Here is a 452,517-nt window from a genome sequence, read left to right on the forward strand (position 1 = left end):
CCGCGCACGGGTGCGATGCTGATCGTGCCGGTCATGCCTGCGCGTCAGGCCGAGATGATCGACTGGATTGCTCGCGCCGATGCGGATCTGCTCGGCACGGGACCGGTGCGCGGATCGCTGATCGTCACCGGAAACAGGGATGCAATCATGCGGGAGACGTGGAGCCACGGCGCCATCGTACTCGCCGCGCGGCCTGTGGGCTGCACCGGAAGGAACGGATGGAATGACTGAGCTGACGCTAGATGCAATCCGCAAGGCGGGTTTGACGCTGGTGATGGCGGTTGCCGCCGCCCTGTCGGTCGCGCTGCTCGCAGGGATGCTGGTGACCGGTGCCGACAGCTTTGTGACCGTCGCAATCGCGCTGGTCGCACTGCTCGCCTACCCCACCTGGCTCTGGAGAAAGGGTGCGACCGACAGCACCGCGCGCATCGCCGTCAGCATGGCGGTCGTCGCGATCCCCGCGCTGATGCTGTTCGCGTTTCGCGGCATGGCGTGGCAGGTCGACCTGCACATGGCGTTCTTTGCCGCACTCGCGATCACCGCAGTGCTGTGCGACTGGCGAGCGATCATCGGCGCCACGCTGGTCGTCGCGGTACATCACCTGATCCTTGGCATGGCGGTGCCCGACTGGGTGTTCCTTGGCGGCACATCGATCGTGCGCATCCTGATGCACGCCGCGATTCTGCTGGCCGAAGCCGGAGCGCTGGTCTTCATCTCCGCGCGCGTCGTCGCCCTGCTCGACGCGGTCGCGCAGAAGGATGCGGCGCAGCGTGCAACCGAAGCCGCAATCACCGCCGAGCGCGAATTGCGCATGTCCGAACTCGAAAGCGCCACCGCCGCGCTGGCACGCGGGCTGGAGGGGCTGAGCCGGGGCGAACTCTATCATCGCATCGCGGGCACGATGCCGGTGAGCTATGCGGCAATTCAAGCGCACTTCAACCAGGCGATCGAGTCGCTGCGCATGCTGGTTCAAGCGGTGTCGAGCGGAGCATCACAGCTCGACGGCAATTCGACACAGATCGCGCACGCCGCCGGTGATCTCGCCGCGCGCAGCGAACGCACCAGCGCGCGGATCGAGGAGGCTTCAGCCGCCATCGTCCAGATCGACACGCGGCTGAGCAACGGCAACGCCACCGTGCGTGAGACTGTGGAACGCGCCGACGAGGCGATCGACAGCGTACGGCTAGGCCGCAGCGTCACTGACGGCGCAGTGCAACAGATGGAGCAGGTTGCGGTGAGCGCCAGGGGTATCGACGGTGTCATCGAAGGGCTCGACAAGATCGCGTTCCAGACCCGCGTCCTTGCGATGAACGCTGCCGTCGAGGCGGGACGCGCGGGCGAGGCCGGGCGCGGATTTGCGGTGGTCGCCGACCTTGTCGGCCAGCTCGCGATGCGCTCGGAGGAAGAGGCCAAACGCGCGCGCGAACAGCTCACCTCTACCCAGGATCAGGTGGCGAATGCGGTCACCGCGATCGGCCAGGTCGATGGTGCACTCAACGGCATCGAACAGGTGGTCGAGGGCGTCCACCGGCTGCTGACCGGCATGGCCGAGGATTACGGATCGCACGCCAGCGCGCTGAGTGAGGTCAGTTCGGCGTTCACCACGCTCAACGAGCTCACCCAGCAGAATGCGGCGATGGTCGAGGAAAGCAATGCAGCCGCACGTGCCCTGTCCGACGAGGCACGCGCGCTGGCACGGCTGACCGAGCGGTTCGCGCTCGAGGACGATGCGGCACCCGGACTGCGCCACGCGGCCTGAACCTCGGGACCGGCAAACAAAAAGGGGCCGCCCCAGCCGGGACGGCCCCCTTTTGTGTGTTCGGAAACGGTGTCAGCCGCCGCCCTTGCGGCCAAGCGCCGACTGCATCAGTCCCTGGCTCTTGCGGTAGAGGCTGGTCATCGCGGCGAAGTCGGCCTGGATCTGGCCCATCTTGAGCAACTGATCTTCCAGCGTCACATTGTTGCCGTCGGGCTTGGTCTCGCTGGTGTTCGCATCGAGCATCATGCTCCCCGCCGAAATCGGCGCGCGCGCGCCGAGTGCGGCCATGCTGCCGGTGATCTGAACCCGCGGTCGCGCGATCCCGGCGCTGCTGGCACCGGCATTGACCAGGTCGCTAAAGTCAGGCGTGCGCACGTCACGCGCCTTGAAACCCGGCGTTTCGCTGTTCGCGATATTCTCGGAAATCACCCGCTGGCGTTCCGAGAGGTGCTTCATGTTGCGGGCGATCCCGCCGATCAGGTCGGTCATGGTTTCAGAACCCTATGGAAGTCGAGGGACCGGAGCCGAGCCGACTCAGCGCCGCCTGGTAGTTGGCGAGCTGCGCCTGTTCGCGCGCGGTGCTTCCGCCCTTTCGGGCGCCCTCGACCATCGCGAGCTTGGTATCATCCCAATATAGCGAGCGATAACCCGTCTGGGACATGGACAGCGCGGATTTGAGCTTGGCGAGCGTCTCTTTCGCGGACTTGGTGTCGGCGATCGACAGCGACGGATTGAGGCCAAGGCCAAAGCTGCCGCCCGGGCGCACCCGCGGCCCCTTGGGGTCGAGCGGTTCCATGCCCGATACGCGTGCGGCGGGAAGGCCGAGCTTTTCGAGCGCGTCGCGGCCCGCCGGACCGGCGATAAACTCGATATCGACCCCCGCCTTGGGCGAAACGCGCAGCATCGCGCCATCGTCCTTTCTGGGCGTGGTCACCAGCGCCTTGGCCCCGGTGATCTTGCGCACCTTGTCGGCCAGCGTGGTCAGCGTTTCGTCCTTGCCGATCGTGATCGTGCGCAGGACGCCACCGGCGACGCGCATCTGGAAGCTGTCACCCGCGCGCAGGCTGGTCCCGGTAGTGAGCTTGAGCGACCCGTCGGGGGTGGCCACACCGCGCCCGAAGCCGAGGGCATCGACTTTGCTCGTCCCGCCCTGTGAGGCGGCGAGGCGGACCGGTTCGGTGCGCAAGGTCGGCTGGCCGAACTGGGTGATCTTCTCGATTCCGCCCGTCGCCGGATCGATCCGCGCGACGAAGCCATCAGTCGGACCGCTGCGCGTCCCGCCGAGATCGCCGGTGGTACGACCGCCCACATAAAGCTTGCCATTGGAAAAGGCGACGCTGTCGACCTGTTCGTTGCCCGCAGTGCCGAGATAGGTCACCGCCATGCCCGATCCGTCTGCGGCGAGACGCGCGACAAAACCGTCGCGGCCACCGCTGGTGCCGTTGACCTGCGCTCCGGGCAGCGCCGAAAGCGTCGTCCCGCCGATCGCGATCGATCCGTCGGGCGCAATCGCGATGGCACGCGCGTCGGCGGTACCCAGATCCACCGTACCCAGGACGGTCGCGGGATTTGCGGGGTCGAGGAAATGCAGCTTCGAAGTCGCGCCTTCCTTGGTGAGGGCAGCGAGGCGGCCATCGGCGGTCATCGCCATTGCCGTGATGCTCTCGTCCCCGGCGCCGGGGAGCTTGACCCGCGCGCTCACCGCGCCGGTGCCGCTGAGCCGGGCGACAAAGGCGTCGCCCCCGCCCTGCCCCGCGCGCCCGCCGACCAGGATCGCGCCGTCGTCGGCGATCGCGATGCTGGTCGCGCGATCCTCACCAACCGATCGGATGCGGCTGGCGAACATCTCGTCGCCATTGCTGCCATAGCGCGCAACGAGCATATCCGCGTCGGCGCTGGTCCCGTCGAAATTGCCTGACACAGTGCCGGCGACGACCACATCGCCATTTTCCGCCACCGTGACTGCCGCGCCCGAGGCGCTGTCGGCGGCACCCAAAGCGCGTTGCCAGACAACATTGCCGAGGCTGTCCATCTTGGTGAGGTACAGATCCTGCGTCCCGGCGGCCCGCAGTTCGTCGAGATCGCCCGACGCGGTGCCGACGACATAGGCAAAGCCATCGGCATCGGTCGCAATGGCGTCGGTGGTGGTCGCCACCGCCTTGGTCGTCAGGCGATCCTTCGCCTCGATCGTTGCCAGCGTCTTGTTGGTCATCGCCGCTTCGGGATCGTCGATGCGCAACACGCGCGCGGCGGTCGGTGTTTCGAGTCCCGTGCGGCCGGTGGCAACGATCAGCGAGTCTGGGGCGTCGACCTGATCGATCGACACCGTCTCCAGCCCCTGACGGTTGATGCTCATCGCCCAGCCGTCTTCGGTCTTCTTCGGCTCGAAACTGACCTTCCATTTGGGGGTCGGGTCGCCATTGGTGTCGAGCACGACATCGCCATTGGCATCGCGCATCGGAATGTTGGCGATCGCCTGGTTGACGAGATTGGCGATGCTGTCGAGCGTCGGCGGCTCGGGCAACGTACCCAGGTCGATCACCACCGTGTCGATCGAGCTGCCGCGCTCCAGCGTCACCCGGAACCGCTCGGTCCCCGACATTTGCGACAGCACCTCATCGCGTTTCGCGACGACGCCCTTGCCGGTGACGCTGACGCTCAGCCGATCGGTACCCGGCACCACGGCCGCGCTGTCGGCACGCCGCACCGGCTGGCCGAACGACAGCTCCAACTTATCGGATGGCGCCGTGCCCATATAGGTCTGGAGATCGGCCAGCCCCTTGGCGAAGGTCGTGGCGAGTTGCGTTCGCTCCTTCGCGCTCAACCCCGGCTTGGCAGCTGTCTCGGCGAGAAGGTTGAGCCGGTCGAGCGCCTTCCAGGTCGTAAACGCGGTCTGGACATCGGTGGGCAGCGCGCGGTGGCCGGTCAGCGGCTTGTCGATGATCGTGGCAAGACGGCGGATTTCGGCGACCTGGGTCGAAATCGAGCCCGAGGGGCCGGCCTGACGCCAGGGCGGCGTCGTTTCGGGCAAGGTGAACTGGGCCTTGGCCTCACGTACGGCCTTGCTCTCGATCGTCAGGCCCCCGACGCCGAAAACCAGCTCGTATCGGCACCCAGCAGGGTCAACCCTGCCAATCCCGAATTGATGTTCATCTTGCTGTCCTCACGCGACCGGGAACCCCCTTTCGAGTCCATAATAGAGGGGTCGTGCGCGATCCCGACGGGTTAACCACGAATAAATGCAGGGGACTATAACGATGATGATGACTCCGGTCGTGGAACCGCCAGAATTTAAGCGGTTGAACATGCGCGAGCGTGCCGCCGCGCTGATGCTGGCGCTCGGCCAGGAACACGGCGCCCCGATCTGGGAACAGCTGTCGATCGACGAGGTTAAGGAGCTGTCGCAGAGCATGTCGCAGCTCGGCCGGATCCCGTCGAACCTGGTCGAACACCTGCTCAACCAGTTCCAGGCCGAAATGTCGTCGATGACCTCGTGCCACGGCTCCTACGAGACGACCGAACGGCTGCTCAACAGCGTGCTCGATTCCGACCGGGTCAAGGAGATCATGGAGGATATCCGTGGTCCGTCGGGCCGGACGATGTGGGACAAGCTGTCCAACGTCAACGAAGGCGTGCTGGCTGGATATCTGCGCAACGAATATCCCCAGACCATCGCCGTCATCCTGTCCAAGCTGAAGTCCGACCATGCAGCGCGCGTGCTCGGCGCGCTGCCGCGCGACATCGCGGTCGACGTGGTGCAACGAATGCTGCGCATGGAAACGGTGCAGAAGGAAGTTCTGGCGCAGGTCGAGGCGACGCTGAAGACCGAATTCATGGCCAACTTCGCCCGCGCCCAGCGCCGCGACCCGCATGAAGCGATGGCCGAGATCTTCAATGCGATGGATCGCTCAACCGAGGAAAGCATGCTCTCCGCGCTCGACGGTCGCTCACCCGATTCCGCGGACCGTATCCGATCGCTGATGTTCACCTTCGAGGATCTGGGCGGCCTGTTGCCCGCGTCGATCGCGGTCATCGTCCGCCAGGCCGACAAGCGTCAGATGGCGCTGGCGCTGAAGGGCGCGCCGGAGAATATCCGCTCGCTGTTCTTCTCCACGATGACTGAACGCTCGGCAAAGCTGCTGCGCGAGGACATGTCCTCGATGGGACCGGTGCGCGCGCGCGATTGCGAAGAGGCACAGACTGCCTTGGTCCGCCTTGCCAAGAACCTCGCCGATATGGGGGAGATCGTGCTGGTCGATCCCAAGAGCGACGACACGATGATCATCTGAGGTGCGCCCCATGGATATGTCTTTCAGCACCCGGCCCTTCGGCTTCGACCGCGTGTTCACCGCGCGCGAGGTCAACCGCACCGTCGAACATGACGACACGATCTCGCTGGTCATCAAGATCGAGTCGCTTGAGGACGAGCTGGCGCATTTGCGCAAGATGCAGAATGAAGAGTTGGCGCGGGCGCGCGCCGACGCCTTTCAGGCGGGAATGGACGCCGCCCGGTCGGATCGCGAGACCGCGCTGCTCGCTGCGATGGACGCGCTCCATTCAGAAGTGGAGGGCATGGTCGAGGAGCGCGCCGGTTTCCGAGCGGACACCGCGCGCGAGGCCGCCGAACTGGTGCTGACGGTGGCACAACATCTTGCCGGTCATCCGTTGCTCGCCTCTCCCGCCCAGGCAATCGACGACGCGATTGGCCGCGCGCTGGCGCAGGTCGCACGCGGAACCGAATTGATCGTGCGCGTTCACCCCGACATGGCCGTGCAGATCGAGGAGCGGATCGCGGACCGCCAGGCCAATGACCGCCGCCGCCTCAACCTGCACGTCACCCATGACGCGACCCTGGCGCCTGGTGACGCGCGGATCGAATGGGACGAGGGCGGGATGGTGCTCGACCGGGGAATGCGCGAAGCCGCAGTGCTGCACGAACTCAACAATCTTTTTCCCGTCGACGACAGGAAGGCGGCCTGATCCTCTATACTTAATGTGTCGGACGGCTCGGCTCCCCTGCCCGGCCCCCCTCCGCATTCGAACGCCCCCGGACTCCCCCGTCCGGGGGCGTTTTTGCTTCGAGACAACTCCGCTGGATGAGGTGCGGCACCGGTCCGAAACCCACTCGGCAATTTTTTCCCACCGGCAAAACCTGCCGCCCGCGACGCATCTATAATTGATCCGAGGGACATGCCGTCCCGGGTCGCTGATAGGGTGCCGCTTGGAGCAGGTTAAAGGGCTGATCGCGCAATTGGGGGCCAAGCGGCTCATCATCATGGGCGGCGTCGCGGCATTGATCATGGCGGCGCTGGCGATGGTCGCGCTGCGTGGCGAGAACACCACCATGGGGTTCCTCTACACCGATCTTGATCCCTCGGCCGCAGCTGCGATCACCGAAAAGCTCAAGTCGCAGAACGTCCCCTTCGAACTGTCCGCCGACGGCACCGCCGTGATGGCACCGGTCGACAAGCTCGCCGAGCTGCGCATGGCGATGGCCGGCGAGAAGCTGGGCGGCAAGATCGGCTATGAAGTGCTCGACCAGGAACAGCCGTTCGGCGTTTCGGCGAGCCGCGCCAAGATGAACGAAACCCGCGCAATCGAGGGCGAGCTTGTCCGCTCGATCCAGAGCCTCGATGCGGTGTCGGGCGCGCGCGTCCATATCGTCATGCCCGAGCGCGCAATGTTCGCCGCCGAGGCACGCGCGGCGACCGCATCGGTCACGGTCAAGACCAAGGGCCGCCTGCCCGCCGAAACGATTCAGGCGATCCGCTACCTTGTTTCCTCCGCCGTTCCCGAATTGTCGCCCGAATCGGTGTCAATCGTCGACCAGTCGGGTGCGTTGCTTGCTCGCGCGGGCGAACAGGGCGCGGCAGGCGGCGGCAGCGTCGACGAGCGCCAGGCACAGATCGAGGCGAAGATGCGCGAGGAAATCATCGCGCTGCTCGAGCCCGTCGTCGGCCAGGGCAAGGTCCGCGCCGAAGTCGCCGCACAGATTGATCGCGACGCGACCCGCGAGGAATCCAACGTCTATGATCCCGACAAGCAGGTGATCGCACGCCAGGTGACGGTCGAGAGCGACGATCAGAGCCGCGAGAACAACGAAGAACAGGCCGTCACCGTCGGCAACCAGTTGCCCGAGGCGCAGCAGCAGCCGGTCGGCGCGGCGGGTGGCCAGACCAGCCAGCAGGCGCGCAAGGAAAACTCCGAAGACACGACCTATGCCAACAGCTCGACCCGCAGCATCGTCACGCGCGAACCGGGCAAGCTGACCCGCCTGTCGGTCGCGGTCACCATCGACGGCGGTGCGGCCGGCCTGCCCGAAGCGCGCAAGGCGCAGCTGACCCGGCTGGTCGAGAATGCCGTGGGCATCGACACCGAGCGCGGCGACAGCGTCGTGGTCGAAAGCCTGGCCTTTGCCGCCCCTGCGGAACCGGCCGATGCGCAGTCCAGCTGGTACTCTTACTTCACGTCGGACCAGGTGGTTGGACTGCTCAAGATCCTGCTGGTCGGCGCGATCGGCCTGATCGTGCTGCGCATGCTCCGCTCGCGTGCCAACAAGGAGGCGGCGGGCGATCCCGCCGCACCGCCGATGCTGCCGAGCGACAAGAATGCCGAGATGCTGGCCATCGCGCAGCAGGCCGCCGATGGCGACCCCGAGGCACTCAAGCAGCTGGAGGCGATGCAGGGCACAAAGCCCGACGTCCCGCTGCTCGACCACGATGTCCAGCTCAACAATGTCGATGGCCAGATCAAGGCGTCGCATCTGCGCAAGGTGGGCGACATGGTCGCCGGCAACGCGCCTGAAGCGACCGCAGTGATCCGCCAGTGGATGAACGCATGATGGAGACCCCGATGTCCGAAACCGGCGACCCGTTCAGCAGCCCCGAGCCCGGTGCGATGATCGAAACCGACACGCCGCCATCGTTCGAGGAATTCGATCTCGACGGCCCTTCCGCCGAACTCGGCAACGGCACCTCGCTGTCCGCCGTCAACGAAGTCCCGGTGCGCGTTCAGGCGGTGCTCGGTCGCGCCCGCGTGCCGGTCGGCGAGCTGATCCGGATGAAGTCTGGCATGGTGCTCGAACTCGACCGCCGCGTCGGCGAGCCGGTCGACGTCTATGTCAACAACCGGCTGGTAGCGCGCGGCGAAGTGATGCTGGTCGACCACGCACTCGGCGTGACGCTCACCGAAATCGTGCGCCAGGACGGCTGATCATGCAGCTTCGCCTGATGATCGTCGGTGCCAGCAGCGGTCCGTTCGGCGAGGCCGCGCGCATGGCGCAAAGCCTAGGTGCCGAGGTGATGATCGCCGAGACGGCGACCGAAGCGCTTGTGCACCTGCGCGAGACCGGCGCGGGGCTGGTGATGATCGACGTCGACAGCGACGTGCCGAGTTTCATGCGCGCGCTGATCGTCGAGCGGTTCGCGGTGCCCGTCCTCGCCTGTGGCATCGACGCCCCGGCCGAGCGCGCGGTCGCCGCGATCCGCGCCGGCGCGCGCGACTACATTCCCCTGCCCCCCGACCGCGAGCTGATCGCCGCTGCCATCGCGCAGATGGCACAGGCCGATTTCGCGCCGATGGTGGGCGAAGATCCTAGCTGGCTGCGCGCGCTGGAGTTCGCCCGCGCAATGGCACCGGCGCACGCCCCGATCCTGATCAGCGGCGAGCGCGGCACGGGTAAGGAGCGCGTCGCGCACGCCACCCACGCCGCGTCGGGCCGCAGCGGGTTCATCACCGTCGAATGCAACGGCGTCGCCGCCGACGTTCTTGAATCCGAACTGTTCGGACATGCAGCGGGAGCGTTCGAAGGCGCGCTGGCTGGTCGTCGTGGCGCCTTTTCGACCGCGACCGGCGGCACGCTGTTCATCCGCGACATCGACCGCCTTCCCGCCCCGCTTCAGCTGCGCGTGCTGAAGACAATGACCGCGCCGGGTGCGCCCAACGTCATCGCCAGCACGCGTCGCGACCTGGCCGCTCTTGTCGATGCGGGACAGTTTCGCAGCGACCTGCTCGCCCGCTTCGCGCTTGCCACCGTCGCGCTGCCGCCGCTGCGCGCGCGGCGGCGACATCCGCCTGCTCGCAGCGACCTTCGCAGCGCGCTTCGCGGCGATGCAGTGCCTGCCCTCGCCGCTGATCGACCCGGCGACCGAAACGCTGCTGACCAGCTATGAATGGCCGGGCAATGTCGCCGAACTGCAGGATGCGATGCACCGCGCGGTGTTGCTCTCGCCCGACGGCTATATCGGGCCGGAGGCGATCGTGCTCGCCGACGGGTCGCGGCTCGCGCCGCCCGCTTCGGCGGCGGGCAAGCCGCTGATCGCGTCGTTCGTCGGCCAGACGGTCGAGGAAGTCGAACGCCAGCTGATCCTCGAAACGCTGGAGCGGTGCCAGGGCAACCGCACTTCGGCCTCGCAGATCCTGGGCATTTCGGTGCGCACGATGCGCAACAAGCTCAAAGCCTTTGTCGAGGCCGGCATCGCCGTCGTCCCGGCAACCTGACGAAAGCTGAATCATGGACTCGATCTCTGCTTTCCTGACCCGTATCGGCGCAACGCGCGACATCGCGCTGGCGGTCGGCGTCATCTCGATTATCGGCATGCTGATCCTGCCAATGCCGGGCTGGCTACTCGACCTTGGGCTTGCGCTCTCGATCACGCTGTCGGCGATGATCCTGATGACCGCGCTGTTCATCGAAAAGCCGCTCCAGCTGTCGTCCTTCCCGACAATCCTGCTGATTGCGACGATGCTGCGCCTCGGTCTCAACCTGGCCTCGACCCGCCTGATCCTGTCGCACGGGCATGAAGGGCCGCATGCGGCGGGCGGCGTGATCGCGGCGTTCGGCGACTTTCTGATCGGCGGGCAGATGGTGATCGGCCTCACCATCTTCGCGATTCTGGTGGTCATCAACTTTGTCGTGATCACCAAGGGTGCAGGACGCATCGCCGAAGTGGCCGCGCGCTTCAGCCTCGACGCGATGCCCGGCAAGCAGATGGCAATCGACGCCGACCTGTCAGCCGGCATGATCACCGAGGAACAGGCGCGCGCGCGCCGAAGCGAAGTTGAGGCCGAGAGCGGCTTCTTCGGTTCGATGGACGGTGCATCGAAATTCGTGAAGGGCGATGCGATCGCCGGCCTGCTGATCACCGCGATCAATGTGATCGTCGGCCTGATCATCGGCGTCGCAATCCATGGCGTCGATTTCGGCACCGCCTTCCAGAGCTACACGCTCCTGACCGTCGGCGATGGCCTGGTTAGCCAGATCCCCGCGCTGATCGTCTCGACAGCAGCCGGCCTGCTGGTGTCGAAGGGTAGCCAGGCGGGCAAGACTGGCGCGGCGCTGGGCGAGCAGCTCGGTCGCTACCCGCAGGCATTCGGCATGGTCGCGGTGCTGATGGGCCTGCTTGCGCTGATGCCGGGCCTGCCGTTCATCCCATTCTTCGCCTTTGCGGCAGCATCGGGCTATGCCGCGTGGTATCTATCGAAGAAGGCCAAGGAGCGCGCCCGCGTTGCCGAGCGAATGGCGCAGGTCGAGGAAGCCGAAGCCGCTGCGGTCGTGGAGGAGCCTATCTCGCGCACGCTCGCGATCGACGCGGTGCGGATCGAGATCGGCTATGGCCTGCTCCCGATCATCAATGACGCAGCGCGCGAACCGCGCCTCGACGATCAGGTCCGCGCGCTGCGCCGCCAGATGGCGACCGAATATGGCTTCGTCCTCCCCTCGGTCCGCATCATCGACAATATGGGGCTGCAGGCGAACCAGTACATCATCTACATCAAGGAGACCGAGGCGGCGCGCGGCGAGATCCGGCTCGATCGTCTGCTGGTGATCAACCCCGGCGAAGGCCCGGCGGGCATTCCAGGCGAGCCGACGCGCGAGCCGGTGTTCAACCTGCCTGCGCTCTGGATCGACCGCGAGCTGCGCGAGGAAGCGGGATTCCGAGGCCTCACCGTCGTCGATGCGGGCACGATCATCACCACGCACCTGACCGAACTGGTCAAGGACAATATCGCCGATATGCTGAGCTACACCGAGGTGCAGAAGCTGCTCAACGAGGTCCATACCGACTCGGCCAAGCTGGTCGCAGAGATCATCCCGGCGCGCATCTCGATCTCGGGCGTGCAGCGTATCCTGCAGAATCTTCTCGGCGAAGGCGTGTCGATCCGCGATGTGCCGACGATCCTTGAGGGTATCGCTGAAGCCGCGCCGATCACCCAGAATCTGACGCAGATCACCGAACATGTCCGCGCACGGCTCGCCCGCCAGATCTCGGCGCATCAGGCGCGCGATGGTTCGATCCCGATTCTGACCCTGTCGCCCGAATGGGATGCCGCATTCGCGGAGAACATCCTGGGCATGGGCGACGAGCGCCACCTCGCGATGCCGCCGTCGATGCTTCAGGGCTTCATCGTTGCGGTCCGCGACACCTATGACCGGATGGCGAACAGCGGGGAAATTCCCTGCCTCCTCACCAATCCCACGATCCGACCGTTCGTTCGCAGCGTGATCGAGCGTGTCCGCCCTGCGACCGTCGTCCTGTCGCAGAACGAGATCCATGCCCGCGCCCGGGTGCGCGCGCTCGGCACGATTGGCTAAGCCGTGCGACCGGAAACCGTCCCACACTTCTATGATCCGTCTATGGTGCCGAACCTTCTGCCCTTTTCCGCGTCCGTCACGACGGGTGCTGGATCGCCCCCGAGCTTGACCGCGATGCCGCAGGCCGATCCCGGATTCGCGGCAATGCTGGGGCTGGGCACGACACCGGTGACGCAAGCGGCCACGGGGAACCCGGTGACGGTTTCGGTGGTGCCCCAGGGCACGACGCCCTATCTGGGCCTCGCCGATGGTGCGGTGGCACAGCCGGTCGAGACCGCGCTGCCCGAATTGCAAAGTATTGCCGATCAGGTAGCAGCGCCAATCGTGCTGGAAGCCGCAGCCGTCGCCCCTGTCGCAACGCCGGTTTCCGAGACGCCCGCAATGCCGATGGCAGCGCCGCTTCCCGATACATCCGCGCTGCCGACGGCGACGCTTCCCGAAGCACACGTCCCGATGGCCCGGCCCGCGCCCTCGCCCGCAGATGAGAGCATGACTGCGCGCGACGCGCCACGCACGATGCCAGAACCCGTGCCTGGACCTGTTCTCGAGACAGTAGCGGCGGTCGACCACCCAGATCAGGGCGCAAAGGCGACCCAGACTGAGGCTGTCCCGATGCCTGTCCCCGTCCCTGCACCTGTCCCTGTGCTGGTCACTGGGCCTGTGCCTGTGCCTGCGCCTGCTAAGAATGGCGATGGCAACGGCGACACCGCGACGACGATGGGCCGTCCCGACACCTCGGTCGACGTAGCGCCCGTAGCCCGATCGAGGCCGGTCGACGCGCTCACGGCCCGGCCCCTCCGGACAGCGCCTGTCGTTCCTTCGCCCGGCGAGTCGGTGACAATCATCCAACCGGTGCACGAGATCAGTGAGCCGAAGGCTGCTCCGGTCGTGAACGACGGTAGCGTGCCGGTCGCCGACAGTCCCCGCCACTTGGCCGCACCGGTGCCGGAAGTACCGATCGTTCCCGTCGCGACCGGCCCCATGGCTGCACCGGTTGAAGCAGCGCCGGTGTTGACCGAAACCGCTGTCGATCCGCTCGCCGTTGCAACCAGCGACGACGCATCTGCAACGCCAGCCCAGCCGTTCGCGCTCGCTGCGGCCAGCCTGGCGGTGCCGACGGTCGAAACCAATCCCGCGCCGCTGCAGCCGCAAGCTGAGGCCGCCGCCGCGCCCGCCCCGGTCGCTCCCCGCGCAACCGAACCCGCACGCACGACCGAACCTGCCGCGTCGGACATCGTGGTCGACATGCCTGTCGATGACGACGCATTCGAGGGCGTGGTGGCTGACGAGCCGATATCCGACGCCGATGCCGATGGCACGCGGGCCAGCGGCAATGGGTCGAGCGACACGATGAACCGGGATGGCAGCCGCCAGTCCGCGCCGCAGCAATCGGCACCAACGCCGCCGCCAATCTCCGCCGGGCCAATCCCTGCCTTCGACCCGCTGGCCGCCCCCCGGTGCCTGACGCCGCACACGCCACCAGCGACGCCGCCGCCGCAGAGCCGCGCGCGCGGGCGAGCGCGATCGGTGAGGATGTCGGCCTGGCGATCGTTCGCCATGCCGATACCGGATCTGGCGAGGTGCTGGTGATCCGGCTCGATCCTGGCGAGTTGGGCAAGATCGAGGTCCGGTTACGGATGGACGAGGCGCGCCAGTTGACCGCCGAGGTGACCGCCGACCAGCCTGCGACGCTCGATCTGTTGCGCCGCGATTCGGACAGCCTGACCCGCGCGCTCAACGATGCCGGCTTCCGCGCCGACGACCAGAGCCTGCGCTTCGACCAACGCGGCTTTGGCCAGAACGACCAGCAGTCCCAGCAGGGCCGCCGCGTCGCAAGCCGCGCCTATCTCTCCGAAGACGATGCAGCAGCATCGTCAATCCCATCCCCCGTCCAGGTCCGCAGCTCGGGCCGGGTCGATCTCGTCGCCTGAAGGAGCCGATCATGGCCGTCGACGCCGCCACCGCAGCCAATGCAGCGACCAGCACCAATGCTGGCAACGCCCTGTCCAAACTCGCCGCAGATTCGACGATGTTTCTGAAGCTGCTCACCACCCAGATGCAGAATCAGGATCCGATGGATCCGATGGATACGTCGGAATATACCGCGCAGCTGGTCCAGTTCTCCCAGATCGAGCAGTCGATCCAGCAGAACGCATCGCTGAAGTCGATCCTGACCGCGCTCACCTCAGACAATCTCGTCGGCGCGGCGTCAGTGGTCGGCAAGGTCGCGAGCTTCGGTAGCGACCAGGCGGGCCTGACCGCCGACAGCCCGGCGCAATGGACCTATGCCACCACCCGCCCCGCAGACTCGGTCGTCGCGACGATCAAGAACGCATCGGGCGCAACCGTCCACACGATCAACCTGACCGGATCGGAAGGCGAACTGGTCTGGGACGGCACGCTCCCCAATGGAACCCGCGCGCGCGACGGCGAGTATAAGCTGGAGATCGCCGCCAAGGACACGACCGGATCGAGCGTGCCGGTGTCGATCTCCGCCCGCGGCCTCGTCAAGGAAGTGGCGCAGGACGCATCGGGCATGACGTTCCAGGTCAACGGCGTATTCTATAACGCTGCGACGCTGGTCCGCCTGACGCAGTAATCGGCGCAGACAGGACCGGGCGCGATGCCGAACCTCTATAGTGCACCCGGAGCGTGGACGCCGATCGCCTTCTCCCCTGCTGGCGATCGGTGCCACGCTCCGACCTTCGAGCTTTGAGGGTTCGTTAAGATGGGACTGGCAATCGGAGAGGCGCAAACCGCGCCGATGCACCGACCACCCCTTCCTCCCGCCGCGTCCAACGCACAGTCGCTGCCGCTAGCGCAGTATGAGCAGCTGCGCCGTCAGATTCCCTGGCTCTACCTCCTCCTCTTCGCCAATGCCGGTACGCTGGCGATCAGCCATGGCGATACTGCAAGCCGCTGGATCGCCCAAGGCATCCCATTGATCCTGGTCGGGATCGCGGTGCTGCGGATGATCCACTGGCTGCGCGCGCCGACACCTGCCGAACTGAGCGAAGCGGAAGCGGCGCGACGCAACCGCCGTACCCAGATCGTCGCACTCGCGATTGGCGGCGGGTTCACCATCTGGGTGATCGCGCTCGACTGGTTCTCGGCCGGGGCGATGCGCGGCCATGTCGCGGTCGCGCTGGCGGTAACCCTGCTCAGCTGCATGCTCTGCCTGATGCATGTGCCGCGCGCTGCAGCAATGCTCGCGGCGGCGGTCGTCACCCCCTATGCGCTCTATTGCCTGAGCACTGGCAGCCTTCCCGCGATCTTCACCGCGCTCAACATTGCGCTGGTCACCGCCGTGATGTCCAAAATCCTGATCGGGTCGAACCGGATGTTCGTCGACCTAGTCCAATCGCAACAGGCATTGCGTGACGAGCGGTCGCAGGCGAGCCGGTTGAGTGACGAGAACCAGCTGCTGGCGCAGACGGATTCGTTGACCGGCCTCCCCAATCGTCGCCATTTCTTCGCCCGGCTCGATGCCTGTCTGACCGAGCGTGAGGCGAATGGACGCGCACCCTTTTGTGTCGGTGTCCTCGACCTCGACCGATTCAAGCCGATCAATGACACATTCGGCCACGCCACCGGCGACCGACTGCTCAGCGAGCTGGGCCGTCGGCTGTCGGGATTCTGTGGCGAGGAACTGATGATCGCCCGGCTGGGCGGCGACGAGTTCGGTATCCTGATCGACGGCGACGCATCGACTGCCCGCGCACGGCTGGCGGGTCTTCGCGAGACGATCTGTGCGCCGATGATGATCCACGACGCGTCGTTGCGCGTTGGATGTTCGATCGGGCTGGCGGTCTACCCCGATGCCGGGCGCAACGCCCATGCGCTGTTCGACCGGTCCGACTATGCGCTGTACCACGCCAAGTCGCACGAGCGCGGCGAGTGCGTGATCTTTTCCGCCGAGCATGAGGCGATGATCCGCGATGAGCTACAACTGGAGGCTGCATTCCGCGCCGCCGACCTGAGTGCGGAGTTGTCGCTGCTGTTCCAGCCGATCTACGAAACGCGCAGCATGACGCTGGCGAGCGTCGAGGCCCTGGCGCGCTGGCATTCGCCACAATTGGGGCTGGTGATGCCCGACCGGCTGATCGCGATGGCCGAGCGGCTGGGGCTGATCAATCAGGTGACGCTAATCCTGTTCGCCAAGCTCCTCGCGAAGGCCGAACGCCTGCCAACAGGGGTCGGCGTATCGTTCAACCTGTCGGTGCACGACATCGCATCGCCAGAGACGATCCGCGAGCTGACCCGGATGATCGTCGCGAGCGGGATCGAGCCGGCACGACTCACTTTCGAGATTACCGAGACCACGTTGATGTCGGACATCGACGGGGCACGGACAGTGCTGGAGCAGCTGCGCGCATTGGGGGTGCGCGTCGCACTGGACGATTTCGGCACCGGCTATTCGAGCCTGGGCATCTTGCACCAGATTCCGCTCGACATCCTCAAGGTAGACCGCAGCTTCGCCGCAGGGATGACCACCCAATCGGGTCGCGCGATGATTGCGGCGATCCGCGGACTGGCCCATTCGCTGAGCCTCGACTGCGTGATCGAGGGGATCGAGACCGAGGCACAGCTGATGGAGGCGAGCTTGCTCGGCTGCCGCTATGCGCAGGGCTATCTGCTCGGTCGCCCCGCACCGATGGGCAGCGTGCTGCGCGGCGAGCGCGAGACTGCGCCTGTCGCGATGCCCGCAGCGGAACGGCCACGGCTGTTGCCTGCCGCGACCCACCTGCACTAACGCTCAATCCCCACACCGTTTGCGCTGAGCGCGCCGAAGCGCCATCCCTGGTGTCGGGTCAATGGAAGATGCTGCTTTCTCAGCGCGAACTGCTCCAGGATTCAGCCCTCGCCGCGCGCCTCCAGCATCCGGATGATGCCCGAAAAATCCATCCCGGCATGGCCCGCATCGGCGAACTTCGCATAGAGCTCCGCAGCACGCGCCCCCATCGGCGTGTCGGCGTGGACCGTTTCGGCCGCCTCCATCGCCAGCTTCAGATCCTTGAGCATCAGCCCGACCGCGAAGCCGCCTTGATAATCGTTGTCGGCGGGCGATTTGGGGCCGACTCCGGGCAGTGGCGCGTAGCTGGTCATCGACCAGCTCTGCCCCGATGAGACCGAGCTGATGTCGTAGAAGGTCTGCGGGTCGAGCCCGAGCTTGCGCGCGAGCAGGAACGCCTCGCAGGTCGCGACCATCGTCGCGCCGAGCAGCATGTTGTTGCAGATCTTCGCCGCCTGTCCCGCGCCGTTACCACCGGCATGGATCACCGCCTTGCCCATGTCCGACAGGAACAGCTCCGCGCGTTCGAACGCCGCATCGCTGCCGCCGACCATGAAGGTAAGCGTGCCGCCAGCCGCCGCCGCGATCCCGCCGGAGACGGGCGCGTCGACCGCCATCAGCCCCTTGGCCGCCGCCGCATCGGCGACGCGGCGCGCGGTATCGACGTCGATGGTCGAACAATCGATCAGGATCGCCCCGGTATCCGCCGCGCCGAACACGCTGTCGGCATAGACCTGTTCGACATGCTTGCCGGCGGGCAGCATGGTGATGACCGCCTCCGCGCCCTGCGCCGCCTCGGCCGCGCTCGCCACGGGCAGGCATCCGGCAGCCTTGGCGCGGGCGAGCGCCTCTTCGCTGAGGTCATAGGCGCGCACGTCATGCCCCGCCTTCGCCAGGTTCGCGGCCATCCCGCCGCCCATATTGCCGAGACCGATAAATCCTACGCGGGCCATTGCGGCGCTCCTCTCATCTTTCGTCACCCCAGCGGAAGCTGGGGTCTTCTGCCGCACGAAACCCCAGCTTCCGCTGCGGTGACGGCAAGGCTATTTCCCCGTCCAGTTCCCCGGACGTTTCTCGACGAATGCCGCCATGCCTTCCTTCTGGTCGGCGCTGCCGAACAGGCCGTGGAACAGGCGGCGTTCGAACTGGACGCCCTGCGCCAGGCCCGTCTCGAACGCTGCGTTGACCATTTCCTTGTTCGCCAGCACCGCGAGCGGGGCCATCGAGGCGATCGTCGCGGCGGACTTGAGCGCTTCGTCAAGCAGTTCGGCGGCGGGAATGACGCGGCTGACGAGGCCGGCGCGCTCCGACTCTTCCGCGCCCATCATGCGGCCGGTGAGGCACATTTCCATCGCCTTGGCCTTGCCCACCGCGCGGGTCAGGCGCTGCGACCCGCCCATGCCGGGGGCGACGGCGAGCTTGATCTCCGGCTGACCGAACTTGGCGGTATCGGCGGCGAGGATGAAGTCGCACATCATCGCCAGCTCGCATCCGCCGCCCAGCGCGAAGCCGGAGACGGCGGCGATGATCGGCTTGCGCGTGCGGGTAAACTGGTCCCAGCCGGCGAAGAAATTGTGGCCGTACATGTCGGCAAAGCCCTGCGCCTGCATCTCCTTGATATCCGCGCCCGCCGCGAACGCCTTTTCGCTGCCGGTGAGGACGGCGCAGCCCTGTGACGGGTCGGCGTCGAACGCGGCGAAGGCGTCGAGCAATTCGGACAGGACTTCGCTGTTGAGCGCGTTGAGTGCCTGCGGTCGGTTGAGCGTCACCAACGTGACGGCGCCGCGCTGTTCGACGAGGATTGTGTTGTAGGTCATTTCGTTTCCTTCTGCTCCCCTCCCGCTTGCGGGAGGGGTCGGGGGAGGGCCTGTAACTCAAACGACGTCCGGGAGGACAGGCCCTCCCCAAGCCCCTCCCCCAAGCGGCAGGGGAGTTAAGCTGGACTCCACGCCTCATCCTCGGGCAGCGGCGCGAAGATCTGGTCGATCAGATGGTCGCTGACCCCCTCCGGCGTGGCGGGGTCCCAGCGCGGGTGATTGTCCTTGTCGATGATGAGCGCGCGCACGCCCTCGATGAAGTCATGGCGCTGCACGACGCGCGTGGCGACCGCATATTCCTGCCGCATCTCATCCTCGAAGGTTTGCATGGACGCGCCGTCGAGCAGAAGCTTGAGGCTGACCTTCATCGACTGCGGCGATTTGCCGGCGATGGTGGCGCGTTGCTGCATCGCCCATTCGCCCGGATCGGCTTCGAGCGCGGCGATGATGTCTTCGAGATGATCGCGCGCGAACAGCCGGTCGATATCCTCTCGGTGGGCGAGGATGCGGGCGTCAGGGACAGGCGTGGCCAAGTCGGCCAGCACCGCTTCGATCGTCTGCGGGTCGGCCAGAATGCGCCCCTTGGCATCGTACAGTCGGTCCGACGGGAGATAATGTGTGGCGAGGCCCAGCGCGACGCACTCCGCGCCGTCGATCCGATGGCCGGTGACCGCGAGATACTGGCCGACGCGACCCGGCAGACGCGACAGATACCATCCGCCGCCGACATCGGGGAACAGGCCGATACCGGTCTCCGGCATCGCGAACTTCGTGTTCTCCGTCGCAACCCGGAACCGCGCGGGCTGGCTCAGGCCGACGCCGCCGCCCATCGTGATCCCGTCCATGAACGCGACGATCGGCTTCACGAAGGTGAACAGCGCGTGGTTCATCTGATATTCGACGCGGAAGAAGTCCCGCGCCGCTGCGCCATCGTCCGCACCGCTGGTGGCCAGCATGCGGATGTCGCCGCCCGCGCAGAAGCCGCGACCCTCGGCATGATCGATCATTACCGCCTCGACCGCCGTGTCGCTGCGCCATGCGGTCAGCGCGTCGAGGATCGCGGCGCACACGCCGGTGTTGAGCGCATGGATGGCCTTGGGCCGGTTGAGCCGGATGCGGCCGACCTTGCCCTCGACCGAAATCAGGACGTCTTCGCTCATTGCCGCGTCAGCTCCCGCCCGACGATCATCCGCATCACCTGATTGGTCCCCTCAAGGATCGAATGGACGCGCAGGTCGCGCCAGAAGCGTTCGATCGGGTAGTCCATCAGATAGCCATAGCCGCCATGCAGCTGCAGCGCGCGGTCGACCACGGCCGATCCGGTGTCGGTCGCGAAACGCTTGGCCATCGCGGCGAACTTGGTCTTGTCGGGGGCGTTGGCGGTGACCTTGGCGGCGGCGAGGTATAGCAAAGCGCGGGCTGCCTCCAGCTCGGTCGCCATGTCGGCAAGGGTGAACTGGGTGTTCTGGAACTCGGCCACGGCGGTGCCGAACTGCTTGCGATCTTTTGTATAGACAATTGCCTCGTCGAGGCAGCGCTGCGCCCCGCCGAGCGAGCAGGCGCCGATGTTGAGGCGACCGCCGTCGAGGCCCATCATCGCGATGCGGAACCCCTCGCCCTCGCCGCCGATCAGATTTTCGGCGGGGACGCGGACATTGTCGAACATCACCTGTCGCGTCGGCTGGGCATGCCAGCCGAGCTTGCGCTCGTTCGCGCCGAAGCTGACGCCGGGCATGTCCTTTTCGATGGCGAGGCAGGAAATACCCTTGGGTCCATCGACGCCGGTGCGGACCATCGTCACGTACAGCTCATTCTCGCCCGCGCCAGAGATAAACTGCTTCGACCCGTTGACGATGAAGTGGTCGCCGTCGCGCTTCGCCGTGGTCTTGAGCGCAGCAGCGTCGGAGCCCGAGGACGGCTCGGTCAGGCAGTAGCTCGCCAGCCAGTCGGCGGTGACGAGGCGGGGCAGATACTTGTCCTTCACCCCCTGCGACCCAAAGCGGTCGATCATCCATGCGGCCATATTGTGGATCGAGATGAACGCGCTGGTCGCGGGACAGCCATAGGCCATCGCCTCCATGATCAGCGCTGACTCGAGCCGGCCAAGGCCGATCCCGCCGCTTTCCTCGCTGACGTAGATTGCGCCAAAGCCGAGCTCTGCGGCAGCCTTCACCGTGTCGCGCGGGAAGATGTGCTTCTCGTCCCACTCCGCCGCATGCGGGGTGATCGCGTCGGCGGTGAAGCGCTGCGCCATCTCCTGAATCGCGCGCTGGTCGTCGGTGAGGTCGAATTGCTGGTCGGTCATATCGGTCCGTTTCTCAAACAAATTCAGGGCGCGGGGGTTTCGCCGAGCACCCGCCGCGCAAACAGCGGATTGGCGATGCGCAGGTCGTTGCGCTCGTACCAACGCGGCGCGGGGAGGCCCTTTTCCCAGGCCAGTGCCTCGATCAACGTGCCCTGAGCGTGCGGGGTGTCGGGCGCGGCGTCGCGGAGCGGGTCGGCATAGGCTTCGTCGGCGGAGATGATGGTCCAGCCCTTTGCCTTCAGCCCCCGGACCAGATCGCCGATGAACAGGGCGGCGATGTCGGTTTCGTGGAGCAGCATGACATGCGCGGGGGAGCGGCCGAGCGTCCTGACCGCGAGCGCGTCATAGAACTCCGCCGCCTCGACATGGCTTTCGACATAGAGGTCGCGCAGCGCCTTCATGTCGATCGTCTTGCCCGCCTGTCTCGCGGCGATGGTCAGGCTTTCGATGTTCCAGTCCGACGATTCCGCGGTGACGTATCCGTTAATGAGGCCGCGCGCCTTCAGTCCCGCACGGATCGCGTCGCGCTTCACCTTGTCCTTGCCGCCCTCGTCGAGGAACGGGAAGCGGAACCAAGGGCGGTAACCGGGACGCGCTTTCAGCCAAGCTTCGGCGCGGTCGAGATCGGCGAGATAGGCGTCGGCGTCAGTACTGCCGAGCCTGGGATGCGACCAGCTGTGATTGGCAAGGACATGGCCCGCTTTCACATAGCGGTCGAGATTGGCCGCGCCGTCGCCATGACCGGGCTTGCCGATATTGCCGGGGTTCACGAAGAACACCGCCTGTTTGAGGCCGGCCCGCTTCAACGCGGCGGTCAGCTTCTTTGCCCGCGCATCGGGATCGAGGAACGCTCCCGCCCCGCGCGGCGCGTCGTCGAAGCTCAATGCGATCCGCTTCTGCGCAGCAGCGGGAAGCGCGAGCAGCAGGCAGGCGAGCAGGGCTGCGACGATCCTCACTGGACGGCCGCGCCCTGCATCACCTGCGCCTCGAAAAGCCGGTCGGCGGTGGGGCCGTCGGTGCGGTCGTACCAGCGCGTGCCTTCGATCCCCTTTTCCCACGCCAGCATCTGGATGCGGGTGCCGTTGGCGAAATCGACCTGTGGCGTGCGGCGCGCGATCGGGTCGTCGAACGCCTCGTCGGCGGTGACGATGGTCCAGCCCGCCTTGCGCAGCCCGGCGACCATGTCGGCCAGAAACAATGCGGCAAGGTCGGTTTCGTGGAGCAGCAGCACCTGTGCCGGATGCCGCCCGGTGGCACGCACGGCCAGTTGGTCGGCGAACTCTGCCGCACCCACGTGAGTCTCGACATACAGATCGCGCAGCCGCGCCATGTCGATCACCCGCCCCGCACGCTTCGCCTCTATCGTCAGCCGCTCCATGTTCCAGTCATAGCCATCGGCGGTGACATAGCCGTTGATCAGTCCCCGCGCGGTCAGCCCGTCGCGCACTGCCTGTGCCTTCACCCGATTGCTCCCGCCCTCGTCGAGGAAGGGGAAGCGGAACCACGGACGATAGGTCGGGCGGGTGCGCAACCAGTCCTGCGAAGCGTCGATATCGGCAAGATAGCGTTCGGCACTGACCCGCGACAGGCCGGGATGGCTGCATGTGTGGTCGGCGATCACATGACCGGCGGTTTCATACGCGCGGACCAGCGCACCGTCGCGGTCGCTCTGCAGCCGGCACGGGTTGATAAAAAACGCCGCCTGCCGCACCCCCGCGGCCTGAAGCGCCGCGATCAGCTTCGGGCCGCGCTCCTCCAGCGTCAGGAACGCGCCCGCCCCGCGCGGCGTGTCGTCAAAGGTGATGGCGATGCGCTTGTCCACGCGCTCAGGCTCGCTCGCCGATAGCGCAAGCGGGGCCGCCCACGCGATGAAGGTGAGCGCCGCGACCGCCACGATAATCCGAAACAGCCAAACCAAGCCGCATCCCCCGCAGACACGGGGAGATGGTTAGCACGGCTGTAACCGATTCTCGAACCCGGCGGCGCATCCGCCTCATCCCATCGTGGGAATGACGAAGGCGTTGGCGGCGTCGCCCACCCCGCCGTCCGGCCAGCGCTGGGTGATCGTCTTCACCTTGGTGAAGAACTTGACCCCCTCCATGCCGTGCTGGTTGGTGTCGCCGAACGCGCTGCGCTTCCACCCGCCGAAGGTGTGGTAGGCGACCGGTACGGGGATCGGCACGTTGATGCCGACCATGCCGACATTGACCCGCGCCGCGAACTCGCGCGCGGCGTGACCGTTGCGGGTGAAGATCGCGACGCCATTGCCGTACTGATGGTCGCTCGGGAGGCGCAGTGCCTCCTCGAAGCTGTCGGCGCGGACCATCTGGAGCACCGGACCGAAAATCTCTTCCTGATAGGAGCGCATCTGCGGCGTCACGCGGTCGAACAGGGTCGGGCCGACGAAGAAGCCATCCTCATGCCCCTGCAGCGTGAAGCCGCGTCCGTCGACGACCAGTTCGGCGCCCTCGTCGACGCCCATCTGGATATAGCTTTCGATCTTCGCCTTGTGCGCGGCCGTGACCACCGGGCCGTAATGCGCCTCGGCATCGGTCGACACGCCGACGCGCAGCCCCTGAATCGCGGGCAGCAGCTTCTCGCGCAGTGCGATCGCGGTCTTCTCGCCCACCGGCACCACGACCGGCAGCGCCATGCACCGCTCGCCCGCCGAACCGAATGCGGCACCGGCAAGGTCGTTGACGACCTGATCGAGGTCGGCGTCAGGCATCACAATGCCGTGATTCTTCGCGCCGCCCATCGCCTGGACGCGCTTCCCCGCCTCGACCCCACGGCGATAGACATAATGCGCGATGTCGGACGAACCGACGAAGCTGACCGCCTTGATCTCGGGATGATCGAGGATCGCGTCGACCATCTCCTTGTCGCCCTGTACCACCTGAAGCACGCCGTCGGGCAGCCCGGCTTCCTGCATCAGTTCGGCGAGGCGCACCGGCACGCTGGGGTCGCGCTCGCTGGGCTTGAGGATGAAGGCGTTGCCGCACGCGATGGCGACGCCGAACATCCACATCGGAATCATCGCCGGGAAGTTGAACGGGGTGATGCCCGCGACAACGCCGAGCGGCTGACGCATCGAATAGACGTCGATGCCGGGGCCGGCGCCCTGGGTGTATTCGCCCTTCAGCACATGCGGGATGCCGCAGGCGAATTCGATCACTTCCAGCCCGCGCTGAATATCGCCCTTCGAATCCGCGATCACCTTGCCGTGCTCGGACGACAGCAGGTGGGCCAGTTCGTCCATATGCTTCTCGACCAGCGCCTTAAACGCGAACATCACGCGCGCGCGGCGTTGCGGGTTGGTCGCAGCCCATGCCGGCTGAGCGGCCAGCGCCTTCGCCATCGCAGCGTCGAGGTCGGCGGGGCTGCCCAGCGTCACCTGTGCCTGCACCGCGCCGCTATTGGGATCGAACACGTCCGAGCGGCGCGTGCCGGTGCCCGCACTGGCGCTGCCGCCGATGAAGTGGATGATCTCGCGCATTTGGACCTCTCCTATTTGGGCAGCGTGATGCACCTGCGCGCGGCGTGGCGGCAACCCATCGACATGCAGGGCATAGCTGCATATTTGCAGGTCATGGACTGGAGCGACCTGCCGATCTTCCTCGCGATTGCGCGCACGGGTCAGTTGGCCAAGGCCGCGCAGAGTCTGCAAATCGACGCGACCACGGCAGGGCGACGCCTCCGCCGCCTCGAACAGGCGGTCGGTGAGCGGCTGTTCGAACAGGGGCCGGACGGCCAGACGCTGACCCCGGCGGGCGAGCGGCTGCTGACCCATGCCCGCGCGATGGAGCGTGCCGCCGCCGCGATCGGTGAGCGGGAGGCGGGCGGGCCGGTGCGCGGCACGGTGCGGGTCAGCGTGTCGGAGGGGTTCGGCAGCTGGTTCGTCGGGCGGCATCTCGGCAGCCTGGCCGATGCGCATCCGGACCTATCGGTCGATCTGGTGGCGAGCAGTGGCTTCCTCAATCCGACACGGCGCGAGACCGATGTCGCGGTGCTGCTGGCGCGGCCACGGAGAGGTCCGCTGCTGACCCGCAAGCTCGCCGACTATGGACTGCGCCTCTATGCGTCGCACGACTATCTTGCAGTGCACGGCATGCCGACCGCTGCCGAGCAGCTGCGCGAGCATCGGCTGATCGGTTATGTCCCGGACATCCTTTACGCGCCCGAGTTGCGCTATCTCGACGAGATTCCTGGCGCACCTGCACCGCAACTGCGCTCGTCGAGCATCAATGCGCAGCACCGCATGACTGCGGCAGGAGCGGGGATCGCGGTGCTGCCCTGCTTCATCGGGGATGGCGATCCGGAACTGGAGCGCGTGCTGCCCGAACTCGCCATCCGGCGCAGCTTCTGGCTGGTGACGCATGAGGAGACGCGCCACTTCGCGCCGGTCGCGGCGTTCACCGACTGGCTCGGCGCTTTGGTCGCGCAGCATCGCGGCGAACTGACTGGATAGGCGAAAAGGCGCAGAAAACCGCCATTTGTCACGGAAGTGTCACGCCCGGCTAACACCGCATTTACCGTCCGCTCCCTATCAACAGCGTCATGTTTGCGCTTGCTGACCCCATCCCCGCCCCTTCCCCGACGACGACGCGGGACTGGCTGTCCACGGTCGAGCGCAATCCACCGTTCCTGCGCGAACACGACACGCTGTTCACCGCGACCGAAATGTTCCAGACCAATATGGAGCTGCGGCTGCTGCCCGTGGTCGATGCGAGCCACCGCGCGATCGGGGCGCTGTTCGAAAAGGATGTCCGCCGGCTGCTGCTCAACCCGTTCGGCCATGCGCTGATGCGCAACCCGGCCTATGGCAGCGCGATCGCGGCGCATATCCGCCCCTGTCCCGAGGCAGAGGTGGATCAGGATATCGGCGCGGTGCTTGACGCCTATCGCGCCGCCAGCGGGCAGGAAGGGATGATCCTGACGCATCGCGGACGGCTGTTCGCGGTGGTCGCCAATCGGCGCATCGTCAGCCTGGCGGTCGAACGCGAGCTGATTCATGCGCGCGGCCAGCTCCAGCGCTCGGCGCGGATCGAGGCGGCATCGGCGCGGTTCGAACGCCAGGCCGGGTCGCTCGCGACCACGCTGGCGGGCCTGTCGCAGCGGATCGGCAGCAACGCCAGCGCAACCGCGTCGCGCGCCGCCGATACCGGTGATCGCGCGGCGGCGGTCGCTTCGGCGGCGGCGCAGACCAGCATGAGCATGACCGGGATCGCCGATCGCGGGCGGCTGCTGGCGGACGCCTTTGCCGCGATCAACGACGACACCGCGCGGGCCAAGGCGGCGGCGGAGAATGCGGTGGGCCTGGTCGGCGAAGGCGGCGCGCGGATGCGCCAGCTGATCAAGTCCGCCGAATCGATCGACGCGGTCATCGCGCTGATCGGCGAAATCGCCGGGCAGGTGAATTTGCTCGCGCTCAACGCAACGATCGAGGCGGCACGCGCGGGCGAGGCGGGGCGCGGCTTCACCGTCGTGGCGAACGAGGTCAAGGCGCTGGCGACCCAGGCGGGCCATGCTGCGGGCCGCATCACCGCGCATGTCGCGGAATTGTGCAGCGGCATCGCGCAGGTCGCCGATGGCCATGGCGAGGTCGAACGCGCGATCGCGGCGATGGCGCGGCTGTGCGACACGGTCGAGGAAGCGGTCGCCACTCAGCGCGACACGACCCGCCTGATCGCGATGACGGTTGAGGAAACGGTCAGCGCCGGAGCAATGATCGCCGACGATGTCGATGCGATCGGGGGGACGGCCGGGTCGGCGACGCACAGCGCGCGCGAAATGGGTGGGCTGGCCGAACGGCTTCAGGCCGAGGCGGGGGCGCTGGATGCGGCGGTGCAGGGGTTTCTGACGGATTTGCGGGCGGCGTGAGTCCTTCACCCCGTTTGTGCCGAGCTTGTCGAAGCACCGTTCCTGCACGCGCTGATGTCGAGCTACGGCCCTTCGACAAGCTCAGGGCAAACGGCTGTTGGGACGCCCCCGCTAGCGTGCCGAAAAAATGCTCTACTGCTTCTCCGATCACCTCGTAAACCCGCTCCAGATCGTCGTCCGAAACGCAATAGGGCGGCATGACGTAGACCGTGTTCCCAAGCGGCCGAAGCAGCACGTCGCGTTCGCGGAAAAACGCGGCGAGTTGCGGGCCGAGCGTGGACATATAGCTGCCCTCGGCCTGCTCGAACTCCATCGCGATAATCGTGCCGATCTGCCTGAGATTCGAGACTTTGCCGTGCAACGGCGCGCTGAGGTCGGTCTGCCGCAGTACCAGCCGTTCGATCCGCTCCAGCACCGGCTCGTCGCGCCAGATGGCGAGATTGGCGATCGCGGCGGCGCAGGCGATCGGGTTCGCCGTATAGCTCGACGAGTGGAAGAACATCCGTGACCGATCCTCGCTCAGATGCGAGGCGAAAATCTCCTCGGTCGCCAGTGTCACCGCGAGCGGGAGCGATCCGCCGGTCAGCCCCTTGGACAGGCACAGCAGGTCAGGCACGATCTGCGCCCATTCGCACGCGAGCAGCGCGCCAGTGCGGCCCCAGCCGGTCATCACCTCGTCTGCGATGAACAGCACGCCATGCGCCGCGCAGATCTCGCGCATCGCGCGCAGCACGCCGAGCAAATAGATGCGCATCCCCCCGGCGCCCAGGATCATTGGCTCGACGATCAGCGCGGCGGGCGGCGGCGATTGCGCGCAATACTCTTCCAGCGCCGCCATCGTCAGCGCCTCTTTGCCGCGCTCCGGAAAGGGAATGACGTCGACATCGAACAGCAGCGGCGCATAGCTCTTGTTGAACACCCCGCGCGCGCCGACCGACATGCCGCCGACCGTGTCGCCGTGATAGCTGCCCTCCATCACGATGATCCGCGACCGATCCTCGCCGCGATTGGCGAAATGGCCGAGCGCCATCTTGAGCGCGACCTCGACGCTGGTCGATCCGCTGTCGGAGAAGAACACTTTGGTCAGCGCGGGCGGCATCATCGCCACCAGATCGCGCGCCAGCGTCTCGGCGGGCTCGTGCGTCCAGCCGGCGAAGATCAACTGGTCGAGCTTCTCGCTCTGCGCGCGGATCGCCGCCATGATGCGCGGATGGCAATGGCCGTGCGTCGTCACCCACCAGGACGAGATCGCGTCGATCACGCGGCGGCCATCGGCGGTATGTAGGATCGCGCCCTCGGCATGGGTGACCAGCGGCGCCGGCTCATTGAGGCCGTGCTGGGTGAAGGGGTGCCAGACGGGGGAGGTCATGCGATTGCTCCCAGGTCGAGGGTCGCGGCGGCGGCGCGCAGGGTATCGGGGGTCAGCGAGTCGAGCCGTGGCAGCCGCCCGAGCGACGCCACGCCGCCGATGGCGCAGATCGTCGCCTGACTGTCGGCCACCTCGTCGCCGGAGAAGAGAATGCCCGCGATCGGCACATCGCGCGCGCGCAGTACCTCGATCGTCATCAGGCTGTGGCTGATCGTGCCGAGCGCGGTCCGCGCGACGATCACCACCGGCAGTCCCCAGTGCGCAAACAGGTCTGCATAGAGCAGGTCACGGGTCACCGGGACCAGCGCGCCCCCGCCCCTTCGATCACCACCCGCCCCGGCGGCGGGGTGAGGTGCGCGGGATCGATGGTGACGCCGTCGATCTCGGCGGCACGGTGCGGGGAACAGGGCGTTTCGAGGAAATAGGCTTCGGGGACCGTCTCCACGCCCGCAAGCCGCGCCACGGCCTCACGGTCGCTTTCCTCCTCCCGCCCCGCCTGGATCGGCTTCCAATAGGATGCGCCCAGCCGCAGCGCGAGCGCAGCGGACGCGACGGTCTTGCCAACGCCGGTATCGGTGCCGGTGACGACGATCATGCCAGCGCCACCGCCAGCGCGTCGACATCGTCAGGCGTTACGTTGAGCGTCACCGCGATGCGCAATCGCGCGGTGCCGGGCGCGACGGTCGGCGGACGGATGCCGCGAACGTCGAATCCCTTTGCCTGTAGGGCGGCGGCGCGGGCCATCGTCCGTGCGTCCTCGCCGATAATCAGCGGCATGACCTGCGTCCCCGTCGCGGTGACGCCATGCGGGGCGAGCGTGGCTTCGGCGTGCGCGATGAGCGCGTGGAGCCGGGTACGGCGTTCCGGCTCTTCCGCAACGATGCGCAGCGCGGCGCGGACGGCGCTGGCCAGCAGCGGCGAAGGCGCGGTCGAGAAGATGAAGGGCCGCGCGCGGTTGATAAGGAAATCGATCAGCACCTGCGAGCCGGTAACCAGCGCGCCTTGGCAGCCCAAAGCCTTGCCACAGGTGTGGAGTGCGATGACATTGTCCGCACCCTCCAGCTCTTCGGCGAGACCGCGCCCATTCGCACCCCAAACACCGGTCGCATGCGCCTCATCGACCAGCAACATGGCGTCATGCCGCGCCGCCACCTCGGCCAGTTCAACCACGGGCGCGCAATCGCCATCCATCGAATAGAGCGTTTCGAATGCGATCCACGGCGTCCCCGTCCCGCCCCCAGCGCGCCAGGCGCGGATCGCGTCGTCCACCGCCAGCGCATCATTATGCCCCGCCGCGACCGACGGCGCGCGCGCGAGGCGCAGGCCGTCATGCATGCTTGCGTGGATCATGGCGTCATGGACGATCAGGTCGCCCAGCTGGGGCAACGTCGACAGCAATGCGACATTGGCGGCAAAGCCATTGGCGAAATAGAGGCACGCCTCAGCGCCGAACAGCGCGGCGGCCTCCACCTCCAGCGCTGCGATCTCGGGGTCGTTGCCGCGTAAGAGGCGCGACCCGCCCGACCCGACCGCGACGCCGCGATCAAGTGCTTCGCTGACCGAAGCGCGGAGGCGCGGATCGCTCGCGAGCCCCAGATAGTCGTTCGACGCGAAATCGATTCCCGCGCGCGGCGTCAGCGACCGCAACCGCCCCGCCGCATCCAGCCGGTCGAGGTCGTCGCGATGGAAGGTCGTACTCATGCCTCTCCCGCGCGGGCGAGCAGCGCCTGTGCCTGCTTCAAATGCGGCGCATCGATCATCTTGCCGTCGAGCTGGAGCGCCCCTGCACCGGGATTGGCGGCGAAGGCCGCGACCACCGCCTTGGCATGCGCAATGGCGGCTTCGGACGGGGTGAAGGCGGCGTTGATCACCGGCACCTGCGCCGGGTGGATCGCCATCATGCCGGTAAAGCCGTCACGCATCGCCCGCGCGCAATAGGCCTCCAGCCCCTCAAGGTCGCGGAAATCGGGATAGACGGTCTCGATCGGCGCGACCCCGGCGGCGTGCGCGCCGAACAGCGTCAGGCCACGGATCATCTCATAGGGCGGGGTGTAGCGCCCGTCCGCCTCGCGCGAGGATTGCGCGCCGATCGCCGCGGGCAGGTCCTCTGCGCCCCAGGTGATCCCGGCGAGGCGCGGTGAGCAGCCGGCATAGCTGCCCAGGCCAAAGATCGCGGCGGGCGTTTCGGTCGCGATCGGCAGGATGCGCGCGGCCACGCCAGCGAGCATCGCATCGAGCGCCGCCACATCTTGCCCGCTCGCCGATTTGGGCAGCACGATGCCATCCGCCCCGCGCGCGGCGGCCAGATCATCCTGCGTCATCCCGCTGTCGAGCGGGTTGATGCGGACCCAGAGCGCCGGGCCGCTGTGCTGTTTAGCAAGGAACGCCGCCACCGCCGCGCGCGCGTCGCCCTTGCGCTCCGGCGTCACCGAATCCTCAAGGTCCAGGATCAGCGCATCGGCACCGCTGGCCAGCGCCTTTTCCATCCGGTCGGGCCGGTCACCGGGGACGAACAACAGCGAACGCAGGCGCATCGGATTTCCTCTCTCTTGCCCCGCGCCATGCCTTTGCTGCGCGCCAACGGCAAGGGTGGCCTCAATCCTCCCCCGGCGGGGGAGGATGATTAGGCCTCGGACGCATGAAGCGGACTGGCTGCAATCGACCCGGTTGCGGATGTTGGCGTTCAAGCCCCAAAATTGGCTGCGTCGAAACGCTTCTCGACCTTACCATGCTTGTCCGGTCGGTATTCGTATCGATCCACCGAGTAGTCTCGCACTTTCTTACTCCGGTCGGCACGTAGTGAGGAAAAAAGTCGATCCGATTGGGACTCTGAAATATCTAGGTAGAGACAGCATGCAACCTTCCACCTAACTCGCCAGCTTTCATGCTCCGCAAGTTCATCCCAAAGCACCTGGGCTGCCGGGTGTTCCTGTATCACCTTGCGCATCCAGTTTGCTGTATTCTGCCAAACGCCGGACCCACCCTCGATCATCGCAACCCGCGCGGTTACTATAAAATCCTGGATGCCCCCGCTTCCCTCCTTTATATCATGGACGGCGTCGATTACGGGGAAGAGGAGCCGTTGCTGAGTTTCCTCGCGGACAAACTTGGCAGCATGCGATTTCTCTCGCTCGCGACCGATAGTCCACATGCTCTCACTCGCCTAAATTGAGCAATGATGATATACGTCAATCGACCGCTTTCCACCCAATTCACGTCGGGTAGTCACCGTTCTGAAAGCGGTCGTCTGTAGTCTCCCCCCTACCGCACCGGCCGTTTCTCCAGCTTTCGCGCCAGCGTCCGTCGGTGCATCCCCAGCCGCCGTGCGGCTTCGGAGATGTTGAAGTCGGTCTCGACCAACGTCTGGTGGATATGCTCCCACTCCACCGTCTTGATCGATGAGGTGCGGCCATCGACCGGGGCGTCGACATCGCCGTCGACGCGCGCGAACGCGGCCTCGATATCGTCGGTGTTCGACGGCTTGGCGAGATAGTGGTTCGCGCCCAGCTTGATCGCCTCTACTGCGGTCGCGATGCTGGCGAAGCCGGTGAGGACGACGATCTTCATCTCCGCATCGCTCGCCCGCAGCGTCTGCACGCACGCCAGCCCCGACGCGCCGCCGAGCTTCAGGTCGACCACCGCGAAATCCGGCGCGTGGTCGGCCAGCAACGCTGCCAGCTCGTCATGGTTCGCCGCCCACAGCACGGTGTAGTCGCGCCGCTCGAACGAGCGTTTGAGCGTCCGGGCAAACGCCTCGTCATCCTCGACGATGATCAGCAGCCGCGCGCTCATCGCGGTGCCGCCATCGCCAGCGCTGCGAGCGGCAGGACGATCCGCACCCGCGCGCCGCCGTCGAGCCGGTTCTCCGCGCTCGCCTCCCCGCCCAGCTTGCGCAGGACGTTGACCAGCAGGAAGAGGCCGAGCCCGCCGCCAGGCTTGCCCTTCGTCGAGCGATAGGGTTGGCCGAAGGTCTCGAGGATCTCCGGCACAAAGCCCGGCCCACGATCGGCGATGTCGAGCACCAGCGCCTCGCCCTCGCGCGATACGGTGAGGGCGACCCGGCCCGGTGACACCTCGATCGCATTGTCGATGACGTTGCCGACCACCTGACGCAGCGCAGGATCGGAGACGATGGTCACGTCCGCGCCGAAATGGTCGTGGAAATCGAGCGTGCCGGGCAGCAGGCTGGCGCGATAGTCGGCGACAATCTCGGTCAGGAAGCGGCGCACGCTGGTCACTTCGGGGGCGACGCCGCGCGCCTCGCCCGCCGACATCAGGATGCCGCTGACGATCGCCTTGCAGCGCTGGACCGCGCCGTCCATCTCGGCCAGCTCCTCCTGCAACTCCGCATCGCCCTTCAGGCGCGGCATCGTCCGCCAGTCGCCGATCGCGACCGACAGCAGCGACAGCGGCGTCCCCAGCTCATGCGCCGCGCCCGACGCGAGCAGGCCCATGCGGACGATATGATCCTCCTCCGCCGCGCGCTGGCGGACGGCGGCGAGCGCGGCGTCGTGGCTGCGCAAATTGCGGCTGATCTGGCCGATAAAGACCACCAGCAGCACGGCGATCAGCACGAAGCAGACGAACCCGCCGAACAGGTAGAGGTTGACCGGATCGACCGGCAGATTGGCCGGTAGCACCAGAGGCGTCGGATCGAGCGACAGGATGCCGAGCGCGATCAGCGTCGCGGCGACGATCGTCCAAGGGTAATGCGGCCGCAACAGCACCGCGCCGAGCACGATGTGCAGCAGGAACAAAGCCGCGAACGGATTGGTGATCCCGCCCGACAGGCTGAGCTGCACGGTCAGCGCCCCCACATCGAACAGCAGGGCCGCAGCGAGCGCGCCGTCGCTGAACCGCGCCCCGCTGGCGATCAGCACATGGCTGGCGATGTTGAGCGCGGCGAGCGTCGCGGTAGACATGAGCAGCTGCGTCATCGGCAGGTCGATGCCGAGCGCGACCTGCACCACCGCGACCGTCACCAGCTGTCCGCCCACCGCCAACCAGCGCAATTGCGTGAGCAGCAGCATGTTGCGCCGCCCCGCATCCGCCGGCTGAAAGGCGGGCTCAAGGATCTGCCGGTTCACGCGCCCTTGTTGGGCGCTACCGCCGCGTTGCGCAACACCAGCCAGATGGCGCCCAGCGACAGCAATGCCAGCGCGAACCACGTCAGCGCATAACCCAGATGATTGTCTGAAAAGCGCAGCACGGTCAGCCCGCCGCGCGGCCACCCGCCCGGATTGGGCGCGGCGTCGGCGTCGATGAAATAGGGCGCGGGGTTGTTCAGCCCGCGCGCGGCGGCGATCGCGGCGACATCGCGCGAATACCAATTGTCCGCTGCGGGATCGTTGCTGCGCAGGAAGCCGCCGCCCGGTTCGGTCACGCGCAGCAGGCCGGTGACGGTGACCTGCCCTGCCGCATTTCCCGCCGCGCGGCTGGCGGCGTCGCGCCGGTCGGGGGCACGAAGCCGCGATTGACCAGCACGGTGAAGCGCCCGGTATCGAGCGGGGTGACGACCCAGTATCCGCTGCCCAGATCGCTGACCGCGCGCACCAACGTCTCGCGGTCGTGCAGGAACCGGCCCGTCACCCGGACGCGGCGATAGGCGTCCGCTTCGGCGCTGACCGCAACACCCGGAGCCGGGGCAGCGACCGGCGCGGCGGTGCTGCGCGTTGCGACCGCGTCGATCAGCGCGTGCTTCCACGCCCGCCGCTCGACCTGCCAGATGCCGAGCGCCACGAACCCGGCGGCGAGCATCAGCAGCAGCGCCGCAGGAACGGCGCGGCGGAGCTTCACGGGACCTGCTGCTCCATATGCTGGGGCATCATGTTGCTGTTGAGGTGGTGCATGACCCACAGCGACCCGGCGAGCATGATGAAGATTACGATAATCGTGAAGACGAGCGAGGTCAGCGACCAGCCGCCCTCTGCCTTGGGCGTCATGTGCAGGAAGAAAATCATGTGGACGATGATCTGCGCCACCGCAAAGCCCATGATCACCGCAGCCGTCACCCCGGCGCTGAGCGGCATCGTCATCACCAGCCAGAACGGGATCGCGGTCAGGATCACCGACAGGACGAAACCGATCACATAATCGCGCAGCGTCGCGTGCGGCAGCTCGGCCACGGCGTGGTGCTCGTCATGGTGCGCGCTCATCGCAACATCCCCATCAGATAGACAAAGGTGAAGACGCCGATCCAGATGACGTCGAGGAAGTGCCAGAACATGCCGAGGCACGCGACCCGGCGCTGATTGGCGGGGATCAGCCCCTTGCGCCCCAGCTGGACCATCAGCGTCACCAGCCAGATCAGGCCGAAGGTGACGTGCAGGCCGTGGGTGCCGACCAGGGTGAAGAAGGCCGAGAGAAACGCGCTGCGCTGCGGCGTCGCGCCGAGTTCGATCAGGTGGTGGAACTCATAGAGTTCGATGCCCAGGAACGCCGCGCCGAACAGGCCGGTGACGGCCAGCCAGCCCTGCGTCGCGCGGACCTTGCCCAGCTGCATCGACAGCATCGCAAAGCCATAGGTGATCGACGAGAACAGCAGCATCGCGGTGTTGAGCGCGATCAGCTTCAGGTCGAACAGATCCTTCGGCCCCGGCCCCGCCGCGTAATTGCCGCCCAGCACCGCGTAGCAGGCGAACAGGATCGCGAAGATGAGACAGTCGCTCATCAGATAGATCCAGAAGCCCAGCATCGTGCTGTGCCCCTCGGGATGGGGATGCTCGTCCAGCTCGTAGAAGACGGGCGGTTCGTCGGTGGCGGTCACGGCGGTCATGCGGCGGCTCCGGCGGCCAGCTGGCGGGTGCGTGCGTCCTCAACCTCGGTGACGGTCGCCGCCGGGATATGGAAGTCGCGGTCATAGTTGAAGGTGTGGATGATCGCGGCCGCGAGCAACGCGACGAACATCGCGATGACCAGCCACCAGATATGCCACACCAGCGCAAAGCCCATCACCAGGCTGATCCCCGACAGGATCACCCCCGCTCCGGTCGGGCGCGGCATATGGATGTCGCGATAGCCATCGACCGGGCGGCCGGCATTGCGCTTCTTCATGTCGTACCAGGCGTCGAGGTCGTGGATGCGCGGGGTGAAGGCGAAATTATACTCTGGCGGGGGGCGAGCTGGTCGCCCATTCGAGCGTGCGACCGTTCCACGGGTCGCCATCGACCTTCAGCTCCTCGCGCTTCCAGATGCTGACCGCGAACTGGACGAGCATCGCGAAGATGCCGACCGCAATTACCGCTGCGCCGATGCCGGCGATGACGAACCAGATCTGGTAGGACGGGTCGTCGAACACCCGCATCCGCCGCGTCACGCCCATCAGGCCGAGGATGTAGAGCGGCGCAAAGGCAAGCCAGAACCCCACGACCCAGCACCAGAAGGACACGAGGCCCCACTTCTTGTCGAGCTTGAACCCGAACGCCTTGGGCCACCAGTAATTGATCGCCGCGAACAGGCCGAACAGCACGCCGCCGATGATCACGTTGTGGAAATGCGCGATCAGGAACAGCGAATTATGCAGCACGAAGTCCGCAGGCGGCACCGCGAGCAGCACCCCGGTCATGCCGCCGATGACGAAGGTCAGCATGAAGGCGATGGTCCACATCATCGGCAGTTCGAAGCGGATGCGCCCGCGATACATGGTGAACAGCCAGTTGAAGAGCTTCGCTCCCGTCGGGATCGAGATCACCATGGTCGTGATGCCGAAGAAGCTGTTGACGCTCGCTCCCGACCCCATGGTGAAGAAGTGGTGGAGCCACACGACGTAGGACAGGATGGTGATGACCACCGTGGCATAGACCATCGAGGTATAGCCGAAGAGCCGCTTGCCCGAGAAGGTCGAGGTCACTTCGCTGAACACGCCGAACAGCGGGAGGATCAGGATGTACACCTCAGGGTGGCCCCAGATCCAGATCAGGTTCACGTACATCATCGACGATCCGCCGAAGTCGTTCGTGAAGAAGTTGGTGCCCGCGTAACGATCGAGCCCGAGCAGCGCGAGCACTGCGGTCAGCACCGGGAAGCTGGCGACGATCAGGATGTTCGCGCACAGCGACGTCCAGGTGAACACCGGCATCTTCATCAGCCCCATGCCCGGTGCGCGCAGCTTGAGGATGGTGACGATCAAGTTGATGCCGGACAGAGTCGTCCCGACCCCGGCTATCTGGAGCGACCATATGTAATAATCGACCCCGACATTGGGGCTGTAGGCGATCCCCGACAATGGCGGATAGGCGAGCCAGCCGGTCTGGGCATATTCGCCGACGAACAGCGACACCATGGTCAGCGCCGCGCCCGCCGCGGTCATCCAGAAGCTGAAATTGTTGAGGAACGGGAAGCTGACGTCGCGCGCGCCGATCTGCAGCGGGACGATATAGTTCATCAGGCCGGTGATGAACGGCATCGCCACGAAGAAGATCATGATCACGCCATGCGCGGTGAAGATCTGGTCGTAATGATGGGCGTTGAGATAGCCTTCGGACCCGCCGAACGCCATTGCCTGTTGCAACCGCATCATGATCGCATCGGCAAAGCCGCGCAGGAACATGATGAGGCCCAGGATCATGTACATGATCCCGATCTTCTTGTGATCCACACTGGTGAACCACTCTTTCCACAAATAACCCCATAGGCGATATTTGGTGAGCAGCGCCAGGACCGCGACGCCGCCGATCGCGACCACGGCGAAGGTGACGATCAGGATCGGTTCGTGCAGCGGGATCGAGTCGAGCGACAGGCGACCGAAGATCGGATCGACCGACGGGGCGGGATGCGCGGTGGGGTCGGACACGTTGGATCAGCTTTCGGGAAGGACGGGAATGGCGGACATCGCGGTGCGCGCTGGCGGCGTCGACTGGCGCACGCGCGAAAGGCCGGCACCGGTCAGCGGGGCGCTGTCCACCGGCTTGGGATCGGGGCCGGTCATCGGCACCATCGGCGTCGTGCAGACGGCGGCGACATAACGGGTATTGAGCGTCGGCAAGGTGCCGCGCGCGGCGAACTTGTCATAGGCAAGGTCGCGGACATTGTACGTACCCGCCAGCCCCAGCCCGCCCTTGGCGTCGATCGCCATCATGTCGTGCATGCACATCTTGCCCGGCTCGACGCACAGATTGACGACGCGGTCGAACAGGTTCGGCTCGACCTGCGCAAAGCGGCGCACCGGCTCCTTTTCGCTCGGCTTTTCGAGCTTGAGATAGGTCGCACTGTCGAGTGGCGTCGCCGTGCCTTTCACCTGCGCAACCCATGTGTCGAACGCGCCGCGTTCCAGGCTCTTGGCGGCAAAGCGCATGTTGGAGAAGCCCGCGCCCGAATAATTGGCGGAGAAGCCGATGAAATTGCCGGTCTGGTTGAAAATGCCGTGCAGCTTGGTCTCCATCCCCGGCATCGCATAAATCTGGCCGGCCAAAGCGGGGATGTAGAAGCTGTTCATCACCGAGGATGAGGCGATGCGGAAGCGGATCGGGCGATCCACCGGCGCGGCGAACTCGTTGACCGTCGCGATCCCCTGCTCGGGGTAGATGAACAGCCATTTCCAGTCGAGCGCGACGACCTGCACCTCCAGCGGCTTCTCGCGATCGGTGTCAGGTGCGCCCGGCGCCTTCGCCTCAGGCGCAGCGAGCGGGCGATAGGGGTCCAGCAGATGCGTGCCGACCCAGGTCAGCGCGCCGAGGCAGATGATGATCAGCAGCGGCGCGGCCCAGATCACCAGCTCCAGCTGGGTCGAATGGTCCCAGTCGGGGTCATAGGCCGCATCCGTGTTCGCCGCGCGGTACTTGAACGCAAAGAACACCGTCAGCGCCATCACCGGCACGATGATCAGCAGCATCAGCGCGGTCGAGATCATCACGAGATTGCCCTGCTGCCGCGCGACCTCCCCGGCAGGATCGAGCACGACCAGGCCGCAGCCGGAGAGAAGCGGCAACAGCGACAGCGCGATCAGGGGGTTGGAGGCGGACTCGGGACAGGTTCTGGGCCATGATCCGCCGCCTAGGCCCACCTGCCGGACCCGCCCATTGGACATTTTGTCCAATCCCCGCGCGCCCGATTATGGCGCAGGGCGTTGACGCTGCCGATAGTCCGACGACTGCGTGCACCGCTATGCAGGAAGACCGAATGACCGCCGAGACCGTGCCCACCACCGAAGCCGAACGCGACGCGCGGGCGGTCAACAGCGACGGCCCGCGCGACGGTCACAAGATCGCACCCGGCGAGATCGCGATCGGCGTGGTGATCGGGCGCACGTCCGAATTTTTCGACTTCTTCGTCTATGCCATCGCGTCGGTACTGGTGTTCCCGGCGCTCGTCTTTCCGTATCTCGACCCGTTGCAGGGCACGCTCTGGTCGTTCGCGATCTTCGCGCTGGCATTCGCCGCGCGGCCGGTCGGCACGCTGATCTTCACCGCAATCGACCGCGCCTATGGCCGTGGTGCCAAGCTCACCATCGCCTTGTTCCTGCTCGGCGGGTCGACTGCGGCAATCGCCTTCCTCCCCGGGTACGAAGCGATCGGCGTGGGATCGGCGCTGCTGCTCGCCTTGTTCCGCATGGGTCAGGGCGTCGCGCTCGGCGGATCGTGGGACGGGCTTGCCTCTTTGCTCGCGCTCAACGCGCCTGAGGGCAAGCGCGGCTGGTACGCAATGATCCCGCAGCTCGGCGCGCCGCTCGGCCTGATCGTTGCCAGCCTGCTGTTCATGTTCCTGATCGCGACCCTGCCCGCACAGGATTTCCTGTCCTGGGGCTGGCGCTACCCCTTCTTCGTCGCCTTCGCGATCAACGTGGTGGCCCTGTTCGCGCGTCTGCGCATCGTGGTGACACCCGAATATGCGACGCTGTTCGAGCGACGCGAGCTGCAGCCTGCGCCGATGACCGAGACGATCCGGTCGGAATGGCGCACGATCATCCTCGGCGCCTTCGCCCCGCTGGCGAGCTTTGCCATGTTCCACATGGTCACCGTGTTCCCGCTGTCCTGGGTGTTCCTCTACACCGAGGAATCGCCGGTGCGATTCCTCGCGATCGAGGCGGTCGCGGCGGCGCTGGGGGTCGGCGCGATCATCGCGTCGGGCTATCTTGCCGACCGGGTGGGCCGCCGCACCGTGCTCGCCGCAACTGCCGCCGCAATCGCCGCGTTCAGCGGCTTCGCACCGCAATTGCTCGAGATGGGCGAAGTCGGCGAGGCCGTGTTCATGCTGCTCGGATTCGTGCTGCTCGGCATCTCGTTCGGCCAGTCATCGGGCGCGCTTTCGGCGAGCTTTCAACAGCGCCACCGCTATACCGGGTCCGCGCTGACTTCCGACCTTGCCTGGCTGTTCGGTGCGGGCTTCGCGCCGCTCGCCGCGCTATGGTTGTCGGCAGAGTTCGGTCTGCTCGCGGCGGGCGCGTACCTGCTGTCGGGCGCGGTCGGTACGCTGGTCGCTCTCTGGCTCAACCGTGAGCTTGGACGAACGATCGACTGAGCGATTTCAGGCGGCGCGCACGGATCCCGGCGCGTCCCCATGCGTCGCGATCCACTGTGCGACGAGCGCCAGCCGCAACGGACAGGTGAACACCAGCCCGACCCTTTCGCCGCGCACCCAGCGGACATGCGCGCCGAGCACGCCGATCCCTTCGATATCGATCTCCACTCCCTGCCCCAGTTCGACGGGCAGGTCGGTCTCCACCTTCGCCCCGCCCTGCGACAGGTCGATCAGTGGAACGAGGTGCCACACCGCGCCGATCCGCAGCCGCGCGCGCATCGCGGTCGTCACCCGCGGACAGCGCGGCAACTGATCGGGCAGCAGCACATTGTGGCTGTGCAGATAGGTGTGAACGTCGATCGGATCGTTGAACGCGATTCCCGCCTGGCGCGCCTCTGCCCAGCGCACCACGCCGGTAATCGGATCGCACACCTTGGGCTCGACCCGCACGCGCAGGCCCGGTTCGATCGGCGCGTAGATTTCGAGCATCATCCCGCCCGGTCCGATATTGCGGATCAGGCAAAGATGTTGCGCGCCATCGCCGGTCAGCAGGCGCGCGACCTGAAACAAGGTGGTGATCCGCGCATCGGAGCGGCGATCGGCGCCGGTCGACAGCATCGTGTCAGATTGGTCATCAGCATCCACGGGCATTGCTCCCGCGAGCAGCCGTTTGCCGAAAGATAGAGTGCTCGCAGCTCCAGCTCCGGTCTCTCCGCCCCGACCGCTGGCTTACTCACAACGTTGCTAGCAAAGCGTCACCCGATCTGGATAACGCGGGATTAGGCGAAGTTGTGAGAGGCGCCGGTGCGCCGCACCCACGCGATCCGGCTTGACAACGCCGCGCAAACCTTCGATTTCGGCGCGCCTCGCGGGTGTAGCTCAATGGTAGAGCAGGAGCTTCCCAAGCATTCTGCACAGCTGCGCAAGCTTTCTCATAACGTCTCAAAATGCAAGTAAGTCAAAAACTTACGTGCATTTCGCCTTCTCATCTGGCACATTCTTTCTCGCTCCTACGCCTCACATTGCGGAGACAAATCGGAGACAGAACGTGCCAAATCTTCATCTGACGGACTTGTCGGTAAAAGCGCTCAAAGGGACGGATACAAACACTACCTTTTGGGACACGACGACGCCTGGTTTCGGCGTCCGGGTGGGCAAGCGATCAAAGACATGGACCGTGATGCGCGGGCGCACCCGCGAGCGCATCTCGATCGGCAAGTATGGCGACATGTCGCTCGCGGACGCACGGGCGGAAGCGAAGCGGCTTCTTGCAGCCCCCACGAGCGATCCCAAGCCAGTAAGCAAAAGCGTTAAGGACGCGCGCGACGAGTTCCTCACCGACCACTACGACCCCGCCTCAACGAGTAGCTGGGCGCACAAGGTCGAACTCATCCTCAAGAAGCACTTGAGGGGCATCGAACACAAGCAGGTCGCGGACGTTTCGGACGGCGACATCCGGCGCGTGCTCGACAAACTCGCATCGACGCCGAGCATGCAGCTTCACGTCTATCGGGTGGCGCGGACCTTCTTCACGTGGTGCACCCGCTCCCCGCACCGCTACATTCAACGCTCGCCGATGGAGGGGTACGCCCCGCCCGGCAAGGATCGCAAAGGTACGCGCGTCCTGACCGAAGACGAGCTGAGGTCCGTCTGGAACGCCGCAGGAACCGGCTCACGCCTCGTCATCCGCCTCATGATCCTCTGGGGGACGCGCAACGAGGAAACGTGCGTGCTGCGCCGTGATTGGGCGTCAGACGACGTACTCACCATCCCCGGCGCGCACACCAAGAACGGGCGCGATCACGGCATTCCGCTCTTGCCGCTTGCGCGATCCGTTCTCGCCGAACGTCCAAATGATGGCGATTTCTATTTCCCCGGTCGCCACACGAACAAGAAGGCCCTCAACCCGTCGAGCCTCAACCGCATGCTGGAGGAGATACAGGATGAGACGCAATCCAGTGGCTGGACGCTACGCGACATCCGCCGCACCTTCCGCTCGAACATGGCCCGCCTGCGCGTTCCGCGCGACGTTTGCGAAGTGCTCATCAACCACGCGCCGCCCGTCCTGGACGAGATATACGATCGGTATGACCGCCTGGACGAGAAGCGGGACGCGCTGGCGCGATACGAGAAGTTCATTGCTCGGCTCGTGTCTGCGTAGCTGGGTCGGAGGCTCGGAGCCGCTCGGGTTTTCCACAGGCGCGCGGCCTGCCTTCAGGGTACGCTGTGCGCAAGAACGCGGTCAGCGTCGGCTCCACACAACTCGCTCCCGTGACGTGGGGAGCGCCTGGACTGGCCGGGCGCTCCCGAATGTCACGGGAGACAATCATGGACGAGAAAGCAAAAAGCGAGACGATCAGACAGCTGAATGATCGGTTTCGCATGAGCGGTCCCAAAGCCGGGTATTGGCTGATTTCGGTGGGCGTCCAAAGTCTCGGAGAGGCGGCGGTCGTGCTGGCGATCCAACGGACTGCGCAGTTTGACGCCTTCACACCCAACAACGATCCTCATGGCGAACACGACTTTGGTTCGTTCACACTGGCCGGACACAAGCTCTACTGGAAAATCGACTATTAGGGTCGGGACCCATAAACGGGATTCCCTTGGCGGCTGGGATGTGATTCATGCGCTGCGCCAGCAGGAGCGTGGATTTGAGCGAGTTTTGGTTGAGTGAAGCCCAGTTCGAGCGGCTGCGTCCGCTGCTGCCGGACAAGGTGCGCGGTGTGGCGCGGGTCGATGATCGGCGGGTGATCAGCGGCATCATTCATGTGGTGAAGTCGGGCGGGCGCTGGGTCGACGCGCCGGCCTGCTACGGGCCGAGGAAGACGCTCTACAACCGGTTCGTGCGCTGGGCGGCAAAGGGTGTGTGGCAGGAGCTGTTCGTCACGCTCGCGGCAGCAGGCGGGCCGCCCGCCGAGGTCCTGATCGACAGCACGCATATGAAGGCGCACCGCTCCGCGGGCGGTGGAAAAGGGGGCGCTCGTCCAGGCGATCGGGATCAGCCGGGGCGGCCGCAACAGCAAGCTCCACGCGCTCACCGACGGCGAAGGTCGGCCGCTCCGCTTCCTGCTGACCGGTGGCCAGGTCGCCGACTGCCGCGCAGCCGATGTGTTGCTCGATGATCTCGCGCCGCGCACCATCGTGCTCGCGGACAAGGCTTACGACAGCAATGCGATCCGCGACCTGATCGAGCGGCAGGGTGCCGTTCCGAACATCCCCTCCAAGACGAACCGCCGCTGGAAAAGCTGCTTCTCCAAGACGCTCTACAAGGGCCGCAACGCCGTCGAGCGCATGTTCTGCCGCCTCAAGGATTATCGCCGCATCGCCACCCGCTACGACAAGCTCGCCACCAACTTCCTCAGCGCCATCTACCTCGCCGCAGCCGTCACATGGTGGTTATGAGTCCCGACCCTACGACCTTCGTTTGAAGTTCGGTTCCCCGATCCTGCGAACGAACAGATCACCCGCCGGGTGATGACAATCTTACTGGCCTCAGAATACTGAGGCCAGCTTTTCTATCGGCAACTGCCACTCGCCCGTTCGTGGAACTTCGTGATACGTTCTGCCCGCTTAGGCGCAAACCTGAGCGTCGCGACGCTCCCACACGGGAGTTAGCGACAATGAGACTGCTATCGAAGAAGGACGTTCGCGATCGGGTTCTCTACAGTCCCGCTCATATCGCTCGCCTCGAAGCCGCCGGACAATTCCCCAAGCGGGTGCGTATTGGTGTCGGACGGGTCGGGTGGGTTGAAACGGAAATAGAGGACTGGCTTCGCGCGCGCATCGCCCGACGCGAGGCATCCGGCTCCTGACGGAGCTACTAAGGGTCGGCGGTGCTCCGCCGACCCATTTTAATGCGACCCGTAGACACAAAACTCTAAAGATCGATCGCCAGAAAATGTGGCCATTCATTATTCGGACAAACGCCCGAAGAGCAGTTACGGACTGAATATTGTTCGCAGCCCTTAGAGCCTTTCTACGAAACGATTGGACTTGTTATCATAGCAGAACGCTGGGTCAGGATCATGAGTTATTAAATCTCTTTCAATTGAGAATATGACGATGCAGGATTTTTTCAACTCCTCGAAATAAAAACCCTCGAATATTATCAGGATCATTGCCGTGCAATCGCTTGTGTTCTTCCGGAGATAGACGCGAAATTGCATCATCGAAAAACGGATTACCCTTCCTCTCATAGTCAGGCCCATCCGAACTCGAGCACCCAGATGTCAAAAAAATCATTCCAATCGAAAAGTAAGGAGCAATTTTTTGCAGGCGCAAGATGTTTATAAATTTGGAATTGCGCAAAACATTTCTCCGCTTTTGTTGACTGCAACGACAGTCCATCCATTTCTGGACAAGGAAAGATCTGATCCACGTCCGTAGCTCAACCCTCGACTTGATGTTGGGTGGGTATGAAACTGAATTTCGCGATAGTATATCCCACTCATTAGTGACGAAAAATGGCTCTGCACTTTCGTCTGATCGCTCCCTCCTTCATAGACGGATGTCACGCCGCGGCCTCCGAGAATTGACCGACCGTACTCAAATGCGTGCTCATTACCCGTTGAGACTGTTCGACTTTGGGCATCGCGTAACGCTGATTGAACTGAGGGATTCTGAAGAGCAGCTTGAATAGCTGGATGGGAACAGGCGTCAGACTGACGGTCGGCAAATTCATCCGGTGTCGGGAGCCGAATTTGCGGCCCAGGCGCAGCGCCTCCTCCCCCGCCCCCGCCCCTGCCACCGCTTGACGCGTATCCAGCGCTGCCACTGCCATCTTCGATACGGCATACAGTGACCAACTGCTCCGTAACGAAAAGAGTGCCTGCATCTTCAGGCCCTGTCCCCGGAATCCAACCAGACCGTGCTTCGGTCGTATCGAAGCAGACACGAGCAAGACCATTCGGATCAACAAAATTAACCGGGTCCGCGCCAACATAGGCATAGAGGTTCATCCCATCGCCATAGCCGATGGGATCGGTCTGCATGAACCGGCCAAGCGTGGGCGAGTACATGCGAGCCTTATAATAGGCGATGCCCAGTTCGGGTAGCCAAGCCTGGCCGGTATAGCCGAACCGCCCCACGTCGCTGCCCGATGGGATGCCATATTCGTCATAGGCCCGGATCGCGGTGGCTGCCCCGCTGGCGTCGGTGCGGGCGATGATGCTGCCGCGTTCGTCGGCGATCAGCCAGTTGCGATTGCCCGCGCCGTCATAGGACACCAGCGCCTCGTCGGTGCCGGGACCAAACACATGGCGGGCTTGCAGGACGTTGCTGGTGTTGTACTCGGCGACGATATTCCCGCCGTCATAGGCGAACCGGCGACCGGCGCTGCTTTCATAAAGCCGCAACATCGGATCGTAAGTCAGCGTCACGCTACCGGGACCGGTCAGCAACAGATTCTCGCTGCTGTAGGTGTAGCTGTCGCTGCCCGAACTGGTCAGGTTACCCTTGGAGTCATAGCCGAACGACGTGCCGCCCGCGCTGGTGTACTGATTGAGGCCGTTTACCGCATAATTGCGGTCCACATTGGCGGCACCCGTCCAGCCATAGGCGTCGTTGTTCCGCACGAACCCTGCAATCTGGCTGGCAGGATTGTGGCTGAACGTGGTCGTCACGTCATTGCCGCTGCTCGCCAGATCATGCGCCAGTGAGTTCATCCGCGATACGGCGTCATAGCCATAGCTGGTGACCACGCCGTTGCCCCGCGTCAGGGTCGTGCGACGGCCCAGATCGTCATAGGCATAGGTCGCCAGCACACCCGCGCCGGAGCTTGCGCCATTCTCGCGGATATGCGTGACCTCACCCGTCACCAGACGGTCGTAATCAACATAGAAGCTGTCGGGCCATGTCGTGCGCGTGCGGTTGCCCGCAAGGTCATACTGATAGGCTACCGTCCCTTGCGGTCCCGCCTGACTGATGTTGCGCCCCAACGCATCATAGCCGAACGTCAGCGCGTTGCCGGTCTGGCTCGCTCCGGTCAGGTGGCCGACCAGATCATAGCTGTAGGTCACATCCGGCTCGCTCGACGGCAAATCCTTCGCTGTCACCCGGCTCAGATCGTCATAGCTGTAGCCGATGCTGTTGCCGTCTCGCAGCCGTCGGCTGGTGACGTTCGACCCGGCATCATAGGTCAGTTCCTCATAGTCGGTCGTGGAACTGGTTCCCGCGCTCGACGGGTCGGGATAGCGGGTCTTCTTGAGGCGATCGTGACCGTCATATTCATAGGTCGTCTTGTTACCTTCGCCATCGATGGCCGTGAACGTCTGACCATTGTCGGTATAGGCGACGGTCACCTCGTCCGCTTCCGCGCCCGTGCCATAGCCGGTCTGCACCTTGCTGACCCGACCCGCCGCGTCATAGCTCGTCTTCGCGATCCGGTCGGGACCGTGCGAACCGGTCGTGCCGAGCGTACACGTCCCCGGCAACGACCCCCAGGTCGCGCTGTTCATCCGCTGCGTCGTGCATTCCAGACGGCCCACCGCGTCATAGCCATATTGCGTGACCGCATAATCGGTGCTCGACGCCGACAGCACATCCTTCGTCTTGCGACCACCATCCCAACTGGTCGTCAGCTTCTCCGCCGTGCTGAATGCGGCCCATGCCGTATCATCCGTCCCCGTCACGGTGCCGCGTGCGGTTTCGGTGACGCGGCCTGCAATATCGCGCACGAGCTTCAACGCCCGGCGCTTGAGCGAACCGCCGCCATCGGGGTCTGCCGAAATCGAACCGACCGCCCGTCGCGCCGCATCATAGCGGAAGGTGGTTGTGTCCGCCGTCCCCGACAACGGACCATCGACGGTCAGCACGTCGCCCAGCGGACTATAGGTCGCCGCCGTCACCGCCGTCAGCGAGTTGTCACCCGCGCCGCGCGTCACGCTGGTGACGTTGCGATTAGCATTATAGGCGATCGTAGTCTTGCTCTCGTCGGGGGTGCCTACGCATCCCGGTGCGGTGTTGGTGCGGCAGGTCGAGACCTCTGTCAGCAGATATTCGCCATTGGTCAGAGAATAGGTATAGCGCGTCTGCGGGCGCGTACCGGACCCGCCCGGTGCAGGGCCGGTAACAGTCAACACGCCGCCATGCGTCGAATCATAGGTGTAATCGGTCACCTTGCCGCGTGCGTCGGTCGTACTGGTCGGCAGGTTGCAGGTCACGGGGTTGCTGCATGTCGAAGCATAGCTTGCCGACGTGACGATATCCGACAGGCCCGAACCCGGCTTCGCTTTCTGGGTCACCGTGGTCGCATTGCCTCGACCGTCCAGTGTGTACTCGACATAATCGCCTTCCGGGTTGGTAACGCGGGTCAGGCGACCATTGCCATCATAGGTGTAGCTGGTCGTCTTGCTCGCGCCGTTCGTGACGGATGTCGGTCGCATCTTCGTCAGATCGGACACCACCGTCGTGGTCTGGCTAGGGTCGGGACCCATAAACGGGATTCCCTTGGCGGCTGGGATGTGATCTGCGCGCTGCGCCAGCAGGAGCGTGGATTTGAGCGAGTTTTGGTTGAGTGAAGCCCAGTTCGAGCGGCTGCGTCCGCTGCTGCCGGACAAGGTGCGCGGTGTGGCGCGGGTCGATGATCGGCGGGTGATCAGCGGCATCATTCATGTGGTGAAGTCGGGCGGGCGCTGGGTCGACGCGCCGGCCTGCTACGGGCCGAGGAAGACGCTCTACAACCGGTTCGTGCGCTGGGCGGCAAAGGGTGTGTGGCAGGAGCTGTTCGTCACGCTCGCGGCAGCAGGCGGGCCGCCCGCCGAGGTCCTGATCGACAGCACGCATATGAAGGCGCACCGCTCCGCGGGCGGTGGAAAAGGGGGGCGCTCGTCCAGGCGATCGGGATCAGCCGGGGCGGCCGCAACAGCAAGCTCCACGCGCTCACCGACGGCGAAGGTCGGCCGCTCCGCTTCCTGCTGACCGGTGGCCAGGTCGCCGACTGCCGCGCAGCCGATGTGTTGCTCGATGATCTCGCGCCGCGCACCATCGTGCTCGCGGACAAGGCTTACGACAGCAATGCGATCCGCGACCTGATCGAGCGGCAGGGTGCCGTTCCGAACATCCCCTCCAAGACGAACCGCCGCTGGAAAAGCTGCTTCTCCAAGACGCTCTACAAGGGCCGCAACGCCGTCGAGCGCATGTTCTGCCGCCTCAAGGATTATCGCCGCATCGCCACCCGCTACGACAAGCTCGCCACCAACTTCCTCAGCGCCATCTACCTCGCCGCAGCCGTCACATGGTGGTTATGAGTCCCGACCCTAGAATCTCGTAGTTAATCTTTATCTTTTCTAGGTTGAACATATTGCGACCGTGGCAAGCCCTATCGGTGGATACCTGGCTGGTATAATCGTATCGAGATTACCATATGCTGTCGTTTTTTGCGAGTCTAGCTCTGCTCGGGGGTGGCATTCGCGCCTGCGAGCCTCAAGACCGCAGCTTGATGTTTGCAAGCGATGGGGCAGCTTCCGCTTCATCATACGCCCCTCGTAGATGAGGTCAGGAATGCTCTGCTAAAGCGCTCCACCCGAAGGGGTTGATCGACAAGCCTCGTTAGGCGAAGCGCCGCAGCCAGCAACCGAGGGCTCCGCCCTCGGTCCTCCACATTCGTTCCGGCCCTGCGGGTGCAAGCTGCCGCGCCCCGCCTTTCCAGTCGCTCTTGCCGCCCACCCCTTCCGGGTCGGTGCGCATCTAGGAGTGACTGCAATGGAACTGACCCATCTCAATCTCGACCAGTTGTCAGTGTCGAAGCTCAACATGCGATATGGCGCGAAGGCACCCGATGTCTCCGACCTCCTGCCCTTGGTGCGAGCGAGGGGCATCCTAGTCCCGCTTCTGGTACGCCCCAATGGCAGCGAGAAGACGTTCGAGATCGTCGCCGGTCGCCGTCGCTTTTTCGCGGCACGGGCACTCGCTGCCGAGGGCTTACCCCTCGGAGCCCTGCCGTGCGCGATCCTTGACGAGGGCGATGATGCCGACGCGCTTGAGGCATCCCTCATTGAAAACGTCGCCCGGCAGGACGCGGACGAAGTGAGCCAATGGATGAGCTTCGTCCGGCTCGTGAAAGCCGGGAGAAGCGTCGAGGACATCGCGCTCACCTTCGGCATCACCGGGCAGCAGGTGAAGCGGGTTCTGGCGCTCGGGAACCTTCTGCCCGCCATCCGCTCCCTTTATCGCAAGGGAGAGATCGACCCTGCAACCGTGCGTCACCTCACCCTCGCCTCCCGCGCTCGCCAGCAAGAATGGCTCTCCCTCTGGCGTGACCCGGATGGCCGCGCCCCTATCGGAAGCAACCTTAGGCACTGGCTATGCGGCGGGCAGTCGATCCCGACCAAGTCGGCGATCTTCCCGCTCGACACCTATCCCGGCGATATCATCTCCGACCTGTTCGGCGACGACCGCTACTTCGCCGATAGCGAACTGTTCTGGGAGCATCAGACGCGCGCAGTCGATGCGCTGGCAGCCGCATACCGCGAGCAGGGCTGGGAGAGCGTGCATGTCCTGCCCGAAACGTCATATTTCGAGCGGTGGGAATATGTGCGCGCGGACCAGAGCGAGGGCGGCGGCGTGTACATCATGGTCTCGCGTTCGGGTGAGGTCGAGACGCACGAAGGCTGGAAGCCCCGCAAGGCAGAGCGCGCCGACCGAGAAAAGGGAAGTCCAGCGGAGCGCCCCGAACTCTCCGCCCCGCTGCGCAACTATGTCGATCTCCACCGTCACGCCGTGATTAGGGCCGAGTTGGTCAAACGGCCCGACCTCACCCTCCGGCTCATCGTCGCGCACATGGTGTGCGGGTCGGGCCTGTGGAAGGTCGAGGCCGATCCGCTCCAGACCCGCAAGGCGGAGATCGCACAGAGCGTGGCGGAGGCTCCCGCTTCAGAGCAGGTTCGCCGTGCGCTCAGCGACGCGTGTTCGCTGTTGGGGGAGGACGATGGCGAAAGCGTGATCGGATGCGGCCGATACGGGGAACTGGCCGCGACATTCTCCGCGCTCACGGTGCTGACCGACGATGCCGTACTTCAGCTCGCGACCGCGGCGATGGCCGAGAGCCTGGAGGCTGGACATGAACTGATCGACGTTCTCGGCGCACATATTGCAATCGACCTTTCGGGAGACTGGCAGCCGGACGGTGCCTTCTTCGACCTGTTGCGCAATCGCGCTGTGGTCGAGGCGATGGTCGAGGAAGTGGCAGGCGGGGAAGCCCGCCGCGCGAATGCAGGCACCACGCTCAAACTCCAGAAGGCCATCATCCGCGACTGCCTCGAAGGCCGAAACGGACGGCAGAAGGTCGAAGGCTGGGTTCCGCGATGGCTCAAGTTCCCGCAAGGGAGCTACACCCCACCCGCATCGGCAGAGTGACTATCGAAGGGAGCGGCCACCCCGCTCCCTTCACATCCCCCAAGTCCCTCAACTCCCCAACGTCCGGCAATGCCAACGCGTTAATCAAAGTGCCGCCGTGTGCGGCGCGTCTGTCTCCGCGATACTAGACCTTCGGCTCCCGCGCTCCGGGGAGCGCCGCACCACGGTGGTGGGGCGCTCCCGGAAGAACGGGAGACACATACATGGCACGCATCTTCACGAACGCCTTCGGCGTATGAAACCATCACGGCGCGGATCATCGAGGCGATCGAGCAAGGCGCAGGCCCCTTCGTCATGCCTTGGCATGGCGACGGCAGCAGCCGCCCGGTGAACGCGGTCAGTGGCAAGCCCTACTCTGGTGGGAATGTCGTCGGCCTCTGGGCCGAGCAGATGCTCCGGGGATATGGTTCGCCGCACTGGGCAACATACCGTCAGTGGGCAACGCGCGGCGCGCAGGTCCGCAAGGGGCAGCGCGGCGCACCCATCATCTTCTACAAGCCGAACGAACGGACAGAGGATGACGAGCGCCGTTCTGGCTTCGTCATGCGCTCCTCGATCGTGTTCAACCTGGAGCAGGTCGAGGGCGGGTATCCAGACGTTACAACCGTTCCGGCAGCCGAGACGCTCGACGAGGTCGACCTGTTCATCCGGCTGACCAACGCGCGGATCGAGCATGGCGGCACACGCGCCTATTTCGATCCGGGCAGCGACTATATCGCGATCCCGGACAAAGGGCGGTTCGTCGGCACGCCGACCTCTAGTCCCACCGAATGCTACTATTCGACCCTACTCCACGAGCTGGTCCACTGGACCGGTGCGGAGCATCGGCTTAATCGAACATTCGGCGAGCGGTTCGGCGACGCGGCATACGCAGCCGAGGAGCTGGTCGCGGAGATTGGGGCGGCGTTTCTGTGCGCAGATCTGGGCGTAACCAACGATCCGCGCCCGGATCATGCCGCATATGTCGCGTCGTGGCTAAAAATCCTGCGGAGCGACCCCGCGCGATTTTCACCGCCGCGAGCCTCTCGACTGCCGCCGTGACCTACCTGCACGAGAAGCAGCTACCATTCTGATCTTTCGCAGCCGGCACATGCCGGCTGCTTTTCTATTCCGCTCGGAGGAAGCAGACCACGCGCGGCTCGAACACATTTCCCAGAATGAGCAGGGCTCGTTCGACCCGTGGTCTTCGCAGTCGCAGATTACGTTCGTCAGCGGGAGTGCCAATTATCCGTCGATATCAGCGAGCACATCGCCGGGTTCAACCTTTAGCAACCGACACAGGCGCACAAATTCCCATACGTCGATCCGGCGCTGCCGCCGCTCCACGCGACTAATGAAACTCTGATCCTCGCCATATGCCTGCGCTAGGTCCACCTGCGACATTGCCAGTTCCTTGCGCCGGGCAATCAGCCGATCGATGATCACGATATACGGCGGATCGAATGCGGATTTGCGAGGGCGCGGCATAGCCTACGCCGAGTGGCAGGGAGTTTTACGATAGTGCAAAACTCCCTATGGTATTTCTCCCTATTTTTAGGTAGGTGCTCCCTGGGTGAGGTTTGGGGAGAGCTCAAATGGTTCAATTCACATCGCTGGTTCGTAGTGCGACATCGGCGGCGCTTTCTTTGGCGTTGGCCGCATGCGTTGGCATCGGTGGGCTTTCGCCGCCCAAGTCGTACGCAACGAACACTACCTTCCAGCTTCCTCGCCGCGCTCCCGACTTCATCCCTGCTGCGAGCGAAGTGGGGAAATCACTCGGATATCGCGTGTCGGGCACGGACAGTGAGCGCAACGCAGTCACGCTCACCGACAGCGTGGACGGCATGGGTGCCGCCCTCACCGGGCGCCATGTGCAGCGAACAGTCGTCGTGGCGCTCCGGCCTGACGGGCGCACAGTAGCAATCAATCTCGCGCTGAACGGAAACCTGGGCACCGCCTCGCAGAAAAGCGCGGAGCAGCGACTCGAGGCCCTCAAGACCGCGCTGACAGCGCGGTTCCGCTAAATCAATCAGCTCGCGTGGAGGGGGCAATGAAGCGCAGATTGACGGTTAAATGCATGGTGGTCGCTGGACTGGCATTATCAGGCTGCAAGCCCGCGCCCGACACGGCACTTACATCAAATGACTCTGGCGCAGCCATTTCGCGACCGGAGCCGGAAACAGCTCCGCGCCCTGCGGGGCTCACAGAAAACGAGCGGCTTCAGATACAGCAAGCGATTCTGGGTCGGTTCATGAGTGCGCGGTACAAGTCGGGACTAGGCACACTGTCCCCGAATACCGATTGTGCGAACGTGTTCAGCGTGGCCGATCCGACCATCGTGGACGCTATGCTCGGCGACGGCATGGGCAAGATTCGAGTCGTCGCGTCGTTTACGCTTCACACTATTCCGCCCAAGCGGCACCGCGTTCCCACCGACGAATGCTACAGCTTCGTGGTGGCCCAGATGAATGTCGGACAGCCAATTCGCATCCCGTTCGAGTTCAGGGTCGAGAAGTGGCAGACCGGCTGGCGGCTCGCACAGGCGCAACCGGGTGAGCCATTTCAACTAGCTCCGCGCTGAACGGCATGCTCGGCACCCCGTCTATCATGAGCCGGGTGTAGAAGCGGCGATTGGGTAGGTTGATGATATCTAGCGGGTCGAAGGCAGGTGCCAGTTCCTTGGCGAACAACGCCGCGTCCTCAATGCCGGTGCGGAAGCAGATCAAAGAGCCAGCATTGCCGAGAACAGCGTGCCGGATTTCGGGCTCCAATTGGTGTAGGTGCTGGTGTGCGAGCACGAGGCCGAAGCAGAATTTCCTCATCTCGGCCATCATCGACGCAAAAGCGAGCGTCGTGAAATTCTGGAATTCATCGACGTACATGAAGTACGGTTGTCGTCGTTCGGCAGGGAGGTCAGCACGCGACATCGCGGCCAGCCCGAGGGTGGCAACCAAGAGGCTACCAAGTGTGTCCGCGCTATCCGAGCCGATCCGTCCCTTCGCGAGATTGACAAGAAGGATTTGACCGCGGTCCATTATGCTGCGGAACCGCAGGTCAATCTCCGGCTCAACCAGTACGCGGTACAACATTGGATCGGATAGCAGCGCGCCGAGCTTGTTCTGGATTGGGGCCAGAGCTTCGGCTGCGAAGCGGGGCTGATAATGGGCGAACTCTGATTTCCAGAATGCCCGCACGACCGGGTTGGAGACGTTGGACGCGGCCTTCTGCCGGAAGACCTTGTCGGTATAAAGCTTGAGGATATCGGGGAGCGTCGCGTCGGGCCATTCGAGTAGGGTGAACAGGCTGTTGCGCAGGATGTGCTCCATGCGCACGCCCCATGCGTCTGGCCACAGTTTCTTGAATGTCTCAAGGAGACCCGATGCCGCCAGTGGGACCTTGTCGGCACGAACCATTCGCAGCGGATTGTATCCGTACGGCTGCTTTGGGTTCGCCGCGTCGAGATAGATGAAGTCGATGCCGCGCTGCCGCAATCTTGCGGCGAGCGCATCGGCAAGATCGCCATGCGGATCGATAAGCGCAAAGCCCCGGCGTGCGCCTCCGTCTTGCTCTGCAAGCTGCCCCAGTAGTGCCGATTTGCCGACCCCTGTTTGGCCTATGACGTACAGATGCGCGAGACGATCAGCCTGGCGGATGCCGAACCGAAGGTTCTGGCGGCGGTGGTTGGTGACACCGAGATGGGTGACAGACATACGAACATGCTCGCACGCGGGACGCAGAACTTACAGGCACCACCTTGCCATGCAGACGCGACAGATCAGTCTAACGGAGCGAAGCGGTACTAACTGCTCGGGCGGACGAGGTCATTCTCGGTATAAATAATGCCTCAGTTGCGGAAAGCCCGAGACCTGCCCCTCGTCAATCCACGGCCAGGCAGCACCGGCGCAACAGGCTGCTTTGCGCCCTAATCTCGGTCATTCGACCAGCAGACCAGAGAACCCTAAAGCGGTCATTGGTTCAACCGAGGCGAAGCAGAAGATGCCGGGTGGCAAGTATTCGAGGAACGGCTAGCAAGCTATCCGTGCCGCCATTAAGGGGTACCCGCTCTACCCAGATCCGATGGTCTGCAGCCCTTGCAGCGTTTGCTCGATCGAACGAAACCCGCCACCCCTGATCGTGCCCTACCCGACTGGCTGGCGACTAGTCGTCGGAGCCCATAGGTGCACCCCAGTCGGTTCGCGCGGCTTTTTCATGCCATTCATCGACAAAGGTGCGCGCGGCCCAATCATCCCACGCCGCGATCATCGCCTTCAACCGCGCGGGTTCGTGTTTGGCGAGATCGCGCAGTTCGGTGCGGTCGGCGGCCATGTCGTACAGCTCCCAGGGGCCAGCGAGCCGCTGGACCGCCTTCCATTGGCCGTCGCGGACCGCCTTGTTGCCCTCATGCTCCCAAAACAGCGGCTGGCGGCGCTCGATTTGGCCGCCGGTAAAGGCCGGGACCAGGCTGGCCCCCTCCATCGGCAGGATCGCATGGCCGCCGAAGCGCGCCGGATAGCGGGCACCAGCGAGCTGCACCAGGCTGGGCATCACGTCTATGACATGACCCGGCGTGCGCTCGAAGCTGCCCCGCAGCTTTGCCGCAATGCCACGTGGCCAGTGCGCGATCAGCGGGGTGGCGATGCCCCCCTCCGCTGTGAAATGCTTGAACGAGCGAAAGGGCGTATTCTGGAGCATCGCCCAATTCATCCCGACGAACACATTGCTCTGCGGCCCGCCCCACGGCGCCGGGCCGGTACGGCCACGCGGTCCCGATTCGGCGTTGCCCCCATTGTCGGACATGATCAGGATCAGCGTGTTGTCGAGCATCTTGCGTTCGCGCAGATGCGCTACGAGGTCGCCGACCGACTTGTCCACGCGCGCGACGGCAGCGGCATAAACCGCCATCATCGCGTCGAACCGCTCGCGCTGGGCGGGGGCCAGACTGTCCCATTCGGTCGCGCTTTGCGGGCGCGGGGTGAGCCCCTTGTGCGGGCCGATCAGCCCCATCTGCTGCTGGCGGGCATGGCGCTCCCGGCGCAGCTGGTCCCACCCGGCCATATATTTGCCCCGGAAACGGGCGATATCCGCCTCCGGCGCCATCAGCGGAAAATGCGGCGCGACATGGGCGAGGTATAGAAAGAAGGGCTTCTTCTTCGCCTGCGCCTCATCGGCAAACTTCATCCCCCATTGGGTCCAAAGGTCGGTGCCGTACCAATCCTTGCCAAGCATCGGATCGTCGGTGCGGATCGGGCGGCCATCAACCAGCAGCGTGCGCGTACCCGCGTCGGAGCGTGCCGCCTGTTTCGGATAGTAGATGCCGCCCGCGATCGCGCTCAGCGAGCGATCGAAGCCACGCGCGACCGGGGTGGTCCCTGGCGTGTTGCCGAGGTGCCATTTGCCCGCCATCGCCGTGAAATAGCCCGCCTCCCGCAACACTTGCGGAATGGTCACCGCGCGCGGGTGCAACTGGCCATGCGTCCCCCGCGACTGTGGCAAGCGTAGGCCGCTGAGGTAGCCCATTCCCGCCTGATGCGGATTGAGTCCGGTAAGCAACGCGGCGCGGGTCGGGCTGCATCGGGCGTTGTTGTAGAATTGGGTGAAGCGCAGCCCGTCTTTCGCCAGCGCGTCGATATTGGGCGTCGGGATTTCGCCGCCATAACTGCCGAAGTCGGAGAAACCCATGTCGTCAACGAGGATGACGATGATGTTGGGACGCGGCGGTGCCTCGGCTGGCGGGGTCGGCTTGGCCGGAGTGCGTGCCAACAGCGGGGTGGCAGCGGTGGTTGCCGCCAGCGCGGCGAGCAGGAGTGTTCTACGCAACATAGGAATGCTCTCCGATAGCGGCGACAAAGGTAGCGGCGCGATCGCCGACTTCGGCGGCGGACAGGCCCGGCCTGTACAGTGCCGAACCGAGACCGAAGCCCGCAGCTCCGGCGTCGAGCCAAGGCTTCATATTGCCCGGCTCGATCCCGCCGACCGGCAGCACCCGCGCGCTTTTGGGCAGTACCGCACGCATCGCCCTGAGCACTGTCGGCGACGCCGCTTCGGCCGGAAACAGCTTGAGCGCGGTCGCGCCCGCGTCGAGCGCGGCGAACGCTTCGGTCGGGGTAGCGATGCCGGGCAGCGAGACCAACCCGCGCGCGGCGGTCGCGGCGATCACTAGCGGATTGGCGTTGGGCGAGATGACCAGCGTACCCCCCGCCCCCCGCCACAGCGGCGACATCAGCCTCGCGCAGCACTGTTCCTGCGCCGACCATCGCGCGGTCGCCCGCCTCAGCGGCGAGCCGCGCGATGCTCTCGATCGGGTCGGGCGAATTGAGCGGCACCTCAATCAGGGCGAAACCCGCACCGATCAGCGCCTCGCCGATCGGAACAACTTCGTCGGGGGTCACGCCGCGCAGGATTGCGATCAACGGACAGGCGGCAAAGGCGGCATCGAACTGGGCGAGGTGGCTCATGCTATGGCGGCTCCGACGTCGAGGATGCCGGCGACGAACGCGGCGTGGCTGTCGATCAATGCGGCGCTGCGGCCGTTGGCGGCGATCGCGGCGGTGTAGAGATTGCCCAGCTCGGGACCGGACAGGATGAAGATCGGCGCGTCAGGTGCCGCGGCGAGCCGCGCGGCGACATCGCTGCCGATCAGCAGCCCGCTGGCATAGGCGGCGGCATCGGCATCATCGCGCGTGCCGAGCATCTTTGCCGCGCGAATGCCAAACAGAGATGCGGCAAGGTCGCGACGCTTGCCGTCGACAACGCCCTCGAAAAAGGCTGGACTGGTGGTGACCTCACCGTGAAGCTGCGCGGCGAGCAGGCCATGGGCGCCCAGCAATGCGAACAGCTCACCGGTCATTGCGGTGGTAAAGTCGGCGATGCGCCCCTCCACCATCACCGCCCATTTGCAATGCGTCCCCGGCTGAACGAGCAGCGCGTCGCCGGGGACCAGCCCCGCCGTGACCGCGCCGAGCAATTGCACTTCCTCGCCGCGCATCACGTCCGTCGATGTCGAAACACCAGGGACGATCATCGTACGGTCGTCAATCCGCAACAGAGTGGCAGCCAGGTCCGATACCCCGGCGGGTGCCGGGACATAGGGTGCGACCCGCCAGCCGATGTTCGACCCGACCATCCCCGCCAGCAGCATCGGCAGGTCGCCGAACCGCGCGCGGATCGCCGCCGCCTCCCCCGCGAAATCTGTGACGGCCGTGACACCGCGTTCGTCGCGTTCGGTGCGCACGACCGCTCCGTTCTCGATCAGGTAAATCCGGCGGTTGGTGGTTCCCCAGTCAACCGCCAGAAAAGCGTCGTCCATCCTCACCACCATGCGGTGTAAAGCGCGATCAGGATCACGACGACAATCGCGCCCGCAATGTTGAACCCGGCGGTGGTGCCGAACGACACGCCCTGCATGGAGATGCGATTGCTGTCCTCACGCGCCGGACGGGCCAGCGAGACGACCACGGCGAGCGCGAGGCTGATAAAGAACACGATCATCATGCGGTTCATGAACGGCACCGCGTTGAGCGCGGCGATCCCGCCCCAGTCGGCGGGGAACCAGAACAGGAAGCTGAGCAGCACCGATGCGACCGCGCCGACCAGAGCGCCGGCCTCCGTCGCCCCCTTCCAGAACAGGCCGAGCAGGAAGATGACGGTGATGCCCGGCGTGACGAAGCCCGAGAATTCCTGGATATACTGGAACGCTTGGTCGAGGCTGCCGAGCAATGGGCGCGCGGTGACGATCGCCAGCAACGTGGCGACCACCGCAGTGATGCGACCGACCAGCACCAGCTGCTTTTCATGCGCGGTGGTCAGATCGGCATTGCCGCTGGCGTCTTGCGCGCGGTTCTGCACGCCCTTTGCCTTGGCATAGAGATCGAGCGTGAAGATCGTCGCGACCGAATTGATCTTCGACGCGGTGGAAGCGATAATCGCCGCGACCAGCGCCGCAAAGACCAGGCCGAGCAGGCCGACCGGCAGCAGGCCCATCATCGTCGGATAGGCCTGATCCGGCTTGGCCAGGTCGGGCGCGAGCAGCACGGCGGCGATGCCCGGCAGCACGATGATCACCGGCATCAGCAGCTTGAGGAAGGCGGCGAACACCACGCCCTTCTGCGCTTCGCCCAGGCTCTTCGCGGCCAGTGCGCGCTGGATAATATATTGGTTGAACCCCCAATAGCTGAGGTTCGCGATCCACATGCCGCCGATCAGTACGGAGAGGCCCGGCAGGTCCTTGTAGAAGGGGTTGTCCTCCGACAGGATCATGTCGAACTTCTCGGGCAGTTCGGTGGTCAGGCGGTTGAACCCGCCGAGCACGCCCGCGTCGCCGCCGATCTGGCTGAGCGTCAGATAGGAGATGACGAGGCCGCCGAACACCAGCAGCGTGACCTGAACGATATCGGTCAGCGCCACCGCCTTGAGGCCGCCGCGCAACTGATAGACCAATGCGAACACGCCAAGGCCGAACAGCGCGACGTCCTGATTGATCCCGGCGACCTGGGTCACCGCGATCGAGCCGAGCCACAGGATCGAGGTCAGGTTGACGAAGACGTAGAGCGCCAGCCAGAAGATCGCCATGACGGTGCGGATCGTCGGCCCGAACCGCTGTTCCAGGAACTGCGGCATCGTATAGATTTCGTTCTTCAGGAAGATCGGCAGGAACCATTTGCCGACGATCAGCAGGGTCAGTGCCGCCATCCATTCATAGGATGCGATGGCAAGGCCGATCGCATAACCCGATCCCGACATGCCGACGATCTGCTCGGCCGAGATGTTCGCCGCGATCAGCGACGCGCCGATCGCCCACCAGGGAAGCGATTTGGATGCGAGAAAATAGTCGGACGTGTCCTTGGTGTGACCCGCCTTTTCGCGGCTGACCCATTGGGCGAGGCCGAAAATGCCGATCGCATATGCGATCACGACGATCAAATCGATTTGCGACAGGCTTGTCACCCCGTATCCCCTCCAGCTACGCACAAGATGCGTCTGGCGCGTACATTTATCTGATTAATTAGTCTTGTCTAGCGACGCGATCGGCATAATGTGGTCGCCGGCCGAGCGATCAGCAGGGGAAGGTGGAAATCTTGGCGAGCGAACTGACGCTGGACGGGGCGGGACGGCCCGAGCTGGGCCGCAACCTGACCTATGGCCTGCTCGACAATCTGGGCCGCGCGATCGTCACCGGGCGATTCGAACGCGAGCCGTTTCCGACCGAGGCGGAGCTTGCCAAGCAGCATAATGTGAGCCGATCGGTGACGCGCGAGGCGGTCAAGATGCTGACCGCCAAGGGCCTGCTGAGCGCCCGCCCGCGCCAGGGGACGGTCGTCCAGCCGACAACGTCGTGGAACCTGTTCGACACCGATGTGCTGCGCTGGCTGCTCGAACGGCAATTTTCGGTCGACCTGCTCAAGCAGTTCAACCAGCTGCGCGTCGCGATCGAGCCGGAGGCGGCGGCGCTGGCCGCGCGCTTTGGCGACGATGCGGAGCTTCAGCGGATTACCGACGGGCTCGAACGGATGAAGGCTGCGGAGAAAGGGCTGGACGAACCGCTCGACGCGGACATCGCCTTCCACGTCGCGATCCTGCGCGCGTCAAGCAACCCATTTTACGTCCAGTTCCGCGACGTGGTGACCACCGCGCTGCGTACCTCGATCCGCTTCACGAACCGGATCAAGGGCCGCACCGCGAGCGTGGCCGACCATGCCGCGGTGCGCGACGCGATCCTCGCGCGCAATCCGGACGCGGCACGCACCGCGATGCGCAACCTGATCGGCGACGTTCTCGAACTGATCGACGAGGCGGAGGGGGCGAAGGAATAGTGCCCTGTCCTCCCCCTCGCGGGGGAGGATGTGGGACGGCCTACCGCTTCTTCTTCGCGACCTGGCCGGTGGTCAGGCGATAGGTCATGACGTTGCGATAGGTCTGGCCCGGGTCGAGCCGGGCGCTCGGGAAGCCCTTCTGGTTCGGCGCGTCCGGGAAGTTCTGGGGCTCCATCACGATCGCGTCGCCCATGCGGTAGATTTTCCCGCTCTTGCCGTGGCTGGTCGCGTCGAAGAAATTGCCCGAATAGAATTGCAGCCCCGGCTGGTTCGACCACAGCTCGAACCCGCGGCCCGACGCCGGATCCTGCACCCGCGCCATCAGCTGCTGGCCGGCGATCACCTGGCGGCCGATCACCCAGTTATGGTCGTAGCCACGGCCCCAGACGATCTGCTGGTCCGATGCGTCGCGCACCCGATCGCCCACCGCGCGCGGCTTGCGGAAGTCGAACACCGTGCCCGTGACCGACTTGAACTCGCCGGTGGGAATCGCGCCGTCGTCGGTGGGCAGATAGGTGTCCGCCGGGATCGTCACGACATGGCCCATCGCACCGTTCGACGACCCCTCGCCCGACAGGTTCCAGTAATTGTGGTTGGTCAGATTGATCACCGTCGCCTTGTCGGTGGTCGCGCGATACTCGATCGTCAGATGGTTCTTCTCGTCGAGCGAATGGATCGCGTCGACGGTCAGCGTGCCGGGATAGCCCATCTCGCCGTCGCGGCTGACATAGCGGAACGTCACCGACGCGGTCGGCCCGCTCTTCACCGACACCACGTCCCACAGCACCTTGTCGAATCCCCGCGTCCCGCCGTGCAGAGCGTTCTTTCCGTTGTTGACCGGGGTCTGGTAGGTCCTGCCGTCGAGCTTGAACCTGCCCTCCGCCAGCCGGTTGCCGAAGCGGCCGACGATCCCGCCGAAATATTGCGGCTTGGTCTCGTAAAGGCCGATATTGTCGTATCCGAGGGCGACATCGGCCTTGCGGCCATTGCGGTCGGGCATCACCAGCGACTGGATCGTCGCGCCATAGGCGATCATCGTCACCGATACGCCGCGGCTGTTTGCGAGCGTCACCGACGCCACTTCGCGCCCGTCCGCGAGCTTGCCGAAGCTGCCGCGCTTGGCGGTCGCCGCCTCCGCCGTGCCGCCCAGGGCACAGGCCGCCGCAGCGGCCATCAGCAATGCGCTTTTCGTTGCCATGATGAGTCTCTCTCTCCTGCTCTATCCGCGATACATATTGGGTAACCGGCCGCGACAGCCGGGATCGACTTCGAACAATGCGCCGCCATGTTCCTCGACCACGCCATCGGCGGCGGAGGTAACGAACATCCGGTCGAGCTGCGGGCCGGCAAAGGCGCAACTCGTGATCTGGCTCGCGGGCAGCGCGATCGAGCGCTCGCGGGTGCCCGCCATGTCGAATCGGGTGACGCATGACGCGCCCCAGCACGCCACCCACAGCCCGCCTGTCGCGTCGAAGGTCATGCCGTCGGGATTGCCCCATCCGGGCTCGAACACGATGAACGGCGTGCGCGGGCCGAGGCTGCCGTCGTCATGAATGTCGAAGCGGAAGACCGTTCCCAGCGCGGTGTCGGTGTGAAGCAGAAAGCGTCCGTCGGGGTCGATCGCGGGGCCGTTGGCGATGGTATAGGGGCTGTCGGCATGGACGATCAGCCCGTCGGGATCGATCCGGTAGAATGCGCCGCTTGGCCGGTCGCAACTGGCAGGAATCGTCCCCGCCCAGATACGGCCGAGATGATCCGCCTTGGCATCGTTGAGGCGATTGCCGGTGACGCCGCGATCGACGCTGCCAAGCGGAACCTGCCGGTTTGCCGGTAGATCGAGCAGCACGATGTCGCGCCCGATCCCGGCGACGAAGCCGCCGCGCTCCCGCTCGATGACCCAGGCGGCATAGTCGGGCTGCGCGAAGCTGGTGACGCTGCGGTCGGCCAGCGACATGCGGTTGATGCGGTGATCGAGGATATCGACCCAATAGAGCGCGTCGTCGCGCGCGGACCATAACGGGCCTTCGCCCAGCCGGTCGGCGCGGTCGCGGTCGATGATCGCGACGTCAGCCATCAGTGGCTGTCGCGCGGCAATCCGCGAGTCTGCGCGATGCGCTGATACTTCACTGCCAGCTCGATCACCGCCCCGCCCTCGAACTGACCGGTGACGTTGCGGTGAATCTCCTGCCAGGGCGTCTGCGATTGCGGGACATAGCCGAGCTCGGCGGCGAGCGCCGCGCGCCGCGCCTCCAGCTCTTCGGGCGTTACCAGCATGTTCGCAGTGCGCTTGCCAAGGTCGATCCGTACCCGGTCGCCGCTGCGGATCAATGCGAGCCCGCCGCCGACCGCGGCCTCGGGTGCGGCATTGAGGATCGACGGGCTGCCGCTCGTCCCCGACTGACGCCCGTCACCCAGGCACGGCAGCGCATGGACCCCGGCCTGGATCAGCGCGGCGGGCGGGCGCATGTTCACGACCTCCGCGCCGCCGGGATAGCCGATCGGTCCCGCGCCGCGCATGATCAGGATCGAGCGGTCGTCCGCGCCCAGCGCCGGATCGTCGATGCGCGCATGATAATCCTCCGGCCCGTCAAACACGATCGCCGTCCCCTCGAACGCTTCGGGGTCGTCCGGGTCGGACAGGTAACGCGCCCGAAACTCGGGCGAGATCACGCTCAATTTCATCACCGCGCTGTCGAACAAATTGCCCGACAGCACGGTCAGGCCGGCGGCGGGCTTGAGCGGGTTGTCCAGCGGCCGGATGACATCCGCGTCGCTGGCCAGCGCATCGCCGACATTGTCCGCGACCGACCTGCCGTTCGCGCCGACGACATTTCCGTCGATCAATCCGGCACGCAGCAATTGCCCCATGACCGCAGGCACGCCGCCCGCGCGGTAGAAGTCTTCGCCGAGATAGGTGCCTGCGGGCTGGAGATTCACGAGCAGCGGCACTTCGGCCCCATGCGCTTCCCAGTCGTCCAGGCTCAGTTCGACCCCGACATGGCGCGCGATGGCGTTCAGATGGATCGGGGCGTTGGTCGAACCGCCGATCGCGCTGTTGACGCGGATCGCGTTGAGAAAGGCTTCGCGCGTCAGGATATCGCTCGGCTTGCGGTCGGCCTCGACCATCTCGACGATCTGGAGGCCGGTGAGATACGCATTTTCCTGACGGTCGCGATAGGGCGCCGGAATCGCGGCCGATCCGGGCAACGACATGCCGAGCGCCTCGCACAGCGAGTTCATCGTCGTCGCCGTGCCCATCGTGTTGCACCAGCCGGTCGACGGGGCGGACGAAGCGACCAGTTCGATGAACCCCTTGTAATCGATCTCGCCCGCGGCGAGCATCTCGCGCGCCTTCCACACGATCGTCCCCGATCCGGTGCGCTCGCCCTTGAACCAGCCATTGAGCATCGGCCCGACCGACAGCGCGATCGCCGGGATGTTCACCGTCGCCGCGGCCATCAGGCAGGCAGGCGTGGTCTTGTCGCAGCCGATGGTCAGGACGACGCCGTCCATCGGATAGCCATAGATCGATTCGACGAGGCTCAAATAGGCAAGGTTGCGGTCGAGCCCGGCGGTGGGGCGCTTCCCGGTTTCCTGGATCGGATGCGCAGGAAATTCGATCGCGATCCCGCCCGCATCGCGAATCCCTCACGCACGCGCTTTGCCAGCTCGATATGGTGACGGTTGCACGGGACCAGGTCGCTGCCGGTCTGGGCAATGCCGATGATCGGACGCCCCGACTGAAGCTCCGCCAGGCTGATCCCGTAATTGAGGTACCGCTCGACATAGAGCGCGGTCATGTCCGGATTTTCCGGATTGTCGAACCATGCGCGCGATCGCAATTTCCGCGCGTCGTTCTTCCCTTGCCCCACTCGAAACCCTCTCCGGTCCTGAGGGATCGCGCCCGTAATGTCGCGATACCCGTCTTCACATCCGCTTGATATCGCCGTTCGCGGCGGATAGGAAGCATATATATCGTATAAAAGAGCGGAGAGCATGCAGAGGATCAGCATCGGCCTTGTCGGCATCGGGAAAATCGCCCGCGACCAGCACCTTCCCGCATTGAGCCAGTGCCCGGACTTCGACCTTGCAGCCACCGCCAGCCGCCACGGCCGGGTCGATGGCGTTGAAGGTCATGGATCGGTGGAGGCGTTGATCGCCGCGCGGTCGGACATTGCCGCCATCTCGCTCTGCACACCCCCCCGCCGGACGTTTCGAACAGGCAATGGCGGCAATTGCCGCAGGCCGCCACGTCATGCTGGAAAAGCCGCCCGCCGCCACCGTGTCCGAAGCCGAAGCGCTGGTCGATGCGGCCCGGGCCAAGGGGGGTGACGCTGTTCGCCACCTGGCATTCACGCGAGGCAGCGGAGGTCGATGCGGCGCGTGACTGGCTGGCGGACAAGGTGATCGCCGCAGTGCGAATCGCGTGGCGCGAGGATATCCGCCAGTGGCACCCGGGACAGGAATGGATCCTTGCCCCAGGCGGGTTCGGCGTGTTCGATCCGGGCATCAACGCGCTGTCGATCGCGACCCGCATCCTGCCCGACCCGCTGGTAGTGCTGAGCGCCGAGCTGGCAATCCCCGAGAACCGCGCCTGTCCGATCGCCGCGACCATCGCGATGCGCAGCGGCAAAGCGCCGGTCGATGTCGATTTCGACTTTCTTCAGACCGGCGACCAGACCTGGGATATCGCGGTCGATACCGATGCCGGCACGCTCCGGCTGCGCGAGGGGGGCAGCCGCCTGGAACTGCCCGGCCAGGCGCCGATGCAGGGGCCGAATGCCGAATATTCGCGGCTCTATGCGCGGTTCGCCAACCTGATCCGGCGCGGCGAGAGCGATATCGACCTGCGCCCCTTGCGGCTTGTCGCCGACGCATTCCTCACCGGGCAGCCGACCCCTGCCCCCGCATTCGAGTTCTGAGCCATGACGCGTCTCACCCGCCGTATCGCACTCGCCATTGGTGTCGCGCTGATCGTCACGCCACCCGCGCTGGCCCGAGAACCTGCCGAGCGGCGCGCGCCCGCGACGAAACCGCAGCCGAACATCGTCGTCTTCCTCGCCGACGATCTGGGCTATCTCGACACGACGCCCGGCGGCGACCGCGACGCGCGCACCCCCAACCTTGCGAAGCTTGCAGCGGACGGGCTGAGTTTCGATCAGGCGTTCGTCGCTTCCCCCGCCTGTGCGCCCAGCCGTGCGGCGATGCTCACCGGCCTGATGCCCGCGCGCAACGGCGCCGAAGCGAACCACGGCAAGGCGCGCGACGAACTGAAGAAGCTGCCGGCATACCTCCAGGCGCAAGGCTATCAGGTCGTCGCATTCGGCAAGGTGGCGCATTACCAGCATACCAAGGATTATGGCTTCGACCATTTCGCGCACGATACCTTCCATGACCATGACGGCGTTCCGGCCGCGATCAGCTGGCTGAAGACGCGTACGGACAAGCGGCCATTGGCGATCTTTGTCGGCAGCAACTGGCCGCACGTTCCCTGGCCCAAAACCAGCGAGGGCTTCGATCCCGCGGCGATCACGCTCCCGCCCAAATCGATCGACACGCCGCAGACGCGCGAAGCGCGCGCCCGCTATCACGCGGCCATCGCGCGGATGGACAAGGAACTGGGCGCGACGCTGGCGGCGGTGGATGCGACGCTGGGCAAGGACAGTCTCGTCCTTTTCTCTTCCGATCACGGCGCGCAATGGCCGTTCGGCAAGTGGAACCTCTACGATACCGGCACGCGCACGCCGCTTATCGTGCGCTGGCCGGGCCGGGTGAAGCCGGGCAGCCGCACGCAGGCGATGGTCAGCTGGGTCGATATCCTGCCGACCCTGGTCGAGGTTGCAGGCGGCAAGCAGCCAGCTGAGCTGGACGGACGCTCCTTCGCCGCGGCGCTGCGCCCGGGTGGGCGGTTCAAGGGGCGGCCCGAAATCTTCACCACCCACAATAACGACGTCAACATCAACGTCTTTCCAATGCGCAGCGTGCGTACGGCGCGCTGGAAATATATCGTCAATCTGCGTCCCGACACATTGTTCACCACCCATATCGACCAATGGGCCGCGCGGCTGGGTTCGGGTGCCTATTTCCCGTCATGGCGGCGCGCGGCGGAAAGCGATGCCAAGGCAAAGGCGATCGTCGATGCCTATTACACCCGCCCGGCGGAGGAACTGTACGACCTGACCGCAGACCCGGACGAAACCCGTAACCTTGCCGCCGATCCGAGAAACCGGGCGGTGATGGTCAAGCTGCGCGCGAAGCTGGCCGAGTGGCGCCGCGACCAGGGCGACGACCGCCCGGTAAAGGTCAAGCCGCATCTGGAGCGCGGACCGATCGACGGGAGGCCGGAGGATTAGGGTCCCGAACCCTAATCCCGGATGATGCAGCGAAAGCCGATATGGCTGGTGGGGCTGTCGATCGCCTGCGGATGGCGCGCGGCGGGGCGATAGCGCTGGCAGTAATTGGGCGCGCAGAGATGCGATCCGCCCTTCATCACCTTGCGTCCCGTCCGCATCGGATCACCCGGCTCGAAGCTCTCGCGCAATTGCGCCCCGCGCGGATTGTCGATCGCGCAACATGCCTTGCCCGGATTGCCGCCCGGCGCTCCATACCAGTCGCGGGTCCATTCCCAGACATTGCCGATCATATCGTACAGGCCATAGCCATTGGGCGGAAAGCTGCCGACCGGCGTGGTGCGGAACTGGCCGTCGGGCCGGGTCGTCGCGAACGGGAACTGTCCCTGCCAGAAATTGGCGAGCACCGCGCCGTTCGGCGTCAACGCGTCGCCCCAGGCATATTCCGCGCCGTCGAGGCCGCCGCGCGCGGCGAACTCCCATTCGGCCTCGGTCGGCAGCGCCTTGCCCGCCCATCGGGCATAGGCTTCGGCGTCCTTGTACGCGATCTGGACGACCGGATGATCGGGCAGCGCATCGCTGTCGGGCCCGGCCGGATGCCGCCAGTCGGCTCCGGGGACGAAGTCCCACCATTGGCTGTAATCGTCGAGTGGCACGGGCACGGACGTGCGTTGAAATACCGCCGACCCCGCAACCGCGAGCGACGGATCCAATCCGGGATACAGCTTCGGATCGGGAGGAATTTCGGCAAGGGTGCGATGCCCCGTCGCCTCCACGAACGCCGCGAACTGGGCATTGGTCACCGGGGTCACGTCGATCCGAAACCCGCCGACCCGCACCAGTCGGTGCGGCGCTTCCTCCGGATAGAAAGCCTCCGAGCCCATTCGGAAGGTGCCACCGGCGATATCGACCATGTCGCGATGGAAGTCGGGCGACCGGGATGGGAAAGCGGGCACGAACAGACGACTCCGGAAACCGTGGGACGTTCAGCAGATATCGCCCATCAACTCGCGCGCGCAAATCGCTTCGAACCGCCGCTGTTCACGTGCCTCGGTCGCAGCGACGCGCAACCGCGCCTGTGCCGGAGCACAGGCGCGCGTGACGCCCGGCTCCGGCATGCGACGGTCAGCGACGCGGGCCATTCGCCTCAGTCGTCAGTCGCTTGATCAGGTCGACCTCGGCCTGGCGATAAGGTTTCCCGTCCGAGCGCAGGACTTCGTGGAACCAGATCGTAGGCTGCTCGTAGGTGTAAGGCTTTTTCCAGCTGTCCCACGGCATCCGCGTCTGCGACTTGCCGTCGACAAAACCCCAGTTGATCATCGCAAGATTGTATTTCTTGCCCAGCGGAAGCGACCCGTCGAAGGTCGATCCATTGCCGCGCGCCATATATTCGGTGACGAGCACCGGGCGGCCATAGCTCAGCATCTGCTTCGCACGCTTCTCGAACGTCTCGGGCCAGCTGTAATCATGGAAGCTGTTGACGTCGGACTGGGTCACTTGGATCTTCTCGACCGCGTCGAGCTTGTCCATCTGATCCCAATTCTGTCCGATCCACAGTCCGCTGGTCAGCGGCTGCGATGGATTGGCGCTGCGCGCCCATTCGAACACCGGACCAAGCAGGCCGGCGACCAGCTGCTTCTTCTGGGGCGTCGGCTTGTAGGAACCGCCACCGCCGCCCTCATTGTTGGGCTCGTTCCACACGTCCCAGACGGCGATGCGCTTGTCGTTCGCGAAATGGCCGACAATGTCCTTCACATAGGCTTCGAGCTCGCCATAGCGGCTCTTGTCCGCCAGCCGCGCCGCGCCCGGCGCCTGCATCCAGCCCGAATTATGCACGCCGGGGATTGGCGGGCGTTGCGGGCCGGAGACGGGGTTGGGATCCCAGCAGCTGTCGAACAGCACGAACATGATGCGGATCTTGTGTTTGTCCGCGATCTGCAGGAACGTTTCCATGCGCTGCTTGAGACCTTTGGCGTCCTCTTCCCACAGCATGTTGTGGAGATAGACGCGCATGATGTTCATGCCCATCGCCGACGCCCAGCCCAGTTCCTCGTCGATCTCCTTCGGGTTGAAGGTCGCCGCCTGCCACATCTCGAACTGGTTGATCGCGCTGCGGTTATTGTAGTTGGCGCCGACCATCCAAGGCTGTTTGGCGTACCAAGCGTTGGCCTGTTCCTTGGTCCACATGTCGCGCGCGTCGGCGGGCAGCGCGGCGCTCATCGCGAACCCGGCGGCGGCGATCATCAGCAGGTGTTTCATCATCATATTCCCGGATTGAATGCGGTCGAAAGGATCAGAAGCGGAAGCGGACGCCGACGCGATAGACGCTTTCGAGGAAGCGGGTCTGCCAGTCATAGGATTGGCCGAGCGCGTTGAACTGTCGCGAATTGCTCACCGCCGCGCCCAGCAGGTTGGTCGCATTGAAGGTCAGGGTGATATTCTCGATCGGGCTCAGCGTCGCCGCGAAATCGAGCGTACCCCGCCCGCGTTCGATGACCGGCAGCGCCGGACCCAATACGCCGGCACCCAGCGCGGGATCGACGACCTGGCCATAGTTGACCACGAAGTCCGAGCGGTAATTGTACGACAGCCGCGTCGAGACCCAGCGGTTCTCATAGAAGCCCGACAGGTTCGCGACATGCTTGGACAGGCCCGCGATCCGCTGCTGGCCCGGAAGCGTCGCAGCCAGACCCGGCGCGAGCTCCGACGTGCCGTCGACATAGGTATAGTTCACCAGCGCGCCGAAATTGCCGAGCCAGTCGGGCAGCCAGGGCGCGCGGAAGAAGGTGCGTGCCGCGGCCTCGACGCCGTTGATGCGACCTGCACCGCCATTTTCCGGACGGTTGATCCGCAGGCGACCGAACTCCGCATCCGCGATATCGGTCGTGAAGTTGTTGACGAAACCCTGCAACTCCTTGCGGAATACGCCAACGGTAACCGATCCGCTGCGCGTGAAATAATATTCAAGCGAGGCGTCGAAATTGGTCGACTGGATCGGCTTCAGGTCGGGATTGCCGCCCGACGCAGAGCGGATGCAGTCGGGGTTGTTCGGACCGCTATCGGGCACGGTGGGATCGACGATACAGATCGGCGGCGGCGTGTTGATCGTCAGTGACGGATTGAGCTGTCCAAAGCCCGGACGCGTCCGCGTCATCGTGAAGGCAAGGCGCAACTGAAGGTTGCGATCGAGCCGGACCCGCGCGCTGACATTGGGCAGATAATCGTCATAGCGGCTGAACCGCGTGATCGGCGTGACGGTGGTAACGGCACCCGCACCGGTACCCGTGGTCGAGCGGGCAAAGCCGTTGATCGTATCCTCGGTACGCGTCGCGCGCAGGCCGATCAGGCCGTCGATCGGCACGCCGACATCGATATCGTAGCGCGCCTGGACATAGGCGGTGTACGTCTTTTCGTTGCTGACATAGTTCGGGTCGCCCAGCGGCGGACGACCGGTCGGCTGGCCCGCCGCTGTACGGAGCCAGTCCGCATTTTCCGCGACACTCTCGCGCGTCGGGACGAGGAAGGTGCGCAGCGAGTTCACATCGTCGCCGCGAAAGCCCGGATTGGCGCTTTCATAAGCCAGGGGCAGCAGCGAGAAGAGCCGCCCCGCCGGCGCGGTTCCGACACGGGTGTAGTTATAGTTGTCGGCGTTGCGATCCGCAAAGCGGATACCGGCCTGAAGGTTGGTCAACCCCCAGCGATCGAAGCGGTAGTCGAAGTCGAGGCGAGCCTGAATCGCATCGCCATGCCCACGGTTTCCGGTCTCGTTGATCTGCGTCCAGCGAAACATTGCCGGGTTGAACTGGTCATAGTTGATCAGCGTGACCGTGCCGCCGCCGACACCCTGATCGGTGTCGAAATCGAAATGGCGCACCGGCTGGGTCTGGCTGGTATAGTTGAAGACATAATTGTGATTGTTGAACGTCGAGTCGGTGTAGGCGACATCGCCGGTGATCCGCATCGGGCCGCGCTTCCAGATGAAGCCGGCGCCGCCCTGATAGGTGTCGGTCCACTGGTTGTTCGACACCTGGCCGCCGACGATCTGGCCGCCCGCTGACGCATCCATGCTGCGAATGAGGTTCGTACCGGGGAACAGCACGATATTGCTCAGAACCGCGAGATCACCCGAGTTGACCTGGAAGTTGCGGCCGCCGCCATTGGACCGATAGCCCTGATAAAGCCCGTCGAGATAGATTTCGAGGTCGGGGCTGGGTCGCCACTGGAACGCGGCGGCGGCGTTGGGCCGCCAGCGATTGGCCGTCGTATAGTCGATGTTGATGAACGAGGGGTACCGCAATGCGGTGCCGACATAGCCCGGGATATTGGAGCGGTTGAGGATCGTCTGGCTGACGTTCCGCGCCGAATCCTGGAACTTGATGTCGGCATAGGACCCCTCGACCAGGAAGCCCATGTCGCCGATGCCTGTCGACCAGCGCGTGCTGAGCAGCAGGTTCGCCTCGACGCCCGTCTTTTGCGACTGGTGCCAGTGCAGGCCGGTGACCGCTCCGACGACCCGACTTCCCTTGAAGTCGAGCGGCTTGCGCGACCGCACGTCAATCAGGCCGGCAAGACCCGGCTCGAGCAGATTGGCGCTCGCCGCCTTGTACACGTCGATCCGTGCGACCGAGTTGGACGGGAAGTCCTGCAACTGGACGTAGCGCCCTTCGGCGGTGAAAACCTCGCGTCCGTTATAGGTTGTCGACAGGTCGGGAAGGCCACGCACGCGAACCCCCTGCGCGGTGCCGCCGTTGCGCTCGACCTGCACACCGGTAATGCGCGCAAGAGATTCGGAAGCGGTCACGTCGGGCAGGCGTCCGATATCCTCGGCGACGATCAGAATCCACGATCTCGTCCGCCTCCTGCTTGATCGCCTGAGCCGTTTCCAGGCTCTGGCGGATCGCCGTAACGACGACCTCGTCGGAGTTGCCCTCCGGCGCGACTGCCGTCTGGTCATCCTGCGCACGGGCGATGGCGGGCACCGCCAATGCCAGCACCGACGCAGTCCCGATCAGCATACGGAAATTGCGGTTGATCACGTAACCTCCCCCTTGAATATTCTTAATTGGCTCGAGCCCATCCTATTGCGTCTTAATTATCATATCAATAGGTGAATTGCAATTTTAGGCTAGTTCGCGGGCGCTGCGGACGGCTTGCGCAGGCGAGTTCCCGCAGCGGCGGGCGGCGCGAAAACCGGGACACCCTTGCGCCATTCGACGCGCGAGATGTGCGGCGCGCGACGTTGGGTGCAGCCCATGCCGGGTCCGGGATTGGCGTGATAGATGATCCATTGCTCGCCCCCGTCAGGCGAGCGGAAGAAGCCGTTATGCCCGGTCGCGAAGACGCCGTTGGCGCTGGTCAGCACCGGAAGCGGGTGCTTGGTCCAGCTTGCAGGCGCAAGCAAATCCGCCCCCCGCCCCGCTTCGAGCAGGCCCAGTGCATAGTCGTCGGACCAGCAGGCCCCCGCCGAGTAGGTGAGGAAAATGCGGCCGTCGGGTCCTTCCAGAAATTCCGGCCCCTCCAGAATGCGGCGCCCGCCGCGATCTTCCCAAGGCTTGTCCGGTACAGCGATCACCGCTTCCTCGCCCGCGATCGTCCAGGGATTCGCCAGTCGGGCGATCGCGATGCCACTGCCTTTTGCGAGATAGGGCGAATAGGCGAACCACAGCGTGCCGCGATGCTGGAAGACGGTGCCGTCGATCCCCGGCCGCGCAGTATTGACCCGCCCCCGGTCGGTCCATTCGCCCCGCATCGGATCGGCGGATGCGTTCTCCAGCACGAACACGCCGCGATTCCGGTCGTCCCGGGAACCCGCTGCGGTCGCGGTATAATAGATATACCATTTGCCGTTCATGCGGTGCAGCTCGGGCGCCCAAATCGAATGTGCGTTGAGGCCGGTGGCGGGCGGCGTCCAGACGGTCTTCTGCTCGGCATTTGCCAGATCGGCGATATCGCGCGTCCGCCACAACGCGATCCGCTTCCCGAGCGTGTGGGTATAATAATAGACGCCGTCATGGGAGGTCACCCAGGGATCGGGACCGGAGGAGAGGAGCGGATTGGCGAAGGTCGCGTCGGATCCATCCGCGCGCGGGGATGACCTCGCGGAATCCACGCATCCCGCCAGAGCGGCACAGGCGGCCAGCAGAATGAAGCCGCGCTTCGCCTTCGTCAGAAAAAATCTGCGCCATCATGCCCTCCCGATTGCGCGCCTTTTAAGTCAGATAAATATCATATAACAAGGTGCATGATCGGATGAAGTGAGGAGAGGGCGTTGCAGGGAAGTGTCACCCGTCGCGAGTTGCTGCTCGCAGGAGCGGCGACACTCGCCGTGCCATCGGCCAGCGCGGCCCGGACCGGACGCAAGCCCAATATCATCGTCATCTATGCCGACGACCTCGGCATTGGCGACCTCAGCTGTTATGGCGCGACGCGCTTCTGCACCCGCATCTCGACGCGCTCGCCGCGCGCGGAGTCCGCTTCAGATCGGGCTATGCCACCTCCGCCACCTGCACGCCGTCGCGCTATGCACTGCTCACCGGCGACTATCCGTGGCGGGCATCGGGAACCCAGATTCTGCCGGGCGACGCGCCCGCCATCATCCGCCCGGGCCGATTCACATTGCCCGCGATGCTGAAAAAGGCGGGCTATGCCACCGGCGTGGTCGGCAAATGGCATCTGGGCCTGGGCGACGGCAAGGTCGACTGGAATGGCGAGATCGCCCCGGGCCGCTCGATATCGGCTTCGACTATGGCTTCTACATGCCCGCGACGCTGGACCGCGTGCCGACGGTGCTGATCGAGAACAGGCGCGTCGTCGGGCTCGACCCCGCCGATCCGATCCGCGTCGATTACAAGGCGAAGATCGGCGACGAACCCACCGGCTTCGACAGCCCCCGACTGCTGAAGTTTCGCGGCGATCCCGAACATTCGAACACGATCCACAACGGCATCGGCCGCATCGGTTACATGGCGGGCGGCAAGGCGGCGCGCTGGGTCGATGAAGAGCTGACCGACGTGCTGCTCGGCAAGGCGGTCGATTTCATCACCGCGCGCAAGGACGACCCCTTCTTCCTCTATTTCGCGATGAACGAGCCGCACGTCCCGCGCGCGCCCCACCCGCGCTTCGTCGGCAAGTCGGGCCGGGGGCCGCGTGGCGACACGATCATCCAGCTCGACTGGACGGTGGGCGAACTGGGCCGCAAGCTCGAGGCACTGGGCATCGCCGACGACACGATGATCGTCTTCAGCAGCGACAATGGTCCGATCCTGTTCGACGGCTATGAGGATCGCGCGGTGTCGCTAAACGGCGCGCACCGGATGTCGGGCCACTATCGCAGCGGCAAGTACAGCATCTTCGAAGGCGGCACGCGCGTGCCGATGATCGTGAGCTGGCCGGGCAAGGCGCGCGCCGGGCATGTGTCGCAGGCGATGGTCAGCCATGTCGACCTGATCGCGTCGATCGCCGGACTGGTCGGACAGTCGCTCCCGCGCGATCAGGCGGTGGACAGCCTAAACCTCCTCCCCGTTCTGCTCGGTCGCAGCGATCTGGGACGCGACCATGTCGTGCAGGATACCAAGCTGATGGTCACCACCGGCACCACCGTCGCGAGCAGCGGCGCGCGCATCCTCGCACTGCGCCAGGGAGAGTGGAAGTTCATCCGCGCCAGCGTCGAACCCCATGAGTTTCACGGCAACCAGATCGGCACGCTGCCGCGTCACCAGCTCTACAATCTCGCGCGCGATCCAGGCGAGCGGGAAGATCTGGCGGCGCGGGAGCCGAAGCGGGTCGCGCGGATGGCCGCGATGCTCGACCAGATCGAGAGCGCGGGTCGCAGCCGACCCTGACGAAACGGGTTGTCGCGTTGGGAGGCAATCAGGGCTTGCCTTCTTCGCCATGAATTATATGATTTATAAGAAATAGAGTGAGAGGGTTCGGAATGCGCGTGTCCGGGATTACCAGCCGTATCATCATGTTGATGGCGGCGACCGCGATCGCCGGTTGCACACAGACGACCGCTACAGGTTCCGCCGCTCAAGGCGCTACCCCCGCTCGGGCGGCGCCGACAATCGGGAAGCGTCCGAACGTTCTGCTGATCCTGGTCGACGATCTCAAGCCCAGCCTGCGGTCTTTCGGCGACACGCACGCGATCAGCCCCAATATCGACCGGCTGGCGGCGCGCGGCACACGGTTCGAGCGCGCCTATGCCAATCAGGCGGTGTGCGCGCCCAGCCGCATCAATCTGATGACCGGGCGCCGCTCGACATCGACCGGCATCTATAATTTCGGCCAGAATCTGCGCGACTATATGCCCGATGCGGTCACACTGCCCCAGGCATTCATGCGCGCCGGCTATCGTGCCGAAAGCTATGGCAAGGTGTTCCATATCGGGCATGGCACCAAGGGCGACGATGTCAGCTGGTCGGCCCCGCCGGTGAAGGACCATGTCATCGAATATGTCGATCCCGAGAATGCGGGCAAGTCGACGCGAGAGGAAGCGCTGTTCAACGAGATCACCGTTCCGGAGGACGCCGATATCTTCAAATTCGCGGCGGCGCTGTCCCGCGGTGCAGCGTGGGAAGATCCCGATGTCGCCGACGACGCCTATGCCGATGGCCGCATCGCCGCGCGCGCGTCGCAGCGGCTGGCGGAGCTGAAGACCGGCGACCAGCCCTTCTTCCTCGCGGTCGGCTTCGCCCGCCCGCACCTGCCCTTCTCGGTCCCCAAGCGCTATTGGGACATGTACGACCCGGCAAAGCTGCCCATGCCCGATTTCGAGCAGCTTCCAGAGGGGGCACCCGCCTTTGCCGGCAAGATGGGCGGCGAGATCGCCGCCTACACACCGGTCCCCGAAGGACAGGTTCCGGGCAAGCAATTCTCCGATGCGCTCAAGCGCAAGCTGATCCACGGCTATTATGCCGGGGTCAGCTATGTCGATGTGCAGATCGGCAAGGTGCTGGATGCGCTGGAGCGCGAGGGCCTGGCCGACAACACGATCGTCGTGCTGTGGGGCGATCACGGCTATCATTTGGGCGACCACGGGATCTGGACCAAGCACACCAACTACGAACAGGCGGTCCACCTGCCGATCATCTTTGCAGGCCCGGGCACCGGCAAGCCGGGCAGCGCGCCGCGCCAGCTGGCGGAAACGGTGGACATCTATCCGACCCTCGCGCGCCTGGCCGGTGTGCGCCTTGCGCCGGAGACGCAACCGATCGACGGGGCCGATCTGACCCCGGTGCTGCGCGATCCGGCAAAGCGGGTGCGGCCCTATGCCTATCATGCCTTCAACCGTCCCGGTCGGATCGGTCAGGCGATCCGCACCGACCGCTATCGCCTGATCCGCTGGACCCAGGAAGCGAGCGGACAGCGCGTCTATGAACTCTACGACATGGTGGGCGACCCGGGCGAAACGAAGAACATAGCCGATGCCCAGCCCAAGCTGCGCGCTCAGCTCGACGCGATGCTCGACGCCCAGCCCAAACCGGTGTCGGTCAACCTCAAGGCCCAGCGCGAGGCAGCGGCGCGCAACTAGAAATACGAACAGGGAGAGAGTCATGCGACTGATATTCGCGGCCGCCGCCGCACTGATCGGCCTGTCCGGCCCGGCGCTGGCGCAGGGCGCTCTCGGCGCCAATTACAATGAGCATTATGAGGATGTCGATTATCGCGAGCTGGACCAGGCCGGCGCGAAATGGGTCCGTATCTTCCTCCCCATGCGCCAGCTCGACGGCAAGCCGGCGATCGAACATGGCGCGGTCAGGACGATCCTCGAGGCCAAGGCCAAGGGGTACAAGACGATCCTGACCTTCAAATATCACTATAACCGCGTCCCCTTTCCCAAGGCGGGGGGCGATGAATATGCGCGCCAGATCGCGCGGACCGACGCGGTGCTGCCGCTGGTGATGGGCAAGGTCGACATTCTGATGATCGGCAACGAGCCGTTTATCGAAAGCCGCAAGCAGGACTGGAACCCCAACTTCAACGCCTTTTACGAAGGGCTGGCGCAGCGCGTCATCGACTATCGCAAGCAGCATTGCGCCACCAACTGTCCGACGCGGCTCTATATGGGCGCGCTCAACCAGCTGCCCAACCCGGAATGGCGCAACGCCACGACCGAACGCTGGATGGCGTTCGTCAAGGCGACGCCGGAACTGGACGGCGTCACCATCCACCCGCACATCAACGGCATCGAAAAGTCGAAGATCTTCCTCGATTACATCCTGCCGCGCATGCGCCCGGAGCAGACATTCATCGTCACCGAATTCTCGCTGATCTGGTGGTGGCAGGAGAATATGGAAAAGCCGGTCGCCTCCGCCTTTGCCGACAAATACGGCGCCCCACGCACCGCCCAGAACTGGCAGATCGTGCAGGCGGCGCTCGAAACGCCCTTCCCCAAGGCGCAATGGGACGATTTCCTGAAGATGAGCCCGTGGTTCGAGGGGCGGAAACATTATCTGCGCAACCAGATGAAGCTGTTCCGCGACACCGGCCGCCTTGCCGTCGCGACCTATGGCTTCAAGCAGGGCAGTTCGATGAAGGCCGAATGGGGTCCGAAAAAGACTCCCTGGCTGATCAACAGCGTGTTCGCCCCCGCGACGATCCGCAAGAATGCCGATGGCACGTCCCAGCCCAACTATGCCTGGATCGATGACTTCCGGGCACTGCAGCAGAATTGAGAGCGATGAAGTACCCAGCCCTGTTCGTCGGCATCGCACTGGCCGCCCTCACCGCAGCACCCGTTTGCGCGCAGGTCCAGCCGCTCAAAAAGGCGGTTGCGGACGATATCTTCGCCGACCATCCCTCGATGGACCGCAACGCGACGGTAATGCCCGCCGCCGACGCGCAGCCAGTCGCGGCGATCTTTGCCGAGCGGCCGATCGGGGATGCGTCGATGGCGCGGCTGCCCGGCGGCGGCTGGGTGCTGACCGGCACGACGCTGCGCAACGCGCCGCGCCACGGGGTCGAGCTGTGGACATCCGCCGACGCGAAGAAATGGACTCGCGTCGGGACGGCGAAGATTTCGGGCAACGGGATCGCGACCGGCGACGTGTCGGAACGCTATCTTGCCCCGTCGGTGACGGTCGCGGGCGACGCACTCTACCTCGCTTTCTCCGACAAGACCGGCTGCGCGCGGATCGCGATCGGCAAGGCGGCGACGCCGGGTGGCGCATTTGCAGCATCGCCGTGCCTGGTCGAGGATGCGAGCGACGTGTCGCTGTTCGTCGATACCGACGGGAAGGGCTATCTGATCTGGGGCGGCGGCATGATCGCGCGGCTCGCGCCCGGTTTCCAGAAGCTTGCCGAAGCGCCGCGCTTCCTCAAGCCCGACCAGAAGCTGTTCGCCAAGCATCCGCCCGTCGGAAAGGACTGGCCGGTCCGCACCCGTGTCGGCACGCGCGGCGCGACGATGGCGCGCGACGGTGACAAATATGTCCTGGCCGCGAGCGAGACCACGGGGCGGATGCGCACTGCGACCGAGGATCTGTTCGTCGCCGAGGCGCCCACCCCCTATGGCCCGTTCACGATGCGCGCGCTCGCCGTGCCGCATGCCGGCCGCGGATCGCTGGTGCGCACCGACGACGGCAAGCTCGCGGCGGTCTATAACCCCAAAGTGCGACGACAGCTTCGCCCTGTTCTGCGAACAGGTCGGCCTCGCCCCACTCGAACGTGCGCCCGACGGGCGGCTGCGTCAGGCCGCGTCGGTGATCACCGAGGACAGCGCCGTTGCGGCGCGCAAGCCGCTGGTGACGACGGAATCGATGCGCGATCCATCGGTCACGCTGGGCGGCGACGGCTATTATTATCTCGTCGGGACGCTGGACGGCTATGGCTATCACCGCCCCGAGGGTGGGGTGAAGCTGTGGCGCTCAAAGGATCTCGAGAAGTGGGACGAGGTCGGCTTCGTCTGGAAGTGGGAAGGGATGGGCTATGATTTCGGCGGGAATATCGCCGAACTCTGGGCACCCGAAATCATGTGGTCGGCGCGCGACAAAACCTATTATCTTGCTTTCTCCGTCATGGAGCGCGGGGTCGGCGGCAAGACCTGGCTCTACCGGTCGACGAGCGGCAAGGCCGATGGGCCGTATGAGAACGTTACCAAGTCTTATTTCGTGAATGGCATCGACGGATTTCCATTCGAGGATGACGACGGCCTCTATTTCCTGTGGGGCGGCGGCAGCATCGGGAAACTGAACGCGAAGCGCGACGGGTTCGATGGGCCAGTGCGAACATTGGTCGATGCCGATGGCGATCATGTCGGGTACGAAGGCAACGGGTTGATCAAGGTCAACGGCGTCTACTTTCTCACGGGTGCGGAGTGGCATGGTCCACTGCGTACTCACGGTACGTACGACATGATGTACGGCACAGCGAAGACATTGTTCGGCCCGTACAGCCAGCGCCGCATGGGCGCGCCGCATGGCGGGCACGGCACGGCGTTCAGGGACAAGGAAGGCCGCTACTGGTACACGATGTTTGGCAACGACCCGACCGCGCCGTGGCGGATGCAGTTCGGGCTGGTGCCGATCGACATCGGCGACCCCGCATCGATCGGCGTGCCGCGGATCGCGAAATGAGCTGGGGGTATCTGCGCTGGCATCGCGCGTTCGGTATCGGCGCGGCGGGGCTGATCGCCGTCACCGGTGCACCGTCGAGCGCCTTGCCCGCCCCGGTTGGAGCCGCGGCTAAGCAGGCGGCGCGCCAGCCCAACATTCTTTTCATCCTGGTCGACGACATGGGCTATGGCGACCTGTCGATCACCGGCAACCGGCTTGTAGCGACGCCTAACATCGATGCGCTTGCCCGCGACGGCATGTTGATGACGCAATTCTACGACGCCGCGCCGATCTGCTCGCCATCGCGCGCCGGGTTCCTGACCGGACAGTTTCCGGCGCAAAACCGCTTCGTCACCTTCATCGCCGACCGCAAGCGCAACCGCGAGTTCGGGCAGGCCGACTGGCTCGATCCAAAACTACCCAACCTCGCGCGGTCGCTGAAGCAGGCGGGCTATGCCACCGCGCATATCGGCAAATGGCATTTGGGCGGCGGCCGGGACGTTGGCGATGCGCCGCTGCCAACTGCCTATGGCTTCGACGAAAGCTATGTTCAGTTCGAGGGGCTGGGGCCGCGCGTCCTGCCCAGCGATATCGCGAACAATTTGGCACAGCAGAGCGCAGCGCTGGGACAGGGGCCGATCGACTGGCTACCGCGCGCGCAGACCACCGGACGTTATGTCGATCGCGTGCTCGATTTCGTAGGCCGCAAGCGGGCGGCGCCATGTCGCCCAGCTGTGGCTGGACGATGTCCACACGCCCTGGCAGCCCAATGTCGCGCAGGCCGCTGCGGTGAAGGGCAAGGGCCGCGACGCGCGGGAGGACAAGTTCCTGGCGGTGCTGGTCGCGATGGACGCCGAAATCGGACGGCTGGTCGCCGGGCTGCGCGCCGCCGGCGAGCTGGACGACACGCTGATCGTGTTCACGTCGGACAATGGTCCGACCATTGGGGCCGATACGCCCGGATCGGCGGGTCCCTATCGCGGACGCAAGGCGAGTCTGTACGAAGGCGGCATCCGTCAGCCGCTGATCGTCCGCTGGCCCGGACAGGTGCGACCGGGCAGCCGCGACATGCGCAGTGTGGTGCAGGCGGTCGACCTTTATCCGACCCTCGCCAGCATCGCCGGCGCCGCCCGTCCCGTCGGTATGGACGGGATCGACGTCAGTGCGGCGTGGCGTGGCCGGGTGCTGACCAAGCGCCCCGACCTCTACACCCATATTGCCCGCCCCGCCGCCGAACGCGCGTTCGGCCCGCATTATTCGATTCGGTCCGGGCCGTGGAAGCTGTTGATGGATGCCGATGGGTCGGCGGTCGAACTCTATGATATCGCGCGCGATCCGCAGGAGAAGCACGACCGCACGGCCACCGCGCCGCAAGTGGCCGAGCGACTGAAGACGAAACTGTCGGCGTGGATCGGTCGGCTGCCGCCCCGCCCGACTGCCGCCAACTGATCCCGGCCTCCGACACACTGTGAGAGACGCACGCGATTGCGGCTATGTTTCAGTCCGCTTTTGCGGTCTGGAGCTCCAAAGCCGCCAGTCCGCTCACGGCCCATCAGCGGCCTGTCTGCTTTCGTCACGACCAGCCCGTCGACAACGCGCCTTAATGTCGGTCGTTCGCCGGTCCGTGCGCCATAGCTCCTGGCAATCTTAGAACCCTAAAGCGGAGCGAGAGCCTCACGGATTAACCTTATCCATTCCAACATGCCTTTGCTCTTTTGCGAACCAAGCAATGCAACATGTTGAAACTTAATTTTCCTGCTTACCTTTCGGATTCGATCTAGCTGGAAATCGGGCAAGGGCGGAGGGGAGGCCTGAGCTCTCTGTCGCAACGCTACCAGCTCTTGCTCAACCGCAGTTCCGTCAAGAACTTTGCCCTCGATCTCCACGCTCAAGCCTTGGCGAACCATCAAATTGCGTAGGTCAGCCGGATCCTCACCCGCACGAGAAATTGCGCGAGGTAACTTCCTCACCAGATGACTTGCTTTGCCACTGCGCTGGATCTCGTTGCCGACTTGGTGCGCGAAGTGCGCCACCTGCTCATTCCGCGCTTCTCTCCATTCGGTACGAAATTGTTCAAGAACCGCCCGATTGTCGCTGTACCAATCGCTCATCACCCGGCGCAAATCGGGATAGATGTCCTTCAACGATGATTTCCGGAGCGGCACATAGGCTACATTGTCTGGTTCAGAGGCCGAGAGAAAGGCGATGCCCGGGAGATCCTGTAGGGGAATACCCAAGAATCGTGCCACGTCGTAGCTCTCTTTCGACATGCGTTCGACAAGCTTCTCCGTAAGAGTCGGATCCTCACTCCAGCGGAGAGAATGGAAGCGCTCAAACTCATCCTCCAACCGGCCTCCCGGGCTCTCCGGGGGCGGCATGAAGAGCACCCCGATACACAAGTTTCCGTGCAGCAGACTGTCAAGATCGTGACCGTAGTGGACAACATCATCTAGGAAGGCGCGATCATATTCGGTGCCCAGGAAGAGCATGAGGAGACGCGTTTGCCTGAACGCGCCCCGCTCCCATATTCGTTCCAGAACCACGCTACCGGGATCGTAGCATATCATCATGGCAACAACTCCGACTGCAATCTGACGGTCGATCTGTCCTCAGAGTGATAGATCGTAGATTTCACGACAAGTACTGCGAAACCGCATTGTTTTATCATGTCTCGGCGGACGCGGCTCACCGGTCTTTCTGCTTCTTCCCGCTTGCCCACTCTTTTCGCTTGCGCCCACGATCCGCCGACTGGGGAGCGCGGGTAATGTCTGATTTGGTTAGTCTGCAGCATAAGGCGGTCAGGCAACTGACGGCCCCGAAACCGTCGCCATCACGAGGTAGCTCGATTGGTATGCGCATTTGCGTAAACAGGGGTTGCGCCTCTCGACCGAGATGTGGATCCGGGCCATCCGGCATCGGAGCCAGAAATGAGCCAGATCGGAAACGAGAGGCAGCTCAGGCATTGGGATTGCGGGTATAGCACAATGGCAGTGCAGCAGCTTTCCAAGCTGTCCCGCGGAAAAGCCCCTCAAGCTCTCATGAGCTACCGCACCTTAGGTGTCCGACCATTCGCGCCGCGCCGTTCGGAATTGCTAAAGCGCTTGCCAACTGCCCGTCCGCCGTGGATAGAGATCCCTGAGGACGCGGAGCCAAAAAAGAGACAGAACCTAGACGAGACAAGGCTAAGCTACTGAAATGCGGGTGTAGCTCAATGGTAGAGCAGGAGCTTCCCAAGCTCACGACGAGGGTTCGATTCCCTTCACCCGCTCCAGGCCCGCTTCCCGATTGCGCAGTCCCTCTCCTCAACGGGTCATACAGACCCACGCGTCCGTTGCTGCCATCCGCGCAGCACCGCTATGAGGACGCCGCCATCCGATTGATATTTGGGTTTCGTTTTGGCGGCGGCGATGCGCTAGTCGGTATCGATCACTAGCGATTGAGGGGGACATCTTGGTGCGACCGAACGTCACAATCTTTGCGCTTGCCCTCGCATGTGGCGCGTGCGCTCGCACCTCAGAACCCGTCAGCACAGCCGATGCGACCTCGCTCGACGCGGCGCGCGCGGTGAGCGCGGGTCGCCCGGCCGTGCAGACACATTTGCGGTTGGCGGACGTGCCCAAACCCACCGGCCCGGCTCGCAGCCTGTTCAATGGCCGCGACCTCGACGACTGGGACAGCTGGCTTGGCTATTCCGATCCGGCGATCACCTATCGCGACACTCCCGGCATATCGCCGATTGGCACCAGCCGCGATCGGAGCGGCGACTTCGCCGTGCGCATGATCGATGGCGCGACTGCGATCTGGATCAAGGGTGAAACCTGGGGCAGCCTGGTCCATCGCGAAGATCTGCGCGACTATCATCTGCGCCTGGAGTTCAAATGGGGAGACAAGACCTACGCACCCCGCGAAACATTGCCGCAGAATAATGGCCTGCTCTACCATACGCACGGGGAACCGGGCGAGGTGTTCGGCACATGGTCGCCCTCGATGGAGTTCGAGATCATGCGCGGATCGACCGGAATGCTGGTCACCGTCGGCAGGAATGTTCGGGGTCGCACCACCGTCGGCCATGACGCCGGCCTGATCGCGCCGCATTTGCGTTTCCAGCTTGGCGGGCACGAGGTGGACATGATCAACGGCACCCCGACCTGGAATGTCGAAGCGGCGCGGGATGCGGAACGGCCCATCGGACAGTGGAACACACTCGACCTGTACGTGGTCGGCGACCGCGCAGTGCATGTAGTGAACGGGATTCCGGTGGCGCAGGTACGCGACATCGCCATAATTGCGCCCGACGGCTCACGCCGGCCGTTGACGCATGGCCGCATCCAGCTTCAGTCGGAAGGGGCCGAAACCTGGTTCCGCAACATCACGATCGAACCGATCGCCAGCATTCCGCGGATCGTCGCCGAGTAGCGACTTCGAAGAGCGGGAGGGCGCGCGTCGGTGCGAGCCAAATCAAGCTGACACTGAGCACCGCCAAAACCCCACCGCCTTGCGTCGAGCGCGCCATTCCTCCTACCAAATGTAATCACCTGCAGGGAGACGATGATGCGCATGATCCTGGTTGCGGCACTGCTGGCGACAACCGCTCCGGCGTTGGCGCATGGGCATCCCGATCCCGCTCCGGCGGCGCAATCCAAACCCGTTCCCAAGGAAGAATTGCTCAAACCGCCCGCCGATGCGGCCGAATATGTCGTCGTGTCCGAGGCTGGGCAGCATGGTAGCCAGTGGCGCTGGCAGTTGCCCGACGGTCGCACCGCCTATCGCTGGTCGCAGGAATTGCGCGGCTGGATCACCGAAATGGACCAGGTCACGACCTTCGCCAGGGACGGCAGCATCAGCGCGCTGACGGTGCGCGGCGTCACCATGTCCGGCGACGCGGCGGAGGAGTATCGCGTGGCGGGCGGCCGGGCGACCTGGAAGACCGCGACGGACGCAGGCGAGGCAGCGGCGGGCGGCTGGTATATCCCGGCGGGCGGGGTGGGGATCGCCTCCGCGCCGATCATCGACGCGCTCGCGGCGGCGGGCGATAAGGGCGTCGCGTTCTTGCCTGGCGGGCGTGGGCGCATGACGTTCGGCGGCACGCAGGTCATTCAGGGGCCGGGCGGACCCAAGACCGTGCAACTCGCCTTCGTGAGCGGAATCCTGCCCTCCCCTATCCCCGTCTGGCTGGACGACCAGAAGCGCTATTTCGCCGATATCGGCTTCATCTCGGTGATCCCGAAAGGCTATGAGGGCGCGCTCAAGCAGCTGCGCGATGCGCAGGACGCTGCGACGGCACAGGTCGTCACCACGATCGCCAAGCGCTTCCTCGATCCCGCCGCCAAGGCGCCGGTGCTGTTCGACAACGTCCGGTTGTTCGACGCCGACAAGGGCGTGTTTCTGGCGGACCGTGCGGTGCTGGCGCAGGATGGCAAGATCGCGGCGATCGGCGCGGCGGGATCGCTCAAGGCGCCCGCCGGCGCGCGGACGATCGACGGACGCGGCAAGACATTGGTGCCCGGCATCTGGGACAGCCACCTCCATATCGGCGACGACTGGAGCGTGCTGTCGAACATGGCGAACGGCATCACCAGCTTTCGCAGCCCCGGCACCAATTTCGACCGCGCGGTCGAGGCGACGCGGCGGCGCGGCGAAGGCACGCTGTTGATGGGCGAACCGTTCATTTCGGTCATCATCGACAAGAAGGACCCGCTGGCGGCGCAGGGCGCGGAGGTTGTCAGCAGCGTCGAGGAGACGATCGCGACCGTCCGCCGGATCAAGCAGGCCGGGCTGTGGGGCGTCAAATTCTATACCTCGATGAACCCGGCATGGATCGCGCCCGCAGCGGCCGAGGCGCACCGGCTGGGCCTGCATGTCCACGGCCATGTCCCGGCGACGATGAAGCCGAGCGAGGCGGTCGCGGCCGGCTATGACGAACTGACCCATCTCAATTTCGTGGTGATGGAGTCGATGCCCAAGGCGGTGATCGACAAGGCCAACACCCGTCAGCGAATGGAAGGGCCTGCGCGTTACTTCAAGGACGTCGATCTCGACGCGCCGCTGATGACGGGCTTCGTCGCCGACCTAGCGCGGCGCAAGACGGTGGTCGATCCGACGATCGTGATCTTCGAAGGGATGCTGACCCAGGACGGCGGCAAGCCGCACCCGGCCTACGCCCCGTATATGGGGATCATCTCACCAGTCATCGAACGCTCGGCCTTCACCAGCGGCGGCTATCCGCTGGTCGAGGGGCTGACGCGCGACGATTACCGCAAGAGCTATGCGAAGATGGTCGAGCTGGTCGGGCGATTGCACAAGGCCGGAGTGACCGTCGTCGCGGGCACCGATGGCTGGGGCATAGAACTTGTGCGCGAGCTGGAAATCTATCAGCAGGCCGGGTTCAGCGCGGCGGAGGCGCTGCAGAGCGCGACCATCGTCCCCGCGCGCGTGGTCGGTGCCGACAAGCGGACGGGATCGATCGCGGTCGGCAAGGAGGCCGACATGGTGCTGGTCGATGGAGACCCATCGACCGAACTGGGCGCACTGCGCCGCGTCGTCACGGTGGTCAGCGACGGCTATGTCATGGACGCCGCCGAACTGCGCAAGGCGGCGGGGTATAGCGGGATGCCGAAGTAAGCGCGGCGGGGGCGGGTTGCCGCCCCCGCGCCTTCACTCCACCGTCACCGACTTGGCAAGGTTGCGGGGCTGGTCGACGTCCGTCCCCTTGGCCACCGCGACGTGGTACGCCAGCAGCTGCACCGGCACCGCGTAAACGATCGGCGCGATCAGCGGGTGGACCTTGGGCATCTCGATCGTCGCCAGGCAATTGTCGCCCGCTGCGGCGATCCCCTCGGCGTCGGAGATCAGCACCACCTTGCCACCGCGCGCCTGCACTTCCTGCATGTTGCTGACGGTCTTTTCGAACAGCGGGCCGCTCGGCGCGATGACGATCACCGGCACATTCTCGTCGATCAGCGCGATCGGGCCGTGCTTCATCTCGCCCGCGGCATAGCCTTCGGCATGAATATAGCTGATTTCCTTGAGCTTCAGCGCGCCTTCCATCGCCAGCGGATAGTCGGTGCCACGGCCGAGATACAGGACGTCGCGCGCACCGGCGACGCTGCCCGCCATCGCCTCGATCGCATCGTCACGGCTAAGCGCGTCGTTGAGCGCGGCGGGGGCTTCGGCGAGGTGGAGAACGATCGCCTTCTCCTCGGCCCGGTCCATCCGCCCTTTGGCCTTGGCGAGATTGGCGGCGAGCGCGGCGAGCACCGCGAGCTGGCAAGTGAACGCCTTGGTCGATGCAACGCCGATCTCCGGCCCCGCATGGGTGGGCAGCAGCAGGTCGGCCTCGCGCGCCATCGTGCTGGTCGGCACGTTGACGACGGCGGCAATCGTCTGCCCCTCCGCCTTGGCATGGCGCAGCGCGGCAAGCGTGTCGGCGGTCTCACCCGACTGGCTGATCACGATCATCAGCCCGCCCGGCTCCATCACTGGTGCGCGATAGCGGAACTCGCTCGCGACATCGATGTCGACCGCGACGCGCGCGAACTGCTCGAACCAGTATTTGGCGACCATGCCGGCATAAAAGCTGGTGCCGCATGCGACGATGGTGACACGACGGATGCTCGACAGGTCGAATTCGGGGATCGGGAGTGTCACTTCCTCCTCGAGCCGCTGGAGATAGCCGCGCAGCGTCTGTGCGACGACGATCGGCTGCTCGTAGATCTCCTTCGCCATGAAGTGGCGGTGATTGCCCTTGTCGATCAGCTGGCCCGACGCGCCCGAATTGACGATCGGGCGCTCGACGGCGTTGTTCTCGACGTCATAGACCTGCGCGCCTTCGCGGGTGAGGACGACCCAGTCACCTTCCTCGAGATAGGAGATGCGCTGAGTCAGCGGCGCGAGCGCGAGCGCGTCGGAGCCGAGATAGGTTTCTCCCTCGCCATAGCCCACAACCAAAGGCGACCCGAGCCGCGCGCCGATCAGCATGTCGGGGTGGCTGCGAAACAGGATGGCAAGCGCGAAGGCACCGTGGAGCCGCGGCAGCACCGCCTTGACCGCTGCGACGGGATCGAGCCCGGCCTCGACCTGTTCGCTCACCAGATGCGCGACGATTTCGGTGTCGGTCTCGCTCTCGAACACCCGGCCGCGCGCCTTCAGCTCTTCACGCAGCGGCTTGAAATTCTCGATGATGCCATTGTGGACCAGCGCGACCTCGTCGGTCGCATGCGGGTGCGCGTTGCTGGTGGTCGGGCCGCCATGCGTCGCCCAGCGGGTATGCGCGATGCCGGTCGTTCCGGGCAGCGGGTCTTCAGCCAGGACCTTGCCCAGATTGACCAGCTTGCCCGACGCACGGCGGCGCTGGATTCCCCATCGACGATGGTGGCGATGCCGGCCGAGTCATAACCGCGATATTCCAGCCGCTTCAGGCCATCGAGCAGCCGGTCAGCAACGTCTTCGCGGCCCAGAATTCCAACGATTCCACACATGGGGTCTGCTCTCGACTCTAGAGGGTATAGGGGACACGGATGCCCGGCATGTTCGCCGGGAAATCCCTGGTATTGCGGGTGACGAGGACGCGGCCGCGAATCTGGGCGGTCGCAAGAATGATGGCATCGGGCGATTTGAGGCGGGGGGCGTTCGCGACGGAGCGCGGCGGCGCGATGCGAGATTTCCTCGTCGATCTCATCGAGGCCGAAGCGATCGACAAAGGTCATCACGTCGCGGACGGCGGCGTCACTGCCCTTTGACAGCACCTCGATCCACGCCATCCGGCTGATCCACATCCGCGTGCCGCTCTGCGCGATCCGGCGCAATTCATGGTGCGCGGGCTCGTGGTTCATCAGGGCATCGATGACGATATTGGCGTCGAGGCTATAGCCGCTCATGCGGTGCCCTTGTCACGTCCGGCGTCGCGCTCGGCCTCTGCCTTGCGCGTCAGTGCGAGATAGTGCGCGCGTTCCTTGTCGTCATATTCATCGAAGCATTCGGGCGATTCCGCGCGAACCTCCTCGTAATCATCGTCCCACGGGCGCGTCCATTCGGCACGCCGCTGCCGCTCATACTCAAGCGGATCGGCGGCGATGCCGTGACGCGCCCAGGCGCCGAAGCCGATGTCGAGCCAGTCCTTGGGCGCTTCCGACCGATAGGCGGCCACCGCCTCACGCAGCACTGCCGCGCGCGACTTGCCCTGCTCGGCCGCCTGAGCGTCGAGCCATTTGATGTCCTCATCGGGCAGATCGGCAAGGATGCGGGTCATTGATATACTGATATCATATCATGATATCATGTCAATGCGGGAAGTTGGTATCGACAAAGCTGCGCATGAATTCGACCGGGTCGGGCTCGTGCCCCTGCGCGGCGATGAACTTGGCGCGCCCCTTGGTCCACACCTCGTTGATCGCACCCGCCATCCCGTCGGGAAACTGCATCCGCTGCACGACGATGGCGCGCCAATCGCCGGTCGCGCCGAACATCGCGTGGAACGCCGGTTCCTGCGCCGTCAGTGCCGCGTCGCTGTCCGCATCGAGCGCGCCGATCGCGTCGAGGACATAGGCGTCGAGCAGCTTGAGGAACGGCTTGCCTTCGTAGATATCGCTCATTTCGCCGCCTTTCGTGCAGCCATCGCCGCGCGGAACCGCTTGGCCCAGCCGGCGCGCGCGGTCTGTTCGGGGCGGACCAGCGCCAGTGCGTCGGCCTCGACATCCTTGGTCACGACGCTGCCCGCGCCGACGATCGCGCCCTCGCCAATCGCCACCGGCGCGACCAGCGCGCTGTTCGATCCGATAGATGCTCCAGCCCCAATCACGGTCGGATATTTGAAGAAGCCGTCATAGTTGCAGGTGATCGTCCCCGCACCAATGTTCGCGCCCTCCCCCACCTGCGCATCGCCCAGATAGGTGAGGTGGTTGGCCTTGGCGCCCTTGCCCAGCACGGCCTTCTTGGTCTCGACGAAGTTGCCGACCTTGCTCTTCTCGCCGAGCACCGTGCCCGGGCGCAGCCGGGCGTAGGGGCCGACTTCCGCGCCGGTCGCGATCGTCGCGCCCTCGATATGGCAGAAGGCGCGGATGGTGACGCCGTCCGCGACGGTCACGCCGGGGCCGAACACCACATTCGGCTCGACCGTCACATCGCGGCCCAACACTGTATCGTGCGCGAACCACACCGTCTCCGGCGCGATCAGCGTCGCGCCATCGGCCATAGCAGCCAGGCGGCGGGCGGCCTGCCAACGATCCTCGGCATAAGCGAGCTCGGCGCGGCTGTTGATCCCGATCACCTCATCGGCATCGGTCTCGACTACCACCGCGCGGTCGCCATCGGCCAGCGCGAGCATGACGATGTCGGGGAGGTAATATTCACCCGCCGCATTCTCGTTGCCGACGCGGTCGAGCAGCGGCCACAGGTCGGCGGCGCGGACGGCGGTGACGCCGGAATTGCACAGATCGACTGCGCGTTCCTCGGGAGTCGCGTCCTTATATTCGACCATCTTGGCGATCGCGCCATCGGCGTCGGCGATGATCCGGCCATAGGCCTTGGCATCGTCGGGCCGGAAGCCGAGCACCGCGACGCGCGGCGCATCCGCCGCATCGAGCCGCGCCGCCATCGCCTCGATGGTTTCAGCGGACAGGAAGGGCGTGTCACCGAAGGCGACGATCACGATGCCCTCGAACCCGGCCAGCGCATCGCGCGCCATCAGCGTTGCGTGGGCGGTCCCGAGCTGTTCGTCCTGATGCGCGATCCGCACGCCGAGCGGCGCGACCGCCGCCTCGACCTGTTCGCGCCGCGCGCCCACGACGACGACCTTCTCTGCCGCACCTGCCGCCGCAAAGGCGTCGGTCAGGTGCAACAGCATCGGCTTGCCCGCAATCGGGTGCAGCACCTTGTGCGTATCGGACTTCATCCGCGTCCCGCTTCCGGCGGCAAGGATGATCGCGGCGATCGGCTTGGTCATCGGTTGAAAGCTCCCCTTAGCCGCGCCCCTGCCACGATCATGTTGCAATTTCCATAGCGGCGCATGCATTTGAAGCGATGACCGATTTTCCGTTCGACATCGTCGGGTTCGATCTCGACGGCACGCTGCTCGACACCAGTGCAGACCTGCTCGCCGCGACCAACCACGCGCTGGCGCTGGTGGATCGCCCCACCCTCGCGCCCCACCGGATCAGGTCGATGATCGGCGGCGGGGCGAAGAACATGCTCAAGCAGGGGCTGCACGAATCGGGGGGCTATGACGAAGCGGTGATGGCGACGGCGTACCCGGCGCTGCTCGAATTCTACGGCGACAATCTCTCCCACGGCACGGTGCCGTTCGCGGGACTCGGCGATGCGCTGGATGAACTGGAGGCGCGCGGGGTCAGGCTCGCCATCGTCACCAACAAGTTCGAACGGTTTGCGACCCGGCTGGTGCGTGAGGTCGGCCTCGACCACCGCTTCGCCTGCGTCATCGGCGGCGACACGATGGGACGCGACAACGCCAAGCCCTCTGCGGCCCCGATCCACGAGATGATCGCACGCTGCGGCGGCGGGCGCGCGGCGTTCGTCGGCGATTCGATCTACGACATCATGGCGGCGAAAAATGCGGGCATCCCGAGCATCGCGGTCAGCTTCGGCTTCCTGATGCAGCCGGTCGCGGAGCTTGGCGCAGACGCGGTGATCGACGGCTATGACGAGCTCGTCCCGACGCTCATCCGGCTGGGCGATAGCCTTTCCGCCACTTCGTCCACAAATGCTTCGCCAGCATGAGCGGCGGCATGCGCAGCCAATGGCCGCGCAGATAGAAGCCCATCTCGGCCAGCTTGCGCGTCCGCTGCCCCCAGCCATCGCGGGCGAGCAGGCGGCGCACATAGATGCGGTCGCCCAGCGTCAGCGCCGCGCCCTCCCCGAAGAGATATTCCGACAACCGTAGCGACCGTGCGACCTCTCGGGTCAGGCCGTGCTGCGCAGCGCAAGCGGCGAGCTTCAGGTCAAAACCACTACCGTCAAATTCGTCGAGCAGGCAGCGGATGTCCCACAGGTTCCGCAGCCCACCCTGCAAATCGCCATCCGCGAACAGATGCGCGGCGGCATGGACGATCATCCCCTCGGGCGGCAGCACGGCCAGGCCATTGCCCAGCGGCTCCGCGCTGGCGATCAGCGCCCCCGCATCCGGTGTCACCCGCGCAGTCAGCGGCAGGATCGTGTGGTGGACGTCGATCATCCGATCGCGCTCGCGATGGATCAGCGGAGGCAGCTCGTGCATCCAGCGGCGGTAATAGGCGTCGTCATAGGGATCGGGCTTCACCCATTCCCATCCGGCGGACAGCAAAAGTCCTTCGGCCTCCTCGATCCCGCTCGCGCGGCACGAGGATGTCGAGATCTCCGATCTGCCGCCCCTGTCCCGCCGACAGCCCGCTCGCGACGAACGCAGTGCCCTTGAGCAGCACCACCGGCATCCCGCTGGGCACAAGCGCGCGCCGCGCCATTTCCGCCTCCCACAATGCTGCCATCCGCCCCTGCTCCGCCGCCGCGCGGGCATCGGCGAGCACGCGCGCGGCGGCGTCGGGAATGGCCAGCCCCTCGACGCGATGCGCCAGGCTGCCAATCAGCGTCTCCGCCCGCGCCGCGCACAGCAATTCGGTCCAGCCCTGCGCATCAAGCGCCAGCACCGACGCCGGATCGCGCAGCGCGCGGGCGACCAGCGCGCCGCTCACGCCACTTCCCCCCATAGCCGCTCGACCAGCGTGATCGCGCCATCGGTATCGGGATAGTCGATCGCCCGCGCCGGGACGCCGCGCACAAGGGCCGTCAGCGCGTCGAACCCCGCCTCGCCCAGCGCCACATAGTTGGTTGAGGCTTGGGTGAGCCGCACGAAACACTCGCTCGGCTCGACCGCCCGCTCGGCGACCTGATGGCCGAACGCAGGAAACAGGATCAGCGCGGGCTTGGCCGACACGTCCATCGCCGCAATCGCTCGGGCATCGGGGACGAGGTGGCGGATATCGCCCTTCGGCGTCCCCTTGAGCAGCGGCCCCCAGCGCGCATCGGGCAGCATCGCCCGCATCACGCCGATCGCTTCGTTCTTGAGGCTGATCAGACGCGGAAAGCCGTGGAGCATCCCCGTCGCCGGGTCGAGCAACGCGAATTCGTCACCCATCAGCCGCCACCCGCGCGCCATCAGCAAGGCGGCGAGCGTCGATTTTCCGGCCCCGCTTTCCCCGGTCATCAGCAACGCGCGACCGCCCTTTTCGACCGCAGATGCGTGCAGCAGCAGATAGCGCCTTTGCCCCAGCGCCATCTGGAGGTTCATCGCCATCTCCGCCGCCAGCACGCCTTGCGCCAGCGGCAGCGGTGCCGCCTCCGGGATCACGAAATCCCCGCCCAGATGCACCGCCGGACGGATCCAGCGGCGCCAGAAGCGCGCGGCGAACAGGCGCACGGTGAAGTCGGGGATGCCGTCCTGCGGCTGCGGATAATCGCGGTAGAGATCGTCCAGCGCGGCGATCGGCGCGCGCCAGTCGCTGCCGATGCGAAACCCGACCCGGCCGATTCGCAGCGTGGTGGCATGGCGCATCAGGCGCGCTCCACCAGCCCGGATGCGACCAGCTCGTCGAGCCTCGCTTCGAGTGCCGCTGCATCCGGATCGATCAGGTCAAACCGCTCCGCCAGCGCCGCCAGCGCCTGTTCCAGCGTCAGCGGCTCGGCGAGCAGGTCCAGCAACTCCGGCACCGGCGAGTCGACCAGATGGGTGATTCCCGACGCCCGATGATAGATCAGCGTCAACGCATCGAGCGGTTCGATCCGCAGCGTCGCGGCAGGCGCGGCGCGATATCGAGTCACGCGGCTCTACCCGCGCGGCATCTGAAGCGATGCGAAACAGGTAAATCCGCTCGTCCCGCGCTGCAGCCGACGGATGTAGTTGGTATAGGCGCGGCTCTGGTCATAGGTCGTGCCGGGCAGGTTTGCGCCGCTCAGCGCCTGCTTCACCTCCTCGCCGCGAAACGCACGGCCCGCGGGTGGAAACGCGCCCTGCGTCCCTGCCGGAACCAGTGACCCGTCGGCGGCGATGTAGTTGCCCGCGCGCCCGGCATCAGGCACCGGGATCTCGCAATTCAGCACCGATCCGGCAGTCTGCGCGAGCGCGGGCTTGATCGATACGATCGCCGACGCACTGGCCGCACCGAGCATCAGTGCGCGCCTGCTCGGACCTTTGGGCAATCCGTCCTTGGGGGGCGTGGTGTCGGCCATGATGCGTTCATCCCTCGCATACCTGCCTTTCACAAGTGTGAATCGCGCGGCGATCGGTTAGGCTGGGCATATGCCCAGCCTGTTCCACCCCCGTACCCTGACTGCGCTTGCCGCCGTCATTGTCACCGCGATCGTCGCGTGGATCACTGCCGGGCCGGAATCAGGCGGGATCGCGCTGGTGGGCGCGACGCTGGCGGCGCTGATCGCCGCGCCCCCGCCCGAGGAATCAGCGATGGAGTCCAGCGCACCTTCCCCACTCACGCGGTGCCCGCGGGCGTGGCCGAAGCGATCGAGGCGGTGTTCGAACCGATGCTGCTGGTCGAGGGGCAGCGCGTGACAGGTGCCAATCGTGCCGCCCGCGCGCTACTCGGCGAGCATATCCTTGGCGAGGATGTCCGCGTTGCGATCCGCCACCCCGCCGCGGCCGAGCGGCTGCTGAATCCGGTCGACGGCGCACCCGGCGGGCCGATCCACCTCGTCGGCCTCGGCACGCGCGACCAGCGCTGGGAGATGCGGGTCCGCGCGCTTCCCGGCGGTGCACGGGTGGTACATTTGAGCGACCGCACCGGCGCGCATGCGGCCGACAAGATGCGGGTCGATTTCGTCGCCAATGCCAGCCATGAGCTGCGCACCCCCTCGCCTCGATCCTCGGCTTCATCGAAACGCTGGAGGACGCCGCCGACGATCCCGAAACGCGCGCCCGCTTCCTCAAGGTGATGGATAATGAGGCGCGGCGGATGCAGCGGCTGATCGACGACCTGATTTCGCTGTCGCGGATCGAGGCGGAGAAATACCGCGCGCCCGACGACATGATCGACCTCGGCGCGCTGGTGGGACAGGTGTGGGACGAACTCGCCGCCCTGTCGCCGACGCGCGGCCCGGATATCGCGCTGAAGATCGACGCCGTGCCTGCCGTGCGCGGCGATCGGGTCCAGCTGTCTCAGCTGCTCCACAACATCATCGGCAATGCGATGAAATACGGGCGGCCAGGCACCCCCGTCACCGTCACGCTCGACGCAACCGGATCCTCGATGGTCCGGCTTACCGTGCGCGACGAGAGCGAAGGGATCGCGCCGGAGCACCTGCCCCGCCTGACCGAGCGATTCTATCGCGTCGATTCTGAGTCGGAGCCGCGCCGCAGGCGGCACCGGACTCGGCCTCGCAATCGTCAAGCACATCGTCGAACGGCATCGCGGCCGGCTCGACATCGCCAGCACCGTGGGAGAGGGCACCGCGGTCACCATCCTGCTGCCCACCACGCCGATTCCGGAGCCGGTGTCATCATAACGTCACGCAATTGAAACAGAGGGCCGGTCGCGGACAGGCCCGGCCACTGTCCCGCGACTCGCAAAATGGCCGTGGGGAATCATGATGCGCAGCTTCACTCTGATCGCGCTTTCGGCGCTCACGCTTTCTGCCTGTGGCGGCGGCAGCGGCGGTAGCCAGGCGTCCCGCGACCAGATCAAGATCGTCGGTTCGTCGACGGTTTATCCCTTCACCACCATGGTCGCCGAACAGTTCGTCAACTCGGGCAGCTTCAAGGCCCCGGTAATCGAATCGACCGGCACCGGCGGCGGCATGAAGCTGTTCTGCGCGGGCGTCGGCCCGCAGCATCCCGACATGACCAACGCCTCGCGCCGCATGACCGCGTCGGAATTCGACCTGTGCCAGCGCAACGGCGTGACCGATATCCTTGAAGTCCAGGTCGGCATGGACGGCATCGCCTTTGCCGAATCGATCAACGGCCCGAAGATCAGGCTGACCCTCGCCGAGGCTTATCGCGCGCTGGCGGCAACCCCGATGGGCAAGCCCAACACCGCCAAGCTGTGGTCGGACATCAACCCGTCGCTTCCGGCCGTGCCGATCTCGATCATGGGTCCGCCCGCGACCAGCGGCACCCGCGACCTCGTTGCATGAGCTGATCATGCACCCGGGCTGCGAAGAGGCCTACCCCGAGGTCAAGGAAATCGAAAAGACCGACAAGGACAAGGCCAAGGACCTGTGCACCCGCGTGCGCGAGGACGGCGTCTATGTCGACTCGGGTGAGAACGACAATCTGATCGTCCAGAAGCTGTCCGCCAACCCCAACGCCATCGGCGTGTTCGGCTATTCCTACCTTGAGGAAAACGCCTCGCGGCTAAAGGGCGTGGCGGTCAATGGCGTCGATCCGACCTATGCCGCGATCTCGTCGGGCCAGTATCCCGGCGCGCGCGCGATGTTCATCTACGTCAAGAAACAGCATCTGAAGGCGGTACCGGGGATCAACGAGTTCCTGACCCAGTACACCAGGATGTGGGATCCCGAGGGCCCGTTGACCAAGCGCGGCATGATCGCGTCGTCCGATGCCGATCGCACCAAGGCGAGCGAGGTCATCGCACAGGGCGTGACGATGAAGCGTGACGGTCTCCACTGATCCGAACCGACACCTGCACCTCTCACAGATAGGCGGTTTCGACCGGTGAACGTCTTCGCACTCCTGTTCCTCGTGCTTGGCCTCGGGCTGATCAGCTGGCTGACGGCGCGTGCGCGCGCCGCCCGCATGGCGCGCGGCGTGTCCGCGCGCCGGCTGCACAGCCTGCCCAGCCAGCATGGTTGGTATGTCGCGACCTGGGCCGTTGTCCCGGCGCTGATCTTCATCCTCGTCTGGGCGAATGTCAGCCCGGGGCTGGTCACCGAATCGGTGCTCTCCAGCCCTGCAGCTGCACAGCTTCCAGCCTTCGGCTTCGAACGCGAGACGATGCTGAACGAAGCGCGCAGCATCGCCGAAGGGCGCAGCCAGGGTGCCTTCTACCCGGTCGCCGAACAGCTCGCACCCGCCTATGCCGCTGCACTCACCCGCTATAACTGGATCGGCACCGCACTGGCGCTGATCATCGCCTTCGCGTTCGGCGCGCTCGCCTTCACCCGGGTGAAGCCCGATTTCCGTGCACGGACAAAGTTCGAGCGCGCGGTAATGATGTTGCTGCTGGTCGCGTCGCTGATTGCGATCCTGACGACGCTCGGCATCTTCCTCTCGCTGATCTTCGAGAGCATTCGCTTCTTTTCGATCGTGCCGATCACCGACTTCCTGTTCGGATTGAACTGGAGTCCCCAGGTCATTCGCGCCGACGATCCGGGCGCGAATCTGGGCGCACTGCCGTTGTTCTGGGGCACCTTCTTCATCGGTGCCGTGATCGCGATGATCATTGCGATCCCTTTCGGCCTGATGAGCGCGATTTATCTCACCCAATATGCGCCGCGCAGCGTCCGTGCATGGATGAAGCCGATCCTCGAGATCCTCGCCGGCGTTCCCACCGTCGTGTACGGCTATTTCGCCGCGCTGACCGTCGGCCCGCTGATCCGCGATTTCGCGGTGATGCTCGGCTTCCAGTTCGCCTCGGCGGAGAGCGCCCTGTCGGCGGGGCTGGTCATGGGTATCATGATCATCCCGTTCGTCTCGTCGATGGCCGACGATTCGATCGCGGCGGTCCCGACCGCGATGCGCGACGGAAGCCTGGCGATGGGTGCAACGACCAGCGAGACGATCAAGAAGGTGCTGATCCCCGCCGCCCTGCCCGGCGTAGTTGCCGGCATCCTGCTCGCGGTCAGCCGCGCGATCGGCGAGACGATGATCGTGGTGATGGCCGCATCGGGTGCCGCCAACATCACTCTCAACCCGTTCGACGGCGCGACGACGGTGACCAAGCAGATCGTCGATCTGCTGACCGGCGAGACCGCGTTCGACAGCCCCAAGACCCTCGCCGCCTTCGCGCTGGGCCTGACGCTGTTCATGATCACCTTCGTCCTCAACATCGTCGCGCTGCGCGTCGTCAAAAAGTATCGCGAAGCATATGAGTGAGAGCCTCATCCCGCAGCTGCCGACCGGCCCCGAGGAGCCCGCACGCGCGGCCCCGACCGGCTGGAAGACCGACGTGATGCAAAAGCGCATCCGCGCCCGTTATGCCAAGGAGCGTCGCTTCCGCATGTGGGGGCTTGCGGCCGTCGTCGGTTCCGCCAGCTTCCTTGCCTTCCTGCTCGTCACGATGCTGTGGCAGGGCATTGGCGGGTTCCAGCGCGCCGAGATCGCGCTGCCGATCGACTTCAAGGCAGCGGCGCTTGAAGTCACGCCAGAGCAGCTGCGGGGCAAGGGTGCAGACCTGGCGCTTGCAGGCGCGGGGCTGAACGATGTCGTCGCCGATGCGGCGGTCGCGGCGTTCGGGCCGGATGGCGCGGACTATATCTCCGACAGTGCCTGGGTCGCGGTCCGCGACGAGCTGAAGGCACGGCCCGAACTGTTGCAGGGCCGCGCGTCGATCGACGTCCCGGCATCCTCGCCGATCGCGCTTGCCGCCAAGGGGGATGGCAACGATCCCGCGGTGACCAAGGTCGCGGTGCGACTTCGCGACGAAGGCACGCTGACCCAGGGGTTCAACATCGATTTCCTGACGGGCTCGGACGCCACCGACCCGACCGGGGTCGGGATCTGGGGGGCCCTCAAGGGGTCGTTGCTGACGATGCTGGTGACGCTGCTGATTGCGTTCCCCATCGGCGTCTTCTCGGCAATCTATCTTGAAGAATATGCGCCCCGGAACCGCTGGACGGACCTGATCGAGGTGTCGATCAACAACCTCGCTGCGGTGCCGTCGATCATCTTCGGTCTGCTCGGCCTCGCCGTGTTCCTCAACTTCCTCCATTTGCCGCGCTCGGCCCCGCTGGTCGGCGGCATGACGCTGGCGCTGATGATCATGCCGGTCATCGTCATTGCGGGACGAAACGCGATCAAGGCGGTACCCCCTTCGATCCGCGACGCCGCACTCGGCATTGGCGCGAGCCGCATCCAGGTGGTGTTCCACCATGTCCTCCCGCTCGCTTTGCCCGGCATCCTGACCGGCACGATCATCGGCATGGCCCGCGCGCTGGGTGAGACCGCGCCCTTGCTGCTGATCGGCATGCGCGCCTTCATCGTCACCCCGCCGGGCGGGGTGTTCGAACCCGCGACGGTGCTGCCGGTGCAGATTTTCCTCTGGTCCGATCAGGTCAGCCGCGGCTTTGTCGAGAAGACGAGCGCCGCGATCATCGTCCTGCTCATCTTCCTGCTCGCGATGAACGCCATCGCCATCTATCTTCGCAACCGCTTCGAGACCCGCTGGTGATGACCCAAATCGATTACGCACAAACGGCAGCCGAGAGCGCCGCGCCCGCCCAGGCCAGTACCGCGCACAAGATGTCGGCGCGCGGCGTCAACGTCTTCTACGGTGAGAAGCAGGCGATCCGCGACGTGTCGATCGATGTCGACATGGACAATGTGACAGCGTTCATCGGCCCGTCGGGCTGTGGCAAGTCGACGTTCCTGCGCACGCTCAATCGCATGAACGATACCGTCGCGAGCGCGCGCGTCGAAGGCAAGATCACGCTCGACGGCGAGGACATCTACGACAAGGCGATGGACGTGGTGCAGCTGCGCGCCCGCGTCGGCATGGTGTTCCAGAAGCCGAACCCTTTCCCCAAGTCGATCTACGAAAACGTTGCCTATGGCCCGCGCATCCACGGCCTTGCCCGGTCGCGCGGCGACATGGACGCGATCGTCGAGCGCTCGCTCAAACGCGCGGGCCTGTGGGAGGAGGTCAAGGATCGCCTCCAGGACAGCGGCACGGCCCTGTCGGGCGGTCAGCAGCAGCGGCTGTGCATCGCGCGCGCGATCGCGGTCGACCCTGAAGTGATCCTGATGGACGAGCCCTGCTCGGCGCTCGACCCGATCGCCACCGCCAAGATCGAGGAACTGATCCACGAACTGCGCGGCAAATACGCGATCGTGATCGTCACCCACAACATGCAGCAGGCCGCGCGCGTCAGCCAGCGCACCGCGTTCTTCCACCTCGGTACGCTTGTCGAATATGGCGAGACGGACCAGATCTTCACCGCGCCCCGCCAGGAGCGGACCAAGGACTACATCACCGGAAGGTACGGGTAATGGCCACGGGTCACGAGCATACGGTCAAGGCGTTCGACGAGGATATCAAGCACCTCCGCGCACTGATCTCGCAGATGGGCGGTCTCGCCGAAGAGGCGATCAGCGATGCGATGACCGCGCTGGAGCGTGGCGACGTCGCGCTCGCCAAGCAGGTGCGCGCGAAGGACAAGGCGATCGACGCGATCGAGGCGGAGGTCGAGAAGCTCGCCGTTCGGGTCATCGCACTGCGCGCGCCGATGGCGGACGATCTGCGCGATTGCGTCGCCGCGCTCAAGATCGCGGGCGTGGTCGAGCGGATCGGCGATTATGCCAAGAACATCGCCAAGCGCGTGCCGCTGATCCACACCAGCGGCAGCGACCGGATCGAGGCGATTTCGGTGATCCCGGCAATGGCGCAGCTGGCCAGCGAGATGGTGCACGAGGTGCTCGACGCCTTCTCCGCGCGTGATGCCGAAGGCGCGATCCGCGTAATCGAGCGCGACAACCGGCTCGACGATTTCTACGACAGCATCTTCCGGACGCTCGTCACATACATGGTCGAAAATCCGCGCACGGTGAGCGAAGTCGCACACCTGCTGTTCGTCGCCAAGAATATCGAACGGATCGGCGACCATGCGACCAATGTCGCGGAGATGGTCTATTTCGCCGCGACCGGGCAGTATCTGGCCGATCGCGACCCCGTCGAGGTTCCGGAGGGCTGAAATGAGCCGCGCGCGCATGTTGCTGGTCGAGGACGATGCGGCGCTTGCCGAACTCCTCACCTATCATTTCCGGCGTGAGGATTTCGAGGTCCGCCATACCCCCGATGGCGAGGAGGCGTTGCTGCTCGCCCAGGAATCGCCGCCGGACATCGTCCTGCTCGACTGGATGGTCGAAAGCCTGTCGGGGATCGAGGTCTGCCGCCGCTTGCGCCGGATGAGCGAGACCGCGAATGTGCCGATCATCATGCTCACCGCGCGCGGCGAGGAAGAGGATCGCGTCCGCGGGCTGGAAACCGGGGCCGATGATTATGTCACCAAGCCCTTCTCCCCGCGCGAGCTGGTCGCGCGCGTCGGCGCGGTGTTGCGCCGCGTGCGCCCGGCGCTGGCAGGCGAGGCGCTGACCTATTCCGACATCGAGATGGATACGGTCGGCCACAAGGTGCGGCGCGGAGGCGAGGTCGTACCCCTCGGCCCGACCGAGTTCCGGTTGCTCAAGCATTTCCTCGAGCATCCGGGTTGGGTGTTCTCGCGCGAGCGGCTGCTCGACGCGGTGTGGGGGCATGACAGCGACATCGAAAGCCGCACGGTGGACGTGCACATCCGGCGCCTGCGCAAGGCGATCAACATCGGCAATCGCCCGGACATCATCCGCACCGTACGCTCGGCCGGCTATTCGCTCGACGCGGGGCATTGATTTGCTGAGTCAGTTGCGCTGACAGGTGGCACCGGGCCGATGCCGCCTGCATCCAGCGGGTTGGAAGCACCAGGCAAACACGGAAAGATTCCACTCCTGAAACGTTGTCGCGCCGAGCAATTCGCTCCGAAGCGTAACGATGTCAGGAGAAGATTGATGAAGCTGATCGCCCTTGCGGCCGCGCTCGCCGTGGCCAGCACCGCTGCGGCGCAGGATATGGCAACGCCCGCTGCACCCGCGACGCCCGAAACCGCCACCCAGACGGTCGACGATCCGGTCGGCGGCTATCAGCCCGCCACACCGCCGATGCCGACCCCGCCCCCGCCGGGCGCGACGGTGATCTTCAAGCCCTCGGTCTCGCCGAGCGAGGCCTATCCGGCCCCCGCGCCGCTGGCCCATTATCCGATCTGCAAAAAGGGTCAGTATGACAACTGCCGTCAGCGTGGCGGCTAACGGATCGGGCGCGGACAGATCGTCCGCGCCCCATCTGCTTTGCGGCGCTGGGTAGCGTGATCAGCCGATCACCTTCGTCAGCCCGCCGACCGCTGCGTCGAGCGACGCGGCGCTGTCGCACATCCCACCGCACGCCGCCTGACGCCGCTGCAACTTGTGCAGAACCGACCTGGCCGCATCGATATCACCGAGTTTGATCTCGGCCAGCGCAAGCCCTGTCATCGCGGCGACATCGCGGTGCCGGCTCGCCTTTGCCGCGTCGCGGAAGAAACGACGCGCCGCCTGCGCGTCTCCCATTTCGAGCCACGCCACGCCCTTCAGCAGCTGCGCGTCCCGGCTTTGCGGGTGCACGAACGGGCTGCCCAGCTCGGCCAGCGCTTCGCGATACTTCTCCTGCGCGACCAGATTGCGGGCGGTCTCCACCCGCGCTGGATTATGCCGCGCGCGCACCAGCGTTGCGGCTGGCATGAGATTCAAATTCGGCGTGTAGGAGCTGGACCCGGTCGGTTGACCGGTGGAACTCTGCGCGACGGCGGGCGAAGACAGTGCACAAGCAGCGATAGCGAACAGGACAAGACGCATGACTAACCTCCTCTTCGAACAGCCGACCGTATCGCAACTTACCCAAATCGACAAATGCGGAATCCAGCGCGACGTTCGCTCCACTTGCCAGCCGCGCGCGCGCACCGCATAGCCTGACGCAAACGTCAACTCGGAGGGGTTATGAGCATCAGTTTCGCCGGCAAGGTCGCGATCGTCACGGGCGCTGGCGGAGGGTTGGGACGAGCCTATGCGCTCGAGCTCGCCCGGCGTGGCGCGCGCGTCGTGGTCAACGACCTTGGCGGATCGCGCGACGGCAGCGGCGCGTCGGACGCGGCGCAGCAGGTGGTCGAAGCGATCGTCGCGGCGGGCGGCGAGGCGATGGCAAATGGCGGCAGCGTCACCGACTATGCCCAGATGCAGGAAATGGTGGCCCGCGCCACGGAGGCATGGGGCGGCGTCCATATCCTGATCAACAATGCCGGCGTGCTGCGCGACAAGAGCTTCGCCAACATGGAGCCGGAGGATTTCCGCTTCGTCATCGACGTCCACCTCAACGGATCGGCCAACGCGACCAAGGCGGTGTGGGCAACGATGCGTGACCAGAATTACGGCCGCATCCTGATGACCGCCTCGTCAAGTGGCCTGTACGGCAATTTCGGGCAGGCCAATTACGGTGCGGCAAAGCTCGGCCTCGCCGGTCTCACCAAGACGCTCCACCTTGAGGGCGCGAAGTATAATATCCGCGTCAACACCCTCGCTCCCACCGCAGGCACGCGGATGACGGAGGACATTTTCCCGGAGGCCGCGTTCAAGGCGTTCACGCCAGAGAGCGTCGCCCCCGCCGCCCTGTTTCTGGTGAGCGATGACGCGCCCACCAACGCGATTGTCGGCGCGGGTGCGGGGGTCTTCCAAGCCGCCTATGTCACCCTGACCCAGGGCGTCCATCTGACCGGCGACGAGATGACGCCCGAGGGGGTCGCGGCGCACTGGGCGCAGATCACCGACCGCACCGGCGAGATCGTCCCCAAATCAGGCGGCGAACAGGCGATGACGATCATGGCGAAACTACAGGGGTAAGCCGTTTTCAGTGATGCGGCACCAGCCCGCTCCCGCACCCGGCCACCCATAGACTACACTGTCGTTGGGTGGCCGGGTGCGGGTGGCCCGGCAATCGTTACTTTGCGGGGACCCGTGGGGGACTGCTGCCGGTGCAGCTGAGCTCCAAACAGTCTAGCACCGTCACGGCGTATTGCGTCGCTAACACACCTGTGGCAGTCTCTCCGATACAGGAGGGACTGCCATGTACAGCGAAGTGGATCTGAACAGCGCGGTGGAGGCCGGGGCCATAAGCCCCGAGGCGGCCGCCGCATTCCGCGATCATATCGCGGCGATGCGCTCTGCGCCGATCGCCGACGAGGAGCATTTCCGGTTGCTCACCGGGTTCAACGACATCTTCGTCTCGATCGCCGCAGCGCTGATGCTGGTTGCGGTGGCCAAGATCGGGGGCGAGATCAAACCATGGCTGGGGGGCCTTGCGGTTGCGGCGCTCGCCTGGGGCCTCGCCGAATATTTCACGCGGGTGCGCCGCATGGCGCTGCCCAGCATTCTGCTGCTGCTCGCGTTCGTCGGCGGCATTGCCGCGACGCTGGTCGGCGTGGTCGCGGACAATGTCGAGCTGCTGGAGCGCTATGTCGGCAACGGGAACGAGACGCTCCAGCGTCAGGTCGCGGCGGGGATCGCAGCGACCGTGGGTCTCGCGACCGCTGCGGCGGCGTGGCTGCACTGGCGGCGCTTCGTCGTTCCCATCACCGTCGCGGCGGGGGCAGTTGCGGTGATCGGTGTCGTCATCGCGTTGATCATGCTTGCATTCCCCGGCGCCAAGGAATGGTCGATGCCGATCGTCCTTGCTGGCGGGGTGCTGATGTTCCTGTTTGCGATGCGGTGGGACATGTCGGACCGCGAACGCAAGACCCGCCGCGCCGATGTCGCCTTCTGGCTTCATCTGGCGGCGGCACCGATGATCGCGCACCCGATCTTCCACATGCTCGGTGTGTTCGACGGGTCGGTCCAGCCGGCGATCGCGGCGGTGGTGCTGCTGCTCTATGTCGGCTTCGCGATCGTCGCCCTCGCCGTCGATCGTCGCGCACTGCTGGTCTCGAGCCTCGTTTACGTCCTCTACGCCATGTACGCGCTGCTCCAGACGGCTGGCGCGGTCGAACTGGGCGCCGCGCTGACTGCACTGGTGATCGGATCGGCGCTGCTGACCCTGTCGGCCTTCTGGCAGCCGATGCGGCGGCTGGTGGTCGGCCCGCTCGGCGGGCTTGGCGACCGGCTCCCGCCGGTGCCCGCACGCGAAGTGGCCTATGCCTGAGCCGGACCGGGGCGCGGAATTCCTGCGCCCCGGTTCAACTAGGGTCGGGACCCATAAACGGGATTCCCTTGGCGGCTGGGATGTGATTCATGCGCTGCGCCAGCAGGAGCGTGGATTTGAGCGAGTTTTGGTTGAGTGAAGCCCAGTTCGAGCGGCTGCGTCCGCTGCTGCCGGACAAGGTGCGCGGTGTGGCGCGGGTCGATGATCGGCGGGTGATCAGCGGCATCATTCATGTGGTGAAGTCGGGCGGGCGCTGGGTCGACGCGCCGGCCTGCTACGGGCCGAGGAAGACGCTCTACAACCGGTTCGTGCGCTGGGCGGCAAAGGGTGTGTGGCAGGAGCTGTTCGTCACGCTCGCGGCAGCAGGCGGGCCGCCCGCCGAGGTCCTGATCGACAGCACGCATATGAAGGCGCACCGCTCCGCGGGCGGTGGAAAAGGGGGGGCGCTCGTCCAGGCGATCGGGATCAGCCGGGGCGGCCGCAACAGCAAGCTCCACGCGCTCACCGACGGCGAAGGTCGGCCGCTCCGCTTCCTGCTGACCGGTGGCCAGGTCGCCGACTGCCGCGCAGCCGATGTGTTGCTCGATGATCTCGCGCCGCGCACCATCGTGCTCGCGGACAAGGCTTACGACAGCAATGCGATCCGCGACCTGATCGAGCGGCAGGGTGCCGTTCCGAACATCCCCTCCAAGACGAACCGCCGCTGGAAAAGCTGCTTCTCCAAGACGCTCTACAAGGGCCGCAACGCCGTCGAGCGCATGTTCTGCCGCCTCAAGGATTATCGCCGCATCGCCACCCGCTACGACAAGCTCGCCACCAACTTCCTCAGCGCCATCTACCTCGCCGCAGCCGTCACATGGTGGTTATGAGTCCCGACCCTAGCGTCGCAACGACATCCAGGACGGACGCAATTGCGACTTGATCGCACAAGTAAAGCACGGGATGCTGTCAGGACAACTGACCCGGTATCGCGCGCTTCAAGGGCCGTATCGCCCATTTTTTAACGTTCACAACCTGCTTCCCGCGCAAAATGAGTAGCAGGCACGTTGCACCCGTGCTGCAGAGCGCCCTTACTTCCCTCCGTTTTGGGGGAAGTTGTGACTTTGTTGCGTCCGAATTTACCTTGTATCGAACCGGCCGCGGGCGATGCTGCCTGAATCTGCCCGTCAGCAGGGGCTCGGCCAACTCGACGGATCGCGGTTCGATCTCCACATCCTTGAGTTCACCGTGTCCGCCCTTGCGCATGCGCTGGACGCATTCGGCAATCTCAACAGCGCGATCCTGTTTGCCGCCACGGCGCGCGCCTGTGGGCCGTTCGACCAGACACCGGGTCGAAAGCGACCGGTCAGTATCAACGCGCTCGCCGCCTCGCTCGGCCGCCCCTTCGAAACGACCCGGCGACATGCCAACGCCTTGATCGACGATCAGTTGATCGCGCGCTCCCCGACCGGCTTGTCGGTGACGGTCGAGGCACTTGGGGAGCCGCGCGTCGCCCGGATGACCGACAGCGCGCACGACCTGCTGGTCCGACTCGTCGAGGATTTGAGCAATGCGGGCTTCGCCTTGCCTCACCCCGCGGCGGACATGACCTACGACGCGCGATCTGGCGTTGGCATCGCGCTCGATCTGCTGCTCGCCGCAGTCGAGAGCCATGGCGGGCGCGAGGAGAATTTTACGCGGCTCGCACTACTGCTCGCGATCGAATGGGCGCATCGCCGCTACGCCTATGCCGGGACAGACGGGGCGAGCGACCCGGTCATCCGTACCAGCACCGCCGCGCGGATCCTGGGTCTCCCCTATGCCACCACGTCACGCAATATCGATGCGCTGGTCGATCGCGGGCTGCTCGCGCGCGCCGGAGCGGGGCTTCGTCCGGTCGACGATTCCAGGGCGGTTGCGGGTCGCACCGCGCTCTCCAATCGCGCGCGGCAGTTGATTGGCCGGCTGGGCCAATGTGGCTTTCCGATGCGCCTGCCCGGAACCGCCTATATCCGACACCGGACCGCCGCGCCGGATTTGGGGTAGGGTCCACCCTAAGCTCCGGAACCGCCCTGCGCCGCCATCCGTTGCTGCTGCAACTCACCCCATAGAGGAGCAGCCCGATGTCCGACCCGCAGGAACTCGCCGACAAATTCTGGAAAGCACTCGACAGCGACCGCACCCTTTTTCTTGGACTCGACGGCGTCCGCGACGGCCACGCCCAGCCCATGACCGCACTGCGCGACGAGAATCAAGAGGGCGGCCCGATCTGGTTCTTCACCACCAAAGACAACGGACTCGTCCAGGCACTTAGCGAAAGCCATCGCGCGATGGCGCATTTCGCGTCGAAGGGACATGATCTCTGGGCAACGCTCCACGGCAATCTCGTCGCCGACAACGATCGCGACGTGATCGACCGTCTGTGGAACCCGTTCATCGCCGCCTGGTATGAAGGCGGAAAGGATGATCCCACGCTCCAGTTGCTTCGCCTCGACACGGAACACGGGCAGATCTGGCTCAACGAGAACAGCCTGTTCGCTGGCGTCAAGATGCTTCTCGGGGCCGATCCCAAGGCAGACTATCGGGACAAGGTCGCCGACGTCTCGCTCGCCTGATCGTCAAACGCGGCAACCGCTTCGCGCAACGATAACTTCATTGCGCGAAGCGTTCGCCAGCCCCTAAGGCCGGATCGACTGCGGGTCATCGGGACCGGCGGTCGGACAGGATCCCATGGCCGCGCATCCCTTTTCGATCCACAACTACCGGGCCTATTGGATCGCACGGCTCGCCTCGACACTGGCGGGGCTGTCGATGGTCGTGGTCATCGGCTGGCAGGTTTATGACATCGCCCGCGAGACGATGGGGATTCGACAGGCAGCGCTCCAACTCGGCTTTGTCGGACTCGTCCAGTTCCTGCCCCTTCTCGCGCTCACCCTCGTCACCGGCTGGGTCGCCGACCGGCTTGATCGGCGCTGGATTGTCCGCGCGTCAATCGCGCTGGAACTGGGGTGCGCCGCCGGGCTCGCCTGGCTGACCCAGACCGACACGATCACCCTGCCCGCTTTGTTCGGCATCGCCGCACTGCTCGGCGTCGCGCGCGCGTTCATCAGCCCGGCACAGCAGGCACTCGCCCCCAATCTCGTTCCCGCTGCCTCGCTCCCCACCGCGATCGCGCTGAGCGCACTGGCATGGCAAGTCGGATCGATCGGCGGCCCGGCGATGGGTGGCTACCTCTATGCGGTCGGTCCTGCAGTACCCTATTGGGTCGCGACCGGTCTGTTCGGCGTCGCGTTCTTGATGATGATGCTGGTCACACCCGTGGCGCGCAGTACGATTGCCCGTGTCGGCAATCCCCTCATGCAAATGATCGAAGGGCTGCGCTACGTCCGCCGCAATCGTCTGGTCCTCGGCGCGATCTCCCTCGACATGTTCGCCGTGCTTCTGGGCGGTGCGACGGCGATGCTCCCGATCTACGCCCGCGACGTCCTGATGATCGGCGCGGATGGGCTGGGACACTTGCGCGCGGCCCCCGCCGTCGGCGCGGTGGCTGTCGCGGTGGTGCTGTCATGGCGACCGCTGAAGACCAATGTCGGGGTCAAGATGCTATGGGCCGTGATCGGCTTCGGCGTCGCGACCACCGTGTTCGGCTGGGCCGGGCCGCTGATGACCCGCTGGTTCGGCGCGTCGATGATCGGAAACGAACTGGCACCCGCAGTGCTGGTCTCGATCGCCGCGCTGATCGCATTGGGGGGCTTCGACATGATCTCGGTCTATGTCCGCTCGTCATTGATCCAGCTGCACACGCCGGATGCAATGCGCGGGCGAGTGGGGTCGGTGTCCACGCTGTTCATCTCCAGCTCGAACGAGCTGGGTGAGGCGCGATCGGGCTTTCTCGCCTCGCTGATCGGTCCAATCGTCGCGACCGTGGGCGGCGGCATCGCTGCTATCTTGGTAACCGCGCTCTGGGCGCGTATCTTCCCCGAATTGCGGCGCGCGCGGACCTTCGATCCGCCCGCGTCGCTCGAGAATTCCCCGCCAGAGGAGATCAAGGCATGAAGGCGAACACGATCCTCGAAACGATCGGCAACACGCCGCACATCAGGGTGAGCAAGCTGTTCCCCGATGCCGAAGTGTGGATCAAGTCGGAGCGCTCCAACCCCGGCGGCTCGATCAAGGACCGCATCGCGCTGGCGATGATCGAGGCGGCGGAGGCCGATGGCAGCCTGAAGCCCGGCGGCACGATCGTCGAGCCGACCAGCGGCAATACCGGCGTCGGCCTGGCGATGGTCGCGGCGGTAAAGGGGTACAAGCTGGTCCTGGTGATGCCGGAAAGCATGAGCATCGAGCGCCGCCGCCTGATGCTGGCCTATGGCGCGAGCTTCGACCTCACCCCGCGTGAAAAGGGGATGAAGGGCGCAATCGAGCGGGCGATCGAGATCGTCGAATCGACACCGGGCGCGTGGATGCCACAGCAGTTCGAGAATTCGGCCAATATCGATGTCCACGTCCGCACCACCGCGCAGGAGATCCTCGCGGACTTCGCCGACAGCCCGCCCGATGTGATCATCACCGGAGTGGGTACCGGCGGGCACATCACCGGGGTCGCCGAGACGTTGAAGAAAAGCTGGCCCAGCCTCAAAGTATTCGCGGTCGAGCCTGAACTGTCGCCAGTCATTTCAGGGGGCAGCCGGGTCCGCATCCGATCCAGGGTATCGGCGCGGGCTTTGTTCCGAAAAACCTCCATACTGACGCGATTGATGGTGCGATTCAGGTCGATGCCGCCGACGCCAAGGAATTCGCCCGCCGCGCGGCGCGTGAGGAAGGCATGCTCGTCGGCATCTCGTCGGGCGCGACTCTGGCGGCGATTGCGAAGAAGCTGGGCGATCTTCCGGCCGGTTCGCGCGTGCTAGGGTTCAATTATGATACAGGTGAGCGCTATTTGAGTGTTCCGGACTTCCTTCCGGAGGCCTGAAAGACTCGCATTCCGTCCCAAAACGAATAAGCTGTCCTGAGTCGGGGAACACGGATTCCGGGGGAAATCGTGCGGAATGCAATGATCTGTGTCAGCGTGATGCTGGCAATCTTTCTGGCGTGGCCGATGGTGTTCGGCAGCGACAAGACCTCTGCTGTGCGGGCTGCGGGTGCCAAGGTGGCCGCAGTTGCCGCACCGGCTGCCAGCGCACGGCTGGTCCAAACCGCGGTCAAACCCGCAGGCGCACCGCAAGCCAAGGCTCTGGAAAGCTGCTTCAAGCGCTATGAGCGCGAATATGCGCGCTGCAATGCGATCGACAGCAGCTGCCGCATGAAGGTGGCAGACCAGTGGGACCTGTGCGAGGCGACGGGCTTCTGGCCCTGAACTGAGGCGGTCTGACGTCCGGGGGCGCGGCGCGGTTTGCCGCGCGCTTGTCTTGCGCTAAAGGACGACGGCCAGCGTTGTTGGCTTGTCGCCGCTGAAGGACCGCGCGCTCCCTGTGACCTCATCTCTCGTACCGGTAGCGACGCCGCGGCTTGCGCCGGGTCTGAGGCTCGCGCTTGCGGCGATTGCGCTCGGCGCTGTCGCGGTGCCGTTGGCTGTGGTGCAACTCGCACCTGTGCCGGACGTTCCGGTGCTGGCGGAGATCACGCGCCCCAAACGAGTCGTGCCCAAGGCCGAGCTGCCCGAGGTCGAGCCGGTGCGGCTCGCCGCGCTGTCGATGCAAGATGCGCGGACATTCAATGCGACGATCCCCTTTTCCACCGCCCCCAATCCGGCGGCGCGCCCGCTGATCCTCGACGCCGGGGCGGAGGATTTCGGGCGAGCGGTCGACTGCCTTGCTGCGGCGACCTGGTATGAGGCGGGCGACGATCCGGTCGGCCAGCGCGCGGTGGCGCAGGTGGTGCTCAACCGGATGCGGCACCCCGCTTTCCCCAAATCGGTGTGCGGCGTCGTGTTCCAGGGGCAGGAGCGTCGGACGGGGTGCCAGTTCACCTTCACCTGTGACGGCGCGATGCGGCGTATCCCCTCCCCCGCCGCCTGGGGCCGGGCGCAGACGATCGCGCAGCAGGCGCTGACGGGGGCGGTGTTCGCCAAGGTCGGGTATTCGACGCATTACCACACCGACTGGGTGGTGCCTTACTGGAGCTCCAGCCTGGACAAGGTGGCGGAGGTGAACACGCACCTCTTCTTCCGCTGGACCGGGTGGTGGGGCACGCCGGCAGCGTTCCGGCGGGGCTATGCCGGCTCGGAGCCGGTTTTTGCCAAGATGGCCGCGCTCTCCCCTTTCCATGCTGGCGGCGAAGTCGCTTTGGCCGGGGTGGTCGACCCGGCGGCGATGCTCGATCCGGACACCATTCCGGAGTCTGCGGTGCCCAAGCCGGTGGCGGCGGGGGGCGACAGTTTCCATGTCGCGCTGGACAAGGCGATGGGGGCGGATGGCTTTGCGGCGCTGGCGATCCGGACCTGTGGCGAGCGGGCCTATTGCAAGTTTCTGGGCTGGACCGATCGGGCCAAGGTGCCGGCGGTTGGCGCGGCGCTGACCCCGGCGCAGATCGAGGCGATGTCGTTCAGCTATCTTCGCGACAAGGAACAGGGGTTCGGCAAGGCGCTGTGGAATTGCGGGGAATTCAAGCGGCCCAGCCCGATCCAATGCATGCGGCGGACGCCGGTTGCGGCGGCTGCCCCTGCCCCGGCTCCTTCGGCGACGCCGGGTGGGCCGGATGGGCTGAGCGGGGTTCGGCGGAAGAGCGATCCGGCTCCGGTCGTTCCTCCAGCCACTAACTGATCCCGGCGGCCAGGTCGCGGGCCAGGGTTGCGCCGTCTTCTGCTGTGACGTCGACCACGGCGGGCGTCGGCCCCATTCCGGCTCCGGCGGTGTCGACTTCGACCGTCACCAGCCCCAGCCAGCGCTGGATCAGGCCCTGACGGAGGGTCACGACCTGAACATTGTCGACCGGGACGATCCAGTCGCGCTGGGCCAGCACGCCTCGCATTACTTGCAGGCTGGCGCTGAGGAGGGCGTAGCGGTGGAATTTGCGTTGCAGCAGGGCGGTGAGGACCGGCGGGACGGTGAGGATCAGGCCTAGCCAGGCCAAGGGGGTCAGCAGCAGGGCGGCGGCGATGACCAGCAGGGGCAGCGGAACGGCGAGGACGAGGGCCCGAAGGATATGGGCCGGGGCTACGGGGCGGAGCGGCAATCGTTCGAAGGGGGGCAGACCGGCGCGGTCGACAATTCCGGCCACTTCGAAATCGCGGGCCAGGGGGGCCATGACCTGACGGCCGCTGGGGTCGTTGCTGCCACCAAGCGTCTGGAAACTCAGGGCATTCCAGCCGAGCAGCCCCCGGAACGGTCCGCGCTGGATCAGGGCCAGCTGGATGCGGCGCATCGCCACGACCACTTCGCTGCGGGTCAGCAACCCCCTGGTGCGGCGGAACCGGCCGATCCCGGCGCGCAGCTTGAAATTCCATTCGCGCAGCACCGTCCGGGCCACCCCGGTGATCACCCCCAACAGCACTACCACACCGAACAGGCCGAAGCCGGTGGAGTAGGTCAACCGGCTGCGCACTTCGCCCTGGGCCGATTGCGCCATGTCGGCGATTTCGTCCCAGCCGAAGCCCATCGCATCGCCGATGAACTGGATCGCGGTGGCAAGGGCGGCGATCCAGACCAGCGAGAAACTGAACAATCCCAGCAGGAACACCCGCTGCGGCGACATCACAAACACTTCGGTCAGCGTGTCCTCGACCGGCAGGTCGAGGCCGGTGCTGACCCGCTTCACCGGGGCGCCGCGCAGGGCTCCGCGCAGCCGGGCGGCTTCGGACAGGGAGACGCTGTCCAAGACCGCTTCGTCCTTGTCGCCGCCGCCGGTTTCGACGCGGACTTCGGCGAGGCCGAAGATGCGGGACAGCGGGCCCTGTTCGATGCCGACGTCCTGAATGCGCTCCAAGGGGATCGAGCGGCGGGTGCGGTTGAGTAGGCCGCGTTCGACCACCAATTCGCTGTCGGTGACGGCATAGGTGAAGCGCCGCCAGTTGATCCAGGTCCACACCAGACTGGCAGCGCCGACCACTAGCGCCGCCAAAGCGATCCAGCCGAGGCCGCGGCCGGAGGTGATGCCGATGATCGCGGGCAGGCCGACGACGTTCTGGGGCGCCTTTTGAGGAACCAGATGCCAATCGTGCCCGGATGGACGCGGCGGGGTTCGTGGTCCTCAAGCGTCTCCGGTTCGGCCACCCCCTCGCTCACCTCCGCGCTCACCACGGGTCGACCGTGAGCTGGTCGCGGATCGCGTCGCGGATCTCCTCCGCCGTCTCGCGGGTGATGCCGGGCAGCTGCACCTCGCTGTTCGCGGTCCCCGCGGTGTGGAGGACCAATGTGGCGACGCCGAACATCCGCTCGATCGGCCCCTGTGCCACGTCGATATGCTGGACGCGCGCGGCGGGGACGATGGTGTGGCGGCGGGCGAGCCATCCCGAGGCGACGTGCAGTTCCTTCCCCGTCCACGCCCAGCCCCAGCGGCTCCAGCGCTTGGGCGTGGCATAGAGCACCGACCATAGCCCGAGCGGGGCGATGACCAGCGGTGGGAGCCACAGCGGGAACCAGTCGAACGCGGTGCTGAGGCCGAAGCCCGGTCCGATCGAGACAAGCGTGGCGACGGCCCAGAAGGCCGCACCGGTGAGGCGCATCGCGTTGAGCTGGCCGCGCTCGAGCGGGTGAAGCGGCGTGTCCGGGAGTAGCATTCCTCCGTTATGGCGGGGTGGGCGAAAGGCTCAAGGGGGTGGCGCGACTATTCCTCCACGGGCGGTTTCCCTTCCTCCCCCTCCGTCGCGCTTTGCGCGCCACAGTGTCGGGTCGCCGGTGCCCCCGGCACCGGCTTGGATTGCTGGGAGCAATCCATCCCGACACTCCCTGGCGGGGGAGGATTATTGGGTGCCCCCAGCCCCGCCGCCGCGCGGGTCTTAGCGAGCCAGGCTTCACGGGCGGCGTGGCCGGCGGCGATCAGTTGGGCGCGTTCGGCGGCATCGGCGGCCGTGACGGCGGCTTCCTCCTCTTCCGTCAATTCGCGTTGATAGTCGTCGACGAGGAGTTCGCCCTCCTCGTAGCCGTCGAAGCCGGGGGTGGTGGGAAATCGGTGCGCTAGGCGCGATGCGCGTCGCTCCACCGGACCAGACCGTCATGAACATCGGAGAAGGCCAGACGATCCTGACAAGAATCGCGGGTGTCGGACGGGCTGTCAGGCGCCTCCTCCGGCGGGGCTTCGGCGGCGAGCGCGACAAGGCCGATGGCTTCGGCGCGGCGCCATTGTTCGTCGGTCCATGTCGCGCGGTCGGCGGGGTCGAGGTCGGTGGCGGGGACGGCGGCGCTGTCATCGACATGGGTGCGCAGCCAGCGATCGGCGCGGGCGAGCGTGCGGATCGGGGCGAGGTCGTCCTCACTCGCCACCCCCGCCGCCCCGAAGCGCGCGGCGAGGAACACGCCGGCGCGGCCCGGTGCCGCCGATTGTTCGACCAGATCGAGATACTGTTCGAAGTCCGCCGCGGCGAGCCGGACGGCGGCGGCGTCGGCATCGGTGCAGGCGGCGTCGGCGCGCTTGTCGAGCCGGTTCAGCATCTTCCACGCCAGCTGGTTGTCGTAGCGGTGACGCGTGGTGATGCGGCCATCGTCGCCGGTGACGGATTCGCGCACGCCGTTGAAGGCGCGGTCCATCAGTTCGTCGGCGAGGGAGTCGCGGGCGCGCAGCTGAGCCGCCTTCCACCCCAGCGCGAACGCCGCGCCGCGCGCGCTGTCGCGCAGGGCATAGGCGGTCTGGCGCGACATGCCGACGATGGCGCACGCCTTGGTCACATTATGCCCACGCGCGAGGGCGGTGAGGAAGCGCTTCTGCTTTTCGGCGGTCCAGCCGTCGTAACGCTGGGCATCGGGCACCCCGGGTTCGAGTTCGTGGAAGGCGGCGTGGTTGAAAGTCGAGACGTCGTAGGGCGCCGGTTCGGCGGGGGTGAAGGCGTTCATTTCCGCAGGTCCTTTGCTGATGTGATGCAGAGGACCGGTTAGACGCCGCGTATGGTGGCGACCTAAAGCAAGCGCAGGATCACGTAAAAGAACTATACAAGATGGCAGGTAGCAACCGAGAGATTTCCGCGTTTGCCGAAGCCGCACAGGGCCTGCTCGAATTTAGGCGCGGAAATTTTGAAAAGGGCAGCGAACACTATCTGAATTCAATCAGAATTTCGAGAGAAATGAAGCGCGCTGATTATATTGTCAATGCAGCAATATTCTGGCTAGATCAGCAAGTGCATTGTGGCCTAGTTCCACGCGACACACTTCAAGATGAGCTTAGCTACATTCAGAGGGCGATTGAAAAACTACCAGCTGGTCAAGCTAAGGATATTGGTCAGACATTTGTAGCGAGAAAGGCTTCGATGGAGAGGGCTGCGTCAAAGCTGGATGGCGTTGAACGCCATCCAGCTCATGAGCCGAATTCACATCAATTAGATGTGGGGTAATCTGATCCGGGCCGACAAAAAGCGCTAACGCCCCTCCCCCTCAAACCCCAAACGCCTCCACCGGCAGCGCCATGATCGTCTCCGCGCCGCTTTCGATCTTGCGGCGGAGTGCGCCGGCGTTGGGCATGATGCGGTCGGCGTAGAAGCGGGCGGTGACCAGCTTGGCTTCGTAGAATGCCTTGTCGTCGTCGCCTTCGGCCAGTGCCTGCACAGCCGCGTCGGCCATGCGGAGCCACATCAGGCCGATCGCGACGGTGCCCATCAGCTCCATGTAGCTGTACGCGCCGGCGCCGACCTGGTTGGGATCCTTCATGCCGTTGGCCATGAACCACATGGTCGCGGCCTGAAGCTGGCCATTGGCCTTTTCGAGCGCTTCGGCGAGGTGGGTCAGTTCGGGCCTGGCCTTGGCGGCGGCGACCTCTTCGGCGACGATGCGGAACAGGGTCTGGACCGCGCGGCCGCCATTCTGGGCGAGCTTACGGCCGACCAGGTCCATCGCCTGCACGCCGTTGGTGCCTTCATAGATCATCGCGATGCGGGCATCGCGGACATACTGCTCCATGCCCCATTCGGCGATGTAGCCATGGCCGCCATAGACTTGCTGGCTGTCCGTCGCGATGCGGTAGCCGGCGTCGGTGCCGACGCCCTTGATCACGGGGGTCAGCAGGCCGATCAGGTCGTCGGCGAGCTGACGCTCCTCCTCGCTCGCCGCCTTGTGCGCCAGGTCGACCTGGAGGCCGCCCCACAGGCACAGGGCGCGCAGCCCCTCGGTCATCGCCTTCGCCTCCATCAGCATGCGGCGGACATCGGGGTGGACGAACAGGGTGTCGGCCTTTTCCTGCGGCTCGGCGGGGCCGGTGAGCGCGCGGCCCTGACGCCGGTCGTGGGCGTATTGCACGGCGTTCTGGTACGCGACTTCGCCGATTCCGAGGCCCTGAAGGCCGACGCCGAGGCGGGCGGCGTTCATCATGATGAACATGGCGGCGAGGCCCTTCATCTCCTCGCCCACCAGCCAGCCGGTCGCGCCGTCATAGTTCATGACGCAGGTGGAGTTGGCGTGGATGCCCATCTTGTGCTCGATCGAGCCGCAGGAAACGGCGTTGCGCGCGCCCAGGCTGCCGTCGTCGTTGACCATGAATTTGGGGACGACGAACAGGCTGATGCCCTTGCTGCTCTCCGGCGCGCCTGGCGTCTTGGCGAGGACGAGGTGGATGATGTTGCTGGTGAGGTCATGCTCGCCGGAGGAGATGAAGATCTTCGTCCCCGTGATCGACCAGCTGCCGTCGGCATTGGGGGTGGCGCGGGTCTTGATGAGGCCGAGATCGGTGCCGCAATGCGGTTCGGTCAGGTTCATCGTGCCGCCCCATTCGCCGCTGACCATGCGGGGGGACGTATTTCTCCTGCTGCTCCGGGCTGCCCTTGGCCAGCAGCGCCTCGATCGCGCCGTGGGTGAGGCCGGGGTACATGGCGAAGGCCATGTTGGAGCTGATCATATATTCCTGGAACGCGGTCGAGACGACGTGGGGCATGCCCTGGCCGCCAAACTGCTCGGGTGCGCTGAGCGTGCCCCAGCCGGATTCGACGAACTGCTGGTAGGCTTCCTTGAAGCCGTCGGGGGTGGTGACGCTGCCGTCGGGGTGGCGGGTGCAGCCCTGCTGGTCGCCGCTATGGTTGATCGGGAACAGGACCTCGGCGACGAACTTGCCGCCCTCTTCGAGGACCGCGCTGACCACATCGGGGGTCGCGGCGGCGAAACCGGGGAGGTTGGCGTAGCGGTCGATCTTGAGCACGCGATCGAGCACGAAACGGGTGTCGCGGACGGGGGGATTGTAGCGGGGCATCTCTCTCGGTCTCTCTTATTTGATGGGCGTGGCGCGGCCTTCGAGGACCGCGACGAAATCTTCGAGTTCGGCGATGGCGGCGTCGATATCGAGCTTTTGCCGTTCGAGCAGGTCGATGCGCGCGCGGCACTTGTCGAGCGTGACCTGATGCTGGGTGCGGCGTTCGTCGCCGACGTCGTAGAGGTCGATCATCTCGCGGATTTCGGCGAGGCTGAAGCCGACGCGCTTGCCGCGCAGGATCCAAGCGAGCCGGGCGCGGTCGCGGTGCGAATAGATGCGCTGAAGCCCGCGGCGCTCGGGGGCGATGAGGCCCTCGTCCTCGTAGAAGCGCAGCGCGCGTGCGGTGACGTCGAACTCGGCGCACAGGTCCGAGATCGAAAAGCTCTCCTTGTCCGGGCGGGCTTCGATCGGGGCGAAGCTGGCCACGGCCTTCAGTTTCGTTGCCATGCGAGTCGATTTACGCCGACCTTACGTTAACGTCAACTACCGCAGAGTCGGACACCTTCTGCGCTTCGGAGCGCTTCTGCCTCCGCCGCGGATTCGCTGAGGCGCTCCACCTCCAGCGCGGCGAAGGAGGCGCGGGGGCCGCAGAGTTTGGCACAGGCGTCGGGGACGTTGGCGGGGAAGGTGATGCGGTCGCCGTCGAACTTCGCGTCGAAGCTGCATGCCTCGCCGCCCTTGCCCTTCAATTCGATCGCGAGCGTCGAGCCGGAGCGCGCGGCGGTGCCGCGGCCGGTGCAGCTGACCTTGTCGCCATAATCGACGAACGCGCCGACGCGATAGGCGGTGCCGTCGGGCACGACGCACAGCCGGTCGGTGTCGCGGGCGTAGAGGCCGGTGACGTCGCTCGCCCTGGGATCGCGGACGATGCCGCGTTCGATCGCTGCGGATTCGAGGCTGGGGGTGTGGGGGGATGCGCCGGGCTGAGGGTCGCTGCCGGAACAGGCGGCGAGGAGGAGCGCGACGGCGAGAGCGGCCCCTCCCCTCACCCGCGCACCAGCTTGCCGTTCTCGATGCGGCGGAAGAAGCAGCCGGGCTCGCCGGTGTGACAGGCGGGGCCGGCGGGGTCGACTTTCAGCCACAGCGCGTCCTGGTCGCAGTCGATCCGCGCCTCGACCACGCGCAGGACATGGCCGCTGCTCTCGCCCTTTTTCCAGAGGCGCTGGCGGCTGCGCGACCAGAACCAGGCCTCGCCGGTTTCCAGCGTTTTCGCCAAGGCATCGGCGTTCATGTGCGCGAGCATCAGCAGCTCGCCGGTCGCGACGTGCGTGGCGACGGCGGTGATCAGGCCGTTGGCGTCGTAGTTCGGGTTCAGGTCGAGCGTGGAATCGCGGTCGTCGGACATTACGGTGCCTTTGGCTTCAGCTTGCTGTCCGGCTTCCATTGCGGGGGCGTGTCCTTGTCCGCAACCCGTTGCGTCAGCGTGTAGAAGAAGCGGTTGAAGTCGGCGGCGGCCTTCCAGTCCATCGGCTGGTTCAGGTCATCCTGCGGCTTGTGGTAGCCGGTGCGATACCATTGGCGGTAGATTGCCTCGCTCTGCGTCCCCGGACGGTAGCCGAACACGAAGTTGGTCGCGGGGATGCCGGCGCGGATGAAGTTCCAGTGATCGGTGCGCATCAGCAACCGGCGTTCGGGTTCCGGGTCGTGCTGGACCGCGATGCCCATGCCGGTTGCGACCGCGCGGGCGTCGTCGCCGAGCGTCGAATCGTCGAGCGCGTGGACGGTGAGCAGTTCGAGCGGGAAGATCGGACGGAGCTGGTCGAGATTGATGTTGCCCGCGATGCGGGCGAGCGGGAGCGTCGGATCTTCGACGAAATATCGGGAGCCTAGCAGCCCTTTTTCCTCGCCGGTGACGATCGCGAAGACGATTGGGCGACGGAACCCCTTCCCTGCGCGCCGCTCGGCCAGCCGCACGATCAGCGCGACATAGGCGGCATCGTCGAGCGTGCCGTTATACAGGCCGTCGCCGTCGACCGGCTCGCCATGGCCATAGCCGTCGAGATGCGCGGTGAGCACGATCGCCTGATCGGCGAAGGCGGGATCGGTGCCGGGGAGGATGCCGATGACATTGGAGGAACTGAGCTTGCGCTGCGTCAGGTCGAAGCTGGCGGTGAAGATGGTTTCGGGATCGAACGACGGGAGCGGTGCGCCGCTGCTGCCATCCGCGATCAGCTTTGCCGCGTCGTGGCGCGGGCCGATCAGCTTGCCGAGCGCGTCGGCGTTGAGGGTCAGGACGGGGAGCTTGACCGGGGCCACCGGCGTGCCCGCGATCCGCACGCTGCGCGCATAGGCGGAGGGCCAGCGCGGCGGCTCGACCGTGAAGCCGGGGTCGGCGATGGCGAGCATCGCGGTAGCTCCGGCGGCGGTGAGCGCCTTTTCGCGGTCGTCGGCGGAGGGCAGTCCGGCGCGGCGGGTGTTGTGGCAGATCACGATCTTGCCGCGCACATCGCCGAGCGCATCGGCCCCGCAATAGCCGCGATAGACGATCATTCCGGCGAAGGTCGGGTGGACGTTGGTCGGGCTGGCGGTGAGGTCGTGGAGGAAGCGCAGTTTCGCGCCGTCGACGCGGATGTCCGCGCTGCGGATCGCGGTCTCCTCCATCGCGATCGGCTGAAACCAGCTGCCGTTGGTGCCGAGCGGCTTGACCCCGGCCTTGGCGAGGCGGCCGGCGACGATTTTCGCGGCGCGTTCATGGCCGGGCGAACCGGTCTCGCGGCCTTCCATGTCGTCGCCCGAGAGTTCGGCGGTGATCGCCCACCAGGCTTTGGTGTCCGCGTCGGCGGTGGCGGGGGCGGACTGGGCGAGGGTCAAGGCGATGAGGGCGAGCATGGTGGGAGCTTAGGGGGGCGTGGTGGGAGTGCCAAGGTGGGTGGAGGGGTCGGAGGCAGTGCCGATAAAAATTCGTGTGCGCGGCATTAGGCACCTTTCTTCGGAACTGCCGTGTTCGTCACGCGTCGAACTCACCAGAGTGGGAGATCGACAGTGACGATTGCGATTTCGGACTCACGTCCCCAACCGCGGCGCAAGATATTTCAACTCGGGGAACTGACGGTCGGCGGTCGCACGCTGAGGGTGCACTTGCTCGACGTTTCGGAAGGTGGCGCGCGCCTGCACTGCCCGACCGAGGTGAAAGTCGGCGACCCTGTCATCCTGCGCTGGAAGGATGACCAGTGGCGCGGCATCATCATGTGGACGTCTCAGGGCAAATGCGGTGTTCGCTTCATCGCGCCGCTCACTGCTGCAGCCCTATCGGCATTGCTCGCGCCAGTGTGAGAAGGGCGCGCTCGGGATACCGCGCGCGGGATCGGTCCACACCTTAGAACCTCTCATGATCGCATGCGGCGCGGTGTTCGTTCGGGATTGCCGCCCATCACTGGCGTGCTATTCTTGGCACACAATTTCGGAGGTTCAGGCGATGAATGCGAGCGACTGCTGCGGCAAGGACTGTCCCTGCTGCGCCAAGGAAAAAGAGAAGGGCAAGTAAGCTTCAGGCCTCGGTCGTACCGGGGCCTTTTGCCGACGGTAGCATCGAGCGGCCGCTAACCTCCGGCGCTCATTCGCATGTGCGGTGGAAGGCCGACGGGCGCATCATTTGGTGCAGCGCGACGAGTGGGGCCGGCCCGAGGTGGCGACGCGCGATGCACGTCTGGGACTGACGCTGTGGCCGTCCTATGCGAGTTTCGTCGCGTGGTGGGTGGCGGAGCACCGGCGCGGCGTGGGTGACGCGTCCTACCCCCCGATCCCGACCTCCGCCGGCGGGGGTGCGTTGATATGGGTCCAGATCGCGCTGACGACGACCGAGCCTTCGCCGACGCTGCTCGCGACGCGCTTGACCGAGCCGGAGCGGACGTCGCCGACCGCGAAGATGCCGGGGCATGAGGTGGCGTAGCTCGACGATCCGCCGACCTCCCGCCCGGTGCGCACGAAGCCGTGATGGTCGAGTTCGACCAGTCCCGACAGCCATTCGGTATTGGGCGCGGCACCGATCATGATGAACAGCGCGCGGCAATCGACCGCGTGGCTGCCCGAGGGTCCGGTGAACACGACGCGTTCGAGATGGTCGTCGCCGTCGAGCCGTTCGAGCTGGCTGTGCGTGTGGATGACGATGCGCGGGTCGGCCTCCAGCCGCTCGCGGAGGTATGCGCTCATCGTGTCGGCGAGGCTGGCGCCGCGCACCACGACATGGACGCATTTGGCGACGCGCGAGAGGTACATCGCCGCCTGCCCCGCGCTGTTGCCGCCGCCGACGACCACTGCCTCGGTCTGCGCGCAGAGGCGCACCTCCATCTCGGTGGCGGCGTAGTAGACGCCCGCGCCTTCGAAGGATTCGAGGCGGTCGAGCGGCAGGCGGCGATACTGCACGCCGGTGGCGACGAGCACGGTGCGGGCGCACAATTCCTCCCCGCCGTCGAGCGCGACGCAGAAGCCGTTTACGTGCCGGGCCATCGCCTCGACCCGGCGCGGCATGGCGAAGCAGGTGCCGAACTTCATCGCCTGAACCTGGCCCCGAAAGGTGAGGTCCGCGCCGGAAATGCCGGTGGGGAAGCCCATGTAATTTTCGATCCGCGAGCTGGTCCCGGCCTGTCCGCCGATCGCGGTATCCTCGATCACCAGTGCGCGCAGCCCTTCCGACCCGGCATAGACTGCGGCAGCGACGCCGGCGGGGCCCGCGCCGACGATCAGCAGGTCGAACAGCTCGGTCGAGCTGGCCTTGAGGTCGAGGCCGAGATGGCGGGCGACGGCGCGGGGCGTTGGATCGGGGATCGGATTGCCCGACCAGAGGACCTGGGGTTCGCCGTCCGCCTCTTCGTGAAAGGGGATGCGGTTGCGGTTGAGGAAGCTGGCGACGCGCGCGACGGCGGGGTCGCGCTCCGCACCGCGCACGACGAGGCTGCTGTCGCCGGATCTGAAGATGCGGCGGCGGCGCGCGGAGAAGACAGTGAGGATATGGTCGCCGATCTCGGGGACCGCGCTCATCAGGCGGAGCATGTCGGGGCGCGGTGCCTCAAGCGTCCGCGTGGGGGGCGCAGGCGCGCATGGTGAGCGTGAGCGGGCCGCCGTTGAGGAACGACAATTCGCCCATGAACTGGCCCGGGCCGATGGTGCCTGGCGTGAGGCGCTCGCCGGTCACGGGATCGGCGACCTCGATCTCGCCCTCCTCGACCAGCACGAAGCGGTCCTGCGGTGCACCGGCTTCGAGGACGATTTCGCCGGGTTGGTAGTGACAGGTGGTCGAGATGGCGCGGATTGCGGCGAGATGCGGCTCTGCGAAGGGCCGCGGAGTCATGGTGCTGAGGTCGCCGCCGATCGTTTCCATGGAGGCGAGTGTAGGGGCAGGTGGTGGGGATGCAACTATGCGAAGGGATGTGGGGATTGGACCGCCGTCGCCCAATGCCGTCACCCCGGGCTTGACCCGGGTGACGATGTGGAGAAACGGCCGCGACGGGGGTGTCCGTCGCGGCCGTTTCGTGAGTGGACAGGCCCTCCCCGACCCCTCCCGCAAGCGGGAGGGGGGAGGAAAAGTCGGGTGTTACCCCTTCAGGTCGAAGCGGTCGGCGTTCATCACCTTGGTCCAGGCGGCGACGAAGTCGCGCTTGAACTTTCCTCGCCGCCATTCTCGGCATAGACTTCGGCGACGGCGCGCAGTTCGGAGTTGGAGCCGAAGATCAGGTCGGCGCGGGTTGCACGCCAGGTTTCGTGGCCGCCGGCGCGGTCGGTCGCGATATATTCCTGGTCGTCCGATCCTTCGGCGGCCTTCCAGACATTGGTCATGCCGAGCAGGTTGACGAAGAAGTCGTTGGTCAGCTGGCCCGAGCGCTTGGTGAAGTGGCCATGGCCGCGCTCACCGTGATTGGCGCCGAGGACGCGGAGGCCACCGATCAGCACGGTCATCTCCGGCACCGACAGGCCGAGCAACGATGCGCGGTCGAGCATCATTTCCTCGGTCTTCACCGCCAGCTTCTTCTTGCCGAGATAGTTGCGGAAGGCGTCGGCCTCCGGCTCGAGCCACTCGAAGCTCTCGACATCGGTCTGCTCCTGCGTTGCGTCGCCGCGGCCGCCGGTGAAGGGGACGTTGGTGGCGCCCGCCATCTCCAGACCGACCACGCCGCCGAGGACGATGGCGTCCGCGAGGCTCATCGACCCGCGCAGGCCGTTGAGCGTGTCGATCACCTTGGCCAGCATCTCCGGCTCATTGACCTCCCAGTCCTTTTGCGGGGCGAGGGCAACGCGCGCGCCGTTGGCGCCGCCGCGATGGTCGGACTTGCGATAGGTGCTGGCAGAGGCCCAGGCGGTCTTGACCAGCTGGCTGACGGTCAGGCCGCTCGCGCGGATCTTGTCCTTCACCTCGGCGACCAGCGCGTCGCTCGGCATGGTGCCGGCGGGGATCGGGTCCTGCCAGATCAGGTCCTCTTCGGGCACCTCCGGGCCGAGGTAGCGGACCTTGGGGCCCATGTCGCGATGGGTCAGCTTGAACCAGGCGCGGGCGAAGGCGTCCTTGAACGCTTCAGGGTCGGCGCGGAAGCGTTCGCTGATCGCGCGGAATTCGGGGTCGCGCTTCAGCGCCATGTCGGCGGTGGTCATCATGGTCGGGACCTTGATGTTCGGGTCCCACGCCGCCGGGGCCATGTCCTCCGGCTTCTGGTTGATCGGCTGCCACTGGTAGGCGCCCGCGGGGGACTTCACCAGTTCGTATTCATAGTCGAACAGCAGGCGGAAATAATTCTCGGTCCATTCGCGCGGGGTGTTGGTCCACGCGCCTTCGATGCCGCTGGTGACGGTATGCTCGCCGATGCCGCCGCTTTCGTGCGTGCTGACCCAGCCGAAACCCTGTGCGACGAGGTCGCCGCCCGAGGGGGCGTTGCCGAGCAGCGAGGGATCGCCATTGCCATGCGCCTTGCCGAAGGTGTGGCCGCCGGCGGTGAGCGCGACGGTTTCCTCGGGGCTCATCGCCATGCGACGGAAGGTTTCCTTCATGTCGCGGGCCATGCCTTCGTCGTCATGCGGATTGCCGCCGGGACCTTCGGGATTGACGTAGATCAGACCCATCTGGATCGCGGCGAGCGGGCCTTCGATCTCGTGCAGGCCGTGTTCGGGAGCGATACGGGTCTGAACGCCCTGGTTCACCCACTTGTCTTCGCTCCCCCAATAGATGTCGCGCTCCGGCTCGAACACGTCGGCGCGGCCGCCGCCGAAGCCGAACACGGGCCCGCCCATGCTCTCGATCGCGACGTTGCCGGTGAGGATGAACAGGTCGGCCCAGCTGATATTCTTGCCGTATTTCTGCTTGATCGGCCAAAGGAGCCGGCGCGCCTTGTCGAGGTTGCCGTTGTCGGGCCAGCTGTCGAGTGGCGCGAAACGCTGCTGGCCGCTGTTCGCGCCACCGCGACCATCGGCGGTGCGATAGGTGCCGGCGGCGTGCCAGGCCATGCGGATGAAGAACGGGCCATAGTGGCCGTAATCGGCCGGCCACCAGGGCTGGCTGTCGGTCATCAGCGCGGTCAGGTCGGCCTTCAGCGCGGCATAGTCGAGCTGCTTGAACGCCTCGGCATAGTCGAAGTCCGGCCCCATCGGATTGGACGGGCCGTTGGGATTGAGGATTTCAGTGGCCAGCATTTCGGGCCACCAATCCTTGTTGGTGCGGCCCAGCAGCGCGCGGACCCCGCCATTGTGCATCGGGCAGCCGCCGCCGTCGATCGATCCGGTTTTCGCGTCCATGTGGGAATCCCTCCGTCTGGTGTCGTTGGTGTGGCGCCGACGCTATCGGAGCCGGGTCCGTCGGGGAAACGGGATAAACCGGTCAGTGCGAGTGAGGAAATCGATCAAGTCATTCAACTGTCATCGATTGAGACGAACAGAGTGGGGATTGGGGTGAATTCGTTCCTCCCCTCAGCTTGTCTCAGGGGAGGGGAGGAGAATTGGTGCCCCCTCCCCCTCCCAATCCTACGCAGAAACACAATGATCCCGGATTTGATGTGACAAACAGGCGACAAAGCCGGATCGACTGCCTATATGCCCGCGGATCGACCAACGACTCCCCCGAAGGGCCGATGCTGACCACAAATCCGTTCGATGACGACAAGCTGCGCGAAGAGTGCGGCGTGTTTGGTGTTTCCGGTGCCGAGGGTGCCGCCGCGCTTGTCGCGCTGGGGCTGCATGCGTTGCAGCACCGCGGGCAGGAGGCGGCCGGCATCACCAGCTTTGACGGCGCGCATTTCCATACGCATCGCGCGATGGGCCATGTCGCGGGCAATTTCGACCGCGACGAGGTGATCCGCGCGCTGGCCGGGACTGTCGCGTGCGGCCACGTCCGCTATTCGACCACAGGCGAGACCGCGCTGCGCAACGTCCAGCCGCTCTACGCCGAGCTGGCGAGCGGCGGCTTCGCGGTGGCGCATAACGGCAATATCTCCAATGCGATGCACCTGCGCCGCGAGTTGATCCGCCGGGGTTCGATCTTCCAGTCGACGTCGGATACCGAGACGATCATCCATCTGGTCGCGACCAGCGGGTACAAGGATCTGCTCGACCGGTTCATCGATGCGCTGAAGCAGGTCGAGGGGGGCATACTCGCTGATCTGCATGACGCAGGAAGGCATGATCGCGTGCCGCGACCCGCTGGGCATCCGTCCACTGGTGATGGGCCGCCTGGGCGACGCCTATATCTTTGCGTCGGAGACGGTGGCGCTCGACGTGGTCGGTGCCGCCTATGTCCGCGATGTCGAGCCGGGCGAGCTGGTGATCGTCAAGGATGGCGAGATGCGATCGATCCGCCCGTTCACCGCGATCGCGCCGCGCCCGTGCATCTTCGAATGGGTCTATTTCAGCCGGCCCGACTCCATCGCACAGGATCGCTCGGTCTATACCGTGCGCAAGGGCATCGGCGCGGAGCTGGCGATCGAATCGCCGGTCGATGCGGACCTCGTGATCCCGGTGCCGGATCTGGGCGTCCCCGCCGCGATCGGATACGCCCAGCAATCGGGCATTCCGTTCGAGCTGGGCATCATCCGATCGCACTATGTCGGCCGCACCTTCATCCAGCCGAGCGCGGAAGTGCGGCGGCTGGGCGTCAAGCTGAAGCACAATGCCAATCGCGCGCTGATCAAGGGCAAGCGGATCATCCTGATCGACGATTCGATCGTGCGCGGGACGACCAGCCTGAAGATCGTGGAGATGATGCGCGAAGCGGGCGCGGCCGAGGTGCATATGCGCATCGCCAGCCCGCCGACGACGCACAGCTGCTTTTATGGCGTCGACACGCCCGAGCGTTCCAAGCTGCTCGCCGCGCAACATGACGTGGCGGGCATGGCCAAGTTCATCAAGGCGGACAGCCTGGCGTTCGTGTCGATCGACGGGCTGTACCGCGCGCTGGGCGAGGCGGAGCGCGGCGACGTGCTGCCGCGTTACTGCGATGCGTGCTTCACCGGGCAATATCCGACGCAACTGACCGACCATGACGAGCAGGCGGTGAGCCAGCTCGCCCTTCTCGACGAGACGCATTGATCCCATGACCGAACAGGCTCTTGCAGGGCGCGTCGCGCTCGTCACCGGCGCGAGCCGGGGATCGGCGCGGCGACCGCGATCGCGCTGGCGGCGCAGGGCGCGCATGTCGTGCTGACCGCGCGCACGGCGGGCGGGCTGGAAGAGGTCGAGGAGGCGATCTTCGCCGCCGGTGGCTCCGCGACGATCGCGCCGATGGACCTGATCGAGACGGATCTCGATCCCGCGTCTTGCTCAGGCGGTGGCCGAGCGTTGGGGGAAGCTCGATATTCTCGTGCTGAATGCAGCGGCGCTGGGCACGCTGTCGGCGGTGGCGGCGTTCGACCCCAAGGAAGTGGCCAAGGTGCTGGCGCTCAACGTCAGCGCGCAGGCGGCGCTGATCGGGGCGTTCGACGGCTTGCTGCGCAAGTCGGACGGTGCGCGGGTGATCGGTGTGACGTCGAAGGTCGGACGCCAGCCGCGCGCCTATTGGGGCCTGTACGGCGCGACCAAGGCGGCGTTCGAGAATCTGCTGCTGAGCTATGCCGACGAGGTGCGCAACCTGACCAAGGTTCGGGTCGCGCTGCTCGATCCGGGCGCGACGCGGACCAAGATGCGCGCGCGCGCCTATCCGGGAGAGGCGCCCGAGAGCGTCAAGCCGCCGGAGGTCGTGGCGGAGCGGATCGTCGCGATGCTGGCCGACGATTTCGAGACGGGGGCGTTTGAGGCGTTGGGGTGATCGGGGGCGGTGAGCCGCTCCCCTATTGTTACACACGCCTACCTAACGTCACCCCGGGCTTGACCCGGGGCCCAGCTTCTTCTTCCCTACCGCGCCATGGACGACGAACGCCAAGGCGGTTGGGTTTACATCATGGCCAATCGCTATCGCGGGACGATGTATGTCGGAGTGACCGCCGACCTCGTGACGCGCGTCGATCAGCATCGCCGCGGTGAAGGGTCCGAGTTCTGCGCCCGCTATGGCCTCAATCGGCTCGTCTGGGCCGAATATGCTGAGGACATCACCGACTGCATCGCGCAGGAGAAGCGGATAAAGCGCTGGCGGCGCGAATGGAAATTCGCGCTGATCGAGCGCGACAATCCCGAGTGGCGCGACCCTTACGATCAGCTTGCCTGACGAAGGCAGCTGGGCCCCGGGTCAAGCCCGGGGTGACGAGAGGGGGGGCGCTTCGCTACTCCCCCGCCCCTTCGATCCCCAGCAGCTCCACCGTAAACAGCAGCGTCGCGCCGCCCGGGATCGGGCCGCGGCCGTGGGGGCCGTAGGCGAGGTCCATCGGAATCGCGAATTCCACCTTGTCGCCCACGCCCATCAGCTGGACGCCCTCGGTCCAGCCGCGGATCACGCGGTTGAGGGGGAAGGTGGCGGGCTGGCCGCGCTTGACCGAGCTGTCGAATTCGACGCCATCGGTGAAGGTGCCGGTGTAGTGGACCGTCACGCGATCGGTCGGACCGGGGTGCTTGCCGGTGCCGTTGCCCGCGACCAGCCGCCAGCGCAGCCCGCTCGGCGTCACGTTCCAGCCGGTGCCGCTGTGGCGCTCGGCGAGCGCGCGCATCTGGTTGTTGTGCCAGGCGACGTCCTGCGAGCGGTCGGGCGCTTCGTCCTGGGCCATCGCGGGGAGCGCGACGAGCGTGGCGGCGGCGAGTGCGAAGGTGAGGATCATGCTGCGAGAAATGCCTTTACCTGAGCCTGGAAGAAGGGCGCGTTGTCCCACATGATGAAGTGGGCGGATGCGGGGACGCGGGTCAGCACCGCGCCTTTGATCGGGGCGTAGGACGCCTTGTAGAAGCCGTCCATCTGCGCGTCGGTTACGGGCGCGCCCTTCGGCGTCACGTAGAGCACCGTGGTGGGGGCGGTGATCCTGCTCAGCTCGGGCATGAGGTTGGTCATGATGAGTTCGCCATAGGCGCGGGCGGAGACGTCGCGGTCGGACTTCATCGCGTCCTCCAGTGCGCCGGCGCGCATGCTTTCGGTCGCGACCATCGAGTCGATCGTCCCCTTGAGCTGCGCGGCATAGGCTTCGGGCGCGGAGGTCTTCATCCCCGCCATGATCTGGTCGGCGATCGGCTTGAGTGTCTCAGGGGTCGCCTGCGGGCCGCCGAACATCGCACCCATGAACGGGAGCATATCGACCACCATCAGCTTGCCGACCTGATCGGGATGGCGCGCGGCGAGCATCATCGCCATCGTGCCGCCCATCGAATGGCCGATCACCGCTACCTTGCCGAGCTTGTTCTCCGCGATGTAGCGCGACAGTTCCTCGGCGACCGGGGCGGCGACATTGCCGTCGGTGTTGCCGCCCTTGTCGAGCCCGCCGAACCCGCGCACCTGAACCTTGTGGTAGCGATAGCCGGGGAGCGCGGCGGTCATTTCCGTCCAGACGCGTGGGGACGAGGACAGGCCGGGGATCAGGATGACGTCCTTCCCCTTCCCTTCCACGGTCACGGCGATGCGGTCGGAAGTGAAGCCCTTGGCGGTTGCCGTACCGGGCAGCAGCAGCGCCGCGCACAGCATCGTCAACATCGCGAACAGACCGCGGCGGTTCGTCATCTATTCCTCCCTCAAGGCAAAACGACGCTTAGCGGGGTTCCGGTGCGTCGAGTATGATGACGATGTCTTCGTCCACCGCGGCGTCTTCGTCCAGTTCCTCGGCGCGAAAAATCTCGCGGTTCATCACGAAGCTGCCGTGATAGCCGGAGAAGCGCCATTCGCCGGTGGCCTCGGTCCCGTCGTCGCTGATCCGGCCGGTATAGGCGACGCTGTGCGCGAGGGGGCCGGCGGGGTCGTATTGCTTGACGAATGACAGCGCGTCGGCGGCGCGGGTGCCGGAGACGAAGGCGCGGCGGATCTCTGACTCACCCGTGTCGTCGGGTTCGGTGATCGTGCCATCGACGGCACCGCCGACCTCCTCAAGATGCGCGATGAAGCTGTTTTCGGGGACGTCCCAGCCGGTCGCGAAATAGCGGCCATACCAGACGCCGGTGGTATCGCGCGGATCGTTCATGCGGCCTCCACCAGTGCAACCAGTTCGGGCAGGGTGAGCGGTTCGGCGCAGAGGAAACCCTGATAGAATTGGCAGCCCTCCTTGGCGAGCAGGTCGAGCTGTTCGTTGGTCTCCACCCCCTCCGCGATCACGGTGAGGCCGAGCGAGCGCGCCATGTCGATCACGCCGCGCACGACGATGCGGTCGCGCGCGCTGCCGGTGATGTCCTGGGTCAGCTTGCGGTCGACCTTGAGATAGTCGAGCGGGAGCGCCTTGAGGTACGCGAGGCTGGAATAGCCGGTGCCGAAATCGTCGATCGCGACTCGGCACCCGGCGGCGCGCAGGTCGCTGAGCAGGCGCGAGGCTTCGCCGAGGTCGTCGATCAGCCCGCCTTCGGTGATCTCCACCGTCAGGCGCGAGCGCGGAAAGCCGCTGCTGTCCACCCAGTCGAGGAACAGGTCGGCGAAACCTGAGCGCGCGACATCGGCGGCGGTGACGTTGACCGAAAGGCGCAGGTGGCGCAGCGCGGTCGGCCAGCGCGCAGCCTGAACCAGCGCGAGGCGCTGGACATGTTCGGACAAGGCAAGTTCGAGTTCGGCGCGGGCGGCGGCGGCGAACAGGGCTTCGGCCCCGACCTCGCCATGTTGGGGGTGACGCCAGCGGGCCAGCGCCTCTACCCCGACGATCGCGCCGGTGGACATCGCGACCTGGGGCTGGACGCGCAATTCGATCTCGCCCGCGTCCATTGCGCGGCGCAGATCGATGGCGAGCGCGTCGATCGGGACGGCGCGATTATCGTCATCCTCGCCCGCAAGCGCTTCACTGACGCGACGGAGCAGCGCGGCGGCATCGTCGCCAGGCCGCGAGGCAGCGGTTGCGACGCGCGCACCGACTGGGGCGATGGCGTCGCCGATGACGAAGGGGCGGGTCAGCGCTTCCTCGATCGCGGTTGCGGCAGCGGCGAGCGCGGTCGCGTCGGAATCGGTGGCGGCGATCAGGAACTCCGCTCCGCCCATCCGCGCCAGCACCGCGCGGCGACCAAGCGCGGCGCGCGCGGATTCGGAGATACGGGTCGAGGCGGCGCGCAGCACGGCGTCGCCCGCGTCGCGGCCATAGGCAGTGTTGACCATGTCGAACCGGCCGAGCGTGACAAGGACGATACCAATCGACTGGCCATCGTTGAGCCGACGGGCAATCCAGCGGCGCATCCCGGCATCGTCGCGCACCCCGGTAAGGACGTCGCGGACGACTGCGCCGGCATCGACCTCTCCCAGCCGTTCGATCAGCGCATGGATGCGACCGGTGCGCGCGTCGCGCTGAAGATGCTCGACCACCCGGCCCGCGCCGGGCAGGTCGTGCGCGAAGGCGGTCGCCTGAATGCCGTCGCGCAGCCGCTGGAGCGCGCCGCGCATCGCCCCGCGATCGGCAGCCTCGACATGGCGCAGCACGGTACGCAGCGAAGGCGTGCCGGTCAGACCGAGCATCGAGGCGAGCGCGGGCGTGACCTGGAGCGAGCGCAGCGCGGGATCGTAGCGCCAGCCGAGCGGCTCGCCGGTCGTGCGCCTGTTGTCGGTGTCGCCGCCGACCCGCTTGGCGTGGCGCGCCGCGAAGCGTAGCGCCTGGACGAACTCGACCTCACGCATCGGGCTGGCGAGGAAATGGGTCGCCCCGGCGTCGTAGAATTCGCCGAGCCGCGCGGCGTCGCCGCGCGACACGAGCGCGAGCAGCGCGCAGCCGCTGGCCCCGGTAACCGCTGCGAGCGAGCGCACTGCGGCAAGCCCCTCATCCACCGATCCGCGCGCATCGACCACCGCGACCGTGGCACCGCTGGCAAGGAAGCGGCGGTCCGCCCCTCCCCGCGCCGTGCCGCGACGACGCGCCAGCCGGCATGGGCGGCATGGGCGGCGAGCTCGTCGCGCTGGCGAAAGGACAGCAGGAACAGCGGTCGATCGCGCCCGGTCATGGGGGTGGCTGGAGCGGGCGCGGCGTCGGTCATCGCGGCCATTCCTAACGCAAGGGTTGTCCCGATGCTACGAACAGCTTAGCTCCATCGTCCATGGCGAGCGATCGGCCCCTGATGGACAAGCATGGCCGCGCGATCCGGTACCTCAGGGTATCGGTCACCGACCGGTGCGACCTGCGCTGTCGATACTGCATGGCCGAGGAAATGACATTCCTGCCGCGCACCGAATTGCTGGCGCTGGAGGAAATCGCGCTGATCGCCGAGCGTTTCGTCGCGCGCGGGGTGACCAAGATCCGCCTGACCGGAGGCGAGCCACTGGTGCGGCGCGATGCGCTGGACCTGGTCCGGCGGCTGGGGCGGAGCGTCGGCCACGGACTCGACGAGCTGACGCTGACCACCAACGGCACCCGGCTGACGACGCACGCGGCGGCGCTGGCCGATGCGGGGGTGCGGCGGATCAATGTCAGCCTCGACAGCCGCGACCCCGAGACCTTCCGCTTTGTCACCCGTCACGGCGATGTCACGCAGGTGCTGGACGGCATAGCGGCGGCGCGCGCGGCGGGGCTGAGCGTCAAGATCAACATGGTCGCGATGGCAGGACTCAACGAGGCGGAGATCTCCGACATGCTGGCATGGACCAGCGCGCAGGGCATGGATTTGACGCTGATCGAGACGATGCCGCTGGGCGCGATCGACGAGGATCGCGCGGACCGCTTCGTGCCGCTGACGCGGGTGTTCGATCATTTGTCTGCACAATTCGATCTGGTTCGCGACGATCATCGAAGCGGCGGGCCGGCGCGCTACTGGCGGGTCGGCGACAGCGGTGCGCGGCTGGGCCTGATCTCGCCGCTCACGGGCAATTTCTGCGACAGCTGCAACCGGGTGCGGCTGACCACGGAGGGCAAGCTGTTCACCTGTCTGGGCCATGACGACCAGGTCGACCTGAAGGCCGCGATCCGCAGCGGCGGACTGGCAGCGGTCGACGACGCGATCGACGCGGCGCTGGCGGCGAAGCCAGCACGGCACAGCTTCGACGTCGCACCGGGCGCAGCCCCGGCGGTGGCGCGGCATATGAGCGTGACCGGCGGATGAGCGAATTGCGCCGGGCGCTTGCCGCCTCCCCGACCACGCCCGCCGAGACCGCGGCTGCCGAACTGCTCGCCGGGCGCGACTGGGTCGAGGTCGAGGATGCCGACATGGTTGTCGCGCTGGGCGGGGACGGCTTCATGCTCCAGACGCTGCACGCGATGCTGGAGCGGCGGCGGATCGTGCCGGTGTTCGGGATGAACCTGGGCACCATCGGGTTCCTGATGAACGACTGGCGACCCGACGGACTGGAGGAGCGGCTGGCGCGTGCGCGGCCGTTCAAGGTCAGCCCGCTGGTGATGACCGCGACCACGATGGAGGGGGAGACGCACGTCATCCCCGCGATCAACGAAGTGTCGCTGCTGCGCGAGACGCGCCAGACCGCCAAGCTGGAGGTGCGGGTCAACGACCGCGTCGTGCTGCCCGAACTGGTGTGCGACGGCATTCTGGTCGCGACGCCGGCGGGGTCGACCGCCTATAATCTGTCGGCGCATGGCCCGATCCTGCCGCTCGGCTCGCGGCTGCTGGCGCTGACCCCGATCAGCCCGTTCCGCCCGCGCCGCTGGCGCGGGGCGATCCTGCCCGAAAAGACGCGGATTTCGCTGCGCGTGCTCGACCCCGGCAAGCGCCCGGTGAGCGCGGTGGCGGACCAGCGCGAGGTGCGCGACGTGGCGCAGGTCGATATCGCGATCGACCGCAATCGCGACCTGACATTGCTGTTCGATCCCGAACACGCGCTGGATGAACGGATCACGATGGAGCAGTTTATTGCGTGATTCGGTGATCCTCCCCCGCCAGGGGGAGGTGGCGCCGAAGGCGACGGAGGGGAGGACGGCTGTGTCCTCTCAGCTTGGGCGCGCACCCTTCCTCCCCCTCCGCCACGCCATGCGTGCCACCTCCCCCTGGCGGGGGAGGATTGTTGTTGAAAATCCCCCTTTCCCCGCTTGCATTGCTCCGCACCCCTTCGTATAGGCGCGCCCTCGCTGGTGTTCCCTGATAGCTCAGCGGTAGAGCTCTCGACTGTTAATCGAGCGGCCGTTGGTTCGAATCCAACTCAGGGAGCCAGCGACATTTCCCCAGAGCGACGGCACAACACCACCCGCCCCCTTGCGCGGCGCGGGTTTCTGTCGTTTCGTTCAGCGCAGGGACATTTGGCCTGTGCTGTTCGTTACAATCGCAGCATCGGCACGATTCGCCGCAAAACGAAATGCTTAGGAGGAAGATGATGTCCACCACCCCCGCCCGCCGCTCGCGCATCGCGGCGGTGGCCCTTGCGCTTGCCAGTGCAAGCGTGCTCGCATCCTGCGCAACCCCCACGCCCTACCAGCCCGCGACCGGCAGCGGGACCTATCGCACCGGTTACTGGGACGAGCAGATCGAATCCGATCGCTTCCGCATCACCTTTGCCGGCAACAGCATGACGTCGCGCGAGACCGTCGAGCGTTACCTGCTCTATCGTGCAGCGCAGCTCACCGTAGAGCGCGGCGGCGACCATTTCGTGCTGGCCGACCGCGATACCGAGAAGAGAACCCGCACCTATGCGACCACCAGACCGTTCAGCAGCGGGCCGTGGGGCGGATGGGGTCCGTCGTGGCGCTATTATGGCCCGCGCTGGGGCTGGCGCAGCTGGAGCCCGTGGGGCGGCGATCCCTTCTGGGACCGCGACGTCGATATCCGCACCGTCGAACGCTATGAGGCCAGCGCCGAGATCGTGATCGGCAAGGGCCGCAAGCCCGACAATGTCCGCGCATTCAATGCGCGTGAGGTGCTGGAGAATCTGGGCACGTCGATCGCCCCGCCGCGCCCGCGGTAAGCCCTGTGCTTCCTGCGCAGGCAGGAGCACCGGATAGAGAAAGGGCCGCCCGATCGTGTCGGGCGGCCCTTCTTCATTTCAGCGATCGGCGAGGATCACACCACCGCGCCGTGGCATTGCTTGTACTTGCGGCCCGAGCCGCACGGGCACGGAGAGTTGCGGTTGACGCGACCTTCCCATGACGCGGGGTCGTCGCCCAGCGCCTCGCCGGTCGGGCGCGGGATCTGCATCGCGGGCAACTCGTTCGAGATCAGCCCGGCTGCGCCAGCATCCCAGTCGGCGCTGTTGTCGAGCCCGGTCAGCGGATCGATATGCGTGGTCAGGAAATCGGGCAGTTCGGGAAGCGCGGGCGGAGCCTGGAACTGGAATTCGGCCCAGGCGAGCGTGCGGGTCACATCCTCGCGGATTGCGACCAGCATCCGCTCGAACATCGCGAACGCTTCCTGCTTATATTCGTTGATCGGCGTCTTTTGCGCATAGGCGCGCAGGTGGACGACCTGACGCAGCGCGTCGAGCATCGCGAGATGCTCCTTCCAGTGATGGTCGAGATTCTGGAGCAGGATCGACTTTTCGATCGAGGTCCAGGTCTCGGGGTCGAGCTCGTCCGACTTGGCGGTGACGCGCGCGCTGGCGAGGTCGCGGATGCGGTTTTCGACGTCCTCGGGCTCGATGCCGTCCTGCGCCGCGATCCATTCCTCGATCGGTGCCTCGACGCCCAGCATCTCCTGCACGCGCGCCTTCAACCCCTCGATATCCCATTGCTCGGGATAGGTTTCGGGCGGGCACGCCGCGCCGACGAGATCGTTGACCGTCTCGGCCCGCATATCCTCCACCACGTCGCCGACGGTGTCGGCGTCCATGATGTCGGCGCGCTGTTCGTAGATCACCTTGCGCTGATCGTTCATCACGTCGTCATATTCGACGACCTGCTTGCGGATGTCGTAGTTGCGCGCCTCGACCTTCTTCTGCGCGGTCTCGATCGCCTTGGTCAGCCACTTGCTGCCGATCGCCTCGCCATCGGCGATGTTGTTGCGCATCATCTTCGCGAACAACGTGTCCGGGCCGAAGATGCGCAGCAGGTCGTCGTCGAGGCTGAGGTAGAAGCGCGACAGGCCGGGGTCGCCCTGACGGCCCGAACGGCCGCGTAGCTGGTTGTCGATGCGGCGGCTTTCATGGCGTTCCGTGCCGAGCACGAACAGGCCGCCGGCGTCGAGCACGCGCTGCTTCTCGGCCGCAATCTCGGCCTTGATCTGCTCGACAGCCGCATCGCGCTCCGGCCCTTCCGGCATGTCTGCCAGTTCGGCCTCGACGCGGAATTCAAGGTTGCCGCCGAGCTGGATGTCGGTGCCGCGGCCCGCCATGTTGGTGGCGATGGTCACCGCGCCCAGACGGCCGGCCTGCGCCACGATATGCGCTTCCTGCTCATGGAAGCGGGCGTTGAGGACCGAGTGGTCGACGCCTTCCTTGGTGAGATATTCGCTGAGCAGTTCGGACTTTTCGATCGACACGGTACCGACCAGCACCGGCTGGCCCTTTGCCGCATGTTCGCGGATGGTGCGGGCGATGGCGATGAACTTGTCCTGCATCGTCTTGTAGAACTCGTCGTCCTGATCGATGCGCTTGACCGGAACGTTGGTCGGGATCGACACGACGTTCATCTTGTAGATGTCGAAGAATTCGGGCGCTTCGGTCGCGGCGGTGCCGGTCATGCCCGACAGCTTCGGATACATGCGGAAATAATTCTGGAAGGTGATGCTGGCGAGCGTCTGGTTTTCGGGCTCGATCGTCACACCTTCCTTGGCCTCGACCGCCTGGTGCAGGCCGTCGGACCAGCGGCGACCGTCCATCATGCGGCCGGTGAACTCGTCGATGATGACGACCTTGCCGTCCTTGACGATGTAGTCGATGTCGCGCTTGTACATCGTGTTGGCGCGCAGCGCCTGGTTGAGGTGGTGGACCACCTGGGTATTCTCGAAGTCGTAAAGGTTGCTGCCCTTGAGCAGCCCGGCGGCCTCGAGCGCGCGTTCGGCAGTCTCGATCCCCTCTTCGGTCAGGACGACGCTCTTCTGCTTTTCGTCCTTCTCGTACAGCGCGGGGTCGAACTGCTTCACCACGGCGTCGACGCCGATATAGAGCTCGCTCTTGTCGTCGGTCGGGCCGGAGATGATCAGCGGGGTGCGGGCTTCGTCGATCAGCACCGAGTCGACCTCGTCGACGATCGCCATCGCGAAGGGGCGCTGGACCATCGACGCGCGGTCGTACTTCATGTTGTCGCGCAGATAGTCGAAACCGAATTCGTTGTTGGTGCCGTAGGTGATGTCGGCTGCATAGGCCTCGCGCCGCTGATGATCGGCGAGGTTGGGGACGATCACGCCGACGGTCAGGCCGAGGAAGCGGTAGATCTGCCCCATCCATTCCGCGTCGCGGCGGGCGAGATAGTCGTTGACGGTGATGACGTGGACGCCATTGCCGGGCAGCGCGTTGAGATAGGTGGCGAGCGTCGCCACCAGCGTCTTGCCCTCACCGGTCCGCATTTCGGCGATCTCGCCGCGGTGGAGGACGATGCCGCCGATCATCTGCACGTCGAAGTGACGCATGCCCAGCACGCGGACGCCGGCTTCACGCACCGTCGCGAACGCCTCGGGCAGGATCGAGTCGAGCTTTTCGCCATTGGCGAGGCGTTCGCGGAACTTGACGGTCTGCGCCGACAATTCGTCGTCGGACATCGCCTTGAGCGCGGGCTCGAAGCTCGCGATCTTGGCGAGGATGGGGTTGAGCGAACGAACATACCGGTCGTTGGACGAACCGAACAGGGACTTGGCCAAGCCGCCGAACATGATGTTTTCCAGTCGTATGAAATTGCAGGGTGTGCGCCCGCGTCGCGAGCGCTAACGATTCGAATGCGAAATGGATGCCGGCCGCGTGCGACGCGACGGCGGACGCGGCTATTCGAGCCGGCGTTCGCTGGTCAGGCGGGCGGGCGCACCGGCCGGGGCATCATGGATCGCGAATGTCGCGGCAATCGGCGCTTCGCGGACGGCAAGAGGGCGCGTGGCGACCGCCGCCGCGACGCTCGACACCGCTTCGACAGCGGTTTCGGCGGTGCGGGAAATTTCGGTGTCGCTTCGCTGCTGGAACCCGCGCACGTCGCGATCACCGGCGATGACGCCGGTGAGGCTTGCGAGAAGCGCGGAAAGGAACAGCAGCAATTGCACGCGAAAACCCGTTAAACGGCCCCTTGTTGCCCGCCGCTGAACGGCGGACCGTGTGGACATAGGGGCTGGGCGCGGATCGTCCAAGCCCTAAAGCGTCGCGACGTCCCGGCTCCGCACTACCTCACACCCAACCCGCGCGTCCGGATACACGTCGAGTTTCGTCGAACGGACGCGGACTTCGGCGATGCGGGGATCGGCGGACAATGCGAGCGCGGCGACAGCGTCGCAAAGGGTTTCCTGCAGCTCGATATGGCCTTTCGCCGCCAGCGCGTGGATGCCGGTGCGGAGATAGTCGTAATCTACCACCGCCGCGATCTCGTCCGCTGGCGGGGCATCGTAGACGCAGCGCATCGCGACGTTGAGTTCGACGCGCTGCGGCGCGGCGCGCTCATGGTCGTGGATGCCGAGGGCGAGCTCGACCACCAGGCGATCGAGATGGATGGTGTATTCAGCCATGGGGGCGGGCTCGCCCGGTGAACATCACGTCGCCGTCGCGCTTCACGAGGCGCTGGCCGCAATCGACGAAGATATTCTGGCCGGTGATGCCGCGCGCGGTGAGCAGATACGCGACGGTGGCGGCGATCTCTTCCACCTCGACCTGACGCTGGAGGAGGTTCGCGGTGGCGACCGCGGCGAACTCCTCCGCGCTCTGGTCGAGGCTGGGCAGGGTCAGGCCGGGCGAGACGGCATTGACGCGGATGCGCGGGGCGAGCTGCATCGCGAGCAGGGTCGTCACCTCGGCCAGCGCCGCCTTGCTCAGCGTATAGGTCAGGAAATCGGGATTGGGGTTGGCGAGCTTCTGGTCGAGCAGATTGACGATCGCCCCCTCCCCCAGCCCGATCTGTGCCGCCAGCGCCGAGGCGAGCAGCAGCGGCGCGCCGAGATTGACATGCATGTGACGGTCGAGCCCGCTGTAATCGGCGAGCGGTATCGCGTCCCAGGCGAAGCGCGAGGCATTGTTGACCAGCCCCTCGACCGGCCCGCCCAGCGCCGTAGCGGCGGCGGTGATCAGGCCGCGCGTCTCGGCCGGGTCCGCAAGGTCGGCGGTCACCAGAGCGACGCCGAGTTCGGCGGCGAGCGCATCCGCCTCGTCATGCAAATCGTGATGATGCACCGCGACTGCGTGGCCATCGGCGACGAGGCGGCGGACGATCGCCGCCCCGATCCGCCGCGCGCCGCCGGTGACGAGGACACGCATCAATAGCCCATCAACTTGAGCACCTCGGTCCGGCTGCGCTCATCGTCGCGGAACACGCCCATCATCCGGCTGGTGACCATGCCGACGCCGGGGGTGCGCACCCCGCGCGCGGTCATGCAGGCGTGGCTCGCGTCGATCACCACCGCGACGCCGCGCGGCTTCAGATGCTCCCAGATGCAGTCGGCGACCTCGGCGGTCAGGCGTTCCTGCACCTGCAGGCGGCGGGCATAGGCGTGGAGGACGCGGGCGAGTTTCGAGATGCCGACGACATGGTCCTGCGGCAGATAGGCGATCGACGCCTTCCCGATGATCGGTGCCATGTGATGTTCGCAATGCGACTGGAACGGGATGTCCTTGAGCAGGACGATCTCGTCATACCCCCCGACCTCTTCGAACACCCGGCTGAGATGATAGGCAGGATCCTCGCCATAGCCCTGGCAATATTCGCGCCACGCCCGCGCGACGCGTTTGGGCGTGTCGAGCAATCCTTCGCGACTCGGGTCGTCGCCGGCCCAGCGCAGCAGCGTGCGGACCGCTTCGGCGACCTCATCGGGCACCGGAATCTTGGCGGCGGGGGCGGCGAGGTCGCCGTCAGCGGGTTCTTCGTCGTGATGGCAACTCATATCGGTCGGTGCCCTATCCTATCGCCTGACGCTACGGCAAGCGCAGCTCCTGTGTTGCCCCGACGCAACAAACGGTGTCGGAACGGGAAATAGCAAGCATTTCCGCCACTTTCCTAGCGTGATTTGACGTTGACGTAAGGATTCGAGCAACGGTAGCGTGTGTCCCAACGACAACAAGAAGACCGGTCCCCGATGGGAGGTCCGGCGCACCCAGAGAGGAGAAGCCCATGCGAACGCTCCAGCTGTTTTCCGCATCCGCCCTCGCGCTGATCGCGGCCACCCCGGCCATCGCGCAGGACGCCCCTGCCGCTGCCACGCAGGAAGAAGAGGCATCCGGCAACGAGGTCGTGATTACCGCGACCCGCCGTAACGAAACCGTGCAGGACGTGCCGATCGCGGTGACCGCAGTCCCTGCGGCGCTGCTGGAAAATGCAGGCGTCGAGGATATTCGCGGGCTCGAGCAGCTCGCGCCGTCGCTGCAAAGCTCGACCGGCCAGTCGTCGGCGACCGGCACCACCCTCTATATTCGCGGAATCACCACCGCAGGCGACAACCCGGGCTTCGAGCCGGCAGTCGGCGTGTTCATCGACGGCGTGTTCCGCGCGCGTGCCGGTGTCGCCATTTCCGAGCTGCCCGAGCTTGAGCGCGTCGAAGTGCTGCGCGGCCCGCAGGGCACGCTGTTCGGTCGCAACACCTCGGCCGGCGCGCTGTCGATCTTCACCGCCCAGCCGGCGTTCGATCTGGGCGGTTATATCACGGGCAGCTATGGCAATTACGACGCGATCGAGATCAAGGGCGCGATCACCGGCCCGGTCAGCGAACAGCTCGCGCTGCGTTTCGACGGCGGCTATCGCAAGCGCGACGGCTATATCGACGACGTCAACAGCGACCGCATGTTCAACGACGTCAACCGCTGGTACGCGCGCGGCCAGGCGCTGTACGACACCGCGTCCTTCTCGCTGCGTGTAATCGCGGACTATTACGAGACCGACGAGCAGTGCTGCGGCGCGGTCAGCGCGGTGCGCGGTCCGTTCGCGCCGCTGATCGAGGGGATTGCCGGGGCGCAGGGCCGTGACGGCCTGTACACCGGCCACCCGTCGGAGCGCCGCATGGCGGCGTCGCCCAACCGCGACTTTTCCGAAAAGGTCCGCGACTGGGGTATTTCGGCCGAAGCCAATGCCGAACTGGGCGACATCAAGCTCACCTCGATCACCGCATATCGCAACTGGCGCGCGCTGCGTAACCAGGATGTCGACTTTTCGGGCATCGACCGCGCCTATCGCGACGGCTATCGCAACGAGCTGGTCGACTTCACCCAGGAACTGCGTTTCCAGGGTTCGGCGTTCGACGGCGCGCTCGACTGGCTGGTCGGCGGCTTCTACTTGAACGAGAGCAACAAGGTCCACGACACGGTCCGCATCGGCAATGATGGCAACCGCTATGTCGACTCGATCTTCAACGCGCTGGCCGGCCCGTCCTTCGGGGGTTCGGTCCAGTTCTATGGATCGCTGGGCGCTGCTCCGACCCCGGGCGCGGTGTTCCTGAACCCGGCGGTTCCCAACGCGCTCGCCGCCTATCAGGCGGTCTATGGCGCGGCTCTGGCGCCGATCGTCGGCTGCTTCCGCACCGCCGTCGGTGCTGCGCCGTCGGGCGTCGTCCCGGTCGCGACCTGCAACGCGCTCGGCTATTCGCCGACCCCGGTCGCGGGCCTTGCCGCCCTCGCCGCCAGCCCGCTGCCCGGCGCGACCGCCGGCCAGGGAAACACCAACGACTATCGCGTCGACACCAACGCCTTCGCACTGTTCACGCACAACATCATCAACATCAGCGACCGCCTGTCGCTGACGCTGGGTGCGCGCTGGAACTATGAAAAGAAGGAGCTGAGCGCGACGATCAACAACAACACCGGCAGCTGCACCTTCTTCAACCAGGTGCGTGCGGGCAACACGGCGGCGGTTCAGTACGCCAATCTGCTGCGCCAGCTCGGCCTGTTCAACAACCTGTTCCTGCTGAGCTGCAACCCGGCGATCAACACCGAGTTCAACGGCAGCTACGCCCATGAACGGGACGAGAGCAAGATCACCGGCACCGCGAAGCTGGCGTTCAAGGTCAGCGACGACGTGCTGCTCTATGGCGGCTATGATCGCGGCTACAAGTCCGGCGGCTATAATATGGACCAGGCGACGTTCGACAGCGTGTTGCTGGGCGGCAACGGCGCACAGGGCAGCGACCTGGCGTTCGGGTCGGAATCGGTCGACGCCTATGAAATCGGCCTGAAGACCCAGTGGGGCCGCGCCTTCACCTTCAACATCGCCGCCTTCTACCAGAAGTTCAGCGACCTCCAGTCGCTCGTGTTCAGCGGCAACAACTTCGTCGTGCAGAATGTCGACAGCACGACCAGCAAGGGTGTGGAACTGGAGTCGATCATCCAGCCTGTGCGCGACTTCACCGTCCGCCTGGGTTACAGCTGGATCGACGCGAAATATGATGCCGACAACAACTTCACCGGCACGCCGCTGCAGGGTCAGGAAGGGCGTCAGCTCAACAACCAGCCCGAGCATACGGTGACGATCGCGACGACCTGGATGCCGCGCATCAGCTCGAACATCCGTGGCCTGGTCCATTTCGACATGCGCTACAACAGCGAGGTCAACATCCCGTCGAGCAACCCGAACCCGGCCACCGGTCGGACCGCGCTCTACAATCCGGGATACCCGCTGATCGGCGCGCGCGTCGGCATCCAGACCGAGGACGGCAAGAAGAGCCTGGAGTTCTTCGTCGAGAACCTGACCAACCAATATTACCACATCACCGGGTTCGCGGTGCCGGAGCAGACCGGCAACTTTGCCGCCTATCCGGGCCTGCCGCGCTTTTTCGGCATCAAGGCGAAGGTCGGCTTCTGACCACCGCCTAGCCTGGGCCAGTTGGCCCTGTCGCGAAAATCGGGGCGCATTCGGGGAACCGGACGCGCCCCTTTTTCGTGGGTCGGCACCCCGCCCGCCCCAGCGCTATGCGGACCAATTGCCCCTCCACAGCGGTCGAGAGGCAAGTTCTCCACAAACAAACCGCGCAAACCCCCTTGGAAGAGCATCAAATACGTGCATCGTGGAGAGAACCGGATTACATCCGGCCCAGCGACAACGGTGGCGAGGCATCGCCCAAGCCGCCGGCGCTGACCAAGATCACGGTCCGGTATCGTTGCCGGCCCGCAGAGGAGAAGAATAGAATGGCCGAAAAGAAGGCATCTGGCGGCGCCCGTGGCGGCATCGCAAAGCCCGTCACTCCCTCGCCCGAGCTCGCCGCGATCGTCGGCGCCGGCCCGCTGCCGCGCAGCGAGATCGTCAGCAAGATGTGGGTCCACATCAAGGCGAACAACCTCCAGAACCCCGCCAACAAGCGCGAGATCCTGGCCGACGACAAGCTCAAGCCGATCTTTGGCGGCGACAAGGCGACGATGTTCGAGCTGAACAAGCACATCGCCAAGCACGTCAAGTAAGTTCGCCGGCCGGAGCAATCCGGACTGCGCAGCGAAAGCCTCCGAAGCCTCTGGTTTCGGAGGCTTTTTCGCGCCATGATGGCGGGCCGCATCGGCGGGCAAATGGGGAAGCGCGTGGAGGGTCGCGAGAGCCGGTTTCTGGAACGTCTTCCGCTGGCCCGCGCGCGCCGCTGGCAGGGCTATCTGGCGGCGTTGGTGCTTTCGCTGCTCGGCCTTGCAACCCGTTGGTGGCTCAGCGACGCCTTCCCTCCCGGATTCCCGTTCATCACATTCTTTCCGGCGGTGATCCTTGCCGCCTTTCTGTTCGGCCGGGGGCCGGGCATTTTTGCCGCGTTGCTCTGCGGAGCGCTCGCCTGGCAATTCCTGGTCACGCCCGGGGTGACCTTTGCGCTCGGCAGAGGGGGGCTCCTCGCGCTCGGATTCTATGCGGTGGTCGTCGCGGTCATCATCCTGGTCATCGATTCGATGCAGCGCGGGAGTGCGCGGCTGCGCCGCGAGCGCGAGCGGAGCGAGATACTGGCCCAGCGCAGCCAGTTGCTGTTCAGCGAACTCCAGCACCGGGTATCCAACAACCTGCTGATGATCGGCGCGGTGCTGTCGTTGCAGCAGCGCAGCATTGCCGATCGCGCGGCGCGACAGGCATTGGGCGATGCAGCGGCGAAGCTCCAGACGATCGGCCGCATCCAGCGTCAGCTTTACTCGCATGACGGTGACCCGCAGGCGCTCGACCGGGTTCTGCCCGATCTGATCCGGGACCTGATCTCTACGGCCGGCAAGCCGGGGATCACCATGTCCGTCGACATGCGACCGGGAATCAGGTTGCCGTCGGACGCGATCATTCCCGTGGCGCTGATTGTTGCCGAGGCGGTCTCCAACGCGATCGAACATGGCTTTGCCGACCGCGAGTCCGGCTTGATCGCGTTGCGCATGCTCGACGATGGCGCGTGGATCACGCTCACAATAGCCGACGATGGTGCAGGTCCGCCCGACGGGTTCGCGGTCGCGACCGTCACCAGCCTGGGCTTGCGGATCGCGCGCACGCTCGCCGAACAACTCGGCGGCAGTTTCGATCTGGCAGCGCGGGCAGGCGGCGGCACCGTCGCGACGCTGCGCTTTCCGCCGATGCACGACTGACATCGGAATCGGCGGTCCGAAGGCGAATCGAGGCATATCTGCGTGCGGCCTCAGCCCGCAAGACCGCACACCGAAGGAAATGGACGGGCCAATGCCCTCAGAGTTCGCGCGCCCTGCGCCACTACGGCTCCGGAAACTCGAGCCTGAACCACGCTCCTTGGTGCGACAGACACAAAGAAACCTTCCCACCATGTGCAGACATGATTTCGCGCGTGAGGTGCAGCCCTAGCCCACACCCTTCGGCGTCCTGTCTCCCACGCGAAAAGGGCTCAAACAAGCGGTCCTGCAACGCCTCCGGGACGCCGGGCCCTTCGTCCGTCACGTCGATTGTCCGATCGGCACGAACCCGCACGCATATGTGTCCTTCGCCGCCGCCATGCCTGATTGCGTTATCGATCAGATTAGTAAGCGCGCGGGATATGGCGTGCGCATTGCCGCTCGCCATCGTGGGCGCGTCCGGCGCCTCAAGCGACAGATCGTAGCCTGCCCGGATCGCGGCAGGGGCAAGGTCCGCCACAACATCTCGGGCAATGCCGACGAGATCGACAAGCGAACGCTCACGGCCGGACAGCGACAGCCTCTCGGCATCGAGCATCTGCGACACAATATGCCCGAGACGCTCGACCCCTCGCCGAAGCTCCTGCTTCGCGGTATCGTCCCCCAGTGCTTCCACGCGCAGCGCGACAACGGCGAGAGGAGTCCGCAGCTCATGCGCGGCATCCGCGATGAAGCGTTTGCGCCGTTGCAATTCAATCGCGAGCCTCTCGAGCCCAGCGTTGAAGCCGCGGACAAGGGGCAGGAGTTCGCGCGGCGCCTTCTTCTCGTCGAGCCGCTGCGTCGGCTCCTGCGGCAGAATGGATGCCGCTTGGGTAGCAAGCGGCCGCAGCGCGCGTGACAGTATCGGCAGCGCAAACAGCATCGCCACGACCGCCACAACAACCGCGCGGGCCAGGATAATTAGAATACCCTCACTCCAGCGAGCACCCAGCGTGTCCCAGGCTGAAATCGTGCTCGGGTCCACACCTCCAGCCACCAACAGAGCATCCTGGGAGCCGATCCGCCGCCGCTCGGCGAAGGCGTTTGCGAGCGGACGCTCGATGCCCGGAACATAGAAGCGGGTCGATTGGATGAGCAGCGCCTCTTGCTCGATGGCACGAACGACCGGCTCCGGCACCGGTCCAAACGAGAAGCGCCCGGCGTCGCTCTCGACGACGAGCCACATCGCCGGGTTCCGTAACGCCATCGCCGCGAAATCGCCGTCGGGCTGAATCCGGAAACCCGAATCTGTTGAAACCAGATCATTCGCGGCGTGAACGACCGCGATCCTGGGACCCGTGTGACTGGCAGGGTCGCGACCGGGATCGTCGACCAAGAGGATAATTGCCAAATAGACCGCGACGCCCACGATATAGACCGCCGTGAAGGTAAGCACGGCGCGCAGCGCGAGTGAAGGTGTGCGTCTCAACACGGCTGAAGGATGTAGCCGACGCCGCGCACGGTGCGGAGCTCCACTCCTGCTTGCTCGTCTTCGAGGCGACGGCGCAACCGCGAAACCAGCGCTTCCAGGGCATTGGCAGATACTTCCACATCGAAGCCATAGACCTCGTTCTCGAGATGCGCCCTCTGGACCACACGGCCAGCACGGCGCACGAGGAGTTCAAGCAGAGCAAGTTCCCGGCGGGGGAGCGCAACGGCCCGGCCTCTCGCACGCACCTCGCGCGTATGTGCATCATATGAGAGTTGAGCGACCTCGATCGGTTTCGGTCGATCCGCCTGAGGCAAGCGCCTGGAGGCGGCCCGGAGCCTTGCAAGCAACTCCTCCAGCGCAAACGGCTTGACCAGATAATCGTCCGCGCCGGCGTCGAGCCCTTCCACACGATCGGCAAGATCGTCGCGAGCGGTGAGAAAGATGATCGAGGGCGGCGAAAACCGCGACTTCGCCGCGGGAATGAGTCCGATCCCGTCTCCGTCCGGCAGTCGTCGGTCGAGAAGGATGACTCTATACGGCGACTGGATGACGGCTTCGAACGCATCGCCGAGCGAAGCGACGTGGTCCACCGGCCAGTGGTGACGCTCCAGTGCACGCACGATCTCGCGCGCAAGCGCGGGGTCGTCTTCCACAAGCAGGATCCGCGAACAATCGGCCATGCTCGCTCCTATGTCAGCATGCTGACGCCAACCTGACACGAAATTCCGTACGAGGGCAGCTTGTTGTCAGTTGCGCCGAATAAGGTCGGGCCATGATCCGCCCCCTGATCCTCTGCATCGCAACCATCCTGAGCGTGATTTCGTCGGCGCCAGCCGCGGCGGCTCCGAAATCGGAGCAGAAGCACATTGTGACGGAACTCATCGCCGAGACGGCTGCGCCGCCCCCGGGGAGCACCACCGATCTCGCGATCCGGATGACACCCGAGGCGGGATGGCATGGTTACTGGAAGAATCCCGGCGATAGCGGGATGAAGCCTGTGGTCACGTGGACGATCCCGCGCGGCGTGGTCGCCAGCCCCCTCGATTATCCCGTGCCTAGCCAGCTCCTGGTCGGCGGCCTGATGAACTATGTTTACGAGGGTCCGCACGCACTCCTGTTCCAGCTTACGGTACCGGACGGTTTCGCGCCTGGGACGCCACTGCCCATCAAGGGACGGTTGGACTATCTCGTGTGCACCAAGGAGGTGTGCGTACCTGAAAGCGCCGATTTGGCGCTCGACCTGACGGTCGGCGCTCGCGGTGCCGATGTTCCCGCCCGGGCCGAATTCGATCGCTTCCGTCAAGCTCTTCCCAAGCCACTCGGCACTCCAGCGCGCTTCGAGCGCGTCGGAGACCGCATACGGCTTGCAATCCCGCTTCCGTCGACGCTGCCGCCTGGTGAGCCATATTTCTACCCTCTGACCGACGGGGTTCTGGCCTACGCAGCAAAACAAACCTTCTCGCGCGCGAATGGCGCACTGATTGTCGAAAGCGACGCGCCTTCGAATCCCGGTAAACTCGACGCCGTCGAAGGGGTTCTGAAGCTGGGAGACGGCAACGGTCTGTCGCTGAGGGCTGTGCCCGGACCGACCTCCGTTCGAACGCTGCCGACAATGACGCAAGATCAGGAAATACCAGATGCGTTCACTATTCTCCTCGCACTGGCGGGCGCGGTCCTGGGCGGGCTGTTGCTCAACATCATGCCCTGCGTTTTTCCGATTCTCAGCCTCAAAGCGATAGGGCTCGCCAAGGCGTTCGGAGATGAAAGCGCCGCGAGACGGGATGCTCTCGCCTATACTGCGGGAGCGGTGCTGATCTGTCTCGCGCTCGGGGCCGCCCTGCTCGGCCTGCGGGCGGCGGGCGTAGCTGCGGGGTGGGCTTTCCAGCTTCAGGATCCACGCGTCATTCTGGTGCTCCTCCTGCTGATCACCGCCGTCGCGCTCAATCTGGCCGGACTCTTCGAGCTGCCCGCTCTGACTGCAGGCACCCACCTGGCCGAGCGCGGCGGAATCGGCGGCTCGTTCTGGACAGGCGCGCTCGCAGCGTTCGTGGCGACGCCTTGCACCGGGCCCTTCATGGGCGCCGCTCTGGGAGCCGCGCTCGTTCTACCCACCTCGCTGGCCCTCGTCATTTTTGGCGGCCTTGGTCTTGGCTTGGCGCTGCCGTTCTTGCTGTTAGCCTACGTAGCTGCGCTCCGACGCCGGTTGCCCAGACCGGGTGCATGGATGGTGCGGTTCCGACGGGTGATGTCGGTGCCCATGTTCCTCACAGCGCTCGCGCTTGCCTGGGTTCTGGGGCGGCAGGCGGGGGTGGACGGGATGGCGCTCGGGCTGGTCGCGGCCATGGCGCTCGCGCTATCCTTATGGTGGGTCGGACAACGACAGGGGAGCCCCCGCGCCTGGCGGCCGCTGGCGCCTGCCGCGCTTGCCGCCGTCCTGGCCTTGGCCTTCGTTCCTACCGTCGCCACTGGCCCCGCGGTCGCCGACAATCGGGGCGTGCTCAGGCCCGAGCCGTTCACCGAGGTGCGCCTTGCCAGCCTCCAGGAGGAGCGGCGTCCTGTCTTCGTATACTTCACCGCCGATTGGTGCGTGACCTGCAAGGTCAATGAGAAAGCCGCACTCGAGCGCCCGCAAGTCGCCGAGGCATTCGCCAAGAACCGTGTGGCGGTGCTGGTCGGCGACTGGACCCGCGGCGATCCCGCAATCGGACGTTTTCTCGAAAGACACGGCCGCTCAGGCGTGCCGCTCTACCTCTACTACAGGCCGGGCGAACCGGCCGAGATCCTGCCGCAGGTTCTGACCTCCTCGCGGCTTGTGTCCATGGTCAGTTGAAGTTGGAAAGGAATGTAAGAATGAAGCAGATGCTCACCGCTTTTACTGCTCTCGCCGTCATGGTCGCTCCCACCTCGGCCGCCCCGGTCATCGGTAAACCCGCACCGGACTTCAAGCTGAACGATGCCAACGGCCGCGCCGTCCAGCTCTCAGACTTCAGAGGCAAGCTAGTTGTACTGGAATGGAATAACCCCGGCTGTCCGTTTGTGAAAAAACATTATGCAAGCGGCAACATGCAAAAAACCCAGGCCTACGCGAAAGCGGCAGGGGCCGTCTGGCTCAGCATCAACTCCGGTGCCCCTGGCGAACAGGGTCCCATGAATGGCGCCGAGGCGAAAGCCTTCATGGCAAGCGCCAAGGCTCAGCCGGCGGCTTATCTGCTCGACCCCAGCGGCGTGGTGGGCAAGCGCTACGAGGCCAAAACCACCCCGCACATGTACGTCATCAACGCCAAGGGGACGCTTGTTTACGCGGGCGGCATCGATGACAAACCGACTCCTAACCCAGCCGATATCAAGGGTGCCCGCAACCACGTGCTGGAAGCGCTCTCGGAACTCAAAGCCGGCAAAGCGGTGTCCGTGGCGACAAGCAGACCGTACGGCTGCAACGTCAAATACGCCAAGGCCTGAACAGGGGAGGACCCCCTCGCCCCCCCCCACCAGCAATCGATCAGACAACGGAGAGAGACCATGAAAAGGCTGTATTTCGCTGCATTTTTCGCCGCTGGCGCTGCTTTCGCACTGTCACCTGGGCATGTCAGCGCGCAAACGCCCGGGCCCGTGAACATGGGCATCCAGTTGAAGGAACATCCCGAAGGGGCCGAGGTGATGGCCGTGCTCCCCGGCGCAACGGCGGCGGCCATGGGCCTGAAGGTTGGTGACATAGTGCTTGAGCTCGGCGGCAAGCCGATCAGCCGTGAATTGGTGCAGGAGCATGCGCAGAACACAAAGGCAGGGGATACAATCACCCTCAAAGTCAAGCGAGGGAAAGAGATCCTTCAGTTGGCCGGTCCAGCTCTGCCGCCGCCGGGCTAAATTTGGAAGCAGCCCAATCGATCTGAAGAGAATGCCTGATCTCCGACTGCGCGTTTTGACCGGAAGGCTTCGGCCAGCCGAACGCGTTGCACATCCAAGATACTTCACTCGAAGTTCGCAGTACGGTCATATAACATAAGAGTATTTGCAATGAATCAAAAGCAGAAGCACCATGGATTGATTTTGGCAGTTACTATAATAGTATTAATTGCTGTTTATGGACTTGTGGGCTAGCTTCGCTCGCATCCACCTCTTGAGTGGAAGCTATCCTCAACAGGACCGCGTGAGGATGTCCGTTACACATGGCGCAGTCGGGTTGGGATCCAAGAAACCGTCGAGGCGGACTCAGCGTGCCACGTGTGCCTCTGTGAAGTCGCTCCTGGTTTCCGCAGCTACGAAAACGGACATTGCCGGAACCAATTGCTTCGCGGTCGCTGAAGGCGGTTCTAACGTCGATCCTGGCGCGACGCTCAACGACAGCTCACCCCTGCCCCCATCGCGTCGCCGTGGAGGCAAATCGTGAACGGTCCTGACGGTCCTCCGTGTTCCGCGCGCAGATCTGCGCGCGGAACATCGGACCACGCATAGCGAAGGTATCGCGGTGCAGCAGGTCCGGGAATCGTCAGTTCAATCCTGCGCCGGCCGGTAAGGCGTCCAGGGACGGCAACACACTGGTCGGTGCAGAGCTCGAAGCCGCGCACGGCCCGATGGTCCGACGCGGTCAGGCGGTCACCGATACCATAGTCCAGGATCAGGGTGCGTCCGGCCTTGGCGATGCGCGGCACCTCCGCGCCGGACTGCGTGTATCCGCGCCCATAGGCCACGGACAGCGCACGTTCCGCGGCGCGCTCCGCCACGACAGCCTTCTTCGCAGGATGCAGGTCGGTCGCACTATCCTGATCGATCTGGACCACCAGCCCGGCGGCGGGGTCGTCGGCGACGAAGCGCCGTTGCGCCTCCCGGATTTGCGCCCAATGGCCGGGCGGCGTGCGCGGCGACGGGTCGAACGGCGGGAGCTGCACGACGATCATCGGGAGCGATTGATCGAACGCCTTGCGCCAGCTCGCGGCGAGTGCGGTCAGGCGCTGCGCATAGCCTTCCGGCCGGTGCGTGTCGCTCTCCCCCTGATACCAGAGGACACCTTTGAGCCCGAATGGTGCGAGGGGGAACACAACGCGCAGCGCGGCTACGACTATGGTCGCAATGGCGCCGCGACAAAGTTGTCCTACAATCCACTCCGCCATCCGTCGTCAGCGATGGGCGACGGGATTGATCGGAAGGACTCAATTTTCGCGGAGCGGCCGCGATACCATCGGACGACGTGGAACAGGCGGTGTTCGCAGGCCGTAGAACCATAAATGCGAATGACACCGGTATCAGATCGGATCATATACTTTAGGGGAGTGAAGGCATGAAGAAATTGGCTCTCGCGATCAGGCTCGCGGCGCTCGGTTCAACGGCGCTGGTACCTTCCGCCTACGCACAGCAGACCAACGTAATGCCACCAGACGAAGCGGTCGAAGAAGAGGTGGTGGTCACCGGCATTCGCGCATCGCTCGAGGATGCGCTCGACATCCGGCGCAAGGCCGACGTCATTCTCGACGGCATTTCGTCCGATGATATCGGCAGCACTCCCGATCTCAATCTGGGTGAGGCATTGCAGCGCATCCCCGGCGTCCAGATCAACCGCTCGGCCGACCGTCGCGATGCATCGATTAGCGTGCGCGGACTTCCCAGCCAGTACACCAAGACGACGGTGATGGGGCAGAGTGTCGCGACACCAACCTTCGGCACCCGCGGCAACGGGAATCCGTTCGGCATCTTCGATGCGGCGATCTTCAGCGGCGCGGACGTCATCAAGTCGTTCACAGCCGAGATCCCCGCGGGTGGCCTGGCTTCAAACGTCGACCTGCGCCTGCGTTCGGCCCTGTCGCGCAAGGAGGGCTTCGTGGCCCGCGCCGAGCTGCAATATGAGGAGACGACCGAAGACGCCAATCCCGGCTATTTCCTCTCGGCGGTTAAGCGCATTACGCCGAATTTCGGGGTCTATGCCACCGGGTCCTACGCCAAGCAGAGCTTTCGCCGCGACACGATCCGGGTGAACTCCTATACCTCGTTCACTCAAGCCCGCCTCAACCAGCTCGCAGCAAGCAATCCGGCCTTTGCGATCCCCGCGACCGACGCCAGCGGTGTGCCGAACGATGTCGTGTTCCCGTCTGAAGTGCGCCAGATTTCGCAGACCAATCAGGGCTATCGCCTGTCGGGCGGCGCGGGGATGGAGTGGGAGATTTCCGATACACTGAAGGCGCGCGTCGACGGCATCTTCACCCGCCGCGACCTGTCCGACGCCAATCTCGACCTGCTGATCGCCTTCCCGCAGGATGCCACCGGCATCGTCACGCCGCTGTCCGCCCCGGTATCGCTCGGCACGTTCGATCGCGGCTCTAACGGGTCGGTCGAGAATGTCTATGTCGTCAACAAAATCGCGGCGAGCGACTTTGCGATCCCGATCGGCAACCGCAACTTCCCGTCGATCGACCAGAGCTGGGCGATCTATCCGCAGGTCAATTTCCGCAACGACGATTGGGCGGTCGATTTCGTCGGCACTTGGTCAAAGGCGGTCGGCGACCGGCGCGAGTTCCTGTACGAACAGCGCATCCAGCCCAATACCGGCCGCGCCGATGCCAATGGCGACGGGATCGACGACGCGGGCAACGGCGCCTATGCGATCATCAACACCGGTCTTGGCAATTATAACGACTTTCTGTTCGATCTGACCGTGCCGGGCGCGCTGCTCGACGTCGGCAATGGTACCTACACAGTCAGCGCGGGCAACGCGATCCAGGCGCGCAACTCGATCCGCCCGCAGAACGTCGTATTCACCGCCAGCGGCAATGGCGTGCGCGTGAAGCGCGACATGCTTGCCGCCGACTTCAAGGTGGAGCGCTTCGTCGATTTCGGCCCGTTCACCAGCGTCAAGGTCGGCGCCTATTATCAGCGCGAGACGGCGGATCAGACCTTCCAGGAAAACGCCAATATCGGCACGCAGCTCAACAACCTGACCAACAACATCTTCAAATTGAACGACGCGGTGACCTCTGGCGGCACCTTCTTCGGCGGCGGCGCACCGGGGGCCGAGTTCGGCAATTTCTATTCGCTCAATATTCCCAATGTCGAAGCGGCGATCTACCCGGTCATCGGCACCATTCCGCCCGGCGTCAGCTTCGCACCCACCGCCGCCCAGCTGGCCGCATTCTTCCCCGAGCTGACCCCGGCGGCGCGCAGCCGGATCACCTATGCCAACATCCTAGCACTGGCGCCGCGCAACTCGCTGACCGGGTTTATCCAGCGCTTCCCGCTGAACCGCGTGGAGGGGCAGAACTTCAACTCCGAACGCGATAATCTCGAGCTGTTCGCGATGACCAAGTTCGATCTGGAGCAGTGGAAGGGGATCCCGCTACGCGGCAATATCGGTATGCGCTATGTCCGGTCGAACCTGTCGGGCGTTACCCGCGACCAGGCGCTCGAATTCTACACCGCACTCGGTTTCACCCAGGCCGATTTCCGGCCGGGTTACTTCCTCCCTCCCGAACCTGCGACGGGCAAGTACAGTGCGTGGCTGCCGTCGGCGAACCTCGTCTATGAAATCACGCCGAAACTGGTGGCGCGCGCGGCCTATTACGAAACCTTCGAAGCGTTCGATCTGGTCGAATTCAGCCCCGCCCCGACCCGCATCCTCGAGGATGTCGATCCGGAAGCGGGCGATACGGTCAGTGCGGTGCGGATCGACGTCAACCGCTTCGGCCTGCAACCGCGCAGCTCGCGCGCGTTCGATCTCGGCGTCTCATGGTACAACCGCCCCGGCAGCGTGATCGCGCTCGGCTATTTCAACAAGCGCGTGGCCAACGACATCGTTACGCTCAACAATTTCTGCCCCGCCGGACAGAGCTTCACGATCGAGGGGCAGACCTTTGGCCCGCTGTTTATCGACGGGTCGGGCCGGTGCCGGATCAATCAGGGCAACCCGATCGAGACCGCGAACCAGCGTATCACGATCAACCAGATCGTGAACAACCCCGACGCGATCACGGTCAATGGCCTTGAGTTCCAGATCCAGCAGCGCTTCGACTTCCTGCCCGGGTTCCTGCGCAACACCGGCGGCGTGTTCAACTATACCCGTGTCCGCTCGGGCGGGGCCAACGGCACCAAGCTCTACAATGTCGCCAACGACACCTATAACATCATCGGCTATTATGAGAACCGCATCGTCCAGCTGCGCATGGCGTACAACCATGCGTCGGAGATTGAGCTGGCGGGCGGATCGACCTTCACCGGCAGCGCCAGCCGCGTGCGGCCGCGCGGACAGCTCGATTTCTCGGGCGCGCTCAAGCCGGCCAAGTGGCTAGAGCTGCGGCTGGAAGTGTACAACATCACCAATTCGCGCCGCGAGGAATATGAGGGCGATCCGCGCCTCAACCGCGTCGCCGATTTCGATGGGCGAACGGGATCGCTGAGTTTGACGGTGAAGTTCTGATGGACGCCCGCTATGTCGCGTTCGCGCTCGTGCTGACGGCGACACCCGCCGTCGCTGGGCCGCTCAGCGTCGCGCCGCATCTGGCGAGCCATATGGTGCTTCAGCACGGCAAGCCCGCATCGTTTCGCGGCGGCGGGGCAAAGCCGGGGGAAGAGGTCACGGTCACTTTTGGCGGGACAATGGGGCGGGGACAGGCGAACGCAGAAGGCGAGTGGCAGGTTAGCCTTCCTCCGCTCGCGCGCGGCGAGAGCGGCGCAGTTTTGGTCCGCGCCGCGAGTGGGAGCACGCTGCAGCTGGACGATGTGGTGACCGGCGACGTCTGGCTGTGTTCGGGCCAATCGAACATGGACCTGCCCGTGTCGGGCAGCGCTAACCCGGAACGGACCGCCCGGGAGAGTGCGGGTCTGCCGATCCGTCTGCTCAAGCTGAAGCGCACCGCAAGCGCCGTCTCGGCGCGCGACATCGTTCCCGAGACCGCCTGGTCACGCGCGGCACCGGACAATCTCGGCGGCTTTTCCGCCGCCTGCTGGCATATGGCGCGGGAAACTCTCAAGCATGATCCAAAGATGCCGCTCGGCCTGATCCATGCCGCCTGGGGCGGGTCGACGATCGAAGACTGGATGTCGCCAGCGGCGCTGAGGGCGTCTGGTATCTCGACTGAGCACCTGGGATTGCTCGAGCGCTATGCCGGTGACCCGACCGCTGCACTGGCCGCAGTGGTGAATGCCACCGATGCCTGGGCCGAACGGGTCGATCCGGGATCGGCGGGAGCGGCATGGGCTGCACCCCGGTTCGATGACCGCAGCTGGGACAGTATCGTCGTGCCCGGCTATTGGGAGCGATCGGGCATCGAGGGCCTGGGCGGCTATGACGGGATCATGTGGTTCCGGACGCACATCGCACTGACCGAAGCCGAGCTTGGCGATGCAAGGGACATCACCCTCCAGCTCGGGCGGATCGACGAGCGCGACCGGGTGTGGATCAACGGCGTACCGGTCGGTGCGCAACTCGTTGCTGGCGAACTGCGCCGCTATCGCATTCCTGCTGGGCTGCTTCGCGCCGGAGGCAACAGCATCGCGGTACGGGTGATCGACGAGATGGGCGGCGGCGGCTTTGGTGGCCCGGCCAGCCAACTCGTCCTGGCGCTGCCGGGCGGCATTCGAAAGCCCTTGGCAGGCGATTGGCGCTATCGCCGCGGCACCGCCGAGCCCGACTGGCGCGAACCGCCGCCAGCTGTCCCGTGGAGCATGCCGCGCGGTCTGGCGATGGCGTGGAACGGGATGATCGCCCCGCTCGGCGGCACCGCGCTGCGCGGCATCGCCTGGTATCAGGGCGAATCGAACACGAGTCGGGCAGCGGATTATGCGCAATCACTGCGCGCATGGCGCGCGACGTGGCGCACGCATTTCGGCGATCCGTCGCTGCCCGTCGTGATCGTTCAGCTTCCCGGCTTTGGCCCGCGCAGCATTAGACCGGTCGACGCCCCCTGGGCACGACTGCGTGAGGCGCAGCGGCTGGTGGCGAACGACGATACCAATAGCGGCCTTGCGGTAACCATCGACCTTGGCATTCCGGACGATATTCATCCCGCACACAAAAATGTGGTCGGTGAGCGCATGGCTCAGGAGGCGCTGCGCGTCGCCTATCGCCGCGTGGTCCCCTCCGCCCCGCAGCCGGTCCGGGCCAACCGCACCGCCAACGGGATCGCGATCACTCTGCGCTCAGCAGAAGGGCTCGCCGTGACCGGGGCAGTCGATCCAACCGGCTTCGAACTGTGCGACGCAAGCGGCAGCTGTCGCTTCGCCCGTGCCACCGTCGATGGCGACGCGATTACAGTGCTCGACGACGGTGGGCCCGCGCATGAGGTTCGCTATGCCTGGCAGGGCAGCCCGCCTGTCAATCTCTATGCGCGGTCCGGACTGCCGCTTACGCCGTTCCGCATCGCGATCAGGGATCGTTGACCTGTCGGCTCGCGCTGCGGAGACGACTCTGTGCCGACGATCCGTTCGCGGGGGTTAGAGCTGTGGAATCTGGCCGACACCGCAGCCTTGCGGCGGCTTCAAGCCGCAGGCAAGCGGATGACCTCGACGACATGAGTTTCGAACCGGGCGGCGGCGCGTGATCCGCGACCGCCACTATCCGCGCCCTTCGGCGAAGCAGACCTCGAAAGCGGGGTCATCTCATCCGATCGGACCCGCCGGGTTCTGGTCGAACTCGAATGCCGGTTCCGGGCGGCGGCGGCCACCCTGGCTGCCAAAGGTACGGGTGATGCCGACGAACAGGATCGGGCCGACCCCGGTCTGTCGGATGCGATCGCGCAACATCGGCGTGTCGATCACGGTTTCCTGCCGCGCCGTGTCGAGGATGTTCTGGCCCGTGAAGGTCACACTCAGCTTGTCGTCGATCTTGCGGCGATAGCCGATGTTGAACATTCCGCCCATCACGCGATAGCCCTGCGCGATCAGCTGGCGGCCCGAGTAATTCCCGCTCAGCTGGACGAAATCCTTGTCGTTCGGCTGCCATGACAGGCTCGCGCGCGCCGTCGCGGTCGTGCCCGAACGTCGGCTTCCGACGCCGACCTGGCGCGGGTCGATCGCGTTCCACAGGAAGGTGCCGGACGCATTGACGCTGAGCTTCTTGGTCAGATTGGTATTTACGACCGCCTCGACCCCGACCCGATCAGACGTGGCCAGATTGGCACGCGTGTTGAGGAACACGCCGCTGCCGAGATCCTGCACGATATCGGTCACGCCGCCGCGCGATGTTCGGTAAAATCCGGTCAGCGCAGTAAAGGTCGACCCCTTGCGCCGCTGCCACGATGCTTCGAAGGAATCGGTGATCTCGGGCAACAGGTCGGGGTTGCCACGACGCAGGTTCAGCGGATCGAGGTAGATGGTGTAGGGATTATAGTCCTGGGCCGACGGTCGCTGGATGCGTCGGCTGTAGCTTGCGCGCAGTTTTTCGGCAGCGTTCAACTCATAGCCGAGATGGAGCGTCGGGTAGAGCTTGAAATAATCGCGCGCGACCCGGATGGCATCGGTGCGCTGGTCGATATCGAGCTCGACCTGTTCTGCGCGCAGTCCGACCTGCACCTCGAACTTGCCCGAATTGACCTGATACGTGCCGAAAAAGGCGTGCACATTCTGTCCGAAGCCGAACAGATTGGTCAGCGCCGGCACCGGCGTCAGCGCCTCTGCACTCGGCCCCCGCGCTCCGCGAAAGTCATTGTCGGAATCGCTGAAATTGCCCTGATAGCCGAGGTTGAGTGTGGCGTTTTCGCCGACCGGACGCTTATAGTCGATCTTGGCCTCGCGATCCGTGCGGTCCACCTCATTGCTGATCTGCTCGAACACCGTAGATGCGGCGGCATAGTCGGTGACCCCGTCAATGCGGCGACGCTGGCGCGATTGCTCGATTTCGAAATCGATGGCCAGTTCATGCCCGGCGCCGGCGAGCGTCCGACGCCAGCCGGCGCGACCGCTGAGGCTGTCCATCTTCATCGACATGTCGGCAACGCGATCGAAATCTGCAGACGCCAATTGGCTGACCGACGCATCGACCCGGTGAACATCCTGCTGACCGCCGCGATAGGCCAGTTCCGCGGTCAGCTTGTTGTTCGCATCGACGCTATAGTCGGCAGCGAGCCGTGTCGCACGCATCGACATTGTCATCTTCGACTCCGATTCCTGACGCGTCGTCACCGCCGCTCCGCTCGCGCCGATGCGCACGCGGTCCAGCTCGCCATCGGCCTCGCCGCGAAAGCGGCGATAGGCCGCATCACCGGATAGCGTCAGCTTCTTGCCCGACACCGCGCCATTCACGCTCAGACTACCGCGTCCCATCGTACCCAGATTGCCGCGCACGGTGGCAAAACGCGCATTGGGCCGAGTGCGCCGGGTCACCAGATTGATGACACCGCCCGATCCCTCAGGGCTCATCGCGGCGGAGGGATTGGTGATGACTTCGACCCGCTCGATCTGCCCGGCCGGCATCGAGTTCAATGCGTCGCCGCGAGATTCCCCGCGCAGCAATGCTGCGGGGCGCCCGTCGATCAGGATGGTCACCCCGGAATCGCCGCGCAGGCTGACCCTGCCTTCCAGATCGACCTCGACACCCGGCACCGCGCGCAGGGCGTCGGCCAGCGTGCCGCTTTGTACCTGCAGATCCTTTGAGACGTCATAGCTGGTGCGGTCGGCCTCAGTGCGCGTGGCCTCCTGCCGACCGGTGATGACGACCTCGCGGCCACGCTCGCCATCGGCTTCCCGCGCCGGCACCGGGCGCTGGGAGGGCTGAGGCGCTGGAGGCGTTGCAGTCTGAGCGGCGATCGCAAGCGATGAGGCGCAGGCGAGAAGATGCAGCGCGGCCATGTAGTTACCTTTTCTGAATGATGTAAGTTCGATGTGTCACACAGCGCGATGAGCGGCATGAGCGCCCGGTGAGCAATTGATGAAATCGCTTGCCCCGGGGCGGGCATGGCACTCCGCGTTGCGCATACTGTATTATGCGCCTTAGAACGGTGAGTCGCTGGATGTCAAGCTGCGCGACGTCTGCCCATCAACAGGAACGTGCCCAGTACTGGCAGACCGAACAGGAGCGTCGCGGCCACCCAGCATGCGGTCGGCACCGGCCGCAACCGCCGCCGCCGCGCGAGCAGTACGGTCCCGACCGCAGCGATCAGGGACAGAAATACGCTGGCCAGCCGGATGCTGCCGGGCACCGCGATCGGCTCGCTGCGCAGATATGGCGCGGCATTGCCGCCCATGCGCGTAACGGCTTCGGCAATCAGGTGTGTCGCGGGCGAGAGCCAATAGATGCGATAGCGGACAGCGTCCGAAAATTCGGGCGCGAAGCTGCGTCGCGCGACGGTCGATACCGCCCCGTCCGGCGCGACCGCGACGACATGCTGCCACGCGCGTGCCGGCCCCTCGATTGCGTTGCGGCCGAAGAAGAAGGAGATCAGCATCCGATCCGGAAGCGGCGCAAGGTCGATCCGCCGGATGTCGCCGATCGCGCCGGCTACCGGTACGCGCCGCGATTTCCCGTCGCTCTGCGCGACAAGATAGAGCGCCCGATCGCCGAGGATGGCGATGACGGTGCCGACCTGAACCGGTCGGGCAACGATCACCTCGCCAGCGGGCAGGGTGAACTGGCTGTCGATCGCACCCCGCGCCGGATCGAACCGGTAGAGCGTGCCGCCCGCGATCATCCGGTCGTCGCCGGTCGGAAGCGGTGGTGCGTCGAACGCGCGTTCGGGCTTCAGCACGCCTGCAGGTCGCCGGTCCTTGAGCCGCAGCCCGACAAACGCATTGGCGTCGTGGCTGAACGTCCATTCGACACCGCGGCGCTGATCGACAAGGCGCGCCGGCATCGCGCTGATCAGTTCGCCGCTGATCGGAAGCGAGTCGACGACATTGGGCAGCCTGATCGGCTTTGCCTTGCGCACCGCCGCGCCCAGCGCCGGCGCCTCGGGGAGCGCAGTGGCAATCAGCTCGCCGCTGTCGGCGCGCGATGTTTCGACGAGTCCGCCAGGTGTCGGCACGTTGATCAGCGGATTGCGGCCAGCAGCCACCAGCGTCATCTGATAGGCGAACGCCCCGCCGACCAGAAGCACGAAGTACAGCCCGAATGCGGTCACTGCCGCGGTGATTGCGAGCAGCGCAGGGTTCGACGGGGGATCGGTTCGTTCGGGCTTGAACGCTCCCGCCAGCGCCAGGCCGAGGATCGCGACGATCATCGCGAACAGGAGCAACGCACGCGCGCCCGCTGCATTTTCGCCCGCGATCAGGATCAACACGGTGACGATCGCAGTCCAACCATAGCGGCGCGGGGCCACGGCGACGTAGTTGCCTAGAATGAATCCGACTAGCCCGACGCATGCGCCGGCGAGCGGAAGGATCCAGTGGCGGATATCGACGACATTGCCGGGCTGGGCCGTCAACCAGGCGGTGAAGACGAGCGTGGGGATCAGGATCGCCGCAATCACGATGGTCGCGCCGGCACTGCTGATCGCCAGCATGATCCGCCAGGGTGCCAGCGGGCGGTGCAGAAGCGCGATCCAATGGTTGATCCGCGCATAGCTGGCCGCCTGATACACGCCCAGAATCGCCCCCGCCAAACCATAGACGCAGCCGACGATGATATAGATCTCGCCAAAGTTGCGGAGGCCCGGGAGGAAGCGGTCGAGCATCAGCAGGGCGAGCAGATGAAGCGCGACGACGCCCAGTCCCCAGCGCGCAAATCGCCGACATTCGGCGGTGTAGAGTTGGATCATGTCGGGTCTTTCAGCACGCCGTTCCGGCGTGATTGCGGGTCAGGAAGGCATCGACCGCGCGGTCGAGCGGCACCGGCATCGCTTCCATCGACCGGGCACCGTGCGCGCGCAGGAAATCAGCGAAGGCAGGACCCTGGTCGATCACCACATAATGGTGGATGCCGTCGATCCGACGATATTGGAGCAGACCCGGCACGGTGTCGTGCGCGGGACCGGCAAAGGGGATATCGGCTATCCATAGCGAAATCCGATCGCAAAAGGCGTCGGGCGCGGAAAAGCTCGCCACCCGACCGCGTTCGAGAATCAGCAGGCTGTCAGCCAGTCGCTCGACCTCTTCAATCTGGTGCGAGCAATAGATGATCGTGCGGTTGTCGCTGTCCATCGTCGCGATCAGCGCGTCGAGGACACGCCGACGCGCGACGACATCCAGCCCCAGGGTCGGTTCGTCGAGGATCAGCAGGTCGGGCGACTGCGCCAGTGCCAGCGCAAGATTGAACCCGGCGCGCTCGCCGCGCGACAATTGGCCGACCCGCTGGCGCCCGGTCAGGTCGAAGCTGGTGATGAGCGTGTCGAACGCGGCCTGATTCCAGCGATCGGCGTAGAGGCTGCGCTGTACGGCGACCACGCGGTCCACCCGCGCCCAGCCGGGCAACGTATGCTCCTCGTTCACGAAGCCGATACGCTTTCGATCCGCAACGCTCAGCGCGTCAGCGCGCTGGCCGAGCACGCGGCATTCGCCCGCATCGGCAGTCTGGAAGCCGAGAAGAAGGCGAAACAGGGTAGACTTTCCCGCACCATTGGCACCGATGATCGCGTGAATGCCGCCGCGCGGCAGTGCCAGATCGAGTGCATCGAGCGCACATTTGCGCCCGTGCCACCGCGTCAGCCCCCGCGCTTCCACCGCAAGGTGCAGACTCATGCGGACTGCCGGATCGAAAGAGATCCCAGCGCATGGGTGACGCGTGTGATCGCTTCGTCGGGGCTGCAACGAATCGCCACCACATCGTTGACAAAACGCTCGACCGCGGCGTCGAGGCGTCGATCGCGCTCTTCCTCGCTCAACTGATCGCGCTGTGCCGCAACATACAGGCCGAGACCGGCCCGCGCGACAAGCCATCCCCCCGCGACCAGCTCTCCATACGCTTTGGAAACGGTGTTGGGGTTTACCGAAAGCTGCTGCGCCAGGCCGCGCACGCTGGGCAACTGCCCTCCGACCGCCAAATCTCCGGCGGAAATCTTGCGACGGATCGCGTCGACAATCTGCCCTGCGATCGATCGACTGTCGCCGGGCGAAATGGTGATGGCAAGTGGAACGACACGGGGCATTCGACTGTCCTTACTGTTCTATGTGCTATAGAACAGTTGCGTCGCCCAGTGTCAACGGTGATGCGCCTTCCGGCAATGATCCCGGCTGCCGACGGTCGGAGCATCCGTCGGCTCGGCAGTTTCATGCCGCCAATATTGGCGCAGGCGAAAAGGAGTCGTTCCGCGTGTCCGACGAGCTACGCCATTGCGATGCGGTTGCGGGATCAACACGGACAGGGTGCCAAGGCACCGTTCGATCAGGTGGAGCCGATTTTGAGATTGCCGTGGATTGAGAACGATGACCGCCTTGCGAAAGCTTTGCCAACTGGCAGCCGATACTTGAAAACCGGCGGCGCTTCATCCTCTCCCCATATCATAAAGGACACTGGCCCAGAGTGGCGGAACTTCTGGAGGACACGACAAAGCCCTTCCCTGTCGCTTCACCGTTTGCCTGCGCCGCGCATCTCGACCCTCTCCCATCAGACCGTGGCTGCATCATACGAGACGATAATGACGGACGGCCTGACTGGTGAAGAGATGCCGAGTCTCTTTCGGTACCAGAAAGTCCCGTGTTGCCCGCCACCGATGGATAAGCGAGCTGTCATCGGCCTCGGGAGACCCAAAATCGGCGTGAACCTTGGCCGCGTCGAGCTCACCAAGTTTTGCCCAGTGCATTGAATAATCGATGCGCGCTGCGCTCAGCGCCTGACGTACGGCGAGGGCTGCGTCGGCCGTCGCATTGCTCAGAGCCCTGATCGCATTGATCAGCTCGGGCGCCTCGCCCTGTTGCTGGGCAATCGCCGCCGCCCAAAGGGAGTAAAGCGGTGAGGCCCCATCGACTTCGATTACGCTATTCTCGCGAAACCGGGTGAATGCAAGCGTCCCGGCAGGCTCGCTGACAAAGCGCAGGGTGAGCAGAAACGTCGCCGGCAGGGCCTGAACCGCTTTTGCAATCGCCTCCAGGGCTTCGCCGGTACGCTCGCGCGATATCGCATATGAGGCGTTGTAGAGCGCACCGGGCTTTCCGCTGGTAATGATGCCGTCATGAAGCGATCGCCAGGTTCCGCTGGGCGTGTTCAAGTCCGCAGGGTCGAAATCGCCGATGTCGTCCTGAAAGCCGCGGTCAATCCGATACGCTTCAAATGCACTCTTGCTGCCCCGCATCATGAAGCGCAACGCCGCCTCGGTTTGCGACTTGTCGGGAGCGACAGCCGCTCCGATGGCGATTGACCGTTTTTCAGCTTCGGCGACCGTCGGACCGAGCGAATTTTTTGCGGGCGACAGAGTGCGGGCCGCAGCCCCTGCAAGAAAGTGCGCGACGCCGCCGCCCGCTCCCGTGTCGCCGAGCGCGCTCTCGCGTGCGGACACGAAATAGCACGTGTGTAACGCCGGCGACCGAAAGACTGCGTGAGGGTCGAGGGTGAGCTCGTAGAAAATCGGATCAGCGCTCACACCCATGTTCCGCGCCAATTTGTTGAAGTCGCCCGACTCGATCGATCTCATCCAGGCATCATCAATCGCCTTGGACATGCGCAGCACGGCAAATTGCTGGCTGGGCTCGAGCTCCAGCGCGAGCCCGATGAGAACGCCCATCGCTCCAAGATGGATCAACGCATCCTCGAAACGCATGTCGTCGCGGATCACGACTATCTCGGCACCCGCTTCGCTGAGGCAGATCAGGCCTTCGGTAGAGAGCAAAGGCGCGGAAGCGCGCTCGATCCAGTAATGTTTTCCCGGCGCCACCGCGAAATGCATCCCGCGTACCATGTTCTGGATCCCGCCATAGTGAAGTCGCGAGCCGTGGCTTGCCGTTCCGATACTCCCCGCAAGAGTCGAGTGCAGGAAGCTGCCGCTCGTCTTGATCGTAAGCCCCCTCGCCTCACTGAAGGCGGTAAGCTGATCCAATGTTGTACCACCGCCCGCAAAGATGATGCGACCAGCCGGAATATCCGAACCAATTACGTCCGATGGGTCAGCAATCGCAACTGAGTGCAGAGTGGAACAATCAAAAGCTCTCACCGGGTTGCCGATCAACGGCGCGAAGCTCCATGCTGCACCGAACAATCCGGCATCAACCTGCGGTCCGTCGGGTTTTTCGAGCAGATATTCAAGATGCGCAAAGAAACGCTTCGCGTCCCGGGCAAACCGACGAAGTCCATTTCCCAGATCATACCCGACGTCGAGCGAAGCCTGCTCTGCAACAAGATAATATGGCGCTCCATGGCTGTTGAGACGGTCACCGATCGTCAGGTGCAGGTTCTGCCATTCGACGTCATGCTGATATCGGATCACTGCACACTCCTGTGTTCGGCACCGATGCCGATGAGATACCATGGGCTGCGTATCGCAAGGCTCGGTTTGCAATCGCAAGCGTCGCAATAGTGTGAATTCTTCTGCCGACGACTATAGTCCGCCATGTGATTTCGTGATTGGGGCGACATTATCCATGGAATCTCGCTTTGCGCTGCGCTTGCTCGGACCGTTCGGCCTGTTTCGCCCCGATGGGTCGCGGATCGAGATCACCAGCCGCAAGTCGGTGGCAATCCTGGCGATGCTGGCGACGGCACCCAATGGACTGCGCAGCAGGAGCTGGATCCGCAGCATGCTCTGGGGGAACGCGGCGAGAGCCAGGCGTCGGCGAGCCTGCGCAAGGAGCTGTCGAACCTCGTGACCGCACTAGAACATCAGGGAGCGGGCCATCTGCTCGAGCGTGAAATGCAACGGGTTCGCCTCCGCCTCTCCCATATCGATGTCGATATATTTGGCGATGATCTCGGACGGTCACATCCAGCGCAGGTCCCCGGCGATTTTCTTGAAGGCATCGACATTCCCGGTGCCGAAGCCTTCGACGACTGGCTGCGCGACGAACGATTGAGGATCGAGGAGATCGGTGCCGCGCTCGGCGGGCTTCATGATGCCGTTCCTCCCGCCCCCGCCCTCGCCGAGGGTGAAACCCTCGAGCGCAACTGGGACACTGGCAAGGCAACGCGCGAGCTCCCTCCCAAGCCCTCACTCGCAGTGCTCCCGTTCGACCTGATCGCGGCACATGCCGGTGACCAATGGCTTTGCGATGCCGTCGCAAGCGAACTCGCGATGCTGTTGTGTCAGTATCCGCAGATTTTTGTCATCTCGTCGGCATCAGCTCGTCGCGCGGCCGAGCGTCACGATTCTCGCGAAGCCATCGCGAGATTGCTCGGCGTGCGCTATCTGGTCGAAGGGGCGGTGACGCCGATAGAGGGCTCAGGACTGCTCGGCGTGTCGGTCGCGCTGATCGATGGCAGTACCGGGGAGCAGATCTGGGGGCGCTCCTTTCAGACCCCGCTCGATCGACTTCATTTCACCCAGGAAGAGATTGCACGTCAGATCGCGCCAATGATCTGGAGCCGGGTCGATTCCTTTGAACGCAATCGGATCCTTCGTCGAGTCGGTCCGCCGATCGATCAATATGAGCTCTATTGGAAGGCAAGCAGCCTGTTTCGCACTTGGGAGCGTGACGCGATCGCGCACGCCAATGAGCTGCTACAGACTCTCCTTGCGCGCACCGCATCCTGCCCCTGGGCCAACGCACTCGCCGCGTTTTGCTACGGCGTAACCCATTTTCTTGGCCTGGAAGAAGATACCGACACCGCGCTTCGCCGATCGATCCGCTACCGGCAGATCGCTCTGGCGAACGGCGAGGACAATGTCGAAGTACTGGGATACTGTGCCGGCTCGATTATTCTTAGCGGCGGGGACATCAATCTTGCCGACCGACTGATCAATAGGGCGCTCACGATAATGCCCTCATTCTATCCATCGCTGTTTTGGGGGGATGGGTCGATCTCTTTCGCGGCAATATCGAGCGCGCGGACGCGCGCTTCGCGCTCGCGCTGCGCCTCAACCCGGCAACCGGGGTGCAAGGCGAGACGCTGTGCGGAATGGGCTATTGCGCGATCTTTCGCGGCGATGCCACGGCCGCGCTGGCTCACTTCAATCAGGCGGTGATCGACGCGCCCAATTTTCCGGCAATTCGGGCCGGACTCGTACTTGCACGCGCCCTCGCCGCGGCTGGTGGCGCTCACGTCGATCTCGATCGGTCAGGTCACATCGAGCCTTCCGACCTGCGAATCCTGAACCTGGTCCGCGCGCCCGAATTGCGCGCTGATCTGCAACGGCTGATAGAACCACTGCGTGCTGGCGACCGCGGTTCGACGCAAGCGTAACGATTTCACGCTTTCGCGACGCCGACTTCCCCATTCATCGACGCTGCCTTGGTCTTTGACGACATCGAGATCGCAGGGGAGTTGAAACGATGCGCAAGTCTGACACTCATCGATCCAGTGGGCTGGATCAGCTGCGCAGACGGTCCGGTCTGTGGCTGCAGATCGGTGCTCTGGCACTGACGGCAACGCCTGCGCTAGCGGCAAAGCCGCGCAAACCGGGCGACGGATCCGTCAATTCGATTTCCTATTTTCTCCCAAAGGTCGAACTCGAGCTTGTCGGCGAGTTCCGCGTCAAGCGCTGCGCGCCCGATGTCGAGGTGACGCCGACATACACGCTGGTGCAGTCCTATCTGCCGGATACCGGGGCATTGGTCGACCTCGACACCTCGGTCGGCTTCCTCGCCAAACGCTCGGTCAAGATCGAGCTCTATCCCGATGGCACGCTCAAGAGCTTCAATGGATCATGGGAGGGCCAGGGCAGCAAGCTCATAACTGCGGTCGCCAAGCTCGCTCTTGCGGTAGTAACCGGGCCATTCAAGCCGATGGAACAGCGAACCGCGCAGTGCAATGCCTCCACAGTCAAGACTCTCGATGACCTGGCGAAGAAGCAGGCGCAGATCGTCGCCGTCGAAGCGCGACTTGCAAAGGGGCAGAGCCAGAGCTCAGATCTCGCGACGCGGGATTTTCTGCTTCAGCAAAAGGCGCAGCTCATCAGGGCACTGACGATTACCAAGCGATGGGCGATCGAGGTCGACGCAAAGGCGTCTGAGCCGCAGGCTTTGTCGGCAGCGAATGGCAATCCGACCGTCGCAACGGAGCCGCAATCAATCTCGCGAACTCTCGAGAAGGTCGACTACAGCGCACTTCTGATCGCCGATACCGGACTGCCCGGACGCAACGGGACTCAGGTTACACTCGCTGCGTCGCCGGGTTTCAAGATCGCTGACCTGGCAAGCCGACAGCTTTCCTCGCCGATGACCGTGAGCGCGGATTTGCTCTATCGCCGCCCGGTGCCTGGAACCCTCTCGATCGACCCGCTCGTTCCCGGCGGCAAGGCGCCCACCGACACCTTCGCGATCCTGGTTCCGCAATGGTCGGCGATCCACAAGCTGCGCCTTGGCAAGGGGGGCATGTTCGGGTCGCGCAGCGCGACCGCCAAGTTCGAAGCCAACGGCATGCCGAGCGAGCTCTCCTATGGGAGCACCGGAGCGAGCGAAGGTATCGCGGGCCTGATCGATACTGCGCGCGAAGGCTATGGCAGCTTGCGCGATGCCGAGCTCGGCCAGCTCAAGCGGGAAATCGAACTCGCCAAGGCGCGCAAGGAACTTGAGGACCTGCGCGCGGCAAGCGATGAGTAGGAGATCGAAATGCATTATGAATATCGCGTCGGAGAAGAGACCGTCCGCCTCGAAGTCGACCCCTCGGTGGTTGCCGTCCGGTTCGATCAGACAAGCAGAAGCAACATCGACAAGGCGATAAAGTCGGCAGACGTTGGAACCCCCAATGCGGGCTTCGACATGGTCGGGGATCAATTCGTTCTTTTGCCCGCACTCGGCACGCAGACCTTTGCTGCGACCCGGGTCGAGGACATGGTGGCGGCCAAGCTGGAAAGCCTGCGTGCGCAGGATGTGGTGATCGATGCCCGCCCTGTGTTCAAGCTCGCCGAGGCGCGGGCGATTGCGACCGATCAGCTGATTATTGGGGTCGAGCCGGGCGAGGATGTGCGGGAACTGCTCGAACGTCAGTCGCTTGTCGAGGTGAGCCGGGAGGAAGAGCGGCTGGTTGCACGTCTGCCCGAGGGCGCCGACCCGTTCGCATTTCTCGAGCGTGTCGAGGCAGAAGATCAGGTGCTCTATGTCGAACCAAAATTTCTGCTGATCGGCGAGGCTCGTCCAAGCCGCGCAGTCGATTTGCTCGAAGTGAACGCAGCAACCTCGGCCAACCGATACGCGATGGAAATCACTCGCGCGCGTGCGGCCTGGGCGATTCAGGCCGGCAACCCGGCGATTCGGATCGCGATCCTCGATGAAGGTGTCGACAGCGCGCATCCTGACCTAGCTCCGGCCGTCGTCGGAACCTTCGATGCCACCGACGGCAATGCCTATCAGGAACCCAACGTCTGGGACGGTCACGGGACGGCGTGTGCCGGTCTGGCGGTCGCCAGTCCGTCAGCAGCGAGCGGCGATGCAGGTATGAGTGGAAGCGGTCGCGGGTGCAGCCTGCTTGCCGTTAGAATTGCCTTCTCCAGGCGAAAGGGCGCGCCATGGGAGACATCACAGGATATCATCGCAACGGCGATCGACTGGTCCTGGCGAAACGGCGCGTCGGTGATCAGCAACAGTTGGGGCCAGGGGCTCCCCTCGAATGCGGTCATTCATGCCGTCGAGCGCGCGCGCGTCCAGGGGCGCGGCGGGCGTGGTGCCGTCTTCGTCGCCGCTGCAGGAAACAATGAAGGGGCGGTCAGCTTTCCCGCCAACGGCCAGCATGTTCTCACTGTCGCCGCGAGCAACCAGTTCGACCAGTGCAAGACCCGTGGCAGCGCCGACGGCGAGACCTACTGGGGATCCTGCTTTGGTCCCCAGGTCGACATTGCCGCGCCTGGCGTACTGAACTACACGACCGATAATCGCGGCGCGGGAGGCTATTCGCCATCCGACTATGCGCCAGCCTTCAATGGAACCTCTGCCGCGACCCCGATTGTCGCCGGTGCCTGCGGCCTGCTCCTGTCGAAACGGCCCGAACTGACCGAGGCACAGGTGCGGGAGGCGATCTGCAGGAGCGCGACAAAGGTCGGGCAATTTCCCTACCATAATGGCCGCAACGACCGGATGGGATTCGGGCGACTGGATGTCGTCGCGGCGCTCGCGCTGGTCTGAGAAAACGAAAGGGGTTGCGATGCGCATTTTTCGTCATTTTCTGCTTGCGGCAGCGACCTTGTCACTGCCCGCATGCGCAACGCGCGGGGTCGTCAACATCTCCTGCGAGCCGTTCAAGGCAAACCAGGCCGCTGCGCTCAGCGAGCTCGACATGGGACGGCTTGTCCGCGAGATCCAGCAGGAAGCGGCCCCCCGTCGCCGGCAGCTCAAGAGGACGATCCACTCGTCAAACGCATTGAGGGCGCGATCCTCCAGGCGCTGGCCGCTGAGCGGCTCGACAGCTTCGGGACGAAGCGATTGGAACCCGCCAATGCCCTGCTGCTTTCTGGCGGTGGCCAATGGGGGGTCCTTTGGCGCTGGCTTCTTGCACGAGCTCAGCATTCGTCCCGACGCCCGCCTCCCCGATTTCGGCATCATTACAGGTGTGAGCACCGGCGGCCTCCAGTCCCTTTTTGTCGCGCTTGCCGACGTTAAGGTGTCGTCTGAGCAGGCGAAACGCTTCAAAGCCTTTCTCGCTTTGCCAGAAAACGCGCATATTCGGCGGCCGGTCGGGGATCCGACCTATATCGACCTTCTCCAGATGAACTACAGCCCTCTGGACGAGCGCGAAATCGTTTCACGCAATGCCAAATGGCAAGCGCTCTACAAGGGCTCCTTTGCCGGCCTGAAACCGCTGCGCGCACGGATCGAACGCGCGCTGTGCACCGATGGCGATCCGGCCAAGGGGTGCCCGATGATCGAGCATCTCGCCACGTCCGGCAAGCTGGTGTTGATCGGGTTCATCCGCGTCAATGACGGTCGCTTTGTCTATGCCGACGCGGTCAAACTCGCGAAGCTCGTCGACGACCCGGCGCTCGATCCCGACCGCACGAAGCGGCTTGCGACGATCCAGCAATGCCTGACCGGCGCCGCGCTCGCATCTGCGGCCATGCCCGTGACGTTTCAACAAGTTCAGATCAACACGAAAACCTATCTCGACGGCGGCGTGCGGCGATCGGTGTTCGACGCCAGGGTCGTCGACGCACTCGAACGTGCGGCGAAGTCGGCAAGCGCACAGATCGCCGCAAAACCCGATCCAGACACGCTCACCGGTCTGTATGTCATCCGCAACGGACCGACCTCGCTCAAGGCACTCGACCCCAAAGAGGGCAGCGCCGAGTCCGGCAAGCCCCGATACAAGGTCGATGATGTGATGATTGTCACCGATGTTATCGAACGGGCGCAGGCGATCGTCGTCAACGAGCTCGAAGTGGGTTCGATTGCCGGGCTGCGTCTCGAGCGACCCTATGCAGATATCTGGCTCGCCACTGCGGACGGGTATGACCGCGCATTCCCCTCCCCGATCGGCGGCGCTGAGGAAATCTGCCGAAAGGAAGATCCAAAGGCCATGTTCGAGCCGGGCTTCATGCGATGTCTCCAACGCTTCGGACGCTATAAGGGCGGCCGCAATTTCGAGACGGACCCCAATGCGCCGAAGAATCCCTGGCTGAAGCTCAGTCCGATCGCGTCGCCGTTCAAGGGCACTGCGGGAGGAACCAAATGACCCCTCATCCATCGATTGATCGCCGCTCGCTGCTGGTCGGCGCAACCGCGATGCTGGGAGGCTGCGTCACGTGCAGGATCCCGCGTGCCGACGCGGCGGCGGCAACGGTCGGCGACGCCCATGCGCATTTCTTCAACCTGTCCGACCTTCCGGTACATGGCTTCATGCGACATGTGCTCGCCCCGACCTATGCCCCCAATGCACCGGAGATCATCCTCGCGCTGGCCGACCTTGCCGCCTGGGTCGCAAAGACGCTCACAGTGTCGGCCCGAGCGGAGATCCGCCGGCTTGGTCGAAGCGTGCGTCTTGGTGAAGCAAAGGTCGAGGCGGATGCATTTGCGCGCGCCGTCGCCGATCGACAGATGGCAGTCATCAACGCGGCAGCCCCCGGGGCGCTGGCCGCAGCTGATCCGCGTGTCGACCTCGCCGCCAGCTATCTTGCGCTTTCGCGAATGGTCGGAGCAAACGGCCCTGCTCCCGAGCCGAACGGAGGCAAGCCCGGTTCCGGTCAGCGCGCGACGATCGACTCATCGGTTTACCGCCAGATCGCCGAACAGGCTGACTCAGGCCGTGGTGCCGCCAGCGCTGACCCTGGCAACGCAGGAGCACGGGATGCCCGGGCAATCATCGGCTGGATCTATCTCATGTGCCAGCCGCGCTGCCTGCACGTGATTCGATATCGCGACACGATCAAGGCGTCGAACGCGAGGGTCGATCATGCGATCAATCTTCTGGTCGACTTCGACCGGTGGCTTGGCGACCGCCCCGACCAAGCGTCGAAGCAATCAGATCAGGTTGCGTTCTGGACGCGATATGCCAGCATCGCAAAGCGGGAAGGCAGTCCCATTACGCTGCACACCTTTGCCGGCTACGACCCGCTGCGCCACGCCGGCGAACGCCTGTCGGGAACCAGACCGTACTTGGAGACGATGCTGGACTGGATCCGGGCCGAGCAGGCAGCCAATCAGGCCGCCTCGCATCGCATCCGGGGCTTCAAACTCTATCCACCCATGGGCTTTCGTGCGTCATCGAATGGCGACCTTGATGTCTCGCACGGCGAACGCGGCGCGCGCGAGGTTCGCACCTGGTGGACCAAGCAAGGCTGGGATATCGCGCGTGTCGGTCGCGAGGTCGACATTTCGCTGGACCAGTTCTTCAGGGCAAGCGCGGAGCTCGATGTCCCGCTCCTGGCGCATGCGGCAAACAGCATGGCATCGATGGAAGGTGCCGGCGTCAGGGCCAGCCCAAGATTTTGGATCGAACGCGCGAAACAGGTTCAAGGCTGGGGCGGCAACCCCTTGCGCGTTTGCCTTGGTCACTTCCGACGGTCAGTCGAAAACAGGGCGCTTCTTGTCGAGATCCTGCGACTGAACAAGCCAGCTTCAGATGGCCGACCTGGTGCACAGATCTATGTCGACATGAGTTACGACGACGACATCCTTTCAGGCAGCGCGAACGACGTACTCGATTTCTTCGCGTCCGCCTGCCGCGAGGCGAACAGCCAAGGGGAATACGTCCTTTTCGGATCTGACTGGATCATGGTGGGCCAGGATGCACGGGCACACGCCTATCTCAGCAACCTGCGTGACGCGGTAGCCAATCACTGCTTCTGGGGGTCAAAGAGCGCGCTGCTTTTTCGGGAGAACATGCTGAAGTTCCTGAAGTTGAGCTGATCTCGAGCAAAATCGCACTCGTCCGAGGTCGACAACGCCCCGAAGCGCTCAATCCCCGCGGCAATCTCGACGAGGTCCCCTTCCGAAATGACTTCGCTCGACGAATGGCGCGCCTCGACATAACCGCGCTTGACCGGTTCAAATCGGCGCCTGTCGCCCTGTCGGGTCGGCAGGGAGCACTATGCTGGCTGCCCAATTGGCATCGCAGCACCCGCCAAGGTCTACTGAGATTTACTTCGGTACCCCGCCAGACCATTCTGCGCGCGGGGGATGAAGATGACCATGGACAGGCGCCCGTTCGGCATGTGGACAGCGACCGCGATGGTGGTCGGCGGGATGATAGGTGCCGGCATCTTCCAGTTGCCCGCGTACATCGCACCCTATGGTTGGATCGCGGTGATCGCATGGATCATCAGCATCGCCGGCGTAATGGCGATCGGCTATGTGATGGCCATGCTCAGTCGGCAGACGCCCGAGCAGACGAGCGCGGTTGCCGTCACCGGCGCGGTGCTGGGGCCGACCACGGGCGCGCTGGTCGGATGGAGCTACTGGATTTCCAACTGGACGGCGGTAGCGGCGATCGCCGGGTCGGCAGTCGGCTATCTCGGCGCGCTGGAGCCCTGGTTCGTGGCGAGTCCCGTCAACAGCGCAATCGCGACGGCGGGGCTGATCTGGCTGTTCACCCTGACCAACATGGCCGGTGCGCGGCTGGCGGGGCAGATTCAGGTGGCGACGACCGTGCTGAAGCTTCTGCCGCTGATCTTCGTGATCGGCATCGTCCTGTGGCTCGCCGGATCGGAGCGAGCGAGCGCACCGGTCTGGCCGGGCACCGGGCCGGGCTATGGTGGGCTGACGGCTGCGGTCACGCTGACATTATTTCCGTTGGTCGGCTTCGAAGCGGCGGGGCTGGTCGCCGAACGCGTGCGCGATCCCGGTCGCAACATCCTGCGCGCGACGATGATCGGCACAGCGCTGGTCGGTCTGCTCTATGTCGTGGTGGGCACGGGCATCGCTTTCAACCTGCCCGCAGACAAGGTCGCCGGGTCGACCGCGCCGTTCACGCTGTTCGTCGAAACTTACCTGGGGAGCGGCGCGGGCAAGTTCGTCGCGGTCTTCGCCGCGATTTCTGCGATAGGCGCGCTCAATTGCTGGGTGCTGGTGCAGGGTGAGCTGCCGCTCGGCATGACGCGCGCGGGGCTGCTGCCCGCATGGTTCGGCCGGGTGAACGCAAAGGATGCGCCGGTGGTCGGGTTGCTGTTGGCCAGCATCCTCGCCACCCTGCTCGTCGCGTCCACTGCCGACCGGAGCCTCAGCAAGGCGATGGAGTTCGCGATCCTGCTGACAACGTCCTCGGCGCTGTGGTTCTATCTCGCAATCTGCGTCGCCGGGCTAGTGCGCCGCGTCGCCCTCATCCCGGCCGCGCTCGCCCTGCCCTTCTGCCTGTGGGCACTATGGGGCGCAGGGACCGAGGCTAGCGCGTGGAGCCTTGCGTTAATGCTGACGGCGTTGCCGCTATACCGGTGGGCGCGGCGGGAGACTTGACGCTGAGATGGCACGGTGGCTTTGGCCACCCCGCAATCCACATCGTCCGCGCCACCAGCCGTCAATATTACCACGTCATCTAATGTGGCGATCTTCCCCGCCCGCCGATGATGAGTGCGTCGTATTTCTGCGTCATGCTTCCCCGCGCCTCCAATCATTCGATGTTGGGTGGCCGCCGCGACCATCCCGGTGCCGGCGCGCGATGCAGCCTGGCCTCCGGGATCAGCCCGCGAATCTTCCGCGCGAAACTGCGCAGACAAACTTCGCTGTCGCCGATCGGCCCGACCGTGTAGCTGCGTGACGCCATTCCGCGCTGCACATTGGTGATCAGCCACGTATCCTCGGCATTCACCACACGGTTGATCCGCCAGTTGGCGTAGCGAACCAGCTTCATCGTGCGATCCGCACCCGGCAGTGCGAACGCCATTTCGCGCAGCACGCAACTGGTCGGTCCGGTCGGCAGCCACTGCATGAAGTCGATCTGGTCGGGATAAACGTCGAACGCCTGGTTTGGCCATAACTTGTAGTAAAGCCACAACCGCTGATGGGTGTCGGGCAGATGGTCCACGCGCGGCAGGTGCTTCTGGTACATCGCCTCCCAAAAATTCGACCGCGGGCTGTCGGCCAGATAGCCGGACATCTTGTCGACCCAAGGCTGCGCCTCGATCGCGTAGCTCTTGCCGAACAGGCGGGTGAGGCCAACATGCGCGACCGGAATGTGCAGCCCGTCGGAATAATTGTCGCCGACATTCTTCCAGTTCACGTCACGGTCCCGCAGTCGCTCCGGACTGATCGTCCGCATATCCTCGAACCGGTAGGGCGCGATTTCGGTGTCATAGGGCGACATCATTTCAGCAACTGAAGGCCCACCGCGATCCGTGAGTCGAACGAACACAAACCCCTGCCAGATCTCAACCTCGACGGGGGCCAGACCATTGTCTTCGAGGACCAGCGTCGAATAATCCCCCCGCATCGGCACGCCTGTCAGTCGCCCGTCAACCTCATAGGACCATGCGTGATAGGGGCAGACCAGCTTCTTCGTGCAGCCGCTCGGTCCGTCGACCAGCCGCATCGCGCGGTGGCGACAGACATTGGCAAAGGCACGCACGACCCCATCCTGGCCACGGATCGCGATCACGCTCTCGCCGAGATAGTCGAGCGTGTGGTAATCGCCGGCATTCGCGATGTCGCTTACATGGCAGACGATCTGCCATGACGGGCGAAGAACACGATCGACCTCGACCTCGAAATATTCGGGGTCGGTGTAAAGCCAGCCGGGCAGGCTCAGATTATCGTCAGGGTCAGCGCCGGAAACGTCTGCAAAGCGATGCGCCATCATCGGATCCCCACTTGTTATACGATCGTGTAACGGCAGCGCGTGCGATACAGGATCGTTCTCACTTAGCCCTCCTCCGCATTCGTGGGAAAGGATCGGGCGAGAGCCTTCCGACTGCGAAGGCAGCCCCGCAGTCTTGACCGCCACCTGATCGGCTTTCGACAGGGACTCTGACGGCCACTCCAACCCCGGGGGCACTCGCCAGGCGCAGGTCACACCCGCCTGTTAGATTTCTGCGGTTTTTAGACTTTACAGGATGTCGTGAAATGAAGCTCTGGTGCCCCTGGCCGTTACCGAAGAATGCTATCAAGTATCTGATTATAAACGGAAATGTTTAGCAATAATATTTCAATGGCCCCAGACATGCCCGTGGCAAAAATGTCACTCCAAAAAGACACAATGTGAGTTCTTGGCCCGGACTCACATCCGGGGCCACCGAAACTATGCTGCTCCGCTCCAGCGCGCACCGCTGATTCGCGATTGATTGTGCGCCACCCAGTTACCCGCGTACGGGGTGCCGCCCCCCGGGATCAGGTCGCTCATCGCAATGCTGCGTGAGCGATCCGATCGCAAATATAGGTCATACTGCGGCCCGCATCTTCACGAGGGCTGGGCCCACTTCTGCCTCCACTTTGCTCAGCAAGGCACGCGCGGAAGCTATATCTGGCAGTTGAAATCGAATCTGGCAGGATTGGAACGGCGCGTTAACTATGCGCGATCATGTCCAGCGGCTCGTCACCTTCGCCCGGCAAGAAACCCCTCCTGTCTTCCAAGCAGGTTGCGACCCTGCGTCTCGTCCAATGTAATCTCAGCTCGAAAGAGATCGCGCGCCTGCAGGGCGTGACCAGCTACGCGATCGATGCGCAGATCGAGCGGGCGATGCAGCGCTTGGACCTCCCTAGCCGCAACGAGGCGGCACGCTGGGTGATGAGCCACGTGCCGGGCCCATACGAACGGTTCGTATATGAAGCGCAGCCGCTTGCAGCCCTCAGCTATCTGCCAGCAGACATCGGGCCACCGGATCGCCAGGATCACATGATCGAGGACGGCGTCGCGGAGGCTCAGGCTTCCTATGTCGCACCATTCGAGTTGCTGTCCGATCCGCTTCGCCCTTCGGCAATGGAGACCAGACATGCGCTGAAGCCCGCCACGATGCTCTGGCTGATCCCGGTCATCGCATTTGTCACGCTGTGCGTCCTCGTGACGTTGCTGGTGGTCGGAGAACGCGCCAGCGCCTGGGCCGACAAGCACCTGCCTTCCTACCGATCGACCAACCCCCTAGCCGCAGCGCTCTTCCGCGTTGCGGAGGAGATGCTGCATGTCCGAACAGATTCACGATGTAGCCGCAGAACTCTCGCCGATGATCCTCGCGGCCGAAGAGGCGATCGAGGACGCAACCGCTGCAGTCGCCACATTGATTGCCGGGACGGTGGCCAAGCGCCGCGCCATCGGGATGTTGCCTGCTGAAGCACAGCCGACCGTGCTGATACTCCAGCAGGCGCTTTCGCATACGATCCGCTCGGGCAGCATGGTGCTGCGCGCGCATGGCCGGTTCGAGGAGCAGTATCGCACCCTCGCAAATGGCGACACCCACCCCCTCACCCGCGAGAATGTCCAGAACCGCGCGGCGACCATTGCGGATGCGGATCGACCGCAGCTCAGCGTCGTCAACGGTTGACGGCAAGCCCCCAAACAGGTTCTTCGATCATGCATGCGCTTCGCCCTTCTCATCGCCGCCGTGACGACGATTGCAGCCGCGATCTATTATTCGGTGACGCTGAGCTGGGCGTTCGCAAGCTACGGCCCGCTCGAGGTCTGGGCAGGGATCGCGCGCAGCGCCTTCTATCTGGGTCTCGCGGCCTTCGCCTGCAGCTTTGCTGTTCGCTGCGGCGACACGCCCGAGTGCCAGATCGGGGTGATCATCCTTCTGGGACTCCTGATCGATCCGCTGCTCCACCTGCTTTTCGAGCATCGGGTGGCGCAGGTCGACCCGACCCACTTCATCGTCGACGGCGCGACGTTCGTTGCCTTCGTCATTGTCACGCTTCGCGCGGCTAGGGTCTGGACGGCATGTCTCTCGGCTTTCCAGCTGCTCTCGCTCGGCGCACATGCCGCCAAGGCGCTGAATGTGGGGATCCACCCGGTAGTCTATGTCGCGATGGCAGTGATGTGGTCATATGGCATGCTGATTCTGCTGATTATCGCCACACGCCGGCATCGCCTGCCGCACGCGCGGAACGTGATACCCGCCTCCTGGAGAAGCTCCTTGCGCCGCTAGGCGGAACCGCGGGTCCCTATGCCGCTCGCCTCGTCGCGCGCTTCGCGTCCTTGGGCGGCGTCATGTGCGCATCGTCGAGCAGGATCGCGCGTGAGACCTGCGAGGAGGTCGTCTCTCTCCTCGATGCGCATCGTGCGCTGCTCGCGCACAGCCTGCGCGATCGCATTATCGATGCGCCTGTTTGCGCCAGCGGCGACTCGCTCCGCCAATATCTGGTCGCAACGCTTGGGGACTGCACCACAGAACATCTTCGGATTCTCTTGCTCGACAGCGGCAACCGGCTGATCGCCGATGAGCCGATCACCCATGGCGAGGCCAACGGCATCTCAGTGCGGCCGCGTGCGGTGCTGAACCGCGCGCTCGAACTGGACGCGGTTGCGATCATCCTTGTGCACAACCATCCCGGCGGGAACGCCATCCCCAGCGAGCGGGACATCCAGTTCACCCGCCGCGTCGCCGAAGCGGCGCGCCATCTCGACATCACGCTCCACGACCATCTCATCATTGCAGGGGCGCATTGCATCAGCCTGCGTGCCCGGGGGGATTTCACATGAACATGCAGCTCACCCGAAGCCCCGAAGCGCGTAAACGCGATGCCGAGGCCGCCGACCGGCTGGAGGAGCTGGTCAGCACGCTTCGGCGTGCTGCTCGCACGGGGTCGTCAAAGCCGATGACCCGTGATGACGAGGTTACCCACGCGGCCAAGCAACTCTATTGGCGTCGTCGGCAGCGCGGTCGCTATTTCGAAGGCATTGAGAGCATGTTCGGCGAGGCAGGCTGGGACATACTGCTCGACCTGTTCATCGCCTGGAACGAGCAGCTCAACGTCTCGATTTCGAGCGCGTGCATTGCGGCCGATGTGCCGCCAACGACCGCGCTCCGCTGGGTATCCGTCCTCGAGGCCCGTGAGCTCATCTACCGCGAACGCGACCCCGGTGATCGGCGGCGCACCTATCTGCGCCTCGCTCCGGAAGCGCATCAGGCAATCCATTGCTATATCAGCGAGGTGCTGCTTGGACGCGTCGGCTATCCGTCGATCGATGTCGCCGACGCGAGCGTCGGCGAATGACGCGGGGTATAACAAGCCAGGACAGCGCCCCACCTTACACGCAGAGTTCCAGCACCGCCGCCAGATTGGCGCCCCACCGCCTCAATTGTCTAGACAATTTCCATGCATAAGGCTGAAGCCGCTCGCCTGCATGAGTTTCTGCTGCAGGAGGCGTACTGCGCAGCGCGAAACGCCACATCGCACATCCGCGCTGCAGGCAGCGGCTCGATGCAGGACGAGTTTATCCGCAGCTTCGCAACCATTGGCGGACTCATGAAGCTCGTCGCGGACATCATGGCGGACGAGATCGTTCAGGCGCCGGCCGCCGAGGACGCTATTCTTGACGATGTGCTGGCGGTCCTCGGAATGTTTCTCGCCGAAGCAAAGCATGCACGGATCGCGCCCGTTACAGCCGGCCGCCATTGACCCGTAGTCCGCGCCTGCGGCGCAGCTAGTCCAGCCACTCGGGTGCCGTCCAGTTCGCCCGTCTCGCTCGGGCAACCCGGGTCAGCCGCTGGACGCGAAGCCGATATGCATCGCTGTCGCGCCGCCAGTCGATTGCATGCTCCGCGCCAAACAGCGCTTCGCCAATCATGCGATGCGTGGCGCCCTGATCGAGCGCGTCGGCGGTACGCAGCTCGCTGATCCAGCGCTCGGTACGCACGTGCGGCACGTCTGGCGGGGCACGCATCCGCTCCGCGACCAGGTGGGCGAGCGTCTGCAGCGGATCGATCTGCGGATTGAGGCGCGCCAGGCCATCGATCCTGAAGCTCAGATCGGCCGGGCCACCCAGCAACGTCCCGTCGACGATATCGAGCCTCAGCAGCCAGCGACCGTCGCTGAAGCTCCAATGTTCGTCTCCGTCCTGATCGACGGTCACGCTGGCACAGTTTGAGAGTTTGGAGATATCGAACAGATCATCGTCCCGCTGGGGAGAGCGGGCGGCCGCGTTCAGACATCTGGTGTCCTGTCCGGTCATCCAGACCGGGCGCGCGTCGCGCGCATCGAATCGGGGGTCAACAAGCGCAACAAGCGCAAAATTCCGCGCGGCGTGAATTGCCGGGCGATCGCTCGGGCGGCGATGGTGCCGCCGCCAGCTTTCGCGATAGGGGCGACTGCGGCGCAGCCACTCCCATCCGAACATCCTGCGATCGGCACCATCGAGATAGGCATAGGCTGTGCGATCGCGCCAATCGATGTCGATGCAGGATTCGGTCGGGTCGACCTGCTCCTCACAACCGGTGCGCCCCGAGCAAGCCGGGTCGATCCGGGCCCCATTCCTATCTTGATCGTCGCTTGCTTTCGTCACGGCCGCAACCCTCGCATCGGCACCGTCCGGCGCGCGGGGAGCAGCGCTCATCGCGCGAGGGTCGAGAATAGGCAGAATATATTTTCAAAATATCAATCACTTTGGGTAGGCTGCCCCTTGTGCACGATGGCTCCCCGCCCTTGTGCATGCGGTCCAGTGTCGTCCGACCCGGTATTGGGAGCCATGGGAAGGGTGACTTGAGGGGCGGCGGCAGACGCTGGCTTGAGTCCATCGGCTGGTCGCGGGCCGTCAGGGCATGCCGTCGTTTCACGCCGCGCAGGATATTCTGCATTCGCTTCAGTCGGTCGACAGTCTTTCCTCGCTCTCCGATGCGCTGGTCGAGACAACCGAACGGCTTGGCTTTCACTATTTCGCGCTCACCCATCATGTCGATTTTCCGAGCGCCGACCGACAGGCCGTACGCCTGCATAACTACCCGCGGGACTGGGAGACCTGGTTCAACTCCAATGGGCTGGGTCCGACCGACCCGATCCACCGGGCCAGTCATGCGACTGCCTTCGGCTTTCGCTGGTCGAGGATCGAGGAGCTGATCCACCTTTCCAAACGCGACCATCATGTCCTCGCGCACGCTGTGCAACATGGCATCGGCGAAGGTTTCACGGTTCCGGGCAATGTCCCCGGAGAGGTGTTGGGCTCCTGCTCCTTTGCATGCCGCGCCGGTGACCGTCTTGCAGAGGAGCGTATCGCGCTCGCGCAGATTGCCGGACAATGGCTGTTCGAAACCGGACGCCGGCTCGCCGTCAAGCGGACGATCCTGTCGCCACCGACGCTGACCGACCGTCAGATCGAGTGCATCCTGTGGGTCGGGCGCGGCAAGACCGATTGGGAGATCGCGCAAATCCTCGGTGTCAGCCAGGCGACGGTGATCGAGCATCTGCGCAATGCGCGTGCGCGCTATGACGCGCCGACCCGCTCGATGCTGACCGTCCGGGCTCTCTATGACGGCGCGCTGAGCTTCACAGATCTGGTGCGCTGACAACCCTCATTTCTTGGAATGGGCCGCTCCGGCCTCACCTGCTTTTGGGCTTGCTCCCTTCACCCAAGGAGCCTGTCCCATGATGCTCATCATCACCAATCAGAACCGGATGCAGGAGCGCGTCGTGCTGCGCGCCATGTTCGAGGCGCGCAAGCAGGTGTTCATCGACCTGCTCGGCTGGGACCTGCCGGCGCTCGCCGGCCGCTTCGAGGTCGATCAGTTCGACAATGCCCGCGCCACCTATCTCATCCTCACCGATGCGCGTCGGCGCCACCTCGCCTCGGCGCGGCTGTTGCCCACCGAACATCCCGGCATCCTGACCACGCTGTTCCCGCAGCTTTGCGATACCCCGCCCCCGTCAGGCAGCGACGTGTTCGAGATTACCCGCTTCTGCCTGTCACGCGACCTTCGCGCGCCGGCCCGGCGTGCCGCACGCGACACGCTCGTCCGGGAGATCGCCCGCTATGCGCTCGGCACCGGTATCACGACCTATACCGGGGTCGCCGAACTGCCCTGGCTGCGCCAGATCCTGGGCTTTGGCTGGCGGGCGTCGATGCTCGGTGATCCCAAAATCTGTGGGCGTCAGCAGCTCGGCGCACTTCGGATCGATATCGACGCCGATACGCTCGCGCTGCTCGCGCGAAACGGCATCCATGGCGATGCCGATGCTGCCCTCCAGTCCAGCGCGGCATGAGGGGGCAGCTATGGCAACGCATCCCACGCACGATGTGCACAATAGCGGCGACTGCGCCGCACAGCGGCTGCACCATCAGGGCTTCGCCCTGCTGCGCAATGCGGTCCCCGCGGCGCTGATCGATGCGGTCGGCACGGATCTCTCCGACGATTTCGAGGCCACCCCCTTCTGCGCGGGTGGATTCTATGGCGAGCGCACCAAGCGGTTCGGGCGATTGCTGGCCCGCTCTCCCTCAATACAGAAACTGGTGCTCAGTCCCGAGATCGTCGGACTGGCCGAAGCAGCTCTGCTGCCCTGGTGCGATAACCTCCAGCTCAACCTCACCCAGGCCATCGAAATCCACCCCGGTGCCCTCCCCCAGTTCCCGCATCGCGATCAGGACATGTGGCGCGGGCCGGTCGGCGCGATCGAATATCTGGTCAACGTCATCTGGCCCCTCACCCCCCTTTCGGCAGGAGAATGGCGCGACGCTGATATGGCCCGGGTCGCACGGTGCCGCCGCAATCGAAGCGTGCGCGCCGGGCATGCCGATTGTCGCCGAATGCGATCCGGGCGACGCGATCGTGTTTCTTGGCTCCACGTTGCACGGCGCCGGTGGCAATGTGAGTGCGCTGCCGCGGCGCGCGCTGATCATCAGCTACTGCCTTGGCTGGCTCAAACCCTATGAAAACCAGTGGCTCGCCTACCCGCCTCCAGTCGCGCGCGGCTTTGCGCCCGAGCTCGCCGGATTGGTCGGCTATCGCCAGCATCGCCCCAATCTCGGCAATTTCGAGGGTCAATGCCCCTCGATCCTGCTGCGCGACAGCGTCCCCGACCGGATTGGTGCGATCGATGCGCTGCGCCCCGACCAGGCGGCGCTGCTCGATGCGCATGTTGCAGGGCAAATGCGCTACCGGGCGGCGGGTGGCGCCTCGCGATGAGCCCGGGCGAAACGATGCGGCGGGTCTATACCGCGCTCAAGGCGCGGATCCTTGCCGGCGACTTCGCGCCGGGTGAGCGGCTCGATCCCGCCCGGCTCGCGAGCGAGCATGTCGCAAGCGTCACGCCGGTGCGCGACGCGCTCCACCAGCTGACCGGAGAGCGGCTGATCGAGAGCTGGCAGCATGAGGGATTCCGCCAGCCCCTCGTCAGCGAAGCCGGGCTGCGCGATCTCTATGGCTGGAGCAGCGAGGTCGTCGGCCTCGCGCTGCGGGCCGCCGGCCAGCGGCACACTGGCCCGCGCCCGCCACCTGCCCCGACTCTCGATACAGGCGGCGGCTATGCCGGGCAGGTTGCGCAGCTGTTCAACTGGATCGCCCTGCACTCCGCCAACCGCGAGCATCTCGCCGCGATCGATGCGATCAATGCACGGTTTCACCGCGTGCGACTGATCGAAATGGGCCTGCTCAGCGATCCGCGCGGCGAGCTCGAAGCGTTGCACCGCGCGGTCGCCCAGGCCGAATTCTCGTCTGCGCGTCGCCTCAGCGACGCGTTTCATCGCAACCGGCTCCGCCTCGTCCCGGCGATCGCCGAGCAGCTGCGTCCACGCGAGGGCGATTGAACCCGCCCAGCCAAACAATCGTCGAATTGTGCCCGTATAAAGTAGGTATAGTCGGCCACCGCGCTCAGCCTTCACGATGCTGCCCCTCCTGGCAGCAAGCAAGGAGACTGATGATGGAACGCATCGAACACGCACCGATCGTCGATCTCGGCGCCGCCAGCGTCGAGACCAAGGGTCCCGTCGGCCCGTTCAAGGACGAGCAGGCGGGCATTCTCGAGCCCGGTCTCAGCAACGACTGATCGAGCGGACGCGCGGCGGCATTGCCGCGCGTCCATCGGATCTTCGTTATGCTGCGCAAGGGCCTCAGCTTCTGCATCACCTCGGGCGAGCCGGTGTTCCTCGACACCCTTGCCGACCGCTATTTCTGCCTTGCAGCCGGTGAGCAGGCCGCATTTCTCGCATTGCTTCGCGACCCGGCTGACCCGGTCGCGCGCCACGCAATCGCTACCGTCGGTCTGCTCGAGCCCGATATTGGGCCGGACGCGGTCGCGCTGACGCCAGCCCAAAGTGTCGGGATCACCGCCAGCCTGCTCGACGCGCCCGGGAGCCGCACCGACGTCGTGACGTTCGCCCATGCCGGTATCCGCCGCGCCCGAACCGCAGTCGCGCTACGCCGGTCAGGACTTGGCGCGGTGCTCAGCGATTTTGCAGGCCGCAAGCGAAGGATGCGCCAATCTGCTCGACGCGATGACGAAATCGCCGCGATGGCGCAGGGCCATGAGAGGCTCGCGCTGATCACCGCGTCGCTCGATCAGTGCCTGCCGCGCTCGCTGGCACTCGCCCATCATCTGGTTGACCGCGGGCACAGCGCGGACCTTGTCCTCGCGGTCCATCTGCGCCCGTTCAAGGCACATTGCTGGGTCCAGGTCGGCGAGCTGCTGGTCAATGACCGGAGCGACACGGTTGCGCCCTTTACGCCGATCCTCGTGCTGTGAGCGCGCCGCGCTATCTGCTGCTCGCGGGTCCATCCGACCTGCTCGACGCGCTGTTGCCGCATGCGCGCGCGATTGCGCAGGATGCTCAGCTGAGTCCGGTGTTCGATCACCCCGAAGCCCGGATGTTCTGCCCCATCGACGCGGTGATCCGGCACGACCCACACGGGATCGTGATCGGTTCGGTATTCGCGCGCGACGCGCGCGCCCTTTCAGATACATCTCACGCAACCCTCCTCACCCATCACTGGGGCAATTATCTCGCGCTCGAGATGGGGCGCAGGCGGGCCGCGCTGCTGCGCGCGCCCTTTGGCGAGCTCGGCTGCTATCACTGGAGCGATGGTCGGCTGATCGTCGCGGCTTCCGACATGCCGCTCCTGTCGCGATGGGCCGGACAGCCCCCGGCGGTCGACTGGCAGGGGGTCGCGCGCCATTTGCTGTGGAGCGAATTGCGCACCGGTGCGACCTGCCTGTCGGGGATCAGCGAGCTCCAGGGCGGAGAGCGACTGACTTTCGGGCCTGGGCCTTTACGCGTCGAGACCTGCTGGTCGCCCTGGGATCACGCCGTGGCGTGCGCGCCGCCTGATTTCGAGCACGCCGCAGACCAGCTGCGGCGGATCGCAATCGACTGTGTCGGGCGCCTGGGATCGGAGCTCGCCCCGATCCTCGTCCAGCTCTCGGGAGGGCTCGATTCCTCGATCGTTGCCGCCGCGCTGGCGCGCGCCGGGGTCCGGTTCGACTGCGTGACCTTCGTCACCGAGGACCCCACCGGGGACGAGCGGATCCATGCCCGCGCGGTCGCCGCGCATCTCGGGTGCAGCTGCGCGAAGTCTATCGCGAGGTCACAGGCGTCGATCTCACCCGGTCCAATGCGGCGCATCTGCCACGCCCGACCGGCCGCTCCTTCGCGCAGGAATCCGAACGCATCGCGCTCGAGGCTGCAGGCTTGAGCGGCGCAAGCGCGATCTTTCGCGGTGGCGGCGGAGACAATGTCTTCTGCTTCCTGCAGTCAGTGCGGCCGCTGGTCGACCAGGTGCGCGCCGGGGGCATTGGGTCCGGATTGCTCGGCGCGGCGCGCGACCTGTGCCAGTTGACCGGTGCCGGGCTCGGCGAGGTCACATGGCGCACATTGCGGCAGCTGCGTCGGCCGCTTCGCTACCCCTTGCCCGCCGACGCCCGGCTGCTCGCACCCGACCTGCGCACGATCGGGGGCGAGCAGGCCGGGCATCACTGGCTCGATCCGCCTGATGACATGCCGCCGGGCAAGGTCGCGCATGTCGCGCTGCTGCTTGCCATGGCCAATCATCGCGAGCCGCTGGCACCGGCGATTGCTCTGCCGCTCCTGTCGCCATTGATGGCGCAGCCGCTGGTCGAGCATTGTCTGCGCATTCCCAGTTGGTGGTGGTTTCGTGGCGGCAACAACCGCGCGGTGGCACGGCACGCCTTTGCGCGGGACCTGCCCGCTGAGACGATCGCGCGACGGAGCAAGGGGACGCCCGATTCATTTGCGATGCGCCTGTTCGAGGCGAACCGCTCGCTGCTGCGCACCATGCTGCTCGACGGCCTGCTCGCCCGCGAGGGGCTGATCGATCGCGAGGCGGTCGAACTTGCGCTGGCCGAGTCCGGCCCGATCAGGGGCCATGGCTATGCGCGCCTGCTCCAGCTTGCCGATGTCGAGGCCTGGGCGCGCAGCTGGCAGGTGTAGCGTCCGGGTCGGTGATCATGGCTTCGCGCGCGCCTTGCGCAGCGTGTCCCAGCGTCGGAGCTCGGCGGCGCGGGCTGGATCTTCCGACCTGATGCCGCGCAGCCAATAGTCGAACCAGTCGATCGCACGCAGATAGACCGCGCGGCGGTGTTCGGGCTGCCATTTGTAATGATATTCGTTGGGGAACACATAGAGCTCGACCGGCTGTTTGTGCTCGCGCAGCGCGGTGAAGGTCTCAAGCGCAAGCAGTGCCTCGCTGTCAGCGACCTGCATCAGCAGCGGTGTGTCGAGGCGCGCGGCATTGACCGCGCTCGAAAATGGCTTCCAGAACTCAGCCCGGTCCTCGGTCGCGCCGGGATAGCCCTCGGAGCGCAGATTGTCCGCCCACGCAATCCCGCCATAGGTCATGACGCTATTGGGATCCATGCAACAGGTACTGATCGCAGCTGCTGCGAACAGGTCGGTGTTGATCAGCGCGAACCTTGTGGTGGTCGCACCGTCGCTGAGCCCAGTAATGCCGATCCGCCTGGGGTCGGCGACCCCGCGCTCGATCGCCATCTTCACGCCGATCTCGAGCGCGGACAGGACATTGCGGCGGTCGGCCCAGTTGCGGGCATTGGCGGCATTGGCCTCGTCATAGCTGCGGATCGAGGGATCGAGCGACGCGACATAGGTCGGGCGCTCGAAGCTCAGCACCGCATAGCCGCGCGCGGCAAACAGATGGACCGGATAATCGTCCCCGGTCCCGCCCCGCAGAAACCCGTCGCTATGATACTGGACGACGACCATCGGGAGGCGCGTGCCCGGCCTGTGGCCGGGCGGCAGGACCAGATCGCCCCACGCCTCGAGCCCGAGGCTGTTCTTCCATTTGATCCTTGTGACCTTGCCGAGCCGGATCTTGTTGAACTGCGGGTTGGGGTCGAAGACGAGGCGCGAGCGCCCGCTCGCCATGTCGATCGCCACCAGCTTGCGCGGGCTGGTGGCATGTTCGCGCAGACACAGCAGCTCCTGACCGGTCGGCGTGCAACCCTGCAGCACATCGCTGGTGACGAGCGTGCGGGTCACCTCATGCGTTTCGGGATCGAGCCGGTAGAGGCCCATCTCGCCTTTGGCCCAGCTCTCGCGACGCAGGAACCAGAGCGTGGCGCCGTCGCCCGACCACCAGCTGCCGGTGATCGAGCCGCGGCATGCCGGGGCAGCGCAGGCCCTGGGCACGCCGCCGGGCGGCGCGGTCCACAGTTCGAGCGGGCTGATCGGCGAGGTGCCGGTCAGCCGCGTCCCCGCCCGCCAGCCAGCAGCAGAGGCCGTCCCGGTTGCGCGATCACTGTAGCGGCTCTCGGTGGTGCGCACGCGCGCGCGCTCGTCACCGCTCGCCGCAACGATATGTCCAGAGACAAGCGTGATGGCGTCGATCTCGACGGGCACGGGCCCGGTTTCCTGGGGATACATCCCCCAATTGGGGACGAAGCGCCGGTCATAGATCCAGCCCGATCTGCCCTCCTGCGCGATCGCCTCGCGCTGCGCGGCATAGCCGGGGCGCGTTGCATAGAGGATGCGCTGACCATCGGCCGACCAGGCAAAGGCCTCGGCGTCATGGTCGGCGGGCGAGACCGGCATCGCCCGCCCACCGTCGCGATGCGCCCGCCACACCCGGGTCACGCCCTTGTCGCGCCGCAGATAGGCGACCCATTGCCCGTCGGGCGACCAGATCGGCACGATCAGCTCGGGGAAACCGCCGCGCTCGACCAGCCCGCGGCGCACCCCGGTCGCGGTGATCAGTTCGCCGCCCCGATCGACCAGCCGCGGCGCACCGCCGGCGACGGGCATGACGACCAGACCCCGGCAATAGCCATTACCGGTAATGTCGGCACGGTTGATCGCGAAGGCAATCTCTCTGCCGTCGGGCGAGACTGCGAGCGGGCTTTCGGGGAGCATGATCGCAGCATCGGGCTGACCGATATCGCGCAGTTCGATCAGATCCTGCGCAGTGACGTTGCGCATCTTTCCTGCCGCCGCCTCCGGCGACGGCAGGAGATCGGTGCAGGCGGCATGCGCGCTCGTGGTCGCGAGCAGGCCCGCGACCAGCAGTGCCGCACGCTGCGTGCTTCGCGGGAAACGCATCACCATTTCCTGGCGATCCCGATGCTGAGGTGACGCCCGAGCGGCGAATAGTTGGTCGAATCGTACGGCGCATCATAAGGGAGCGTCGTCGCGATCGGCGCGGGCTTGGCGTTGAACAGGTTCGCCGCCGACAGCGTGAGGTCGATGCCCCCAAGCAGGCCCGAACCCTCCGGGGTCCGGTAGCGCGCGGTGAGGTCGAAGCTGGTCATCGACCCGACGATCCGGGTCGGCGTGCGGCGTCGGTCCTCGACCTCGCCGACATGGTCGAGCGCGGCTTCGAGGTTCAGATCGCCCCTGGTCCAGCCCAAGGTCGCGCGTGCGCGCCAGTGGGGCGGATTGAAGATCAGGCCCGCGAGCGGCAGCACCGGCTGGTTAGCGCTCAGTTGCTGGTCACTCTCGATATAGCTGGTGTTGAGGATGAAGCGCAGCGCCTGGTCGGGGCCGAGTTCGGTCCGATAGCTGGCGAGCAGATCGACCCCGCGCACGGTCTGGCGCGCCGCGTTGAAATTGGCATTGTCGACGATCGCGATGACCCGGCTGGGATCATAGGGCGTGGCGGTCAGGTTCAGAAACTCGCCTGCACCCGCAATCAGCCCCGCCTGGGTCGCCGCCGACGGGGTGAGCGTGATCCGGTCGCGATAGATCGGGTTGGACAGCGCCTGTGAGAGAAAAGTGATCGGCGCGACAATCCGGTCGCGATAGCGGACGTTGAAATAGTAAGCCTCGACCCGCAGCCCCGGTACTGCGCGCGGCTTGACGACGAGGGTGGCGCTGAGGCTGGTCGCGCGCTCGGGGCGCAGCGCATCATTGCCGCCGGCCGCATAGAGCACGGTCGATCCAGCCGGCGCGCCGCTCCCGCCGAAGATCGAGGGCGGCGCGAGATAGACGGTCTGGAGCTGATAGCGCTGGAAGAAGGTCGGCGCGCGGAACGAACGCCCCCAGCTCGCCTTGAGCTCGAGATCGGGAATCGGCGCGTAGACCAGCCCGAGCCGCGGGGTCGCAACGCTGTCGAGGCCGGGATAGCGCTCGTAGCGCAGCGCCGCGGTGAGGTGCAGCCGGTCGACCAGCGGCACGCCGCTCGCCGGGCCGATCAGCGGCAGGCTCAGTTCGCCATAGGCGAACACGCTGTCCTGGCTGCGCGCGATGTTCGACAGGCTGCCGACGCCCCGGTAATTCTCGAAGCGATTGTCGCGATATCCCGCACCGATCGCGAGTTTCGCGTCACCGCCGGGGAGCGCGAACAAGGCACCATCGGCGTTGAGTTCGACCGAAGACGAACGATTGCGATAGATGTTGGTGCTCGATGTCGTCGGAACGCCGGCCAGCGTGAAGCTGTCGGTCACATAGGTGACATGGTCCTCGCCATAGCTTGCAATCAGCTTGGACTGCCAGTCGCCGAGCGCGAGCCGCAGGCTCGGTGCCAGCGCAAAGCCCTCCGAGGTCGCCGGGTTTTCCGAACGCGACGTCGCGCTGGCAAGGAAGCGCGAGCGGCTCCAGCGCCAGTTGTAGAAGCCGTCGAACGCCAGTTCGAGATCGGGACCGATCGCCTGGTGCCCGCTCACGACCAGGCTGTGCCGCTCCATCTCGGGCAGATAGGTCAGCTCGGGATCGCTACCGCTTGCGTAGTCGCGCTGGCGTGCGAGCAGCGGTTCGTCGTGGCCATATTCATAGGCGATAAGCAGTCCGCCCCCGCCCCATCGGCTGCCACCGGTGAGGCCGTAGAGCTGGCGGAACGCGCCGCCATCGGTCGAGGCTCCGAGCCGCGCCCGCGTCTCGATCCCGGAAGTGTCGCGCTTGAGGATGATGTTGGCGACCCCGGCGACCGCGTCCGAGCCGTAGAGCGCCGAGGCCCCGTCGGCGACAATCTCGACCCGATCGATCGCGCCGAGCGGGATCCCCGAAATATCGATGCTCTGGCGCGAGGCGCTGTAGGGCAGCCGATGCCCGTTGAGCAGGGTCAGCGTGGCGTCGCTGCCCAGCCCGCGCAGGTTGATCGACGATCCTCCGCCGACATTGACCCCACTCGCTGCGGGGACGTTGAACCCGACCCCCGGATTCTGGCCACCCCCGAAATTCTGGGGGATGGCGCGCAGCGCGTCGGCGAGCGTCGCCTGCCCTGCATTGCGCATCGTCTCTGCGTCGAGCGCGATCACCGGCGCGGCGACCGGCGCGCCGCGGATCCGCGAACCGGTGATGACGACGTCCTCGCCGACAGGTGCAGCTTCGGTCTGAGCGTGACGCAGGATGAAGGCGCCATCGACCAGTTGGGCATGCAGACCGGTACCGGCGAGCAACCGCGCCAGCGCGTCGGTGGCGTCCAACCGACCGGTGACCGCTCCGCTGCGTTTGCCCGCGACCAGCTCGGCCGAAGCGATGACCTCGCGCCCGGAGATGGTCGAGAATGCGCGCAGCGCCGCAGCCAGATCCTGCGTGGGAAGCGCATAGTCGCGCGCGGACTCGGCCTGCTGCGCCAACACCGGTTGCGCCATCAGGATCGCCGCAAGCGCCGTTCCGGTTCGATATGTTGCCATCGCCATCATCGTGTCTCCCCTCGCAGACCCGTTGATCCGGGTTCCTTGCGACGGGGCTTGACGGCGGGGCGGCCTAATCCCCCTTTTTATTTTTGCGGGCGGTGCGGACCGAGGACCAGCCGGTCGCCGCGCCGCTCAAGCGAAAGGTCGAGCGCGGCGGCGAGCTTGCGTGCGAGCGAATCGAGATCGTCGAGCGCAAAGCTCCCGGTGACGGTGCGGGTGCCGAGTGCGGGGTCGGCAAGATCGATCTTGCGGGACTGGCTACGATTGGCGAGTGCAATCACCTCGCGCAGCGGCATGCCCTCGACCGTGATGCGTGCGGGGACCCAGCGCTCGGGAATTTGCGCCTGTGCCCGGGCTCCCTCGGCGTCGATGGCTTCGCCCTTGGCCAAGGTTACCGGCGCGGCGGTGCCGCGTCGCACTTCGATCCGTCCGTCGATCAGCGCGACGATCGGCGCCGTGCCGCCGGTGCGAACATCGAACACCGTCCCGAGTGCGCGGACCTTGGTGCCGTCCGCCTCGACGACGAACGGGCGCGCGGGATCATGCGCGACGATGAACCGCGCCCCGCCCTGGACCAGCCTGAGGGTACGCGTCGCAGCGGTGAAGGCTGGGTCGATGATCGCGCCGGGGGCGAGCAGCACGGTGCTGCCATCGGCAAGCTGCTGTGCGCGCGCCTCGCTCGCCTCGAACGCGATCAGTTGGGTCGGGGCTTGTCGCGCTGGCTGCCACAGAAGGAGCCCGACCGCGAACACGATGGCGAGCGAGGCGGCGGCAAGCGCCGGCCATCCCCAGCCGGTCGGCTGGCGTGGCGCAGGTGCGCGGCGGCGCAGTCCGGCTGCAGCGGTCCAGAGTTTTTCGGTCTGGTCATAGGCCTCGGCATGGCGTGGGTCGGCGGCGCGCCACGCCTCGAACGCCGCGCGCTCGCGGTCACGGGTCCCGGCGTCGCGCTCCGCGCGCAGCCGCGCGAACCAGTCGGCCGCTTCTCTATCGATTCGGTCCTGGCTCAAAGCGGTCCGACCCGGCGACGCAGCACGACCAGCGCCTTGGCAATCTGCTTTTCGACGCCCTTCACGCTCATATCCATCGCGTCCGCAATCTGCGCATAGCTCAGCCCTTCGAGTCGGTGCATCAGGAAGATGTCCCGCGTCTTGGGTTTAAGCGTCGCGAGCGCCGCTTCCAACCGCGCGACCGCGTCTCGCGCCTCGAGCTGACGATGCGGGTCGGGACCGGCGACAGCGTCATCGTCGAAGGGGAGTTGCGCAGCCTCATGGTGCCGCGCGCTGGTGGCGGCACGGTCGCGCACGAGGTTGGACGCGATCCGGCTCAAATAGGATTGCGGGTGATCGACATTGCTCGTGACCCCGAGCAGCCGCCTGAAGCTCTCCTGGACGAGGTCCGCGACCTCGTCGAGCGGCGAGCGCCGTCTGAAATAGCGCGCAAGCCGGGGTGCCTCACTGCGATAGAGCGTATCGCCATCGGGGGATCGGTGCACAGCGTGAAGCTGGTGCCAGCGCGGTCCTCGGGCGGGAGTGGGTCGTCCGCACGCAGGCGGGCGTCGCTGGCAGGCTCGAAGGTCATGGCGCGCCGCGCCTGCCGGGCCGGTTGGGGCCCTTTTCCTGCCTGTTAATTGCCATGCCCAACTCCCGCGCCAGAGGTCGGCGCGGAAAGCCGGGTGTTGAGAACGTGCTTGAGTCACGCGCCGACGTCTTTGGCCCCGAAGGACTTGGACATGCACGTCGGCCACCCGGCAAATAGCCAGGGCAGGTGCTGCTTCACAAGCGGGGTTCTCACGCCCCGGCACCGCGGCCAAACCGGATGCAACGCAAGTCTTAGCAAGGGATTGCGCTGGTTCAAGCATAGCCGGGATTGTGATCGGGCCGGGCGGGCATTGATCCATTTTGGATATAATTCACGCCAATCCGGCCACTTCGCGCGTGCGTTGCGTGCCGATGAGGGGCGTGACTGATGAACAGGTCGGCGAGATGCCTGGCCGACCATGTGCGGGGGTAATGGCTAAAATTCAACGCTTACCCCGCAAATTCTCAGACTTGACGATCTGCAGGGTAAATCGAGCTGGTGCCTTTGAGTTATCGCGTCTTCTGGATCGCATTCCCAGCCCATCGCGCGCGCTGCGTGAAGTCTCCGTTTTCACAATCAATCTGATCGGGGTCGGGCGCCTTGCCCGGGCTGCGGCTTGATGGAACGCGGGGAGCGGAGCGCACACTGAGGGACATGGACGGGCCATGCCCTCAGGGTTCGCACGTCCTTGATCTGCCCGCGTGGCACACTTGGCTCGCCTGGCGGGGGCGCGGCGGCGGCTGGCCCCCTTGGTCCCGCGCGCACGCCGCCGCGCCATGCCGCTCGCAAGAGTGCGTCTTTTGTTGCGCCGCTTTTCGCCGTTCGGGCGACCGCGCTCTACGCCGCCGGGCATTGCCCGGCTCTGCCGAGCCCGCAAGCGGTCTCGGCCTGTCGGTGACGATCGCATGGCGCTGGGGAGCCGGCTGATGCCGTCTCCCCGTATCGACGCCGCTTGCGCGGCGGCGTTGCTGGTGACCGCTCCCGGGCAAGCGCGGGTGATCGGCGCTTCCTTCTGGACCCGTCGCGGGCGGCGGCAACCCCTGCGCTGACGCTGCGGGGTGCTCCGCTGCGCTGCGCCCTGATGCCCACCCCGTCGCGCGTGCCGCGCGCCGGGGCCCGGGCGGTGCCGCCGCCCGCTTGAGCCGGGTCCCTTCGTCGCATCTCGCCGCCCACCCCCGCTTGCCGGGGAGGGTCATGGGTTTTGGGCGGGTGAGGAGAATGGTCATGGGAAAGAGCCGCAATCGTTCCGACAAACCGGGTCCACGCGGCGCGGGCTGCGCCGCGCGCGGGCGTGGCACGCAGAGGCGCACGGATGGCGCACGCGCGGGCCGCGCCGATCTCTATGAGGAGGTCACCCGGCGGATCATCGGCGAACTCGAGGCCGGGCGGGTGCCATGGGTGCAGCCATGGGGCAAGGTCGGCGCGCCCGAGGCAGGGTTGCCGTGCAATGCCGTGACCCGCCGCCCCTATAGCGGGATCAATATACTGATCCTGTGGAGCGCGGTAATCGCGGGGAACTGGTCCTCGCAGCGCTGGCTGACCTTTGCACAGGCACAGGCCGCAGGTGGAAGCGTGCGCAAAGGCGAGCGCGGAACCACCGTGGTGTTTGCCGGGCGCTTCACGCCGGGCGATGACAGGAGCGGCAGCGCGGAAAGCGAAGGCCGCGCGCGCGGCGAGGACGCCAGCGACCGGCAGCGCGATTCTGCCGAGGGGGTGCGCAGGACGGGGCGCAACGCGCCATTCCGTTCCTGCGCCGCTACACCCTGTTCAACGTCGCCCAGTGCGACGGGCTTGAGGGGTTGCCGCGCGATCCCCACCCCCTCCCGGCGCATGAACTGGTGCCACAGGCACGGGCGCTGATCGCGGCGAGCGGGGTCGCGGTGCGGATCGGCGGCAACGCCGCCTATTACGCCCCGGCGCTCGACCATGTGCAGCTGCCGCCGCCCGGCGCGTTCTTCGAGCCGCTCGATTTTTACCGGACCTGCCTTCACGAACTGACCCACGCCACCGGCCACCCCGCACGGCTCGACCGCGACCAGAGCGGGGCGTTCGGCAGCAAGCCCTATGCGCGCGAGGAACTGGTCGCCGAAATGGGGTCGGCGTTTCTGTGCGCCGCGCTCGGCATCGCGCCGACCGTGCGCCATGCCGATTATCTCGCCCACTGGCTCGACGTGTTGCGCGACGATCTGAGCGACGATCCCGCCATGCGCGGCCCCGGCGCGCAGCGCGGGCGCGCAATCTTCAAGGCGGCAAGCGCGGCGAGCAAGGCCGCCGACTGGCTGCTCGCCCGCCACGCCGACGCGCAGGGCAAGCAATGCGGGGTGGCGGCATGAGCGTCCCCGGCCCCGCCTCTGCCCCGGCCCCGCGCCCCGACTTTGAGAGCGAGGCGACGCCGATCGGCGAACAGAGCCTCGTCCCCGGGGTCGCGCCGATCCGCATGTTCGACCGGCTGGCGTGGCGCGCGGCGCAGCCGCTCGGCCCCACCCGTCCGCAACGCGCGTGCGACTTCGGCCTGTTCGACCTCGCCGCGCGCGATCAGCTCGACCTGTTCGCGCCCGCGCCACCGCGCGCGGCAGCGCCCTCCTCCTCCACTCCCGACAAGGAACCCGGCCAATGACCCTGCTCACCCCTGCGCTTCGCGAAGCGCTCGCCCGCAATGCCGCGCGCGCCGACGCGCCCGGCCATGACCCCGCCCCGCTGGTCAAATTTTTCAACCCGCTCGGCCCCGCGACTTGGCTCGCCACCGAACTCGGAGCGGATGGCGACACGCTGTTCGGGCTGGCCGATCTTGGCTTTGGCTGCCCCGAGCTTGGCAGTTTCAGCCTCGGCGAGATCGAGCGGCTGCGGCTGCCCTTCGGGCTGTCGATCGAACGCGACATCGCGTTCGACACCGCGATCCCGCTCTCGCTCTGGGCCGAGACCGCGCGGATCGCAGGGTCGATCCTGCTCGCGGAGCGCGTGCTTGCGACCCGCGCCGCCGAGCATCTTCACGGGCTTCCGTCCCCCAAGGGGGACGGCTGAGGGGCCCATCAAACTACTGTTTTGATGGGTTCCCGACGCGCGGCGCGTTCCGCCGCATCCGAGCCGGTCCCGCCGCACCTTCCACAGCATGACGGAACCGACACACCAACGGAGTGACCAACATGAAACTCGACTTTATCCCGCTCGGCAAGCTGTGCGTCAGCAAGGCCAATATGCGCCATGGCCGCAAGGCCCCCGATGTCGGCGATATCCTGCCGACGATCCGCGCGCGCGGCGTGCTTCAGCCGCTGATCGTGCGCGCCGGGGAAGAGCCCGGCATGTTCGAGATCGTCGGCGGCGCGCGGCGCTTCCATGCCGCAAGCCTTGTCGCGCGCGAGCGCGCCGAGGCGTGCCCCGCCGATCCGCCCGATCCCGATCCCCTGCCCTGCGCCATCCTCGAAGGCGGCGACGCGGCGGATGCGGTCGAGGCCTCGCTGATCGAGAATATCGCGCGGCTCGACCCCGACGAGGTGACGCGCTGGGAGACGTTCACCCGGCTGATCCGTGCGGGGCGCAGCCCCGCTGACATCGCCGCGACCTTCGGGCTTCCCGACCTGATGGTCGCGCGGATACTCGCGCTGGGCAATCTGCTCCCGCGCATCCGCGATCTCTATCGCCGCGAGCAGATCGACGCGGCGACGGTGCGCCATCTGACCCTTGCGACCAAGCGCCAGCAGCGCGACTGGCTGGCGCTGCGCGACGATCCCAAAAGCTGGTGCCCGACCGGCCACCAGCTCAAATCGTGGCTGTTCGGGGGCGGCGCGGTCGCGGTCGAACATGCGCTGTTCGACGTCGCGGCGAGCGGGCTGGCGGTGGTCGCCGACCTGTTCGGCGAGGAGCGCTATTTCGCCGACAATGCCGGGTTCTGGACCGCACAGAATGCGGCGGTCGAAGCACGCCGCGCCGCCTATCTCGAGGAGGGGTGGAGCGATGCCGTGGTGATCGGCCCAGACAGCCATTTCCAGAGTTGGGAGTATGAGAAAGCGCCCAAGCGCAAGGGCGGGCGCGTCTATATCGATGTGTCGTCGCGCGGCGAGGTGCGCTTCCATGAAGGCTATCTGACCCGCAGGGAAGCCGAGCGGCTGCGGCGCGGCGAAGCGGGCGGCAGCGATGCACCCGCCAAGCTGCAGCGCCCCGAACTCACCGCGACGCTGCAGCGCTATGTCAATCTGCATCGCCATGCGGCGGTGCGTGCAGCGTTGCTCGACCATCACGGCATCGCATTGCGGTTGATGGTCGCGCATCTGGTCGTTGGTTCGCCGCTCTGGACGGTGCGGCCCGAGCCGCAGACCGCGCCCAACGCGGCGGTCGCGGAGAGTGTCGCAGCCTGCCGGGGCGAGCAGGTGTTCGATGCCGAACGCCGCGCGGTGCTGGCGCTGCTCGGGTTCGATGCCGAACAGCCTAGCCTGATCGGCGGCAATGGCGATCCCTATAGGCTGGTCAGCCTGTTCCTCGCGCTGTGCGACCTTGACGATGCGCAGGTCGGGCGGGTGATCGCGGTCGCGATGGGCGAGTGCCTTGCTTCGGGCAGCGCGGCGGTCGCGGCAGCGGGAGCCGCCATCGGCATCGACATGGCCGACTGGTGGGAGGCCGACGCCGCGCTGTTCGAGCCGCTGCGCGACCGCCAGCTGCTCGGCGCGGTCTTCGAAGACGTCGCAGGCGAGATCATCGCAAACGCCAATGCCAAGGAGAAGGGCGCGGTAATCAAGGGGATCATCGCCGACTGCCTCTCGGGCAGCAACGGACGGTCGCGGGTCGCGCGCTGGGTGCCGCGCTGGATGGCGTTCCCGCCCGCTGCCTATACCGCGCGCGGCGGGGTCGGCAGCGTCGCGGCGCATGCGTTGGTCGAAGCCGCCCGCGCAGACCGCGCGGCGAGCGACGCGGTCGCGCCCGCCGGGGCTGCGATCGGCTCGGAAGCGGACAACGGACGCGCGGGCGACGCGGCAGAGTGCCCGGCGGCCGGGCACGACGCGGCGTCGGACGATGATGCGCCGTGCGCGTCCGCATCTGTCGATCCCGCACCCGCTACTGCCGATCCCGACGATGCCGAGGCCGATGGCAACGCGCCCGATAGCGAAGACGACGCGCCGCCGCTCGCGGCGTGATCGATGGGCGGGCGGCGCGCTGCGCCGCCCGTTTTCGAGGATGGGAATAGCCCCAAAAAATCGGCCGCGCGCCGCCGCCGTTCCGGCTGCGGCGCGCGGCATTTTTTGTAAGAAGGCGAGCGCCTTGCGCGCGCGTTCGGTCGAGCAAAGCGCCGATTGAGGCGGATAAGTCGCGCGCGACTTGGCCTATTGTGCACGCGGCAATGCGACAATTTACCGCGCAGATCGCGCGCCATCCGGGCGCGATTTCTCGCAGGACGCGACCCCGACACGGAGATGCGTAAGCAGGCCCTCCCCGCTCTTGCGCGGGCCTTTCGCTTGTGCGCCGAGGGCGGTTTTGCGCCTGCCGATAGCCCGCGCACTGGACCCGCGCCGCATCCGGCACAGCCGGGGGCGATCGCTGTGCGGGATCGCAATGGTCGCGAGTCCAGGCTCCCGAGCGCCAAAATTCGATTGCCGATTGCCGATTGCCGATTGGCGTACGGCCCGACTGCGCAATCAACGCAAGCCAGGGCGGCGTGTCGGACCCCGAGCTCTGGCTGGTTGCCGAGGCCGATCGCGACCACCCAGAGCGAGTTGCGGATCGGCTGCGCACATACTGAACCGTATTGGCATGCGCTGCGCGGCGGGATCAGGATGATGGATGGCCCATGCCGTGTCCGGTGTCGGGGCGGTTCCAGTGATGCGCACGGTCATGGTGTGTCTGCATGCGGGAAGGCCACCTGCGTTCGTGCTCGACCTGGCACGGCCGCCCCCGCGCGAAACCATCGCGGACAAACGCATTTCCCCGCCGCATCCTGCGGCTCCTCGCGGGCGCTGCGCGCTTCAAATGCGCCCGCCGCTCCGGTCCTCCGCTATCGCTTCGGCCTTCGGTTCGCGCAGGGGCTGGACGCCGTGCCGACCGGTCGCGCGTCGCAAGCGGACCTCCCCGCACGCGCAACACAAGGAGACCTCAAATGCCTTCGATCGGAACCGTGACCCGCACCGCCCATGGCGGCTTCAAGGGCCAGCTCAAGACCCTTTCGATCCGCGCCGAGATCGAAATCACCCCCAATCGCGGCAAGTCGAGCGACGCGCAGCCAGATTATCGCGTCGCCGCCGGCGGCGTCGAGATCGGCGCGGGCTGGGTTCGCCAGGGCGAGGCCTCGGGACGCGATTATGTGTCGCTGAGCCTCGCCGCGCCCGAATTCGGACCGCGCCGCATCTATGCCAATCTCGGCCGCGCGGCGGGCCAGGACGACGACGATGTCTTCGCCCTGATCTGGAACCCCGCGGACTGAGACCCGCCCCGCCCCGCGCCGCATGCGGCGCGGGGCCATTGGCGTGCTTGGACCCGGCAAAGGGGGATCGAAAACAGGCGGACACGATTTCGATCCTGCCGCGCACAGGCGCGAGAGGGCATCGCTCGGGGCACCGGGCGGCATCTGCGCCGCCTGTCATCGGGAGCCGGTGCGATGCGCGACGAGGACGATATTATCGAGCGGGCGGCGCGTGCAAGGCGTGGCACGCCCTTCCTCACCACCGAGCAGGCCGCCGCCTATCTTGCGCTCTCGCCGCGCCTGCTCAAGACGCTGCGCAGCCGTGGCGAGGGGCCGGTGTTCCGCCGCCACAGCCGCTCCGTCCAATATCATATCGACGATCTCGACAGCTGGTCGCGCGCGCAATCACGCCAAGGGGTGCGCGATGCGCAAGGCTGACCCCGGCCGGCCGAATGGCCCGCTCTTCGCCTGGGGCGATGCGCTCCGCGCGACGCGCGCGCTTCGCCGCCGCCACGCGCGGATCGCCGGGCTCGCGCTGGTTGCGGCCCTGCCCTGCATCGCGACACTGGTCGTCGCCCCGCCCCCGCTGCTGGTCTGGAATGCGAGTTCAAGCATGCCGATCGGGCTCTATCGCGTCGCGCCAGGACGGGCCGCCGAGCTCGGTGAACTGATGATCGCCTGGCCGCCCGAACATGCGCGCGCACTTGCCGCTCGGCGGCATTATCTCCCCGCCAATGTCCCGCTGGTGAAGCGCGTCGCAGCGATGCCGGGCGACGACGTCTGTGCGCTCGGGCGGCGGCTGTTCGTCAATGGCATCTTGCGTGCGACCCGGCTTGTGGTCGACCGCGCCGGGCGCTCATTGCCGCGCTGGCAGGCCTGTGTCCGACTGCGCGACGGGCAGCGTCTGTTGCTCGCCGACGCTCCGGACTCGTTCGACGGGCGCTATTTCGGGGTGAGCGCACCGGGCGACATCATCGGCAGGGCGACCCCGCTCTGGACGCGCAGCGAAGCACGCGAACCATGAGCCGCGCGGGCGCGAAGCGCACGCCCATTGCGGGCGGAATCGCGCTGATGTGGGGCGTCTGCGCTGCCACGAGCGCTGCGCAGACTGCACCGGGAGTTCAGCAGGACGCGCCATCGGCAGCAGTCATGGACGACCCGCCGCGATCGCCGCCTGCGCCGATCGATCGCGCCGATCCGGTCGCGCGCTGGCAGGCGCATATCGATGAAGCAGCGCAACGCTTCGGCATTCCCGCGAGCTGGATCGTCCCCGTCATGCGCGCCGAAAGCGGTGGGCGCACCATGCTCCACGGTCGCCCGATCCGCTCGAACAAAGGCGCGATCGGCCTGATGCAGCTGATGCCGGGCACCTGGGCAGAGCTGCGCGTTCAGCTCGGACTGGGCACCGATCCCGACGACCCGCGCGACAATATCCTTGCCGGAGCTGCCTATCTGCGCGCGATGTACGACCGGTTCGGCTATCCGGGACTGTTCGCCGCCTACAACGCTGGGCCAGCGCGCTACGCCGCCCATTTGCGCGGCAAGGCTTCGCTCCCGGCCGAGACCCGCGCCTATCTTGCGCAAGTCGCAGGAGCGTCGGCGGTCGCGCCAACGTCGCGCGATGGTCCGCGCACCAGCGCTTCGGAAGCTCGCCCCGAGCCACTGTTCGCGGTGCATCGCGCTGCGCAGGACCAGGTCAGTAGCCTCAGAGATGGCGTGGGGGGCAGACCCAAGTCCCGACGGCCTGTTTGCGATCCGCCGCGATGACCAATGAGCCTCACAGGATAGGAGGGGGACGTCTCGATAATCCAAGCATGGCGGCGGACGGAGCGGCTTTCAAGGCCTGCGGGTACCCCCCGATTTACTGCGTAAATCGGCTCCCCCAACGTCCGCTTCGCGGCGCCTGCGCTGACGCTCCGGCGGCCCTGACAGCCGCCCCGCCCACCGCCCCGACAGGGGCGTTCCCGATCCCGGGGACGCATCACTGGAGGATCGTTATGACCAGCATTCAGTCCAGCGCGCGTGGCGCACATCTTGTACAGGCAGCTCTGGCCTCGGGGCTCGCGCTCGAATTTGGCGGCGTGGTTGCAGATGCATTGGCCGCGCGGTTTCTCGATGCCGAGGAGACCGATTTCCATTGGGACGCGCGCGTGTCCGAACGCTGGCTCGGCTGCTGGGAGTGCGACGCGGACAGCGGCGAGGTCGAGCTCGACCGGGTCGCGATCCTCGGCAAGCTCGATGGCCGCTGGTTTACTGCGCAGTGCATCGTCGATGGCGAGGGAGCGCCGCACGGACTGCTCGCATGTCGGCGGTTCCCACGGGCGCGAGACGCACGGCGCGCTTATGCCGATGCGCGCTGAACACAGCATTCATCGCCGGGTCGCGACGTCCATCGGGCATCGCGGTCCGGCCTTTCTTGTGAGCCGTCCGGAGCTTTGGCGGCGGGAGGATCTGGCTGGCGGTTGGGTGCGGGAGGGGGTGAGGAGATGTTTGCAAGATAAAGGCAGTGCCTCGCTACCCTCGCCAACTGATTGTCTGCACATCCTTTTTTCGCGAGACACTGGGCAAGGCCGGGGAGACAGCGGCGGTCTGAACCACGGAAATCTGCGGGTTTTCGAGCCGATCTGCGAGACTTGTTCAACGCGCCGGTGGCGGCCATGAGCGAGGACGACCTCGAGCCCCGGCTTGGCCGGATCGGCAACAAGCCACGGCGCGGCAGCCAGCGTTATCTAGGCAAAGTGACCGCAGCTGCCGCGCGCGCGGGCGGCCTTAAGCCCGGGCGCCGGCGCTTCGATGGCAGCCGCATCGGACGCGGCTCGGCGATCGGTCGGCTGCTGTCGCAACGCGCCTCCAACACACGGTTCGCCGGCCGCCGCGCGGTCGTCAAAACGCGCCTCGTCCGGCTTGGCGGAAAAGGGGTGACGGGAGCACGCACCCATTTGCGCTATCTCCAGCGCGACAGCGTCACCCGTGAAGGCGGTCCGGGCACGCTTTATGGCCCCACGGAAGACAAGGCCGATGGGCGCGCCTTCCTCGATCGCAGCAGCGACGACCGGCACCAGTTTCGCTTCATTGTCTCGGCCGAAGATGGCGATCAGCTCGAAGCCCTGCGCCCGCTCACCCGTCGGCTGATGGCGCAGATGGAAATCGACCTCGGGACCCGGCTTGACTGGGTCGCGGTTGATCACTTCGACACCGGCCATCCGCATACCCATATCTTGCTGCGCGGAGTCGATGACACCGGCGCCAATCTGGTGATCGCGCGCGACTATATCGCGCATGGCGTACGCGCCCGCGCCGCCGAGCTGATGACGCTCGACCTGGGACCGCGCACCACCCACGAAATCGAAGCCCAGCTGCGCCACGAGATGACCGCTGAACGGTTCACCGGCATCGACCGTAAATTGCTGCGCGCGATGGACGATGCGCGGGTCGTCGGCGCCGCCTCGCGCAGCCCCTTCGAGCAGGCGCTGCGCGCCGGTCGATTGAAGACGCTCGGGCGCATGGGGCTGGCCGACGCGCTGGGTGCCGGGCGCTGGCGACTGGCGGATGAGCTTGAGCCGGTTCTGCGCGCGATGGGCGAGCGCGGCGACATCATCCGCACGATGCAGCGCGAGATGACCGCGCAGCGCCTCGGTCGAGTGCCCGAGACCGGAGTGATCTTCGGCAGCGACCAAAGCCAGGCCACGATCACCGGCCGCGTCGTCGTCCGCGGGCTCTCGGATGAATTGCGCGACCGCCATTATCTGCTGGTCGATGGCGTCGATGGACGGACCCATTATGTCGATATCGGCAGGGCTGACGCCACCGAGCCGCTGCCAGTTGGCGGGATCGTTGAGGTCAATGCACGCAGCGCAGACCCGAGGCAGGTCGATCGCACGGTCGCGGAGATCGCAGCGGCCAATGAGGGACGCTATTCCGCCGAGCTCCACCTTACGCACGACCCAAAGGCCAGCACTGAATATGTGCAGAGCCATGTCCGCCGCCTCGAGGCGATGCGGCGCGCGGGCTCCGGCGTCGAGCGCGAGGGCGATGGCAGCTGGCGCATTGCCGCCGACCATCTCGATCGCGCGCAGGCTTTTGCGCGAACGCAGCGGCGTGAGCGACCGGTCGAAATCAAGCTCCTTTCGGCACTCCCGCTCGAACAACTGCCGCAGGCCGATGGCGCGACCTGGCTCGATCGCGAACTGGTGGGCGGTGATCCTGTTGCAGCGCGCGACGCTGGGTTCGGCCGCGAGGTCCGCGCGGCGCTGACGGCGCGGCGGCAATGGCTGCTCGATCAGGGGCTCGCCCAGGTTGAAAATGGCCAGCTGCGCGCGCGTGCGGACCTGCTGGCTGCGCTCGAACGCGGCGAGTTGCGGCGTGTTGCCGGGACGCTCGGGCACGAGCGTGCCCTGCCCTATGCTAAACCGGTCCCGGGCGAGCGGATCGAGGGACGGCTGATACGCCGTGTCGACCTTGCAAGCGGCCGGTTCGCACTGGTCGAGAACAGCCGCGAATTCACCCTGGTCCCATGGCGCCCGACGCTCGAGAAGCAGATCGGCAATCAGGTCAGCGGGATCATGCGCGGAGATGGGATCAGCTGGCGGTTCGGGCGTGGACGCGGCGGCCCTGAGATCGGCTGATCTCTGGCAAGGTTCGGAGGTCAGACGCCCGCTTCGATCCGCAGGAGTTCGAGCCGTTCGCGGCATACCGTCTCAACAATATCCCGAAGGCGCTGCACCGCGACCGCGATCGCATCGAGATCTTCACTCGAGATCGCGTAGCTCGAGGAATAGCGCGCCTCGACATAGGCGCGCTTGAGGAGTTCGAACCGGCGTCGATCGGCCCGATTGGCGCGCGGCCAGGCCTCGATCAGACGGTGTTCCTTGTCCTCCGCCAGCGAGCGCAGGAATTTGATGTTGTGCGAGCGGGGGAAGTATAGCGTCTGGACGAGGAGGAAACAGGCATAGGCCGTTTCTGTCGCTTGATGAAAATTGAAGGCGGCATGCTTCAGATACACGCCTCTCTTGGTCCGCACGTTCAAGCTGGGAACTCGCCGTTTCCATCCAGACTTCAAGATCTGCGAACCTAACCGAGAAGTAAGAGGCCGCGAGTTCGTATGCGTCACGAGGCGAGAGCGCTTTTGGTGAAGCTAGCGCGTGGTTGGGCAATTCATAGAGGGCAACCCCATCGCGAGCGATATCCACCCAAAAATACTCGCCGCGCTCAAGCGCCTTGTTCACCTCATCGAGCGTATGCACGATGAGATTTACGGGACGGTCGATCGCCTCGTCTCGAAGGATCTTGTCCTCAGCCACATACCAATAGTCTGCGACGTCGGTGAGATCAGCGTGACTGACCACAATCAGCAGATCATAGTCGGACTGGTACCCGTTCTCCGGTTCATCGACCCAATCGTCGCGCGCATAGCTTCCAAAGAGGATGATCTTGAGGATCTTGCCGTTACGTTTCCATGGCTGGGTAGCGCCGGCGATCGCCGTCTCGAATTCAGCCATCAGCGTCCGCTGGACGCGTTGCAGCTCCGTCCTCTGTACAAGAGGCAGGTGGTCGAGATCGCTACGCATCGCTGCGGCCTGCGGTGACGCCGGACAACATCCTGAAATCCTAGCCTGCCGAGGACTCCGCAACAACCTTGATGGTGGCCAGTTTCAACCTCCCCATCATGCGATCCTCCCTGCTCCAGCGTTCCCGCTCCCGGTCAATTGCGACCGCGGAGAGAGACAATGGGACACGCACAATATGATCCGATGATGCTGACAAGGCCGGCTTGGAACGCGGGAAAGGTCGTTGGCACCAAACGACCGCTCACACAGAAGCAAATATGGGCCATTCGCTTCTTTCTGGATCGTGAGGGCCGACTGCGTGACAGGGCCTTGTTCGACCTCGCGATCGACAGCAAGCTGCGAGGATGCGATCTGGTCTCAATCACGATTGGCGACGTAGTCTACGGTTCAGCGATCAGATCGCGTGCGATTGTCACGCAACACAAGACCGGCAAGCCAGTCCAGTTCGAAATCACCGCAGACGTACGAGCGAGCCTGCTTGCCTGGCTTGATCGGCGTGGAGGATCGACGGACGATTTTGTGTTTCCAAGCCGTGTCGATCGTTCCGGTCATCTAAGCACGCGCCAGTATGCAAGACTGGTCGACGAGTGGGTTGTCGCAATCGGCCTGCGTAGCGAGGCCTACGGCACCCATTCGTTGCGACGGACCAAGGCAGCAATGATCTATAAGGCGACGGGCAATCTGCGGGCCATCCAAACCCTATTAGGACATACGAAGATCGAAAACACGGTCAGGTACTTGGGCGTCGATATCGAAGACGCGCTGGTTCTTGCCGAGCGGACTGAAATCTGAAAATTTGGGCGGCTCACTCAGAGGGCTTGAGCCGCCCATCCCCGACCGCTTTGCGCCCTAGTTCCGGTCGTTCGCCATGCCCCTCGCTGATCCCGAAAGCGGTCGTTCACCCAAGCGGTGATGGATCGGCTGCCTTTGGGCGGGAAACGGTCCGGCGACTTGGAAGCAACAATCAGCAAAAAGCGGGCAACAGGCCGCGCTTCCCGATCAGCTGCCTTTGTCGCAGGCGCTGGTGGCGGCGCGCGTCACCCGCTAACTACGGTTGCACCTCAAACGACACTTTGAAACAGGTGCCACCGTCGGGTCGGTGACCGCTCGTCAACACTCCGCCGAGTTGTCTGGCAAGCGACACGACAACTCGCATGCCCAAGCTTTGGCTGGTAGCTGTCGGGTCGAAGTCTTTCGGAAGATCGCGACCGTCGTCCGAGACGATCAAGGCATGCTGATTGGCCTCGATCTCATAGCGTACCTGGATCAGCCCCCGCCCGTGCTTGGCCGCGTTCGTCACCAGTTCGTTGACGAGCAGTCCGATGGGTTGGATGATCGTGGTTGGGATAACGCCTTCATCACCGCTTACGTCAATTTCTCGATCGAGAATCGACGCGAGCTCGGCGCATAACCGCCTGAGGAACGTGATGCAGGATGTCTGATCGGTCGCCTCGACGTAAAAATGCCGGTGCACCTGCGCGACTGCAGCAACGCGGTTGGCGGCAAGCTGGAGATGACCGACTGTATCCGGGTCAGTGAGCGCTCGGCTTTGCATTGAAAGCAAGCTCGATACGAATTGCAGGCTGTTCATCACCCGATGGTCGATCTCCTTGGCCATCAACTCAGCCTGGGAGACCCGCGCGTCGCGCCGAAAGCTGCATTTCGATCTGGTCCATCACAATCGCTGCAAGGTCTTTCAGGTCGTCGATCTGCGACTGGTCGATAGGCCTTGCCTCCTTGTCGATGATACACAGCGTCCCAAGATTATGGCCGTCGTCCGTGGTCAGGGGCACGCCAGCATAAAAGCGAAGCCCGAAGTCGCCCGCTACCAACGGGTTGGCGAGCGAGCGGGGATCGATGCTTGCATCGGTGAGGATGTGCGGATCGTCAGAAAGAATGGCCGAGGCGCAAAGGCCGGGATCGCGTCCGATCTGCTTAACCGGTACCCCATGGTGCGATTTGAACCAGATTCGGTCCTCATCGACGATGCTGATGATTGAGATCGGCACCCGGAAACGCCGCGCCGCCAACGCGGTGATTCGATCGAACGCACCATCAGGTGGCGTATCGAGTATGTCGTAACGCCGAACGGCCGCGAGGCGTAAGGGCTCATCTGCTGGAATAATTGATGCGCTGGCCATTAGAACTCGCTTTTGCCTCGGCTGGAATTGTTCCGAGGTGGCCCCGCAAGTACCATGAACATTGCCGCATGTGAACGTCTACGGATCAATAAGGTACTGACTGCGTTAACAAAATTCGCGAGGAGTTTATCGCATGTACCATGTTTTGATCATCGAGGATGAACCACTGGTCGCAATGGCCATCCAGGATATTCTGGAGTCACAGGGTGCGACGTCGTTTGAAATAGCTGATACGCAAGAGGCGGCTGTCTCCGCAGCAACAGCTCACCAGCCCGACATGATCACTTCCGATGTGAAGCTGCTGGAGGGTACGGGGCCGCACGCAGTGGCTGAGATCCACAGGAGGTTGGGGCCAGTTCCAGTGATCTTCATCAGTGGAACACCTGAAGAGTGCATACCATGCAACCCGCCCGGTTCAATCGTGCTCAAGCCCTTTACGGCGCAGGCCCTGATCTCCGCGTTTCGCGAAGTCGGCATCGCGGCTATATAGCCAAACAAAGCCTCCTGATTGGCCGCATTTCCCCATTGAGAATGGCAACTTGCGGGATCAGGCAGCCACTCGATCCCGCTGCTGGCCAACGGCAGCTTTCACCGCGCCTCGGCCAAAAGCTGTCATCCCGCTACCGGCCCATTTTCGGCCATTGCCCGGCAGGGGTGACGCACGGCGGGATGTGGGCCGTAAGCGGTCTGGCGGCTTTTGGCAGGACGAACCACGAAAGCAGCCATCGCGTGACTTGCGCGGACAGTGGGTAGATCCCCGCCAAGAGGCTAGTGGATTTCTGCGTTTCAATCCGCTCAACTGCTAGAGGTTATCTCCGACCATCGGTCGCTAGAGGTCAGGTGGATTCGGGGTGGCGACCAAGGCTTATGCGCTTGCTCAATATACATTGCCTCGAACCGGTAAGCTGGATTCGCTAATCTGGCATCGCGAGGTCATGAAGTAGCCGCCTTAAAGCCGGACCCCGAATCGTCCCAGCACAACCGTCATCCCCGCATAGAGCAGCACCGTCAGCACGCATCCGGCTGCGAGCGACGGCAAGAAACCGACGCCACGCTTGAGTAACAGTGGGATCACCAAGAACATCGGCAGGCTGGGAAGCACATACCAGAAGGTCGCGAGTGCGTGATCGGCCATCAGCGTTATGTCGGGTTTGTCGCGCCAGAGCCAGATCATGCCGAGGACAGAGACCAGCGGCAGCGACGCGACCAGCGCGCCGAAGCCGGGGGAGCGGCGGGCGATCTCCGAGACGAGCGCGATGAGCACGCCGGAAATCGCCGCCTTGATTGCTAGGTAGAGCATCAGACCTCCTGAACCGCGCTATGCGCATGCGCCACCATCTTCAGCCCTGCACCTATAACCTTCAGAACCAGGCACGGACCCCCAGGACGAGACTGGTCGCATGCGTATCCTCGCCGGACGCACGCGCGAAGGATGCGGTTCGTCCAAACTTTCGCTCATGCACGATGCCTACATAGGGCGCGAACTCGCGCGCGATCTCGTAGCGCAGACGGAGCCCCGCCTCGGCGCTCGAGAACCCGCCCCCCGATGCCGAGCGCCGGGATGTCCTGTGCCGATAGCTCGAACTCGATCTTCGGCTGAAGGATCAGGCGCTGGGTCAGACGCTGGTCATATTCCGCCGACGCACTGGCGCGCAGTTCCCCCTGTGTCGAGAGCGACAGATAGGCATCGACCTCAAACCAATAGGGCGCGAGCCCTTCGATGCCGATCACGGCATGGGTCCGGTCGGGACCATGACCAATCTCCTGTCTCAGACCGCCCTGAAGATTGAAATAGGGGCCGATCGCGCGTGAGTAGAGCGCCTTGAAATCAACGCCTTCGATCGCCTCGCCAAAGGTGCCTTCGCCTTCAGCCTTCAACGCGAGGCGGTTGATGTCACCGCCGAACCATGCGTCGGTCTCGAAACGATATCCTTCATGTCCCTTGGCGATGGTCAGCTCGGCCAGATCGATCGTCACCTTGCTGAACGTGCCGCCACCGTGATGGCGGCGCAGGTCGTCGCGGGTCGGCTGCATCGCCTCGCGGCCCCAGACGCGGTCGGCATAGTTCGCCGCGACGGGGGCGGGTGCCGGGCCAGTGCCCGGCGCCAGGTCGGTGCCGACCGCATCCTCTGCCGGTGCCGCGTCCTTGGGTGTGCAGTGCCCCATTTTTGCGTGTTCGGGGGGACAATCCGGGTCGTTCGTGGGGGGCTCGCCGGCGCCTTGGTATCAGGCATCTGGCAATGCCCCATCGCCGCATGCTCTGGCGTGCAGGCTGACGCGGCCTGAGCCTCAGCCTTGGGAGCCGCCATCGGCGGCATCGTCTGTCCGGCGGGCGCAAGACCCATGGCAGAAACAAAGCCGGTCCCGGCGAGAAGTAGGCTGCCGATCATGCCGCGTCCTCCTGCGGGCGCACGGTCACGACCTGCATCATCCCGGCATGCATGTGATAGAGCATGTGGCAGTGGAACGCCCAGTCGCCCACTGCGTCGGCGGTGAAGTCGAAGGCAGCGGTGCCGCCAGGCTGAACGTTGACGGTGTGCTTGCGCGGCGAATGGTCGCCATGCCCCGTCACCAGCTCGAAGAAATGTCCGTGCAGATGGATCGGGTGGGTCATCATCGTGTCGTTGACCAGGGTGACCCGGACGCGTTCGCCTTCGGTGAACGGGATCGGGGCGCCAACCTCGGACAGCTTCTCGCCATCGAATGCCCACATATAGCGTTCCATATTGCCGGTCAGGTGGATGCGCACTTCGCGCTCAGGGCCGCGAATGTCGGGGTTTCGATCGAGCGCGACCAGATCACGATAATTGAGAACGCGATGGCCGACATCGTCCAGCCCCTGTCCAGGTTCGCCCATCCGATCGACTGGCATCGGCGAGATCGACTGGACCGTCGGCGTCTTGGCAACGTCAGGCGCGACCGAGAAATCGCGCATCGAATGCTTCATCGCGGTGCCAGCGCTGTGTTCCGCGCCGTCGCCGCTTGGCATCGTGCAATGGCCCATGGCCGCATGCTCAGGCGTGCAGGCGGCAGCGCCATGACCGCCCATGCCACCCATTCCCATATCCTTCATCGTCGCCAGCGGTCGCTTGCGCAGCGGTGGCACCGGTGCGCGCATGCCGGGCCGAGGTGCCAGCGTCGCGACCCCCATTCCCGAGCGATCAACCGTCTCGGCGACGAAGGTGTAGGCGCGGTCCTCGCTCGGCTCGACGATCACGTCATAGGTTTCTGCGACCGCGATCTGGAACTCGTCGACCGCAACGGGGCGCACATTCATTCCGTCCGCCTGCACGATGCTGAGCTTCAGCCCCGGAATGCGCAGGTTGAATGTCGTCATCGCCGACGCATTGACGATGCGCAGCCGCACCCGCTCGCCCGGTCGAAACAGGCCGGTCCAGTTCTCTTTCGGGCCATGGCCGTTGACGAGGTAAGTGTATGTCGCGCCGGTGACGTCAGAAATATCGGTCGGGTCCATCCGCATCTTGCCCCAGGCCATCCGCTCGGCGGCCGACATCGCTTCGCCGTCGGTCGCGGTCAGCTTCTGGTGGTTGAAGTAACCGCCCATCTGCTTGAGCTTCTGGAAGATCCGGTGCGGATGCATGAAGCTGTAGTCGGACAGCACGATCACATGCTCGCGATCGGACTGGATCGGATCATCGCCTTCGGGATCGATCACGATCGGGCCGTAATGGCCCATCTGCTCCTGCAACCCCGAATGGCTGTGATACCAGTAGGTGCCTGCCTGAACGATCGGGAACTCGTAGGTAAAGGTGGTGCGTGGCTTGATCCCAGGAAAGCTGACCCCCGGCACCCCGTCCATGTGAAAGGGGAGGATCAGGCCGTGCCAATGAATCGAGCTGTCTTCGTCCAGAGCGTTTTCGACATGAAGCCGGACATTCTGCCCCTCGCGCAACCGGATCAGCGGCCCCGGCACGGTGCCGTTGATCCCGATCGCATGGCCGTGGCGGCCGTCGAGATGGATCATCTGGTGCGCAATGCGCAGCCGGATGTCTTCGCCGGACACCGTCTTGAGGTCAGCAACCAGACCGGGAGAATTGCTGCGCGCCCATGCCGGCATCCATTGCGAAAGCGCAAGGGCAGCGCCCCCCATCCCGACGCCGCCGAGCAGCTGTCGTCGATCCATTGTTCGAACCATGGCTTGTTAAAGCTCCGTTGAATTGCACCTGACTACGCGCCGATGCGGGTCATCCCTCACGGCGATGCATGCTGTGGGCTCAGTGCGTGGCAAGCAGCGATGGTTTTGCCACCATCCACACCGCCATCGCGACCATCATCACATTCTCGGTCAGCGAGACGAAACCCAGCGGAACCTTGCTGTCGCCGCCGACGCAGGCGCATTTGAGCTCCCGCCGCTCGATATAGACGGCATAGAACACGGATACCGCGCCGATCGTGCCGATGAACAATGCGATGGGCACCGAAAGCCACATCATCGTCCCGGTGACCATCAAAATGCCGGCGGCAAGCTCAGCAAAGGGATAGATGCGGCCATAGGGCACCCACCGCTTGGCCAGCAGGTCGTAGTTGAGGAACATCGTCGCGAAACTCTCGACATCCTTGAGCTTCTGAAGGGCGAGCAGACACATGGCAAAAGCGATGAACCACTCGGCCGCGCGAACCGTAAACAGGCTCTGTTCGATTGCCCAGCTGGCCGAAAGCGCCATCGCGGCGGCGACGCCGAACAGCGCGATGACCGGGACATAGGTCACCGCGTCCTTGTCGCGGACGCGCTTGCCCAGATAGCGGCGCAGATCGTCATAGCCGCCAATGCGCCGTCCATCGATGAAGACCTGCGGCGTGGTCGCCACCCCATGCTCTACCTTGAACGCATCGGTTTCGGATCGCGTCGTCAGGTGATGGTCATCGACCGAAAAGCCTTCGCGCCGGAGCAGATCGAGTGCCTTCAGGCCGTAGGGACAGGTGTGCTTGGGCATCACCATACGAAACAATTCTGCGGTCTTTACGGTGCGTGCCACGTCGAACTCCTTGAATTTGCGGAGTCAGGGTCGCTTCCAACCCCAACGTGATGGGCCAATAATCCTTCCAACCATTGGAAGGTCAAGCCGGTGCCGCTATATTTTTTGCGTCGGTATCAGCGGGCGGACAGACATGAATATAGGCACGGCGGCGCGGTTAACGGGAATCTCGGCAAAGATGATCCGCTATTATGAAGAGATCGGGCTCATCCCGCCCGCGGATCGCCGCGATTCTGGCTATCGCGACTATTCGGATGCCAATGTCCACGAGCTACGGTTCATCGGGCGCGCGCGCGACCTGGGATTCTCGGTCGCGGAGATTTCCGAACTGTTGGGCCTGTGGCGCGATCGCGAACGCAAGAGCGCCGATGTGAAGGCAATGGCGGCGGGCCACATCGGCAAGCTTCAGGCCAAGATTAACTCTTTGCAGGCTATGGCCGACACGCTGAGGGATCTTGCGTCGCATTGCGCGGGGGACGATCGGCCGGAATGCCCGATCATCGCGAAGCTGAACGATCCGTCGGATCACCCTGCATCGAGCAGATAGCGGCGCGCGCGGTATAACCGCGTCTCGACCGCTTTCTCGCTGATTCCGAGCAGTTCGGCGACCTGCGCCTGGGTCAGTTCGTCGATCGTCCGCAGCAGCAGCACTTCTCGCAAGCGCGCGGGCATTCCCGCTATCCTCCGTTCGATGCTGGTCAGTTCGCTGCGGTCGGCCAGTTGGCGATCGGGCAAGGCAGCGTCATCGGCGACATTCTGACCCTCGCCGATCGGCAGCAGTGCCCGAAGCGCCGCGCGCACGCGCTCCTTGCGCCGCCAGTCCCGCGCCTTGTTGAGCGCGATCCGCGCGAGCCAACCCCGCAGCGGGCGATCGGGATCATAACGCCGAAGCGCGGCATGCGCCGACACGAACGCCTCCTGAACCAGGTCGAGCGCTTCGTCGGGATCGCCAACCAGCCGGACGATGATGGCGTAGAGATAGCGTTTGTAGCGCCCGACCAGAATGGCGAACGCGCGCTGGTCCCCTGCCAGCGTTCGCGACACCAAAGCGGCATCGCTGCCATCGTCGCCGACGCTCACTTGGGCGCTTCGACAAGCGCCTTGGTCACAGCCTCATCGAACACCCCGACCTGGTCGTCCCGCAGCAACGCGCGCATAGCGAAGACATGCGCGACGGTCGCTTTTTGAAGCTCGCCCATCGTCATGTGTGTGGCGTCGATCGCCGCCTCGACCGCAGGGCCGTTGCGGTGCTCCGCCTGGATTGCGGCGGCGAGCCGACGATTGTCTGCGCGCATCCGCGCCTCGAGCGACCGTCGCTGCTCCGCGAAATCGCGCTCCAGAACCTCCAGCTTTTTCGCCTGCTCGGCGTCAAGGTTCAGCCGTTCGTGGAGCACGGCGTGAATATCGACCGAGGGTTTGACGGGGTCAGGGATCAGAAAATGCGCGACCAGCGCGCCGCACAGCGCAGCAACAAACGCAATCAACGCGAGTCCGGCGCGACGGCGGATCATTCGGCCGCGCTGCCCAGCAACAGCGTGGACGGCGCCAGCGGCCCCGGCTCAACCAATCCATGCGGCGTTGCGGCCACCGCGCGCTGGCCGGGCACGCCTCCAAAGACTGCGCCGATCAACAACGCGCCCGTCGCAAGCATTACGGTCATGCGCGGCCCCACCGCGTCGGAACTGCGCGCATCGATGCCTGCGATGATACGTTCCTCGATGCCGTCGAGGCCGGGATGCTCGGACCAGCGCGTCTGCGCCATGTGGGCGGTATAGTCGATTTCGGTTGCCATCTTTTTCGTCTCCGCCCCTCACTACGTGCGTATGGGCGTGTGCCCTCGAAATTTCGAGGGGTGCGATGTGCCTGCACGTATCATGCATCGAACCAACTGGAGTAGTTCATGCGCTTCCTTTCGAAATCCATGTTCGCAGCAGCGATCTTCTCGCTGCTCGCGGTGCCGGGCATCGCGCTGGCCCATCCCAAGCTGCTGTCCGCGAGCCCGGCGGCGAATGCGACGGTCAAGACCGCCGCGCGCATCGTCCTGAAGTTCAGCGAGCGGCTGACGCCGAAGCTGTCGGGAGCGACGCTGACCATGACCGGCATGCCGGGAATGGCCGACCACCCCGACATGAAGATGACGGGCGTCAACTCGGCCGTCGGCAGCGATGGCAGCTCGATCGTGCTGACCTCGGCCAAGCCGCTCCCGGCTGGCACCTATCGGGTCGATTGGCACGTCGTCGGCGGCGACACGCATCGGATCACCGGCACGCACAGCTTCACCATCGGCTGACATGATCGGGGTAATAGCGGGGGAAGGCGTGGCAGTCGCGCTGCGCTTTCTCCTCTACCTCGATCTGATGGCAATCGCCGGGTTGCTCCTGTGCGCGCAGCGAACCGCGCCGACCGCGGTGTCGCCGCGTTTGATCGCCTTGCTCGCTGCCATTGGCGTGGTGGTCACTGCCGCGCATTTCGCGGCAAGCGCCGCAGCCATGGTCGGCGGTGATGAAGCCCTTCTCGATACCGAAATGCTGCGCTTCATCGCGCTCGAAACGAGCCACGGAAAAGGGGCGGTGGTCCGACTTCTGGCCTTGGGCGCGCTGCTTGTGCTTACCGTGCTAGCGCGATCCGAACGTTCCCCCTGCTGCCAACAATGCTGGGCGTAGTTGCGCTCGCGAGCCTCGCCTGGTCTGGCCATGCGGGGGCTGGCGAGGGTGCGACGGGCGTCCTGCATAAGGCGTCCGACATCTTCCACCTGATCGCGGCCGCCATCTGGATCGGCACGCTGGTCCTTCTGCTCGTTGCAATCGGGCGGCGCGAGCCCGCGATCGACGAGATCGTCCCGGCATTGCGCCACTTCGCGAACACAGGCACGGCAGTCGTCGGTGTGCTGATTGTGACCGGCGTGATCAACCTCGCCTTGATCGCCGATCTCGCCCGTCCCGTGCAGTTGATCGCGAGCGACTATGGCCAGACGCTGGCGGTCAAGATCGCCCTGTTCCTGGCGATGCTCGCATTCGCGGCGGCAAATCGCTGGCGCTTCACCCCGCAACTCGAACATGCCGCCGGTCGCGACATGCGCGCGATCCGCATCAGCCTGTTGCTCGAATTAGCGCTCGGCATCACTGCGGTGCTGGTGGTTGCGCTCCTTGGAACGCTATCACCCGACTAGCGCTTGGTCGCCGATGACCAGTGAATATGGACGATCTTCCACACGCCAGCCGTTCGACGCAGGATCATCGTCTCCGTGCCGGTAAGGGCAAGCGTTTTCCCCTTCAAAGTGCCGGTCGTCTCGGTTTCGCTGGTGACCCAGGCGGACTCGGCTCCGATCCAGAACGTACGCTTCACCAGCTTGCGTTGGGTCGCGCCCGCGAACTCGGCGTCCGCTTTAAGATGATGGTTCGCATATTCCGCCTTGCTGCGCTCTGCCCGACCGGACTCGTAGATCAGCACATCGTCGCTCAGCAGCCTGAGCGCGGCTTCGACTCTCCCCTCAGCCAACGCTAAGTGAAACCTGTCCACCGTCGCGATTGGTGGTTGGACGGCGGCGATGTCCTCAGCGGTTGTGGCGATTGCGAGTGGTGTCTTGCTCAAGCCGACAAGCGCCAGCGTCATTGCGATCAACAGTCCTGTATTCATCATTTTCCCCCTCCACCGGCCATATAAATACGCGAACTGCCAATGTGTCCCTCATCGGGCGTGGCCACACGTTAGGGTCGGGACCCATAAACGGGATTCCCTTGGCGGCTGGGATGTGATTCATGCGCTGCGCCAGCAGGAGCGTGGATTTGAGCGAGTTTTGGTTGAGTGAAGCCCAGTTCGAGCGGCTGCGTCCGCTGCTGCCGGACAAGGTGCGCGGTGTGGCGCGGGTCGATGATCGGCGGGTGATCAGCGGCATCATTCATGTGGTGAAGTCGGGCGGGCGCTGGGTCGACGCGCCGGCCTGCTACGGGCCGAGGAAGACGCTCTACAACCGGTTCGTGCGCTGGGCGGCAAAGGGTGTGTGGCAGGAGCTGTTCGTCACGCTCGCGGCAGCAGGCGGGCCGCCCGCCGAGGTCCTGATCGACAGCACGCATATGAAGGCGCACCGCTCCGCGGGCGGTGGAAAAGGGGGGCGCTCGTCCAGGCGATCGGGATCAGCCGGGGCGGCCGCAACAGCAAGCTCCACGCGCTCACCGACGGCGAAGGTCGGCCGCTCCGCTTCCTGCTGACCGGTGGCCAGGTCGCCGACTGCCGCGCAGCCGATGTGTTGCTCGATGATCTCGCGCCGCGCACCATCGTGCTCGCGGACAAGGCTTACGACAGCAATGCGATCCGCGACCTGATCGAGCGGCAGGGTGCCGTTCCGAACATCCCCTCCAAGACGAACCGCCGCTGGAAAAGCTGCTTCTCCAAGACGCTCTACAAGGGCCGCAACGCCGTCGAGCGCATGTTCTGCCGCCTCAAGGATTATCGCCGCATCGCCACCCGCTACGACAAGCTCGCCACCAACTTCCTCAGCGCCATCTACCTCGCCGCAGCCGTCACATGGTGGTTATGAGTCCCGACCCTAGTCGAAAATTCGCGAGAGCTGACATTAGTCGTTGTTGCTTTCCCCGTGGCGCCGCTCCGGCATCCGGCGGGAACTGTGAGCTGAAGCGATGGTTCACCTAGCCAGTACAAACAAAACTGGGGATCGAAGCCGTGTCGCACGAGCAGGACGAGACCGCATTGCGGGCGCTTGCCGATGCCCTTGCGGATGCCGGAAGGATCCATCGATCCGCTGCGGGGACAGCCGACGATCCCGGGTTGACCCGGATCATGAACGATCGCGCGGATCGTCTGGAGGCACTCGCCAGCAAGGTGTCGACAGGGATCAAGGGGAAGCCCGGCTCGATGCTGCAATTCCTTGATCGGCTGAAACTGGGGATCGATCAATGGTTCGGCGACGACGACGATGCTGCGGTCGTCGCGAGCCGCGAAGCGAAAGACCGGCTGCGCATCCTGATCGACGATTATGCGGAAGACTCGGAAATCGACCCCGACGTCCGCGCCGCGTTTCTGGACATCCGCGACAGGATCGGAACTGGCGCGCCGGCACCGACCGACACTGGGCTGACCAGCCTGCCGAACTAGCGCAGCATCTCGTCCGTGCGGTCGAGTTCGCCGTCCAGCGGGTCGCTTCCGATCCCCTCCAGCCTGCTCCCGGACACATAGCTGGCACGCGCAAGCACCTGCGCGACGAGCGGCAGGGTGATGAGCAGAAAGATCAGGGTGAGAAGGCCGGTGCCGGTTCGATCGATCGTGCCGGTCAGCAATGCGCCCAGGATCAGCAGGGCCGTGCCCAGCGTGCCCGCCTTGGTGGCGCTGTGCATGCGCTGCAACGGGTCGCGCAGGCGAATGACACCGATCGCCGCCGCGAGAACAAACGCGGTGCCAAGCGTCATCAGCACCATCGCCACGACGATCATGGTTCCCTCCGCTTCCGTTCGAGAAATGCCGCGAACGCCAATGTCGCGACGAAGTTGATCAGTGCAATACCGAGCGCGATGTCGAGAAACGCACCGCGCCCGGTCGTCACGGCGGTCAGTGCGGCAAAGCCGACCGCGATCGCCGTCAGCATATCGAGCGCGATCACGCGATCGGCAAAGCCCGGCCCACGCACCATCCGCCATCCGGCCAGCACCAGTGCGATGGCGAGCACCAGGCCGAGTACGGCGGACAGGATCGTCAGCGTCATGCCTCCAGCTCCAGGATCCAGCGTTCGTAGAGTTGCTTGAACCGCGCGACCGACGCCTCGGCATCTTGGGTATCGAGGATGTGAAGATAGAGGCGCGTGCGGTCGTCCGACACGTGCAGACAGGTCGACCCCGGTGTGAGCGAGGTGAAATAGGCGAACAGCGCCACGGCCCAGGGCCGTCTCACCGACACGGGCACGGCGATGATCGCCGGATGCGTGCGGATCGTCGGCGCCAGCACGATACGTGCGACCGAGACGGATGCGACGACCAGGTCCCACAGAAAGATCGCGGTCAGGACGCATATCGCCCGGAGACGGCGGAGTTGCTTCATCCCTGTCCCTCCAGCAACCGCGCCGACAGCTGCGCGATCGACCACAGCCATTGCGGCATCAGCCCGATCACCACGGTGGCGGCGGAGAGCAGTGCCATCGCCACCAGTCCGCTCTTCGGCACCGCGCGCATCGATGTGCGCCGCGCATCCTTCCAGCAGGCATCGGACCAGAAGGTCGACATGGAAACGATCGTCAGCAGGCCCGCCAGCAAGGCGACACCGCCCAGCCAGGCCATGTCGGCGTCGAGGCTCTCGCGGATCACGAACAGCTTCGCCCAGAAACCTGAAAAGGGCGGGATGCCCGACAGTGACAATACCGGAACCGCGAACAGCAAGGCGAACAGGGGCTCGCGCCGCACGATGCCACCCGCGCGGGTCAGATCCCAGCTGGCCGAGGCACGGCGGATCAGCCCGGCCCCGAAAAACAGGTTCGCCTGCACGATCATCGAATGCACCATGTAGAAGATCGCTGCGGTCACCCCGTCGCGCGTCCCCAGCGCGAGCGCCGCCATCATATACCCGACCTGCGCGACGACATGATATGCGAGGATGCGCCGCATATCGGTTTGTCCCAGCGCGCCAGCGACGCACAGCAGCATCGTCAGCGCGGCGATGCCACCGAGCAGAGGTGTCAATTGGGCGCCCCCCGGCGCACCTCGCCCCACCCCGAAGATCACCACCATCACCAGCAGGAGCGCATAGAAACCCATCTTGGTCAGCAGCCCCGCGAACACCGCCGCTACCGTGGTCGGTGCCGTGTGATAGGAGGCCGGAAGCCACAGGTGGAACGGCGCCAGCCCCGACTTCAGCATCAGCCCGCCGAGCAGCAGCGCCGCGGCAACTGCCGATGCGACGCTTGCCGGGCTGTCCGCCAGCACCGCCCCCGCCGTCCGGATATCGAGCGTACCGGTCATGCCATAGATCATGCCGACGCCGATCAGGATGAAGGTCGCGGCCAGCATCGCGAACGCGGCATAACGGATCGCGCCGTCGATCTGCGCCGGGCGGCGGTCGATCGTCAGCAGTCCCAAGGCGGCGAGCAAGGCGAGTTCGAACCAGACGTAAAGGTTGAACAGATCGTTGGTGAGGCAGGCACCGTTCATCGCCCCGGCCATCGCCAGCATCAACGCATCATACCCTCCGCGCCGGCGGCGCGGGCCGATATCACCGATGGCATAGATCGCCGCGGCGAACAGGATCAGCGCGGTCACCACGACCAGCGCGGAACCTGGAAGTGCCGCCGAGAAACCGATGCCGAACCCCTGTGGCCAGCCGCCGAACACCGTCAGGGGGACGCGCGGATCGACCATCACGCGAGTGAGCAGGGCGACCGAGGCCAGCAGGACAAGCCCGCTCGCCGCCAGCCCTGTCATCAGCGCCGCCGCAGGATGCTTGCGCAGCAGCAGCGCCAGCGCCGCGCCCAGAAATGGCACCAGCACGGGCAGCGTGAGCAGAAGCGCGTCACCCATGCAGGTCATCCCGTTCCTGAGCCGGGCCGACCATCTCCGCGGCATCCACCTCGCGCGCATCGACCGTACCGCCCGAACGCCATGCGCGCAGCACCAGCACGCCCAGCATCACCGTCAGCGCGAACCCGATGACGATCGCGGTGAGGATCAGTGCTTGTGCAACCGGATCCGCGGACACGCCCAGCGCCTTGGCACCATCGCGGATGATCGGGGGCTGTTCGCTGCCAATCCGCCCGGCAAGAAACAGCAGCAGGTTGGTGCCGGTCGCGAGCAGGGACAGACCGAGCAGCATCCGGACGAGATTGCGCGACAGGATCATGAAGATCGCGCAGCCGATGATGCCCGCCCCGGTGAGCGCGTAAAGGATCGTCACTTCGTCGCCTCCCGCTGAAGGCCGAACAGGAAGGCCAGGACCGCGCCGAGTACGACCAGATAGACGCCGAGGTCGAAGATCATCGTCGTGCCCAGCTTGGGAAACCAGACAGGCTCCCACCACAAATGGGTGAGATAGGGACGTCCGGCGATCAGGCCCGGCAGCCCGCTGGCCAGGGTACAGGCCATGCCGATGCCCACCAATGTCAGCGGTCCGGCGCGCAATGTCCGCTCCGCGCGCTCGACCCCATAGGCCAGCGACAGCAGGGCGAAGGACAGCGCCGCGACGAGCCCGCCGACGAAGCCGCCACCCGGCTGGTCATGCCCGCGCCACAGGATCACCAGCGACGCCGCGAGCAGGGTCCAGCTGAGGACACGCCCAAAGGCCTGAAATGAGAAATGCACCGACGGCTGCGCCGCTTCCTGCGCCGCGCGGCCGCGACGCATCAGCAGCGAGCGGGCCAGCACCGCCGCCATCGCGATCACCATCGTCTCGCCCAGCGTATCGAAGGCGCGGAAGTCGACCAGGATCACGTTGACGACATTATGACCCTTGCCACCGAGATAGCTCATCTCGCTATAAAAGGCGCTGGCCGCCGAGCCTTGCGGACCAGCCGCCATATCGACGATGCCCGCCACCAGCATCAGCGCCATCACCCCCGCGACGACCGCGTCACTGCGCCGCATCGCCGTCGTGCGGGTGGCTGGGCTGGCCAAAGGGACCGCCATCAGCAAGGCGGTCAGCAATACGACCAGCAAGGCCTCGACCGCGAACTGGGTGAGTGCGAGATCGGGCGCACCGTTCATCATGAAGGTAAGGGCGATCGAAAAGCCGGTAAGGCCGGTCGCGATCATGGCGGTGAACAGGGATTGCGCACGCGTCGCCGCGACCGCGCCGCCGAGCCCGACCAGCGCCACCAATGCGGGGGCAAGGCGCCATGTGCCGGCGTCGGGCAATCGTGGCACGGCGCCCGCCGCGATCACGGACCAGGCGATCAGCCCCGCCATCCCGCCCACGACCACCAGCAGATAGCGGCGTAGATCGCCATGCTGGACCCATCCGGTCAGCGCGCGCGAACCGTGCATCAACCCGCGCAGGCTACGCTCCCACAGCTTCTCGAGGGCAAGCCGATCGAACCGCTCGGCGCCGCGCAGCCGGATGTGGATCTGTCTCCAGTACCGCACGATCAGCGCGCCGATGCCGATCACCACAGCGCTGAGCATCAGCATCGGCGTTAGGCCGTGCCAGACCGCGATATCGACATCGACCGCACGTCCATAGACCGCCGCCACCGCCGGACGTAGCGCGACGCGCGTGATCCAGTCGGGGTCGAGGCTGATGAGCAGGCCTGCCACCGCCAGGAGCAAGGGTGGCGCGACCAGTGACAGGCTCTCGCCATTGCGAAGCTCGCGATGCTTGGCGCCGCCGAGGAAGAAGGGACGCAGCGTCACCACGCCTGCAACGCCGACCATCGCGGCATTGACGATGACCGCGATTGCCAGTGGGGCGGTCTCCCAGCTGCTTTCGATTTGCGCCTCGAACAGGAATTCCTTCGAGATGAAGCCGATAAAGGGCGGAATGCCGGCCATCGACAGGCTGGCACCGACACAGGCGAGCGCGGTGAACGGCAGCACCCGCGCCAGGCCGCCAAGCGCGCGCAGATTCTGCTGACCCGTAGCGTGCAGGACGACACCCGCGCAGAAGAACAGCGCCGCCTTGTACAAGGCATGGGCGAGCAAGAACCCGACCATCGCCACCGTCGCTGCGGGGCCGTCCAGCCCGACCAGCAGGGTAAGGATGCCCAGCGATGCGATCGTCGAATAGGCCAGCGCGGACTTGAAGTTCTCGGCCCGCAACGCCTGCAGCGCAGCGACCAGCATGGTAAGGCATGCCACCGTCACCACCACGCCCCGTCCCCAGCCTGTCGCGGCGAAGACCGGCTCGAACCGCGCGAGCAGATAAATGCCCAATTTCACCATCGTCGCCGAATGAAGATAGGCTGACGCCGGGGTCGGCGCCTGCATCGCATTGGGCAACCAAAAATGGAACGGGAACTGCGCCGATTTGGTGAAGGCCGCGATCAGGATGCAGGCGACGATGGGCGTGCCCAAGGGGCTCGCCGCGATGGTTTCGGCCTGCCGCACCGCCTCGGCCATCGAATAGCTGCCCAGCACATGGCCGATCATCAGCACTGCGGCGAGCAGCATCAGCCCGCCGAATGCGGTCACTTGAAGCGCCATCAGCGCCGCGCGCCGCGCGCGCGCGCTGCGGCTGTCGAACCCGACCAGCAGAAAGGACAATATGCTGGTCGCTTCCCAGAACAGCAGCATCACCAGCAGGCTTTCGGCCAGCACCGTGCCCAGCATCGCCGTCTGGAACAGCAGGATCAGGGTAAAGAAGCGCGTACGCTCCTGACGCGGCTTCCCGGTCAGATAGCCGCCGGCATAGACCACGACCAACGCGCAGATGCCGGTGACAAGCAGGCAGAACAGGAAAGAGAAGCCATCGAGCCGCAAGGTCAGATCGAGCCCGATCCGTGGCGCCCAATTCCTCCCCTCGCCCAACACCCAGCCGCGCTCGACCACCGGTGCCATGGAGACGAAGGCGGCGAGCAAGCCGATCGGAAGCAGTGCGATCACCAATCCCGCACCGCGCCCGATCACGCGTGCGGCGAGCGGCATCACACATGCCCCGATCAGGGAAATCAGCAGGATAACGAACATCTCCGGACCCAATGCCCCAGTTCGCGATCGGATGCATGCTTATTGGAAATGGAGGGCGAGTGGGGATCGGCGCGATGTCGATCCCCGAGCCGCCCCCGGAGGCAGGGTCGCCTGTCGTCCGGTCACCGTCCCAATCGCATGTCGCCGCGCAGTTGGTTTCTAGGTAACAGTTGTCATGCCTTTAGGCCGGGGGAGGCGGGGGGCGACGAACGGCAACTCGCTGGTTGCGCGCCGGTCTCGGTGCATGGCTGAGATTAGGGCGCATCCCGTCTATTGGCTTAGGTAGAGACCAGCCCTTCCGCTTCTGGGCCGGATGCTGCCTAGCAGCCTTTGTCGGTGAGAACGGCAAAGCTGCCGCGTCGCAAACGACGCTTCGGCACAGCGCTCATGGCTTTGTTTCTGAGCAATGTGCTTCAATAGGCCGGACTCGAGGACAAAGCCGAATATTTTGGCCCACCCATGCAAGTCGAGTAATCCGTGACGCCCCAAATGATTGATGCCCCTCCCCGGCGCGAACAGGTCTTGAAAGCTCACAGGCAAAGCCTCATTACAGTTTGATGATCATTGTTGATCCTTCAAATGCCATGAGCCCTGGGGGCAGCGGCACGGCGCGACTGCGCCCCTAGGCACGTTCGCCTAGGCAAAGTCGGCGTCCTCGCGCCGCACAAACATACAACCAGAATAATTTCTCGAATGGCGCGGGTACTTCGTGCCTGGAGGCACTTTTGTTTTTCACCCGCTTCACGGCTCTCGGCGTCTGCCTTGTGAGCGCCGTTGTCTCATGTCTGTATCTCCCGGATGCTTGGGCCGTGCCCTTGTTCGCAGTAACAGCAGTGTTATCAGCAATCGGTCTCTACGATCTTGCGCAGCCGCTGCACTCGGTCCGCCGCAATTACCCGATCATCGGCCGGCTGCGCTGGTTCTTCGAGGAAATCAGGCCTGAGATTCGGCAGTATCTGATCGAAGGCGACAACGACAAGGCTCCTTTCTCAAGAGCCCAGCGCTCGCTTGTTTACGCACGTGCGAAAAATGAAAGCAGCGACCGCGCATTCGGCACGCTCGTGGATGTCTATCAGAATGGCTACGAGTTCATAGCGCACTCGACGCGCCCAGCGCGTGTCGCCGACCCGGCAACCTTCAGGATCCCGATCGGCGGACATGATGGCGCTCCACCTTACATTGCGTCGATCTTCAATATCTCGGCGATGAGTTTTGGCTCGCTCAGCGCTAACGCAATTCGTGCGTTGAACAAGGGCGCTCGTCTAGGCGGCTTTGCACATGATACCGGGGAAGGGAGCATCAGTCCCTACCATCGGGAACATGGCGGCGACCTTATCTGGGAAATCGGCAGTGGCTATTTCGGTTGCCGGACTGCGGACGGACGCTTCGACCCGGTCCGTTTTGTCGAACAGGCCGCTGATCCGCAGATCAAGATGATCGAACTCAAGCTCAGCCAAGGGGCCAAGCCCGGTCATGGCGGCATCCTCCCGGGCGAGAAGGTGACACCCGAGATTGCAGCCACGCGCGGCGTGCCGGTAGGAGAGGACTGTATCTCGCCGGCTCGCCATCGCGAGTTTTCGACGCCGCTGGAACTGGTCAAGTTCCTGGGACAGCTTCGTCGGCTCGCAAGGGGTAAGCCCGTCGGGATGAAGCTGTGCGTCGGTCAGCCTTGGGAATTCATGGGCATGGTCAAGGCGATGCGCGAGACCGGGATCATGCCGGACTATATCGTGGTCGATGGCTCCGAAGGCGGAACAGGCGCCGCGCCAGTCGAATTCGCCGACAACCTCGGCATGCCGATGCGCGAGAGCTTGCTGTTCGTCCACAACACGCTGGTCGGCGCAGGGCTTCGCAAGCGCATCAGGATCGGTGCGGCCGGCAAGATCGTCAGCGCGTTCGATATCGCATCGGTGCTTGCATTGGGGGCTGACTGGACCAATGCGGGCCGCGGCTTCATGTTCGCGCTTGGCTGTATTCAGTCGCTCTCCTGTCATACGAACCGCTGCCCCGTGGGCGTCGCCACACAGGATCCGATGCGTCAGCGTGCGCTCGTCGTGCCGGACAAGGCCGAGCGCGTCTTCAACTTTCACCGCAACACCATGAAGGCTCTAGCGGAGATGCTCGCTGCGGCAGGCCTGGACCATCCTTCACAGCTTGGTCCTCATCACCTTGTCCGTCGCGTCTCATTGACCGAGATTCGGCTTTTTTCTCAACTGCACATCTTTCTCGAAGATGGCGAGTTGCTGACTGGTTCGCACGACCGCGACTTCTACAGCGCGGCATGGCGGCTCGCGCGCTCCGACAGTTTCGAGCTGGCGCAATGACGCAGCGACACACTGCCGCATGGCCAGTCGAGCCCGCGGCGCCTGCCGGGACTGGAGCGACGCGTGCTCCGGCCGGGGCCGTCGTGCACGCCGATGACAGAAGACTGTAGGAGCGCCGCACGGGCGTTTTCCTCCTGGCGACGCTTTGCTGTTTGCTGTGGGGCAGCGCATATCCCGCGATCAAGGGCGGCTATGCGATGCTCGGCATCGGCAAAGCTGACATTGCGAGCCAGGTGCTCTTCGCGGGCTGGCGTTTTACTCTCGCCGGCGCCGGATTGCTGATTTTCGCCGCTGCGGTGCGTCGCCCAGTGGTCGCCCAAGGCGTTCGCTATGTCGGGCAGCTGACGCTGCTCGGTCTGACACAGACGGCGGTTCAATACGTGTTCTTCTATATCGGCCTGGCGCACACAACCGGCGTAAAGTCTTCGATCATGAACGCCACGGGCGTGTTTTTCAGCGTCGCGCTGGCGCACTTCATTTACGTCGATGACCGGATGAGCAGCCGTAAAACTCTCGGTTGCCTCATCGGCTTTCTCGGCGTGATCGTCGTCAACGTCGGCGGAAGCAACGAGCTTAGGCCGGATCTCACCCTCTTGGGCGAAGGCTTTGTTGTGATCGCTGCCCTCGTGCTGGCGGCGGCCTCCATTTATGGCAAGCGGCTGTCGCAATCGCTCGATCCGATGGTCATGACCGGTTGGCAGCTGCTGATCGGTGGCGTTCTGCTTACCGTTGCCGGGACAGCATTCGGTGGGCACATCGACCATCTGGACTTCAAATCCGGCGCGCTGCTCATTTATCTGGTCGTGCTATCGTCCGTCGCGTTTGCGATCTGGAGCTTGTTGCTCAAGCATAACCCGGTCGGCCTCATCGCCGCGTTCAACTTCCTGGTGCCCGTATCTGGCGTAGGACTTTCAGCGGCATTCCTGGGCGAGTCGATCTGGCATTGGAAGAACTTGGCGGCTTTGGTGCTCGTATCCGCCGGCATATGGCTCGTTACGCGTACACCGAAGTCGGGCTGAGTGCCTGAACCCTCGCTATCAGCCGAGTCGCGCGGTCGTCACCATCCGCACCAGATCGGACAGGGTCTTCGCCTGCATCTTGAGCATCACGTTTGCGCGATAGACCTCGACCGTGCGCGCGCTGATGCCGAGGTCGAAGGCGATCGCCTTGTTTGCGTCGCCGCGCGCCAGGCCATCCATCACCTCGCGCTCGCGGCCACTCAGCGACGCAATGCGGTCGAGCACCGCTTGTCGTTCGGCGTGTGAAGCCTCGGTATCAGCTTGCCGGGCAAGCGCCTTGCGGATGGAGGCCAGCATGACCTGGTCGTCAAACGGCTTTTCGATGAAATCTGCGACCCCGGCATGCATCGCCTGGATCGCCAGCGGCACATCGGCATGACCGGTGATGACGATCACCGGCACGCTGGCGCCGCGCCGCGTCATCTCTTCGACCAGTTCTATCCCGCTGCGCCCCGGCATGCGCACATCGGTGACAATACACGCCCCCGCCAATGGCGGCGACGCGGCGAGGAAGGCATCGGCGGAGGGGAATGTGCGGACGCGGATTTCCGCGCAATCGAGCAGGAACTCGAGCGAATGCCGGGCCGCCTCGTCGTCGTCGATTACATAGACCATGGGGTCAGTCGCCATCATACAGCTCCTCTTGCCCGACGCGCCGCAGCGTCAATCCAAACACTGCCCCGCCGCCCTCACGCGCCGCCGCCCAGATGTGGCCGCCATGCGCCTCAACGATGGTGCGCGAGATCGACAGGCCGACACCCATACCGGTCCGCTTGGTCGTGACGAACGGCTGGAACAAACGTTCGGCGATTTCCGGATCAATTCCGGGTCCTGTGTCAGCCACCGTCACCTCCGCCATATCGTCCTCTGCCGCCGAAATGGTGATGGTCAGCTCGCGCACGGCGCCGTCCCCCGCAGTCATCGCATCGACCCCGTTACGCACGAGATTGAGCAGCACCTGCTGGATTTGCACCTTGTCTGCCAGCACGAGATCGACGTCCGGGCTGAAAGAATAGCGCACGCGGATATCGTGCTCCTTCACCCCGATCAACGCCAGCGCGCTTGCCTCCTCAACCAGCTTTGGCAGGCTTTCGACTGACCGCTCGGTCTCGCCGCGCGCGACGAATTCGCGCAGCCGGCGGATGATATCGCCCGCGCGCAACGCCTGTTCGCTGGCGCGCTCGACGGCGTCGCCCACCCGCTCGACCGGCACTTCGTCCCGCGCCAATAACATGCGGCTGCCCTTGAGGTAATTGGCGATAGCCGATAACGGCTGATTGAGCTCGTGCGCCAGCGCCGAGGCCATTTCCCCCAGCGCGGTCAGCCGCGAGACATGCACCAGCTCGGCCTGCAACTCTTGGAGACGCGTCTCGGCCTGCTGCCGTTCGGTCAGGTCGCGAATGAAGCCGGTGAAGTGGCGCTGGCCACTGACCCGCATCTCCCCCACCGCAAGCTCGAGCGGAAAGGTCGAGCCGTCCTTCCGGACGCCGACCACGACGCGACCCTTGCCGATGATGCGCTTCTCGCCCGTCTCATAGTAGCGAGCGAGATAGCCGTCGTGCGCGCCGCGATACGGATCGGGCATCAGCAGGCTGACGTTGCGGCCGTGCACCTCGTCGGCCTCCCAGCCGAACATGCGCGTCGCCGCCGGACTGAAGTCGCGGATCAGTCCCGCTTCGTCGATCACCACGATTGCGTCGGGTACAGTGTCGAGCAGCGAGCGCAGATGCGCTTCGCGCCGTGCCAGTCCCTCAGTCACGCGCTCGGCTTCGGCCCGCGCGCGCTGAAACCACTCGCCCCCCAGCGCAATGGCGGCGCCGATCACGACGAATGCGCCCGAGGCGATCCAGTTGCCCGCCCCGACCGGTCCGATCATGCGGTCGCACCATAGGCCGACGGCCGCACCCGCGACGCTCGCCGCGAAGCCCGCTCGCAGACCACTGAGCGCGCTCGCCAGTACCACGGCAGGCACGAAGAAGATGTAGGTCGCGCGCTGCCCGAGCTCTGCGGCGAAGGCGACCCGCACCCCCGCCCCCAAGGCGACGGCGATCGCCGCCAACGCCAACGTCACCAGCAGCGGCGGCGTGGGGATGATGGTGTGGCGCAGGGAAAGGCGCTTTTCGGTCACAACGCCTTTCATGCCGCGTGGTCGTGCCGAACGCCACCTCCGTCAACCTACGTAGGGACATGATCTGAATTTCGGCGCGTCCGTCATGGGCTTAGTTCGGCGTCACACAAACGCAGATTGAACCGGAGACCGACCATGACCCCGCCCTATATCGACCTCGGCGTCCATCATCAGCCCAAGGGTCTGTCCGACCGCATCGCCTATGGCTTCACCAAGCTGCTGCGCTGGACCGCCGACACATTCTTTGCGGAGCGCTATGGCCACCGCGCCGTGGTTCTGGAAACGGTCGCCGCGGTTCCCGGCATGGTCGGCGCCACCATCACGCATTTGTCCTGTCTGCGCCGCATCTGCGACGACAAGGGCTGGATCCGCACCTTGATGGACGAAGCCGAAAATGAGCGTATGCATTTGATGACGTTCATCGAAATCTCCAAGCCCACCTTGTTCGAGCGTGCGGTGATCATCGGCGTGCAGTGGGTGTTCTATCTGTTCTTTTTCGGTCTCTACCTCATGAGCTCGAAGACCGCGCATCGTGTCGTCGGGTATTTCGAAGAAGAAGCGGTCATCAGCTATACCCACTACCTGGCCGAGATAGACGAGGGCCGCAGCGCGAACGTCCCCGCTCCGCAGATCGCCAAGGACTATTGGAACCTGCCCGATGACGCGACGCTGCGCGATGTGGTGCTGGTGGTCCGCGCCGATGAGGCGCACCACCGCGACGTCAATCACGGTTTCGCCAACGAGCTTGCCGGTCTGCCAAGCGGCCCCGTCGCCGACTGCCCGCCGCACGTCGCACTCGAGCCGATTTGGAAGAAGGCGGCCTGAACCTATCGGGGCGCGGCCATCCGCGCCCCGTTTCCCTGTCGTTGGAGTATCTTGATGCGCACTGTCTCGACCGAAACCATGACGATCGTCAAAGCCACCGCGCCAGCACTGGAAAAGCATGGTCTCGCAATCACTACGGCAATGTATCGGCGCCTGTTCAAAAATCCCGAGATCGAAGCAATGTTCGATCAGGCCGCGCAAATCAGTGGGGAGCAGCCGCGACGTCTGGCCGGCGCGATCCTGGCCTACGCCAAGAACATCGACAAGCTGAACAATCTCGGCAGCGCGGTGGAGCGCATGGTACTTCGGCATGTGCAAACCGGAGTCAAACCCGAACACTATCCGCACGTCGCCGCAGCGCTGCTTCCGGCCATCCGCGAAGTGCTTGGCGAGTCGATCGCGACCGACACCGTGCTGGCCGCCTGGGGCGAAGCCTACTGGATGCTTGCCGACATCCTCATCGCAGCTGAGGTGCAAGCGTACGAACGCGCGCAGGCCGCGTGAGTCCCGCGCAGCGATACGCCGATGTGGAAAAACGCGGCCTGATCTGCGGGACGTGTTCCCCCGCCACGCCATTCGTGATTTGGAGCATAGCATAGCGGTACAGTCGGCAACGTCACCGGAGAGTAATTATGATTACGGAAGAGGACATAGAGCGGCTGGTGCCTACCTTCTACGAAAAGGTGCGGGCTGACCCGGTCCTGGGGCCGATCTTCGATGGCGCAGTCGCTGACTGGCCCCACCACCTCGATCGGCTCAAGGCGTTCTGGTCGTCGGTGATGCTGACGAGCGGCCGCTACAAAGGGCACCCGATGGCTGTACATTTGCGTCACGCGGACGCGATGACGCACGCCAACTTCGCGCACTGGCTGGCGCTGTGGAAGACCACGACGAACGACCTCCTCGATCCCGAGACGGCCGCAAAATTCCAGTCGAAGGCTGAGACGATCGCCGAGAGCCTGCAACTCGGCGTGCACTATGCGCGCGATCGGAGTGTCAAATGAGGATTGGCCCACCGCCCGACGCTGTCCCATACAAGCGCACGCCGTCCTTCACCGAGGAGAACGTGCCGGCAGGCCTCCTGGCAGATCACGATACTAAGGAAGGAACGTGGGGCCTGATCGTCGTCGAGAAAGGGCAGCTCCGCTATATTGTGGACGACCCGAGGAGACCGCGATCCGAGCGCATCCTCACGCCCGACACAGATCCCGGCGTGGTCGAACCTACCGTTCGGCACCGGGTGGCACCTTTAGGTGTCGTGCGATTCCACGTCGAGTTCCTCCGAATACCGACACCCTGACCGCTCCAGACCCAGCGCAGACAACCCGCATTTACCGTCGTTGACCAAGTCGCCTGCCACAGACATTTGATGGATCGGTAAGACAGCGCTCACGGCGTTAGTGGGACGGTGCAACCGAGATTCTCCGTTGCCATGCGTTGCGACCAGGATTTACGATTCCCTGCCGATGTTTCGTTGCCTTCGCATGGTGGCCAGCATGTCCTATCTACCTCCAGTAACTGCTGTGCTGATGCTGCTGGGCGGTCATCCAAACCGCGCGGAAGAGGTAGACATGCAATGGCCTGTCCCTGCTGAGGCATCCGCCGCGTATGACCTTGGTGACAAAGCCACCTCGCATGTCATCGTCGAGCAAACCATTGCCCGATGTCGCATTGAGGCGACCCGGCCCGCGTTGTGCATCGAACTGATGCTGATCTCATCGACGATTGGATCTGATCGGAAGACCAATGAGGCGCGCTCTAGGGAAGCACTAATGCTGGCGCGTGGCGATCCACCGCAATCACCCGCCCTGATTGCGATCGCCGAAGCACAGCTTGCCAGTATCCTCGATCGTGAAGGTGCCAGCGAAGAGGCGGCCGCGCTATGGCGGAGCGCCTATAATTTCAACAGGACCGACCCGGCCAAGAAGTTTGAGGCATGGGCGGCAGCGTCAATGGCTGCGGCGCATCTGACGGGCCTCGGCCGACCGGCGGAAGCCGAGCCGCTTCTTCGTGAGGCGCTCCCCCTGAGCATTGCCGCTACCGGACCACAGTCCGAAAGCACGATCACGGCATTGATGCAGCTTGCGGGCAATCTTGAAAACGCACAACCGCGCGAAGCCGAGGCGCTGTATCGCAAAGCGCTGACGGCCAGTCTGGCACTCTATGGTAAGGAACATGCCAAAACGGCTGACGCCTGTAATTCACTCGCCGTCATTCTGTATCGCGTCGCGGAATACCGGGAAGCCGAGGAACTGGCCCTTCAAGCGTTGGCACTTCGAGAAAAGCTGTTTGGCCTCTCCAGCACGGAAGTGGCCGTAACCGTCGGCAATCTGGGCGCGATCTTGGCGGGGGCGGGGCGTTACGCCGATGCCGACGGCCCGCTACGAAGAGCGCTTGCCATTCGTGAGGAGCAGCGCGCGGGTGTCGCGCTGGAATCAGCGTTGATTCACGCCGGGGACAACCTTGTAAACCTTGGCAACTACCGCGATGCCGAGCCATTGCTTCGCAGGGCTTTGGAGCTTCGAATTGCGCGTGCAGGTCCGTCCGATCCGGACACTGCGACCGCGCAGGAAGCGCTGGCCATCGCGCTCCGCAACTTGCGCCGATATGACGAGGCCATTGCGTTGCTTCGCGCTGCAGTCGATGTCAAAACGCAAAGGTTGGGGGCCGATCACAGCGATGTTGGCTATGCGCTCAACAATATTGCGGTGACGCTGGATGCCCTGGGTCGGTTCGGCGAGGCTGAAGCGGCCTATCGACGCGCGGTTGAGATCGGTCGAAAGGGCTTTGGCGCGGATAGCTCCATAACTGCGTTATGGCTCCAGAATCTCGCGACCAATCTCGACGAGCAGCGCCGGTTCCCGGAAGCGGAACCCTATTATCGCGAAGCGCTTGATATTCAGAAGCGTTTGTTCCGCGCAGACACATCGATGTTGCGCAGACATACAACAACCTGGCCACGAATCTGCAATCGCAGGGGCGGCTGGCCGAGGCAATCGATGCTGCGCGTTCCGCAGCCCGGATGACGGCGGCAGTCGCCGGACCGGCCCATCCGCGCCGTATCCTGTACGAACTCAATCTTGGCGCGATGCTGACCTATCAGGGTCGAGACCTTGTACGAGCCCGTGCATATCTGCGATCGGCGCAGCTTGGTATCGGACAGCGGATTGCGTTGACGCGCGAGTTTGACGAGACGGCACGGCGCGACCTTGCCTATTATCGGCCTGCCTACACCAATGAAGTGCGCGCGGCTTGGTACCTAACTGAGGTGGTCCAAGAAAATTCGACAGGTCGCTAAGCTAAACCCGACGGAAGGATGGACGGCAACAAAAAGGAAAAGGGAGCGCTCTGGCGCGGATTCCAATGCGAAAGTGACGCAGGATGCTATCCGGGACGATCTGAAACTGGCGAAACTCGCTGCGAAGCACGGCGTGCATCACAGGATGATCGCGGCGTGGAAGCGGCAGACGATCGAAGGGATGTCAGCGATGTTCTCGGGCGCGGGTGATACGACCAGGACGGCGAGCGACGCGGAAGTGGACAAGCTGCCCATCGAGATCGAGCAGTTGCTGGTGGACCGAATTTTCAGCGAAGGCCTCTGGTCGGTGGGCGTGGCGCAGAAGCAGGCGTGGGTCGGTTATACTCACCATGACCGGCTGGCGGGTATCTAGATTTCAGCGAAAGGGCAGTCCCATGAGCACGGGCGCGCAGCTTACCGTCGCGCAGCGGCACGGAAGCATAAGATGCGTGCGACGATCACTTGGATGTGACGGCGGGGTAGCGGATCCGGTTATCCGACGCGAACGCGCCTTGAGTCATCGTCGCCGGCGTGACGGTGTTATGCCCCATGAGATGGAGCACGGTGCGCCCCTCGAACAGCAGATAGTCCGCCACGATGCGGCGATGGCATCGCCACCATACAGCCTCCGCGCACATGATCGCTGTCGGACGCTGAGCTGCGTCGTTAAGAAGGGTCGCTAATCCGTCTCGGAATGAAGGGGTAAGAGCGTAATCAGCGTAGTTGTGGAAACTTTGATTCCGCCACAAACCGTTGATCTCCGGCTCGACCTCGGACTTCTTGCGAAGCCCGCCCAGCTCCGCGATCCGCTTGTGTCCGATCTGATAGGGTTCAAGTTCTGCCCCAAGCACGTCGAGATTGTATTTCGGATTGGTGCGTGAGCGTGGCACCGTGCGAATGTCCACGACGAGCTGAACGCCCCCGGCTCGCAGCAGGGTTACGAACTCAGGGATCGTCCTCGTCGAATGCCCGATCGTATAGATGGGAAGCGCTTCAGACATCGGACCTTCCTAACGCAATCGGTTCCGGACGCCGATCGCCAGCGTCTAATCCCTCTATCAGCGCCTCAAGCATGGGCCGCAGACGCTTGAGCTCCTCACGATGCGAATGCGCCAGCGATGCGATGATCCTTGATCCCATCCGCGATATCGAGACGTCTACCCGGCGGCCATCGACATCCGACTTGAATCGGACGACCAATCCGGCTGCTTCCAGGCGACTGAGCAATTCGCTTGCGCTATGGGGTGCCAAAAGCATCTGTTCGGCAAGCTCTCCCACCGAGAGCTGCCCGTTCGGCGCAGCACGAAGCGACAGCAACACCTGATACTGCTGCGCTGTTAAGCCAACTTCCGCAGCGGCCTTTTCGCTGAACCGCAGAAAGCGGCGCAAGTCGCGTCTGAACGCTGCCAACACGGCATAGTCGCCGTCGGAAAACGCATTGTCATCCAAGTAGTTGGAAACTCCTGAGTTTAACGAATGCAATTGTCGATCGCCCGCAGTCTCATTGCCAACGAACAAAGCGCCTAGAACGTGTTGAGTATCCATTCGTCCGGACTGATTGAATGTTGTTCGGAGAGGACGCCGCTCCCCCTCGAACCCCCTGCAGCGGCCTCGGCGATGACAACCGCGACACGATGTTGATCGCTTTCCAACGCCACCTGTTCCCAGGGACACGAGCTCGGATGCGTTTCCCGCCATATGCGGCTTGCCAGCCGGTCGATATCAGCAGGACTGGGCTCGATGTCACCAGCAATGCAGTTGGCCAAAACCGACCAGTCCGATGCTTTTTCGGCAGCCATATTGCTCACCTACAGTATATCGCTAAGGCCATCGGCAGCGGCCTGAGCTAGCGCCCCGTCCCGCCATTAGTGGATTTATGTCGTGATCCGATATATATCTCCTGGCGCTATCTTGCGCAAGGGGTTGGAACATTATGCTGGGTCGAGGAAGCCTTCAGGACTTGGCATCGCCGAACTTCGCTCGTTTGATGGAGGAGGTTCGAGCATGCACGGCATGCGCAACGCAATTGCCCTTGGGCGCGAGGCCGATTTTTCAACTCTCACCTCGCGCCCGACTGCTGATTGCAAGCCAGGCGCCCGGGACACATGCGCATCGGAGTGGCCGGCCGTTTTCCGATGCGTCTGGCGATCAGCTCCGGCGATGGATGGATGTTACGGATGCGAAGTTCTATAATCCGGAGTTAGTTGCGATCCTTCCAATGGCTCTGTGCTATCCGGGCCGTGCCCACAGCGGCGACGCTCCACCGCGGCCGGAATGCGCGGAATTATGGCGCGATCGGTTGCTACAGCAGCTTCCCGAAATCGAGCTGACGCTACTCGTGGGCACCTACGCGCAGGATCATGTGTTGGGCGCGGGACGCATGACCGACCGCGTGCGGAACTTCGACGCTTACCTCCCACAATATCTTCCGCTGCCGCATCCATCCTGGCGCTCTCGAGGATGGATGACGCGCAATCCATGGTTCGAGGCGGATGTTCTTCCCGAAGTGCGCAGACGGGTTGCTAAAGTGTTCCGCCGGTGAATGGTCCGCAGAACCGAGGCGCGACCTTACCTCACATGCTGAGATCTAGCCGGACAAGGAGGGAGCGAGATGGAGGAGGAGACTGCCCGCTTCCGATGCATCGGAGACGACGGCACGCCGTTGATCGTGATCAAGTTTCGGCACTCCCTGACGATGCAAGGGAAACGCGGACACCGCACATTTCCCGGTGCGGTTCGATTGGCGCTCTCGACTGGTGAGGCGGTCCGCTACATCGCCCCAGACCTCTTTGAGGTGGTCGATACCGGTGAACTCCTGCACCGGCTGTAATCGGCGATGTTGTTTGATCATGGCGCCGGGGCGCGACAGGCGGTGTCGGAAGCCCGAGAACTCAGGCCTGGCCGTGACGGGAACATCGCCGGTTCAGGCCACCCAGGCAGGACTACCCAGTTCAGCCGCCGCGGACTGCTTGACGAATTTCGCACCGGGATCGAACACAGAAAGCTATAGACTAATTCAGCATAACGGCCAATCCGCGCGCCACCGCGCGCTGCGGTGCATCCATCACCCTGACGGAAATCCCTGTCGAGCGCTGAATACGTTCGGCCACTAACGCAGTCATAGCAGCGCCGCCTGTCAGCGAAATCCCGTCGTCGAGGATCCCAGATACCAGATCGGGCTGGGTTGCCGCGAAAGCGCCTCGCACGGCTGATGCGATCTCATCGGCGTGTCTCTCGACAATGGGTCGAAGCTCCTCGACGTCGAGCGCGAGGACGCGCGGCAGACCGTTCCTCATGTCCAGACCCTTGACCTCAACATAAGAGCGTCCGGGCGACATCAGCGCTTCCGATAACGCGATCTTCAGCGCCTCGGCGGTCGACTGGCCGATATTGAACTGCTTGCGCAGATGAAGATGATGGACCAGGGCAGCGTCCACCGCATCCCCGCCGCCCCGCACCGATCGTGAGACGCAGATCCCGCCAAGCGAAATCACGACGATGTCGGTCAAGCCAGCGCCACAGTCGACGATCATCCGGCCGCGCGCTTCAGCCACGTCCAGTCCAGACCCGATGGCCGCAAGCATCGGTTCGGCGAGGAGCATCGGCTCGGCAAGCCCAGCATCGTGCGCGGCGCGACCCAGCGCGCGACGTTCGGCCTGTGTTGCGTCCGTTGGCACGCCGATGACCACACGAGAGGCTCGCAGCCTCCTTTTGGGCGTCAGCGGTTTTAGCGCGAACTTCAGCAACTCGCATGTTGCCCTTACATCCACCAAGACTCCGTTTCGCAACGGCCGAACGGTTCGCAGGCGATTGACTTCACGGCCGATCATCGGTTGCGCGTCGGCCCCAACGGCGAACAGCTTGCCGTCGGGTCCGACCGAGCCATCAAAGCAGCACACCGACGGCTGCTCGAATATCACGCCTCCAGCCTTGTCAACGACCAGAGTGTTGGCGGTGCCAAGATCGATGGCGAAGTCCGGCTTCTTCTTTGCCCACGAGAGTGCTTCTTCGAACATGGGTCACCTTGTGTTGGGGAGAGCCCCAATAAGGTCAACGCCCGGGGTCCGTCGAGGCCGATGGTTCAAGCGGCGGGGGGCGGATCCGTTTTCGGCCCATCATCCTCGCCAGGCAGATCCGGGTTGTCGTTGGCTGGCTGCCAGGGAGCGGAGGCGAACGTTCGTCTGGTTGCGGCCGAAACGGCGCGCAGCGATGCGCGACACGGCATTCTAATCACTCGGTCCTGACGGACCATCTCGATCAGCGCTGCCTCGTTGGGACGGGATGAAAAGTGCAACCGGATTCCCGGCAAATCCGTCAACCGCAGCGCGCATGCCTCCGATAGGCACCAGACATTTCCTCGCCATGAGGTTCCCGCCAAGACGCGTGCGACTCGCTCCGCTGCCCGTGGTGAGTGGACCAAAATACCGTCGATCGACGGCAGCTCTGTCCTCACTTGCAGCAACCAGCGTATCGCAACGGCCTGCGCGGTGTAGACGATCCGACGTTCCACCAGATAGCCAAAGCGCCGGAGGAATCCCTTGAGGTCCCCAGCCGTTTCGCGCGCGCCAAAGTGAACGATGCGGGCAGGCGGAGCCAGGTCATTCAAGATCAGTCGTTGCAGGTCTCGAACGTCGCCACCGGCAGAACGGACGTCGGAATACCCTGCATCCCGAGCGGCGCCAGCGGTAGCGTCCCCAACTACGAACACAGGTAAAGCCTTGTATTGCGCGCGAGCGGCATGGTGCCGAACACCATTCATGCTGGTGAACACGATGGCGTCCGGAAGCAGATCAGGCTGCTCGGTCGAGAACGGTCGCACACCGAGCACCGGCACGCTTACAACGTCATGCCCGAGAGCTTGTAGACGGGCCGCCGTGGAGCGATTGTCCGGCTCGGTTCGGGTCACCCAAATGCGCATGGCTTTCCCATCCTCAAAAGCGGCGAGATTGGGCGCTGGCGAGAGAGGCTTGGCGATGTGATCGTCAGCACGCGCACCTCTACCAATCGTCCTCGCTCCATCGGCCAAAGCAGCGATTGATCTGGTCGAAGGCCCAGCAACGCGGCCCCAAAGCGGGTTCCAACGCCAAGGCGACGCTCACTGACGTCAGTTCCGTGCACCAATGTTGCCTGCAATGTTCGGCCTTGGACCGAGTAGACTAGGTCGCTTCCACATCGCGCGAGCGTTTCGTCGTTTTGAGCATCGGGTATTCGCGACATCGCCAGTTTCGCCGAAAGCAGACGCGCGACCAGTTCATCATCCATGCTCAAAACGACGCCATGCAGATAACGAGCGTTGCCGGCATCGATCTCGACATCAAGATTCTTGTGAAGCGCGGTCCAGATGTGCACCAGCGAGTCAATGACGGAGGGACAGATAGCATTCACGTTTAACCCTCCCTAGTGAACCGTGCTGGTCGCGCTGCGACGCGCCTTTGCCAGCTCTGCAACACTGCTCGCCAACGCACGCGCGCGTGGGAAGACTTTCCTGTCCATCTCCTGGAAATCAGGATCCGAACACACGAACCGAAATCCTCCGGGAACGCGAATGGCGATCCCTACAACCCGATGGTCGGCCTCGACCACGAACCTGTCCATTTGAACCTCCGCGCACGATCGCGGCCAGACCCAAGTCGGCGCACGCGATCGGTAATCACGATTCCAGCTTAAACTGGGGAGGGGCCCTAGGTCAGATGCCTGCAGCTAGCAGGTTCAGCCCAGGGCAGGCAGGCGCTCGGTGCTGCTGCCGGGATGCACTTCGATGTGCCGGATCAGGACCTGCGAGGACATCCGCCGATCATGGCCTATCTGGAAACAAAGTCAAATACGTGGAGCAGCTTGCCCAGCAAGGCAAAGCCTCTAGATAGGTCCGATGTCTACGGCTTCATCTGATGTGCCACCCCGCCTTCATTCGGAGCGCAGTCCGAAACGCTAAGCTCGCGGGTACCGCGGCCCGCCGGATCCGCTCCACGGGATCACCATACCACCGTATCGAGAGGCGCTGCAAACGGCGCCGCACGCATCATGAACTCATCATCAAGCGAACCTCAGGCCATATCAGTTCATAGCCGCATTAGGCTTTGGCACTCACCTTATCTGTTGCTGGCATGCACCGCGCTCTTCTGGGCCGGCAATTCCATCGTTGCGCGTGGCGCGCGGGACTTCGTCCCTCCGGTCGCCTTGTCATTCTGGCGTTGGACACTCGCGCTGTTGATCCTCCTGCCGATCGCGTGGCCGCATCTTCGCCGCGACCTCCCAACGTTGCGCGCCTCATGGCGAATGATGATCGTGCTCGGAGCGCTGGGCATCGGAGCGTTCAACACATTACTCTACACTGGTCTTCAAACCACGACGGCCGTCAATGGTCTCCTCCTACAGTCACTGCAGCCCGGTCTGATACTCCTTCTCGGCATTCTGATTTTCTCCGAACGAGTTCGACTGCTGCAAGTCATGGGAATCGCTCTGTCGATCGCCGGTGCGCTCGTCATCATCTCGAAAGGTGATATCGGCTCGCTGCTCGCACTCAGGATGAACACGGGCGATCTCGTCATCTCTGTCGCTGTGGTGATATGGTCGCTCTACTCGGTGCTGCTTCGCAAACGGCCAGGCGTGCATCCCCTGAGCTTCCTGGCGACCACGCTGGCAGTGGGCGTTGTCGTTGTCCTTCCATTTTACATCGCCGAGATCGCTTCGGGTCGGTTGATCGAGAATCGATCGGAAAGCTGGATGGCGATCGCCTATGTATGTGTGTTCCCGTCCTTAATTGCTTACCTATGCTACAATCGCGGGGTCGAACTCCTCGGGTCCGCGGCAGCGGGTCTCTACCTCAACATCATGCCGGTCATGGGAGCGCTGCTCGCCGCCATCTTCCTCGGCGAAGCTATCCGCCCGTCTCACTTCGCTGGCGTGACACTGATCGGCGCTGGCATTGCCTGTGCATCGGTGCGCAAGGCGGTGGTTGGCACCAGGGCTTGACTTCAAGAAGGCTTAGTCCATCTTGATCGCTTCATGTCGACCGTCCGCGCCCTGATCGAAACGATCCCTGCAGGTAGCAGCACCCCGCGCCTGAATCCCTAGGCGCGCAGATCAGCGCCTAGGATCTCCGGTCGGTCGCCCCACGCGACCGCCAACTGGGCGCCGTTCGGTCAAAGGCAACACTCCCTCCCCAAGCCGCGCGGCGCCCTTCCCGGAGGGCGGCAGCCCCCGCTTGCATCATAAAGGGACCTTCCATGACGGAAAAGACTATCGCCTATTACAGACGGCGCGCTCGATATCATCTCGCCAAGTCTGCGTTGTCGGAAACTGGGATCGCATTGATCCATCGGCGCTTCGCGCAGTTGTACTTCGACAGAGCGACCAAGCTCGACCAGACGCGCGGACCTGCGTCTAGCGACGGACGAGATGCGGACCCGTTTATCGCTGCGGTGCCACTCTGACCTACATTTCGAAACGCTGGGAGCGTGACCGCCACGCCCCCAGCTCACCGAGTAGCCTCATGAAATCCACAATCTTCGCCACGGCCTTGTTGCTCATGCTGGCCGGATGCTCAGAGATCCCGAAAGATCCAGAAGGCACAATCGACCGCGTCCGGCAGACGAAGGTGTTACGTGCCGGGGTCATCGCGGAAGGCAATGCGCCACATGATCCATCGCTTGATCGACTCGTGGGCTTGGTGGCCGCGGACACTGGAAGCCATCCCGACATCGTGCGTGGCTCGACGGAGACGCTGCTGCCCATGATCGAGCGAGGCGATCTCGACCTCGTCGTTGGCGAGCTCGCGCCTGATACACCCTGGGCCACCCGTGTTGCCATCATGCCTTCGCCCGAGCAGATGAAGTCGAAAGATGGTGATACACAACCGGTAGCTGTGGTCCGCAACGGGGAGAATGCCTGGATCGCGCTCATTCAGCCGCGTGCGATGCTCCTGAAGCGAGCAGCGAAGTGAGCGACCGCCTTCCCGAACATGTCCGTCGCGACCTGCAACGCGCGCGACGGCTGGAATGGTGGACGCTCATCTGGATGTCATCGGTTGTTGTCGTCATGTGGCTGGTGATGGGCTCCAGCCAGGCAATGAAGACCGCGTTGATCGAAGATGTGCTCAGCCTCGTCCCCGCCATCGTCTTCCTCGTGGCGCTGCACTTCGAGCAAAAGGAAGCGAATCGCGCATTTCCTTTCGGTTTCCACCGCGTCCAGAGCCTCTCATCCCTGATCGCGGCGGTCGCTCTATGCTCTGTCGGCGCGATCCTCGTGTTCGACTCGCTGACCTCGCTAGTCGCGCTCGAGCATCCGACCATGCCGCCGGTGAGCATTTCAGGCCGCGACATATGGCAAGGCTGGGTTATGATCGCGGCCCTCGTCTACTCGGTCGTGCCGCCAATGATCCTGGGTCGGATGAAACAGCCGATCGCGCGTCGTCTAGAAGACGAGGTGCTCGATACGGACGCCATGATGCAGAAGGCGGACTGGATGACCGGGCTGGCCGGTATCACGGGCGTCCTCGGCGTGGCGCTCGGCCTTTGGTGGGCGGATGCCGCTGCAGCTGCATTTATTTCATTCAGCATCCTCAAAGACGGCATCACCTCGTTACGCGTCGCTACGGCCGAGCTCGTCGACGGCACGCCGCGAAGGCTCGGGAAGGTAGAACTGGCGCGTGACGCGAGAGCGCTACAGACAACGCTTGAGAGAATGTATCCTAAATCATCCGTTCGTCTTCGCGCCACAGGCCGATTTATTCATGCCGAAGTGCACGGAGCGGCACCTACTCACGGGCTAGAGCTGAACGAGATATGGCCCGGCGATCCGGACAAGTCATGGCGTCTGGCACAAGTGAGCTTCGTGCCCGATCTGAGCGAAAAAGCGTGAGTGAGACTCCGATCATCGAGCGCGCCATCCAACTGGCTAAGGGGGAGCGTGCAAGGACATTCCCGACCTCGAGCGAAAGCTTGCTGCCGAAGGCTATGCGTCGATCTCCGCGTACCTAAGCGGCTCCTCGCTCCGGAAGCAACTGCGCCAACTGATGAAAAGCCATTCGATCTGACATTCAGCCGAACTAAGTGAGCGAGAGCGCCGGTCGGCTAAGGGAGGGTCCCAATCCCGAACCGGCACTTTTCAGTTAGGCAGCTGCTGACTTTTGAATGACCTTCTCGATCACCAGCGTTCGCTCATTACCCTCGCGATCGGGCCAAAGGATGGACTGACCCTCTCGCAATCCGATAAGCCCCGCTCCGACAGGAGTTAGGATCGACACCTTGCCTGCAGAAATGTCAGCGTCCGGCGGAAAGACCAGCTGAACTGTGCGGCGTGCACCGGTTCCTTCGTCCACAAATTCGACGGACGAGCCCATAGTGACCACATCGGCGGGAATGGTTGCTGCTTTGTGCAAGCGGGCGCGGGAGGTTTCGCGGATCAACAACTCGCAAACCTGCGGAAGCCGGTCCTCGACGCTAAGTGCAAGGTCGGACAGCTTGTCCGCCTCCTCTTCAATCATATGGATTTGCGGCCGCTTGGATGCCGCTTTCGTAGCGCTCATGATAAATCTCCAGGATTGCCGACGCCAGATTGAGCGCTCAGCCGTTATATCGCGATGTGAGGGGCCCCGAGCTCTTCGGGACATGCCTTGGGAGAGCCCGGGGCTACATGCCCGCGAGGAGTTGGCCTGCGTGGAGGCGGCGTCGGAGATGGCGCACGCGGAGCTTCATCGTCCCAAGATGTGCCTGCGGCCACCGCATGTCAAACGCCATCTCGACCACTTGCACCAACTGCTCGCGCGACCCAGCGGCAGAAACGCTGCGACATCAAAACGATGAGGAGCCAAAAACTCAGCGAGCCCAAAAAGGAGCCGGCGCGGAAGTTATCCTCTACTCCGATCTTGTGGATGACCGATGTGTTCGGGTTGTCCGCTAGGAACGGTGCAGGCCATCCACCTAGCTCGCGCGGCAACCAATTCTGCTCCAAAGGGCCTTCGAATCCATACATGGCTCGTTCGTCTGTGGACGGGTTGATCCAGATCGTAGCGATCGTGATCGCAAGCGCGGCAATGACGGACAGCAGCAGTTTCAGCATAGATGACTAACTCGTTGTGTTTTCTTGACGATGTAGCACGGGACTTGCTTAAATTACTGGTAGGGCTAACCTTAGCGGCATGACACGCGGGTTCCACCAAGGCAGGGATCATCCCCTCAAATTCGGCGACTGACGCCGGGCGCGTTCGATCCCGCGTCCGGCTAACGGTCGCGATCTCTACTGAACCGTAGATCGCCAATGGGCGGAATGGGCGCCGTGCCTTGATCGGTCCGCCGGAGGTTTTCCGGAGTCATAGAATGTCATCTCGCATTGGTCGGCGGACATCCCTGCTGCAACCTCGGCGCAAGAAGACGCGCCGCAGGCATAATGAGTTTGGCATCAGCGCCGCCGCCTACCCGGACGGCCGTGTTGCCGTTCTCCTCTCACGATATCCCGTGCTGTCGCACACCGACTTCCGGGAGGTGCTCGCCTTCGTTCGGAAAGCCACACCGTCACAGCTTCGGCGGCTTCGGTCCAGCGAAGTCGTTCGGAGCAAGCTCGACCAGTTTCTGTGCGACCACCAGATTTTTCCTGCTCGGCGGCTGATCAATTCCGCCCAGATCGCGGTCGCCATCATCACGATCATCTCGCTGTGCTGGCTTTTTTGGGAACATCGGCCACAACCGCTCTCGCCACGCGCAAATGCGGCAGTTTTGGCCAATGCCGCTTCAGGCCTTGCGATGGCTTCTCATAGCGAAGCTAGAGTTGATCCTTGAGACGCCAGGAAGCCGTGACAGCACATCACGATGGAAAAGTGCGTAATCCTCCATGTCGGAAACACGCAGACGGAGCATGTAGTCCCCAGCGCCGCTTAGCAGATACCATTCCCGGATCTCGGCATGATTGCGCATCGCCGCTTCAAACCGCGCCAGATACTCCTCGGTTTGTCTTTCCAGCTCAACCTGCACAACGGCATCGATGCCTTCTTCCGGATCGCCGCTGGAGATGATTGCCGTGTATCCGCGGATTACACCGCTGCGCTCGAGGAGCTTCAGCCTTCTGAGACACGCCGACTCAGATAGCCCGACCTCTTTCGCCAACGCGCTGTTCGTGGCGCGCGCATTCAAACGGAGTTGGTTCAGGATTCTGCGGTCTATACTGTCGAGTGCGGTCATCGCGCATTCCTCCAAATTATCGCAATATATGCAACCTTCTGCCCAAAATAGCAGAGTTCTACGCAGAATCGGTTAAAAAAGCGCATCGGCTTCGTCCAGACTGCCTTCGGGGGAAGTGATGGACATGATCGGGTGCCCAACATTCTCGAGCCGGCTCGTTATCGATCTGAGCGCCTTGCGTGCGAATTACCGCGTGCTGCGCGACCACGTTTCGCCGACGGAGTGCGCGGCCGTCGTCAAGGCCGATGCTTACGGTCTCGGCGCTAGGCCAATCGTGTCTGCGCTGTATCGCGAAGGGTGTCGCACGTTCTTCGCCGCTCAGCTGTGCGAAGCGATGGATTTGCACCCGACATTGTCGGTGGATTGCACCATATTCATCCTGAACGGCATCGATCCCGGGGGTGAGGCTGCCTGTGCAGATGCCGGCTTTGTCCCCGTGCTCAATTCGCACGTGCAGATTGAACGGTGGCGCTCTGAGGCACGCCGGCGCTGTTCCGCGTTGCCTGCGGCGATCCAGATCGAAACCGGAATGTCGCGGCTGGGCATATCGGAAGCGGTGGTCGAGCAATTAGCTGAGGATCGCTCATTATCGGACGAGCTGGATTTGAGACTGGTCCTGACGCACTTGGCGTGCGCCGACGAACCTCGTCTCCCGGTCAACGAAGAGCAACTGCGCCGCTTCCACAAACTCGCCGACAGATTTCCCGGTGTCCCGCGTTCGATCGCAAACAGCTGCGGGACATTCTTGTCCGGGGCTTACCATCTCGAGCTGGTCCGCCCGGGCATCGCGCTTTACGGCGTTCTGCCACAATCCGAGTACCTCGGTATCATGCCGGCTGTGAGCCTTCGCAGCCGGATCATCCAAATTCGCCAACTTCCTGGGGGCAGCGCGGTCGGTTACGGCCACACTTACGCGACGCCAAATTCTCGGCGGCTCGCGACCATCGGTGTCGGCTATGCCGATGGTTGGCCCCGTCGTCTTGGTAACGTCGGCGCCGCATGGTTCCGTGACATCCGGTTACCCATCGTCGGTAGGATTTCGATGGACAGCATGACCATCGACATTTCGGATGTAGCTGCCGGCGACCTGCATGAAGGTGACTTCGTCGATCTCATTGGTCCTATGCAGTCGCTTGAGGATGTCGCCGGCGACGCAGAGACAATCCCCTACGAAATCTTGACGCAACTGGGGCGTCGCCATGCGCGCGTCTACCTTGATGGCAATGCCGGCACTGCGCTGACGCCGGGAGACGGACGATGAAAGCCGTTATTCTGGGGGCTGGCGTGATTGGCATTACGTCAGCGCACTATCTGCGGCGGGCGGGACACGAAGTCGTTGTAATCGACCGCCAGCCCGGCGCGGCACTCGAAACGAGCTTTGCCAATGCGGGCGAAGTCTCGCCGGGTTACGCGTCGCCATGGGCAGCGCCGGGCATTCCCATGAAAGCGATCCGCTGGCTGATGTTGCGGCACGCTCCGCTTATCGTCCGGCCCGCAGCCGATCTCGCTATGGTCACTTGGCTGGCTGCCATGCTCCGCAACTGCACGGAGGCCAGATATGCGCTGAACAAGAGTCGGATGGTTCGCCTAGCCGAGTTCAGCCGTGACGAGCTCATTCACATTCGTGCTTCTCTAGGCATCGCATATGACGAGCGATCACGCGGGACGTTGCAACTTTTCCGGACAGCCAAACAGTTGGATGCAAGTGGCAAAGACATAGAAGTGCTCAGGTCATACGGTGTGCCGTTCGAGTTGCTGGACAGGCAAGGGTGCGTAGCTGCCGAACCAGGTCTCGCCGCCGCGCGAGATCGTATCGCGGGCGGGCTGCGCCTTCCTAACGACGAGACGGGAGACTGCCACCTCTTCACCGCGCGTCTCGCGGAGCGGCTCTCGAGTGCCGGAGTTGAGTTCAGTTACTCGACGGAAATCCTTGGTCTTGAAGAAGAGCACGGCTCGATCAGCGGTGTGCAGACCAGCAAAGGTGTGATCCGCGGCGATGCATACCTCCTTGCGCTCGGCAGCCACTCGCCGTTGCTCGCCCGCCAAGTTGGCGTCCGACTCCCCATCTACCCGGTCAAGGGCTACTCCATCACCTTGCGCGTGGCCGACATGGACTCTGCGCCCGTATCGACGTTGCTGGACGAGACATACAAGATCGCCATCACCCGTCTGGGCAAGCGCATCCGTGTGGGCGGCATGGCAGAAATCTCAGGCTATGATCGCTCACTTCCGTCGCGGCGCGAGGCAACGCTGCTGCATTGCGTGCATGATCTATTTCCGACAGCCGCGCAGGATGGTCCAACGAACTTCTGGAGCGGCCTGCGCCCTATGACACCTGATGGGCCGCCCATTATCGGTCGCACTCGGCTGTCCAATCTGTTTCTGAACACAGGCCATGGTACCCTCGGATGGACAATGGCATGCGGCTCCGTTTCGGTCGCTGCCGCCGTGATGACTGGAGAGCGACCAGCGATCGACATCGCCGGGCTCGGCCTCGACCGTTATTCAAACTGACTGCACAAAAGGACCACCAGATGTCGATCAAACGTTTTGAGAGCGGAGCAAGGATGAGCCAGGCGGTTACCCACGGTGGCATCGTCTATCTCGCAGGCCAGATCGGAAAGCCCGGTGAAGATGCAGCTACGCAGACGCGCGCTGTTCTCGCCTCGATCGACCGCCTTTTAGGCGAGACAGGCACTGATCGTAGCCGGCTGCTGCAAGTGACCATCTGGCTCGCCGACATGGCAGACTTCGCTGCGATGAACGAAGTGTGGGAAGAGTGGCTCGGAGGCGAGAGTGCGCCGGCACGTGCCACTGGCGAGGTCAAGCTCGCAACTCCCGACTATAAGGTCGAGATCATCGTCACCGCTGCTCTGCCCTGACCGGCACAGCCGCAGCTCACTGAACTAACGGCCGTCGCAAGCCACGGTGGCAGCGCATTCATGCTTTTCGATCATCCTTTGAAATTCAGCCAGTAGGCCGTACGCGCAACGTTCGCGCGTCCGGCGAGCCGCGCCTCGCGCGAAAAAGATGGCAGTTTCCCGAATGGGACAAGGCCCGCGGTGGTGAGGTAGCTTGTCCGGACGGGGACTTCCGCCTAGTCCGAGTCGATGGGGAGAGCAGCGGGAAGCACATCGATCGTCGGAGAGCGCGCCCCCTATTTCTGGGCGGGGTGCGCCGCGATCAGCGCCGGGGTGCTGCTGCATCTGCCGATGCTGGCAATGGCGCACAGCATGGGCAACCATCTCAATGGGATGCCGATGGACGCCAGCATGGGGCTGGGCATGGCCCTGATCGGGATCGGCGTGCCGCTTGCCTGTTTCGGGGCGTTGCCCAAGGTGCGCGGTTGCCATGGCGATCATGCCGGTACCAATTACGAGGCTCCCGACACCACTCCGCTCGGCCGCTGGCATGCGGCAACCCTGCTGGTGCTGACGCTGGGGCTGATCATCGACGTCATGAAGCCGGCGACGCTTGGCTTCGTGCTGCCCGGTATGGCCGCCGAATACGGAATTGCGCGCTCGCAGGTCGCGCTGCTGCCCCTGGTCGCGCTCACCGGTACCACTGTCGGCTCGTTCCTGTGGGGGTGGCTGGCGGACATCTATGGGCGTCGCGTATCGATCCTGCTTTCGACCATTCTGTTCGTCTCGACCGCCATCTGCGGGGCGATGCCGGCTTTCGCCTGGAACCTGGTGATGTGCTTTCTCATGGGCATATCGGCAGGCGGGATGCTGCCTGTGATCTACACGCTGCTCGCCGAGGTGATGCCGCCGCGCCATCGCAGCTGGGTGCTGGTGCTGGTCGGGGGCATGGGGCTGGTCGGAGGCTATCTCGCAGCGAGCGGGGCGGCCTATGTTCTCGAGCCGAACTTCGGGTGGCGCGCACTTTGGCTTCAAGGCTTTCCAAGCGGATTGCTGCTGCTCGCCTTGGCTAGGTTCATTCCCGAGACGCCGCGCTTTCTCGCCGAACGCGGTCGCGTGGCCGAACTGGCGCAAATGCAGAAACGCTTTGGCCTCGCGCCTAAGCCACGACCTATCGAGGCCCCGGCCGATACGCCAACAAGTACCGAACATCACCGCCTCACTGCCGCGCTGGTCATGACTGCGCTGTGCTGGAGTTTCGTCAATTTCGGGCTGCTGCTGTGGCTTCCATCGGACCTGCAGGTCCGCGGCTATAGCGCCGAAGTGGCGAGCGGAATTCTCGCCAAATCATCGCTGCTCGCATTCCCCACCGTCTTGCTGGCCGCGCTGTTCTATGCCCGTCGGAGCAGCAAATGGACACTTGTTGGCACAGTCAGCCTGACCTTTGCCGGCCTTATCGGTGCGATGCTGCCCCCGTGGCTGCTAAGCTGGGAACCGGTACTGATCGCGGTTATCGCGATGCTGATCATCGGCACCAACGGGACGATCGCGGTGCTGCTGCCCTACACGGCGGAAAACTATCCGCTCGGCACCCGAGGTCGAGCGACGGGGTTGGTCGCGGGAAGCAGTAAGTTCGGCGGGGTCGCAGTACAGGTTGCGGCCCTCGCGGGCTTCGCCCCGACGCTGGTGGGTGCAGCGCTGGCGCTGGTGGTTCCGACGGCGGTTTCTGCCGGAATGATCGCCTGGTTCGGGCGCGAAACCCAGGGACGCAGCCTCCGCGAGTTGGAAGCGGAGTAGAGCGACGCTCGATCGCTTATCAACTTGCCCCTGCAAATCAGGTTTCTAGCGAAACCCTTTTCCCCGCCGCCTGAGTGAGTGGCCGCTTTTGGGACTGATCGGAGGGATGGCGAACGACGGCACTTAGGGCGCAATGCAGTCACGCGTCCTGCTCGGGATCGCCGCTAGCTCGAAGCGTCAGTCCCAGCGTCCATGATATCCATGAAATTGCGAGCAGCCTCGCGCTCGGCAGCGTTCTCGAACGTCGATTCCAGGTCCGGCGCCGCATCGAGCATGAACAGGATTGCCCAAAGGGCGAAGCGCCGCGCGGGATCGGTTTCGAGCCCAAGATCGACCCGCACATGTTCGACGCCTGCCGCTAGCGCCTCGGGTGACACAGACGCGAGATCACGGCTGGCAAAATAGCGCCGATCAACTGGTCGTCAAACTGCCTTGCCGCCCTCTGCGGTTCCGATCCAGTCCACGTCAATCCGATCGAAACCCGAGCGCGTCCCTTCGACCGTGACGCGCTGGCCTACCAGCTTGCGTGCTTCGCGGCCGATGTCGAGGGCGTAAACGCCGCCGTCATCGATCCGCAGGACATAGCCGCGCTGGGACTCTGCAAGCCGCCCGGTAAGTCGATGGCGCGTTCCGTTGGGCATGGCTCAGTGAACCGTCCCATCGGGTTTTGTCTGTTCGAGCTCCTTGATCCGCTCGAGAATACCGAGAAACGTGTAGTGGCCTGCGATTTCGCCTTGCTCGAGCAGCGCGTCTGCGCGCTGCGCTGCCACCAGCCAGGCCTGATCGCCATGCTGCTCAATCAGCAGGTTGGCGCAGGCCCAGAGTTCACGATCGTCGATCATTGAACCCAGGATAGCGTCGCGCCGATTGCCTGCATAGCATTCCGATACTGCGGATCTTCCGGTAGGGCGTTCGGATGAGATCGATGTTGCTTCCGTTGGCCGCCGCGCTTTCACTTGGCGGTTGCCTGGCGCCTGCCTCCGGGGGCTCCGACGCGCCTGCACCGCAGACGATTAAGGTCGTGACCTGGAATCTCGAGCATCTCGCGGAGCGCAATGGTGAAGGCTGTCGACCGCGCAGCGATGCAGACTATGCTGCGCTGCGCGCGCATGCCGTCGCGCTTGGTGCCGACGTGATTGCGTTCCAAGAGGTCGAGAGCCGCGCAACAGCCGAGCGCGTATTCGATCCTGCCAGCTATGATGTGGTCATGTCGGCGCGGCCACAGACACGCCGTGGCGACTCCTGCTATGGCGCGCCCGGCCAGCAGATCCGCCACCAGGGTGTGGGGTTCGCGGTCCGCAAGGGGCTGCGCTGGACCCGCCATACAGATTTTTCCGCGCTAGGTCTCGGCAACCCGGACCTTCGCTGGGAGTCGACATCACCATCGAGGGTCGGCGACCGCTGCGGTTGCTCGGCGTGCATCTCAAGTCAGGATGCAACTCGGGCAATGCGCCCACCGATCGCGACTGTCCGGTCCTCTTTAGCCAGTTGCCGGTTCTCGAGCGCTGGATCGATGCGCGGGCTGGCGAGGGTTATGCATTCGCCGTGCTCGGCGACTGGAACCGCCGCATCGCCGCGCGCGGCGACGCCTTCTACTCTGAAATCGACGACGGCGATCCTGTCGGGGCCGATCTCGATATCGCAGGGGACGGGCGCGCGGCGGCCTGCAAAGCGCGCTATCGCGAGTTCATCGATCACATCGTCACGGGAGCGGTAGCCACTTCGTTGGTTCAGCCGGGATCGTTCGACGAATATCGCTACGGGCTTCCGGAAGCCCAGCATCCTTCGGATCATTGCCCGGTCTCGGTAACCTTCCGCCTGTGACGTGCGAGCGATGCGCGCGCACTGCGAATGACACTGCTGCGGTGGCATGGTCAATCTGACTTCATCGACCGATACGGGTAAGTCCGTACTGCGAATGTGCCGCCGGATGCGATATTCTTCTGTCCGATTCGGAGGAAATCTTTGGTCAATCGTCAGGTCTCGCTGCACCCGCAGGAGCGCGAGCGAGCGTTGCTCGACGCGATTTGCGACGCCGTGCGCCACAATGAGGATGGCCGCGTGACCAAACTCGATCGCGAGCTTCGCGCGCTTCCGCCGGTCCCATTCTCGCGACGCTGAACATGGTGGGACGACGCGTGGCCAACTGGCTTGCCGCGCTCGTTCGGTGTCGGGACGGGGTCGAAGTCGCTCGCTAGCCTTCGCCGGGACAAGCATCGCAGACCACAAATCGTCGTTTCCGGGCCAGGATGCCCTGATCCGTACCCTGCATGCCCCAGCGGATGACTGATGCCTCGTTCTGATTGGCGGGAAGATGCGAGCCGTGCCCGGCGAACGAGTCGCGCGGGCGGAGGCTTACATGACCCCGACCAGACTTCTCATCGGCCAGATCCTGCTCGTCTTCGCAATCGTGCTGTGCGGCATCTGGTTCGCAACCCAATGGACCGCAGCGCAGCTGGCCTATCAGCCCGAGCTTGGTGCCCCATGGGCGAAGCTGTTCGGCGTACCCCTTTATCGCCCCTGGGCGCTGTTTCGCTGGTGGTTTCATTTCGAAGCCTATGCGCCCGCGATCTTCGATCGCGCGGGGATGATTGCCGGAGGAAGCGGATTTGCCGGCTGCGCCGCCGCGATCGCAGGTTCGCTCTGGCGTGCGCGCCACAGCAAGCGCGTCACAACCTATGGATCGGCGCGCTGGGCCACCCGCCGCGAGGTCGAGCGCGGCGGCCTGCTCGGCGACGCGGGCGCCTTTCTGGGCCGCCTCGGCGACCGCTATCTGCGCCATGACGGTCCAGAACATATCATGGCGTTCGCGCCGACCCGTTCGGGCAAGGGTGTCGGCCTGGTTGTCCCGACCCTGCTCGGCTGGAGCGGATCGACCGTCGTCCACGACATCAAGGGTGAGAACTGGCAGCTGACCGCCGGCTGGCGCGCGCGCTTCTCGCATTGCCTGCGGTTCGATCCGACCGACACGGACTCCACGCGCTACAATCCCCTGCTCGAGGTGCGCAGCGGCGAATGCGAAGTGCGCGACGTCCAGAATATCGCCGACATCCTGGTCGATCCCGAAGGCGCGCTCGAACGCCGCAACCACTGGGAAAAGACCTCGCACGCACTGCTGGTCGGCGCGATCCTCCATGTCCTTTATGCCGAGCGCGAGAAAACGCTCGCACGGGTCGCAACCTTCCTCTCCGACCCCGAACGCTCCTTCGCCGCGACGTTGCGCGTCATGATGACCACCAACCATCTCGGCACGATCGAGAACCCCCGCGTCCATCCCGTTGTCGCAAGCGCCGCACGTGAGCTGCTCAACAAGTCGGACAATGAGCGCTCGGGCGTTCTCTCGACCGCGATGAGCTTTCTTGGTCTCTATCGCGACCCCACCATCGCGGCGGTTACCTCTGTCTCGGACTGGCGGATTGCCGATCTGGTCGCGGCACGGGCCCCGGTGTCGCTCTATCTGGTCGTACCGCCCTCAGACATCAGCCGGACCAAGCCGCTGATCCGCCTGATCCTCAATCAGATCGGCCGTCGCCTGACCGAGGATCTCGAGGCGGCCGGGAAACCCGGCCGCCACAAATTGCTGCTGATGCTCGACGAGTTCCCTGCTCTCGGTCGGCTCGATTTCTTCGAGACCAGCCTCGCCTTTCTCGCCGGCTATGGTGTTCGCGCCTTCCTGATCGCGCAGAGCCTCAACCAGATCGAAAAGGCCTATGGTGAGCACAATTCGATCCTCGACAACTGCCATGTCCGCGTCGCCTTCGCGTCCAACGACGAGCGCACGGCAAAGCGCATCTCCGATGCATTGGGTACCGCGACAGAGCAGCGCGCGATGCGCAACTATGCCGGGCACCGCCTCGCGCCCTGGCTCGGCCATGTCATGGTCAGCCGCCAGGAGACCGCCCGCGCCCTGCTGACACCGGGCGAGGTCATGCAGCTTCCCGCGCAGGACGAACTCGTGCTGGTCGCGGGGATCCCGCCGATCCGGGCGCACAAGCTGCGCTATTATGAGGACCCCAATTTCATCCAGCGCGTCATTGCGCCGCCCGAAGCGGGGGAGCGGTCGGCATGATCTGCCAGAACCTCGCAGCGATGACTGGTCGTCCCGCAGCGCGCCCAGTGAGACGCAGCCCGACGTCTCGGATGAAGCGGTTGCGGCCAGCGGGCGCGAACAGGTGCGCGAGCCCGAGCTGGCGCTTGAAGGTCCGCCGCTTGCTCCGGCGCAAAACCCCGATCCGCTCGGCGGGCTGTGCGACGAGGATGGCGAGGCCGTCACCGACCAGCGCGCCATGGATCAGGCCCGCGCACTCGGCACCGCGCGCAGCGTCTACGGCCTCGAAGCCGCGGGCCGCGGCGGCCCCGATCTCAGCCTTGGAGACTGAGCCATGGCACGCAAGGTCCGCTACCAGCTGTTTCTCTCCCTCCCTTTGAGCGAGCGGCTCGAGGCGCTCGCCGCCAAGCCCGGCGTCACCCGCTCCGCACTGCTCGCCCAGGCGCTCGAAACCTGGCTGACCCGGCTCGGCACCAATGAACTCGATGACCGGTTCGGCCCGCGCCTCGACCGGCTGAGCGCCGCGCTTGGTCGGCTCGAGCGCGGGCAGGAAGTTCTGCTTGAATCGCTCGCTTTGTTCATCCGCTACGAGCTCGCGATCCACGCGCCGCTCGCGGAGAATGATCATGCCGGGCGCGCGATCGCCCGCGAGCGGTTCGAGGCGTTCGTGGCTCAGGTCGGGCGCCAGATCGCCGCCGGGCGCCACACGCTCGACAATCGCGCGCGAGACGGACGATGACCGGCACCCAGGTCACCGAGCGTCCGCGCGCGATGCTGCGGACCGCCTTCGGTCCCGCGATCGCCGCCGCCCTCGCCGATCCGCTGGTCGTCGAGGTGATGGTCAATCCCGATGGCGCGCTGCGGCTCGACCGGCTCGGCGAAGGTCGCAGCGACACCGGGCTCAGGCTCGATCCGGCGCGGGTCGAGCGGATCATCCGCCTTGTCGCCAGTCATGCCCGGACCGAGGTCCATGCGGGCGCACCGATCCTCTCGGCCGAACTTCCACCCTATGGCGAGGGCGCAGGCGAGCGGTTCGAGGGTGTGCTGCCTCCAGTGAGCTCTGCGCCCTGTTTCTCGATCCGCAAGCCGGCAAGCTGCATCTACCGGCTCGACGACTATGTCGCCGACGGGCTGATGGACGCGGACACCGCGCGCACGCTCGCGCAGGCGGTTGGGCAACGCGCCAATATCCTGGTCGCGGGTGGCACCAGCTCGGGCAAGACGACCCTCGCCAATGCACTGCTCGCCGAGATGGCGGGCCGCGACGAGCGGGTGATCCTGATCGAGGATACCCGCGAGCTGCAATGCCCCGCCCCCGACAGCGTCGCGCTGCGCACCCGAGCAGGGATCGTCAGCATGACCGACCTTGTGCGCTCGACGCTGCGCCTGCGTCCGGACCGGATCGTCATCGGCGAGGTGCGAGGTCCTGAGGCGCTCGACATGCTCAAGGCGTGGAACACCGGCCACCCCGGCGGCATCGCGACCGTCCACGCCAACAATGCCGCAGCCGCGCTCCACCGCATCGAGCAGCTCGTCCAGGAGCGCGTCGTCACCGTGCCGCGCCAGCTCATCGCCGAAGCGATCGACGCGATCGTCTTCATCGCCGGGCGTGGCCTCGATCGCCGCGTCGAACCGCCACTGCGGGTGACCGGGCTCGATGTGCAGGGCGGCTTCGTCCTCACCCCCTTCCCTCCCGCCCTCGATCAACAGGAGACCGAACGATGACCCAGACCATTCGTGCCCGCGCGCTGGCACTGCGCGCCGGTGCCGCCGCCTTCGCAGCCGCCATGCTTGTCACCGCCGCCCGGGCGAGCGGATCGGGGATGCCCTGGGAGGAGCCGCTTCAGAAGGTGCTGGAGTCCGTCCAGGGTCCGGTCGCCAAGATCATCGCGGTGATCATCATCATTACCACCGGCCTGACGCTTGCCTTTGGCGAGACGGGCGGCGGGTTCCGCAAGCTCATCCAGATCATCTTCGGCCTTTCGATCGCCTTTGCAGCATCGAGCTTCTTCCTGTCCTTTTTCAGCTTTGGCGGCGGGGCGCTGGTCTGATGGCGGGGGCATTCACCGACACCAGCGAAGTGCCGGGGTTCGAGGTACCGATCCATGCGAGCCTCGCAGCCCCGCTGCTGCTCGGCGGCGCCCCGCGCGGCATCGCGATCGTCAATGGCACTCTTGCCGCCGCGATCGGGCTCGGGCTCCAGCAATGGCCAGCGGGCCTCGCGCTCTGGCTGCTTGGGCACAGCCTCGCGGTCTTCGCCGCGCGACGCGATCCCGATTTCGCGCCGGTGCTGCTGCGCCATCTGCGCCAGCGGGCGTTTTTCCCATGCTGAACCTGCGCGAATATCGCGCCGCGCCCAACCGGCTTGCCGATCATCTGCCCTGGGCGGCGCTGGTCGCCGACGGCGTCGTCCTCAACAAGGATGGCAGCTTTCAGCGCAGCTTCGCCTTTCGCGGTCCCGATCTCGAAAGTGCCACGCAGGGCGAACTGGTCGCCGCCTGTGCACGCGCCAACAATGCGCTGCGCCGTCTCGGTACGGGCTGGGCGCTGTTCTTCGAAGCCGAACGCCGCGCGGCGATCGAATATCCTGAGAGCCCCTTTCCCGATCCCGCGTCCGCACTGGTCGATGCCGAGCGCCGTGCCGGGTTCGAGGCGGAAGGCGCGCATTTCGAAAGCCGCTTTCACATGACTTTGGTCTGGCTGCCGCCCGCCGATGCGGGCGAGCGCGCCGGTCGCAGGCTGGTCGAGCGCCCTGCGGCCGACGCCGCCCGCGACTGGCGTGCGGATCTCTCCGCCTTTGTGGCGCAGACCGACCGGATCGCGGATCTCTTCGCGAGCTTCATGCCGCAGATGGATGCGCTCGGCACCGGCGAACTGCTCACCTATCTCCATGGCTGCGTCTCGACCCGGCGACATCCGATCGCGGTGCCCGAGACGCCGATCTATCTCGACGCGCTGATCGTCGATGAACCGCTGGTCGGCGGGCTCGAGCCGATGCTCGGGGCCGAACATCTGCGCACGCTCACCATCGCCGGCTTTCCCAATATGAGCCGTCCGGGTCTGCTCGACGCGCTCAACCATCTCGATTTCGGCTATCGCTGGACGAGCCGCTTTATTGCGCTCGACAAGTCCGATGCGAACCGGGCGCCGACGCGGCTGCGTCGGATGTGGTTCAACAAGCGCAAGTCGGTCGCCCAGCTGCTGCGCGAAGTGATGACCAATCAGGCATCACCCCTGCTCGACAGCGATGCCGACAACAAGGTCGTCGATGCCGATCTCGCGCTCCAGGAACTGGGCGGCGACCATGTCGGCTGCAGACCGACCGGATCGCGGATCTCTTCGCGAGCTTCATGCCGCAGATGGATGCGCTCGGCACCGGCGAACTGCTCACCTATCTCCATGGCTGCGTCTCGACCCGGCGACATCCGATCGCGGTGCCCGAGACGCCGATCTATCTCGACGCGCTGATCGTCGATGAACCGCTGGTCGGCGGGCTCGAGCCGATGCTCGGGGCCGAACATCTGCGCACGCTCACCATCGCCGGCTTTCCCAATATGAGCCGTCCGGGTCTGCTCGACGCGCTCAACCATCTCGATTTCGGCTATCGCTGGACGAGCCGCTTTATTGCGCTCGACAAGTCCGATGCGAACCGGGCGCTGACGCGGCTGCGTCGGATGTGGTTCAACAAGCGCAAGTCGGTCGCCCAGCTGCTGCGCGAAGTGATGACCAATCAGGCATCACCCCTGCTCGACAGCGATGCCGACAACAAGGTCGTCGATGCCGATCTCGCGCTCCAGGAACTGGGCGGCGACCATGTCGGCTTTGGCTACCTCACCATGACGGTGACGCTGGCCGATCCGGACCGCGCACGCGTCGAGGAAAAGGTCCGCGCGGTCGAACGGGTGATCAACGGGCTCGGCTTTGCAACAATGCGCGAGAGCATCAACGCGGTCGAGGCCTGGCTCTCGTCACTGCCCGGGCACGTCTACGCCAATGTCCGCCAGCCGCTCGTCCACACGCTCAACCTTGCCCATCTGATGCCGCTCTCAAGTGTCTGGGCGGGACCTGCCGGCAACCGGCATCTGGGCGGCCCGCCCTTGCTCTACGCCCAGACGAGCGGATCGACCCCGTTCCGCCTCTCGACCCATGTCGGCGATGTCGGCCATATGCTGATGGTGGGACCGACCGGTGCGGGCAAGTCGGTGTTGCTCGCGCTGCTCGCCCTCCAGTTCCGCCGCTATCCGGGCGCGCAGATCTATATCTTCGACAAGGGCTTTTCGGCGCGCGCGGCAGTGCTCGCCTGTGGCGGCGCACATCATGCGCTGGGCCTTGGCGGCGAGGACGCTGGCGCGCCGCTCGCTTTCCAGCCGCTCGCGCGCATCGACCGGCCGCATGAACAGGCCTGGGCTGGCGAATGGATCGGCGCCCTGCTCAGCTATGAAGGCGTGGCGCTCACCCCCGAGATCAGGGAAGCGGTCTGGTCGGCGCTCTCGAGTCTTGCCACCGCGCCGGTCGAGGAACGCACGCTGACCGGCCTGTCACTGCTGCTCCAGTCGGCGGCGCTGCGCTCGGCGCTGGCGCCCTACACGCTCGAGGGCCCGTTCGGACGCATGCTCGATGCAGCGCAGGACGATCTTGCCCTTTGCGACCTGCAGTGTTTCGAGACCGAGGCCCTGATGGGACAGCAGGGCGTCGTCGCTCCGTTGCTCACCTATCTGTTCCACCGCCTCGAGGAGCGGTTTGACGGCCGCCCCACCCTGCTCGTCCTCGACGAGGCGTGGATCTTCGTCGACCATCCGCTCTTCGCCGCGCGCATCCGCGAATGGCTCAAGACCCTGCGCAAGAAGAATGTCGCGGTGGTGTTCGCTACCCAGAGCCTCGCCGACATCGCCGACAGCCCGATCGCGCCCGCGATCATCGAAAGCTGCCCCCAGCGGATCCTGCTCTCCCAATGCGCGTGCCCAGGAACCACAGGGACGCGACGCCTATGCGCGGTTCGGACTCAACGACCGACAGATCGAGCTGATCGCCCGCGCGGCCCCCCAAGCGCGACTATTATCTCCAGTCGGCACGCGGAAACCGCCTGTTCGAACTGGGCCTCGGACCGATCGCGCTCGCGCTGTGCGGCGCGTCGGACGCGCAGACGCAGAAGCGGATCGACGCGATCCTCGCCGAACACGGCCCCGACCAATTTGCTGCCCGCTTCCTTTCCCTTGCCGGCCTCGACTGGGCAGCCGCGCTCCTGGCCGGTGCCCCTGCCCCGCTCTCCAAGGAGTCCTGACCCATGATGCCCCGTCCCCTGTTCAGAGCCGCCATCACAATCGCGCTTGCGACGCCGATGCTGGCCGCGCCGGCCTCCGCGCAGATCAGCGTGTTCGACCCGACCAACTATGCGCAGAACCTGCTCACTGCGGCACGCGCGCTCAGCCAGATCAACAACCAGATCCAGTCGCTCCAGAATGAAGCGACGATGCTCGCCAATATGGCCAAGAACATGAAGCCGGGTGAGTTCCCGCAGTTCGAGGCGCTCAAGGCGCGGCTTGCGCAGATCGACACGCTGATGGACCGCGCGCAGGGCATCAGCTTTCGCGTCGATCAGCTCGACGCACAGTTCGAGCGGCTGTTTCCCCGCGTCGGGGTCGATGCGCTCGACACCGATGCGCGGGGGCGGGCGCGCGCGCCCGGCTCGATACCGCGATGCAGGCCTATCAACAGACGATGCGCGTCCAGGCACAGGTCGTCGAGAATGTCCGCGCCGACATGGGCTCCCTCGCCGCGATCAGCCAGCGCAGCCAGGACGCGCGCGGCGCGCTCGAGGTCAGCCAGGCGGGCAACCAGCTGCTTGCCCTGCTCGCCAAGCAGCAGTTGCAGCTTCAGAGCCTGACCGCGGCCCAATATCGCGCCGAGGCGATCGAGGCCGCACGCCGCGCCCGCGCCCAGGCCGAAGCGCGCGCGGCCACCAGGCAGTTTCTCGGCTCCGGCACCGCCTACACGCCCCGCCCCCGGGCGGCGACTAGGCGCGCCCGGCGGGCGGCGGCGGGTCTTTGCCTCCCTGCCGCCGTCCACCGCGAGGCGCTCCCTCTTCGCCCCCTCGGGGGGCGCCTCGCGGACCTCTTCACTCAAGGCTCGGAAATGGCGAGACATGAACGACCTCAACGTCATCGACCGGTTCATGGCCGACTTCATCCGCTACATCGACAGCGGGTTCGGTCTGCTCGGCCCCGATATCGCGTTTCTGACCGCGACGCTGATCGGGATCGACATCACGCTCGCCGGGCTGTTTTGGGCATTCACCCCCGACCAGGATGTGCTCGGCCGCCTGCTCAAGAAAATCCTCTATGTCGGCGCCTTCGCCTTCATCCTGAGCGAATTCGCGACGCTGGCCGACATCATCTTCAATTCCTTCGCGCGGGCCGGTCTGACCGCTGGCGGCGGCACGATCTCGGCGGAGGATCTGCTGCGCCCCGGACGGCTTGCCGGGACGGGCTTCAGCGCTGCCTGGCCGCTCCTCGATCAGGTCGCCGAAATGATGGGGTTTGTCAGCTTCTTCGAGAATTTCCTGACAATCGCGGTGCTGCTCTTCGCCTGGGCGATCGTCATCATCGCCTTCTTCATCCTCGCGGTGCAGATGTTCGTCACCATCCTCGAGTTCAAGCTGACCGCGCTCGCCGGTTTCGTGCTCGTGCCCTTTGCGCTGTGGAACCGCACCAGCTTTCTCGCCGAACGGGTGCTGGGCCATGTCGTCACCTCGGGCATCAAGGTGATGGTGCTCGCCGTCATCATCGGTATCGGTTCGGGCTTCTTCGTCGAGTTCAGCGAAGCGCTGCAGGGGCGCGAGCCCGATATCGGCCAGGCGATGAGCCTTGTGCTCGCAGCTCTTACCCTGTTCGGCCTCGGCATCTTCGGGCCGGGTATCGCGACCGGTCTGGTCGCGGGCGCACCACAACTGGGCGCGGGTGCTGCGCTCGGAACGATGGCAGGTGCTGCCGGCGTCACCATGATTGCGGGCGGTGCCGGGATCGGCGCTGCACGCGCGCTTGGCGGCACGGCTCTCGGGGCGGTGCGCGCTGGCACCAGCATGGGAAGCGCAGCGTCCAGCGCCTATCGGCTCGGGCGCGATACGGCAGAAATGCCCTCGGCCGCAGCGGGCCTTGGCGGTGTCGCCCGTGCCGCAACCAACACGGTGCGCGCGAAGCTCTCGAGCGGGCTTGGCCTTGCGGACGCCGCCGAACGCGGGCGCGCAGGTGCCTGGCACGCGCTCAGCGGCACGTCTCCCTCACCGGCGTCTGGCGAGGCTTCGGCGACGCCGGGATGGGCGCGCGCGATGCAGGCGCAGCAGAGCGGCCGTCACCATCGTCAGGTCGCGCTCCACGCGCTGCGCTCGGGTGACAGCGGCGGTGCCTCCGCCACCCCCGACATCAAGGAAAAGGACGACTGAGCCATGATCTTCAAGCGAAGCATCCAGCGCTATGGGCAAACCGGCGAGCCCGACACACCCTTCGCCCGTGCGGGCCAGCTCTGGGACGAGCGGATCGGGTCGGCGCGTGCGCAGGCACGCAACTGGCGGCTCATGGCGTTTGGTGGGCTTGCGCTCGCCTCGGGCCTAGCGGCGGCCCTGGTCTGGCAATCGATGCAGAGCCGGATCACGCCCTATGTGGTCGAGGTCGACAAGCTCGGCGAAGCGCGCAGCGTTGCACCCGCCGGCCGCGACTATAATCCCAGCGATCCCCAGATTGCATGGCATCTCGCGCGCTTTGTCACCGCGATCCGGACGGTGTCGCTCGATCCGGTCCTGATGCGCCGCGACTGGCTCTCGGCCTATGATCAGGTGACCCAGCGCGGCGCGCGCATGCTCGACCAATATGCCCGCGCCGCCCGGCCGTTCGAGCGGATCGGCGAGCGCACCGTCTCGGTCGAGGTGACGAGCGTCGTGCGCGCCTCCGACCGCTCGTTCCAGGTCAAATGGACCGAGACCCGGTTCGAGCGCGGCGACGAGACGGGCAGCAGTCGCTGGACCGCGATCCTGACGGTTGAGGTCAAGCCGCCGAAATCGGCCGAGATCCTCCGCAAGAACCCGCTCGGCCTCTATGTCGATGCGATCGACTGGAGCCGGGAGCTCGATGTTCCGGCGTCCGCCCCGACGCCCCGCTCGGCCCCATCCGCCAACCTTCCGCTCGGTTCGCCGCTCGACCCCAATCTGGCGGACACGCCCCTTCCCTCGCCACTGGAGACACGGCCATGATCCTCCTCTCATCTCTTGCGCTTGCGAGCGCAGCGTCTGCCCTGATCGCCACGGCGCCGCTGCCCGAGCGACCAAAGCGGACACCGGCCGGCGAAGTCGCGGCGGCGAACCGCGCCGCGACCCGCACCCCTGCAGACGCAGTGCAGATCCATGCCGCGCAGGTTCACAGCTGGAGCGAGGGCGCGATCTATCAGCTGCTTGCCGCGCCCGAGCGGGTGACCGACATTGCATTGCAGCCCGGCGAGACGCTGATCGCGGTCGCGGCGGGCGATACCACACGCTGGGTCATTGGCGACACGACCAGCGGCGCAGGTGCGATGCGCCGCACCCATATTCTCGTCAAGCCGATCGCCTCCGGGCTGACCACCAACCTTGTCATCACCACCGATCGTCGCAGCTATCACCTTGCGCTGGTCAGTACGCGAGCAAACGCTATGACGCGCCTTTCCTGGACCTATCCGCAGGACGCGCTGATCGCGCTCGACCGCGCGGAGGCGCAGGCGCGGGCAAGCGCGCCGGTCGCACAGGAGATGGCGCTCGATCGCCTGCGCTTCGACTATCGGATCAGCGGCGACAAGCCCGACTGGCGACCGATCCGCGCATTCGACGATGGTCGCCAGACCTTTATCGAGCTGCCTGCCAGCGTCGCGCAGGGCGAAGCACCGCCGGTCTTCGTCATCGGCGAGACCGGGAATGCCGAGCTGGTCAACTACCGGCTGCGCGGACGCTTCTATGTGATCGATCGCCTGTTCGAGCGCGCCGAGCTGCGGCTTGGAACGCGCAAGCAGCAGGTCGTAGCGATCACCCGCGAGACATCCGGGCGGGGCCGCCGGTGATGACCGCGACGCCCGAACCAGCGGCCCCGCCGCCGCCTCCCCGCAGCGCCAGAGCCAAAGCTCGATCCGCAGAGCCTGGTCATGCGTGCGCGGCCCACGCGCCCGGTCCGGTTCCGGCGCGGGATCATCATCGCGGGGGCTGGCGCCGCCGCGCTCGTTCTGATGAGCATCACCTGGTTTGCGCTCAGCCCGGCAGGGCTCGGCGATCCGCTTCTCGTCGAACACGAAGGAGGGCCCGCCAATCGCCCGACAGCCGATACGCTTGCCGGCCTCCCGTCGAGCTATGGCGATGCGCCGAAGCTCGGCCCGCCTTTGCCGGGCGATCTCGGCAAGCCGATCCTCGATCACCAGCGCGCAATCGGCGCTGCGCCAGCCCCATCCGATGCGGCCGAGCGGGCGCGCGTCGAACGCGAGCGCCGCGCGGAAGCGCAGCGGGCAGCGCGCCAGTCGCCGCTGCTGGTCGCCACCGGCACGCGATCGACTTCGGCGAGCGCAAGCCTGCCGGCACTCGCCCCGGCGACCGACGCCAGCGTCGGTGTTGCCCCGCCATCCGCGTCTGCAATTGACCCTGCACGCGATGCCAACGGGCAGGCACGCAAGATCGCCTTCGCGCACAGCGCAGCGGAGGGAACACGCATCAATCCGCATCGCGTCGAGGCGGCACCATCGCCCTATCTGCTCTCGGCAGGGAGCGTCATCGCCGCCAGCCTCATCACCGGGATCCGCTCCGACCTGCCCGGGCTCGTCACCGCACAGGTAACGCAGAATGTCTTCGACAGTGCGACCGGGCAGATCCTGCTCGTGCCGCAGGGCGCGAGGCTGATCGGAAGCTATGACAGCGTCGTGGCGTTCGGCCAGTCGCGTGCCCTGGTGATCTGGCAGCGCATCGTCTTTCCCGATGGTGCCTCACTTGCTCTGGATACGGTCCCGGCGAGCGATCCCTCGGGCTATGCAGGCCTTGCAGACAAGGTCGATTTCCACAGCTGGTCATTGCTCAAGGGAATTGCGCTTTCGACCCTGCTCGGGGTTGCGCCCGAGCTTGCGCTCTCAGGCGAGAGCGATCTCGTCGCTGCGATCCGCCGCTCGACCCAGGACAATGTCGCGCGCGCTGGCGACCAGATCACGGCGCGCAATCTCAACATTCAGCCGAGCATCACCATTCGTCCCGGCGCGCCGGTTCGGCTCGTGGTGCATCGCGACCTGATCCTCCAACCCTGGCACTGAAAGGAGCTTCCATGCCTGACCTCCGTCTCCCCCGCATTCCCGACCGAACCCCGGTCAAGGTCACGATCTCGATCCTGCCCGATCTCCAGGCCGCCCTTGCCGACTATGCCGAAGCCTATCGATCCGCGTACGGGCAGTCCGAGACCGTCGCCGACCTTATTCCCTATATGCTGAAGGGCTTTCTCGACAGCGACCGCGGGTTCAGTCGCGAACGCGCTAAGCTCGGCGCGCAGGGGCGCGTGTCGTGACCGACGCGCCAGCCCCCAATCGCATCCTTCGTTTGCGTGATGTGCTCGAACATACGGGGCTCAGCCGCTCGACCGTCTATCGCCGGATGCAGGAGGGAAGCTTCCCCGAAAGCATTCAGATCGGCACGCGATGTACAGGCTGGCGCCAGTCTGCGATCGACGCCTGGCTGAAGAATCCGATGGGCTATGGTCGCAGCGTAAGCGCCGATGATCGATAGGAGCCATGTCTATCGATCATTTTCGGCGGGATTTTTGATCGATAGGCGAGCCTCGCTCGAACGTGCGGGGATCAGATATGCTCGATCTGACGGACCCGGCTTCTGATCGCCGCACCGATCGGATCGATGAGGGCTGCCAGGCTGTCAGTTGCCATCGCCGCGGCTGCAACATTGAATGCGTCTTCCGCCTGGTCCCGCAGCTCGTGGAGAATTTCGCGCGTCAGATCCTGGTCATATCCGGCCCTTGCAGCGGTCTGGATGAAGTGCCGCGGCGAAATCTCGTCGAGCCGATACCGGCGTCGGTCCCCGATCGCCATCGCCAGTCGCATCTGGCGGCGATTGACCTGATGCGATGCAGCGCTCGGCTCAGCGGAAATGACATCGTAAAGCGGGGTCGCGTAAAACCCACCCGCTGATTGAAGGAACAGGCTGAAGTTCTTTGCATGGCCGTCGGTGGCGCCAATCAGCCAGAACGCGATCGTTGCCTTCATGAAGGCGCGTCGATCATCATGCGGACGGCCGCTGCCCTCGAAAAGCTTCAGGACATCACAAACCCCCGGCCCCCCATGGTCCTCATATTTGCGCGTGGGTGGGACAGATAGCGCCTGGCAGACGTCTTCCTGCGGTACGCGGTGGAGGCGCCCGTCACGCGCCCATGCCCGGTCGAAACGTTCAACGACAAGCGCAACTCGATCGTTGAAATGCTCGATCGCCGTGGATGCGGTCGGAAGGCCGAGATTAGCCAGAAACTTGAGACAAAGGTGCTCGTTTTCGACACTGTTCGAGAGATCGATGCCATTGGGCAACGTGCCGATCTGCGGCTTGAAAATATGGGTGGTTGGCGTCGTTCCCAATGGCTTGTTCCACCGTCCATTCCACCTGAGCAATGCGGTTTTTTCCTGCGCCCCTGCAATTGAGATACGAAAGGCGTCATCAGGCTCCAGGCCCAAGGGAGACCGTCCGAGATTTGCGATCATCGCTTCAATCGCGTCGTCGTCTACCGGCTCGGCTTCGATGTTGTTGAGCGGCCCGGGCTCCTGCCCCTCCGGCAGGAACTGAAGCGCCCCGACGCAATCACGACCAACCGCCTCAAGGAGGCTATAGGCGTCAGCGCCCGCCGCACCGACACGTTCTGCAATTCTTCGACGGATGCTGTCATTGTCAGGGAGCAGATTGTCGAAAACTGCCGTTACGCTTGATCCACTATAGGCAAGTGTGTCGAGCGGCATCGACAGGGAGACCGGGAGTGCATGGTCCCAGTCCAGCCAGGTTTCCGCATAAGAGAAACTGACCGCCCCGTTTGCAGCCCGCGCCAGCTTTCCAACGTGGCGCCCGTTGAGAAACACGCCGAGGTTCGAGGAGCGGCGCGCCATCAGAAGATATCCTCCAAGGGCGGAGCAGAAATGCTGCGCGCCCGCAACTCGAGTTCAAGCTCAAGGAAGGTCAGGACAGCAAAAAGGGTTTCGAGGGAACCTCCCTCCCCTTTTTCAAGATTGGAAATGGTCGCCTGTCGAAGGTTGGTTCGTGCGCCCAGCTGTTGCTGCGTGAGTCCGGCTGCACGTCGGGCCCGCCGGATGGCGTTGCCAAGGGTTTTCTGAGACCTTATCAGGGATCGCATATCAGCTCTCGATACGTTTTTGCGTATAATTCGTTGATATACGAAAAAGCGTATAGTGCAAGAAAATACGAAAAAACGTATAATTGCTCTACGTCGTCGGATCTCTGTACGCATTTCCGTAAGTCGGCGAATAGGAAAATGCGAACTTCAATCCCACCGACTGCCCACGGCCCTTGAGCTCTTGCGAATTGATCCGCGGTTTATTCACATTGCGCTGAACCGCGCCGGCTCGCAACCGATCGAGAAAATCGCTCCACCATTGATGCATGGCCACGCGCTCGGCCCAATAGGCTCCGCGATTGTAAATACCTCGAACCGCATCCGCATCGGCATGGGCCAGCGACCGTTCGATTGCGTCCGGGCTCCATTTCCGGCTTTCGTTGAGCAGCGTCGACGCAGTCGTACGCAACCCATGCGCTGTGACGGTTCCAACCGGATATCCCATGCGCCGGAATGCCGAATTGATCGTATTGTCCGACATCGGGCGCTTCCAGGTATGAACTGCGCTGAATAGATAGCCTTCAGGTCCGGTCAGATCGTAGAGTTCGCTGAGATAGCCGATCACCTGGCGTGAAAGCGGCACCAGATGCGGGCGACGCATTTTCATCCGCTCGGCTGGGATTTTCCACACAGCGTTCTCGAAATCGATTTCGGACCATTTCGCCTGACGGAGCTCCCCCGGGCGCGTCATCACATGTGGTGCGATCTGCATTGCCAGGCGCGTAACCGCATGTCCGGAATGGGCATCGATCGCACGGAGCAGCTTGCCAACTTCCTCGGGCTCGAGAATTGCGGCGTGGTGCTGGACCTTTGGCGAAATCAGTGCACCCCGGAGCACGACGGTTGGATCGATCTCCGCCCGCCCGGTCGCAGCTGCATAGCGAAACACCCGGCTTGAGAAGGAGCGACAGCGCCGGGCGGTCTCGTAGTTGCCCTTCTCCTCCAACCGCTTGAGCGCGGCGAGCATATCCAGCGCTTTGATCTCCGTGATCGGCTGTCCAGCGATCGGAGCCAACAACTCCAGCAGCCAGCGCGTCTTGCCGATGGTTGTGGGGGAGCGCCCTTCCCGCTCGATCTTGTTGATATACTCGCGAGCGATATCGCCGAAGCTGTTCGACGAATTATATGCGGCTAGCAGTTTCTCGCGCCGACGCTCCTGCACCGGGTCGACACCATCTCTCAGCTGTTCACGCGCCTCGTCCCTTCGACGCCGGGCTTCAGCCAGACTGACTTCAGGATATGCGCCGAGCGCGAGGCGCTTGTCCTTCCCGCCATAGCGATAGCGCATTCGCCAGAGCTTCGAGCCAGTTGGGCTGATTTCGAGGTAGAGCCCGCGCTCGTCCGAACACTTATAGGTTCTCCTGCGTGGCAGAAGGTTGCGAATTCCGCGGTCACTGAGCGACATTTCATATTCCCGAGCAACAATCCGTCGATCGAGCATGCGAGTCACAAAATTCCGGGACTCAAAATGAACGGCCAGATTCAACCCTGGGTCGAATCCCGAAAGGCCAAATTATGGCCCCATCCATGGCCCCACTTTGCGCGGGATTGTATGACATCTGCTCGGATCGAATGGGATCAGAACACGCAAAATATGGCAGATTTCTGCGGTTTTTTCAACTTTGCGGGATGTCGTGAAATGAAGCTCTGGTGCCCCTGGCCGGACTCGAACCAGCATGCCTTTCGGCGGTCGATTTTGAGTCGACTGCGTCTACCATTTCGCCACAGGGGCAGCGAGCAGGCTGGCTAGACGAAGGTCCGCGCGGCGGCAAGCCTTTAACCGCCCATTGCCTCCGACGCGTTTGACACCGCCCCCGCCCTGCCTATATCGCGGCCCTGCCCCGACCGGTCGGGACATGGCACGCCGTCGCGCAGCGCGCCGTACGAATGGACCGGACGGGTATCATAGACGCTTGAGAGGCTGAGTTTTTCCCCGTTTCAACGCAGGGAATCGCTCGGCCCTTTTGGCGTCTGTCTGCGTGCCTGTCCCGGCGGTTACCGGGGCGAAATTCAGGCTGAGAAGGCGAAAACAGCACATGGCAACCAAAGCGATCGAAAGCGGCACCGCAAAGCGCCGCATCCGCAAGGTGTTCGGCGACATCCACGAAGTGGTGCAGATGCCGAACCTGATCGAGGTTCAGCGCGAATCCTACGAACAGTTCCTGCGGAGCGATCCGTCGATCGGTTATGTTTCGGGCCTTGAGAAGACGCTGCGCAGCGTGTTCCCGATCCGCGACTTCGCCGGCACCGCCGAACTCGACTTCGTGACCTATGAGCTCGAAGCGCCCAAGTTCGACGTCGAGGAATGCCGTCAGCGTGGCATCACCTATGCCGCCCCGATGCGCGTTACCCTTCGCCTAATCGTGTTCGAGGTCGATCCCGATACCGATGCCCGCTCCGTCCTCGATATCAAGGAGCAGGACGTCTACATGGGCGACATGCCCCTGATGACGGGCAACGGCACCTTCTTCATCAACGGCACCGAACGCGTCATCGTGTCGCAGATGCACCGCTCGCCGGGCGTGCTGTTCGACCATGACCGCGGCAAGACGCACGCATCGGGCAAGTATCTCTTCGCCGCGCGCGTGATCCCGTATCGCGGTTCATGGCTGGACTTCGAGTTCGACGCCAAGGACATCGTCAACGTCCGTATCGACCGCAAGCGCAAGCTGCCGGTCACGACGCTGCTGTACGCGCTGGGCCTGAACAGCGAAGAGATCCTCAACCACTTCTACAACACCGTCACCTATGTGCGCGGCCCCAATGGCTGGCAGATCCCGTTCGCGCCCGAGAACTGGCGCGGCGCGAAGCCGATGTTCGACATCGTCGACGCCAAGTCGGGCGAAGTGATCTTCCCCGCCGGGCAGAAGATCAGCCCGCGCGCGGCGAACAAGGCCGGCAAGGACGGGCTTGAGACGCTGTTGATCCCGACCGAGGAAATCTTCGGCCGTTACAGCGCGTTCGACCTGATCAACGAGGCGACGGGCGAAATCTACATCGAGGCGGGCGACGAAGTGTCGGCCGAAAATCTCGAGAAGTTGGACAAGGCCGGGATCGATCGTGTCGAACTGCTCGACATCGATCACATCTCGACCGGCCCCTGGATCCGCAACACGCTCAAGGCCGACAAGGCCGAAGAGCGCGAGCAGGCGCTGTCCGACATCTATCGCGTGATGCGCCCCGGCGAACCGCCGACGCTGGAGACCGCAGAATCGCTGTTCGGCGGGCTGTTCTTCGATCCGGAGCGCTACGACCTGTCGGCCGTCGGCCGCGTCAAGCTGAACATGCGCCTCGACCTCGATGCCGAGGACACGGTGACGACGCTGCGCACCGAGGACATTCTGGCGGTCGTCAAGACGCTGGTCGACCTCAAGGACGGCAAGGGCGAAGTCGACGATATCGACAACCTGGGCAACCGCCGCGTGCGTTCGGTGGGCGAGCTGCTGGAGAACCAGTATCGCGTCGGCCTGCTGCGCATGGAGCGCGCGGTCAAGGAGCGCATGTCGAGCGTCGACGTGTCGACCGTCATGCCGAACGACCTCATCAACGCAAAGCCTGCGGTCGCCGCGGTGCGCGAATTCTTCGGCTCGTCGCAGCTGTCGCAGTTCATGGACCAGACCAACCCGCTGTCGGAAGTCACCCACAAGCGTCGCGTGTCGGCGCTTGGGCCGGGCGGTCTCACCCGTGAGCGCGCAGGCTTCGAAGTCCGCGACGTTCACCCGACGCACTATGGCCGTATCTGCCCGATCGAAACGCCGGAAGGCCCGAACATCGGTCTGATCAACAGCCTCGCGACCTTCAGCCGTGTGAACAAATACGGCTTCATCGAAACGCCGTACCGCAAGGTGATCGACGGCAAGGTGACCGACGAGGTCGTCTATCTGTCCGCGATGGAAGAGGCCAAGCACACCATCGCACAGGCTTCGGCCGAAACCGATGCCGAGGGCCGGTTCGTCGAGGATCTGGTCTCCGCACGTCAGGCAGGCGAATTCCTGATGGCGTTCCCGGACACGGTGACGCTGATGGACGTGTCGCCGAAGCAGCTGGTTTCGGTCGCCGCGTCGCTGATCCCGTTCCTGGAAAATGACGACGCCAACCGCGCGCTCATGGGTTCGAACATGCAGCGTCAGGCCGTTCCGCTGGTGAAGGCGGAAGCGCCCTTCGTCGGCACCGGCATGGAAGAGACCGTCGCGCGCGATTCGGGCGCGGCGATCGCGGCCAAACGCGCCGGCATCGTCGACCAGGTCGATGCGTCGCGCATCGTCGTCCGCGCCACCGGCGAGGTTTCGGCGGAGGAAAGCGGCGTCGACATCTACACGCTGATGAAGTTCGAGCGTTCGAACCAGTCGACCTGCATCAACCAGCGTCCGCTGGTGAAGGTGGGCGATCTGGTCAATGCCGGCGACATCATCGCCGACGGCCCGTCGACCGAGTTCGGCGAGCTGGCGCTGGGCCGCAACGTGCTCGTCGCGTTCATGCCCTGGAACGGCTACAACTACGAGGACTCGATCCTGATCAACGAGCGGATCGTGAAGGACGACGTGTTCACGTCGATCCATATCGACGAGTTCGAGGTAATGGCCCGCGACACCAAGCTGGGGCCGGAGGACATCACCCGCGACATCCCGAACGTCGGCGAGGAAGCGCTGCGCAACCTCGACGAGGCGGGCATCGTCTATATCGGCGCCGAGGTGGAGCCGGGCGACATTCTGGTCGGCAAGATCACGCCGAAGGGCGAGAGCCCGATGACGCCGGAAGAAAAGCTGCTCCGCGCGATCTTCGGTGAAAAGGCCAGCGACGTGCGCGACACTTCGCTCCGCCTGCCGCCGGGCGTTGCCGGCACGATCGTCGACGTCCGCGTCTTCAATCGCCACGGCATCGACAAGGACGAGCGCGCGATGGCGATCGAGCGCGAGGAGATCGAGCGCCTGAAGAAGGACAGCGACGACGAACGCAACATCCTCAACCGCGCGACTTGGTCGCGTCTGCGCGAGATGCTGCTGGGTCAGGTCGCGACCGCCGTTCCGAAGGGCCTGAAGAAGGGTGCCGAGATCGATCAGGACCTGCTCGACAGCGTCGACCGCCATGAGTGGTGGAAGTTCGCCGTTGCCGACGACAAGGTCCAGGGCGATCTGGAGACGGTCAAGGCGCAGTATGACGAGGCCGTCAAGCGCATCAAGGACAAGTTCGAGGACCGCCGCGAGAAGCTGGAGCGGGGCGACGAGCTGCCGCCGGGCGTGCTGAAGATGGTCAAGGTGTTCGTCGCGGTGAAGCGCAAGCTGCAGCCGGGCGACAAGATGGCCGGCCGTCACGGCAACAAGGGCATCATCAGCCGCATCCTGCCGCAGGAGGACATGCCGTTCCTTGAGGACGGGACCCGGTCGACTTCGTGCTCAACCCGCTGGGCGTGCCGTCGCGCATGAACGTCGGTCAGATCTTCGAGACGCATCTTGGCTGGGCCGCGCGCGGCCTGGGCAAGAAGATCGGCGAGGCGCTGGACGCGTGGCGTGAGGCCAATCCGAACCCGCAAGCGGGCGAAGCACCCGAAGCGGTCAAGGAACTGCTGCTCGAAATCTATGGCGATAACTACGCCGAACAGATCAAGAGCCGCGACACCAACGCGCTGGTCGAGCTGGCGCAGAATGTCCGCGCCGGCGTTCCGATGGGCACCCCGGTGTTCGACGGCGCGGTCGAGGCGGACGTGACCGACATGCTGCGTCTGGCGGGTCTGGACGAGAGCGGTCAGGTCGACCTGTTCGACGGGCGCACCGGCGACATGTTCGACCGCAAGGTGACCGTTGGGTACAAGTACGTGCTCAAGCTGCACCACCTGGTCGACGACAAGATCCACGCGCGTTCGATCGGCCCGTACAGCCTCGTCACCCAGCAGCCGCTGGGCGGCAAGGCGCAGTTCGGCGGCCAGCGCTTCGGCGAAATGGAGGTCTGGGCGCTGCAGGCATATGGCGCGGCGTACACGCTCCAGGAAATGCTGACGGTGAAGTCCGACGACGTGGTCGGCCGCACCAAGGTCTACGAGGCGATCGTCAAGGGTGACGACACGTTCGAGGCCGGCATCCCCGAGAGCTTCAACGTGCTCGTCAAGGAAATGCGCTCGCTGGGCCTCAACGTCGAACTCAAGACCAATCTGGAATTGGGCCTCGACGAGAACGGTGCCGCGATCGCGGCGGAATAAGGGGAAGGGGCGCTGCCACAGTGTAGCGCCCTCCCCGTCCCGCCCAGAGATTTACCCTCCTGAGGGAAAACGACATGAATGAACTGACCAACTTCGCGAACCCGGTGGCCAAGCCGGAGACCTTCGACCAGATCCAGATCGGCATCGCGTCCCCGGATCGCATCCGTTCGTGGTCGTTCGGCGAGATCAAGAAGCCCGAGACGATCAACTATCGCACGTTCAAGCCCGAGCGTGACGGCCTGTTCTGCGCGCGCATCTTCGGTCCGATCAAGGACTACGAATGCCTGTGCGGCAAGTACAAGCGCATGAAATACAAGGGCATCGTCTGCGAGAAGTGCGGCGTCGAGGTTACCGTCTCGAAGGTCCGCCGTGAGCGCATGGGCCATATCGAACTGGCCGCCCCGGTCGCGCACATCTGGTTCCTGAAGTCGCTGCCCTCGCGCATCGGCCTGCTGCTCGACATGCAGCTCAAGCAGCTTGAGCGCGTGCTGTATTTCGAATCCTATATCGTCACCGAGCCTGGCCTGACGCCGCTGGAGAAGTTCCAGCTGCTAACCGAGGACGAGCTGCTCGACGCGCAGGACGAATATGGCGAGGACGCTTTCTCCGCCGGCATCGGCGCGGAAGCGGTCAAGATCATGCTCATGGACCTCGATCTCGAGGGCGAGAAGCGCACGCTGCTCGAAGAGCTGGCGGTCACCAAGTCCGAGCTGAAGCCCAAGAAGATCATCAAGCGGCTCAAAGTCGTCGAGAGCTTCCTGGAATCGGGCAACCGTCCCGAGTGGATGATCCTCGACGTCGTTCCGGTCATCCCGCCCGAGCTGCGCCCGCTGGTGCCGCTGGACGGCGGTCGCTTCGCGACGTCGGATCTCAACGACCTGTATCGCCGCGTGATCAACCGCAACAACCGCCTCAAGCGCCTGATGGAGCTGCGCGCGCCGGACATCATCGTCCGCAACGAAAAGCGTATGCTGCAGGAAGCCGTCGACGCCCTGTTCGACAATGGTCGTCGCGGTCGCACGATCACGGGTGCCAACAAGCGTCCGCTCAAGTCGCTGTCCGACATGCTCAAGGGCAAGCAGGGCCGCTTCCGCCAGAACCTGCTCGGCAAGCGCGTCGACTATTCGGGCCGTTCGGTCATCGTGACCGGTCCGGAACTGAAGCTGCACCAGTGCGGCCTGCCCAAGAAGATGGCGCTCGAGCTGTTCAAGCCGTTCATCTACGCGCGCCTCGACGCCAAGGGTCTGTCGATGACCCTGAAGCAGGCGAAGAAGTGGGTCGAGAAGGAGCGCAAGGAAGTCTGGGACATCCTGGACGAGGTGATCCGCGAGCACCCGGTTCTGCTGAACCGCGCGCCGACGCTCCACCGTCTGGGCATCCAGGCGTTCGAGCCGGTGCTGATCGAGGGGAAGGCGATCCAGCTTCACCCGCTGGTCTGCTCGGCGTTCAACGCCGACTTCGACGGCGACCAGATGGCCGTGCACGTCCCGCTGAGCCTTGAGGCGCAGCTGGAAGCGCGCGTCCTGATGATGTCGACCAACAACATCCTGTCGCCCGCCAACGGCAAGCCGATCATCGTGCCGTCGCAGGACATGGTGCTCGGTCTTTACTATCTCTCGATGGAGAAGCAGAACGAGCCGGGCGAAGGCATGGTGCTGGGCGACATGGCCGAGGTGCATCAGGCGCTGTTCGCGGGTGCGGTCACGCTGCACACCAAGATCACCAGCCGCGTCCCTCAGACGCTGGAAGACGGCAGCACCGTGATGAAGCGGTTCGAGACCACTCCCGGCCGCATGCTGCTCGGCGAGTGCCTCCCCAAGTCGCACAAGGTGCCGTTCGACGTCGTCAACCGTCTGCTGACCAAGAAGGACGTCGGCGACGTGATCGACGAGGTCTATCGCCACACCGGCCAGAAGGAGACCGTGCTGTTCGCCGACGCGATCATGGCACTGGGCTTCCGCCACGCGTTCAAGGCAGGCATCTCGTTCGGCAAGGACGACATGATCATCCCGGCGAGCAAGGAAGCAACGGTCGACGAGACCCGCGCGCTCGTGAAGGACTTCGAGCAGCAGTATCAGGACGGCCTGATCACGCAGCAGGAGAAGTACAACAAGGTGATCGACGCCTGGAGCCGTTGCGGCGACGTGGTGGCGGCCGCGATGATGGACGAGATCAAGTCGGTGAAGGTCGACGAGGCTACGGGCCGCGAGAAGCCCGCCAACGCGATCTACATGATGGCGCACTCCGGTGCGCGTGGTTCGGCGGCGCAGATCAAGCAGCTGGCCGGCATGCGCGGCCTGATGGCCAAACCGTCGGGCGAGATCATCGAAACGCCGATCATCTCGAACTTCAAGGAAGGTCTGACCGTTCTTGAATACTTCAACTCGACCCACGGCGCCCGCAAGGGTCTGGCCGACACCGCGCTCAAGACGGCGAACTCGGGCTACCTGACCCGTCGTCTGGTCGACGTGTCGCAGGACTGCGTCGTCATGGAGCAGGATTGCGGCACCGAGCGCGCGCTGGAGATGAAGGCGATCGTGCAGGGCGGCAGCGTGATCGCGTCGCTGGGCGAGCGTATTCTGGGTCGTACGACCGCAGAAGACGTGGTCGATCCGAAGAGCGGCAAGGTGGCGATCCCGGTCGGCACCTTGCTCGACGAGCCGATGATCGCGCAGATCGAGGCGTTGGGTATTCAGGGGATGAAGATCCGTTCGCCGCTGGTCTGCGAAGCCAAGATCGGCGTGTGCGCGAAATGCTATGGCCGTGACCTTGCCCGCGGTACGCCGGTGAACATCGGCGAAGCGGTCGGCGTCATCGCGGCGCAGTCGATCGGTGAGCCGGGCACGCAGCTGACCATGCGTACCTTCCACATCGGCGGTGCGGCGCAGCTCAACGAGCAGTCGAACCTCGAAGCGCCGGTCGATGGCCGCGCCGAGTTCCGCGACCTGCGCCTGATCACCGACCAGCGCGGCCGTCGCGTCGTGCTGGCGCGTTCGGGCGAGATCGCGATCCTCGACGAGGATGGTCGCGAGCTGGCGGTCCACCGCATTCCGTACGGCGCCTATGTCATGTTCGACGATGGCCACATCGTCAGCAAGGGCGAGCGCATGGCGGAATGGGATCCGTTCACCATGCCGGTGATCACGGAAACCGGCGGCGTCGTGAAGTATCAGGACCTGATCGACGGCAAGACTCTGACCGAGCAGGTCGACGAAGCGACCGGCATCGCACAGCGCGTGGTGATCGAAAACCGCGGCGCGTCGGCGAAGAAGGAGGATCTGCGTCCCCGCCTCACCCTCACCGGGGAAGGCGATGGCGAGGCCGCCCGCTACATGCTGGCGCCGGGTGCGGTGCTGTCGGTCGAGGATGGTGCGACGGTGCAGGGCGGCGACGTTCTGGCCCGCGTCAGCCGTGAATCGGCCAAGACCCGCGACATCACCGGCGGTCTGCCGCGCGTCGCCGAGCTGTTCGAAGCGCGCAAGCCCAAGGAAAATGCGATCATCGCCAAGGTCTCGGGCCGCGTGGTGTTCGGCAAGGACTATAAGGCGAAGCGCAAGATCGGCATCCAGCCCGAGGATGGCGGCGAGGTCGTCGAGTATCTGGTGCCCAAGTCGAAGGTGATCGACGTCCAGGAAGGCGACTACGTCAAGCGTGGCGACAACCTGATCGGCGGTTCGCCCGACCCGCACGACATTCTGGAGGTACTCGGCATCGAGCCACTGGCGGAATATCTCGTCGCGGAAATCCAGGAAGTCTATCGACTCCAAGGCGTGAAGATCAACGACAAGCACATCGAGGTGATCGTTCGCCAGATGCTGCAAAAGGTCGAGATCACCGACGCCGGCGACACCACCCTGCTCCCCGGCGAGCAGGTGGATCGCGACGAGATGGACGACACCAACGCGAAGCTCGAGCCCGGCCAGGCCCCTGCACAGGGCAAGCCGATCCTGCTCGGCATCACCAAGGCGTCGTTGCAGACCCGCAGCTTCATCTCGGCGGCGTCGTTCCAGGAGACCACCCGCGTCCTCACCGAGGCGGCGGTCCAGGGCAAGCAGGACACGCTGATCGGCCTGAAGGAGAACGTCATCGTCGGCCGTCTCATCCCCGCCGGTACCGGCGCGGGCATGAACCGGATGCGGATTGCGGCCAGCAGCCGCGACGCCGCGCTCCGCGCCCAGCAGCGCAAGCTGCAGGAAGTGCTGATCGCACCCAACTCGGCAGCCGAAGAGCGCGCCGCCGAGCTGGCGCAGGATCCGATCGACGCGATGGCCACCAGCGATGCGCTGGAAAAGGTCGAAGTGTCGGGTGACGGCAGCGACGCAGCGGCGGGCGAGTATCTGAACGAGAGCGAGTGATCGCTCCGTTCAGCGCCCCGCGCTGACACGAAAAGGCCGCCGCCCGGGATGCCGGGCGGCGGCTTTTTTGTCGTTGAAATACAGGCGAGAAGCCCGGTACGCACATCAGGGCTCGGCACAAAAAGAAGCAGGAGGGGCATTGAGCCTCCCCTGCTACCCAATCGATCTCCGCCCGCTCAGAAAGCGAGCTGAGCTTCGGTCAGAACGACGTGGTCACCGCCAGATAGCCGAAGCGCATGTCGCCGGTCGCCGGGGCGTTGGGCGCGGTGGTGAGGAAATCGCCCTTGGCGAGCCAGGCGGCGCCGGCCTCGACCCGCACCCGCTTCGGCACGGCCCAGTAGCGCACGCGCCCTTCGACCTGCGCACCCGCGTCGCGGCCAGTGGCGCCGCTGGCGTCGCGGACATTGGTCGCGCCGAAGCTGTCGGTCGCCGAGGCAAGCCACAGCTTGCGGGCCTTGATCGAGAAGTCCCACGCCTTGTACGGCTTGCCCTCGATCGCAATGCCGGGGCTGACGATGTTCGAGCGGCTGAGCGGGCCGTACAGGCCGTTGGGGCCGAAATCGCCCCGGCGCGAACCGAACAGCGGGTCGAAGCGGTGATAGGCAGCCTCGGGCGTGTCGCCGCTGGCATAATCGAGCAGCAGTGCGACGCGCGGAGTCCAGCCCTTGGGGAAGGTATAGCCGAGTTCGGCATGGACCATCCCGGCGCGCACGCGGCGATCGGTCACATCGCTGCCCGACGTCGATGCGCGAGTGGTGCCGTGCTGGACCGCGCCGTCCACGTCGAAATCGAACTTGCCCTTGGCCGGGACGCGGTTGAGGCGGCCGCCAAAGGTGAACAGATTGCGGTCGCGGGTGGCGCGGCCGACGCTGTCCTTTTCATCGAGCCAGATGCCGAACACTTCGGCATTGGCCCCAGCCACGAGCTTGGCGCGGGTAAAGGACACGCCGCCTAGGCGCAGGCCGGGGCTGGTGCGGTCCAGCTCGAACTTATTGTCGCGCAGATCCGCCGCCGCGGTCGGAAGGCGCTCGAACGGCTGGGTCAGATACACATGGACGCGGTCACCCCGCGCGCTGCTCCAGTCGAAGTTCACGCCGAGAAAGGTGACCGGCGAGTTGGACGCATCCGATCGCTCGATCAACCGGCCCGAGCCGGATTCGAAGGTGAAGCGGCCGAGGCGCAGCAGCCCTTTCCCCTTCTGCCCCGCGATCTGGCCCAGTTCGATGCCCAGATAGGCCTGGATCGGTTCCAGCGAATTGATATCGGCGCTGCTGGTGGTCGAGCGGACATCCTGGCCATAGCCGCGCGCGTCGTCGATCTCACCGACGACATGGACGCCGCCAAAGTCGTAACGGGCAAGGATCAGCGTGCGGAACGACAACATCGCGTCGCTCTCCGCCGCATTCGGGCGGACCTGACCCTCCAGCGCCTCGCCGCGCACGCGCACGCTGCCCTCGATCGAAAAGCCGCCGGCATCCTCCTTGTCGGGACCGGCATGCGCCACTCCAGCGCTTCCGATCAGCAGGGCGAAGGCAGCTCCGCCGAGCATGCTGGTGAATCCGGTGTTCATGGCAGTGCCCCTAAAATGTAACATCGCGTTACTTATAGAGGGGCAAACCTCCCCCCGGCCCCAGACTGCGGGCGATGCGCACAAGACAGTGCCGCGACCCCCGATTTGGGTATCATAAATACACCAATGATATTCAGCATCTTACCGCCGATACCCCGCCAATTTCACGGATCGTTACGCGGTCGGCATTAAGTAGATTTGCCTATACGCCGCCCCCGAGCCACCCCCGCGTCTTTAATATCCGCGATGGCGCCGTAGCGTCACTTCGGATCACAATCGGAATAGGGGGCGGATATGACGCTGCTCAATAATCTCAAGATCGCGACCAAGGTCGCCTCGCTACTGCTGTTTCTCGGCGCGATTACGCTGGGCATCGCAGTCTATGGATCGAACACGGTGCAGGGCGTCAATGACGGCTATGGCGCGCTGGTCGAACACAAGCTGCCCGCGACGACCGACATTTCGCGCGCCAATCGCCGCGCGATCGAACAGGCATATACCGCCGCCCGCGCGCTGGCCTTCGACCCCGCGAGCGAGGTCGCTCGCGAACTGCCCGAGACGCTCGTCAAGGGCTATGAGCGCGGCGGCAAGAATTTCGAGGACGCGGTCGCGGCGGACCCGGCGCTGAAGGACGATGTGGCGAAGCTGAAGGCACGTTATGCCGAGCTGCACCGCCTGTCCGCCGAAGCCGTCAAGCAGGGTCTGGCCGGAAACCGCAATGCGGCGCAGCAGCTGGTGCTGAAGGCCAATGCGGAGCTGGACGGCCTGTCGGACGATATCTCGAAGCTGACCTACAAGCGGGTCGAAGAGGGCGATGCAGCGACCGCAGAGCTCCAAACGACCGTGTCCCGCGCAGTCACCTGGCTGCTGGTACTGTCGGTGATCGGTGTGATCGCCGGTGTCGGCATCGCGGTGTTCGTCGCGCGGCTCGGCATCACCCAGCCGCTCGCGCGTCTACAGGCCGCGATGGGCACGCTGGCACAAGGTAACAACCGCGTCGAAGTCGACGGAACCGACCGCAAGGACGAGGTCGGCGCGATGGCCAAGGCGGTGCTCGTGTTCCGCGAGACTGCTGTGGCGAATGAGGCGGCACAGGCCGAAAAGGCCCAAACGGATGCCGAGCAGAAGATGGTGTGTGACACGATCAGCACCCAGCTGGACGCGGTAGCAAAGGGTGACCTGACCGCGAACATCGCCCAGCCCTTCCCGCCGGCCTATGAACAGCTCAAGGCCAATTTCAACGAAGCACTGGCCAGCCTGCGCGCGCTGATCGGCACTGTCGTGGACAGTTCGCGTGCGATCCATACCGGGTCGAGCGAGATTGCCCACGCGTCCGACGACCTTGCACGCCGGACCGAAGGCAATGCCGCGAGCCTGGAGGAAACCTCCGCCGCAGTCAGCCAGATGAACGATCGCCTGCGCCAGACCGCCGAAGCCGCGACGCGCACCGTGGAGCGTGCCGATGGCGCGATCGCGGTGGTCGCATCGGGCCGCGCCGTCGCCGAGGAAGCGACCCAGGCGATGACCCGTGTCGCCGACAGCGCCAAGGGTATCGACGACGTCATCGAGGGCCTCGACAAGATCGCGTTCCAGACCCGCGTTCTCGCGATGAATGCGGCAGTCGAAGCCGGACGTGCCGGTGAAGCCGGTCGCGGCTTTGCAGTTGTCGCCGATCTCGTTTCCGCGCTCGCAATGCGTGCGGAGGAAGAGGCCGGACGTGCACGCGAGCAGCTCACCGTGACCCGCACCGACATCGATTCGGCGGTCGGCGCGGTACAGAAGGTCGATGGCGCGCTGGTCAACATCTCGGGCGATGTCAGCGAGGTTCACGCGCTGCTCGGCCAGATGGCAGCGGACAATCAGGCGCAGTCGGCGGCGATCACCCAGATCTCGACCGCGATCCTGGCGATGGACCATTCGACCCAGCAGAACGCGGCGATGGTCGAGGAAACATCGGCCGCTGCGCGCAACCTGTCGAACGAGGTGACCGCGCTGACCGAACAGTCGGCCCGGTTCCGGATCGGCGAGGACAGTCGGCCGCGCGCGTTCGCCGCCAACCCTGCACCGCAGGTCAAGACTGAAAGCCCCGCATCCAAGCCCAAGCCGAAGCCCGCAGCAAAGGCCGAAGCCAAGCCGGCCTATCGCCTCCCCGTCAAGGCGCTTCCGGTCGCGAACGGATCGGCCGCAGTCGCGAAAGCGGTGGGTGCCGATGAGTGGGACGCCTTCTGACGCCGCCCAGTTGAGACGTGATGTACAGGAGCCGCCGTCCGGAATTCCGGGCGGCGGCTTCATATCGGACCGCACACCGTTGCGTGGTTGCAACGGCATGCGAGAATCTAATGCGAGGCGTTTGCATTATCGACAGGACCTTGATAGCGGGCGCGGAAAGGGAGTTTCCGCATGTCCGTCGCCAAGATTTCCGTCCTGCCCCTCGTCGCGCTCGCGCTGTTGGCTCCGGTCGCCGCCCATGCCGCGACCGATCCCGCGCCTGTGCCTGCGCCCGCGCCGGATGAGACGGATCAGGTCATCATCACCGCAGCACGCACCGACCTGCCCGCCAGCGCGCTGCCGCTGACCGTCGATGTGATCGAGAAGGAAGAGCTGGACCAGCAAGTCGCGATTGCCGGATCGGTGGTCGATGCGGTCGCCAACCTCGCCCATTCCTTTTCCCCGACCCGTCAGAAGCTGTCGGGCGCGGGCGAGACGCTGCGCGGCCGCTCACCGCTCTATGCGATCAACGGGATCCCGCAATCGACCCCGGTCCGTGACGGGTCGCGCGACGGCTACACGATCGACCCGTTCTTCCTCGACCGGGTCGAACTGATCTATGGCTCCAACGCACTTCAGGGCATTGGCGCGACCGGCGGCGTGGTCAATCAGGTGGTTGCCAAGGCACCGACGAACGACGGCTTTTCGGGCCGTGCGCTGCTTCAGGGCAGCGCCGGCAACGGGTTCGACGGCAATGGCCTGGGCGGCAAGGCAGCGGCGCTGGTCGCGTGGCGCGGCGGGGCGTTCGACGCCACGGTCGGCGGGGCCTATGAAAAGCGCGGCGTCTTTTACGACGGCGCGGGCCGGATCATCGGCGTCGATGGCGCACAGGGCGACACGATGGCGAGCAAGAGCTGGTCGGCGTTCGCGCGGCTCGGCTGGCAGTTGAACGATACCGCACGGCTGGAGCTGTTCGCCAACCGCTTCGAGCTCAAGGGCGATCACGATTATGTTCAGGTCGCGGGCAGCCGCGCGACCAACACCCCATCGACCAGCGTACGCGGCAACCCGGATGGCGAGCCGGTGTCGAACCGGGTGGAGACGGTCAATCTGACGCTGACCGACAGCGATCTGGCCGGCGGCAAGCTGGTCCTTCAGGCATTCTTCAACCGCACCAACGACGTGTTCGGCGGGTCGATCACCTCGACCTTTCAGGACGCGCGGATCGCACCACTCAACACCCTGTTCGACCAGTCGGTCAACCAGTCACGCAAGCTGGGCGCGCGGTTCAGCTACGAGCGGAAATTCGCCGATGCCCTGACCGCGACGATCGGCTTTGACAGCCTGTGGGACGAAACCGTCCAGTCGCTGTTGTGGACCGACCGCAACTGGGTGCCCCCGACCACTTTCCGCAGCCTTGCGCCGTTTGCGCAGCTCAACCTTGGCCTGTTCGACGACAGGCTGCGCCTCGCTGGCGGCGTCCGCTACGAGGATGTGAAACTCAAGGTCGACGATTTCACGACCCTCGCCTCCTATGGCTCGCGCGCGGTGAGCGGCGGCAACCCCAGCTTCCGTGACGCGCTGGTCAATGGCGGCGTGATCGTCGAGCCGACGCCGGGCATCCGCGCTTATGCCAGCTATGCCGAAGGCTACACGATCGCCGATGTCGGCCGCATCCTGCGCGCGATCAACGTGCCCAATGTCGACATCGACAACTTCCTCGACATCAGCCCGGTGGTTTCGAACAACCGCGAGATCGGGGTCGAGGTGAAGCGCGGCCCGCTCGACGCCAGCGCGACCTATTTCTGGTCGTCCTCCAAGCTCGGCGGGCTGCTCGTGCTCAACCCGGCGGGCGTCTATGACGTCCAGCGCCAGCGGATCGAGATCCAGGGGCTGGAGATCAATCTCGGCGTCCGCCTGCCCGTCGATGGCCTGCGCGCCAGCATCGGCTATGCCCATCTGGCGGGACGCACGGACAGCAATGGCGACGGCGCGGTGGATATCGACCTCGACGGTGCCAACATCTCGCCCGACCGGCTCAACATCGCGCTCGATTATGCGCGCGGCCCGCTGACCGCGCGGGTGCAGACCGGCTTCTATCTGTCGCGGACCTTCCAGCTGTCGACCAACCCGGCGGCGTACAATCGCGCGACCGCGTTCGAGGGGTATAACCTCACCGACGCGGTGGTACGCTACGATGTCGGCATTGGCGGGGTAACGCTGGCAGTGTCGAACCTGTTCGACGCCACCTACATCACCTATAACAGCGACACGATTTCGGTGGCGGACAATCTCCGCTTCTTCTCGGGTCGCGGGCGGGTGTTCACGCTCGGCTTCGATGTGAAGTTCTGAGCGGAGGCGCGGCGGGGATGAAGTGGGTCGATCTGCTCCATCGCTGGACGGGCGGGATCGTCGGGCTGGTGCTCGGCGTTCTCGGCCTGTCGGGCGCGATCCTCGTCTTCAAACATCAATGGCTGGGCTGGCTGCCCGGCGCGGGCGACGCGCAGCGGCAGGATGTCGCCGCGCTCGGCGCGCAGATGAACGCCGCCCTCGCAGCACCGGGTGAGACGCCGCGATCGCTGCTGTTCGCCTATTCGGATTTTGGCCTAACCCGCCGTTCCTACTCGGGCGAAGCCGGTGCCTATGCCGATCAGGCCGGGCGCGTGGTGGCACAATGGGACAGCAAATGGGACCGGTTCGAGCTGTGGCTGTTCGACCTGCACCATCATCTGTTCCTTGACGATCTCGGCGCGACGGTGGCCGGCATCGCCGGGCTAATCGGCCTCGCCTTCGTCGTCACCGGCGTCATCCTGTGGTGGCGACTGCGCAAGACCTTCAAACTCCGCCTCTTCCCCAAACGGATGAGCCGCCCGGCGATCGTTACCCATCACCGCGACATCGGCGTGGTGTTCGCGCCCCTGCTGTTCCTGTCGATGGCGACGGGGATGCTGATGGTGCTCAAGCCCGTCAGCACTGCGGTGTTCACCCCGGGCCAGAGCGTCGGCGCGCTGCAAAAGCCGTTCGCGCCGCCTCAGGTGAAGGGCGGCCCGCTCGCCCGCGACCTCGACTGGTCAGCGATGTTCACGGAGGCGCGCGCCCGCTATCCCGGATCGGAGATCCGCCTCGTCGCGCTGCCGCGCAAGCCCGGCGACCTGATCCAGATGCGCCTGCGCCAGCCCGCCGAATGGCTGCCCAATGGCCGCACCTTGGTTTGGTTCCAGCCCGAGAATGGCGCGATCGTCGATACCCGCGACGCGCACGCGATGCCCACCGGCATCCGCGCCTACAACAGCGTCTATCCGCTCCACGCCGCCAAGGTCGGGGGGTGGCTGTGGAAGCTGGTGGTCGCGTCGACAGGGCTGGTGCTGGCGATGCTGGGCAGTTTCGCGGTGTGGACCTTCTGGTTCAAGCGGCCCAAGGCACGCGCACGGGCGGCGCGACCGCTCGCCGCCGCCTAGCTTCGGGGGCCTGTCGCCGATAGCTGAGCGCCTCGGCGATATGGATACGCCCGACCGTCTCCGCGCCCGCCAGGTCGGCGATGGTGCGCGCGACGCGCAGGACGCGGGTATAGCCGCGCGCGCTCATCCGCATCGCCTCGGCGGCCTGGGCCAGCAGCTTGCGGCCTGCCTCATCCGGGGTGGCCGCCACGTCGAGGACCGGGCCGTCGGCTTCCGCATTGGTGCGCGGACCGTCGCTGCCATAGCGGGCACGCTGCACGGCGCGCGCCGCCGCGACGCGCGCTGCGACCTCCGCCGACCCTTCCGATGGCGGGGGCAGGACAAGGTCAGCGGCAGTGACCGGCTGGACCTCGACATGCAGGTCGATGCGGTCGAGCACAGTTCTACCATGTTCAAAATCGCTAAAACCTTCACATTTCATCCGATTTTTGAACGTGGAATATTGTTGCGCGGTGTATCGACCTACATGCACGTCAAAATTGCCCTTCCCTATCAATAGCTAAGGCGCGTGCGACAATCGAACGGCGAATGACCGCTTTTGGCACGGGTCGGGAACGTCTGATTTTGGGTGGAAAGCTGACGTTCAAGAACATAGGCTTGGTGCGAGCAGTCGCAGGAGGTGCAAGCATGAGGCGCGATCGGCGGTTACTGAGCGCTATGCTGCTCTTTTTGGTCTCTTTGATAGCTTGGGCCGTTCAAGCATGGATTGTCCAAGCCTACATATTCTCGGCGGTAATGGGCGGTTGGGATCAATTTGCCGATTTCTTTGGGGTCGAGGCCCCAGCATCCGGACCAGTCGTGTTTTGCCTCGACTATTGTGCGCCAGAGCTTCCGTTCATGGCTGGCTGGATTGCGATAGCTGCATTCGTGGGCGGCTGGATTACGATGGCATACGCTTGGTGGAAACCGAACCCGTGAAAGCTTAGCCCACCGAATGTCAGCAGCGGGGTCGTTAGCAGACTGACTGCATTTCTGACTTGAAAACTGGTTCGATGCGGTCGAGCAGCGGCCCCGACACCTTGGCCTGATAGTCGGAGGCACAGCGCGGGGCGCGTGCACAAGCGAGCGCCGGGTCGCCCAGATGGCCGCAACGGCACGGATTCATCGCCGCGACCAGTTGAACGCGCGCCGGAAAGGTCACATGCGCATTGGCACGCGCGACGCTGACCGTCCCCGCCTCGAGCGGCTGGCGCAGCGAATCGAGCACCGCGCGCTGGAACTCGGGCAGTTCGTCGAGGAACAGCACGCCGAGATGCGCGAGACTGACTTCGCCCGGCTTGACCTTCAGCCCGCCGCCGGTGAGCGCGGCCATCGACGCCGAATGATGCGGCGCGCGGAAGGGGCGCGTGCGCGTCAGCCGCCCGCCCTCCAGCGTCCCCGCAACACTCGCCACCATCGACACCTCCAGCGCCTCGGCGGCGTCGAGCGGGGGAGGATGCCGGGAAGGCAGCTTGCCATCAGCGACTTGCCCGCGCCCGGCGGGCCGACCATCAGCAGATTGTGCCCGCCCGCCGCCGCGATCTCGAGCGCGCGCTTGGCGGTCTCCTGCCCCTTCACCTGTCTGAGGTCGGGACCGAAGCCCGGCGGGTCCGCCTCACCCGGCTCGGGCGATCCGAGCAGTTGCTGGCCCTTGAGGTGATTGAGCAGCCCGACCAGATCGGGCGCGGCGAGCACCGCGCCTGTCCCCGCCCACGCCGCCTCCGCCCCCTGTGCCGCGGGGCAGATCAGCCCCTTCCCCTTCCCCGCCGCGTGCAGCGCCGCGAGCAGCACCCCGGGCGAGGAGGCGATGCGCCCGTCGAGCGCCAGCTCACCGACCACGACATAATCGGCCAGCGCCTCGGCATCGGTCACCCCCATCGCCGCCAGCAGCGCCAGCGCGATCGGCAGGTCGAAATGCGACCCTTCCTTGGGCAAATCGGCGGGCGAGAGGTTGAGGACGATATGCTTGGGCGGCATGGCGAGGCCGATCGCCGCCATCGCCGCGCGCACCCGCTCGCGGCTCTCGGCCACCGCCTTGTCGGGCAGGCCGACGATCATGAATTTGGGGAGGCCGGGGACGAGGTTGCACTGCACCTCGACTGCGCGCGCCTCCAGCCCGAGATATGCGACCGTCGAGACACTCGCGACCATCAACGCCCCCTTTTGTTCGCACACTCTTAGCGGCTTTTCCTGCGAGGGAAACGGTTCATCGCGCCTGCGTCTTGCATCGGCAACACACGGCCCCATCTCGGACCCATGCGAAGCCCGCATCCCTTTATGCGAATCGCCCTGCTGGTGAGCGGCTGGACCCTGTTTCTGGTCGTCGCGCCGCTCGCCTCGCCCCTGCCCGGCCCCGGCGGGACGGTCATCGCGACGTTCGGCCTCATCCTGATCTCTGCGCAATTCACGCTGGGCGCGGCATCGATTCGTGCGATTGAAAGCGCGCTGGCCGCGGGCCGGGGCGTTCATCGACCGGATATTGGTGCGCGGTAGCGCCAAGCGCCGCCGTACACGGGCAAAAAGGCTTGCCGCGAATTGACTTCGGCCTCCGCTTTGGCTAACGGGCCCGTTCACACGGTCGCCCCTGCGGCGGCCATTTCAGTTTCTAGAATTCAGGGAATGAGCGATGAAGCGGACCTTTCAGCCGAGCAACCTGGTGCGAGCGCGCCGGCACGGCTTCCGCGCGCGCATGGCGACCCCCGGCGGCCGCAATGTGATTCGCGCCCGCCGCGCCCGCGGCCGCAACAAGCTGAGCGCGTAAGCCTGACGCCAGCATCGCTGGTGTCGAACCAGCCCGTTTCCTCGGCCGAGGAAGCGGGCTGTTTGCGTTCACCGCCCGCCTCGAAAGCGGGGCTAGCGCGGATGACTCAGCGCAAGGACTATCTCGCCGCCAATGCCGGCAAGCGCGCGCCGATGCCCGGCTTCGTGCTGATCGTGCGCCCGCGCGGCGACGCAGATGCGACGATGCGAATCGGCATCACCGTGTCGAAGAAGGTCGGCAACGCCGTCACCCGCAACCGCATGAAGCGACGCTTTCGCGCGCTGGTGCGTGAGGTGCTGCCGGTCGACGGCGTCGCCGGGGCGGATCATGTCCTGATCGGCCGCGCGAGCGGGATCGAGCGCGACTATGCGGCGCTCAAGTCCGAACTGGCCAAAGCGCTGGCGAAGGTGAAGCGGTGATTGCCCGCCTGTTCATCCTCATCGCGCGCGGGTGGCAGATCGGGCCGTCGCGCATCCTGCCTCCCAGCTGTCGTTTCGCGCCAAGCTGTTCGGCCTATGCAATCGAGGCGCTCTCCCGCTATGGGGCGCTCAAGGGCGGATGGCCTCGCGCTGCGGCGCATCCTTCGCTGCCATCCATGGGGTGGGCACGGCTATGACCCAGTGCCCTGATATCCTGACCGGGGAATGACGTGAAAGACGACCAGAAGAATTTCCTGCTGTTCGCCGTGATTGCCGGCCTGCTGCTGTTCGCATGGCCCGCGATGACCGGCTGGCTGTTCCCGACGCCGCCGGCCCCGACAGTGACCAAGACACAGGACGGCACGCCCAAGATCGTCCCCAATCCGGGCGCAGACCCCACCGCCGACACCCCCGCCGCGATCCGCGACCGCGCGACCGTGCTGCGCGAAACCCCGCGCATCGCAATCGAGACGCCGACGGTGCGCGGCAGCCTCAACCTCAAGGGTGCGCGGATCGACGATCTGGTGCTGGTCAAGCACAAGGAAACGATCGCCAAGGACAGCGCGCCGATCCGCCTGCTCTCCCCAAGCGGCACGCGCGACGCCTATTTCGCCGGTTTCGGCTGGTCGGGTCAGGGACTCAACGCCCCCGGCGCGGACACGGTGTGGAACGCGAGCGGCACCAAGCTGACCCCGACCACTCCGGTCACACTCACCGCGACCAGCGGCACGCAGCGCTTCGCGATCGAGCTGTCGGTCGATGAAGGCTATATGTTCACCGTCCGCCAGAAGGTCGTGAACCTGGGGCAGACGCCGATTGCGGTAGCCGGCTATGGCTTTCTCTACCGCCACGGTCCGGGCAATGATATCGACACCTGGACGATCCATGCCGGCCCGGTCGCTTCCTATGACGGCATCGTCGATTACGACGTCAATTACGACACGGTGAAAGACGAAGGTGCCCAGCGGTTCGATACCAAGGGCGGCTGGATCGGCTATACCGACATCTACTGGCTGACCGCGTTGGTCCCCGATCAGGGCATGCCGGTGGGCCTCGGCTTCCGCCCCGCCGCCAATAGCGCGACTCAGGCGCAGTTCGAGCCGACTGCGGCGCGCCAGGTCGCGCCCGGCCAGGTGATGACCCAGACGACCCGCTTCTTCGCGGGCGCGAAGGACATCAACCTGCTCGACAGCTACGAGGAAGAAGGCGGTATCCGCCAGTTCGGCAAGGCGATCGACTGGGGCTGGTTCGAGATCTTCGAAAAGCCGATCTTCCATTACCTTCACTGGCTGTTCCGCATGGTCGGCAATTTCGGTGTCGCGATCATCCTGTTGACCGTCACCGTCCGCCTGCTGCTGTTCCCGATCGCGCAGAAGCAGTTTGCGTCGATGGCCGCGATGCGCGCGCTCCAGCCCAAGATGAAGGCGCTGCAGGAACGCTACAAGGACGACAAGCCGCGCCAGCAGCAGGAAATCATGAAGCTGTACAAGGACGAGAAGGTGAACCCGCTCGCGGGCTGCCTCCCGACCCTGCTCCAGATTCCGATCCTCTACGCGCTGTACAAGGTGCTGATGCTGTCGATCGAAATGCGCCACCAGCCTTTGGTACTGTGGATCAAGGATCTGTCCGCTCCCGACCCCGCGAACCTCGTCAACCTGGTCCATTATCTGACCGGCATCCAGCTGCCGATGTTCCTGGCGCTGGGCGTGTTCCCGATCCTGCTCGGCGTGTCGATGTGGGCGCAGTTCAAGCTGAACCCCGCGCCGACAGACGAGATCCAGAAGCAGATGTTCGCGATCATGCCATGGGTGCTGATGTTCGTGATGGCGCCGTTCGCGGCAGGTCTCCAGCTCTACTGGATCACCTCGAACCTGCTCACCATCGCGCAGCAGAAGTTCCTGTACATGCGCCACCCGGCGCTGAAGGAACCGCTGCCCGCATCGGGTGCGGTGATCCAAGCGCCCACCCCCAAACCGGGCAAGGGGAAGAAGTGACCGAGTTCGACCCCGAGTTGATCGAGGGCGCGCGCAAGACCTTTGCGGGGCCCGTCGCGTTCCTGAAGTCCGCGCCTGCGCTCCACTTCCTGCCCGACGCGGTCGTGCCGGAAGTGGCGTTTGCCGGGCGGTCGAATGTCGGCAAATCCTCGCTGCTCAACGCGCTGACCGGGCGTAACGGGCTCGCGCGCACGTCGAACACGCCGGGGCGGACTCAGGAGCTCAACTTTTTCGATGTCGGCGATCCGGTGAAGTTCCGGCTGGTCGACATGCCCGGCTACGGCTTTGCCAAGGCACCCAAGGACGTCGTCAGGAAATGGCGCTTCCTGGTGAACGACTATCTGCGCGGGCGCGATGTGCTGAAGCGCGTGCTGGTGCTGATCGACAGCCGCCACGGGATCAAGGAAGTCGACCGCGACATCCTCGACATGCTCGACGCGGCGGCGGTCAGCTATCGCATCGTCCTGACCAAGGGCGACAAGATCAAGCCGGCAGAACTGGCCGAAGTGACCCAGCGGACGATCGACGAAGCACGAAAGCGCCCCGCCGCCCATCCCGACATCCTCGCCACGTCGAGCGAAAAGAGCGACGGCATCGCCGAGCTGCGCGCCGCAGTGATCGAGGCGGTCAGCATCTGACCGCCTCGCCCGGCTCAGGCCGGGTTATGCTTGGCGAGGAACGCCTCCATCGCCTTCAGGAACTCGACGCGGTCTTCCTGTCGGGTGAAGTGATGGTCGCCCAGCGGCTGGACGATATAGGTCACGTCCTTGCCCGCGCTCTTCAGCTTCTGCGCCATCACCTTCGACTGGACGATTGGGACGACGCGGTCCTTCTCGCCATGCATCAACAGCACGGGAATGCCGAACGCGCCCGCAAAGTTGACCGGTGAAATATCCTTGAGGTCGGGTGCCTGCTCGCGCAGCCAGTCCCCCCGTGCACCGGCATAGAGGAAGTTGCTCTGGTGCCGCACCATCCGGTTGAGGTCGGACACCCCGGCGTATGAGACGGCACAGCGATACTTGTCACCGTCCCGCTGCGCTGCGCGCAACGCCGCGTAGCCGCCATAGGACGCGCCGACCATGCAGACGCGCTTGGCATCGGCGATGCCCTGATCGGCGAGCGCCTTGATCGCGTCGTCCAGGTCGTCCTGCATCGCCAGGCCCCATTGCCCCTCGCCCATCTCCATGAACTTGGTGCCATAGCCGGTGGAGCCGCGATAATTTGGCTGCACCACCGCATAGCCGCGATCGGCCAGGAATTGCGCCCACCAGTCCCACACCTCGCTGTCGCGCGCGCGCGGGCCGCCATGCGGCATCACGATCAACGGCAGCTTGCCCGACTTGCCGCGCGGCAGCGTCAGCACCGCCGCGATTTCGACCCCGTCGCGCGCCTTGTAGCGGATCGTTGTCACGGGATGCATCCGCTTGAGCCCGATCGTCTTGTTGTCGAGCGCCAGCGCAGTCAGCTCGCGGGTGGCGTTGCGATAGACCATCCATGCGCCGGGCGTATCGGGTCCGCTGACGTTGATCACCGCCGACTGGCCATCGCGGCTCAATGAGGTGATCGTGATCTGCCCGCCCCTGACCTGGCCCGCGATCGCGCCGTGCATCGCGGCCATTTGCGGATCGCTCCAGTGGATCGATGGGCGGTTCTGCTCGGTATGGACGCCGGCGAAGCCATCCCCGCTGCTATCCGCGATCACGCCGCCAATGTCATAGCCTGGCGTCGCGAACAGCTGCTTCCCCCGCTGAAGCGTGGCGAGGTCATATTCGTACAGCGCCGAAAAGCCCGCCTCGTCATCCTCGATCACCAACGCCTTGTTCTTGTCGCGCAGGAACAGCGAGGGGATGGTGAGCCGATCCTTGCCGCGCTTGGCGCGGTCCACCGTGCGGACGGGCGCGTCGGCGCTCTCGCGATAGAGCAGCCGGCTCGACCGGCCGTCGAGCGACGACCCGACACCCATGCGCACCACGCCGTCGCGATCGGCATACCAGTCGAACACGCCCTCGCGCGGCCCCTGAACCAGCCGGCGCTTGCCGGTCGCTAGGTCGATTTCCTCCACCTTGGGCCAGAAACCCGGCTGGTTGATAAAGATCGAGGTCTGGTAGGCGAGCATCACCCGTGCCGATCCGTCGCGCGCGACCCAGATCACATCGTCCGCGCGCTGCGCCGCATCGCGTTCGGCGAGCACGGTCATCTTGCCGGTCGAAAGCTGAATGCCGAGTGCGCGACTTATGTAGAATGTGTCGCCGTCGACCTTTTGCTCGCGCCCGATGCCGACGACGATCCAGTCGTCATTGACCCAGCGCCACCAGTTGAGATCGACCTCACCCGGATGGATATAGGACGGGGCGGTAGCGCCATCGATCGCGATGACCGCAAGGAACATCTGCCCATCGCGGGCGAGCTTCGCGACGATCCGCTTTCCATCGGGCGACATGCGCGGGTCTTCGACCTGGGGCAGCTCGGCAAATACCTCCAGCGCCATCGGCGGTCGTGCGGCCGTAGATGTAGCGGCCGGCGCCTGCGCCGACGCGACCGGAGCCAGCGCAAGCAGAGCTACGCTCAAGAAAAACCGCGACATTCTTTCCCCTTACCCCTCAAGATCAACCTGTCCGCGCGACCGGAAACGCACACGCGAATCCAGCCCCGCCCCCTCGCAGCTTTTCAGCGCCACCGGCACGATCACGCCGGATTATGCTTGGCCAGGAACGCCTCCATTGCCTTCAGGAACTCCAGCCGGTCCGCGCCACGGCTGAGATGATGGTCCCCCTCGGGCTGGACGATATAGGTCACGTCCTTGCCTGCCTTTTTCAGCTGCTCGACCATTTCGCGCGATTGAGCGACGGGAACCACGCCGTCCTTCTCGCCATGCACGAGCAGGACAGGGATCGTGAACTGTTCGGGGAAATTGATCGGCGAAACCGATTTGAGGTCGGGTGCCTGTTCGCGCAGCCAGGCACCGCGGATGTTGCCGTATAGAAAGTTGCGGTGGTGCCGGACCATGCGGTTGAGGTCGGAGACGCCGGCGAACGACACCGCGCACCGGTAGAGCGACCCGTCGCGCTGCGCCGCGCGGATCGCCGCGTATCCGCCATAGGAACCACCCACCATGCACACCCGCTTGGGGTCGGCGATGCCGAGCTTCGCCAGCTCCGTCACCGCGTCATTCAGGTCGTCCTGCATCGCGAGGCCCCATTGCCCCTCCCCCATTTCCATAAACTTGGTGCCGTAGCCGGTCGAACCCCGGTAATTGGGCTGGATCACGGCATAGCCGCGGTCGGCGAGGAACTGAGCCCACCAGTCCCACGTCTCGCTGTCGCGCGCACGCGGGCCACCGTGCGGCATGACGATCAGCGGCAGCTTGTCCTTGCGCCCGACGGGGAGCGTCAGCACCGCAGCGATTTCCAGACCGTCCCGTGCCTTGTAGCGGATCGTCTTTACCGGGTGCATCCTGCGCATCTTGATGCTGGGATTGGTGTAGCCAAGCGGCATCAGCGTGTTGCCGGCCCGCTTGAACAGAAAGAAGCCTCCTGGGGCGTCGGCACCACCGATCGCGATAATCGCAGTGGACAGGTCGGCGCTCACCGACTGGATCGACACCTGTGCGCCCTTGACCAGCCCGGACACGGTCTGCTGCATCGCGACCATTTCCGGGTCGATCCAGTGAATGCCCGGGCGGTCGCCATGCACGGTGACGCCCAGCAATTTGGTGCGCGTCGCATCCGGGATGATGCCGCCAATGTCATAGCCCTTGGTGCCGAACAGCGCCTCGCCGCGTTCGAGCGTCGCCAGGTCCATCGTATAGAGCGTCGAAAAGCCCTCGGCGTCGTCGTCGATCACCAGTGCACGGCGCTTGTCCGCAAGGAACAGGACCGGCAGCGCCAGCCCCTCCCGCCCGCGCGGTGACCGGTCGATCGTGCGGAACGATTCGGCTGTGCTGTCGCGATAGACAACGCGCCGGATGCGCCCTTCCAATCCGTTACCGACGCCCATTCGGACGTTGCCGGTGCCATCGGCAACCCATCGCCAGATGCCGAGATAATTGGCCGTGACGCTGCGCCGCTTGCCGGTGTCCAGCATCACCTCATCGACGCGCGGCCAGAAATTCGGCTCGTCGACATAGTCGGTGGTGCGCGACGAAATGAGGATTCAGGGTGGACCGTCGGCCGAAACCCAGATGACATTGTCGCCATCCGCAGTCGAACCGTCGGCGGTCAGGTGGATGATCTTGCCGGTCGATGGCTGATACGCCACCGCGCGCGTGACATACCAGCTGCCGCGCTTCTCCGTCTCGCCCTGACCCACGCCGATGACCAGCCAGTCGTCATTGACCCAGCGCCACCAATTGACCTCGATCTCGCCCGCCCGGAACAACCGCGGCTTCGCTCCGGCCTCCGGGGCCATCACCGCGAAATACTGCGTGCCATCGACCGTGATCTTGGCGGCGATGAACTTGCCGCCGGGCGACAGCTCGGGGTCCTCGATATTCGGCATGTCGGCAAACGCCTCGACCGGCAGCGCAGCGCGGGCGGGCGCAGCGGGCGTCGCCGCCTGGCGCGCAAGAACAGGCAGGCTTGCGGCCGACGCCAGTGCGGCGGCCAACATCATCAATTTACGCGGCATTCAATTCCCCCATGCCCCGGACGGGACAGATGGGAAGCTGCCCAAACTGAACATTGTTTTCAAGCGATTTGGCGCGGTTGCCCCGCCCCCGTCCCGCCGCTATCCCCACGCGATGCTCAAGCTCTTCATCGGCAACAAGGCCTATTCATCCTGGATCGCTGCGCGGCTGGCTCGCGTGCAAGCTCTCCGGGCTTCCCTTCGAGGAGGTGGTCGTCCCGCTCTACGATCAGGACTGGGACAAGCGCCGCGAGGGCGACGAGTTTGCGCCGTCGTCGGGCAAGGTGCCGATCCTGTGGGATGGCGACGCCGTCGTCTGGGACAGCCTCGCCATCGTCGAATATCTCAACGAGAAGTCGGGCGGCGACAAATTCTGGCCGACAGATCCCGCCGCACGCGCGATGGCGCGGTCGATGGCGGCGGAGATGCATTCGGGCTACGCCGCACTGCGCCGCAAGCACAGCATGAACATCCGCCAGGTCTATCCGCCCAAGACCCCCGACGAAGACGTGATGCACGACATCCAGCGGATCATGGAGCTATGGGCGCAGGCCCGCGCCCGCTATGGCGGCGACGGTGAATTCCTGTTCGGCCAGTTCGGCGCGGTGGACGTGATGTTCGCGCCGGTCGTGACCCGCTTCGTCACCTACTCGCTCCCCGTCGCGCGCTTCGCCCCGGCCTATATGAACGCGGTGCTCCAGCATCCCTTCATGCAGGACTGGATCGCCGGCGCGCAGGAAGAGGAATGGGTGATCGAACAGTTCGAGCAGGAACCGGCTTGAACGAATAGCTGTCACCCCGGGCTTGACCCGGGGCCCAGCTTCTTCGGGCGGTCAAGGCAGCGGGGCCCCGGGTCAGGCCCGGGGTGACGATGGGATCAGAACCCGCTCCCATCCTTCCGCCTGAACCCGACGCCATGCTCCAGATGCATGTCGATATCGGGATAGTGGCAGTCGCTCGCCGCAGGGCGGCCGATCGCGACGAATACGCAATCGGCGTCGCTGCGGTTCTGCAGGACATGGCCGTTACCGTCACCCTTGGGAAAGGCCGCGACGTCGCCGGGGCGCATCACATGCTCGCCCGCATCGTCGACCAGCACCGCCTCGCCCACGATCATCACCACCAGCTCGTCCTCGCCCTCATGCCAGTGGCGGTGCGCCGACCATGCGCCGGGCTTCAGCGTCACATGGCTCGCGCCAAAGTCCGTGAGCCCCGATGCCGGGGCAAGGCGGCGGTACCAGCGACCCTGCACCACATCCGCATATTCTGCAGGATAGCCGGTCGCGTTGGTCTGCGGGATTGTGTCGAGGTCGAGCTTGGGCAAAGGAGCCTCCATTGAAGGAGCGAACATGCCCGATGTCGTCGAACTCACCAAGGCGCTGATCGCCGCGCCCAGCATCACCCCGGCGCGCGGCACGGTGTTCGATGTGCTGGAGGCGGCGCTGACCCCGCTTGGTTTCGAGGTCGAGCGCTTCGTCGCGGGTGAAGCCCCCGACGGCCCGGTCGAGAACCTCCTCGCGGTGCGCAGCGCCGGGCCCGGGCCGCATTTCGCCTTTGCCGGGCATCTCGACGTCGTCCCGCCGGGCGAAGGCTGGGCGTCGGGTGCGTTTGAGCCGGAAATCCGCGGCGACCTGCTCTACGGACGCGGCGCGGTGGACATGAAGGGCGCGATCGCCGCCTTCGTCGCCGCGCTCGGCACGGCCCCCGCTTCCGGCACCGTCAGCCTGATCATCACCGGCGACGAGGAAGGCCCGGCGACCTATGGAACGGTCGCGATCATCGAGCGGATGGCAGCGCGCGGCCTGACCCCGAACATGTGCCTGGTCGGCGAGCCGACCTCCGCCCGCCGCCTCGGCGACACGATCAAGATCGGGCGGCGCGGGTCGACCGTGATCGATATCGAGGTGCCGGGGCGACAGGGGCATGTCGCCTACCCCCATCTCGCCGACAATCCGGTCCCCCGCCTCGTCCGCGCGCTGGCGGAGATCGATGCGATCGTCCTCGACGAAGGCACCGACTGGTTCCAGCCATCGAATATCGAAGTGATCGACCTGGAGGTCGGCAACCCCGCGACCAACGTCATCCCCGGTCGGGCAAAGGCGCGTATCTCGATCCGCTTCAACGACCAGCATCGCGGCCACGACCTGATCGCGCGGGTGCAGGACATCGTCCATGCCCACGCCCCCGCCGGCATCGTGCGCGGTCGCGTCTATGGCGAGGCGTTTCTGACCGAGCCGGGTGCGCTTTCGACCTTGGTGTCCGAAGCGATCCACGCCCAGACCGGCGTTACGGCCGAGCTTTCTACCAGCGGCGGCACATCCGACGCGCGCTTCCTGTCGCGCATCTGCCCGGTGGTCGAATTCGGCCTGCTCAACGCGACGATGCACAAGCTGGACGAGGCGGTCGCGCTGGACGACCTCCATGTATTGACACGAATCTACACGGGCGTGTTGGGGCGGGTGTTCGCGGGCTGACCAAACCCCGTTTGTGCTGAGCCCGTCGAAAGCACGAAAGCCTGCGCTCGCAGCCCTTCGACAGGCTTAGGGCAAACGAAGGTTGCTCAGGCGCGCAGCGCCAGTCGCGGCGCGGCGCTGGCCCAGTCGAGGAACGCGGCCTCCGCCATCGGCTTGGCGATGACATAGCCCTGCAGGATGTCGCACCCGATCACGCGCAGCACTTCCAGCTGCGCCTCGGTCTCGATCCCCTCGGCCACGACTTCACAGCCGATACCGTGGATCAGGCCGATCACCGCATGCGCGATCGTCCGCGCCTCGGCATTGGTGGCGACATTTTCGACCAGGCTGCGGTCGAGCTTCACCCGATCGAGCGGCAGGTCGCGCAGGCGCGCAAGGTTCGAATAGCCAGTCCCGAAATCGTCCACCGCCACGGTCGCGCCATCGCTGCGCAGCGCCGCAATCGCGTCGATCACCTCGCGCGAGCAGTGCATTGCCAGCGTCTCGGTAATCTCCAGCTCCAGCAGCCGCGCGGGTGCCCCTGCGGCCTGCATCGCTTCGCGCAACCGGCGGAAAAAGGCGGCGTGATCGAGCTGGCGCGGGCTGATGTTGACCGCGAGCCGCTGCTCGATCCCCATCTCGCCCCAGCGGGCGATGGTCGCGGCGACATGTTCGACCACCCATTCGCCGATCTCGACGATCAGGCCGGTTTCCTCGGCCCGCCCGATAAAGGTGCCGGGCAGGCACAGGCCGCGCGTCGGATGCTGCCAGCGCAGCAATGCTTCGGCCGCGACGATGCGACCGTCGAGTGCACTGATCTGTGGCTGATAGACCAGGGTGAACTGGTTGCGTTCGACCGCCATGCGCAAATCGCTTTCGAGCAGGGCGCGTTCGGCGATGTCACTAGCAAGCTGGTCGGTGAAATGTTCGGCGCGGCCGCGGCCCTTGGCCTTGGCGTGGTACATCGCGGCGTCGGCAGCACGCATCAGGTCGGTCAGCGACGTGCCGTGTTCGGGGCGGATCGCGATCCCCACCGACGCGCCGATCGACACCTCCTGATCGGCCAGGTCGAACGGTTCGGACAGGGCATAAAGGATGCCGCGCCCGACCCGATCGGCGTCGCGGACATGCCCCAGTTCGGGGAAGTAGATGGTGAACTCGTCGCCGGACAGGCGACCGATCAGCGGCTGACGCGCATCACCCTCGATTGCGAACCGGTCGGCAACTGCGCGCAACCGGTTGGCGACCATGCTGAGCAGCTGATCCCCGACGGCATGACCCAGCGTGTCGTTGACCGCCTTGAACCGGTCGAGGTCGATGAAGAACAGGGCCGCCATCGCGTCCTGCGGCAGCTCGGCGAGCAACCGTTCGCAACTTCGACGGAAATGGGTGCGATTGGGCAGACCCGTGACCGGGTCGTACATCGCGAGCCGCTGGACGCTTTCCAGGTTCGTATGGAGCTGGCGGAACAGCCCGTCCATTGCATGCGCGAGCGGCGGAACGCACTGCTCCACCTCGCGCGGGATCTCGCTCTGAAGGTCGCCGTTGGCGGCTTGGGTCAGCCGTTCGATCGCGGCGTCGATTGCCTCGGCGGTCGAGGCGATTGTCCGCTCGGCATAGGCCCAGCACATTGCGGCACAGATGATTGCGGCGATCAGCGCGCGACTGGTGTTCGCGACGTCGAATTGCCCGCGCGTGGTCGCGGCCAGCGCCAGGATGAAGACAAACGCCCCGGCGCACAGCGCGAACGCAATCGCGCGGCTTTTGAGCGAAAATCCGTCCATTGCGGTTGCGCGATCCCCCACGCCAGCCGGACCAATTCCGGCTGTTCACAAAGGTATGCCGCGAAAGAGTTAAAAATTTCGCGCCGGCGACCGGGGACGGCGCAACACGATATAGAGCGCACCCTGCCCGCCATGTCGGGGGTGCGCGCCGCGCACTGCGGCGACGGCATCGGCATGGCGGGATGCGGCGAGCCAGTCCCCCACCGCCGCGCGGATCGCGCCGCGCGCATGCGGTCGTTCGGACTCGGGGCGCGGCGGCTTGCCGGTGATCAGCAGCAGAACGCGGTCGCCCCGCGCAATCGCCCGGGCCAGTCCCTGGTCGAGCATCGCGTGGGCACTGGAAAGCGTGTGGCCGTGCAGGTCGATCGTGCTTTCGGGCGCGACAAGACCCCGCGACAAGCGGCGATCCCAGCCGCCATCGAGTGTGTCGCGGGGTTGTTTGGGTGCGGGTGGCGGCGGCGGGGGGCTGGCGCGGTGACGGTACGCGCCCCTTCACCTTCTTAAGCCCCTCCCCTTCAGGGGAGGGGGTTGGGGTGGGGCCTATCCTCCGGGCGACGGGTCTCGGTGAGATGCGGACGCCCCACCCCCAACCCGTCCGCTGAGGGGGAGGCTTGCAGGTCGCTTCGCAATCGGCGTCACGCTGGAAATGACGCGCTGCCACAGCGCCCGTTCCTCGGGCGACAAGGCGCGCGGCGGGCGTGCCATGGATCAGTCGCGCGCGGCGCCGAGGCGCTGGAGCGTTCCCTTGGGCAGCAGCAACCAGGCGGTGCCCCGCGCAGCCATGCCACCGGCAATCGCCCGCGCATCGTCGCCCGCGCCCCAAAAGGTGTCGAACCGGTTCGAGCCCTTGATCGCGCCGCCGGTATCCTGCGCGATCCACAGCCCATTGGCGTCCTGCCGGTCCATCGACAGGAAGACCGGTGCGCCGAGCGGCACGAATTTCGGATCGGTCGCCACCGTCGCCAGCGCGGTCACCGGCACGCCCAGCGCGCCCAGCGGCCCCGGCCCGGTCAGCTCGCGAAAGAACACATAGCTCTTGTTCTCGCGCATGATCGCCGTCCCCTGTTCGGGGTTGGCGCGCAGCCAGGCCATGATGCCCTGCATCGACGTCTGTCCCGGCTTGAGCAGCCCGCGGTCGAGCATCAGCTTGCCGATCCCCGTATAGTCGCGGCCATTCTGGCTGGCATAGCCGATCCGCATGACGCTGCCGTCGGGCTGGCGCAGGCGACCCGAGCCCTGAATCTGGAGAAAGAAGAGTTCGACCGGATCGGCCGCCCAGGCGATTTCCAGCCCGCGTCCGGCCAGCGCGCCCTTCTCGATCGCGGTGCGGTCATGATATTGGACAAGCTTGGTCCCATCCACGCGACCGCGGATCGACCGCCCCGCCAAAGACTCCGAAAAGCTGCCCAGATCGACATCGATCAGGTCGGACGGTCGGCCGTAGATCGGCACGTCATAGCCGGGGCGGCGGGTGCGCGATCCTGCGATTTCCGGCTCATAATAGCCTGTGGCGAATGCCTTGCCGTCGGCGACCTGCACCGTTTCGAAATGGCGGGCGAAAAATGCCCCGGCATCGCGGTCCTGGGTGGAGCGCGCGGCATCGCAGGCCGGCTGCCAGTCCGCACCGCGAGTCAGGCCGGTGGCGTCGGTCCGACGAACCAGAGTCGCACAGCTGATCTTGAACGCGCCCAGCGCGCGCGGCGGCGGCCATCGTAATCGGCAGATCCTGCACGGCGGGACCGGCGGTCAGACCTGCGGCTGCGGCGGTCGTGACCCCGGCCGGAACCGCCGCAGCGGGGGCGGGCGCAAGCGGAGTCGCGGCAACCGGCTGGCGCACGGGAACACCGGTCGATGGCGCAGGCGCGGGCCGCGCGGGCACGGCACCCCCCGCTAGCGGGACGCCCCGCCGGGACGACCCCGGACGAACATGCGCCCAACAGCGCGGCGCAAGCCGCTACCCCCAAGCGCGCATCATTCCTCCGTCATTACCGTCGTGACCGATCAGACTTCGTCGGTGTCGCTCAGTTTCCAGTTCGGATCGCCGCTGCCCAGCGTGCGGCTGAACGTCCAGGCGTCATGCGTCTGCACCGCGTCGCTCAGCGATCCGGCGATGACGTTGCCATCCTTGTCGCGGGTCACCGCAGCGATGTCTGCATCGAACCGGACAGTGACGCGGGCCTGCGCGCCATCGAGCGCGATGTCGGAGATCGTTGCCCGCTCGATTCCAATCAGTCGGTTGTCCAGCGTCTCACCCGCTTCTTCGCGCGCGTCGATCGCGGCGATGAAGCTGTCGCGCACTTCGGCTTCGATCAGCCATTCCAGCGTGTCGCGGTCACCCTTCCAGAATGCTTCCAGAATCATGCGATAGGCCGACTTGGCGCCTTCCAGAAACTGGCCGACGTCGAATGACGGGTCGGCAGCGACAAGCGCGCGCAAGCCGGCTTCGGCACCGTTCTCCAGCGGACGAGGGCCAGTGTCGCGAACCTCGGCGGGCATGTCGATGGTGCGCGGCATCTGCGGCGCGCCGACACGTTCCTCCGCCGGACGCGGCAGGGGCTGTTCGTGCCCGGTGCGCTTGCCCAGCACGGAGTAGAGGCGGAGCGCGAGGAACGCGGCAATCGCCGCAAACAGGATAACTAGATACACGTTGGCACCTTCTTTCTCAGCTGCAACATAGGCGCGAAACCCCGGCGTTTCAAACCCGCGATTGGCCCGGAGCGCACGCCCGTTGAAACGGCCAACTGCCCCTGCTAGTCGCGACCGTCATCGCAACGCGGGTCACCGCGACAAATATCCCGATCCCACAAAGGAAGTTTCAAGACCATGGATACGCCCGACAACGCAGCTCCCCAGGCGAACGGCGCCGACACCGCTCCGTCGGTCGGCGTGATCTCGCAATATATCAAGGACTTCTCGTTCGAGAATCCCAACTCGCCCGCAATCTATCAGGTCCAGGGCCAGCCGGCGTTCGACGTCCAGTTCAACATTGGCGCTGCCGAAGTCGCGCAGGACGTCCACGAAGTGACGCTGAAGATCGACGTGCGTGCAACCATGGAAGAGCAGGTCGCGTTCATCGTCGACCTCTCCTATTCGGGACTGTTCGCGATCCGCAACGTGCCGGACGAGCATCTCCAGCCCTTCCTGCTCGGCGAAGCGCCCCGCCTGCTGTTCCCGTTCGCGCGCCGCGTGCTGGCCGACGCGGTCCGCGACGGCGGCTTCCCGCCGCTGATGCTGGAGCCGATCGACTTTAACGGCCTGTACGAACAGCAGCGCGCGCAGCACGACGCGCAGACGATGCTGGGCGGCGAGGCCGGCCAGGCTTAATTCGCTCGGGTTGCGGTGCCGGCCCGCTCCCCGCCCGGCCACCCGGCGGCAGCATGATTTGGGTGGCCGGGCGGGGGAGCGGGCCGGCACCGCACATGCGCCGTGAGGGGCATCAAATAACAAAGGCGGGGAATCCATGAATCTCGTCAAGGCACTCGGGTCGATCGGCGGGCTGACGCTCGTTAGCCGGGTGCTGGGGCTAGTCCGCGATTCGCTGTTCGCGCGCTATGTCGGTGCCAGCTTCGCCTCGGACGCCTTCCTGATTGCCTTTCGCCTGCCCAATCTCTTCCGCGCGCTGTTCGCGGAGGGCGCGTTCAGCGCCGCCTTCGTCCCGATGTTCAGCAAGAAGGTCGGCGAAGCCGGTGGCGAGACCAAGAGCGCGCTGTCCTTTGCGGAGGAGGCGCTGTCGGTCCTCCTGCCGCTGCTCATCCTGATCACCGCAGTGATGGAAATTGCCGCCTATCCCGTGGTCTGGGCGCTGTCGGGCGGGTTCAACGACGCAAGCGCGGACCAGTTCGCCTATGCGGTGGAGCTGTCACGGATCACCTTTCCCTATCTGCTGCTGATCAGCCTCGTCTCGCTGTTGGGCGGCATCCTCAACTCGCTCAACAAATTCTGGGTCAATGCCGCCGCACCGATCCTGCTCAACGCGACGTTGATCGTCGCCTTGTTGTTCTTCCACGCCGACGAAACGCTCCTGACCGCCCGCAACCAGGCAATCGCCGTCACCGTATCTGGCATGCTCCAGCTACTCTGGCTGATCCTCGCCTGTCGCGCCGCCGGTGTGAAGCTGAAGCTGCGCCTCCCCCGGCTGACCCCGGACGTGAAGAAACTGCTCAAGCTGATCGGACCTGCAGCGGCGGGTGCGGGTGCTTATCAGATCAACCTCGTCATCTCGACCGCGCTCGCCGCCAGCCTGCTGGTCGAAGGGTCGGTGTCGTACATCTATTATGCCGACCGGCTGAACCAGCTCCCGCTCGGGCTGATCGGCATTGGCCTCGGCACCGTGCTGCTCCCCACCATCGCGCGTCAGCTGGGCGCGGGGAATGACGGCGCGGCGATGCACACGCAGAATCGCGGGACCGAGCTGGCGCTGTTCCTCACCCTCCCCGCCACCGTGGCGCTGGTGGTGTGCGGCGCGCCGATCGTCAGCGCGCTGTTCCAGCATGGCGCGTTCACCGCGGATGATACCCGCGCGACCGCCCAGGCGCTCGCCGCCTTCTCGGTCGGCCTGCCCGCCTACATATTGGTCAAGGTGCTGACGCCGGGCTTCTATGCCCGCTCCGACACCAAGACCCCGGTGCGCTATGCGACGATCTCGATCGCGATCAACCTGATCCTCAACCTCGCGCTGATCGTCCCGCTCAAGCATATGGGCCCGCCGCTCGCCACCGCGATCGCGGCATGGGTCAATGTCGCCCTGCTCTACCGCACCCTCGTCAAGCGCGGCCATTTCACCGCCGATCCCCAGCTGCGCCGCCGCGTGTGGCGGCTGGTCGGCGCGGCGCTGGCGATGGGCGGGGTGATGTTCCTGCTCAACGACCTGTTCACGCCCTACACCCATGGCGCGTGGACGATCCGCACGGGTGCGATGATGGTGCTGGTCGGCGCAGGCTGCATCGTCTACGCCGCCGCCTGTTTCGCAACCGGCGCTTTCCGCCCGAGCGACATCAAGGCGCTGGTGCGCCGCAAATCAACCTGAAGACCTGGACACAAACCCATGCGCGTCGTTTCCGGCATCAAGCCCACCGGCAATCTCCACCTCGGCAACTATCTCGGTGCGATCAAGCAGTGGGTGGGCATGCAGGCCGATGTCGAGGCGGCGGGCGGCGAGTCGATGTACTTCATCGCCGACCTCCACGCGCTGACCGAATGGAGCGAACCGGCCGCGATCACCGACAGCACGTTCGAGGTCAGCGCCGCGATGATCGCCAGCGGCATCGACCCCAGCCGCTCGATCCTGTTCAACCAGGCGCGCGTCCCCGCGCATAGCGAGCTGGCCTGGCTCCTCAACAATGTCGCGCGCGTCGGCTGGCTCAACCGCATGACCCAGTTCAAGGACAAGGCGGGCAAGAACCGCGAGGGCGCAAGCGTCGGCCTGTACGACTATCCGGTGCTGATGGCCGCCGACGTCCTGCTCTATCGCGCGACGCATGTGCCCGTCGGCGAGGACCAGAAACAGCATCTCGAACTGGCGCGCGACATCGCCGCCAAGTTCAACCTCGACTACAAGACCGACCTGCTGCTCGAACCCGAACCGCTGATCAGCAAGGCCGCGCCGCGGATCATGTCGCTGCGCGATGCGACCCAGAAAATGTCCAAGTCGAACCCGTCAGAGGCGGCACGGATCAATCTGGTCGATGACGACGACGCGATCGCCCAGAAGTTTCGCAAAGCCAAGACCGACCCCGAACCGATGGGCGAAAGCTGGGAATCGCTCAAGGACCGACCCGAAGCCAGGAACCTCGTCACCATCTTCGCCGCGCTCGCCGACCGCACGCCGGAGGATGTGGTCGCCGAATATGCCGGGCAGGGCTTTGGCAGCTTCAAGCCCGCGCTCGCCGACCTCGCCGTCGCCAAGCTCGGCCCGATCCGCGACGAGATGGTCCGCCTGATCGCCGACAAGGGCGCGGTCGATGCCGAATTGCGCAAGGGCGCCGAGCGCGCCGCCGCCCTCGCCGCGCCGCTCCTGCGACAGGTGCAGGAGGCGATGGGGCTGCGGATCGGTTAATCGTTTGATTTGGGTAAGAGTCGCTGTTAACCCCCTCGAATATCTGAGATCGGGGGTTCACAAAATCGATGAAAAGGACGCACGACCGCGCTTGCGCGGGCGCACAAAGATTGCGCGCCATGTTCGCTCTGTCGGCGCGACCGCGCTGATCGGGTGTAGCGGCGGAAGCACTAGCCAGCCAGGACCTGCGCCCGTCAACCGGGCGCCGAGCTTCACCTCGGCTGCCGCGGTTACTGTAGCGGAGAATGCGACGGGATCGGTCTATCAAGCAGCCGCCACTGACCCGGACAGCGACGCACTGACCTATTCGATCAGTGGCGGTGCGGACGCTGCACGCTTCGCTATCACAGCCGCAGGTCAACTCAGTTTTGCCGCGTCGCCGAACTTCGATCTCCCGGCCGATTCCGATCTGGATAATGTCTATCAGATCACGCTGTCGGTCAGCGATGGGCGTGCTTCTGCGCAGCTCGCGGTGACGATTTCCGTCACAAATTCACGTGAGGGGTACGCCGCGTCGCAACCGGGTTTGTCAATCCGGTCGCCATTGCTCCGATCGATGCCACAACCGTGCTGGTCGCGGAGCGCGCCGGCGCAATCTACCGTCTCGATCCGGTAAGCGGTGCACGCACGCTCCTGATTCAAACGACGTTGTCGAGCGGCGGCGAAGTCATCGGCATCGCCGGCGCGCAGGATTACGCCACATCCGGCACCTTTTTCCTGCTGTACCGGACTAACGGTGTCATCGTGCTCAATCGCTTTCTCCGGAATCCGGCGGGGCCGATCGTTCCAGACAATTTCGGGCCGATGCTGACGATCGCGGCACCGAATTATGCTGGCGGGGGTTGGGTCGGTCCGGCCGCCAACGGCACTCTTCTCGTCGCGCTGAGCGACGCGGGTGGCGCTGGCGATCCCACCAATAGCGCCCAGAACGATGCGACGTTTCTCGGCAAGCTGATCCTGGTTTCGCCCAATCCCGATCCCTATACGGGCGCTTCACCGCAATTCTTCCTGTACCAGAATGTGGCGAAGGGTCTGCGCCGCCCGACCGGTGGTGCGATCTGGAACGGTGGGCTGCTGCTCGCCGATAGCGGGCAGGACGCGTTCGAGGAGGTCAGTTTCGTCTCGGACGGGGCGACCGCCATCAATCTCGGCTGGCCGTTCAAGGAGGGTACAAGCATCCGTTCGACGCCTCCTGCTGGCCGGACCGATCCGGTGATCCAGTATCCGCACGGCACCGGCCCCCGCGCCGGAAACGCGATCGTCGGCGGTGCGGTTGGCGGCACGACAATCCCATCACTGCACAACGTCTATGTGTTCGCCGACCGGAGCGGGTCAATCTTCAGCATTCCCGTGTCATCGATCCAGCAGGGAGCGACGCTGGGCAGCTCCATGCTGGAACGGCGCAACGCCGACTTCGCGCCAGCGACCGGCCAGATCGACGCGCTAGTCACCCTGCGCGCAGGTGCTGACGGGGTGATCTACATCGTCAGGACGGCGAAATTTTCCGCGCCGAGCCCGAATAGGCGAGTCCCCGGCGTGACGCTTTGCCGGGACCATCGGCGTCAGGCTTTGTCGCTGGTTTGAACGGCGCAGGGTGATAGTCTGGCGGGGATGCGGTCATTGCTTCCTCTGCTGTTCCTCGCCGCTCCGGCGCTGGCGACCGAGCGCGCGCCGGTGCCCAAGGCTGCGGCCAAGGTTCAACCGGCGCTCGACGCCTGCCTCGCCAAACCCGACCCCGCAGACCGCTGCGTCGATCTGCAACTCGCTCGCGCCCGTGCGCTGCTGGCCAGCGATCCAGAGGCGGCGTTGAAGCTGGCCCAGGCCGCCAATGCCGCCCTGGATGAGGCCAGCGAGATCGTCGATAACCGGATCGGCCGGGTAAAATATCGCCGCGTCGGTCCCCCGGTCACCCCCGCCGAGGCTGAGGGAGCGCGCCGCGATGAAGAAGTGCTGCGCCGCCTGTGGGTCGAAATGGCGCAAGCTAGTGAATTGATCGGCGACGCAGCGCTGGCTGCGGGCAAGCTCTATCGCGAAATGACGGGTGCCTATGGGCGCACTGTCGCGATCCTCGAACAGCGCGGACGGGGTGACGCCGATCTACGGCAACGGCTCCGCGCCAAGGGCAAGCGCGCCGCGGTCTTCACCGACTCCCCCTCCCCCCGACGAAGGCGAAGCCCCCGCACGTGAGGCCTTTGACGAGGCGCTCAAGACGTTCGGCCCCGCCGACCCGCTGACCTTGTCGCTCGCGCTGGTCCGCGCCGACTCGCTCGCGCAGCTCGGCCGGTTTGGGGAGGCAGAGCCGATCTATCGCGACACCCGCACCCGACTTACCGATGCCGCCGCGCGGTTCGACGTCGACGCGCGCTATTTGCGCCTGCTGGTCCGGCTCGACCGGCGTCAGGAGGCAGAAGCGCTAGGGCGCGCCCTGATTACGCAACTCGCCGCCACCCGCGCCGATCCATTGCGCGCCGCGCGCATCTATCTGGATCTCGCCACGGTGGTTACGCCCGAAGAGGGGATTGCCGTTCGCGCGCAATGCGCTCGCGCTGCGGCTGGAGCGTCTCGGGGAGAAACATGTCGACACCGCACGCGCCCAGTTGGCGGTCGCCGGACTTCTCGAAGCGTTCGACAAACATGCCGAGGCCGAGCCGTTGCGCCGCGCCGGCGTCTGGACGTTACAGGGCAAGCTGTTCATGCAGCACCCCGAAACTGCGACCGCCTGGCTGCGCTATGGCGAAAATCTGTTGACTCAGGACAAGATCAAGGAGGCGGTTTCCGCGCTGCGTTCTGCCGAATTTTCGGTGCGCGATTCCGTCGGCATAGCCCATCCGCAATATGGCCGTGTGCTGCTGTTCACCGGGATAGCAGAGCTTCGGCAAGGCAATGTGGGGGGCGTTGCGACGATCGAAAGGGCGCTGCCGATCATCCGCGCCGGTCTTGCCCGCACCCATATCGACCGGCTCCACGCGGAGTTCAGCTATGGCATGCTCAAGCTGATCATGGGCGACCCTGCAACCGCGCGCACCCAGTTCCGCGTGGTCGGACAGGCGGGGCTTGATCGCGCTGCGGAGTGGCGCGACTTCGGGGCGGCGGCGCAGCAGGAAATCCGCCGTTTTCGGGAAGTCTATGCGTATCAGGTCCGCGCCGCGTGGCAGCTGGCGGGTCAGAAACCCTAGAACCGCGTCTCGTCATAGATGCGGGTCACGTCGCCCTGCCACTCGCCGTGATAGCGCTCTAGCAGCGCCTGCGCCGGCACCTTGCCGCTGCGGACAATCTCGCGCAGCGGGTCGAGGAAGCCGTTCTCGCTGTCCCCGGCCGAGTTGAGCCGCGCGCGTGCGGTCAGCCCCGCCCCGGCGATGTCGATCACCTGCCCCGCGATGTCGCGCAGCTTGCCGCCACCCGGCAGCGGCGCATCGAGGCCCAGCCGCGGCACGCTGTCGCGCAGCGCCTGACGCCCGACCATGTCCCAGTCCTTGACCAGGTCCCATGCCGCATCCAACGCGCCCTGATCATAGAGCAACCCGACCCAGAGCGCGGGCAGCGCACAGATGCGCCCCCACGGCCCGCCATCGGCGCCGCGCATTTCGAGGAAGGTCTTCAACCGCACTTCGGGGAAGGCGGTCGACAGGTGATCGGCCCAATCGTCCATCGTCGGCTTCTCGCCCGGCAGCACCGACAATTCGCCCTTGAGGAAGTCGCGGAAGCTCAACCCCGCCGCGTCGATATAGCGGTCGTCGCGGTAGACGAAGTACATCGGCACATCGAGCGCATAGTCGGCGTAGCGCTCGTATCCGAACCCGTTCTCGAACACGAACGGCAGCATCCCGGTGCGGTGCGGATCGGTGTCCGACCAGATGTGCGAGCGGTAGGAGAGCATCCCGTTCGGCTTGCCCTCCGTGAACGGCGAATTGGCGAACAACGCGGTCGCCAGCGGCTGCAGCGCAAGGCCGACGCGGAATTTCTGCGCCATGTCCGCTTCGCTCGCATAGTCGAGGTTCACCTGGATCGTGCAGGTGCGCAACATCATGTCGAGGCCCAGGCTGCCGACGCGCGGCATATGGTTGAGCATGATGCCGTACCGCCCCTTGGGCATGATCGGCAGCTCGGCGCGGGTCTTGTCCGGCCACATGCCAAGGCCAAGGAAGCCGATGCCCAGCTTCTCACCCACCGCCTTCACCTGTTGCAGGTGGCGGCCCGTCTCGGCGCAGGTCTCGTGCAGATTCTCGAGCGGCGCGCCGGAGAGTTCGAGCTGCCCGGCGGGCTCGAGGCTGACCGTCCCGTCGGGACCGGACAGCGCAATGACCTTGCCGCCCTCCTCTACCGGCGACCAGCCAAACTGGGTCAGCTCGGCGAGCAGGTCGCGGATACCGCCCGGCTCGTCATAGGACGGCGCATGATTGTCACCGACCGCATAGACGAACTTCTCATGCTCGGTGCCGATGCGCCAGCGCTCCGCCGGCTTCTCGCCCCTGGCGAAATAGTCGAGGAGCATCTGACGGCTCTCGATGACAGGCGCGTTGCTGTTTGAAACCGTCTTTGTGCTCATGGCGCGCATTTAGGGATGCGAAACGATCCGCGAAAGGGGGGATGAAATACCCAAATCGGGATGGGAAATGCGGGGGTTGGGTCGTGTGCTGTCCGGCGCTTCGTGCCTTGGCGGCGTTAGTCTGGCCCCCGCCCCTCTTAGCGGCTGCTCACGAACGGCAGCTATTGGGAGAAGGCGCGATGGCGCTAAGAGTCCGCAAATGGGTGGGAAGCTGCCGCTCCGGCAATGTCGCTGCTCCGACGACTAAGCGCCCCTAACGGCCGCCATTCCCCGAATCTGCGTGAAGCTCGGAAGCGACCATTCGTTGAGCTTGCGCAAATGAGCGTGTCGGCGCGACCTTTCTCGCGATTGACAATCCACCATCGCGGCGTGCGATCAGCGTGTCAGCGCTGCCGCCCGACACGTGAAGCGCGCGCTGTATTTCGCCTGTGGCTCGAGACCGACAGAAGCCCGGCGTTCGTCAAGTCGGCCAGGATCCTCAATCGGTCGCGGCTCCCATATTCCCGATGTCGTACAACGACCTTGGGTACCGTAGCGCTGTGGGCGCGCCGAATTCACGGCAACCCGATCATAAAGATATGCATAGTTGGTTGGGCTAGTGTCTTTTCGATCAACCAAAGACGCAAGCACGCGCAGAACATCATTCTGGAAAGCCGGGTCGCGGTCAGCATGTTGTACCAGCAACCAAGCGGCCGTATCCGCGTCTTCTCCGTACTTGCCGATCGTGAACCACCCGCTGCGCTCTATCTGAGCCTTCAACCATTTGGTATTTGCCTCGTCGAGATCGCAGCCGTCCGAGGCGATGATGTAATATGCGTAGTCGCGCGCCTGGTCTGAAAGATCCGCCGCCCAACTGAAACGTTGGAGTGCAGCGGTGAAATGCGTGCGCGTGAACTGGTCCTCGGCAACTCGCATGTAGAGTTCAGCGAGTTCGCTTGAAGCCGCACTGGCCGCCATAGCCGCAAACCGGCTTGCTTCCTGATAAGGTGCCTCCACCGGCTTTCCGGCCAACGCATTGCGCCGCAACTCGTCCACCTTGCGAATTGCCGCGCGCGCAGCTCCGATGGTCTGTTTGCTCTACTGACGAAACCGCAACGCTGGCGAGGCGTGCCGACGCTTCGGCCTCCACCTTTTCTGGCGCTCCGCATCCAAACGCGAGCGAACGGCCTGACACTTGAGTTGATGCATTTCCGATCGTAGCCGACAGGAGCGCTACCGATGCCAGGATATATCTCGTTCTCCGCATCGCCGTCTTTCGTAACGTCCTCAGCTGACTCGATGCGTCGCACCGGAGAGATGAACGAATTCAGAACGCTTGGCTTCGAGGTTCGCTCACAACGCAACGTCGGCAATGGGGTCGGAAGCCGACAGACGGTTTTCGGCGACAGACTGCCCCAATCCGACTGTGCGATACGGATCGCGGGCCACCGCGGCACCCGCTTAAACAGTCACCAATCCCCCACCGCGCCCATCCACAAACTCACCGCCGCCGCCGCCGCAGTCTCCGCGCGCAAAATCCGCGGGCCGAGCGAAATCCCCACCGCTCCCGGCACCGCCCGGATCGCGTCGCGCTCCTCTGCGTCGAAGCCGCCCTCAGGCCCGATCAGGATCGCCGCCGGGCCGGGATGCGCCTTCATCGCCTCCAGCGCGGGCAATCCACCGGTCTCGTCGGCAAAGAACAGCGCCCGCCCCGCCGGCCAGTCGCGCAGCATCGCCGCCAGCTTCACCGGCTCGACCAGTTCGGGCAGCGCGGTGCGCCCGCATTGCTCCGCCGCCTCGATCATATGCGCGCGCAGCCGGTCGAGGTTCAGCTTGTCCACCACCGCGCGCCGCGTCAGCACCGGCGCGACCCGCGCGACGCCCAGCTCGCACGCCTTTTCGACCACCCAGTCGATCCGCCCCTTCTTGATCGGCGCGGCACATAGCCACAGGTCCGGCACCGCCTCGCGCTCCCGCAGCTTCTCGCGCACCTCCAGCACCACGTCGCGCTTGCGCACCTCGCTCGCCACGCCCAGCCATTCGCCGGTCGCGTCGTCGAACAGCTTGACCGGATCGCCGACCTTCAACCGCATCACGCTGGCGAGATAATGGCCCTGCTGGCCGTCGATGCGGCGCTGCTCGCCCTGCGTCAGCGCGGGTTCGACGAACAGGCGCGGGGTCGATTGCGGCGGCCATGCGGGGGTAGCGATCATGGCCGAGCCATATCGCGACCCAAATGCTTCGTCACCCGGCGTCTTTTCGCTGTCCTACAAGCAATCCGATGTGGCAGCAGAGGGTATGAGCGAAACGGCCCCAGCCCCCTGCCTGACACTGCGCCTGACACCGCGCATGACACACCGCTTTTTTGTCAGCTTTGTTGTCAGTTTCGCGCATGACTGACCCGGCACAGACCGTCCCCGACACCGAGCATCGCGGCCTGATGGCGCTGCTGCCCGCCGCTGCGCGTCCCTATGCCCTGCTCGCCCGGTTCGACCGGCCGATCGGCTGGTGGCTGCTGTTCTGGCCTGGCGCCTGGGCGATCGCGTTGTCCGGCGGCGCGGTCGAGCGCTGGGACCTGATCCTCTGGTTCCTGCTCGGCAGCATCGCGATGCGCGGCGCGGGTTGCGTCTATAACGACATCGTCGACCGCGACCTCGACCGTCAGGTGGCCCGCACCCGCAGCCGTCCATTGGCGAGCGGCGCGGTCAGCCTCAAGGCCGCGTGGGTCTGGCTGGTCTCGCTCTGCCTGATCGGCCTCGTCGTGCTGGTCCAGCTCAACCCGTTCGCCGCGGTCATCGCGCTCGCCAGCCTCGCGCTGGTCGCTGCCTATCCCTTCATGAAGCGGATCACCTGGTGGCCGCAGGCGTGGCTGGGTCTCGTCTTTTCCTGGGCGGCATTGGTCGGCTGGGCAGCGGTCGCGCGCGAACTCCCCCTGCCCGGCCTGCTGCTCTATGCCGGGTGCATCGTGTGGGTGATCGGCTACGACACCATCTACGCGCTACAGGATGTCGAGGATGATGCGCTGGTCGGCGTCCGTTCCTCCGCCCGTCGTCTGGGCAGCCGGGTGCGTACCGGCGTCGCCATCTTCTACACCCTTGCCCTAGCCCTCTGGTCCGCCGCGCTGTGGCAGGTCCGCCCCGACCCGCTGGTCCTGCTCGCGCTCGCCCCCATGGCGATGCACCTTGTCTGGCAGGTTGTGACGCTCGTTCCGGCCGATGGCGCAAATGCGCTCCACCGCTTCCGCTCGAACCGCAATGCTGGCTTACTGATGTTTGCCGCCTGCTTCGTCGTCGGGACGACCGCCTTTTGACCTTCGCCCCCTGCCTCCCTAGATCGCAGCGATGCTGACCCCCGACCAAGCCCGTGACCGAGTCCAGGATGCCATCGCCCGCGCGGTAAAGGCAGGTGCCGATGCCGCCGATGCGATGCTCTCCGCCGGGGAGTCGTTGTCGGTGTCGGTCCGGCTCGACGCGCTCGAGGATGTCGAGCGCGCCGAGCACGAAGAGCTCGGGCTGCGCGTCTTCTGCGGCCAGCGGTCGGCGAGCATTTCGACCACCGACCTCACGCCCGCCGCGCTCGACACGCTCGCCGAACGCGCGGTAGCAATGGCACGGGAGGCGCCCGAGGACGAATGGGCCGGCCTCGCCCCTGCCGAACGGCTGTTGCGCGGCAATGTCCCCGATCTCGACCTCGACGACGGCGCGCTGGGCGACCCCGCCGCGCTCAAGGAGAACGCACTCATCGCCGAGCGCGCCGCCCGCGCCGTCGAAGGCGTGACCAATAGCGAGGGCGCTGGAGCCAGCGCCAGCCGCAGCATCTGGGCGCTCGCCACCAGCCACGGCTTTGCCGGAGCTTATGCGACATCGAGCCACAGCATCTCTGCCAGCGTGCTGGCGGGCGACGCCGGCGCAATGGAACGCGATTACGACCATCACAGCGCGCGCCACGCCCGCCATCTCGAGGCCGCCGAAGCGATCGGTCGCCGCGCCGGCGAGCGCGCCGTGGCCCGCGTCGGTGCCGGTCGCGTCCGCGGCGGAACCATGCCGATCGTCATCGACCCGCGCATCGGATCGAGCCTGCTCGGCCACCTGAGCGGCGCGATTTCGGGCAGCGCGATCACGCGCAAGACAAGCTTCCTGCTCGAAGCGATGGGCACGCGCATCTTCGCGCCGGGCATCGACATCATCGACGATCCCCACCGCCCCCACGGCCTCCGCTCGCGCCCGTTCGATGGCGAAGGCCTGCCGGTGTCGCCGGTGACGTTCGTCGCCGACGGGATGCTCGAAAGCTGGATGCTCGACAGCGCGGCGGCGCGTCAGCTCGGCCTTGAAGCCACCGGTCACGCCGTGCGCGGCGTTGGCGGCGCACCCAGCGTCGGTCCCAGCAATCTCTACATGGCCAATGGCAAGATCCCGGTCGCGTCGCTGATCGCCGACATCGGCTATGGCGTCTATGTCACCGAACTGATCGGTCAGGGGATCAACCTCGTCACCGGCGATTACAGCCGCGGCGCGGCAGGCTATCTGATCGAGGATGGGGTCGTCACCACCCCGGTCAGCGAATTTACTGTCGCGGGCACGCTGCAAGCCATGTTCCGCAACCTGGTCCCCGCCAACGACCTGAATTTCCGCTATGGCATCAACGTGCCCACACTGCGGATCGACGGCATGACGGTGGCGAGTGGCTGACGCGCTCGCCGAGGCAGTCAGCGCCATCGCCGCCGAGGCGGGTCGGCTGGCGCTCGGCCGCTATGGCTCGGACGTCGAGAAATGGGAAAAATCGCCCAATAACTTCGTGTGTGAGGTCGATCTGGCGGTCGACGAGCTGCTCCGTGCCCGATTGAGCGCGCTACTCCCCGATGCCGGCTGGCTGTCGGAGGAAACCGCCGACGACTTGGCGCGCCTGTCCTGCCGCCGCGTCTGGGTGGTCGATCCGATCGACGGCACCCGCGATTTCCTGCGCCAACGCCCCGGCTGGGCAGTATCGGTCGCCTTGGTCGAGGATGGCCAGCCGGTGATCGGCGTCCTCGACGCTCCGGTGCGCGGCGAACATTGGCTGGCGGTGAAGGGTCAGGGCGCGACGCTGGACGGGTCGCGGATCGCCGTGTCCGACCGTACCGAGTTGGCCGGTGCGCGCGTCCCTGCCGATGACCTGCCGAAGGTCGACCGGCATCTGGTGATGGTGGACAAGCCCAATTCGATCGCGCTGCGCATGGCGATGGTCGCCGCAGGTCAGGCCGACCTGCTCGCCACCTTCCGCTGGGGCGCCGATTGGGACATCGCCGCCGCCGTGCTGCTCGCGCGCGAGGCCGGGGCGAAGGTCACCGACGCGCTCGGCAAGAAAATCCGTTTCAACACCCCACGCGGCGAAAGCTTCGGGCTGCTCGCCACCACCCCCCGGAATCCACGAAGCCGCCGCCGATCACCTCCGCCCGCGCGCGGTGGAAGCGTTGGGTAAACCTATCCGCTGACCTCGTCATCCCCGCGATAGCGGACCTGCAAATACCGCCCCCGCGTCGCCAGCGCGTCGAGATCTCCCTGCGCCAGCTGCGCCGACATCTGCGAAATCTCCTGGTCGATCAGCGCGAGGCCGTCGACCAGCTGCTTGTCCGGCGACTGGCCGAACCGGTCGACCGTGCGCAGACTTTCGGGGACACGCTGATAGCCCTTGATGAGCTCGGGCAATTGCTCGCCGACCAGCTTGCGCACTTCCGCCGCCGCCGGCTCCGCCTCGTTCAGCGTCTTGAGCTGCCCCGCCAGCACGTCGAGCTTCATCCCGATCGTGTCGACCAGCGGCATCGCCGCCCCGGGCAGCGTCGGACGCTGGCGGTCGAGCCATTCCTCGGTCTGGAGCGGCAGCGTCGCGAGCGGCACCTCGCCGAACTTCTCGGGCGTCACCTCCCGGCTGGTCGGCGCGATACCGAAAAACAGCGTCACGCCGATCAGCGCCGCCATCACCAGTAATGCGCCGCCCATGCCCAGCGGAATGAACCAGCCCAGCACCATCGCGCCGACCAGGATCGCCCCCGCTGCAGCTGCAATTCGGCCGACGCGGCCGAGAATCTCGGCGTCGCGGCGTTTCTTGGCGCGGCTGTTCAGCGTCGTATAGCGTTCGCGCGAGCGGTTGAGGACTTCGCTCGCGCGGTCGATCTGGCGGTCGATCTCGGTCGGCATGACGGGTACTTACAGAGCCTCCAGCTTGAACGTCTCGGTGCTGCCCGACACCTGATTCTGTGCGGCACCCTCGGCCCGAGCGATGTAGCCCTTGGACTTTTCGACCTCGGTCGACAGCACGTTGACGGTGGTCTTCATATTGTCCAGCGCCTTGACCTTGAACGTGTCGATCGCGTCCATCGTGTCATAGATATTCTGGAACGCGCGCTGCAGCGTTTCGATCGGGATCGTCGCCGATGCCGCCTGCTCGTGGATGCGGCCGGTATTGTCCTTGAGCAGCTTGCCGGTCGAATCGATGATGTTCGCCGTGGTGGTGTTGAGCGCGGTGATCTGGTCGAGCACCAGCCGCTGGGCGGTCAGCGCCTGCGCCACGGTCACCGCGGTGCGCAGCGCTCCGACAGTGGTGGTGCTGGCGCGGTCGACGCCTTTCACCAGTTCGACATTGTTCTTCTTGACCAGATCGAGCGCGAGATAGCCCTGCACCGTCACCGCCATCTGGGTCAGCAGATCCTGGGTGCGCTGGCGGGTGTAGAACAGCGCAGTCTCGCGGATCGCCTTGGCCTTGGCCGGATCGCTGTGGTCCAGCTCATTGGCCTTGTCCTCCAGCCGCTGGTCCATCTCCTTCGAGATGTAGATCATCTGTTCGAGCCGACCCATCGCCGCCCAGAGGTTCTGCCGCTCCACGTCGATCGCGGCATTGTCCATCAACAGCTCGTCCTTGCCGGATTGCAGGCTCTTGAGGATTGCGGCGATGTGGCCCTGGCTCGACTTGTAGCTGTCGAAATAATTACGCAGCGAATTGCCGAACGGGATGATGCCGAACAGCTTCTTGCGCTGGGTCAGGTCGCCCTTCTTGCCCGGATCGAGGTCCTCCACCACGCGGCGCAGTTCGGCCAGATCCTTGCCGACCCCAACATCCTTGTCCATCGCGCGTACCGGGCGGTCGAGAAAGCGGTTGGACTGGCCCGCCGCGTCGCGAATCTCCTTCGATCCCATCGCCGTGATCGCGTCGACCCGCTTGCCGAACTCGGGCGAGTTGACGTCCTGCGCGACCAGATCGTCGATAAAGCTCTCGACCCGCGTCACCAGCTCGGACTTCTTGCCCTCGTCGACGGGCACGAGACCCGACATCTTCTCGACCGGACGCTCCTTCAGCGGCTCTGGCGCGGTCAGCACCAGATCGTCGGTCTTTTCGGCAGTCACAGTCTCGGTCGACATCCCATCCCTCCAGCGGTTCTGTCCTAGATGAACGGGAACCGCGTCACCTTCAAGTGTATCGCCAATATAATACACATGGATTAAGGTGCAACCGACTGCGATTGTCAGTGGTTGGGGTGTCGCGGCCTGTTAATATCTGCGCGGTACGGAGGAGTCATGGAACGCAGGCTCAGGATGATGATCGCCGGTTCGATCGCGGTGTGGGTGCCGGTGGCTTCGGCCGCCGATGCGCGCCCGGCGGCGGTCGATATGGGCAAAGTCTATCGCCTGAAGGCCCAGCCCGCGAAGGATGCGCCCCCCGCCATGGAGGATCATGCGCGCCAAAATCCGTCCTGAATTCCTGATCGCGACTTTTCTCACCGCGCTCATCATTCCCGCCTCGGCATCGCAAACCGACGGGTGGCAGCAAAGATATGGCCAGCGCGCCTGCAAGGGGGCCGCACTCGCGCCGCTCCGCGCAGAGCTGGCGCATAAATTCGCCGCGGTCATCGCACTCGGCAACCGTACCGCGACCTGGCAAGCACGCCACGAGCGCACGCTGCGCGAGATCCGCGCCGCATTGAACTACGATGGCAAGCCGATGGACGATGTCGAGCTGGAACAGACGTTCCGCGACGCCATCGCCGACTACGACAAGGCGCTGGCGCAGGCGCAGGGCGTGCGCACGATGATCAAGACGCCATCAGCGCGCAGCCAAACCTGCATGGCGAAATGGCTCGATCAGGGGTGCGGGGTGACCGCCTCGGGCATTCTGTGGCGCAAGGATGGCCACCCGGTGCACTGGCAGATGATGGACGGCGCATCGGGTGAGGATGGCATCGGCGCGGGCATTGTCCTGTGGGCCGAAAGCGGACACGGGACCGCCAAACTGATCGGATGGTCGTTCGACGGCGTCTCCTACGAACCGCCAAGGATGACGCAGGGCGGAATGATCTGGGTTCCCGGTCGAACGATGGGGACGGGCAATGGCAATGCCGACCTGTTGTTCAAATGGGATACGGACAGCAAGAGCTGGCACGACATCGAACTCGACAGCTGGCGCGATGCCTTGTCGACGAAGCTGCCGAAAGGGTTCGGCATCTGGAAGGGCGTCGACTATGATTTCGAGGGGATGGCGGCGACCAGCAAGCTGTGGCGCAATCGTGACGGCAATTGCTGTCCCAGCGGCGGCGAGGCACTGCTCGACTTCGCGATTACCGGACGCAGTCTGGTCCTGAAGAACGTTCGCGCCGACATTGTCGAGAAATGGGCACCGCATAAGCGGGACTGAAGCTCTTCCCGCGCCGCACAATTTCCGCTATGCGCCCGCCCGACCCGCGCTTCCGCGGCATCCAGGAACCGACATGAACCTCCGCAACGTGGCGATCATCGCCCACGTCGACCACGGCAAAACCACGCTCGTCGACCAGCTTTTCCGTCAATCCGGCACCTTCCGCGACAATCAGCGCGTCGAAGAGCGCGCGATGGATTCGAACGACCTGGAAAAGGAACGCGGAATCACGATTCTGGCCAAGCCAACCTCGGTCGACTGGTCGCCCGACGGCACGCCGGAAAACTCCGTCCGGATCAACATCGTCGACACGCCCGGTCACGCCGATTTCGGGGGTGAGGTCGAGCGCATCCTGTCGATGGTCGACGGCGTCGTCCTGCTGGTCGATTCGTCGGAAGGCGCGATGCCGCAGACCAAGTTCGTGACCGGCAAGGCGCTCGCGCTGGGCCTGCGTCCCATCGTCGTGGTCAACAAGGTCGACCGCCCCGACCAGCGCATTCAGGAAGTGCTGGATGAAGTGTTCGACCTGTTCGTCAGCCTCGACGCCAATGACGACCAGCTCGACTTCCCGGTCCTCTACGCATCGGGCCGCAACGGCTATGCCAGCGAAGACCCCGATCGGCGTGAGGGTACGCTCGCCCCGCTGTTCCAGAAGATCGTCGACCATGTACCGCCCCCCGCGCTGGACGTCGATGCGCCGTTCACCTTCCTCGTCACCCTGCTCGACCGCGACAATTTCCTCGGCCGCGTGCTGACCGGTCGCGTCACCAGCGGCAAGCTCAAGGTCAATCAGCCGATCCACGCGCTCGACATGGATGGCAACATCATCGAGACCGGCCGCGCGTCGAAGATCATGACCTTCCGCGGCCTCGACCGCGTGCCGACTGACGAGGCGCAGGCGGGCGACATCATCTCCCTCGCCGGTCTTGCCGTCGCGACGGTGTCGAACACCATCGCCGACACCTCGGTCAGCGTGCCGATCCAGGCGCAGCCGATCGATCCGCCGACGCTGTCGATGCGCTTTGCGGTCAATGATTCGCCGATGGCGGGGCGTGAAGGCAGCAAGGTGACCAGCCGCATGATCCGCGACCGCCTGTTCCGCGAAGCCGAATCGAACGTCGCGATCAAGGTGACCGAAGCCGCCGACAAGGACAGCTTCGAAGTCGCCGGCCGCGGCGAGCTTCAGCTGGGCGTGCTGATCGAAACGATGCGCCGCGAGGGCTTCGAGCTTGGCATTTCCCGCCCGCGCGTGCTGCTTCAGGAAGAAGACGGCCAGAAGATGGAGCCGTATGAGACGGTCATCATCGACGTGGACGAGGAATATTCGGGCACGGTCGTCGACAAGATGAACATCCGCAAGGCCGAGATGACCGACATGCGTCCCTCGGGCGGCGGCAAGTCCCGCATCACCTTCAGCGCGCCCAGCCGCGGCATGATCGGTTACCATGGCGAGTTCCTGTCGGACACGCGCGGCACCGGCATCATGAACCGGCTGTTCGAGAAATACGGCCCGTACAAGGGCACGATCGAAGGCCGCAAGAATGGCGTCCTCATCTCCAATGGCGCGGGCGAGGCCAACGCCTATTCGCTCAACACGCTGGAGGAGCGCGGCATCCTGTTCGTCGGCCACGGCGAAGCGCTGTACGAAGGCATGATCATCGGCGAGAACGCCAAGCCGGACGACCTTGAGGTCAATCCGATGAAGGCGAAGCAGCTGTCCAACGTCCGCTCGTCGGGCAAGGACGACGCGATCCGCCTGACCCCGCCCAAGAAGATGACGCTGGAACAGGCCATCGCCTATATCGATGACGACGAGATGGTCGAGGTGACCCCGAAGACCATCCGCCTGCGCAAGCGCCACCTGGACCCGCACGAGCGCAAGCGCGCGAGCCGCGCCAAGGCGGCGTGAGTGAATTCAGGCCAAGTTGAATGGGAAGGCGCCGGGGGAGACTCCGGTGCCTTTTGTGCGCAGCACCATCGACATCTTCGTCCACCTCAGCCGAACCGGAGGGCGGCGGCACGTCGCCGAAGTCTCGATGGGATCCGGCGCGGGCTTCGCCGCACTCTGAAGGCGGACGGACAGCAGAGTGGTGGCGGCGTTCACCGAGCAGCCGGTTGCTCAGCCCGGCGCGCGGATCGCTCTTGCCGTCCGGACTCGCCCCGGGGGAGTCGGAACCAAGCTGAAAACGCCGGATTTGCTCTTCCGGCCCCGTAACGGGCCGACAGTTTCAGGAGTATGTTCATGCGTTCCCTCAACCCCAAGACCCTTGCCATGACCGCATTGTTGGCGACCGTCGCCCCGGCCGGCCTGTCCGCACAGGAGGTCGCACCGGCGTCCGAGAATGAGGTCACGATCCAGAGCACGGCGTTGCCGCCGTTCGAGCAGCTGTCCGAGGGGCCCGAGGTTAGCGGGATGATCTCAGCGCGGCAGGGCGACCAGGTTCAGGTCACCACCGCCGATGGCACGCGAACGGTCGTCGCGGTGACCGGAGCGACCGATATCCGGGCAAGTGGCGGCTTTCTGGGCCTCAGCCGCAACAAGCTGGGGGCCGACGCGCTGCTCAACGGTCTGCCGGTTACGATCAAGACGCGGGACTGGAACGGCACATTGGTGGCGAGCCAGATCAAGCTGCAGACCAAAGACCTTAAGACCGCGTCGATGATTCGCAACGGCACCGACCAGCGCTTCGCTGAGCAGACCGCGGCGACCGAGGCGCTGAAGGGCCGCGTGGGCGATATCGACCAGTATAATGTGAAGGGCACGACCAACGTGAACTTCGAGACCGGCAAGGCGGTGCTGAGCGAACAGGCCAAGGCCGAGCTGTGCAGCGCGGCGAGCCAGGCCGGGTCGATGGAGAATGCGCTGTTGCTGGTGGTCGGATATACCGACGCGACCGGGCCGGAGGAGCTCAATCAGGAGCTGAGCGAAAAGCGCGCGGCACGGGTAGTGAACCATCTGCAACAGGCGTGCGGGTGGAAGCCCTATCGCATGCTGACCCCGACCGGCATGGCGGAGGCCGACCCGCTGGCCGACAATAGCACCGAGGAAGGCAAGGCGCAGAACCGCCGTGTGGCGGTGAACATCCTGGTCAGCAAGGCGGTTGACGGGATCTGATGCGATGGTGCCGGGGGAAACCCCGGTGCCGTTCTATTGCGCCAGCGGCAACAGGATCAGCGTGATCCGGTCATGGCCGACCGCGATGTCGAGCGTGTCGCCCGCGACGACGTCGATCGGCTGTGGAAAGCTGTGCAGGATCTGAAGCCAGCCGCCGTCGGCATAATGATCGGGGTGGTTGTCGAAGGTAATGCCAGGCCACAGGTCGATGTGCATCCACTGGACGATGCCGATCGCGCGGCCACTCGCGGTGACCGGAATGCTGAGGCGCGCGAGCACACCGTCATGTTTCGCCTGCGTCAGGTCGAGGCGGACCAGTTCATGGTCGTCGGACAGCCGGTCCCAGCCGGTCATCGTGCCATGGATCGGGAGGCGCTGCTGCGCCAGCGCGTTGAAGGGGGACAGATCGAACCCAGAGACATTGCCGACAAAGGCGTAGTCGGCCAGCGTTTCGCTCGCCACCAGACACCCCATGGCGCTCGCCGCGCGCGGGATGATGATCGCGTCCGGGGCGAGCAGGCGGCGGTGCGCGTCCTCGAACGTGTCGAGCACCTTTTCGGTGAGCAGGTCGCTGGAGAGAATTTCGGAGACCAGAATATCGGCGGGCGCGTCGAGGTCGGTACCAACGGCAAGGTCGGTCGAGGGTTTAGCGTGGACGGTGATGCGGTCGGCATAGCCGTTCCGCGCGACGATCTGCTGCGCCATTTCGGCGATCAGCGGCTCCATCTCGCACGCCACCACTTGTTGCGCGCCGGCGCGCGCGGCCATCAGCGACAACAGCCCGCTGCCCGCGCCGATGTCGAGCACGCGCGCCTGGGGCCCCCGCGCGGCAATCGCCGCCTTAATCGCGGCCTCGAACGCATCGTTGCGCGGCGCGTCGTTCATCATCGGGATGTGCCAGAAGGGCACCGACGCCGAGCCGAGCCGACGCAGCTGATGGTGAAGGTGAAGATTGCGGGGCTGGAGCGCCAGCGCGCGGCGAAAGCTCTGGACCGCCTGGAGATTGCGCCCGGCATCGGCAAGCACCACCGCGAGGTTGCCGATCGCGACGGGATTGTCGGGGTCGATCGCACAGGCGCGTTCGAGGCTTGCAATCGCGTCGTCGGTGCGACCGAGCTAGTGGAGCGTCAGCCCGCGCTCATGCAGCGCAACCGCGTGGAACGGGTCGAGCGCGAGCAGATCGTCCCACACCGCCAGCGCCTCTTCGGCGCGCGACAGGCGGCCGAGCAGCCCGGCGAGCAGCGGCAGCACGTCGGTGCGCCGATACCCTTGGGCGAGCACCTGAAGATAGCCTGCCTCCGCACCGGCGAGATTGCCCGCTTCATGCAGCTCCATCGCCGCGGCAAGCGCCGCACGGACGTCGCCCTGCATGTCCGGAGCAGGCAGATCGGTCGCCTCGAAACTGTCCGACTCACCCATCGAACAATCCGTCCTGCGACCCGGCGGGCGGGTTGAGGCCAAGATGCTTCCACCCCGCCGCATTGAGGCAGCGGCCGCGCGCGGTGCGGGCGATCAGGCCGATCTGGATGAGATAGGGCTCGATCACCTCCTCGACCGTATCGCGCGGCTCGGACAGGCCCGCCGCGAGCGTTTCCACCCCGACCGGCCCGCCGCGATAGATGTCGGCGATCATGGTGAGGTAGCGGCGGTCCATCGCGTCGAGGCCGAGCGCGTCGACCTCCAGCCGGTTGAGCGCGGCATCGGCAGCGCGGGCGTGGACCACCGCCTCCCCCGCTACATTGGCGAAGTCGCGCACGCGGCGCAGCAGGCGTCCGGCGATGCGCGGGGTGCCGCGCGACCGGCGCGCAATCTCCGCCGCGCCATCCTCGGCAATCGACAGGTCAAGCAGGTTGGCGGCGCGCGTGACGACGCGCGTCAGTTCCTCGACCGTATAGAATTGCAGGCGCACCGGAATGCCGAAGCGGTCGCGCAGCGGCGTGGTCAACAGCCCCTGTCGCGTGGTCGCGCCGACCAGGGTGAAGCGCGGCAGGTCGATCCGCACGCTGCGCGCCGACGGCCCCTCCCCGATCATCAGGTCGAGCGCGCGGTCCTCCATTGCGGGATAGAGCACCTCCTCGACTGCGGGGGCGAGGCGGTGAATCTCGTCGATGAACAGCACGTCGCCATCCTCGAGATTGGTGAGCAGCGCGGCAAGGTCGCCCGACTTGGCGATCACCGGGCCGGAGGTGGCGCGGAAGCCAACGCCCATCTCCTTGGCGATAATCTGCGCCAATGTGGTTTTGCCGAGGCCCGGCGGGCCGAAGAACAGCACATGATCGAGCGCATCGCCACGCTGCCGGGCGGCATCGATGAACACGCGCAGGTTATCGCGCGCGGCACGCTGGCCGACGAACTCGTCGAGCGACTTGGGCCGCAGCGCGGCGTCGATATCCTCCGGGCGACGCGAAGCGGTGAGGATGCGGTCGTCAGTCATGGCTGCCCTGTTCGCACAATCCGGCGTCATAGTTCCAACGTCCGCCGCGATCGAGGCAGGTATCGATCCGCGCCCATTCGCTGTGGAACAGGAAGTACCATCCTGCAGCGATTCCGACGACGACCGTCAACACGGCAATAGTCAGAGCTTTGCGACGCACACTCATGACTTCCTACCGTCATGCTGAACTTGTTTCAGCATCCACCATGCGGCGGGCGACTGTTCAGCGGTTCCAGCCCCAACCCGACCGCCAGATCCAGCCAGTCCGGGTTTTCGGATTCTATCAAATTGATCTTCCATGGCCGGTGCCAGCGCTTGAGCTGCTTTTCGCGCGCAATTGCCTCCGGCATCGTCGCGAAGAATTCGTATCGGACAAGCATGTGGACGTGGTTGCGCTCGGTGAATCCCGGGATTTCGCCGCTGCGATGCTGAACCAGCCGGGCGATCAGGTCGGAGGTCACGCCGACATAGATTGTGCCGTTCGGCTGGCTGGCCAGGATGTAGACGCAGGGTAGTTTGGGCATGGCTTCGCCCTTCGGAATGGAACCGTGGGGTCGTCGCTCGTGACGCGGTGGATGCTGAAACAAGTTCAGCATGACGGGAGGTGGGGACGGCGGCGCGCGTCACGTCGCCGCCTCCCGCTCAGGACTGTATTGGGGGATGATGCTCGCCACGGACGTTCCTTATCCGTTCGCTTGCGGCAAGCCAATCCCCCTCCCCGTCAGGTCGGTGCAGGACGCGCGGTCGTTGCGGCAAACGCTTCCCCTATCGCGGTGTAGAACCGCTTCGGCTGCGCGCTGGCGTCATAGGGACAGGGACGCAGCGGCTGGCCGTCGGGGCGCGGGGTGCCGAAATTCTGCAGCCAGCTATATTTGTCGTTCATGCCCCAGACGAGCACGTCCTTGAGCTGGGGGTAGCTGAACAACAGGTCGAGCCAGGCGCGGCCGTACACCGCGACATCCTCGTCCCGCTGCGCCACCGTGCCAGTGCGGTTGCGGTCGTTGACGTCGAATTCGGTGATGATCAGCTTGTACCCCAATGCCACGACCGCATCGAGGAAGGATCGCATCGCCGGGATCTGGGCATTGGCGATGTCCTGCGCCGTGCCGCTGGAGTAGAATCCGATATGCGACTGGATCCCCAGCGCATCGACCGGCACGCCGCGCGTGCGAAAGCCCTGAAGCAGCGCCAGCACACCGTTGCGGTGCGTGGTCGAGCCCCAGTCCATATAGTCATTATAGACCAGCTCCGCCGTCGGCAGCTCGGCGCGCGCGGTGCGGAAGGCGAGGTCGAGGATCGAGGTGTCGCCGCCCACCGCATTGTGGAGGATGTTTGTGCGGACATTGCCGGTCGCGGGATCGACCGCCTCGTTGATCACGTCCCAGCTCTTGATCCGGTTGCCGAAATGGCGCGCGGTGTTCTGGACATGCGTGCGCACCAGCCGCTCGGCGGTGGCGCGCGGGTCCGCACCCATCGGATAGCTGCGCAGCCAGGCGGGGAAGCGCTCCTGAATATACCACAGGAAACAATGGCCGCGCATCTCCATGCCCTTTGACTCGGCGTAAGCCAGCATCTGGTCGGCGCGGGTCCAGTCGTACACATTCTCCGCGCTCGACTGATACTCCCACTTCATCTCGTTCTCGGGGACGAGCACCTGGCAGTCGCGTTCGAGCAGTGCGGCATAAGACGGGTTGTTAAACGACCCGGCATCGGCACCGGGCGCGGCCCAGTTGAAGGTGGAGCCGAAGCGCATCCGCTTCGCCGCAGCGGCGGCGGCGAGGGTCGTGGTGGGAGTTGGCGTCGGTGTTGGCGTCGGGCTTGGGGTAACCGGCGGGGCGGGTGTCGGCGTCGGAGACGGGGTGGAAATGGTGCCGGTGCCCGGCCCTCCCCCGCTACATGCCGAAACGCCCAGCGCACCGGCAAGGGCAAGGGTTTCCCGTCGCGTCAGGGACCGCATCCTCTCTCTCCTTCTGGCGGCCCGTTGGGGGCTCGCAGGACCGGACTCGCGCCCGGCGAAAGATGGTAGCGCTATCAGAATGAAGCGCAACGGGAATCTGGTAGCGCTATCTTTATCCGTCAGCGCGAGTTCACTTCGCCGCCTTGCGCAGCGCCAGCCGTACCAGCGCGTCGAGCGTCGCGCCCGGCCCCAGCTCATCGCTCGCAGCATTCACCGCATTGCTCGCCTCGGCGGGCTTGAAGCCGAGGTTGAGCAGCGCCGACACCGCGTCGTTCGCCGCGCCGCTGGCCGGAGCCGCCGCCCCTGCCCCGCCGCCACCAACCGCCACGCCGCCAGCCTTGTCCTTCAGCTCGTTGACGATGCGCTGCGCCAGTTTCGGGCCAACGCCATTGGCGCGCGCCACCATCGCGGCGTCGGCGCGGGCGATGGCGGTCTGGACCTCTGCGGGCGACAGGATCGAGAGGATCGCGAGAGCGACCTTCGCCCCCACCCCCTGCACCCCGGTGAGCAGGCGGAACCAGTCGCGCTCCTCCGCGCTGGCAAAGCCCATCAGGCGGATCGAATCCTCGGACACCAGCATCTCGGTGTGGACGGTGACGAACTCGCCGACCGCGCCGAGCGCCGCGAGCGTCCTTGCCGACACGCCGACCAGATAGCCGATGCCGTTCACGTCGATCACCGCATGGTCGATGCCGGTGGCGGCGAGATGGCCGTTGAGATGCGCGATCATGGACGGGACATAAGCGGAACGGGTTAGGTGCGCAAAGCGAAAAGGTCAGGGAATCCGGCGCGCCGACGCCAGATGGTGCGCGTGGCAGATCGCGACCGCGAGCGCATCGGCGGCGTCGGGGCCGGCGATCTTTGCACCTGGAAGCAGACGGCCGATCATCGCATGGACCTGAACCTTCTCGGCGGTGCCGGTGCCGACCACGGCCTTCTTGACCAGCCGCGCGGCATATTCGCCGACATCGAGTCCCGCGCGCGCGACGGCGGCGATCGCGACGCCGCGCGCATGGGCGAGCTTGAGCGTCGATTGCGGGTTGGAGTTGACGAACACCTCCTCGACCGCCGCACCATCCGGGGCGTGGTCGGCGATCAGCGCGGCGAGCATCGCGTCGAGATGCGCGAGACGGCGCGCGAGCGGTGCCTTTGCATCGGTCTTGAGCTGGCCATTGGCAATGTGGCTGAGGCGGTTGCCCTCGGCGCGGATCAGCCCCCAGCCGGTCGTACCAAGGCCGGGATCGAGGCCGAGGATCACCTGTGACTGGCTCATTGGTCGCGGTTGTTTCGTGAACGGTAGGTAGGATTATCTATGGCGCGACCTGAACTCATAAACTTCCCCTAAGATAGTCCTGAGGACGGCACCAGCCTTCCCCGGATGTGCGATTCCCCGCGCGACCGGTTTCAGTTTCGGAGCATGAAAGCGGGTTTGCACCGTGTCCAATCTCGATCAGTTTTTTGCCGAACATCGCCGCCTGCGTGAGTGCAACGTGGAGATGGCGACGATTGCCAGGCAGTTCGATTCGCCGGGCGTCGAAGTGCTGAACGATGCGCGCTGGCGCTTTACCCGGACGCTGCTGCGGACGCTGACGCTCAAGGACCGGATGATCTACCCGCGGCTGCGGCTCCACGCCGACCCGGTGGCACGTGAAATCGCCGAACGCTTCGATAAATCGACCGCGGTCGATTATGAGCGGTTCGCGGCGCATACCAAGCGCTTCCCGCCCGATGTGGTGGTGCGCGACTGGCGCGCCTATGCGGTCGCGGTCCGGCTGCGCACCGCCGAGCTGGAAGACCGGATGGACCGCGAGGAGCGCGAGTTGTTCCCGCTGCTCGAGGATGCGCCGCGTATCGCGTCGGTATCGTTTTCACAGGGGACCAACTGGGCCGCCGACGCATGGCGCGTGCGGGCGCTGCTGGGCAAGGATACCGCGGACGACCGGGCGGCTTAGAAATTGATCCTCCCCCGCAAGGGGGAGGAATGGAACTTCACCCCAGCTTGGCCATCACCGCGTCCGAGACTTCGTAATTGCCCCAGACGGTCTGAACGTCGTCATCGTCGTCGAGCGCGTCGATCAGCTTGAATAGCGTCGCGGCATCGGCTTCGTCGACCTCGACCATGGTCTGCGGCTTCCAGGCGAGCTTGGCCCCCTCGGCCTCGCCCAGCACCGGCTCCAGCGCCTTGGCGACTTCGTGCAAATCGGCGTTGCTGGTCCAGATTTCGTGGCCGTCCTCGCTCGACGTCACGTCCTCGGCGCCGGCCTCCAGCGCCGCCTCGAACACCTTCTCGGCGTCGCCGACGCTGGCCGGATAGGTGATCAGGCCGACCCGGTCGAAGGCGTGGCTGACCGATCCGGACGCGCCGAGATTGCCGCCATTCTTGGACACCGCAGTGCGGACATTGGTGGCGGTACGGTTGCGGTTGTCGGACAGTGCCTCGATGATCAGGCTGACGCCGCCGGGGCCGAAGCCCTCATAGCGGATTTCCTCGTAATTCTCGCCGTCGCCCTTGCTGGCCTTGTCAATCGCGCGCTGGATATTGTCCTTGGGCATCGACTGCGCCTTGGCCGCATTCACCGCTGCGCGCAGGCGCGGGTTCATGTCGGGATCGGGCAGGCCCATCTTGGCCGCGACGGTGATTTCGCGGCTGAGCTTGCTGAACATGCCCGAGCGCTTCTTATCCTGCGCGCCCTTGCGGTGCATGATATTCTTGAACTTGGAATGGCCTGCCATGGGGTGTCTCTGTGGAAGATTGTGGCGGCGTCTCTAGGCGAGAGGCGCGGGTGGGCGCAATGCCTAGCCGTGCTCCTGCGCAGGCAGGTGCCCAGCGTTTCGAGAGACGCCGCGCGTGGCTCCGGACTCCTGCCTTCGCAGGAGCACTGGTATCTCACGCCCCGCTCAGCGTCACCGCCGTGCCCGAGGCAGAAACCATCAGCATCGAGCCGTTCTGGCCGATCACTTCGTAATCGAAATCGATACCGATCACGCCGTTGGCACCCAGCGCGCGAGCCTCGTCCTGCAGTTCGTCGAGCGCGGTCTTGCGCGCCTCCTTGAGCGGACGCTCATAGCTACCCGATCGACCGCCGACGATGTCGCGGATGCCCGCAAACAGGTCGCGAAAAATGTTGGCGCCAATGATGACCTCGGCGGTCACGATGCCGTGGTAACGCGTGACGCCGTGGCCATCGACGGTGCTGGTCGTCGTCAGAATCATCTTGAGCCTCCGTGCGTTGGAGGCGCAAGCCTACTGCATCCCCAGCGCGGCGCGATAGGTTTCCAGCAGCGCGTCCTGCTCGTCGAGCTGGTGCTTCTCCATCTTCCGCAGGCGGATGATGGTGCGCATGATCTTGGCGTCGAACCCGGTCGCCTTGGCCTCGCCATAGACATCCTTGATGTCGTCGCTGATGCCCTTCTTTTCTTCTTCCAGCCGCTCGATCCGCTCGATCAGAAGGCGCAGCTGCTCGGCCGAAATCGAGTCGCTCATGTCCCGCTCCATATAAGGTGAACGGGGGCGTTTAGCGGCTGTGACCGGGGGTGCAAGGGGGCGGCGAACACGCGCTGTGGATAGCGCCGCCGCCCCGCTTGCGGGCAAAGGTTCAGCGCTTGCCGGACTTGCGGCGCTCCATCGGTCCCTTGGGCATGTGCGACGCGGACAGCGTCTCGGCCTGCGCGGCGGGTACGCCCTCGCGCACCAGCGCTTCGTGGAGCGCACGTTCGGGGGCGACCGCGATGTCGGGCGTGATCCCGACCTGTTCCCAGCCGTCGCCGCCGGGGAAATAGCTGCGGCCAACCGGAATGAACGCCGAATAGCCGCCGCCGAGCGGCGCGGTGCCGCCATAATGGCCCGCCCCTGCGGTAGTCGCGCCGATCAGCGTCGCGCGCTTCGTCCCCTTGAACACCGAAGCGAGATGTTCGGCGGCAGAGGCGGTGCGCGGCGAGGTGAGATAATAGATCTTGGTCTTCGCCCACGGACTTGCCGGGCTGGCCGGGGTAACGCGATGTTCGACCCGCGCCAGCTCCGCCGGCGCATCGACCTTGACCAGCGAGCGGAACGGCAGCGGCCCGCCCTGTTCGGCGAAGGAAGCGCGCGTATCCATCACCATCACCGCCTGGGCCTTGTCGAAGATGCGCGGAAACAGGACGTCCATTTCGTCCAGCCCGCCGCCGCGATGCGTGCGCGCGTCGATGATCAGCGTCTTGGCTCCGGCATGCCGGTCGAGAAAGGCGGTGAAGGCCTTGAGCACGTCCGGCTCGCCGAAAAAGCCGTTGAAGCGGGCATAGGCGATGCCCGGCGCGATCATCCCGGCCTGCTCCATCGCGGGCGGGGGCAGCGGGGCGTTGCCGATCTGCTGCTGGGTCGAGGGCTGGCCGACGCGCTGCGACTGGGGTCCGCCAGGCGCGAACATCGCGAGATGCCCGTCGGGCGCGATCGCCTGAAGATCGGCGGTTACCACTCCAGCGAGGGTATAGCCGTCGGTCAGCCCGTCATAGCCGCCCGCCGCAAGCTTGGTACGCAGCGCCGCGGCGTAGCGCTTGGCGGTGTCGGGGAAGACGAAGTTCTTCTCCAGCTCGTCCGCCAGCGTGGCGATCGCCGCCTTGGCGGCGGCGGCGTCATAGGCGGCGGCGGGCGCGGGTGCGGGTGCCTCGCTTTGCGCCATCGCCAAAGGGGCCATTGCTGCCAGTGTTATCGCCGCGATCACTTCCTTGCGCATCCAGTCTCTCCAAAGCGGGTGTCGCATGGTGTTATACTTGACTAACACGCCTTTTGCAGTCGAACTCAGCGCGCTATGTGCCGAAAATCGTCATTCGGGAGGGGCTTCGCGCCGGACATGAGCAAGCTCGACGCCTTCGACATCCAGTTGCTCAACCTGCTTCAGGCCGATTCGCTGGCGACGGCGGAGGAGCTGGCGCGCCACGTGCCGCTGTCGGCCTCCGCAGTGACGCGGCGGGTGCGGCGGCTGCGTGCCGATGGCTTTATCGCGGCGGATGTCGCGATGCTCGCGCCGAAGCTCACCGAGCGGCGGCTGCGGGCGCTGGTGCGGGTGCAGGTGCATGAACATGCCGAGGAGCGCGGAATCGCGGCGCTGCGGGCATCGCTCGCCGCCGAGGACTCGGTGCAGATGATTCTTGATGTTGCGGGTGCGGACGATCTGGCGGTGCTGGTCTGCGCGCGCGACATGGCCGATTACAATGCGCTGGCCGAACGGCTGTTTCAGAACGACCCGGCGGTGCGACGCTATGAGACGAGCTTCATCAAGCGCGTTCACAAACAGAGCGCTGCGGTGATGCTGATGCCGGGGGATGGAGATTAGGGGGAGGACGGATATGGATCGGGACATCGTTTCACTGCCGCGACTGGCGGAGGGAACGGATTTGGCGCTGCTGACGGCCCGACTGGTGATTGGGTCCTTCCTGATCTGGGGGGTGTGGGACAATGTCCTGAGCGCCGAACGGATGGCGGAATTCGCCGAATTCCTGCGCGCGCACGGGTTCGTGATGCCGGAAGTGATGGCGCCGCTCTCGGTCTATGCACAGCTGGCGGTGGGTGTGTGCTTCGTGCTGGGCCTCGCGACTCGCTGGGCAGGGATCGTCTGCGCGATCAACTTCATCGTCGCCTTGGTGATGGTCGATCTGGCGCTGGGCGTGCGCGGCGCGTTTCCGGCGACGGCACTGGTGCTGTTCGGGCTGATGTTCGCGACGATTGGTGCGGGCAGATACGCGCTGGATCGGCGATTTTGAAGAATGGGCCACCCGTGAGGGGTGGCGCGAGTGACGGGGCTCGAACCCGCGACCTCCGGCGTGACAGGCCGGCGCTCTAACCAACTGAGCTACACCCGCTCGGCCCCCGCGCCGAAGCGCAGTCCCTTGCGAGAGCGCGGCACCTAGACGGGCGGGTCGGGGCTGTCAACACCGGTTTCGCGCGTAAATTGCGGACGCGGTGCGGCGGGGTTGCCGCGCGCCACCAGCGTGCCGTGTTCGAACAGGAATCCGGCGATATCGGGCTTGCCTGCGGCGTTCAGCACGGTCTGGATGATGATGAGCAGCGGCACCGCCAGCAGCGCGCCGGGCGTGCCCCAGACCCAACCCCAGAAGCTCAATGAAATCAGGATCATGATCGGGTTGATCGTCAGCCGCCGCCCGACCACCAGCGGGGTGATGACATTCGCCTCGATCGTGTGCAGCCCGATCATGATCGCGGCGGGCAACAGCGCAGTCCACACGTCCTGAAATGTCATCAACCCACCCACGGCAAGGAAGGCAGCGGCGAAGATCGGGCCGAGATAGGGGATGTAGTTGAGCAGCGCGACGATGCCGCCCCACATCATCGGTGTGGGCATGCCGATCAGCCACAGCGCCCCCGCAACGGTGAGCCCCAGCGTCACGTTGATCATCGTGATCGTGCCGAGATAGGCCGAGGTATCGTCGACCACGTCCTGGATCACCCGCGCGGTCGCCATCGCCCCGCCAAAGCTGGTACGGCTGGTGATCGCGTTGCGCCGCAGCCGGGTCCAGCCCGACAGGAAGAAATAGATGACAAGCACCGCGAAGAACATTTCGATGAAGGCGGTCGGCGCGCTGGTCGCCGCGAGTTCGAGCAGTGAGCGCGGCGGGGCCTGTGCCGCGGTCTCGGCCGGCTGAATCGGGCGCGACTGGGCGAGGTCCTGGATCGTCCGGTTCACGAAATTTTCGAAATTCGAATAGAAATCGATCAGCGGCTTCACGTTCGACTGGATATTGTCGATCCGCTCCGGAAGGATCGACAGCCAGCCCCAGGCGGGAACGACGATCGACGCAAGCGCGGCGTTCGCGGCGGTCAGGAACAGCAACAGACAGATCAGCGCGGCCAGCGGCGCAGGCACGCGATGCCGCTCCAGCCACTCCAGGATCGGGACCAACGCGATCGCGATGACAATCGCAGCGGTAAGCGGAAGGAAGAAGGGTGATCCGGCCTTGAGTGCAAAGGGGATGGCAAGGACCAGGCCGATGCCGGCCATCAGCGTCAGCCCGGCGAGCAGCCGGTCGCGGCGATTCTCGGCCTCGCTCTCCTGCTCCGCCGGCGGAACCATCGCGACGAAATGCGACGGTGATTCGGAAGGATCGTCCTCCCCTGTATCCCGCCGATCGCTACCGAACCCTTCGTCCACCTGCTTCACCTCTCTGTGAATCCTAGCGCGATTTGCGCGCGATGTAATCCCGGCTAACCTGTCCGAATGGGAGAGATTTTGCTGGTCATCGACGAGGGGACGACCTCGACCCGCGCGATGCTGTTCGCCCCCGACGGCCGCTGTATCGACAGCATCGCGGTGCCGCTGGGCCAGTTTTACCCCCGGCCCGGCTGGGTCGAGCACGACCCGGACCAGATCTGGGCCAGATCGGCCAATTGCGCGATGACCATGGTCGAGCGCGCGGGCGGGGCGGACGCCATTGCCGCCATCGGCATCACCAACCAGCGCGAGACGATCGTCTTCTGGGACAAGGAGACCGGCGCGCCGCTCGCCCCCGCCATCGTGTGGCAGGACCGGCGCAGCGCCGACCTGTGCCGCGCGCTCAAGGAGCGCGGCGAGGAACCCGGGGTGCAGGCACGCACCGGATTGCTGCTCGACCCCTATTTCAGCGGGACCAAGATCGCGTGGGCGATGGCGAACTGGCCGCAATTGCGCGAAGCGGGCGACCGGCTGGCGGTCGGGACGGTCGAGAGCTGGCTGGTGTGGAAGCTGACCGGCGGGTTGCACGTCACCGACGCGACCAACGCCTCGCGCACCTTGTTGATGGGGCTGGGCAGCGGTGGGTGGAGCGACGGGCTGCTCGACCTGTTCGATTGCCCGCGGCTGGCGCTGCCCGAGATCGTCGATTGCGCCGGGCGGTTCGGATCGACCACCCTGTTCGGCGGGCGCATCCCGATCTGCGGGCTCGCAGGAGATCAACAGGCGGCGACGATCGGGCAGGCGTGCCTGGCACCGGGTGATACCAAGGCGACCTATGGCACCGGCGCGTTCGTGCTGACCAATGCCGGCGAACGCCAGCCGACATCGCGCCACCGGCTGCTGTCGACCGTGCTGTGCCAGCTCGGCGGCAAGCGCAGCTATGCGATCGAGGGATCGGTGTTCGTTGCGGGGAGCGTGGTCAAATGGCTGCGCGATTCGCTGGGGCTGATCACCGATGCGGCAGAGACCGAGGCGCTGGCGCGCAGCGTTGCCGACAATGGCGGGGTGTACTTCGTCCCCGCGCTGTCGGGGCTGGGCGCACCCTGGTGGGAGCCGGAGGCGCGCGGGGCAATCAGCGGGCTCAGCCTCGCCAGCGGCAAGGCGCATGTCGTGCGCGCGGCGCTGGAGGCGATGGCCCACCAGAGCCATGACCTGAAAACCGCCTTCGCCGCCGATGGCTGCGACTGGTCGCGGCTGCGCATCGACGGGGGAATGGTCGCCAACGACTGGATCGCGCAGGACCTGGCCGATGTGCTGGGCGTGACCGTCGAGCGGCCGCGATTCACCGAAACGACCGCACTGGGCGCGGCGATGCTGGCGGGTGTCGGGTGCGGGATGTTCGCCGGGCTGGAGGAGGCTGCAGCGATGCGCGGGCGGGTCGAGATGTTCGAACCGGCGATGGACATCGGCGCGCGGGAGGCGCGGCTTGGCGGGTGGAAGAAGGCTGTGGCGAGGGTGGTGAACTGACCTCACGCCCCTGGCAGCATTGCGCCCCCTCCCGTCAACCGTTATCGTCGCGCAATACACCACCGAGTCCTGGGGGAATTTTTCGTATGAAGATCAGTGTTTTCGCGCGCCTAACGCTGGGCGTCGCCGCGCTCGCGCATACCGGCCCCGCCCTGTCGCAGAGCGCAAGCGGGCCGCGTTACGGCACCGTCGGGCTTGAGCTGACCGGGCAGGACAAGAGCGTCAAGCCGGGCGATGACTTCTGGTCCTATGTCAATGGCGGCTGGGCCAAGTCGGTCGAGATCGCGGCCGACCGGTCGTCGGCGGGCTATGCCGTCAAGCTGACCGACGAGGCCGAGGTCGCAGTCCGCGCGATCCTGGACGATATGTCCAAAAATCCCGGTCAGTTCGGGGCGAAGGGCAAGCAGATCGGCGACCTCTATGCCAGCTGGATGGACGAAGCGGGGATCGAGGCGCGCGGCACCGCGCCATTGAAGCCCTACCTGGCGCAGATCGCGGCGGCCAATGACCGTGCCAAGCTGCAGACGCTGTTCGCGACGCCCGGATACGCCAGCCCGGTTTCGATGGGCATCATTCCGGATCTCGCCAACCCGACCCAGTTTACCGCCTTTGCCGGACAGGGATCGCTCGGCATGGCGCGCGATTACTATCTGCTCGAGGGCGAAAAATATGACGGGTTCCGCGCGGCCTATCGCGCCTATGTCGAACAGGTCATGACGCTGGCAGGCGTCGCCGATGCCGCTGCCAAGGCCGACCGCATCGTCGCGTTCGAAACGGCGATGGCCAAGGTGCATTGGACGCCCGAGCAAAACCGCAACATCATGGCGCTGAACAAGCCGATGGACCGTGCGGGCATGGCCAAGCTCGCCCCCGAATTCGACTGGGCCGGGATGATGAAGACGGCTGGCCTCGAATCGCTGCCCAAGATGATCATGGGCAACGACACCGCGCTGACCGCGCTGGGCAAGATGTTCGGCGAGACCCCGGTTTCGACGTGGCAGGACTGGATGACCTTCCACTTCATCTCGTCCAATGCGCCCTATCTCCCCAAGGCATTCGACGATGCGTCGTTCAACTTCTACCAGAAGACATTGTCGGGCACCCCGCAGAAGCGCGAGCGGTGGAAGCGCGGGATTCAGCTGGTCAACGGCGCGCTGGGCGAAGCGGTCGGCGAAATCTATGTCGCGCGCCATTATCCGCCAGAAAGCTCGGCCAAGATGAACGAGCTGATCGTCGACCTGCGCGCCAGCCTCGAGGAACGGCTCAAGGCGAACGAATGGATGGACGCGGCGACCAAGGAAAAGGCGCTGGCGAAGCTCGCCGCGTTCGATCCGCGCGTCGGCCATCCGGTCAAGTGGATCGATTATTCGGCCTATAAGGTCAGTCGCGGCGACCTGCTCGGCAATATGATCCGCGCGCAGCAATGGGGCTTCAACTATCAGCTGTCGCAACTGGGCAAGCCGGTCGATCGCTCATTGTGGTCGATGACGCCGCAGACGGTGAACGCATACTACAGCCCGCTGTCCAACCAGATCACCTTCCCCGCCGCGATCCTTCAGGCCCCCTATTTCGATCCCAAGGCCGATCCGGCGGTCAACTATGGCGCGATCGGCGCGATCATCGGGCACGAGATCGGTCACGGGTTTGATGATCAGGGCAGCCAGTTCGGCCCGGACGGCAAGTTCGCCAACTGGTGGACACCCGAAGCCAAGGCCGCCTTCGCCAAGCGCACCGCGGTGCTGGTCGAGCAGTACAACCAATATGAGCCGGTGCCGGGGATGAAGATCAACGGCAAGCTGAAGCTGGGTGAGAATATCGGCGATCTGGGCGGAATCGAAATGGCCTATGGCGCGTATCAGCGCTACCAGGCCAAGCACGGCACGGCACCGGTGATCGATGGCCTGACCGGCGATCAGCGCTTTTTCCTGTCCTATGGTCAGGCATGGCAGACCAAGCTTCGCGAGGATGCAGAGCGCGCCCGCCTGCTGACCGCGCCGCACAGCCCGGCCAAGTATCGCGTCAACGGGATCGTCCGGAATGTCGATGCCTGGTATGTGGCGTTCAACGTGAAGCCCGGCGACGCGCTGTACCTGCCGCCGGAGCAGCGGGTGAAGATTTGGTGAGGCGAGTCGCCTTTTGAGGCAGAAGGGCCGGTTCGGACCGGCCCTTTTCGTTCAGGCTAGCGGGTCAACCCGTCAGTCCCACCAGAAGAACCACCAATCGCTGTGCATCAGCCCCGCCGCAAGCGGCGCAAAGGTGTCGGTTCCCTGCAAGACGATATCCTCACAATAGAGGAAATGCTCGCGCGCCAAGGACATCGCCTCCTCCCGCGATGCCGGGCGGCGGGTCACACGGACATTGATGACATCGCCCGACATCCCGACCGGCACCGCCCCATAGCGCTTGTGCCAATCGCGCAGCGCCGCGACATGATATTCGGGCGCAGGACAGGCATTCCAATCACCCCACCGCAGATAGGCAGGAGCGGCGGCGGCCTCTTGCGTGGGTAGAACCAGGATGTGGACGCGGTCGAGGGGATTGCCCTCCCCATCTTCTGCGACGGTCAACCTGACCTTGAAGACGTCCGCATCGGCCGGCCACTCACCGACATCGGGATCGCCTCCCTCAGCTTCCGCTGCCATGCGCGCTCGGACCTCTGCGGGCGACAGTCGGCGGGATTTTCCGTCCGGACCGACGTCAATTATCCATGGCAGCGCCTCGTCATCACCCTTTTTCAGCATCTCGCGGGTCGCCTTGGCGTCATCCTTGCGCTGGTCTGCAACAAGTGCCTGAAGCGCATCGGGGTGCTTGATCTTGCTGGCGCGGGTGAGAATATCCTCCGGGCGCGTTTCGGAGAAAATCGTCCATAGCTCGGCGACACGGGCGAGATCGTCATCACCGCCCACGATGATCGGCCACCCTTCGCCGGACGCCGCGAGACGCTCCCAGGTCTTGAGCGCGTCGTGTCCAGTCGTTTCGACGCGGCGATAGGGGATCGCCGCAATCGCCTTGGCGATCGCGGCCTTATGTTCGCGCATCCGCGCCTCCGACGATTTGTCAGCCTGCGCCGACGCTGCACGAAACGGCGACATCGCCAGCCCGGCAACCGCGACAATGCGCGCCAGGATCAATCGCCGGTCCATCACGCCCCCTACCTACAATGAGGGACTGGCATCGAAGGCGCGGCAGCACAAGCGCAACTCGCTAAGCCGCCGCCTCCTCCACAAACAACGCCTTCAGATCCTTCTTCAAGATCTTCCCGTTCGCGTTCCTCGGCAGCGTCTCCGCGACGAAGCGGATCGCGACCGGGGTCTTGAACACCGCCAGCCGCTCGCGAACCCATGCCTGCAGCTCCGCCTCGGTCGCCTCCATGCCCGGCGCAAGGTGAACCACGGCGGCGGGTTCCTCGCCCAGCGTCTTGTGCGGGATGCCAATCAGGGCGCAGTCGGTGACGGCAGGATGGGCGTAGAGCACGTCTTCGACCTCGGACGAGTAGATATTCTCGCCGCCGCGGATGATCATGTCCTTGGCGCGGTCGACGATATAGAGGAACCCTTCCTCGTCCAGCTTCGCCAGATCGCCGGTGCGGACCCAGCCGTCGCGGAAGCATTCGGCGGTAGCCTCGGGCTTGTTCCAGTATCCCTTCACGATCATCGGCCCCTTGGCCCACAGCTCACCGACCTCGCCGATGGGCAGCTCGGTCTGACCGTCAGCATCCATGATCTTGAGATCGGCGACCGGCACGGGCGGGCCGGCGCTGGTCGGGCGGTTGAGATAATCCTCGGACGAATGGCTGGTGACGGTCGCCATTGTCTCGGTCATGCCCCAGCCATTGCCGGGCAGTGCGCCGAATTCGGTGAAGATGCGCTTGACCAGCTCGGGCGCCGAGGGCGCGCCGCCATAGGCGATCGCCTCGAGGCTGGAGAGGTCGTATTTGTGGCGGTCGGGATGCTCCAGGATCTGCCAGGCGATGGTCGGTACGCCGCCGGTCAGGTTGACCTTCTCGCGCTGGATGATCTCCATCGCCTCGACCACGTCCCATTTGCGCATGAACACGGCGGTGTTCCCGGCCGCCAGCGTCCCCATCAGGCTCGCCGAACAGGCGGTGACGTGGAACAGCGGGATGACGAGCAGGCCGACCTTGGGCTGCGGCTCGGGCGGCATCTCGCCCCGGCGCAGGTAGGAGCGCGCGGCGGCATAGCCGCCCGACATGATATTGGTGCACAGGTTGCGATGCGTGCCGAGCGCGCCCTTGGGCGAGCCGGTAGTGCCGCTTGTGTAGAAGATCGTCGCATCGTCCTCCGGTTCCAGCGTCGGTTCGGCGGGGAGCGGGATGTCGGGCAGCGCCGCCCAGTCGTTTGGCGCGCCGATCAGGTCTTCGAGCTTGTCGACACCTTCGGGCAGCTCGGCATCCCAGCGGCTGACGATGGTGCGTTGAAGATCGGGCAGGTCGGGCAACCGCTTCTGCAGCCGGGCGAAGCGTTCGCCGTCGAGGAACAACACCTTCGACCCCGAATCGCGCAGCCCGTAATCCAACTCGCCGCCGGTCCACCACGCATTGAGCGGCACCAGAATCGCGCCGATGCTGACCGCGGCGAAGAAGATCACCGGCCATTCGGGCGTATTGCGCATCGCCAGCGCGACGCGGTCGCCCTTCACCACCCCCATCTCGCGCAGCTTGGTCGCGAGGTGCGCGGTGGCGCGGAAATTCGCCTCGAAGCTGACTCGCTCATCTTCGTGGATGGTGAAGATGCGCTCGCCATGGGTGCGCGACAGGTGGAGCAAGGCAGCGAGGTTGGGCGGCGCATTCTTCCAGACGCGCGTCTTCACGCCGCGAATTTCGATCTCTTCCATTTCCAGCTTCTGGCCGGGCGCGGTCATCAGCGCCTGGGCTTGCGCCAGCGTCATCTTCGGCCAGGAGGGGTCGAGCGGGATGAGCGGTTCGGGGGCCAAGGCGGGTCTCTCCAAAATTCGTTGTTGAATGTCCGGTTTGGCGATTCCACCCACCGGCTTCACACTTCATTCTTGATTCATTAGCCGCTCAACGCAATAGGGAAGCGACAAGGACGCGACAACGCCGGGACGAGGATTCGAATTCTAGGTATGGACTCTACCGCCTTCGCTACCGCTACGGAAAGCGGCTTCAACACCGACCGGCTCGCCCGCATCGATGCGTTCGTCAAGGCGCGTTACCTCGACTCGGGCAAGCTGCCTAACGCCCAGCTGCTGATCGCCCGCGACGGGCGGATCGCGCATTTCAGCCATCAGGGTGCGGCGCGTGAGGGTGGCGCGGCGGTGGACGAAACCTCGATCTACCGCATCGCGTCGATGACCAAGCCGGTGACGTCGATCGCGTTCATGCAACTGGTCGAGGGAGGCAGCGTCGCGCTCGACACGCCGGTCCATCACGTGCTGCCCGAATTCAAGGGGCTGGGCGTCTATAATGGCGGCGGCGGCGGGGTGCCGTTCGTGACCAAGCCGACCGCCGAGCCGATGCGGATGATCGACCTGCTGCGGCATACATCGGGCCTCACCTATGGCTTCCAGAATCGCGGCAATGTCGATGCGGCCTATCGCGAGGGGCGGATCGAGAATTGGCACGGGCATCTCGATCTGGACGGGTTCGTCGCGGCGCTGGGCAAGCTGCCGCTCGAATTTTCGCCGGGCGAGGCGTGGAATTATTCGGTATCGACCGATGTGCTCGGCGCGGTGGTCGAGCGGGTGTCGGGGCAGAAGCTCGACGCCTATTTCGAACAGCACGTCTTCGCCCCGCTCAGCATGCACGACACCGGGTTCATGGTCCCGGAGGACAAGGTCGATCGCCTGACCGACTGCTACACGTTCAAGGGCGGTGAAGGCCGGGTAGTGTACGATCGCGGCGCGGAGTCGGCGTGGAGCCGCAAGCCGACGCTGTTGTCGGGCGGCGGCGGGTTGGTCTCGACTTCGCTCGATTATCACCGGTTCTGCACCATGCTGCTCAACGGCGGGACGCTGGACGGCGCGCGGATCATCGGGCGCAAGACGCTTGACCTGATGGTGATGAACCATCTGCCCGGCGGCAAGGACCTGTCGGCGCTGTCGCGATCGCTGTTCAGCGAGACGCAGAGTGCCGGGACCGGCTTTGGCCTCGGCTTTGCGATGAACATCGACGTCGCGCGCTCGATGATCCCGGGCAGCGTCGGGGAGTTTTACTGGGGCGGGATGTTTTCGACCGCCTTCTTCGTCGATCCGGTCGAGCGGATCACGATGGTGTTCATGACCCAGCTGTCGCCATCGGGGCTCTACCCGATCCGGCGCGAGCTGAAGACGATGATCTATTCCGCGCTGGCCTGACCGGCGCAGCACGCAACTGGAGAGCGACATGTCCGTGATTACGACCGAAAAACAGGGCGATATCCTCGTCATCACCTCGAACAACCCGCCGGTGAACGCGCTGGGCGCGGCGGTGCGGCAGGGGCTGGACGCGGCGATCAAGGAGCTGAACAGCGACGACAGCCTGAAGGCGGCGGTGATCCGCTGTGACGGGCGCACCTTCTTCGCCGGGGCCGACATCACCGAATTCGGCAAGCCGATGCAGGAGCCGGGTCTGCCGACCGTGGTCGACACGATCGAGGCAAGCGAGAAGCCGGTAGTCGCCGCGGTCCATGGCACGGCCCTTGGCGGCGGGTGTGAGGTGGCGCTGGCCTGCCATTACCGCATCGCCGTGCCCTCGGCGAAGTTCGGCCTGCCCGAAGTGAAGCTCGGCATTCTGCCCGGCGCGGGCGGCACGCAGCGCCTGCCGCGCGTCGCGGGCGTCGAATTCGCGCTCGAACTGGCGGCCAAGGGCGATCCGGTCCCGGCCAAGGTCGCGCAGGCCGCAGGCCTGGTCGATCGCCTCGCCGGTGAGGACAGCCTGACCGCCGACGCGATCGCCTATGCCAAGGAAGTGGCCGACGTCCGCCCCCTGCCCCGCGCCAGCGAAAAGCCGGTGTCCGTCGAGGCGGGCGTGTTCGACGCCTTCCGCAAGACCAACGCCAAGCGCTTCCGCGGCTTCGATGCGCCCGAAGAGATCATCAAGGTGATCGAGGAGACGGTCGACAAGCCCTATGCCGAGGGCGTTCAGCGCGAACGCAACGGCTTCATGAAGCTGATCATGGGCACGCAGAGCGCCGCGATGCGCCACATCTTCTTCGCCGAGCGCAAGGCCGCGAAGATCGACGACGTGCCGGAAGATACGCAGCTGCGCCCGATCAGGAAGGTCGGCGTGATCGGCGCCGGCACGATGGGCGGTGGTATCTCGATGAACTTCCTGTCCGCCGGCATCCCGGTGACGATCGTCGAGATGCAGCAGGAAGCGCTGGACCGCGGCACCGGCGTGATGCGCAAGAATTACGAGGGCAGCGCCGCGCGTGGCCGCATCAAGCCCGAGCAGGTCGAACAGGCGATGGGCCTGCTGACCCCGACTCTCAGCATGGACGACCTCGCCGACTGCGATCTGGTGATCGAGGCGGTCTATGAGAATATGGACGTCAAGAAGGACATTTTCGGCAAGCTGAGCACGATCTGCAAGCCGGGCGCGATCCTCGCCTCCAACACCAGCTATCTCAACATCGACGAGATCGCGGCCTCGACCAGCCGTCCCGGCGATGTCGTCGGCATGCACTTCTTCTCGCCCGCCAATGTCATGAAGCTGCTCGAAATCGTGCGCGGCGCGAAGACCGACAAGGATGTGCTGGCGACGGTCATGGACGTCGCCAAGAAGATCAAGAAGGTCGCGGTGGTCGCGGGCGTGTGCCACGGCTTCATCGGCAACCGCATGCTGATGCCGCGTCAGGTCGAGGCGATGAAGCTGCTGATGGAAGGCGCGACGCCCGAGCAGGTCGACCGCGTCCATGTCGAATTCGGCATGCCGATGGGGCCGTTCCAGATGAGCGACCTCGCCGGTGTCGACATCGGCTGGCACCGCGACCCGACCCGGATCGAGAGCATCCGCGACGCGCTCGCCGCCGAAGGGCGCTGGGGCCAGAAGAAGCAGGCCGGTTTCTATGACTATGACGACAAGCGCAACCCCTCGCCCAGCCCGCGTGTCGCCGAGATTATCGAGGATTTCCGCAAGAAGACCGGCGCAGTCCAGCACGACGTGACCGATGAGGAGATCATCGAGCGCACGCTGTACACGATGGTCAATGAAGGCGCGCTGATCCTGCAGGAAGGGATGGCGCAGCGCGCGTCGGACATCGATGTCGTGTGGATCTACGGCTATGGCTGGCCGGTCTATCGCGGCGGCCCGATGTTCTGGGCGGACACGGTCGGCCTCAAGACCATCGTCGCGGGGCTGGAGAAGCACGGCTTCAAGGTCGCGCAGCTGCTCAAGGACAAGGCCGAGAAGGGCGAACGCTTCAATGGCTGAATCCGGCGCTCCGGCACTGGCGCGGGAAACCGACCGCTGGGCCGGAGCGTCCGCACGCGACATCGCCGCCGCGATTGCAGCAGGCGAGACCAGCGCGCGTGCGCAATGCGAGGCCGCCATCGCGCGGATCGAGGCCGGGGACGGTGCGATCAACGCGGTGGTGGTGCGCGATTTCGACCGGGCGCTGGTGGCGGCGGACGCGGCCGATGCGGCGGTGGCGCGCGACGAGCGCCGCCCGCTGCTGGGCGTGCCGATGACGGTCAAGGAGGCGTTCGACGTCGCGGGGCTCCCGACCAGCTGGGGCTTTGGCCACGCGGCTGGCAACATCGCGACCTCGGACGCGGTCGCGGTGCAGCGGCTCAAGGCGGCGGGCGCGATCATTCTCGGCAAGACCAATGTGCCCAAGGCGCTGGGCGACTGGCAGAGCGTCAATTCAATCTATGGCCGCACCAGCAACCCGCACGACCCTAGCCGCACGTGCGGCGGCAGCTCGGGCGGCGCGGCGGCGGCGCTGGCCGCGGGCTATGTGCCGATCGAGCTGGGCAGCGACATTGGCGGGTCGATCCGGGTCCCGTCGCATTTCTGCGGCATCTGGGGGCACAAGCCGAGCTATGGCGCGCTGAACGGCTATGGCCACCGTTTCCCCGGCAGCGATGGAGCGGAGGCGGTGCTGGGCGTGATCGGGCCGATGGCACGCGATGGCGGCGACCTGCGGCTGCTGCTCGACCTGCTCGCCGACCTGCCCTTGCCGCGCGCGGCGGCACCCGCCCGGCGCGTGCTGGTGCTGACCGCGCACCCGGCGACCGCGACTGCTGCGGCAGTGGTCGACGGGGTCGAGCGCGCGGCGGAGGCTCTGACGCGCGATGGGGTCGAAGTCATCCGCATCCACCCTGCCCTGCCCGACCTGATGGCGCAGCATGACGCCTATACCGCGCTGCTCGGCACGGTGTTCGCGCGGTCCGACCCGACGCTGCACGACACGCTGCCGCGCCTGCTCCCGTATCTTTCGATGCTCGACGCACAGGCGCGCAACACCCGGGACTGGGCCGCACTATTCCCAGATGTCGACGCGGTGATCGCGCCGCCCGCCGCAACCCAGGCCTTTCCGCATGACCCCCGGCCACAGGCCGAACGCACGCTCGACATCGACGGCGTGGAGAGCGGCTATGACGCGCACCTCGCCTGGGCGGGGCTCGCCACCTATCCGGGTCTGCCTGCCACCACCTTCCCGGTCGGGACCGCCAACGGCCTGCCGACCGGGGTGCAGGTGCTGACCGACCTCAATCACGACCATCTTGCGATTGCGACCGCGCGCCGCATCGCCGCTCTGCTGGACGAGGACAAGCCATGACCGATCTCGATCAATTCCGCGCCGAAACCCGCGCCTGGCTGGAGGCCAATGTCCCCGCGTCGATGCGCCAGCCGATGCGCGGCGAGGGCGACGCCAATTGGGGCGGGCGCAAGGCCGACTACAGCAAGAATCCCGACCAGAAACTCTACATGGATCGGATGGCCGAACGCGGCTGGACAGTGCCCGACTGGCCCAGGGAATATGGCGGCGGCGGCCTGTCGGCGGCTGAGGCCAAGATCCTGCGCGAGGAGATGGCGGCGCTCAAATGCCGCAATCCGCTGAACAGCTTCGGCATCTCGATGCTCGGCCCGGCGCTGCTGAAGTACGGCACCGAGGAGCAGAAGCTCGAACACCTGCCCAAGATCGCGCGCGGCGAGATCCGCTGGTGCCAGGGCTATTCGGAGCCGAATGCGGGCAGCGACCTCGCCGGCCTCGCTACCAGCGCGATCTCCGATGGCGACGATTACATCGTCAACGGCCAGAAGGTGTGGACCAGCTATGCCGACAAGGCCGACTGGATCTTCTGCCTCGTCCGCACCAGCAAGGAGAGCAAGCAGGGCGGGATCAGCTTCCTCTTGTTCGACATGGACTCACCGGGCGTGTCCACAAAGCCGATCCTGCTGATCAGCGGTTACTCGCCCTTCTGCGAAACCTTTTTCGACAATGTCCGCGTGCCAAAGAAGAACCGCGTCCACGAAGAGAACAAGGGCTGGGACGTCGCCAAATATCTGCTCGGCCATGAGCGTGAGATGATCTCCGGCATGGGCCTCGCCTCGCCCGGCGGCAATCCGCTGATCGAGGGCGCGATCGCGACGGTCGGGCTCGACGCGCAGGGCCGCCTCGCCGATCCGATCCTGCGCGCGCAGCTGGCACTGTTCGAGGTGCGGTCCAAGGCGTTCACGGCGATGTCCGAACGCTTCCTCGACGAGCTCAAGGCGGGGCGCACCCACCCCGCCCAGCCGTCGATGATGAAATACTACGGGACCGAGCTGAACAAGGACCGCCACGAGTTGATCATGGCGAGCGGCGGGTCCGACACGCTGGAATGGGAAAGCGAACGCTCGAACGGCGGCGCCAAACCGCGCGCCTGGCTTCGCACCAAGGCGAACTCGATCGAGGGCGGGACCAGCGAGGTCCAGCTCAACATCATCGCCAAGCGGATTTTGGAGCTGCCGTCCTAGCTTGCCGTCACCCCAGCGAAAGCTGGGGTCTCCAGTTGCGAAGCGGTCCCCCTGCCGCACCAGACCCCAGCTTTCGCTGGGGTGACGAAAAAGAGGGCGACGGAGATTTAGATGCCACTCTACCTCAACGAAGAACAGACAATGCTCCGCGATGCCGCGCAGCAATTCGTGTCCGAAGCCGCCCCGGTCAGCCATATGCGCGCGCTGCGCGACGCGAACGATACGACCGGGTTCAGCCGCGACCTGTGGAAGCAATTCGCCGAAATGGGCTTTACCGGCATTCTGATCCCCGAAAGCGACGGCGGCCTCGGTCTCGGCCATGTCGAGGCGGGGGTGGTGCTGGAGGAGATCGGGCGCAACCTGTCCCCCTCCCCCTTCCTCACCACGGCGGTTGCGGCGGTGGCGGCGCTCAAGGGCAGCAGCCACGCCGAACGCTGGTTCCCCGGCATCCTCGCGGGCGAGACCGTCGCGGCGCTCGCGATCGACGAGCGCGCCAAGCATGGCAACGCGATCGGGATGAAGGCGGAGCGGTCGGGCAATGGTTTCCGCCTGACCGGCGCCAAGCAGTTCGTGACGCATGGCCACATCGCCGACCTCCTCATCGTCGCTGCCCGCACCGCCGGATCGCCCGAGGACACGGACGGCGTCACCCTGTTCGCGGTCCCGAAGGATGCGGCGAACCTGACCGCCGACCCCCAACGCCTGGCCGATGCGAGCCTCGCCGCCCGTATGACGTTCGAAGGCGTCGAGGTCGATGCCGATGCAGTGATCGGTCAGGTCGATGACGGCCGCACGGTCCTCAACGCATTGCTCGGAGCGGGCCGCGCCGGGGCGGCGGCGGAGATGCTGGGCGTCGGTGGCGGCGCGATGGACATGACCGTCCAGTATCTGAAAGAGCGCAAGCAGTTCGGTGTGCTGATCGGCAGCTTCCAGGCGCTCCAGCACCGCGCGGCGCATCTCTACTCCGAACTCGAAGTCGCACGCGCTGCAGTGCTCAAGGCGCAACAATTGCTCGACGCCGGCGATACAAAGGCCGACACCGCAGTGTCGGTCGCCAAGGCGATGGCCGGCATGGCCTCCACGCTGGCGGTTCAGGAAGGCGTCCAGATGCACGGCGGCATCGGCATGACCGACGAATATGAAATCGGCTTCTACATGAAGCGCGGGCGCGTGCTGGCGGAGCTGTTCGGCGATACGAACTTTCACGCTAATGCGCTGGCCGAAGCGGCGGGATATTGATCTGCCAAAGCCCCTCCCCTTTAGGGGAGGGGCTAAGGAGGAAGAATGACCGAAAAACGCGCCGAAACCGCCGCCGAACAGGTGACCCAGCTGATCGAGCTCCTCGACGTCGAAACGATCGACGTCGACCTGTATCGCGGCGCGCGCCAGCCCGGCGGGGTCGGGCGCGTGTTCGGCGGGCAGGTGATTGCCCAGGCGCTTCAGGCGGCGCAGCGCTCGGTCGAGGGCAAGGACGCCCACTCGCTCCACGCCTATTTCATGCGCCCGGGAAATGAGGATTTCCCGATCATCTATCGCGTCGTGCGCGATTATGACGGGGGCAGCTTTGCCAATCGCCGCGTGATCGCGCTGCAACAGGGCGTGCCGATCCTCAACATGATCGCGTCGTTCCAGCGGCCCGAGGACGGCCTGTCGCATCAGGCCGACATGCCCGACGTGCCGGGGCCGGACGACCTGCGCTCCGAGTTCGACCTGCGCGAGGAAATCCGCGACCATGTGCCGGAGAAGTTCCGCCCCTTCTTCCTGCGCCCGCGCCCGATCGAGATCCGCCCCTGCTCCCCGCGCAACTGGTTCAAGCCCGAAAAGCGCGAGCCGGTGCAGCATAGCTGGTTCCGCACCGCCGCCGCTTTGCCCGACGATCCCGCGCTGCACCGCGCGGTGCTCTCCTACGCCAGCGACATGATGCTGCTCGGCACCGCGACCATGCCGCACGGCATCAACTGGATGACGCGCGGCTTGCAGAGCGCGAGCCTCGACCATGCCGTGTGGCTGCACGAGCCGCTGCGCGCCGACGACTGGCTGCTCTACACCACCGACAGCCCCTGGGCCGGCCATGCGCGCGGGTTCAACCGCGGGCGCATCTACAGCCGCGACGGACGGCTGGTGGCGAGCGTCGCGCAGGAAGGGCTGATGCGGATGCGCGAAGGCTGAACGGGTTCAGCTGCCCGCCAGCGCCTCGCACAGCCGGTCGGTGGCCAGCGCGATCCGCGATTCCGCCGTGTCGCGGTTCGTCGGATCGTTCCGCACCCCGCGCGTCTCGGTATTGAAAGTGAGCAGGCTGCCCGCGCGCTGGTCCGGACAAAGGCTGAGATAGGCGCGGAACCCGTTCTGGTCGCCATTGTGGCCGACGAAGCGCACCCCGCGCGTCCGGTCGATAAAGAAGGACAGGCCGGCCCTGGTCGTCGTCGCCATCCGCCCCTGGCTGAAATCGTCGCCCGCATCGACCTGCGGTCGCCACATTTCCTCCAGCGAACTGCGCTTGAGCACCAGCGCATAGTCCGTCCGCGCCGGATCGCCGATCAGGAACGCCAGATACTTCGCCATGTCGGGCATCGGCGCGTTCAGGCCACCATTGGACACGGTGACGCCGGTATCGACATCGAACGCTGCCGCCACCCGCTTGCCATCGCGCAGATAGTAGCTGTGCGAGCGGTGCGGCATCAGGTGCGGCGGGGTGCGGTCGAAATAGCTGGCATGCATGCCCAGCGGCTTGAGGATATTCTTGTCGATATAGACCTCGAAATCCTCGCCCGACAGCCGCTCGATCACCTGCCCCAGATAGACGATGCCGGGGTTGGAATAGCCAAAGCGCGATCCCGGTGCGAATTCGACCGCCGTATAGGGCAGCATCGCCGCCAGCTGCGCCCAGCCGGCGGGCTCGAACGGCTGCCACTCCTTGTCACGCCACGGCCAGGTGCCGCTGCGAAACCCCGCGCTGTGGCTCATCAGCTGACGGATCGTGATCGCCTCCATCGGCCCGAACGGATTATGCACCTTCGCAAGCTCGGGGACGTATCGCACGATCGGATCGTCGAGTTTCAGCAATCCGCGATCGCGCAGCTGCATGATCGCGATCCCCGTCATCGTCTTGGTCACCGACGCCCAGTGATAGATCGTCCGCGCATCCACCGGCGTGCCGGCGTCGGCGTCCTGCTGTCCCAGGTGATCGGCGGCCACGGTCTTGCCGTCGCGCACGAAGTAGAAGCTGCTGCCGACGATCTTCGCCTGTTGCACCGTGACGCGATGCAGGTTGCGGAAGTCGCGCAGTTCCGCGTCGAACGACCGCTCCTGCGCCGCCGCCGGGCCGCTCACCCATGCCAATCCGATCAACAACAGGCTGGCGGCGCGACGGGGCATGGCGGTCCTTTCTATTTCTTGGCGACCACCGTGTAGCTTGCCGGGAGGTAGAGGAACACCTCGGTCAGGCTGGCCCGTGACCATTCCACCGGGCGGTCGAGACCGCGAACCTCGACGCCGTAATCCGGACCGAAGCGCGCTGCGGTGGTGGCGGCGTCGGCGGCGATCATTTCGATGATCTTGGTGCGATATTGATCGGGGTTGAGCACCGACAGCGTCATGTCGCCGCTCTTCTCGATCTGCGCGCGGCCGGTGGGCGGCACCGCCTTGATGAACTTGGCGATGCGGTCGAGCGCGGCGCGCGCGTCCATGCCGGGCTCCAGCTTGACCTTGATGATGAAGCTGGTCCGTTCCGAATCCGGGCGACCGTCGCGCACAAGAGTGAGGTTACCGTAGTTTTCGAGCGTCAGCGCCTCGACCACATAGTCGCCGGTCGCCAGCTCGACGCCGTGCCTGCCCGCCTGCTCGATCGCGCTGCGGACCATCGCATAGATTTCCTTGCGGCGCGTCGCCTCGTCGCGCGTGTCGCCGGTAATCGACACCCGCTGCACCGCGAAGTCGGCGGTGCGCCGCATCGTGATGATCGGGATCGACGTGCCCTGAAACCCGTCGCGATTGCTCGCCGAGCGGGTTGCGGTGACCACCACTTCCTGCGCGGGAGCGGGAAGGATGCACGCCACCATCAATGTAGCCGCCGTCAGTGCCCGAATGATCCGCATCGTTGCGCTCCTACTTGGTGTCGGGCGCAGGGTCGGCCTTCGGACGGCGTCGGTCAATCGCCTGTCAGAGCGCGTCAGAAATCGCCGTCTGCGCCTTCGACCGCGTAATCGTCGACCCGGGCAGGCATCCGGAATGTGACCTTGAGCACACAGCCTTGTGCTCCGCCCGATGGCGCATTGGCGCGGGCCGTAGCGAGCGACTGACGCGCCTGCGCCCCGAACGCCTCGGCGGGCTCGCTGGCGAGGACCTTGATCTGGCCAGGCTCGCCCCAGGGCGCGAGATCGAAGCTGAGCATCGCCCACCCCTCGATCGCGCGTCGCCGGAAACCATCGGGATAGTTCAACGCGATGGGGCGCGTCCATGTCAGCTTGTCCGGACAAGTCGAGTCCTGTGGCCGAAACGCCGACCTGTCGGGGGCGGGCGGCGCCGGGATCGGGTCGCCGGGCCCGAGCAGCACAGGCACGGTGCAGCGCGTGCGGGGCGCGTTACCGGCAAAGCGCGAACGCCCGGCGGCATCGACAGCAGCGCGATCGAGCCCCGCATTTCCACTGCTTGTCGCAATCGCAACATGGGCCGGCACCCCCGCCGGATCGATGTCGAATTCGACGATGCTGTAGGCCGGTGCGCCCGGCTCGCGGGCGATGCGCGACTTGTCGGGATAGGCACGCAGCAGCACCTGAGGCGGACGCTGACCGCCGCAATCGATCTTGCGCAGGCGCGTCGCCAATGCGGCCTGGTCGCCCATGACAGGCCGACGGAGCGCGATGACGCGGAACAGGTCGGACTTTTCCGCCTCGTCCACCGGCTTTATCCGGGGCGTGAAGACGATACTGCACGACGTTCCCGGGCGTCCCCCGGCAAAGCGCCACAGGCTGAGCGCGGGGGCGAGATCGGCGGTCGGCGTGAAACCAAAGGGCGGAGCGCTATCCTCGACCCGCTGGGTGATTCCCGCAGGTCGTCCGTCCCGATCGAGCGCAAAGGTCATCCGCACCGCGCGCGGAGGCGCGGCACCAAGCCGCGCGACCTCCGTAAACGGCTGAACCGCTCTCAGCACAGCGACCGAGCGCCCGTCGCAGTGCGCCTCGCCGGCGTCGAAATCGACCAGATGGGGCCGGTACGCCCGCGCCGACGACGGAGCCTGAAGCGTGGCGGTTTGTGCGACGGCGACGAGAAGGGTGAGCATCTGCGGATGCTCCCGCTTTTCCGTTACCGGATCAAGACATTACACCGCCGTCTTGCCATATTCCTGCCGCGTCACCGGATGGCTGGACGACAGGCCGCCGTCCACCGCCAGCGCCTGTCCGTTGACATAGCTGGCATCGTCCGACGCAAGGAACAGCGCCGCGCGCGCCAGTTCCTCGGGCTGGGCGCCGCGGCGGAGCGGATTCAACCGGCCGACGCGATCCATCTTCCCCGCCTCGCGCGCATAGTCGAAGGTCGGCTTGGTCATGCCGGTCTCGGTAAGGCCGGGGCACAGCGCGTTGACGCGGACATTGGAGCCGGACAGCTGCTGCGCGGCGACTGCGGCGAGGTTGATGACCCCCGCCTTGGACGCCGAATAAGCCGGACTGCCCGCGCCCGAACGGATGCCGGCGACGCTGGCGGTGAGGACGATCGCGCCCTTCCCGCGCTCCGCAATCGTCGGCGCGCCATGCTTGATCGCGAGCAGCGGCCCGATCAGGTTCACGCGCAGCACTTCCGCCATCAGCTCGGGCGTGGTGTCGAACAAATTGGCCATCCCGCCCGAAATCCCGGCATTGGCGAAGAGCACGTCGAGCCCGCCGAATTCGGCGACGGCGAGATCGACCGTGGCGATCACGTCCGGCTCACTGCCCGCATCCATGCGGATTGCCTGGGCCGTGCCGCCCGCCGCGGCGATCAGCGCGACGGTCTCGTCCGCGCCCTCGCTCTTGTCGGCGACGATCACCCGTCCCCCTTCGGCGGCGAACAGGATTGCGGCGGCGCGGCCGATACCGCTGCCTGCGCCGGTGACGATAACCGATTTGTCGGTGAAGCGTGCCATCAGATCGTCACCCCGCCATCGATCACCAAAGCCTGCCCGGTGGTGTAGCGCCCCGCCGCCGAGGCGAGGAACACGACGCCCCCCGCAATATCCTCCGGCTCGCCCAGACGACGCAGCGGGGTCTGCTTGTTCACCCGCGCCTCGGCTGCGGGGTCTTCCCACAGCGCGCGGGCGAAGTCGGTCTTGATCAGCCCCGGCGCGATGCAGTTCACGCGGACATTGTCGGGACCATATTCGACCGCATAGTTGCGCGCGAGCTGGAAGTCCGCCGCCTTGGACACGTTGTACGCCCCGATCACCGGCGACCCGCGCAGTCCCCCGATCGAGGAGATGATGACGATCGCCCCGTCCTTGCGCTCGCGCATCTCGGGCGCGACCATCTGGATCAGCCAGTGGTTCGACAGGACGTTGTTGTCGAGGATCTTGCGGAACTGCTCGTCCGCAATGCCCGCCAGCGGCCCGTAATAGGGGTTGGACGCAGCGTTGCAGACCAGGATGTCGATCCGCCCGAACACGCGGCGCGTCTCGTCCACCAGATGCTGGAGCGCGTCCTTGTGCGAGATGCTCGCGGCAATGGCGATCGCGGTGCCGTCGCCATGCTTCGCATTGATCGCGGCGGCAACCTCGTCGCACGCATCCTGGTTGCGGCTGGAGATCACCACCTTAGCGCCCTGATCGGCGAGCGCTTCGGCCGAGGCTTTGCCGATCCCGCGCGAGGATCCGGTGACGATGGCGACCTTACCGGTCAGGTCGAACAGGCTCATCTAAAACTCCCCTCCCGCTTGCGGGAGGGGCCGGGGAGGGGGGGCCTGTCCGCACACGTTGTATCTGACTGAGAGGGACAGGCCCTCCCCTAACCCCTCCCGCAAGCGGGAGGGGGGACTTACGCCCCCGCCTTCCGCGCAAATTCCCAAGCACTCGCCGCCAGCCCCGGCACCCGCGCCGCTGTCTCCTCGGCATGCGCATTGCTGGCATTGCCGTCGAGCAGGCGGCGCTTGATCCCCTGGACGATGCTCATCAGCCGGAACTGGCCGAACGCGAAATACCAGTTGAGGTCGGGAATGCCGTCGCGCCCGGTCGCGGCGCAATAACGCTCAACCATCGCCTCGACGGTCGGGATGCCCGTCTCCGCCCCGGTAATCCCGCCAATGCCCGACGCGCCATTGGCCGGGATCATCCAGTTCATCAGCAGATAGCTGAAATCCGCCATCGGATCGCCCAGCGTCGACAGCTCCCAGTCGAGCACCGCCTTCACGCGCGGCGCGTCGGCGTCGAAAATCATATTGTCGATGCGATAATCGCCATGGACGATGCTGGTGCGCGTCTGCGGCGGCAATGTGCGCGGCAGCCACTCGATCAGCTTTTCGACATCCTCCAGATCGTCGGTCTGGGCCAACCGATACTGCTTGGTCCAGCGCCCGACCTGCCGCTCGAAATAGCTGCCCGGCTTGCCGTAATCGCCCAGCCCCGCCGCCGCGTAATCGGTCTCATGCAGCTGCGCCAACCGGTCGCAGATTTCGTAATAGATCGCGGTGCGCTGCGCCGGCGTTTTGTCGGGCAGCGACCCGTCCCAATAGGTCGCCCCCGCGACCAGCTCCATGATGTAGAAGGCCGATCCGACGACCCCATCGTCCTCGCATAGCCCATAGGGCTTCGCGACCGGGAAGCCGGTCGGATGCAGCCCGGCGATCAGCCGATATTCGCGATCCACCGCATGGGCCGAGGGCAGCAGCGGCCCGAACGGCTTGCGCCGCAGGACATAGGCGCCGCTCGCCGCGTCGATGCGGTACGTCGGGTTGCTCTGCCCGCCGGGGAATTTGGCGTAGCTCAGCGGCCCCTCGAAACCCGCGACATTGGCCTCCATCCATGCGGTCAGGCGCGCGGTGTCGAGATCGTCGACCTGCTCCATCGGCTGCCCGCCGCGATGTCCCGCCGGCGGGGTCATGCGAACTCGATCACGGAGCGCACCGCGTCGCCCGTGCGGAGGTTGTCGAAGGCGTGGTTGATGTCCTCCAGCCGGATCCGCTCGGCCACCATCGTGTCGAGGTCGAGCACGCCGTCGAGATACATCTGGACAAGGCGCGGGAGGTCGATCGGGAATTGCATCGACCCGGCAAGCGACCCCTGCAGCTTCTTGCCCGACAGGAAGGTCGGGCCGGGAATGCTGACCGACTGGCCCGGCGCGATCATGCCCAGGATCGTCGCGGTCCCGCCACGGCGCAGCACGTGCCACGCCGTCTCCGCCGTCTGCGGCCGCCCGACCGCCTCGATCGCATAGTTCACGCCGCCATCGGTGAGCTTCAGCACCTGCTTGACCAGATCGGGCGCCATCGCATCGAGATCGTGCGTCGCACCCATCTTCCGCGCCAGCGCGCGCTTCTCCGGCACCGGGTCGATCGCGATGATCTTGCCCGCGCCCGCGATCTTGGCGGCGTTGATCGCCGACAGGCCGATCCCGCCGCACCCGATCACTGCGACCGTCTCGCCCGGCGTCACCTTGCTGTCGCGGAAGATCGACCCCGCCCCGGTCAGCACCGCGCAGCCAAGCAACGCCGCACGGTCGAGCGGCATATCCTTGCTGATCGCGACACAGGCATTTTCATGGATCAGCATCTGTTCGGCAAACGCCGACAGGTTGAGGAAATGATTGACCGGCGTGCCATCGGCGAGCGTCAGCTTGGGGCTGGCATCGGCCGGGCGGCGCGTCGAATTGTCGAGACACAGCGACGGACGGCCCGAGATGCAGAACTCGCACGACCCGCAGAACACGGTGAAGAAGGTGATGACATGGTCGCCGGGCTTCAGCCGCGTGACCTCGCTCCCCACCGCCTCGACCACGCCCGCCGCCTCATGCCCCGGCACGGTCGGCATCGCGTGTGGATAGGCGCCGTCGACGAAATGCAGATCCGACCGGCACACGCCGCACGCCGCCGTACGCACCAGCACCTCGCGCGGGCCGGGCTTGTCGATGCGGATGTCGTGGATTTCGAGCGGCTTGCCGGCCTCGAACAGGACTGCTGCTTTCACCTGATCTCCCCAAAAACCTCAATCGTCACCCCCGCGAAAGCGGGGGCCCATCTCCTGCGCTATCCAAACACCTCACCGGGCGCAGCTGCCGCACGTCCGGGAGATGGGCCCCCGCGTTCGCGGGGGTGACGGCAAAGGCTTACCGCGTCACCGCCATATCGCCGCTGCTCGGCCGATCCGCCTTGAACTCACCATACTTGCCAAACTCCGACCGCGCGATCGCCCGGTTGTGGACCTCGTCCGGCCCATCGGCAAAGCGCAGCGTGCGCATGCTCGCCCATGCACTCGCCAGCGGCGTATCGCCCGATACGCCTGCGCCGCCGAACGCCTGAATCGCGTCGTCGAGGATCTGCAGCGTCATGCGCGGACCCATCGCCTTGATCATCGCGATCTCGCCCTGCGCCGACTTGTTGCCGGCCTTGTCCATCATGTCCGCCGCCTTGAGGCACAGCAGGCGCATCATTTCGAGGTTCGACCGCGCTTCGGCCACGCGCTGTTCCCAGATCGAATGATCCGCGATGCGCTTGCCGAACGCGACACGGCTCAGCAGGCGCTTGCACATCAGCTCCAGCGCCATTTCGGCAACGCCGATCGATCGCATGCAGTGATGGATGCGGCCCGGCCCGAGCCGGCCCTGCGCGATCTCGAACCCGCGCCCTTCGCCCAGCAGGATATTCTCGACCGGCACACGGACATTCTCCAGCACCACCTCGCCATGGCCGTGCGGCGCGTGATCATACCCGAACACCGAAAGCATCCGCTCGATCCGCACGCCCGGCGTGTCCATCGGCACCAGAATCTGGCTCTGCTGCGCGTGGCGCGAGGCGTCGGGGTTGGTCTTGCCCATCACGATCGCGACCGCACAGCGCGGATCGCCCACGCCCGACGACCACCATTTCCGCCCGTTGATGACATAATGATCGCCATCGCGGACCATCGAGGTCTGGATATTGGTCGCATCCGACGAGGCGACATCGGGCTCGGTCATCAGGAATGCCGAGCGGATCTCGCCATTCATCAGCGGCTTGAGCCAGCGCTCCTTGTGTTCCCGCGTGCCGTAGCGGTGGAGCACCTCCATATTGCCGGTATCGGGGGCCGAGCAGTTGAACACCTCGCTCGCCCATCCGGCGCGGCCCATTTCCTCGGCGCACAGCGCGTATTCGAGGTTGGTGAGCTGCGTCCCCTCAAATTCGAACGTGTCGTCGACATGGGTCTGGCCCGAATGCGGCGGCATGAAGAAATTCCACAGTCCCTGCGCCCGCGCGACCGGCTTCAACTCCTCGATCACCGGCAGCACCTTCCAGCGCTCGCCGGTATAGACCTGTTCGCGATACTCCTTCTGGCGCGGGGCGATATGCTGGTCGATGAACCCGCGCACGCGATCGCGGAAATAGGTCTCGCGCTCGGTCAGCGTGAAGTCCATCGGCTCTCTCCTTGTCCAATCCGTTTCGAGTCGATTAGGCCATACCCGATATTCGGTAAAGTGGGCAGCGCAGCATTTTTCGGCTACGGTTCCCTGTAGATCGCATTGCTACGCTTTAGGACTGTTCGTTCGAATCAAATTTGCTAATCTAAACGGATGAACGCCGAAGACGCAGTGCCCGAAGAGGCACGGGGGAAACAAAACGGTTCCGTGCCAAGCGCGACGCGATCCTCGCGGCGGCGGCGGACGTGATCAACGATCAGAGCGCGAAGGGCATGACCTTCGCCGATGTCGCGCAGCGCGTCGGCCTCAACACCACCAGTGTTACCTACTATTTCAAGCGCAAGGAAGACCTTGCCGCCGCAGCATTCGAGGTCACGCTCGACCGGCTCGACGCGATGCTCGACGAAGCGCATCGCGAGGCAACCCCCGAGGCCCGCGTCGCCCGTTACCTGGCGATCAACATGGAACGGCTGGCACGGATCGCGACCGGCGAGGAAAAGGCGTTCGCCATCCTGTCCGACCTGCGCGCGATGGAGGGCGAGGTAAAGGCCGCCTTGCTCAAGCGCTGGCAGCAGATTTTCCGCAAGACCCGCGCGCTGTGGGGCGAAGGCGGCACCCGCGCGGAGACCGACCTGCGCGGCGGACGCGCGCATGTGCTGCTCGAAAACACCTTCTGGCTCCCCGCCTGGATCACGCGGTACGAGGTCGACGAATATCCGCGCGTCGAGAGCCGCCTGATGGACGTGTTCCGTCACGGCATCGCCACCCCGGGCGATGTGTGGAAGCCCGAGATGCTCGACCTCACGCATGACGAGGCCGAGCCGGGCCGCGAGGCATTCCTGCTGGCGGCGACGCGGTTGATCAACGAACTCGGCTATCGCGGCGCATCGGTGCAGAAGATCGCGAGCGAGCTCAACGTCACCAAGGGCAGTTTTTACCACCATCTCGACGCCAAGGACGAGCTGGTGATCGAATGCTACAAGCGCAGCTTCGACCTGATCGCCGACGCGCAACGGCTGGCCGAGGAAGGTCCCGGCGACCATTGGCGCAAGTTGACCAGCATCATCGGGACTTTGCTCGACGTGCAGTTTTCCGAACGCGGGCCGCTGCTGCGCACCACCGCGCTGTCGGGCCTGCCGCCGCGCGTGCGCACCGCGTTGATCGACCGTTCGAACCGTATCGCGCGCCGTTACGCGGGCATGCTCTCCGACGGCATCGCCGAGGGTTCGATCCGCGCGATCGACCCGCTGGTCGCCAGCCAGACGATGATGGCGCTGCAGAATGCCGCGTTCGACATGCGCAAATGGGCCAGCACCATGCCGCGTGATCGGGCGGTAGCGTTCTACGCCTCGACAATCGTGTTCGGGCTGTTCGACGATCGCGTGCTGGAGTTTTAACCCGGCGGGAGCGCTGCTCAGACGGCCGCTTCGCGCCGCTTAAGCCACACTCCCGCGCGCCAATAGTGGAAGATCGCCCAAGGAGTGATCGCCGCGAAGATCAACATCGCATAGCGCAGCGAATCCTCGCCATAGGTCGGGTTGAGCGCATCGCTGAGCCGCCCCACCGCCACCGGACCGATACCAAGGCCAATCATGTTGATGACCAGCAATGTGATCGCCGCCCAGAGCGCACGTACCTTCTGCGGAGCGAGGCTCTGGATCATCGCGAAGCTGGGTCCGAGATATGAGTTCTGGAACAGCAGTGCGACGACATAGGCGCTAAGGGCCAGCTGCCAGCTGTCCAGCCAGTAGAACATCAGTGCGAAGGGCAGCGCGATCACCTTGAGCAGCGCGACCATATAGCTTTGCGCGTGCATTCCGCGAGTCTTGGCTAGCCAGTCGGCCAACCTGCCGCCGAGCACCGCAGACAGCGCGCCGACCACGCCCAGGATGGGCGCCACGATCCACGCGATCTGAAGCAGGTTCATGTCGAGCGAACGCTGCATGTAGCTCGGCCCGAATGCCGCCAGTCCATATCCGATCATGGAGGTGAGCGTGACACCGAGCACGACATGGACCGCGGCCTTGTTGCGCCACATCCCCGCAAATGCCTCGCCCAGCGACGGCATTGCTTCGCCTTCGGCGACCTTGACCGCGTCGGACAGGCCACGGCGCGGCTCGACCACGAGCTTCCATACGAAAAAGGCGAGCAGCACGCCGGGCAGGCCGACCGCGAACAGGGCGACGCGCCAGCCATAATAATGCGCGACCGTCCCGCCGATCATCGTTCCAAAGGCCGTGCCCAGCACGACGCCCAGCGAATAGATCGCCATCGCCCCCGCGCGCTTTTCCGGCGGGTAGAGGTCGGCGATGATCGAGTGGCTCGGCGGGCTCGACCCCGCCTCGCCAATGCCGACACCGATGCGGAACAACAGCAGCTGGACGAAGTTCTGCGCCAGCCCGCACGCTGCGGTAAAAGCGCTCCACACCGTCAGGCTGATCGCGATGATGTTGCGCCGGTTCATGCGGTCGGCCAGCCGCGCGACCGGGATGCCAAGCCCGGCATAGAAGACCGCAAAGGCAAGGCCCGTCAGCATCCCCAGCTGGGTGTCGCTGAGCCCCAGATCCTTCTTGATCAGCTCTTGCAGGATCGCGAGGATCTGCCGATCCATATAGCTGAAGAAATAGGTCACCGTCAGCAATGCGAGCGTCAGCCCGCGTCGCCGGATCGCGCGGTCGTCGGCCCCCTCGGGAACAGGGTCGGCCGGTGCGGAAATCATCGCCATGTCAACCTGCTCCTTCATACGCATCGAGTATACCCGTCAGACAAAAATCGAGGCTCCGCCGCGTTCCCCGCGCGACGGAGCCCCGAAAAGGTACCGGCTTCAGAACTTGGCGGAAACGCCAACCTTGAAGTTGCGGCCCAGAGGATTCCCGACAAAAGGTTCGTAGTTATAGTCTTCGCGGGCGAAGGGCGGATCCTGATCGAACAGGTTGTAGACGCTACCCGACAGGGTCACGCTGTCGGTAATCGCGAACTGGATGGTGAAGTCCACCGTGGTGAAGCTGTCGATGAACGCCCCCTGGGTCACCCGTGCGCCGCCCAGCGCCGGGTTGGGGCCGAACACGCCCGCCGTGGTCGTGTCGGCGCGCTGATCGTACAGCCCATCGATATAGGTGGCCGTCAGGCGCGCATCGATCGGACCCGCGCCAAATTCCAGGAAGCCCTGCCCCTTCCACTCGGGAACCGGATAGAGCGTCGTCTGGTAGTTGAGCAGCCCGACGCCGTCATAGCCCCCCTGCACCAGCGCGCCCGCGACGAAGATGTCGCTGATCCGGTTCTGAAGCGTGTAGGTGACGTTGCCGCCGATCGCGAACCGCGTGCCGCTGCCCAGCATGTCGGTTCCCCGATAGCTGGCCATCACGTCGATGCCCTCATTGGTGATCGACGCGCCATTCTGGGTCTCGGTCCGCACGCGCGAGATGGCGGTGCGCGCCGTCGTGGCGGTGCAGGGTCCGGTCGAGAAGGTGAAACGCGCCGCCAGCGCCGCATTGGTGGCGCAGGTATTGCCACCGGTGCTGGGGAACAGGGTGTTGACCATCGAGATCAGCGGGTCGGAGACGATCGCATCCTCGATGTCATAGCGGTAATAATCGATGCTCGCGCTGAACCCGCCGGCGCTGAGCAGCACGCCCGCGCCGTAATTCTTCGAGCTTTCGGGCACCAGGTTCGGATTGCCGAACACGTCGATCGGACGGAAGGTCGTGTCGATGATCTGGAGTGCGGTGATCGATCCGGGTGCCAGCTGGTTGAGCGTTGGGGCGCGGAAGGTGGTACCGAAGCCGCCGCGAACCGCGAGCCAGTCGGTGACCTGCCAGCGCGCGCGAATCTGGGGATCGAAGGTCGATCCGGTGGCCCCGCCATAGTCCTCGAACCGCGCGGCGAGCTGAAGGTTGAGCGTGTCGAGGATCGGCAGCTGAGCCTCTGCGAACAACGCCCAGACATCGCCCTGAAGGTCATAGTCGAGGTTGGTGCCAAGGAAGCCGAGCGCACCCGCAGCAGCGCGTCCCCCCGAACAGGCGGCAGCATTGGTATTGCCGTTCAACGGCGTCTCCCGGCACGGATTTTGCGCCAGGTTGTTGTTCGCGCCGTAGCGACCGGTGATCGAGGTATCGCGATATTGCGCGCCGACGCCGAACTGCACCTCGCCGCCCGGCAGGTTGAACCCGGTGCCACCGCTGAGCGATCCTTCGAAAACCAGCAGGTCGGTGGTCACTGCGCTGTGCGATTTGACAAAGAACCAGTCGGTCAGCTCGGCGCTGTTCGTCGGGCCATTGGCGCCCGGGTTGGTCTGGCCGGTTGCCGGGTTGACCGATACCGCGTTGCCGAACGGATTGAGCCACAGACAGCCATTGGCACCCGGCGTCGTGCCGGTGCAGCTCGCCCCGCCAAAGCCGAGGAGCGCGCGCTGGACGCGGTCACCGAATGAGTCGTATCCGTCGATATAGCGATAGTAATTATGGTAGGTCGCGTTGAGGTTGTAGTTCAGCCCGTCGGCGACCTCGCCGCGAAGCTCGGCGGTGAAGCGGGTCGATTCGCCCTTGCGCAGTCCGGTGGCCGACCCCGGCGCGAATTCATTGTCGAGCGTGGAGGGATTGCCGCCCAGCAGATGCGGACGGAACAGCAATGTCGGGAACAGCACGCCCGCACCCGCCGGCGTCGTATTGGCCGCGCGATAGGCGACCAGGCCGGGATTGGCACTGGGCACGAAGAACCCGCTGTTCAGCAACGCCGCGAAGGGCGCAAACGGCGTCCCGGCAATCGCGACGCCCGAGGGCGGCTGGGTCAGCAAATAGGAAGGCGAGCTGAGATAGTTCGGGACGGTGGTCCGACCGTACAGCGCGGTCATCTGGAACGTCGTATTCTCACCCACATCCCATTCGAAATCGATGAACGCCTGCCCGCGCATCTCCTTTTCGACCAGATTGTCAAAGGTCGAATATTGATTGTAGCAGCGCGCATCCGCGCCCACATAGCCGCCGAGCGGGGCGCACGCGGTGTCCGCCACGATGCCGGTGACCGGGGATCCGGTCGCGCCCAGGAACAGGAAGTTCGCGGGGTTGCCGCCGCCGGTCCAGCCGCCTTGGGGATTTTCGGGATAGGGCCGGACCGCCCAGTCGCGGTCCTTGGCCATCAGCTGGCCGCGCTGCTGGTATCCGCCCGCGACCAGCAGGCGGAAATTGTCGCCGACATGGCCAAAGCTGAGCGAGACGTCGAAATCGCCGTCCGACCCCTCGATAAAGCGGTAGCTGCCCGAACCCTGGAACCCGCGCTGATTAGTGCGGGTGATGAAGTTCACCACGCCCGCAATCGCTTCGGAACCGTAGGTTGCGGCGGCACCGTCCTTCAGCACCTCGACTCGGCCGATCGCGGCCTGGGGAAGGAGGTTGATGTCGACCGAGGGCACGCCGTTGCCCGACGTGGCGAGACGCTTGGAATTGAGCAGCACCAGTGTGCGCTGCGGGCTGAGACCGCGAAGGTTCACGGTGGCGATGCCTTCCGCCCCCTGCGATCGGCTGTCGAACTGGTTGGCGTCGCCCAGCGACGCGCTCGAGCTCGGCAATGCCTTGACCAGATCGAGTACGGTCGGATTGCCCTGCTTGGCGAGTTCCTCGGCACCGATCACGTCGACCGGCAGCGCCGCGTCTTCCGGCGTGCCGGCGATGATCGATCCGGTGATGACGATTTCGGTTTCGCCATCGCTGTCCTGCGCAAAGGCGGGCGCCGCGCCGCCGAGGACGAGCGCCGAAACCCCGCACGCCGCCAAAAGCTGCTTCTTCATAAGATCCCACTCCCGTTCGGCCGGAACGCTGTTCGGCTCCATACCGTAAACTCGAATAGATCGACTCTCTAGAGATCGGTCAAGAGTGGAAAACCGTTGCGAAACGCCACTTATCCGTAGCTGTTACATGGAGGACACGGTTCGAATCGGTACCGTGGAAATATCTGCGAGTATGCTGAACCGATCTTCTAAAGACAAAAATTCATGCCGCAGATGCGAAAAGGGGCGCTTCCGCCTGTCGCGGAAGCGCCCCTTTCAATTTCAGCCGCTTGACGGATCAGAACCCGCTGAGCCGCGCGAAGCGCTCGCGATGCCAGGCAGTGTTGCCCCACATCTGCTCCAGCACGCGCATCCGCTTGAGGTAAAAGCCGGCGTCATATTCATCGGTCATGCCGATACCGCCATGCAGCTGGATCAGTTCGCGGCTCATCAGATGCCCGACCTCGTTCGCCTTGGCTTTGGCGAGCGATGCCGCCTGGCGGGTATCCCCGCCGCGGTCGATCGCCGCCAGCCCGGCCTCGACCGCCGAGCGCATCAGCTCGATATCGCTGAACAGGTTCGCCATGCGGTGCTGGAGCGCCTGGAAGGTGGCGAGGATCTGTCCGAACTGAACGCGCTGCTTCAGATAGGCGAGCGTGGTGTCGAACGCCTGTCCCGCCATGCCCAGCATCTCGGCCGCGGCGAGCACGGCAGCGCGATCGAGCACCGCGTCGAGCAGCGTATCACCCCCGCCCGCGAGCTTGTCGGCGGGCGCGCCATCGAAACTCACCTGCGCATGGCTACGGAAATCGACGAGGTGGCGGCGATCGACGGTCACGCCCTCCCCCGCCTCGACCAGATACAGGCCATCGGTCGCGGCAACCACCAACAGCCCGGCGCTGTCGCCCTCGGCGACGAACGCCTTGGTGCCGGTCAGCTTGCCGTCCGAAACGCTGGCGGTGATCGCGGAGGGATCGTGGCGCGGCCCTTCATCGACCGCGAGCGTCGCAATCAGTTCGCCGCTGGCGATGCGCGGCAGATACTTGTCCTTCTGCGCGTCGCTCCCGCCGAGCAGGATCGCCGATGCGGCTGCGGCGCTGGCCGCGATCGGACTGGCGGACAGCGTCTTGCCCAGCTCCTCGATCACCAGTCCCAGGCTCAGCCACCCGAAATCGCTGCCGCCCTGTGCCTCGGGGATAATCACCCCGGTCCAGCCCATTTCGGCCATCGTCGCATAGGCGGCGGGGTCGTAACCCGTCGCGCTGTTCGCATCGCGGATCTTGCGCCACGCGGTCACCGGGCTCTCATTGCTCGCCCAGTCGCGCGCCATGTCGCGCAGCATCGTCTGTTCTTCGGTCAGAACGGCCATTGTTCAGTTCCTTACGTCCGTCCCATCTAGGCCGTCATCCCAGCGAAAGCTGGGATCTCGCGCGGCGAGGGAAACCCGTGTGGTGAAAGACCCCAGCTTTCGCTGGGGTGACGGTCAGCTATTGGTGGTCCAGCATCCCCAGGATGCGCTTGGCGATCACGTTGTTCTGGATTTCGGTCGATCCGCCATAAATGGTCGTCGCCTTGCCGAAGAGCCACGCACGCACGCCGTGAATCTGCGCCTCGGTAAAGCCCTCGCCTTCCCAGCCGAGACCTTCCATCCCCTGAATCTCGATCATCAGTTCGGCGCGTTCCTGGCCCAGCTTGGTGCCCACGGTCTTGAGGATCGACGAGACTTCGGACACGCCGCCCACCGCCTTGCTCTCCGCCTGCACGCGCATCGCGGTCAGCAGGAAGGCGCGCCAGTCCATCTCGAACTTGGCGATGCGCGCGCGCAGATCGGGGTCGGCGATCCGCCCCTCGGCATCGACGCCGCGATATTTCTTCGCCATATCGGCGAGCGAAGGCCCGCTCATGCGGAAGGCGGAACCGCCGCCCGACAGGTTGGTGCGCTCATGCTGGAGCAGTCGCTTGCCGATGGTCCAGCCCTGCCCCTCCGCGCCGACGCGGTTTTCCTTGGGCACCTTCACATTGGTGAAGAAGGTCTCGCAGAAGGGCGACATGCCGCTGATCATCTGGATCGGCTTCACCTCGACCCCGGGCGAATCCATGTCGATCAGCAGGAAGGTAATACCGCCCTGTTTCTGGGTCTTGTCGGTGCGCACGATGGCGAAGCATTTGTGCGCCCATTGCCCGCCGCTGGTCCAGGTCTTCTGGCCGTTGACCAGATAATGGTCGCCCTTGTCCTCGGCAAAGGTCTGCAGGTTGGCGAGATCGGACCCGGCGTTCGGCTCCGAATAGCCCTGGCACCAGCGCACCTCGCCGCGCGCGATTGCCGGGATATGCTCGCGCTTCTGCGCCTCGTTGCCATATTCCAGCAGCGTCGGGCCGAACATCATCACGCCCATGCCGCCGATCGGATTCCACGCCCCGGCCCGCGCCATCTCCTCCTGCAGCACCTTGGCCTGTGCGCGGCTCAGCCCGCCGCCGCCATATTCGGCGGGCCAGGTCGGGACGCCCCAGCCCTTCTCGCCCATCGCCTTGCGCCAGGCAGCCTGTTCGGGGGTCTCCTGCGTCGGCCCCTCGACCGCCGACATCGCATTGTCCTTGCCCTTGAGCGAGGCGGGGAAATTCTCCGCCAGCCAGTCGCGGACTTCGGTGCGGAAGGTGTCGAGATCGACCCTTACATCCTCCATTACAGACATCTTCTCTCCTCAAAATTCACAGCGGGCTGCGGCTCGATGGCGCATTCTCCCGCGACATGTTCGCTTGTGTTCACGTTGCGCGAATTTCCTCGACATGTTCGCTTCCGGTCGTTTGCCCGCATCGTACAAGCGACTCCCGCGACCTCCAATTTGAATTTGCGGTATGGGCCGAGTCGCGTCAATCGCCTTTTCAGCGCGCCGAACCGAGCAGCGCCGAATTGTCCATCTCCACCGCGCGCGCTTCGGCCTCGCGTGCCTTCAGCGCCGCGACATTGGCCTCGTGCTTGGCGCGGGTGATCGGGTAGAAGAGCAGGATCAGCGCGCCGAGCGTCCACAGGCCGATCGAGCACGGGATGTAGTGGATGACGAGGCTGCGGATCGCCTCCTCGCTCACCTGTCCCGGCGCGGGCTTGGCGGGGAAATCGGACCAGACCAGCAGGCGGCCGGCCAGGAAGATGCCGATCGCGGTCGAGCATTGCTGCATGAAGCTGGACGCGGCGAAGAAGGTTCCCGCCTCGTGCCGACCGGTCTTGAGCGCGCTGTCCTCCACCACGTCGGCGAGCATCGAGCTGGTGTTGATCAGCGAGATCGCGACCATCGCGCCATAGATCGCGCCGATCGCGAACAAGGTCGGCACCAGCAGCGTGTCGCCCGGCACAAAGAACCAGCCGAGATAGGACAGGACCAGCGGCGACAGGCCGATCGACACCCCGACCACGGCGAAGATCATCGAGCTCGCGCGCTTGCCGATCCACGCCGACATGACCGGCGCGAGCGGCGCGGCGATGGTCGCGGCGACCAGGCTGTCGATCGTCAGGATGGCGAGCTGGGTCGCGTTGAGCTGGAACAGATAGGTGCCGAAGAACAAGTTGGTCGCGGCATACAGCCCGATCGCGGAATATTTGAGCACGCCGAAGCCGAAGATCGCGAGGAACGCGCGGTTCCGCAGCGCCGTCCCCATCTCGCGCAGATGGCCGAGCAGAGGGGTGGGCTCGGTCCGCACCTCGGCCTGCCGCAGATAGGGGATGCGGTTGTGCGTGCCGATGCCGCAGATCAGGATCACCGCAAAGATCGTCAGCGCTCCGGCGATGGCAAAGCCGGGATAGCCCGCCGGATTGAGCTGGCCGCGCGGATATTCGGGCGTCGCGGCGAAGAAGGTCAGCAGACACAGGGTGGTGAAGCCATAGGTGCCGGCATAGCCGAACCACCAGCGCAGGCTGAACAGCCGGGTGCGCTCACGATAATCGTCGGTCAGCTCCGGCGTCATCGCGGAGATATTGATCTCGAACGCGCTGATCGCGACGCGGGTGAGCGACGCGGTGGCGAAGATCCACACGCCCATCTGGAAATCGCTCAGCCCCTGCGGCGGGAACCAGGCGAGCAGGAAGAACAGGGCCGTGGGCAGCGCCGCGCCATAGATGAAGGGGTGACGCCGACCCCAGCGGCTGCGCGTCAGGTCCGACCAGCGCCCGATCAGCGGATCGGCAACCGCATCGACCAGCAGGGTCAGCGCGACCGCAGCCGAGACGATCCCCGCCGGCACGCCGATGATCTGGCTGTAGAAGAACAGCAGATAGGTGGTGAAGGCAGCGTTCTTGATGCCATTGGCGATCGCCCCCGACCCATAGCTGACCCGCGTGCGCAGCGTGATTGGCGGGGTACCACGCACCGCATCCCCAACGACTCCATCCAGCGCCGTCGCCATCCGCATCTCTCCTGTCACCGTCTATCGCGGCCGTTTCGAAGTTGCGGTATGGATGACGCTACGTCAAGCGCTTGCGGAAAGATGTTGAACGAAGCGAACATGTCGCGGAACAACGCGCCCCGCGCCCCATAGCGCGTTGGACATTGCGCCTCGCAATTGTCGACAGAAGGCGCACGCCGCGCGATCGAAGCGCGAATCCTGTTGACCTGCGCAATTTGTGCGCGAGTCTGCGCGCACTTCATCCGGGGGCGGGCATGACATTTTCCCATCGCGCAATTCCCATCGCGCTCGCCGCCGTGCTGATCGACGCGATCGGGTTCGGGATCGTGTTGCCCGTCCTGCCGTCGCTGATCGTCGAGCTGACCGGGCAGACACTGCCCGAGGCGACGCGGATCGGCGGGTGGCTGATCATCGTGTTCGCGGTCGCGCATTTCTTTGCCGGGCCGATCCTCGGCAATCTGGGGGACCGTTATGGACGGCGGCCGGTGATCCTTGCGGCGATGCTGATCTTTGCCATCGACTATGCGCTGATGGCGTTCGCGCCGACAATCGCGTGGCTGTTCGCGGGACGGCTGATCGCGGGGATTGCGGGGGGCAGTCTATGGTCCGGCGAACGCAATCATCGCCGACGTCACCCCGCCCGACAAGCGCGGCGCGACATTCGGCCTGATGGGCGCGGCGTTCGGGATCGGGTTCATCATCGGCCCGGCGATCGGCGGCCTGCTCGGCGAGTTCGGGCCGCGCACGCCATTCATGGTCGCGGGCGCGTTGGCCGCGCTCAACGCCACATGGATCTTCTTCGTGCTGCCCGAGACGCTCGCGCCCGAGAATCGGCGCAAGTTCGAATGGAAGCGCGCCAATCCGCTCGGCACCTTCGGGCCGTTGTTCGCGATGAAGGGCGCGCTGCCTTTGCTCGTCGTCGCGTTCATCTGGCAGCTGGCGCATCAGGTCTACCCGGCGACCTGGGCCTTCTATGCCGAGCTGGCGCATGGCTGGGACAGCCGCGCGATCGGCTGGTCGCTGGCGGCGTCGGGCACCGCGATGGCGCTGACGCAGATTTTCGTCACCGGCCGCGCAATCGCCGCGCTGGGCGAAACGAAGACGCTGATGATCGGCCTGATCGTCGGCACGCTGGCCTATGCCGCCTATGCCTTCGCCACCGAAGGCTGGCAGGTTTACGTGATCCTGATGTTCGGCGCGTTGCAGATGCTGGCCTATCCCTCGCTCAACGCGATGCTGAGCCGCCGGGTCGATGCGTCCAATCAGGGCGCGTTGCAGGGCGGGATGGCGAGCATCGCCAGCGTTGCGGCGATCCTGGGGCCGCTGAGCCTGACCCAGACTTTGGCTTACGGCGCGGAACATGGCTTTGCCGGTGCGGCGTTCGCGCTGGCGGCGGCGCTGACATTGGTCGCGGTGGGGATCGTGCTGGTATTCCTGTTGCGGCGCGGGGGGCGAACCGGCACCGGTTGCGTAAGCGACGCTCGACCCCATTTGTGCGGCTCCCCCGCTGGAGCGCGCACCCATGATCGACCTGCATTACTGGCCCACCCCGAACGGCCACAAGATCACGATGTTTCTGGAGGAGGCCGGCCTCCCCTACACGATCCACGCGGTGAACATTGGCCAGGGCGACCAGTTCAAGCCCGACTTCCTGAAGATCGCGCCCAACAACCGGATGCCGGCAATTGTCGACCATGACCCGGTCGATGGCGGCGAGCCGATCAGCGTATTCGAGAGTGGCGCGATCCTGCTCTACCTCGCCAACAAGACCGGCAAGTTCTTTGGCCCCGAGCAGCGCGACAAGATCGTGCAGATGCAGTGGCTGATGTGGCAGATGGGCGGGCTCGGCCCGATGGCAGGGCAGAACCACCATTTCAACCGCTACGCCCCAGAGCCGATCCCCTATGCGCAGAAGCGCTATATCGACGAGACCAACCGGCTGTACGGCGTGCTCGACCGGCAGCTGGCGGGCAAGCCGTTCGTCGGGGGCGAGGACTATTCGATCGCCGACATGGCAATCTATCCGTGGATCGTGCCGTATGAAGCGCAGAGCCAGAATCTCGATGATTTCCCGCATGTGAAGCGCTGGTTCGAGGCGGTGGCCGCGCGGCCCGCGACGGTGCGCGCCTATGCCAAGGGTGAAGAGGTGCGGCCGGGGACTCCGGCGATGACGGACGAGCAGAAGAAGGTGCTGTTCGGGCAGACTGCGGCGGTGACGCGGGGGTGAGCCGATCCTTCTTACCAGCCCCTCCCGCCTTCGCGAGAGGGGTTGGGGAGGGTCTTCCTCTTTTTGTCTGGTGAGCGGGCAAGAAGAAGAGAAAGAAGGAGAAGACCCTCACCCAACCCTCTCCCGCAAGCGGGAGAGGGCTAAGAAGAAGAAGCGGCCTTGCCCCGGCCTGTCATAGCCCGGCCTTTTCGATCGCGTCGGCAAGTTCGCTGGCGGCCGTCCGGTCGTCGGTGGGGCGCAGCCGATTCAGAGCCGTTTGCACCCGCGTCTGTGCCACCTGGAACGTCTTGTGCCGCACCTCGCGCGCGAGATTGGTGCGCCATGCGCTGCTTTTGCCCAGTAACGGCGACCATTTCGCTTCCTCGGTCGCCAGTATCGCAAGGGCGAGGCGCAGGCCGTCGCGCCTGCCCCGCTCATAATCATCGGCCATTCATCGCCTCCACTGTGCGTGGGACTGGCAGATCGCGGTCGCGCGGAACAGGGCTAACGATGCGCTCGAACGGTCGCCCCTAGCCTTTCCCCGGCCTGCGCGACAGGCCGATGTCGAGATGCGCGCCCGCGTCGAGCAGGATCACTTCGCCGGTAATGACACGACTGGCGGGGTCGAGCAGGTTGACGATCGGGCCGGCGATGTCTTCGGCGTGGGCGGCCATTTGCATCGGGGTCTGGCCGGCGATGAAGGCCTCGAACTTCTCGAACGCTTCGGCCGTCATGCGCTCGCTGAACCAGCCGGTGCCGACATAGCCGGGCGCGACGGCGTTGACGCGGATCGCGGGGGCGAGGACGCGGGCGAGACTCTTGGTCATCGTCGCCAGCGCGCCCTTTGACGCGGCATAGGCGACCGAGGAGCCGTTGCCGAACACACCGGCGACCGATGCGATGTTGACCACGGCGCTGGCCGGGCCTTCACGCATCGCCGGAGCGCAGGCGCGGATCATCTGGAACGGGGCCACGGTGTTGAGGCGGTAGATGTCGAGGAAATCGTCCGCCGACAGCGCCTCAAGGTCTTCGTGATTGGCGAATTTGGTCTTGCCGGCATTGTTGACGAGCAGGTCGATGCGGCCGAACGCCTCCGTCGCCGCAGCAGCGAGCGCGCGGCACTGGGCGTCGTCGGCGATATCGGCCTGGACCGCGATCGATCCGTTGCCGACCTCCGCCGCCAGCGCCTCGGCCGCGTCGCGGCTGTTGGCGTAGTTGATCACGCAGCGCACGCCGCGCTCGGCCAGCCGCCGCACTACCGCAGCACCAATGCCGGTGCCGCCACCTGTGACGATCGCCGCCATGCCATGCATCGTTTCAGTCATTCTTCCGCTTTCTCCTGACAGCGAGGTGAAACCCATTCTGGCGGATTACAACTTTGCTGGCTCAATCGCCCAACCCGTGAGATCATGACACCCGCGCAATGGTCACCTGTTTTCGAGAGGGGATGCAATGATGCGACACGGAATCTGGACGGCGATCACCCCGGCATTGATCCTGGCCGCGTGCGGACCAGGCGGCGACGGCGGCAACGACACCCAGGCGGCTGCAACGACCTCCGAAGCCGATATCAGGGCCGCGCTCGTCGTTGCAGACGCGACGCAAGCCGGCTATGCGCCCGACCCTGCCTTTAGCGATGTCGTCCGCGCAGTGGCGGGCGAAGCCGATATCGACATGGCGGTCGCCTTTGAACCCGGCGCGAAATACCGGTTGATAGGCAGGTGCGGCACGGGATGCGACGAAATCGCCATCATCGCCAGCGGTCCTCCGGCATCGGGCAGCGGCCAAGCAATCTATGGCAGCAGCGACGAAGGTGCGGGAGCCGAGGTTTCGATCGATTTCACCGCGCAGCATGAGAAGGGTCGCCTGACGCTGACGATGTGGAAATGCACGGCCCCGTCCTGCCTGGCAGGAATGCGGCTGTACAAATTGAAGGTGACATAGCGCGCCTGTCGCCGATCAGGCCGCGCTACTCGGTCGCGCGGTGACGCGGCGGTGCCAGTCGTTGAGGCGAGCATGTTCCTCGGCGATGGTCAGGCCGATGAAGGTGCCGAAATCGATGGTGGTGAGGAGGAGGATGTCGGCCATCGTGTAACGCTCGCCCGCGAGATACGGGGTTTCGCCGAGCGCGGCGTCGAACAGAGCATGGGCGCGGGCGACGAGCGGGCGGTTGCTCTCGCCGAAGTCCTTATACTGGTGCGGCACGACGCGCGCGGTGAAGGGGTGGGTGTGGATCCAGATCATGCCGGTCGGGACCATCAGGCGCAGCTCGACGCGGCGGCTCCACATTTCGATCTGCGCGATTTCGGTCGGGGTCGTGCCGAACAGCGGGGGTTCGGGATGCAACGCCTCGAGATAGCGGCAGATCGCTACGCTTTCGGAGAGGCAGGTTCCGTCGTCGAGCTTGAGCGCCGGGGTCTGGCCGAGCGGGTTGATCGCCTTGAATTCGTCGCTCTTGTGCTCTCCCTTCAGGATCGACACGTCCTGTCGCGGCAGGTCGATCCCCTTCTCTGCGGCAAAGATGCGCACGCGGCGCGGGTTGGGGGCGGGCATCGCCGAATCGTAGAAGATCATTACCCTCTCCAGATCGTTTTTAGAAGATCACGTATGGCAGCGGATGGCGGTTTCGCATAGCTATCGAAACGAATAGAGGAGAGAGAATGCAGACGGCGCGCGCGATCCTGGACCAGTCCTTTGGCACCGTCCCCGACCTGATCGCCGCCCATGCGCGCGAGCGCGGGGACAAGCCGGCGGTGGTGCATGGCGACGATTCGCTGAGCTATGGGCAGCTCGATGCGCGGATGGACCGGGTCGCGGCGGCGTTGCAGCGCGACGGGCTGGCGCGCGGGCAGGCGGTGGCAATCGTCGGGGCGATGAGCGTCGACTATGCGGCAGTGTTTCTGGGCGCGATCCGCGCGGGCGGGGCGCCGGCGCCGATCGCGCCGTCCTCGACCGGCGAGCAGATGGCGGCGATGATCGCGGACAGCGGCGCTGGCGTGGTGTTCCTCGATGCCGATGCCGCGGCGACATTGGGCGAGCGTGCGGTGGCGGCGCGCCGGGTTGCGCTGGATGCGAGCGATGCGGGTCTGGCGCTGGACGCGTGGCTGGAGGGCGCGGGGTCGCCCTCCCCCGTCGCGCTGCGGCCCGAGGATCCGTTCAACATCATCTATTCGAGCGGGACCACCGGGACGCCCAAGGGGATCGTCCAGCCGCATGCGATGCGCTGGGCACATATCGCGCGGGGCGATGCGGCGGGCTTTGCCGATGCGGTGACGATGATCGCGACGCCGCTCTATTCGAACACGACTTTGGTGAGCTTTATCCCGACGCTCGCCTGGGGCGGAACGGCGGTGCTACTCGGCAAGTTCGACGCGCGCGGCTTTCTGGAGGCGGCGGAGCGGCATCGCGGCACGCATGCGATGCTGGTGCCGGTGCAGTATCAGCGGATCATGGCGCTGACCGATTTCGATATCTTCGACCTGTCGAGCTTTCGGTTGAAGACCTGTACCAGCGCGCCCTTCTCCGCCGCGCTCAAGGCCGATGTGGTGGCGCGCTGGCCGGGGCTGCTGGTCGAATATTACGGGATGACCGAAGGGGGTGGCACCTGCATCCTCAATGCGAGTGCGCATCCCGACAAGCTGCACACGGTGGGCCAGCCCGCGCCGGGGCACGACATCCGCCTGATCGACGAGGAGGGCCGCGAGGTCGCTCAGGGCGAGATGGGCGAGGTGGTCGGGCGCAGCGGGGCGATGATGTCGGGCTATCACGGGCGCAAACAGGCGACGTCGGAGGCGGAGTGGTTTTGTCCTGAAGGCAATCGCTTCATCCGGCATGGCGATGTCGGGCGGTTCGACGCGGACGGATTCCTGATCCTGATGGACCGCAAGAAGGACCTGATCATCTCGGGCGGGTTCAACCTCTATCCGAGCGATCTGGAGGCGGAGTTGATCAAGCATCCCGGCGTGCGCGATTGCGCGGTGGTGGGTGTGCCGTCCGAGGCTTGGGGCGAGACGCCGGTGGGATTCTACGTCCCTGCCGATGCGACCCCGGCTGGGGAGATACTGGCAGCGGTCAATGCGACGCTCGGCAAGACGCAGCGGCTGGCCGACCTGATCGCGATCGATGAACTGCCGCGCAGCGTGATCGGCAAGGTGCTGAAGCGCGAATTGCGTGACCTGTATGTGGAGAAGAGTCCGGCATGACGTCGCTTATCGAGTTGCTGACATCGGCACAGCGGAACGAGACCGGTTTCACGACCGAAATACCGTCCAACTGGCTGCAGGGGCGCACCGCCTATGGCGGGCTGTCGTCGGCGCTGGCACTGGCGGCGGCGAAGCAGGTCGAACCGGACCTGCCGCCGCTGCGGTCGGCGCAGGTCGCGTTTGTGGGGCCGCTGGCAGGGCCGGTGACGGTGAGTGCCACGAAGCTGCGGCGAGGCCGGAACGCGGCATTCATCCAGGCGGATGTCAGCAGCGAGGCGGGTCTCGGGCTGCGGACGAACTTCGTGTTCATGGCGCGGATGGAGTCGGCGATCGACCATGACGCGACCGCGCGAGCGGCGCATGCGCCGCCGCCTGCAGATGCCGAGCTTTATACGGGGCCGAAGGAGTTTTTTACCGGCAATTTCAACTTCTTCGACCTGAAGGGCGCATCGGGGCCGACACAATGGCTGCGCTGGGGGCGGCTGATCGACCGGGCGGGGCTGGACCCGGAGGTCGAGTTGATGGCGCTGGGCGACGCGCTGCCGCCGGCGGCGTTCAAGCTGTTCGCGAAGATGACGCCGCTGTCGTCGCTGACCTGGCAGGTCAACATCCTTCGGCCTGCGCCGGTGACGCAGGACGGCTGGTGGTTGCTGGAGGCGGAGACCGACAGCGCGCGCGGCGGCTATTCGAGCCAGACGATGCGGATGTGGGCTGCGGACGGGACGCTGGTGGCCGAGGGGATGCAGGGCGTGGCGATTTTCGGGTGAGGCACGCCAATCCTCCCCGGAACGGGGAGGTGGCAGCGCGCAGCGCTGACGGAGGGGCCCGAGGCACCGGATCCGTTGCCTCGGGCCCCCTCCACCACCGCCTTCGGCGGCGGTCCCCCTCCCCGTTCCGGGGAGGATTTTCTGACTCCGACACAATTTGCGACAAACTCCTGTCACGCTGACAAATGGCTGCGACAGGCGGGGTTCAGAAGGGCATCACTGCGGCGCCCCCTGCCGCGTGTGACAGGAGCCCTTATGAAGACGTTTCTCACCACGGCGGCAATCGGCGCGATGCTGACTGCGGGTGCCGCAATTGCCATGCAGACGCAGGCCCCGACCGCACCCAAGCAACCGATTTCGAAGGCCGAAATGCTCGCCCGCGCCGATGCGCGGTTCGACCGGCTCGACACCAACAAGGACGGCCAGCTGAGCGCCGAAGAGCGCAAGGCGGGTGCCGAAGCCGCGCGCAAGGCGATGGCGGAGCGCAAGGGCGGCGAACTGCAGGACTTTGTGCCCGGCGCACGTCGTGGCGGTACCGCGATTGGTGGCCGAATGCTGGCGCGCGTCGACACCAATGGCGATGGACTGATCAGCAAGGCCGAACACCGCGCCATGGCCGAGGCGCGCTTTGTCCGGATGGACGCCGACAAGGACGGCATGGTCGAGGCGGGCGAAGCCCGCAAGGGCTGGGGCAAGCGCGGTGAAGGCCGTGGCGGCAAAGCCAAGGCGATGCGCGACGGTCGTGGTGGTGGTGCGGGCATGATGATGGCCGACACCAACAAGGACGGCGCGATCAGCAAGGCCGAGTTCGACGCCCAGTCGGCGCAGCGCTTTGCCAAGCTCGACACCAATAGCGACGGCAAGATCGATGCCGCCGAGATGAAGGCGCAGCGCGACAAGGCGCGCGACGCGATGAAGAAGATGCGCGCGCACCGCGGTCACACGCCGCCGCCACCGCCTTCCCCCAGGGCGAGTGACGGCGATGCCGGGCGGGTTTGACGACCTCCTCCGTGCCCGCCCGGCACTTCCCGAGCGGGTGGAATCTGCTAACCAAAGCGAGATGACCAACGAGACCCCGCATTTGCTGCTCGTCGATGACGAGCGCTCGATCCGTGAGCCGCTGGCGCAATATCTGACCAAACAGGGGTTTCGCGTGACCCAGGTCGGCGATGCCGAGGCGGCGCGGACGCGGCTGTCGGCCTATGCGATCGACCTGGTCGTGCTCGATATCATGATGCCGGGCGAGGATGGGCTGAGCCTGTGCCGCCATATCCGTGCGACCAGCGAGGTTCCGGTGATCCTGCTGACGGCAAAGAGCGAGGAGACCGACCGCATCGTGGGCCTTGAGATGGGTGCCGACGATTATGTCGTGAAGCCCTTTTCCCCGCGCGAGCTGGCGGCGCGGATCAAAGTGGTGCTGCGCCGGATGCAGGCTGGCGGCACGCGCCTGTCCGCGCCGGAAACCGGCAGCTACGCCTTTTCGGGCTGGGTGCTGAAGACCGGCGAGCGCGCTTTGGTCGATCGCGACGGCGTTTCGGTGCCGTTGTCGACCGGCGAATACAGCCTGTTGCTGGCACTGGTGATGCGCCCGCGCGCGGTGCTGACCCGCGATCAGCTGCTCGACCTGACGCAAGGGCGCGAGGCGGCGGCGTTCGACCGTGCCATCGACAATCAGGTCAGCCGGTTGCGCAAGAAGATCGAGCCCGATGCCAAGAACCCGACGCTGATCAAGACGGTGTGGGGCGGCGGCTACACGCTGGCGAGCGACGTTACCAAGCTGTGAGAAGGTTCGTTCCCAGCAGCCTGACCGGCCAGATCGCATTGCTGGTTGCGCTCGCGCTGTTCGTGGCGCAGGCGATCAACTTCGGCCTGATCCTGCGCGAGCGGCGCTCGCTGCGCTTCGAACAGGTTACCGCGCCGGCCATCACGCGCGTGGTCGATGCCGCCGAACGCATCCGCGACGGCCGCTTCCGCGACCATCCCGACGGACGGCGCGCGCGGCTGCGGATCGAGCCGAGCAACCCGATCCCGCCCGGACTGCGCAGCAAGCCCGAGGTCGAGGAAGGCATCCGACTGTCGCTGGCCGAGGCGGGGATTCCGGTCGGACAGATCGTCACCGGGGTGCGCAGATTGTCGGCGACCGACCCGCGCTTTGCACGGATGAACGCGCTGCGCGCCGAGCGGATGAAGCGGCTGGGCGGCGAGCTGATAGTCGCGGTCGAACTGCCCGGCAAGGGCTGGCTGGTGCTGACATCGGCCTGGCCGCGCAGCGATGGCGACATCATCTGGCGGCTGATCCTGCAGACGCTGATCATCTATGCCGTGGTGCTGGTGCCGGTACTGTGGGTCGGGCATCGCGTCGCGCGACCACTGCGCTCCCTGGCCGTTTCGGCGCGCGAGTTTCATCCCGCCTCCCCGGGAGATCCGATCGAGGAACGCGGACCGGGCGACGTTCGTGCGGTGATCGCGGCGTATAATCTGATGCGCGACCGCGTGACTGCGATGCTGGACGAAAAGGACCAGATGCTCGGCGCGATCGGGCATGATCTGCGCACCCCGCTGGCGGCGCTGCGGGTGCGAATCGAGTCGGTGGAGGACGAGGAAGACCGCGCGCGGATGGCGGACACGATCGACGAGATGAACCGCACGCTGGACGACATCTTGTCGCTGGCGCGGCTGGGCCGACCGAGCGAGCCGCCGACCGAGACCGACCTGTCGGCACTGATCGACGCGGTCGTCGACGATTTCCGCGATCTGGGTGCGCCGGTCGAGTATGAAGACGGCCACCGGCTGATCCGTCGCATCCGTCCGTCGCTGATGCGGCGCGCGGTGCGCAACCTGATCGAGAATGCGGTCAAATATGGCGGCGGCGCGGAGGTGAAACTGATCCAGGACGCGAGCGGCGTGCGGATCGAGGTGGGCGACCGCGGCCCCGGCATTCCGGAAGAGCAGATCGCGGCGGTGTTCGATCCCTTCACCCGGCTCGACCCGTCGCGCAACCGCACGACTGGCGGGGTTGGCCTCGGCCTGACGCTGGCGCGCGCGATCGTGCGCGAGGCGGGGGGCGACATCACGCTGGCCAATCGCGAGGGCGGCGGGCTGTGCGCGACGATCACGCTGCCGGGGCGGTAGGCTCACCCGCAATCTTATTCCCCTCCCTGAATGGGAGGGGCTAGGGGTGGGTCTAGTGGCAAGCGAGGCTCGATGCCTCGATTGCCGCTGTTTTGCCGAACGCTTGGTTTGAGTCTCTTCGGCGCGCAGACGCGCGCACCCACCCCCAGCCCCTCCCTTTCAGGGAGGGGAAAAGGAGGGCTGAATGTCGAACGCCCCAAGCGGTTGACAGGAAAGCGGCTTCCCCCGACCAAGCAAATCAGGGGGACGTGGTGTGAGCGGGTTCGAGTTCATCTTTTCGCTGTTCGGGCTGATGCTCGGCCTGTCGCTGGCCGAGGGGCTGGGCGGACTGACGCGGGCGATCAAGGTGCGCGGGTTCCGCGCGATCGGCTGGCCGACCGCCCTGCTCGGCCTGTTCGTGTCGTGCGACGTGGTGACATTCTGGATGTATGGCTGGGCGATGCGCGACCAATTGCCGCTGAGCTGGCCGGTGATGTTCGGCGGGTTCGTGGTGACCGCAATCTATTATGTCGCGGCGTCGCTGGTGTTTCCCGATGCGGTGGATCGCGACAGCGATCTCGACGCGCATTTCGACCGGAATTACCGCACGGTGATCGGAGCGGTGCTGTTGTGCAATGTGGCGCTGATCGCCACCGCCTTTGCACTGCTCGACTTCGCGTTCGACCTGCGCACGATGGTGCTGACCTTCTCCTTCTTCCCGGTCAGCCTGATCGCGGTCCTGGTGCCCCGGCGAGCGGTGGTGATCGCGTGCCTGATCTGGCTGATCGCGCTCTACCCACTGTCGGCGGTGTGGCACTAGTTTGTCGGCTTCGCCGAGGGGTCACCGGCCCACCCGAAACCAAAACGGGCCGGGGTTGCCCCCGGCCCGCTTCGCAATGTTCAGATGATCGGGTCGATCAGCCGACAATCTCTTCCGGCTTGAAGAAGTAGGCGATTTCGATCGCGGCATTCTCGTCGCTGTCCGAACCATGGACGGTATTGGCTTCGATCGACTCGGCCAGCTCGGCGCGGATCGTGCCCGGCTCGGCGTTGGCGGGGTTGGTCGCGCCCATGATGTCGCGGTTGCGCTGCATGGCGTTCTCGCCCTCGAGCACCTGCACCACGACCGGGCCGGAGATCATGAATTCGACCAGTTCGCCGAAGAAGGGACGCTCCTTGTGCACCGCGTAGAAGCCCTCGGCCTGTTCGCGGGTCATGTGGATGCGCTTGCTGGCGACGACGCGCAGGCCGGCTTCCTCAAGCATCTTGGTGACCGCGCCGGTCAGGTTGCGGCGGGTGGCATCGGGCTTGATGATCGAAAAGGTACGGGTCACGGCCATGGCCATGCGGCTCCTGTCATATGGGGGATGGGATTGCGCGCGCCCTTAGAGGGGCGCGGGCGTGGTGGCAAGGGGGCGGACGTTACGCCGCCTGCACCCAGCCGCTCTCGCCCTGCCTCCAGTAGCGGCGCTCGACGCCGTCGCGGTCGGCCAAGCCCTTCCACGCGATCCGGGCCGCGCCGATGCTGTCTTCGCCGAAAAAGTGGAAGGCGCGGTCGAAGGTCAGCGCTTCGTCGCGCCATTCGCCGTCGATCAGCGCGACGTGGCGCGCGCCGTTGCCGGGCGCGACCGCTTCGCCGATCAGGACGGGCTGGAGGCTGTCATCCCCTGCCCCGGCCTGGGCGTGGGGGAGGAAGCTGTCGGGGCGGAAGGTCCACAGCAGCTGGTCGATCCGGCGGCGCTGTTCGGCATCGGCGGAGACGATCAGCAGGCGCTGGCCGGTTTCCACCACCTTCGCCGCAATCTGCGGGAGCGCGCGCTCCAGCGGGGTCGCGGTGAGGTGGTAGAAATCGACCTGCATGGCCCGATCAGCGCTCGAAATTGTCGCGGATATAGCGGTCGAGCAGGCGGACGCCGTAGCCGGTTGCGCCCTTGTCGTAATTCGGGCCGGGCTTGTCGGCCCACACCATGCCGGCGATGTCGAGATGCGCCCAGCGCACGCCGGGGTCGACGAAGCGCTGGATGAACTGGGCCGCGGTGATCGACCCGGCTCCGCGCGGGCCGACATTCTTCATGTCGGCGATCGGACTGTCGATCAGCTTGTTGTAAGCGTCGCCGAGCGGGAAGCGCCACAGATGGTCGCCGGTCGCGCGGCCCGCCGACAACAGTTCCTCGGCCAAACCATCGTCGTTCGAAAACAGCCCGCCATGCTCGTTGCCCAGCGCAATGATCATCGCGCCGGTCAGCGTGGCAAGATCGACGATCGTCTTGGGGCCATGCGTGCGCTGGACCCAGGTGATCGCGTCGCACAGCACCAGCCGCCCCTCGGCGTCGGTGTTGATGACCTCGATCGTCTGGCCCGACATCGAGGTGACGACGTCGCCGGGGCGCTGGGCGTTGCCGTCGGGCATGTTCTCGACCAGGCCGCACACGCCGATGACGTTCGCCTTGGCCTTGCGGGTGGCGAGTGCCTTCATCGCGCCCGCGACGGCACCTGCACCGCCCATGTCCCACTTCATATCTTCCATGCCGGCGGCCGGCTTGATCGAGATGCCGCCGGTGTCGAAGGTCACGCCCTTGCCGACCAGGGCGACATCGACGTCACCCGATCCCTTGCCGTTCCAGCGCATCGCGAGCAGGCGGGCCTCACGGCGCGAACCCTGTGCGACGCCGAGCAAAGCCCCCATGCCGAGCTTTTCCATGTCGGCGCGGTCGAGCACGGTGATTTCGACGCCCAGCTCCGCGAGGTGGCGACAGCGTTCGACAAAGCTTTCCGGGTAGATGATGTTCGGCGGCTCCGACACCAAAGTGCGGGTCAGCTCCATTCCCTGCGTCACCGCGTCGAGGCTCGCCCAGCTCGACTCGCTGTCGGCGGGGGGCGTTGGCGAGGGTGAGGGTGGCGAGGGTCGGCTTCTGCTTGTCGGCAAGCTTGGTGCGATAGACATCGTGACGCCAGCCGCGCTGCACGGCGGCGGCGGCGAAGCGGGCGACGGCGCGGGCCGTCGGAGCACCGCCGAGCGCGGCGAAATCGACCGTGATGGCGGTTACGCCCGAGACAAGGAAGCGCGCGGTCAATGCTCCGCCGGCGCGTTCATAGTCCACCTCGCTGCCGGATCCGACGCCGAGCAGGAGGATGCGCTTCGCCGCCTCGTCCCCCGGCACGAAGATTTCGGCGATGCCGCCCGCCTCGCCCTCGAACCGGCCGGCACGGGCCGCACCACGGACCAGCGCGAGCGTCGCATCGTCGAGCGTGCCGGCAGGCATCCGATCCAGCCCGTCCTTTTCGACCGGGAGCGCGAGCACCGCCGCATCGGCGGGGCGGGTGGCGGAAAAAATGACCTGCATGAAGCTTCCTGTTCCTCTGGGCGTTAGCGGATCTCTTGGGCCGCGATTCACGCCTATCTAGGGCGGTGCTCCAGACGGGGCAACGCCGGGCGATTGCGAAGCGGGCCATGCGGTGCGATAGGGCAGCTTCAGCCCTGCGCGGGGCGATGTTGGGTACAAAGGGGTTTCGAAGAACGTGACGCGCAAGGCTCTGCTGCTCGCCGGGGTCGTCCCGCTGGCCCTGTGCCTGGCTCCGGGTGCCGCCGCAACCGGCGGCCAGGATTTGCAGGACCGCGCGGTCGAGCCACCGCCGCCGTCCGAAACCCCGCTCCCGGACGATCCCAACCAGATCCAGTTTTCCGCCGACCTGGCCGAATATGATTCGCAGGGCGATATCGTCACGGTCAGCGGCGATGTGCGCCTGTTCCGCGAAGGCAACCGGCTGCGCGCGGACAAGGTGGTATGGAACCGCAAGACCGGACAAGTGGTGGCCGAGGGTAATATCGCCGTCACCAATCCGGAGGGCGACACCGCCTATGGCGACAAGATCGAGCTGACCGATTCGCTGAAGGACGGGGCGATCGAGAATATGCTCGTCGTGCTGGAGCAGGGCGGTCGGATCGCGGCCGAGCGCGGCACGCGCGGTGCCGATGGCGTGATCCGGGTAGATCGCGCCGCCTATACCCCCTGCGCGGTGGTCGATTCTGGCAATTGCCCCAAGGAACCTTCGTGGAAGATCACGGCGGTGCGGGTCGTCTATGACCCGGCGAAGCAGCGCATCCGGTACACCGGCGCGCGGGTGTCGCTGTTCGGGATCGCTTCGCTTCCACTTCCGGTATTTTCGCATTCGGTGGGCGATGGGAACGCCAGCGGCCTGCTCGCGCCCGAAATCCGGTACGATGCGGTCAATGGGTTCGAGGTCGCCCTCCCCTATTATTTCAGTCTGGCACCCAATCGCGACCTGACGATCACGCCGCGCCTGTTCACCGATGCGTTGCCTATGCTCCAGGCCGATTATCGCCACCTGCTCGACAAGGGCGCGTTTCGCGTGACCGGCTATGCCACCTATAGTCGGCGCAGCGACGACTTCATCTCCCCCACTCCGGGCGTATCGAGCGAGAATGCGTTCCGCGGCTATCTGGACGCAGTCGGTCGCTATCAGTTCGACGAGAACTGGAGCACCAGCGGATCGGTGCGCCTGGCGAGCGACCGCACCTTTCTGCGGCGCTACGACATTTCGAGCGACGACCGGCTGCGCAACAATCTGCGCGCCGAGCGGATCGACCGCGATTCCTATTTTTCGATCAATGGCTGGTTCGTCCAGACGCTGCGCCCGACCGAGAATCAGGGGCTTCAGGCGGTGGCGCTGCCCGAGATCGACTACCGGCTGCGATTCGGCCAGGGCCTGATCGCGGGCGGGCGCTTCGAACTCCAGGCCAATACGCTGGCGATCGGGCGCAGCGCCGGACAGGATACACAGCGTGCCTTCACCTCACTGCGCTATGACCTGCGCAAGCTGACTTCATGGGGGCAGGAGGTGACGCTGACCGGCTATGCCCGCGGCGACCTCTACAACACCACCCAGACCGCAGCGACCAGCGTCGTCAGCTATCGCGGGCTGGAGGGGTTTCGTGGCCGCGCGATCGGCGCGCTGGCGCTCGACGTCAAATGGCCGCTGATCGGCGATGCGTTTGGCGGGACGCAGCGGATCACCCCGCGCTTCCAGATCGTCGCCGCGCCACGCATCGACAATTTCGACGTACCGAATGAAGACGCGCGCTCTGTCGACCTTGAGGATTCGAACCTCTTCGCGCTCAATCGCTTTCCCGGATACGACCGGTTCGAGGATTCGACCCGCTTTACCTTTGGCGTCGATTACGCGCTCTACCTGCCCGGCCTGTCGATCGAGGCGAATGTGGGGCAAAGCTATCGCCTGACGTCGCGCCCGGCGATCCTGCCCGACGGCACGGGACTCGACGACCGGCTGTCGGATATCGTCGGCCGGACGGTGGTGCGCTATCGCGACTTCCTGTCGTTCACGCACCGATATCGAGTCGACAAGGACAATTTCGCGGTGCGCCGCAACGAAATCGACGCGACGGTGGGATCGCGCACGACATTCGTCACGCTCGGCTATCTGCGGCTCAACCGCAACATCCCGTTCGCGCTGGAGGATCTGCAGGACCGTGAGGAAGCGCGGATCGGCGCGCGGGTCCAGATCACGCGCTTCTGGTCCGCATTCGGATCGGCGGTGGTCGACCTGACCGATGCCGAGGAAGATCCCGCCTCGCTCGCGGATGGGTTCGAACCGGTGCGGCACCGGCTGGGCGTCGAATATGAGGATGACTGTATCCGCATCGGCCTGACCTGGAAGCGCGATTATCAGACCACCGGCGACGCGCGGCGGGGGAGTTCGTACCTGTTCACGCTGGCGCTGAAGAATCTGGGGCGTTAGTTTGAGGCTGCGGCACCGGCCCGCTCCCCCGCCCGGCCACCCACAAGGTATCTTCAAAGGGTGGCCGGGTGGGGGGGCGGGCCGGCGCCGCAACACAAGGCATCCGATGATGACCATTGCGGCGACAGATTACAGGCCGTAAGCCCCAGTTCAGGCACAATTGGCTAGTACACGGCCCCGATCACGAAAATCGGACAGGTTTCAGGCACAGGTGAAGATGACCTCGAAAGTCGCGCGTTACGGCCGGATTGCGGCCCTTGTTCTGGGTATTGCCGGCAGCACCGCCATTGCGGCGCAAACCGTCGCCGATGGTGACGTCCCGTCGACGGCGAACCTCAACCTGCCGGAAAACCTGCAGCTGTTCGCCAAGGCCGACCCCAATGTGCGCAAGCCGACGGCGATCGTGAACGGCCATGTCCTCACGCGCACCGATGTCGACCACCGCGTCAACCTGGCCATCGCGCTCAACCAGTGGCAGCTGAGCGTCGAGGAGAAGGACCAGCTGCGCATGCAGGTGCTGCGCCTGCTGATCGACGAGACGATCCAGATCCAGCAGGCCAAGTCGGAGGATATCTCCATCGCCGCCGACCAGATCGAGCGCAGCTTTGCCGGCATTGCGCGCCGCTATGGCCGATCGCCGGATCAGATGCGTGCGTGGCTGCGCGAGATCGGGTCGTCGGAACGATCGTTCCGCCGCCAGATCGAGGGCGAGCTGGCATGGCAGGCAGTGATCCGACGCAAGGTCAACCCGTTCATCAATGTCGGCGACTATGAAGTCAGCGAGATCATCAAGTCGATCGAGGCCGCCAAGGGCACCAACGAATATCACCTGCGCGAAATCTACATCTCCGCGACGCCGGAGCGCGCGGGCGAGGTGTTCCAGACGATGCAGCAGATGATCCAGCAGATGCAGCAGGGGCGCCCGTTCGAATATTTCGCACGCTTTTCCGAAGCGACCACCAGCTCGCAAGGCGGCGACCTTGGCTGGGTGCGCACCGAGATGCTGCCCGGGCCGCTGGCCCAGGCGGCACAGCAGATGCAGGTCGGTCAGGTCGCAGGCCCGGTCGAAGTGCCCGGCGGCTTTTCGATCCTCTATCTGGTCGACAAGCGTCAGGTCGGCATGCCCGACCCGCGTGACGCGCGCCTGAGTCTGCGCCAGCTGACCGTCAAATTCCCGGCCGACATCACCCAGGCGCAGGCAACCGCCAAGGTCGCCGAGTTCGCCGCAGTGCTCAAATCGACCAATGGCTGCGGCGCGGTGGGCAAGGCCGCCGAGACGCTGGGTGCCGAAGTCGTCGACAATGACTCGGTTGTCGCGCGCGATCTGCCGCCACAGCTGCAGGACCTGATCCTGGCGCTTCAGGTCGGTCAGGCAACCCCGCCCTTCGGATCGCCGACCGAGGGCATTCGCGCGCTGGTCCTGTGCGGCCGCGACGATCCCAAGACCGCATCGGCCCCATCGGCCGATGCGATCCGCGACGGCCTTGAGGAGCGCCGCACCAATTTGCGCGCCCAGCGGTTGCTGCGCGACCTGCGCCGCGACGCGATCGTCGAGTATCGTTGAGCCGTGAGCGGCGCTTTGCGTCCGCTCGCGATCGCGATGGGAGATCCCGCAGGGATCGGTCCGGAGATTATCGGCAAGGCATGGTGCGGTCGCGCGTTGCACGCACTTTCCCCGTTTTTCGCAGTCGGTGAACCGGACGCGATTGCGGCGGTGTGGGACGGGCCGTTGGCACGGATCGGCAGCCCGGATGAGGCGCGAAGTGCGTTTGACGACGCGCTTCCGGTGCTTCCGGTCGACTGCTCGGCAGCGGTCCAGCCGGGGGTCCCCGACGTCGCGGGCGCGCGCTGTGCGCTGAGCAGCCTGGAGCTTGCCACCGGCCTCACGCGGTCGGGCGCGGCGGGGGGCCTGGTGACCGCGCCGGTGTCAAAGGCGCAGCTTTACAGCATCGGCTTTACCCATCCGGGGCAGACCGAGTTCGTTGCGGAGCGATGCGGCGTTGCGCCCGAGAATGCGGTGATGATGCTGGCCGGGCCGACGCTGCGCGTGGTGCCGGTGACGACGCATATCGCGCTGGCGGAGGTCGCGCCGACGATCACGATTCCCTTGATCCTGGCCAAGGCGCGCGCGACCGCGCGGGGACTCGCGCGCAATTTCGGGATCACCGCACCCCGCCTCGCCTTTGCCGGCCTCAACCCGCATGCCGGCGAAGGCGGGGCGATCGGGCGCGAGGAGATCGAGCTGCTGATCCCGGCGATCGAGCAGTTGCGCGCCGAGGGGATCGACGCGACCGGGCCGTTCGCGGGCGACACGATGTTCCATGCGCGCGCGCGGGCGACCTATGATGCCGCGATCTGCCTCTATCACGATCAGGCGCTGATCCCGCTCAAGACGCTGCATTTCGACGAGGGGGTGAATCTGACACTCGGCCTGCCGATCGTGCGCACTTCGCCCGATCACGGCACCGCGTTTGGCATTGCGGGCAAGGACATGGCGGAACCGGGCGCGATGATCGCGGCGATCCGCATGGCGGCGCAGGCGGCCGAGCATCGCGCCGCCTATGACGCCGAGCAGGCCGCGACCGCGTGATCAAGCTACCCCCGCTGCGTGAGGTGATTGCGAAACACGGGCTCTCCGCCAGCAAGGCGTTGGGCCAGAATTTCCTGTTCGATTCGCAGCTGCTCGACCGCATCGCGCGCGTGCCGGGCGATCTCAATGGCGCGGAGGTATTCGAGGTCGGCCCCGGTCCCGGCGGTCTGACCCGCGCATTGCTCGGCGCCGGGGCGAAGGTGACCGCAGTCGAACGTGACCGGCGCTGCATCCCCGCGCTCGAGGAACTCGGCGAGGCGTTTCCGGGACAGTTGCGCGTGATCGAGGGCGATGCGCTTGAGGTGGATGCGCCCGCGCTGTTCTCGGGGAAGCCGCATATCGCGTCGAACCTGCCGTACAATGTCGGCACCGCGCTGCTGGTCGGCTGGCTGTCCGCCGAATGGGAGCCGTGGTGGGCGAGCCTGACGCTGATGTTCCAGAAGGAGGTCGCCGAACGGATCGTCGCGACGACCGACAGCGATCATTATGGCCGCCTCGCGGTACTGGCGCAGTGGCGCAGCAGCGCGCGGATCGCGATGCCGGTCCACCGCAGCGCGTTCACCCCGCCGCCCAAGGTGATGTCGGCGGTCGTGCATATCGTGCCAGCCGACGAGCCGCCGGGGGTGAAGTTCAAGGTTCTGGAGCGCCTGACCGCTGCTGCATTCGGCCAGCGACGCAAAATGCTACGGCAGAGCTTGAAGGCGGTGCCGGGTGCGGTCGAGGCGGCAGAGGCGCTGGGGATCGACCCGACACGACGCGCCGAGACGGTGAGCGTGGCGGAGTTTGTAAGCCTGGCGCGGGCGTTGTCCTGATCTCCCCTCCCGCTTGCGGGAGGGGACTTAGTTCTTCTTCTCGTCCGCCTTGGGAGGCGGAACTACCTGCGCCGTTGCGGTGGCGGGCGGGCCCTTGGCGATCGCCGCCGCCAGCTGAGTCGCGTCGGCGCAATTTCCGCACAGCGTCTTCAGCCGCGCGAGATTTTCCTTGGCGCGTTCGACAGCGCCCTTCTGCACCATCGCCTCGCCCTGCCCGCGCAGCGCGGCCTGATCGTTCGGCTCCAGCGTCAGCGCTTCGCGATAGAAGCGGATCGCCTTGCCCGGCAGGCCCTGCGCGCGCGCAATTTCGGCGAGCACCAGATAGGCGGCACGGTTGCGCGGATCGACCGCGAGCGCGCTTTCGATCAGGCCATTGGCCGTGTCGAGGTCACCGGCGGCGCGCGCAGCCTTCCCCTTATCGAGCAACGCGACCGAGCGGGCGTCGATCTGGTCGTCGGCGCGCTGGGCGTTGATCGAAGTCGAAACGCTGAGCAGCGTGAGCGCTGCGGCGGCCGACACGAGCGAGATACGCATGACAGTCTCCGGACGTGGAATGGCAATCGCTATCACGCGCGCACCATCCGCGCGACAAAAAACCCGTCGGTCGCATCGCTGAGCGGGGTGAGACGCATGCCCGATCCATGCGGCGTGCCGAGCGGAAGCGCAAGCGGATCGGCGCGGAAGGCCGGGTTGCGGGCGAGGAAGGCGGTGACCTGATCCGCCCCTTCGGCATCGAGCAGCGAACAGACGATATGGATCAGCGCGCCGCCGGGGCGGATCAGCGCCGCGCCGACATCGAGCAGGCGCGCCTGCGTCTCGACCAGCCGGGCGAGCCGCGCCGGGGTGAGCCGCCAGCGTGCCTCCGGGTTGCGACGCCAGGTTCCGGTGCCGGAGCAGGGCGAATCGATCAGCACCACGTCGGCGCTGTCGGCCCAGTCAGCCAGCGCCTCCGCCTCCCGGTTCGGGTTGAGCAGGCGCGTCTCGACAATGTTGACACCCGCCCGCTGCGCACGCGGGGCAAGGCGCGAGAGGCGGGCGCGGTCGCTGTCGCTGGCAAGGATCGCCCCCTGCCCCGCCATCGCGGCGGCGAGCGCGAGCGTCTTGCCCCCCACCTCCCGCGCACAGGTCGACGACGCGCATGCCCGGTGCGGCGGCGGCGGCGAGGGTCACCGCCTGGCTGCCGGCGTCCTGGACCTCGAACCAGCCTTGGGCGTAGGCGTCGCTCTTTTCCACCGGCGTATCGCCGGGGAGGCGTAGCGCGAGCGGAAGGCCGGGGAGCAACGCCGCATCGGGGAAGGCGGCGGCGAGCTGGTCGCGGGTCGCCTTGAGCGGGTTCACCCGCAGGTCGAGCGGGGCGCGGTCGAGCAAGGCTGCGGCCTGTTCCCCATCGACGCCCGATGCGGCGAGCGCGTCGATCAGCCAGGCCGGGGCGACGCCCGGCGCGGCAACCGGCTCATCCGCACCGATCGGCGCAGGGCCATAGGGCGAGCCGTCGAAGGTTGCGGCCAGATCGGGATCGCGCGCCGCCAGCGCCAGCATCGCCGCGCGCCCGGTCGCCGGAATCTCGCCACACAGCCGGATCGCGTCATAGACCAGGGCGCGGATCGCGCGGCGGTCCTTCGACCCCGCATAGCGGCGCGCGGCAAGCTCGCGCGCGATCAGCACGTCCGCCGATGCCCCGCCATCCCGCGCGGCGGCGATGATCGCGTCGAGCAGTTCGATAGCAGTACGGGTACGTGCGGCTGGGGTCATCGAGGCGCTTTAGGGGACCGAAAGCGGCTCGGCCAGCGTGGCGGGGAAGGCGCGGATCACCGCAGGGGCGAGCTTTGCGGCCAGCGCGGACGGGGTGTCATTGCGCGTCCCTTCGGCCTGGGCGGTCAGCGCGCTGCCGCTCCAAACCAGTCTCTCGTCCGCACGGCTGACCAGCTCGACCTTGAGCGTGGTGACGATCAGGCCACGCAGCTGGCGCTTGTCCGAGGGCAGCGTGACGCTGACCGCTCCGCCCCAGTTGCCGAATCCGCCCGACGCGCCCTGCTCGCGCCCATTCGACGCGACCGCGCCGCGCTCGGCCCGGGTGAGGCTGATCCGTGCAATGTAGCGACCGCGCGCCTGACGCGGGAGAGCGATGAAGCGCGCATCGAGCAGCGCCTGTTCCACCGCGTCGGCGAAGACCTGACGGACCGCAACGGGGGTGGCTTCATCCGCCACCGCCTCGACCGTCACCGTGCCCGGGGTCAGCGCCGGGCCGTCCTGAACGCCCGAAGCCAGCATCGCGAGCGCTGCAATCCACATCATCGCCATTCCTTCCACACTTTACTCGGCACGCACCGAATCGAGTCCATAGTCGATCCGGATGCGGACCCATTCGCCGACCTGATACTGCCCGCGCAACCGGGGCGGGCGCACGCGAAACTGCCACGCGGCGGCGAGCCACGCGCGCCCGATCTGCGCGCCCTCGGGATATTCGTCGAGCAGTACGCAGCTGTCGACGCGATAATCGGCCACCGTCCGGCATGCGATCATCGCCCAGCCCGGCGCGCGCGCGGTCGACAGATAGCCGCGAATCTCGCTGTCATAGGGCTTGCGGAACCACGACGCGGCGTAGAGCGGCTCACCATTGGGTCCGCGCCCCTCCACCCGACGCGAATCCCCGGGATTGGGGCCGGGCGCCGGTGGCCCGGCGACACGGCGCGGGGGGGCGGCGGGCTCTGCCGACGGGCGGCGCGGCAGCGCGGCGATATCGGGCATGCGACCGAGCGGGATGTCGAGGAGTACCGGCGGCTCGGGCGCAGGGTCGACGACCACCGGATCTGGGCGCGGCGGGGTGTCCGCCTCACGCGGTCGGGGCTGCACGGTCGGCTGGGGCGCCGCATCGGCGGGGCGCGCGTCGGACGGTGGCTCGGGCGCAGGCTCCGGCTCCGGACTGACGCCGAACGTCGCCATCGGCACCGTCTCATCGGGCGGGTTCAGGATCTTCGGCGCGATGGTGAGCAGCAACAATGCCAGCAGCAGTTCGACCAGCAGCGCGAGCGCAATCGCAATCGCACGCGCGCCAAACCGCTCGCGCAGGCGCGGCAACAGCGCGCGCGGCGCTTCTGGCGGGGGCAGGACGGCAATACTCGACAAGGCGCGGACGAATTGCCCGCGCATTGCGTCGAAATGATGTCGGCAACCCGCCGTTCTCCGCAAGGAGGAGGAGGCGGATAGTCTGCTCCCTACACCCGCTGCATCATTGCGTCGGCTACCGCGCGTTGGAGATCGGCCTGGGTAAAGGGTTTGTTGAGACGAAGCAGCTGCGCGGCGGCGTCTGCGGGGGTCTCGCCATAACCGGTGGCGAGGATGATCGGCAGTTCGGGGTACTGCGCCCGTGCCCGTGCGATCAGTTCGGTGCCGGTCATGCCGGGCATAGCCTGATCGGTGATCAGCAGCGCGATATCCTCCCGCGCGTTCAACTGGTCGAGCGCGGCAAGGCCCGATTCCGCCTCGATCACCCTATGGCCCAGATCGGTGAGCAGGTCGGCGGTGTTCATCAGCACCAAGGGATCGTCATCCGCGACGAGCACCACCAGCGATCGCATCGCGGCGCGGGTCGCAACGTCGGCGCGCGGTGCCGCGACGACCGCGCCGGAGCCATCCGAAGCGACCGGCAACCAGATATGGGCATGCGTGCCGTGACCAGGCTCGCTCTCGATCTCCAGCATCCCGCCATTCTGGCGCGCGAAACCGTGGATCATCGACAGGCCAAGACCCGTGCCCTTCCCCACCCCCCTTGGTCGTGAAAAAAGGGTTCGGTCGCGCGCGCCAGCGTCGCGGCGTCCATGCCCGAGCCCTCGTCATGCACCGACAACCGGACATAGCGACCCGAGGTCAGGCCGCGGACCTCTCCGATCACCTCCTGCTCGATCCCCTCGATGCAGATGCGCCCGCCATCGGGCATGGCGTCGCGCGCATTCACCGCCAGATTGACCAGCGCCATTTCGAGCTGGTTGGCGTCGGCGGACACCACCGGCAGGCGATCGGGGAAATCGACATCGATCCGCCACGACGGACCGATCGTGCGTTCCAGCAGCCCGCGCATGTCCGCGACGAGCGCGGGCACGTCGATCCGTTCGGTCTTCAGTTCCTGTCGCCGGGCAAAGGCGAGCATCCGCTGGGTCAGCGCCGCGCCGCGATCCGCCGCCTGCATCGAATTGTCGATCAGGCGCGTGATCTGGGGATCGTCATCGGGCAGGCGTTTGCGCAGCAAAGTCAGACCGCTGATGATCGCCATCAGCAAATTGTTGAAATCATGCGCCACGCCACCGGTCAGCTGGCCGATCGCCTCGATCTTCTGCGCCTGGAACAACGCTTCACGCGCAACCTCCAGCTCGCGCTGCGCCTCTTCGCGTTCGGTGATATCGCGGGTAATCTTGGCAAATCCGATCAGCCGCCCGTCATCGTCATGGATCGCATCGATCACCACGCTGGCGCGGAAGCGGTGACCACCCTTGCGCAGTCGCCAGCCCTCCGCCGCAAAGCGCCCCTGACGCCGCGCGGTTTCGAGCGCGTGCTGCGGCTCACCGCGAGCGCGCTCTTCCTCAGTGTAGAAGGTCGAGAAATGCGCGCCCATGATTTCGTCCGGGGCATAGCCCTTGATCCGTTGCGCCCCTGCATTCCAGCTCGCGACGACGCCCTGCGGATCGAGCATGTAGATCGCATAGTCGGTCACGCCCTGAACGAGCAGTCGGAACTGCGTCTGGCTCTGTTCGAGCGCCGCGGCGCGCTCCATTGCGCGCGATTCGAGTTCGGCGTTGAGCTGACGCAGCTGTTCCGCCGTCTTGCGCAGTTCAGCCTCCGCTGCGGCGCGCTCGACATGCGCCCAGCTGCGGTCGGTGACCTCACGGATCAGCGCGATATCTTCCGGGCTCCACACATGGGGTTCGGCATGGTGCGCCGCCATCAGCGCGGTCAGCCGCCCGTCCTTCACCAGCGGCACGCAGCAGGTGGCTGCAAGCCCGATCGCGGCAAAGGTCGCGGCTTCGTGCGGGGGTAGCTCATGCGCGATGTCGTCAAGGATCAGCGGGCGGGCGGCATTGAGGTCGCGCACCGCCTGTTCGCCGAACGCGGCCAGGCTGTAATGGCCGACGATCGATTGTGATCCAGGCTGCGCCCAATCGCCGCGGATGGTGAAGCCGTCGCCATCGGCGTCCATATCGGCATAGGCGCAATTGGCGGCACCCAGGCGTTCGGCGAGCTTGCGGGTCGTGATCGCCAAGATCTGAGCGGGGTCGGTCGCGCCACCGGTTTCGCGATCGAGGGCATCGAGAAAGCGCAGCCGCGCTTCGCTCTCTCGCAACGCCCGCTCGCTCCGCACCGATTCTGTTGTCTCGACGACCACCGCCATGACCCCGGCGGGGTGGCCATCATCGTCAAAGACCGGGGAGTAATCCAGATCGAGCCAACAATCCTCGAATACTCCCGTGCGATTGAGGGTCAGCTTGTGGTTGCGATAGGCGAGCGTGCCGCCAGCAAGCCCGACGCGCATGACGTTGGCGTTGAAGTCGGCGACTTCCGGCCACGCCTCAACGACCTTCATTCCAAGCAGCCCCGGATGCCGCTCGCCCGCGAAGACCGAATAGCCGTCGTTGTAGATCAGATGCCCGTCCCTGCCCCACAGCATGACCAGCGCGACCGGCGAATTGACGAGGAAGGCGACAATGCTGCACAGGCTTTGCGACCAGCCTTCAATCGGCCCGACGCCGGTTGCGGCCCAGTCGAACGCAGCGATGCGCTGTCCCATCTCGCCGCCATTGGCCAGAAATGCCGGGACGTTGACCGCCCGCGCCGCACTTGCTCTCACGCCTGCTCCACTACCTGCCCAAACGGCGCACATGCACCGCCCCACATCGCTCAACGCGCTGGCGTAACGAAGGTTCCAGTAGAGCTAAATCACTGAGAAAAGCTATTTTATACGAAGTTTACCGCGTCGGATAATTCGGTGCTTCGCGCGTGATCGTCACGTCGTGGACATGGCTTTCGCGCAGGCCGGCATTGGTGATGCGGACGAACTTGCCCTTTTCGCGCAGCTCGGGGATGGTCGCGGCGCCGGTATAGCCCATCGCCGCCTTGATGCCGCCGATCAGCTGGTGGATCACGTCCTTGGCCGGCCCCTTGAACGCGACCTGGCCCTCGATCCCCTCTGGGACCAGCTTCAACTGGTCCTTGATATCGCCCTGGAAATAGCGGTCGGCCGAGCCGCGGCCCATTGCGCCGACGCTGCCCATGCCGCGATAGGATTTGTAGGCGCGGCCCTGGTAGAGGAAGGTCTCGCCCGGCGCTTCCTCGGTCCCGGCGAGCAGCGATCCGACCATGCAGGTCGAGGCCCCAGCGGCGAGCGCCTTGGCGAGATCGCCCGAGGTGCGCAGGCCGCCATCGGCAATCACCGGCACGTCCGACTTGGCGGCTTCGTTGGCGGCGTCCATCACCGCGGTGAGCTGGGGCACGCCGACGCCCGCGACGACGCGGGTGGTGCAGATCGATCCGGGGCCGATGCCGACCTTCACCCCGTCCGCGCCCGCGTCGATCAGCGCGCGGGTGGCCGCGGCAGTGGCGACATTGCCGGCGACGACCTGGACACGGTTCGACAGCTTCTTCACCCGCTCGACCGCGCGTGCGACGTCCTTGTTATGGCCGTGCGCGGTGTCGATGACGATCAGGTCTACCTCGGCATCGACCAAAGCCTGGGTGCGTTCGAAGCCCTTGTCGCCGACCGTGGTCGCTGCGGCGACGCACAGGCGGCCTGCGCCGTCCTTGGTCGCGTTAGGATAGTTCACCGCCTTTTCGATGTCCTTGACGGTGATCAGGCCGACGCAGCGGTAGTTTTCGTCCACCACCAGCAGCTTTTCGATGCGGCGGGCGTGGAGCAGACGGCGCGCCTCTTCCTGCCCGACCCCGATCGATACGGTGGCGAGATTGTCGTGCGTCATCAGCTCGCTGACCGGCTGACCCGGATTCTCGGCAAAGCGCACGTCACGGTTGGTGAGGATGCCGACCAGCTTGCCGTTCTCCTCGGTCACCGGAATACCGCTGATCTTGTGCCGCGTCATCAGCGCCTGTGCCTCGGCCAGCGTGCCGCTGGCGCGGATCGTGATCGGGTTTACGACCATGCCGCTTTCGAAGCGCTTGACCGCGCGCACTGCCTCAACCTGCTCATCGACTTCCAGATTGCGGTGCAGGACGCCGAGCCCGCCGAGCTGCGCCATAACGATCGCCATGTCCGCTTCGGTCACCGTGTCCATTGCGGAGGAGAGGATCGGGATGTTGAGCGCGAGCGACTTGGTCACCCGGGTGCGGGTGTCGGCCATGCTCGGCAGCACCTCGCTCTCGCCCGGATAGAGCAGGACGTCGTCGAAGGTGAGGCCGAGAGGGATATCCATGGGATGCGCCAAGTTCCTGAGTCGAGAATTGGCGGCCCATGTAACGACGCTTTGTGACGGGCGCTAGTGGCCAGCCCGCGCCAGCAGCGCCTTCGCCTGATCGACGTGCATCTCCTCGATCATCGCGTCCTTGTAGCGTTCGGCGCCGCCGGTCGCGGCTGCCACCAGCGCGCGGGCTTCTTCGAGTTCCGCTTCGGTCGGGTCGAAAGCAGCACGGGCGATGTCGATCTGGTTGGGGTGGATCAGCGATTTGCCGTCGAAGCCGAGCAACCGGCCCTCGGCGCATTCGGCGGCCAGTCCCTCGGGATCGTCGAGACGGTTGAACACGCCGTCGAATACCCATAACTCGCGAGCCCGCGCCGCCAGCACCACCAGTTGCAGCGAAAGCGCCATCTGGGCGCGGCCCGCGGCGGGCGGCAGTTTGAGCGACGCGGCAAGATCGTTGGTGCCGACGATCAGCCCCGCCAGCTCATAGCCCCAGCCGCTGGCCGAGGCGATCGGGCCGACATTCATCACGCCCGCGGGAGTCTCGATCATCGCGAGCACGGGCTTCCCTGAATAGATGCCCGCAGTGATGATCGTCTCCACCTTTTCGACCTTGGGGATGACGACATGGGTCGCGGCGGATTTCTTCACCGCCTTCAGATCCTTCGACCAATGCTCGCTGTGCTCGCCATTGACGCGGACGCCGAACGGCCGGTCGCCGAAGCCATCGATCGCCTTCACCGCCTCGCGCGCGGCTTCCTTGTCCTGCGCCTTCACCGCATCCTCGAGGTCGAGGATGATCATGTCGGCAGCCAGCCCCTTGGCCTTTTCGATCGCGCGCGGGTTCGACGCGGGCAGGAACAGCGCGGTGCGCGGCGGGGCGTAAATCGCTTTGCTCATGCCATCGCTATGCTAGAGTCAGGGCCGAAATGCGAGGGGACTAGCGATGGAACTGACGATCGGCACCTTCTTCATCCTGATGCTGCTGGTGCTGATGTACCTGTTCGCCAGCATCAAGATCGTCCGCCAGGGCTATCACTACACGATCGAGCATTTCGGCCGCTTCACCACCGTCGCCCAGCCGGGGTTCAACCTCTATCCGGCGTTCTTCTATCGCGTCGGCCGCCGCGTGAACATGATGGAGCAGGTGATCGATATTCCGGGTCAGGAAATCATCACCAAGGACAACGCCATGATCTCGACCGATGGCGTGGTGTTCTTTCAGGTGCTCGACGCCGCCAAGGCCGCCTATGAGGTGTCGGACCTCTATGTCGCGCTGCTTCAGCTGACGACAACGAACCTGCGCACGGTGATGGGGTCGATGGACCTCGACGAGACGCTGTCGAAGCGCGACGAGATCAACGCACGGCTGCTCTCGGTGGTCGATCATGCGACCACGCCCTGGGGGGTCAAGATCACGCGCGTCGAGATCAAGGACATCCGCCCGCCCGCCGACATCGTCAACGCGATGGGCCGCCAGATGAAGGCCGAGCGTGAGAAGCGCGCCAATATCCTTGAGGCCGAAGGCTCGCGCGCCTCTGAGATCCTGCGCGCCGAGGGCCAGAAGCAGGCGCGCATCCTTGAAGCCGAAGGCCGGAAGGAATCCGCCTTCCGCGACGCCGAAGCGCGCGAGCGTGCGGCGGAGGCCGAGGCCAAGGCGACCGAGCTGGTCAGCCAGGCGGTCGAGAGCGGTTCGGCCCAGTCGCTCAACTATTTCATCGCGCAAAAGTATGTCGAAGCGGTCGGCAAGTTCGCGACCAGCCCCAACGCCAAGACGATCCTGTTCCCGGTCGAGGCGACGCAGCTTATCGGAACGCTGGGCGGGATCGGCGAACTTGCCAAGGAGGCTTTGGGCGGGAAGGATACGCCGCCAGCGCCCCCTGCCCCGCCCGCGCGGGTGCGCCAGTCGCCGTTCGGTGGCACGCAGGAATAAGGGGGCAGCAATGAGCGACTGGTTGGCCGAGCAGGCAGGCTTCGTCTGGCTCATCGTCGCGGCGTTGCTCGCGATCTGCGAGTTGATGCTGCCCGGGGTGTATCTCACCTTCCTCGCGCTCGGCGCGGCGGCGACGGGCGTGCTGGCTTTGGTGTTCCCGGAGCTGGGCGCGATCGGCCAGTTCATCAGCTTCGCCGCCTGGTCGACCGTCGCGGTGCTGGTCGGCAAGCGCTGGTACGGCGCGAACCCGGTGCCGAGCGCCGACCCCGACCTCAACAACCGCGCCGCCCGGATGATCGGGCAGAGCGTGACCGTGGTCGACGCGATCGTCGGCGGCACCGGGCGCGTGCGGGTTGGCGACGGCGAATGGCCGGCGGAAGGACCGGACCTGCCAGTCGGCGCGAAGGCGCGGATCGTCGATGTCCGCGGTGGCGTGGTGGTGGTCGAGGCGGTGACGGCGATCGGGGCGACAGAATCCGGCGCGCAGTTCGACGAACGACAGGCGTAACCGCTTTCCCCCGCGTCCTCAGCGGATTATGAGGCGATCATGTATCGTAACTTTGTCACATCGCCGTCGCAGCGACTGTCGCGTGGCGCTGCAGTCTGGGTCGCGCTGTTCTGGGCCTTCAGCTACACTCTGCTGGCCTTGCGCTCGCAATGGATCGACGACGGCACGCCACCCTGGCTGGACGACACACGGTTCGTGGTGGTCGGCGTTGCCACCGCCTTCTTCGCCTGGACGCTCTGGTCGCTGCGCCAGCCGCGCACCCGTCGCGCTGCGGCCCGGACTTTTTCTGTTCAACATCGTCGCCGCCGCAGTGGCGATCGCCGTCATCCGCTGCGCGATGGATCATGGCACACCCGACGACGCTACCACGCTCGACCGTCATGTCCGCTGGGTGTTGGTCTGGGCCGGCTATCTCACCTTGTGGATCGGCGCGTTCGTCGAGGTCACCCGCCGCAGCGCGCAGACTGCGGCTCAGGCGGCCCCGCGCGCGCGGAGCATCGAATTTGTCGATACTGCCCCGGCGGCCAAGGACGCCGCGACCGCGCAGGCATGGGAGTGGCTGGGCGAGGCGCTGGCCGACGAGATGCTACGCCAGCCCGACGGATCGCGCGAGGCAATCCTGCGCGCGGTGCGCCGCCGCGCCGGCTATCGCATCGCCGACGATCTCGACGGCAGCGCCGCCGCGCAAAATGCGCGAGTCGAGCTGACCGAGCGGCTGACCCAGCGGCTGATCGCCGAACGCACCCCCTGGCGCGCGGAGTGATATTTTATCGTGACGCCGCCCTTGGGGTGTCGTCGCGATACTGGGCGCGTAGCCGGGCCAGCTCGGCCTTCATCTTCGCGATCTTGCCCGCATAGCGCGGGTCGGCGATCGCGTTGCGCATTTCCTGCGGGTCGGTCTTGAGGTCGTAGAATTCCCACGTGTCAATATCGCCATAGAAGCGCATCAATTTGTAGCGGTCGGTGCGCACGCCATAATGCGGGCGCACCGCGTGGAAGGCCGGGAACTCATAATAATGGTAGTAGAGGCTGGTGCGCCAGTCGCGGACCTTCCGGCCTTCCGCGACAGGACGTAGCGAGCGGCCCTGGATCGCGTCCGGCAGCGGCACCCCGGCATAATCGAGGAAGGTCGGCGCATAGTCGATATTCTGCACCATCCGCGACACCACAGTCCCCGCCGGGATATGGCCGGGATACTGGATCAACAGCGGAGTGCGGAAGGATTCCTCATACATCCAGCGCTTGTCGAACCAGCCATGCTCTCCGAGGAAAAAGCCCTGATCTGAAGTATATACGACGATCGTATTCTTCGACAGTCCGCTGCTTTCGAGATAATCGAGCAGCCGCCCGACGCTGTCGTCCACCGCCGCGACCGTGCCCATGTAATCGCGCATGTAGCGTTGGAATTTCCAGATCGCGAGCTGCTGCGGCGACAGGTCGGCGCGGTTCATTGCGTCGTTGTCCGCCTGATACAGCCGGTCCCACTCGGCGCGCTGCGCCGGGGTCATCCGCTCGAACGCGCCCGGCCAGCGGTTATAGCGGAGTTCGTTCGATCCCGCCGCGACGGTCATCTTGAGGTCGTGGCCCTCATACATGTCGCGATAGATGTTCATCTCCTGCTTTCCGGCAGGGATGCGGCCCGCATAATCGTCGAAATAGCTCGCCGGGACCGGGAAGGTGACGTTGCGGTATTTCTGCACATGGCGCAGCGGCGGCATCCAGTTGCGGTGCGGCGCCTTGTGATGGACCATCAGCGCGAACGGCTTGCCTTTGGTCCGCTTGCTCTTCAGCCAGTCGAGGCCGAGATCGGTAACCAGATCGGTGGCATAACCCTCGGGCCGGGTGCGGCCTTCGGCGGTGATGAAATCGGGGTTATAATATTCGCCCTGATCGTCGAGGATCTTCCAGTAATCGAAATTGATCGCGCCGGGTGTCGGGCCGATATGCCATTTGCCGACCACCGCCGTCTGGTAGCCGCTCTCTTTCAGCGCGCGCGGCCAGGTCCATTGGCTTGTGTCGAAATGCTCGCCATTCTGATTGAAGCCGTTGATATGGCCGAACTTGCCGGTCAGCATCGCGGCGCGGCTGGGACCGCAGAGCGAGTTGGTGACGAAGCTGTTGTCGAACCGCGCGCCGTTGCGGGCGATCCGGTCGATATTGGGCGTGGGCGCGAGCCGCGAGACGGGGTGGCCATAGGCCGACAGCGCCTGAACCGCGTGATCGTCGGTCATGATATAGACGATATTGGGCCGCTGCGGTGCCTTGCGCTGCTGCGCGACCACCGGCGTCGCCACCATCGACATCAGCGCGACCCACAGCGCCTTGTTCCGCATCACTCTCTCCCGTTCCATCGTTGAAGCGGATGTAGATGAAACCGGTTACATCGTCCAGAGCAGCGGCTGTCGCAGCGGGAAGTTGCGGATGATCTCCGGAACCTGTGGGTCAGGATTCAACCGCTTCCACAAGGCAAGATAATCCGGGCGGTCCAGCGCCTGTCCCCCGAACAGCAGCGCGACCTGGCGCACAGGCAGCGCGTCGAAATATTCGACATCGGCTTTGTACGGCCAGCCGGCCTTGTCGGCGATATGGGGCGCCATGAATGCCAGCGCCCCGGCCAGCGACCGCCCGTCCGGCGTGGCGAAGCGCCACAGATCGCCGTTGTCCGAGGCGATATGCGCCAGCGCCGCGAGGACATCGAGGTTGAACAGGCTGTAGCTGTACGGCTTGGTCCGCGCGAGTTCGAGCGGCTGGCGCCCGTTCGGCGCGATCTGGTCGGGGATCAGGCGGGTGCGGAAGCGGTCGCGTACAGTGGCGCGAACCTGCCGATCTCCGACCAGCCGCGCAAACTCTGCCGCCTGCAGCGCCCAGCAGCTGCCGTGATTGTTCTTCTCGTCGCGCTCGTCGGTGCCGTTTTTCGAGGTCGTCAGCCAGCCCAGATAGGCGCGAAACCAATCGTGGATCGCCGCACCGCGCTCAAGACGCAACCCGGCATCGAGCACCGCGATCGCGCGCGCGACCTCTACCAGGTGCAGCGTGTCGATCACCCCGATCCCGCGCCCCGTGTTGATCCCGATAATCGCCTGCGCGTGGTCGAGATGGGGTGCCATCCGGGTCTCGGCATCGACGAACCACGCATCGAGATGCCGCTCGGCATGGCGCGCGTAGCGCGGGTCGCGGGTGAGCCGCCACGCCGCCACCAATGCGGGAACCTGCAAGCTCAGGCGGATCAGCGCCTGACGATGCGCATCGAACCGCGCCGGGTTGGAATAGCCGTCCCGGCGGACATAGGGCCCTCCGGATCGGCGGGGTTGGGCCACCAATAGTCGCCTTCGGAATAGTAATCGTGGCGCGTTCCGGGACTGCGTTCGGCGCGGAAAGCGGTGATCGTGACTGGCGCGTCGGTGAGATAGCGGTTCGCTGCGCGCAGGATGCGGCGCCGGTCGATCGCCGCAATATCGATCCCGGTCGCGGCGATGCGCGTCGGCCAGACGGCCAGCGCTGTGCCGCCAGCCAGTATCGCGCGTCTGTGCATCGCCCGCTCCTCTCGTGCCGTAAAGCTGTCATACAACTTCATCAGGCGCGTGCAACCGCCCAGCCCGGGGTGGCATGCGTCGCGCGCTTCGCTAAGGTAACGCCAGCAACTAGTCCCTCCCGCGCATCCGGAGCCGCCATGATCGCCAGCCGCCGCCAGTTTCTCGCCTCGACCGCCACGCTCGCCGCCTTCCCCACGCTCCCCGCCTGTGCGCAGGGGGCACCCTCTGCGGATGCAGCGGCGGACAAGCTGTTGAGCGCGACTGCCGAGCAGTTGCTGACCAGTTCGCCCGAGAGCGCGACCTCGCTGGGCATCGACAAGGGCGAGCGCGCGCATCTGCGCTCGATGGTCGAGGATCGCAGCATCGCGGGCCGGCAGAAGGTTGCGGAGGGGCTGCGCGCGCGGATCGCGCAGCTCGACGCGCTCGATCGCGCCGCGCTGTCGCCGGTGATGCAGACCAATGTCGATGTCGTGCGCACCGCGTTCCAGGTCGGACTGGACGGCTTTGCGTTCGGCTATGGTGACGTCGCCGTGGGTGGGTGGCGCAATGCCCCCCTATGTCGTGGTGCAGAATGTCGGCGCCTATCTCGACATGCCGCGCTTCCTCGACAGCGAGCACAAGGTCGAGAGCGCGGCGGACGCGGCAAGTTGGCTCGCGCGGTTCGAGGGCTGGGCTGGGCAGATCGACGGCGAGACCGAGCGGCTCAAGATCGCATACGACAAGGGCGTCGTCGCGCCCGACTTCCTGCTCGACAAATGCCTGCGTCAGATCGCGCTGACCCGCGGCACCGATGCGGGAAAGTGGGAACTGGTCGAGAATTTCACCGGCAAGAAGGTCGTGACCGGCGATCAGGCGGTGGCGGCGGCAAAGCTGGCGGCGGGCAAGATCGCCCCCGCGCTCGACCGCCAGATCGCCGAGCTACAGCGCCACCGCGCCAAGGCCACGAGCGAAGCCGGTGTGTGGAAATTCCCCGACGGCGAGGCCTACTACGCCTGGGCCCTGCGCGCGGCGACCACCACGACGATAACCCCGGACGAGGTGCACAAGGCGGGGCGCGAGGAGCTGAAGGCGCTCCAGTCGGAGATGAACACGATCCTCAAGAAGCTCGGCTACAGCAAGGGCAGCGTCGGCGCGCGCATGACCGCGCTCGGCAAGGATCCCAAGTTCCTCTACCCCGACAATGATGCCGGGCGGCAGGAAATCCTCGCTTACATGACCAGGACGATCGAGGACATGAAGGCGAAGATGCCGCAGGCGTTCCACACTTTGGTGCGCGGTAATGTCGAGGTGAAGCGGCTCCCGCTCGCCGAAGAGCCGGGCGCGCCGGGTGCCTATGGCGGCGCGGGATCGATCGACGGGACGGTGCCGGGGCGGGTGTGGCTCAACCTGCGCACCACGCACCTCCACACCAGATACAGCCTCGCCACCCTCGCCTATCACGAGGGCATTCCGGGCCATGCCTGGCAGGGCGAATATACGTTCAAGCTGCCGCTGGTCCGCTCGCTGCTCGGCTTCAACGCCTATAGCGAGGGCTGGGCGCTCTATGCCGAGCAATTGGGCGCGGAGCTGGGGGCGTATGACAGCGACCCGGTCGGGCGGCTGGGCTATCTCCAGAGCCTCGCCTTCCGCGCCTGTCGTCTCGTCGTCGATACCGGGCTGCACGCCAAGCGCTGGACGCGGGCACAGGCGATCGAATGGTTCGCCACCGCCAACGGATCGTCGGTCGAGGAAGTCAGCGGCGAGGTCGACCGCTATTGCAGCTGGCCGGGTCAGGCGTGCGGCTACAAGCTTGGCCACACCGCGATCAATCGGCTGCGGACGAAGGCACAGCGCGAACTGGGGCCGCGCTACGATTTCCGCGCGTTCAACGACGCACTTGTGCTCGGCGGCGGCGTGCCGATGAGCGTGCTGGAAAGCGTCATCGACCGACATATCGCCAGCCGAAAGGGGTAAGGCCACGCGCTCCAAATAGCATCCCTACCCCGTTTGTGCTGAGCTTGTCGAAGCACTGTTCCTGCGTTCTGTGAGGCCGGGAGCGGCCCTTCGACAAGCTCAGGGCAAACGGGCGTTGGAGTAATCCAGTAGCCCTAGACCAACCCCGCCAGCCGCAGCGCCACCCCCGCGGCGGCGCAGAGTGCGAGCACGGTGAACAGGCCGAGCTTGAACCGGAACACCGCGACCAGCGCGAACAGGGTCAGCACCGCCGCCCAGGGGTCGATGCTCGTCAGCACGGGCGCATCGAACGCCACCGGTCCTGCGCCGACCGCCACGGTCGTGCGGAATACCGCGTGGATCGCGAACCACAGCGCCAGGTTGAGGATAACGCCGACCACCGCCGCCGTGATCGCGCTGAGCGCCCCGGCCAGCGCCGCATTGCCACGCAACCGCTCGATGAACGGCGCGCCGAGGAATATCCACAGGAAGCACGGCGCAAAGGTCACCCAGGTCGCGAGCAGCCCGCCCAGCGTCCCCGCCAGCATCGGCGAGAGCATGCCGGGATCGCGATACGCGCCGAGAAAGCCGACGAACTGGAGCACCATGATCAGCGGTCCCGGCGTCGTTTCCGCCATGCCGAGCCCGTCGATCATCTCGCCGGGTGAAAGCCAGCCATGATGCTCGACCGCCTGCTGCGCGACATAGGCGAGCACGGCATAGGCCCCGCCGAACGTCACCATCGCCATCTTGGCGAAGAAGGTCGCGATCTGGCTCATCACATGATCCGGGCCGCGCCAGACCAGCAAAGCCGCGATCGGCACCAGCCACAGCGCGAGCCACAGCAAGGTGTCGAACAGCACCGCGCGCCAACGCGGCCGCGCATGGTCGGGCAATTCCTCGCCGAGCACCGTGTCGCGGTCGGCAACGCCGCCCGCTGCCCCGCCATGCCCGCCGCCCACGAACGCCTTGCTCCCCGACCGTCCCGCGAGCCAGCCGATCAGGCCCGCGCCCAATACGATCAGCGGGAACGGCGCACCGAGGAAGAAAATCGCGACGAACGCCGCCGCCGCGAGCAGCCGCGCGGCGTTGGAGCGCAGCGCGCGGCCGCCGATCCGCACCACCGCCTGCGCGACGATCGCCAGCACCGCAGCCTTGAGCCCGAAGAACAGGCCGCCGATCAGCCCGCTGGTGCCCCACAGCACATAGATCCAGCTCAACGCCATGATCGCGAGCGCGCCGGGCAGGATGAACAGCCCGCCCGCGATCAGCCCGCCGATCCGCTTGTGCAGCAGCCAGCCGATATAGGTCGCGAGCTGCTGCGCCTCCGGCCCGGGCAGCAGCATGCAGAAGTTGAGCGCGTGGAGGAAACGCTGCTCGCCGATCCAGCGCTTTTCGTCGACCAGCACGCGGTGCATCACCGCGATCTGCCCCGCCGGACCGCCGAACGACAGCGCGGCAATGCGCAGCCACACGCGCACCGCTTCGCCGAGCGGGATCGTCGCCGCCGCGCTCATGCCCGGCCTCCGCGCGGCTGGTGCGAGGTCCAGTCGTGCCGCTCGTCCTGCGCATCGCGCGCCCAGCGATAGAGCGCGTCGTAGAGGTCCATTCCTGCTTCCAGCTGGCGGTGATCGTCGCTGTACAGCCGCGACAGGCCGAGCGAGAGCGCGACCAGCCCTGCCGCTTCGGGCGCGAGGTCGAGCCGCGCGGTGTCCGCGCCGCGCACGATCGGGGCGAGCCGGGCGAGCGCGGGGATCGCCCCGAGCCCGAGATCGTCGAGCAATGCGTCGAAGGTGCAAGCCTCGCCCCGATGGCTCCAGCGCACCCCTTCTGCCGCTATGTCGAACGGGGCGGCGCCGGTCGCGGCGGCGACGCCCGCGACCTCGCCTGGCGCGACGAACAGGATGACCGCGTGCGGATCGACGAAGCGGCGGATCAGCCAGGGACAGGCGATGCGGTCGACCTTGGGCCGGCTGCGAGTCACCCAATGGGTGCGGTCATCGGCGTCGCGCTCCAGCGCCGCCTCCTGTAACAGCGGCAGTCCGGCGGCGGTCCAGCCGTTATGGCCGCCCTCCAGCACCTCGGCGGCGATGCCGTCATGGCGCAGCCGTGCGGCGGCGGCATGCGCCTCCGCCCCGCCTGCCGCGTCGATCACCACCACGGCGCGGGCGTCTGGCGCGGGCGCACGGCGGCTCGCGCCGGGAATACGGTTGGGGCTATCGGGCGGGCGCAGGTCATAGAGCGCCGGCGCTGTCGGCGTTCCGATCAGGCGCGCGAGCGTCGCAGGAGCGATGGAATCGGGTGCAGGCATGATGCGTCCTTGGATTGCAAGACTGGACGCGACACTTCGGCTGACGCCTCTTGGGGCGATCGCCGTCCCCATGCCGATTAATGAACCGCGCCGCGCCCTGACTGTCAAGCGCGCGGCGCGAAAGGATTATTTCTTGCCGAACAAGCCGCCAGCCATACCGGCGAGGTCGTTCAGCGGGTTGCCGTCGCCATCGCGGTCGAGCGCGCCGAGGATGCCGCCCGCGCCGTCGGTCTGGAGCATCGTCGCGAACTTGTCGAGCGCCCCTTCGCCGCCGATCTGCTCGATCAGTTCATTCAGCTTCGCCACCGGAAGGCCGGTCGCGGCGGCCGCGCCCTCGGCGGTGTCGCCCTGCATCTGGTGGTGTTTCGCCAGTGCCTGAACGGCTGATTCCACATGTTCGGGCGACAGCCCCACCTTGGCCGCCAGATTGGCGATGCCGTCATTACCGCTGACCTGGCCGAGGATCGAATCGAGGATGCTCATCTGCGTCGCTCCTTGATAGGGAAGTCCCGACGCGATCCTATCATGCGACAGGCAAGGGTGCGAGGTCGGGCGGCACGAATCCGCGCCGCGCGGCGACCGAGAACAGCAGGTCGTGGCTGTAGAAGCGCAGCGGCCAGTCGCGACTGCCCACTTCGCTGGACAGCAATGCGTTGACGTCGGCGCACAGGTCGCCGCTCGCCGACCCGTTCAGGAACCACCGCACGCCGGCGACATAGGCGTGGGTAATCGTGTCGTGATAGCCGTTCTGGTCGTCATTCACGCCGCCGACGCTCTCGTTGAAGCGCGCAATGATGCCCGCGATCTGCGCATCGACGTCCACGTCGGGGCGGCGCGCGAGCAGATAGAGGCACGCGGCGAGATGCGCCTCATGGGTCCAGTCGGCGCGGTCGAGCGCACACGCGATCAGGCCGTCGCCGATACGCACGATCTCGGCCTCGGTCTCGAAAAAGCGGATGGGGTGATCGGTCATGCACCGCGGGTAAGAGCCGGCAGCGCAGCGAGTCAATCACGCGCCCGGGCGCTAGCTCTGCGGGTGCAGCGCATCCAGTCGCGCAACGACCGCGCGAAACCCGTCATCGCCTGCAATGGCAAGGTCGATCGGTCGCCCGCCCAGCCCCGCGTCGTGCGCATTGAGAAACGAGGCAGCGGCGACACTCTCGCGCAACCGTTCCCAGACGAGCGTGGCGACGCGGCCCTGTCGTGCTGCGGCATCGGGGGAAAGGCGCGGCGTGTCGCTGCGGCGGCGGAACTGACGCGTGCGCGGCTTGTCGGTTTCATGCGGCGCGGGGGTCAGCATGACGCGCGCGTCAGCGAACCCTCTTCGCCCATGGCGCTGCGCAGCACGCGGATGCGCTCGGCATAGCCATGCGCCAGGCCACGGTGCGACCGGCTGGCGCACCGGCAGTCGGATGCCTTGGCGCGCATCAGCGACACCTGGTGGCGATAGAGGAGATAGTTGAGGTCCATAGAGCGGCTCCCTTTGTGTAAGCGGGAGCGCGAAGAATCTCTCAGTCGCCGGCGCCTACGAAGCATGTGCCGACGATGATCGGTATGTAGGGGCTCGACCCCAAAAAAGCCAGCACATAGCCCGCCGACGCGACCGGCGGCGGGGTATGTGCGACTGATCAGGCCGGTTCGGTCGCCTTGGGCGCCGCCTGGCGGACGCCCTCATCGACATGCTCGGCGAATTGCGCGAAGTTGGCGACGAACTCGTCGACCAGCTTTGCCGCCGTCGCGTCATACTCGCCCTTGTCCGCCCATGCGGCGCGCGGGTCGAGCATGTTGGGGTCGATATCGCCGACCGCGACCGGGACCATGAAGCCGAAATTGGGGTCCTGACGGAACTCCGCATCCTTCAGGCTGCCGTCGAGCGCAGCGTTGAGCAGCGCGCGGGTGACGCGGATCGGCATCCGCTTGATCCCCGGCATCGTCGCCTTGCCGCCGCTCCAGCCGGTGTTGACCAGCCAGCAATCGACCCCGCCCTTGGCGATCCGCTCCTTGAGCAGATTGCCATAGACCGACGGATGGCGCGGCATGAACGGCGCGCCGAAACAGGTCGAGAAGGTCGCGGTCGGCTCGGTCACGCCGATCTCGGTCCCCCGCGACGCGCGCAGTATAGCCCGAGAGGAAGTGATACATCGCCTGTTCGGGCGTCAGCTTCGCGATCGGCGGCAACACGCCATAGGCATCGGCGGTGAGGAAGATGATGTTCTTCGGCACCGGGCCCAGATTCTTCTCGCTTGTGTTCGGGATGAAATCGAGCGGGTAGGAACCGCGGCTGTTCTCCGCGAGACTGTTGTCGTTGAAGTCGAGCTCGCGCGTTTCGGGGTCCATCACGACATTTTCGAGCACCGTGCCGAAACGCTTGGTGGTCGCGAAAATCTCCGGCTCGGCCTCGGGCGACAGGTTGATCATCTTGGCGTAGCAGCCGCCCTCGAAATTGAAGACCGCGGTGTCCGACCAGCCATGCTCGTCATCGCCGATCAGCGTGCGGCTGGCATCGGCCGACAGCGTCGTCTTGCCGGTGCCCGACAGGCCGAAGAACACCGCCGTGTCGCCGTTCGGGCCGATATTGGCCGAACAATGCATCGGCATGATGCCCTGCGGCGGGAGGAGATAGTTGAGCAGTCCGAACACGCTCTTCTTCATCTCGCCGGCATAGGCGGTGCCGCCGATCAGGATCAGCTTTTCGGTCAGGTTGACCGCGATCACCGTCTCGCTGCGGCAGCCATGTTTCGCCGGGTCGGCGCGGAAGCTGGGCAGATCGATGATCGTATATTCGGCGGCGAAGTCCTTGAGCTCATGCGCCTCCGGGCGGACCAGCAACGTGCGGATGAACTGGCTGTGCCAGGCATATTCGTTGACCACGCGCACGGTGACGCGATGCTCGGGCTGCGACCCGCCATAGAGGTCCTGGACGAACAAAGTGTCCTTGGTGCCAAGGTGCGCGAGGAAATCGGCCTTGAGCGCCGCGAAATGCTCCGGCGTCATCCCGACATTGGTGCTGCCCCACCACACGGTGTTCTCGGTCTCCGCATCGCGGACGATGAACTTGTCCTTGGCGCTGCGGCCGGTGTGCTTGCCGGTTTCAACGACCAGCGGCCCGTCCTTCGCCAGACGGCCCTCACCGCGGCGGACGGCATGCTCGACCAGTTGGGCAGGCAACAAGTTCCAGTGAATGGTGGTACCAGCCGCGACGCCCAGCGCGTCGAGGCCGATCTTCGGGGTACGATCGGTCACGTCTCTCTCCTCCGCCGCGCCTCTCCGCACGGCATTGCATTCGTATGCGTGGAGTCGCGCATAGGCAGCGGCGGAAACGGGGGGTCAACGCCAGTAACCGGTGTCAAAAGCCTGGTAACCCTCTATTTTTGGGTGACAACGCTGACCTGTTGCATTCCCCCGTCTCGGCGCTGCGGAGCCCGAGTGTCCGCCGTGTTGAGCCTCGCCCCACATTCCGCTACCCCCTCCGTCATGACCGCAACGATTGCGCTGGTCGATGACGACCGCAACATCCTGACGTCCGTGTCGATCGCGTTGCAGGCCGAGGGGTTCGTGACGCGCGTCTATTCGGATGGGGAGGCGGCGTTGAAGGCGCTGGTCGACAATCCACCCGAGCTGGCGGTGCTCGACATCAAGATGCCGCGCATGGACGGGCTGGAGCTGCTGCGGCGGCTGCGCGAGAAGAGCCAGATCCCGGTAATCTTCCTGACCAGCAAGGATGACGAGCTGGACGAGGCGCTGGGCCTCGCGATGGGTGCGGACGATTATATCGCGAAGCCGTTCAGCCAGCGGCTGCTGATCGCCCGCATCCGCGCGATCCTGCGCCGCACCGAGCTGGTTGCAGCGACGGCACAAGGCGAAGAGGAAGTGGCAGCCGAGGCGCAGCCGGTGATCGAGCGCGGCCCGCTGACGATGGACCCGGCGCGCCACAAGGTGACGTGGAAGGGCGACAATGTCACGCTGACCGTCACCGAGTTCATGATCCTCGAAACGCTCGCCCAGCGGCCCGGCATCGTCAAGACGCGCAACCAGCTGATGGACGCGGCGTATCAGGACGATATCTATGTCGATGACCGCACCATCGACAGCCATATCAAGCGCGTGCGCCGCAAGTTCCGGCAGGTCGATCCCGATTTCGACGCCATCGAGACGCTCTATGGCGCCGGATACCGATTCTCCGACGAATAGGCCGCCTCCTCCGCAGGAGGAGCGCGACCTGTCGCTGCGCTGGTCCGGCCGGGTCAGCCTGACGCCGCGCATCCTGGCGGTGAACATCTTTGCGCTGGTGATGCTGGCGGGCGGGTTCTTCTACCTCGACAGTTACCGCGCACGAATCGTCGACAGCCGGGTCGAGCAGGCGAGCCGTGAGGCGCGGCTGATCGCACAGGCCGTGGCAATGACCCCGCCCGCCGACCGCACCGCATTGGTCGAGCGGATCGCGAGCGAGGCGGATATCCGCATCCGCCTGTACGACCGCGCCGGGCGACTGACTCTCGACACCCGCGCGCTGGGACTCAATAATTTCGTGCTGCGCGATCCCGACAAGGATCCGTGGAACCAGAGCGCGGCGCGTTTCCTCGACGCGGTGATCGACACCGTGGCGGGGGCGGATCGCGACCAGCAGTTTCGCGAGCGCGCACCGACCAAGGGGCTCGACTGGCCCGACATCGCCGCCGCGCTCCGCACCGGAGAGGCGAGCGCGACCGTGTGGCGCGCGCCCGACCGAACGCCGGTGATCACCGCCGCCGCGCCCTTTGGGCCGGAGGGGGCGGTGTTCACCAGCTCCAACGCGCGCGACATCACCCAGACTGTCCGGGTCGAACGGTTCCGGTTGGGCGTGGTGCTGGCGTTCACTGCGGGCCTGTCGATCTTCCTGTCGCTGTTCCTGGCGCGCACAATCGTCCGCCCGCTGCGCCGCCTTGCGCGTGCGGCGGTACGCGTGCGTCTCGGGCGTGCGCGCGAAGTGGTGGTGCCGCGCCTGCCCGAGCGTCGCGACGAGATCGGCCATCTCGCCCGATCGCTGTCGGACATGAGCCTCGCGCTGCGTGCACGGATCGACGCGACCGAGGCGTTCGCCGCCGATCTGGCGCATGAGATCAAGAACCCCCTCGCCTCGCTGCGCTCCGCGGTCGACAGCCTGATGGCGGTGCGTGACCCGGCGTTGCAGGAGCAATTGCTGGCGGTGGTGCGCGACGATGTGCTGCGTCTGGACCGGCTGATCAGCGACATTTCGGAGGCGTCGCGGCTCGATGCCCAGCTATCGCGCGCCAAGTTCGACCCGGTCGATCTGAGCGCGATGCTGGCTGCAATGGTCGAGCAGCGCACGACACGCGGAATCGAGCGCGAGATCCGGCTGCGCTTCGACGCGCCAGTCGGGCCAATGCCGCTGGTGATGGGCGAAGGCGCGCGGCTGGAGCGGGTGTTCGCGAACCTGATCGACAATGCCGTGTCCTTTTCCCCCGACGGCGGCACGGTCGCGCTGTCGCTGAGCGCGGCGGACGACATGCTGGAGGCACGGATCGAGGACGAGGGACCGGGCGTTCCGGAGGAGGCGCGCGAGGCGATCTTCCGCCGTTTCCATACCGACCGGCCCGAAGGGGAGGAATTCGGCAAGCATTCCGGGCTAGGGCTTGCGATCGCGCGAACCATCGTCGAAGGCCATCAGGGCAGTATCGGCGTCGAGACGCGCGAGGACCGGATGCGGGGCGCGCGGTTCGTCGTCCGCCTGCCATTCGTGCAACCGGGATGAAGGTTCGGAGGCTATAAGAGAAACGTGGCGATCCTGTCTTCCGAAACGCTGCATGCGTCCTGCGTCGCGATCGACGGTCGCGCGGTGCTGATCGAGGGCCGATCGGGCGAGGGCAAGTCCGATCTGGCGCTGCGCCTGATCGACCGCGGCGCGCTGCTGGTGTCCGACGATTACACGATCTGCACACGGCGTGACGGGGTGCTCCACGCCGCGCCCCCGGCGACGATCGCGGGCAAGATCGAAGTGCGCGGGATCGGCGTCGTGTCGCTGCCGCATATCGACACCGCGCCGATCGGGTTGCTGGTCACGATCTTCGACGATCCGCCGCGCATGCCGCTTGTCCCGCATGTTCGCCGCATCGCGGGAGTCGATGTACCGGTAGTCGCGCTTCCCGCGCTCGAGCCCTCGGCTCCGATCAAGGTCGAACTGGCGTTGCGCCATCTGGCGGAGCAGATGCAATGACCAGGAAGCGCGCCAAGCAGATATTGCTTGTCACGGGTATGTCGGGGGCGGGCAAGTCGACCGTGCTGCGAACGCTGGAGGATCTTGGCTGGGAGGTGGTCGACAACCTGCCCCTGCTGTTGCTCAACCGCCTGCTCGATACCGACCCGCCCGAGGGCGTCGATGGCGACGACCGACCGCTCGCGATCGGAATCGGTACCCGCACCCGCGCCTTTGACGCCGACAGCATCGTGCGCCGCATCAAGAAGCTGCGCGACGAGCGCGGCTACGACATGGGAACGCTGTTCCTCGACTGTTCGGGCGCGGAGCTGGAGCGCCGCTATTCGGAAACGCGCCGTCGCCACCCCCTCGCGCTCGACCGGCCAGCGAGCGACGGCATCACCCGCGAGCGCGAGCTGCTGCAACCGCTGCGCCGCTGGGCCAACCGGGTAATCGACACGACCAGCCTGTCATCGAACGAATTGGCGCAACAGATCCGAACCAGCTTTTCCGGCCCCGGCTTGGGCGAAACAGTGGTTTCGGTGATGTCGTTCGGCTTTGCCCGCGGCGTTCCCGCGGGGGCGGACCTGGTGTTCGACATGCGTTTCCTGCGCAATCCGCACTGGGTCGATTCGCTGCGTCCGGGCACCGGCAAGGACGCCGATGTCGCCGCCTATGTCGCGGGCGACCCGGCCTATGCGGAGGGCGTAGCGCGGATCGAGGAGCTTCTGCTGCTCCTCCTCCCCCGCTATCAGGCCGAGGGAAAATCCTATGTTACCATTGCCTTCGGCTGTACCGGCGGGAGACACCGGTCGGTCCATATCGCCGAACGGGTCGCTGGCCGGTTGCGCGAGGCGGGATTTTCGCCCACGGTGGCGCATCGTGACTTGCAAACCGCGCCGCAGGACTCGCTAGAAGGCCCGCCGGCTGCAAGATGAACCGCATGGGACAAGCGTAAAGACATGATTGGACTGGTACTCGTGACGCACGGGCGGCTCGCGGAGGAGTTCGTCGTCGCGATGGAGCATGTCGTCGGTCGTCAGGACCGCATCGCCACCATCTGCATCGGCCCCGAGGACGATATGGAGGAGCGGCGCGCGGATATCGCCAAGGCGATCATCGCCGTCGATGGCGGCCGCGGGGTGATCCTGCTGACCGACCTGTTCGGCGGCACCCCGTCGAACCTGGCCATTTCGCTGCTCGAGGCTGGCAAGGTCGAAGTGATCGCCGGCATCAATCTGCCCATGCTGATTCGCCTGGGCGGGGCGCGGAAGACGATGAAGGTGACCGAAGCGGTGGCGGCGGCGCGTGAGGCGGGGCGCAAATACATCACCGTGGCGTCCGAAGTGCTCGGCGAGGCTGCTGCTTGAGCCGGGTCAGCCGCACCGTCCTGATCGGCAACCGCCGCGGGCTGCATGCGCGCGCCAGCGCCAAGTTCGTCACCCTCGCATCGTCGCAGCCCTGTGAGCTGACCGTCGAAAAGGACGGCAACGCAGTCACCGGCACGTCGATCATGGGGCTGATGATGCTGGGCGCGGCGATGGGCGACACGATCACGATCAGCGCGCTGGGCGACGGTGCCGAAGATGCGGTGCTCAAGCTGGTCGAACTGGTCGAGGACCGCTTCGGCGAGGATTGAGCCGGTGCGCGAAATAACCGCCTTTTCCAATCCGCTGGTCAAGCGGGTGCGATCGCTGCGCGACAAGAAGCATCGCCGCGACGAGGGGCTGTTCCTGGCCGAGGGGCTGCGCATCCTGACCGAAGCGCGCGAGGCGGGGCATCTGCCGGCCTATCTGTTCTTTGCCAAGGGGTATGACGGCCACCCGCTGGCGCAGGAACTGATCGCCGCGACCGAAGCATCCGGCGGCGAGGTTATCCAGACCGACAGCGACATCCTGTCCAAGCTGTCGGGCAAGGACAATCCGGGCGCGGTGGTCGGTGTCTATCGCGAGCTTTCGACCGACCTCGCCCGTATCGACCGCAATGCCGCACCGCTCTGGCTGGTCGCCGAGCGGCTGCGCGATCCCGGCAATCTCGGCACGATCCTGCGCACTGCGGACGCGGTCGGTGCGGGTGGCCTGATCCTGGTCGACGACTGCGTCGATCCGTTCAGCGTCGAGGCGGTGCGCGCGAGCATGGGCGCGCTGTTCACGATCCCGATCGCGCGCGCGCCGTGGGAGGACTTTCATGGCTGGCTGCGATCCGGGCCGGGTCAGCTGGTCGGCCTCGCGCTGGAGGGTGCGGTCGATTATCGCACGCCGGCCTTTGCCGCGCCCGTGTTCCTGCTGACCGGGAACGAGGCGCAGGGGCTGCCCGCCGACTATGCCGCCGCCTGCGATGTCCGCGTGAAAATCCCGATGCTGGGCAAGGCCGACAGCCTCAACGCCGCCGTTGCGACCGCCGTCATGGCCTACACCGTGCTCGACCGAATTCGTCCGTTGGACTGACCGCTCGACCGTTGCACAATCGCAACACGCGCCGCCTGCTTTGCTACGCGTTTGGAACAAAACCCTGATTCCGCGCGTCGAACCGGGCAAGTCTGGAGACGAGCCGATGTTTTACGACACGACCCCTTTCACCGCCGCCAACAGCGGCTATCGCGTTGCCTTTCGTCCCGGCGAGCAGAATGTCTGCCCCGGGTGCGGCCAGTCGCATTGGACGATCGGGCGGATGACAGCCGAATGCGCTTTCTGCGCCACCGCGCTGCCGATCAACACCGGCGGCAGTTTCGGCGCGGGACGCTTCACCATGAAGTCGCTGGCAGCCTGAACCCGCACGGGGAGGTTGGTAAGCCGCCTCCCCCGCGCTATGGCGCGGCGCATGACTGGCGCCACGCTCACCCTCTACAACAGCCTCACCCGCGCGACCGAAGCCTTCGCGCCGATCGACCCCGCCAAGGGCACGCGCGTCTATTCGTGCGGACCGACGGTCTATAGCGACCCGCATCTGGGCAATCTGCGCGCCTATGTCTTCACCGATACGCTCAGCCGCGTGCTGCGGTGGAAGGGGCATAAGCTCACCCATGTCATCAACATCACCGATGTCGGCCATCTGACGTCCGACGCCGACGAGGGCGAGGACAAGATGGAGGCGGCGGCGAAGAAGCGCGGCCTGAGCGCGTGGGAAATCTCGCGCCATTACGCCGATGTGTTCCGCCGCAACCTGCGCGACCTCAACATCCGCACGCCCGATCATATGCCGCTGGCGACCGATTATGTCGCCAAGATGATCGACTTCGCCAAGGGCATTGCCGACCAGCATTGCTACCAGCTCGACAGCGGCCTCTATTTCGACAGCAGCACCGTGCCCGATTACGGCAAGCTGTCGGGCGGGCAGGACGATGCCGGCGAGGGGCGGATCGAGAGCGTCGAAGGCAAGCGCCACCCGCAGGATTTCGCGATCTGGCGCACCACGCCGCCGGGCGAGACGCGCCAGATGGAGTGGGATTCGCCCTGGGGCCGCGGCGCGCCGGGCTGGCACCTCGAATGTTCGGTGATGAGCGCCGAGCTGCTCGGCCTGCCGTTCGACATCCACAGCGGCGGGATCGACCATCGCGAGATCCATCACGTCAACGAAATCGCGCAGAATCAGGCGCATTGCAGCTGTGGCGATTCCGGCGCGAAGATCTGGATGCACAACAACTTCCTGGTCGATCGCGGCGGGAAAATGTCGAAGTCCAAGGGCGGCATCGCAACGCTCGACGCGCTGGTGGCGAAGGGCGTGCACCCCCTCGCCTATCGCCTGATGTGCCTGTCGGCGCATTATCGCAGCGAACTGGAGTTCAGCGGCGAGAATCTGATGGCAGCGCTCGTGCGGCTGCGGCGGCTGGTGCTGGCGGCGGAGAAATTCCGCGCGGCCGAGGGCAAGGGTGGCGGCAACGCGGCCAGCTATCTCGAGCGGCTCGACGCGGCGGTGTCGGACGACCTCAACACCCCCAGGGCGCTGCCGGTGCTGGAGGAACTGCTCGCCGACAAGCAACTGGGGCAGGAAGCGCGGCTGATGGTGCTGACGCAATTCGACGAAGTGCTGGGCCTCGACCTGCTGCACCTCTCCCGCGCCGACCTGCGTGTGCGTCCAGCGGATGCGCAGGTGACCGAAGCCGAGATCGAAGCCCGTCTCGCCCAGCGCAAGGAAGCCCGCGCCGCGAAAGACTTTGCGCGATCGGACGCCATCCGCGACGAGCTGATCGGCGCCGGCGTCGAGGTGATGGACGGCGATCCCGTGGGCTGGGACTGGCGGGTGGAGGTTTAGCGCTTATCGCCACCCCCGCGAAAGCGGGGGCGGCGAACGAGTTTAGACAAACCCCAAATTCGTCGTCGAATAATTCCCGATATTCGGCAGCACCGTCGACATGTTCCCCGCCGACACCCCGAACCAGCTCGCCAGCGTCGCGGCATATTGATCGACCGAGGTGGTCGGCAACAGCCGCCCCTGTCCGACATCGCTTGGCGTGTTGTGCCCGAAATCGGGCGGGGTGCCATAGATGCGACCGCCCTGCACCGCGCCACCCAGCACGAAATGCATGCTGCCCCAGCCATGGTCGGAGCCGTCATCATTCTGGACGAGGGTGCGGCCAAAGTCGGATGCGGTGAAGCTGGTCACCTTGTCCGCGACGCCCAGCGCGACGGTGGTGTCGTATAAGGCGCGCATCGCGTCGGCGACACGGCCGACCAGGGTCGGGTGATCGCGGACCAGGAAGTCGTGCATGTCCCAGCCGCCGCTCGACACGAAGAATACCTGTCGCCTCGCCCCAAGCTCCTGCGACACCGAGATCAGCCGCGCGACGATGCGCAGCTGGTCAGCGAGTGGGTTGCCGGTGGGGAATAGCGGGAAGTTCGCGGCCGGTGCCCCGCCCAACGCACCGCTGACCTGCGTATAGAGGTCGAGCGCGCGCTTCGACACCGTCGCGTGTTCGTTTGCGATCAGATTGGTCTGTGTCCCGCCCATGATCGATCGTAGCGCGGTCGCCGCACTCGCCGATCCGAACAACGTCGAAGCGCCGTTGATCAGCGCGGTCGGCCCGTTGGTGCCGGTGACGTACTGAATCGCGCTCCGCCCCGACAGATAGGTCGCATTGCCCGATGCGCTGATACAGGTGAGCGCGCTGGTGCCGTTGCCGCTTTGCAGCAGGTCGCCGATCCGCCCGCCCCAGCCCGACGATGCGCCCTCCGCGCTCGACGCCTGCCAATAGCTTTGCTGGTCGTTGTGACTGAACAGCTTGGGCGGGAGTGCGACCGACCGTGCGTTATATTCGGCCTTGGTCGTCGGGCGCACCAACGTGCCGACATTGAGCACCGGCGCGAGCTTGCCCGCGTTGAACAGCGGCAGCAGCGACGCCATGGTCGGCGCGAGCGCATATTGTCGCCCGCCCATCGGATTTGCCGGGTTGAGCAGGGTCGCGGTCAGGCTGTCGAGGGAGTGGCCCAGCGTCGGGCGCTGCGCCAGATAGGCGGCATGGGTCGCGCTGTCATAGGGCGGGAGCGTGTTGGCATAATCATTGCCGCCATAGAGGAAGATGCACACCAGCGCCTTGTAATCGCTGGCGACCGCTGCCGATGCTTCGCCGATTGCGGCGAGCTGAGTGACGAAGGGTGCGGCCGATCCGGCGACACCGAGTGCTGCGGTGCGCTTCAGAAATGCGCGGCGCGATTGGTTCTGGTCCATGTCCCCGCCCCTCACTTCAACGTCAGATATTCAGGCGAGGCCATCGTCAGCAGGATGGCGATCGCGATGCGGTTATTGGGGTTGGTCGAGCTGTCCACCGCAGTCCGGATCGCGGTCACCGTGGCGCTGGAAAGCTGCCCCGCCGCGAGCCACAGGTTGATCCGGTCGACCAGCGCGGCGCTGTCCCCCGCAATACCGCTGATCGACCCGTAGTCGGTGCGCAGGTCGGTCGTGTTGTTCACCACCGCCTGCATGTAGTTGACGTAACCGACGACGCTGATTTCGTTGGTGATCTGCAATTCCGGCGCGACCAGTCCGGCGGTGGCGATCGGCGTGTTGGGCGGGGTATAGCCCGGGCGAAAGAAGTTGAAGACCGATGCGCTGCGCCCCATCGACTGGGCCAGCCGCGCGGTCGCATCGCTTGTATTGCCCGTCGTCCAGTTGCCCGAATTCGATGTCGCCCCAAAGGCGCGCGCCCAGGCCGTCAGGCGCATGACCGGTTCGCGCAGCTTGCCCGCGCTGGCCGCGCTCGGCTCGGTCCGCGCCTCGCTGTCGAGCAGGATCGCGCGGATCACCGCCTGCATGTCGCCGCGCACGCCGGATCCGTTGTTCGCGAACACCGCCGAGACCCGCCCGATATAGGCGGGCGACGGGTTGCTGGTGACCAGCCGCTGGATCAGCTGCCTCGACACAAAGGGGGGGACATTCGGGTGCGCGAAGATCGTGTCGAGCGCCTGCCGGACCGCGTCGCTTCCCGACAACCCCGCCGCGACGGTCGTGCCGAGGAAGGTCGAGGCGCCAGTCTCATGCTGGCCGGCGTTGAAGATCATCGCACGTCGGTACCGGTCCGGAGTCGTGCTGTCGGAGCCGTCGACGACCAGGCCCGTGAACACGCGCGCGAGCCCCGAGACGTCGTCGGGGGTATAGGTTTCAACCGGTTGTCCGCCCGACGTGACGAGGCTGCCGTCCATGTTCAGCCGGTGGAGACCGATGGTGAAGAGCTGCATCAGCTCACGCGCGTAATTTTCGTCCGGGACCGATCCGGTACGGGCGTCCGCCTTGCGGTTGCCCAGGAAGGTCAGGAACGACCCCATCGCGGCATTATAGGTCACCCGCTCGATCAGCGTCCGGAAATTGCCGAACGCATTGTCCATCAGCACGTCGACATAGGCGGCCATCGCGAATTGCCGCCAGTTGAGGTTTACCCCGCCAATACCGACGACGAGGATTTCGAGCAGCGCCATGCCGACCCGCTGCCGCAACTGATCGCCGGCCCCGACGAGCTGGCTCCACATCGCATTGTCGAACCCGGCTTCGTTGTTGATGTTGGCGCTGACATTATAGCTGCGGGCGACGAGCCAGTCCCACAGGCTGGTCGGGCGCGTCTTGGCGAACTCGGCGGTGATCCAGCCATCGAAACCGCGCGCCTGAACATCGGCAATGTCGGCGGCAGTCGCGCCCATCGTCGCCTGCGCCAGGAACCGGCTTGCCTGCGCCGCCGTGATCGGGGGCGGCGCGGGGCTGGGCGTGGGGGTCGGTCCGGGGGTCGAGACGACGCCGCCGCCGCCGCCGCCGCCCGAGTCGCACGCCGCCAGTGCAAGCGCGAGGCTACTCACCGAAACCGCGGCAATGCTTCCGCCAGCGCGCCCGGTCGCACGCGCGGCCTCGCCCGCGGCCGTTGGCGGCAGCGCGGGGGCTTCATCCGCCGCGATCGGCGGCGAGTCGAGCTTGTCCATATGTCCCACCCCGGGCGCTCGGAACCTCCCGTCCCGCAGAGCCCGGGCAGATGATTCTCCTTTCCGTCGCACCGCGCCAGCCAAAAAGAGTATCAATTTGTCGCAAACCAGTTTTGTCCGCGACGATTGCCCGGACGGGCTGATCCCGGCATCCTGCACGCATGAAAGCCGTCCTTCCCGCACTCGCCCGCCCGCTGATCGAACCCGGCCTGCCCGGCGGGATCGACGCGCACTGGTTCACCAGCCGCGAAGAGGCGCTGGCGATGATCGGCGACGCCGATATCGGCTGGGTCGACATGAACCGGCCAGGCTGGACCGGAGAGATCGCGGCGGCGGGGGCGCGGCTCAAATGGCTGTCGACCATCTATGCCGGAATCGACGCATTCGACACCGGTCTGCTCAAGGCGCGCGGCACGATCCTCACCAATGGCGTCGGGATCAACGCGATCGCGGTTGCCGAATATGCGCTGCTCGGCATCCTCGCCGCCGCCAAGCGCTTCGATCAGGTAGTGCGTACCGCCGACCGGCGGGAGTGGCCGACCGACGCGCCGGGCAAGATCGAGCTGCTCGAGACCCGCGCGCTGGTGATCGGATACGGCACGATCGGGCGGATGATCGGCGAGCGGCTGGCGGCGTTCGGGGTCGATGTCACGGGCGTCACACGGTCCGGCCGCGACGGCACCCTGACCCCCGACCAGTGGCGCGATCGGATCGGCGACTATGACTGGATCGTCCTCGCCGCCCCCTCGACCGCCAAAACCGGGGCAATGTTCGGCGCGGACGCACTCGCGGCGATGAAGCCCGGCGCGTGGCTGATCAACATCGCGCGCGGCGACATGGTCGATCAGGATGCGCTGATCGCGGCGCTCCACGCGCGGCGCATCGGGGGCGCGTTCCTCGACGTGGTGACGCCCGAACCACTGCCTGAGGATCACCCGCTCTGGACCGCGCCCAATGCCATCCATTCGATGCATTTGTCGGGCCGGTCTCAGACGAAGATGTTCATGCGCGCGGCGACCTTGTTCCTGGAAAATGCGCGCGCATTCATGGCGGGGACGCCGATGACGAATATCGTCGATCTCGACGCGGGGTACTGACCCCGCTAAGCCCCCACTCCCATGATCCTAGTCATCGACAATTACGACAGCTTCACCTGGAACCTGGTCCACTACCTGATGGAGCTGGGCGCAGAGGTGAAGGTGGTGCGCAACGACGCGCTGACCGCGCAGGAGGCGATTGCCAGCAACGCACAGGCGTTTCTGCTCTCGCCCGGCCCGTGCACGCCCAACGAGGCCGGGATCAGCCTCGACCTCGTCGCCGCCTGTGCCGATGCGGGCAAGCCGTTGCTCGGCGTGTGCCTCGGCCACCAGGCGATCGGCCAGCATTTCGGGGGCAAGGTGGTGCGCGGCGGGCTGATGCACGGCAAGACGTCGCCGGTCAGCCATGACGGCACCGGGCTGTTCGCCGGGCTGCCCAGCCCGTTCACCGCCACCCGCTACCACTCGCTGATCGTCACCGACATTCCAGATACACTGGTGATCAACGCGACCGCGTCGGACGGCAGCGTCATGGCCTTCCGCCACCGCGACCTGCCGATCCATTCGGTCCAGTTCCATCCCGAGAGCATCGCGACCGAGCATGGCCATGCGATGCTGGCGAACTTCATGGCCATTGCTGGGATCGAGGCGAGAACGCTGGCGTAATTTCGGTGGTCGCGGTCAACGCCGGCTTAACCCATTTGGGTTAGCAGCAACGGACCTATCCAATCTCCGGCTCTGCCCGTTGCGGGCGGAACGCAAAGGGAAATCATGGGCGAACCCGCCATCCGCGACTCTCTCACCCCCGTATGCCGCGCCAGCAGGTGCTGCTGGGGGCGGAGATTTGCGGGTTCGGTGGGGGGCGTGTTGACCAAGCATCGCATCAAGGATTTGTCGGCTTCGGGCGCGAAGGTCGATCGTGCGGGTGCGCTGAAGGCCGGCGCGACGGTGCTGGTGTCGGTCGGCGTGCTCAAGGCAGTCGGCGCGACGGTGATCTGGGTCCGGGACGACATGGCCGGACTGCGCTTTTCCGAGACGATCGATCCCGATGCGGCGCGGTCCAAGGCAATCATCGCGCCACCCAAGCCACGCCCCGCCACCACGCTCGACCGCGGCATCAGCGCCGGTTGGGTGCAGGATCGCGACAGCCCCTATCGCCGCTGACTGCCTGCGCCCGGGCTTGTCCCGTCGATAACAGGAATTGCTCGACTTGGCGTCCGCGCACCGGAATAGAGGCGGCGTGACGAACTTCAGCCTTCTCCCCGACCCCGCCAGTCCGCTCGCGCGCGAAAGCGCGGCGCAGGCGTTCGCCGACATCCTCGACGGCAAGGCCGCCGAGGAGGATATCGAAGCCTTCCTGATCGCATTGTCCGACCGCGGCGAGACCAGCGTCGAGATCGCCGAGGCGGCACGTGCGATGCGCCAGCGGGTGATCCCGGTCAGCGCCCCCGCCAATGCAATCGACGTGTGCGGGACCGGCGGCGACGGGCACCACACGCTCAACGTATCGACCGCAGTGGCGATCGTGGTTGCCGCAGCAGGCGTGCCGGTCGCCAAACATGGCAACCGCGCCGCCAGCTCCAAATCGGGCGCGGCGGACACGCTGGAGGCACTCGGCCTCGACCTCGATCGTGCGGCGCTCAATGCCGAGGCGCACCTCAACGATCTCGGCATCGCCTTCCTCTTCGCGGCGAAGCACCATCCGGCGATGGCGCGCGTCGCCCCGATCCGCAAGCGCATCGGGCGGCGGACGATCTTCAACCTGATGGGACCGCTCGCCAATCCGGCGGGGGTGCAGCGCCAGCTGATCGGCATCGCCCGCCCGGATTATGCGCCGATCTATGCCGAGGCGCTGGCGCAATTGGGCGTCAAGGGCGCGGCGGTCGTCTCGGGTGAGGAAGGGCTCGACGAATTGTCGCCCGAGGGCGGATCGCTGATCGTCAGCATCGGCGATGTCAGCCTGCCCGCACGGGTGACGCCCGAGGATGCAGGCTTGGTCTCCCACCCGCTTTCTGCGTTGCGCGGCGGCGATGCGCAGGAGAACGCCGCTGCACTCCGCCGCCTGCTCGATGGCGAGCGCGGGGCGTATCGCGATGCGGTGCTGCTCAATGCGGCGGCGGCTTTGGTGGTCGCCGGAGAGGCCGCCGATCTGCGCGAAGGTGCGGAGGAAGCCGCCGAAACCATCGATAAGGGGCTTGCCAAGGCGCTGCTCGACTGCTGGATCGCCGCCGCATGAGCACGATGCTGGACGAGATCATCGCGGTGAAGCGCAGCGAAGTGGCGGAGCGCAAGGCCGCGCGGTCGCTCGCCGAGCTGCAGGCACTGGCGCTGGCGCAGACCCCGCCGCGCGGCTTTCGCGCTGCGCTCGATGCCAGGGCTGCGAGCGGATACGGCCTGATCGCCGAGATCAAGAAGGCCTCCCCTCCAAGGGCCTGATCCGCGCCGATTTCGATCCACCTGCCCACGCCCGCGCCTATGCCGCCGGCGGCGCGGCGTGCCTGTCGGTGCTGACCGACGCGCCGTTCTTTCAGGGGCATGAGGATTATCTGATCGCCGCGCGCGCCGCGTGCAATCTGCCGGTGATCCGCAAGGATTTCATGGTCGATCCGTGGCAGGTGCTGGAGGCACGCAGCATCGGCGCCGACGCGATCCTGATCATCGTTGCCGCGCTGGAAGACACGCAGATGGCGGAGATCGAGGATGCGGCGGTCGGCCTCGGCATGGATGTGCTGGTCGAAGTGCATGACGAAGCCGAACTCGACCGTGCGCTGGCGCTCAGGTCGCGGCTGATCGGGGTCAACAACCGCAACCTCAAGGATTTCAGCGTCTCGTTCGACCGCACCTATGAACTGGTCGGACGCGCACCGGAAGGCTGCACCTTCGTCGCGGAGAGCGGGCTGACGTCGCGCGCCGATCTGGATGGAATGGCCGAACACGGCGTCCGCTGCTTCCTGATCGGCGAGTCGCTGATGCGGCAGGACGACGTCAAGGCAGCGACGCGGGCGATGATCGGGTGAGCAACCTCACCCATCTCGACGAAACCGGCGCGGCGCGCATGGTCGATGTCGGCGGCAAGGCGGAGACGCAACGCGTCGCCACCGCCACCGGCCGCATTACCATGTCGGGCGAAGCCGCGACCGCGATCCGCGACGGGCTGGTCAAGAAGGGCGACGTCCTCGCCGTCGCGCGGATCGCGGGGATCATGGCGGCGAAAAAGACCAGCGACCTGATCCCGCTGTGTCATCCGCTGGCGCTGAGCAAGGTCACCCTCGACCTGACGCCCGACGATAGCGGCGTCACCGCCACCGCCACGGTCGGCCTGACCGGGCGCACCGGGGTAGAGATGGAGGCGCTGACCGCGGTCACCGTCGCGCTGCTTACCGTGTACGACATGGCCAAGGCACTCGACCGCACGATGGAGATCGGTGCGATCCGGCTGATCGAGAAGCGCGGCGGCAAGTCCGGAGACTGGCGCGCCGATCAGGGTTAACTCGCCCCTTACCGCGCTCGCTCAGCGAATCTTGATGCCCCCCGGCGCATCATTTTTCGGTTCAGTTGTGGGGCGTTATGTCAGGTACGGGGCGGTCAGCCATATTTTCATTGTCGGGCGGGCTTGATCCCGCACAGCCGGGAAGCGCGGAGAATGCGACGCACGGTCGGCTGGTCGGCAGCGACGGCACGCGCGACTGCTTTGTCCACCGCATCACCTCTGCCGGGGCGACGCTCACCGTTACCGGTCCGGTCACCAATGGCGATCGCGGCCGGATCGAACTGCCCTTTGGCGTCAGCGCCGAAGGATCGGTGCTGGGCGACGACCCCTCGGCCTTCACCTTCTGTTTCGACGAACCGATGGACGTGGTCGCGGCGCTCGCCCGCTGCCTCGCCGCCTTGCCAGCCGAACGCCGTCAGATGCCGCGCATCGAGCTGCGCCAGCGGTTGTGCCTGCGGCATGGCGATCAGGTCGATTTCGCCTGGACCCGCAACCTGTCGCCCGCTGGCCTCGGCATCGAAACCCGCGCACCGCTGCGCGTGGGTGAGGCGGTGGAGATCACGCTAGACGGGCTGCGCCCGATCGCGGGCGAAATCCGCTGGACCGAACGCGGCCAGGCGGGGATCGCCTTTGCCGATGAAATTGGCTGGCAGATCCTGATGCCGTGGCTGCGTCAGGTCGCCAACCGGCGTCCGGCGGTGGTGCAAGAGCCGATGGCTGGGACGACATCCCCGCTTGGCGCCGTCAAGAACGCGATCAAGCTCGACGCCGCTACGCATGTCCGCTCGGGCAGCAGCTGGTGGAACGCCCAGATCACCTCGCTGAGCAATGCGCTGGTCGAGTTCGAGAGCGATACCGAATTTGCGCCGCTGTGCGGGCTGTGGCTGTCGCTGCCGCAGATCGGCGGCTGGCCGATCCGGGTGATCGAATGCCATGGCGCACGGCATGTCGCCGAATTCCGCCTGCCGCTGCGCCCGCATGAAATGGCGCGGCTGAGCGAGGCGGCGCGCCCGCGCTGAGCGCTCGACCCGGTCACGCCTCCCGGCTAATCGGGGAGCGATGTCGGGGATGATTTCCGTAACCGAGGCGCAACAGCGCATGTTCGCACTCGCCCAGCCGGTCGCGGCCGAACGCGTGCCGTTGCGCGACGCCGCCGGGCGCTGGGCGGCCGAGCCGGTCACCGCGTTGCGCACGCAGCCCGAACTGCCGCTGTCGGCGATGGATGGCTATGCGATCCGCTTCGCCGACCTGCCCGGCCCGTGGCGGGTGATCGGCGAGAGTGCGGCGGGTCGACCCTTTGCGGGGACCGTCGCGCCGGGTGAGTCGGTCCGCATCTTCACCGGCGCGGCGGTGCCGCAGGGCGCGGACACGATCATGATACAGGAGGAAGCGCGGCGCGAGGGCGATGCGCTGGCGCTGGACGGTGAAGGGCCGCCGCGCGTCGGCGCACATGTCCGCGTCGCCGGGCTCGATTTCGCGACCGGCGACAGGCTGGTCGAAGCGGGTGCACGTCTGACCCCGGCGCGCATCGCGCTCGCCGCCATCGCGGGCCACGCCAACCTGCCCGTCCGTCGCCGCATCCGCGTCGCCATCGCCGCGACGGGGGACGAGCTGCGCGCGCCGGGCCAGCCGCTCGCGACCGGCCAGCTGCCCGAAAGCAACGGCGCAATGCTCGCCGCGATGCTGGCAACGCTCCCGATCGAGCTGATCGACCTCGGCATCCTGCCCGACAGTATCGACGCCCTGACCCACGCCTTCGCCGCGGTCGACGCCGATCTGCTGGTCACCACCGGCGGCGCGTCGGTCGGCGACCATGATTTGGTCCACCCTGCGCTCCAGGCCGCGGGCGCGGCGATCGACTTCTGGAAGGTCGCGATGCGCCCCGGCAAGCCGGTGATGGCCGGTCGGATGCGCGACGCTGCCGTGCTCGGCCTGCCCGGCAACCCCGTATCGGCGCATGTCACCGCCCTGTTGTTCGTGCTGCCCATGGTCGCCCATCTTTCGGGCGCAGCCGATCCGCTGCCCCGCCGCCGCAGCGCGATCCTCGGCGGCCCACTCCCCCGAACGGCCCGCGTGAGGACTATATCCGCGCCGTCCATCGCGACGGCCGCGTTCATCCCGCCGACCGCCAGGACAGCTCGATGCTGCGCATTTTGGCCACGTCCGACTGCCTGATCGTGCGTGCCCCACATGTTCCGGCAGCGGCAGCGGGCGACTCGGTGGAAATCCTCGACATCGGCTGAGTCGCACCCGCTTGACGCCGCGTGGAACAAGGCGTAAACGTTCCACGTCTGTTCTTGATAGGGGACGTCCAATGCTTACGAAGAAGCAGCATGAGCTGATCTGCTTCATCGCCGACCGTCTGGCCGAGACCGGGGTTTCGCCCTCGTTCGAGGAGATGAAGGACGCGCTCGACCTCAAGTCCAAATCGGGCGTGCACCGCCTGATCTCGGCATTGGAGGAGCGCGGCTTCCTGCGCCGCCTGCCCAATCGCGCCCGCGCGCTCGAAGTGGTCAAGATGCCCGAGCGCGGCGAGACGAAGAAGGTCGCGCCGAAGTCGACGGTCGTCGCGATGCCGCGCCCCGCGCCGCAGCCGGCGAACGACGTGATCGAAATCCCGCTGCACGGCCGCATCGCGGCGGGCGTGCCGATCGAGGCGCTGGAAGGGTCCACGATGCTCCCCGTCCCCGCCGCCCTGCTCGGGTCGGGCGATCATTATGCGCTGGAGGTCGCAGGGGACTCGATGGTCGAGGCCGGGATTTTCGACGGCGACTATGCGCTGATTCGGCGTCAGGAAACCGCGCGCGATGGCGAGATCGTGGTCGCACTGATCGACGAGATGGAAGCAACGCTGAAATATTTCCGGAACGAGGGCAGCATGGTCCGCCTCGACCCGGCCAACCGCAGCTACGACCCCCAGCGCTACCGCCCCGATCAGGTGCGCGTGCAGGGCAAGTTGGCCGGACTGCTGCGGCGCTATTGAATGTCTTGACCCATCCCCATCAGGGGAGGGGTTGGGGTGGGGAGTCAGGCAAGAGCGAATACGCCGAGCCACGCGACGTCCAACACCAAAGGAGAGCCAGCGTGACCCTGACCGGTGGATGCCATTGCGGCGCGGTACGTTACGAGATCGACGGCGATCCGCTGCACGGCGGTCAGGCGCTGTGCCACTGCACCGATTGCCGCCGCTGCGCCGGTGCGCCGATGGTCGGCTGGGCGATGTATCCCGAGGACGCGCTGACGGTCACGCAGGGCAACCCGCGCGAATATGCCTCATCCGAAACCGGCCGTCGCTGGTTCTGTCCGACCTGCGGCACCGGGCTATTCTACCGCAATGCCACCAACCTTCCCGGCCTCGTCGACGTTCAGGCATCGACCCTCGACGACCCCGAAGCCGTCCCCGCCGCCGCGCATATCCAGACCGCCGACCGCATCGGCTGGATGAAGGATGCGCATGGCTTGCCGGAATTCGAGCGGTTTCCCGGCGGGGCGTAGGACAGCGACATGGCACGCGCGCCCGCAGATTGGGTTGTGTCGCGGGTCTGCTCGTCACCTTCCTGGCTGGCGCTGTCACCTATGGGTTCATGACCGGGTATCTGCCAGTCCGCCCCTTCGATTCAGATCGTTGGAAGCAGGTAGAGCGAATCGATGATCAGGCGCGCATACACATGATCGAGCATCTGATGTGGAGCGGGAAGCTCGACGGTCTGAACCGCAGCGAACTGGTCGCGCTGTTGGGCGCTCCGTCTAACGCGGGCTACTTCCGCGACCGCGACTATGTTTATTGGCTCGGTAACGAACGGTCGCTGCTTTCCCTCGACTCCGAATGGCTCGTGGTCGATGTCGATGCTGCAGGCCGCGTCTCGCGCTATGAAGTTGTGCGCGATTGAGTTGAGCGTCTCCCTCAATCCTTCGGCGGCATCACCGTCTCCGCCTCTAACCAAGGATGCCGCGCCCCCGCGCGCCGCACCGTCACCACCTGCGGCGTCCGGTCGAACGTGATCGCCACCCCGCCGGTCTCCGACAGCTTCGCGCGGTCCAATTTCAGCCATTTCGGCACGCACCCGCGCGGCAGCCAGCGGTCGGCGACGATGATGTCGACCGACGCACAGAACGCGACCATCTCGCGCCACGGAATCCTATAACCGCTGCGTGTCGCGGCAATCCGCCACTCTCGCCCGCCGCGCATCACCGTGACCATGCACAGGTCCGCACTGCACCGCGCGTCGCGCTGTTCGGCCAGCGCGGGCAGTTCGGCATCCACGCCGCCATTCTCGGCCAGCGTGTCGCGGACATAATCCCCCCGCGCGGTCGCGCAGCAGTGCCAGTTCGCCGCCCGGCATCCGTAGTGCCAGATGCCGCCCGTCGCCTGTGATCAGCAGGTCCGGCATTGGCGTCGCCAGCGCCCACAGCGCTCCCAGCGCGACCGCAATCAGACCCGCCAGTCGCGCCCATGCCCGCCACAGCGCGATCCACAATCCACCTGCGACCATCTGAGCATAGGCTCCCCCCGGCATCGCGGGCAGCATCGCCAGCGCGCCGGGCGCATTGGCCGCTGTATGAGCGATCCACAGCAGCAGGCGCAGCCCCTGTTCCGCCACCCACCAGAAAGGCGCGCCCAGCCCCACGGCGTCGAAGACCAGCCCAGCCGCCTCGAACGGCATCACCACGAACGTCGTGAGCGGGATCGCAGCAATATTCGCCAACGCACCGTAAAGCCCCGATTTGTGGAAGTGGTAGAGCGCAATAGGGGTCAGCGCGATCTCGACCACAAGGCCGGTCAGCAACAGCGAGCCGATGCCGCGCGCAAGTCGCCGCCCCCACCCTTCCTCGCGCCGCTCGAACCAGCCGCGGACGCGCTGGCTTTCGTACAGTGCGACGATCGCGGTGACCGCGGCGAAGCTCATCTGGAAACTCGGTCCCATCAGCGCTTCGGGCCAGAGCAGCAGCACGACCAGCGCGCCGAACGCGACGAGGCGCAGCGTGATCGCCTGTCGTCCAAGCATCATCGCCGCCAGCACCATGAGCGCGGCGATGCACGAGCGCACCGTCGGCACCTCTGCCCCGGTCAGCAGCGTATAGCCCACCGCCGTCACCCCCGCAGCGCCCGCCGCGATCACCGGCAATGGCCAGCGCAGCGCCAGCCACGGGCTGAGCGCGAGCAGCCGCAGCACCAGCAGCATCGTCGCCCCGACCACCGCCGTCACATGCAGCCCGCTGACCGACAACAGATGCGCCAGCCCCGACCGGCGCAGCGCCTCGGCATCCTCTTCGGAAATCGCCCCCGGTCGCCGGTCACCAGCGCCGCCGCGATCCCGCCCGCACTCCCCTCCACGCGCGACTGGACGTGCGCGGTCAGCCGCGCGCGCAACCCGCTATCGGGCCGCCCCGGCGCCCGGAATCTCGACCGGCGCAAAGCCGCGCCCCGTCGCTCCCAGCCCATCGAACCACGCCACCCGCTCGAAATCATAGGCACCCGGGACGGCGGGCGGCGCGGGCGGCATCAGCCGCGCGCGCGCCCGCACCTGCGCGCCGGGCGTCAGCCCCTCGGGCATGTCCTTCACCGCCAGATTGACCCGCACGAGCCCCGGCAAGCCGCTCCCGGCATCGGTCGCGATGCGCAACCGCACCAGTTGACGCGCCGGCATCGGCTCAATCCGCTTGACCGTACCGGTTACCTGCACCACCGCCGGGCGCGCCAGCACCGGGGCCGCTACCCGCTCCGCCCGCCACCACACCAGTGCGCATCCCAGCGCGACCAGCAGTCCCGCCCAGGCCATCGCCCGCGCCGCGCGTCCGCTGCGCCCGACCGCCAGCGCCGCCACCGCAATCGCGAGCCCGCCAAGGATCACCGCGCCCCAACGCGCGGCATCGGGCAGCGCGAACCACGCGACGATCCCGGCCCCAAGCATCACCGGAATCCACAGGAACAATTGCCCGCGCTCGGCCTCCAGCCAGCGCTCGATCCGCACGCCGACGTCCCCCGGCCATGCCGGGAGTGGGAGCCGCGCCGGCCCCCCATGCGCGCGCGGCACCGGTCCCCATCGGGCATGCAGCTTGGGCGAGCGCAGCGTCCCGCGCAACCCGTCGCGAAAATCCCCCGTTTCACTGCGGTTTGAAGCCTGCGAAACCGCGTGCTAGGGGCGCACCCGGCCGTCCCGGCCACCCTATGCAAGCTGGAGATCGCGCGGTTGAGCGCAGTAGTTGAGCCCTCGGGCACGAACATCGTCACGCGCTTCGCGCCGTCGCCGACCGGTTTCCTCCATATCGGTGGCGCGCGCACAGCGTTGTTCAACTGGCTGTTCGCCCGCCACCACGGCGGCAAATTCCTGCTGCGGATCGAGGATACCGACCGTGCGCGCTCGACCGAACCGGCCATCGCCGCGATTCTCGACGGGATGCGCTGGCTGGGCCTCGATTGGGATGGTGAGGAAGTCTATCAGTTCGCCCGCGCTGCTCGCCACGCCGAAGTCGCGCACGCGATGCTGGAGAGCGGCCACGCCTATCGCTGCTGGATGACGCAAGAGGAGATCGCGGCACAGCGCGAAGCGGCGCAGGCGGCGAAGCAGCCCTATCGCATCCGCAGCCCGTGGCGCGACCGCAGCGACGGCCCGCTCGACCAGCCCTATGTCGTGCGCATCCGCGCCGAGCGGGAGGGCGCGACGACGATCCGAGATTTGGTTCAGGGCGAAGTGACCGTGCAGAATGCCGAGCTGGACGACATGGTCCTGCTGCGTTCGGACGGCACGCCGACCTATATGCTCGCAGTGGTGGTCGACGATCACGACATGGGCGTGACCCATGTGATCCGCGGCGACGATCACCTCAACAACGCCTTCCGCCAGCTGACCATCATCCGCGCGATGGGCTGGGCCGAGCCGACATACGCGCATATCCCGCTGATCCATGGCGCGGACGGGGCGAAGCTGTCGAAGCGCCACGGCGCGCTGGGCGTCGATTCCTACCGCGACGAACTCGGCGTGTTGCCCGAAGCCTTGTTCAACCACCTCCTCCGCCTTGGCTGGGGGCATGGTGATGCCGAGATCATCGATCGCGCCCAGGCGATCGAATGGTTCACCCTCGACGGCGTCGGCAAGAGCCCGTCGCGCTTCGACCTCAAAAAGCTCGACAGTCTCAACGGCCATTATATTCGCGCCGCCGACGATGCGCGGCTGGCGGAGCTGGCGGCGCAGTTCCTGCCGTTCGAACCGACCGCGGAACAGCGCGACCTTCTGCAGCGCAGCATGTCCGCGCTCAAGCCACGCGCGGCCAGCCTGATCGAGATCGCCAATGGCTCGGCCTTCCTGTTCGCCACCCGCCCGCTCGAAATCGATGCCGATGCGGTTGCACTTCTCGAAGGTCCGGCACGCGAACTTCTTTCGCAGCTGCACAGCGCGCTTGACGCGGTCGCGGACTGGAATACGGAAGCACTCGAAACTGCGGTTCGCGAGGTCGCGGAGTCGGCGGGCGTCAAACTTGGCGCAGTGGCACAGCCATTGCGCGCAGCGCTCACCGGCAAACGCACCTCACCGGGGATTTTCGATGTGCTCGTCCTGCTGGGGCGCGACGAAAGCCTTGGACGTATCGCGGATCAGATGACGGCCTCCCCGGGCGAATGAAACGGACGGCTGAAGGAAAGGAAGTGACGATGACCGACTCCACGCTCAACCTGGGGGACAAGGCATACCCCGTGCGACAGGGCAGCGTCGGCCCCGAGGTCGTCGACATCCGCAAATTCTATGCCCAGACGGGCAAGTTCACCTATGATCCCGGCTTCACCTCGACCGCGTCGTGCGAGAGTGGGCTGACCTATATCGACGGCGATGCCGGCATCCTGCTTCACCGCGGCTATCCGATCGACCAGCTCGCCGAACAGTCGAGCTTCATGGAAGTCGCCTATCTGCTGCTCAACCATGAGCTGCCGAGCAAGGACGAGCTCGACAAGTTCAGCTACACGATCAGCCGCCACACCATGCTGCACGAGCAGCTCGCGACCTTCTATCGCGGCTTCCGCCGCGACGCGCACCCGATGGCGATCATGTGCGGCGTGGTCGGTGCGCTCTCGGCCTTCTACCATGATTCGACCGACATCAGCGATCCGCACCAGCGGATGGTGGCGTCGCACCGCCTGATCGCCAAGATGCCGACGATCGCGGCGATGGCGTACAAGTACAGCGTCGGCCAGCCGTTCCTCTATCCGGACAATTCGCTGTCCTACACCGGCAACTTCCTGCGCATGACGTTCGGCGTCCCGGCCGAGGAATATGTCGTCGATCCGGTGATCGAGGCGGCAATGGACAAGATCTTCATCCTTCATGCCGACCACGAGCAGAATGCGTCGACCTCGACCGTCCGCCTCGCCGGTTCGTCGGGCGCCAATCCGTTCGCGTGCATCGCGGCGGGCATCGCCTGCCTGTGGGGTCCTGCGCATGGCGGCGCGAACGAGGCGGCACTCAACATGCTGCGTGAGATCGGTCATCCCGACCGCATCCCGGAATATATCGCCCGCGCGAAGAACAAGGACGATCCGTTCCGCCTGATGGGCTTTGGCCATCGCGTGTACAAGAATTTCGACCCGCGCGCGAAGGTGCTGTCGAAGGCCGCGACCGAAGTGCTCGACAAGCTCGGGATCAGCGACCCGGTGCTCGACACCGCGCGCGAGCTCGAGCGGATCGCGCTCAGCGACCAGTATTTCATCGACAAGAAGCTGTATCCGAATGTGGACTTCTATTCGGGCGTGATCCTCTCGGCGATCGGCTTCCCGACGACGATGTTCACCGTCCTCTTCGCGCTCGCCCGCACCGTCGGCTGGGTCGCACAGTGGAACGAAATGATCAGCGACCCCGACCAGAAGATCGGTCGCCCGCGCCAGCTCTACACTGGCCCGACCCAGCGCGACTATGTGCCGGTCAGCCAGCGCTGAGGCCAAGGCTGCGTTGACGGAAATATGGGGATCGTCGCAATGCGGCGGTCCCCGTTTCGTTTGAGCCGTTAATCTGAACCGGAGACACGCATGCGCCGCAACATCCTCGCCTTTGCCGGCATCGTGGCCGTGCTGGTCGGCCTGCTCTGGGTCGCGCAGGGGCTCGACCTGCTCAACTGGCCGCCGCAGAGCTTCATGATCGCCGACCGAGAATGGGCGTTGCGCGGCGCATTGCTGGCAGCAGTCGGCGTGATCCTGGTCGCGGCGATGCGTCGCCGCTGACCGCTCAGCGCGCGACGATCAGGTACAGGCCCACCGCGATCACCACGATCGCGAACAGCTTCTCCAGCAGCCCCTTGCGCGCCGCCATCCGCTTGCCGAGCGCGATGCCGGCCACGGCCCCTGCGACCCCGCCCAACAGCATCAGCCCGGCGACGCGCCAGTCGACATAGCCCGACAGCGCATAGGAACCCGCCGTGGTCGCCCCGAGCGCGCTCACGACGACCAGCGACGTGCCCACTGCATAGGTCAGCGGCATCCGCGTTGCGGCGATCAGCGCGGGGACGATCAGAAACCCGCCGCCGATCCCGAAAAAGCCCGAGGCAAGGCCGACCGCCAGCCCCGCGGGAACAAGGCGCGGAACCAGATGCCCTGCGGTATCGCGAGTCAGGCGGACATCGGGCATCTCCACGCCCCGCCGCTCGCGGAGCATCGTCAGTCCGATGGCAATCATCAGCAGCCCGAACAGCAACAGCAGCCGCTGTCCATCTATCGCCTTGCCCAGTTCGGCGCCCGCCGCAGCGCCCACCACGCCCGCCACCGCGAACAACCCGCCGCAGCGCCACTTCACCGTCCCGGCACGCGCATGGCCGACCAGTCCCGCCAGTGCATTGGCCGCCACCGCCACCGCCGCCGTCCCAATCGCGGCATGCGCCGATCCGACGCCCACGACATGGACCAGCAGCGGTACGGCGAGGATCGACCCGCCCCCACCGACCAGCCCGAGAACGAGGCCGATCAGCGCGCCCGACAGGATGGTTGCGGCGAGCATGATCGCTTACCCCGCCTGCAGCGCGCGGTTCCACGGCATCCGCCGCAGCAACAGCGCCATGCCGCACCATCCGGTCGCGCCCGCAAGCGTCAGCCCTGCACCGACGAACGCCGACAGGCCGAAAAAGCCGGGATGGACGAGGAAGCCGAGCGCAACACCGAGCAGCGTCAGCGAACCCGCGCCAATCTGCACCTGACGCATGATCTCCAGCGGATGCTTGCGGTCGCGCGCGGTCGGGAGCCCGGCCTTGCGCCAGCCGTCGATCCCGCCTTCGAGCAGATGGCAGGGCGAACCGCCCGCCGCGGCGCGCAATGCCTCCGCATTCGCCGCCGTCCGCATCCCCGACCGGCAATGGAACACCAACGGCCGGCCCAGCGCTGCGACCTCGCCGATCCGTGCCAGCGGCACGTTGACCGCGCCCGGAATATTCTCACGCGCATGCTCGTCCGCCTCGCGGATATCGACCAGCAGCGCGCCGGCCTCCACCGCCCGCCGCGCATCGGCGGGCGTCAATTGCGCCATCGTCATCTCGTCAGTCCTTGCAATAGAGTTGGTAGAGGGTCGCGAGCAGCGCCTCGGTCCGCGGATCGGCGATCCGGTACCACAATGTCTGCCCTCTCGCGGCGAAAGGCGACGAGCCCCTCGTCGCGCATCTTGGCGAGGTGCTGCGACAGCGCCGACTGCGACAGCGCAACCTCACGCGCCAGGTCGGTGACGTTCATCTCGCCATGTTCGACCAGCTTGCACAGCACCATCAGGCGCCGGCCATTGCCCATCGCCTTGAGCAATGCGGCCACGCCATCGGCCTTCGCCGCAAACGTCGCCAGGTCCATCGGAACTTTCAGCATCAGCACATCCTTACATTAGTTCTTGCTAATTTAGATATTACTTATATATTGTCAAGCATCGAATGGAGGAAGCCATGCAACCCGTGATCGAAGCGTTCTTCGACGAACCGACCAACACCGTGACCTATCTGGTCGCCGACCTCGCCACCGGCGACGCCGCAGTGATCGACCCGGTCCATGATTTCGACCCGGCGAGCGGCGAGGTCGACTCGACCTCGGTCGATCAGGTGCTGGCACGCGCGGACGCACGCGGCTGGCGGATCGTGATGGTGCTCGAAACCCATGCCCATGCCGACCACCTCTCCGGAGCGCCGCTGATAAAGGCGCGGACCGGCGCGTGGATCGGCATCGGCGAGCATATCCGCGATGTGCAGAAGATCTTCCGCCCGGTGTTCAACCTCACCGACCTCAAGACCGACGGGTCCGACTTCGACCGCCTCTTCGCCGATGGCGAGCGGTTCGCGCTGGGCGAACTGGAGGTCGAGGTGCTGCACGTCCCCGGCCACACCCCCGCCGACATCGCCTATCGCATCGGCGACGCGGCGTTCGTCGGCGACACGTTGTTCATGCCGGATTACGGCACGGCGCGCGCGGATTTCCCCGGTGGCGACGCCCGCACACTCTATCGCTCGATCCGCAAGCTGCTCGCGCTCCCTGAGGAGACGCGGCTGTTCCTGTGCCACGACTACAAGGCCCCGGGTCGCGAGGACTATCGCTGGGAAGCCACCGTCGGCGACCAGCGGCGCGGCAACAAGCATGTCCATGATGGCATCGACGAAGACGAATTCGTCGCGATGCGCGAGGCACGCGACGCGACGCTGGCGGTGCCGAAGCTGCTGCTCCCCTCGATCCAGGTCAATGTCCGCGCCGGGCAGCTGCCCGAAGCGGAAGCGAACGGCGTCCGCTACCTGCGCATTCCGGTCAAGCCGCGCGGCGGGTGAGGTTCAGGCGGGCGGCGCGCGCAGGATCTTGTCCATCGCCTTGCCCCTGGCCAGCTCGTCGATCAGCTTGTCCATATAGCGCAGCTCGCGCATCAGCGGGTCTTCGATATTTTCGACGCGGATGCCGCAAATCACCCCGGTGATCGCGGCCCGCGCCGGGTTCAACGCCGGAGCCGCCGCGAAAAAGTCGCGAAAACTGGTCTTCTTATCCAGCTCCGCATGCAGCTGCGCGAGCGAATAGCCGGTCAGCCAGCAGATAATCTGATCGACCTCCGCCGCCGTCCGCCCCTTCTTCTCCGCCTTGGTCACATAATGCGGATAGACGCTCGCGACGCTGACCCCGAAAATGCGGTGCTCGGCCATGATCTCTCCTTGCGAGCTCCAGTTTAGCGCGGCTGGCCCGACGCAGCTATCGCTCGAACGCGATCAGGATCGGGCAGCCCTTGCCCTCCCCCGCCGCACAGCGCGCGGCCAGCCCCTCCAGCGCCGACCGCGCTTCCGCCAGCCGGTTCATCTGCGCGTCGATCGCGGCGATGCGTTCGCGCGCCAGCGCCTGCGCACGCGCGCGATCCTCGCCCGCATCGAGCGTGAGCAGTTCCCCAATCTGCGCCAGCGTGAATCCCGCGCCCGCCGCCGTCCGGATGAAGCGCAGCCGCGCCGCGTCCGCCGGGCCGTAACGGCGCACGCCACCCGCCCGGCTCGGTTCATTCAGCAACCCGCGCCGCTGGTAGAAGCGGATCGTCTCGACACCCACCCCCGCTGTCCTGGCGAGGCTCCCGATGGTCATGTCCTGCATGGCTTGACTCCGTACCATGGTACGGACCCTATCTGGTACGGGCACGTTGGCAATCCAAGGAGTTCGTCATGCCCGGCAAGCCAGTCGCCACCCTGTATCGTATGGTCATGCCCGGCCATATCTGCCCCTATGGTCTCAAGTCCAAGGCGCTGCTCGAGCGAAAGGGTTATGCGGTGGACGATCACTGGCTGAAGACCCGCGAAGAAACCGACGCGTTCAAGGCCAAGCACGACGTCAAGACCACGCCCCAGACCTTCATCGGCGGCCGCCGGATCGGCGGTCACGACGATCTGCGCCGCCATTTCGGCCTGCACGTCCGCGAAAAGGGCGAGACGAGCTATGCCCCCCGTCATTGCGTTGTTCGGGATGATGGCGCTGATGGCACTCGCCGCCAGCCACGCCGCCTATGGCGCACCCTTTACCATTCGCGCCGCCGAATGGTTCATCTCGTTCAGCATGGTCGCGCTCGCGATCCAGAAGCTCCGCGATGTCGAGAGCTTCTCGACCATGTTCCTCGGCTACGACCTGCTCGCGCGGCGCTGGGTCCCCTATGCCTATCTCTACCCGTTCGCCGAGGGTGCAGCGGGCATATTGATGACCGCACAGGCGCTGCACTGGCTTTCGATCCCGCTCGCCGCGTTCATCGGCAGCGTCGGCGCGGTATCGGTGTTCAAGGCGGTGTATGTCGAAAAGCGCGACCTCAAATGCGCGTGCATGGGGGGCGACAGCAACGTCCCGCTCGGCTTTATCTCGCTGACCGAGAATGTGATGATGGTGGCCATGGCGCTTTGGATGTTGTGGCGATGATCAGCCGCCCGCGTCGAGTTCCTTGACCAGCCTTTTCGGTGCCTGCGCGCGATAGCTTTCCTCGATCCAGTCGCGCAGTTGCGCCATGTCGGGGATCGCGTCGGCATCGGGTGCGAAGCTGACCCAGCCGCTCTTGCCCAGTCCGTAGGCAGTCGGGGTCGCATAGGGCAGTTCCAGCGCTGCGTCGCTGGTGTAGCGCAGCTTCACCGACATCTGGAACGCATCGCCGGTGGACAGATAGGCAAAGGTCTTGTCATTGACCGCGAGGTCGGCGTGATCGGGCCAGGGGGCCTTGATATGCGCGCCGGGCAGGGTCAGGCCCCATGCACGCAGTTCGTCGATGATCGCTTTGGGAGTCGGCATGGACCCAGCCTAGCGTGGTCCGGCCGCCGCGACCATCCGTTGCGCCTCGGCCAGTCCGGCGGCGAGAATGTCAGCATCGTCGGGTACCAGCACATCCGGCTCCAGCTTCCAGCGCGGCCGGTCGGCGACGTCATAGACCGGCTCGGCCGAATACTGGATCTCGAACCCCGTGCGGTCGAGCCGCAGCGGGAACACCGCCGCGCCCAGCTGCATCATCGGCGTTCCGACGATGCGGGCCCGGCCAAGACCGCGCATCCCCATCGGAAACCCCTCGGCCATGCTCGCGCTCCAGCGGTCGCACAGCACGATCACGGGTCGGTCATAGGTGAACGGCCCGCGCGGCTCCACCCATTCGGTCCACGGCGCGCTCAGCCCACGCCCCGCGCGCCGCCGCATCAGTGCATAGGGCGCGCGGGTGGTGATGAAACGCCCCATGATCGGGCGTGCGACCGCGGTATCGCCCCCGCCATTGCCGCGCACATCGATGATCAACGCCGGGGCGTCGCGCAGTTCGGCCAAGGCGGCATCGAATGCCCCGGTCGCCATATAGTCGCCAAAGCTGCGGATCGCGATCCAGCCGATGCCGCCCTCCAGCCGCCGATGCGCGATGGTCGGCGGTTCCGCGCGCCGCACAATCGGCAGCGCGACCTCCCCCTTCCCCGCCAGCGTGAACTGCCGCGCCATCGCGCGCTTGCCGGCGACCACCGCGTTGATTGCGAAATGATCCGCCGCCGGATCGGGCCGCGACAGGCAGGTCAGCGCCGCCGCCGTGATCGCGTCCCCGACCGGCACGCCATCGACTGCGGTCACGATATCGCCGATCGCCAGTCCTGCTGCGCTGGCCGCTGAGTCCGCGGCAACGCTGGTCACGCGCAACTCGCCCGCGCTCCGCTCCACGATCAGGTCGAACGGCGGCGTCCTCGCAATGCCGTTGGGACCGCTGCGGACCGAGCTGTGCGGATCATAGAGTTCGCCCAGTGCGGCGCGCAGGACGTGCGCGAAATCATTCCAGCTCGGTGCCGCGATCGCGCGCGGGCGATAGACACGGCGCACCTTGTCCCAATCGGTCGCCTTCTCGCCAAAGAAGCAATAGCGGTCCCGCAGCGTCTCCCACATCTCGTCGAAATCCTGCGCGAGCGTCACGTCGCGCGGCGGTTCCTTGGCAAGCGCAGGGAGGGTCAGGCCGGCGGTTAGGCCAGCCAGCGTTGCGCGGCGGGTGATCATGGACTTTACTCGCGGGCAGGAAGGGTCAGGACAAAGCGCGCGCCCTGGCCGGGTGCGCTGTCCACGGTGATATCACCGCCCATCGCGCGGGCAAGCCGCCGAGCGATATACAGGCCAAGCCCGCTGCCGCCCGGCTCGCTGGGGTCGACCCGACCGAATTTCTCGAAAATGCGTGCCTGATCCTCGGCCGCGATGCCCTTGCCCTGATCGGCGACGATGACGCAGCCGAGCTGCCCTTCGCGCTCCAGCCGCACCCAGACCGATCCGCCCGGCGGCGAATAGCGCAGCGCGTTGCCGATGAGGTTGACCATGATCTGCAGGACGCGACGGAACTCGCCGGTGGCGGGCAGGCTCTCGTCCGCCTTGGGCTTGTCGATCCGCACATCGGCCTCGCTCGCGCGCACCGCGAGCAGCCCGGCGGCGCGACGCGCGACATCGGCGAGATCGATCGGCTCGGCCTCGACCTCGAAATCGTCGCGCTCGACGGCGGTAAGGTCCGCCAGATCATCGACCAGCGATAGCAAATGCCGGCCGGCATTGGCGATGTCGCCGGCATAGTCGGCATAATCGGCGCGCAGTGGCCCATCGAGCTGGGCGCTGATGCTGTCGGCATTGGCGATGATCCGGCTCAGCGGCTTGCGCAGCGCACGGTCCAGCCGCTGGCCGAACTCGTTGGTGAACACCGCTTGCGGCGCGACGGGCTGCGACGGGGCAGTGTCCTCCGCCGGGTCGATCATCTCGGCCGCGCCGGTAAAGCCGGCAAAGCGCGCCTGCGCATCGACGCGCGGGCTGGCCGACAGCCGGACGCGGCGACCGGTGCCGCGCAGTTCGGCGACCTGCCCCTCGAACCGCCCCTGCTCCGCAGCAGCAGTCAGGATCGGCAGCGCGCCCTCCTCATCCGCCTCCAGCGCGAACAGCAGGGTCAGCGGCTGACCAAGCATCTTGCCCGCATCGAATCCGTAGCGCGCTCCCGCCTCGATCGACAGATGCGTCAGCCGCATCGCCGAATCGCATTCCCACACCCAATCCGCATCGCTGCGCAGGAAATCATCCTCGCGCCCCTCATCCTCCGCCGCCCGCCATGCCGCGCGGGGACGCCATCCGCTGACCTCCAGCCGGACGCCGTCGGCATCGGGCTCGGCACGAACCCACAGGTCGATATCGTCCTCGCCGTCCGCCGCGACGATGTTGCGCGAGATGGCGATGCCCAGCCGCAGCGCGAGCCGCGCAATCGACGCGATTTGCGGCACTGCCAGCGGCTCGCCCTGCTTGCCGCCCGCACGGCTGTTGAGGTCGGACAGGCGCGGCTCTGCGTCGAGCAGCCGCCCGTCGCGCCCGACGCGCCCGATTGCGATGGGAAGATGCGGGTCGATCGCGTTCATGCCGCGCGCGCCAGCGCCTGAATCGCGGCGCGATAGTCTGGCGGAAGCCGCAATCCCGCGAGCGCCGCGCGTGCGTCCTCGACCGCGACAGCCATGATCGTGTCGAGCGTGTTGGCGAATGCCTCGATGTCACGGCGCGGATCGGCTTCGGTGAGCACGAGGCCCAGCCGCGCGATCGCCTCACGATCGAGGTCCAGCGCGCGCAGCGCGACCCACAACCGCCCGCTCCCTGCGTCGAGCGCCAGGCTGCGCGCAACGGCGTAGTCCACCCCGAGCGCATGCGCGAGCAGCCCCGCGAACAAGGTCACGCGCCGGTCGCCCAGCGCTTCGTTGAGCAATTCTGGAAGCTCGTCGGGCTGCGCGTCGATTGCCGCTGCGAGGCGCATCACTGCCGCCTCGACCCGATCGCCCTCATCATGCGCCGACAGGCTGCGCTGCGCCGCTTCGGCCAGCACACGGTCAAGCGTCGCGATATCCGCAGCGGCCACGCGCAAACGCAACGCAGCCGCGACCCACCAGACCAGCTTGTGGTGCAGCTCGGCGGGCAGATCGGTCTGCGGCAGCGGCCCGGCTTCGGGAAGGCTGCGGCGTCGGCTTTCGGCGATCAGCACGCCCATCGCGCTCTGCGCCAGCACCCGGTCGGGATGCTGGACGAATCGGTTGATCAGGCTCGGCCGTTCGGGATCGTCATGCGCCTGCACCGGCATGCTGCTGGCCAGCAACTCCTGGCGTACCTGCGCGATCAGCTCCGCCATCAATTCACGGTCGCGCAGCAGGCCCGAATCGCACAGCGGGTCGAACACCCCCTCGGCTTCGGCAAGCGTATCGGCCAGCGCAGTTTCGCCCTGCACCCGAAGCTGGCGTACGCCATGATCGCGAATCTCGCCCTCGACCGTGTCGACCAGCGCGCGCAGCAAGCGGGCGAGGCCAACCCGCGTCCGCTCATCCAGCCGGTGCGATTCGGGGAGGAAGAAATCGTCGATTGCCGTCGCCAGACCACGCCAAGCGGCAGCGTCCGCGCCTGCGGCATGCGCAAGCAACGTGCGGGCACCCCGATTGGTGGTGCCGTCACTCATGTCGACATTCGGGTCGGACATGGTCTCCGGAATAGCGAAATGCGGTTAAGGCAGCCCTAAGGCTTTTCCCGCCGGCTCTCAACCGCCGCCGCGAGCGTCACAAAGGCATAGATGGCGATCACCGCCAGCCCCCAGCTGGCCCGACCCGCAATCGCGAAGGGGGTGAGCAGCAGCAGATATGCCGCCGGGCTGCCCCACCAGCGACGGATCACCGCCTGGGTCCGTTCGGCGATGGCAGTCGCGGCGATCGTCACCAATGCGAGGATTACACCGTCCAGCGTCTTGTCCAGACGCATCTCGATCAGCCCCAGCGCGCCGACTACCGCGCCGACAATGGCACCGATCAGCGCCTCCTGCATCAGCGCGCGTTTCTCCTCGCCGCGCAGTGCCGACAGCGCCGCGCCAGTCGCCAGTGCGGCGACACCTGGGATCGCCACTCCCGCGCCCCACGCAAAACCGAACGCGATCAGCGCGACCGCACCCGCGCCGGTCAGCGCACCACCGCCCATCAGCAGCCAGGCGGGGATGCCCTTTTCGACCACCTTGGGCAGCACCCAGCGCGCGATGCGGGTAAAGACATGACGATCGGCCCAGCTTGTCCGCCGTTCGGTCAGCGCGGCCAGCACCGCGTTGCTGCGGCTGGCCAGCGCCGCACCCTCGCGCTCCACGCCGTGTCCGGCCCGCACCGCCCCCGCCGACAGCATCACCTGCTCCGCCCCCGCCTGCACGATCGCGCGCAGCAGGGTGGACTGGAAATCATAATCGGGCGGGAAGTCGGCAATATCCTTGATCCGCCGCGCCGGGGTGTGCGCAACCCCTGCCCAGCAATTGCGCGCGTCGACCCGCTCGAGAGATGCGGCGGGCTCCTGCGTCACCAGGATCGCGTCCTTGCCTTCACCTGCCATCCGGTCGATCACATCGTCGGTCGTGACTAACCCATCGGCGATCACCACGACATGCGCGAGCGGGTGGACCCGCGCCGCCGCCTCCGCCGCCGACCGCACGATATCGACCGGCACGCCACGCTTGGCCGCGCGGTTAACCGCCCCCAGCAGCGCCGGCGTAACCCGGCTCACCGCGATCAGAATATGCCCGGCCCCGGCCCCGATCAGCAGCCGCGCCTGATATTCGAGCAGCGTCATGCCGCCGAACGGCAGCGTCGCGGCGAGCACCCCCGCCCGGTCCCCCGCATCCTCGGTCGCAAAGATCAGCCCCGCCAGCATCTTGCCCGGTTAGGCGAATTGATTCGGCGGGGGAAGCACCTTCCGCGCTCCTGCGCAGGCAGGAGCCCAGAGTGGCGGAGCAATCGGCCTGTGACTCTGGGCTCCTGCCTTCGCAGGAGCACGGTCAGTACAACAGGAACCGCGCCCGCATCTCCACCCACGCCGCCTCATCCGCCCCGGCAGCCGCATCCAGATCGTCCGGCGCAGCCCCGGCATCATCGACCCACGCCCGCAACCCCGGCCCGCCATTGATCACATCAATCGCCAGCTTCTCGAACTCATATTCATAGGGAAAATCGCGCCACAGATCGTAATCCGGGTACAACGCCCGGATCGCCCGGAACCCCAACGCCTGCAACCGCCACGGCCGGAACGCAGCGTGGTCGTACCCCGCCCCCTCGGCATGGATGAACACGCCGCTGCATAATTGCCCGACATGCTTGTGGAAGGTCGGCTGGAACCAGAAATCGCGCAGCGTGCAACCCGCGGTCCATTCCGGCGCGATCCGCCGCATCTCGGCAATTACCGCCTTGCCGTCGATATCCGGCGCGCCGAACAGCTCCAGCGCGCGGGTGGTCCCACGGCCTTCGGACAGCGTCGTGCCCTCCAGCATCACCGTCCCCGCATAGGCGCGCGCCATGTTGACGTTGGCGGCATTGGGACTGGGGTTGATCCACACCCGCTCGGGCGGCCAGCCATAGCCGGGCGCTGCCTCGGGCTGCCACGCCTGCATTGCGATCACGCGATAGGCGACGTCGAGCTTGAAGTGATCGATGAACCACGCGCCCATCTCCCCCAAAGTCATGCCGTGCCGCATCGGCATCGGTCCCGCGCCGACAAAGCTTTCCCATCCGGGCAGCAGGGTCAGTCCCTCGACCGGGCGTCCCGCCGGGTTCGGTCGGTCGAGCACCCACACTTCCTTGCCATGCGCCGCTGCCGCTTCGAGCATGTAGAGCAGGGTCGTGACATAGGTGTAGATGCGGCAGCCCAGATCCTGCAGATCGATCAGCACCACGTCGAACGTATGCATCGACTGGCCCGTCGGCCGCCGCACTTCGCCATACAGGCTGAATACCGGCATCCCGTAAGTGGGGTCGGTATAGTCCGGCGATTCCATCATATTGTCTTGCAGGTCGCCGCGCACGCCGTGCTGTGGCCCGAACATCGCCGACACATCCAGCCCCGCCGCGACCAGCGCGTCGACGCTGTGGGTCAGGTCCGCCGTCACCGACGCGGGGTGCGCGAGCAGCGCGACGCGGCGGCCCTTGAGTTGTCCGAGAAGCGCGGGGTCGGCGAGCAGCCGGTCGATACCGAAGTTCATGAGGCTTCAGGTGCCGGGAGTTGGAAAGGGAAGCAAGCCCCGCACCCCCAACTTCGTCACCTCCGACTTGTTCCGGGGTCCACACATCCGCACTGGCTGGCTTCAAGCCTCTTGCGCCGCGCGTGACACCCGGTGGCCCCCGGCACGGCGGCCGAGGTGACAGGCAAGTGGAGTGCGGCCCGGACGGGGCCATATGGGCGGGGGAGGCCCGCGCGAGCCTCCCCGTCCCGATCAGAACGAAGCCGCCACCTGGACATACCAGCTGCGCGGGCGGGCGAAGATGCGCTCGGCATAGCCCAGCGTCGCCAGCGAGGCGTTGCCCTGGATCAGATAGCGCTCGTCGAGCAGGTTGTTGACGCCGCCGCTGACCTCAATCCCGTTTCCGAGCTTGAGCGTCAGCGAGGCGTTGCCGACGAAATAGCCGTCCTCCTCGATCAGCGGGATGCTGCCGGTGATGAAGGTGATCTTGGACTGGTAACTGCCATCGACGCGCGGCGTCAGGGTCATGTCGCCGCCCAGCGGGATCGCATAGGCGATGCCGAAATTGGCCTGCACGTCCGGCGTGAAGGGCAGGTCGTCGTTGGGCGTCACCGTTGCGGTCGCGCCGGGCACCGGGGTGATGCTCTTGATCTGGTCGTCGAGCAGGCTGATCCCCGCGTCGAAGGTCAGCCCCCAGCTCGTGCGCAGGCTGGCTTCGGCCTCGAGCCCGCGGATGCGCGCCTCACCCGCGTTGAACAGCAGCGGCACGACGCCCTGGCGGAAGATCAGCTGGATATCCTGATATTCGGCCTGGAACGCGGCGAGGTTCAGGCGCAGACGCCCGATATTGGTCTTCGCACCGATTTCGTAACTGGTGACGCTTTCCTCGGCGAACGGCACGGGCAGATTACCTGCGGGCGCGGCGTTGTAGCGCGTGTTGTAGCCGCCCGACTTGAAGCTCTTCGCATAGGACGCATAGGTGCTGATCGCGTCGTTCCAGCGATACTGGATGCTGGCGGAGCCGGTCAGCGCCGAGAAATCCTGCATGAACGGGCGATTGAAGATGAACAGCGTCCCGCCCTGCGACGTGGCCAGCGTGGGCAGTGGATTGGGGTCGGGCAGGGTCGCCGGGAACAGGTTGAGCACCGTCCCGCGATAATGTTTGCGGTCGCTGGTATAGCGCAGGCCGCCGCTGATCTCGAGCGCGTCGGTGACGTTCCACGCCAGCTCGCCGAACGCCGCGACCGAATCGGTCTTGAGCCGCGACAGCTGCAAGTCGCGCGACCCCGGCCCACCCGCCAGCAGCGACCCGATCACCGGCGGCGAGGGCGGGAAGGCGAGCGGCACGGTCGCGCGCTCGTCGGTGACCTCGTTGAAATAATATCCGCCGATGATCGCATTGACCGATCCGAAGTCGAGCTGAAGCTGAACCTCCTGGCTGAACTGCGCCGATTGCGCCGCGACATCGGTAGTAATCAGCAGCAGCGGCGTATTGTCGCCGTCGCGGATACCGCGCGATTCGGTCTCGCGGTAGGAGGTGATCAGCTTGACCGACGCGACATCGGTCAGGCGGATATTGGCGGTCGCGCCGATGCCCCACACTTCCGAATTGCTCTCGACCGGCGCGGTGCCGCCGTTGACATAAGGCCCGCGCGCCTGAAGGTCGTTGGCGCAGCGGATGTCGTTGATCATCGGCACGTTCGGCGCGCCGAAGCGCGGATCGCCGGGGACCAAAGGCGCGAACGGGATCGTCGCGCCGGGGCAGCCCGCAGCGACGCTGGCGATTGCGGCGACCGGCGCCTGTTCATTGATGCCTGCAAAGGTGAACGGCGCGCCATTCTCGTCCTGCTTGCTGTAATCGGCGCGCACGAACAGGTCGAAGTCGCTCGACGGCTCCCACAGCAGCGACGCGGCGAGCGAGAAGCGGTTCTCATTGCCCAGATCGAGGCCGTCGACCGCACGGATCACGTAACCGTCGCGCTTGCGAAACCCGCCCGAAACGCGCGCGGCGACGGTGCTGCCCAGCGGCACGTTGACCACGCCAAAGCCCTCGATCAGGTTCTCGCTGCCACCGCGCACCCGCGCCCGGCCGCTGAACTCGCCCAGCTTGGGCTGTTGCGTGCGGACCAGAATCGCGCCGCCGATCGTGTTGCGTCCGAACAGCGTCCCCTGCGGCCCGCGCAGCACTTCGACCCCGGCGATATCGCCGAAATCGATCGCACCGCCCACGGCGCGGCCCAGATATACTTCGTCGAGATAGACCCCGACGCCCGGATCGACCGCTGCGGTCGGATCGACCTGCCCCACGCCGCGGATGAACACGACCGACGATGCACTGTTGCCCGACAGCTGGCCGGCGGGCTTGAACTGCAGGCTCGGCGTGATCCGCTCAAGATCCTGAGTCTGGGTGATCTGCCGTTCCTGCAGCGTCTCGGCGCTGAACGCGGAGATGGCGACCGGTGTGTCCTGCAGGCTCTCCTCACGGCGGCGCGCGGTGACGACGATCTCGTCGCTGGCTGCCGACGACGCCTCTTCTGCAGCATCCTGCGCCAGCGCGGGCGCGGCTGCGGTAAAGCTCAGAAATGCCGCAATCGCGGCGATGCTGGATGCTGCACGGCCCTGCGCGCGCGAAGTCCCTCGACCCATCGTCACACTCCCCTGTCACCCGCGATTCTTGGCGATCGGCGGTGCGATATTACTCACATTTGAAATTGTTCATGTCAATAACAGTTATGCGACGAAACTATTCGGGCGATGGACAGATGGTTTGTATTTGCAACCATCTATTCGCGTCGCGATTACGCTGCCCCCGGGAGTTCAAGCACGAACCCATCCGGATGATGAAAGTCTGGCCTGTCCCCCGGATGCGCCAGCGCCCAATAGGATTTTGTGCCGTCGGTTTCTTCGATCACGGCGGTGAGATTGAGTTGATCGCCACCCGCCAATTCACGCCGAGCGAATATCGCTTCGACTACCAGGCAGTCGGAGTCCTCGATCGCCATGACTGTCAGTTCCTGCCCCACCAATGGGCGGGTCATCGCGCGTCGATAGTCGTCAAATGCGTACACAGCCCAGTCGCCACTCGGCGAGAAGTTGAACTCACGATAAGCGCACTCGCCGCCAACTCGGGCAAACGCCTCGAAACAGGTGGTTTGCCACAAATTATCTGTCCGGGCTGGCGACGCACGTCCGGGGCGCGGCACGACCAAGCCTGACACCGCCCCCGTGACGCGATAGCTGAACGCCCACAGCTCTGAATCGAGTTGCCGGTAACTGGCGGAAACAACAAATTTCGGCGTCGCGCCACTTGGATGGGCAATCAGCTTCCACTCCATATGTTTCACTCATCCCAAATTGTGCTAACCGCCCGCGCACCATGACCGAATACGCATCCGATCTGCTCCGCACCCTGTCCGACCGTGGCTACATCCACCAGGTCACCGACGCCACTGCGCTCGACGCGCTGGCCGCCAAGCAGATCGTGCCCGGCTATATCGGTTTCGATCCCACCGCGCCCTCGCTGCATGTCGGCAGCCTCGTCCAGATCATGCTGCTGCGCCGCATGCAACAGACCGGGCACAAGCCGATCGTGCTGATGGGCGGCGGCACCGGCAAGATCGGCGACCCCAGCTTCAAGGACGAAGCGCGCAAGCTGATGACGGACGAGGTCATCGCGGCCAATGTCGCGTCGATCAAGACGGTGTTCGAGAAGTTCCTGACCTTTGGCGACGGCCCGACCGACGCGGTGATGGTCGACAATGCCGACTGGCTCGACAAGCTCGAGTACATCCCGTTCCTGCGCGACATCGGGAAGCATTTCTCGATCAACCGGATGCTCAGCTTCGACTCGGTCAAGCTCCGCCTCGACCGCGAACAGTCGCTGTCGTTCCTCGAATTCAACTACATGATCCTCCAGGGATACGACTTCCTGGAGTTGTCGCGCCGCGCCGGATGCCGCCTGCAGATGGGCGGGTCGGACCAGTGGGGCAACATCGTCAACGGCATCGAACTGTCGCGCCGCGTCGACGGGACCGAGGTGTACGGCGTCACCACCCCGCTGATCACCACGGCGGACGGCGGCAAGATGGGCAAGACCATGTCGGGCGCGGTGTGGCTCAACGAAGACGCGCTGCCCGCCTTCGATTACTGGCAATTCTGGCGCAACACCGACGACCGCGATGTCGGCCGCTTCCTGCGTCTGTTCACCGACCTGCCGCTCGACGAAATCGCCCGCCTCGAAGCGCTCCAGGGGGCGGAGATCAACGAGGCGAAGAAGATTCTCGCCACCGAAGCCACCGCCATGTGCCGCGGCCGCGACGCCGCGTTGGCTGCCGAGGAGACCGCCCGCAAGACGTTCGAGGAAGGCACCTCCGGCGACGCGCTCCCGACCCTGTCGGTCAGCGGCGAGATCAGCGTCGTCGACGCGCTCGTCGGCCTCGGCTTCGCCGCGTCAAAGGGCGAGGCCCGCCGCCTGATCAAGGGCGGCGGCGCACGCATCGACGGCGAAAAGGTCAGCGACGAGGCGGCGACGGTCACCGTCGGCGCGGCGGAAATCCGCGTCTCGGCGGGCAAGAAGCATCACGGGATGCTCACCCCCTCGTAAAAACACGCAGAGGCTTGGTAACCACGCTGATTCCCGTGCTGTTTACACCCCTGAACTAGAAGTATCCTACGAGAGCTTCGAGTTTCGGGGGCAGCGTGAGTTATCAATTCTCGTCCATCGTGCGGGCCACAGCCGCCGACAGTGATCGCCGGACCACCGAGCGCGACGAAGTCCATTTCCGCGCCCGCGCCTTCGGCCCCGACGCCCAGCCGCACACGCTGCTGATCGTCAACGTCTCTCCCCACGGCCTGATGGCACGCTGCGAACACCCCTTTGCCGAGGGCGACCGGCTGCGCGTGATGCTCCCGGTGGTCGGCGCAGTCCCGGCGGAAATCCGCTGGGCGCTCGGGGGCCGCATCGGCGTGAGCTTCGACAGCGCGGTCGATCTGGCGAGCTATTACGAGTTGCTGGCACAGATGCTGAAGGCGGGTTGAGCCTTTCTAAACCCCTCCCCTGAAGGGGAGGGGCGAGATCGCCGCACCCGCCCGCAACACTCTTATCGTCACCCTGGCCCCCGTGCCGGGGTCCACCCCTCCCCGAGCGCAGCACTCCAACCTCAAGCGCCGCGCCCCCACACGCCGTCCAGCCCGCCATTGCGCTACGGAAGGCGGCGTTCCCAATCAGCCCTCAGCGCTTCTTGTGCGGCGACGGTCGGTACGCCAGAAGCCTGTCGGATCGCATCCGACAACAAATCGCGCCGATAGGGTTCTTGCGTCCATTTCCCGCCGGGTGCGCGTCTAAACTGGGTGCCATAGATTTGCGGCTGGCCGATCCGTTGCAGATAGCGATCAAGCGTCGCCGCGGCGATCCAGCTAGCTTCGCGCTTGCCGCGAGCGGCAGCGATAACCGCAAAAGCATGAGCCTTCAGGCAATCTTCAGCCTCATCGCCGTGCTGAAATACATAAGCCGCATGATAGTAGTCATCGGCGCTATTCAGTTTGCCGGCATCGACCAGCGCCTGAGTTCGAACGCGCCGCAGCTTGTCAGAAGCGCTGAGCTTTTCCCAATCGATCTTTGAAGGCTCTGCACGTGCAGCCTGATCGGCAGCGAAAATATCCGCCATTTCCTGATTGTTTGCGGGTGCCTCAGCTACGGAGCCTGTTTGCACGTCCTGCGCATACGCAACCGTGAACCAAAGCAAAGATGCGATGATAAGCGCTGACCGCATATAAGTCTCCGAGCCGTTTCCCTTAGGACAGAGTGTCGAAAACAGTCAGAGTTAGGAAGTGCTTTGCGCTTCCTTCAGCGGGGGCTTCGCTCATCGCTACCCCGCACGCAACAACCCCACCGCAGCATCCCGCTCGAACAAATACAACGCCACACGCGCCGCCTGCCCGCGCTCCCCGTCCAGCCCGCCGTCGCGGTCGACCAGCAGCCGAGCGTCATCGGTCGCCGCCGCTATCAGCTCGGCGAACTTCTCGGGCGGAGCGAGCCGGAAGGTCTGTTCCCCCGATTGCCGCGTCCCCAGCATCTCGCCCGCGCCGCGCAGCCGCAGATCCTCTTCGGCAATCCGAAACCCGTCATTGGTCTCGCGCATCAGCGCCAGCCGCGCGCGCGAGGTTTCGCTCAACGTCCCCCGCGCAACAGCACGCACACCGACCGCCCCCCGCCGCGCCCGACGCGCCCGCGCAGCTGGTGTAGCTGGGCGAGCCCGAACCGGTCCGCCGCCTCGATCACGATCAGCGTCGCGTTGGGGACATCGACCCCGACTTCGATCACCGTCGTCGCGACCAGCACCCCAAGTTCGCCGCCGGCAAAGCGCGCCATCACCGCGTCCTTCTCCGGCCCCTTCATCCGGCCATGGACCAGGCCCACCCGCTCCCCGAACCGTGCGCGCAGTGCCTCGGCCCGCGCCTCGGCGGCGGCCAGGTCGGTCTTCTCGCTCTCCTCAACCAGCGGGCACACCCAATATGCCTGCCCTCCCGACGACAGATGCCGGGCAAGGCCGTTGACCACCTCCTCGATCCGCTCCTCGCTGATCACGCTGGTCTCGATCGGCATGCGGCCCGGTGGCATCTCGTCGAGCTTGCTCACATCCATCTCGCCATGCGTCGCGAGTTGCAGCGTGCGCGGGATCGGGGTCGCGGTCATCACCAGCAGATGCGGCGCGGTCTTCGCCTTGGCCTGCAGCATCATCCGCTCGGCCACGCCAAAGCGATGCTGCTCGTCCACCACGACCAGCCCTAGGTCGCGATACTCCACCCCCTGCTGAAAGATCGCATGCGTCCCAATCAGTATGTCGATCGATCCATCGGCGACGCCCATCAACGTCGCCTCCCGCGCGCGCCCCTTGTCGCGCCCGGTGAGGATCGCGATCTCGACACCCAGCCCGGCGAACAGCTTGCGCAACGTCTCATAATGTTGCCGCGCGAGGATTTCGGTCGGCGCCAGCATCGCCCCCTGCGCCCCCGCCTCCACCGCGATCAGCAGCGCCATCGCCGCCACCAGCGTCTTGCCCGCGCCGACATCGCCCTGCAGCAGCCGCAGCATCGGGCGCGGCTGCGCCATGTCGCCCTCGATCTCGCGGATCGTCCGCGCCTGCGCCCCCGTCGGCGTGTAGGGCAAATGCAGCGCATCGCGCAGCCGCCCGTCGCCCTGCAATGCCCGCCCCTTCTTCGCCCGCGCGGCACCGCGCACCAGCATCAACGCCAGCTGATTGGCGAACACCTCGTCATAGGCCAGCCGGTCGCGCGCCCTGACATCCGCCGGATCGGCATGGATCGCGGCCAGCGCATCACGCCAGTCGGGCCAGCCCTTGCGATCCTTCAAGCTCGGCTCGATCCATTCGGGAAGATCGGGCGCGCGCGCCACCGCCTGCGCCGCAAAATCCGCCAGCCGCTTCGACGTCATCCCCTCCGACAGCGGATAGATCGCCTCGCGCCCGCCCGGCCGCGGATCGGTGATCGCGGCAATCTCCGGGTGCACGATCTGCAGTTCCTGCCCGTACTGGTCGAGCCGGCCCGACACCCATTTGGCTTCGTTCAGCGGCAGCTGCTTCTTCGCCCAGCCGCTATTCCCGCCAAAAAAGACCAGCGTCACATAATTGCCGCGCGCATCCGTCGCCTCGACCCGCGCCGGCGCCCGCGCGCTGCCGCTCATGCGGTAATTCACCGGGGTCAGCCGAATCGCGATCGTCCGCCCGACATCTGCCTGATCCAGCTCCTCGCGCGGCAGCCGGTCGATGTAACCGCTCGGCAAATGGAAGGCGACATCCACCACCCGTGCCAGCCCCAGCCGCTCGAGCGGCTTGGCCAGCTGCGGCCCCACGCCCTTGAGCGCGGTGACTTCGGCAAAGAGCGGGTTGAGGATATCGGGACGCATCTCTATCTGCCTGCCTACACCCAAGCCGAGGGCGCATTCCAGCGCCGTCGGCCTATTTGCGTTGGAAAAACATGGATCACGACACCCGCCTCAAACGCCTCCGCTTCCGCGCCTGGCACCGCGGCGTCAAGGAAGCCGACCTGATGCTCGGCGGCTTCTTCGACGCGCGCTCGGCCACTTGGGATGCGGAGCAAGTCGCGTGGTTCGAGGATCTGATGGAGGAACAGGACGTCGACATCATGGCTTGGGCGATGGGAACCGAACCCACGCCTGCGCGCTGGCAAGGGCCGATGATGTATGACCTCAAGTCGCTGGATTACTTACCGATTTCTAAGTGACCCGTCACCCCGGCGAAAGCCGGGGTCTCCTGCCAAAAGCCGCTCGCGTGCGGAGAAAGACCCCGGCTTTCGCCGGGGTGACGAACTGGAATATGCCCGACCTCAACCGCATCCTCTCCGCCAAGACGCCGCTGACCCTTGCCGGCGTCCCCACGGGCTTTCTCCCTGGCTGCTCGCCGATCTCGCGCGCGCCAGTGAGGCAGGTGCGGTCTATATCGCCCCCGACGATCCGCGATGCGCGCGGTCGCCTCCACCGCGACCTATTTCGCGCCCGAGCTGGAGATCATCCAGTTCCCCGCCTGGGACTGCCTCCCCTACGACCGCGCCAGCCCGACCTTGCGCATCATGGCCGAACGCATGGCCGCGCTCGCCGCGCTCCAGTCCCGCACCACCAAGCCGCGCCTGATCCTCACCACCGCCAACGCCGCGACCCAGCGAACGCTGACCCCGTTCCGCATCCGCCAGATGACCGCACGCCTCGCGCCCGGCGAGCGCATCTCGCTCGACAAGCTCGCCGCCCTGCTGTCGTCCAACGGCTATGTCCGCACCGACACCGTCCACGACAGCGGCGAGTTCGCGGTGCGTGGCGGCCTGGTCGACCTCTACCCCTCGGGCGCGGAGCAGGCGCTCCGCCTCGACTTCTTCGGCGACGAGATCGAAAGCGTCCGCACCTTCGACCCCGCCGATCAGCGCACCACCGGCCGCGTCGACGGCTTCACCCTGCTCCCCGCGTCCGAAGCCCTGCTCGACGAAGACACGATCAAGCGCTTCCGCACCCGCTATCGCGAGAAGTTCGGCGCCACCGCCACCGGCGACCCGCTCTATCAGGCGATCAGCGAAGGCCGCCGCCTCGCCGGCATGGAGCATTGGCTCCCGCTGTTCGAAGAGCGGATGGAAACGCTGTTCGACCACCTCCCAGCCGACGCCGTCATCGTCCGCGATTCGGGCGAAGCCCGCGCGGCGGAGTCGCGCTTCGAAGCAATCGCCGACTATCAGGCCAACCGCGTCCGCGCTCAATCGACCGACGCGGGCAGCTACCGCCCGCTCGGCACCGACCAGCTCTACCTCCTCCCCGCCGAGTGGGAGACGCGCCTCAAATCCGCCCGCGCCCATCTCGCCACCCCGTTCCACGAGCCCGAAAGCGCGACCGCCCTCGACTTCAACGTCGACGGCCCGCGCGACTTCGCCCCCGAACGCGCTGCGCAGAGCAACATCTACGAAGCCGTCACCGATCACCTCGCCAAGCTGCGCAAGGCGGGCAAGAAGCCGATACTCGCCAGCTACTCCACCGGCTCGCGCGAGCGATTGAAGGGCCTGCTCGCCGACCACGGCCTCGCCAACGCGGTCTTTGCGGAGACCTGGCAGGAAGCGCTCGGAGCCTCAGCCGGGGGCCGCGACTCGGGCAATGTCGCGCTCATCGTCCTGCCCCTCGACCACGGCTTCACCGCGCCCGACATCGCACTGCTGACCGAACAGGACATGCTCGGCGACCGGCTGGTCCGCCGCAACCGGCGCAAGAAATCGACCGACGCCTTCCTCGCCGAACTCGCCACCCTCTCCCCCGGCGACCTCGTCGTGCATATCGAGCATGGCATCGGGCGCTACGAAGGCCCTCACGCAAATCCCGGTGCAAAAGGCACCGCATGACTGCGTCGCCCTCACCTATGCCGGCGGCGACAAGCTCTACGTCCCCGTAGAGAATCTCGAAGTCCTCTCCCGCTACGGCTCCTCCGAAGAGGGTGCCTCACTAGACCGTCTCGGCGGCGAAGCCTGGCAGCGCCGCAAATCGAAGATGAAGGAGCGCATCCGCGAGATCGCGGGCGAACTCATCCTCACCGCCGCCAAGCGCACGCTGCGCCCCGCCGACATCGTCGAGGCCGATCCCGCCAGCTACCCGGTGTTCGTCGACCGCTTCCCCTTTACCGAAACCGACGATCAGGACCGCGCGATCGGCGACGTGCTGGAGGACCTCGCCGCCGGCAAGCCGATGGACCGCCTCGTCGTCGGCGATGTCGGATTCGGCAAGACCGAGGTGGCGTTGCGCGCCGCTTTCGTCGCGGCGATGGCGGGGCATCAGGTCGCGGTCGTCTGCCCCACCACCCTGCTCGCGCGCCAGCATTACACCAATTTCGTCGCCCGCTTCGAAGGCTTCCCGATCCAGATCGGCCGCCTCTCCCGCCTCGTCCCCGCAGCGGAAGCCAAGGCGACCAAGGAGGGCCTCGAATCCGGCCAGATCGACATCGTCATCGGTACCCACGCCGTCCTCGCCAAGGGCGTCGAGTTCAAGCGCCTCGGCCTGGTCGTGGTCGATGAGGAGCAGCGCTTCGGCGTCACGCACAAGGAGCGGCTGAAGGCGCTCAAGTCCGACGTCCACATGCTCACCCTCACCGCCACGCCGATCCCGCGCACGCTGCAAATGGCGATGAGCGGCCTGCGCGAGCTGTCGGTGATCCAGACCCCGCCGGTCGATCGCCTCGCGGTCCGCACCTATGTCATGCCGTGGGACCCGGTGGTTTTGCGCGAGGCGCTGCTGCGCGAACATTATCGCGGCGGGCAGAGCTTCTTCGTCACGCCGCGCATCGCCGACCTGCCCGATATCGAACAGTTCCTGCGCGAGGAAGTGCCCGAAGTCCGCTACGTCGTCGCCCACGGCCAGATGGCGGCGAGCGAGGTCGAGGAGCGCATGTCCGCCTTCTACGACAAGAAATATGAGGTGCTGGTCTCCACCACCATCATCGAATCGGGCCTCGACATCCCGTCCGCCAACACGATGATCGTCAACCGCGCCGACCGCTTCGGCCTTGCCCAGCTCTACCAGCTGCGTGGCCGCGTCGGGCGCGCCAAGACCCGCGCCTATGCGTACATGACCACCGCGCCGCAGCGGATGATGACCGAGGGCGCGGAAAAGCGCCTCAAGGTCCTCTCGGACCTCGACTCATTGGGCGCGGGGTTTCAGCTCGCCAGCCACGATCTCGACATTCGCGGCGCGGGCAACCTGCTCGGCGACGAGCAATCGGGGCATATCAAGGAGGTCGGCTACGAACTCTACCAGTCGATGCTGGAGGAAGCGATCATGGACGCCAAGGCCGGCGGCATGGCCAGCGACCGCCCCCGCGACCTCTCGCCCCAGATCACCGTCGACGCCCCGATCCTCATCCCCGAAACCTTCGTCCCCGACCTCGACCTGCGCATGGGCCTCTACCGCCGCCTCAACGAGGTCGAGGACAAGCGCGGCATCGACGAATTCGCCGCCGAGATGATCGACCGCTTCGGCAAGCTGCCCGAGGAAACCGAAAACCTCCTCACCCTGATCGAGGCCAAGCTGAACGCCAAGCGCGCCTGCATCGCCAAGATCGACGTCGGGCCAAAGGGCGCGCTGGTCACCTTCCACGAAGACAAATTCCCCAACATCGACGGGCTGCTCGCCTATGTCGAGCGCCTCGACGGCACCGCCAAGCTGCGCCCGGACATGAAGCTGGTGGTGGCCCGCGCCTTCGCCACGCCAAAGGCGCGCCTCAACGCCGCCCTGCAAATCTCGCGCGGCCTCGCCAAGGCGGCGGGATGAAACCTTCTTATCCCCCTCCCGCTTGCGGGAGGGGGTTAGGGAGGGCCTGTCAAATAGGCCGCGGCGCGTGTGGACAGGCCCTCCTCGACCCCTCCCGCAAGCGGGAGGGGAGAGAATACGACCAACCGAACTTGCGGCAGCATTTCCCGCGCCTTACACCCGTCTTCTAACTGGAGATTGCCCATGCCCGGCCCCGACCCGGCCGACCGCCGCGCCCTGCTCGACCGCGCCATTGCGGCGCTGGACGGCGTGCGCGACCCCGATCAGGCGGTCGAGATCCTCTCGCGCCACGCGCGCGGCATTGCGGGCTCCGAAGGCATCACCATCGTCCGGCTTGAGGGCGATCAGGTCCATTATCTCGGCGAAGACGCGATCACCCCCTTGTGGAAGGGCCGCCGCTTTCAGGCCAGCCAGTGCGTCACCGGCCTTGCGATCATGGGCGGCAAGCCGATCCTGATCCCCGACATCCGCTACGACCCGCGCGTGCCGCTCGATCTCTATGTCGCGCTGTTCGTCAGCAGCCTCGCCGTGTTCCCCGCCGGCGAAACCGCCGGCATCGGCGCCTATTGGAGCACCCCCGGCCCGATCGACCCGCTCGCGGTCGAGCTGATGGCCAAGCTCGCCGAAGCCGCCCGCCCGGCCTTCGCGACGCCGCCGGTCCTCAGCGCGCGCATGGAATAGCGCACGCCGCGCCGCGCACTTGTCCGTAATGGGCAGCCATATTGTTGCGGCGGGGTCTACCGAAGCGTACGATCGTTACGCCCTCGGAGAACCCACGATGACTCAGCGCGAAGAGGAAGCCCGTCGCGGCCTGCTCGCTCATACAATCGACCTGCTCGCCGCCGCCGACGGCCCTGACGCGGCGATCCGCATCCTCGCGCGCAACGCGCGCGGCATCGCCGGGTCCGAAGGCATCACCATCGTCCGGATGGAGGGCGACCAGGTCCATTATGTCGGCGAGAATGCGATCACCCCGATGTGGAAGGGCCGCAGCTTCCTCGCCAAACGCTGCGTCACCGGCATCGCGATCCTGACCGGGAAAATCCTGCAAATCCCCGACATCCGCGCCGACCCGCGCGTGCCCATGGACCTTTACGCAGCCCTCTACGTCGCCAGCCTCGCCGTCTTCCCGATCGGCGCGGTCGCTGCGATCGGCGTCTATTGGGGCACCACAGGCCCGATCGACCCGCTGGCGGTGGAGTTGATGACGGAACTGGCAGCGGCGGCGGAGCGCGCGTTCATTGCGCCGCCGGAGATGCTGGTGATCGCTGAGGCGGGGTGAGCGAGGAGGGGGCGTTTCCGTCTGGATATGGGCCGGTAGCGGGATGACAGCTTTTGGCCGAGGCGCGGTGAAAGCTGCCGTTGGCCAGCAGCGGGATCGAGTGGCTGCCTGATCCCGCAAGTTGCCATTCTCAATGGGGAAATGCGGCCAATCAGGAGGCTTTGTTTGGCTATATAGCCGCGATGCCGACTTCGCGAAACGCGGAGATCAGGGCCTGCGCCGTAAAGGGCTTGAGCACGATTGAACCGGGCGGGTTGCATGGTATGCACTCTTCAGGTGTTCCACTGATGAAGATCACTGGAACTGGCCCCAACCTCCTGTGGATCTCAGCCACTGCGTGCGGCCCCGTACCCTCCAGCAGCTTCACATCGGAAGTGATCATGTCGGGCTGGTGAGCTGTTGCTGCGGAGACAGCCGCCTCTTGCGTATCAGCTATTTCAAACGACGTCGCACCCTGTGACTCCAGAATATCCTGGATGGCCATTGCGACCAGTGGTTCATCCTCGATGATCAAAACATGGTACATGCGATAAACTCCTCGCGAATTTTGTTAACGCAGTCAGTACCTTATTGATCCGTAGACGTTCACATGCGGCAATGTTCATGGTACTTGCGGGGCCACCTCGGAACAATTCCAGCCGAGGCAAAAGCGAGTTCTAATGGCCAGCGCATCAATTATTCCAGCAGATGAGCCCTTACGCCTCGCGGCCGTTCGGCGTTACGACATACTCGATACGCCACCTGATGGTGCGTTCGATCGAATCACCGCGTTGGCGGCGCGGCGTTTCCGGGTGCCGATCTCAATCATCAGCATCGTCGATGAGGACCGAATCTGGTTCAAATCGCACCATGGGGTACCGGTTAAGCAGATCGGACGCGATCCCGGCCTTTGCGCCTCGGCCATTCTTTCTGACGATCCGCACATCCTCACCGATGCAAGCATCGATCCCCGCTCGCTCGCCAACCCGTTGGTAGCGGGCGACTTCGGGCTTCGCTTTTATGCTGGCGTGCCCCTGACCACGGACGACGGCCATAATCTTGGGACGCTGTGTATCATCGACAAGGAGGCAAGGCCTATCGACCAGTCGCAGATCGACGACCTGAAAGACCTTGCAGCGATTGTGATGGACCAGATCGAAATGCAGCTTTCGGCGCGACGCGCGGTCTCCCAGGCTGAGTTGATGGCCAAGGAGATCGACCATCGGGTGATGAACAGCCTGCAATTCGTATCGAGCTTGCTTTCAATGCAAAGCCGAGCGCTCACTGACCCGGATACAGTCGGTCATCTCCAGCTTGCCGCCAACCGCGTTGCTGCAGTCGCGCAGGTGCACCGGCATTTTTACGTCGAGGCGACCGATCAGACATCCTGCATCACGTTCCTCAGGCGGTTATGCGCCGAGCTCGCGTCGATTCTCGATCGAGAAATTGACGTAAGCGGTGATGAAGGCGTTATCCCAACCACGATCATCCAACCCATCGGACTGCTCGTCAACGAACTGGTGACGAACGCGGCCAAGCACGGGCGGGGGCTGATCCAGGTACGCTATGAGATCGAGGCCAATCAGCATGCCTTGATCGTCTCGGACGACGGTCGCGATCTTCCGAAAGACTTCGACCCGACAGCTACCAGCCAAAGCTTGGGCATGCGAGTTGTCGTGTCGCTTGCCAGACAACTCGGCGGAGTGTTGACGAGCGGTCACCGACCCGACGGTGGCACCTGTTTCAAAGTGTCGTTTGAGGTGCAACCGTAGTTAGCGGGTGACGCGCGCCGCCACCAGCGCCTGCGACAAAGGCAGCTGATCGGGAAGCGCGGCCTGTTGCCCGCTTTTTGCTGATTGTTGCTTCCAAGTCGCCGGACCGTTTCCCGCCCAAAGGCAGCCGATCCATCACCGCTTGGGTGAACGACCGCTTTCGGGATCAGCGAGGGGCATGGCGAACGACCGGAACTAGGGTCGGGACCCATAAACGGGATTCCCTTGGCGGCTGGGATGTGATTCATGCGCTGCGCCAGCAGGAGCGTGGATTTGAGCGAGTTTTGGTTGAGTGAAGCCCAGTTCGAGCGGCTTCGTCCGCTGCTGCCGGACAAGGTGCGCGGTGTGGCGCGGGTCGATGATCGGCGGGTGATCAGCGGCATCATTCATGTGGTGAAGTCGGGCGGGCGCTGGGTCGACGCGCCGGCCTGCTACGGGCCGAGGAAGACGCTCTACAACCGGTTCGTGCGCTGGGCGGCAAAGGGTGTGTGGCAGGAGCTGTTCGTCACGCTCGCGGCAGCAGGCGGGCCGCCCGCCGAGGTCCTGATCGACAGCACGCATATGAAGGCGCACCGCTCCGCGGGCGGTGGAAAAGGGGGGCGCTCGTCCAGGCGATCGGGATCAGCCGGGGCGGCCGCAACAGCAAGCTCCACGCGCTCACCGACGGCGAAGGTCGGCCGCTCCGCTTCCTGCTGACCGGTGGCCAGGTCGCCGACTGCCGCGCAGCCGATGTGTTGCTCGATGATCTCGCGCCGCGCACCATCGTGCTCGCGGACAAGGCTTACGACAGCAATGCGATCCGCGACCTGATCGAGCGGCAGGGTGCCGTTCCGAACATCCCCTCCAAGACGAACCGCCGCTGGAAAAGCTGCTTCTCCAAGACGCTCTACTAGGGCCGCAACGCCGTCGAGCGCATGTTCTGCCGCCTCAAGGATTATCGCCGCATCGCCACCCGCTACGACAAGCTCGCCACCAACTTCCTCAGCGCCATCTACCTCGCCGCAGCCGTCACATGGTGGTTATGAGTCCCGACCCTAGGGCGCATTCCTGACAAGTGGGCGACGTAATGCCCGAACATGTTAGGGCGCCCCCCAAGCGGCGCCTATGTGGCAACGTCGGCCGCCGAGGTCGATTCATCGATCCAATCTTATAGTCACCGTTCGTCAGTTCCTGACGGTTGGCATTGGTGCGGGAGCTTGGCATTCTCCGTGAGGGGAGCAAGCTATGCAGCGCATCGAAAGATATTTGCTACGAGCGGCATCTCTGCTTTTGGTGGTTCTTTCGATTGCATTCGTCAGTCCTGCTTTTGCACAGACACACGTGCCACGCTCTGCAAGCGCCGCGACATTCACGAAAGATGGTGCGCTCGTCGTTGCGTGGCTCGGCGGATCGGTGACTCGTGAACGCGACGGCACGCGCGACACTTTGCTGGCGCCCGACCCAAATGCAGGTAGCATCGTCCTCGCAGCCGACGGCAGTCGCGCCGCGCTCATCAACAAGA

410 protein-coding genes, 4 tRNA genes and 44 pseudogenes (1 of these 458 running past the window's edge) are annotated in these 452,517 nt (G+C 65.5%); 245 read left to right on the forward strand and 213 right to left on the reverse strand.

The features are described from left to right. The first annotated feature begins 15 nt into the window (after window positions 1-15). Both LRS12_RS00310 and LRS12_RS00315 read left to right on the forward strand, forming a co-directional pair. Window positions 16-231, forward strand: coding sequence for a hypothetical protein (locus LRS12_RS00310; RefSeq protein ID WP_257842774.1), 216 nt, complete (start codon window positions 16-18; stop codon window positions 229-231). After that, window positions 224-1,759: a methyl-accepting chemotaxis protein gene (locus tag LRS12_RS00315; protein ID WP_257842775.1), complete on the forward strand. Its 1,536-nt coding sequence runs from the start codon at window positions 224-226 to the stop codon at window positions 1,757-1,759. The genes LRS12_RS00310 and LRS12_RS00315 overlap by 8 nt, the downstream gene beginning before the upstream one ends. Before the next feature lie 72 nt (window positions 1,760-1,831). Here LRS12_RS00315 and LRS12_RS00320 read toward each other — a convergent pair whose 3' ends face one another. Together LRS12_RS00320 and LRS12_RS00325 are read right to left on the reverse strand one after the other, a co-directional pair. After that, window positions 1,832-2,248: a flagellar basal body protein gene (locus tag LRS12_RS00320; protein WP_257842776.1), complete on the reverse strand. Its 417-nt coding sequence runs from the start codon at window positions 2,246-2,248 to the stop codon at window positions 1,832-1,834. Window positions 2,249-2,252: 4 nt separating this feature from the next. Beyond that, window positions 2,253-4,790, reverse strand: coding sequence for a hypothetical protein (locus LRS12_RS00325; protein WP_257842777.1), 2,538 nt, complete (start codon window positions 4,788-4,790; stop codon window positions 2,253-2,255). Window positions 4,791-5,016: 226 nt separating this feature from the next. Between LRS12_RS00325 and fliG the strand changes: the two genes are divergently transcribed. The 11 genes from fliG to LRS12_RS00380 all read left to right on the forward strand — a co-directional run bounded on the left by fliG (window position 5,017) and on the right by LRS12_RS00380 (window position 17,106). Then, entirely contained in the window at window positions 5,017-6,048 is a 1,032-nt protein-coding gene (gene fliG / locus LRS12_RS00330; RefSeq protein ID WP_257842778.1) for a flagellar motor switch protein FliG, read from the forward strand. A gap of 10 nt (window positions 6,049-6,058) precedes the next feature. Then, window positions 6,059-6,739, forward strand: a complete 681-nt coding sequence (locus LRS12_RS00335; protein ID WP_257842779.1) for a FliH/SctL family protein — start codon at window positions 6,059-6,061, stop codon at window positions 6,737-6,739. Window positions 6,740-6,980: 241 nt separating this feature from the next. Further along, window positions 6,981-8,600 carry a flagellar basal-body MS-ring/collar protein FliF gene (gene fliF / locus LRS12_RS00340; protein ID WP_257842780.1) on the forward strand — a complete coding sequence of 540 codons (1,620 nt, stop codon included), beginning with the start codon at window positions 6,981-6,983 and terminating at the stop codon, window positions 8,598-8,600. A gap of 11 nt (window positions 8,601-8,611) precedes the next feature. Next, window positions 8,612-8,971, forward strand: a complete 360-nt coding sequence (fliN, locus tag LRS12_RS00345; RefSeq protein ID WP_257842781.1) for a flagellar motor switch protein FliN — start codon at window positions 8,612-8,614, stop codon at window positions 8,969-8,971. Window positions 8,972-8,973: 2 nt separating this feature from the next. Further along, a complete protein-coding gene (locus tag LRS12_RS00350) occupies window positions 8,974-9,930 on the forward strand; it encodes a sigma-54 dependent transcriptional regulator (RefSeq protein WP_257842782.1) in 957 nt (318 codons plus the stop codon). Beyond that, on the forward strand, window positions 9,869-10,258 hold the full coding sequence (locus LRS12_RS00355; RefSeq protein WP_257842783.1) for a helix-turn-helix domain-containing protein: 390 nt from the start codon (window positions 9,869-9,871) through the stop codon (window positions 10,256-10,258). Before LRS12_RS00350 ends, LRS12_RS00355 begins: the two co-directional genes overlap by 62 nt. 13 nt (window positions 10,259-10,271) lie before the next feature. Then, complete coding sequence (gene flhA, locus LRS12_RS00360) at window positions 10,272-12,353, forward strand: flagellar biosynthesis protein FlhA (protein WP_257842784.1); 2,082 nt, start codon at window positions 10,272-10,274, stop codon at window positions 12,351-12,353. Window positions 12,354-12,458: 105 nt separating this feature from the next. Then, on the forward strand, window positions 12,459-13,943 hold the full coding sequence (locus LRS12_RS00365; RefSeq protein WP_257842785.1) for a hypothetical protein: 1,485 nt from the start codon (window positions 12,459-12,461) through the stop codon (window positions 13,941-13,943). Further along, window positions 13,940-14,284, forward strand: a complete 345-nt coding sequence (locus tag LRS12_RS00370; RefSeq protein WP_257842786.1) for a flagellar hook-length control protein FliK — start codon at window positions 13,940-13,942, stop codon at window positions 14,282-14,284. The genes LRS12_RS00365 and LRS12_RS00370 overlap by 4 nt, the downstream gene beginning before the upstream one ends. Window positions 14,285-14,295: 11 nt before the next feature. Then, complete coding sequence (locus tag LRS12_RS00375; RefSeq protein WP_257842787.1) at window positions 14,296-14,952, forward strand: flagellar hook assembly protein FlgD; 657 nt, start codon at window positions 14,296-14,298, stop codon at window positions 14,950-14,952. A gap of 129 nt (window positions 14,953-15,081) precedes the next feature. After that, entirely contained in the window at window positions 15,082-17,106 is a 2,025-nt protein-coding gene (locus tag LRS12_RS00380) for a bifunctional diguanylate cyclase/phosphodiesterase (RefSeq protein WP_257842788.1), read from the forward strand. 101 nt (window positions 17,107-17,207) lie between these two features. On the opposite strand, the gene mmsB is transcribed toward LRS12_RS00380, so the two are convergent. The 7 genes from mmsB to LRS12_RS00415 all read right to left on the reverse strand — a co-directional run bounded on the left by mmsB (window position 17,208) and on the right by LRS12_RS00415 (window position 24,763). After that, complete coding sequence (mmsB, locus tag LRS12_RS00385; protein ID WP_257842789.1) at window positions 17,208-18,125, reverse strand: 3-hydroxyisobutyrate dehydrogenase; 918 nt, start codon at window positions 18,123-18,125, stop codon at window positions 17,208-17,210. A gap of 63 nt (window positions 18,126-18,188) precedes the next feature. Further along, on the reverse strand, window positions 18,189-18,962 hold the full coding sequence (locus tag LRS12_RS00390; RefSeq protein WP_257842790.1) for an enoyl-CoA hydratase: 774 nt from the start codon (window positions 18,960-18,962) through the stop codon (window positions 18,189-18,191). A gap of 116 nt (window positions 18,963-19,078) precedes the next feature. Then, window positions 19,079-20,122 carry an enoyl-CoA hydratase/isomerase family protein gene (locus tag LRS12_RS00395; protein ID WP_257842791.1) on the reverse strand — a complete coding sequence of 348 codons (1,044 nt, stop codon included), beginning with the start codon at window positions 20,120-20,122 and terminating at the stop codon, window positions 19,079-19,081. Then, entirely contained in the window at window positions 20,119-21,267 is a 1,149-nt protein-coding gene (locus tag LRS12_RS00400) for an acyl-CoA dehydrogenase family protein (protein ID WP_257842792.1), read from the reverse strand. The genes LRS12_RS00395 and LRS12_RS00400 overlap by 4 nt, the downstream gene beginning before the upstream one ends. 23 nt (window positions 21,268-21,290) lie before the next feature. After that, the gene (locus LRS12_RS00405) at window positions 21,291-22,223 is read right to left on the reverse strand and encodes a polysaccharide deacetylase family protein (protein ID WP_257842793.1); all 933 of its coding nucleotides are present in this window, start codon (window positions 22,221-22,223) and stop codon (window positions 21,291-21,293) included. Continuing rightward, window positions 22,220-23,185, reverse strand: coding sequence for a polysaccharide deacetylase family protein (locus LRS12_RS00410; protein WP_257842794.1), 966 nt, complete (start codon window positions 23,183-23,185; stop codon window positions 22,220-22,222). The genes LRS12_RS00405 and LRS12_RS00410 overlap by 4 nt, the downstream gene beginning before the upstream one ends. A gap of 75 nt (window positions 23,186-23,260) precedes the next feature. Then, the gene (locus LRS12_RS00415; RefSeq protein WP_257842795.1) at window positions 23,261-24,763 is read right to left on the reverse strand and encodes a CoA-acylating methylmalonate-semialdehyde dehydrogenase; all 1,503 of its coding nucleotides are present in this window, start codon (window positions 24,761-24,763) and stop codon (window positions 23,261-23,263) included. Window positions 24,764-24,826: 63 nt separating this feature from the next. Between LRS12_RS00415 and LRS12_RS00420 the strand changes: the two genes are divergently transcribed. Both LRS12_RS00420 and LRS12_RS00425 read left to right on the forward strand, forming a co-directional pair. Next, window positions 24,827-25,735, forward strand: coding sequence for a LysR family transcriptional regulator (locus LRS12_RS00420; protein WP_374581221.1), 909 nt, complete (start codon window positions 24,827-24,829; stop codon window positions 25,733-25,735). Window positions 25,736-25,824: 89 nt separating this feature from the next. Then, window positions 25,825-27,147 (forward strand): methyl-accepting chemotaxis protein, encoded by a 1,323-nt coding sequence (locus LRS12_RS00425; protein ID WP_257842797.1) that lies wholly within the window; start codon window positions 25,825-25,827, stop codon window positions 27,145-27,147. A gap of 130 nt (window positions 27,148-27,277) precedes the next feature. Here the strand turns inward: LRS12_RS00425 and LRS12_RS00430 are convergent. The 4 genes and pseudogenes from LRS12_RS00430 to LRS12_RS00445 form a co-directional block, all read right to left on the reverse strand. Further along, window positions 27,278-28,516: pseudogene (locus LRS12_RS00430) on the reverse strand (adenosylmethionine--8-amino-7-oxononanoate transaminase); the annotation flags it as partial. After that, a pseudogene (bioD, locus tag LRS12_RS00435) lies at window positions 28,513-29,111 on the reverse strand (dethiobiotin synthase). The pseudogenes LRS12_RS00430 and bioD, both read right to left, overlap by 4 nt. Then, the gene (locus tag LRS12_RS00440) at window positions 29,108-30,217 is read right to left on the reverse strand and encodes an 8-amino-7-oxononanoate synthase (protein WP_257842798.1); all 1,110 of its coding nucleotides are present in this window, start codon (window positions 30,215-30,217) and stop codon (window positions 29,108-29,110) included. Before LRS12_RS00440 ends, bioD begins: the two are co-directional and overlap by 4 nt. Beyond that, a complete protein-coding gene (locus LRS12_RS00445) occupies window positions 30,214-31,050 on the reverse strand; it encodes a CoA ester lyase (RefSeq protein ID WP_257842799.1) in 837 nt (278 codons plus the stop codon). Before LRS12_RS00445 ends, LRS12_RS00440 begins: the two co-directional genes overlap by 4 nt. A gap of 350 nt (window positions 31,051-31,400) precedes the next feature. On the opposite strand from LRS12_RS00445, the gene LRS12_RS00450 reads away from it, so the two are divergent. Beyond that, window positions 31,401-31,688 (forward strand): hypothetical protein, encoded by a 288-nt coding sequence (locus tag LRS12_RS00450; protein WP_257842800.1) that lies wholly within the window; start codon window positions 31,401-31,403, stop codon window positions 31,686-31,688. Window positions 31,689-31,777: 89 nt separating this feature from the next. Here the strand turns inward: LRS12_RS00450 and LRS12_RS00455 are convergent, their stop codons facing one another. The 7 genes and pseudogenes from LRS12_RS00455 to cyoA form a co-directional block, all read right to left on the reverse strand. Further along, complete coding sequence (locus LRS12_RS00455; RefSeq protein WP_257842801.1) at window positions 31,778-32,308, reverse strand: response regulator transcription factor; 531 nt, start codon at window positions 32,306-32,308, stop codon at window positions 31,778-31,780. Next, entirely contained in the window at window positions 32,305-33,603 is a 1,299-nt protein-coding gene (locus LRS12_RS00460; protein WP_308222946.1) for an ATP-binding protein, read from the reverse strand. Before LRS12_RS00460 ends, LRS12_RS00455 begins: the two co-directional genes overlap by 4 nt. After that, window positions 33,600-34,273 (reverse strand): annotated as a pseudogene (locus LRS12_RS00465) (SURF1 family protein). The gene LRS12_RS00460 and the pseudogene LRS12_RS00465 overlap by 4 nt, the downstream one beginning before the upstream one ends. A gap of 35 nt (window positions 34,274-34,308) precedes the next feature. Continuing rightward, on the reverse strand, window positions 34,309-34,671 hold the full coding sequence (cyoD, locus tag LRS12_RS00470) for a cytochrome o ubiquinol oxidase subunit IV (RefSeq protein ID WP_257842802.1): 363 nt from the start codon (window positions 34,669-34,671) through the stop codon (window positions 34,309-34,311). Beyond that, window positions 34,668-35,291 (reverse strand): cytochrome o ubiquinol oxidase subunit III, encoded by a 624-nt coding sequence (gene cyoC / locus LRS12_RS00475; RefSeq protein ID WP_257842803.1) that lies wholly within the window; start codon window positions 35,289-35,291, stop codon window positions 34,668-34,670. The genes cyoD and cyoC overlap by 4 nt, the downstream gene beginning before the upstream one ends. Further along, window positions 35,288-37,307, reverse strand: a pseudogene (gene cyoB, locus LRS12_RS00480) (cytochrome o ubiquinol oxidase subunit I). The gene cyoC and the pseudogene cyoB overlap by 4 nt, the downstream one beginning before the upstream one ends. A gap of 6 nt (window positions 37,308-37,313) precedes the next feature. Further along, window positions 37,314-38,540: a ubiquinol oxidase subunit II gene (cyoA, locus tag LRS12_RS00485; protein WP_257842804.1), complete on the reverse strand. Its 1,227-nt coding sequence runs from the start codon at window positions 38,538-38,540 to the stop codon at window positions 37,314-37,316. Between the two features lie 92 nt (window positions 38,541-38,632). On the opposite strand from cyoA, the gene LRS12_RS00490 reads away from it, so the two are divergent. Further along, entirely contained in the window at window positions 38,633-39,970 is a 1,338-nt protein-coding gene (locus tag LRS12_RS00490; RefSeq protein ID WP_257842805.1) for an MFS transporter, read from the forward strand. Between the two features lie 6 nt (window positions 39,971-39,976). Here LRS12_RS00490 and LRS12_RS00495 read toward each other — a convergent pair whose 3' ends face one another. Further along, a complete protein-coding gene (locus LRS12_RS00495; protein ID WP_257842806.1) occupies window positions 39,977-40,615 on the reverse strand; it encodes a PilZ domain-containing protein in 639 nt (212 codons plus the stop codon). A gap of 403 nt (window positions 40,616-41,018) precedes the next feature. Between LRS12_RS00495 and LRS12_RS00500 the strand changes: the two genes are divergently transcribed. The 5 genes and pseudogenes from LRS12_RS00500 (at window position 41,019) to LRS12_RS00515 (ending at window position 43,782) form a co-directional block, all read left to right on the forward strand. Continuing rightward, window positions 41,019-42,131: a site-specific integrase gene (locus LRS12_RS00500; RefSeq protein ID WP_257842807.1), complete on the forward strand. Its 1,113-nt coding sequence runs from the start codon at window positions 41,019-41,021 to the stop codon at window positions 42,129-42,131. 167 nt (window positions 42,132-42,298) lie between these two features. Continuing rightward, entirely contained in the window at window positions 42,299-42,547 is a 249-nt protein-coding gene (locus tag LRS12_RS00505) for a DUF3768 domain-containing protein (protein WP_257842808.1), read from the forward strand. A gap of 47 nt (window positions 42,548-42,594) precedes the next feature. Next, window positions 42,595-43,372, forward strand: a protein-coding gene (locus tag LRS12_RS00510) for an IS5 family transposase (RefSeq protein ID WP_374579991.1) whose coding sequence is annotated in 2 segments (ribosomal slippage) — window positions 42,595-42,956 and window positions 42,955-43,372 — 780 coding nt in all. Because the reading frame shifts where the segments join, the coding sequence is not laid out codon by codon here. 27 nt (window positions 43,373-43,399) lie between these two features. Next, window positions 43,400-43,474: pseudogene (locus LRS12_RS20210) on the forward strand (DUF3768 domain-containing protein); the annotation flags it as partial. A 116-nt stretch (window positions 43,475-43,590) separates the two neighbouring features. Continuing rightward, the gene (locus LRS12_RS00515) at window positions 43,591-43,782 is read left to right on the forward strand and encodes an AlpA family transcriptional regulator (RefSeq protein WP_257842810.1); all 192 of its coding nucleotides are present in this window, start codon (window positions 43,591-43,593) and stop codon (window positions 43,780-43,782) included. Between the two features lie 474 nt (window positions 43,783-44,256). On the opposite strand, the gene LRS12_RS00520 is transcribed toward LRS12_RS00515, so the two are convergent. Continuing rightward, window positions 44,257-47,403, reverse strand: coding sequence for an RHS repeat-associated core domain-containing protein (locus tag LRS12_RS00520; protein ID WP_257842811.1), 3,147 nt, complete (start codon window positions 47,401-47,403; stop codon window positions 44,257-44,259). Window positions 47,404-47,464: 61 nt separating this feature from the next. Here LRS12_RS00520 and LRS12_RS00525 point away from each other — a divergent pair. From LRS12_RS00525 to LRS12_RS00535, 3 genes are all read left to right on the forward strand, one after another. Beyond that, window positions 47,465-48,216 (forward strand): IS5 family transposase gene (locus LRS12_RS00525; RefSeq protein ID WP_231733828.1). Its coding sequence is split into 2 segments (ribosomal slippage): window positions 47,465-47,798 and window positions 47,798-48,216, totalling 753 coding nucleotides; the frame shifts between segments, so codons are not numbered across the junction. Between the two features lie 454 nt (window positions 48,217-48,670). Next, window positions 48,671-50,323: a ParB N-terminal domain-containing protein gene (locus LRS12_RS00530; RefSeq protein WP_257842812.1), complete on the forward strand. Its 1,653-nt coding sequence runs from the start codon at window positions 48,671-48,673 to the stop codon at window positions 50,321-50,323. 99 nt (window positions 50,324-50,422) lie between these two features. Then, complete coding sequence (locus LRS12_RS00535) at window positions 50,423-51,364, forward strand: ArdC family protein (RefSeq protein ID WP_257842813.1); 942 nt, start codon at window positions 50,423-50,425, stop codon at window positions 51,362-51,364. 183 nt (window positions 51,365-51,547) lie between these two features. Here the strand turns inward: LRS12_RS00535 and LRS12_RS00540 are convergent, their stop codons facing one another. Next, entirely contained in the window at window positions 51,548-51,748 is a 201-nt protein-coding gene (locus LRS12_RS00540; protein ID WP_257842814.1) for a helix-turn-helix domain-containing protein, read from the reverse strand. Window positions 51,749-51,897: 149 nt separating this feature from the next. Here LRS12_RS00540 and LRS12_RS00545 point away from each other — a divergent pair, with 149 nt between their 5' ends. Next, complete coding sequence (locus LRS12_RS00545) at window positions 51,898-52,326, forward strand: hypothetical protein (protein WP_257842815.1); 429 nt, start codon at window positions 51,898-51,900, stop codon at window positions 52,324-52,326. A gap of 477 nt (window positions 52,327-52,803) precedes the next feature. Here the strand turns inward: LRS12_RS00545 and LRS12_RS00550 are convergent, their stop codons facing one another. From LRS12_RS00550 to LRS12_RS00570, 5 genes and pseudogenes are all read right to left on the reverse strand, one after another. Next, window positions 52,804-54,012 (reverse strand): type IV secretory system conjugative DNA transfer family protein, encoded by a 1,209-nt coding sequence (locus LRS12_RS00550; protein ID WP_257842816.1) that lies wholly within the window; start codon window positions 54,010-54,012, stop codon window positions 52,804-52,806. Between the two features lie 448 nt (window positions 54,013-54,460). Continuing rightward, window positions 54,461-56,119: an arylsulfatase gene (locus LRS12_RS00555; protein ID WP_257842817.1), complete on the reverse strand. Its 1,659-nt coding sequence runs from the start codon at window positions 56,117-56,119 to the stop codon at window positions 54,461-54,463. Further along, window positions 56,112-56,757 (reverse strand): annotated as a pseudogene (locus LRS12_RS00560) (2-dehydro-3-deoxy-6-phosphogalactonate aldolase). The gene LRS12_RS00555 and the pseudogene LRS12_RS00560 overlap by 8 nt, the downstream one beginning before the upstream one ends. Beyond that, window positions 56,754-57,608: a 2-dehydro-3-deoxygalactonokinase gene (locus tag LRS12_RS00565; protein ID WP_257842818.1), complete on the reverse strand. Its 855-nt coding sequence runs from the start codon at window positions 57,606-57,608 to the stop codon at window positions 56,754-56,756. Before LRS12_RS00565 ends, LRS12_RS00560 begins: the two are co-directional and overlap by 4 nt. A 2-nt stretch (window positions 57,609-57,610) precedes the next feature. After that, a complete protein-coding gene (locus tag LRS12_RS00570) occupies window positions 57,611-59,245 on the reverse strand; it encodes a sodium/sugar symporter (protein WP_257842819.1) in 1,635 nt (544 codons plus the stop codon). Between the two features lie 131 nt (window positions 59,246-59,376). Here LRS12_RS00570 and LRS12_RS00575 point away from each other — a divergent pair, with 131 nt between their 5' ends. Then, window positions 59,377-60,111 (forward strand): FadR/GntR family transcriptional regulator, encoded by a 735-nt coding sequence (locus tag LRS12_RS00575; RefSeq protein ID WP_257842820.1) that lies wholly within the window; start codon window positions 59,377-59,379, stop codon window positions 60,109-60,111. A 40-nt stretch (window positions 60,112-60,151) separates the two neighbouring features. On the opposite strand, the gene LRS12_RS00580 is transcribed toward LRS12_RS00575, so the two are convergent. The 4 genes and pseudogenes from LRS12_RS00580 to LRS12_RS00595 form a co-directional block, all read right to left on the reverse strand. After that, the gene (locus LRS12_RS00580; protein ID WP_374579997.1) at window positions 60,152-61,309 is read right to left on the reverse strand and encodes an aldose epimerase family protein; all 1,158 of its coding nucleotides are present in this window, start codon (window positions 61,307-61,309) and stop codon (window positions 60,152-60,154) included. A gap of 21 nt (window positions 61,310-61,330) precedes the next feature. Further along, complete coding sequence (locus LRS12_RS00585; protein WP_257842821.1) at window positions 61,331-62,185, reverse strand: SMP-30/gluconolactonase/LRE family protein; 855 nt, start codon at window positions 62,183-62,185, stop codon at window positions 61,331-61,333. Beyond that, window positions 62,185-63,911: pseudogene (locus tag LRS12_RS00590) on the reverse strand (IlvD/Edd family dehydratase). Before LRS12_RS00590 ends, LRS12_RS00585 begins: the two are co-directional and overlap by 1 nt. A gap of 127 nt (window positions 63,912-64,038) precedes the next feature. Next, window positions 64,039-64,248, reverse strand: a complete 210-nt coding sequence (locus tag LRS12_RS00595; RefSeq protein ID WP_257845536.1) for a hypothetical protein — start codon at window positions 64,246-64,248, stop codon at window positions 64,039-64,041. On the opposite strand from LRS12_RS00595, the pseudogene LRS12_RS00600 reads away from it, so the two are divergent. Together LRS12_RS00600 and LRS12_RS00605 are read left to right on the forward strand one after the other, a co-directional pair. After that, a pseudogene (locus tag LRS12_RS00600) lies at window positions 64,174-65,033 on the forward strand (Gfo/Idh/MocA family protein). The gene LRS12_RS00595 and the pseudogene LRS12_RS00600 sit on opposite strands and share 75 nt — an antisense overlap. 3 nt (window positions 65,034-65,036) lie before the next feature. Further along, window positions 65,037-66,464, forward strand: a complete 1,428-nt coding sequence (locus LRS12_RS00605; protein WP_257842822.1) for a sulfatase — start codon at window positions 65,037-65,039, stop codon at window positions 66,462-66,464. Window positions 66,465-66,475: 11 nt separating this feature from the next. Here LRS12_RS00605 and LRS12_RS00610 read toward each other — a convergent pair whose 3' ends face one another. From LRS12_RS00610 to LRS12_RS00630, 5 genes are all read right to left on the reverse strand, one after another. Then, entirely contained in the window at window positions 66,476-67,375 is a 900-nt protein-coding gene (locus LRS12_RS00610; RefSeq protein ID WP_257842823.1) for a formylglycine-generating enzyme family protein, read from the reverse strand. A 72-nt stretch (window positions 67,376-67,447) separates the two neighbouring features. Then, window positions 67,448-67,603 (reverse strand): hypothetical protein, encoded by a 156-nt coding sequence (locus tag LRS12_RS00615; protein ID WP_257842824.1) that lies wholly within the window; start codon window positions 67,601-67,603, stop codon window positions 67,448-67,450. Next, on the reverse strand, window positions 67,587-68,720 hold the full coding sequence (locus tag LRS12_RS00620) for an endo-1,4-beta-xylanase (protein ID WP_374580001.1): 1,134 nt from the start codon (window positions 68,718-68,720) through the stop codon (window positions 67,587-67,589). The genes LRS12_RS00615 and LRS12_RS00620 overlap by 17 nt, the downstream gene beginning before the upstream one ends. A gap of 34 nt (window positions 68,721-68,754) precedes the next feature. Then, window positions 68,755-71,415: a TonB-dependent receptor gene (locus LRS12_RS00625; protein ID WP_257842826.1), complete on the reverse strand. Its 2,661-nt coding sequence runs from the start codon at window positions 71,413-71,415 to the stop codon at window positions 68,755-68,757. A gap of 171 nt (window positions 71,416-71,586) precedes the next feature. Beyond that, on the reverse strand, window positions 71,587-72,483 hold the full coding sequence (locus tag LRS12_RS00630; RefSeq protein WP_374580003.1) for a family 43 glycosylhydrolase: 897 nt from the start codon (window positions 72,481-72,483) through the stop codon (window positions 71,587-71,589). A gap of 410 nt (window positions 72,484-72,893) precedes the next feature. Between LRS12_RS00630 and LRS12_RS00635 the strand changes: the two are divergent. The 8 genes and pseudogenes from LRS12_RS00635 to LRS12_RS00670 form a co-directional block, all read left to right on the forward strand. Then, window positions 72,894-73,082: pseudogene (locus tag LRS12_RS00635) on the forward strand (sulfatase-like hydrolase/transferase); the annotation flags it as partial. 44 nt (window positions 73,083-73,126) lie between these two features. After that, the gene (locus LRS12_RS00640) at window positions 73,127-74,302 is read left to right on the forward strand and encodes a sulfatase-like hydrolase/transferase (RefSeq protein ID WP_257842827.1); all 1,176 of its coding nucleotides are present in this window, start codon (window positions 73,127-73,129) and stop codon (window positions 74,300-74,302) included. 92 nt (window positions 74,303-74,394) lie between these two features. Further along, window positions 74,395-75,990, forward strand: coding sequence for a sulfatase (locus tag LRS12_RS00645; RefSeq protein WP_374580006.1), 1,596 nt, complete (start codon window positions 74,395-74,397; stop codon window positions 75,988-75,990). Window positions 75,991-76,012: 22 nt separating this feature from the next. Next, the gene (locus LRS12_RS00650; RefSeq protein WP_257842829.1) at window positions 76,013-77,134 is read left to right on the forward strand and encodes a hypothetical protein; all 1,122 of its coding nucleotides are present in this window, start codon (window positions 76,013-76,015) and stop codon (window positions 77,132-77,134) included. A gap of 215 nt (window positions 77,135-77,349) precedes the next feature. After that, a pseudogene (locus LRS12_RS00655) lies at window positions 77,350-78,003 on the forward strand (family 43 glycosylhydrolase); the annotation flags it as partial. Between the two features lie 214 nt (window positions 78,004-78,217). Beyond that, a complete protein-coding gene (locus LRS12_RS00660; RefSeq protein WP_257842830.1) occupies window positions 78,218-79,033 on the forward strand; it encodes a family 43 glycosylhydrolase in 816 nt (271 codons plus the stop codon). Between the two features lie 158 nt (window positions 79,034-79,191). Then, window positions 79,192-79,503 (forward strand): annotated as a pseudogene (locus tag LRS12_RS00665) (sulfatase-like hydrolase/transferase); the annotation flags it as partial. A gap of 247 nt (window positions 79,504-79,750) precedes the next feature. Then, a complete protein-coding gene (locus LRS12_RS00670; RefSeq protein WP_257845398.1) occupies window positions 79,751-80,461 on the forward strand; it encodes a sulfatase in 711 nt (236 codons plus the stop codon). A gap of 206 nt (window positions 80,462-80,667) precedes the next feature. Here the strand turns inward: LRS12_RS00670 and LRS12_RS00675 are convergent, their stop codons facing one another. Beyond that, window positions 80,668-81,501: a hypothetical protein gene (locus LRS12_RS00675; protein ID WP_257842832.1), complete on the reverse strand. Its 834-nt coding sequence runs from the start codon at window positions 81,499-81,501 to the stop codon at window positions 80,668-80,670. A gap of 708 nt (window positions 81,502-82,209) precedes the next feature. On the opposite strand from LRS12_RS00675, the gene LRS12_RS00680 reads away from it, so the two are divergent. The 3 genes from LRS12_RS00680 to LRS12_RS00690 all read left to right on the forward strand — a co-directional run bounded on the left by LRS12_RS00680 (window position 82,210) and on the right by LRS12_RS00690 (window position 85,633). After that, window positions 82,210-82,283, forward strand: a tRNA-Gly gene (locus LRS12_RS00680). A gap of 314 nt (window positions 82,284-82,597) precedes the next feature. Beyond that, window positions 82,598-83,428 carry a DUF1080 domain-containing protein gene (locus tag LRS12_RS00685; RefSeq protein ID WP_257842833.1) on the forward strand — a complete coding sequence of 277 codons (831 nt, stop codon included), beginning with the start codon at window positions 82,598-82,600 and terminating at the stop codon, window positions 83,426-83,428. Between the two features lie 135 nt (window positions 83,429-83,563). Further along, entirely contained in the window at window positions 83,564-85,633 is a 2,070-nt protein-coding gene (locus tag LRS12_RS00690; protein WP_257842834.1) for an amidohydrolase family protein, read from the forward strand. A 33-nt stretch (window positions 85,634-85,666) separates the two neighbouring features. Here LRS12_RS00690 and glmS read toward each other — a convergent pair. Next, a pseudogene (gene glmS / locus LRS12_RS00695) lies at window positions 85,667-87,489 on the reverse strand (glutamine--fructose-6-phosphate transaminase (isomerizing)). Window positions 87,490-87,528: 39 nt separating this feature from the next. Between glmS and LRS12_RS19820 the strand changes: the two are divergent. After that, entirely contained in the window at window positions 87,529-87,750 is a 222-nt protein-coding gene (locus tag LRS12_RS19820; RefSeq protein WP_308223047.1) for a hypothetical protein, read from the forward strand. Here LRS12_RS19820 and LRS12_RS19825 read toward each other — a convergent pair. From LRS12_RS19825 to glmU, 4 genes and pseudogenes are all read right to left on the reverse strand, one after another. Continuing rightward, window positions 87,697-87,888 (reverse strand): annotated as a pseudogene (locus LRS12_RS19825) (VapC toxin family PIN domain ribonuclease); the annotation flags it as partial. The gene LRS12_RS19820 and the pseudogene LRS12_RS19825 sit on opposite strands and share 54 nt — an antisense overlap. Continuing rightward, entirely contained in the window at window positions 87,885-88,259 is a 375-nt protein-coding gene (locus LRS12_RS00705) for a ribbon-helix-helix protein, CopG family (protein WP_257842835.1), read from the reverse strand. The pseudogene LRS12_RS19825 and the gene LRS12_RS00705, both read right to left, overlap by 4 nt. A 31-nt stretch (window positions 88,260-88,290) precedes the next feature. Next, window positions 88,291-88,602, reverse strand: coding sequence for a hypothetical protein (locus LRS12_RS00710; protein ID WP_257842836.1), 312 nt, complete (start codon window positions 88,600-88,602; stop codon window positions 88,291-88,293). Beyond that, window positions 88,599-89,951 carry a bifunctional UDP-N-acetylglucosamine diphosphorylase/glucosamine-1-phosphate N-acetyltransferase GlmU gene (gene glmU / locus LRS12_RS00715; RefSeq protein ID WP_257842837.1) on the reverse strand — a complete coding sequence of 451 codons (1,353 nt, stop codon included), beginning with the start codon at window positions 89,949-89,951 and terminating at the stop codon, window positions 88,599-88,601. The genes LRS12_RS00710 and glmU overlap by 4 nt, the downstream gene beginning before the upstream one ends. 77 nt (window positions 89,952-90,028) lie before the next feature. Here glmU and LRS12_RS00720 point away from each other — a divergent pair, with 77 nt between their 5' ends. Next, window positions 90,029-90,742 carry an HAD-IA family hydrolase gene (locus tag LRS12_RS00720; RefSeq protein WP_257842838.1) on the forward strand — a complete coding sequence of 238 codons (714 nt, stop codon included), beginning with the start codon at window positions 90,029-90,031 and terminating at the stop codon, window positions 90,740-90,742. Here LRS12_RS00720 and LRS12_RS00725 read toward each other — a convergent pair. The 4 genes and pseudogenes from LRS12_RS00725 to LRS12_RS00740 form a co-directional block, all read right to left on the reverse strand. After that, window positions 90,684-91,689 (reverse strand): annotated as a pseudogene (locus LRS12_RS00725) (nucleotidyltransferase family protein). The gene LRS12_RS00720 and the pseudogene LRS12_RS00725 sit on opposite strands and share 59 nt — an antisense overlap. Next, entirely contained in the window at window positions 91,686-92,549 is an 864-nt protein-coding gene (locus tag LRS12_RS00730) for an HprK-related kinase A (protein ID WP_257842839.1), read from the reverse strand. Before LRS12_RS00730 ends, LRS12_RS00725 begins: the two are co-directional and overlap by 4 nt. Beyond that, window positions 92,549-92,815: an HPr-rel-A system PqqD family peptide chaperone gene (locus tag LRS12_RS00735; RefSeq protein ID WP_257842840.1), complete on the reverse strand. Its 267-nt coding sequence runs from the start codon at window positions 92,813-92,815 to the stop codon at window positions 92,549-92,551. The genes LRS12_RS00730 and LRS12_RS00735 overlap by 1 nt, the downstream gene beginning before the upstream one ends. Before the next feature lie 6 nt (window positions 92,816-92,821). After that, window positions 92,822-93,223: a hypothetical protein gene (locus tag LRS12_RS00740; protein WP_257842841.1), complete on the reverse strand. Its 402-nt coding sequence runs from the start codon at window positions 93,221-93,223 to the stop codon at window positions 92,822-92,824. Window positions 93,224-93,293: 70 nt separating this feature from the next. Here LRS12_RS00740 and LRS12_RS00745 point away from each other — a divergent pair. From LRS12_RS00745 to LRS12_RS00780, 8 genes and pseudogenes are all read left to right on the forward strand, one after another. Further along, window positions 93,294-94,510: pseudogene (locus LRS12_RS00745) on the forward strand (ATP-binding protein). Window positions 94,511-94,594: 84 nt separating this feature from the next. After that, window positions 94,595-95,636, forward strand: a pseudogene (locus tag LRS12_RS00750) (substrate-binding domain-containing protein). 45 nt (window positions 95,637-95,681) lie between these two features. Next, window positions 95,682-97,061, forward strand: a complete 1,380-nt coding sequence (gene pstC, locus LRS12_RS00755; protein ID WP_257842842.1) for a phosphate ABC transporter permease subunit PstC — start codon at window positions 95,682-95,684, stop codon at window positions 97,059-97,061. Next, window positions 97,054-98,355 (forward strand): phosphate ABC transporter permease PstA, encoded by a 1,302-nt coding sequence (gene pstA, locus LRS12_RS00760; protein ID WP_257842843.1) that lies wholly within the window; start codon window positions 97,054-97,056, stop codon window positions 98,353-98,355. Before pstC ends, pstA begins: the two co-directional genes overlap by 8 nt. Next, complete coding sequence (gene pstB / locus LRS12_RS00765) at window positions 98,355-99,173, forward strand: phosphate ABC transporter ATP-binding protein PstB (protein ID WP_374580013.1); 819 nt, start codon at window positions 98,355-98,357, stop codon at window positions 99,171-99,173. Before pstA ends, pstB begins: the two co-directional genes overlap by 1 nt. Continuing rightward, complete coding sequence (gene phoU, locus LRS12_RS00770; protein ID WP_257842844.1) at window positions 99,173-99,874, forward strand: phosphate signaling complex protein PhoU; 702 nt, start codon at window positions 99,173-99,175, stop codon at window positions 99,872-99,874. Before pstB ends, phoU begins: the two co-directional genes overlap by 1 nt. 1 nt (window position 99,875) lies before the next feature. Next, a complete protein-coding gene (gene phoB / locus LRS12_RS00775; protein ID WP_257842845.1) occupies window positions 99,876-100,568 on the forward strand; it encodes a phosphate regulon transcriptional regulator PhoB in 693 nt (230 codons plus the stop codon). Window positions 100,569-100,724: 156 nt separating this feature from the next. Beyond that, on the forward strand, window positions 100,725-101,021 hold the full coding sequence (locus tag LRS12_RS00780) for a hypothetical protein (RefSeq protein WP_257842846.1): 297 nt from the start codon (window positions 100,725-100,727) through the stop codon (window positions 101,019-101,021). Window positions 101,022-101,081: 60 nt separating this feature from the next. On the opposite strand, the gene LRS12_RS00785 is transcribed toward LRS12_RS00780, so the two are convergent. After that, window positions 101,082-101,708 (reverse strand): tol-pal system YbgF family protein, encoded by a 627-nt coding sequence (locus LRS12_RS00785; RefSeq protein ID WP_257842847.1) that lies wholly within the window; start codon window positions 101,706-101,708, stop codon window positions 101,082-101,084. 36 nt (window positions 101,709-101,744) lie between these two features. On the opposite strand from LRS12_RS00785, the gene LRS12_RS00790 reads away from it, so the two are divergent. From LRS12_RS00790 to LRS12_RS00830, 9 genes and pseudogenes are all read left to right on the forward strand, one after another. Continuing rightward, window positions 101,745-102,641 carry an SDR family NAD(P)-dependent oxidoreductase gene (locus LRS12_RS00790; protein WP_257842848.1) on the forward strand — a complete coding sequence of 299 codons (897 nt, stop codon included), beginning with the start codon at window positions 101,745-101,747 and terminating at the stop codon, window positions 102,639-102,641. Window positions 102,642-102,864: 223 nt separating this feature from the next. Then, entirely contained in the window at window positions 102,865-103,935 is a 1,071-nt protein-coding gene (locus LRS12_RS00795; RefSeq protein ID WP_257842849.1) for a hypothetical protein, read from the forward strand. 89 nt (window positions 103,936-104,024) lie between these two features. Continuing rightward, entirely contained in the window at window positions 104,025-104,804 is a 780-nt protein-coding gene (locus LRS12_RS00800; RefSeq protein WP_374580018.1) for an IS5 family transposase, read from the forward strand. A 277-nt stretch (window positions 104,805-105,081) separates the two neighbouring features. After that, window positions 105,082-105,960 carry a hypothetical protein gene (locus tag LRS12_RS00805; protein ID WP_257842851.1) on the forward strand — a complete coding sequence of 293 codons (879 nt, stop codon included), beginning with the start codon at window positions 105,082-105,084 and terminating at the stop codon, window positions 105,958-105,960. 77 nt (window positions 105,961-106,037) lie between these two features. Next, complete coding sequence (locus LRS12_RS00810; protein ID WP_257842852.1) at window positions 106,038-106,529, forward strand: pyridoxamine 5'-phosphate oxidase family protein; 492 nt, start codon at window positions 106,038-106,040, stop codon at window positions 106,527-106,529. 115 nt (window positions 106,530-106,644) lie between these two features. Continuing rightward, window positions 106,645-107,970, forward strand: a complete 1,326-nt coding sequence (locus tag LRS12_RS00815; RefSeq protein WP_257842854.1) for an MFS transporter — start codon at window positions 106,645-106,647, stop codon at window positions 107,968-107,970. Next, window positions 107,967-108,886 (forward strand): annotated as a pseudogene (gene cysK, locus LRS12_RS00820) (cysteine synthase A). Before LRS12_RS00815 ends, cysK begins: the two are co-directional and overlap by 4 nt. A 99-nt stretch (window positions 108,887-108,985) precedes the next feature. Next, complete coding sequence (locus tag LRS12_RS00825; RefSeq protein ID WP_257842855.1) at window positions 108,986-109,270, forward strand: hypothetical protein; 285 nt, start codon at window positions 108,986-108,988, stop codon at window positions 109,268-109,270. A 220-nt stretch (window positions 109,271-109,490) separates the two neighbouring features. Beyond that, window positions 109,491-110,675 (forward strand): cell wall hydrolase, encoded by a 1,185-nt coding sequence (locus LRS12_RS00830; protein ID WP_257842856.1) that lies wholly within the window; start codon window positions 109,491-109,493, stop codon window positions 110,673-110,675. On the opposite strand, the gene LRS12_RS00835 is transcribed toward LRS12_RS00830, so the two are convergent. Both LRS12_RS00835 and LRS12_RS00840 read right to left on the reverse strand, forming a co-directional pair. After that, window positions 110,668-111,939 carry a PH domain-containing protein gene (locus LRS12_RS00835; protein ID WP_257842857.1) on the reverse strand — a complete coding sequence of 424 codons (1,272 nt, stop codon included), beginning with the start codon at window positions 111,937-111,939 and terminating at the stop codon, window positions 110,668-110,670. The two genes, LRS12_RS00830 and LRS12_RS00835, sit on opposite strands and share 8 nt — an antisense overlap. 205 nt (window positions 111,940-112,144) lie before the next feature. Continuing rightward, window positions 112,145-112,630: a PH domain-containing protein gene (locus tag LRS12_RS00840; protein ID WP_257842858.1), complete on the reverse strand. Its 486-nt coding sequence runs from the start codon at window positions 112,628-112,630 to the stop codon at window positions 112,145-112,147. A gap of 245 nt (window positions 112,631-112,875) precedes the next feature. On the opposite strand from LRS12_RS00840, the gene LRS12_RS00845 reads away from it, so the two are divergent. Further along, a complete protein-coding gene (locus LRS12_RS00845; RefSeq protein WP_257842859.1) occupies window positions 112,876-113,031 on the forward strand; it encodes a hypothetical protein in 156 nt (51 codons plus the stop codon). On the opposite strand, the gene LRS12_RS00850 is transcribed toward LRS12_RS00845, so the two are convergent. Next, window positions 113,028-113,900 (reverse strand): hypothetical protein, encoded by an 873-nt coding sequence (locus LRS12_RS00850; RefSeq protein WP_257842860.1) that lies wholly within the window; start codon window positions 113,898-113,900, stop codon window positions 113,028-113,030. The genes LRS12_RS00845 and LRS12_RS00850 overlap by 4 nt on opposite strands. 101 nt (window positions 113,901-114,001) lie before the next feature. Here LRS12_RS00850 and LRS12_RS00855 point away from each other — a divergent pair, with 101 nt between their 5' ends. Continuing rightward, on the forward strand, window positions 114,002-114,394 hold the full coding sequence (locus LRS12_RS00855; RefSeq protein WP_257842861.1) for a hypothetical protein: 393 nt from the start codon (window positions 114,002-114,004) through the stop codon (window positions 114,392-114,394). Between the two features lie 40 nt (window positions 114,395-114,434). Here the strand turns inward: LRS12_RS00855 and LRS12_RS00860 are convergent. From LRS12_RS00860 to LRS12_RS00880, 5 genes and pseudogenes are all read right to left on the reverse strand, one after another. Then, window positions 114,435-116,235 (reverse strand): annotated as a pseudogene (locus LRS12_RS00860) (acyl-CoA dehydrogenase C-terminal domain-containing protein). Window positions 116,236-116,250: 15 nt separating this feature from the next. Beyond that, window positions 116,251-116,682 carry a MerR family DNA-binding transcriptional regulator gene (locus LRS12_RS00865; protein ID WP_257842862.1) on the reverse strand — a complete coding sequence of 144 codons (432 nt, stop codon included), beginning with the start codon at window positions 116,680-116,682 and terminating at the stop codon, window positions 116,251-116,253. Window positions 116,683-116,714: 32 nt separating this feature from the next. Beyond that, complete coding sequence (locus LRS12_RS00870) at window positions 116,715-117,224, reverse strand: hypothetical protein (RefSeq protein WP_257842863.1); 510 nt, start codon at window positions 117,222-117,224, stop codon at window positions 116,715-116,717. Beyond that, window positions 117,221-117,580 (reverse strand): phosphoribosyl-AMP cyclohydrolase, encoded by a 360-nt coding sequence (gene hisI / locus LRS12_RS00875; RefSeq protein ID WP_257842864.1) that lies wholly within the window; start codon window positions 117,578-117,580, stop codon window positions 117,221-117,223. Before hisI ends, LRS12_RS00870 begins: the two co-directional genes overlap by 4 nt. After that, window positions 117,580-119,064 carry a M28 family metallopeptidase gene (locus tag LRS12_RS00880; RefSeq protein WP_257842865.1) on the reverse strand — a complete coding sequence of 495 codons (1,485 nt, stop codon included), beginning with the start codon at window positions 119,062-119,064 and terminating at the stop codon, window positions 117,580-117,582. Before LRS12_RS00880 ends, hisI begins: the two co-directional genes overlap by 1 nt. 153 nt (window positions 119,065-119,217) lie before the next feature. On the opposite strand from LRS12_RS00880, the gene LRS12_RS00885 reads away from it, so the two are divergent. Continuing rightward, window positions 119,218-119,508, forward strand: a complete 291-nt coding sequence (locus LRS12_RS00885; protein WP_257842866.1) for a PilZ domain-containing protein — start codon at window positions 119,218-119,220, stop codon at window positions 119,506-119,508. Window positions 119,509-119,964: 456 nt separating this feature from the next. Here LRS12_RS00885 and LRS12_RS00890 read toward each other — a convergent pair whose 3' ends face one another. The 3 genes and pseudogenes from LRS12_RS00890 to katG all read right to left on the reverse strand — a co-directional run bounded on the left by LRS12_RS00890 (window position 119,965) and on the right by katG (window position 123,951). Further along, a complete protein-coding gene (locus LRS12_RS00890) occupies window positions 119,965-121,212 on the reverse strand; it encodes an FAD-dependent oxidoreductase (RefSeq protein ID WP_308222947.1) in 1,248 nt (415 codons plus the stop codon). Window positions 121,213-121,240: 28 nt separating this feature from the next. Then, entirely contained in the window at window positions 121,241-121,552 is a 312-nt protein-coding gene (locus tag LRS12_RS19830) for a cyclic nucleotide-binding domain-containing protein (protein WP_308222948.1), read from the reverse strand. Between the two features lie 213 nt (window positions 121,553-121,765). After that, a pseudogene (gene katG, locus LRS12_RS00895) lies at window positions 121,766-123,951 on the reverse strand (catalase/peroxidase HPI). 332 nt (window positions 123,952-124,283) lie between these two features. Between katG and purF the strand changes: the two are divergent. The 3 genes and pseudogenes from purF to LRS12_RS00910 all read left to right on the forward strand — a co-directional run bounded on the left by purF (window position 124,284) and on the right by LRS12_RS00910 (window position 126,847). Continuing rightward, window positions 124,284-125,736 (forward strand): annotated as a pseudogene (gene purF / locus LRS12_RS00900) (amidophosphoribosyltransferase). Between the two features lie 4 nt (window positions 125,737-125,740). Beyond that, window positions 125,741-126,451: pseudogene (locus tag LRS12_RS00905) on the forward strand (SDR family NAD(P)-dependent oxidoreductase). Between the two features lie 96 nt (window positions 126,452-126,547). Beyond that, window positions 126,548-126,847 carry a GIY-YIG nuclease family protein gene (locus tag LRS12_RS00910; RefSeq protein WP_257842867.1) on the forward strand — a complete coding sequence of 100 codons (300 nt, stop codon included), beginning with the start codon at window positions 126,548-126,550 and terminating at the stop codon, window positions 126,845-126,847. Between the two features lie 55 nt (window positions 126,848-126,902). On the opposite strand, the gene LRS12_RS00915 is transcribed toward LRS12_RS00910, so the two are convergent. From LRS12_RS00915 to LRS12_RS00930, 4 genes are read right to left on the reverse strand one after another with little or no spacing between them, the layout of a single operon-like run. Continuing rightward, window positions 126,903-127,391, reverse strand: a complete 489-nt coding sequence (locus LRS12_RS00915) for an FKBP-type peptidyl-prolyl cis-trans isomerase (RefSeq protein WP_257842868.1) — start codon at window positions 127,389-127,391, stop codon at window positions 126,903-126,905. After that, window positions 127,388-128,278 carry an alpha/beta fold hydrolase gene (locus LRS12_RS00920; protein WP_257842869.1) on the reverse strand — a complete coding sequence of 297 codons (891 nt, stop codon included), beginning with the start codon at window positions 128,276-128,278 and terminating at the stop codon, window positions 127,388-127,390. Before LRS12_RS00920 ends, LRS12_RS00915 begins: the two co-directional genes overlap by 4 nt. A gap of 28 nt (window positions 128,279-128,306) precedes the next feature. Next, window positions 128,307-128,732 (reverse strand): hypothetical protein, encoded by a 426-nt coding sequence (locus LRS12_RS00925; protein ID WP_257842870.1) that lies wholly within the window; start codon window positions 128,730-128,732, stop codon window positions 128,307-128,309. After that, window positions 128,729-130,522 (reverse strand): GGDEF domain-containing phosphodiesterase, encoded by a 1,794-nt coding sequence (locus tag LRS12_RS00930; RefSeq protein WP_257842871.1) that lies wholly within the window; start codon window positions 130,520-130,522, stop codon window positions 128,729-128,731. The genes LRS12_RS00925 and LRS12_RS00930 overlap by 4 nt, the downstream gene beginning before the upstream one ends. Window positions 130,523-130,767: 245 nt before the next feature. Between LRS12_RS00930 and moaA the strand changes: the two genes are divergently transcribed. The 4 genes from moaA (at window position 130,768) to LRS12_RS00950 (ending at window position 133,573) form a co-directional block, all read left to right on the forward strand. Next, complete coding sequence (gene moaA, locus LRS12_RS00935) at window positions 130,768-131,766, forward strand: GTP 3',8-cyclase MoaA (RefSeq protein ID WP_257842873.1); 999 nt, start codon at window positions 130,768-130,770, stop codon at window positions 131,764-131,766. After that, window positions 131,763-132,536, forward strand: coding sequence for an NAD kinase (locus LRS12_RS00940; RefSeq protein WP_257842874.1), 774 nt, complete (start codon window positions 131,763-131,765; stop codon window positions 132,534-132,536). Before moaA ends, LRS12_RS00940 begins: the two co-directional genes overlap by 4 nt. 214 nt (window positions 132,537-132,750) lie before the next feature. Next, window positions 132,751-132,825: transfer RNA gene (locus LRS12_RS00945), tRNA-Asn, on the forward strand. Window positions 132,826-132,985: 160 nt separating this feature from the next. Continuing rightward, window positions 132,986-133,573, forward strand: a complete 588-nt coding sequence (locus tag LRS12_RS00950; protein WP_308222949.1) for a hypothetical protein — start codon at window positions 132,986-132,988, stop codon at window positions 133,571-133,573. A gap of 95 nt (window positions 133,574-133,668) precedes the next feature. Here LRS12_RS00950 and secA read toward each other — a convergent pair whose 3' ends face one another. The 5 genes from secA to folE form a co-directional block, all read right to left on the reverse strand. Then, complete coding sequence (gene secA, locus LRS12_RS00955) at window positions 133,669-136,410, reverse strand: preprotein translocase subunit SecA (RefSeq protein ID WP_257842876.1); 2,742 nt, start codon at window positions 136,408-136,410, stop codon at window positions 133,669-133,671. A gap of 108 nt (window positions 136,411-136,518) precedes the next feature. Beyond that, window positions 136,519-136,788 (reverse strand): hypothetical protein, encoded by a 270-nt coding sequence (locus LRS12_RS00960; RefSeq protein ID WP_257842877.1) that lies wholly within the window; start codon window positions 136,786-136,788, stop codon window positions 136,519-136,521. A gap of 87 nt (window positions 136,789-136,875) precedes the next feature. Further along, entirely contained in the window at window positions 136,876-137,244 is a 369-nt protein-coding gene (locus LRS12_RS00965) for a dihydroneopterin aldolase (protein ID WP_257842878.1), read from the reverse strand. Then, window positions 137,237-137,986, reverse strand: a complete 750-nt coding sequence (locus LRS12_RS00970) for an SDR family oxidoreductase (RefSeq protein ID WP_257842879.1) — start codon at window positions 137,984-137,986, stop codon at window positions 137,237-137,239. Before LRS12_RS00970 ends, LRS12_RS00965 begins: the two co-directional genes overlap by 8 nt. Next, on the reverse strand, window positions 137,986-138,609 hold the full coding sequence (folE, locus tag LRS12_RS00975) for a GTP cyclohydrolase I FolE (protein WP_257842880.1): 624 nt from the start codon (window positions 138,607-138,609) through the stop codon (window positions 137,986-137,988). The genes LRS12_RS00970 and folE overlap by 1 nt, the downstream gene beginning before the upstream one ends. A gap of 227 nt (window positions 138,610-138,836) precedes the next feature. Here folE and LRS12_RS00980 point away from each other — a divergent pair, with 227 nt between their 5' ends. From LRS12_RS00980 to LRS12_RS00990, 3 genes are all read left to right on the forward strand, one after another. After that, the gene (locus tag LRS12_RS00980; RefSeq protein ID WP_257842881.1) at window positions 138,837-141,512 is read left to right on the forward strand and encodes a TonB-dependent receptor; all 2,676 of its coding nucleotides are present in this window, start codon (window positions 138,837-138,839) and stop codon (window positions 141,510-141,512) included. A gap of 323 nt (window positions 141,513-141,835) precedes the next feature. Continuing rightward, window positions 141,836-142,105: an SWIB/MDM2 domain-containing protein gene (locus LRS12_RS00985; RefSeq protein ID WP_257842882.1), complete on the forward strand. Its 270-nt coding sequence runs from the start codon at window positions 141,836-141,838 to the stop codon at window positions 142,103-142,105. A gap of 102 nt (window positions 142,106-142,207) precedes the next feature. Continuing rightward, window positions 142,208-143,239: a sensor histidine kinase gene (locus tag LRS12_RS00990; protein ID WP_257842883.1), complete on the forward strand. Its 1,032-nt coding sequence runs from the start codon at window positions 142,208-142,210 to the stop codon at window positions 143,237-143,239. A 121-nt stretch (window positions 143,240-143,360) separates the two neighbouring features. Here the strand turns inward: LRS12_RS00990 and LRS12_RS00995 are convergent, their stop codons facing one another. Together LRS12_RS00995 and LRS12_RS01000 are read right to left on the reverse strand one after the other, a co-directional pair. After that, a complete protein-coding gene (locus LRS12_RS00995) occupies window positions 143,361-144,671 on the reverse strand; it encodes a HAMP domain-containing sensor histidine kinase (RefSeq protein WP_257842884.1) in 1,311 nt (436 codons plus the stop codon). A 29-nt stretch (window positions 144,672-144,700) separates the two neighbouring features. Further along, window positions 144,701-145,387: a response regulator transcription factor gene (locus LRS12_RS01000; RefSeq protein ID WP_257842885.1), complete on the reverse strand. Its 687-nt coding sequence runs from the start codon at window positions 145,385-145,387 to the stop codon at window positions 144,701-144,703. A 92-nt stretch (window positions 145,388-145,479) separates the two neighbouring features. Between LRS12_RS01000 and LRS12_RS01005 the strand changes: the two genes are divergently transcribed. Genes LRS12_RS01005 through LRS12_RS01015 form a run of 3 tightly spaced genes read left to right on the forward strand, consistent with a single transcriptional unit; the run spans window position 145,480 to window position 148,571 of the window. Further along, on the forward strand, window positions 145,480-147,537 hold the full coding sequence (locus LRS12_RS01005) for a protein-disulfide reductase DsbD (protein ID WP_257842886.1): 2,058 nt from the start codon (window positions 145,480-145,482) through the stop codon (window positions 147,535-147,537). A 20-nt stretch (window positions 147,538-147,557) separates the two neighbouring features. Beyond that, window positions 147,558-148,166 (forward strand): redoxin domain-containing protein, encoded by a 609-nt coding sequence (locus LRS12_RS01010; protein ID WP_257842887.1) that lies wholly within the window; start codon window positions 147,558-147,560, stop codon window positions 148,164-148,166. A 60-nt stretch (window positions 148,167-148,226) separates the two neighbouring features. After that, window positions 148,227-148,571 (forward strand): PDZ domain-containing protein, encoded by a 345-nt coding sequence (locus tag LRS12_RS01015; RefSeq protein ID WP_257842888.1) that lies wholly within the window; start codon window positions 148,227-148,229, stop codon window positions 148,569-148,571. A gap of 470 nt (window positions 148,572-149,041) precedes the next feature. Here LRS12_RS01015 and LRS12_RS01020 read toward each other — a convergent pair whose 3' ends face one another. Next, window positions 149,042-149,743 carry a sialate O-acetylesterase gene (locus LRS12_RS01020; protein WP_257842889.1) on the reverse strand — a complete coding sequence of 234 codons (702 nt, stop codon included), beginning with the start codon at window positions 149,741-149,743 and terminating at the stop codon, window positions 149,042-149,044. A gap of 239 nt (window positions 149,744-149,982) precedes the next feature. Between LRS12_RS01020 and LRS12_RS01025 the strand changes: the two genes are divergently transcribed. Then, a complete protein-coding gene (locus LRS12_RS01025; RefSeq protein WP_257842890.1) occupies window positions 149,983-153,105 on the forward strand; it encodes a TonB-dependent receptor in 3,123 nt (1,040 codons plus the stop codon). Next, window positions 153,105-155,066, forward strand: a complete 1,962-nt coding sequence (locus tag LRS12_RS01030; RefSeq protein WP_257842891.1) for a sialate O-acetylesterase — start codon at window positions 153,105-153,107, stop codon at window positions 155,064-155,066. Before LRS12_RS01025 ends, LRS12_RS01030 begins: the two co-directional genes overlap by 1 nt. 219 nt (window positions 155,067-155,285) lie before the next feature. On the opposite strand, the gene LRS12_RS01035 is transcribed toward LRS12_RS01030, so the two are convergent. From LRS12_RS01035 to LRS12_RS01055, 5 genes are all read right to left on the reverse strand, one after another. After that, window positions 155,286-157,472 carry a TonB-dependent receptor domain-containing protein gene (locus LRS12_RS01035; protein ID WP_257842892.1) on the reverse strand — a complete coding sequence of 729 codons (2,187 nt, stop codon included), beginning with the start codon at window positions 157,470-157,472 and terminating at the stop codon, window positions 155,286-155,288. Between the two features lie 164 nt (window positions 157,473-157,636). Further along, entirely contained in the window at window positions 157,637-159,376 is a 1,740-nt protein-coding gene (locus LRS12_RS01040) for a hypothetical protein (RefSeq protein WP_257842893.1), read from the reverse strand. Between the two features lie 10 nt (window positions 159,377-159,386). Beyond that, complete coding sequence (locus LRS12_RS01045; RefSeq protein WP_257842894.1) at window positions 159,387-160,295, reverse strand: ABC transporter ATP-binding protein; 909 nt, start codon at window positions 160,293-160,295, stop codon at window positions 159,387-159,389. Continuing rightward, window positions 160,292-160,702 (reverse strand): GntR family transcriptional regulator, encoded by a 411-nt coding sequence (locus LRS12_RS01050; protein ID WP_257842895.1) that lies wholly within the window; start codon window positions 160,700-160,702, stop codon window positions 160,292-160,294. Before LRS12_RS01050 ends, LRS12_RS01045 begins: the two co-directional genes overlap by 4 nt. A gap of 474 nt (window positions 160,703-161,176) precedes the next feature. Then, entirely contained in the window at window positions 161,177-162,973 is a 1,797-nt protein-coding gene (locus LRS12_RS01055; RefSeq protein ID WP_257842896.1) for an FAD-binding protein, read from the reverse strand. A gap of 154 nt (window positions 162,974-163,127) precedes the next feature. On the opposite strand from LRS12_RS01055, the gene LRS12_RS01060 reads away from it, so the two are divergent. The 5 genes from LRS12_RS01060 (at window position 163,128) to LRS12_RS01080 (ending at window position 167,759) form a co-directional block, all read left to right on the forward strand. Next, window positions 163,128-163,352, forward strand: a complete 225-nt coding sequence (locus LRS12_RS01060) for a hypothetical protein (protein ID WP_257842898.1) — start codon at window positions 163,128-163,130, stop codon at window positions 163,350-163,352. Next, complete coding sequence (locus tag LRS12_RS01065) at window positions 163,349-164,665, forward strand: hypothetical protein (protein WP_257842899.1); 1,317 nt, start codon at window positions 163,349-163,351, stop codon at window positions 164,663-164,665. Before LRS12_RS01060 ends, LRS12_RS01065 begins: the two co-directional genes overlap by 4 nt. Then, window positions 164,662-164,883, forward strand: a complete 222-nt coding sequence (locus LRS12_RS01070) for a hypothetical protein (RefSeq protein WP_257842900.1) — start codon at window positions 164,662-164,664, stop codon at window positions 164,881-164,883. Before LRS12_RS01065 ends, LRS12_RS01070 begins: the two co-directional genes overlap by 4 nt. 89 nt (window positions 164,884-164,972) lie before the next feature. Continuing rightward, a complete protein-coding gene (locus LRS12_RS01075; protein ID WP_257842901.1) occupies window positions 164,973-166,241 on the forward strand; it encodes a hypothetical protein in 1,269 nt (422 codons plus the stop codon). Window positions 166,242-166,250: 9 nt separating this feature from the next. Next, window positions 166,251-167,759 (forward strand): S8 family serine peptidase, encoded by a 1,509-nt coding sequence (locus LRS12_RS01080; protein ID WP_257842902.1) that lies wholly within the window; start codon window positions 166,251-166,253, stop codon window positions 167,757-167,759. A gap of 33 nt (window positions 167,760-167,792) precedes the next feature. Here LRS12_RS01080 and LRS12_RS01085 read toward each other — a convergent pair whose 3' ends face one another. Beyond that, a complete protein-coding gene (locus LRS12_RS01085) occupies window positions 167,793-168,098 on the reverse strand; it encodes a hypothetical protein (RefSeq protein WP_257845537.1) in 306 nt (101 codons plus the stop codon). Between LRS12_RS01085 and LRS12_RS01090 the strand changes: the two genes are divergently transcribed. The 3 genes from LRS12_RS01090 (at window position 168,070) to LRS12_RS01100 (ending at window position 172,517) form a co-directional block, all read left to right on the forward strand. Continuing rightward, window positions 168,070-169,302, forward strand: coding sequence for a patatin-like phospholipase family protein (locus LRS12_RS01090; RefSeq protein WP_257845400.1), 1,233 nt, complete (start codon window positions 168,070-168,072; stop codon window positions 169,300-169,302). The two genes, LRS12_RS01085 and LRS12_RS01090, sit on opposite strands and share 29 nt — an antisense overlap. After that, on the forward strand, window positions 169,299-170,975 hold the full coding sequence (locus LRS12_RS01095) for a hypothetical protein (protein WP_257842903.1): 1,677 nt from the start codon (window positions 169,299-169,301) through the stop codon (window positions 170,973-170,975). The genes LRS12_RS01090 and LRS12_RS01095 overlap by 4 nt, the downstream gene beginning before the upstream one ends. Before the next feature lie 276 nt (window positions 170,976-171,251). After that, window positions 171,252-172,517, forward strand: coding sequence for an amino acid permease (locus LRS12_RS01100; RefSeq protein WP_257842904.1), 1,266 nt, complete (start codon window positions 171,252-171,254; stop codon window positions 172,515-172,517). A 154-nt stretch (window positions 172,518-172,671) separates the two neighbouring features. Here the strand turns inward: LRS12_RS01100 and LRS12_RS01105 are convergent, their stop codons facing one another. After that, window positions 172,672-173,853, reverse strand: a complete 1,182-nt coding sequence (locus LRS12_RS01105; RefSeq protein WP_257842905.1) for an aromatic ring-hydroxylating dioxygenase subunit alpha — start codon at window positions 173,851-173,853, stop codon at window positions 172,672-172,674. A gap of 720 nt (window positions 173,854-174,573) precedes the next feature. Here LRS12_RS01105 and LRS12_RS01110 point away from each other — a divergent pair. The 6 genes from LRS12_RS01110 to LRS12_RS01135 all read left to right on the forward strand — a co-directional run bounded on the left by LRS12_RS01110 (window position 174,574) and on the right by LRS12_RS01135 (window position 177,605). After that, the gene (locus LRS12_RS01110; RefSeq protein ID WP_257842906.1) at window positions 174,574-175,320 is read left to right on the forward strand and encodes a hypothetical protein; all 747 of its coding nucleotides are present in this window, start codon (window positions 174,574-174,576) and stop codon (window positions 175,318-175,320) included. Next, window positions 175,307-175,531 (forward strand): hypothetical protein, encoded by a 225-nt coding sequence (locus tag LRS12_RS01115; RefSeq protein ID WP_257842907.1) that lies wholly within the window; start codon window positions 175,307-175,309, stop codon window positions 175,529-175,531. Before LRS12_RS01110 ends, LRS12_RS01115 begins: the two co-directional genes overlap by 14 nt. Window positions 175,532-175,564: 33 nt before the next feature. Next, on the forward strand, window positions 175,565-176,131 hold the full coding sequence (locus LRS12_RS01120) for a hypothetical protein (RefSeq protein WP_257842908.1): 567 nt from the start codon (window positions 175,565-175,567) through the stop codon (window positions 176,129-176,131). A gap of 62 nt (window positions 176,132-176,193) precedes the next feature. Then, window positions 176,194-176,685, forward strand: coding sequence for a RadC family protein (locus tag LRS12_RS01125; protein WP_257842909.1), 492 nt, complete (start codon window positions 176,194-176,196; stop codon window positions 176,683-176,685). Window positions 176,686-176,687: 2 nt separating this feature from the next. After that, window positions 176,688-177,200: a MarR family transcriptional regulator gene (locus LRS12_RS01130; RefSeq protein ID WP_257842910.1), complete on the forward strand. Its 513-nt coding sequence runs from the start codon at window positions 176,688-176,690 to the stop codon at window positions 177,198-177,200. Window positions 177,201-177,302: 102 nt separating this feature from the next. Then, window positions 177,303-177,605 carry a hypothetical protein gene (locus LRS12_RS01135; protein ID WP_257842911.1) on the forward strand — a complete coding sequence of 101 codons (303 nt, stop codon included), beginning with the start codon at window positions 177,303-177,305 and terminating at the stop codon, window positions 177,603-177,605. A 25-nt stretch (window positions 177,606-177,630) separates the two neighbouring features. On the opposite strand, the gene LRS12_RS01140 is transcribed toward LRS12_RS01135, so the two are convergent. Then, entirely contained in the window at window positions 177,631-178,488 is an 858-nt protein-coding gene (locus tag LRS12_RS01140; RefSeq protein WP_257842912.1) for a transcriptional regulator domain-containing protein, read from the reverse strand. Between the two features lie 256 nt (window positions 178,489-178,744). On the opposite strand from LRS12_RS01140, the gene LRS12_RS01145 reads away from it, so the two are divergent. From LRS12_RS01145 to LRS12_RS01180, 8 genes and pseudogenes are all read left to right on the forward strand, one after another. Beyond that, window positions 178,745-179,485 (forward strand): LuxR family transcriptional regulator, encoded by a 741-nt coding sequence (locus LRS12_RS01145; RefSeq protein WP_257842913.1) that lies wholly within the window; start codon window positions 178,745-178,747, stop codon window positions 179,483-179,485. A gap of 79 nt (window positions 179,486-179,564) precedes the next feature. Then, window positions 179,565-180,179 (forward strand): acyl-homoserine-lactone synthase, encoded by a 615-nt coding sequence (locus LRS12_RS01150; RefSeq protein ID WP_308222950.1) that lies wholly within the window; start codon window positions 179,565-179,567, stop codon window positions 180,177-180,179. Between the two features lie 10 nt (window positions 180,180-180,189). After that, window positions 180,190-181,099 (forward strand): annotated as a pseudogene (locus tag LRS12_RS01155) (phytanoyl-CoA dioxygenase family protein). Next, window positions 181,096-181,719 carry a GntR family transcriptional regulator gene (locus tag LRS12_RS01160; protein WP_257842914.1) on the forward strand — a complete coding sequence of 208 codons (624 nt, stop codon included), beginning with the start codon at window positions 181,096-181,098 and terminating at the stop codon, window positions 181,717-181,719. Before LRS12_RS01155 ends, LRS12_RS01160 begins: the two are co-directional and overlap by 4 nt. 113 nt (window positions 181,720-181,832) lie before the next feature. Beyond that, window positions 181,833-181,958: a benenodin family lasso peptide gene (locus tag LRS12_RS01165; RefSeq protein ID WP_257842915.1), complete on the forward strand. Its 126-nt coding sequence runs from the start codon at window positions 181,833-181,835 to the stop codon at window positions 181,956-181,958. A 48-nt stretch (window positions 181,959-182,006) separates the two neighbouring features. Next, window positions 182,007-182,654, forward strand: coding sequence for a lasso peptide biosynthesis B2 protein (locus LRS12_RS01170; protein ID WP_257842916.1), 648 nt, complete (start codon window positions 182,007-182,009; stop codon window positions 182,652-182,654). Next, window positions 182,651-183,601 (forward strand): asparagine synthase-related protein, encoded by a 951-nt coding sequence (locus tag LRS12_RS01175; protein WP_257842917.1) that lies wholly within the window; start codon window positions 182,651-182,653, stop codon window positions 183,599-183,601. Before LRS12_RS01170 ends, LRS12_RS01175 begins: the two co-directional genes overlap by 4 nt. After that, window positions 183,598-184,356: an asparagine synthase-related protein gene (locus LRS12_RS01180; protein ID WP_257842918.1), complete on the forward strand. Its 759-nt coding sequence runs from the start codon at window positions 183,598-183,600 to the stop codon at window positions 184,354-184,356. Before LRS12_RS01175 ends, LRS12_RS01180 begins: the two co-directional genes overlap by 4 nt. 15 nt (window positions 184,357-184,371) lie before the next feature. Here the strand turns inward: LRS12_RS01180 and LRS12_RS01185 are convergent, their stop codons facing one another. The 4 genes from LRS12_RS01185 to LRS12_RS01200 form a co-directional block, all read right to left on the reverse strand. Then, window positions 184,372-186,477, reverse strand: a complete 2,106-nt coding sequence (locus LRS12_RS01185) for an Atxe2 family lasso peptide isopeptidase (protein WP_257842919.1) — start codon at window positions 186,475-186,477, stop codon at window positions 184,372-184,374. Continuing rightward, window positions 186,477-189,014, reverse strand: a complete 2,538-nt coding sequence (locus LRS12_RS01190) for a TonB-dependent receptor (RefSeq protein WP_257842920.1) — start codon at window positions 189,012-189,014, stop codon at window positions 186,477-186,479. Before LRS12_RS01190 ends, LRS12_RS01185 begins: the two co-directional genes overlap by 1 nt. A gap of 80 nt (window positions 189,015-189,094) precedes the next feature. Then, window positions 189,095-190,018, reverse strand: a complete 924-nt coding sequence (locus tag LRS12_RS01195) for a FecR domain-containing protein (RefSeq protein ID WP_257842921.1) — start codon at window positions 190,016-190,018, stop codon at window positions 189,095-189,097. Continuing rightward, window positions 190,015-190,503, reverse strand: a complete 489-nt coding sequence (locus tag LRS12_RS01200; RefSeq protein ID WP_257842922.1) for an RNA polymerase sigma factor — start codon at window positions 190,501-190,503, stop codon at window positions 190,015-190,017. Before LRS12_RS01200 ends, LRS12_RS01195 begins: the two co-directional genes overlap by 4 nt. 1,012 nt (window positions 190,504-191,515) lie before the next feature. On the opposite strand from LRS12_RS01200, the gene LRS12_RS01205 reads away from it, so the two are divergent. From LRS12_RS01205 to rlxS, 12 genes are all read left to right on the forward strand, one after another. After that, entirely contained in the window at window positions 191,516-191,638 is a 123-nt protein-coding gene (locus LRS12_RS01205) for a hypothetical protein (RefSeq protein ID WP_257842923.1), read from the forward strand. 175 nt (window positions 191,639-191,813) lie between these two features. Then, window positions 191,814-192,449 carry an ArdC family protein gene (locus LRS12_RS19835; protein WP_308222951.1) on the forward strand — a complete coding sequence of 212 codons (636 nt, stop codon included), beginning with the start codon at window positions 191,814-191,816 and terminating at the stop codon, window positions 192,447-192,449. Further along, entirely contained in the window at window positions 192,428-192,922 is a 495-nt protein-coding gene (locus tag LRS12_RS19840) for a zincin-like metallopeptidase domain-containing protein (RefSeq protein WP_308222952.1), read from the forward strand. Before LRS12_RS19835 ends, LRS12_RS19840 begins: the two co-directional genes overlap by 22 nt. After that, the gene (locus tag LRS12_RS01215; protein ID WP_257842924.1) at window positions 192,919-193,206 is read left to right on the forward strand and encodes a hypothetical protein; all 288 of its coding nucleotides are present in this window, start codon (window positions 192,919-192,921) and stop codon (window positions 193,204-193,206) included. The genes LRS12_RS19840 and LRS12_RS01215 overlap by 4 nt, the downstream gene beginning before the upstream one ends. After that, window positions 193,203-193,610: a DUF2958 domain-containing protein gene (locus LRS12_RS01220; RefSeq protein ID WP_257842925.1), complete on the forward strand. Its 408-nt coding sequence runs from the start codon at window positions 193,203-193,205 to the stop codon at window positions 193,608-193,610. Before LRS12_RS01215 ends, LRS12_RS01220 begins: the two co-directional genes overlap by 4 nt. A 122-nt stretch (window positions 193,611-193,732) precedes the next feature. After that, window positions 193,733-195,715 (forward strand): ParB N-terminal domain-containing protein, encoded by a 1,983-nt coding sequence (locus LRS12_RS01225; RefSeq protein WP_257842926.1) that lies wholly within the window; start codon window positions 193,733-193,735, stop codon window positions 195,713-195,715. Window positions 195,716-196,671: 956 nt separating this feature from the next. Continuing rightward, window positions 196,672-196,995, forward strand: coding sequence for a DUF736 domain-containing protein (locus tag LRS12_RS01230; RefSeq protein WP_257842927.1), 324 nt, complete (start codon window positions 196,672-196,674; stop codon window positions 196,993-196,995). 174 nt (window positions 196,996-197,169) lie between these two features. Continuing rightward, window positions 197,170-197,412, forward strand: coding sequence for a helix-turn-helix domain-containing protein (locus LRS12_RS01235; protein ID WP_257842928.1), 243 nt, complete (start codon window positions 197,170-197,172; stop codon window positions 197,410-197,412). Beyond that, on the forward strand, window positions 197,399-197,998 hold the full coding sequence (locus LRS12_RS01240; protein ID WP_257842929.1) for a S26 family signal peptidase: 600 nt from the start codon (window positions 197,399-197,401) through the stop codon (window positions 197,996-197,998). The genes LRS12_RS01235 and LRS12_RS01240 overlap by 14 nt, the downstream gene beginning before the upstream one ends. Window positions 197,999-198,123: 125 nt before the next feature. Further along, complete coding sequence (locus tag LRS12_RS01245) at window positions 198,124-198,741, forward strand: lytic transglycosylase domain-containing protein (protein WP_257845402.1); 618 nt, start codon at window positions 198,124-198,126, stop codon at window positions 198,739-198,741. A gap of 230 nt (window positions 198,742-198,971) precedes the next feature. Beyond that, complete coding sequence (locus tag LRS12_RS01250) at window positions 198,972-199,334, forward strand: hypothetical protein (RefSeq protein WP_257842930.1); 363 nt, start codon at window positions 198,972-198,974, stop codon at window positions 199,332-199,334. A gap of 297 nt (window positions 199,335-199,631) precedes the next feature. Next, window positions 199,632-201,599 carry a relaxase/mobilization nuclease RlxS gene (gene rlxS, locus LRS12_RS01255; protein WP_257842931.1) on the forward strand — a complete coding sequence of 656 codons (1,968 nt, stop codon included), beginning with the start codon at window positions 199,632-199,634 and terminating at the stop codon, window positions 201,597-201,599. Window positions 201,600-201,619: 20 nt separating this feature from the next. Here the strand turns inward: rlxS and LRS12_RS01260 are convergent, their stop codons facing one another. Next, the gene (locus LRS12_RS01260; protein WP_257842932.1) at window positions 201,620-201,994 is read right to left on the reverse strand and encodes a HEPN domain-containing protein; all 375 of its coding nucleotides are present in this window, start codon (window positions 201,992-201,994) and stop codon (window positions 201,620-201,622) included. A gap of 121 nt (window positions 201,995-202,115) precedes the next feature. Between LRS12_RS01260 and LRS12_RS01265 the strand changes: the two genes are divergently transcribed. Both LRS12_RS01265 and LRS12_RS01270 read left to right on the forward strand, forming a co-directional pair. Next, window positions 202,116-202,559, forward strand: a complete 444-nt coding sequence (locus LRS12_RS01265; RefSeq protein ID WP_257842933.1) for a hypothetical protein — start codon at window positions 202,116-202,118, stop codon at window positions 202,557-202,559. A 141-nt stretch (window positions 202,560-202,700) separates the two neighbouring features. Further along, the gene (locus LRS12_RS01270; RefSeq protein WP_257842935.1) at window positions 202,701-203,333 is read left to right on the forward strand and encodes a tyrosine-type recombinase/integrase; all 633 of its coding nucleotides are present in this window, start codon (window positions 202,701-202,703) and stop codon (window positions 203,331-203,333) included. A gap of 256 nt (window positions 203,334-203,589) precedes the next feature. Here the strand turns inward: LRS12_RS01270 and LRS12_RS01275 are convergent, their stop codons facing one another. Both LRS12_RS01275 and LRS12_RS01280 read right to left on the reverse strand, forming a co-directional pair. Then, window positions 203,590-204,159: a sensor histidine kinase gene (locus LRS12_RS01275; protein ID WP_257842936.1), complete on the reverse strand. Its 570-nt coding sequence runs from the start codon at window positions 204,157-204,159 to the stop codon at window positions 203,590-203,592. 4 nt (window positions 204,160-204,163) lie between these two features. Beyond that, entirely contained in the window at window positions 204,164-204,682 is a 519-nt protein-coding gene (locus LRS12_RS01280) for a GAF domain-containing protein (protein ID WP_257842937.1), read from the reverse strand. A 133-nt stretch (window positions 204,683-204,815) separates the two neighbouring features. On the opposite strand from LRS12_RS01280, the gene LRS12_RS01285 reads away from it, so the two are divergent. Further along, on the forward strand, window positions 204,816-205,172 hold the full coding sequence (locus tag LRS12_RS01285; RefSeq protein WP_257842938.1) for a response regulator: 357 nt from the start codon (window positions 204,816-204,818) through the stop codon (window positions 205,170-205,172). A 459-nt stretch (window positions 205,173-205,631) separates the two neighbouring features. Here LRS12_RS01285 and LRS12_RS01290 read toward each other — a convergent pair whose 3' ends face one another. The 5 genes from LRS12_RS01290 to LRS12_RS01310 form a co-directional block, all read right to left on the reverse strand. Continuing rightward, entirely contained in the window at window positions 205,632-205,982 is a 351-nt protein-coding gene (locus tag LRS12_RS01290; RefSeq protein WP_257842939.1) for a DUF3147 family protein, read from the reverse strand. A gap of 61 nt (window positions 205,983-206,043) precedes the next feature. Continuing rightward, window positions 206,044-206,190, reverse strand: a complete 147-nt coding sequence (locus LRS12_RS01295) for a copper resistance protein B (protein WP_257845403.1) — start codon at window positions 206,188-206,190, stop codon at window positions 206,044-206,046. Further along, window positions 206,138-206,848 (reverse strand): copper resistance protein B, encoded by a 711-nt coding sequence (locus LRS12_RS01300; RefSeq protein ID WP_257842940.1) that lies wholly within the window; start codon window positions 206,846-206,848, stop codon window positions 206,138-206,140. The genes LRS12_RS01295 and LRS12_RS01300 overlap by 53 nt, the downstream gene beginning before the upstream one ends. Window positions 206,849-207,068: 220 nt before the next feature. Further along, the gene (locus LRS12_RS01305; RefSeq protein WP_257842941.1) at window positions 207,069-208,838 is read right to left on the reverse strand and encodes a copper resistance system multicopper oxidase; all 1,770 of its coding nucleotides are present in this window, start codon (window positions 208,836-208,838) and stop codon (window positions 207,069-207,071) included. Between the two features lie 79 nt (window positions 208,839-208,917). Further along, window positions 208,918-209,643 (reverse strand): glutaredoxin, encoded by a 726-nt coding sequence (locus tag LRS12_RS01310; protein WP_257845404.1) that lies wholly within the window; start codon window positions 209,641-209,643, stop codon window positions 208,918-208,920. Window positions 209,644-209,812: 169 nt separating this feature from the next. Between LRS12_RS01310 and cueR the strand changes: the two genes are divergently transcribed. After that, window positions 209,813-210,226 (forward strand): Cu(I)-responsive transcriptional regulator, encoded by a 414-nt coding sequence (gene cueR, locus LRS12_RS01315; protein WP_257842942.1) that lies wholly within the window; start codon window positions 209,813-209,815, stop codon window positions 210,224-210,226. On the opposite strand, the gene LRS12_RS01320 is transcribed toward cueR, so the two are convergent. From LRS12_RS01320 to LRS12_RS01330, 3 genes are read right to left on the reverse strand one after another with little or no spacing between them, the layout of a single operon-like run. Continuing rightward, window positions 210,205-210,759 (reverse strand): RNA polymerase sigma factor, encoded by a 555-nt coding sequence (locus LRS12_RS01320; protein WP_257842943.1) that lies wholly within the window; start codon window positions 210,757-210,759, stop codon window positions 210,205-210,207. The two genes, cueR and LRS12_RS01320, sit on opposite strands and share 22 nt — an antisense overlap. After that, window positions 210,756-211,190 carry a periplasmic heavy metal sensor gene (locus LRS12_RS01325; protein WP_257842944.1) on the reverse strand — a complete coding sequence of 145 codons (435 nt, stop codon included), beginning with the start codon at window positions 211,188-211,190 and terminating at the stop codon, window positions 210,756-210,758. The genes LRS12_RS01320 and LRS12_RS01325 overlap by 4 nt, the downstream gene beginning before the upstream one ends. After that, window positions 211,187-211,471: a hypothetical protein gene (locus LRS12_RS01330; RefSeq protein ID WP_257842945.1), complete on the reverse strand. Its 285-nt coding sequence runs from the start codon at window positions 211,469-211,471 to the stop codon at window positions 211,187-211,189. The genes LRS12_RS01325 and LRS12_RS01330 overlap by 4 nt, the downstream gene beginning before the upstream one ends. Window positions 211,472-211,579: 108 nt before the next feature. On the opposite strand from LRS12_RS01330, the gene copC reads away from it, so the two are divergent. Genes copC through LRS12_RS01345 form a run of 3 tightly spaced genes read left to right on the forward strand, consistent with a single transcriptional unit; the run spans window position 211,580 to window position 212,848 of the window. Next, window positions 211,580-211,969, forward strand: coding sequence for a copper homeostasis periplasmic binding protein CopC (gene copC / locus LRS12_RS01335; protein ID WP_257842946.1), 390 nt, complete (start codon window positions 211,580-211,582; stop codon window positions 211,967-211,969). A 28-nt stretch (window positions 211,970-211,997) separates the two neighbouring features. After that, window positions 211,998-212,342 (forward strand): hypothetical protein, encoded by a 345-nt coding sequence (locus LRS12_RS01340; RefSeq protein ID WP_257842947.1) that lies wholly within the window; start codon window positions 211,998-212,000, stop codon window positions 212,340-212,342. Then, window positions 212,330-212,848, forward strand: coding sequence for a CopD family protein (locus LRS12_RS01345; protein WP_257842948.1), 519 nt, complete (start codon window positions 212,330-212,332; stop codon window positions 212,846-212,848). Before LRS12_RS01340 ends, LRS12_RS01345 begins: the two co-directional genes overlap by 13 nt. Here LRS12_RS01345 and LRS12_RS01350 read toward each other — a convergent pair. Continuing rightward, window positions 212,845-213,291, reverse strand: a complete 447-nt coding sequence (locus LRS12_RS01350) for a nuclear transport factor 2 family protein (RefSeq protein WP_257842949.1) — start codon at window positions 213,289-213,291, stop codon at window positions 212,845-212,847. The two genes, LRS12_RS01345 and LRS12_RS01350, sit on opposite strands and share 4 nt — an antisense overlap. A gap of 146 nt (window positions 213,292-213,437) precedes the next feature. Here LRS12_RS01350 and LRS12_RS01355 point away from each other — a divergent pair. Beyond that, window positions 213,438-214,216, forward strand: a protein-coding gene (locus tag LRS12_RS01355) for an IS5 family transposase (RefSeq protein ID WP_374580061.1) whose coding sequence is annotated in 2 segments (ribosomal slippage) — window positions 213,438-213,795 and window positions 213,795-214,216 — 780 coding nt in all. Because the reading frame shifts where the segments join, the coding sequence is not laid out codon by codon here. Window positions 214,217-214,359: 143 nt separating this feature from the next. Further along, the gene (locus LRS12_RS01360) at window positions 214,360-214,791 is read left to right on the forward strand and encodes a hypothetical protein (RefSeq protein ID WP_257842950.1); all 432 of its coding nucleotides are present in this window, start codon (window positions 214,360-214,362) and stop codon (window positions 214,789-214,791) included. On the opposite strand, the gene mnhG is transcribed toward LRS12_RS01360, so the two are convergent. Genes mnhG through mbhE form a run of 6 tightly spaced genes read right to left on the reverse strand, consistent with a single transcriptional unit; the run spans window position 214,788 to window position 220,250 of the window. After that, on the reverse strand, window positions 214,788-215,126 hold the full coding sequence (mnhG, locus tag LRS12_RS01365) for a monovalent cation/H(+) antiporter subunit G (RefSeq protein ID WP_136943469.1): 339 nt from the start codon (window positions 215,124-215,126) through the stop codon (window positions 214,788-214,790). The genes LRS12_RS01360 and mnhG overlap by 4 nt on opposite strands. Beyond that, the gene (locus tag LRS12_RS01370; RefSeq protein WP_136943468.1) at window positions 215,123-215,395 is read right to left on the reverse strand and encodes a monovalent cation/H+ antiporter complex subunit F; all 273 of its coding nucleotides are present in this window, start codon (window positions 215,393-215,395) and stop codon (window positions 215,123-215,125) included. The genes mnhG and LRS12_RS01370 overlap by 4 nt, the downstream gene beginning before the upstream one ends. Further along, window positions 215,392-215,727: a Na+/H+ antiporter subunit E gene (locus LRS12_RS01375; protein WP_136943467.1), complete on the reverse strand. Its 336-nt coding sequence runs from the start codon at window positions 215,725-215,727 to the stop codon at window positions 215,392-215,394. The genes LRS12_RS01370 and LRS12_RS01375 overlap by 4 nt, the downstream gene beginning before the upstream one ends. Continuing rightward, window positions 215,724-217,196, reverse strand: coding sequence for a proton-conducting transporter membrane subunit (locus tag LRS12_RS01380; protein WP_257842951.1), 1,473 nt, complete (start codon window positions 217,194-217,196; stop codon window positions 215,724-215,726). The genes LRS12_RS01375 and LRS12_RS01380 overlap by 4 nt, the downstream gene beginning before the upstream one ends. Then, entirely contained in the window at window positions 217,189-217,569 is a 381-nt protein-coding gene (locus LRS12_RS01385) for a sodium:proton antiporter (protein ID WP_249276588.1), read from the reverse strand. Before LRS12_RS01385 ends, LRS12_RS01380 begins: the two co-directional genes overlap by 8 nt. Then, window positions 217,566-220,250 carry a hydrogen gas-evolving membrane-bound hydrogenase subunit E gene (gene mbhE / locus LRS12_RS01390; protein WP_257842952.1) on the reverse strand — a complete coding sequence of 895 codons (2,685 nt, stop codon included), beginning with the start codon at window positions 220,248-220,250 and terminating at the stop codon, window positions 217,566-217,568. The genes LRS12_RS01385 and mbhE overlap by 4 nt, the downstream gene beginning before the upstream one ends. 767 nt (window positions 220,251-221,017) lie before the next feature. On the opposite strand from mbhE, the gene LRS12_RS01395 reads away from it, so the two are divergent. Together LRS12_RS01395 and LRS12_RS01400 are read left to right on the forward strand one after the other, a co-directional pair. Continuing rightward, a complete protein-coding gene (locus tag LRS12_RS01395; protein WP_257842953.1) occupies window positions 221,018-222,616 on the forward strand; it encodes an FMN-binding glutamate synthase family protein in 1,599 nt (532 codons plus the stop codon). Between the two features lie 134 nt (window positions 222,617-222,750). After that, complete coding sequence (locus LRS12_RS01400; protein WP_257845405.1) at window positions 222,751-223,635, forward strand: DMT family transporter; 885 nt, start codon at window positions 222,751-222,753, stop codon at window positions 223,633-223,635. Between the two features lie 18 nt (window positions 223,636-223,653). Here LRS12_RS01400 and fixJ read toward each other — a convergent pair whose 3' ends face one another. Together fixJ and LRS12_RS01410 are read right to left on the reverse strand one after the other, a co-directional pair. Beyond that, on the reverse strand, window positions 223,654-224,265 hold the full coding sequence (gene fixJ, locus LRS12_RS01405) for a response regulator FixJ (RefSeq protein ID WP_257842954.1): 612 nt from the start codon (window positions 224,263-224,265) through the stop codon (window positions 223,654-223,656). Then, on the reverse strand, window positions 224,255-225,775 hold the full coding sequence (locus LRS12_RS01410; RefSeq protein ID WP_257842955.1) for a sensor histidine kinase: 1,521 nt from the start codon (window positions 225,773-225,775) through the stop codon (window positions 224,255-224,257). Before LRS12_RS01410 ends, fixJ begins: the two co-directional genes overlap by 11 nt. A 123-nt stretch (window positions 225,776-225,898) precedes the next feature. Here LRS12_RS01410 and LRS12_RS01415 point away from each other — a divergent pair, with 123 nt between their 5' ends. The 7 genes from LRS12_RS01415 (at window position 225,899) to LRS12_RS01445 (ending at window position 230,259) form a co-directional block, all read left to right on the forward strand. Next, complete coding sequence (locus tag LRS12_RS01415; RefSeq protein ID WP_257842956.1) at window positions 225,899-226,588, forward strand: alternative oxidase; 690 nt, start codon at window positions 225,899-225,901, stop codon at window positions 226,586-226,588. A 54-nt stretch (window positions 226,589-226,642) separates the two neighbouring features. Then, window positions 226,643-227,092 (forward strand): globin domain-containing protein, encoded by a 450-nt coding sequence (locus LRS12_RS01420; protein WP_257842957.1) that lies wholly within the window; start codon window positions 226,643-226,645, stop codon window positions 227,090-227,092. A gap of 128 nt (window positions 227,093-227,220) precedes the next feature. Then, a complete protein-coding gene (locus LRS12_RS01425; protein ID WP_257842958.1) occupies window positions 227,221-227,592 on the forward strand; it encodes a group III truncated hemoglobin in 372 nt (123 codons plus the stop codon). Next, entirely contained in the window at window positions 227,589-227,888 is a 300-nt protein-coding gene (locus tag LRS12_RS01430; RefSeq protein ID WP_257842959.1) for a DUF1971 domain-containing protein, read from the forward strand. Before LRS12_RS01425 ends, LRS12_RS01430 begins: the two co-directional genes overlap by 4 nt. A gap of 166 nt (window positions 227,889-228,054) precedes the next feature. Further along, complete coding sequence (locus tag LRS12_RS01435; RefSeq protein WP_257842960.1) at window positions 228,055-229,614, forward strand: tetratricopeptide repeat protein; 1,560 nt, start codon at window positions 228,055-228,057, stop codon at window positions 229,612-229,614. After that, window positions 229,572-229,886 (forward strand): hypothetical protein, encoded by a 315-nt coding sequence (locus LRS12_RS01440; protein WP_257845406.1) that lies wholly within the window; start codon window positions 229,572-229,574, stop codon window positions 229,884-229,886. Before LRS12_RS01435 ends, LRS12_RS01440 begins: the two co-directional genes overlap by 43 nt. A gap of 73 nt (window positions 229,887-229,959) precedes the next feature. Further along, window positions 229,960-230,259, forward strand: coding sequence for a hypothetical protein (locus LRS12_RS01445; protein WP_257842961.1), 300 nt, complete (start codon window positions 229,960-229,962; stop codon window positions 230,257-230,259). Window positions 230,260-230,344: 85 nt separating this feature from the next. Here LRS12_RS01445 and LRS12_RS01450 read toward each other — a convergent pair whose 3' ends face one another. The 3 genes from LRS12_RS01450 to LRS12_RS01460 form a co-directional block, all read right to left on the reverse strand. Further along, window positions 230,345-230,887, reverse strand: coding sequence for a DUF488 family protein (locus tag LRS12_RS01450; RefSeq protein WP_257842962.1), 543 nt, complete (start codon window positions 230,885-230,887; stop codon window positions 230,345-230,347). Further along, window positions 230,880-231,335 (reverse strand): MarR family winged helix-turn-helix transcriptional regulator, encoded by a 456-nt coding sequence (locus tag LRS12_RS01455; RefSeq protein ID WP_257842963.1) that lies wholly within the window; start codon window positions 231,333-231,335, stop codon window positions 230,880-230,882. The genes LRS12_RS01450 and LRS12_RS01455 overlap by 8 nt, the downstream gene beginning before the upstream one ends. Window positions 231,336-231,409: 74 nt before the next feature. Continuing rightward, the gene (locus LRS12_RS01460; protein ID WP_257842964.1) at window positions 231,410-231,685 is read right to left on the reverse strand and encodes a hypothetical protein; all 276 of its coding nucleotides are present in this window, start codon (window positions 231,683-231,685) and stop codon (window positions 231,410-231,412) included. Window positions 231,686-231,873: 188 nt separating this feature from the next. Here LRS12_RS01460 and LRS12_RS01465 point away from each other — a divergent pair, with 188 nt between their 5' ends. After that, window positions 231,874-232,428 (forward strand): uracil-DNA glycosylase family protein, encoded by a 555-nt coding sequence (locus LRS12_RS01465; protein WP_257845407.1) that lies wholly within the window; start codon window positions 231,874-231,876, stop codon window positions 232,426-232,428. Between the two features lie 69 nt (window positions 232,429-232,497). Further along, complete coding sequence (locus LRS12_RS01470) at window positions 232,498-232,716, forward strand: hypothetical protein (RefSeq protein WP_257842965.1); 219 nt, start codon at window positions 232,498-232,500, stop codon at window positions 232,714-232,716. 181 nt (window positions 232,717-232,897) lie between these two features. On the opposite strand, the gene LRS12_RS01475 is transcribed toward LRS12_RS01470, so the two are convergent. The 3 genes from LRS12_RS01475 to LRS12_RS01485 form a co-directional block, all read right to left on the reverse strand. Continuing rightward, window positions 232,898-233,902, reverse strand: coding sequence for a rod shape-determining protein (locus LRS12_RS01475; RefSeq protein WP_257842966.1), 1,005 nt, complete (start codon window positions 233,900-233,902; stop codon window positions 232,898-232,900). Window positions 233,903-233,967: 65 nt separating this feature from the next. Further along, window positions 233,968-234,804, reverse strand: coding sequence for a uroporphyrinogen-III synthase (locus LRS12_RS01480; protein WP_257842967.1), 837 nt, complete (start codon window positions 234,802-234,804; stop codon window positions 233,968-233,970). After that, the gene (locus tag LRS12_RS01485; RefSeq protein ID WP_257842968.1) at window positions 234,789-235,235 is read right to left on the reverse strand and encodes a hypothetical protein; all 447 of its coding nucleotides are present in this window, start codon (window positions 235,233-235,235) and stop codon (window positions 234,789-234,791) included. The genes LRS12_RS01480 and LRS12_RS01485 overlap by 16 nt, the downstream gene beginning before the upstream one ends. A 747-nt stretch (window positions 235,236-235,982) precedes the next feature. Between LRS12_RS01485 and LRS12_RS01490 the strand changes: the two genes are divergently transcribed. From LRS12_RS01490 to LRS12_RS01500, 3 genes are all read left to right on the forward strand, one after another. Continuing rightward, window positions 235,983-236,858 (forward strand): DMT family transporter, encoded by an 876-nt coding sequence (locus tag LRS12_RS01490; protein ID WP_257842969.1) that lies wholly within the window; start codon window positions 235,983-235,985, stop codon window positions 236,856-236,858. A gap of 520 nt (window positions 236,859-237,378) precedes the next feature. Then, on the forward strand, window positions 237,379-237,828 hold the full coding sequence (locus LRS12_RS01495; protein WP_257842970.1) for a hypothetical protein: 450 nt from the start codon (window positions 237,379-237,381) through the stop codon (window positions 237,826-237,828). Beyond that, window positions 237,825-238,745: a cation diffusion facilitator family transporter gene (locus tag LRS12_RS01500; protein ID WP_257842971.1), complete on the forward strand. Its 921-nt coding sequence runs from the start codon at window positions 237,825-237,827 to the stop codon at window positions 238,743-238,745. Before LRS12_RS01495 ends, LRS12_RS01500 begins: the two co-directional genes overlap by 4 nt. 250 nt (window positions 238,746-238,995) lie before the next feature. On the opposite strand, the gene rnk is transcribed toward LRS12_RS01500, so the two are convergent. From rnk to LRS12_RS01520, 4 genes are all read right to left on the reverse strand, one after another. After that, complete coding sequence (rnk, locus tag LRS12_RS01505; RefSeq protein WP_257842973.1) at window positions 238,996-239,412, reverse strand: nucleoside diphosphate kinase regulator; 417 nt, start codon at window positions 239,410-239,412, stop codon at window positions 238,996-238,998. Window positions 239,413-239,612: 200 nt separating this feature from the next. Then, window positions 239,613-239,945 (reverse strand): hypothetical protein, encoded by a 333-nt coding sequence (locus LRS12_RS01510; RefSeq protein ID WP_257842974.1) that lies wholly within the window; start codon window positions 239,943-239,945, stop codon window positions 239,613-239,615. 452 nt (window positions 239,946-240,397) lie between these two features. Continuing rightward, window positions 240,398-240,568, reverse strand: coding sequence for a hypothetical protein (locus LRS12_RS01515; RefSeq protein WP_257842975.1), 171 nt, complete (start codon window positions 240,566-240,568; stop codon window positions 240,398-240,400). A 45-nt stretch (window positions 240,569-240,613) separates the two neighbouring features. Further along, on the reverse strand, window positions 240,614-241,060 hold the full coding sequence (locus LRS12_RS01520) for an Lrp/AsnC family transcriptional regulator (protein WP_257842976.1): 447 nt from the start codon (window positions 241,058-241,060) through the stop codon (window positions 240,614-240,616). A gap of 118 nt (window positions 241,061-241,178) precedes the next feature. On the opposite strand from LRS12_RS01520, the gene alr reads away from it, so the two are divergent. The 4 genes from alr (at window position 241,179) to LRS12_RS01540 (ending at window position 245,718) form a co-directional block, all read left to right on the forward strand. Then, a complete protein-coding gene (gene alr, locus LRS12_RS01525; protein ID WP_257842977.1) occupies window positions 241,179-242,321 on the forward strand; it encodes an alanine racemase in 1,143 nt (380 codons plus the stop codon). Further along, complete coding sequence (locus LRS12_RS01530) at window positions 242,318-243,574, forward strand: D-amino acid dehydrogenase (protein WP_257842978.1); 1,257 nt, start codon at window positions 242,318-242,320, stop codon at window positions 243,572-243,574. The genes alr and LRS12_RS01530 overlap by 4 nt, the downstream gene beginning before the upstream one ends. Window positions 243,575-243,594: 20 nt before the next feature. After that, window positions 243,595-243,942: a RidA family protein gene (locus LRS12_RS01535; RefSeq protein WP_257842979.1), complete on the forward strand. Its 348-nt coding sequence runs from the start codon at window positions 243,595-243,597 to the stop codon at window positions 243,940-243,942. Between the two features lie 228 nt (window positions 243,943-244,170). Then, on the forward strand, window positions 244,171-245,718 hold the full coding sequence (locus LRS12_RS01540; protein ID WP_257842980.1) for an MFS transporter: 1,548 nt from the start codon (window positions 244,171-244,173) through the stop codon (window positions 245,716-245,718). Between the two features lie 164 nt (window positions 245,719-245,882). Here the strand turns inward: LRS12_RS01540 and LRS12_RS19845 are convergent, their stop codons facing one another. The 3 genes from LRS12_RS19845 to LRS12_RS01555 all read right to left on the reverse strand — a co-directional run bounded on the left by LRS12_RS19845 (window position 245,883) and on the right by LRS12_RS01555 (window position 246,560). Beyond that, window positions 245,883-246,059 (reverse strand): hypothetical protein, encoded by a 177-nt coding sequence (locus LRS12_RS19845; RefSeq protein WP_308222953.1) that lies wholly within the window; start codon window positions 246,057-246,059, stop codon window positions 245,883-245,885. An 81-nt stretch (window positions 246,060-246,140) separates the two neighbouring features. After that, window positions 246,141-246,359, reverse strand: a complete 219-nt coding sequence (locus LRS12_RS01550) for a DUF5818 domain-containing protein (protein ID WP_257842981.1) — start codon at window positions 246,357-246,359, stop codon at window positions 246,141-246,143. Window positions 246,360-246,362: 3 nt separating this feature from the next. Beyond that, the gene (locus tag LRS12_RS01555; protein WP_257842982.1) at window positions 246,363-246,560 is read right to left on the reverse strand and encodes a hypothetical protein; all 198 of its coding nucleotides are present in this window, start codon (window positions 246,558-246,560) and stop codon (window positions 246,363-246,365) included. 565 nt (window positions 246,561-247,125) lie between these two features. Here LRS12_RS01555 and LRS12_RS01560 point away from each other — a divergent pair. The 15 genes and pseudogenes from LRS12_RS01560 to LRS12_RS01635 all read left to right on the forward strand — a co-directional run bounded on the left by LRS12_RS01560 (window position 247,126) and on the right by LRS12_RS01635 (window position 260,534). Further along, window positions 247,126-247,542: a hypothetical protein gene (locus tag LRS12_RS01560; protein ID WP_257842983.1), complete on the forward strand. Its 417-nt coding sequence runs from the start codon at window positions 247,126-247,128 to the stop codon at window positions 247,540-247,542. Between the two features lie 535 nt (window positions 247,543-248,077). Continuing rightward, window positions 248,078-250,097, forward strand: a pseudogene (locus LRS12_RS01565) (conjugal transfer protein TraG). 3 nt (window positions 250,098-250,100) lie between these two features. After that, entirely contained in the window at window positions 250,101-250,505 is a 405-nt protein-coding gene (locus LRS12_RS01575) for a CopG family transcriptional regulator (protein ID WP_257842984.1), read from the forward strand. Next, window positions 250,502-251,491, forward strand: a complete 990-nt coding sequence (gene trbB / locus LRS12_RS01580; RefSeq protein ID WP_257842985.1) for a P-type conjugative transfer ATPase TrbB — start codon at window positions 250,502-250,504, stop codon at window positions 251,489-251,491. The genes LRS12_RS01575 and trbB overlap by 4 nt, the downstream gene beginning before the upstream one ends. Next, window positions 251,488-251,817: a TrbC/VirB2 family protein gene (locus LRS12_RS01585; RefSeq protein ID WP_257842986.1), complete on the forward strand. Its 330-nt coding sequence runs from the start codon at window positions 251,488-251,490 to the stop codon at window positions 251,815-251,817. Before trbB ends, LRS12_RS01585 begins: the two co-directional genes overlap by 4 nt. Beyond that, the gene (locus LRS12_RS01590) at window positions 251,817-252,098 is read left to right on the forward strand and encodes a VirB3 family type IV secretion system protein (RefSeq protein ID WP_257842989.1); all 282 of its coding nucleotides are present in this window, start codon (window positions 251,817-251,819) and stop codon (window positions 252,096-252,098) included. The genes LRS12_RS01585 and LRS12_RS01590 overlap by 1 nt, the downstream gene beginning before the upstream one ends. After that, a pseudogene (locus LRS12_RS01595) lies at window positions 252,092-253,075 on the forward strand (conjugal transfer protein TrbE); the annotation flags it as partial. The gene LRS12_RS01590 and the pseudogene LRS12_RS01595, both read left to right, overlap by 7 nt. A gap of 5 nt (window positions 253,076-253,080) precedes the next feature. Beyond that, window positions 253,081-255,047, forward strand: a pseudogene (gene trbE / locus LRS12_RS01600) (conjugal transfer protein TrbE); the annotation flags it as partial. Between the two features lie 3 nt (window positions 255,048-255,050). Further along, complete coding sequence (locus tag LRS12_RS01605; RefSeq protein ID WP_308222954.1) at window positions 255,051-255,650, forward strand: hypothetical protein; 600 nt, start codon at window positions 255,051-255,053, stop codon at window positions 255,648-255,650. A 258-nt stretch (window positions 255,651-255,908) separates the two neighbouring features. Further along, entirely contained in the window at window positions 255,909-257,204 is a 1,296-nt protein-coding gene (gene trbL / locus LRS12_RS01610) for a P-type conjugative transfer protein TrbL (protein WP_257842990.1), read from the forward strand. A gap of 3 nt (window positions 257,205-257,207) precedes the next feature. After that, the gene (gene trbF / locus LRS12_RS01615; RefSeq protein WP_257842991.1) at window positions 257,208-258,008 is read left to right on the forward strand and encodes a conjugal transfer protein TrbF; all 801 of its coding nucleotides are present in this window, start codon (window positions 257,208-257,210) and stop codon (window positions 258,006-258,008) included. Then, window positions 258,005-258,844: a P-type conjugative transfer protein TrbG gene (trbG, locus tag LRS12_RS01620; protein WP_257842992.1), complete on the forward strand. Its 840-nt coding sequence runs from the start codon at window positions 258,005-258,007 to the stop codon at window positions 258,842-258,844. The genes trbF and trbG overlap by 4 nt, the downstream gene beginning before the upstream one ends. Before the next feature lie 81 nt (window positions 258,845-258,925). Further along, complete coding sequence (locus LRS12_RS01625) at window positions 258,926-260,068, forward strand: TrbI/VirB10 family protein (RefSeq protein WP_257842993.1); 1,143 nt, start codon at window positions 258,926-258,928, stop codon at window positions 260,066-260,068. Between the two features lie 11 nt (window positions 260,069-260,079). Then, window positions 260,080-260,316: a DUF2274 domain-containing protein gene (locus tag LRS12_RS01630; protein ID WP_257842994.1), complete on the forward strand. Its 237-nt coding sequence runs from the start codon at window positions 260,080-260,082 to the stop codon at window positions 260,314-260,316. Further along, entirely contained in the window at window positions 260,313-260,534 is a 222-nt protein-coding gene (locus LRS12_RS01635) for an AlpA family transcriptional regulator (RefSeq protein WP_257842995.1), read from the forward strand. The genes LRS12_RS01630 and LRS12_RS01635 overlap by 4 nt, the downstream gene beginning before the upstream one ends. Window positions 260,535-260,605: 71 nt before the next feature. On the opposite strand, the gene LRS12_RS01640 is transcribed toward LRS12_RS01635, so the two are convergent. From LRS12_RS01640 to LRS12_RS01650, 4 genes are all read right to left on the reverse strand, one after another. Beyond that, window positions 260,606-261,907 (reverse strand): type II toxin-antitoxin system HipA family toxin, encoded by a 1,302-nt coding sequence (locus tag LRS12_RS01640; RefSeq protein ID WP_257842996.1) that lies wholly within the window; start codon window positions 261,905-261,907, stop codon window positions 260,606-260,608. Continuing rightward, on the reverse strand, window positions 261,907-262,266 hold the full coding sequence (locus LRS12_RS20215; RefSeq protein ID WP_374580083.1) for a helix-turn-helix domain-containing protein: 360 nt from the start codon (window positions 262,264-262,266) through the stop codon (window positions 261,907-261,909). Before LRS12_RS20215 ends, LRS12_RS01640 begins: the two co-directional genes overlap by 1 nt. Beyond that, window positions 262,241-263,557: an integrase arm-type DNA-binding domain-containing protein gene (locus LRS12_RS01645; RefSeq protein ID WP_257845408.1), complete on the reverse strand. Its 1,317-nt coding sequence runs from the start codon at window positions 263,555-263,557 to the stop codon at window positions 262,241-262,243. The genes LRS12_RS20215 and LRS12_RS01645 overlap by 26 nt, the downstream gene beginning before the upstream one ends. A gap of 243 nt (window positions 263,558-263,800) precedes the next feature. Beyond that, a tRNA-Leu gene (locus LRS12_RS01650) sits at window positions 263,801-263,884 on the reverse strand. Window positions 263,885-264,188: 304 nt separating this feature from the next. Between LRS12_RS01650 and rpoB the strand changes: the two are divergent. Together rpoB and rpoC are read left to right on the forward strand one after the other, a co-directional pair. Beyond that, window positions 264,189-268,345, forward strand: a pseudogene (gene rpoB / locus LRS12_RS01655) (DNA-directed RNA polymerase subunit beta). A 74-nt stretch (window positions 268,346-268,419) separates the two neighbouring features. Further along, a complete protein-coding gene (gene rpoC / locus LRS12_RS01660; RefSeq protein WP_257842997.1) occupies window positions 268,420-272,700 on the forward strand; it encodes a DNA-directed RNA polymerase subunit beta' in 4,281 nt (1,426 codons plus the stop codon). Window positions 272,701-272,899: 199 nt separating this feature from the next. Here rpoC and LRS12_RS01665 read toward each other — a convergent pair whose 3' ends face one another. Continuing rightward, a complete protein-coding gene (locus LRS12_RS01665) occupies window positions 272,900-274,270 on the reverse strand; it encodes an alginate export family protein (protein ID WP_257842999.1) in 1,371 nt (456 codons plus the stop codon). A 294-nt stretch (window positions 274,271-274,564) separates the two neighbouring features. Here LRS12_RS01665 and LRS12_RS01670 point away from each other — a divergent pair, with 294 nt between their 5' ends. The 3 genes from LRS12_RS01670 to LRS12_RS01680 all read left to right on the forward strand — a co-directional run bounded on the left by LRS12_RS01670 (window position 274,565) and on the right by LRS12_RS01680 (window position 279,936). Further along, window positions 274,565-276,499 (forward strand): methyl-accepting chemotaxis protein, encoded by a 1,935-nt coding sequence (locus LRS12_RS01670; protein ID WP_257843000.1) that lies wholly within the window; start codon window positions 274,565-274,567, stop codon window positions 276,497-276,499. A gap of 171 nt (window positions 276,500-276,670) precedes the next feature. Beyond that, window positions 276,671-278,830, forward strand: coding sequence for a TonB-dependent receptor (locus LRS12_RS01675; protein WP_257843001.1), 2,160 nt, complete (start codon window positions 276,671-276,673; stop codon window positions 278,828-278,830). Window positions 278,831-278,847: 17 nt separating this feature from the next. Continuing rightward, window positions 278,848-279,936 (forward strand): PepSY domain-containing protein, encoded by a 1,089-nt coding sequence (locus LRS12_RS01680; protein ID WP_257843002.1) that lies wholly within the window; start codon window positions 278,848-278,850, stop codon window positions 279,934-279,936. Here the strand turns inward: LRS12_RS01680 and LRS12_RS01685 are convergent. Continuing rightward, a pseudogene (locus LRS12_RS01685) lies at window positions 279,884-280,315 on the reverse strand (hypothetical protein); the annotation flags it as partial. The gene LRS12_RS01680 and the pseudogene LRS12_RS01685 overlap by 53 nt on opposite strands. Before the next feature lie 278 nt (window positions 280,316-280,593). Between LRS12_RS01685 and LRS12_RS01690 the strand changes: the two are divergent. Further along, window positions 280,594-280,854 carry a hypothetical protein gene (locus LRS12_RS01690; RefSeq protein WP_257843003.1) on the forward strand — a complete coding sequence of 87 codons (261 nt, stop codon included), beginning with the start codon at window positions 280,594-280,596 and terminating at the stop codon, window positions 280,852-280,854. Window positions 280,855-280,924: 70 nt separating this feature from the next. On the opposite strand, the pseudogene LRS12_RS01695 reads toward LRS12_RS01690, so the two are convergent. Then, window positions 280,925-282,066 (reverse strand): annotated as a pseudogene (locus LRS12_RS01695) (YifB family Mg chelatase-like AAA ATPase); the annotation flags it as partial. Between the two features lie 144 nt (window positions 282,067-282,210). Between LRS12_RS01695 and LRS12_RS01700 the strand changes: the two are divergent. The 6 genes and pseudogenes from LRS12_RS01700 (at window position 282,211) to yihA (ending at window position 285,727) form a co-directional block, all read left to right on the forward strand. Further along, window positions 282,211-282,408: a hypothetical protein gene (locus LRS12_RS01700; RefSeq protein ID WP_257843004.1), complete on the forward strand. Its 198-nt coding sequence runs from the start codon at window positions 282,211-282,213 to the stop codon at window positions 282,406-282,408. A gap of 133 nt (window positions 282,409-282,541) precedes the next feature. After that, window positions 282,542-282,676, forward strand: a complete 135-nt coding sequence (gene rpmH, locus LRS12_RS01705; RefSeq protein ID WP_044332822.1) for a 50S ribosomal protein L34 — start codon at window positions 282,542-282,544, stop codon at window positions 282,674-282,676. A gap of 101 nt (window positions 282,677-282,777) precedes the next feature. After that, window positions 282,778-283,095, forward strand: coding sequence for a ribonuclease P protein component (rnpA, locus tag LRS12_RS01710; RefSeq protein WP_257843008.1), 318 nt, complete (start codon window positions 282,778-282,780; stop codon window positions 283,093-283,095). Beyond that, window positions 283,092-283,305 (forward strand): annotated as a pseudogene (yidD, locus tag LRS12_RS01715) (membrane protein insertion efficiency factor YidD). Before rnpA ends, yidD begins: the two are co-directional and overlap by 4 nt. A gap of 20 nt (window positions 283,306-283,325) precedes the next feature. Further along, window positions 283,326-285,089, forward strand: a complete 1,764-nt coding sequence (gene yidC, locus LRS12_RS01720; RefSeq protein WP_257843009.1) for a membrane protein insertase YidC — start codon at window positions 283,326-283,328, stop codon at window positions 285,087-285,089. Then, window positions 285,086-285,727: a ribosome biogenesis GTP-binding protein YihA/YsxC gene (gene yihA, locus LRS12_RS01725; protein WP_257843010.1), complete on the forward strand. Its 642-nt coding sequence runs from the start codon at window positions 285,086-285,088 to the stop codon at window positions 285,725-285,727. Before yidC ends, yihA begins: the two co-directional genes overlap by 4 nt. A gap of 14 nt (window positions 285,728-285,741) precedes the next feature. Here the strand turns inward: yihA and LRS12_RS01730 are convergent, their stop codons facing one another. The 3 genes from LRS12_RS01730 to LRS12_RS01740 form a co-directional block, all read right to left on the reverse strand. Further along, window positions 285,742-287,673 carry a S9 family peptidase gene (locus LRS12_RS01730; RefSeq protein WP_257843011.1) on the reverse strand — a complete coding sequence of 644 codons (1,932 nt, stop codon included), beginning with the start codon at window positions 287,671-287,673 and terminating at the stop codon, window positions 285,742-285,744. 101 nt (window positions 287,674-287,774) lie between these two features. Next, window positions 287,775-289,172, reverse strand: coding sequence for a S9 family peptidase (locus LRS12_RS01735; protein ID WP_257845409.1), 1,398 nt, complete (start codon window positions 289,170-289,172; stop codon window positions 287,775-287,777). 69 nt (window positions 289,173-289,241) lie between these two features. Then, window positions 289,242-289,715, reverse strand: a complete 474-nt coding sequence (locus LRS12_RS01740) for a hypothetical protein (protein WP_257843012.1) — start codon at window positions 289,713-289,715, stop codon at window positions 289,242-289,244. Between the two features lie 112 nt (window positions 289,716-289,827). On the opposite strand from LRS12_RS01740, the pseudogene LRS12_RS01745 reads away from it, so the two are divergent. Then, a pseudogene (locus LRS12_RS01745) lies at window positions 289,828-290,494 on the forward strand (glutathione S-transferase family protein). A 95-nt stretch (window positions 290,495-290,589) separates the two neighbouring features. On the opposite strand, the gene LRS12_RS01750 reads toward LRS12_RS01745, so the two are convergent. After that, window positions 290,590-291,036 (reverse strand): cupin domain-containing protein, encoded by a 447-nt coding sequence (locus tag LRS12_RS01750; protein WP_257843013.1) that lies wholly within the window; start codon window positions 291,034-291,036, stop codon window positions 290,590-290,592. A 25-nt stretch (window positions 291,037-291,061) separates the two neighbouring features. Between LRS12_RS01750 and dapE the strand changes: the two genes are divergently transcribed. Continuing rightward, on the forward strand, window positions 291,062-292,186 hold the full coding sequence (gene dapE / locus LRS12_RS01755; RefSeq protein ID WP_257843014.1) for a succinyl-diaminopimelate desuccinylase: 1,125 nt from the start codon (window positions 291,062-291,064) through the stop codon (window positions 292,184-292,186). A gap of 86 nt (window positions 292,187-292,272) precedes the next feature. Here the strand turns inward: dapE and LRS12_RS01760 are convergent, their stop codons facing one another. The 4 genes and pseudogenes from LRS12_RS01760 to LRS12_RS01775 all read right to left on the reverse strand — a co-directional run bounded on the left by LRS12_RS01760 (window position 292,273) and on the right by LRS12_RS01775 (window position 296,595). Next, window positions 292,273-293,949 (reverse strand): bifunctional diguanylate cyclase/phosphodiesterase, encoded by a 1,677-nt coding sequence (locus tag LRS12_RS01760; protein WP_257843015.1) that lies wholly within the window; start codon window positions 293,947-293,949, stop codon window positions 292,273-292,275. Between the two features lie 69 nt (window positions 293,950-294,018). Continuing rightward, window positions 294,019-294,654 (reverse strand): annotated as a pseudogene (locus tag LRS12_RS01765) (Smr/MutS family protein). 3 nt (window positions 294,655-294,657) lie between these two features. Next, on the reverse strand, window positions 294,658-295,488 hold the full coding sequence (locus LRS12_RS01770) for a murein transglycosylase A (RefSeq protein ID WP_374580097.1): 831 nt from the start codon (window positions 295,486-295,488) through the stop codon (window positions 294,658-294,660). Between the two features lie 462 nt (window positions 295,489-295,950). Further along, entirely contained in the window at window positions 295,951-296,595 is a 645-nt protein-coding gene (locus LRS12_RS01775) for a Tim44/TimA family putative adaptor protein (RefSeq protein ID WP_257843016.1), read from the reverse strand. 177 nt (window positions 296,596-296,772) lie between these two features. On the opposite strand from LRS12_RS01775, the gene secB reads away from it, so the two are divergent. From secB to LRS12_RS01805, 7 genes are all read left to right on the forward strand, one after another. Then, window positions 296,773-297,273 (forward strand): protein-export chaperone SecB, encoded by a 501-nt coding sequence (secB, locus tag LRS12_RS01780; protein ID WP_257843017.1) that lies wholly within the window; start codon window positions 296,773-296,775, stop codon window positions 297,271-297,273. A gap of 136 nt (window positions 297,274-297,409) precedes the next feature. Continuing rightward, window positions 297,410-298,975 carry a murein biosynthesis integral membrane protein MurJ gene (gene murJ / locus LRS12_RS01785; protein ID WP_257843018.1) on the forward strand — a complete coding sequence of 522 codons (1,566 nt, stop codon included), beginning with the start codon at window positions 297,410-297,412 and terminating at the stop codon, window positions 298,973-298,975. Window positions 298,976-298,993: 18 nt separating this feature from the next. Continuing rightward, complete coding sequence (trpS, locus tag LRS12_RS01790) at window positions 298,994-300,004, forward strand: tryptophan--tRNA ligase (protein ID WP_257843019.1); 1,011 nt, start codon at window positions 298,994-298,996, stop codon at window positions 300,002-300,004. Beyond that, window positions 299,910-300,620, forward strand: coding sequence for an Ig-like domain-containing protein (locus LRS12_RS20220; RefSeq protein WP_374580101.1), 711 nt, complete (start codon window positions 299,910-299,912; stop codon window positions 300,618-300,620). Before trpS ends, LRS12_RS20220 begins: the two co-directional genes overlap by 95 nt. Continuing rightward, window positions 300,572-301,588: a sorbosone dehydrogenase family protein gene (locus tag LRS12_RS01795; RefSeq protein ID WP_308222955.1), complete on the forward strand. Its 1,017-nt coding sequence runs from the start codon at window positions 300,572-300,574 to the stop codon at window positions 301,586-301,588. The genes LRS12_RS20220 and LRS12_RS01795 overlap by 49 nt, the downstream gene beginning before the upstream one ends. Before the next feature lie 36 nt (window positions 301,589-301,624). After that, a complete protein-coding gene (locus LRS12_RS01800) occupies window positions 301,625-302,191 on the forward strand; it encodes a hypothetical protein (protein WP_257843020.1) in 567 nt (188 codons plus the stop codon). 332 nt (window positions 302,192-302,523) lie between these two features. After that, complete coding sequence (locus tag LRS12_RS01805; protein ID WP_257843021.1) at window positions 302,524-303,180, forward strand: hypothetical protein; 657 nt, start codon at window positions 302,524-302,526, stop codon at window positions 303,178-303,180. Here the strand turns inward: LRS12_RS01805 and LRS12_RS01810 are convergent. From LRS12_RS01810 to LRS12_RS01820, 3 genes are all read right to left on the reverse strand, one after another. Beyond that, on the reverse strand, window positions 303,177-304,550 hold the full coding sequence (locus LRS12_RS01810; RefSeq protein WP_257843022.1) for a glutamate--cysteine ligase: 1,374 nt from the start codon (window positions 304,548-304,550) through the stop codon (window positions 303,177-303,179). The genes LRS12_RS01805 and LRS12_RS01810 overlap by 4 nt on opposite strands. Window positions 304,551-304,925: 375 nt before the next feature. Then, on the reverse strand, window positions 304,926-305,585 hold the full coding sequence (locus LRS12_RS01815; protein ID WP_257843023.1) for a DUF6624 domain-containing protein: 660 nt from the start codon (window positions 305,583-305,585) through the stop codon (window positions 304,926-304,928). A gap of 413 nt (window positions 305,586-305,998) precedes the next feature. Beyond that, on the reverse strand, window positions 305,999-306,742 hold the full coding sequence (locus LRS12_RS01820; protein ID WP_257843024.1) for a 16S rRNA (uracil(1498)-N(3))-methyltransferase: 744 nt from the start codon (window positions 306,740-306,742) through the stop codon (window positions 305,999-306,001). On the opposite strand from LRS12_RS01820, the gene LRS12_RS01825 reads away from it, so the two are divergent. The 4 genes and pseudogenes from LRS12_RS01825 to LRS12_RS01840 all read left to right on the forward strand — a co-directional run bounded on the left by LRS12_RS01825 (window position 306,741) and on the right by LRS12_RS01840 (window position 309,999). Continuing rightward, complete coding sequence (locus LRS12_RS01825) at window positions 306,741-306,929, forward strand: hypothetical protein (protein WP_257843025.1); 189 nt, start codon at window positions 306,741-306,743, stop codon at window positions 306,927-306,929. The genes LRS12_RS01820 and LRS12_RS01825 overlap by 2 nt on opposite strands. Then, entirely contained in the window at window positions 306,922-307,839 is a 918-nt protein-coding gene (gene ubiA / locus LRS12_RS01830; protein WP_257843026.1) for a 4-hydroxybenzoate octaprenyltransferase, read from the forward strand. The genes LRS12_RS01825 and ubiA overlap by 8 nt, the downstream gene beginning before the upstream one ends. Window positions 307,840-307,870: 31 nt before the next feature. Continuing rightward, on the forward strand, window positions 307,871-309,217 hold the full coding sequence (locus LRS12_RS01835) for a TldD/PmbA family protein (protein ID WP_257843027.1): 1,347 nt from the start codon (window positions 307,871-307,873) through the stop codon (window positions 309,215-309,217). Then, window positions 309,210-309,999 (forward strand): annotated as a pseudogene (locus LRS12_RS01840) (inositol monophosphatase). Before LRS12_RS01835 ends, LRS12_RS01840 begins: the two are co-directional and overlap by 8 nt. Here the strand turns inward: LRS12_RS01840 and LRS12_RS01845 are convergent. Both LRS12_RS01845 and LRS12_RS01850 read right to left on the reverse strand, forming a co-directional pair. Next, window positions 309,989-310,702, reverse strand: a complete 714-nt coding sequence (locus LRS12_RS01845) for a hypothetical protein (protein ID WP_257843028.1) — start codon at window positions 310,700-310,702, stop codon at window positions 309,989-309,991. The pseudogene LRS12_RS01840 and the gene LRS12_RS01845 sit on opposite strands and share 11 nt — an antisense overlap. Window positions 310,703-310,711: 9 nt before the next feature. Beyond that, window positions 310,712-311,920 carry a toxic anion resistance protein gene (locus tag LRS12_RS01850; protein ID WP_257843029.1) on the reverse strand — a complete coding sequence of 403 codons (1,209 nt, stop codon included), beginning with the start codon at window positions 311,918-311,920 and terminating at the stop codon, window positions 310,712-310,714. A gap of 156 nt (window positions 311,921-312,076) precedes the next feature. On the opposite strand from LRS12_RS01850, the gene LRS12_RS01855 reads away from it, so the two are divergent. From LRS12_RS01855 to LRS12_RS01870, 4 genes are all read left to right on the forward strand, one after another. Next, the gene (locus tag LRS12_RS01855) at window positions 312,077-312,256 is read left to right on the forward strand and encodes a hypothetical protein (RefSeq protein ID WP_257843030.1); all 180 of its coding nucleotides are present in this window, start codon (window positions 312,077-312,079) and stop codon (window positions 312,254-312,256) included. Then, entirely contained in the window at window positions 312,234-313,190 is a 957-nt protein-coding gene (locus LRS12_RS01860; protein WP_257843031.1) for a hypothetical protein, read from the forward strand. The genes LRS12_RS01855 and LRS12_RS01860 overlap by 23 nt, the downstream gene beginning before the upstream one ends. Before the next feature lie 73 nt (window positions 313,191-313,263). Continuing rightward, window positions 313,264-315,099 (forward strand): translational GTPase TypA, encoded by a 1,836-nt coding sequence (gene typA, locus LRS12_RS01865; protein WP_257843032.1) that lies wholly within the window; start codon window positions 313,264-313,266, stop codon window positions 315,097-315,099. A gap of 327 nt (window positions 315,100-315,426) precedes the next feature. Continuing rightward, a complete protein-coding gene (locus LRS12_RS01870; protein WP_257843033.1) occupies window positions 315,427-316,305 on the forward strand; it encodes an OmpA family protein in 879 nt (292 codons plus the stop codon). Between the two features lie 33 nt (window positions 316,306-316,338). On the opposite strand, the gene LRS12_RS01875 is transcribed toward LRS12_RS01870, so the two are convergent. From LRS12_RS01875 to ruvC, 9 genes and pseudogenes are all read right to left on the reverse strand, one after another. Continuing rightward, on the reverse strand, window positions 316,339-317,193 hold the full coding sequence (locus LRS12_RS01875) for a 50S ribosomal protein L11 methyltransferase (protein WP_374581227.1): 855 nt from the start codon (window positions 317,191-317,193) through the stop codon (window positions 316,339-316,341). A 54-nt stretch (window positions 317,194-317,247) separates the two neighbouring features. Further along, window positions 317,248-317,406, reverse strand: a pseudogene (locus LRS12_RS20225) (tetratricopeptide repeat protein); the annotation flags it as partial. 15 nt (window positions 317,407-317,421) lie between these two features. Continuing rightward, complete coding sequence (locus LRS12_RS01880) at window positions 317,422-317,724, reverse strand: hypothetical protein (protein WP_257843036.1); 303 nt, start codon at window positions 317,722-317,724, stop codon at window positions 317,422-317,424. Beyond that, a complete protein-coding gene (gene ruvB / locus LRS12_RS01885) occupies window positions 317,717-318,739 on the reverse strand; it encodes a Holliday junction branch migration DNA helicase RuvB (RefSeq protein WP_257843037.1) in 1,023 nt (340 codons plus the stop codon). The genes LRS12_RS01880 and ruvB overlap by 8 nt, the downstream gene beginning before the upstream one ends. Beyond that, window positions 318,732-318,899, reverse strand: a complete 168-nt coding sequence (locus LRS12_RS01890; protein ID WP_257843038.1) for a hypothetical protein — start codon at window positions 318,897-318,899, stop codon at window positions 318,732-318,734. The genes ruvB and LRS12_RS01890 overlap by 8 nt, the downstream gene beginning before the upstream one ends. Window positions 318,900-318,933: 34 nt before the next feature. Then, entirely contained in the window at window positions 318,934-319,263 is a 330-nt protein-coding gene (locus LRS12_RS01895; protein WP_257843039.1) for a GIY-YIG nuclease family protein, read from the reverse strand. A gap of 197 nt (window positions 319,264-319,460) precedes the next feature. After that, window positions 319,461-320,696, reverse strand: a complete 1,236-nt coding sequence (locus LRS12_RS01900) for an endo-1,4-beta-xylanase (RefSeq protein WP_257843040.1) — start codon at window positions 320,694-320,696, stop codon at window positions 319,461-319,463. A 130-nt stretch (window positions 320,697-320,826) separates the two neighbouring features. Continuing rightward, window positions 320,827-321,426 carry a Holliday junction branch migration protein RuvA gene (gene ruvA, locus LRS12_RS01905; protein ID WP_257843042.1) on the reverse strand — a complete coding sequence of 200 codons (600 nt, stop codon included), beginning with the start codon at window positions 321,424-321,426 and terminating at the stop codon, window positions 320,827-320,829. A 45-nt stretch (window positions 321,427-321,471) separates the two neighbouring features. Beyond that, a complete protein-coding gene (gene ruvC, locus LRS12_RS01910; RefSeq protein ID WP_257843047.1) occupies window positions 321,472-321,969 on the reverse strand; it encodes a crossover junction endodeoxyribonuclease RuvC in 498 nt (165 codons plus the stop codon). A 163-nt stretch (window positions 321,970-322,132) separates the two neighbouring features. On the opposite strand from ruvC, the gene LRS12_RS01915 reads away from it, so the two are divergent. Then, window positions 322,133-322,648, forward strand: coding sequence for a hypothetical protein (locus LRS12_RS01915; protein ID WP_257843049.1), 516 nt, complete (start codon window positions 322,133-322,135; stop codon window positions 322,646-322,648). Window positions 322,649-322,685: 37 nt separating this feature from the next. Here LRS12_RS01915 and LRS12_RS01920 read toward each other — a convergent pair whose 3' ends face one another. The 4 genes from LRS12_RS01920 to LRS12_RS01935 all read right to left on the reverse strand — a co-directional run bounded on the left by LRS12_RS01920 (window position 322,686) and on the right by LRS12_RS01935 (window position 325,408). Further along, window positions 322,686-323,429 carry a YebC/PmpR family DNA-binding transcriptional regulator gene (locus LRS12_RS01920; RefSeq protein WP_257843051.1) on the reverse strand — a complete coding sequence of 248 codons (744 nt, stop codon included), beginning with the start codon at window positions 323,427-323,429 and terminating at the stop codon, window positions 322,686-322,688. 154 nt (window positions 323,430-323,583) lie between these two features. After that, window positions 323,584-323,910: a heavy metal-binding domain-containing protein gene (locus LRS12_RS01925; RefSeq protein ID WP_257843052.1), complete on the reverse strand. Its 327-nt coding sequence runs from the start codon at window positions 323,908-323,910 to the stop codon at window positions 323,584-323,586. Between the two features lie 30 nt (window positions 323,911-323,940). Further along, window positions 323,941-324,180 (reverse strand): DUF2312 domain-containing protein, encoded by a 240-nt coding sequence (locus tag LRS12_RS01930; RefSeq protein WP_066660091.1) that lies wholly within the window; start codon window positions 324,178-324,180, stop codon window positions 323,941-323,943. Window positions 324,181-324,292: 112 nt separating this feature from the next. Beyond that, window positions 324,293-325,408, reverse strand: a complete 1,116-nt coding sequence (locus LRS12_RS01935) for a S41 family peptidase (RefSeq protein WP_257843054.1) — start codon at window positions 325,406-325,408, stop codon at window positions 324,293-324,295. Window positions 325,409-325,525: 117 nt separating this feature from the next. On the opposite strand from LRS12_RS01935, the gene LRS12_RS01940 reads away from it, so the two are divergent. Then, a complete protein-coding gene (locus LRS12_RS01940) occupies window positions 325,526-326,008 on the forward strand; it encodes an Lrp/AsnC family transcriptional regulator (RefSeq protein ID WP_257843059.1) in 483 nt (160 codons plus the stop codon). Between the two features lie 61 nt (window positions 326,009-326,069). Then, window positions 326,070-326,435, forward strand: a complete 366-nt coding sequence (locus LRS12_RS01945; protein WP_257843062.1) for a DoxX family protein — start codon at window positions 326,070-326,072, stop codon at window positions 326,433-326,435. A gap of 22 nt (window positions 326,436-326,457) precedes the next feature. Here the strand turns inward: LRS12_RS01945 and LRS12_RS01950 are convergent. Continuing rightward, window positions 326,458-326,534 (reverse strand) — tRNA-Asp (locus LRS12_RS01950). A gap of 44 nt (window positions 326,535-326,578) precedes the next feature. Beyond that, on the reverse strand, window positions 326,579-327,763 hold the full coding sequence (locus LRS12_RS01955) for an AI-2E family transporter (protein ID WP_257845411.1): 1,185 nt from the start codon (window positions 327,761-327,763) through the stop codon (window positions 326,579-326,581). Between the two features lie 144 nt (window positions 327,764-327,907). Between LRS12_RS01955 and LRS12_RS01960 the strand changes: the two genes are divergently transcribed. Both LRS12_RS01960 and LRS12_RS01965 read left to right on the forward strand, forming a co-directional pair. Next, window positions 327,908-329,368 (forward strand): glycerol kinase, encoded by a 1,461-nt coding sequence (locus LRS12_RS01960; RefSeq protein ID WP_257843063.1) that lies wholly within the window; start codon window positions 327,908-327,910, stop codon window positions 329,366-329,368. Between the two features lie 86 nt (window positions 329,369-329,454). Further along, window positions 329,455-331,491 (forward strand): M13 family metallopeptidase, encoded by a 2,037-nt coding sequence (locus tag LRS12_RS01965; protein WP_257843064.1) that lies wholly within the window; start codon window positions 329,455-329,457, stop codon window positions 331,489-331,491. A gap of 72 nt (window positions 331,492-331,563) precedes the next feature. On the opposite strand, the gene LRS12_RS01970 is transcribed toward LRS12_RS01965, so the two are convergent. Next, window positions 331,564-332,511 (reverse strand): DUF4253 domain-containing protein, encoded by a 948-nt coding sequence (locus LRS12_RS01970; protein WP_257843065.1) that lies wholly within the window; start codon window positions 332,509-332,511, stop codon window positions 331,564-331,566. 61 nt (window positions 332,512-332,572) lie between these two features. Beyond that, a complete protein-coding gene (locus LRS12_RS01975; protein WP_257845412.1) occupies window positions 332,573-334,276 on the reverse strand; it encodes a class I adenylate-forming enzyme family protein in 1,704 nt (567 codons plus the stop codon). A 195-nt stretch (window positions 334,277-334,471) separates the two neighbouring features. Between LRS12_RS01975 and LRS12_RS01980 the strand changes: the two genes are divergently transcribed. The 6 genes from LRS12_RS01980 to LRS12_RS02005 all read left to right on the forward strand — a co-directional run bounded on the left by LRS12_RS01980 (window position 334,472) and on the right by LRS12_RS02005 (window position 342,458). Further along, the gene (locus LRS12_RS01980; protein ID WP_257843066.1) at window positions 334,472-335,701 is read left to right on the forward strand and encodes a serine hydrolase; all 1,230 of its coding nucleotides are present in this window, start codon (window positions 334,472-334,474) and stop codon (window positions 335,699-335,701) included. Window positions 335,702-335,729: 28 nt separating this feature from the next. After that, window positions 335,730-337,757: a 3-hydroxyacyl-CoA dehydrogenase NAD-binding domain-containing protein gene (locus tag LRS12_RS01985; RefSeq protein WP_257843067.1), complete on the forward strand. Its 2,028-nt coding sequence runs from the start codon at window positions 335,730-335,732 to the stop codon at window positions 337,755-337,757. Continuing rightward, entirely contained in the window at window positions 337,750-339,108 is a 1,359-nt protein-coding gene (locus tag LRS12_RS01990) for an amidase family protein (RefSeq protein WP_257843068.1), read from the forward strand. Before LRS12_RS01985 ends, LRS12_RS01990 begins: the two co-directional genes overlap by 8 nt. Next, a complete protein-coding gene (locus LRS12_RS01995) occupies window positions 339,105-340,289 on the forward strand; it encodes an acyl-CoA dehydrogenase family protein (protein WP_257843069.1) in 1,185 nt (394 codons plus the stop codon). The genes LRS12_RS01990 and LRS12_RS01995 overlap by 4 nt, the downstream gene beginning before the upstream one ends. Window positions 340,290-340,400: 111 nt before the next feature. Continuing rightward, on the forward strand, window positions 340,401-341,528 hold the full coding sequence (locus tag LRS12_RS02000) for an acyl-CoA dehydrogenase family protein (protein ID WP_257843070.1): 1,128 nt from the start codon (window positions 340,401-340,403) through the stop codon (window positions 341,526-341,528). A gap of 45 nt (window positions 341,529-341,573) precedes the next feature. Further along, entirely contained in the window at window positions 341,574-342,458 is an 885-nt protein-coding gene (locus LRS12_RS02005) for an acyl-CoA thioesterase II (protein ID WP_257843071.1), read from the forward strand. A gap of 6 nt (window positions 342,459-342,464) precedes the next feature. Here LRS12_RS02005 and LRS12_RS02010 read toward each other — a convergent pair whose 3' ends face one another. The 8 genes from LRS12_RS02010 to LRS12_RS02045 form a co-directional block, all read right to left on the reverse strand. Next, entirely contained in the window at window positions 342,465-343,664 is a 1,200-nt protein-coding gene (locus tag LRS12_RS02010) for a serine hydrolase (RefSeq protein WP_257843072.1), read from the reverse strand. A gap of 11 nt (window positions 343,665-343,675) precedes the next feature. Beyond that, entirely contained in the window at window positions 343,676-344,383 is a 708-nt protein-coding gene (locus tag LRS12_RS02015; RefSeq protein WP_257843073.1) for a TonB-dependent receptor, read from the reverse strand. Between the two features lie 74 nt (window positions 344,384-344,457). Further along, the gene (locus tag LRS12_RS02020) at window positions 344,458-345,567 is read right to left on the reverse strand and encodes an energy transducer TonB (RefSeq protein WP_257843074.1); all 1,110 of its coding nucleotides are present in this window, start codon (window positions 345,565-345,567) and stop codon (window positions 344,458-344,460) included. A gap of 39 nt (window positions 345,568-345,606) precedes the next feature. After that, window positions 345,607-346,407 (reverse strand): SDR family NAD(P)-dependent oxidoreductase, encoded by an 801-nt coding sequence (locus tag LRS12_RS02025; protein WP_257843075.1) that lies wholly within the window; start codon window positions 346,405-346,407, stop codon window positions 345,607-345,609. Continuing rightward, complete coding sequence (locus tag LRS12_RS02030; protein WP_257843076.1) at window positions 346,407-347,171, reverse strand: SDR family NAD(P)-dependent oxidoreductase; 765 nt, start codon at window positions 347,169-347,171, stop codon at window positions 346,407-346,409. The genes LRS12_RS02025 and LRS12_RS02030 overlap by 1 nt, the downstream gene beginning before the upstream one ends. 119 nt (window positions 347,172-347,290) lie before the next feature. Further along, the gene (locus LRS12_RS02035; RefSeq protein ID WP_257843077.1) at window positions 347,291-348,352 is read right to left on the reverse strand and encodes a phosphotransferase family protein; all 1,062 of its coding nucleotides are present in this window, start codon (window positions 348,350-348,352) and stop codon (window positions 347,291-347,293) included. Continuing rightward, window positions 348,349-349,434 carry a Zn-dependent alcohol dehydrogenase gene (locus tag LRS12_RS02040; RefSeq protein WP_257843078.1) on the reverse strand — a complete coding sequence of 362 codons (1,086 nt, stop codon included), beginning with the start codon at window positions 349,432-349,434 and terminating at the stop codon, window positions 348,349-348,351. Before LRS12_RS02040 ends, LRS12_RS02035 begins: the two co-directional genes overlap by 4 nt. Window positions 349,435-349,573: 139 nt before the next feature. Continuing rightward, the gene (locus tag LRS12_RS02045) at window positions 349,574-350,857 is read right to left on the reverse strand and encodes an acyl-CoA dehydrogenase family protein (RefSeq protein WP_257843079.1); all 1,284 of its coding nucleotides are present in this window, start codon (window positions 350,855-350,857) and stop codon (window positions 349,574-349,576) included. Window positions 350,858-351,105: 248 nt separating this feature from the next. Between LRS12_RS02045 and LRS12_RS02050 the strand changes: the two genes are divergently transcribed. Beyond that, window positions 351,106-352,257 carry a TetR/AcrR family transcriptional regulator gene (locus LRS12_RS02050; protein ID WP_374580120.1) on the forward strand — a complete coding sequence of 384 codons (1,152 nt, stop codon included), beginning with the start codon at window positions 351,106-351,108 and terminating at the stop codon, window positions 352,255-352,257. Between the two features lie 17 nt (window positions 352,258-352,274). Here the strand turns inward: LRS12_RS02050 and LRS12_RS02055 are convergent, their stop codons facing one another. The 6 genes from LRS12_RS02055 to LRS12_RS02080 all read right to left on the reverse strand — a co-directional run bounded on the left by LRS12_RS02055 (window position 352,275) and on the right by LRS12_RS02080 (window position 361,431). Further along, the gene (locus LRS12_RS02055) at window positions 352,275-353,585 is read right to left on the reverse strand and encodes an MFS transporter (RefSeq protein ID WP_257843080.1); all 1,311 of its coding nucleotides are present in this window, start codon (window positions 353,583-353,585) and stop codon (window positions 352,275-352,277) included. 99 nt (window positions 353,586-353,684) lie between these two features. Then, window positions 353,685-356,642 carry a TonB-dependent receptor domain-containing protein gene (locus LRS12_RS02060; RefSeq protein WP_257843081.1) on the reverse strand — a complete coding sequence of 986 codons (2,958 nt, stop codon included), beginning with the start codon at window positions 356,640-356,642 and terminating at the stop codon, window positions 353,685-353,687. A 277-nt stretch (window positions 356,643-356,919) separates the two neighbouring features. Continuing rightward, on the reverse strand, window positions 356,920-357,990 hold the full coding sequence (locus tag LRS12_RS02065) for an acyl-CoA dehydrogenase family protein (RefSeq protein ID WP_257843083.1): 1,071 nt from the start codon (window positions 357,988-357,990) through the stop codon (window positions 356,920-356,922). Between the two features lie 118 nt (window positions 357,991-358,108). Beyond that, a complete protein-coding gene (locus LRS12_RS02070) occupies window positions 358,109-359,314 on the reverse strand; it encodes an acyl-CoA dehydrogenase family protein (protein ID WP_257843084.1) in 1,206 nt (401 codons plus the stop codon). A gap of 190 nt (window positions 359,315-359,504) precedes the next feature. Beyond that, a complete protein-coding gene (locus tag LRS12_RS02075) occupies window positions 359,505-361,019 on the reverse strand; it encodes an MFS transporter (RefSeq protein ID WP_257843085.1) in 1,515 nt (504 codons plus the stop codon). Window positions 361,020-361,257: 238 nt separating this feature from the next. Continuing rightward, the gene (locus tag LRS12_RS02080) at window positions 361,258-361,431 is read right to left on the reverse strand and encodes a hypothetical protein (protein WP_257845539.1); all 174 of its coding nucleotides are present in this window, start codon (window positions 361,429-361,431) and stop codon (window positions 361,258-361,260) included. On the opposite strand from LRS12_RS02080, the pseudogene LRS12_RS02085 reads away from it, so the two are divergent. Beyond that, window positions 361,349-362,405 (forward strand): annotated as a pseudogene (locus LRS12_RS02085) (TCR/Tet family MFS transporter); the annotation flags it as partial. The gene LRS12_RS02080 and the pseudogene LRS12_RS02085 sit on opposite strands and share 83 nt — an antisense overlap. A 136-nt stretch (window positions 362,406-362,541) precedes the next feature. Then, window positions 362,542-363,246, forward strand: a complete 705-nt coding sequence (locus LRS12_RS02090; RefSeq protein ID WP_257843086.1) for a glutathione binding-like protein — start codon at window positions 362,542-362,544, stop codon at window positions 363,244-363,246. A 172-nt stretch (window positions 363,247-363,418) separates the two neighbouring features. Here LRS12_RS02090 and LRS12_RS02095 read toward each other — a convergent pair whose 3' ends face one another. Further along, window positions 363,419-363,676, reverse strand: a complete 258-nt coding sequence (locus LRS12_RS02095; RefSeq protein ID WP_257843087.1) for a hypothetical protein — start codon at window positions 363,674-363,676, stop codon at window positions 363,419-363,421. Window positions 363,677-363,755: 79 nt separating this feature from the next. After that, window positions 363,756-364,550, reverse strand: coding sequence for an SDR family NAD(P)-dependent oxidoreductase (locus LRS12_RS02100; protein ID WP_257843088.1), 795 nt, complete (start codon window positions 364,548-364,550; stop codon window positions 363,756-363,758). Between the two features lie 130 nt (window positions 364,551-364,680). Here LRS12_RS02100 and LRS12_RS02105 point away from each other — a divergent pair, with 130 nt between their 5' ends. Further along, window positions 364,681-365,169: a hypothetical protein gene (locus LRS12_RS02105; protein WP_257843089.1), complete on the forward strand. Its 489-nt coding sequence runs from the start codon at window positions 364,681-364,683 to the stop codon at window positions 365,167-365,169. Window positions 365,170-365,184: 15 nt separating this feature from the next. Here the strand turns inward: LRS12_RS02105 and LRS12_RS02110 are convergent, their stop codons facing one another. Then, complete coding sequence (locus tag LRS12_RS02110; RefSeq protein WP_257843091.1) at window positions 365,185-365,799, reverse strand: glutathione S-transferase family protein; 615 nt, start codon at window positions 365,797-365,799, stop codon at window positions 365,185-365,187. A gap of 86 nt (window positions 365,800-365,885) precedes the next feature. Here LRS12_RS02110 and LRS12_RS02115 point away from each other — a divergent pair, with 86 nt between their 5' ends. The 6 genes from LRS12_RS02115 to LRS12_RS02140 all read left to right on the forward strand — a co-directional run bounded on the left by LRS12_RS02115 (window position 365,886) and on the right by LRS12_RS02140 (window position 372,125). Beyond that, the gene (locus LRS12_RS02115; RefSeq protein WP_257843092.1) at window positions 365,886-367,427 is read left to right on the forward strand and encodes a class I adenylate-forming enzyme family protein; all 1,542 of its coding nucleotides are present in this window, start codon (window positions 365,886-365,888) and stop codon (window positions 367,425-367,427) included. Continuing rightward, window positions 367,424-368,194, forward strand: a complete 771-nt coding sequence (locus LRS12_RS02120; protein ID WP_257843093.1) for a thioesterase family protein — start codon at window positions 367,424-367,426, stop codon at window positions 368,192-368,194. Before LRS12_RS02115 ends, LRS12_RS02120 begins: the two co-directional genes overlap by 4 nt. Before the next feature lie 255 nt (window positions 368,195-368,449). Continuing rightward, window positions 368,450-369,193 carry an EF-hand domain-containing protein gene (locus LRS12_RS02125; protein ID WP_257843094.1) on the forward strand — a complete coding sequence of 248 codons (744 nt, stop codon included), beginning with the start codon at window positions 368,450-368,452 and terminating at the stop codon, window positions 369,191-369,193. Window positions 369,194-369,254: 61 nt separating this feature from the next. Continuing rightward, a complete protein-coding gene (locus LRS12_RS02130) occupies window positions 369,255-369,977 on the forward strand; it encodes a response regulator (RefSeq protein WP_257843095.1) in 723 nt (240 codons plus the stop codon). After that, window positions 369,974-371,326, forward strand: coding sequence for a cell wall metabolism sensor histidine kinase WalK (locus LRS12_RS02135; RefSeq protein WP_257843096.1), 1,353 nt, complete (start codon window positions 369,974-369,976; stop codon window positions 371,324-371,326). Before LRS12_RS02130 ends, LRS12_RS02135 begins: the two co-directional genes overlap by 4 nt. A 253-nt stretch (window positions 371,327-371,579) precedes the next feature. Further along, window positions 371,580-372,125 (forward strand): hypothetical protein, encoded by a 546-nt coding sequence (locus LRS12_RS02140; protein WP_257843097.1) that lies wholly within the window; start codon window positions 371,580-371,582, stop codon window positions 372,123-372,125. Between the two features lie 97 nt (window positions 372,126-372,222). On the opposite strand, the gene ndk is transcribed toward LRS12_RS02140, so the two are convergent. The 3 genes and pseudogenes from ndk to LRS12_RS02155 form a co-directional block, all read right to left on the reverse strand. Beyond that, the gene (gene ndk / locus LRS12_RS02145) at window positions 372,223-372,645 is read right to left on the reverse strand and encodes a nucleoside-diphosphate kinase (RefSeq protein ID WP_257845413.1); all 423 of its coding nucleotides are present in this window, start codon (window positions 372,643-372,645) and stop codon (window positions 372,223-372,225) included. A gap of 82 nt (window positions 372,646-372,727) precedes the next feature. Further along, window positions 372,728-373,165, reverse strand: a complete 438-nt coding sequence (locus LRS12_RS02150) for a DNA polymerase III subunit chi (protein ID WP_257843098.1) — start codon at window positions 373,163-373,165, stop codon at window positions 372,728-372,730. Window positions 373,166-373,172: 7 nt separating this feature from the next. Further along, window positions 373,173-374,649 (reverse strand): annotated as a pseudogene (locus tag LRS12_RS02155) (leucyl aminopeptidase). 175 nt (window positions 374,650-374,824) lie between these two features. On the opposite strand from LRS12_RS02155, the gene LRS12_RS02160 reads away from it, so the two are divergent. From LRS12_RS02160 to rsmA, 4 genes are all read left to right on the forward strand, one after another. Continuing rightward, a complete protein-coding gene (locus LRS12_RS02160; protein ID WP_374580130.1) occupies window positions 374,825-377,083 on the forward strand; it encodes an LPS-assembly protein LptD in 2,259 nt (752 codons plus the stop codon). Window positions 377,084-377,300: 217 nt separating this feature from the next. Continuing rightward, on the forward strand, window positions 377,301-378,647 hold the full coding sequence (locus LRS12_RS02165; protein WP_257843100.1) for a peptidylprolyl isomerase: 1,347 nt from the start codon (window positions 377,301-377,303) through the stop codon (window positions 378,645-378,647). A 3-nt stretch (window positions 378,648-378,650) separates the two neighbouring features. Then, on the forward strand, window positions 378,651-379,673 hold the full coding sequence (gene pdxA, locus LRS12_RS02170; protein ID WP_257843101.1) for a 4-hydroxythreonine-4-phosphate dehydrogenase PdxA: 1,023 nt from the start codon (window positions 378,651-378,653) through the stop codon (window positions 379,671-379,673). Then, window positions 379,670-380,485, forward strand: a complete 816-nt coding sequence (rsmA, locus tag LRS12_RS02175) for a 16S rRNA (adenine(1518)-N(6)/adenine(1519)-N(6))-dimethyltransferase RsmA (RefSeq protein WP_257843102.1) — start codon at window positions 379,670-379,672, stop codon at window positions 380,483-380,485. Before pdxA ends, rsmA begins: the two co-directional genes overlap by 4 nt. Window positions 380,486-380,512: 27 nt before the next feature. Here rsmA and LRS12_RS02180 read toward each other — a convergent pair whose 3' ends face one another. From LRS12_RS02180 to LRS12_RS02215, 8 genes and pseudogenes are all read right to left on the reverse strand, one after another. Next, a complete protein-coding gene (locus tag LRS12_RS02180; RefSeq protein ID WP_257843103.1) occupies window positions 380,513-381,019 on the reverse strand; it encodes a tetratricopeptide repeat protein in 507 nt (168 codons plus the stop codon). A gap of 32 nt (window positions 381,020-381,051) precedes the next feature. Further along, window positions 381,052-382,237: pseudogene (locus LRS12_RS02185) on the reverse strand (RsmB/NOP family class I SAM-dependent RNA methyltransferase). Between the two features lie 9 nt (window positions 382,238-382,246). Then, window positions 382,247-382,780, reverse strand: coding sequence for a DUF4136 domain-containing protein (locus tag LRS12_RS02190; protein ID WP_257843105.1), 534 nt, complete (start codon window positions 382,778-382,780; stop codon window positions 382,247-382,249). A gap of 18 nt (window positions 382,781-382,798) precedes the next feature. Next, entirely contained in the window at window positions 382,799-383,635 is an 837-nt protein-coding gene (locus LRS12_RS02195; RefSeq protein WP_257843106.1) for a hypothetical protein, read from the reverse strand. A gap of 65 nt (window positions 383,636-383,700) precedes the next feature. Further along, window positions 383,701-384,219 carry a response regulator gene (locus LRS12_RS02200; protein WP_257843107.1) on the reverse strand — a complete coding sequence of 173 codons (519 nt, stop codon included), beginning with the start codon at window positions 384,217-384,219 and terminating at the stop codon, window positions 383,701-383,703. Then, on the reverse strand, window positions 384,216-386,324 hold the full coding sequence (locus LRS12_RS02205; RefSeq protein ID WP_257843108.1) for a PAS domain S-box protein: 2,109 nt from the start codon (window positions 386,322-386,324) through the stop codon (window positions 384,216-384,218). The genes LRS12_RS02200 and LRS12_RS02205 overlap by 4 nt, the downstream gene beginning before the upstream one ends. A 118-nt stretch (window positions 386,325-386,442) precedes the next feature. Continuing rightward, window positions 386,443-387,900, reverse strand: a complete 1,458-nt coding sequence (gene guaB, locus LRS12_RS02210; RefSeq protein ID WP_257843109.1) for an IMP dehydrogenase — start codon at window positions 387,898-387,900, stop codon at window positions 386,443-386,445. Window positions 387,901-387,963: 63 nt separating this feature from the next. After that, window positions 387,964-388,785: a CoA ester lyase gene (locus LRS12_RS02215; RefSeq protein ID WP_257843110.1), complete on the reverse strand. Its 822-nt coding sequence runs from the start codon at window positions 388,783-388,785 to the stop codon at window positions 387,964-387,966. Between the two features lie 46 nt (window positions 388,786-388,831). Here LRS12_RS02215 and LRS12_RS02220 point away from each other — a divergent pair, with 46 nt between their 5' ends. The 3 genes from LRS12_RS02220 (at window position 388,832) to LRS12_RS02230 (ending at window position 391,089) form a co-directional block, all read left to right on the forward strand. Next, window positions 388,832-389,818 carry an SPFH domain-containing protein gene (locus tag LRS12_RS02220; RefSeq protein ID WP_257843111.1) on the forward strand — a complete coding sequence of 329 codons (987 nt, stop codon included), beginning with the start codon at window positions 388,832-388,834 and terminating at the stop codon, window positions 389,816-389,818. Between the two features lie 10 nt (window positions 389,819-389,828). Continuing rightward, window positions 389,829-390,326: an NfeD family protein gene (locus LRS12_RS02225; protein ID WP_257843112.1), complete on the forward strand. Its 498-nt coding sequence runs from the start codon at window positions 389,829-389,831 to the stop codon at window positions 390,324-390,326. A gap of 208 nt (window positions 390,327-390,534) precedes the next feature. After that, complete coding sequence (locus LRS12_RS02230; protein WP_257843113.1) at window positions 390,535-391,089, forward strand: hypothetical protein; 555 nt, start codon at window positions 390,535-390,537, stop codon at window positions 391,087-391,089. Between the two features lie 4 nt (window positions 391,090-391,093). Here the strand turns inward: LRS12_RS02230 and LRS12_RS02235 are convergent, their stop codons facing one another. The 4 genes from LRS12_RS02235 to LRS12_RS19850 are packed head-to-tail and all read right to left on the reverse strand — an operon-like array spanning window position 391,094 to window position 394,337. Continuing rightward, window positions 391,094-392,659, reverse strand: coding sequence for a sulfatase (locus tag LRS12_RS02235; protein WP_257843114.1), 1,566 nt, complete (start codon window positions 392,657-392,659; stop codon window positions 391,094-391,096). Between the two features lie 45 nt (window positions 392,660-392,704). Continuing rightward, a complete protein-coding gene (locus LRS12_RS02240) occupies window positions 392,705-393,643 on the reverse strand; it encodes an alginate lyase family protein (protein ID WP_257843115.1) in 939 nt (312 codons plus the stop codon). Next, window positions 393,553-393,900, reverse strand: coding sequence for a hypothetical protein (locus LRS12_RS02245; protein WP_257843117.1), 348 nt, complete (start codon window positions 393,898-393,900; stop codon window positions 393,553-393,555). Before LRS12_RS02245 ends, LRS12_RS02240 begins: the two co-directional genes overlap by 91 nt. Further along, on the reverse strand, window positions 393,900-394,337 hold the full coding sequence (locus LRS12_RS19850; RefSeq protein WP_308222956.1) for a hypothetical protein: 438 nt from the start codon (window positions 394,335-394,337) through the stop codon (window positions 393,900-393,902). Before LRS12_RS19850 ends, LRS12_RS02245 begins: the two co-directional genes overlap by 1 nt. A 68-nt stretch (window positions 394,338-394,405) precedes the next feature. On the opposite strand from LRS12_RS19850, the gene LRS12_RS02250 reads away from it, so the two are divergent. After that, window positions 394,406-395,812 carry a DUF885 domain-containing protein gene (locus tag LRS12_RS02250; RefSeq protein WP_308222957.1) on the forward strand — a complete coding sequence of 469 codons (1,407 nt, stop codon included), beginning with the start codon at window positions 394,406-394,408 and terminating at the stop codon, window positions 395,810-395,812. A 134-nt stretch (window positions 395,813-395,946) separates the two neighbouring features. Here the strand turns inward: LRS12_RS02250 and chrA are convergent, their stop codons facing one another. The 7 genes and pseudogenes from chrA to LRS12_RS02285 form a co-directional block, all read right to left on the reverse strand. Then, the gene (gene chrA / locus LRS12_RS02255; RefSeq protein ID WP_257843118.1) at window positions 395,947-397,308 is read right to left on the reverse strand and encodes a chromate efflux transporter; all 1,362 of its coding nucleotides are present in this window, start codon (window positions 397,306-397,308) and stop codon (window positions 395,947-395,949) included. Further along, window positions 397,305-398,102: a chromate resistance protein ChrB domain-containing protein gene (locus tag LRS12_RS02260; RefSeq protein ID WP_257843119.1), complete on the reverse strand. Its 798-nt coding sequence runs from the start codon at window positions 398,100-398,102 to the stop codon at window positions 397,305-397,307. Before LRS12_RS02260 ends, chrA begins: the two co-directional genes overlap by 4 nt. A 126-nt stretch (window positions 398,103-398,228) precedes the next feature. Then, entirely contained in the window at window positions 398,229-398,585 is a 357-nt protein-coding gene (locus LRS12_RS02265) for a hypothetical protein (RefSeq protein ID WP_257843120.1), read from the reverse strand. Between the two features lie 40 nt (window positions 398,586-398,625). Then, a complete protein-coding gene (locus tag LRS12_RS02270; protein ID WP_257843121.1) occupies window positions 398,626-399,075 on the reverse strand; it encodes a hypothetical protein in 450 nt (149 codons plus the stop codon). A 51-nt stretch (window positions 399,076-399,126) separates the two neighbouring features. After that, window positions 399,127-399,402 (reverse strand): DUF2384 domain-containing protein, encoded by a 276-nt coding sequence (locus LRS12_RS02275; protein WP_257843122.1) that lies wholly within the window; start codon window positions 399,400-399,402, stop codon window positions 399,127-399,129. After that, a complete protein-coding gene (locus LRS12_RS02280) occupies window positions 399,396-399,572 on the reverse strand; it encodes a hypothetical protein (RefSeq protein WP_257843123.1) in 177 nt (58 codons plus the stop codon). The genes LRS12_RS02275 and LRS12_RS02280 overlap by 7 nt, the downstream gene beginning before the upstream one ends. A gap of 158 nt (window positions 399,573-399,730) precedes the next feature. Further along, window positions 399,731-401,324, reverse strand: a pseudogene (locus LRS12_RS02285) (phosphoenolpyruvate carboxykinase). 252 nt (window positions 401,325-401,576) lie between these two features. Here LRS12_RS02285 and LRS12_RS02290 point away from each other — a divergent pair. The 9 genes from LRS12_RS02290 (at window position 401,577) to cysS (ending at window position 408,546) form a co-directional block, all read left to right on the forward strand. Further along, window positions 401,577-402,293: a response regulator transcription factor gene (locus LRS12_RS02290; protein WP_257843124.1), complete on the forward strand. Its 717-nt coding sequence runs from the start codon at window positions 401,577-401,579 to the stop codon at window positions 402,291-402,293. After that, a complete protein-coding gene (locus LRS12_RS02295; protein ID WP_257843125.1) occupies window positions 402,262-403,854 on the forward strand; it encodes a sensor histidine kinase in 1,593 nt (530 codons plus the stop codon). Before LRS12_RS02290 ends, LRS12_RS02295 begins: the two co-directional genes overlap by 32 nt. A 24-nt stretch (window positions 403,855-403,878) precedes the next feature. Then, complete coding sequence (locus LRS12_RS02300) at window positions 403,879-404,316, forward strand: HPr kinase/phosphorylase (RefSeq protein WP_374580146.1); 438 nt, start codon at window positions 403,879-403,881, stop codon at window positions 404,314-404,316. Continuing rightward, window positions 404,313-405,233 (forward strand): RNase adapter RapZ, encoded by a 921-nt coding sequence (rapZ, locus tag LRS12_RS02305; protein ID WP_257843126.1) that lies wholly within the window; start codon window positions 404,313-404,315, stop codon window positions 405,231-405,233. The genes LRS12_RS02300 and rapZ overlap by 4 nt, the downstream gene beginning before the upstream one ends. Window positions 405,234-405,257: 24 nt before the next feature. Next, on the forward strand, window positions 405,258-405,665 hold the full coding sequence (locus LRS12_RS02310) for a PTS sugar transporter subunit IIA (RefSeq protein WP_257843127.1): 408 nt from the start codon (window positions 405,258-405,260) through the stop codon (window positions 405,663-405,665). After that, entirely contained in the window at window positions 405,662-405,934 is a 273-nt protein-coding gene (locus tag LRS12_RS02315; RefSeq protein ID WP_257843129.1) for an HPr family phosphocarrier protein, read from the forward strand. The genes LRS12_RS02310 and LRS12_RS02315 overlap by 4 nt, the downstream gene beginning before the upstream one ends. 4 nt (window positions 405,935-405,938) lie before the next feature. Next, window positions 405,939-406,742 carry an RNA methyltransferase gene (locus tag LRS12_RS02320; RefSeq protein ID WP_257843130.1) on the forward strand — a complete coding sequence of 268 codons (804 nt, stop codon included), beginning with the start codon at window positions 405,939-405,941 and terminating at the stop codon, window positions 406,740-406,742. Between the two features lie 106 nt (window positions 406,743-406,848). Beyond that, window positions 406,849-407,064, forward strand: coding sequence for a hypothetical protein (locus LRS12_RS02325; protein WP_257843131.1), 216 nt, complete (start codon window positions 406,849-406,851; stop codon window positions 407,062-407,064). 51 nt (window positions 407,065-407,115) lie between these two features. Beyond that, complete coding sequence (gene cysS, locus LRS12_RS02330; protein ID WP_257843132.1) at window positions 407,116-408,546, forward strand: cysteine--tRNA ligase; 1,431 nt, start codon at window positions 407,116-407,118, stop codon at window positions 408,544-408,546. A gap of 42 nt (window positions 408,547-408,588) precedes the next feature. On the opposite strand, the gene LRS12_RS02335 is transcribed toward cysS, so the two are convergent. Together LRS12_RS02335 and LRS12_RS02340 are read right to left on the reverse strand one after the other, a co-directional pair. Beyond that, the gene (locus LRS12_RS02335) at window positions 408,589-409,959 is read right to left on the reverse strand and encodes a DUF1501 domain-containing protein (RefSeq protein WP_257843133.1); all 1,371 of its coding nucleotides are present in this window, start codon (window positions 409,957-409,959) and stop codon (window positions 408,589-408,591) included. Between the two features lie 11 nt (window positions 409,960-409,970). Continuing rightward, window positions 409,971-411,695, reverse strand: coding sequence for a DUF1800 family protein (locus LRS12_RS02340; protein WP_257843134.1), 1,725 nt, complete (start codon window positions 411,693-411,695; stop codon window positions 409,971-409,973). 161 nt (window positions 411,696-411,856) lie between these two features. Here LRS12_RS02340 and LRS12_RS02345 point away from each other — a divergent pair, with 161 nt between their 5' ends. The 11 genes and pseudogenes from LRS12_RS02345 (at window position 411,857) to LRS12_RS02395 (ending at window position 420,112) form a co-directional block, all read left to right on the forward strand. Continuing rightward, window positions 411,857-412,792 carry a D-2-hydroxyacid dehydrogenase gene (locus tag LRS12_RS02345; protein ID WP_257843135.1) on the forward strand — a complete coding sequence of 312 codons (936 nt, stop codon included), beginning with the start codon at window positions 411,857-411,859 and terminating at the stop codon, window positions 412,790-412,792. Window positions 412,793-412,813: 21 nt separating this feature from the next. Next, window positions 412,814-413,398 carry an aminodeoxychorismate/anthranilate synthase component II gene (locus tag LRS12_RS02350; protein WP_257843136.1) on the forward strand — a complete coding sequence of 195 codons (585 nt, stop codon included), beginning with the start codon at window positions 412,814-412,816 and terminating at the stop codon, window positions 413,396-413,398. Window positions 413,399-413,599: 201 nt separating this feature from the next. Continuing rightward, complete coding sequence (locus LRS12_RS02355) at window positions 413,600-413,896, forward strand: PilZ domain-containing protein (protein ID WP_257843137.1); 297 nt, start codon at window positions 413,600-413,602, stop codon at window positions 413,894-413,896. 76 nt (window positions 413,897-413,972) lie between these two features. Next, window positions 413,973-414,968: an anthranilate phosphoribosyltransferase gene (trpD, locus tag LRS12_RS02360; protein WP_257843138.1), complete on the forward strand. Its 996-nt coding sequence runs from the start codon at window positions 413,973-413,975 to the stop codon at window positions 414,966-414,968. Then, a pseudogene (trpC, locus tag LRS12_RS02365) lies at window positions 414,965-415,749 on the forward strand (indole-3-glycerol phosphate synthase TrpC). Before trpD ends, trpC begins: the two are co-directional and overlap by 4 nt. After that, a complete protein-coding gene (moaC, locus tag LRS12_RS02370) occupies window positions 415,746-416,222 on the forward strand; it encodes a cyclic pyranopterin monophosphate synthase MoaC (RefSeq protein WP_257843140.1) in 477 nt (158 codons plus the stop codon). The pseudogene trpC and the gene moaC overlap by 4 nt, the downstream one beginning before the upstream one ends. A gap of 110 nt (window positions 416,223-416,332) precedes the next feature. Next, complete coding sequence (locus LRS12_RS02375) at window positions 416,333-417,241, forward strand: PilZ domain-containing protein (protein ID WP_257843141.1); 909 nt, start codon at window positions 416,333-416,335, stop codon at window positions 417,239-417,241. 40 nt (window positions 417,242-417,281) lie between these two features. Further along, window positions 417,282-418,465, forward strand: a pseudogene (locus LRS12_RS02380) (molybdopterin molybdotransferase MoeA). A gap of 71 nt (window positions 418,466-418,536) precedes the next feature. Beyond that, complete coding sequence (gene lexA, locus LRS12_RS02385; RefSeq protein ID WP_257843142.1) at window positions 418,537-419,205, forward strand: transcriptional repressor LexA; 669 nt, start codon at window positions 418,537-418,539, stop codon at window positions 419,203-419,205. 101 nt (window positions 419,206-419,306) lie between these two features. Further along, window positions 419,307-419,717, forward strand: coding sequence for a GFA family protein (locus tag LRS12_RS02390; protein ID WP_257843144.1), 411 nt, complete (start codon window positions 419,307-419,309; stop codon window positions 419,715-419,717). A gap of 173 nt (window positions 419,718-419,890) precedes the next feature. After that, window positions 419,891-420,112, forward strand: coding sequence for a hypothetical protein (locus tag LRS12_RS02395; protein ID WP_257843145.1), 222 nt, complete (start codon window positions 419,891-419,893; stop codon window positions 420,110-420,112). Between the two features lie 14 nt (window positions 420,113-420,126). Here the strand turns inward: LRS12_RS02395 and LRS12_RS19855 are convergent, their stop codons facing one another. The 3 genes from LRS12_RS19855 to LRS12_RS19865 all read right to left on the reverse strand — a co-directional run bounded on the left by LRS12_RS19855 (window position 420,127) and on the right by LRS12_RS19865 (window position 422,194). Continuing rightward, window positions 420,127-420,345 carry a hypothetical protein gene (locus LRS12_RS19855; protein WP_308222958.1) on the reverse strand — a complete coding sequence of 73 codons (219 nt, stop codon included), beginning with the start codon at window positions 420,343-420,345 and terminating at the stop codon, window positions 420,127-420,129. A 16-nt stretch (window positions 420,346-420,361) separates the two neighbouring features. After that, entirely contained in the window at window positions 420,362-421,450 is a 1,089-nt protein-coding gene (locus LRS12_RS19860) for a ComEC/Rec2 family competence protein (protein WP_308222959.1), read from the reverse strand. Between the two features lie 147 nt (window positions 421,451-421,597). Then, window positions 421,598-422,194: a DUF4131 domain-containing protein gene (locus tag LRS12_RS19865; protein ID WP_308222960.1), complete on the reverse strand. Its 597-nt coding sequence runs from the start codon at window positions 422,192-422,194 to the stop codon at window positions 421,598-421,600. Window positions 422,195-422,413: 219 nt separating this feature from the next. Here LRS12_RS19865 and gltX point away from each other — a divergent pair, with 219 nt between their 5' ends. The 3 genes from gltX to LRS12_RS02415 all read left to right on the forward strand — a co-directional run bounded on the left by gltX (window position 422,414) and on the right by LRS12_RS02415 (window position 425,427). After that, a complete protein-coding gene (gltX, locus tag LRS12_RS02405) occupies window positions 422,414-423,841 on the forward strand; it encodes a glutamate--tRNA ligase (RefSeq protein WP_257843146.1) in 1,428 nt (475 codons plus the stop codon). A gap of 29 nt (window positions 423,842-423,870) precedes the next feature. Beyond that, window positions 423,871-425,145 (forward strand): citrate synthase, encoded by a 1,275-nt coding sequence (locus tag LRS12_RS02410; protein ID WP_257843149.1) that lies wholly within the window; start codon window positions 423,871-423,873, stop codon window positions 425,143-425,145. 90 nt (window positions 425,146-425,235) lie between these two features. Further along, entirely contained in the window at window positions 425,236-425,427 is a 192-nt protein-coding gene (locus tag LRS12_RS02415) for a hypothetical protein (protein ID WP_257843150.1), read from the forward strand. Window positions 425,428-425,431: 4 nt separating this feature from the next. On the opposite strand, the gene LRS12_RS02420 is transcribed toward LRS12_RS02415, so the two are convergent. The 3 genes and pseudogenes from LRS12_RS02420 to LRS12_RS02430 form a co-directional block, all read right to left on the reverse strand. Then, a complete protein-coding gene (locus tag LRS12_RS02420; RefSeq protein ID WP_257843151.1) occupies window positions 425,432-426,196 on the reverse strand; it encodes a sulfite exporter TauE/SafE family protein in 765 nt (254 codons plus the stop codon). A 6-nt stretch (window positions 426,197-426,202) separates the two neighbouring features. Beyond that, window positions 426,203-426,724: a rhodanese family protein gene (locus tag LRS12_RS02425; RefSeq protein WP_257843152.1), complete on the reverse strand. Its 522-nt coding sequence runs from the start codon at window positions 426,722-426,724 to the stop codon at window positions 426,203-426,205. 4 nt (window positions 426,725-426,728) lie between these two features. Continuing rightward, window positions 426,729-427,044: pseudogene (locus LRS12_RS02430) on the reverse strand (ArsR/SmtB family transcription factor). Window positions 427,045-427,118: 74 nt separating this feature from the next. Here LRS12_RS02430 and LRS12_RS02435 point away from each other — a divergent pair. Beyond that, entirely contained in the window at window positions 427,119-427,985 is an 867-nt protein-coding gene (locus tag LRS12_RS02435; RefSeq protein WP_374580159.1) for an MBL fold metallo-hydrolase, read from the forward strand. Between the two features lie 3 nt (window positions 427,986-427,988). On the opposite strand, the gene LRS12_RS02440 is transcribed toward LRS12_RS02435, so the two are convergent. Both LRS12_RS02440 and LRS12_RS02445 read right to left on the reverse strand, forming a co-directional pair. Next, the gene (locus LRS12_RS02440) at window positions 427,989-428,348 is read right to left on the reverse strand and encodes a DUF2200 domain-containing protein (protein ID WP_257843154.1); all 360 of its coding nucleotides are present in this window, start codon (window positions 428,346-428,348) and stop codon (window positions 427,989-427,991) included. Window positions 428,349-428,394: 46 nt separating this feature from the next. Then, complete coding sequence (locus LRS12_RS02445) at window positions 428,395-428,781, reverse strand: MerR family transcriptional regulator (RefSeq protein WP_257845416.1); 387 nt, start codon at window positions 428,779-428,781, stop codon at window positions 428,395-428,397. A 68-nt stretch (window positions 428,782-428,849) separates the two neighbouring features. On the opposite strand from LRS12_RS02445, the pseudogene LRS12_RS02450 reads away from it, so the two are divergent. Beyond that, a pseudogene (locus LRS12_RS02450) lies at window positions 428,850-429,588 on the forward strand (MauE/DoxX family redox-associated membrane protein). Here the strand turns inward: LRS12_RS02450 and LRS12_RS02455 are convergent. The 8 genes from LRS12_RS02455 to LRS12_RS02490 all read right to left on the reverse strand — a co-directional run bounded on the left by LRS12_RS02455 (window position 429,589) and on the right by LRS12_RS02490 (window position 439,491). Then, window positions 429,589-429,951 carry an MmcQ/YjbR family DNA-binding protein gene (locus LRS12_RS02455; RefSeq protein WP_257843155.1) on the reverse strand — a complete coding sequence of 121 codons (363 nt, stop codon included), beginning with the start codon at window positions 429,949-429,951 and terminating at the stop codon, window positions 429,589-429,591. Between the two features lie 9 nt (window positions 429,952-429,960). After that, window positions 429,961-431,175: a S41 family peptidase gene (locus LRS12_RS02460; protein WP_257843156.1), complete on the reverse strand. Its 1,215-nt coding sequence runs from the start codon at window positions 431,173-431,175 to the stop codon at window positions 429,961-429,963. 5 nt (window positions 431,176-431,180) lie between these two features. Next, complete coding sequence (locus LRS12_RS02465) at window positions 431,181-432,557, reverse strand: HAMP domain-containing sensor histidine kinase (RefSeq protein WP_257843157.1); 1,377 nt, start codon at window positions 432,555-432,557, stop codon at window positions 431,181-431,183. Next, the gene (locus tag LRS12_RS02470) at window positions 432,554-433,654 is read right to left on the reverse strand and encodes a DUF2336 domain-containing protein (RefSeq protein ID WP_257843158.1); all 1,101 of its coding nucleotides are present in this window, start codon (window positions 433,652-433,654) and stop codon (window positions 432,554-432,556) included. Before LRS12_RS02470 ends, LRS12_RS02465 begins: the two co-directional genes overlap by 4 nt. A gap of 35 nt (window positions 433,655-433,689) precedes the next feature. Continuing rightward, window positions 433,690-434,856, reverse strand: coding sequence for a hypothetical protein (locus tag LRS12_RS02475; RefSeq protein WP_257843159.1), 1,167 nt, complete (start codon window positions 434,854-434,856; stop codon window positions 433,690-433,692). A 124-nt stretch (window positions 434,857-434,980) separates the two neighbouring features. Continuing rightward, a complete protein-coding gene (locus LRS12_RS02480; protein WP_257843160.1) occupies window positions 434,981-436,177 on the reverse strand; it encodes a DUF1343 domain-containing protein in 1,197 nt (398 codons plus the stop codon). Between the two features lie 231 nt (window positions 436,178-436,408). Continuing rightward, window positions 436,409-438,802, reverse strand: a complete 2,394-nt coding sequence (locus tag LRS12_RS02485; RefSeq protein ID WP_257843161.1) for a TonB-dependent receptor — start codon at window positions 438,800-438,802, stop codon at window positions 436,409-436,411. 152 nt (window positions 438,803-438,954) lie between these two features. Further along, complete coding sequence (locus tag LRS12_RS02490; protein WP_257843162.1) at window positions 438,955-439,491, reverse strand: DOMON-like domain-containing protein; 537 nt, start codon at window positions 439,489-439,491, stop codon at window positions 438,955-438,957. Window positions 439,492-439,532: 41 nt separating this feature from the next. Between LRS12_RS02490 and tyrS the strand changes: the two genes are divergently transcribed. After that, on the forward strand, window positions 439,533-440,759 hold the full coding sequence (gene tyrS / locus LRS12_RS02495) for a tyrosine--tRNA ligase (protein WP_257843163.1): 1,227 nt from the start codon (window positions 439,533-439,535) through the stop codon (window positions 440,757-440,759). A gap of 119 nt (window positions 440,760-440,878) precedes the next feature. Further along, entirely contained in the window at window positions 440,879-441,193 is a 315-nt protein-coding gene (locus LRS12_RS02500; RefSeq protein ID WP_257843164.1) for a PilZ domain-containing protein, read from the forward strand. A 164-nt stretch (window positions 441,194-441,357) separates the two neighbouring features. Here the strand turns inward: LRS12_RS02500 and LRS12_RS02505 are convergent, their stop codons facing one another. Continuing rightward, entirely contained in the window at window positions 441,358-441,927 is a 570-nt protein-coding gene (locus LRS12_RS02505) for a hypothetical protein (protein ID WP_257843165.1), read from the reverse strand. A gap of 96 nt (window positions 441,928-442,023) precedes the next feature. Beyond that, a pseudogene (recG, locus tag LRS12_RS02510) lies at window positions 442,024-444,080 on the reverse strand (ATP-dependent DNA helicase RecG). 71 nt (window positions 444,081-444,151) lie between these two features. Between recG and LRS12_RS02515 the strand changes: the two are divergent. The 4 genes and pseudogenes from LRS12_RS02515 (at window position 444,152) to LRS12_RS02530 (ending at window position 449,265) form a co-directional block, all read left to right on the forward strand. Continuing rightward, the gene (locus tag LRS12_RS02515) at window positions 444,152-444,418 is read left to right on the forward strand and encodes a succinate dehydrogenase assembly factor 2 (RefSeq protein ID WP_257843166.1); all 267 of its coding nucleotides are present in this window, start codon (window positions 444,152-444,154) and stop codon (window positions 444,416-444,418) included. Window positions 444,419-444,510: 92 nt separating this feature from the next. Next, a pseudogene (gene mfd / locus LRS12_RS02520) lies at window positions 444,511-447,983 on the forward strand (transcription-repair coupling factor). A gap of 183 nt (window positions 447,984-448,166) precedes the next feature. Beyond that, on the forward strand, window positions 448,167-448,664 hold the full coding sequence (locus LRS12_RS02525) for a GAF domain-containing protein (RefSeq protein ID WP_257843167.1): 498 nt from the start codon (window positions 448,167-448,169) through the stop codon (window positions 448,662-448,664). A gap of 97 nt (window positions 448,665-448,761) precedes the next feature. Beyond that, window positions 448,762-449,265 carry a GAF domain-containing protein gene (locus LRS12_RS02530; RefSeq protein ID WP_257843168.1) on the forward strand — a complete coding sequence of 168 codons (504 nt, stop codon included), beginning with the start codon at window positions 448,762-448,764 and terminating at the stop codon, window positions 449,263-449,265. Window positions 449,266-449,434: 169 nt separating this feature from the next. On the opposite strand, the gene LRS12_RS02535 is transcribed toward LRS12_RS02530, so the two are convergent. Then, window positions 449,435-449,791 carry a response regulator gene (locus LRS12_RS02535; RefSeq protein WP_257842938.1) on the reverse strand — a complete coding sequence of 119 codons (357 nt, stop codon included), beginning with the start codon at window positions 449,789-449,791 and terminating at the stop codon, window positions 449,435-449,437. Between the two features lie 133 nt (window positions 449,792-449,924). Between LRS12_RS02535 and LRS12_RS02540 the strand changes: the two genes are divergently transcribed. The 3 genes and pseudogenes from LRS12_RS02540 to LRS12_RS02550 all read left to right on the forward strand — a co-directional run. Next, window positions 449,925-451,016, forward strand: coding sequence for a sensor histidine kinase (locus LRS12_RS02540; protein WP_257843169.1), 1,092 nt, complete (start codon window positions 449,925-449,927; stop codon window positions 451,014-451,016). Between the two features lie 246 nt (window positions 451,017-451,262). Next, window positions 451,263-452,041 (forward strand): annotated as a pseudogene (locus LRS12_RS02545) (IS5 family transposase). A 199-nt stretch (window positions 452,042-452,240) separates the two neighbouring features. Then, window positions 452,241-452,517, forward strand: partial view of a hypothetical protein gene (locus LRS12_RS02550; RefSeq protein WP_257843170.1) — the beginning only. Its footprint extends 2,789 nt past the window's final position; 277 of the gene's 3,066 nt are visible here — the first part of the coding sequence; the start codon lies at window positions 452,241-452,243; its stop codon lies beyond the right edge, outside the window.

The organism is Sphingomonas sp. J344, assembly GCF_024700005.1.
In the GTDB taxonomy this organism is placed as follows: domain Bacteria; phylum Pseudomonadota; class Alphaproteobacteria; order Sphingomonadales; family Sphingomonadaceae; genus Sphingomonas.

What these genes read in the sequence shown, in the direction of transcription:
- ruvA (WP_257843042.1), bottom strand. Translation starts at nt 321,426, where the DNA reads ATGATCGCGCATCTCAACGGCCATCTCGCCGCCACCGGCATCGACCAT.
- rapZ (WP_257843126.1), top strand. Translation starts at nt 404,313, where the DNA reads ATGACCAGGAAGCGCGCCAAGCAGATATTGCTTGTCACGGGTATGTCG.
- LRS12_RS00790 (WP_257842848.1), top strand. Translation starts at nt 101,745, where the DNA reads ATGAGCATCAGTTTCGCCGGCAAGGTCGCGATCGTCACGGGCGCTGGC.
- LRS12_RS02165 (WP_257843100.1), top strand. Translation starts at nt 377,301, where the DNA reads ATGACCTCGAAAGTCGCGCGTTACGGCCGGATTGCGGCCCTTGTTCTG.
- LRS12_RS01590 (WP_257842989.1), top strand. Translation starts at nt 251,817, where the DNA reads ATGGCGGGGGCATTCACCGACACCAGCGAAGTGCCGGGGTTCGAGGTA.
- LRS12_RS19835 (WP_308222951.1), top strand. Translation starts at nt 191,814, where the DNA reads ATGGGAAAGAGCCGCAATCGTTCCGACAAACCGGGTCCACGCGGCGCG.
- LRS12_RS01420 (WP_257842957.1), top strand. Translation starts at nt 226,643, where the DNA reads ATGCGCACTGTCTCGACCGAAACCATGACGATCGTCAAAGCCACCGCG.
- LRS12_RS02415 (WP_257843150.1), top strand. Translation starts at nt 425,236, where the DNA reads ATGCGCCGCAACATCCTCGCCTTTGCCGGCATCGTGGCCGTGCTGGTC.
- LRS12_RS02535 (WP_257842938.1), bottom strand. Translation starts at nt 449,791, where the DNA reads ATGTACCATGTTTTGATCATCGAGGATGAACCACTGGTCGCAATGGCC.
- LRS12_RS01970 (WP_257843065.1), bottom strand. Translation starts at nt 332,511, where the DNA reads ATGGACCGGCGATTGATCCTGGCGCGCATTGTCGCGGTTGCCGGGCTG.
- LRS12_RS01190 (WP_257842920.1), bottom strand. Translation starts at nt 189,014, where the DNA reads ATGGCGATGGCAACATATCGAACCGGAACGGCGCTTGCGGCGATCCTG.
- pstB (WP_374580013.1), top strand. Translation starts at nt 98,355, where the DNA reads ATGACCCAAATCGATTACGCACAAACGGCAGCCGAGAGCGCCGCGCCC.
- LRS12_RS02095 (WP_257843087.1), bottom strand. Translation starts at nt 363,676, where the DNA reads ATGGCCGATGATTATGAGCGGGGCAGGCGCGACGGCCTGCGCCTCGCC.
- ubiA (WP_257843026.1), top strand. Translation starts at nt 306,922, where the DNA reads ATGACTGACCCGGCACAGACCGTCCCCGACACCGAGCATCGCGGCCTG.
- LRS12_RS01625 (WP_257842993.1), top strand. Translation starts at nt 258,926, where the DNA reads ATGCGTGCGCGGCCCACGCGCCCGGTCCGGTTCCGGCGCGGGATCATC.
- rnk (WP_257842973.1), bottom strand. Translation starts at nt 239,412, where the DNA reads ATGAGCGCTACGAAAGCGGCATCCAAGCGGCCGCAAATCCATATGATT.
- LRS12_RS00645 (WP_374580006.1), top strand. Translation starts at nt 74,395, where the DNA reads ATGCGCGTGTCCGGGATTACCAGCCGTATCATCATGTTGATGGCGGCG.
- LRS12_RS01820 (WP_257843024.1), bottom strand. Translation starts at nt 306,742, where the DNA reads ATGATCGCTACCCCCGCATGGCCGCCGCAATCGACCCCGCGCCTGTTC.
- LRS12_RS01930 (WP_066660091.1), bottom strand. Translation starts at nt 324,180, where the DNA reads ATGAGCGACTCGATTTCGGCCGAGCAGCTGCGCCTTCTGATCGAGCGG.
- LRS12_RS01285 (WP_257842938.1), top strand. Translation starts at nt 204,816, where the DNA reads ATGTACCATGTTTTGATCATCGAGGATGAACCACTGGTCGCAATGGCC.
- LRS12_RS01430 (WP_257842959.1), top strand. Translation starts at nt 227,589, where the DNA reads ATGAGGATTGGCCCACCGCCCGACGCTGTCCCATACAAGCGCACGCCG.
- LRS12_RS00915 (WP_257842868.1), bottom strand. Translation starts at nt 127,391, where the DNA reads ATGATCCTCACCTTCGCACTCGCCGCCGCCACGCTCGTCGCGCTCCCC.
- cueR (WP_257842942.1), top strand. Translation starts at nt 209,813, where the DNA reads ATGAATATAGGCACGGCGGCGCGGTTAACGGGAATCTCGGCAAAGATG.
- LRS12_RS00490 (WP_257842805.1), top strand. Translation starts at nt 38,633, where the DNA reads ATGACCGCCGAGACCGTGCCCACCACCGAAGCCGAACGCGACGCGCGG.
- LRS12_RS01120 (WP_257842908.1), top strand. Translation starts at nt 175,565, where the DNA reads ATGCGCTTCGCCCTTCTCATCGCCGCCGTGACGACGATTGCAGCCGCG.
- LRS12_RS01645 (WP_257845408.1), bottom strand. Translation starts at nt 263,557, where the DNA reads ATGTCGCTCAGTGACCGCGGAATTCGCAACCTTCTGCCACGCAGGAGA.
- LRS12_RS02490 (WP_257843162.1), bottom strand. Translation starts at nt 439,491, where the DNA reads ATGGAGTGGAAGCTGATTGCCCATCCAAGTGGCGCGACGCCGAAATTT.
- LRS12_RS01535 (WP_257842979.1), top strand. Translation starts at nt 243,595, where the DNA reads ATGTCGATCAAACGTTTTGAGAGCGGAGCAAGGATGAGCCAGGCGGTT.
- LRS12_RS01375 (WP_136943467.1), bottom strand. Translation starts at nt 215,727, where the DNA reads ATGAAGCAACTCCGCCGTCTCCGGGCGATATGCGTCCTGACCGCGATC.
- LRS12_RS00315 (WP_257842775.1), top strand. Translation starts at nt 224, where the DNA reads ATGACTGAGCTGACGCTAGATGCAATCCGCAAGGCGGGTTTGACGCTG.
- LRS12_RS00400 (WP_257842792.1), bottom strand. Translation starts at nt 21,267, where the DNA reads ATGACCGACCAGCAATTCGACCTCACCGACGACCAGCGCGCGATTCAG.
- copC (WP_257842946.1), top strand. Translation starts at nt 211,580, where the DNA reads ATGCGCTTCCTTTCGAAATCCATGTTCGCAGCAGCGATCTTCTCGCTG.
- LRS12_RS01170 (WP_257842916.1), top strand. Translation starts at nt 182,007, where the DNA reads ATGCTGCGCAAGGGCCTCAGCTTCTGCATCACCTCGGGCGAGCCGGTG.
- LRS12_RS19830 (WP_308222948.1), bottom strand. Translation starts at nt 121,552, where the DNA reads ATGGAAACGATCGGCGGCGACCTCAGCACCATGACTCCGCGGCCCTTC.
- cysS (WP_257843132.1), top strand. Translation starts at nt 407,116, where the DNA reads ATGACTGGCGCCACGCTCACCCTCTACAACAGCCTCACCCGCGCGACC.
- LRS12_RS02180 (WP_257843103.1), bottom strand. Translation starts at nt 381,019, where the DNA reads ATGCGTATCTCGCTCGTGTCGGCCGCCGCAGCGCTCACGCTGCTCAGC.
- LRS12_RS00440 (WP_257842798.1), bottom strand. Translation starts at nt 30,217, where the DNA reads ATGAGTACGACCTTCCATCGCGACGACCTCGACCGGCTGGATGCGGCG.
- LRS12_RS01495 (WP_257842970.1), top strand. Translation starts at nt 237,379, where the DNA reads ATGAAATCCACAATCTTCGCCACGGCCTTGTTGCTCATGCTGGCCGGA.
- LRS12_RS02120 (WP_257843093.1), top strand. Translation starts at nt 367,424, where the DNA reads ATGACGTCGCTTATCGAGTTGCTGACATCGGCACAGCGGAACGAGACC.
- LRS12_RS20220 (WP_374580101.1), top strand. Translation starts at nt 299,910, where the DNA reads ATGCCGAATTGCGCAAGGGCGCCGAGCGCGCCGCCGCCCTCGCCGCGC.
- LRS12_RS01250 (WP_257842930.1), top strand. Translation starts at nt 198,972, where the DNA reads ATGACCAGCATTCAGTCCAGCGCGCGTGGCGCACATCTTGTACAGGCA.
- LRS12_RS00970 (WP_257842879.1), bottom strand. Translation starts at nt 137,986, where the DNA reads ATGCGTGTCCTCGTCACCGGCGGCGCGCGGCGGATCGGGGCGGCGATC.
- LRS12_RS00520 (WP_257842811.1), bottom strand. Translation starts at nt 47,403, where the DNA reads ATGGGTCCCGACCCTAGCCAGACCACGACGGTGGTGTCCGATCTGACG.
- LRS12_RS00335 (WP_257842779.1), top strand. Translation starts at nt 6,059, where the DNA reads ATGGATATGTCTTTCAGCACCCGGCCCTTCGGCTTCGACCGCGTGTTC.
- LRS12_RS02100 (WP_257843088.1), bottom strand. Translation starts at nt 364,550, where the DNA reads ATGACTGAAACGATGCATGGCATGGCGGCGATCGTCACAGGTGGCGGC.
- LRS12_RS00615 (WP_257842824.1), bottom strand. Translation starts at nt 67,603, where the DNA reads ATGGCCCGCGTCGCTGACCGTCGCATGCCGGAGCCGGGCGTCACGCGC.
- LRS12_RS01575 (WP_257842984.1), top strand. Translation starts at nt 250,101, where the DNA reads ATGGCACGCAAGGTCCGCTACCAGCTGTTTCTCTCCCTCCCTTTGAGC.
- LRS12_RS02115 (WP_257843092.1), top strand. Translation starts at nt 365,886, where the DNA reads ATGCAGACGGCGCGCGCGATCCTGGACCAGTCCTTTGGCACCGTCCCC.
- LRS12_RS01585 (WP_257842986.1), top strand. Translation starts at nt 251,488, where the DNA reads ATGACCCAGACCATTCGTGCCCGCGCGCTGGCACTGCGCGCCGGTGCC.
- LRS12_RS00815 (WP_257842854.1), top strand. Translation starts at nt 106,645, where the DNA reads ATGGCCGCGCATCCCTTTTCGATCCACAACTACCGGGCCTATTGGATC.
- LRS12_RS02015 (WP_257843073.1), bottom strand. Translation starts at nt 344,383, where the DNA reads ATGCGGATCATTCGGGCACTGACGGCGGCTACATTGATGGTGGCGTGC.
- LRS12_RS01275 (WP_257842936.1), bottom strand. Translation starts at nt 204,159, where the DNA reads ATGGCCAAGGAGATCGACCATCGGGTGATGAACAGCCTGCAATTCGTA.
- LRS12_RS01980 (WP_257843066.1), top strand. Translation starts at nt 334,472, where the DNA reads ATGGACTCTACCGCCTTCGCTACCGCTACGGAAAGCGGCTTCAACACC.
- LRS12_RS00980 (WP_257842881.1), top strand. Translation starts at nt 138,837, where the DNA reads ATGCGAACGCTCCAGCTGTTTTCCGCATCCGCCCTCGCGCTGATCGCG.
- rpmH (WP_044332822.1), top strand. Translation starts at nt 282,542, where the DNA reads ATGAAGCGGACCTTTCAGCCGAGCAACCTGGTGCGAGCGCGCCGGCAC.
- glmU (WP_257842837.1), bottom strand. Translation starts at nt 89,951, where the DNA reads ATGACCAAGCCGATCGCCGCGATCATCCTTGCCGCCGGAAGCGGGACG.
- cyoC (WP_257842803.1), bottom strand. Translation starts at nt 35,291, where the DNA reads ATGACCGCCGTGACCGCCACCGACGAACCGCCCGTCTTCTACGAGCTG.
- trbB (WP_257842985.1), top strand. Translation starts at nt 250,502, where the DNA reads ATGACCGGCACCCAGGTCACCGAGCGTCCGCGCGCGATGCTGCGGACC.
- LRS12_RS00350 (WP_257842782.1), top strand. Translation starts at nt 8,974, where the DNA reads ATGCAGCTTCGCCTGATGATCGTCGGTGCCAGCAGCGGTCCGTTCGGC.
- LRS12_RS02235 (WP_257843114.1), bottom strand. Translation starts at nt 392,659, where the DNA reads ATGCGGAACAAGGCGCTGTGGGTCGCGCTGATGTCGATGGTGGCGACG.
- LRS12_RS02065 (WP_257843083.1), bottom strand. Translation starts at nt 357,990, where the DNA reads ATGGCCGTTCTGACCGAAGAACAGACGATGCTGCGCGACATGGCGCGC.
- LRS12_RS01995 (WP_257843069.1), top strand. Translation starts at nt 339,105, where the DNA reads ATGACCGATCTCGATCAATTCCGCGCCGAAACCCGCGCCTGGCTGGAG.
- LRS12_RS01130 (WP_257842910.1), top strand. Translation starts at nt 176,688, where the DNA reads ATGCAGCTCACCCGAAGCCCCGAAGCGCGTAAACGCGATGCCGAGGCC.
- LRS12_RS01060 (WP_257842898.1), top strand. Translation starts at nt 163,128, where the DNA reads ATGGAATCTCGCTTTGCGCTGCGCTTGCTCGGACCGTTCGGCCTGTTT.
- LRS12_RS00730 (WP_257842839.1), bottom strand. Translation starts at nt 92,549, where the DNA reads ATGCGCCATGCCACCACGCTGCGAATCGGCCGGGTCGGGTTTCGCATC.
- LRS12_RS01425 (WP_257842958.1), top strand. Translation starts at nt 227,221, where the DNA reads ATGATTACGGAAGAGGACATAGAGCGGCTGGTGCCTACCTTCTACGAA.
- LRS12_RS01990 (WP_257843068.1), top strand. Translation starts at nt 337,750, where the DNA reads ATGGCTGAATCCGGCGCTCCGGCACTGGCGCGGGAAACCGACCGCTGG.
- LRS12_RS01880 (WP_257843036.1), bottom strand. Translation starts at nt 317,724, where the DNA reads ATGGGTGAGTCGGACAGTTTCGAGGCGACCGATCTGCCTGCTCCGGAC.
- LRS12_RS02250 (WP_308222957.1), top strand. Translation starts at nt 394,406, where the DNA reads ATGCCCCCCTATGTCGTGGTGCAGAATGTCGGCGCCTATCTCGACATG.
- LRS12_RS01205 (WP_257842923.1), top strand. Translation starts at nt 191,516, where the DNA reads ATGCCGTCTCCCCGTATCGACGCCGCTTGCGCGGCGGCGTTGCTGGTG.
- LRS12_RS02325 (WP_257843131.1), top strand. Translation starts at nt 406,849, where the DNA reads ATGTTTTACGACACGACCCCTTTCACCGCCGCCAACAGCGGCTATCGC.
- LRS12_RS00810 (WP_257842852.1), top strand. Translation starts at nt 106,038, where the DNA reads ATGTCCGACCCGCAGGAACTCGCCGACAAATTCTGGAAAGCACTCGAC.
- trbF (WP_257842991.1), top strand. Translation starts at nt 257,208, where the DNA reads ATGATCTTCAAGCGAAGCATCCAGCGCTATGGGCAAACCGGCGAGCCC.
- LRS12_RS00390 (WP_257842790.1), bottom strand. Translation starts at nt 18,962, where the DNA reads ATGACCTACAACACAATCCTCGTCGAACAGCGCGGCGCCGTCACGTTG.
- mnhG (WP_136943469.1), bottom strand. Translation starts at nt 215,126, where the DNA reads ATGATCGTCGTGGCGATGGTGCTGATGACGCTTGGCACCGCGTTTGTT.
- LRS12_RS02005 (WP_257843071.1), top strand. Translation starts at nt 341,574, where the DNA reads ATGACCGAAAAACGCGCCGAAACCGCCGCCGAACAGGTGACCCAGCTG.
- LRS12_RS01540 (WP_257842980.1), top strand. Translation starts at nt 244,171, where the DNA reads ATGGGGAGAGCAGCGGGAAGCACATCGATCGTCGGAGAGCGCGCCCCC.
- LRS12_RS01670 (WP_257843000.1), top strand. Translation starts at nt 274,565, where the DNA reads ATGACGCTGCTCAATAATCTCAAGATCGCGACCAAGGTCGCCTCGCTA.
- LRS12_RS00530 (WP_257842812.1), top strand. Translation starts at nt 48,671, where the DNA reads ATGGAACTGACCCATCTCAATCTCGACCAGTTGTCAGTGTCGAAGCTC.
- LRS12_RS02125 (WP_257843094.1), top strand. Translation starts at nt 368,450, where the DNA reads ATGAAGACGTTTCTCACCACGGCGGCAATCGGCGCGATGCTGACTGCG.
- LRS12_RS01410 (WP_257842955.1), bottom strand. Translation starts at nt 225,775, where the DNA reads ATGAAAGGCGTTGTGACCGAAAAGCGCCTTTCCCTGCGCCACACCATC.
- LRS12_RS00880 (WP_257842865.1), bottom strand. Translation starts at nt 119,064, where the DNA reads ATGCTCGCCCTCATCGCCTTGACCCTCGCCCAGTCCGCCCCCGCCACC.
- LRS12_RS00605 (WP_257842822.1), top strand. Translation starts at nt 65,037, where the DNA reads ATGACGCGTCTCACCCGCCGTATCGCACTCGCCATTGGTGTCGCGCTG.
- LRS12_RS01035 (WP_257842892.1), bottom strand. Translation starts at nt 157,472, where the DNA reads ATGGCCGCGCTGCATCTTCTCGCCTGCGCCTCATCGCTTGCGATCGCC.
- LRS12_RS01045 (WP_257842894.1), bottom strand. Translation starts at nt 160,295, where the DNA reads ATGAGTCTGCACCTTGCGGTGGAAGCGCGGGGGCTGACGCGGTGGCAC.
- LRS12_RS00805 (WP_257842851.1), top strand. Translation starts at nt 105,082, where the DNA reads ATGCTGCCTGAATCTGCCCGTCAGCAGGGGCTCGGCCAACTCGACGGA.
- rnpA (WP_257843008.1), top strand. Translation starts at nt 282,778, where the DNA reads ATGACTCAGCGCAAGGACTATCTCGCCGCCAATGCCGGCAAGCGCGCG.
- LRS12_RS01550 (WP_257842981.1), bottom strand. Translation starts at nt 246,359, where the DNA reads ATGCCCAACGGAACGCGCCATCGACTTACCGGGCGGCTTGCAGAGTCC.
- LRS12_RS02055 (WP_257843080.1), bottom strand. Translation starts at nt 353,585, where the DNA reads ATGGCGATGATTTCCGCACCGGCCGACCCTGTTCCCGAGGGGGCCGAC.
- LRS12_RS00910 (WP_257842867.1), top strand. Translation starts at nt 126,548, where the DNA reads ATGGACGACGAACGCCAAGGCGGTTGGGTTTACATCATGGCCAATCGC.
- fixJ (WP_257842954.1), bottom strand. Translation starts at nt 224,265, where the DNA reads ATGGCGACTGACCCCATGGTCTATGTAATCGACGACGACGAGGCGGCC.
- LRS12_RS02215 (WP_257843110.1), bottom strand. Translation starts at nt 388,785, where the DNA reads ATGAGCAAAGCGATTTACGCCCCGCCGCGCACCGCGCTGTTCCTGCCC.
- LRS12_RS01270 (WP_257842935.1), top strand. Translation starts at nt 202,701, where the DNA reads ATGGGACACGCACAATATGATCCGATGATGCTGACAAGGCCGGCTTGG.
- LRS12_RS01965 (WP_257843064.1), top strand. Translation starts at nt 329,455, where the DNA reads ATGAAGATCAGTGTTTTCGCGCGCCTAACGCTGGGCGTCGCCGCGCTC.
- murJ (WP_257843018.1), top strand. Translation starts at nt 297,410, where the DNA reads ATGAATCTCGTCAAGGCACTCGGGTCGATCGGCGGGCTGACGCTCGTT.
- chrA (WP_257843118.1), bottom strand. Translation starts at nt 397,308, where the DNA reads ATGAGCGCGGCGGCGACGATCCCGCTCGGCGAAGCGGTGCGCGTGTGG.
- LRS12_RS01475 (WP_257842966.1), bottom strand. Translation starts at nt 233,902, where the DNA reads ATGTTCGAAGAAGCACTCTCGTGGGCAAAGAAGAAGCCGGACTTCGCC.
- pstA (WP_257842843.1), top strand. Translation starts at nt 97,054, where the DNA reads ATGAGTGAGAGCCTCATCCCGCAGCTGCCGACCGGCCCCGAGGAGCCC.
- LRS12_RS01845 (WP_257843028.1), bottom strand. Translation starts at nt 310,702, where the DNA reads ATGCCGACCGAGATCGACCGCCAGATCGACCGCGCGAGCGAAGTCCTC.
- LRS12_RS02480 (WP_257843160.1), bottom strand. Translation starts at nt 436,177, where the DNA reads ATGAACTTCGGTATCGACCGGCTGCTCGCCGACCCCGCGCTTCTCGGA.
- lexA (WP_257843142.1), top strand. Translation starts at nt 418,537, where the DNA reads ATGCTTACGAAGAAGCAGCATGAGCTGATCTGCTTCATCGCCGACCGT.
- LRS12_RS01000 (WP_257842885.1), bottom strand. Translation starts at nt 145,387, where the DNA reads ATGGCCGATTGTTCGCGGATCCTGCTTGTGGAAGACGACCCCGCGCTT.
- LRS12_RS00865 (WP_257842862.1), bottom strand. Translation starts at nt 116,682, where the DNA reads ATGGCAACGAAACTGAAGGCCGTGGCCAGCTTCGCCCCGATCGAAGCC.
- LRS12_RS00985 (WP_257842882.1), top strand. Translation starts at nt 141,836, where the DNA reads ATGGCCGAAAAGAAGGCATCTGGCGGCGCCCGTGGCGGCATCGCAAAG.
- LRS12_RS01940 (WP_257843059.1), top strand. Translation starts at nt 325,526, where the DNA reads ATGAGCAAGCTCGACGCCTTCGACATCCAGTTGCTCAACCTGCTTCAG.
- cyoA (WP_257842804.1), bottom strand. Translation starts at nt 38,540, where the DNA reads ATGTCCAATGGGCGGGTCCGGCAGGTGGGCCTAGGCGGCGGATCATGG.
- LRS12_RS02460 (WP_257843156.1), bottom strand. Translation starts at nt 431,175, where the DNA reads ATGATCACCCGCCGCGCAACGCTGGCTGGCCTAACCGCCGGCCTGACC.
- LRS12_RS02000 (WP_257843070.1), top strand. Translation starts at nt 340,401, where the DNA reads ATGCCACTCTACCTCAACGAAGAACAGACAATGCTCCGCGATGCCGCG.
- LRS12_RS01005 (WP_257842886.1), top strand. Translation starts at nt 145,480, where the DNA reads ATGATCCGCCCCCTGATCCTCTGCATCGCAACCATCCTGAGCGTGATT.
- LRS12_RS01665 (WP_257842999.1), bottom strand. Translation starts at nt 274,270, where the DNA reads ATGAACACCGGATTCACCAGCATGCTCGGCGGAGCTGCCTTCGCCCTG.
- LRS12_RS01760 (WP_257843015.1), bottom strand. Translation starts at nt 293,949, where the DNA reads ATGGACGGATTTTCGCTCAAAAGCCGCGCGATTGCGTTCGCGCTGTGC.
- LRS12_RS00940 (WP_257842874.1), top strand. Translation starts at nt 131,763, where the DNA reads ATGAGCGAATTGCGCCGGGCGCTTGCCGCCTCCCCGACCACGCCCGCC.
- LRS12_RS01040 (WP_257842893.1), bottom strand. Translation starts at nt 159,376, where the DNA reads ATGATCCAACTCTACACCGCCGAATGTCGGCGATTTGCGCGCTGGGGA.
- LRS12_RS01095 (WP_257842903.1), top strand. Translation starts at nt 169,299, where the DNA reads ATGACCCCTCATCCATCGATTGATCGCCGCTCGCTGCTGGTCGGCGCA.
- LRS12_RS01895 (WP_257843039.1), bottom strand. Translation starts at nt 319,263, where the DNA reads ATGCCCAAACTACCCTGCGTCTACATCCTGGCCAGCCAGCCGAACGGC.
- LRS12_RS01690 (WP_257843003.1), top strand. Translation starts at nt 280,594, where the DNA reads ATGCTGCTCTTTTTGGTCTCTTTGATAGCTTGGGCCGTTCAAGCATGG.
- LRS12_RS00855 (WP_257842861.1), top strand. Translation starts at nt 114,002, where the DNA reads ATGGCAGGTAGCAACCGAGAGATTTCCGCGTTTGCCGAAGCCGCACAG.
- LRS12_RS01415 (WP_257842956.1), top strand. Translation starts at nt 225,899, where the DNA reads ATGACCCCGCCCTATATCGACCTCGGCGTCCATCATCAGCCCAAGGGT.
- LRS12_RS00320 (WP_257842776.1), bottom strand. Translation starts at nt 2,248, where the DNA reads ATGACCGACCTGATCGGCGGGATCGCCCGCAACATGAAGCACCTCTCG.
- LRS12_RS02010 (WP_257843072.1), bottom strand. Translation starts at nt 343,664, where the DNA reads ATGCCCCGTCGCGCCGCCAGCCTGTTGTTGATCGGATTGGCATGGGTG.
- LRS12_RS02045 (WP_257843079.1), bottom strand. Translation starts at nt 350,857, where the DNA reads ATGGACTTCACGCTGACCGAGCGCGAGACCTATTTCCGCGATCGCGTG.
- LRS12_RS01050 (WP_257842895.1), bottom strand. Translation starts at nt 160,702, where the DNA reads ATGCCCCGTGTCGTTCCACTTGCCATCACCATTTCGCCCGGCGACAGT.
- LRS12_RS00840 (WP_257842858.1), bottom strand. Translation starts at nt 112,630, where the DNA reads ATGCTACTCCCGGACACGCCGCTTCACCCGCTCGAGCGCGGCCAGCTC.
- secB (WP_257843017.1), top strand. Translation starts at nt 296,773, where the DNA reads ATGGATACGCCCGACAACGCAGCTCCCCAGGCGAACGGCGCCGACACC.
- LRS12_RS02470 (WP_257843158.1), bottom strand. Translation starts at nt 433,654, where the DNA reads ATGTCCGACCCGAATGTCGACATGAGTGACGGCACCACCAATCGGGGT.
- LRS12_RS02440 (WP_257843154.1), bottom strand. Translation starts at nt 428,348, where the DNA reads ATGGCCGAGCACCGCATTTTCGGGGTCAGCGTCGCGAGCGTCTATCCG.
- LRS12_RS02465 (WP_257843157.1), bottom strand. Translation starts at nt 432,557, where the DNA reads ATGAACGCGATCGACCCGCATCTTCCCATCGCAATCGGGCGCGTCGGG.
- secA (WP_257842876.1), bottom strand. Translation starts at nt 136,410, where the DNA reads ATGTTCGGCGGCTTGGCCAAGTCCCTGTTCGGTTCGTCCAACGACCGG.
- LRS12_RS01125 (WP_257842909.1), top strand. Translation starts at nt 176,194, where the DNA reads ATGTGCGCATCGTCGAGCAGGATCGCGCGTGAGACCTGCGAGGAGGTC.
- LRS12_RS01860 (WP_257843031.1), top strand. Translation starts at nt 312,234, where the DNA reads ATGCGCGCCAAAATCCGTCCTGAATTCCTGATCGCGACTTTTCTCACC.
- ruvC (WP_257843047.1), bottom strand. Translation starts at nt 321,969, where the DNA reads ATGAGCCAGTCACAGGTGATCCTCGGCCTCGATCCCGGCCTTGGTACG.
- LRS12_RS02340 (WP_257843134.1), bottom strand. Translation starts at nt 411,695, where the DNA reads ATGGACAAGCTCGACTCGCCGCCGATCGCGGCGGATGAAGCCCCCGCG.
- LRS12_RS00890 (WP_308222947.1), bottom strand. Translation starts at nt 121,212, where the DNA reads ATGAGCGCGGTCCCCGAGATCGGCGACCATATCCTCACTGTCTTCTCC.
- dapE (WP_257843014.1), top strand. Translation starts at nt 291,062, where the DNA reads ATGCCCGATGTCGTCGAACTCACCAAGGCGCTGATCGCCGCGCCCAGC.
- LRS12_RS01015 (WP_257842888.1), top strand. Translation starts at nt 148,227, where the DNA reads ATGAAAAGGCTGTATTTCGCTGCATTTTTCGCCGCTGGCGCTGCTTTC.
- mbhE (WP_257842952.1), bottom strand. Translation starts at nt 220,250, where the DNA reads ATGCCGCTCGCCGCACGCGTGATCGGGCGCGGTGCGGGATTGGTGATC.
- LRS12_RS01510 (WP_257842974.1), bottom strand. Translation starts at nt 239,945, where the DNA reads ATGCTGAAACTGCTGCTGTCCGTCATTGCCGCGCTTGCGATCACGATC.
- LRS12_RS01185 (WP_257842919.1), bottom strand. Translation starts at nt 186,477, where the DNA reads ATGCGTTTCCCGCGAAGCACGCAGCGTGCGGCACTGCTGGTCGCGGGC.
- LRS12_RS02030 (WP_257843076.1), bottom strand. Translation starts at nt 347,171, where the DNA reads ATGAGCCTGTTCGACCTGACCGGTAAGGTCGCCATCGTCACCGGATCC.
- LRS12_RS01460 (WP_257842964.1), bottom strand. Translation starts at nt 231,685, where the DNA reads ATGGCTGCCGAAAAAGCATCGGACTGGTCGGTTTTGGCCAACTGCATT.
- LRS12_RS01605 (WP_308222954.1), top strand. Translation starts at nt 255,051, where the DNA reads ATGATGCCCCGTCCCCTGTTCAGAGCCGCCATCACAATCGCGCTTGCG.
- LRS12_RS02035 (WP_257843077.1), bottom strand. Translation starts at nt 348,352, where the DNA reads ATGACCCCGCCGGCGGGACATCGCGGCGGGCAGCCGATGGAGCAGGTC.
- LRS12_RS01150 (WP_308222950.1), top strand. Translation starts at nt 179,565, where the DNA reads ATGATGCTCATCATCACCAATCAGAACCGGATGCAGGAGCGCGTCGTG.
- LRS12_RS01935 (WP_257843054.1), bottom strand. Translation starts at nt 325,408, where the DNA reads ATGCGCAAGGAAGTGATCGCGGCGATAACACTGGCAGCAATGGCCCCT.
- LRS12_RS02410 (WP_257843149.1), top strand. Translation starts at nt 423,871, where the DNA reads ATGACCGACTCCACGCTCAACCTGGGGGACAAGGCATACCCCGTGCGA.
- guaB (WP_257843109.1), bottom strand. Translation starts at nt 387,900, where the DNA reads ATGGATATCCCTCTCGGCCTCACCTTCGACGACGTCCTGCTCTATCCG.
- trpS (WP_257843019.1), top strand. Translation starts at nt 298,994, where the DNA reads ATGCGCGTCGTTTCCGGCATCAAGCCCACCGGCAATCTCCACCTCGGC.
- LRS12_RS01975 (WP_257845412.1), bottom strand. Translation starts at nt 334,276, where the DNA reads ATGACGCTGGCGCAAGCCCAGGCGCTGATGACCGCGCCCGGCCAGAAG.
- LRS12_RS01235 (WP_257842928.1), top strand. Translation starts at nt 197,170, where the DNA reads ATGCGCGACGAGGACGATATTATCGAGCGGGCGGCGCGTGCAAGGCGT.
- LRS12_RS01740 (WP_257843012.1), bottom strand. Translation starts at nt 289,715, where the DNA reads ATGCCGCGTAAATTGATGATGTTGGCCGCCGCACTGGCGTCGGCCGCA.
- LRS12_RS01465 (WP_257845407.1), top strand. Translation starts at nt 231,874, where the DNA reads ATGGAGGAGGTTCGAGCATGCACGGCATGCGCAACGCAATTGCCCTTG.
- LRS12_RS01900 (WP_257843040.1), bottom strand. Translation starts at nt 320,696, where the DNA reads ATGCGGTCCCTGACGCGACGGGAAACCCTTGCCCTTGCCGGTGCGCTG.
- LRS12_RS02200 (WP_257843107.1), bottom strand. Translation starts at nt 384,219, where the DNA reads ATGATCCACGGTTTCGCGCGCCAGAATGGCGGGATGCTGGAGATCGAG.
- LRS12_RS01855 (WP_257843030.1), top strand. Translation starts at nt 312,077, where the DNA reads ATGGAACGCAGGCTCAGGATGATGATCGCCGGTTCGATCGCGGTGTGG.
- LRS12_RS02420 (WP_257843151.1), bottom strand. Translation starts at nt 426,196, where the DNA reads ATGCTCGCCGCAACCATCCTGTCGGGCGCGCTGATCGGCCTCGTTCTC.
- fliN (WP_257842781.1), top strand. Translation starts at nt 8,612, where the DNA reads ATGTCCGAAACCGGCGACCCGTTCAGCAGCCCCGAGCCCGGTGCGATG.
- LRS12_RS00585 (WP_257842821.1), bottom strand. Translation starts at nt 62,185, where the DNA reads ATGGCTGACGTCGCGATCATCGACCGCGACCGCGCCGACCGGCTGGGC.
- LRS12_RS02445 (WP_257845416.1), bottom strand. Translation starts at nt 428,781, where the DNA reads ATGCAGGACATGACCATCGGGAGCCTCGCCAGGACAGCGGGGGTGGGT.
- LRS12_RS00515 (WP_257842810.1), top strand. Translation starts at nt 43,591, where the DNA reads ATGAGACTGCTATCGAAGAAGGACGTTCGCGATCGGGTTCTCTACAGT.
- rpoC (WP_257842997.1), top strand. Translation starts at nt 268,420, where the DNA reads ATGAATGAACTGACCAACTTCGCGAACCCGGTGGCCAAGCCGGAGACC.
- LRS12_RS00795 (WP_257842849.1), top strand. Translation starts at nt 102,865, where the DNA reads ATGTACAGCGAAGTGGATCTGAACAGCGCGGTGGAGGCCGGGGCCATA.
- phoU (WP_257842844.1), top strand. Translation starts at nt 99,173, where the DNA reads ATGGCCACGGGTCACGAGCATACGGTCAAGGCGTTCGACGAGGATATC.
- ndk (WP_257845413.1), bottom strand. Translation starts at nt 372,645, where the DNA reads ATGGCCGTGACCCGTACCTTTTCGATCATCAAGCCCGATGCCACCCGC.
- LRS12_RS00375 (WP_257842787.1), top strand. Translation starts at nt 14,296, where the DNA reads ATGGCCGTCGACGCCGCCACCGCAGCCAATGCAGCGACCAGCACCAAT.
- LRS12_RS02070 (WP_257843084.1), bottom strand. Translation starts at nt 359,314, where the DNA reads ATGTCTGTAATGGAGGATGTAAGGGTCGATCTCGACACCTTCCGCACC.
- phoB (WP_257842845.1), top strand. Translation starts at nt 99,876, where the DNA reads ATGAGCCGCGCGCGCATGTTGCTGGTCGAGGACGATGCGGCGCTTGCC.
- LRS12_RS00965 (WP_257842878.1), bottom strand. Translation starts at nt 137,244, where the DNA reads ATGGCTGAATACACCATCCATCTCGATCGCCTGGTGGTCGAGCTCGCC.
- LRS12_RS01325 (WP_257842944.1), bottom strand. Translation starts at nt 211,190, where the DNA reads ATGATCCGCCGTCGCGCCGGACTCGCGTTGATTGCGTTTGTTGCTGCG.
- LRS12_RS02310 (WP_257843127.1), top strand. Translation starts at nt 405,258, where the DNA reads ATGATTGGACTGGTACTCGTGACGCACGGGCGGCTCGCGGAGGAGTTC.
- LRS12_RS00415 (WP_257842795.1), bottom strand. Translation starts at nt 24,763, where the DNA reads ATGCGCGAGATCATCCACTTCATCGGCGGCAGCGCCAGTGCGGGCACC.
- LRS12_RS01925 (WP_257843052.1), bottom strand. Translation starts at nt 323,910, where the DNA reads ATGATTCTGACGACGACCAGCACCGTCGATGGCCACGGCGTCACGCGT.
- LRS12_RS01075 (WP_257842901.1), top strand. Translation starts at nt 164,973, where the DNA reads ATGCGCAAGTCTGACACTCATCGATCCAGTGGGCTGGATCAGCTGCGC.
- LRS12_RS01680 (WP_257843002.1), top strand. Translation starts at nt 278,848, where the DNA reads ATGAAGTGGGTCGATCTGCTCCATCGCTGGACGGGCGGGATCGTCGGG.
- LRS12_RS00690 (WP_257842834.1), top strand. Translation starts at nt 83,564, where the DNA reads ATGCGCATGATCCTGGTTGCGGCACTGCTGGCGACAACCGCTCCGGCG.
- LRS12_RS19820 (WP_308223047.1), top strand. Translation starts at nt 87,529, where the DNA reads ATGCCCGGCATGTTCGCCGGGAAATCCCTGGTATTGCGGGTGACGAGG.
- LRS12_RS02435 (WP_374580159.1), top strand. Translation starts at nt 427,119, where the DNA reads ATGCAACCCGTGATCGAAGCGTTCTTCGACGAACCGACCAACACCGTG.
- LRS12_RS02350 (WP_257843136.1), top strand. Translation starts at nt 412,814, where the DNA reads ATGATCCTAGTCATCGACAATTACGACAGCTTCACCTGGAACCTGGTC.
- LRS12_RS00740 (WP_257842841.1), bottom strand. Translation starts at nt 93,223, where the DNA reads ATGGCCGACACCACGCCCCCCAAGGACGGATTGCCCAAAGGTCCGAGC.
- LRS12_RS02105 (WP_257843089.1), top strand. Translation starts at nt 364,681, where the DNA reads ATGCGACACGGAATCTGGACGGCGATCACCCCGGCATTGATCCTGGCC.
- LRS12_RS00675 (WP_257842832.1), bottom strand. Translation starts at nt 81,501, where the DNA reads ATGCTCTTCCTGGGCACCGAATATGATCGCGCCTTCCTAGATGATGTT.
- LRS12_RS01115 (WP_257842907.1), top strand. Translation starts at nt 175,307, where the DNA reads ATGTTGCCTGCTGAAGCACAGCCGACCGTGCTGATACTCCAGCAGGCG.
- LRS12_RS01960 (WP_257843063.1), top strand. Translation starts at nt 327,908, where the DNA reads ATGGGAGAGATTTTGCTGGTCATCGACGAGGGGACGACCTCGACCCGC.
- LRS12_RS00825 (WP_257842855.1), top strand. Translation starts at nt 108,986, where the DNA reads ATGCTGGCAATCTTTCTGGCGTGGCCGATGGTGTTCGGCAGCGACAAG.
- LRS12_RS01870 (WP_257843033.1), top strand. Translation starts at nt 315,427, where the DNA reads ATGTTCATGCGTTCCCTCAACCCCAAGACCCTTGCCATGACCGCATTG.
- LRS12_RS00625 (WP_257842826.1), bottom strand. Translation starts at nt 71,415, where the DNA reads ATGACCAGACGGCAGTCGCGCCGGAGGGCAACTCCGACGAGGTCGTCG.
- LRS12_RS01555 (WP_257842982.1), bottom strand. Translation starts at nt 246,560, where the DNA reads ATGATCGACGATCGTGAACTCTGGGCCTGCGCCAACCTGCTGATTGAG.
- LRS12_RS00920 (WP_257842869.1), bottom strand. Translation starts at nt 128,278, where the DNA reads ATGACGAACCGCCGCGGTCTGTTCGCGATGTTGACGATGCTGTGCGCG.
- typA (WP_257843032.1), top strand. Translation starts at nt 313,264, where the DNA reads ATGAACCTCCGCAACGTGGCGATCATCGCCCACGTCGACCACGGCAAA.
- LRS12_RS01985 (WP_257843067.1), top strand. Translation starts at nt 335,730, where the DNA reads ATGTCCGTGATTACGACCGAAAAACAGGGCGATATCCTCGTCATCACC.
- LRS12_RS02110 (WP_257843091.1), bottom strand. Translation starts at nt 365,799, where the DNA reads ATGATCTTCTACGATTCGGCGATGCCCGCCCCCAACCCGCGCCGCGTG.
- LRS12_RS01730 (WP_257843011.1), bottom strand. Translation starts at nt 287,673, where the DNA reads ATGTCGCGGTTTTTCTTGAGCGTAGCTCTGCTTGCGCTGGCTCCGGTC.
- LRS12_RS00950 (WP_308222949.1), top strand. Translation starts at nt 132,986, where the DNA reads ATGTCCACCACCCCCGCCCGCCGCTCGCGCATCGCGGCGGTGGCCCTT.
- LRS12_RS01825 (WP_257843025.1), top strand. Translation starts at nt 306,741, where the DNA reads ATGGCCGAGCCATATCGCGACCCAAATGCTTCGTCACCCGGCGTCTTT.
- flhA (WP_257842784.1), top strand. Translation starts at nt 10,272, where the DNA reads ATGGACTCGATCTCTGCTTTCCTGACCCGTATCGGCGCAACGCGCGAC.
- LRS12_RS01480 (WP_257842967.1), bottom strand. Translation starts at nt 234,804, where the DNA reads ATGCGCATTTGGGTGACCCGAACCGAGCCGGACAATCGCTCCACGGCG.
- moaA (WP_257842873.1), top strand. Translation starts at nt 130,768, where the DNA reads ATGGCGAGCGATCGGCCCCTGATGGACAAGCATGGCCGCGCGATCCGG.
- LRS12_RS01530 (WP_257842978.1), top strand. Translation starts at nt 242,318, where the DNA reads ATGAAAGCCGTTATTCTGGGGGCTGGCGTGATTGGCATTACGTCAGCG.
- LRS12_RS00355 (WP_257842783.1), top strand. Translation starts at nt 9,869, where the DNA reads ATGCAGTGCCTGCCCTCGCCGCTGATCGACCCGGCGACCGAAACGCTG.
- LRS12_RS00420 (WP_374581221.1), top strand. Translation starts at nt 24,827, where the DNA reads ATGCAGGGCATAGCTGCATATTTGCAGGTCATGGACTGGAGCGACCTG.
- tyrS (WP_257843163.1), top strand. Translation starts at nt 439,533, where the DNA reads ATGACCGAATACGCATCCGATCTGCTCCGCACCCTGTCCGACCGTGGC.
- LRS12_RS01330 (WP_257842945.1), bottom strand. Translation starts at nt 211,471, where the DNA reads ATGGCAACCGAAATCGACTATACCGCCCACATGGCGCAGACGCGCTGG.
- LRS12_RS02190 (WP_257843105.1), bottom strand. Translation starts at nt 382,780, where the DNA reads ATGATGTGGATTGCAGCGCTCGCGATGCTGGCTTCGGGCGTTCAGGAC.
- LRS12_RS00650 (WP_257842829.1), top strand. Translation starts at nt 76,013, where the DNA reads ATGCGACTGATATTCGCGGCCGCCGCCGCACTGATCGGCCTGTCCGGC.
- LRS12_RS01110 (WP_257842906.1), top strand. Translation starts at nt 174,574, where the DNA reads ATGTCCAGCGGCTCGTCACCTTCGCCCGGCAAGAAACCCCTCCTGTCT.
- LRS12_RS00380 (WP_257842788.1), top strand. Translation starts at nt 15,082, where the DNA reads ATGGGACTGGCAATCGGAGAGGCGCAAACCGCGCCGATGCACCGACCA.
- LRS12_RS02090 (WP_257843086.1), top strand. Translation starts at nt 362,542, where the DNA reads ATGATCGACCTGCATTACTGGCCCACCCCGAACGGCCACAAGATCACG.
- LRS12_RS01630 (WP_257842994.1), top strand. Translation starts at nt 260,080, where the DNA reads ATGCCTGACCTCCGTCTCCCCCGCATTCCCGACCGAACCCCGGTCAAG.
- LRS12_RS01300 (WP_257842940.1), bottom strand. Translation starts at nt 206,848, where the DNA reads ATGGGGCACTGCACACCCAAGGACGCGGCACCGGCAGAGGATGCGGTC.
- LRS12_RS00620 (WP_374580001.1), bottom strand. Translation starts at nt 68,720, where the DNA reads ATGAAACACCTGCTGATGATCGCCGCCGCCGGGTTCGCGATGAGCGCC.
- LRS12_RS00445 (WP_257842799.1), bottom strand. Translation starts at nt 31,050, where the DNA reads ATGCGCCTGCGTTCGCTGTTGTTCGTCCCCGGTGACCGGCCCGACCGG.
- LRS12_RS02505 (WP_257843165.1), bottom strand. Translation starts at nt 441,927, where the DNA reads ATGCGGTCAGCGCTTATCATCGCATCTTTGCTTTGGTTCACGGTTGCG.
- LRS12_RS01735 (WP_257845409.1), bottom strand. Translation starts at nt 289,172, where the DNA reads ATGCTGGACACCGGCAAGCGGCGCAGCGTCACGGCCAATTATCTCGGC.
- LRS12_RS00925 (WP_257842870.1), bottom strand. Translation starts at nt 128,732, where the DNA reads ATGAACGATCCGCGCGATACCACCGGCGTCTGGTATGGCCGCTATTTC.
- LRS12_RS01160 (WP_257842914.1), top strand. Translation starts at nt 181,096, where the DNA reads ATGAGCCCGGGCGAAACGATGCGGCGGGTCTATACCGCGCTCAAGGCG.
- LRS12_RS01245 (WP_257845402.1), top strand. Translation starts at nt 198,124, where the DNA reads ATGGACGACCCGCCGCGATCGCCGCCTGCGCCGATCGATCGCGCCGAT.
- LRS12_RS01225 (WP_257842926.1), top strand. Translation starts at nt 193,733, where the DNA reads ATGAAACTCGACTTTATCCCGCTCGGCAAGCTGTGCGTCAGCAAGGCC.
- LRS12_RS01080 (WP_257842902.1), top strand. Translation starts at nt 166,251, where the DNA reads ATGCATTATGAATATCGCGTCGGAGAAGAGACCGTCCGCCTCGAAGTC.
- LRS12_RS01810 (WP_257843022.1), bottom strand. Translation starts at nt 304,550, where the DNA reads ATGAGCACAAAGACGGTTTCAAACAGCAACGCGCCTGTCATCGAGAGC.
- LRS12_RS02295 (WP_257843125.1), top strand. Translation starts at nt 402,262, where the DNA reads ATGGCGCCGGATACCGATTCTCCGACGAATAGGCCGCCTCCTCCGCAG.
- LRS12_RS00550 (WP_257842816.1), bottom strand. Translation starts at nt 54,012, where the DNA reads ATGTCTGTCACCCATCTCGGTGTCACCAACCACCGCCGCCAGAACCTT.
- LRS12_RS00580 (WP_374579997.1), bottom strand. Translation starts at nt 61,309, where the DNA reads ATGGCAACGAAAAGCGCATTGCTGATGGCCGCTGCGGCGGCCTGTGCC.
- folE (WP_257842880.1), bottom strand. Translation starts at nt 138,609, where the DNA reads ATGAGTTGCCATCACGACGAAGAACCCGCTGACGGCGACCTCGCCGCC.
- LRS12_RS01215 (WP_257842924.1), top strand. Translation starts at nt 192,919, where the DNA reads ATGAGCGTCCCCGGCCCCGCCTCTGCCCCGGCCCCGCGCCCCGACTTT.
- LRS12_RS01010 (WP_257842887.1), top strand. Translation starts at nt 147,558, where the DNA reads ATGAAGCAGATGCTCACCGCTTTTACTGCTCTCGCCGTCATGGTCGCT.
- LRS12_RS01230 (WP_257842927.1), top strand. Translation starts at nt 196,672, where the DNA reads ATGCCTTCGATCGGAACCGTGACCCGCACCGCCCATGGCGGCTTCAAG.
- LRS12_RS01240 (WP_257842929.1), top strand. Translation starts at nt 197,399, where the DNA reads ATGCGCAAGGCTGACCCCGGCCGGCCGAATGGCCCGCTCTTCGCCTGG.
- LRS12_RS02425 (WP_257843152.1), bottom strand. Translation starts at nt 426,724, where the DNA reads ATGACGATGGCGCAATTGACGCCCGCCGATGCGCGGCGGGCGGTGGAG.
- alr (WP_257842977.1), top strand. Translation starts at nt 241,179, where the DNA reads ATGGACATGATCGGGTGCCCAACATTCTCGAGCCGGCTCGTTATCGAT.
- fliG (WP_257842778.1), top strand. Translation starts at nt 5,017, where the DNA reads ATGATGATGACTCCGGTCGTGGAACCGCCAGAATTTAAGCGGTTGAAC.
- LRS12_RS02150 (WP_257843098.1), bottom strand. Translation starts at nt 373,165, where the DNA reads ATGCAGGTCGATTTCTACCACCTCACCGCGACCCCGCTGGAGCGCGCG.
- LRS12_RS00710 (WP_257842836.1), bottom strand. Translation starts at nt 88,602, where the DNA reads ATGAGCGATATCTACGAAGGCAAGCCGTTCCTCAAGCTGCTCGACGCC.
- LRS12_RS01835 (WP_257843027.1), top strand. Translation starts at nt 307,871, where the DNA reads ATGCTGACCCCCGACCAAGCCCGTGACCGAGTCCAGGATGCCATCGCC.
- LRS12_RS02455 (WP_257843155.1), bottom strand. Translation starts at nt 429,951, where the DNA reads ATGCCGACTCCCAAAGCGATCATCGACGAACTGCGTGCATGGGGCCTG.
- LRS12_RS01470 (WP_257842965.1), top strand. Translation starts at nt 232,498, where the DNA reads ATGGAGGAGGAGACTGCCCGCTTCCGATGCATCGGAGACGACGGCACG.
- LRS12_RS00455 (WP_257842801.1), bottom strand. Translation starts at nt 32,308, where the DNA reads ATGAGCGCGCGGCTGCTGATCATCGTCGAGGATGACGAGGCGTTTGCC.
- LRS12_RS02395 (WP_257843145.1), top strand. Translation starts at nt 419,891, where the DNA reads ATGATCGAGCATCTGATGTGGAGCGGGAAGCTCGACGGTCTGAACCGC.
- LRS12_RS02020 (WP_257843074.1), bottom strand. Translation starts at nt 345,567, where the DNA reads ATGCTCACCCTTCTCGTCGCCGTCGCACAAACCGCCACGCTTCAGGCT.
- trbL (WP_257842990.1), top strand. Translation starts at nt 255,909, where the DNA reads ATGAACGACCTCAACGTCATCGACCGGTTCATGGCCGACTTCATCCGC.
- LRS12_RS01450 (WP_257842962.1), bottom strand. Translation starts at nt 230,887, where the DNA reads ATGTCTGAAGCGCTTCCCATCTATACGATCGGGCATTCGACGAGGACG.
- LRS12_RS02130 (WP_257843095.1), top strand. Translation starts at nt 369,255, where the DNA reads ATGACCAACGAGACCCCGCATTTGCTGCTCGTCGATGACGAGCGCTCG.
- LRS12_RS20215 (WP_374580083.1), bottom strand. Translation starts at nt 262,266, where the DNA reads ATGCGTACAGAGATCCGACGACGTAGAGCAATTATACGTTTTTTCGTA.
- LRS12_RS02475 (WP_257843159.1), bottom strand. Translation starts at nt 434,856, where the DNA reads ATGCTGGCGGGGCTGATCTTTGCGACCGAGGATGCGGGGGACCGGGCG.
- LRS12_RS01520 (WP_257842976.1), bottom strand. Translation starts at nt 241,060, where the DNA reads ATGACCGCACTCGACAGTATAGACCGCAGAATCCTGAACCAACTCCGT.
- LRS12_RS02345 (WP_257843135.1), top strand. Translation starts at nt 411,857, where the DNA reads ATGAAAGCCGTCCTTCCCGCACTCGCCCGCCCGCTGATCGAACCCGGC.
- LRS12_RS02270 (WP_257843121.1), bottom strand. Translation starts at nt 399,075, where the DNA reads ATGACCGATCACCCCATCCGCTTTTTCGAGACCGAGGCCGAGATCGTG.
- rlxS (WP_257842931.1), top strand. Translation starts at nt 199,632, where the DNA reads ATGAGCGAGGACGACCTCGAGCCCCGGCTTGGCCGGATCGGCAACAAG.
- LRS12_RS01640 (WP_257842996.1), bottom strand. Translation starts at nt 261,907, where the DNA reads ATGGCGCGCCGCTCCTCGAACCTCGGCGTGTTTCTCAACGGGCGCCAC.
- LRS12_RS02275 (WP_257843122.1), bottom strand. Translation starts at nt 399,402, where the DNA reads ATGCTGACCCCCGCGCCGCATGAAACCGACAAGCCGCGCACGCGTCAG.
- LRS12_RS00720 (WP_257842838.1), top strand. Translation starts at nt 90,029, where the DNA reads ATGACCGATTTTCCGTTCGACATCGTCGGGTTCGATCTCGACGGCACG.
- LRS12_RS01955 (WP_257845411.1), bottom strand. Translation starts at nt 327,763, where the DNA reads ATGGTTCCGCCGGCGGAGCAGGAGAGCGAGGCCGAGAATCGCCGCGAC.
- LRS12_RS02530 (WP_257843168.1), top strand. Translation starts at nt 448,762, where the DNA reads ATGACTCAGCGCGAAGAGGAAGCCCGTCGCGGCCTGCTCGCTCATACA.
- LRS12_RS01145 (WP_257842913.1), top strand. Translation starts at nt 178,745, where the DNA reads ATGCCGTCGTTTCACGCCGCGCAGGATATTCTGCATTCGCTTCAGTCG.
- cyoD (WP_257842802.1), bottom strand. Translation starts at nt 34,671, where the DNA reads ATGAGCGCGCACCATGACGAGCACCACGCCGTGGCCGAGCTGCCGCAC.
- LRS12_RS02075 (WP_257843085.1), bottom strand. Translation starts at nt 361,019, where the DNA reads ATGGCGACGGCGCTGGATGGAGTCGTTGGGGATGCGGTGCGTGGTACC.
- LRS12_RS02485 (WP_257843161.1), bottom strand. Translation starts at nt 438,802, where the DNA reads ATGGGTCGAGGGACTTCGCGCGCGCAGGGCCGTGCAGCATCCAGCATC.
- ruvB (WP_257843037.1), bottom strand. Translation starts at nt 318,739, where the DNA reads ATGACTGACGACCGCATCCTCACCGCTTCGCGTCGCCCGGAGGATATC.
- LRS12_RS01310 (WP_257845404.1), bottom strand. Translation starts at nt 209,643, where the DNA reads ATGGTGATGCCCAAGCACACCTGTCCCTACGGCCTGAAGGCACTCGAT.
- LRS12_RS02195 (WP_257843106.1), bottom strand. Translation starts at nt 383,635, where the DNA reads ATGCGCGGGCAATTCGTCCGCGCCTTGTCGAGTATTGCCGTCCTGCCC.
- LRS12_RS02260 (WP_257843119.1), bottom strand. Translation starts at nt 398,102, where the DNA reads ATGCCTGCACCCGATTCCATCGCTCCTGCGACGCTCGCGCGCCTGATC.
- LRS12_RS01350 (WP_257842949.1), bottom strand. Translation starts at nt 213,291, where the DNA reads ATGACGCTGGCGCTTGTCGGCTTGAGCAAGACACCACTCGCAATCGCC.
- LRS12_RS02515 (WP_257843166.1), top strand. Translation starts at nt 444,152, where the DNA reads ATGGATCACGACACCCGCCTCAAACGCCTCCGCTTCCGCGCCTGGCAC.
- hisI (WP_257842864.1), bottom strand. Translation starts at nt 117,580, where the DNA reads ATGTCCGACGACCGCGATTCCACGCTCGACCTGAACCCGAACTACGAC.
- LRS12_RS02335 (WP_257843133.1), bottom strand. Translation starts at nt 409,959, where the DNA reads ATGGACCAGAACCAATCGCGCCGCGCATTTCTGAAGCGCACCGCAGCA.
- LRS12_RS02060 (WP_257843081.1), bottom strand. Translation starts at nt 356,642, where the DNA reads ATGAAGAAGCAGCTTTTGGCGGCGTGCGGGGTTTCGGCGCTCGTCCTC.
- LRS12_RS00565 (WP_257842818.1), bottom strand. Translation starts at nt 57,608, where the DNA reads ATGGACGACGCTTTTCTGGCGGTTGACTGGGGAACCACCAACCGCCGG.
- LRS12_RS00780 (WP_257842846.1), top strand. Translation starts at nt 100,725, where the DNA reads ATGAAGCTGATCGCCCTTGCGGCCGCGCTCGCCGTGGCCAGCACCGCT.
- LRS12_RS00640 (WP_257842827.1), top strand. Translation starts at nt 73,127, where the DNA reads ATGGCATCTGGGCCTGGGCGACGGCAAGGTCGACTGGAATGGCGAGAT.
- LRS12_RS00545 (WP_257842815.1), top strand. Translation starts at nt 51,898, where the DNA reads ATGGTTCAATTCACATCGCTGGTTCGTAGTGCGACATCGGCGGCGCTT.
- LRS12_RS02220 (WP_257843111.1), top strand. Translation starts at nt 388,832, where the DNA reads ATGGAACTGACGATCGGCACCTTCTTCATCCTGATGCTGCTGGTGCTG.
- LRS12_RS01345 (WP_257842948.1), top strand. Translation starts at nt 212,330, where the DNA reads ATGCTGGGCGTAGTTGCGCTCGCGAGCCTCGCCTGGTCTGGCCATGCG.
- LRS12_RS00425 (WP_257842797.1), top strand. Translation starts at nt 25,825, where the DNA reads ATGTTTGCGCTTGCTGACCCCATCCCCGCCCCTTCCCCGACGACGACG.
- LRS12_RS01305 (WP_257842941.1), bottom strand. Translation starts at nt 208,838, where the DNA reads ATGGTTCGAACAATGGATCGACGACAGCTGCTCGGCGGCGTCGGGATG.
- LRS12_RS00310 (WP_257842774.1), top strand. Translation starts at nt 16, where the DNA reads ATGCTGATCGTGCCGGTCATGCCTGCGCGTCAGGCCGAGATGATCGAC.
- LRS12_RS01435 (WP_257842960.1), top strand. Translation starts at nt 228,055, where the DNA reads ATGTTTCGTTGCCTTCGCATGGTGGCCAGCATGTCCTATCTACCTCCA.
- LRS12_RS01920 (WP_257843051.1), bottom strand. Translation starts at nt 323,429, where the DNA reads ATGGCAGGCCATTCCAAGTTCAAGAATATCATGCACCGCAAGGGCGCG.
- LRS12_RS01025 (WP_257842890.1), top strand. Translation starts at nt 149,983, where the DNA reads ATGAAGAAATTGGCTCTCGCGATCAGGCTCGCGGCGCTCGGTTCAACG.
- LRS12_RS00705 (WP_257842835.1), bottom strand. Translation starts at nt 88,259, where the DNA reads ATGACCCGCATCCTTGCCGATCTGCCCGATGAGGACATCAAATGGCTC.
- LRS12_RS02245 (WP_257843117.1), bottom strand. Translation starts at nt 393,900, where the DNA reads ATGAAGTTGTATGACAGCTTTACGGCACGAGAGGAGCGGGCGATGCAC.
- LRS12_RS00610 (WP_257842823.1), bottom strand. Translation starts at nt 67,375, where the DNA reads ATGGTCGATATCGCCGGTGGCACCTTCCGAATGGGCTCGGAGGCTTTC.
- LRS12_RS00800 (WP_374580018.1), top strand. Translation starts at nt 104,025, where the DNA reads ATGCGCTGCGCCAGCAGGAGCGTGGATTTGAGCGAGTTTTGGTTGAGT.
- LRS12_RS01290 (WP_257842939.1), bottom strand. Translation starts at nt 205,982, where the DNA reads ATGCTCTACCTAGCAATCAAGGCGGCGATTTCCGGCGTGCTCATCGCG.
- LRS12_RS01875 (WP_374581227.1), bottom strand. Translation starts at nt 317,193, where the DNA reads ATGATGAACGACGCGCCGCGCAACGATGCGTTCGAGGCCGCGATTAAG.
- LRS12_RS01380 (WP_257842951.1), bottom strand. Translation starts at nt 217,196, where the DNA reads ATGGGTGACGCGCTTCTGCTCACGCTGCCCGTGCTGGTGCCATTTCTG.
- trbG (WP_257842992.1), top strand. Translation starts at nt 258,005, where the DNA reads ATGATCCTCCTCTCATCTCTTGCGCTTGCGAGCGCAGCGTCTGCCCTG.
- LRS12_RS02280 (WP_257843123.1), bottom strand. Translation starts at nt 399,572, where the DNA reads ATGGACCTCAACTATCTCCTCTATCGCCACCAGGTGTCGCTGATGCGC.
- LRS12_RS00660 (WP_257842830.1), top strand. Translation starts at nt 78,218, where the DNA reads ATGCGCGATCCATCGGTCACGCTGGGCGGCGACGGCTATTATTATCTC.
- LRS12_RS02025 (WP_257843075.1), bottom strand. Translation starts at nt 346,407, where the DNA reads ATGGCACGCTTCACCGACAAATCGGTTATCGTCACCGGCGCAGGCAGC.
- LRS12_RS00595 (WP_257845536.1), bottom strand. Translation starts at nt 64,248, where the DNA reads ATGACCTTCAACGCCATCGACCCGGCCGTGGCGGCTGGCGGTGGCTGC.
- LRS12_RS02290 (WP_257843124.1), top strand. Translation starts at nt 401,577, where the DNA reads ATGACCGCAACGATTGCGCTGGTCGATGACGACCGCAACATCCTGACG.
- LRS12_RS02265 (WP_257843120.1), bottom strand. Translation starts at nt 398,585, where the DNA reads ATGAGCATCCTCGATTCGATCCTCGGCCAGGTCAGCGGTAATGACGGC.
- LRS12_RS01100 (WP_257842904.1), top strand. Translation starts at nt 171,252, where the DNA reads ATGACCATGGACAGGCGCCCGTTCGGCATGTGGACAGCGACCGCGATG.
- LRS12_RS00395 (WP_257842791.1), bottom strand. Translation starts at nt 20,122, where the DNA reads ATGAGCGAAGACGTCCTGATTTCGGTCGAGGGCAAGGTCGGCCGCATC.
- LRS12_RS19855 (WP_308222958.1), bottom strand. Translation starts at nt 420,345, where the DNA reads ATGGTCGCGTTCTGTGCGTCGGTCGACATCATCGTCGCCGACCGCTGG.
- LRS12_RS01090 (WP_257845400.1), top strand. Translation starts at nt 168,070, where the DNA reads ATGCCCTGCTGCTTTCTGGCGGTGGCCAATGGGGGGTCCTTTGGCGCT.
- LRS12_RS01165 (WP_257842915.1), top strand. Translation starts at nt 181,833, where the DNA reads ATGGAACGCATCGAACACGCACCGATCGTCGATCTCGGCGCCGCCAGC.
- LRS12_RS02525 (WP_257843167.1), top strand. Translation starts at nt 448,167, where the DNA reads ATGCCCGGCCCCGACCCGGCCGACCGCCGCGCCCTGCTCGACCGCGCC.
- LRS12_RS00505 (WP_257842808.1), top strand. Translation starts at nt 42,299, where the DNA reads ATGGACGAGAAAGCAAAAAGCGAGACGATCAGACAGCTGAATGATCGG.
- LRS12_RS01850 (WP_257843029.1), bottom strand. Translation starts at nt 311,920, where the DNA reads ATGTCGACCGAGACTGTGACTGCCGAAAAGACCGACGATCTGGTGCTG.
- LRS12_RS02225 (WP_257843112.1), top strand. Translation starts at nt 389,829, where the DNA reads ATGAGCGACTGGTTGGCCGAGCAGGCAGGCTTCGTCTGGCTCATCGTC.
- LRS12_RS01220 (WP_257842925.1), top strand. Translation starts at nt 193,203, where the DNA reads ATGACCCTGCTCACCCCTGCGCTTCGCGAAGCGCTCGCCCGCAATGCC.
- LRS12_RS02540 (WP_257843169.1), top strand. Translation starts at nt 449,925, where the DNA reads ATGGCCAGCGCATCAATTATTCCAGCAGATGAGCCCTTACGCCTCGCG.
- LRS12_RS00990 (WP_257842883.1), top strand. Translation starts at nt 142,208, where the DNA reads ATGGGGAAGCGCGTGGAGGGTCGCGAGAGCCGGTTTCTGGAACGTCTT.
- LRS12_RS00850 (WP_257842860.1), bottom strand. Translation starts at nt 113,900, where the DNA reads ATGAACGCCTTCACCCCCGCCGAACCGGCGCCCTACGACGTCTCGACT.
- LRS12_RS01675 (WP_257843001.1), top strand. Translation starts at nt 276,671, where the DNA reads ATGTCCGTCGCCAAGATTTCCGTCCTGCCCCTCGTCGCGCTCGCGCTG.
- LRS12_RS01280 (WP_257842937.1), bottom strand. Translation starts at nt 204,682, where the DNA reads ATGGCCAGCGCATCAATTATTCCAGCAGATGAGCCCTTACGCCTCGCG.
- LRS12_RS01030 (WP_257842891.1), top strand. Translation starts at nt 153,105, where the DNA reads ATGGACGCCCGCTATGTCGCGTTCGCGCTCGTGCTGACGGCGACACCC.
- LRS12_RS02080 (WP_257845539.1), bottom strand. Translation starts at nt 361,431, where the DNA reads ATGATCAGCCACCCGCCGATCCGCGTCGCCTCGGGCAGTGTCTGCCCG.
- LRS12_RS01105 (WP_257842905.1), bottom strand. Translation starts at nt 173,853, where the DNA reads ATGGCGCATCGCTTTGCAGACGTTTCCGGCGCTGACCCTGACGATAAT.
- LRS12_RS01135 (WP_257842911.1), top strand. Translation starts at nt 177,303, where the DNA reads ATGCATAAGGCTGAAGCCGCTCGCCTGCATGAGTTTCTGCTGCAGGAG.
- LRS12_RS00450 (WP_257842800.1), top strand. Translation starts at nt 31,401, where the DNA reads ATGCTCCGCAAGTTCATCCCAAAGCACCTGGGCTGCCGGGTGTTCCTG.
- LRS12_RS01370 (WP_136943468.1), bottom strand. Translation starts at nt 215,395, where the DNA reads ATGACGCTGACGATCCTGTCCGCCGTACTCGGCCTGGTGCTCGCCATC.